Source organism: Erwinia sp. 2186 (assembly GCF_057812255.1).
Genome location: NZ_CM173824.1, coordinates 230687 through 688740, shown reverse-complemented (window position 1 = coordinate 688740; position 458054 = coordinate 230687). Strand labels below are relative to the sequence as shown.

423 protein-coding genes, 5 tRNA genes, 3 rRNA genes and 6 pseudogenes (2 of these 437 running past the window's edge) are annotated in these 458054 nt (G+C 55.4%); 174 read left to right on the top strand and 263 right to left on the bottom strand.

The window, feature by feature from the left end:
• The 5 genes from opgB to fucO all read left to right on the top strand — a co-directional run.
• Window positions 1–2210, top strand: partial view of a phosphatidylglycerol--membrane-oligosaccharide glycerophosphotransferase gene (gene opgB / locus ACXKZG_RS03220; RefSeq protein WP_488875685.1) — the 3' portion only. Its footprint begins 88 nt before the window's first position; 2210 of the gene's 2298 nt are visible here — the last part of the coding sequence; its start codon lies beyond the left edge, outside the window; it ends in the stop codon at window positions 2208–2210.
• A 106-nt stretch (window positions 2211–2316) separates the two neighbouring features.
• The gene (locus tag ACXKZG_RS03215) at window positions 2317–3897 is read left to right on the top strand and encodes a methyl-accepting chemotaxis protein (protein WP_488875684.1); all 1581 of its coding nucleotides are present in this window, start codon (window positions 2317–2319) and stop codon (window positions 3895–3897) included.
• A 130-nt stretch (window positions 3898–4027) separates the two neighbouring features.
• Entirely contained in the window at window positions 4028–5221 is a 1194-nt protein-coding gene (gene ampH, locus ACXKZG_RS03210; protein WP_134822788.1) for a D-alanyl-D-alanine-carboxypeptidase/endopeptidase AmpH, read from the top strand.
• A 338-nt stretch (window positions 5222–5559) separates the two neighbouring features.
• On the top strand, window positions 5560–7161 hold the full coding sequence (locus ACXKZG_RS03205; protein WP_488875683.1) for an APC family permease: 1602 nt from the start codon (window positions 5560–5562) through the stop codon (window positions 7159–7161).
• A gap of 137 nt (window positions 7162–7298) precedes the next feature.
• On the top strand, window positions 7299–8450 hold the full coding sequence (gene fucO / locus ACXKZG_RS03200; RefSeq protein WP_013203911.1) for a lactaldehyde reductase: 1152 nt from the start codon (window positions 7299–7301) through the stop codon (window positions 8448–8450).
• On the opposite strand, the gene ACXKZG_RS03195 is transcribed toward fucO, so the two are convergent.
• A complete protein-coding gene (locus ACXKZG_RS03195) occupies window positions 8422–9510 on the bottom strand; it encodes a LacI family DNA-binding transcriptional regulator (protein WP_488875682.1) in 1089 nt (362 codons plus the stop codon). The genes fucO and ACXKZG_RS03195 overlap by 29 nt on opposite strands.
• Before the next feature lie 201 nt (window positions 9511–9711).
• Here ACXKZG_RS03195 and ACXKZG_RS03190 point away from each other — a divergent pair, with 201 nt between their 5' ends.
• The 4 genes from ACXKZG_RS03190 (at window position 9712) to ACXKZG_RS03175 (ending at window position 13368) form a co-directional block, all read left to right on the top strand.
• Window positions 9712–10542 (top strand): ABC transporter substrate-binding protein, encoded by an 831-nt coding sequence (locus ACXKZG_RS03190; protein WP_488875681.1) that lies wholly within the window; start codon window positions 9712–9714, stop codon window positions 10540–10542.
• Window positions 10543–10604: 62 nt separating this feature from the next.
• Window positions 10605–11417: an amino acid ABC transporter permease gene (locus ACXKZG_RS03185; RefSeq protein WP_013203914.1), complete on the top strand. Its 813-nt coding sequence runs from the start codon at window positions 10605–10607 to the stop codon at window positions 11415–11417.
• 1 nt (window position 11418) lies between these two features.
• Window positions 11419–12192 (top strand): amino acid ABC transporter ATP-binding protein, encoded by a 774-nt coding sequence (locus tag ACXKZG_RS03180; protein WP_346567190.1) that lies wholly within the window; start codon window positions 11419–11421, stop codon window positions 12190–12192.
• A 57-nt stretch (window positions 12193–12249) separates the two neighbouring features.
• Window positions 12250–13368 (top strand): NAD(P)/FAD-dependent oxidoreductase, encoded by a 1119-nt coding sequence (locus ACXKZG_RS03175; RefSeq protein ID WP_488875680.1) that lies wholly within the window; start codon window positions 12250–12252, stop codon window positions 13366–13368.
• 109 nt (window positions 13369–13477) lie between these two features.
• Here ACXKZG_RS03175 and ACXKZG_RS03170 read toward each other — a convergent pair whose 3' ends face one another.
• From ACXKZG_RS03170 to ACXKZG_RS03160, 3 genes are read right to left on the bottom strand one after another with little or no spacing between them, the layout of a single operon-like run.
• Complete coding sequence (locus ACXKZG_RS03170) at window positions 13478–14686, bottom strand: aminotransferase class I/II-fold pyridoxal phosphate-dependent enzyme (RefSeq protein WP_488875679.1); 1209 nt, start codon at window positions 14684–14686, stop codon at window positions 13478–13480.
• Window positions 14687–14733: 47 nt separating this feature from the next.
• Window positions 14734–16041, bottom strand: coding sequence for an LLM class flavin-dependent oxidoreductase (locus ACXKZG_RS03165; protein WP_471720958.1), 1308 nt, complete (start codon window positions 16039–16041; stop codon window positions 14734–14736).
• Window positions 16042–16095: 54 nt separating this feature from the next.
• A complete protein-coding gene (locus tag ACXKZG_RS03160) occupies window positions 16096–17166 on the bottom strand; it encodes an iron-containing alcohol dehydrogenase family protein (RefSeq protein ID WP_134822797.1) in 1071 nt (356 codons plus the stop codon).
• Between the two features lie 335 nt (window positions 17167–17501).
• Here ACXKZG_RS03160 and ACXKZG_RS03155 point away from each other — a divergent pair, with 335 nt between their 5' ends.
• Genes ACXKZG_RS03155 through ACXKZG_RS03140 form a run of 4 tightly spaced genes read left to right on the top strand, consistent with a single transcriptional unit; the run spans window position 17502 to window position 21686 of the window.
• On the top strand, window positions 17502–18053 hold the full coding sequence (locus ACXKZG_RS03155; RefSeq protein ID WP_013203921.1) for a GNAT family N-acetyltransferase: 552 nt from the start codon (window positions 17502–17504) through the stop codon (window positions 18051–18053).
• Window positions 18050–19228 (top strand): amidohydrolase, encoded by a 1179-nt coding sequence (locus ACXKZG_RS03150; protein ID WP_488875678.1) that lies wholly within the window; start codon window positions 18050–18052, stop codon window positions 19226–19228. Before ACXKZG_RS03155 ends, ACXKZG_RS03150 begins: the two co-directional genes overlap by 4 nt.
• The gene (locus ACXKZG_RS03145) at window positions 19225–20331 is read left to right on the top strand and encodes an Ldh family oxidoreductase (protein WP_134822799.1); all 1107 of its coding nucleotides are present in this window, start codon (window positions 19225–19227) and stop codon (window positions 20329–20331) included. Before ACXKZG_RS03150 ends, ACXKZG_RS03145 begins: the two co-directional genes overlap by 4 nt.
• Window positions 20332–20345: 14 nt before the next feature.
• Window positions 20346–21686, top strand: coding sequence for an MmgE/PrpD family protein (locus tag ACXKZG_RS03140; RefSeq protein ID WP_488875677.1), 1341 nt, complete (start codon window positions 20346–20348; stop codon window positions 21684–21686).
• A gap of 866 nt (window positions 21687–22552) precedes the next feature.
• Here the strand turns inward: ACXKZG_RS03140 and ACXKZG_RS03135 are convergent.
• The 4 genes from ACXKZG_RS03135 to ACXKZG_RS03120 are packed head-to-tail and all read right to left on the bottom strand — an operon-like array spanning window position 22553 to window position 27495.
• Window positions 22553–24895: a molybdopterin-dependent oxidoreductase gene (locus ACXKZG_RS03135; protein ID WP_488875676.1), complete on the bottom strand. Its 2343-nt coding sequence runs from the start codon at window positions 24893–24895 to the stop codon at window positions 22553–22555.
• Window positions 24896–24921: 26 nt separating this feature from the next.
• The gene (locus tag ACXKZG_RS03130; RefSeq protein WP_013203926.1) at window positions 24922–25683 is read right to left on the bottom strand and encodes an amino acid ABC transporter ATP-binding protein; all 762 of its coding nucleotides are present in this window, start codon (window positions 25681–25683) and stop codon (window positions 24922–24924) included.
• The gene (locus ACXKZG_RS03125) at window positions 25676–26602 is read right to left on the bottom strand and encodes an amino acid ABC transporter permease (protein WP_013203927.1); all 927 of its coding nucleotides are present in this window, start codon (window positions 26600–26602) and stop codon (window positions 25676–25678) included. The genes ACXKZG_RS03130 and ACXKZG_RS03125 overlap by 8 nt, the downstream gene beginning before the upstream one ends.
• The gene (locus tag ACXKZG_RS03120) at window positions 26599–27495 is read right to left on the bottom strand and encodes an ABC transporter substrate-binding protein (RefSeq protein WP_488875675.1); all 897 of its coding nucleotides are present in this window, start codon (window positions 27493–27495) and stop codon (window positions 26599–26601) included. Before ACXKZG_RS03120 ends, ACXKZG_RS03125 begins: the two co-directional genes overlap by 4 nt.
• Window positions 27496–27907: 412 nt before the next feature.
• Here ACXKZG_RS03120 and ACXKZG_RS03115 point away from each other — a divergent pair, with 412 nt between their 5' ends.
• The 4 genes from ACXKZG_RS03115 to ACXKZG_RS03100 all read left to right on the top strand — a co-directional run bounded on the left by ACXKZG_RS03115 (window position 27908) and on the right by ACXKZG_RS03100 (window position 32419).
• Window positions 27908–28474 (top strand): sugar dehydrogenase complex small subunit, encoded by a 567-nt coding sequence (locus ACXKZG_RS03115; protein WP_488875674.1) that lies wholly within the window; start codon window positions 27908–27910, stop codon window positions 28472–28474.
• Window positions 28475–28501: 27 nt separating this feature from the next.
• A complete protein-coding gene (locus tag ACXKZG_RS03110; RefSeq protein ID WP_488875673.1) occupies window positions 28502–30160 on the top strand; it encodes a GMC family oxidoreductase in 1659 nt (552 codons plus the stop codon).
• Window positions 30157–31557 (top strand): c-type cytochrome, encoded by a 1401-nt coding sequence (locus ACXKZG_RS03105; RefSeq protein ID WP_488875672.1) that lies wholly within the window; start codon window positions 30157–30159, stop codon window positions 31555–31557. Before ACXKZG_RS03110 ends, ACXKZG_RS03105 begins: the two co-directional genes overlap by 4 nt.
• A gap of 316 nt (window positions 31558–31873) precedes the next feature.
• Window positions 31874–32419 (top strand): hypothetical protein, encoded by a 546-nt coding sequence (locus ACXKZG_RS03100; RefSeq protein WP_488875671.1) that lies wholly within the window; start codon window positions 31874–31876, stop codon window positions 32417–32419.
• A gap of 71 nt (window positions 32420–32490) precedes the next feature.
• Here the strand turns inward: ACXKZG_RS03100 and ACXKZG_RS03095 are convergent, their stop codons facing one another.
• From ACXKZG_RS03095 to idnO, 3 genes are read right to left on the bottom strand one after another with little or no spacing between them, the layout of a single operon-like run.
• Window positions 32491–32964 (bottom strand): NanQ anomerase/TabA/YiaL family protein, encoded by a 474-nt coding sequence (locus ACXKZG_RS03095; protein ID WP_346595889.1) that lies wholly within the window; start codon window positions 32962–32964, stop codon window positions 32491–32493.
• Complete coding sequence (locus ACXKZG_RS03090) at window positions 32954–33520, bottom strand: gluconokinase (RefSeq protein ID WP_346567201.1); 567 nt, start codon at window positions 33518–33520, stop codon at window positions 32954–32956. Before ACXKZG_RS03090 ends, ACXKZG_RS03095 begins: the two co-directional genes overlap by 11 nt.
• 15 nt (window positions 33521–33535) lie before the next feature.
• Window positions 33536–34297 (bottom strand): gluconate 5-dehydrogenase, encoded by a 762-nt coding sequence (gene idnO / locus ACXKZG_RS03085; protein ID WP_013203936.1) that lies wholly within the window; start codon window positions 34295–34297, stop codon window positions 33536–33538.
• A 270-nt stretch (window positions 34298–34567) separates the two neighbouring features.
• Between idnO and ACXKZG_RS03080 the strand changes: the two genes are divergently transcribed.
• From ACXKZG_RS03080 to ACXKZG_RS03055, 6 genes are all read left to right on the top strand, one after another.
• The gene (locus tag ACXKZG_RS03080; RefSeq protein ID WP_013203937.1) at window positions 34568–35560 is read left to right on the top strand and encodes a LacI family DNA-binding transcriptional regulator; all 993 of its coding nucleotides are present in this window, start codon (window positions 34568–34570) and stop codon (window positions 35558–35560) included.
• A gap of 150 nt (window positions 35561–35710) precedes the next feature.
• A complete protein-coding gene (locus ACXKZG_RS03075) occupies window positions 35711–36652 on the top strand; it encodes a 2-hydroxyacid dehydrogenase (RefSeq protein WP_488875670.1) in 942 nt (313 codons plus the stop codon).
• An 85-nt stretch (window positions 36653–36737) separates the two neighbouring features.
• Window positions 36738–38069: an MFS transporter gene (locus ACXKZG_RS03070; protein WP_206403438.1), complete on the top strand. Its 1332-nt coding sequence runs from the start codon at window positions 36738–36740 to the stop codon at window positions 38067–38069.
• A gap of 354 nt (window positions 38070–38423) precedes the next feature.
• Complete coding sequence (locus ACXKZG_RS03065; RefSeq protein ID WP_488875669.1) at window positions 38424–40496, top strand: FUSC family protein; 2073 nt, start codon at window positions 38424–38426, stop codon at window positions 40494–40496.
• A gap of 148 nt (window positions 40497–40644) precedes the next feature.
• On the top strand, window positions 40645–41658 hold the full coding sequence (locus tag ACXKZG_RS03060) for an HNH endonuclease family protein (protein ID WP_488875668.1): 1014 nt from the start codon (window positions 40645–40647) through the stop codon (window positions 41656–41658).
• Window positions 41658–42245 carry a class I SAM-dependent methyltransferase gene (locus ACXKZG_RS03055; protein ID WP_488875667.1) on the top strand — a complete coding sequence of 196 codons (588 nt, stop codon included), beginning with the start codon at window positions 41658–41660 and terminating at the stop codon, window positions 42243–42245. The genes ACXKZG_RS03060 and ACXKZG_RS03055 overlap by 1 nt, the downstream gene beginning before the upstream one ends.
• Window positions 42246–42283: 38 nt before the next feature.
• On the opposite strand, the gene ACXKZG_RS03050 is transcribed toward ACXKZG_RS03055, so the two are convergent.
• Together ACXKZG_RS03050 and ACXKZG_RS03045 are read right to left on the bottom strand one after the other, a co-directional pair.
• Window positions 42284–42676: a hypothetical protein gene (locus ACXKZG_RS03050; protein WP_488875666.1), complete on the bottom strand. Its 393-nt coding sequence runs from the start codon at window positions 42674–42676 to the stop codon at window positions 42284–42286.
• 30 nt (window positions 42677–42706) lie between these two features.
• Window positions 42707–42991, bottom strand: a complete 285-nt coding sequence (locus ACXKZG_RS03045) for a helix-turn-helix domain-containing protein (RefSeq protein WP_265909705.1) — start codon at window positions 42989–42991, stop codon at window positions 42707–42709.
• Window positions 42992–43088: 97 nt separating this feature from the next.
• Here ACXKZG_RS03045 and ACXKZG_RS03040 point away from each other — a divergent pair, with 97 nt between their 5' ends.
• Window positions 43089–43355, top strand: a complete 267-nt coding sequence (locus tag ACXKZG_RS03040; RefSeq protein WP_346595899.1) for a helix-turn-helix domain-containing protein — start codon at window positions 43089–43091, stop codon at window positions 43353–43355.
• Between the two features lie 147 nt (window positions 43356–43502).
• Here ACXKZG_RS03040 and ACXKZG_RS03035 read toward each other — a convergent pair whose 3' ends face one another.
• The 6 genes and pseudogenes from ACXKZG_RS03035 to ACXKZG_RS03010 form a co-directional block, all read right to left on the bottom strand.
• Complete coding sequence (locus ACXKZG_RS03035) at window positions 43503–44165, bottom strand: RES family NAD+ phosphorylase (protein WP_488875665.1); 663 nt, start codon at window positions 44163–44165, stop codon at window positions 43503–43505.
• Window positions 44158–44877, bottom strand: coding sequence for an integrase (locus ACXKZG_RS03030; protein ID WP_488875664.1), 720 nt, complete (start codon window positions 44875–44877; stop codon window positions 44158–44160). The genes ACXKZG_RS03035 and ACXKZG_RS03030 overlap by 8 nt, the downstream gene beginning before the upstream one ends.
• A gap of 152 nt (window positions 44878–45029) precedes the next feature.
• A pseudogene (locus tag ACXKZG_RS03025) lies at window positions 45030–45173 on the bottom strand (helix-turn-helix domain-containing protein); the annotation flags it as partial.
• A 761-nt stretch (window positions 45174–45934) separates the two neighbouring features.
• Window positions 45935–46750, bottom strand: a complete 816-nt coding sequence (locus ACXKZG_RS03020; protein ID WP_488875663.1) for a hypothetical protein — start codon at window positions 46748–46750, stop codon at window positions 45935–45937.
• Between the two features lie 204 nt (window positions 46751–46954).
• A complete protein-coding gene (locus ACXKZG_RS03015; RefSeq protein ID WP_488875662.1) occupies window positions 46955–48451 on the bottom strand; it encodes an SIR2 family protein in 1497 nt (498 codons plus the stop codon).
• A gap of 432 nt (window positions 48452–48883) precedes the next feature.
• Window positions 48884–50242, bottom strand: a pseudogene (locus tag ACXKZG_RS03010) (DNA primase family protein); the annotation flags it as partial.
• A 64-nt stretch (window positions 50243–50306) separates the two neighbouring features.
• On the opposite strand from ACXKZG_RS03010, the gene ACXKZG_RS03005 reads away from it, so the two are divergent.
• Window positions 50307–50849, top strand: coding sequence for a hypothetical protein (locus tag ACXKZG_RS03005; protein WP_488875661.1), 543 nt, complete (start codon window positions 50307–50309; stop codon window positions 50847–50849).
• A pseudogene (locus ACXKZG_RS03000) lies at window positions 50846–51073 on the top strand (ogr/Delta-like zinc finger family protein); the annotation flags it as partial. The gene ACXKZG_RS03005 and the pseudogene ACXKZG_RS03000, both read left to right, overlap by 4 nt.
• 749 nt (window positions 51074–51822) lie before the next feature.
• Here the strand turns inward: ACXKZG_RS03000 and ACXKZG_RS02995 are convergent.
• The 4 genes and pseudogenes from ACXKZG_RS02995 to ACXKZG_RS02980 all read right to left on the bottom strand — a co-directional run bounded on the left by ACXKZG_RS02995 (window position 51823) and on the right by ACXKZG_RS02980 (window position 54911).
• On the bottom strand, window positions 51823–52770 hold the full coding sequence (locus ACXKZG_RS02995; protein WP_488875660.1) for a sce7725 family protein: 948 nt from the start codon (window positions 52768–52770) through the stop codon (window positions 51823–51825).
• Between the two features lie 18 nt (window positions 52771–52788).
• Window positions 52789–53637 carry a sce7726 family protein gene (locus tag ACXKZG_RS02990; RefSeq protein ID WP_488875659.1) on the bottom strand — a complete coding sequence of 283 codons (849 nt, stop codon included), beginning with the start codon at window positions 53635–53637 and terminating at the stop codon, window positions 52789–52791.
• Window positions 53638–53838: 201 nt separating this feature from the next.
• Window positions 53839–54654, bottom strand: a pseudogene (locus ACXKZG_RS02985) (tyrosine-type recombinase/integrase); the annotation flags it as partial.
• 172 nt (window positions 54655–54826) lie between these two features.
• A tRNA-Leu gene (locus ACXKZG_RS02980) sits at window positions 54827–54911 on the bottom strand.
• Between the two features lie 380 nt (window positions 54912–55291).
• Between ACXKZG_RS02980 and ACXKZG_RS02975 the strand changes: the two genes are divergently transcribed.
• The 4 genes from ACXKZG_RS02975 (at window position 55292) to ACXKZG_RS02960 (ending at window position 63278) form a co-directional block, all read left to right on the top strand.
• Window positions 55292–55804: a YjjA family protein gene (locus tag ACXKZG_RS02975; RefSeq protein WP_013203975.1), complete on the top strand. Its 513-nt coding sequence runs from the start codon at window positions 55292–55294 to the stop codon at window positions 55802–55804.
• Window positions 55805–56006: 202 nt separating this feature from the next.
• Entirely contained in the window at window positions 56007–57509 is a 1503-nt protein-coding gene (locus ACXKZG_RS02970) for a helicase HerA-like C-terminal domain-containing protein (protein WP_488875658.1), read from the top strand.
• Between the two features lie 55 nt (window positions 57510–57564).
• Window positions 57565–58860, top strand: a complete 1296-nt coding sequence (locus ACXKZG_RS02965) for a DUF445 domain-containing protein (protein ID WP_013203977.1) — start codon at window positions 57565–57567, stop codon at window positions 58858–58860.
• A 404-nt stretch (window positions 58861–59264) separates the two neighbouring features.
• Window positions 59265–63278 (top strand): S6 family peptidase, encoded by a 4014-nt coding sequence (locus ACXKZG_RS02960; protein WP_488875657.1) that lies wholly within the window; start codon window positions 59265–59267, stop codon window positions 63276–63278.
• Between the two features lie 83 nt (window positions 63279–63361).
• On the opposite strand, the gene lptG is transcribed toward ACXKZG_RS02960, so the two are convergent.
• The gene (gene lptG, locus ACXKZG_RS02955) at window positions 63362–64438 is read right to left on the bottom strand and encodes an LPS export ABC transporter permease LptG (protein WP_013203979.1); all 1077 of its coding nucleotides are present in this window, start codon (window positions 64436–64438) and stop codon (window positions 63362–63364) included.
• Window positions 64438–65538 carry an LPS export ABC transporter permease LptF gene (lptF, locus tag ACXKZG_RS02950; protein WP_013203980.1) on the bottom strand — a complete coding sequence of 367 codons (1101 nt, stop codon included), beginning with the start codon at window positions 65536–65538 and terminating at the stop codon, window positions 64438–64440. The genes lptG and lptF overlap by 1 nt, the downstream gene beginning before the upstream one ends.
• Before the next feature lie 290 nt (window positions 65539–65828).
• On the opposite strand from lptF, the gene pepA reads away from it, so the two are divergent.
• From pepA to ACXKZG_RS02930, 4 genes are all read left to right on the top strand, one after another.
• Window positions 65829–67340 carry a leucyl aminopeptidase gene (gene pepA / locus ACXKZG_RS02945; RefSeq protein WP_013203981.1) on the top strand — a complete coding sequence of 504 codons (1512 nt, stop codon included), beginning with the start codon at window positions 65829–65831 and terminating at the stop codon, window positions 67338–67340.
• A 6-nt stretch (window positions 67341–67346) separates the two neighbouring features.
• Window positions 67347–67805: a DNA polymerase III subunit chi gene (locus ACXKZG_RS02940; protein WP_013203982.1), complete on the top strand. Its 459-nt coding sequence runs from the start codon at window positions 67347–67349 to the stop codon at window positions 67803–67805.
• Between the two features lie 5 nt (window positions 67806–67810).
• Entirely contained in the window at window positions 67811–70666 is a 2856-nt protein-coding gene (locus ACXKZG_RS02935; protein ID WP_013203983.1) for a valine--tRNA ligase, read from the top strand.
• An 84-nt stretch (window positions 70667–70750) separates the two neighbouring features.
• Window positions 70751–71254, top strand: a complete 504-nt coding sequence (locus ACXKZG_RS02930; RefSeq protein ID WP_013203984.1) for a GNAT family N-acetyltransferase — start codon at window positions 70751–70753, stop codon at window positions 71252–71254.
• Between the two features lie 61 nt (window positions 71255–71315).
• Here the strand turns inward: ACXKZG_RS02930 and miaE are convergent, their stop codons facing one another.
• Both miaE and rraB read right to left on the bottom strand, forming a co-directional pair.
• Complete coding sequence (miaE, locus tag ACXKZG_RS02925; RefSeq protein WP_488875656.1) at window positions 71316–72080, bottom strand: tRNA isopentenyl-2-thiomethyl-A-37 hydroxylase MiaE; 765 nt, start codon at window positions 72078–72080, stop codon at window positions 71316–71318.
• A gap of 127 nt (window positions 72081–72207) precedes the next feature.
• Entirely contained in the window at window positions 72208–72627 is a 420-nt protein-coding gene (rraB, locus tag ACXKZG_RS02920) for a ribonuclease E inhibitor RraB (RefSeq protein WP_013203986.1), read from the bottom strand.
• A gap of 159 nt (window positions 72628–72786) precedes the next feature.
• Between rraB and argF the strand changes: the two genes are divergently transcribed.
• The 5 genes from argF to ridA all read left to right on the top strand — a co-directional run bounded on the left by argF (window position 72787) and on the right by ridA (window position 75955).
• Complete coding sequence (gene argF, locus ACXKZG_RS02915; protein WP_488875655.1) at window positions 72787–73797, top strand: ornithine carbamoyltransferase; 1011 nt, start codon at window positions 72787–72789, stop codon at window positions 73795–73797.
• A gap of 91 nt (window positions 73798–73888) precedes the next feature.
• Window positions 73889–74041, top strand: coding sequence for a hypothetical protein (locus tag ACXKZG_RS02910; protein ID WP_167738382.1), 153 nt, complete (start codon window positions 73889–73891; stop codon window positions 74039–74041).
• A gap of 12 nt (window positions 74042–74053) precedes the next feature.
• Window positions 74054–74989 carry an aspartate carbamoyltransferase gene (gene pyrB, locus ACXKZG_RS02905; RefSeq protein ID WP_013203989.1) on the top strand — a complete coding sequence of 312 codons (936 nt, stop codon included), beginning with the start codon at window positions 74054–74056 and terminating at the stop codon, window positions 74987–74989.
• An 11-nt stretch (window positions 74990–75000) separates the two neighbouring features.
• Entirely contained in the window at window positions 75001–75465 is a 465-nt protein-coding gene (pyrI, locus tag ACXKZG_RS02900) for an aspartate carbamoyltransferase regulatory subunit (protein ID WP_013203990.1), read from the top strand.
• A gap of 103 nt (window positions 75466–75568) precedes the next feature.
• Window positions 75569–75955, top strand: a complete 387-nt coding sequence (gene ridA, locus ACXKZG_RS02895) for a 2-iminobutanoate/2-iminopropanoate deaminase (protein ID WP_013203991.1) — start codon at window positions 75569–75571, stop codon at window positions 75953–75955.
• A gap of 40 nt (window positions 75956–75995) precedes the next feature.
• Here ridA and ACXKZG_RS02890 read toward each other — a convergent pair whose 3' ends face one another.
• On the bottom strand, window positions 75996–78386 hold the full coding sequence (locus ACXKZG_RS02890; protein ID WP_488875654.1) for a beta-N-acetylhexosaminidase: 2391 nt from the start codon (window positions 78384–78386) through the stop codon (window positions 75996–75998).
• Window positions 78387–78596: 210 nt separating this feature from the next.
• On the opposite strand from ACXKZG_RS02890, the gene ACXKZG_RS02885 reads away from it, so the two are divergent.
• On the top strand, window positions 78597–80255 hold the full coding sequence (locus tag ACXKZG_RS02885; RefSeq protein WP_151036478.1) for an alpha,alpha-phosphotrehalase: 1659 nt from the start codon (window positions 78597–78599) through the stop codon (window positions 80253–80255).
• Window positions 80256–80291: 36 nt separating this feature from the next.
• On the opposite strand, the gene ACXKZG_RS02880 is transcribed toward ACXKZG_RS02885, so the two are convergent.
• From ACXKZG_RS02880 to ACXKZG_RS02860, 5 genes are all read right to left on the bottom strand, one after another.
• Entirely contained in the window at window positions 80292–82868 is a 2577-nt protein-coding gene (locus tag ACXKZG_RS02880; RefSeq protein ID WP_488875653.1) for a DEAD/DEAH box helicase, read from the bottom strand.
• Window positions 82869–83119: 251 nt separating this feature from the next.
• The gene (gene celB, locus ACXKZG_RS02875) at window positions 83120–84490 is read right to left on the bottom strand and encodes a PTS cellobiose transporter subunit IIC (RefSeq protein ID WP_041692435.1); all 1371 of its coding nucleotides are present in this window, start codon (window positions 84488–84490) and stop codon (window positions 83120–83122) included.
• A 28-nt stretch (window positions 84491–84518) separates the two neighbouring features.
• Window positions 84519–85820 carry a 6-phospho-beta-glucosidase gene (locus tag ACXKZG_RS02870; RefSeq protein ID WP_488875652.1) on the bottom strand — a complete coding sequence of 434 codons (1302 nt, stop codon included), beginning with the start codon at window positions 85818–85820 and terminating at the stop codon, window positions 84519–84521.
• On the bottom strand, window positions 85813–86136 hold the full coding sequence (locus tag ACXKZG_RS02865) for a PTS lactose/cellobiose transporter subunit IIA (protein WP_013203997.1): 324 nt from the start codon (window positions 86134–86136) through the stop codon (window positions 85813–85815). Before ACXKZG_RS02865 ends, ACXKZG_RS02870 begins: the two co-directional genes overlap by 8 nt.
• Window positions 86137–86227: 91 nt before the next feature.
• A complete protein-coding gene (locus ACXKZG_RS02860) occupies window positions 86228–86533 on the bottom strand; it encodes a PTS sugar transporter subunit IIB (RefSeq protein ID WP_371732162.1) in 306 nt (101 codons plus the stop codon).
• A gap of 308 nt (window positions 86534–86841) precedes the next feature.
• Here ACXKZG_RS02860 and ACXKZG_RS02855 point away from each other — a divergent pair, with 308 nt between their 5' ends.
• The 3 genes from ACXKZG_RS02855 (at window position 86842) to nrdG (ending at window position 90793) form a co-directional block, all read left to right on the top strand.
• Window positions 86842–87987 (top strand): MurR/RpiR family transcriptional regulator, encoded by a 1146-nt coding sequence (locus tag ACXKZG_RS02855; protein WP_488875651.1) that lies wholly within the window; start codon window positions 86842–86844, stop codon window positions 87985–87987.
• 233 nt (window positions 87988–88220) lie between these two features.
• The gene (nrdD, locus tag ACXKZG_RS02850; RefSeq protein ID WP_488875650.1) at window positions 88221–90320 is read left to right on the top strand and encodes an anaerobic ribonucleoside-triphosphate reductase; all 2100 of its coding nucleotides are present in this window, start codon (window positions 88221–88223) and stop codon (window positions 90318–90320) included.
• Window positions 90317–90793, top strand: coding sequence for an anaerobic ribonucleoside-triphosphate reductase-activating protein (gene nrdG, locus ACXKZG_RS02845; RefSeq protein ID WP_134822844.1), 477 nt, complete (start codon window positions 90317–90319; stop codon window positions 90791–90793). Before nrdD ends, nrdG begins: the two co-directional genes overlap by 4 nt.
• 42 nt (window positions 90794–90835) lie before the next feature.
• On the opposite strand, the gene ACXKZG_RS02840 is transcribed toward nrdG, so the two are convergent.
• On the bottom strand, window positions 90836–91879 hold the full coding sequence (locus ACXKZG_RS02840; protein ID WP_488875649.1) for a permease: 1044 nt from the start codon (window positions 91877–91879) through the stop codon (window positions 90836–90838).
• Window positions 91880–92121: 242 nt separating this feature from the next.
• Here ACXKZG_RS02840 and ACXKZG_RS02835 point away from each other — a divergent pair, with 242 nt between their 5' ends.
• Window positions 92122–92643, top strand: coding sequence for a type 1 glutamine amidotransferase domain-containing protein (locus ACXKZG_RS02835; protein WP_488875648.1), 522 nt, complete (start codon window positions 92122–92124; stop codon window positions 92641–92643).
• Window positions 92644–92673: 30 nt separating this feature from the next.
• Here ACXKZG_RS02835 and ACXKZG_RS02830 read toward each other — a convergent pair whose 3' ends face one another.
• Entirely contained in the window at window positions 92674–93102 is a 429-nt protein-coding gene (locus ACXKZG_RS02830) for a YhbP family protein (protein WP_013204004.1), read from the bottom strand.
• Window positions 93103–93175: 73 nt separating this feature from the next.
• Here ACXKZG_RS02830 and ACXKZG_RS02825 point away from each other — a divergent pair, with 73 nt between their 5' ends.
• Entirely contained in the window at window positions 93176–93493 is a 318-nt protein-coding gene (locus tag ACXKZG_RS02825) for a GIY-YIG nuclease family protein (protein WP_277425701.1), read from the top strand.
• Here the strand turns inward: ACXKZG_RS02825 and ACXKZG_RS02820 are convergent.
• Window positions 93480–93983 (bottom strand): GNAT family N-acetyltransferase, encoded by a 504-nt coding sequence (locus ACXKZG_RS02820; RefSeq protein ID WP_013204005.1) that lies wholly within the window; start codon window positions 93981–93983, stop codon window positions 93480–93482. The two genes, ACXKZG_RS02825 and ACXKZG_RS02820, sit on opposite strands and share 14 nt — an antisense overlap.
• The gene (ubiT, locus tag ACXKZG_RS02815; protein WP_013204006.1) at window positions 93977–94504 is read right to left on the bottom strand and encodes a ubiquinone anaerobic biosynthesis accessory factor UbiT; all 528 of its coding nucleotides are present in this window, start codon (window positions 94502–94504) and stop codon (window positions 93977–93979) included. Before ubiT ends, ACXKZG_RS02820 begins: the two co-directional genes overlap by 7 nt.
• Before the next feature lie 205 nt (window positions 94505–94709).
• Here ubiT and ubiU point away from each other — a divergent pair, with 205 nt between their 5' ends.
• The 3 genes from ubiU (at window position 94710) to ACXKZG_RS02800 (ending at window position 97835) form a co-directional block, all read left to right on the top strand.
• A complete protein-coding gene (gene ubiU, locus ACXKZG_RS02810; RefSeq protein WP_488876217.1) occupies window positions 94710–95705 on the top strand; it encodes a ubiquinone anaerobic biosynthesis protein UbiU in 996 nt (331 codons plus the stop codon).
• 8 nt (window positions 95706–95713) lie between these two features.
• The gene (locus ACXKZG_RS02805; protein ID WP_346567231.1) at window positions 95714–96592 is read left to right on the top strand and encodes a U32 family peptidase; all 879 of its coding nucleotides are present in this window, start codon (window positions 95714–95716) and stop codon (window positions 96590–96592) included.
• 235 nt (window positions 96593–96827) lie between these two features.
• The gene (locus ACXKZG_RS02800) at window positions 96828–97835 is read left to right on the top strand and encodes a luciferase-like monooxygenase (protein WP_013204009.1); all 1008 of its coding nucleotides are present in this window, start codon (window positions 96828–96830) and stop codon (window positions 97833–97835) included.
• A 113-nt stretch (window positions 97836–97948) separates the two neighbouring features.
• Here ACXKZG_RS02800 and ACXKZG_RS02795 read toward each other — a convergent pair whose 3' ends face one another.
• The 17 genes from ACXKZG_RS02795 to rlmE all read right to left on the bottom strand — a co-directional run bounded on the left by ACXKZG_RS02795 (window position 97949) and on the right by rlmE (window position 115968).
• Window positions 97949–99886, bottom strand: a complete 1938-nt coding sequence (locus tag ACXKZG_RS02795) for a DEAD/DEAH family ATP-dependent RNA helicase (protein WP_013204010.1) — start codon at window positions 99884–99886, stop codon at window positions 97949–97951.
• 16 nt (window positions 99887–99902) lie between these two features.
• Complete coding sequence (gene yrbN, locus ACXKZG_RS02790; RefSeq protein WP_482436870.1) at window positions 99903–99953, bottom strand: protein YrbN; 51 nt, start codon at window positions 99951–99953, stop codon at window positions 99903–99905.
• Window positions 99954–100062: 109 nt separating this feature from the next.
• Window positions 100063–100947, bottom strand: a complete 885-nt coding sequence (gene nlpI, locus ACXKZG_RS02785) for a lipoprotein NlpI (RefSeq protein ID WP_013204011.1) — start codon at window positions 100945–100947, stop codon at window positions 100063–100065.
• Window positions 100948–101073: 126 nt separating this feature from the next.
• A complete protein-coding gene (gene pnp, locus ACXKZG_RS02780; RefSeq protein ID WP_013204012.1) occupies window positions 101074–103218 on the bottom strand; it encodes a polyribonucleotide nucleotidyltransferase in 2145 nt (714 codons plus the stop codon).
• Window positions 103219–103518: 300 nt separating this feature from the next.
• Window positions 103519–103788 carry a 30S ribosomal protein S15 gene (rpsO, locus tag ACXKZG_RS02775; protein WP_013204013.1) on the bottom strand — a complete coding sequence of 90 codons (270 nt, stop codon included), beginning with the start codon at window positions 103786–103788 and terminating at the stop codon, window positions 103519–103521.
• 108 nt (window positions 103789–103896) lie between these two features.
• Complete coding sequence (truB, locus tag ACXKZG_RS02770) at window positions 103897–104841, bottom strand: tRNA pseudouridine(55) synthase TruB (RefSeq protein WP_488875647.1); 945 nt, start codon at window positions 104839–104841, stop codon at window positions 103897–103899.
• Complete coding sequence (gene rbfA / locus ACXKZG_RS02765; protein WP_151036470.1) at window positions 104841–105266, bottom strand: 30S ribosome-binding factor RbfA; 426 nt, start codon at window positions 105264–105266, stop codon at window positions 104841–104843. The genes truB and rbfA overlap by 1 nt, the downstream gene beginning before the upstream one ends.
• 69 nt (window positions 105267–105335) lie before the next feature.
• Window positions 105336–108023, bottom strand: a complete 2688-nt coding sequence (gene infB / locus ACXKZG_RS02760) for a translation initiation factor IF-2 (protein ID WP_013204016.1) — start codon at window positions 108021–108023, stop codon at window positions 105336–105338.
• Window positions 108024–108047: 24 nt separating this feature from the next.
• A complete protein-coding gene (gene nusA, locus ACXKZG_RS02755) occupies window positions 108048–109535 on the bottom strand; it encodes a transcription termination factor NusA (RefSeq protein ID WP_488875646.1) in 1488 nt (495 codons plus the stop codon).
• 24 nt (window positions 109536–109559) lie between these two features.
• Complete coding sequence (gene rimP / locus ACXKZG_RS02750; protein ID WP_041692438.1) at window positions 109560–110012, bottom strand: ribosome maturation factor RimP; 453 nt, start codon at window positions 110010–110012, stop codon at window positions 109560–109562.
• A gap of 212 nt (window positions 110013–110224) precedes the next feature.
• Window positions 110225–110301 (bottom strand) — tRNA-Met (locus tag ACXKZG_RS02745).
• Window positions 110302–110362: 61 nt separating this feature from the next.
• Window positions 110363–110449, bottom strand: a tRNA-Leu gene (locus ACXKZG_RS02740).
• Between the two features lie 54 nt (window positions 110450–110503).
• Entirely contained in the window at window positions 110504–110836 is a 333-nt protein-coding gene (secG, locus tag ACXKZG_RS02735) for a preprotein translocase subunit SecG (RefSeq protein ID WP_013204019.1), read from the bottom strand.
• A 220-nt stretch (window positions 110837–111056) separates the two neighbouring features.
• Window positions 111057–112391: a phosphoglucosamine mutase gene (gene glmM / locus ACXKZG_RS02730; protein WP_013204021.1), complete on the bottom strand. Its 1335-nt coding sequence runs from the start codon at window positions 112389–112391 to the stop codon at window positions 111057–111059.
• 4 nt (window positions 112392–112395) lie between these two features.
• Window positions 112396–113232, bottom strand: a complete 837-nt coding sequence (gene folP / locus ACXKZG_RS02725; protein WP_488875645.1) for a dihydropteroate synthase — start codon at window positions 113230–113232, stop codon at window positions 112396–112398.
• Between the two features lie 115 nt (window positions 113233–113347).
• On the bottom strand, window positions 113348–115282 hold the full coding sequence (ftsH, locus tag ACXKZG_RS02720; protein WP_013204023.1) for an ATP-dependent zinc metalloprotease FtsH: 1935 nt from the start codon (window positions 115280–115282) through the stop codon (window positions 113348–113350).
• A 56-nt stretch (window positions 115283–115338) separates the two neighbouring features.
• Complete coding sequence (gene rlmE, locus ACXKZG_RS02715) at window positions 115339–115968, bottom strand: 23S rRNA (uridine(2552)-2'-O)-methyltransferase RlmE (protein WP_053145041.1); 630 nt, start codon at window positions 115966–115968, stop codon at window positions 115339–115341.
• Window positions 115969–116096: 128 nt separating this feature from the next.
• Between rlmE and yhbY the strand changes: the two genes are divergently transcribed.
• Complete coding sequence (gene yhbY, locus ACXKZG_RS02710) at window positions 116097–116390, top strand: ribosome assembly RNA-binding protein YhbY (RefSeq protein ID WP_013204025.1); 294 nt, start codon at window positions 116097–116099, stop codon at window positions 116388–116390.
• Window positions 116391–116515: 125 nt separating this feature from the next.
• Here the strand turns inward: yhbY and greA are convergent, their stop codons facing one another.
• Entirely contained in the window at window positions 116516–116992 is a 477-nt protein-coding gene (gene greA / locus ACXKZG_RS02705; protein ID WP_013204026.1) for a transcription elongation factor GreA, read from the bottom strand.
• Between the two features lie 248 nt (window positions 116993–117240).
• Between greA and dacB the strand changes: the two genes are divergently transcribed.
• Genes dacB through pmrB form a run of 3 tightly spaced genes read left to right on the top strand, consistent with a single transcriptional unit; the run spans window position 117241 to window position 120394 of the window.
• Window positions 117241–118674: a serine-type D-Ala-D-Ala carboxypeptidase gene (gene dacB, locus ACXKZG_RS02700; protein WP_488876216.1), complete on the top strand. Its 1434-nt coding sequence runs from the start codon at window positions 117241–117243 to the stop codon at window positions 118672–118674.
• Window positions 118675–118679: 5 nt separating this feature from the next.
• Window positions 118680–119342: a two-component system response regulator PmrA gene (pmrA, locus tag ACXKZG_RS02695; RefSeq protein ID WP_013204028.1), complete on the top strand. Its 663-nt coding sequence runs from the start codon at window positions 118680–118682 to the stop codon at window positions 119340–119342.
• Window positions 119339–120394, top strand: coding sequence for a two-component system sensor histidine kinase PmrB (gene pmrB / locus ACXKZG_RS02690; protein ID WP_134822853.1), 1056 nt, complete (start codon window positions 119339–119341; stop codon window positions 120392–120394). The genes pmrA and pmrB overlap by 4 nt, the downstream gene beginning before the upstream one ends.
• Window positions 120395–120428: 34 nt before the next feature.
• Here pmrB and ACXKZG_RS02685 read toward each other — a convergent pair whose 3' ends face one another.
• The gene (locus ACXKZG_RS02685) at window positions 120429–122642 is read right to left on the bottom strand and encodes a TonB-dependent siderophore receptor (protein WP_488875644.1); all 2214 of its coding nucleotides are present in this window, start codon (window positions 122640–122642) and stop codon (window positions 120429–120431) included.
• A gap of 156 nt (window positions 122643–122798) precedes the next feature.
• Here ACXKZG_RS02685 and fes point away from each other — a divergent pair, with 156 nt between their 5' ends.
• Window positions 122799–124037 (top strand): enterochelin esterase, encoded by a 1239-nt coding sequence (gene fes / locus ACXKZG_RS02680; RefSeq protein WP_488875643.1) that lies wholly within the window; start codon window positions 122799–122801, stop codon window positions 124035–124037.
• Here fes and fepB read toward each other — a convergent pair.
• From fepB to rplU, 4 genes are all read right to left on the bottom strand, one after another.
• Window positions 124002–124970 carry a Fe2+-enterobactin ABC transporter substrate-binding protein gene (gene fepB / locus ACXKZG_RS02675; RefSeq protein WP_488875642.1) on the bottom strand — a complete coding sequence of 323 codons (969 nt, stop codon included), beginning with the start codon at window positions 124968–124970 and terminating at the stop codon, window positions 124002–124004. The two genes, fes and fepB, sit on opposite strands and share 36 nt — an antisense overlap.
• A 147-nt stretch (window positions 124971–125117) precedes the next feature.
• Complete coding sequence (cgtA, locus tag ACXKZG_RS02670) at window positions 125118–126305, bottom strand: Obg family GTPase CgtA (protein ID WP_488875641.1); 1188 nt, start codon at window positions 126303–126305, stop codon at window positions 125118–125120.
• Between the two features lie 329 nt (window positions 126306–126634).
• A complete protein-coding gene (gene rpmA / locus ACXKZG_RS02665) occupies window positions 126635–126892 on the bottom strand; it encodes a 50S ribosomal protein L27 (protein ID WP_013204035.1) in 258 nt (85 codons plus the stop codon).
• A gap of 15 nt (window positions 126893–126907) precedes the next feature.
• Window positions 126908–127219 carry a 50S ribosomal protein L21 gene (gene rplU / locus ACXKZG_RS02660; RefSeq protein WP_013204036.1) on the bottom strand — a complete coding sequence of 104 codons (312 nt, stop codon included), beginning with the start codon at window positions 127217–127219 and terminating at the stop codon, window positions 126908–126910.
• Between the two features lie 254 nt (window positions 127220–127473).
• On the opposite strand from rplU, the gene ispB reads away from it, so the two are divergent.
• Entirely contained in the window at window positions 127474–128445 is a 972-nt protein-coding gene (gene ispB, locus ACXKZG_RS02655; protein WP_106381970.1) for an octaprenyl diphosphate synthase, read from the top strand.
• Window positions 128446–128763: 318 nt separating this feature from the next.
• Complete coding sequence (locus ACXKZG_RS02650; protein ID WP_013204038.1) at window positions 128764–129021, top strand: helix-turn-helix domain-containing protein; 258 nt, start codon at window positions 128764–128766, stop codon at window positions 129019–129021.
• 51 nt (window positions 129022–129072) lie between these two features.
• On the opposite strand, the gene murA is transcribed toward ACXKZG_RS02650, so the two are convergent.
• The 7 genes from murA to mlaF form a co-directional block, all read right to left on the bottom strand.
• Window positions 129073–130335 carry a UDP-N-acetylglucosamine 1-carboxyvinyltransferase gene (gene murA / locus ACXKZG_RS02645; RefSeq protein WP_013204039.1) on the bottom strand — a complete coding sequence of 421 codons (1263 nt, stop codon included), beginning with the start codon at window positions 130333–130335 and terminating at the stop codon, window positions 129073–129075.
• Between the two features lie 77 nt (window positions 130336–130412).
• A complete protein-coding gene (gene ibaG, locus ACXKZG_RS02640; protein ID WP_013204040.1) occupies window positions 130413–130667 on the bottom strand; it encodes a BolA family iron metabolism protein IbaG in 255 nt (84 codons plus the stop codon).
• Window positions 130668–130791: 124 nt separating this feature from the next.
• Entirely contained in the window at window positions 130792–131088 is a 297-nt protein-coding gene (mlaB, locus tag ACXKZG_RS02635; protein ID WP_013204041.1) for a lipid asymmetry maintenance protein MlaB, read from the bottom strand.
• Window positions 131088–131723, bottom strand: a complete 636-nt coding sequence (gene mlaC / locus ACXKZG_RS02630) for a phospholipid-binding protein MlaC (RefSeq protein ID WP_013204042.1) — start codon at window positions 131721–131723, stop codon at window positions 131088–131090. The genes mlaB and mlaC overlap by 1 nt, the downstream gene beginning before the upstream one ends.
• An 11-nt stretch (window positions 131724–131734) precedes the next feature.
• Window positions 131735–132283: an outer membrane lipid asymmetry maintenance protein MlaD gene (mlaD, locus tag ACXKZG_RS02625; RefSeq protein ID WP_013204043.1), complete on the bottom strand. Its 549-nt coding sequence runs from the start codon at window positions 132281–132283 to the stop codon at window positions 131735–131737.
• 4 nt (window positions 132284–132287) lie between these two features.
• The gene (gene mlaE, locus ACXKZG_RS02620) at window positions 132288–133061 is read right to left on the bottom strand and encodes a lipid asymmetry maintenance ABC transporter permease subunit MlaE (RefSeq protein WP_013204044.1); all 774 of its coding nucleotides are present in this window, start codon (window positions 133059–133061) and stop codon (window positions 132288–132290) included.
• A 7-nt stretch (window positions 133062–133068) separates the two neighbouring features.
• On the bottom strand, window positions 133069–133881 hold the full coding sequence (gene mlaF / locus ACXKZG_RS02615) for a phospholipid ABC transporter ATP-binding protein MlaF (protein ID WP_013204045.1): 813 nt from the start codon (window positions 133879–133881) through the stop codon (window positions 133069–133071).
• Window positions 133882–134104: 223 nt separating this feature from the next.
• Here mlaF and ACXKZG_RS02610 point away from each other — a divergent pair, with 223 nt between their 5' ends.
• From ACXKZG_RS02610 to npr, 11 genes are all read left to right on the top strand, one after another.
• A complete protein-coding gene (locus ACXKZG_RS02610; protein ID WP_013204046.1) occupies window positions 134105–135085 on the top strand; it encodes a calcium/sodium antiporter in 981 nt (326 codons plus the stop codon).
• 15 nt (window positions 135086–135100) lie between these two features.
• Complete coding sequence (gene kdsD / locus ACXKZG_RS02605) at window positions 135101–136087, top strand: arabinose-5-phosphate isomerase KdsD (protein WP_013204047.1); 987 nt, start codon at window positions 135101–135103, stop codon at window positions 136085–136087.
• A 17-nt stretch (window positions 136088–136104) separates the two neighbouring features.
• Complete coding sequence (gene kdsC, locus ACXKZG_RS02600) at window positions 136105–136671, top strand: 3-deoxy-manno-octulosonate-8-phosphatase KdsC (protein ID WP_013204048.1); 567 nt, start codon at window positions 136105–136107, stop codon at window positions 136669–136671.
• Window positions 136668–137243: an LPS export ABC transporter periplasmic protein LptC gene (gene lptC / locus ACXKZG_RS02595; RefSeq protein WP_013204049.1), complete on the top strand. Its 576-nt coding sequence runs from the start codon at window positions 136668–136670 to the stop codon at window positions 137241–137243. The genes kdsC and lptC overlap by 4 nt, the downstream gene beginning before the upstream one ends.
• Window positions 137215–137763: a lipopolysaccharide ABC transporter substrate-binding protein LptA gene (gene lptA / locus ACXKZG_RS02590; RefSeq protein ID WP_013204050.1), complete on the top strand. Its 549-nt coding sequence runs from the start codon at window positions 137215–137217 to the stop codon at window positions 137761–137763. The genes lptC and lptA overlap by 29 nt, the downstream gene beginning before the upstream one ends.
• Before the next feature lie 6 nt (window positions 137764–137769).
• The gene (gene lptB / locus ACXKZG_RS02585) at window positions 137770–138495 is read left to right on the top strand and encodes an LPS export ABC transporter ATP-binding protein (RefSeq protein ID WP_013204051.1); all 726 of its coding nucleotides are present in this window, start codon (window positions 137770–137772) and stop codon (window positions 138493–138495) included.
• A gap of 48 nt (window positions 138496–138543) precedes the next feature.
• Window positions 138544–139977, top strand: coding sequence for an RNA polymerase factor sigma-54 (gene rpoN, locus ACXKZG_RS02580; protein ID WP_013204052.1), 1434 nt, complete (start codon window positions 138544–138546; stop codon window positions 139975–139977).
• Window positions 139978–139999: 22 nt separating this feature from the next.
• Complete coding sequence (gene hpf / locus ACXKZG_RS02575) at window positions 140000–140287, top strand: ribosome hibernation promoting factor (protein WP_013204053.1); 288 nt, start codon at window positions 140000–140002, stop codon at window positions 140285–140287.
• A gap of 213 nt (window positions 140288–140500) precedes the next feature.
• Window positions 140501–140983, top strand: coding sequence for a PTS IIA-like nitrogen regulatory protein PtsN (gene ptsN / locus ACXKZG_RS02570; RefSeq protein ID WP_173363019.1), 483 nt, complete (start codon window positions 140501–140503; stop codon window positions 140981–140983).
• 109 nt (window positions 140984–141092) lie between these two features.
• Window positions 141093–141947, top strand: coding sequence for an RNase adapter RapZ (rapZ, locus tag ACXKZG_RS02565; protein WP_013204055.1), 855 nt, complete (start codon window positions 141093–141095; stop codon window positions 141945–141947).
• A complete protein-coding gene (npr, locus tag ACXKZG_RS02560) occupies window positions 141944–142216 on the top strand; it encodes a PTS phosphocarrier protein NPr (RefSeq protein WP_013204056.1) in 273 nt (90 codons plus the stop codon). The genes rapZ and npr overlap by 4 nt, the downstream gene beginning before the upstream one ends.
• A gap of 47 nt (window positions 142217–142263) precedes the next feature.
• Here the strand turns inward: npr and mtgA are convergent, their stop codons facing one another.
• Both mtgA and arcB read right to left on the bottom strand, forming a co-directional pair.
• Window positions 142264–142986, bottom strand: coding sequence for a monofunctional biosynthetic peptidoglycan transglycosylase (mtgA, locus tag ACXKZG_RS02555; RefSeq protein WP_013204057.1), 723 nt, complete (start codon window positions 142984–142986; stop codon window positions 142264–142266).
• An 876-nt stretch (window positions 142987–143862) separates the two neighbouring features.
• Window positions 143863–146193, bottom strand: a complete 2331-nt coding sequence (gene arcB, locus ACXKZG_RS02550; RefSeq protein ID WP_013204059.1) for an aerobic respiration two-component sensor histidine kinase ArcB — start codon at window positions 146191–146193, stop codon at window positions 143863–143865.
• 1152 nt (window positions 146194–147345) lie between these two features.
• On the opposite strand from arcB, the gene ACXKZG_RS02545 reads away from it, so the two are divergent.
• A complete protein-coding gene (locus ACXKZG_RS02545) occupies window positions 147346–152877 on the top strand; it encodes a glutamate synthase-related protein (protein WP_488875640.1) in 5532 nt (1843 codons plus the stop codon).
• 66 nt (window positions 152878–152943) lie between these two features.
• Complete coding sequence (locus ACXKZG_RS02540; protein ID WP_013204062.1) at window positions 152944–154701, top strand: sulfite reductase subunit alpha; 1758 nt, start codon at window positions 152944–152946, stop codon at window positions 154699–154701.
• Window positions 154702–154738: 37 nt separating this feature from the next.
• On the opposite strand, the gene sspB is transcribed toward ACXKZG_RS02540, so the two are convergent.
• The 5 genes from sspB to zapE all read right to left on the bottom strand — a co-directional run bounded on the left by sspB (window position 154739) and on the right by zapE (window position 158415).
• Window positions 154739–155239, bottom strand: coding sequence for a ClpXP protease specificity-enhancing factor (sspB, locus tag ACXKZG_RS02535; protein WP_013204063.1), 501 nt, complete (start codon window positions 155237–155239; stop codon window positions 154739–154741).
• Window positions 155240–155244: 5 nt separating this feature from the next.
• Window positions 155245–155886: a stringent starvation protein SspA gene (sspA, locus tag ACXKZG_RS02530; protein ID WP_013204064.1), complete on the bottom strand. Its 642-nt coding sequence runs from the start codon at window positions 155884–155886 to the stop codon at window positions 155245–155247.
• Window positions 155887–156205: 319 nt separating this feature from the next.
• A complete protein-coding gene (gene rpsI, locus ACXKZG_RS02525; RefSeq protein ID WP_013204065.1) occupies window positions 156206–156598 on the bottom strand; it encodes a 30S ribosomal protein S9 in 393 nt (130 codons plus the stop codon).
• Window positions 156599–156613: 15 nt separating this feature from the next.
• Entirely contained in the window at window positions 156614–157042 is a 429-nt protein-coding gene (gene rplM, locus ACXKZG_RS02520) for a 50S ribosomal protein L13 (RefSeq protein ID WP_013204066.1), read from the bottom strand.
• Between the two features lie 245 nt (window positions 157043–157287).
• A complete protein-coding gene (gene zapE / locus ACXKZG_RS02515) occupies window positions 157288–158415 on the bottom strand; it encodes a cell division protein ZapE (protein ID WP_013204067.1) in 1128 nt (375 codons plus the stop codon).
• Between the two features lie 187 nt (window positions 158416–158602).
• On the opposite strand from zapE, the gene zapG reads away from it, so the two are divergent.
• From zapG to degS, 3 genes are all read left to right on the top strand, one after another.
• Window positions 158603–159004, top strand: a complete 402-nt coding sequence (gene zapG, locus ACXKZG_RS02510; RefSeq protein WP_013204068.1) for a Z-ring associated protein ZapG — start codon at window positions 158603–158605, stop codon at window positions 159002–159004.
• Between the two features lie 120 nt (window positions 159005–159124).
• The gene (gene degQ, locus ACXKZG_RS02505) at window positions 159125–160498 is read left to right on the top strand and encodes a serine endoprotease DegQ (RefSeq protein ID WP_013204069.1); all 1374 of its coding nucleotides are present in this window, start codon (window positions 159125–159127) and stop codon (window positions 160496–160498) included.
• 77 nt (window positions 160499–160575) lie between these two features.
• Window positions 160576–161634 carry an outer membrane-stress sensor serine endopeptidase DegS gene (degS, locus tag ACXKZG_RS02500; protein WP_488875639.1) on the top strand — a complete coding sequence of 353 codons (1059 nt, stop codon included), beginning with the start codon at window positions 160576–160578 and terminating at the stop codon, window positions 161632–161634.
• 50 nt (window positions 161635–161684) lie between these two features.
• On the opposite strand, the gene mdh is transcribed toward degS, so the two are convergent.
• The gene (gene mdh / locus ACXKZG_RS02495) at window positions 161685–162620 is read right to left on the bottom strand and encodes a malate dehydrogenase (protein WP_013204071.1); all 936 of its coding nucleotides are present in this window, start codon (window positions 162618–162620) and stop codon (window positions 161685–161687) included.
• Window positions 162621–163055: 435 nt separating this feature from the next.
• Here mdh and argR point away from each other — a divergent pair, with 435 nt between their 5' ends.
• From argR to yhcN (ACXKZG_RS02480), 3 genes are all read left to right on the top strand, one after another.
• Window positions 163056–163526, top strand: coding sequence for a transcriptional regulator ArgR (gene argR, locus ACXKZG_RS02490; RefSeq protein ID WP_013204072.1), 471 nt, complete (start codon window positions 163056–163058; stop codon window positions 163524–163526).
• 437 nt (window positions 163527–163963) lie between these two features.
• Complete coding sequence (yhcN, locus tag ACXKZG_RS02485) at window positions 163964–164227, top strand: peroxide/acid stress response protein YhcN (protein ID WP_013204073.1); 264 nt, start codon at window positions 163964–163966, stop codon at window positions 164225–164227.
• 114 nt (window positions 164228–164341) lie between these two features.
• On the top strand, window positions 164342–164611 hold the full coding sequence (yhcN, locus tag ACXKZG_RS02480) for a peroxide/acid stress response protein YhcN (RefSeq protein ID WP_013204074.1): 270 nt from the start codon (window positions 164342–164344) through the stop codon (window positions 164609–164611).
• Between the two features lie 158 nt (window positions 164612–164769).
• Here the strand turns inward: yhcN (ACXKZG_RS02480) and ACXKZG_RS02475 are convergent, their stop codons facing one another.
• From ACXKZG_RS02475 to aaeX, 5 genes are all read right to left on the bottom strand, one after another.
• On the bottom strand, window positions 164770–165033 hold the full coding sequence (locus ACXKZG_RS02475; RefSeq protein WP_013204075.1) for a barstar family protein: 264 nt from the start codon (window positions 165031–165033) through the stop codon (window positions 164770–164772).
• A gap of 52 nt (window positions 165034–165085) precedes the next feature.
• Window positions 165086–166540, bottom strand: coding sequence for an NAD-dependent succinate-semialdehyde dehydrogenase (locus tag ACXKZG_RS02470; protein WP_488875638.1), 1455 nt, complete (start codon window positions 166538–166540; stop codon window positions 165086–165088).
• Window positions 166541–166667: 127 nt separating this feature from the next.
• Window positions 166668–168626: a p-hydroxybenzoic acid efflux pump subunit AaeB gene (gene aaeB, locus ACXKZG_RS02465; RefSeq protein ID WP_013204077.1), complete on the bottom strand. Its 1959-nt coding sequence runs from the start codon at window positions 168624–168626 to the stop codon at window positions 166668–166670.
• A gap of 13 nt (window positions 168627–168639) precedes the next feature.
• Window positions 168640–169572, bottom strand: a complete 933-nt coding sequence (gene aaeA, locus ACXKZG_RS02460; RefSeq protein ID WP_013204078.1) for a p-hydroxybenzoic acid efflux pump subunit AaeA — start codon at window positions 169570–169572, stop codon at window positions 168640–168642.
• 7 nt (window positions 169573–169579) lie between these two features.
• Window positions 169580–169783: a p-hydroxybenzoic acid efflux pump operon protein AaeX gene (gene aaeX / locus ACXKZG_RS02455; RefSeq protein ID WP_013204079.1), complete on the bottom strand. Its 204-nt coding sequence runs from the start codon at window positions 169781–169783 to the stop codon at window positions 169580–169582.
• A 280-nt stretch (window positions 169784–170063) separates the two neighbouring features.
• Here aaeX and aaeR point away from each other — a divergent pair, with 280 nt between their 5' ends.
• Window positions 170064–170981, top strand: a complete 918-nt coding sequence (aaeR, locus tag ACXKZG_RS02450) for an HTH-type transcriptional activator AaeR (RefSeq protein ID WP_013204080.1) — start codon at window positions 170064–170066, stop codon at window positions 170979–170981.
• 70 nt (window positions 170982–171051) lie between these two features.
• On the opposite strand, the gene tldD is transcribed toward aaeR, so the two are convergent.
• The 8 genes from tldD to csrD form a co-directional block, all read right to left on the bottom strand.
• Window positions 171052–172497, bottom strand: a complete 1446-nt coding sequence (gene tldD, locus ACXKZG_RS02445) for a metalloprotease TldD (RefSeq protein ID WP_013204081.1) — start codon at window positions 172495–172497, stop codon at window positions 171052–171054.
• Between the two features lie 83 nt (window positions 172498–172580).
• Window positions 172581–176405, bottom strand: coding sequence for an AsmA2 domain-containing protein YhdP (gene yhdP / locus ACXKZG_RS02440; RefSeq protein ID WP_488875637.1), 3825 nt, complete (start codon window positions 176403–176405; stop codon window positions 172581–172583).
• 19 nt (window positions 176406–176424) lie between these two features.
• Entirely contained in the window at window positions 176425–177894 is a 1470-nt protein-coding gene (gene rng / locus ACXKZG_RS02435) for a ribonuclease G (RefSeq protein ID WP_053145081.1), read from the bottom strand.
• Window positions 177884–178477 (bottom strand): Maf family protein, encoded by a 594-nt coding sequence (locus ACXKZG_RS02430; protein WP_013204084.1) that lies wholly within the window; start codon window positions 178475–178477, stop codon window positions 177884–177886. The genes rng and ACXKZG_RS02430 overlap by 11 nt, the downstream gene beginning before the upstream one ends.
• Window positions 178478–178485: 8 nt before the next feature.
• On the bottom strand, window positions 178486–178974 hold the full coding sequence (gene mreD / locus ACXKZG_RS02425; RefSeq protein WP_013204085.1) for a rod shape-determining protein MreD: 489 nt from the start codon (window positions 178972–178974) through the stop codon (window positions 178486–178488).
• Window positions 178971–180020, bottom strand: coding sequence for a rod shape-determining protein MreC (gene mreC, locus ACXKZG_RS02420; protein WP_053145087.1), 1050 nt, complete (start codon window positions 180018–180020; stop codon window positions 178971–178973). The genes mreD and mreC overlap by 4 nt, the downstream gene beginning before the upstream one ends.
• Window positions 180021–180092: 72 nt before the next feature.
• Window positions 180093–181136, bottom strand: coding sequence for a rod shape-determining protein MreB (mreB, locus tag ACXKZG_RS02415; RefSeq protein WP_003855260.1), 1044 nt, complete (start codon window positions 181134–181136; stop codon window positions 180093–180095).
• Window positions 181137–181450: 314 nt separating this feature from the next.
• Window positions 181451–183400, bottom strand: a complete 1950-nt coding sequence (gene csrD / locus ACXKZG_RS02410; RefSeq protein WP_488875636.1) for an RNase E specificity factor CsrD — start codon at window positions 183398–183400, stop codon at window positions 181451–181453.
• A 317-nt stretch (window positions 183401–183717) separates the two neighbouring features.
• Here csrD and msrP point away from each other — a divergent pair, with 317 nt between their 5' ends.
• The 15 genes from msrP to ACXKZG_RS02335 all read left to right on the top strand — a co-directional run bounded on the left by msrP (window position 183718) and on the right by ACXKZG_RS02335 (window position 197743).
• A complete protein-coding gene (gene msrP, locus ACXKZG_RS02405; protein ID WP_346567250.1) occupies window positions 183718–184722 on the top strand; it encodes a protein-methionine-sulfoxide reductase catalytic subunit MsrP in 1005 nt (334 codons plus the stop codon).
• 2 nt (window positions 184723–184724) lie between these two features.
• A complete protein-coding gene (msrQ, locus tag ACXKZG_RS02400; RefSeq protein ID WP_053145092.1) occupies window positions 184725–185324 on the top strand; it encodes a protein-methionine-sulfoxide reductase heme-binding subunit MsrQ in 600 nt (199 codons plus the stop codon).
• 240 nt (window positions 185325–185564) lie between these two features.
• A complete protein-coding gene (gene aroQ, locus ACXKZG_RS02395) occupies window positions 185565–186017 on the top strand; it encodes a type II 3-dehydroquinate dehydratase (protein WP_013204090.1) in 453 nt (150 codons plus the stop codon).
• Window positions 186018–186038: 21 nt separating this feature from the next.
• Window positions 186039–186509: an acetyl-CoA carboxylase biotin carboxyl carrier protein gene (accB, locus tag ACXKZG_RS02390; protein ID WP_013204091.1), complete on the top strand. Its 471-nt coding sequence runs from the start codon at window positions 186039–186041 to the stop codon at window positions 186507–186509.
• 11 nt (window positions 186510–186520) lie between these two features.
• Window positions 186521–187870: an acetyl-CoA carboxylase biotin carboxylase subunit gene (gene accC / locus ACXKZG_RS02385; RefSeq protein ID WP_013204092.1), complete on the top strand. Its 1350-nt coding sequence runs from the start codon at window positions 186521–186523 to the stop codon at window positions 187868–187870.
• A gap of 72 nt (window positions 187871–187942) precedes the next feature.
• Complete coding sequence (locus ACXKZG_RS02380; protein ID WP_013204093.1) at window positions 187943–188179, top strand: YhdT family protein; 237 nt, start codon at window positions 187943–187945, stop codon at window positions 188177–188179.
• The gene (gene panF / locus ACXKZG_RS02375) at window positions 188176–189627 is read left to right on the top strand and encodes a sodium/pantothenate symporter (protein WP_488875635.1); all 1452 of its coding nucleotides are present in this window, start codon (window positions 188176–188178) and stop codon (window positions 189625–189627) included. The genes ACXKZG_RS02380 and panF overlap by 4 nt, the downstream gene beginning before the upstream one ends.
• Before the next feature lie 15 nt (window positions 189628–189642).
• Window positions 189643–190524: a 50S ribosomal protein L11 methyltransferase gene (gene prmA / locus ACXKZG_RS02370; RefSeq protein ID WP_013204095.1), complete on the top strand. Its 882-nt coding sequence runs from the start codon at window positions 189643–189645 to the stop codon at window positions 190522–190524.
• Between the two features lie 303 nt (window positions 190525–190827).
• Complete coding sequence (dusB, locus tag ACXKZG_RS02365; RefSeq protein WP_013204096.1) at window positions 190828–191793, top strand: tRNA dihydrouridine synthase DusB; 966 nt, start codon at window positions 190828–190830, stop codon at window positions 191791–191793.
• 24 nt (window positions 191794–191817) lie between these two features.
• Window positions 191818–192114: a DNA-binding transcriptional regulator Fis gene (gene fis, locus ACXKZG_RS02360; protein ID WP_000462905.1), complete on the top strand. Its 297-nt coding sequence runs from the start codon at window positions 191818–191820 to the stop codon at window positions 192112–192114.
• A 201-nt stretch (window positions 192115–192315) separates the two neighbouring features.
• On the top strand, window positions 192316–193236 hold the full coding sequence (gene lpxP, locus ACXKZG_RS02355; protein WP_134822876.1) for a kdo(2)-lipid IV(A) palmitoleoyltransferase: 921 nt from the start codon (window positions 192316–192318) through the stop codon (window positions 193234–193236).
• A 348-nt stretch (window positions 193237–193584) separates the two neighbouring features.
• Complete coding sequence (locus ACXKZG_RS02350) at window positions 193585–194610, top strand: amino acid ABC transporter substrate-binding protein (protein ID WP_013204099.1); 1026 nt, start codon at window positions 193585–193587, stop codon at window positions 194608–194610.
• A gap of 68 nt (window positions 194611–194678) precedes the next feature.
• On the top strand, window positions 194679–195857 hold the full coding sequence (locus tag ACXKZG_RS02345; RefSeq protein ID WP_013204100.1) for an amino acid ABC transporter permease: 1179 nt from the start codon (window positions 194679–194681) through the stop codon (window positions 195855–195857).
• A gap of 15 nt (window positions 195858–195872) precedes the next feature.
• Complete coding sequence (locus ACXKZG_RS02340) at window positions 195873–196973, top strand: amino acid ABC transporter permease (protein WP_134822877.1); 1101 nt, start codon at window positions 195873–195875, stop codon at window positions 196971–196973.
• Window positions 196974–196981: 8 nt separating this feature from the next.
• The gene (locus tag ACXKZG_RS02335) at window positions 196982–197743 is read left to right on the top strand and encodes an amino acid ABC transporter ATP-binding protein (protein WP_041692138.1); all 762 of its coding nucleotides are present in this window, start codon (window positions 196982–196984) and stop codon (window positions 197741–197743) included.
• A 338-nt stretch (window positions 197744–198081) separates the two neighbouring features.
• Here the strand turns inward: ACXKZG_RS02335 and rrf are convergent.
• The 5 genes from rrf to ACXKZG_RS02310 form a co-directional block, all read right to left on the bottom strand.
• Window positions 198082–198197 (bottom strand): 5S ribosomal RNA (gene rrf, locus ACXKZG_RS02330).
• Between the two features lie 107 nt (window positions 198198–198304).
• Window positions 198305–201212: ribosomal RNA gene (locus ACXKZG_RS02325) — 23S ribosomal RNA — on the bottom strand.
• Window positions 201213–201412: 200 nt separating this feature from the next.
• Window positions 201413–201488 (bottom strand) — tRNA-Ala (locus ACXKZG_RS02320).
• Window positions 201489–201643: 155 nt separating this feature from the next.
• Window positions 201644–201720: transfer RNA gene (locus ACXKZG_RS02315), tRNA-Ile, on the bottom strand.
• Window positions 201721–201795: 75 nt separating this feature from the next.
• Window positions 201796–203336, bottom strand: a 16S ribosomal RNA gene (locus ACXKZG_RS02310).
• The 16S, 23S and 5S rRNA genes sit together here with 2 tRNA genes alongside, the layout of an rRNA operon.
• Window positions 203337–203846: 510 nt before the next feature.
• Here ACXKZG_RS02310 and ACXKZG_RS02305 point away from each other — a divergent pair.
• Window positions 203847–204401, top strand: a complete 555-nt coding sequence (locus ACXKZG_RS02305) for a gamma carbonic anhydrase family protein (protein WP_013204103.1) — start codon at window positions 203847–203849, stop codon at window positions 204399–204401.
• Here the strand turns inward: ACXKZG_RS02305 and ACXKZG_RS02300 are convergent.
• Genes ACXKZG_RS02300 through dprA form a run of 6 tightly spaced genes read right to left on the bottom strand, consistent with a single transcriptional unit; the run spans window position 204377 to window position 208169 of the window.
• Window positions 204377–204628 carry a DUF1488 family protein gene (locus tag ACXKZG_RS02300; RefSeq protein WP_041692139.1) on the bottom strand — a complete coding sequence of 84 codons (252 nt, stop codon included), beginning with the start codon at window positions 204626–204628 and terminating at the stop codon, window positions 204377–204379. The two genes, ACXKZG_RS02305 and ACXKZG_RS02300, sit on opposite strands and share 25 nt — an antisense overlap.
• Window positions 204625–205443, bottom strand: coding sequence for a shikimate dehydrogenase (gene aroE, locus ACXKZG_RS02295; protein ID WP_134822880.1), 819 nt, complete (start codon window positions 205441–205443; stop codon window positions 204625–204627). Before aroE ends, ACXKZG_RS02300 begins: the two co-directional genes overlap by 4 nt.
• Before the next feature lie 11 nt (window positions 205444–205454).
• Window positions 205455–206027: an L-threonylcarbamoyladenylate synthase type 1 TsaC gene (tsaC, locus tag ACXKZG_RS02290; protein WP_041692140.1), complete on the bottom strand. Its 573-nt coding sequence runs from the start codon at window positions 206025–206027 to the stop codon at window positions 205455–205457.
• A complete protein-coding gene (locus tag ACXKZG_RS02285) occupies window positions 206017–206574 on the bottom strand; it encodes a DNA topoisomerase family protein (RefSeq protein WP_134822881.1) in 558 nt (185 codons plus the stop codon). Before ACXKZG_RS02285 ends, tsaC begins: the two co-directional genes overlap by 11 nt.
• 25 nt (window positions 206575–206599) lie before the next feature.
• Window positions 206600–207073 carry a DUF494 family protein Smg gene (smg, locus tag ACXKZG_RS02280; protein WP_041692141.1) on the bottom strand — a complete coding sequence of 158 codons (474 nt, stop codon included), beginning with the start codon at window positions 207071–207073 and terminating at the stop codon, window positions 206600–206602.
• Window positions 207045–208169: a DNA-protecting protein DprA gene (gene dprA / locus ACXKZG_RS02275; protein WP_013204108.1), complete on the bottom strand. Its 1125-nt coding sequence runs from the start codon at window positions 208167–208169 to the stop codon at window positions 207045–207047. The genes smg and dprA overlap by 29 nt, the downstream gene beginning before the upstream one ends.
• Before the next feature lie 127 nt (window positions 208170–208296).
• Between dprA and def the strand changes: the two genes are divergently transcribed.
• From def to mscL, 5 genes are all read left to right on the top strand, one after another.
• Window positions 208297–208821 carry a peptide deformylase gene (gene def / locus ACXKZG_RS02270; protein ID WP_013204109.1) on the top strand — a complete coding sequence of 175 codons (525 nt, stop codon included), beginning with the start codon at window positions 208297–208299 and terminating at the stop codon, window positions 208819–208821.
• A gap of 9 nt (window positions 208822–208830) precedes the next feature.
• Window positions 208831–209775: a methionyl-tRNA formyltransferase gene (fmt, locus tag ACXKZG_RS02265; RefSeq protein ID WP_134822883.1), complete on the top strand. Its 945-nt coding sequence runs from the start codon at window positions 208831–208833 to the stop codon at window positions 209773–209775.
• A 46-nt stretch (window positions 209776–209821) separates the two neighbouring features.
• Window positions 209822–211111 (top strand): 16S rRNA (cytosine(967)-C(5))-methyltransferase RsmB, encoded by a 1290-nt coding sequence (gene rsmB, locus ACXKZG_RS02260; RefSeq protein ID WP_471720898.1) that lies wholly within the window; start codon window positions 209822–209824, stop codon window positions 211109–211111.
• Between the two features lie 62 nt (window positions 211112–211173).
• Window positions 211174–212550, top strand: coding sequence for a Trk system potassium transporter TrkA (trkA, locus tag ACXKZG_RS02255; protein WP_105760321.1), 1377 nt, complete (start codon window positions 211174–211176; stop codon window positions 212548–212550).
• Window positions 212551–212676: 126 nt separating this feature from the next.
• Complete coding sequence (mscL, locus tag ACXKZG_RS02250; protein WP_013204113.1) at window positions 212677–213087, top strand: large-conductance mechanosensitive channel protein MscL; 411 nt, start codon at window positions 212677–212679, stop codon at window positions 213085–213087.
• Here the strand turns inward: mscL and ACXKZG_RS02245 are convergent.
• The 42 genes from ACXKZG_RS02245 to fkpA all read right to left on the bottom strand — a co-directional run bounded on the left by ACXKZG_RS02245 (window position 213062) and on the right by fkpA (window position 236518).
• Entirely contained in the window at window positions 213062–213334 is a 273-nt protein-coding gene (locus ACXKZG_RS02245) for an alternative ribosome-rescue factor A (protein WP_105760322.1), read from the bottom strand. The genes mscL and ACXKZG_RS02245 overlap by 26 nt on opposite strands.
• Before the next feature lie 54 nt (window positions 213335–213388).
• A complete protein-coding gene (zntR, locus tag ACXKZG_RS02240) occupies window positions 213389–213808 on the bottom strand; it encodes a Zn(2+)-responsive transcriptional regulator (protein WP_488875634.1) in 420 nt (139 codons plus the stop codon).
• Window positions 213808–214179, bottom strand: coding sequence for a DnaJ family domain-containing protein (locus ACXKZG_RS02235; RefSeq protein ID WP_488875633.1), 372 nt, complete (start codon window positions 214177–214179; stop codon window positions 213808–213810). The genes zntR and ACXKZG_RS02235 overlap by 1 nt, the downstream gene beginning before the upstream one ends.
• Before the next feature lie 112 nt (window positions 214180–214291).
• Window positions 214292–214678 (bottom strand): 50S ribosomal protein L17, encoded by a 387-nt coding sequence (gene rplQ, locus ACXKZG_RS02230; protein ID WP_004160560.1) that lies wholly within the window; start codon window positions 214676–214678, stop codon window positions 214292–214294.
• 40 nt (window positions 214679–214718) lie between these two features.
• On the bottom strand, window positions 214719–215708 hold the full coding sequence (locus ACXKZG_RS02225) for a DNA-directed RNA polymerase subunit alpha (protein ID WP_013204116.1): 990 nt from the start codon (window positions 215706–215708) through the stop codon (window positions 214719–214721).
• Window positions 215709–215733: 25 nt separating this feature from the next.
• The gene (rpsD, locus tag ACXKZG_RS02220) at window positions 215734–216354 is read right to left on the bottom strand and encodes a 30S ribosomal protein S4 (protein WP_012442832.1); all 621 of its coding nucleotides are present in this window, start codon (window positions 216352–216354) and stop codon (window positions 215734–215736) included.
• A gap of 32 nt (window positions 216355–216386) precedes the next feature.
• The gene (gene rpsK, locus ACXKZG_RS02215) at window positions 216387–216776 is read right to left on the bottom strand and encodes a 30S ribosomal protein S11 (RefSeq protein ID WP_004160563.1); all 390 of its coding nucleotides are present in this window, start codon (window positions 216774–216776) and stop codon (window positions 216387–216389) included.
• Between the two features lie 16 nt (window positions 216777–216792).
• On the bottom strand, window positions 216793–217149 hold the full coding sequence (gene rpsM, locus ACXKZG_RS02210) for a 30S ribosomal protein S13 (protein WP_013204117.1): 357 nt from the start codon (window positions 217147–217149) through the stop codon (window positions 216793–216795).
• A 136-nt stretch (window positions 217150–217285) separates the two neighbouring features.
• Window positions 217286–217402: a 50S ribosomal protein L36 gene (gene rpmJ, locus ACXKZG_RS02205; protein ID WP_013204118.1), complete on the bottom strand. Its 117-nt coding sequence runs from the start codon at window positions 217400–217402 to the stop codon at window positions 217286–217288.
• A gap of 32 nt (window positions 217403–217434) precedes the next feature.
• The gene (secY, locus tag ACXKZG_RS02200; RefSeq protein WP_013204119.1) at window positions 217435–218766 is read right to left on the bottom strand and encodes a preprotein translocase subunit SecY; all 1332 of its coding nucleotides are present in this window, start codon (window positions 218764–218766) and stop codon (window positions 217435–217437) included.
• Between the two features lie 7 nt (window positions 218767–218773).
• On the bottom strand, window positions 218774–219208 hold the full coding sequence (rplO, locus tag ACXKZG_RS02195; RefSeq protein WP_013204120.1) for a 50S ribosomal protein L15: 435 nt from the start codon (window positions 219206–219208) through the stop codon (window positions 218774–218776).
• Window positions 219209–219211: 3 nt separating this feature from the next.
• The gene (gene rpmD, locus ACXKZG_RS02190) at window positions 219212–219391 is read right to left on the bottom strand and encodes a 50S ribosomal protein L30 (RefSeq protein WP_004160569.1); all 180 of its coding nucleotides are present in this window, start codon (window positions 219389–219391) and stop codon (window positions 219212–219214) included.
• A 5-nt stretch (window positions 219392–219396) separates the two neighbouring features.
• Window positions 219397–219897: a 30S ribosomal protein S5 gene (gene rpsE, locus ACXKZG_RS02185; RefSeq protein WP_013204121.1), complete on the bottom strand. Its 501-nt coding sequence runs from the start codon at window positions 219895–219897 to the stop codon at window positions 219397–219399.
• Window positions 219898–219911: 14 nt separating this feature from the next.
• Window positions 219912–220265: a 50S ribosomal protein L18 gene (gene rplR / locus ACXKZG_RS02180; RefSeq protein WP_013204122.1), complete on the bottom strand. Its 354-nt coding sequence runs from the start codon at window positions 220263–220265 to the stop codon at window positions 219912–219914.
• 9 nt (window positions 220266–220274) lie between these two features.
• A complete protein-coding gene (gene rplF / locus ACXKZG_RS02175; protein WP_013204123.1) occupies window positions 220275–220808 on the bottom strand; it encodes a 50S ribosomal protein L6 in 534 nt (177 codons plus the stop codon).
• A gap of 10 nt (window positions 220809–220818) precedes the next feature.
• Complete coding sequence (gene rpsH / locus ACXKZG_RS02170) at window positions 220819–221211, bottom strand: 30S ribosomal protein S8 (RefSeq protein ID WP_013204124.1); 393 nt, start codon at window positions 221209–221211, stop codon at window positions 220819–220821.
• Between the two features lie 30 nt (window positions 221212–221241).
• Window positions 221242–221547 (bottom strand): 30S ribosomal protein S14, encoded by a 306-nt coding sequence (gene rpsN, locus ACXKZG_RS02165; RefSeq protein ID WP_013204125.1) that lies wholly within the window; start codon window positions 221545–221547, stop codon window positions 221242–221244.
• A gap of 13 nt (window positions 221548–221560) precedes the next feature.
• On the bottom strand, window positions 221561–222100 hold the full coding sequence (gene rplE / locus ACXKZG_RS02160) for a 50S ribosomal protein L5 (RefSeq protein WP_013204126.1): 540 nt from the start codon (window positions 222098–222100) through the stop codon (window positions 221561–221563).
• Window positions 222101–222114: 14 nt separating this feature from the next.
• Complete coding sequence (gene rplX, locus ACXKZG_RS02155) at window positions 222115–222429, bottom strand: 50S ribosomal protein L24 (RefSeq protein ID WP_013204127.1); 315 nt, start codon at window positions 222427–222429, stop codon at window positions 222115–222117.
• Between the two features lie 10 nt (window positions 222430–222439).
• Window positions 222440–222811, bottom strand: coding sequence for a 50S ribosomal protein L14 (gene rplN / locus ACXKZG_RS02150; protein ID WP_004160583.1), 372 nt, complete (start codon window positions 222809–222811; stop codon window positions 222440–222442).
• 166 nt (window positions 222812–222977) lie between these two features.
• On the bottom strand, window positions 222978–223232 hold the full coding sequence (gene rpsQ, locus ACXKZG_RS02145; protein ID WP_013204128.1) for a 30S ribosomal protein S17: 255 nt from the start codon (window positions 223230–223232) through the stop codon (window positions 222978–222980).
• The gene (gene rpmC, locus ACXKZG_RS02140; protein ID WP_013204129.1) at window positions 223232–223423 is read right to left on the bottom strand and encodes a 50S ribosomal protein L29; all 192 of its coding nucleotides are present in this window, start codon (window positions 223421–223423) and stop codon (window positions 223232–223234) included. The genes rpsQ and rpmC overlap by 1 nt, the downstream gene beginning before the upstream one ends.
• Window positions 223423–223833: a 50S ribosomal protein L16 gene (rplP, locus tag ACXKZG_RS02135; protein WP_002438716.1), complete on the bottom strand. Its 411-nt coding sequence runs from the start codon at window positions 223831–223833 to the stop codon at window positions 223423–223425. Before rplP ends, rpmC begins: the two co-directional genes overlap by 1 nt.
• Window positions 223834–223845: 12 nt before the next feature.
• On the bottom strand, window positions 223846–224544 hold the full coding sequence (gene rpsC, locus ACXKZG_RS02130; protein ID WP_013204130.1) for a 30S ribosomal protein S3: 699 nt from the start codon (window positions 224542–224544) through the stop codon (window positions 223846–223848).
• Window positions 224545–224561: 17 nt separating this feature from the next.
• On the bottom strand, window positions 224562–224894 hold the full coding sequence (rplV, locus tag ACXKZG_RS02125) for a 50S ribosomal protein L22 (RefSeq protein WP_013204131.1): 333 nt from the start codon (window positions 224892–224894) through the stop codon (window positions 224562–224564).
• 13 nt (window positions 224895–224907) lie between these two features.
• Window positions 224908–225186: a 30S ribosomal protein S19 gene (gene rpsS / locus ACXKZG_RS02120; RefSeq protein ID WP_013204132.1), complete on the bottom strand. Its 279-nt coding sequence runs from the start codon at window positions 225184–225186 to the stop codon at window positions 224908–224910.
• Between the two features lie 16 nt (window positions 225187–225202).
• Complete coding sequence (rplB, locus tag ACXKZG_RS02115; protein WP_013204133.1) at window positions 225203–226024, bottom strand: 50S ribosomal protein L2; 822 nt, start codon at window positions 226022–226024, stop codon at window positions 225203–225205.
• 17 nt (window positions 226025–226041) lie between these two features.
• The gene (gene rplW, locus ACXKZG_RS02110) at window positions 226042–226344 is read right to left on the bottom strand and encodes a 50S ribosomal protein L23 (RefSeq protein WP_013204134.1); all 303 of its coding nucleotides are present in this window, start codon (window positions 226342–226344) and stop codon (window positions 226042–226044) included.
• A complete protein-coding gene (rplD, locus tag ACXKZG_RS02105; protein ID WP_013204135.1) occupies window positions 226341–226946 on the bottom strand; it encodes a 50S ribosomal protein L4 in 606 nt (201 codons plus the stop codon). Before rplD ends, rplW begins: the two co-directional genes overlap by 4 nt.
• 10 nt (window positions 226947–226956) lie before the next feature.
• Window positions 226957–227586: a 50S ribosomal protein L3 gene (gene rplC, locus ACXKZG_RS02100; protein WP_013204136.1), complete on the bottom strand. Its 630-nt coding sequence runs from the start codon at window positions 227584–227586 to the stop codon at window positions 226957–226959.
• A gap of 33 nt (window positions 227587–227619) precedes the next feature.
• The gene (gene rpsJ, locus ACXKZG_RS02095; protein ID WP_001181005.1) at window positions 227620–227931 is read right to left on the bottom strand and encodes a 30S ribosomal protein S10; all 312 of its coding nucleotides are present in this window, start codon (window positions 227929–227931) and stop codon (window positions 227620–227622) included.
• 339 nt (window positions 227932–228270) lie between these two features.
• Window positions 228271–228744 carry a bacterioferritin gene (gene bfr / locus ACXKZG_RS02090; protein ID WP_013204137.1) on the bottom strand — a complete coding sequence of 158 codons (474 nt, stop codon included), beginning with the start codon at window positions 228742–228744 and terminating at the stop codon, window positions 228271–228273.
• A gap of 84 nt (window positions 228745–228828) precedes the next feature.
• Window positions 228829–229023, bottom strand: coding sequence for a bacterioferritin-associated ferredoxin (bfd, locus tag ACXKZG_RS02085; RefSeq protein WP_013204138.1), 195 nt, complete (start codon window positions 229021–229023; stop codon window positions 228829–228831).
• Between the two features lie 166 nt (window positions 229024–229189).
• The gene (gene tuf, locus ACXKZG_RS02080; protein ID WP_013204139.1) at window positions 229190–230374 is read right to left on the bottom strand and encodes an elongation factor Tu; all 1185 of its coding nucleotides are present in this window, start codon (window positions 230372–230374) and stop codon (window positions 229190–229192) included.
• 70 nt (window positions 230375–230444) lie between these two features.
• Window positions 230445–232559, bottom strand: coding sequence for an elongation factor G (gene fusA, locus ACXKZG_RS02075; RefSeq protein ID WP_013204140.1), 2115 nt, complete (start codon window positions 232557–232559; stop codon window positions 230445–230447).
• Window positions 232560–232652: 93 nt separating this feature from the next.
• Window positions 232653–233123 carry a 30S ribosomal protein S7 gene (rpsG, locus tag ACXKZG_RS02070; protein ID WP_008457106.1) on the bottom strand — a complete coding sequence of 157 codons (471 nt, stop codon included), beginning with the start codon at window positions 233121–233123 and terminating at the stop codon, window positions 232653–232655.
• 96 nt (window positions 233124–233219) lie between these two features.
• Window positions 233220–233594: a 30S ribosomal protein S12 gene (rpsL, locus tag ACXKZG_RS02065; RefSeq protein ID WP_013204141.1), complete on the bottom strand. Its 375-nt coding sequence runs from the start codon at window positions 233592–233594 to the stop codon at window positions 233220–233222.
• Window positions 233595–233719: 125 nt separating this feature from the next.
• Window positions 233720–234007 (bottom strand): sulfurtransferase complex subunit TusB, encoded by a 288-nt coding sequence (tusB, locus tag ACXKZG_RS02060; protein WP_134824814.1) that lies wholly within the window; start codon window positions 234005–234007, stop codon window positions 233720–233722.
• A gap of 7 nt (window positions 234008–234014) precedes the next feature.
• A complete protein-coding gene (gene tusC / locus ACXKZG_RS02055) occupies window positions 234015–234374 on the bottom strand; it encodes a sulfurtransferase complex subunit TusC (RefSeq protein WP_053141580.1) in 360 nt (119 codons plus the stop codon).
• Window positions 234374–234760 carry a sulfurtransferase complex subunit TusD gene (tusD, locus tag ACXKZG_RS02050; RefSeq protein WP_134822886.1) on the bottom strand — a complete coding sequence of 129 codons (387 nt, stop codon included), beginning with the start codon at window positions 234758–234760 and terminating at the stop codon, window positions 234374–234376. The genes tusC and tusD overlap by 1 nt, the downstream gene beginning before the upstream one ends.
• Entirely contained in the window at window positions 234760–235482 is a 723-nt protein-coding gene (locus ACXKZG_RS02045) for a helix-turn-helix transcriptional regulator (protein ID WP_013204145.1), read from the bottom strand. Before ACXKZG_RS02045 ends, tusD begins: the two co-directional genes overlap by 1 nt.
• A gap of 199 nt (window positions 235483–235681) precedes the next feature.
• Window positions 235682–236518 carry an FKBP-type peptidyl-prolyl cis-trans isomerase gene (fkpA, locus tag ACXKZG_RS02040; protein ID WP_013204146.1) on the bottom strand — a complete coding sequence of 279 codons (837 nt, stop codon included), beginning with the start codon at window positions 236516–236518 and terminating at the stop codon, window positions 235682–235684.
• Window positions 236519–236803: 285 nt separating this feature from the next.
• Between fkpA and ACXKZG_RS02035 the strand changes: the two genes are divergently transcribed.
• A complete protein-coding gene (locus tag ACXKZG_RS02035; protein WP_013204147.1) occupies window positions 236804–237022 on the top strand; it encodes a SlyX family protein in 219 nt (72 codons plus the stop codon).
• 58 nt (window positions 237023–237080) lie between these two features.
• On the opposite strand, the gene slyD is transcribed toward ACXKZG_RS02035, so the two are convergent.
• The 4 genes from slyD to kefG form a co-directional block, all read right to left on the bottom strand.
• On the bottom strand, window positions 237081–237632 hold the full coding sequence (gene slyD, locus ACXKZG_RS02030) for a peptidylprolyl isomerase (protein WP_013204148.1): 552 nt from the start codon (window positions 237630–237632) through the stop codon (window positions 237081–237083).
• A gap of 139 nt (window positions 237633–237771) precedes the next feature.
• On the bottom strand, window positions 237772–237966 hold the full coding sequence (locus ACXKZG_RS02025; protein ID WP_013204149.1) for a YheV family putative zinc ribbon protein: 195 nt from the start codon (window positions 237964–237966) through the stop codon (window positions 237772–237774).
• An 8-nt stretch (window positions 237967–237974) separates the two neighbouring features.
• Window positions 237975–239780, bottom strand: coding sequence for a glutathione-regulated potassium-efflux system protein KefB (kefB, locus tag ACXKZG_RS02020; protein ID WP_013204150.1), 1806 nt, complete (start codon window positions 239778–239780; stop codon window positions 237975–237977).
• Window positions 239781–240332 carry a glutathione-regulated potassium-efflux system ancillary protein KefG gene (gene kefG, locus ACXKZG_RS02015; RefSeq protein WP_013204151.1) on the bottom strand — a complete coding sequence of 184 codons (552 nt, stop codon included), beginning with the start codon at window positions 240330–240332 and terminating at the stop codon, window positions 239781–239783.
• A gap of 121 nt (window positions 240333–240453) precedes the next feature.
• Here kefG and ACXKZG_RS02010 point away from each other — a divergent pair, with 121 nt between their 5' ends.
• A complete protein-coding gene (locus tag ACXKZG_RS02010) occupies window positions 240454–242352 on the top strand; it encodes an ABC transporter ATP-binding protein (protein ID WP_013204152.1) in 1899 nt (632 codons plus the stop codon).
• 50 nt (window positions 242353–242402) lie between these two features.
• Here the strand turns inward: ACXKZG_RS02010 and ACXKZG_RS02005 are convergent, their stop codons facing one another.
• Together ACXKZG_RS02005 and prs are read right to left on the bottom strand one after the other, a co-directional pair.
• Window positions 242403–243890, bottom strand: coding sequence for a nicotinate phosphoribosyltransferase (locus tag ACXKZG_RS02005; RefSeq protein WP_471720896.1), 1488 nt, complete (start codon window positions 243888–243890; stop codon window positions 242403–242405).
• Window positions 243880–244755 carry a ribose-phosphate diphosphokinase gene (gene prs, locus ACXKZG_RS02000; RefSeq protein ID WP_488875632.1) on the bottom strand — a complete coding sequence of 292 codons (876 nt, stop codon included), beginning with the start codon at window positions 244753–244755 and terminating at the stop codon, window positions 243880–243882. Before prs ends, ACXKZG_RS02005 begins: the two co-directional genes overlap by 11 nt.
• 214 nt (window positions 244756–244969) lie before the next feature.
• Here prs and ACXKZG_RS01995 point away from each other — a divergent pair, with 214 nt between their 5' ends.
• Window positions 244970–245695: an NUDIX hydrolase gene (locus ACXKZG_RS01995; protein WP_488875631.1), complete on the top strand. Its 726-nt coding sequence runs from the start codon at window positions 244970–244972 to the stop codon at window positions 245693–245695.
• A 10-nt stretch (window positions 245696–245705) separates the two neighbouring features.
• Here ACXKZG_RS01995 and tauD read toward each other — a convergent pair whose 3' ends face one another.
• The 5 genes from tauD to ACXKZG_RS01970 all read right to left on the bottom strand — a co-directional run bounded on the left by tauD (window position 245706) and on the right by ACXKZG_RS01970 (window position 249964).
• Window positions 245706–246560 carry a taurine dioxygenase gene (gene tauD / locus ACXKZG_RS01990; protein WP_105760332.1) on the bottom strand — a complete coding sequence of 285 codons (855 nt, stop codon included), beginning with the start codon at window positions 246558–246560 and terminating at the stop codon, window positions 245706–245708.
• The gene (tauC, locus tag ACXKZG_RS01985) at window positions 246557–247384 is read right to left on the bottom strand and encodes a taurine ABC transporter permease TauC (protein ID WP_488875630.1); all 828 of its coding nucleotides are present in this window, start codon (window positions 247382–247384) and stop codon (window positions 246557–246559) included. Before tauC ends, tauD begins: the two co-directional genes overlap by 4 nt.
• Window positions 247381–248148 carry a taurine ABC transporter ATP-binding subunit gene (gene tauB, locus ACXKZG_RS01980; protein WP_013204159.1) on the bottom strand — a complete coding sequence of 256 codons (768 nt, stop codon included), beginning with the start codon at window positions 248146–248148 and terminating at the stop codon, window positions 247381–247383. Before tauB ends, tauC begins: the two co-directional genes overlap by 4 nt.
• A gap of 9 nt (window positions 248149–248157) precedes the next feature.
• A complete protein-coding gene (tauA, locus tag ACXKZG_RS01975) occupies window positions 248158–249138 on the bottom strand; it encodes a taurine ABC transporter substrate-binding protein (protein ID WP_013204160.1) in 981 nt (326 codons plus the stop codon).
• A gap of 223 nt (window positions 249139–249361) precedes the next feature.
• The gene (locus tag ACXKZG_RS01970; protein WP_013204161.1) at window positions 249362–249964 is read right to left on the bottom strand and encodes a LysE family translocator; all 603 of its coding nucleotides are present in this window, start codon (window positions 249962–249964) and stop codon (window positions 249362–249364) included.
• 85 nt (window positions 249965–250049) lie between these two features.
• Here ACXKZG_RS01970 and ACXKZG_RS01965 point away from each other — a divergent pair, with 85 nt between their 5' ends.
• Entirely contained in the window at window positions 250050–251042 is a 993-nt protein-coding gene (locus tag ACXKZG_RS01965; RefSeq protein ID WP_013204162.1) for a hydrolase, read from the top strand.
• 1 nt (window position 251043) lies between these two features.
• Window positions 251044–251262, top strand: coding sequence for a YheU family protein (locus ACXKZG_RS01960; RefSeq protein ID WP_151036428.1), 219 nt, complete (start codon window positions 251044–251046; stop codon window positions 251260–251262).
• Here ACXKZG_RS01960 and ACXKZG_RS01955 read toward each other — a convergent pair.
• From ACXKZG_RS01955 to ACXKZG_RS01925, 7 genes are read right to left on the bottom strand one after another with little or no spacing between them, the layout of a single operon-like run.
• Window positions 251259–252644, bottom strand: a complete 1386-nt coding sequence (locus tag ACXKZG_RS01955) for an amidohydrolase family protein (RefSeq protein WP_488875629.1) — start codon at window positions 252642–252644, stop codon at window positions 251259–251261. The genes ACXKZG_RS01960 and ACXKZG_RS01955 overlap by 4 nt on opposite strands.
• 9 nt (window positions 252645–252653) lie before the next feature.
• On the bottom strand, window positions 252654–253418 hold the full coding sequence (locus ACXKZG_RS01950) for a cysteine hydrolase family protein (protein ID WP_013204165.1): 765 nt from the start codon (window positions 253416–253418) through the stop codon (window positions 252654–252656).
• Between the two features lies 1 nt (window position 253419).
• Window positions 253420–253842 carry a cupin domain-containing protein gene (locus ACXKZG_RS01945; protein WP_053141563.1) on the bottom strand — a complete coding sequence of 141 codons (423 nt, stop codon included), beginning with the start codon at window positions 253840–253842 and terminating at the stop codon, window positions 253420–253422.
• Between the two features lie 3 nt (window positions 253843–253845).
• A complete protein-coding gene (locus ACXKZG_RS01940) occupies window positions 253846–254784 on the bottom strand; it encodes an ABC transporter permease (RefSeq protein ID WP_488875628.1) in 939 nt (312 codons plus the stop codon).
• A complete protein-coding gene (locus ACXKZG_RS01935) occupies window positions 254781–255893 on the bottom strand; it encodes an ABC transporter permease (RefSeq protein ID WP_041692143.1) in 1113 nt (370 codons plus the stop codon). The genes ACXKZG_RS01940 and ACXKZG_RS01935 overlap by 4 nt, the downstream gene beginning before the upstream one ends.
• Entirely contained in the window at window positions 255877–257427 is a 1551-nt protein-coding gene (locus ACXKZG_RS01930) for an ABC transporter ATP-binding protein (RefSeq protein ID WP_488875627.1), read from the bottom strand. The genes ACXKZG_RS01935 and ACXKZG_RS01930 overlap by 17 nt, the downstream gene beginning before the upstream one ends.
• A 16-nt stretch (window positions 257428–257443) precedes the next feature.
• Window positions 257444–258451, bottom strand: a complete 1008-nt coding sequence (locus tag ACXKZG_RS01925) for a BMP family protein (RefSeq protein ID WP_488875626.1) — start codon at window positions 258449–258451, stop codon at window positions 257444–257446.
• 110 nt (window positions 258452–258561) lie between these two features.
• Here ACXKZG_RS01925 and ACXKZG_RS01920 point away from each other — a divergent pair, with 110 nt between their 5' ends.
• Window positions 258562–259461 carry a LysR family transcriptional regulator gene (locus tag ACXKZG_RS01920; protein WP_013204171.1) on the top strand — a complete coding sequence of 300 codons (900 nt, stop codon included), beginning with the start codon at window positions 258562–258564 and terminating at the stop codon, window positions 259459–259461.
• A gap of 33 nt (window positions 259462–259494) precedes the next feature.
• Here the strand turns inward: ACXKZG_RS01920 and ACXKZG_RS01915 are convergent, their stop codons facing one another.
• Window positions 259495–260292, bottom strand: coding sequence for a creatininase family protein (locus tag ACXKZG_RS01915; protein ID WP_013204172.1), 798 nt, complete (start codon window positions 260290–260292; stop codon window positions 259495–259497).
• A 178-nt stretch (window positions 260293–260470) separates the two neighbouring features.
• On the opposite strand from ACXKZG_RS01915, the gene ACXKZG_RS01910 reads away from it, so the two are divergent.
• On the top strand, window positions 260471–261340 hold the full coding sequence (locus tag ACXKZG_RS01910) for a phosphoribulokinase (protein WP_013204173.1): 870 nt from the start codon (window positions 260471–260473) through the stop codon (window positions 261338–261340).
• 39 nt (window positions 261341–261379) lie between these two features.
• Here the strand turns inward: ACXKZG_RS01910 and ACXKZG_RS01905 are convergent, their stop codons facing one another.
• Complete coding sequence (locus ACXKZG_RS01905; protein ID WP_013204174.1) at window positions 261380–261790, bottom strand: OsmC family protein; 411 nt, start codon at window positions 261788–261790, stop codon at window positions 261380–261382.
• A gap of 307 nt (window positions 261791–262097) precedes the next feature.
• On the opposite strand from ACXKZG_RS01905, the gene crp reads away from it, so the two are divergent.
• Window positions 262098–262730 carry a cAMP-activated global transcriptional regulator CRP gene (gene crp, locus ACXKZG_RS01900; RefSeq protein ID WP_005969523.1) on the top strand — a complete coding sequence of 211 codons (633 nt, stop codon included), beginning with the start codon at window positions 262098–262100 and terminating at the stop codon, window positions 262728–262730.
• 58 nt (window positions 262731–262788) lie between these two features.
• Complete coding sequence (locus ACXKZG_RS01895) at window positions 262789–264867, top strand: YccS/YhfK family putative transporter (protein WP_134822900.1); 2079 nt, start codon at window positions 262789–262791, stop codon at window positions 264865–264867.
• A 67-nt stretch (window positions 264868–264934) separates the two neighbouring features.
• Here ACXKZG_RS01895 and argD read toward each other — a convergent pair whose 3' ends face one another.
• The 4 genes from argD to ppiA form a co-directional block, all read right to left on the bottom strand.
• Window positions 264935–266152, bottom strand: a complete 1218-nt coding sequence (argD, locus tag ACXKZG_RS01890) for a bifunctional acetylornithine/succinyldiaminopimelate transaminase (RefSeq protein WP_013204176.1) — start codon at window positions 266150–266152, stop codon at window positions 264935–264937.
• A gap of 81 nt (window positions 266153–266233) precedes the next feature.
• Window positions 266234–266812 carry an aminodeoxychorismate synthase component II gene (locus ACXKZG_RS01885; protein WP_013204177.1) on the bottom strand — a complete coding sequence of 193 codons (579 nt, stop codon included), beginning with the start codon at window positions 266810–266812 and terminating at the stop codon, window positions 266234–266236.
• A 33-nt stretch (window positions 266813–266845) separates the two neighbouring features.
• Complete coding sequence (locus ACXKZG_RS01880) at window positions 266846–267406, bottom strand: putative adenosine monophosphate-protein transferase Fic (protein ID WP_488875625.1); 561 nt, start codon at window positions 267404–267406, stop codon at window positions 266846–266848.
• Between the two features lie 97 nt (window positions 267407–267503).
• Window positions 267504–268076: a peptidylprolyl isomerase A gene (gene ppiA, locus ACXKZG_RS01875; RefSeq protein ID WP_013204179.1), complete on the bottom strand. Its 573-nt coding sequence runs from the start codon at window positions 268074–268076 to the stop codon at window positions 267504–267506.
• Between the two features lie 269 nt (window positions 268077–268345).
• On the opposite strand from ppiA, the gene tsgA reads away from it, so the two are divergent.
• The gene (tsgA, locus tag ACXKZG_RS01870; RefSeq protein WP_134822903.1) at window positions 268346–269530 is read left to right on the top strand and encodes an MFS transporter TsgA; all 1185 of its coding nucleotides are present in this window, start codon (window positions 268346–268348) and stop codon (window positions 269528–269530) included.
• A 61-nt stretch (window positions 269531–269591) separates the two neighbouring features.
• Here the strand turns inward: tsgA and ACXKZG_RS01865 are convergent, their stop codons facing one another.
• On the bottom strand, window positions 269592–270872 hold the full coding sequence (locus ACXKZG_RS01865) for a cytosine deaminase (protein ID WP_488875624.1): 1281 nt from the start codon (window positions 270870–270872) through the stop codon (window positions 269592–269594).
• Between the two features lie 248 nt (window positions 270873–271120).
• Between ACXKZG_RS01865 and nirB the strand changes: the two genes are divergently transcribed.
• The 3 genes from nirB (at window position 271121) to cysG (ending at window position 275418) form a co-directional block, all read left to right on the top strand.
• On the top strand, window positions 271121–273655 hold the full coding sequence (gene nirB, locus ACXKZG_RS01860; protein ID WP_488875623.1) for a nitrite reductase large subunit NirB: 2535 nt from the start codon (window positions 271121–271123) through the stop codon (window positions 273653–273655).
• Window positions 273652–273978, top strand: a complete 327-nt coding sequence (gene nirD / locus ACXKZG_RS01855; RefSeq protein WP_346568060.1) for a nitrite reductase small subunit NirD — start codon at window positions 273652–273654, stop codon at window positions 273976–273978. Before nirB ends, nirD begins: the two co-directional genes overlap by 4 nt.
• A 75-nt stretch (window positions 273979–274053) precedes the next feature.
• On the top strand, window positions 274054–275418 hold the full coding sequence (gene cysG / locus ACXKZG_RS01850) for a siroheme synthase CysG (RefSeq protein WP_488875622.1): 1365 nt from the start codon (window positions 274054–274056) through the stop codon (window positions 275416–275418).
• A gap of 57 nt (window positions 275419–275475) precedes the next feature.
• Here the strand turns inward: cysG and trpS are convergent, their stop codons facing one another.
• From trpS to pilM, 12 genes are all read right to left on the bottom strand, one after another.
• Window positions 275476–276480, bottom strand: a complete 1005-nt coding sequence (gene trpS / locus ACXKZG_RS01845; protein ID WP_013204187.1) for a tryptophan--tRNA ligase — start codon at window positions 276478–276480, stop codon at window positions 275476–275478.
• Between the two features lie 17 nt (window positions 276481–276497).
• On the bottom strand, window positions 276498–277175 hold the full coding sequence (locus ACXKZG_RS01840) for a phosphoglycolate phosphatase (RefSeq protein WP_105760344.1): 678 nt from the start codon (window positions 277173–277175) through the stop codon (window positions 276498–276500).
• Entirely contained in the window at window positions 277159–277845 is a 687-nt protein-coding gene (rpe, locus tag ACXKZG_RS01835; RefSeq protein WP_013204189.1) for a ribulose-phosphate 3-epimerase, read from the bottom strand. Before rpe ends, ACXKZG_RS01840 begins: the two co-directional genes overlap by 17 nt.
• A 52-nt stretch (window positions 277846–277897) precedes the next feature.
• A complete protein-coding gene (gene dam, locus ACXKZG_RS01830) occupies window positions 277898–278716 on the bottom strand; it encodes an adenine-specific DNA-methyltransferase (protein WP_013204190.1) in 819 nt (272 codons plus the stop codon).
• 124 nt (window positions 278717–278840) lie between these two features.
• The gene (locus tag ACXKZG_RS01825; protein ID WP_134822908.1) at window positions 278841–279869 is read right to left on the bottom strand and encodes an SPOR domain-containing protein; all 1029 of its coding nucleotides are present in this window, start codon (window positions 279867–279869) and stop codon (window positions 278841–278843) included.
• Window positions 279870–279959: 90 nt separating this feature from the next.
• A complete protein-coding gene (aroB, locus tag ACXKZG_RS01820) occupies window positions 279960–281048 on the bottom strand; it encodes a 3-dehydroquinate synthase (protein WP_488875621.1) in 1089 nt (362 codons plus the stop codon).
• A 52-nt stretch (window positions 281049–281100) separates the two neighbouring features.
• Window positions 281101–281622: a shikimate kinase AroK gene (gene aroK, locus ACXKZG_RS01815; protein ID WP_041692146.1), complete on the bottom strand. Its 522-nt coding sequence runs from the start codon at window positions 281620–281622 to the stop codon at window positions 281101–281103.
• A gap of 386 nt (window positions 281623–282008) precedes the next feature.
• A complete protein-coding gene (gene hofQ, locus ACXKZG_RS01810; RefSeq protein ID WP_488875620.1) occupies window positions 282009–283271 on the bottom strand; it encodes a DNA uptake porin HofQ in 1263 nt (420 codons plus the stop codon).
• The gene (locus ACXKZG_RS01805; RefSeq protein ID WP_071822131.1) at window positions 283210–283608 is read right to left on the bottom strand and encodes a HofP DNA utilization family protein; all 399 of its coding nucleotides are present in this window, start codon (window positions 283606–283608) and stop codon (window positions 283210–283212) included. Before ACXKZG_RS01805 ends, hofQ begins: the two co-directional genes overlap by 62 nt.
• Window positions 283598–284098, bottom strand: a complete 501-nt coding sequence (locus tag ACXKZG_RS01800; protein ID WP_053141528.1) for a HofO family protein — start codon at window positions 284096–284098, stop codon at window positions 283598–283600. The genes ACXKZG_RS01805 and ACXKZG_RS01800 overlap by 11 nt, the downstream gene beginning before the upstream one ends.
• Window positions 284091–284630, bottom strand: a complete 540-nt coding sequence (locus tag ACXKZG_RS01795) for a PilN domain-containing protein (RefSeq protein ID WP_013204197.1) — start codon at window positions 284628–284630, stop codon at window positions 284091–284093. The genes ACXKZG_RS01800 and ACXKZG_RS01795 overlap by 8 nt, the downstream gene beginning before the upstream one ends.
• Window positions 284630–285457 (bottom strand): type IV pilus biogenesis protein PilM, encoded by an 828-nt coding sequence (gene pilM, locus ACXKZG_RS01790; RefSeq protein ID WP_488875619.1) that lies wholly within the window; start codon window positions 285455–285457, stop codon window positions 284630–284632. Before pilM ends, ACXKZG_RS01795 begins: the two co-directional genes overlap by 1 nt.
• Window positions 285458–285575: 118 nt before the next feature.
• Between pilM and mrcA the strand changes: the two genes are divergently transcribed.
• Window positions 285576–288131 (top strand): peptidoglycan glycosyltransferase/peptidoglycan DD-transpeptidase MrcA, encoded by a 2556-nt coding sequence (gene mrcA / locus ACXKZG_RS01785; protein WP_013204199.1) that lies wholly within the window; start codon window positions 285576–285578, stop codon window positions 288129–288131.
• A gap of 81 nt (window positions 288132–288212) precedes the next feature.
• Here the strand turns inward: mrcA and nudE are convergent, their stop codons facing one another.
• Entirely contained in the window at window positions 288213–288779 is a 567-nt protein-coding gene (gene nudE / locus ACXKZG_RS01780) for an ADP compounds hydrolase NudE (protein WP_013204200.1), read from the bottom strand.
• A gap of 409 nt (window positions 288780–289188) precedes the next feature.
• Between nudE and ACXKZG_RS01775 the strand changes: the two genes are divergently transcribed.
• From ACXKZG_RS01775 to pckA, 4 genes are all read left to right on the top strand, one after another.
• Entirely contained in the window at window positions 289189–291327 is a 2139-nt protein-coding gene (locus tag ACXKZG_RS01775; RefSeq protein WP_346600140.1) for an intracellular growth attenuator family protein, read from the top strand.
• 139 nt (window positions 291328–291466) lie between these two features.
• Window positions 291467–291868 carry a ribosome-associated heat shock protein Hsp15 gene (gene hslR, locus ACXKZG_RS01770; RefSeq protein WP_013204202.1) on the top strand — a complete coding sequence of 134 codons (402 nt, stop codon included), beginning with the start codon at window positions 291467–291469 and terminating at the stop codon, window positions 291866–291868.
• Between the two features lie 22 nt (window positions 291869–291890).
• A complete protein-coding gene (gene hslO, locus ACXKZG_RS01765) occupies window positions 291891–292769 on the top strand; it encodes an Hsp33 family molecular chaperone HslO (protein ID WP_013204203.1) in 879 nt (292 codons plus the stop codon).
• 254 nt (window positions 292770–293023) lie between these two features.
• The gene (gene pckA / locus ACXKZG_RS01760; RefSeq protein ID WP_488875618.1) at window positions 293024–294637 is read left to right on the top strand and encodes a phosphoenolpyruvate carboxykinase (ATP); all 1614 of its coding nucleotides are present in this window, start codon (window positions 293024–293026) and stop codon (window positions 294635–294637) included.
• Between the two features lie 55 nt (window positions 294638–294692).
• Here pckA and envZ read toward each other — a convergent pair whose 3' ends face one another.
• Together envZ and ompR are read right to left on the bottom strand one after the other, a co-directional pair.
• A complete protein-coding gene (envZ, locus tag ACXKZG_RS01755; RefSeq protein ID WP_013204205.1) occupies window positions 294693–296045 on the bottom strand; it encodes a two-component system sensor histidine kinase EnvZ in 1353 nt (450 codons plus the stop codon).
• The gene (ompR, locus tag ACXKZG_RS01750) at window positions 296042–296761 is read right to left on the bottom strand and encodes an osmolarity response regulator transcription factor OmpR (protein ID WP_001157751.1); all 720 of its coding nucleotides are present in this window, start codon (window positions 296759–296761) and stop codon (window positions 296042–296044) included. The genes envZ and ompR overlap by 4 nt, the downstream gene beginning before the upstream one ends.
• Before the next feature lie 290 nt (window positions 296762–297051).
• Between ompR and greB the strand changes: the two genes are divergently transcribed.
• The 5 genes from greB (at window position 297052) to ACXKZG_RS01725 (ending at window position 304456) form a co-directional block, all read left to right on the top strand.
• The gene (greB, locus tag ACXKZG_RS01745) at window positions 297052–297531 is read left to right on the top strand and encodes a transcription elongation factor GreB (protein WP_013204206.1); all 480 of its coding nucleotides are present in this window, start codon (window positions 297052–297054) and stop codon (window positions 297529–297531) included.
• A gap of 96 nt (window positions 297532–297627) precedes the next feature.
• Window positions 297628–299961 (top strand): Tex family protein, encoded by a 2334-nt coding sequence (locus ACXKZG_RS01740; RefSeq protein ID WP_488875617.1) that lies wholly within the window; start codon window positions 297628–297630, stop codon window positions 299959–299961.
• Between the two features lie 153 nt (window positions 299962–300114).
• Window positions 300115–300339 carry a ferrous iron transporter A gene (gene feoA / locus ACXKZG_RS01735; RefSeq protein WP_013204208.1) on the top strand — a complete coding sequence of 75 codons (225 nt, stop codon included), beginning with the start codon at window positions 300115–300117 and terminating at the stop codon, window positions 300337–300339.
• 13 nt (window positions 300340–300352) lie between these two features.
• Entirely contained in the window at window positions 300353–302656 is a 2304-nt protein-coding gene (feoB, locus tag ACXKZG_RS01730) for a Fe(2+) transporter permease subunit FeoB (protein ID WP_488875616.1), read from the top strand.
• 111 nt (window positions 302657–302767) lie between these two features.
• The gene (locus ACXKZG_RS01725) at window positions 302768–304456 is read left to right on the top strand and encodes a sugar phosphorylase (protein WP_013204210.1); all 1689 of its coding nucleotides are present in this window, start codon (window positions 302768–302770) and stop codon (window positions 304454–304456) included.
• A 98-nt stretch (window positions 304457–304554) separates the two neighbouring features.
• On the opposite strand, the gene ACXKZG_RS01720 is transcribed toward ACXKZG_RS01725, so the two are convergent.
• Together ACXKZG_RS01720 and bioH are read right to left on the bottom strand one after the other, a co-directional pair.
• Entirely contained in the window at window positions 304555–304824 is a 270-nt protein-coding gene (locus ACXKZG_RS01720) for a YdgH/BhsA/McbA family protein (protein ID WP_013204211.1), read from the bottom strand.
• A gap of 167 nt (window positions 304825–304991) precedes the next feature.
• On the bottom strand, window positions 304992–305768 hold the full coding sequence (gene bioH, locus ACXKZG_RS01715; protein ID WP_013204212.1) for a pimeloyl-ACP methyl ester esterase BioH: 777 nt from the start codon (window positions 305766–305768) through the stop codon (window positions 304992–304994).
• A gap of 34 nt (window positions 305769–305802) precedes the next feature.
• On the opposite strand from bioH, the gene gntX reads away from it, so the two are divergent.
• Together gntX and nfuA are read left to right on the top strand one after the other, a co-directional pair.
• Window positions 305803–306486: a DNA utilization protein GntX gene (gntX, locus tag ACXKZG_RS01710; protein WP_041692147.1), complete on the top strand. Its 684-nt coding sequence runs from the start codon at window positions 305803–305805 to the stop codon at window positions 306484–306486.
• A 58-nt stretch (window positions 306487–306544) separates the two neighbouring features.
• On the top strand, window positions 306545–307120 hold the full coding sequence (nfuA, locus tag ACXKZG_RS01705; protein WP_013204214.1) for a Fe-S biogenesis protein NfuA: 576 nt from the start codon (window positions 306545–306547) through the stop codon (window positions 307118–307120).
• A gap of 45 nt (window positions 307121–307165) precedes the next feature.
• Here the strand turns inward: nfuA and malQ are convergent, their stop codons facing one another.
• The 5 genes from malQ to glpE all read right to left on the bottom strand — a co-directional run bounded on the left by malQ (window position 307166) and on the right by glpE (window position 313871).
• On the bottom strand, window positions 307166–309274 hold the full coding sequence (gene malQ / locus ACXKZG_RS01700) for a 4-alpha-glucanotransferase (protein ID WP_488875615.1): 2109 nt from the start codon (window positions 309272–309274) through the stop codon (window positions 307166–307168).
• A gap of 9 nt (window positions 309275–309283) precedes the next feature.
• On the bottom strand, window positions 309284–311683 hold the full coding sequence (malP, locus tag ACXKZG_RS01695; RefSeq protein WP_013204216.1) for a maltodextrin phosphorylase: 2400 nt from the start codon (window positions 311681–311683) through the stop codon (window positions 309284–309286).
• Between the two features lie 170 nt (window positions 311684–311853).
• Window positions 311854–312612, bottom strand: coding sequence for a DeoR/GlpR family transcriptional regulator (locus tag ACXKZG_RS01690; protein WP_013204217.1), 759 nt, complete (start codon window positions 312610–312612; stop codon window positions 311854–311856).
• 38 nt (window positions 312613–312650) lie between these two features.
• A complete protein-coding gene (gene glpG, locus ACXKZG_RS01685) occupies window positions 312651–313472 on the bottom strand; it encodes a rhomboid family intramembrane serine protease GlpG (protein ID WP_041692446.1) in 822 nt (273 codons plus the stop codon).
• A 69-nt stretch (window positions 313473–313541) separates the two neighbouring features.
• Window positions 313542–313871 carry a thiosulfate sulfurtransferase GlpE gene (gene glpE, locus ACXKZG_RS01680; protein ID WP_013204219.1) on the bottom strand — a complete coding sequence of 110 codons (330 nt, stop codon included), beginning with the start codon at window positions 313869–313871 and terminating at the stop codon, window positions 313542–313544.
• Window positions 313872–314101: 230 nt separating this feature from the next.
• Between glpE and glpD the strand changes: the two genes are divergently transcribed.
• The gene (gene glpD, locus ACXKZG_RS01675; protein WP_013204220.1) at window positions 314102–315610 is read left to right on the top strand and encodes a glycerol-3-phosphate dehydrogenase; all 1509 of its coding nucleotides are present in this window, start codon (window positions 314102–314104) and stop codon (window positions 315608–315610) included.
• Between the two features lie 77 nt (window positions 315611–315687).
• On the opposite strand, the gene glgP is transcribed toward glpD, so the two are convergent.
• The 6 genes from glgP to asd all read right to left on the bottom strand — a co-directional run bounded on the left by glgP (window position 315688) and on the right by asd (window position 326647).
• Window positions 315688–318135, bottom strand: a complete 2448-nt coding sequence (gene glgP / locus ACXKZG_RS01670; RefSeq protein ID WP_013204221.1) for a glycogen phosphorylase — start codon at window positions 318133–318135, stop codon at window positions 315688–315690.
• A gap of 19 nt (window positions 318136–318154) precedes the next feature.
• Window positions 318155–319588, bottom strand: a complete 1434-nt coding sequence (glgA, locus tag ACXKZG_RS01665; RefSeq protein WP_013204222.1) for a glycogen synthase GlgA — start codon at window positions 319586–319588, stop codon at window positions 318155–318157.
• Window positions 319589–319661: 73 nt separating this feature from the next.
• Window positions 319662–320951 (bottom strand): glucose-1-phosphate adenylyltransferase, encoded by a 1290-nt coding sequence (gene glgC, locus ACXKZG_RS01660; protein WP_013204223.1) that lies wholly within the window; start codon window positions 320949–320951, stop codon window positions 319662–319664.
• Window positions 320952–320963: 12 nt separating this feature from the next.
• The gene (gene glgX / locus ACXKZG_RS01655; RefSeq protein ID WP_488875614.1) at window positions 320964–322949 is read right to left on the bottom strand and encodes a glycogen debranching protein GlgX; all 1986 of its coding nucleotides are present in this window, start codon (window positions 322947–322949) and stop codon (window positions 320964–320966) included.
• Entirely contained in the window at window positions 322949–325132 is a 2184-nt protein-coding gene (gene glgB / locus ACXKZG_RS01650; RefSeq protein WP_013204225.1) for a 1,4-alpha-glucan branching enzyme, read from the bottom strand. Before glgB ends, glgX begins: the two co-directional genes overlap by 1 nt.
• A gap of 405 nt (window positions 325133–325537) precedes the next feature.
• Complete coding sequence (asd, locus tag ACXKZG_RS01645; RefSeq protein ID WP_488875613.1) at window positions 325538–326647, bottom strand: aspartate-semialdehyde dehydrogenase; 1110 nt, start codon at window positions 326645–326647, stop codon at window positions 325538–325540.
• A gap of 275 nt (window positions 326648–326922) precedes the next feature.
• Between asd and ACXKZG_RS01640 the strand changes: the two genes are divergently transcribed.
• A complete protein-coding gene (locus tag ACXKZG_RS01640) occupies window positions 326923–327516 on the top strand; it encodes a YhgN family NAAT transporter (protein WP_013204227.1) in 594 nt (197 codons plus the stop codon).
• A gap of 46 nt (window positions 327517–327562) precedes the next feature.
• On the opposite strand, the gene gntU is transcribed toward ACXKZG_RS01640, so the two are convergent.
• The 4 genes from gntU to ACXKZG_RS01620 all read right to left on the bottom strand — a co-directional run bounded on the left by gntU (window position 327563) and on the right by ACXKZG_RS01620 (window position 331482).
• Entirely contained in the window at window positions 327563–328903 is a 1341-nt protein-coding gene (gene gntU, locus ACXKZG_RS01635; protein ID WP_488875612.1) for a gluconate transporter, read from the bottom strand.
• A gap of 10 nt (window positions 328904–328913) precedes the next feature.
• Window positions 328914–329447 carry a gluconokinase gene (gene gntK / locus ACXKZG_RS01630; RefSeq protein ID WP_053141497.1) on the bottom strand — a complete coding sequence of 178 codons (534 nt, stop codon included), beginning with the start codon at window positions 329445–329447 and terminating at the stop codon, window positions 328914–328916.
• A 247-nt stretch (window positions 329448–329694) separates the two neighbouring features.
• Window positions 329695–330690, bottom strand: coding sequence for a gluconate operon transcriptional repressor GntR (gene gntR / locus ACXKZG_RS01625; protein ID WP_013204230.1), 996 nt, complete (start codon window positions 330688–330690; stop codon window positions 329695–329697).
• 96 nt (window positions 330691–330786) lie between these two features.
• Window positions 330787–331482: a pirin family protein gene (locus ACXKZG_RS01620; protein WP_013204231.1), complete on the bottom strand. Its 696-nt coding sequence runs from the start codon at window positions 331480–331482 to the stop codon at window positions 330787–330789.
• Between the two features lie 365 nt (window positions 331483–331847).
• On the opposite strand from ACXKZG_RS01620, the gene ACXKZG_RS01615 reads away from it, so the two are divergent.
• On the top strand, window positions 331848–332357 hold the full coding sequence (locus tag ACXKZG_RS01615) for a GNAT family N-acetyltransferase (RefSeq protein ID WP_206404344.1): 510 nt from the start codon (window positions 331848–331850) through the stop codon (window positions 332355–332357).
• On the opposite strand, the gene ACXKZG_RS01610 is transcribed toward ACXKZG_RS01615, so the two are convergent.
• The gene (locus ACXKZG_RS01610; RefSeq protein ID WP_488875611.1) at window positions 332354–333370 is read right to left on the bottom strand and encodes a LacI family DNA-binding transcriptional regulator; all 1017 of its coding nucleotides are present in this window, start codon (window positions 333368–333370) and stop codon (window positions 332354–332356) included. The two genes, ACXKZG_RS01615 and ACXKZG_RS01610, sit on opposite strands and share 4 nt — an antisense overlap.
• Window positions 333371–333485: 115 nt before the next feature.
• On the opposite strand from ACXKZG_RS01610, the gene ACXKZG_RS01605 reads away from it, so the two are divergent.
• Window positions 333486–334316 carry an SDR family oxidoreductase gene (locus ACXKZG_RS01605; RefSeq protein ID WP_488875610.1) on the top strand — a complete coding sequence of 277 codons (831 nt, stop codon included), beginning with the start codon at window positions 333486–333488 and terminating at the stop codon, window positions 334314–334316.
• A gap of 8 nt (window positions 334317–334324) precedes the next feature.
• Window positions 334325–335467, top strand: coding sequence for a phytanoyl-CoA dioxygenase family protein (locus ACXKZG_RS01600; protein ID WP_488875609.1), 1143 nt, complete (start codon window positions 334325–334327; stop codon window positions 335465–335467).
• A 55-nt stretch (window positions 335468–335522) separates the two neighbouring features.
• Here ACXKZG_RS01600 and ggt read toward each other — a convergent pair whose 3' ends face one another.
• On the bottom strand, window positions 335523–337271 hold the full coding sequence (ggt, locus tag ACXKZG_RS01595; protein ID WP_488875608.1) for a gamma-glutamyltransferase: 1749 nt from the start codon (window positions 337269–337271) through the stop codon (window positions 335523–335525).
• Window positions 337272–337426: 155 nt separating this feature from the next.
• Here ggt and ACXKZG_RS01590 point away from each other — a divergent pair, with 155 nt between their 5' ends.
• Entirely contained in the window at window positions 337427–337720 is a 294-nt protein-coding gene (locus ACXKZG_RS01590; RefSeq protein ID WP_488875607.1) for a DUF2756 domain-containing protein, read from the top strand.
• Window positions 337721–337834: 114 nt separating this feature from the next.
• On the opposite strand, the gene ugpQ is transcribed toward ACXKZG_RS01590, so the two are convergent.
• The 10 genes from ugpQ to ACXKZG_RS01540 form a co-directional block, all read right to left on the bottom strand.
• Entirely contained in the window at window positions 337835–338593 is a 759-nt protein-coding gene (ugpQ, locus tag ACXKZG_RS01585; RefSeq protein ID WP_488876304.1) for a glycerophosphodiester phosphodiesterase, read from the bottom strand.
• The gene (locus tag ACXKZG_RS01580; RefSeq protein ID WP_488875606.1) at window positions 338593–339663 is read right to left on the bottom strand and encodes a sn-glycerol-3-phosphate import ATP-binding protein UgpC; all 1071 of its coding nucleotides are present in this window, start codon (window positions 339661–339663) and stop codon (window positions 338593–338595) included. Before ACXKZG_RS01580 ends, ugpQ begins: the two co-directional genes overlap by 1 nt.
• Before the next feature lie 3 nt (window positions 339664–339666).
• Window positions 339667–340512, bottom strand: a complete 846-nt coding sequence (ugpE, locus tag ACXKZG_RS01575) for a sn-glycerol-3-phosphate ABC transporter permease UgpE (protein ID WP_013204240.1) — start codon at window positions 340510–340512, stop codon at window positions 339667–339669.
• Entirely contained in the window at window positions 340509–341396 is an 888-nt protein-coding gene (gene ugpA, locus ACXKZG_RS01570) for a sn-glycerol-3-phosphate ABC transporter permease UgpA (protein WP_013204241.1), read from the bottom strand. The genes ugpE and ugpA overlap by 4 nt, the downstream gene beginning before the upstream one ends.
• A gap of 121 nt (window positions 341397–341517) precedes the next feature.
• Window positions 341518–342837, bottom strand: coding sequence for a sn-glycerol-3-phosphate ABC transporter substrate-binding protein UgpB (ugpB, locus tag ACXKZG_RS01565; RefSeq protein WP_488875605.1), 1320 nt, complete (start codon window positions 342835–342837; stop codon window positions 341518–341520).
• A 262-nt stretch (window positions 342838–343099) separates the two neighbouring features.
• Window positions 343100–343810, bottom strand: a complete 711-nt coding sequence (gene livF, locus ACXKZG_RS01560; RefSeq protein WP_013204243.1) for a high-affinity branched-chain amino acid ABC transporter ATP-binding protein LivF — start codon at window positions 343808–343810, stop codon at window positions 343100–343102.
• 1 nt (window position 343811) lies between these two features.
• On the bottom strand, window positions 343812–344579 hold the full coding sequence (livG, locus tag ACXKZG_RS01555) for a high-affinity branched-chain amino acid ABC transporter ATP-binding protein LivG (protein ID WP_013204244.1): 768 nt from the start codon (window positions 344577–344579) through the stop codon (window positions 343812–343814).
• Window positions 344576–345850, bottom strand: a complete 1275-nt coding sequence (locus ACXKZG_RS01550) for a high-affinity branched-chain amino acid ABC transporter permease LivM (RefSeq protein WP_013204245.1) — start codon at window positions 345848–345850, stop codon at window positions 344576–344578. Before ACXKZG_RS01550 ends, livG begins: the two co-directional genes overlap by 4 nt.
• Window positions 345847–346773: a high-affinity branched-chain amino acid ABC transporter permease LivH gene (gene livH / locus ACXKZG_RS01545; RefSeq protein WP_013204246.1), complete on the bottom strand. Its 927-nt coding sequence runs from the start codon at window positions 346771–346773 to the stop codon at window positions 345847–345849. Before livH ends, ACXKZG_RS01550 begins: the two co-directional genes overlap by 4 nt.
• A gap of 159 nt (window positions 346774–346932) precedes the next feature.
• Complete coding sequence (locus ACXKZG_RS01540; RefSeq protein ID WP_105760373.1) at window positions 346933–348048, bottom strand: branched-chain amino acid ABC transporter substrate-binding protein; 1116 nt, start codon at window positions 348046–348048, stop codon at window positions 346933–346935.
• A 387-nt stretch (window positions 348049–348435) separates the two neighbouring features.
• Here ACXKZG_RS01540 and panM point away from each other — a divergent pair, with 387 nt between their 5' ends.
• Window positions 348436–348831, top strand: coding sequence for an aspartate 1-decarboxylase autocleavage activator PanM (gene panM / locus ACXKZG_RS01535; RefSeq protein ID WP_105760374.1), 396 nt, complete (start codon window positions 348436–348438; stop codon window positions 348829–348831).
• A 62-nt stretch (window positions 348832–348893) separates the two neighbouring features.
• Here panM and rpoH read toward each other — a convergent pair whose 3' ends face one another.
• The 4 genes from rpoH to ftsY all read right to left on the bottom strand — a co-directional run bounded on the left by rpoH (window position 348894) and on the right by ftsY (window position 353280).
• Entirely contained in the window at window positions 348894–349748 is an 855-nt protein-coding gene (gene rpoH, locus ACXKZG_RS01530; protein ID WP_013204251.1) for an RNA polymerase sigma factor RpoH, read from the bottom strand.
• A gap of 262 nt (window positions 349749–350010) precedes the next feature.
• Complete coding sequence (gene ftsX / locus ACXKZG_RS01525) at window positions 350011–351003, bottom strand: permease-like cell division protein FtsX (protein WP_013204252.1); 993 nt, start codon at window positions 351001–351003, stop codon at window positions 350011–350013.
• A complete protein-coding gene (gene ftsE / locus ACXKZG_RS01520) occupies window positions 350996–351661 on the bottom strand; it encodes a cell division ATP-binding protein FtsE (protein ID WP_013204253.1) in 666 nt (221 codons plus the stop codon). The genes ftsX and ftsE overlap by 8 nt, the downstream gene beginning before the upstream one ends.
• 5 nt (window positions 351662–351666) lie before the next feature.
• On the bottom strand, window positions 351667–353280 hold the full coding sequence (gene ftsY / locus ACXKZG_RS01515; RefSeq protein WP_488875604.1) for a signal recognition particle-docking protein FtsY: 1614 nt from the start codon (window positions 353278–353280) through the stop codon (window positions 351667–351669).
• Window positions 353281–353445: 165 nt separating this feature from the next.
• Between ftsY and rsmD the strand changes: the two genes are divergently transcribed.
• Entirely contained in the window at window positions 353446–354051 is a 606-nt protein-coding gene (gene rsmD, locus ACXKZG_RS01510; protein WP_134822931.1) for a 16S rRNA (guanine(966)-N(2))-methyltransferase, read from the top strand.
• A complete protein-coding gene (locus tag ACXKZG_RS01505; protein ID WP_134822932.1) occupies window positions 354041–354310 on the top strand; it encodes a DUF1145 family protein in 270 nt (89 codons plus the stop codon). Before rsmD ends, ACXKZG_RS01505 begins: the two co-directional genes overlap by 11 nt.
• 57 nt (window positions 354311–354367) lie before the next feature.
• Here ACXKZG_RS01505 and ACXKZG_RS01500 read toward each other — a convergent pair whose 3' ends face one another.
• Window positions 354368–354712 carry a DUF2500 domain-containing protein gene (locus ACXKZG_RS01500; protein ID WP_134822933.1) on the bottom strand — a complete coding sequence of 115 codons (345 nt, stop codon included), beginning with the start codon at window positions 354710–354712 and terminating at the stop codon, window positions 354368–354370.
• Between the two features lie 152 nt (window positions 354713–354864).
• Here ACXKZG_RS01500 and ACXKZG_RS01495 point away from each other — a divergent pair, with 152 nt between their 5' ends.
• Window positions 354865–355491: a lysoplasmalogenase gene (locus tag ACXKZG_RS01495; protein WP_488875603.1), complete on the top strand. Its 627-nt coding sequence runs from the start codon at window positions 354865–354867 to the stop codon at window positions 355489–355491.
• A 93-nt stretch (window positions 355492–355584) separates the two neighbouring features.
• The gene (locus ACXKZG_RS01490) at window positions 355585–357858 is read left to right on the top strand and encodes a zinc/cadmium/mercury/lead-transporting ATPase (RefSeq protein WP_488875602.1); all 2274 of its coding nucleotides are present in this window, start codon (window positions 355585–355587) and stop codon (window positions 357856–357858) included.
• A 35-nt stretch (window positions 357859–357893) separates the two neighbouring features.
• On the opposite strand, the gene tusA is transcribed toward ACXKZG_RS01490, so the two are convergent.
• Complete coding sequence (gene tusA, locus ACXKZG_RS01485) at window positions 357894–358139, bottom strand: sulfurtransferase TusA (protein ID WP_013204261.1); 246 nt, start codon at window positions 358137–358139, stop codon at window positions 357894–357896.
• A 203-nt stretch (window positions 358140–358342) separates the two neighbouring features.
• Here tusA and ACXKZG_RS01480 point away from each other — a divergent pair, with 203 nt between their 5' ends.
• Together ACXKZG_RS01480 and ACXKZG_RS01475 are read left to right on the top strand one after the other, a co-directional pair.
• A complete protein-coding gene (locus tag ACXKZG_RS01480) occupies window positions 358343–359008 on the top strand; it encodes a 7-cyano-7-deazaguanine/7-aminomethyl-7-deazaguanine transporter (RefSeq protein WP_488876303.1) in 666 nt (221 codons plus the stop codon).
• A gap of 98 nt (window positions 359009–359106) precedes the next feature.
• Window positions 359107–359664, top strand: a complete 558-nt coding sequence (locus ACXKZG_RS01475) for a DcrB family lipoprotein (RefSeq protein ID WP_013204263.1) — start codon at window positions 359107–359109, stop codon at window positions 359662–359664.
• Between the two features lie 75 nt (window positions 359665–359739).
• On the opposite strand, the gene iolE is transcribed toward ACXKZG_RS01475, so the two are convergent.
• The 4 genes from iolE to iolD all read right to left on the bottom strand — a co-directional run bounded on the left by iolE (window position 359740) and on the right by iolD (window position 364635).
• Window positions 359740–360636: a myo-inosose-2 dehydratase gene (gene iolE, locus ACXKZG_RS01470; RefSeq protein ID WP_053141464.1), complete on the bottom strand. Its 897-nt coding sequence runs from the start codon at window positions 360634–360636 to the stop codon at window positions 359740–359742.
• Window positions 360637–360679: 43 nt separating this feature from the next.
• Window positions 360680–361564 (bottom strand): sugar phosphate isomerase/epimerase family protein, encoded by an 885-nt coding sequence (locus ACXKZG_RS01465; RefSeq protein ID WP_013204265.1) that lies wholly within the window; start codon window positions 361562–361564, stop codon window positions 360680–360682.
• Window positions 361565–361580: 16 nt separating this feature from the next.
• Window positions 361581–362594, bottom strand: a complete 1014-nt coding sequence (iolG, locus tag ACXKZG_RS01460; RefSeq protein ID WP_013204266.1) for a bifunctional inositol 2-dehydrogenase/D-chiro-inositol 1-dehydrogenase — start codon at window positions 362592–362594, stop codon at window positions 361581–361583.
• 100 nt (window positions 362595–362694) lie between these two features.
• Window positions 362695–364635 (bottom strand): 3D-(3,5/4)-trihydroxycyclohexane-1,2-dione acylhydrolase (decyclizing), encoded by a 1941-nt coding sequence (gene iolD / locus ACXKZG_RS01455; RefSeq protein ID WP_488875601.1) that lies wholly within the window; start codon window positions 364633–364635, stop codon window positions 362695–362697.
• A gap of 489 nt (window positions 364636–365124) precedes the next feature.
• Between iolD and ACXKZG_RS01450 the strand changes: the two genes are divergently transcribed.
• Both ACXKZG_RS01450 and ACXKZG_RS01445 read left to right on the top strand, forming a co-directional pair.
• Complete coding sequence (locus ACXKZG_RS01450; protein ID WP_488875600.1) at window positions 365125–367044, top strand: bifunctional 5-dehydro-2-deoxygluconokinase/5-dehydro-2-deoxyphosphogluconate aldolase; 1920 nt, start codon at window positions 365125–365127, stop codon at window positions 367042–367044.
• A gap of 316 nt (window positions 367045–367360) precedes the next feature.
• A complete protein-coding gene (locus tag ACXKZG_RS01445; protein WP_013204269.1) occupies window positions 367361–368203 on the top strand; it encodes a MurR/RpiR family transcriptional regulator in 843 nt (280 codons plus the stop codon).
• A 45-nt stretch (window positions 368204–368248) separates the two neighbouring features.
• On the opposite strand, the gene iolB is transcribed toward ACXKZG_RS01445, so the two are convergent.
• Both iolB and ACXKZG_RS01435 read right to left on the bottom strand, forming a co-directional pair.
• On the bottom strand, window positions 368249–369067 hold the full coding sequence (gene iolB / locus ACXKZG_RS01440) for a 5-deoxy-glucuronate isomerase (protein WP_013204270.1): 819 nt from the start codon (window positions 369065–369067) through the stop codon (window positions 368249–368251).
• Between the two features lie 63 nt (window positions 369068–369130).
• The gene (locus ACXKZG_RS01435) at window positions 369131–370636 is read right to left on the bottom strand and encodes a CoA-acylating methylmalonate-semialdehyde dehydrogenase (protein ID WP_151036374.1); all 1506 of its coding nucleotides are present in this window, start codon (window positions 370634–370636) and stop codon (window positions 369131–369133) included.
• A 78-nt stretch (window positions 370637–370714) separates the two neighbouring features.
• On the opposite strand from ACXKZG_RS01435, the gene ACXKZG_RS01430 reads away from it, so the two are divergent.
• Window positions 370715–370849 (top strand): hypothetical protein, encoded by a 135-nt coding sequence (locus tag ACXKZG_RS01430; protein ID WP_488875599.1) that lies wholly within the window; start codon window positions 370715–370717, stop codon window positions 370847–370849.
• Window positions 370850–371130: 281 nt separating this feature from the next.
• Entirely contained in the window at window positions 371131–371946 is an 816-nt protein-coding gene (locus ACXKZG_RS01425; RefSeq protein ID WP_346600166.1) for a TIM barrel protein, read from the top strand.
• A 108-nt stretch (window positions 371947–372054) separates the two neighbouring features.
• Here ACXKZG_RS01425 and ACXKZG_RS01420 read toward each other — a convergent pair whose 3' ends face one another.
• Window positions 372055–373275, bottom strand: a complete 1221-nt coding sequence (locus ACXKZG_RS01420) for an MFS transporter (protein ID WP_013204274.1) — start codon at window positions 373273–373275, stop codon at window positions 372055–372057.
• A 259-nt stretch (window positions 373276–373534) separates the two neighbouring features.
• Here ACXKZG_RS01420 and ACXKZG_RS01415 point away from each other — a divergent pair, with 259 nt between their 5' ends.
• From ACXKZG_RS01415 to ACXKZG_RS01400, 4 genes are all read left to right on the top strand, one after another.
• The gene (locus tag ACXKZG_RS01415; protein ID WP_346568111.1) at window positions 373535–374239 is read left to right on the top strand and encodes an ABC transporter ATP-binding protein; all 705 of its coding nucleotides are present in this window, start codon (window positions 373535–373537) and stop codon (window positions 374237–374239) included.
• Window positions 374236–375210 carry an ABC transporter substrate-binding protein gene (locus ACXKZG_RS01410; protein ID WP_488875598.1) on the top strand — a complete coding sequence of 325 codons (975 nt, stop codon included), beginning with the start codon at window positions 374236–374238 and terminating at the stop codon, window positions 375208–375210. Before ACXKZG_RS01415 ends, ACXKZG_RS01410 begins: the two co-directional genes overlap by 4 nt.
• Window positions 375211–375253: 43 nt before the next feature.
• Entirely contained in the window at window positions 375254–376906 is a 1653-nt protein-coding gene (locus ACXKZG_RS01405; protein WP_488876302.1) for an ABC transporter permease, read from the top strand.
• Window positions 376907–376968: 62 nt separating this feature from the next.
• On the top strand, window positions 376969–378042 hold the full coding sequence (locus ACXKZG_RS01400) for an AI-2E family transporter (protein ID WP_013204278.1): 1074 nt from the start codon (window positions 376969–376971) through the stop codon (window positions 378040–378042).
• A 48-nt stretch (window positions 378043–378090) separates the two neighbouring features.
• Here the strand turns inward: ACXKZG_RS01400 and ACXKZG_RS01395 are convergent, their stop codons facing one another.
• On the bottom strand, window positions 378091–378780 hold the full coding sequence (locus tag ACXKZG_RS01395) for a FadR/GntR family transcriptional regulator (protein WP_134822941.1): 690 nt from the start codon (window positions 378778–378780) through the stop codon (window positions 378091–378093).
• Between the two features lie 188 nt (window positions 378781–378968).
• Between ACXKZG_RS01395 and uxuA the strand changes: the two genes are divergently transcribed.
• Window positions 378969–380153 (top strand): mannonate dehydratase, encoded by a 1185-nt coding sequence (gene uxuA, locus ACXKZG_RS01390; RefSeq protein WP_346596150.1) that lies wholly within the window; start codon window positions 378969–378971, stop codon window positions 380151–380153.
• A gap of 41 nt (window positions 380154–380194) precedes the next feature.
• On the opposite strand, the gene ACXKZG_RS01385 is transcribed toward uxuA, so the two are convergent.
• Complete coding sequence (locus ACXKZG_RS01385; RefSeq protein WP_134822943.1) at window positions 380195–380524, bottom strand: DHCW motif cupin fold protein; 330 nt, start codon at window positions 380522–380524, stop codon at window positions 380195–380197.
• A gap of 87 nt (window positions 380525–380611) precedes the next feature.
• Window positions 380612–381634: a LacI family DNA-binding transcriptional regulator gene (locus tag ACXKZG_RS01380; RefSeq protein ID WP_134822944.1), complete on the bottom strand. Its 1023-nt coding sequence runs from the start codon at window positions 381632–381634 to the stop codon at window positions 380612–380614.
• Between the two features lie 244 nt (window positions 381635–381878).
• Between ACXKZG_RS01380 and iolG (ACXKZG_RS01375) the strand changes: the two genes are divergently transcribed.
• Window positions 381879–382865, top strand: a complete 987-nt coding sequence (gene iolG, locus ACXKZG_RS01375; protein ID WP_488875597.1) for an inositol 2-dehydrogenase — start codon at window positions 381879–381881, stop codon at window positions 382863–382865.
• Between the two features lie 6 nt (window positions 382866–382871).
• Here the strand turns inward: iolG (ACXKZG_RS01375) and ACXKZG_RS01370 are convergent, their stop codons facing one another.
• The 5 genes from ACXKZG_RS01370 to ACXKZG_RS01350 form a co-directional block, all read right to left on the bottom strand.
• Window positions 382872–384446 carry a DHA2 family efflux MFS transporter permease subunit gene (locus ACXKZG_RS01370; RefSeq protein ID WP_488875596.1) on the bottom strand — a complete coding sequence of 525 codons (1575 nt, stop codon included), beginning with the start codon at window positions 384444–384446 and terminating at the stop codon, window positions 382872–382874.
• Window positions 384446–385525 carry an HlyD family secretion protein gene (locus ACXKZG_RS01365; protein WP_346568118.1) on the bottom strand — a complete coding sequence of 360 codons (1080 nt, stop codon included), beginning with the start codon at window positions 385523–385525 and terminating at the stop codon, window positions 384446–384448. Before ACXKZG_RS01365 ends, ACXKZG_RS01370 begins: the two co-directional genes overlap by 1 nt.
• On the bottom strand, window positions 385522–386064 hold the full coding sequence (locus ACXKZG_RS01360) for a winged helix-turn-helix transcriptional regulator (RefSeq protein WP_471720871.1): 543 nt from the start codon (window positions 386062–386064) through the stop codon (window positions 385522–385524). Before ACXKZG_RS01360 ends, ACXKZG_RS01365 begins: the two co-directional genes overlap by 4 nt.
• A 128-nt stretch (window positions 386065–386192) precedes the next feature.
• Window positions 386193–387134: an ABC transporter substrate-binding protein gene (locus tag ACXKZG_RS01355; protein ID WP_488875595.1), complete on the bottom strand. Its 942-nt coding sequence runs from the start codon at window positions 387132–387134 to the stop codon at window positions 386193–386195.
• Between the two features lie 12 nt (window positions 387135–387146).
• On the bottom strand, window positions 387147–387917 hold the full coding sequence (locus tag ACXKZG_RS01350; protein WP_013204288.1) for a class II aldolase/adducin family protein: 771 nt from the start codon (window positions 387915–387917) through the stop codon (window positions 387147–387149).
• A 233-nt stretch (window positions 387918–388150) separates the two neighbouring features.
• Between ACXKZG_RS01350 and ACXKZG_RS01345 the strand changes: the two genes are divergently transcribed.
• On the top strand, window positions 388151–389749 hold the full coding sequence (locus ACXKZG_RS01345) for an EAL domain-containing protein (RefSeq protein WP_488875594.1): 1599 nt from the start codon (window positions 388151–388153) through the stop codon (window positions 389747–389749).
• Window positions 389750–389759: 10 nt separating this feature from the next.
• On the opposite strand, the gene ACXKZG_RS01340 is transcribed toward ACXKZG_RS01345, so the two are convergent.
• Window positions 389760–390269: a hypothetical protein gene (locus ACXKZG_RS01340; protein ID WP_013204290.1), complete on the bottom strand. Its 510-nt coding sequence runs from the start codon at window positions 390267–390269 to the stop codon at window positions 389760–389762.
• A gap of 484 nt (window positions 390270–390753) precedes the next feature.
• On the opposite strand from ACXKZG_RS01340, the gene proP reads away from it, so the two are divergent.
• Entirely contained in the window at window positions 390754–392259 is a 1506-nt protein-coding gene (proP, locus tag ACXKZG_RS01335; RefSeq protein ID WP_053141435.1) for a glycine betaine/L-proline transporter ProP, read from the top strand.
• Between the two features lie 70 nt (window positions 392260–392329).
• On the opposite strand, the gene ACXKZG_RS01330 is transcribed toward proP, so the two are convergent.
• The 3 genes from ACXKZG_RS01330 to ygbI form a co-directional block, all read right to left on the bottom strand.
• Complete coding sequence (locus ACXKZG_RS01330) at window positions 392330–393445, bottom strand: ABC transporter substrate-binding protein (RefSeq protein ID WP_488875593.1); 1116 nt, start codon at window positions 393443–393445, stop codon at window positions 392330–392332.
• Window positions 393446–393468: 23 nt separating this feature from the next.
• Entirely contained in the window at window positions 393469–395592 is a 2124-nt protein-coding gene (locus ACXKZG_RS01325; RefSeq protein ID WP_209215483.1) for a TonB-dependent siderophore receptor, read from the bottom strand.
• A 141-nt stretch (window positions 395593–395733) separates the two neighbouring features.
• Entirely contained in the window at window positions 395734–396495 is a 762-nt protein-coding gene (gene ygbI / locus ACXKZG_RS01320) for a DNA-binding transcriptional repressor YgbI (RefSeq protein ID WP_105760395.1), read from the bottom strand.
• A gap of 312 nt (window positions 396496–396807) precedes the next feature.
• Here ygbI and ltnD point away from each other — a divergent pair, with 312 nt between their 5' ends.
• From ltnD to ACXKZG_RS01290, 6 genes are all read left to right on the top strand, one after another.
• Complete coding sequence (gene ltnD, locus ACXKZG_RS01315) at window positions 396808–397722, top strand: L-threonate dehydrogenase (RefSeq protein WP_346568129.1); 915 nt, start codon at window positions 396808–396810, stop codon at window positions 397720–397722.
• Complete coding sequence (gene otnK / locus ACXKZG_RS01310; protein WP_471720865.1) at window positions 397722–398984, top strand: 3-oxo-tetronate kinase; 1263 nt, start codon at window positions 397722–397724, stop codon at window positions 398982–398984. The genes ltnD and otnK overlap by 1 nt, the downstream gene beginning before the upstream one ends.
• Window positions 398981–399604 carry a 3-oxo-tetronate 4-phosphate decarboxylase gene (gene otnC, locus ACXKZG_RS01305; RefSeq protein WP_013204298.1) on the top strand — a complete coding sequence of 208 codons (624 nt, stop codon included), beginning with the start codon at window positions 398981–398983 and terminating at the stop codon, window positions 399602–399604. The genes otnK and otnC overlap by 4 nt, the downstream gene beginning before the upstream one ends.
• Window positions 399605–399606: 2 nt before the next feature.
• Entirely contained in the window at window positions 399607–400383 is a 777-nt protein-coding gene (locus ACXKZG_RS01300; protein ID WP_134822955.1) for an HPr family phosphocarrier protein, read from the top strand.
• A gap of 143 nt (window positions 400384–400526) precedes the next feature.
• On the top strand, window positions 400527–401882 hold the full coding sequence (locus tag ACXKZG_RS01295) for a GntP family transporter (protein ID WP_013204300.1): 1356 nt from the start codon (window positions 400527–400529) through the stop codon (window positions 401880–401882).
• 169 nt (window positions 401883–402051) lie between these two features.
• The gene (locus tag ACXKZG_RS01290; RefSeq protein ID WP_488875592.1) at window positions 402052–403548 is read left to right on the top strand and encodes a glucosyltransferase domain-containing protein; all 1497 of its coding nucleotides are present in this window, start codon (window positions 402052–402054) and stop codon (window positions 403546–403548) included.
• Between the two features lie 204 nt (window positions 403549–403752).
• Here ACXKZG_RS01290 and cspE read toward each other — a convergent pair whose 3' ends face one another.
• The 4 genes from cspE to ACXKZG_RS01270 form a co-directional block, all read right to left on the bottom strand.
• Complete coding sequence (gene cspE, locus ACXKZG_RS01285; protein WP_013204302.1) at window positions 403753–403965, bottom strand: transcription antiterminator/RNA stability regulator CspE; 213 nt, start codon at window positions 403963–403965, stop codon at window positions 403753–403755.
• A 340-nt stretch (window positions 403966–404305) separates the two neighbouring features.
• Window positions 404306–405679, bottom strand: a complete 1374-nt coding sequence (ulaA, locus tag ACXKZG_RS01280; protein WP_013204303.1) for a PTS ascorbate transporter subunit IIC — start codon at window positions 405677–405679, stop codon at window positions 404306–404308.
• 42 nt (window positions 405680–405721) lie between these two features.
• A complete protein-coding gene (locus ACXKZG_RS01275) occupies window positions 405722–405991 on the bottom strand; it encodes a PTS sugar transporter subunit IIB (RefSeq protein ID WP_013204304.1) in 270 nt (89 codons plus the stop codon).
• Between the two features lie 36 nt (window positions 405992–406027).
• Window positions 406028–406489 (bottom strand): PTS sugar transporter subunit IIA, encoded by a 462-nt coding sequence (locus tag ACXKZG_RS01270; RefSeq protein ID WP_488875591.1) that lies wholly within the window; start codon window positions 406487–406489, stop codon window positions 406028–406030.
• Window positions 406490–406946: 457 nt separating this feature from the next.
• On the opposite strand from ACXKZG_RS01270, the gene ACXKZG_RS01265 reads away from it, so the two are divergent.
• Window positions 406947–407681, top strand: a complete 735-nt coding sequence (locus tag ACXKZG_RS01265) for a GntR family transcriptional regulator (protein WP_013204307.1) — start codon at window positions 406947–406949, stop codon at window positions 407679–407681.
• A 54-nt stretch (window positions 407682–407735) separates the two neighbouring features.
• Here ACXKZG_RS01265 and ACXKZG_RS01260 read toward each other — a convergent pair whose 3' ends face one another.
• Window positions 407736–408917 (bottom strand): BaiN/RdsA family NAD(P)/FAD-dependent oxidoreductase, encoded by a 1182-nt coding sequence (locus tag ACXKZG_RS01260; RefSeq protein WP_013204308.1) that lies wholly within the window; start codon window positions 408915–408917, stop codon window positions 407736–407738.
• 241 nt (window positions 408918–409158) lie between these two features.
• Between ACXKZG_RS01260 and pitA the strand changes: the two genes are divergently transcribed.
• Complete coding sequence (gene pitA / locus ACXKZG_RS01255; protein ID WP_488875590.1) at window positions 409159–410661, top strand: inorganic phosphate transporter PitA; 1503 nt, start codon at window positions 409159–409161, stop codon at window positions 410659–410661.
• A gap of 69 nt (window positions 410662–410730) precedes the next feature.
• Here the strand turns inward: pitA and uspB are convergent, their stop codons facing one another.
• Window positions 410731–411066 (bottom strand): universal stress protein UspB, encoded by a 336-nt coding sequence (uspB, locus tag ACXKZG_RS01250; protein WP_013204310.1) that lies wholly within the window; start codon window positions 411064–411066, stop codon window positions 410731–410733.
• A 446-nt stretch (window positions 411067–411512) separates the two neighbouring features.
• Here uspB and uspA point away from each other — a divergent pair, with 446 nt between their 5' ends.
• Window positions 411513–411950, top strand: coding sequence for a universal stress protein UspA (gene uspA / locus ACXKZG_RS01245; protein WP_013204311.1), 438 nt, complete (start codon window positions 411513–411515; stop codon window positions 411948–411950).
• Window positions 411951–412016: 66 nt separating this feature from the next.
• On the opposite strand, the gene rsmJ is transcribed toward uspA, so the two are convergent.
• Both rsmJ and prlC read right to left on the bottom strand, forming a co-directional pair.
• Window positions 412017–412772, bottom strand: a complete 756-nt coding sequence (rsmJ, locus tag ACXKZG_RS01240; RefSeq protein ID WP_013204312.1) for a 16S rRNA (guanine(1516)-N(2))-methyltransferase RsmJ — start codon at window positions 412770–412772, stop codon at window positions 412017–412019.
• A gap of 7 nt (window positions 412773–412779) precedes the next feature.
• A complete protein-coding gene (prlC, locus tag ACXKZG_RS01235) occupies window positions 412780–414819 on the bottom strand; it encodes an oligopeptidase A (protein WP_471720861.1) in 2040 nt (679 codons plus the stop codon).
• A 236-nt stretch (window positions 414820–415055) separates the two neighbouring features.
• Between prlC and ACXKZG_RS01230 the strand changes: the two genes are divergently transcribed.
• Together ACXKZG_RS01230 and ACXKZG_RS01225 are read left to right on the top strand one after the other, a co-directional pair.
• On the top strand, window positions 415056–415880 hold the full coding sequence (locus ACXKZG_RS01230; RefSeq protein WP_488875589.1) for a CPBP family intramembrane glutamic endopeptidase: 825 nt from the start codon (window positions 415056–415058) through the stop codon (window positions 415878–415880).
• A 95-nt stretch (window positions 415881–415975) separates the two neighbouring features.
• Window positions 415976–416818 carry a 23S rRNA (adenine(2030)-N(6))-methyltransferase RlmJ gene (locus ACXKZG_RS01225; RefSeq protein WP_013204315.1) on the top strand — a complete coding sequence of 281 codons (843 nt, stop codon included), beginning with the start codon at window positions 415976–415978 and terminating at the stop codon, window positions 416816–416818.
• A 63-nt stretch (window positions 416819–416881) separates the two neighbouring features.
• On the opposite strand, the gene rnz is transcribed toward ACXKZG_RS01225, so the two are convergent.
• On the bottom strand, window positions 416882–417796 hold the full coding sequence (gene rnz, locus ACXKZG_RS01220) for a ribonuclease Z (protein ID WP_471720859.1): 915 nt from the start codon (window positions 417794–417796) through the stop codon (window positions 416882–416884).
• A gap of 176 nt (window positions 417797–417972) precedes the next feature.
• Between rnz and gorA the strand changes: the two genes are divergently transcribed.
• A complete protein-coding gene (gorA, locus tag ACXKZG_RS01215; RefSeq protein ID WP_013204317.1) occupies window positions 417973–419325 on the top strand; it encodes a glutathione-disulfide reductase in 1353 nt (450 codons plus the stop codon).
• A 66-nt stretch (window positions 419326–419391) separates the two neighbouring features.
• Here gorA and ACXKZG_RS01210 read toward each other — a convergent pair whose 3' ends face one another.
• The 5 genes from ACXKZG_RS01210 to ACXKZG_RS01190 all read right to left on the bottom strand — a co-directional run bounded on the left by ACXKZG_RS01210 (window position 419392) and on the right by ACXKZG_RS01190 (window position 424079).
• Window positions 419392–421353, bottom strand: a complete 1962-nt coding sequence (locus ACXKZG_RS01210; protein WP_488875588.1) for a methyl-accepting chemotaxis protein — start codon at window positions 421351–421353, stop codon at window positions 419392–419394.
• Between the two features lie 294 nt (window positions 421354–421647).
• Window positions 421648–422544 (bottom strand): alpha/beta hydrolase, encoded by an 897-nt coding sequence (locus ACXKZG_RS01205; RefSeq protein WP_013204320.1) that lies wholly within the window; start codon window positions 422542–422544, stop codon window positions 421648–421650.
• Between the two features lie 270 nt (window positions 422545–422814).
• Window positions 422815–423321, bottom strand: a complete 507-nt coding sequence (locus tag ACXKZG_RS01200) for a TIGR00645 family protein (RefSeq protein ID WP_041692152.1) — start codon at window positions 423319–423321, stop codon at window positions 422815–422817.
• A gap of 116 nt (window positions 423322–423437) precedes the next feature.
• Window positions 423438–423692 (bottom strand): hypothetical protein, encoded by a 255-nt coding sequence (locus ACXKZG_RS01195; RefSeq protein ID WP_053141398.1) that lies wholly within the window; start codon window positions 423690–423692, stop codon window positions 423438–423440.
• A gap of 54 nt (window positions 423693–423746) precedes the next feature.
• Window positions 423747–424079 (bottom strand): helix-turn-helix domain-containing protein, encoded by a 333-nt coding sequence (locus ACXKZG_RS01190; RefSeq protein WP_013204324.1) that lies wholly within the window; start codon window positions 424077–424079, stop codon window positions 423747–423749.
• Between the two features lie 215 nt (window positions 424080–424294).
• On the opposite strand from ACXKZG_RS01190, the gene ACXKZG_RS01185 reads away from it, so the two are divergent.
• The 4 genes and pseudogenes from ACXKZG_RS01185 (at window position 424295) to ACXKZG_RS01170 (ending at window position 430330) form a co-directional block, all read left to right on the top strand.
• Complete coding sequence (locus ACXKZG_RS01185; protein ID WP_013204325.1) at window positions 424295–425194, top strand: LysR family transcriptional regulator; 900 nt, start codon at window positions 424295–424297, stop codon at window positions 425192–425194.
• A 228-nt stretch (window positions 425195–425422) separates the two neighbouring features.
• Window positions 425423–426787 (top strand): annotated as a pseudogene (locus ACXKZG_RS01180) (MFS transporter).
• Between the two features lie 148 nt (window positions 426788–426935).
• Window positions 426936–428069 (top strand): GNAT family N-acetyltransferase, encoded by a 1134-nt coding sequence (locus ACXKZG_RS01175; RefSeq protein WP_346568150.1) that lies wholly within the window; start codon window positions 426936–426938, stop codon window positions 428067–428069.
• 353 nt (window positions 428070–428422) lie between these two features.
• Window positions 428423–430330, top strand: coding sequence for a hypothetical protein (locus ACXKZG_RS01170; protein ID WP_346600202.1), 1908 nt, complete (start codon window positions 428423–428425; stop codon window positions 430328–430330).
• Window positions 430331–430371: 41 nt separating this feature from the next.
• On the opposite strand, the gene ACXKZG_RS01165 is transcribed toward ACXKZG_RS01170, so the two are convergent.
• Together ACXKZG_RS01165 and ACXKZG_RS01160 are read right to left on the bottom strand one after the other, a co-directional pair.
• Window positions 430372–432204: an ABC transporter ATP-binding protein gene (locus ACXKZG_RS01165; RefSeq protein ID WP_151036340.1), complete on the bottom strand. Its 1833-nt coding sequence runs from the start codon at window positions 432202–432204 to the stop codon at window positions 430372–430374.
• A gap of 75 nt (window positions 432205–432279) precedes the next feature.
• Window positions 432280–433047: a DeoR/GlpR family DNA-binding transcription regulator gene (locus ACXKZG_RS01160; RefSeq protein ID WP_013204330.1), complete on the bottom strand. Its 768-nt coding sequence runs from the start codon at window positions 433045–433047 to the stop codon at window positions 432280–432282.
• Between the two features lie 192 nt (window positions 433048–433239).
• Between ACXKZG_RS01160 and ACXKZG_RS01155 the strand changes: the two genes are divergently transcribed.
• The 8 genes from ACXKZG_RS01155 to ACXKZG_RS01120 all read left to right on the top strand — a co-directional run bounded on the left by ACXKZG_RS01155 (window position 433240) and on the right by ACXKZG_RS01120 (window position 440757).
• Entirely contained in the window at window positions 433240–434265 is a 1026-nt protein-coding gene (locus ACXKZG_RS01155) for an SIS domain-containing protein (RefSeq protein ID WP_041692153.1), read from the top strand.
• Window positions 434262–435191, top strand: a complete 930-nt coding sequence (locus ACXKZG_RS01150) for an ROK family protein (RefSeq protein WP_488875587.1) — start codon at window positions 434262–434264, stop codon at window positions 435189–435191. The genes ACXKZG_RS01155 and ACXKZG_RS01150 overlap by 4 nt, the downstream gene beginning before the upstream one ends.
• Before the next feature lie 225 nt (window positions 435192–435416).
• On the top strand, window positions 435417–436667 hold the full coding sequence (locus ACXKZG_RS01145; RefSeq protein WP_053141386.1) for an extracellular solute-binding protein: 1251 nt from the start codon (window positions 435417–435419) through the stop codon (window positions 436665–436667).
• A 9-nt stretch (window positions 436668–436676) separates the two neighbouring features.
• A complete protein-coding gene (locus tag ACXKZG_RS01140; RefSeq protein ID WP_488875586.1) occupies window positions 436677–437585 on the top strand; it encodes a carbohydrate ABC transporter permease in 909 nt (302 codons plus the stop codon).
• Window positions 437575–438414 (top strand): carbohydrate ABC transporter permease, encoded by an 840-nt coding sequence (locus ACXKZG_RS01135; protein WP_013204335.1) that lies wholly within the window; start codon window positions 437575–437577, stop codon window positions 438412–438414. Before ACXKZG_RS01140 ends, ACXKZG_RS01135 begins: the two co-directional genes overlap by 11 nt.
• Before the next feature lie 32 nt (window positions 438415–438446).
• Window positions 438447–439529, top strand: a complete 1083-nt coding sequence (locus tag ACXKZG_RS01130; RefSeq protein ID WP_488875585.1) for an ABC transporter ATP-binding protein — start codon at window positions 438447–438449, stop codon at window positions 439527–439529.
• A 145-nt stretch (window positions 439530–439674) separates the two neighbouring features.
• The gene (locus ACXKZG_RS01125; RefSeq protein WP_488875584.1) at window positions 439675–440277 is read left to right on the top strand and encodes an alpha/beta hydrolase; all 603 of its coding nucleotides are present in this window, start codon (window positions 439675–439677) and stop codon (window positions 440275–440277) included.
• Window positions 440278–440535: 258 nt separating this feature from the next.
• Entirely contained in the window at window positions 440536–440757 is a 222-nt protein-coding gene (locus tag ACXKZG_RS01120; RefSeq protein WP_013204338.1) for a YdgH/BhsA/McbA-like domain containing protein, read from the top strand.
• 61 nt (window positions 440758–440818) lie between these two features.
• Here the strand turns inward: ACXKZG_RS01120 and kdpD are convergent, their stop codons facing one another.
• The 9 genes and pseudogenes from kdpD to ACXKZG_RS01075 all read right to left on the bottom strand — a co-directional run bounded on the left by kdpD (window position 440819) and on the right by ACXKZG_RS01075 (window position 451243).
• Entirely contained in the window at window positions 440819–443488 is a 2670-nt protein-coding gene (kdpD, locus tag ACXKZG_RS01115; protein ID WP_346600209.1) for a two-component system sensor histidine kinase KdpD, read from the bottom strand.
• Window positions 443489–443517: 29 nt separating this feature from the next.
• Window positions 443518–444087, bottom strand: coding sequence for a potassium-transporting ATPase subunit KdpC (gene kdpC / locus ACXKZG_RS01110; protein ID WP_488875583.1), 570 nt, complete (start codon window positions 444085–444087; stop codon window positions 443518–443520).
• 12 nt (window positions 444088–444099) lie between these two features.
• Complete coding sequence (gene kdpB, locus ACXKZG_RS01105; RefSeq protein WP_013204341.1) at window positions 444100–446148, bottom strand: potassium-transporting ATPase subunit KdpB; 2049 nt, start codon at window positions 446146–446148, stop codon at window positions 444100–444102.
• Window positions 446149–446166: 18 nt separating this feature from the next.
• Window positions 446167–447852 carry a potassium-transporting ATPase subunit KdpA gene (gene kdpA, locus ACXKZG_RS01100; protein ID WP_488875582.1) on the bottom strand — a complete coding sequence of 562 codons (1686 nt, stop codon included), beginning with the start codon at window positions 447850–447852 and terminating at the stop codon, window positions 446167–446169.
• Window positions 447852–447941, bottom strand: a complete 90-nt coding sequence (gene kdpF, locus ACXKZG_RS01095; RefSeq protein WP_082267203.1) for a K(+)-transporting ATPase subunit F — start codon at window positions 447939–447941, stop codon at window positions 447852–447854. The genes kdpA and kdpF overlap by 1 nt, the downstream gene beginning before the upstream one ends.
• Before the next feature lie 122 nt (window positions 447942–448063).
• Window positions 448064–448348: a NadS family protein gene (nadS, locus tag ACXKZG_RS01090; RefSeq protein WP_013204343.1), complete on the bottom strand. Its 285-nt coding sequence runs from the start codon at window positions 448346–448348 to the stop codon at window positions 448064–448066.
• A gap of 1 nt (window position 448349) precedes the next feature.
• Window positions 448350–448463, bottom strand: a pseudogene (locus ACXKZG_RS01085) (type II toxin-antitoxin system RelE/ParE family toxin); the annotation flags it as partial.
• Between the two features lie 269 nt (window positions 448464–448732).
• A complete protein-coding gene (locus ACXKZG_RS01080; RefSeq protein WP_225309871.1) occupies window positions 448733–449962 on the bottom strand; it encodes an MFS transporter in 1230 nt (409 codons plus the stop codon).
• Between the two features lie 375 nt (window positions 449963–450337).
• The gene (locus ACXKZG_RS01075) at window positions 450338–451243 is read right to left on the bottom strand and encodes a GntR family transcriptional regulator (RefSeq protein WP_013204345.1); all 906 of its coding nucleotides are present in this window, start codon (window positions 451241–451243) and stop codon (window positions 450338–450340) included.
• Between the two features lie 136 nt (window positions 451244–451379).
• Here ACXKZG_RS01075 and ACXKZG_RS01070 point away from each other — a divergent pair, with 136 nt between their 5' ends.
• Complete coding sequence (locus tag ACXKZG_RS01070) at window positions 451380–452402, top strand: zinc-binding alcohol dehydrogenase family protein (protein ID WP_151036330.1); 1023 nt, start codon at window positions 451380–451382, stop codon at window positions 452400–452402.
• 49 nt (window positions 452403–452451) lie between these two features.
• On the opposite strand, the gene ACXKZG_RS01065 is transcribed toward ACXKZG_RS01070, so the two are convergent.
• The 3 genes from ACXKZG_RS01065 to ACXKZG_RS01055 all read right to left on the bottom strand — a co-directional run bounded on the left by ACXKZG_RS01065 (window position 452452) and on the right by ACXKZG_RS01055 (window position 455018).
• Entirely contained in the window at window positions 452452–452847 is a 396-nt protein-coding gene (locus ACXKZG_RS01065; RefSeq protein ID WP_105760420.1) for a polyketide cyclase, read from the bottom strand.
• Between the two features lie 165 nt (window positions 452848–453012).
• Window positions 453013–453924: a LysR family transcriptional regulator gene (locus tag ACXKZG_RS01060; protein WP_151036329.1), complete on the bottom strand. Its 912-nt coding sequence runs from the start codon at window positions 453922–453924 to the stop codon at window positions 453013–453015.
• 2 nt (window positions 453925–453926) lie between these two features.
• A complete protein-coding gene (locus ACXKZG_RS01055; protein ID WP_488875581.1) occupies window positions 453927–455018 on the bottom strand; it encodes a dipeptidase in 1092 nt (363 codons plus the stop codon).
• Between the two features lie 197 nt (window positions 455019–455215).
• On the opposite strand from ACXKZG_RS01055, the gene ACXKZG_RS01050 reads away from it, so the two are divergent.
• The 3 genes in view from ACXKZG_RS01050 to ACXKZG_RS01040 are tightly spaced (each overlapping or abutting the next) and all read left to right on the top strand, a layout consistent with a single transcriptional unit that may run on beyond the window.
• The gene (locus ACXKZG_RS01050) at window positions 455216–456811 is read left to right on the top strand and encodes an ABC transporter substrate-binding protein (RefSeq protein ID WP_134822984.1); all 1596 of its coding nucleotides are present in this window, start codon (window positions 455216–455218) and stop codon (window positions 456809–456811) included.
• Complete coding sequence (locus ACXKZG_RS01045; protein ID WP_013204351.1) at window positions 456811–457821, top strand: ABC transporter permease; 1011 nt, start codon at window positions 456811–456813, stop codon at window positions 457819–457821. The genes ACXKZG_RS01050 and ACXKZG_RS01045 overlap by 1 nt, the downstream gene beginning before the upstream one ends.
• A protein-coding gene (locus ACXKZG_RS01040; protein ID WP_013204352.1) for an ABC transporter permease crosses the window boundary here: on the top strand, window positions 457818–458054 show its beginning. 663 nt of this gene lie beyond the right edge of the window; only the first 237 of its 900 coding nucleotides appear in the window; its start codon is at window positions 457818–457820; its stop codon lies beyond the right edge, outside the window. The genes ACXKZG_RS01045 and ACXKZG_RS01040 overlap by 4 nt, the downstream gene beginning before the upstream one ends.

Sequence of the window (458054 nt, the reverse complement as noted above, 5' to 3'; positions counted from 1 at the left end):
GCGCTATTCTGCTGTTTCTTGGCATCTATATCATTCTGAACGCCTCAATGCTCGCGAGTAATTATTTTACCGGCGAAGGCATTAATGACGCGGTTATTTACACCATTACCAGCAGCTTAAGCGGCGCGGGGATCAGCAAATATATTCTTCCGGCGGTGGGATTGATTGTCGCGCTGGTTGTGCTGTTTGGCGTTTTGTCCTGGCTGTTACGCCTGCGCAAAGGCCATCGCGCCAGTCCGCTCTACAGCCTGCTGGCGGTGATTCTGGCCGTTGCCTCGATCAATACCACGCCGGCCTATCAGCAGGTGGCCAGCCTGATTAAATCCCAGGTCGGAAAAGGTAACTCCGATTTTTATACCCATTACAAAGTGCCGGGAAAACAGCTTCGCGGGGATAAGCCCAATCTGGTTTATATCTATGCCGAAAGCCTGGAACGCACCTACTTCGATGAAAAAGCCTTTCCCGGTCTGGCGCCGGAACTGAGCAAGATTAAAGATAACGCCTACGACTTCAGCAATACCGAACAGCTGCCGGGAACCGAATATACCATTGCCGGGATGGTGGCCTCGCAGTGTGGCATCCCGCTGTTTGCACCGTTTGACGGCAATGCCTCCAGCTCGCTCTCCACCTTCTACCCGCAGAACGTCTGCCTGGGTGACATCCTGAAGTCTTCCGGCTACCAGAACTACTTTTACCAGGGCGCGAGCCTGAGCTTCGCCGGCAAAGACCTGTTCCTCTCCTCGCACGGCTTCGACCATCTGTATGGCTATAACGAGCTGAAATCGGTGGTCAAAGACCCCAACTACCGCAACGACTGGGGCTGGTATGACGACACGCTGCTGGACGTGGTGTTCGATAAATACTTTGAGCTGGCAAAGCAGAACCGCCCTTTCTCGCTGTTTGCGTTGACCGTCGATACCCATCATCCGGACGGATTTATCTCGCGCAGCTGCCAGCGCAAAGACTATCCGTATGAGGGCAAACCGAACAAATCCTTTGCCGCAGTGGCCTGTAGCCAGGAACATATTGCCCGGCTGATCCAGCGCATTCAGGCTACGCCGTACTTTAAAAACACCATTATCGTGGTCAGTTCCGATCACCTGGCGATGAACAACACCGCCTACAAATACCTGAATCAGCATGACCGCAGCGATCTGTTCTTTATGGTGCGCGGCAACGACGTCACCAGCAAAGTGCTGCCGGTGAAACGCAGCACGCTGGATAACGGCGCGACGGTGCTGGATGCGATGGGTGGCGATAACTTTATCGGCCTTGGCCGCAGCAGCCTGTCGTCGACCTCGATGGTAGCCACCTATCTTAATATCAAAGACAAAATCAACGAGTGGAAGCCCGACGTCATCAAGCTGTGGAACTTCCCGAAATCGATTTCCGATTACAAAATTGATACGGTCAGCAACACCTTCAGCTTCTCCGGCATGCACTTCAAGCTGCCGCTGCTGCTGTCGGTGAAGCCGAACAGGATTGAGCCAAAGTTTGACGTCTACCTCGCAACCCCGCTAAAGCAACAGCTGGCGAACTTTGCGCCCGACGAGAAGTTTGTCTGGATTGATCGCTGCTTCAAAATGGGCGATGTCTGGGACGAGAAGCTGGAGCTGAACCCTGGCCTGTGCGTCGCTGACGGCACGCTGAACTCTGCGCCACAAATTGAGCAGATTGAACCGGGCAACACGCTGGGCAAGGTGTCCTTCAAAAAGACCGGCGATAACAGCGACGCGCGTTATCAGCAGGCGGTAACGCGCCTGAGAGTCACCGATGACGATCTGCGTTATACCGCCGACCACATCATGTTCGGCCTGCCGGGCCTGCCGAAGCAGGTGCAAAAGGTCACCGGCCTCTCCTTTATCGAACCCTGGGGTGGACGCTGGTCTGACGCCAATCTGCTGCCGACCGTCACCGTGCAGTATCTGGAACCGCTGCCGGCAGCCTTTGACCTGACGCTGACCGCGCGGGCCTTTGGCAAAAACAGCCAGAAGCCGTTCACCGTTAAGGTGGGTGACCGCACGCAACAGATTACGCTGACCAATGCCGACAGCACGCTTAAGATTCATTTCACTAATCCAGCGCAGTCGCGCACCATTGAAATCCTGCCGCCAGCGCCGGAAGAGACCGCCGAAGGCGCTATCGACGGATTTGCAGCGCGTAAGCTGGGCATCGGACTGGTCAGCCTGCAGGTGACCGCCACCGAATAAACTGAGAGCTGCCTCACAAATATTCATCAAGTTTTCGCCCCTGTTGCCGATTTAACCTGCTTCAGGGGCGCAAACGAAAGCCCTGTCTTTCAGAGGGAAACATGTGATGGCATCAGTGAAAAATATGAAGGTCGGGGTTCGCCTCGGCGCTGCGTTCAGTTTGGTGATCCTGTTGTTGATCATCGTGAGCGTAACCGCAGTAGTCAAAATCAGCACCATTAACGACGCGGTCAGCAGCATCGTCAGCGATCGTTATATCAAAGTCCGCCTGGCATTTGACGTGCGCGATGGCGTCAACGATCAGATTAAATTCCTGCGCGGCATGGTTATCGACACCACCCGCCCACAATACAACGTTAAGCGCTTCGGTCAGCTCACTGACGCCACCGACAAAACCAATCTGGCGGTGGGCAAAATTGCCCAGCTGCAAACCACGCCCGTGGGTATCAAAAAAATTCAGGCGGTTAAAGACGCGGCTCAGACATTTGAAACGGCTAAATCCACGCTGCTGGAGATGATCCGCGCCGGTAAACAAGATGAAGCGGCCGAATTCGCCCTGCAAAAAATGACCCCGGCACAGAATACCTATCTGAATCTGGCCTCCGCCTTTGCCGACTCGCAGTCGCAACAGCTGGTTGCTGAAGGCGCGCTGGCCGGCACGGAAGGGAACAGTGCGATTCAAATCACCCTGATCTTCTCTGCCCTGGCGATCCTGGCCGCAGTCCTGCTGGGCTATTTCCTCGCCCGCTCTATCGTGCGTCCGTTGCGTGAAGCGGTGACCATTGCCGAGAACGTGGCGGCAGGCGATCTGCGCACGGTGATCCGCGTCAACTCTACCGATGAAACCGGTCAGCTGATGCAGGCCCTGAAGCACATGAACGAAAACCTGCTGCGCATCGTCACCGAAGTGCGCTCCGGCACCGATTTGATCCATAACGCCTCCAGCGAAATTTCAGCGGGCAATATGGACCTGTCATCACGCACCGAGCAGCAGGCCAGCTCGCTGGAAGAGACCGCCTCGGCAATGGAGCAGATGACCTCAACCGTCAAGCAGAACGCCGACAACGCCCGCCAGGCCAATGAACTGGCCGCGCTGGCGTCGAAAGTCGCCAGCCAGAGCGGTGATGCGGTGAAGCAGGTGGTCAGCACCATGGAGATGATCAACGGCTCCTCACGCAAAATTGTCGACATCATCAGCGTGATCGACGGCATTGCCTTCCAGACCAACATCCTGGCGCTGAACGCGGCGGTAGAAGCGGCGCGTGCCGGTGAACAGGGTCGCGGCTTTGCGGTGGTGGCCTCGGAAGTGCGCAGCCTGGCGCAGCGTTCTGCTTCAGCGGCGAAAGAGATTGCCCAGCTGATTGAAGACTCGGTCAGCAAAGTGGACGAAGGCGGCAAGCAGGTGGCAAAAGCCGGTACCACCATGGAAGAAGTGCTGAGCAGCGTGAAAAGCGTGACCGCCATCATGGGCGAAATCTCAATTGCCAGCTCAGAGCAAAGCACCGGCATCAACGAGATCAGCATGGCGATCACCCAGATGGACCAGGTGACGCAGCAGAACGCCGCGTTGGTAAACCAGTCGGCGTCGGCGGCGCAATCGCTGCAAGAGCAGGCAGAACAGCTGTCGCGGGCGATCAGCGTGTTCAAGGTTAACGACGCGCAGTACCACGGTCAGGCGCTGGCCTGATTGTTGAGAGGGCACGCCTGTGCCCTCTTGATACAAATTTGTGGCGAAAGTCGCTGATAAAAGCACGCTGACGGCTTTTTAAGCCGGGTTAAAACAGATTACTATAAGGTTTCTCTTAAGCCTGACTCAGATGGATGACCGCACGTTGAAACCCCTTCTTCACCGTTTGCTGGCACTAATGCTTGTTGCCCTTCCGCTTAGCGGCATGGCAGCGAGAACCAGCCCCGACCCGCTTCTTGCGTCCCAGATTGTTGACCGCTACGCGCAGAACATCTTCTACAACACCAAGGCAACCGGCATGGCGATGGTGGCAATTGATGCCAACCAGCGCGTTTTTGCCAGCCAGGGTTATGTCCGTCCAGGCAGCAACGTGCGCCCGCAGAAAGACTCGGTGATCCGCATTGCCTCGCTGACCAAACTGCTGACCAGCGAACTGCTGGTGAAGCTCTCTGAACAGGGCGTGGTTCGCCTTGACGATCCGTTAAGCAAATATGCCCCTGCCGGCAGCAGCGTGCCGGGTTACGCCGGGCAAACCATTCGCCTGATCAACCTGGCGACGCACACCAGCGGCCTGCCTCGCGAACAGCCTGGCGGCAAGGCGCAGCGTCCGGTGTTTGTCTGGCCGACGCATGCTCAGCGCTGGAACTGGCTGGACAATGCCCAGCTGAAAGCCGCGCCGGGCAGTCAGGCGGCCTACTCGAACCTTGCCTTCGATCTGCTGGGTGATGCGCTGTCTAAAGCCTCCGGCGTGCCCTATCCGGCGCTGCTTCAGCGTGAAATTACCCGTCCGCTGGGCATGAAGGACACCACCTTTACGCCGTCACCGGACCAGTGTCGTCGCCTGATGGTGGCCGCGAAAGGCGCCAGCCCGTGCATGAATACGCTGGCGGCGATTGGCAGCGGCGGCATTTACTCGACGCCGGATGATATGGGCCGCTGGATGCAGCAGTTCCTTTCCTCCGACGTGCATCCGCGCACGCCGCAGGCCGACCGCATTCAGACCATGATTTATCAGCGCGACCAGTTAAGCAGAGTCATCGGCATGGATGTGCCGGGCAAAGCCACGGCGCTGGGCATGGGTTGGGTATATATGGCCCCTCAGGGCGGCCGTCCTGGCATCATCCAGAAAACCGGCGGTGGCGGTGGCTTTATTACCTATATGGCAATGGTGCCGCAGTACAGCGTTGGCGTGTTTATTGTGGTCACCCGCTCGGCGCAAACCCACTTCACGCCGATGAGCGATGGGGTGAATAATCTGCTGACCGAATTAATCGGCAATACGCCTGACAGTGCGCAATTAGCGGCCAGCATTATGTCCAACTAATATGCGATTCACCCGGCGGACGCCTTAAATCCGCCGGGAATAAGCCACGAATATATCTGGATGTAAATATCCATTATAAAGTTTAAATAATGGATCATCCGGGTGCGCAGCGCACTACTGGCGCTCACCGCCTTTTTTCTCCGCGAATGTATTAAACCCCCTCCGCAATTATTCCGCCCGTATTACGCCCTTATTTCATCAGAAACTCACCGGTAAATTAATACCGTCACGCGCCGTTATTTTTACTGGCACGTAATATGCTACATCCCCCTTTTACCGTATTACCCAAAATAGAAAGCGGTAAGCAATAACCCGCGACATCACATCATGAGGTTCCTATGGCGAAGGCGGCATTTAAACAAAAGTTAGGGTTGGTTGATCTCAGCCTGTTGGGGATCGGCTCGATGATCGGCTCCGGCTGGCTGTATGCGGCGCTGACCAGCTCCGGTTATGCCGGGGCACAGACCGGATGGGCATGGATTTTAGGGGCAATTATCGTGCTGATGATTGGCCTGGCGTTTGCCGAGCTTTCTGCCGCCATTCCGCGCGCCGGCGGCTTTGTGCGTTACCCCAACTTCTCACACGGCAACGTGGTCGGCTTTGTGATCGGCGTCAGTTCGTTGCTGGCCTACACCAGCACCGCCGGGGTGGAAGTGGAAGCGGTGCGTCAGTATGCCCAGTACTGGTGGCCGGCGGTCAGTAACAGCGCGGGCGGCCCGACGGCGTTGGGCTTCGCGGTGCAGATCCTGCTGCTGGTCGGCTTCTTCCTGCTGAACTACTGGAGCGTCAGCTTCTTTGGCCGGGTGAACACCATCGTCACCACCTTCAAATTCATCGTGCCGCTGCTGACCATCGGCACGCTGTTTATGTATTACCACGGCGCAAACCTTGATGTGCCACCACCGCCACCGGGCGGCGCGCATGGCATCTTCACCTCGCTGACCGGTGCCGGCATCGTGTTTGCCTATCTCGGCTTCCGTCAGGCGGTGGACTTCGCCAGTGAGGCCAAAAATCCGCAGCGCAACGTGCCGCTGTCGATCATCATCGCCATCGCGGTGAGCTTCGTGATCTATATCGCCCTGCAATATGCGTTTATGGGTGCGGTTCCGTCCGAAGCGCTGTCGGCGCACGGCTGGGATGGTCTGAAGCAGGTATTCCAGTCGCCGTATGCCGATCTGGCGCGCAGCCTGGGGATCACCTGGCTGATTAACCTGATCCTCGTCGATGCGGTGATCTCTCCGGCCGGTACCGGCAATATTTACCTCGCCGGGGCCAGCCGCGTGCTGTTTGCCTGGGCGCGTAACGGCCACCTGTTTAAAATCTTTGGTGAAGTGGATGCCAAATCCGGCGTGCCGCGCGGCGCGCTATGGCTGTCACTGATCCTGTCGATTGCCTGGACGCTGCCGTCGGAGTTCCAGGTGTGGGGCGGATTGATTGGTGCCGTTACCTCGGCCACCGTGTTCACCTATATGCCAGGCCCGATCACCCTGGGCGCCTTCCGTCGTCATCTGCCGGATATGCCCCGTCCGTTCCGCCTGCCGGTTGCCGCCATCCTCAGCCCGCTGGCGTTTGTCGCCAGTACGCTGCTAATTTACTGGAGCGGCTGGTCGGTTAACGAAATCCTGATCCCGATTCTGGTGCTGGCGTGGGTGGGCTATGCGCTATTCGGTAAGAAGTCGGACACCTCAGGCCGCGATCTGAAATGCGCCTGGTGGTTGCTGGTCTACTATCTGCTGGTGCTGATCCTGTCGTATCTCGGCACCTTTGGCGGCATCAATGCGATCGCGTCGCCGACCGATATGATCCTGGTGACTATCGCCTCTCTGGTTTGTTACTACTGGGGCGTGGCGGCCAGCCTGTCGGTGCCCGAAATCACCGATGATGAAGAAATTTCCACCGACGCTGACGAAAAACCGTCCGGCAAATATGCCCACAATTAATCCATCGCGTTAACCTCACCAGGGCGAGAAAAACTCGCCCTGGACTGATCTCCATCAATACCCCACCGGCTATTTCCTGCGCATATTTCCCCCCGACCTCTCGAGTAATAATAAAAACCTTCAAGGCAGGAGCCGATATGCAACACAGAATGGTATTGAATGAAACAGCCTGGTTTGGTGCGGGATCGATCGCGCAAATCGTCAGTGAAGTGAACAAACGCCACTTTACCAAAGCGTTGCTGGTGACCGACAAAGCGCTGATGAAAGCTGGCGTGGTGGAGAAAGTCACCGCGCTGCTCGACCGTCACCATCTGCCCTATATGATTTATGACGAGGTGGTGCCGAACCCGACCATCAGCGTGGTGCAGCAGGGCGTGGAGCTGTTTAAAACCGCCGGCGCTGACTACCTGATCGCCATCGGCGGCGGCTCTCCACAGGACACGGCAAAAGCCATCGGCATCATTATCAATAACCCGGAATTTGCCGACGTGCGCAGCCTTGAAGGCTTCGCCGACACCCGCAACCCGTCAGTACCAATCATTGCTGTTCCCACCACCGCCGGCACCGCTGCCGAAGTCACCATCAACTACGTGATCACCGATGAAGAGAACCGCCGCAAATTCGTCTGCATCGATCCGCACGATATTCCGGTGGTGGCGATCGTCGATGCCGAAATGATGGCCAGTATGCCACCCTCGCTGAAAGCGGCCACCGGCATTGATGCCCTGACCCATGCGATTGAAGGCTTTACCACCAAAGGCGCGTGGGAGTTAACCGATGCGCTGCACCTGAAGGCGATGCAGATTATCAGCCGCTCGCTGCGGGCGTCGGTCGCAGGCGAAGCCAAGGGTGTGGAAGATATGGCGCTGGGACAGTATATCGCCGGCATGGGCTTTTCTAACGTCGGGCTGGGGCTGGTTCACGGCATGGCGCATCCGCTGGGGGCGTTTTACAACGTGCCGCACGGCGTGGCCAACGCCATTATCCTGCCGCACGTAATGGCATGGAATGCCGAATACACCGGCGAAAAATACCGTGATATTGCCCGGGCGATGAACGTCCCAAGAGTTTGCGGCTTGAGCCTGAGCGAAGTGCGGGTGGCGGCGGTCGACGCGGTGAAACAGCTGTCCGCCGACGTCGGCATCCCCGCCAGGCTGCGTGATGTCGGCATGAAAGAAGAAGACATTGCCGCGCTGGCGCAGGCGGCACTGGACGATGTTTGCACCGGCGGCAACCCGCGCGACGCCACGCTGGCCGATATTACCGAGCTGTATCGCCAGCTGTACTGACCGGACCAACCGACCCCCGGCGGATAAAACGGGGAGTGAAAGTGGGCTGGGAGCCGGCATCATCGCCACGGATTTGTGAAATCACGCGGCGGGCGGCTTCCCGGCCCATCTCATACACCGGCTGCTCAATCACCGACAGCGGCGGCGACACGATTTCCGTCCACGGGAAATTGTCATACATCACAAACGACAAATCCTGCGGGATCCGCAGCCCGCGCAGCGCGAATTCACGCATCAGCGACTGGGCGATCAGGCTGTCTGAGGCGACAATCGCCGACGGCGGCGGGCCATTCTCAAACAGTTCCGCGACAATCTTGCCGATTGCCGCATCATCAATCGCATCGGTTTTAATCATCTCCGGCAGGAAGGTCACGCCCGCCTGCAGAAACGCCCGTTCCATGCCCGCCACACGCTGCGCCACCGGGGTCAGCCCCAAATCCTCCGGCTGCTGATAGCCGCCCTCGCACTGCATGCTGGTGACATAGGCAATCCGCCGGTGTCCCAGTTCCAGCAGCTGCTGCGTGGCTTCCTGTGCCGCAGGCGTAAAGTCCACGCCGATCACCTCCACATCCAGATCGTAAACGCCCCGATCGAACAGCGTCAGCGCACAGCCATCCGCCAGAATCTGCGCCAGATGCGGATTGTCTCCGGCCGCCGAGCTGCAGGGCGCGACGATAATGCCGTCCACGCGCTTATCCAGCATCACCCGCACCGCTTCCTGTTCGATGTCCACCTGCTCATCGCTGTTGCTGAGGATCACATGGTAACCCGCCTGGCGCGCCACGTCGGAGATGCCGCGCAGCGCGAGGCCAAAGTGCGGATTTTCGATATCGCCGACAATCACCCCCAGCGTGTTCGAGCGTCCGGTGTTCATGCTGCGCGCCAGCTCGTTGGGGCGATAGCCTAAGCGGCTGGCGGCATCGGTCACGCGGGTGGCCACCTCGTCACTCACTGCGCCATAGCCGCCCAACGCGCGGGCGGCCTGCGCTTTCGACACGTTCGCTTCGCGGGCCACATCGGCGACGGTCGGGGCTTTGGCCCGTGCTGCTGCTCTGGTCATAATAATTTCGAATCACATGTTGAGTGGATGAAGATTGACGGCTTTTACCGGCTGTGTCTACTATCACTATAGCTGACTTGAGACCGGTCTCACAACCACCCTGTCGCCCTTCAGCCACCTGCATTGAGACCGGTCTCATACTAATAAACCGATCCGCTCTCAATAGTCGTTGATGTTATCCACAACAAAAACGGACTGACTATGAAATCGCATAAGCCCCTGATCGCTCTGGCCGCTTCCCTTCTCGCGGCGGTCTCTTTATTCACCAACGCTGCTTCGGCGGCCAGTAATGACAATCCCTATGGTTTGATTGAGCCCGGCCACCTGCGCGTCGCCAGCCTTGGCGATGCCAAACCCTATACCTTCACCGATGCCAACGGCCAGTTCACCGGCTTCGACGTCGAGTTCTTTACCGACGTGGCGCACCGCATCGGCATCAACAACGTGGACTTTATCGGCCAGGACTTTGCCGGGATTTTGCCGGCGGTGGCGAACGGTCAGTACGACGCGGGCGTGGCGGCGATTGGCATCACCAAAGCGCGCGAGCAGACGGTGGACTTTTCCTCCGGCTATCTGGCGGGTTACCTGACGGTGCTGACCAGCAAAACCTCCGGGGTGAAGAACGTCGATACGCTGGCCAAACACCGGCTGGCGGTGATCCAGGGCACCCTGCAGGAGTCTTATGCGGTCGATCACTTTAAACAGACCGACCTGGTGCGCTTCCCGGATAACAACGCGGCGATCTCGGCGATGAACAACGGCACGGTGGATGCGGTGTTCCTCGATTATGAGTCGGCCAAAACCTACGCCGACCGTTATGACCTGATCCATGCCGCAGACATTCCGTCGTTTGACGCGCCGGCCGGTTTTGCCATCGCCAAAAACAAGCTGGCGTTCAAAACCGCGCTGGATAAAGCGATTAAGTCGGCGATGGAAGATGGCACCTGGAAACGCCTGTATGAGAAATGGTTCCCGGGCTCGCCGATGCCGAAACAGTATCTCCCTGCCGCTGACCAGACCAGCCAGTCCTGAAAACGCGCCCCTTTACCCGGCGGCGTGACCTTCGCGCCGCCTAAAGAAAGTGAGTCCTTGCTATGGATATTTTCGAGATCCTGAGGAAAACGTTTTTCGACTTTCCGTCGATGTTACAGGTTCTGCCGCAGCTGCTCGGCACCGGGCTGATCAACACGCTGATCATCTCCCTCTGCGCCACCGTGCTGGGCACCTCAATCGGCCTGCTGCTGGCGCTGATGGGCATTTCGCCGTCCCGCTGGCTGCGCATTCCTGCCCGCCTCTATACCGACCTGTTTCGCGGTTTGCCGTCGATCCTCACCATCCTGCTGATCGGCCAGGGCTTGGCCCGCTTCAGCTATCAGATTTTTGGCCCCAGCCCCTATCCGCTGGGGATTTTCGCCCTGAGCCTGATTGCCAGCGCCTATATGGGCGAGATTTTCCGCGCGGGGATCCAAAGCGTGGAACGCGGGCAGCTGGAGGCCTGCCGCGCGCTGGGCATGAGCTACGCCCGCGCCATGAGCCTGATCATCATTCCGCAGGGCATCCGTCGCGTGTTACCGGCGGTGGTGAATCAGTTTATTGCCATCATCAAAGACTCCTCGCTGGTGTATCTGCTTGGGCTGATGGTCAACGAACGCGAGCTGTTCCGCGTCGGCCAGGATGCGGCAGTGCTGACCGGCAACCTGTCACCGCTGATGCTGGCCGGGCTGTTCTACCTGATGATCACCGTGCCGATGACCCATCTGGTGAACTATGTCGATGCCCGTTACCGCACCGGACGCCGCAAAGCGACCGCGCCACAAAGCGGGCTGAAAGAAGTGGACGAAGTGCAGCAACGCAACGCGCTTGCCACCCATCCTGCGTCGCAGCTGACGCCCGACAGAGGACAATAAGATGCTGAAGCAGACTTCCCCGGCAGCGCCGGTCGAGGAGCGCGCGTTTCACGGCGCCAGCCTTGAGCTGCGCGACCTGACGCTGGCCTACGGCGAGATTGAGGTGCTGCGCAAGGTGTCGATCAGCGTCGCACCGGGCACCACCACCTGCATTATTGGCCCGTCCGGCTCGGGAAAATCGACCCTGCTGCGCGGCATCAACCGGCTACACGAGCCGAAATCCGGCGATGTGTTGCTGGCTGGCCGTTCAGTGTTGAAAGAGAACCCCGACGCGCTGCGGCTGCGCATTGGCATGGTGTTCCAGCACTTCAATCTGTTCCCGGACCACAGCGCCTTGCAGAACGTCGCGCTGGCCCCGTGGAAAATCAAAGGATTGCCGAAAAAGCAGGCCTTTAAGCTGGCGGCAGACCGGCTGAATGAAGTGGGCCTGACCACCCGCGCCGACCACCGCCCGCGCGATCTGTCCGGCGGCCAGCAGCAGCGCGTGGCGATTGCCCGGGCGCTGGCGATGGATCCGCAGGTGATGCTGTTTGATGAGGCGACCTCTGCCCTCGATCCCGAGCTGGTGAAAGGGGTGCTGACGCTGATGGCCGACCTGTGCACGCGCGGCATGACCATGGTGGTGGTGACCCATGAAATGGGCTTTGCCCGCAAGGTTGCCGACCAGGTGGTGTTTATGGATGAAGGTGAAATTGTCGAAAGCGGCACGCCGGAGCAGATCTTCGACCGACCGCAATCGGCCCGTTTGCGCCAGTTTCTTTCGGAAGTGCTGTAACGCCCTGTTGGCCGTTGACCGCCTCTTACTCTGTCTGACTGATAAGGAATTTGTTCTATGGCTGTAACCGCTTCAAGCAAAACCGTTGCCGTGATCGGCGGCGGCATTATCGGCGTTTCCATCGCCACCCATTTGCAGCGCTTTGGCGCACAGGTCACGCTGATTACCGAGGCTGAGCCTGCCTCCGGCGCGTCCGGCCGCTCGCTGGCCTGGCTGAATTCTGCGGGTGAGCGCTCACTTGCCTACCATAATCTGCGCATGGCCGGGATCGACCGCTATCGCACGCTGTTTTCTCAGCAGCCCGACGTCGACTGGCTGCGTTTTGACGGCGGCCTGTGCTGGAGCAAAAACGACGAGGCCGGCAGCCTGGCGCGTCATGCTTATGAAGCGGCCCACGGCTATGCCTCGGTGCTGGTTGGGCCCGACACCGTCGACCGCTTTACGCCGAATATCGCCACCGGGGCGATGGCCGCCACCGCCATCTTCAATCCCGGCGAGGGCTGGGTCAGCCTGCCGCCGCTGATTAGCCAGCTGCTGGCCGAGTTCAAGGCCGCAGGCGGCAAGCTGGTTGAGCAGGCCGGGAAAGCCACGGTGCAAACCGACAGCGCAGGACGTGCCACCGGCGTGTCCACCCATGCGGCCGGTGCGTTTTCCGCCGGGGTGGTGGTGGTGGCCTGTGGACCTAATACCCCTGAGGTAGTGAAGCCGCTGGGCGTGACCATCCCCAACGGTTCGCCCGTCTCAATGCTGGTGACCAGCGAACCGGTCGATCACGGGCTGAAAGCGGTGCTGAATACGCCAAGATCGGCGGTGCGACCCAATCCGGGCAGTACGTTAGTGATGGATCATGACTGGTATGAAGCGCAGTTTACCCAGGATGCCGCAGGCAACTATCAGATCCCGCAGGCGGTGGTCACTGAGCTGATGGCGGAGACGACAAAGCTGCTGGCCGGGCATCCGCCGTTGCAAGCCGCTGGCTGGAAGGCCGGTCTGAAGCCGATCCCGGGCGATGGCGATCCGGTGCTGGGTGAACTGGAAAAAGTGCCGGGCTGCTATGTCGCCTTCACCCATTCAGGCGCCACGCTGGGGCTGATTGTTGGCGAGCTGCTGGCCGGGGAAATTGTCAGTGGGGAGAAACATCCGATGCTGGCGGCGTTCCGCGCAGAGCGGTTTTAAGGGGTCAGGCGTAACCGGATACGAGGTTACGCCCGACTTTATCGTGAAGTTAACCTCACCATTATCCTGAGGTTACACCGACCGTTATCGCAAGGTTACGCCCCGTCGATCACGCCTTGCGCAGCTGCCCGAACGCGGTCTGGATGCGGCGACCGGCTTCGCGTACCGACGCCAGGTCCGTCGCAATCGACAGGCGGAAATACGGCGACAGGCCATAGGCGCTGCCTGCCACCCCGGACACGCCGCTCTCCAGTAAATAGCTCAGCACATCCTCTTCACTTGCCAGCGTGCGGCCATCGGGCCGGATGCGACCCAGCACGTCCGCGCAGCGGCACAACACAAAGAAGGCCCCGGCCGGCGAGCTGACGCTGAGGCCATCCACCGTGCTCAGTGCGTCCACCAGGCTGTCGCGACGTTGCTGATAAGCCGCAAGCTGAGGCACCAGAAAATCCAGCCCGCCGTTAAAGGCCGCCACCGCCGCAGCCTGGCTGACCGATCCGGCCCCCGAGCTGTTTTGCGACTGAACCACCGCCATCGCGTCGGTCAGGACCTTCGGGCCCGCGCCGAAGCCAATGCGCCAGCCGGTCATGGCGTAGGTTTTCGACACCCCGCCCACCAGCAAAATACGATCCTTCAGGTCCGGCGCAACGTTCAGCAGGCTTTGATGCTGGCGGCCATCGAACAGCACGTGCTCATACAACTCATCCAGCAATACCAGCACCTGCGGATGCTGGCGCAGCACCGCCGCTAGCGCCGACAGTTCGGCGGCGTCATACACCGCGCCGCTGGGATTACCCGGCGAGTTCAGCACCAGCCAGCGGGTTTTCGGCCCAATCGCTGCCGCTAACTGCTGCGGTTGCAGCTTAAAGCCCTGCTCCAGCGGGCAATCCAGCAGCACCGGCTCACCGCCGTTAAACTTCACGCTGTCCGGAAAAGTCGGCCAGTAAGGCACCGGCACCAGCACTTCATCGCCGTCATTCAGCGTGGCGGCGAAGGCGTTAAAGATGATCTGCTTGGCGCCGTTGGCGATCACAATCTGGTTGATGTCATACGCCAGCTGATTTTCGCGCAACAGTTTACGCTGCACCGCCTGACGCAGCGCCGGCGTGCCGGGCGTCGGCGTGTAGTTGGTCTCGCCGCGCGCAATCGCCTGACATGCCGCCTGCTTGATATGTTCAGGCGTATCGAAATCGGGCTCACCCACCGTAAGATCGAGAATATCCACCCCTTCCGCCTGCAGGCGCTGGGTGAGCTGACGGGCGGCAGCATTCGCCGACAGGGAAACGCGCTGAACACGGCGGGACAGGGTAATGGTCATGAAGAGATCTCGCGGTTAAGCCGGAGCGCATCCGGCTGAGAAAAGGATCAGTTGTAGTCGGGCAGCCCGAGGTTTTCGCGCAGGGTGTTGAACTGATACTGCTCGCGGAACAGGCCACGGCGCTGCAACTCCGGCACCACCCGCTCGATAAACAGATCCAGCTGCTCCGGCACGGTGGCAGGCATGATGTTAAAGCCGTCCGCCGCCGACTGCTCGAGCCACTGCTGGAAGTCATCGGCGATATCTTCGGCCGTGCCCACTACCACGCGATGCCCACGGGATCCGGCGGCTACCGCTGCCAGCTCGCGCAGGGTCAGGTTGTCGCGTTTCGCCATCTCGGTAAACAGCCGCACCCGGCTCTGGTTACCCTCGCCTTCCGGCGCATCCGGCACCGGGCCGTCCAGCGGATACTGGCTGAGATCGAGGCCAAAGCGTGCCGACAGCTGGCGCAGGCCATTCTCAATATCCACCAGCGAATTCAGCGCTTTCCAGGTCGCCTGCGCCTCTTCGCGGGTTCTGCCAACAATCGGCATCACGCCCGGCAAAATCAGCAGATGATCCGGATTGCGTCCGGCGTCTTTCACCCGCTGCTTCTGGGAGCGGTAAAACGCCTGACCTTCTTCCAGGCTGGCGGACGCGGTAAACACCACTTCGGCGGTTTCCGCCGCCAGCGCCTGACCATCCTCCGAAGAACCGGCTTCAATGATCACCGGCCGTCCCTGCGGCGAACGGGAGATATTCAGCGGGCCCTGCACCTGATAATGCTCGCCCTGATGGTTAATGGCCTTGATCTTGTCATCAACAAAATAGCTGCCGCTGGCGGCATCCGGTTGCACCGCGCCCTCTTCCCAGGCTTCCCACAGCTTGAAGGAGACCTCGAGGAATTCGCGCGCTTTGGCATAGCGTTCCGCATGGCCCGGCATATCGTCGCGGCTGAAGTTGCGCGCCACGTCGGTGGAGAACGAGGTCACCACATTCCAGGCCGCACGGCCACGGCTGATATGGTCAATCGACGAGAAGCTGCGCGCGAGGGTAAAGGGATCGCTGAAGGTGGTGGAAGCGGTGGCCGCCAGGCCGATATGTTTGGTTGATACCGCCAGCGCCGACAGTAAGGTCAGCGGCTCAAGGCGCGCCATGGTGGATGGCAGGCGGTGCACGCTGGTAGCCAGCGCATCACCGACGAAAAACATATCAAACAGGCCGGCTTCGGCCTTCTGCGCAATCTGGATCAGCCAGTCGATATCGGTCGGCGAACCCAGCTGGCGGGTCAGACGCCAGCCGCTGACGTGCTGCCCCAACGGCTGAACAAACAAACCCAGGCGAAGCTGGCGGGGTGAAGACGGAGTCGGTTGCATAATCAGTCCTGGAATAATAAAGCGCACGCCAACACGGCCTGCGTCTGAAAAGGGTTAGCCAATTTCGGTCGCCAGCAAGGCTTTTTCCAGCGTGGCCGGGGAAATCTCGAACGGCAGACGCGCGGCGCTGGCGGGCGAAAATTTCACTTCGCGGGCGATGCGTTGGATCGCCTCTGTGCGGTTGCCGATCAGCGGTGCCAGGGTTAACGGCGCATCGTACTGTCGCAGTAGCGCCAGCAAACCGGCGTCGGGCTGGCCATCCGGCTGCTGCATTCGCGACTGCACCAGCAGGCTGAAGCCGACTTTCTCACCGTGCAGCCAGTCGTGCAGCTCGGGCTGATGCGTCAGACGGTTGTGAATGGCGTGGGCAAAACCCGGCGTCGGATCGGCATCGCGAATGCTGTTGGCCATACCGGCTAACACAATGCAGCCTTCAATGACTTTCTCCAGCGCGGGCGTAACCTGGCCCTGCTGATTATCCCGCACCGCCTGCTCGCCCCATTGTGCGAACACTTCCACCGCCTGACGGGCCATCAGCGCCTTCAAATTCAGCGCCAGGTTGTCCGGGTTATGCCGCTGATAGGGCTGAAATTCATACCACTTGGCCAGCGCATCGACGATGCCCGCTTTCAGGAAACGGACGTCGCTGCGGGCAATGATTTCGCTGTCCACCAGCACCAGCTCGGGCATCTGGCTTAACGGCTGGCTGCGCTGATGGGCACCGCTGGCGGTATAGAGAATGCTGATCGGTGACCAGGCGGCGCAGGTGGCGGCCAGCGTTGGCAGGGTGACAATCTTCACCTCGTCCAGCGCGTTACCGACGGCTTTCGCCGTATCCAGCACGCGCCCGCCGCCGATGCCCAGCACCAGCGTGCTGCCATGCGCCTGCATCTCCGCCGTCAAATCCGCGATTGCCACCTCCGTACATTCAGTGGTGAGCATCGCCAGCTGATAGCGGATGCCGGCGGCGGCCAGGCTGTTTTCCAGTTCCGGGTTAACGGCCTGCCAGGCCGCCGGGCTGGAAATAATGAAAATCCTGTTCGCCAGCGGGGAAATTAATTCACCCACCCGCGCGCGAATACCGGGAAGTTGCGAATACTGTTTAGGGGATTTTATTGAAAACACGCTGTGACCTTTTAATTTATTCTGCGTGGAACCGGGCGAACTTTTTCCCTGAAACGTTTTACCTGAAACGGGCTGACTGCTGAGAAAGTGGTTGTCTGCCTTGCTACCAGCGGCGCTTCATTCATCATGCTACAAAGAAAAGTGCAGAAGCAATCAGGCATTCCCGATCCTTTACGACAAATTCGCAAGAGCTTATGCAAATAAAAGCTATAGGGATAAATAGCTTGCTGTGCGAAATTTAAAGACGGCATGATTATTCTCAACGCTTGCGAAACAGCATGACGAATAATAAAAAACGGCACTGAATCTTTTTATTTCCAGTCAGGGAGCACCGCATGAATCTGCATTTCCGCCAGCTGACGCTGGACGATCGTCACGCCTATCTGACCCTGATGCTGGCCGCGTATGCCCCCATCCGCGCGCTGGGGATCCACTTTGATGCCGCCACCGCCGACCTGGATCGGGTCACCCGCCACCTGCAACAGCATGCGGTGTATGGCCTGTTTGCCGACGACCGGCTGGCCAGTTCGCTGACCCTGCGTTTTCCCTGGGGACCGCTGCCCGGCCCGTTCGGCCTGCCGCATATCGGCTGGTTCGGCACCGACCCGGCGTATAAGGGTCAGCAGCTGGGCCGCGCTATGCTGGACTGGGTGGAGACGCATATTCTGCGGGCGCAGCTAAAAGCCCCGGCCGTTTCGCTCGGCACCGCCGTCAGCCATCCCTGGCTGAAAGAGATGTACCTGAACCGCGGTTTTGTCGCCATGCACCAGACCGATTTGGGCAAAGGACATATCACGCTGTATATGAAGAAAATTCTCGATGAGGCCGCCCATCAGCAGTGGCTGGAGAAATCCGCCTCATCGACGACCCGTCAGGATAAACCATGAATATCAGTGAAAAGCACCAGCCTCTGGCCGCGCAGCTGCAGGCCTTTCGTCACGAATTGCATCGCCATCCTGAGCTGTCCAACCAGGAGTTTGAGACCACCGCCCGCCTGAGAGCGGCGCTGGAAGAACATCAGATCCGCATTCTGGATCTGCCGCTGCCGACCGGTCTGGTGGCCGAAGTGGGCCATGGTGACGGCCCGCTGATCGTGCTGCGTTCCGATATTGATGCCCTGCCGATTGAGGAAAAATCGGGGGTGGAATACCTCTCGCAAAATCCTGGGGTGATGCATGCCTGCGGTCATGATTTCCATGCCTCGGCCGCCCTGGGTGCCGCCATTTTGCTGAAAAAAATTGAGGCCAGCCTGCCGGGACGGGTCCGCATCCTGTTCCAGGCCGCAGAAGAGACCGGCATGGGCGCGCCGGCGCTGCTGGCAACCGGCGCACTGGATCAGGCAAAAGCGATCTTCGGTATTCATAACGATCCGTCGCTGCCGGTTGGGGTGATCGGCAGCAAAGGCGGCGCGCTCACCGCAGGCGTCGATCGTTTCACCCTGACCATTACCGGCACCGGCAGCCACGCGGCTAAGCCGCACGAAGGCAACGATCCGATCGTCATCGCCGGACAGCTGATCGGCACGCTCCAGACGGTGATCAGCCGTAATTTGTCGTCGGCGGAGAATGCGGTGGTATCGATCACCCAGATCCACAGCGGCACCACCTGGAATGTTATCCCGGACAGCGCCTGGCTGGAGGGCACCGTGCGCACCTTTAGCGCCGGGGCACGCGAGAAGATTGAGCAGCGTTTTCGTCAGGTGGCGCAGGGGCTGAGCGAGACCTATGCTGCGCGCATTGAGCTGGACTGGCAGGCCGGTCCGCCGTCGGTGGTGAACGATCCGGCCTGGGCTGAATTTGCGCTGGCGCAGGCGCCGCTGGCCGGTTTTGCCGCCAGAGTGGTCGAGGCCAGCCCGATCGGCGAGGACTTCGCCTTCTATCAGCAGCAGATCCCCGGTGCCTTTGTGATGGTGGGATCCGGCGGGCCGTTCGCCCTCCATCATCCCGAATTCCGCGTTGACGATCGCGCGCTGTTCCCCACCGCCGATTATCTGGCGACGCTTGCGGTCAACGCGCTGGAAAAACTCAGTCAGGAAACGCACGCATCAGGACCCTCGCAATGAATCAGGCGGTGACCCTGCCCGCTGCGCTGCTGATGCGCCAGGCGGAAACCATCCTGACCGGCTGGGGAATGCCGGAGGATATCGCGGTGCAAACCGCCGAACTGATGGTGGAAACCGATCTGTTTGGCGTCGATTCCCACGGCATTTCGATGCTGCCGCATTACGATAAATTATTGCAGGCCGGACTGTGGAACCCGGCCGGACGGGCGAAAATCATCAGGGAAACCCCGGCGACGGCGGTGATCGACGGTTGCCACTCGCTGGGGCACGCCACGGCGTTACTGGCGATCCAGACCGCCGTGGCGAAAAGCGAGCTGTCCGGCATGGGCAGCGTGGTGGTGCGTCACTCCAATCATTTTGGCGCCGCCGGGCTGTATGCCCGTTACGCGGCGGCCAGAGGCAAGATTGCGCTGATCACCAGCACCACCCGCAGCAGAATGCTGGTGCCCAGCCGCGCACAGGTGCCGGTGCTGGGCACCAATCCCCTCGCCTTTGCCGCACCCGCTGAGCGAAACGCCGATTTCGTGCTGGATATGGCCACCACTACCGTGGCGGCCAACAAGGTCAAGGTATATGACTTTACCGGTCAGGCGTTGCCGCCGGGCTGGGTCAGCGATGAACACGGCGAGGCCGTCACCGACAGCGCGCTGGGCATGGAGTACGTTTTCCAGCGCCCGCCTGGCGGCCTGACGCCGTTGGGCGGTCTGGAAGAGACCGGCGGCCACAAGGGTTATGGCCTGGCGATGCTGGCGCAAATTCTGGCGGGCCCGCTGGCCGGTGCCTCCTTTGCCGCCACGCGTCCGGCAGGCGGCATGCCGGATATCGGCCACTTTTTCCTGGTCATCGATCCTGCGGCGTTTGGCGATCCGTCCGACTTCCGTCAGGGCCTCGACCACATTATTGATACGCTGCATGACACGCCGCCCGCCGATGCCAGTAAGCCGGTGCTGGTCGCCGGTGACATTGAAAACCAGACGCATCAGCAGCGCAGCCTGAGCGGCATCCCGCTGCCCGCCGCGCTGATCGCCCAACTTCAGGCACTTTGTCAGCGCAGCGGCTTTACCGATTTACTCGCTGCGCATCTGCCGCCGTCATCGTCATGAATCCCGGAGAGCCAATGGCCATTACCCCACCGCTAGCCAGAATGATTGTCCGCAGTCAGCCGGACAGCGCCGCGCGTGAGCGGGCCAGAGCGGGCCTGCTGGATTATGTGGCGGTAACGCTCCCAATACTGCGTGGCGACATCAGCGACAGTGGCCTGAGTGCGCTGCGCAGCGTCAGTCAGGCGCAGGATGCGCAGACGCGTGCTCTGCTGCTTGGTTATGCCGGCCACGCGCTCGATTACGATGATTTTCACCCTGATTTTCGCGGCCATCCCAGCACGGTGATCCTGCCGGCGCTGCTGGCGCTGGCGGCAGACGTTCAGCCCGACGCCGACGCGCTGCTGGATGCCTATGTGATTGGCGTCGAGGTGGCGGGAAGGCTGGGGCTGGCGGCGACGCAGCGTCACTACCAGTCCGGTTTCCACAGTACCGCCACGCTGGGCACGCTGGCGGCCGCCGCGGCGGTTGCACGCCTGTTGAAGGCCGATGAACATCAGGCGGCGGTGATCCTCGGCATCGCCACCACCCAGGCCAGCGGGCTGCGTGCCCAGTTTGGCTCCGCCACCAAGCCGCTGCATGCCGGGCTGGCGGCGCAGAGTGCGGTGCTTGCCGGACGGTTGACGCTGGCTGGCTTTGGCGGGCAGCCGCAGGGCGTGATCGAGGCGTTCTTACTCGCCTGCTGCGGCGAGCAGAGCGATGCGACAAAGCTGGTTGAGCACTGGGGAATGCCATGGCGCATCCAGTCGCCAGGTCTGGAGTTTAAGCCCTATGCCACCTGCGGAGGCACCCATACCGCCGCAGACGTGGCACGCCGCCTACGTCAGCAGGTGCTGCCACGGTTTCAGGGCAATGTGGAGGCGATGGACGCCGCCATCAGCCGCATTGAGGTGGCTTTCCCACCGGGCGGTGACATTGCCGCGTCGGTCACGCAGCCGAAAAATGGCATCGAGGCGCGCTTCAGCCTGGAATACGTGATTGCTTCCAGCCTGTTATTTGACGGCGTGGCGCTGGAGGATGTGGCGGAAGGACCGGTGAATCCGGTGATCGCCAGTCTGGCAGATCGCGTGCAGCGCTGTCCCGATTTCTCCGCTCCGCCGGATGAACTGGATCCGGCCGCGCGATTCCATAAGGTGACGATCTGGTTTACTGACGCCGAGCCGTTAAGCTGCCGCATGACGCGCAGCGAAAGCCTGGCAACGCCGGTCGATTTGCAGGCGAAATTACGCAGTTGCCTGGGCGCAGGTTCAGAGGACGAGGCCGAGGAGATTGCCTCGCTGTGCCAACTGGCCACGCCAGATTCCCTCCCCAGGTTAACGGTGATGCTGACCGCGGCGCTGTATTCCGCCACCCTGTAAAGTTGGCGTCGTTGATAGGTTTGGCGGATGCACAGGTCAAAAGCGGCTTCGGTGGTACGGCGTCAGCATAGTGCGCATTTTCCGGGACGCCGTAAATCCATCCCTGGAGGACTTCAGGTCAAAACCCGCTTCGGTGGTTTGGCGTCAGCATAGAGCGCATTATCCGGGACGCCGTAAATCCATCCCTGGAGGCTTGGCTGCGGCATCCCTGCCGCAGACACCCGGCTAATGCGCACCATGCCGCCACCCAATAGCATTAGCGTCTTGGGTGGTACGGTGGTCACACAGGTCAAAATCAAATCAAGTTTGGTCAATGCATAGAATGAACTCAGCGGGTTTTGACCTGTGCGTCCACAATCGACCATTCATTATTGAAGCATGAGGGGAAGGGAGAGAGGGGGGAAAAGCAAAGCATCGGCGACAGGGATGTCGCCGCTGAGCCCCCAGGGATGGGTTTACGGCGTCTTTGTGTTCCCCCCTCTCTCCCTGAGCAATACACCGAAACATCCAGACGACGTCCCTAACACACAGGTCAAAACCCGCTTCGGTGGTACGGTGATCACACAGGGCAAAATCAAATCAAGTTTGGTCAACGCATAGAGTGAACTCAGCGGGTTTTGACCTGTGCGTCCACAATTGACCATTCAACAGTGAAGCTTGAGGGGAAGGGAGATAGGGGGGAAAAGCAAAGCATCGGCGACAGGGATGTCGCCGCTGAGCCCCCAGGGATGGGTTTACGGCGTCTTTGTGTTCCCCCCTCTCTCCCTGAGCAAAACACCGAAACATCCAGACGACTTACCTAACATCCCTAAAATCCCCGACATCCCTGACATCCCTGATAATAGCGAAAACGTTCCTCGCAGGCTTTACGCTCCAGGCGCCACATCGCCAGCCGCTGCCGACGCTTGAGGCGGATTGCGGCTAATCACCGGCGGTTCGAACGCCCTTACGGCCGGCGGCTCACCCGTAAACCTGCGGATCTGCACCACGGTTATTTGCCCGGTGCAGCCCTGGCTCAGGCCTGAGGTGCCGATATCCAGCGTCAGCACGTTGGGATTGCCGTGACGACAGGTCGGCTGCTCCGCTAACGGATCGACCGGATCGTACCAGGCGCCGGTCGGCAACTGCACCACGCCGGTTCTGACCTTCTCGCTCAGCGTTACGCTGGCCAGCACCGTGCCACGCGGGTTGGTGATTTCCACCACGTCACCCTCGGCAATGCCCTGCTGCTGCGCATCCCGCGGATGCATGCTGCACACCTCACGCCCACCGCGCTTCTGGCTGACGCTGAAGCGGCCAAAATCCAGCTGGCTGTGCAGACGGGAGGCGGGCTGATTGGCAATCAGATAAAAGGGGTACTGCTCGTCTGGCTGCTGCAGCGGCGTCAGCCACACCGGATGCCCCGGACAGTCCGCATTGCCAAAACTGGCCAGCGTGGCGGAATAAATTTCGATTTTTCCGCTCGGCGTCGGCAGCGGATGCTGCTGCGGATCCCGGCGGAAATGACGCAGCAGCCTGCCCGCGTCATCACTCTGCGGCAGCTCGAGGATCCCCTGCTGCCAGAAGGTGGCGAAATCCGGCACGCTGACACCCTGCTGCTGCAGTTTTTCCTGCATTTGCTGATAAAGATGCGCCTGCCATTCGCGCGCGCTGCGCCCTTCGGTAAAGGCCTGCTCGCTGCCCAGCCGCCGCGACAGCTCGCTGAAAATACTGTAATCATCTTTCGCTTCGCCATAGGGCGCGGCCACCTGCTGCATGGCGATCAAATGCCGGTCGGTCGGCGCGCCGCCAACGTCTTCACGCTCAAGGGTCATGGTCGCGGGTAGCACCAGATCGGCATGACGGGCGGTCGACGTCCAGGCCACCTCATGCACAATCAGCGTGTCCAGCGTCGCGAACGCCTTGCGCAATCGGGCGAGATCCTGATGGTGATGAAACGGATTTCCGCCCGCCCACCAGGCAAGTTTGATGGTGGGATAGGTCAGCGTGCGCCCGTTGTAGCGAAACTTTTCGCCCGGATGCAGCAGCATGTCGGAGATGCGCGCCACCGGGATCAGCCGGTCGATACCGTTTTTGCCCTGCGGCAGCGCGGGAAAGGCCACCCGGTTATGCTGCTTGCCATAATGCCCCAACGCGCCAAGCGCATAGGAATAGCCGCCGCCCGGCAACCCCGGCTGGCCCAATGCGGCCGCCAGCACCAGCCCTAACCACACCGGCTGTTCGCCATGCTGCGCGCGCTGCAACGCATGCGCCACGCTGACAATCACCCGCTTACCGTGCAGCTGTTCTGCCAGCGCCTCGATGCGCGCCGCCGGAATACCACAAATCTCTGCGGCCCAGGCGGCATCACGAAGCTGACCGTCCTGCTCGCCGTTCAGGTAGGCCACCAGCTGCGGCCAGCCGACGCAGTAGTCCGCCAGAAAGGCTTCATCACTCCACTGCCGCTGCTTAAGGATCTGCAACAGCGCAAGGATCAGTGCCGAGTCGGTGCCGGGATGAATGGCAAGCCACTCGCCCTGGGCTTCGTCAGGCAGATCGCTGGCCAGCGGACTGACCGAGATAAAGCGCGCGCCGCGACGGGCCGCCTGCTGAATAAAGCCGCGTTCGGTATGTTCGCTAAGGCCGCCGCTGGCCACCTGCGAGTTTTTCAGCGCCAGGCCGCCAAACGACAACACCACTTCACTGTGTTCAGCAATTTCCTGCCAGCTGACGCCACGGCGTGCAATCTCGTTCATGTCGCCCACGATATGCGGCAGGATCACCGACGCCGCGCCCGAACTGTAGCTGTTAACCGAACGGACGTAGCCGCCAATGCTGGTATTAAGAAAGCGATGCACCTGACTTTGCGCATGATGGAAACGCCCGGCACTCGACCAGCCGTAGGAGCCGCCAAACACCGCTTCCGGGCCTGCCAGCCCGGCTACCCGCTTCAGTTCAGCGGCGGCCAGGCTGTAGGCCTGCTCCCAGCTGATGGCGATGTAGTCATCCGCCCCACGCCGGTCGTCAGGGCCTGGCCCATCCTCCAGCCAGCCGCGACGCACCATCGGCGTGGCCAGCCGCACCGGATGACGCAGGACATTCTCAAAATTCTGGAGCAGCGGGCTGGGATCGGGATCGCCGCTGAACGGGGTGATGTGCAAGGTGCCGTTGTCGTTGAGGGCGCTGAACGCCCCCCAGTGCGAGCTATGCATAGCGCGGGTAGCGGTCATGGTGTTTCCCGGTTAAAACGCGACGGTTAAAGTACCGTGGCTAAAAAATGACGGACGCGCGGGTTTTGCGCTTCGTCGAGTACGGTTGAAGTCGGTCCGGAGGCAACAATTTTCCCTTCTTCCATAAAGACGATGTTATCCGCCACTTCACGGGCAAAGCCGATTTCATGGGTGACGATCACCATGGTGATGCCGGAATGCGCCAGCTGTTTGATCACCTGCAATACTTCGCCGACCAGCTCCGGATCCAGCGCCGAGGTGGGCTCATCAAACAGCATCACCTCGGGATCCATCGCCAGCGCCCGGGCAATCGCCACGCGCTGCTGCTGACCGCCGGAGAGCTGCTGCGGCCAGTCGTGTTCACGTCCCGCCAGCCCGACCTGCTTCAGCAGCGCCAGACCTTTGCTTTCCGCCTGCTGACGGCTGAGCTTTTTCACCCGCATTGGCGCATCAATCACGTTTTGCAGCACCGTGCGGTGCGGAAACAGATTGAACTGCTGGAAAACCATGCCGATCTGGCTGCGTTGTGCGGCGATCTGCTTGCTGCTCAGCTCGTGCAGCAGCTGGCCCTTTTGTTGATAGCCCACCAACGCGCCGCCAATACGGATGGTGCCGCCATCGAGCTTTTCCAGATGGTTGATGCAGCGCAGCAGCGTCGATTTACCCGAGCCCGACGGGCCGAGAATGGTGGTCACCGAACCGGCGGCAATATCCAGATCGATGCCGTCCAGAATGGTGACGCCGGAAAAACGTTTGGTGATTTTACGTAACGAGATAGCTTCAGCCATTGCTCACTCTCCCCTGCTCTGCGGTAAAGGTTGCCGGCTTGCGTTTGAACCATTCGCGCTTCTCTTTACGGGTGACGCCGCGCGCAAAGTAGCGCTCAACGTAGAATTGTCCCACTGACAGCACCGAAGTCATCAGCAGATACCACAGCGTCGCCACCAGCAGCAGCGGGATCACCTGATAGGTGCGCTGGTAAATAATCTGCGCCGAAAACAGCACGTCCTGCAGGGCGATCACCGACACCACCGCGGTGGTCTTCAGCTGGCCGATAATTTCATTGCCCGCCGGTGGCAGGATGGCGCGCATCGCCTGCGGCAGCACGGTATAGCGGAAAATTTCGGAGGGACGGTAGCCCAACGCTTTGGCCGCTTCCAGCTGGCCGTTGCCGACGCTCTGGATGCCGGCGCGCACAATTTCTGCCGCATAGGCCGCCTGGTGCATCACCAGGGCGATCACCGCCGCGCTGAACGGGCTGATCAGCGAGTTCGACGACGCGCTCCACAGCTCGCCGACCCAGGGCAGCGAAACAGAGACCTTTGGATAGAGCGCGGCAATGTTGTACCAAAGAAACAGCTGCACCAGCATCGGCACGCCACGGAAGAACCAGGTATAGGCCCAGCTGACGCTGACCAGCACCGGATTGGAAGAGAGCCGCATTAACGCCAGCACCGTGCCGCCGGTGAAGCCCAGCACCACCGAAATCGCCGTCAGCTGCAGCGTCATCAGCACCCCTTGCAGGATCGACTGCTGAGTAAAGCTGTCGGCAATTACCTGCCACTCAAAACGCGGGTTCTGTACCATCGAACTGACCGCCGCGGCCAGCATCAGCAGCACCACTAAGGCGCTGATCCAGCGGCCATAATAGCGTTTGCCGACAATGCGCAGCGTGTCGGGATCCTGATGGCTGTCGTCTTTACTCATTTAAAGATATCCAGATTGCGTTTAGCTTCTTTCACCGCGCCGAAGCCGATGTTCCACTTATCGAGAATTTTCTGGTACGAACCGTCTTCGATCAGCGAATTCAGTGCGGCCTGCACCGCAGGCTCCAGCGGAGAATCTTTGGCGAAGGCCACGGACACCGGCGCATCGTCGACGTGGATCTGGCCCGGTAATGCCAGCACGGGAACCTGGCTGACCTGATAGGTCAGGCCTTCATACGGGCCGAAGAACATCGGTACACGGCCGCTCACCACCGCCTGAACACCGGCCGGACGATCCGGGAATACCGCCGTTTTAATCGGCTGCTTGCCGGCGGCCTCACACTCTTTGCTGGCCTGGTCCAGACGCGTCAGCTGCGTGGTGCCGGCACCGGCGCCCACCGTTTTACCGCAGACGTCCAGCAGCGAGGTAAACGGCTTCACGTTGGCCTCTTTCTGGGCAATGATCCCCAGACGCGAGGCGTTGTAATAGCCAACGAAATCGACCTGCGCCAGGCGAGCTTTGGTGGCGTTGATATTCGACAGCGCCACATCGTAACGGCCGGATTTCAGCCCCGGAATGATGTTGTCGAAGCCGCCGGTATCCTGCCAGTGCACCGGAATGCCCAGGCGTTCGCCGACCGCATTCATAATGTCGATCTCGCGACCGGCCAGCGTGCGGTTATCTTCTTTATAAAAGGTGGTTGGCGGCGTATTTGGGTTGGTTCCGGCAACGATATAACCGCGCTTCAGGATCTCAGCGGGCAGCTGGCTTTTCAGCTTGCTGTCGGCCGACACGTGCAAAGAGCTCTCAGTCGGGACATTTTGTTCCGCAGCCCAGGCCATTGGCAGGCTGGCGACCATCAATGCTGAAAATACCCATTTAGATAATGTCATTTGCACTCTTTCTCCTGAATAAAGATAACAATCCGCTCGCCAGGGAGACGGAAAAGAATAACGCCACCGGATCTTATTTAATGGAACGCTTGATTCATTCTCACTGAAGCCGCGGAACCAGGGCAAATGTGAAAATACGCTAAGCTTTGCCGGTTTTTGTTTAAGGCCCGTGGGGCACGGGTTCGCCTGCGGTTTCCGGCATCACAACCAGGATTTCGGCGGGATCTGCTGAAGAAGGGTTTTAGGGAGGCATGAAATCGGCTGCTAATTTTTAAACAAAATTATCATTTAGAGCTGAAATCGTCACATTTCGATAAATTCCTGCAATATCCCATTAACAAAACAGGGGCATCCCAGTAAGATTTGTGACTTCAGTCTCATTTCTCGCTCACTTTCGTTTTCCAGGGATACCATGCACCAGCCAAAAACCGATCGTTCTCTGGTTCCGCCCAAAAATGGAACCGGTTCCAATCGTCGTGAGTTCCTGCGCGCCGCCGTCAATCTGACCGTCTCGGCGGCGCTGTTCGTCGGGCCTGGCCGGGCGTTTGCGGCAAGCCTGGTCAGCGCCAGCGATCCGGTTAAAAACTTTATTAGCGTCTCGCAGGCCATCACCGAGCATAAGCAGATCGACAGTCGCCTCGCCGCGCGTTTCTACGAAGCCTTCGCCCGCAGTGACAGGCAGTTTACCGCCAGGGTCACCCGCCTGGCGCAGTTGCTGACCACCGGCGACAGCGCGCAACAGCTGATGGACAAAGCGACTCAGGCAGGACTGAAAGACTTCCTCTATCAGATCGTTACCGCCTGGTATACCGGCACCGTCGGCAGCGACTATCACGGCACGCTGGTCGCCTATAAGCAGGCGCTGATGTATGCCCCGGTGAGCGATGGCCTGGTGGTGCCAACCTACTGCGGCAATGGCCCGATCTGGTGGACCGCGCCCGTCCCGGATGAAAACGACGGTTTGATCGCCAGTCTCTAATTCAACACATTAAAAAATAAGATAAAAATGAACAAAAAACCCGTTTTTACTGCGCAAGGCGATGCCAGCGCGGATATTGTGATCGTGGGCTCAGGTGTTGTCGGTGGCATGATTGCCAATGAATTGGTCAGCCAGGGCTATTCCGTGCTGGTGCTGGAAGCCGGGCTGCGCATTGAGCGTTCCCAGGCCGTCGAGAACTGGCGCAATATGCCTTTTGCTAACCGTGCAGGGTCGGATTTTCAGGGGCTGTACCCGCAGTCGAAATTCGCGCCCGCCCCGCTCTACTTCCCGCCGAATAACTACGTTAACGTGACCGGCCCGAACGCCTCCAGTTTCCAGCAGGGCTATCTGCGTACCGTCGGCGGCACCACCTGGCACTGGGCGGCGTCCTGCTGGCGTCACGATCCCAGCGACTTTGTCATGCAGTCGAAATATGGCGTCGGTCGCGACTGGCCAATCTCCTATGACGAACTGGAGCCGTGGTACTGCAAAGCCGAAAACGAAATTGGCGTGGCGGGCCCGCACGATCCCGCCAGGCAGTCCCCTTCCCAGCGCAGCCAGCCCTATCCGATGGATATGGTGCCGTTTGCCCACGGCGACAGCTATTTCGCCAGCGTGGTCAATCCGCACGGCTACAACCTGGTGCCGATCCCGCAGGGCCGCAGTACCCGTCCGTGGGAAGGTCGCCCGACCTGCTGTGGCAACAATAACTGCCAGCCGATCTGTCCGATTGGCGCGATGTATAACGGCATTCACCATATCGAACGTGCCGAGCGCGCGGGTGCGGTGGTGCTGGCCGAAGCGGTGGTCTACAAGATGGATACCGACAGCAACAACCGCATCACCGCCGTGCACTGGAAAGACAGCGCGGGCGCGTCGCATAAAGCCAGCGGTAAAGCCTTTGCGCTGGCCTGTAACGGCATCGAAACGCCGCGCCTGCTGCTGATGGCGGCCAACGAAGCCAACCCGTCCGGTATCGCCAACAGCTCCGATATGGTCGGCCGCAATATGATGGACCACTCCGGTTTCCACTGCTCCTTCCTGACCAAAGAACCGGTCTGGCTGGGTCGTGGTCCGGCGCAGAGTAGCTGTATGGTTGGCTATCGCGATGGCGAGTTCCGCCGCGACTACTCCGCTAACAAAGTGATCCTCAACAACATCTCGCGCGTTGTCGCTGCCACCACTCAGGCGCTGGCAAAAGGCCTGGTCGGCAAGGCGCTGGACGAAGAGATCCGCTATCGCGCCGTGCACAGCGTCGATCTGTCGATCAGCCTTGAGCCGCTGCCGGATCCGGAAAACCGCCTGACGCTGAGCAAAACCCGTCTGGATCCGCACGGTCTGCCCTGCCCGGATATTTACTACGACGTCGGTGATTACGTGCGTAAAGGCGCGGAAGCGTCCCACGCGCAGCTGGAGCATATCGGCCAGCTGTTTGATGCCAAAGAGTTCAACATCAGCAAAGGGCTGAACGCCAACAACCATATTATGGGCGGCGTGATCATGGGCAAAGACGCCAAAGACGCGGTGGTGGATGGCAACTGTCGCGCCTTCGATCATGAGAATCTGTGGCTGCCGGGCGGCGGGGCGATTCCGTCTGCCAGCGTGGTTAATAGTACGCTGACCATGGCCGCGCTGGCGTTGAAAGCGGCACATGATATGGCGATGCGCATGAAGGGGCGGGAATGAAAAAACTGACATTGCTTTCCCTGCTGCTGGCCAGCATGACCGCTGCAAGCCTTACCGCTTCTGCTGAGGACCTGGATGTTAACCTGCTGCATAAAGGTCAGCAGGTTGCCTCCGCGTCCGACTGCCAGGCGTGCCACACCGCGCCGGGCAGCAAAACCGCCTTCTCTGGCGGCTACGCCATCGCCTCGCCGATGGGGGTGATCTACTCCACCAACATCACGCCAGCCGAAAACGGCATCGGGCACTATACCGAAGCGCAATTCTCTGCGGCGGTGCGCGATGGCGTGCGGGCTGACGGCGCGCAACTCTATCCGGCGATGCCGTACACGTCCTACAGCCAGATGACCGATGAGGATCTGCACGCGCTCTATTACTACTTTGAGCACGGCGTGAAGCCGGTCGATCGGGCCAATCAGCAGACCAGCCTGCCGTTCCCATTCAGCCTGCGGTTCAGCATGAAGTTCTGGAACCTGATGTTTGCTAACACCAAACGCTTCGAGCCGGACAGCAGCAAAAGCGCCGAATGGAACCGCGGCAACTATCTGGTCAACAGCCTGGCGCACTGTAATACCTGCCATACGCCGCGCGGCGTGCTGATGCAGGAAGAGAGCGCGAAGCCGCTGGCTGGCGGCCCGCTGGGCAGCTGGTATGCGCCGAATATCACCTCCGACAAGGTCAGCGGCATTGGTGGCTGGAGCGACCAGGAACTGATGCAGTACCTGAAAACCGGTCGCGCTGAAGGGAAAAACCAGGCGGCTGGCGGCATGGCGGAAGCGGTTGAAAACAGCCTGCAGTATCTGCCGGACAGCGATCTGAAGGCGATTGCGGTTTACCTGAAAAGCACCCCGGCGATCCGTGACGACGGCGACACCCAGGCCGCCTTCTCTTACGGCAAGCCGATGGATGTGGAAAACAGCATTCGTGGTCGCAACCCGAATAATGCCAACCACTCGCTCACCACCGGTGCCGCATTGTTTAGCGGAAACTGCGCCAGCTGCCACCAGCCGGATGGCGCAGGCAGCAAGAATCAGGCTTATCCGTCGCTGTTCCACAACACCGCAACCGGGCTGCGCGATCCGAATAACCTGATCTCGGCGATCCTGTTTGGTGTGCAGCGTAAAACCGCCGATGGTGACGTGCTGATGCCGGGCTTCAGCTCGCCGTCTTATGTCGACAAGCTGAACGATCAGCAGGTGGCGGATATCACCAACTTTGTCCGTCAGAACTACGGCAATCCAGAAGGTACGGTTACCGCAGGCGATGTTGCCTGGGTGCGCAAAGGCGGCCATCCACCGCTGCTGGCCGAAGTGCAGCCGTGGATCGTCCCTGGCAGCATTGCGGTAATCGTGATTGTGCTGATTATTGTTCTGCTGTGGCGTCGGGCACGACGTAAATAATAATCGCTGGGGTTAATTCAATTAACCCCAGCTATTTTACTGTTGGCAATGAGTTAACAATTCAGAATTAATTCGAACACCATCTTATTTATTTCGCTGACGCTAATTAACCTCTCCGTGTTTGTTAATTCTATTTCCGTTACCGCGCGCAAAGTTTGCCACTTCCCGGTTGGATGTCAAAACACAAAGCTTTAGCATCATCCTTGCCCGTATACGGAATAAACAAGGAGATGTTTATGGCAATACCCGTCTATTTGCGTTTAAAGGATGATGGCGGTTCGGCTATCAGAGGTGGTGTTGTTCTGGAGGGGCAGCCATGAAAAGACTGAGCATATTACTTCTTTTTTGTGCCCTGCCAGCATTTGCGGAAGATGCTCAGCATAAACCTGCTGGTCCCTGTGATATTCGCAATGTGACTTGCACTGCAGATCGTATCGACTTCAGAACCTGGTACACCGTGGTCATTAAAAATGTGGCAGCAGGCAAGACGGAGTGGATCAATCGAATTCCTGATTTTGAGAAGCATGCCAGTCGCAAAAATAACCTCGAACTTCTTACCGCAGCGAAATTAGGATTGGTTAAAAATCCCCGCGTCATGCTGAAGATGCTCAAACCGCTGGATGCAAAGGATCTGCATGGTTTTGCCGTTTTCAGCACAGATATGGTGTGTAGCAGCGACTTTGATTGGGTCACTGAAGATTCATACCTGCGATATTATCGCGCGGTGCACCGCTCAGTGCAGAAACTGGGCAAGGAGGGGGCGTATTGCCTGCAAATGCTGGAAGACACTCATGATGAAATCATGGCTGATGCCGCAAGAAACCCTGACAGCTGGGGGATAAATTCCGTTCCAGGCTACTGACCCACTAAAAAGCGCCTGAGATCTTCCGATTTCAGGCGCTTTCTAAACAAGATCCTTAACCGGGATCGGGATTAATCCACCAGCAATGCGCTGTCGATTTTCACCACGATCTTACGCAGCGGAGAGGGAACGCCGAAGGTGCACATTGGGCGATGCAGCTCCAGCGGGAAGATCACCGCCAGCGCGCCGGGTTGCAGGTGGATCAGCGTTTCGCTGTCGATCCGATGGCAGAAGCCCAGATCCTTCTGCTCTTCAAAAGGAGCAACCAGATCCAACTCCAGCCCGATCGGGCCTGCGCCAATGATCTCTTCCCCGGCCAGCACCAGATGGATATCAATATACTGGCGGTGGAACTCGGGCTGCTGCGCGTTAAAATCGCGCGTTTCGCTTTCCATCACCGAGTAGAAAATCGCCTCGCCCTGAATGGCGTATTTCCCCACCGCCTGGGTCTGCGGATTGTTCGCCTGGATGGCCTGCAGAGTCTTACGGATCACCGCTGGATAAAGCGGATTTTTTGCTGCCTGTTCGAGGGTATCAATGATCATAACGTTGTTCGGTCTCCGGTTGTAAGGATGCCACGGCGGGTGCCGCAAAAGTGGGCCGCAACAGGCTGACGCAGCGGGTCACAATAGTGCTCAGCGCAGGCGAGATATCCACGGGGATAACATCGCGCTCCTCTGCACCGGGTGCTTCCAGCGCGGCAAACTGACTTTTGAGCAGCGCCTCCGGCATAAAGTGCCCTTTGCGCCGCTTCATGCGGTCCAGCACGCAGTCGTAGTCGCCGTTCAGCCAGATAAAATGCACGTTCTGATTGCCTTCACGCAGCCGGTCGCGGTAGCTTTTTTTCAGCGCTGAACAGACCAGCACACCCGACTCATTCTTCTGCTCAAGGCTGAAAATCACGTCTGAAAGCCGGCCTAACCACGGCAAACGATCGTCGTCGTTCAGCGCCTGGCCGGACGCCATCTTGGTGATGTTCTGGCGGGGATGCAGATCGTCCCCATCGATAAATTTCGCCTGTAAGGCATTTGCCAGCGCGGTCCCGACCGAGGATTTCCCGGTGCCGGATACGCCCATCACAATAATGCATTGACCTGCCATTTCGGTTCCTCCGGGTTAGACCGCCGCCAGCATGCCGCCATCAACAAACAGCAGATGCCCGTTCACAAAGTCAGACGCCTTTGAAGACAGGAATACCGCCGCGCCGACCAACTCTTCGGGATTGCCCCAACGGGCAGCCGGGGTGCGCTTGCACAGCCAGTCGGTAAACTCCTGATTGTCCACCAGCGCTTTGGTCATCGGCGTCTCGAAATAGCCCGGCGCAATGCCGTTGACCTGGATGTTGTAGCGGGCCAGCTCTACGCACATGCCGCGCGTCAGCATTTTCACCGCGCCTTTCGCTGCGGCATAGGGAGTGATGGTGTCGCGGCCCAGTTCGCTCTGCATCGAACAGATGTTGACGATTTTGCCCGCGTTGCGGGTAATCATGCGCTTCGCCACGGTCTGGGACACCAGGAACACCCCGGTCTGGTTGGTGGCAATAATGTCATTCCACTCATCCAGCGGGAACTCGGTGAACGGGTGGCGGCGCTGGATGCCGGCATTATTAAACAGCACGTCGATTGGCCCGATGGTGGACTCAATCTTTTCAATCCCGGCTTCAACCCCTTGCGGGTCCGCGACGTTGAAGACCGCGGTGTGCGCGGTAAAGCCTTCGTCGCGCAGCTTCATCGCCGCATTCTCTGCGCGCTCTTCTGAGGTGCCGTTAATGATGATTTCCGCACCGTGCTGCGCCAGGCCGCGCGCCATAATAAAACCGATGCCCTGCGCTGCGCCGGTCACTAAAATTCGTTTGTTCTCTAAGCTGAATAGATTCATCTGTTCCTGCTCCATTGCATCAGGCAGTGAGTGGCTCGCGCGAGGTGAGTCTGTATGGGCCTTATCACACGGCTTTTAGCCCTTTTAAACTGTGATGCAGATCACCTATAGCGCTGTTACGAAACCAGGATACCGTTGCTGTGATCGCGACGGGCTTTTCACCGTAACGCGTGCCGCAAGACCAGGATTAACCGCACTTTAATCCAATTTCCTTTAAGGGTCGCAGCAGGCATAATGCAGGCATTCAAGGGCTGTCGGCTGATAACAACGATGAAAATGCAACGGATCACGTTACATGATATTGCCACTCTGGCGGGTGTAACAAAAATGACGGTCAGCCGCTATCTCCGCACGCCGGAAAAAGTTAAACCGGACACCGCCGAGCGGATTGCCAGCGTGATTGCCGAGGTGGGCTACCAGCCGGACCCGGATAATCACGCCATCGCCAGCAATGCCCTTCCCCGCATCGGCGTGCTGATCCCCTCTTTTAATAACCAGATTTTCTCCGACCTGCTGGCCGGCGTGGAGTCGGTCACCACCGCCCAGGGCTATCAGACGCTGGTGGTGAATTACGATTACGACAGCCAGCGTGAGGAAGAGCAGATCGCCACCGTGTTGGCCTTCAATGTTAAGGCAATCTTACTGACCGAATCGGTCCACACCGTGCGCGCCGAGAAGTATCTGAAAGCGGCGGGCATTCCGGTGGCGGAAGTGATGGGACTGACTACCACCGAAGGCCGCGTCAACGTCGGATTCAATAACTTCCAGGCCGGGTTTGATATGGCCAGCATGCTGATTGGCAGCGGCAAAAAGCGCATCATCTATTTCGGCTCAATGTCCGATATTCGCGATGAGCAGCGCTACGCCGGCTACTGCAAAGCGGTGGAAGACGCAGGCCTGCCCACCGGACGCATCGCGCCGAAGAAAGTCTCGTCGGTGTCGACCGGGGCCGGAATGATGACCATGGCGCGTCAGATGTATCCTGATATGGACGGCATTCTTTGCACCAACGATGACCTCGCGGTAGGCGTGTTGCAGGAGTGCCTGGCGGCCGGGATTGCCGTGCCTCAGGAGATGGCGATTGCCGGTTTCCACGGGCTGGAGATCGGTCAGGTAACAACCCCGAAACTGGCCAGCGTCATCACCCCGCGTTTCGAGATGGGTAAAACCGCCACTGAGATTTTGATTAAGAAGATCAACAACCTTCCGACCATCGAGCGGGTAGATTTGCACTATCGCCTGTCGATGGGATCGACCATCTGACGGCGGAAACCCGCCGATAAGCACCTTCGCGATCACGTAGTCGGTAACACAGATTTCTAACACGATTCAGTGTGATCCAGCTCGCAATTAAATACTCAGAAACCCCTTTAATAGTACGTATCCGACGTACTGCCTTTGAAGGGGAACCCCATGACAACTCAAGCCATCCTGCTAATCGCTCCCGTACCTGATGCCCTGATGGACCGACTGGCTTCTGGCTGGACGGTTCACCGCCTGTACGAGCAGCAGGATCCGCAGGCCTTTCTGGCCCAGTCTGGCGACAGCATTCAGGCGGTGGTGACGCGCGGCGACATCGGCGTTCGCAACGAGGTTCTGCAGCAGTTACCGCAGGTAAAGCTGATTGCCGTGTTCGGCGTCGGCACCGATGCTATCGACCTCAACACCACCCGCGCCCGCAAGATTGCCGTGACCATCACCTCCGGCGTGTTAACCAATGACGTTGCCGATATGGCGATGGGCCTGCTGCTGGCGGCCTCCCGCCGACTGTGCCAGGGCGACCGCTTTGTCCGCGAGGGTCAGTGGCTGAATAACGCGCCAACGCTTGGCACCCAGGTCAGCGGCAAACGCATCGGCATTGTCGGCATGGGCAACATCGGCCAGGCCATTGCCCGCCGCGCCAGCGGATTCGATATGCCGGTCAGCTACACCAGCCGCAGCCGCCGTGAGTCGCTGCCGTACAGCTGGTGCGACGATGTGCAGAGCCTGGCGAAATCCTGCGACTTCCTGGTGATTGCGGCCTCTGGCGGCGAATCCACCAAAGGGCTGGTTGACAGCGCCGTCCTGCAGGCGATGCCGAAACACGCCTGGCTGATCAACATCGCGCGCGGCTCGTTAGTCGATCAGCCCGCATTAATTCAGGCCTTACGCAAAGGCGAGATTGCCGGTGCCGCGCTGGACGTCTTCGAGCAGGAGCCGCAGGTTCCAGAAGAGCTGATTGCGCTGAACAACGTGCTGTTACAGCCCCATGTGGGTAGCGCCACTCACGAAACCCGTCAGCAGATGGCGGATGTGGTGTTCGCCAACGTTGAGGCGTTCTTCAACCAGAAGCCGCTGCCGACCGCCATCGATTAACGCGTTCATACCACCTGCCCAGGCCGGCTTTGTCGGCCTGCATCACCGGGATGGTCCGCCATCCACTTTTTCCAGAGGGCCTGAGATGAATAATAAAATACCCGGCACGCGTTGGCTGCGTGTGATAGCCCCGATTCTGATCACCTGCATTGTGTCGTTTATGGACCGGGTGAACATCAGCTTTGCCCTGCCTGGCGGCATGGAGCAGGATTTAGCCATCACCAGCCAGATGGCCGGTATCGCCAGCGGCATTTTCTTTATCGGTTATTTATTCCTGCAGGTGCCGGGCGGCCGCGTGGCGGTGAACGGCAGCGGCAAGAAGTTTATCGCCTGGTCTCTGGCGGCGTGGATGGTGGTGTCGATCGCCACCGGCTTTGTCACCAATCACTGGCAGTTGCTGGGTCTGCGCTTCGTGCTGGGCATCTCGGAAGGCGGGATGTTGCCGGTGGTGCTGACCATGGTCAGCAACTGGTTCCCGGAAAAAGAGCTGGGACGTGCGAACGCCTTTGTGATGATGTTTGCGCCGCTGGGCGGCATGTTTACCGCGCCGATTTCCGGTTGGATCATCAACGCCTTCGACTGGCGCTGGTTATTTATCATCGAAGGCCTGCTGTCTGCCGCCGTGCTGCTGGTGTGGTGGCTGGTGATCAGCGACCGTCCGGAAGAAGCCCGCTGGCTACCCGCGCGTGAACGTGAATACCTGATTACCGAACTGACCCGTGAGCGCGAAGAGCGCAGCAAGAAAGCGCCGGTTGGCAAAGCGCGGCTGAAAGACGTGTTCCGCAACAAAGGGTTGATGAAGCTGGTGCTGCTGAATTTCTTCTACCAAACCGGCGATTATGGCTACACGCTGTGGCTGCCAAGCATTCTGAAAAACCTGACCGGTGCCAATATGGCCAACGTGGGGTTGCTGGCGATACTGCCGTTTGTTGCGACCATTGTCGGTATCTACCTGATCTCGATGATCAGCGACAAAACCGGTAAACGCCGTCTGTGGGTGATGATTTCGCTGTTCTGCTTTGCCGCGTCGCTGCTGGCATCCGTGGTGCTGCATCAGCATATCGTCGCGGCCTATATCGCCCTGGTGTTCTGCGGTTTCTTCCTCAAAGCCGCCACCAGCCCGTTCTGGTCAATGCCTGGCCGTATCGCCTCGGCCGAACTGGCCGGTAGCGCACGCGGTGTGATCAACGGTTTGGGTAATTTGGGCGGCTTCTGCGGTCCTTACCTGGTCGGCATTATGATCTACTTCTACGGTCAGGGAACGGCCATCTGCGCGCTGGCAGGCTCGCTGATTATTGCCGGTCTGATTGCCACCACGCTGCCGAAACAGTGTGACCTGGTGGAGGATGCCGACGACGGGAAAGTCGGTGCCGGCCATGGCAAGATGGGACACGGTGTTTCGCATCAGGGACGGTAAGAATGTGTTGAGCGATCGCCCCGTCTTTTACGAATCTTTTTTATGGTAACGGGGCGGTTTCTGAGCGTTAACTGACATCGGCTTGATCGCTATCATTGACAGGATTTATTGATTGGCTGTTACGGGTAACGTGCAGCACCTTGTAATGACTCGAAAAGCCCCTGCTTTTACTGGCAGGGGCTTTTGTCGGTAAGGTTGCCGCTGAAGTTTATTTATATAGTTTCACCTGAAGATAATTTCATGATGGGAATATCTTTTTTGATTCAGTAACAATTTGACGTAGTTAACCCCATGAATTAGGCGCGTATTCTGGCAGGATGCTGCGCACTTAGTGTGCATTTGGTAGTCCCTGTCATGCAGTGGTTTTCGAAAAACGCCGTTTTGTTTTCAGTAAAGACCTGTCTTGCGGCCTTTCTGGCTGTCTATATCTCGCTTGAACTGAATCTGGATAAACCGGCCTGGGCACTGACTACCGTTTACGTCTCTTCCCAGCTTTACTCCGCATCGACCATCTCGAAATCGATCTTCCGTCTGATGGGCACGCTGCTGGGTGGGCTGTTTGTATTCCTGATTTATCCTGAAACCGTGCAGTCTCCGATGCTTTTCAGCCTGTGCGTGTCTTTGTGGGTCAGCTTCTGCCTCTATCTGTCGCTGCATGACCGCACGCCGAAAAGCTATGTGTTTATGCTGGCGGGCTACAGCGCTGCCATTATGGGTTTCCCGGCGGTGACTATGCCGCTGAGCATTACCGGCACGGTGATTTCACGTATTGAAGAGATCGCGCTGGGCGTCACCTGCAGCAGCTTTATTCATGGATTACTGCTGCCGGTTTCGATGCGCAACCTGCTCGAGCAAAGCGTCACCGTCTGGTATCAGAACGGGCGTAAGATGTGCAGCGATCTGCTAACCGGCATTCCGAAACATAACTCGCCGGAGCGGGAAGATATCCTGATCCGCATGGCGCAATATCCGCAGCAGGTTGAAGCGCTGATCACCCACTGCGTGTATGAAGGTGACGCGGCGCGCAGGCTGATCCGCCTGGTGAGCGTGCAGTATCAGCATCTCTCTTATTTGATTCCGACGCTGGCCGCGATTGAGATCCGTCTGCATCAGATGGCGCAACTGGATATTCGCTTTCCGGAAACGGTTTCCCTCGCCTTTCAGCAATTTCTGCTGTGGCTGAACGCCGGGGACGATCTCAGGGATAACGACGGGATTCAGGCCACGCTTACCGCCACGCAGGCCGATCTCAAACGTGCCTGGCAGAAAGGCGAGTTGCCGATTGACGAGTGCCTGGTGCTGACCGGGTTGCTTGAGCGCCTGGCCGACTTTGTGCGCATCGCCGGGGCATATCACAGCGTCAGCAACCTGGTCAGCGATCTGTCGGGCGATACCAGCCTCGCGCGTAAAGAACGCTCGCGCCCGCATACCGACACCGGGCTGCTGCTGCTCTCCGCGACCACCTCATTCCTCGCAACCTTTGGCGCCTGCCTGTTCTGGATGGGTACCGCCTGGCGTGATGGCGCCTCCGCGCCGATGATGGCCGCGATCCTCAGCTCATTCTTTGCCAGCGCAGACACGCCGGGCAACTCCATGAAGCTGTTTATTAAAGGCACGGTCATATCGATCATTATCAGCGTGCTCTACGTCGCGCTGCTGATCCCGCAGGCCGTGACCTTTGAGAGCCTGATTATCTGCCTGTCGCCGGGGCTTTTCGTGCTGGGGTTAGTGATTGCCAATCCATCGACCAATATGATCGGCCTGAGCGCCGCGATCCAGCTTCCCGGTTTAATCGGCCTGAGCCACCACCTGAAGCCCGACCTGACGCTGGCGATCAACACGGCGATCTCGTCGATGACCGGGATTCTGTTTGCGGTGGTGATCACCGCGATTATCCGTAACAAACGCCCGTCATGGATTGCCCGCCGCGCGGTGCGTTCGGGGCTGGGCGAACTGCTGCGATTTGTGAAAGAGATGGAGCGCAACGGCTCATCGCTGCTATCACGTCAGCACTTTATTACCCGCATGCTGGAGCGCGTGAACGTGATCCTGCCGCGTATGCGCCTCGATCCGCATCCCGACCTGCTGACCGCAGGCAACCTGGTGACCGAGGTGTGGCTGGGCGCGAACTGCTATGACTATTACGCCCGCAATCGCGAGATGTTGGGGCAGCATCAGCTGGACAGCGGACAGATGTTCCACGAGCTGGCGCTGTTTCTGAAGCGGCGAATGAAGTCCCTGAAAGTGGCTCCGCATCCTGCCCTGCTGGATGAGCTGGATTTGCTGCTGCTGGAGCTGGAAGGCCTCGCCACCCGCGATGAGCAGCTGTTCACGCCGCTGTTCCATCTGTACAGCATTCGCCTGTGGCTCTTCCCGGACCGGGCGTGGCCGGAGAAGCCATTAGCATATTTGAGGATGCGGCGGTGAGGGTTGGGGTGGTGATGTTAAAAACATCCGCGCAGCTATAAGCGAACATTGTTAAAGATTGGTTGTTTTTGGATTTACAATTACTGCGTTTTGTTATGTGATCGCGTAACTCTCATTATTACGAGCCGCCTCACAAAACAGGACATTTATGCGTTTCTATCAGGCCGATCCTAAGCTGGAGCATTACTGGCGTGGTGTGATCCTTTTTGGCAAGAATGTCGCGTCCTACAAATTTGCGCTAGCCCATGCGCTGTATGACCTGAAGCAGCCTGGCAACGACCTGATTACCCTGGAAATGCTGGCCGCACCATTTGCCCGCCATCTCTGTGCTCATCTGGAGCAGGCACCCAAACAGATCACCAGCAAGCAAAGCCAGTTTCTCGATGCCTGTTTGCAGTTCAATAAGGGTGAAATTACTGAAGAGCAGTTGATTGGCATTACCGTTAAGCGGGGATTTGCCAACGTGATTGATGCCTTTCATAACGTCAATCAGGCTGAAATCGACAAGCGTTTTTTCCTTGATGAACGTAAAACGGAGAAAGGCATTCGTCTGACCGACAATTACTACCATCTGACCGAAAACGATCAGTTTCCTAATCTGATTCGGGAAACCGAGGCGCGCTGGCGACTGGTTGAGGAAGCCTGGGCAATGGGCGTTTCACGTAACCTGATTGCCGTGGAATATGACGAAGACAGTAAGATGTTATTCAGCCGCAGAAATAACAAGCGCATTAACATTACCAGCTGTCGCGACAGCCTGAATGGCTATCAAAAAGGCTACTGTTTCTATTGCTACCGCCCTATCAGCATCGCGATGGGTGAAACCGAGCTTGCCGACGTCGACCACTTCCTTCCCTTTATGCTCAACCATTCACTCAATAATCTGGACGGCGTCTGGAACCTGGTACTGGCCTGCCAGACCTGCAATCGTGGGCATCAGGGGAAGTTTGCCCGGATACCTTCCACCAAATTGCTTCAACGTCTGCATGACCGTAATGAATACTTTATCAACAGCCATCTTCCGCTGCGCGAAACCTTGATCCGCCAGACGGGCAATACGCCGGCTTTGAGGCATAATTTCCTGCAGCAACACTGGCAAACGGCGAAAGAAACGCTGTTTCATATATGGGAACCTGTCGCACAGGGAGACGGTATTTTCTGATGAATGACGATTATTACCAGCAAAACGCACAGCGCTTTTTTGACGAGACGGTGGATGTCGATATGTCTGCCGTCTATCAACCGTTTCTGGCTCTTCTGAAGCCAGGCGCCCGTATTTTGGACGCGGGTTGTGGCTCGGGCCGTGATGCTAAAGCGTTTAGCGAGCGGGGTTATGCGGTTGATGCTTTTGATGCGTCTGCGGAATTGGCCGAACGAGCGGAACGACTTATTGGCAGACCCGTTGAGGTGATGCGCTTTCAAGAGCTGACTGCGGTTGAGCAGTACGACGGCATCTGGTGCTGTGCATCGCTGTTGCATGTGCCTGAGAAGGAATTGCCGGAGGTGATGGCGCGGCTGGCAAAAGCTCTAAAACCTGGCGGCGTTTGGTACGTATCCTTTAAGTATGGAAGCGGCGAACGGATGAAGGATGGCAGGCGATTTACGGATATGAATGAGGATTCGATAAAAAGATTAATTATGAGCGTTAAGTTCATAAATATAGAGAAAGAATGGTGCTCAAAGAGTTATAAAAAAAACACCGCAGAACTATGGATGAATATGATCATAAAAAAATCACAACCTCTTTGAAGAGGTTGGTTTTCATATAAAAAAAAATTTTATGTTAATTATCTCACACCACGATCGCGTAAAATGAGATTTATTTCTTCCAGTGCAGAAATCTGACGATGTTCGAAAGGAGTTCGTTTGTCTGATTGAGATAGAGCCGCTAAGGCCAGTACCCCTCCAGCTCCGCCAGTCAAGCAATTAACTAAATCAAATTTTCCTTGAATGAAATACCAACCTGCAGCAAACAACATAAGTATCGCAGCGAAGCCAAGGACCTTAAATAATATGTTATTTTTCCTGGCTCGTTCTCTTTTTAAGTTACTTATTCGATGCTTTTCCTCATGAATTAATTCTTGATTGCTACAATGAATAAGAAGCTTGTACTCAACGTTATTGGAGTGGTCGTTTATAGTAACATCGCCGTGAATATCGCCAGAGCCAAAATCCCTCATTCTATTTCCTCATAAAAAATTTTATGTTTATTATCCTTTAATATCGCCTGGCGGCAATATCTTCAAAAAAATGGATGCGACATCATCCTCAGCAAACAGATAAGCTGCAGGTACTTCTAAAGCCTCAGCCAGACGCTGAATGGTGTTGAAATCAGCCTCGTGAATCCCCTTTTCATATCGGTTTATACGGGTGCTGGCGACGAACTCGTCGATGCCCGCAGCAATGCCTAAGCTTTTCTGGGAAAAGCCCTTCGCCAGGCGTGCCTGCTTTAAGCGTTTGCAGAACGTTTCATGGATACTTGATCTCGGTTTCATAACTACGAGATTCGTAGATTTTATCTTTCACAGATACTACGAATATCGTAGCATTGCGTTGCTGGTTAACTTAACAAGAGTAACTTAGGAGATTGAAATGAGAAGGAATTGGCACCCAGCTGACATCATTGCCGCAATTCGCAAACAAGGGACTTCACTCGCTGCGCTCTCTCGTGACGTGGGTTTAAGCTCATCTACGTTGGCAAACACACTTTACCGACCATGGCCTAAAGGCGAAGCTCTGATAGCAGACAGGATCGGGGTTCATCCCGCTGAGATCTGGCCCGAACGTTATTATAATAGTGAGGGAAAGTTGATCGACCGCAAATCTCTGGTTAGAGTTCGAGCCGTTAGAAGAGTCTGAACTTTAATAGTCGAGCTGGCGTTTGATGCTCAGCCAAGTAAAGACTTAGATAGCTTAATGAATGTTGAGGGATTCAAGCCAGTACATAGTCTGCTGGCTTTCAAACTACTTAACTGCCTTTACTTACGCAGCGTAAAAAGGCAGATTTTAGGCACCTCCCGCCGGCAAAAGCACTACACCCAGCTGATCGGCTTCTTCCTCGATGGCATCCAACACGTTCTCTGACTCGGTTATCACCTCAGACTCAATCTCAACCTTCAGTTGGGAGTCTTCGATACGGTCGCCAAATAGCATCAACGCCGCATCACCATGCTGTTTAGAAGACCACTGAAGCCCTTGAACGTCAGGGAAAGCCTGATGTATTGCCAGCGCGTATTCCCGGGTGAAAACATACTGTTCGGCAGACGAGTCTAAAAGCTGGGCTCGCGTGACGCCCATTTTGCGCAGTGTTTTAGGGTTGAGGTCGGCAAGCTGAAGGTCAATAAGCGGCGTGATAATCGAATGCGCCATTCCGACCAGCTTTCCCAAATCGTAAGATGCGCCAGCGGAGTCTGCCGGCAGATCGTGGAACAGTGTTTCCATCACCGCCACGCCGGTATTTTCACCGCCGTACAACGTCGCAACCCCGTTACTCATTGGGCTGAAGCGAGAATTCCCCTTGCCTGGATTGAACTGCACTGCACTGTAATCCGCTGAATGCACCCGATGGAGCCGTTTGCAAGCAGGCCAGGTGACAAAGTTCACCTGCAAATTAGCTTTGGGCTGACGTATTTTGCGGGCAACGACCTCCTTGTCATCAGCATCAGCCATGAATGGCGCCCTCTCTCTCTGCCTGTGCCGCTAACAGAACTTGTTTTGGCTGGGATGCCAGCACATCTTTCGGTTTTTTGCCGCCAAGCCAGCTGTTCTCCGACCCAAACCAGATGGCGAGTCCCCACGGCGTTTTTTTCTCGCCAAACAGCGAGATCACCTGCTTCACTACCGGGATTGGCCTAAAACCCTCATCCAGCGCGTATTCCGGGTAGTTGTCCTTGCCTTGCAGCTGCAGGGCAAAAATACTGCCTGCCGATTTCCAGCGATTGGGTCCCGCGCTTGGATTACTGCTCTGGAAGTTAGCTTTTTCGGAGAGTTCACGCGCCGTCAGCCAGACAGAGTCTGCCAGAATACGGTCGTTCAGCTGTTCACGCCGTTGAGCATTCCGTTCGGCCCGGGCCTGTTTGCTGGTTTGTTCCAGAGGTTCAGTGACGACCGCCAGCGTTTTTCGTCTACTGGAAGCCGTGCTCTTGTTCACCGCAGGCTCTTTCTGGCTAAACGAAGCCAGCACGGCATTCAGGGCAGCCTGCATCGCCACCTTCATGGTTTCATTGAACGCCGGGTTACGTGCTTTCGTGCTGCCCAAATCAATCACCAGGTATTCCGCATCAGCATGGGTTTCCAGGCTGTGAAGCTGGTCGCCACTCAGGCTCCTCACATCGAAGGAGTGATCTTCACGCCGTGCAGAGTTGTTTTTCGCTGCCATCATTCACCTCGATTGACAGATGGATATATCGGTTATATTCATTATATCTTCGATGTGAGGTTTGTCGAATATTTGAGCTGAATGAATTGGGGCAAGCTGTAAGGATTGGGCTGTTCCTGTATCAGGATTAGCCCAAAACTTAGGATAGGGTGGGTTTAAAGCAGAACTGCTAGCCCATGCTTTCGCACAATGGAAAGGAGTTTTAGCGACATCCCACCAGGGCGTTTTGCCCCTGTTTCCCACTTTTGTACGGTGGAAACACTCGTATTCAGATAACGCGCAAAAACAGGCTGACTGATGCGGAAAGCGGTTCACAGGAAATTATGCTGGGTCATACTGCTTACACAACAAATACGACTCATCTCTCTGAATCCAAACAAAAAAAAAGCCACCTAAACGGTGACTTAATTTTTTATACACTATGGTGCGAAGGCCGGACTCAAATCTTCATACAAGCTCATGTTTTTATTGATTTTTTAATTGTAACAACATGAAAGTGCCCCATTTGTGCCCCCACAATAATTTTTGGCTATCATTTTAAAAACAGAGAGTTATGAAATCGCGCAAAAATCATTCATCAATTTTTGATGAAATTTTTCTCTCGGTTTGGTTCCGTGCTGTAGACCCTTACCGGTGCTGCTGACCCTAAAATTTTAGCATTAACCCAGAAAAAAAAGATTTTAAGTAAAAGTGTTCACCCTGTTCACCTTTCATTTTTATTGCTTATTATCATATGGTTAAGTGGTGATCACTTAAATTTTTACTATTCATCACTGTTCACCCGAGGGTGAACAGTGTTTGCTTGCAGACATAAAACTTCGGATTGGAAATTTTGGCTTTTCCAGATATTTATCCATACCACTAAAGCCTTTAGTTAGCTTAATGGCTTGGCAAATAGTAGTCAGGCTGAAGCTTATGGCGGAAGGTTACTACTTAGCACATAGTCCATCGATCATCATCTAAGATTAAAGGCTGCTATGAACGAAAAGCGAAAGAATAAAAACCTCTTAAATATTTATGCCTCATGTCAACTTATATCTAAGAAAGACTGTTGATAATGCTAAATGTAAATTATTTTCGCATATTTTTCCATGCTTCCTATTTCTATTAATAAAGGCTCCAAGTGTTGCATTGGAGATGGCGGCACCCAAATAGTCCTTACTTCATTCTGATATGAGTATCTAAAATGTTTAGAAAATAATATTTCAACATCCATTGCATTACATGACAGCGGATCTAAATATTTTACAGGAGATGCAAACCCATGAAAGTCCGGTTTTTTTCTTGAAACCGCTTTGATCATCTTTTGAAATAAAAGCCTTGGCTTAGAAATAATAATACAAGCATTGGCCTCAAAATCATCATATTCTCTGAGCGTATATTTGCTAGCGAAGCAATGAACATAATAGTTAGTCTTAGATTTAAGATGAAAATTTACATTTCCATATGTGGGTATAACCTCACTATCGTCATTTCTAATGATAAAATCATCTGACCTACTACTAATGAAAAATGAAAGCTCATCATCCTGTATAGCTTTATTCAACGACGGATCATTATATAATGATGCAGGAGAAATCCTTATCTTCCCCTCCTTAAACATAGGTTCTAAATATTTTCTCACTCCAAACTTATATATACACCCTTCCTTCAAACCATCAACTTTATCTATTGCTAACTTAGAAGGTGGTATATTAGGATAAGTCGCATTAACTATTGAAGCATCCTTTAGAAATCCGTCAGAAAAACCGTTGGGATAATCCCCATATCTTAGCACAAACTCTTCTAATATATGAGTCCATTTAATCATCCAGAATATACCATTATCATCTGAACTATGCAGCCCAATTTGCCCTTTTGAAGTAAGGGTAGTCATATTCTGAATGATATCCTTGGTTCTTACTCGTAACTCCAACTCAGATAGGTATTCCATATACCGATGTGACCGATATTCATTCCTCCAAAATTCATGACGTCTCAAAACTTGACCTCCACATTAAAATTTTATTCAGTTGGATATTATATTATACATCTCTTTATAAATACTCATTAAAATAAAATCGCAGTATATTATAAGTCGCTATCTTTTATTGATAATAAGATCATAGAGAGCAAGCAATCTTCTGTAATTACTACTTTTTTTGTCCGAAAATTCCATTAAGTAATCTTTAAGACTGGTTAATTCAATATTCCTTTCATACGCATTAAAGAATATCACATTATTTATCTTACTTTGACTTTTACCATAGTTTTGATAAATCTCCTCTATAGAATGAGCCTCTACCTTATGGGATTGAGGTAATCGTCTGTAAGCTGAAAAAAGGTTACTTACCTGATTTACTTTATACTTATCCATACTCACCATACCTGGGCATATGTTATCAAATCCATAAGCAGGTATGTGTGTGCGTGACGATATAACTTGTTTGGCTAAAAGTTCCACAAGCTCTTTATTACTTGTATCTATAATGTCAAAATAATTCTCCATCATTTCACTTAAGGTTTGGAAATGATATTTTATTATTTTAACTGAACCGACCGCTAACACCAGTTCATCGTTAGATAAACTATCTAAATCACCGACTAACTTCACTTTAATATCTCCGCCCTCCTTGATTTTTCGGAACACATCCTCCACCCTACGAATATCCATCACGGAAACTGGTAGCTTCAGTTCAGAAATAGATCTATAAATCGAAGAAAAATCATCGGTAATCACTTTATTTATTTTTATTATTCCCACCCCCTCAATATCTATGTCATGAGTAATAACATCAAGGGTGTTAATATTTTCAACACGTTCTATAAGCAGAAAATTTTTACGAATCTCATCCGCAATTTGAGTGTCTTTTGGAATATATGAGAATATTGTTTTTAAAACATTCTTTATATTTAAGTCGCTAATACTGTAACCTACGAAAATTATCGGATTGTGTATAAAGAGTGATAGGAGTTGGGCGCGAATTAGTTCATTTTTCGTATTGAAGTTATCATAATCACTTTTCGTTATTATAATACTTGACGGTTTAGATATGCATCCATGTATTTTGTATACAGAACCGTAAGGATTACTTAATAGAAGTTCATTACCTATAACAGTTCTAAATCCAAGAGTACCTTCAATAAAGTGGTCATAATTAGTAGTTATTACAGACGCAATATTTTTACTTGCGTTACTTAAAAGGGGGATTTCATCATTAACAAATTTTGTATTCTTTATATTTACTAATTTAGAAATAAATAATTTAAACCGACTAATTCCATAATCTTTGCTAGCCATTTCAAAATATTCGTCATTTAATTCTTTAAATTTTCCATTTCTATCTCTTTTTAGGGATTCTTCAAAAACCACCTCAAGATCCTCTGCAACTGCAGAATAGTCAACCCCATAATCATGGTGATTATGTTTTCTACGTAAATCTATAAATATTTCATTATTCCCTGTTAACTCTATGTTGATTTTCTCAAGTAACGCTGGCCAGCTATATGCCCCCTCCAGATACCTCATACTAAATCCAGCACCTACGAAAAGAATGGGATGATTTTTGTAGTTTGAAAAGAACTTGATAATATCCAATTTTGCCACCTACAATAGAATTTTTAAAACAACAGGAAACAACAGGAAATACTACAACCTTTAGAAGATACTATTTTTATCAAAAATCGACAGCTAATATAAGTCCTATATCAACCTTTTATAAAATCCTTCCTTGATTAGTGAGCTTACCCTCCATGATGTTTAGACTATGTCCATTTACTTAAGCTAAGGCCTATTCATTGTAACTTTAAGATCAACCACTTCTATTAGGGATTTAACAAAGAGCATTGGGCTAGATCAAGGTCAGTTAGTCATAGAGATATCATACTTTTAGGCAACGTGCTATTTGAAATAAAGGCAGTAGATCTGAAGAAGGAACCTATTATATGGCAGGCGGATTGCTATCGTTATGGTAGCAATAACCGCTGTTGGCACAAACCGGCCGGAGCCGGTTTGATGTTTTCGTATGATTTATGCATCGCAGCGCGGCAGCCAGTCGGCCTCGCAGTCTTCGCTCAGTTCAAGACTGGTCTGGATGCCGTTCTTAGTATTGCGCTTCAGCAATTCAATTTCGTACTCCTTCAGCGTCTGCGGCACCGCCTGGCCGAAGGCGGTCAGGCTCATGGGGTGCTGATGGCCTCTGGCCTCCATAAACGACAGGTAGGCGTGATAAAGGTAGCGGCGTGGATTCATCGGCCTGATATTGGCGTTGCCGATAAACAGCCCGGTTGGCGTGCTCAGCGGCGTCAGGTAGCCGCAGAAGTCAACCAGTGGGTCGGCGCTGCGCTTGATTTCCAGCGCCTCCTCTGATAACTGCTGCGCCTGGAGCAGCTCGCGGGCGTCATCAGGGTGGGTGAAGCGCTGCATCTGGTGGCGCACGATAACGGCCAGCTCACCGGCAATCTTCTCCAGCAGCTGCGGGTCGCGCTCGCTTGCCGGTATCACGTCCGGGAACGGCAGGATTACCCGCCGACGTGACACGCCGCCGCTGCGGTCGCTGAAGCGCATCGGGTTGTTGTTCACCGCCAGTATCACCGCCGGGATATGGGTTGAGTAGGCGTCCCGGTATTTCGGATCAATCGCCACGGCGTCGCCGCCGGTAATCACCTTGATGCCCGCGCCGTCTCCGCTCCATTTTTCCTGGTCGGGCAGAATAATCAGCGAGTAGCCCACAACCCCAGCACGTTCGCGCGACGACTCCAGCGTGTCGATGGTCGCCGCCGTGGTGTTGTCCTCTCCGGCCAGCAGGCGGGCAATCGAGGCCATCACGCTTTTACCGCTGCCGCCGGGGCCGGTCACCTCAAGGAACAGCTGCCAGTCGTAGCGGTTTGCCAGCACCATAAATAAGGCCGCGAGGATACGCTCCTGCTTCGCCTCATTGCGTCCGGCCGCCCGCGTCAGCCACTGCCAGAAGTTCGGTGCGTCGTCCGCCAGATTCTCACCCGCCTTCGGCGTGGTGTAGTCGACGCTGTTTATGGTTCTGAGCCAGTTCTCTTTTTTATGCGGCCCAAAGGTGCCGGTCGCGGTATCAAACACGCCGTTACGAAAGCCAATCAGCCGGCGGGCCGGTGCGCCCATCTGCGGCACCATCAGCTTGAGCGTGTCCACAATGCCGCCGATACCGGTTGCCGAGAACGGCGCGCGCACCTTCTGAAACAGCCCGGCGATTTCCCGGCTGAGCACGCGGTAAGGCAGCACCTGCCATGCGCCACCCTCATACCGGCACAGGTCTTCCCCCACGACCGGCACGGCCAGCGTGTTGAGGTAGTGCGCGGCCAGCAGCTCGGCCTTCTGGCTGGCGCTCATGGCCTTCAGGTCGGCCTCGCTTACCCGCTGCACCTAAGAGCGTGAAGCGGCCATTGAGGCAGGAAAGGAAGCCGAAACGAACTGGCGCATGCGTTTTCGCACCCTGCGCGGCAACCTGACCGACGAGCTGAAGGCGGAACACAGCCAGCGCATTGCCAGCCGTGAACTGGCCGACGAGTTTACCGGGCTGATTGAAGAGTTGGAGATTGATAAGCAGTTTGCGATGATTGGCGGCTGCAATACCGGCCTTTCGTACATCAACTCCCACCGGGCAGCATTTAATGCGTTTGCCGATGCGGCCTGGCAGTCGGCGCTGCGCAACGTCAGCCCGTCGCTGCTGTGGGCCATGCGCCTGCGCCTTCAGCGTGAGAAGGTCAATCCCCGTAACGACGACACGCGCAGCGATATGCAGGTCGTGGCGGAGCTGATTGGTAATGCGCTGACCCGTGCGGCCGCAGCGCTGCCAGAGAAGCCGCTGACGGAAGCGCCGGTGCTGGAAAATATCGGCCAGTGGCGTCCGGCCCTGACCGGCGTCGATATGAAGCTGTATCAGAGTCCGCTGGGCAGGCAAAAGCTGGCGGAAACGCTGAAGGAAAAACGCGAACGCCTGAAAGAGGGCAATGCCAAATGATGCACTGTCCGTACTGCAAAAGCCCGGTGCATTCCAAATCAAGCCGCTATATGTCCGAACAGGTTAAGGAGCGCTATCACCAGTGCACTAATCTCGACTGCTCCTGCTCGTTCAAGACCAGCGAGAGCATCACGAAGGCTATCACCTCGCCGCCGCAGCCCGAACCAGTCCCCGCTGTTACCCCGGAGCCGGTTAAAGAACGCCAGACTATCGGGCGCTACGGGTTCATCCTTCCGCACCCTGCATTAACCACAACGGCCGCTGAAACCAGCGGTCTTTTTGTTTCTGCATTTAGCCCTTTCAAAGCCCTTTTTATGGCCAGCCCGGTTTGTAAACAGCGATGCATGCATAAGGTGCATGGATTTGCATGCAGAATGCGGAACTAAAGATACCACTTCAGCCTACACCCGGCGCGGCTTTGCCCGGTTCATGCAAATGCATAAAAAACGATGTACAAAGCGGGCAGGGGAGGCGGGGGTAGCATTGCGCGCGGGCACATTTACAGGTGTATCGCAGGCGAAGCAGGACGAACGCAGGCGGGCGCATTGCGCTAGTTTGATTGTGGGTGCGTCAGGCTACAGAACGAGGCGGCGTGGCTTAGATAGTGCCATATTGTGGACTGTGGTGGATTCTGAGGGAGAGCGTGCAGCTGTTCCAAGCCGGGCCAGTCTCTTTAATTAGCCCTGAATGCAGAGGATGTGATGTCTTAATGAGCACTCAACCAGTTGTTGAGCTCTTTCGTCGGTTAATCCAGTGGTGTTAGTTCATTGCGAACAAACACCTTATATGATACAGAGGCTTTCTACTCATTTATTAAGCACCCATTCACCCCAGACTAAATCGTTCATGGTGTATAAAATGAAATAGCAATCATTATTAACCTATTAACAACGCTTTAAAAAAACCAATTAGATTATTTCAAAAAATATTTCGCACAATATAAAAGAGGTGCGAAATGCACCTCTTAATATCATCATAAAATATCATTAATTAATTCAAAATGATTTTTAATTGCCATTTTTTTAATATAAGCCAGATTGGTTCGCTCTCCAGGCGTATTATAAATATTAACTAACTCTTGACAGGCAGTAGACCAAGTTAAAATATCAGGCCTTTGACTAGTGACAAATGCTTCTAATTTCTCAAGCGCCTCATCAATCAAGATAGCAACGTCTTCAGCCGCCACTCGTGGATCTGACAAGAAATGATGAACTAGAATTTCAGTATTATCTACATTTTCATAAGTAAGATGTATCACTGCTGTGATGGCTTGACCCCCTCCCTCAACAAAATGATCACCAACTATTGAAAAATCACCAAACCCTTGAAATCCCAACTGCCGATAGTTGAGGTATAAATCTGAAAAAAACTCAATAATATTATTAGCATACCCAGCATTTGTCTGTGTGCGATTTAGTCCATCATGTATTAAAACTTTAAAGGTTTGATTAAAGTTAGACACATAACTCGCACTACATTTACCGTCAATGAATATATTACTTTTGAATAAGTTATCTGAGAGTTCAAGATTGAGAAGTTGCTGAGAGTTGGCATAACTCCCCTTATGAACAATAGACTTTGCTTGCTGAGGATATGTATTGAAAAAAGAAGTTACCTGTGTAGAACTAGTAGTATCATCGACAATAAAACCAAGTTCGACCTGTGGGTATAATTCGATAGCACCTTTAATTAAAGCTTCCGCAAGCCTTTCATTTCCCTCTAGCTCGCCACACTTAGGATTAACTATCAATATTAATCTTGCATTTACATTACTTGCATCCCTCAAGCAACTATATAAGTCTCTGTTACTCTCTCTAACAGGCTCAATCACAATAGCCATTTTTTTCTGAACTATTTTTGTCAAACATGACCTAACAGCTAATAGCTCATATTGTTTTGCTCTTAAATAACAATAATACATCCTGTAATCCCTTATTAGTTAACATATAGTTTCTACCATGTTTTCCCTAAGTGTCATTAAGTTCTTTCGATTCAATCGCAAATTTAACAATGTGGCTAACAACGACTGAGGAAGAAAAAGGAAAGAATCTTTTTCAAAGCGCTCAAGCCCCCTTGCTGTTAATATTTTTAGCATTTCCATATGCGCATTTTCTATGTCCAGATTTACAAAAGCATTTCTGCACATCTCTTTAATATCGGCAGCTCTTCCAAAAGCTTTAGTGCCCATCACTTCCTCATATAGATAAACATACTCTGAGGGCTTCAAACAATTAAACATTTTACCTTTAGATAACAAGGGAATGTTCGAAATAGCCATCCGTTCATAATTCAAAACATTCCTTTCATTTAAGGTCATTATTCCTGTGTTATCAGGAACAATTTTTAGCGCTTGATTAATTTTGGTTTCAGGTATAACAATATAAACATACTCAAAAACATCTTTATATACAGAGAGTTGCTCATCAAGCCTCTCAAATGAATCGAGTTCTGTTTTAATCTCGTAAGCAGTAGAAGTATCATTAAAAATAGCCACATCTGCGATGCAACCATTTACCTTAAATTCATTAACATAACTTACATTACTAAACCTGTGCGTTTTCCTGATTATAGACTTTGCTATTTCGTTCTTATAAATATATTCATTTCTGTATTTTTTCTTCAGCAATGTATAAATTTCATCGTAAATTTTATGTATAGGTTTCCCTTTTGAATTATAAGAAGGATAGTTATCCATAAGAATCCCTCTAAACAATTCACACCTATTCTTTTTTGCTATTTCCAATACTACATTACGACTAAATATTTTACTTATCGCTTGATAATTCATTCTATTTCATACCAAAAATTGTCGTTCTTAAAAAAATTAGTTAAAGAATAATTCTATCGAGAAACTCCATAGCAATATGATCAAAAAACCTTTTCTTGTCAAACTATTGTCAATATAAATAAAAAAGCTTAGCACAACAAATAACATTTTATATCAACTAGTTATCTCTATGTACATATGTGATTATGAATATTGAATTTATTATTGCTTTGCGAAATCGTAGGGAGTGACATATCGTACCTTGTAAGCAAATAGATCATCAGCCCACCATTGCACCATCAACCTACGTTCATCTAAATGTTCCGAAGTATGAATATATGCGGCCCTGACATTATTCCTTTCCGTGTGGCTCAATTGCCGCTCTATGGCATCATCACTCCATAGACCAGACTCACCCAGCGCGCCTCGTGCCATTGTCCTGAAGCCATGCCCGCAAACCTCGGTCTTCGTGTCATGCCTCATAGCACGCAGGGCATTGTTAACTGTGTTTTCGCTCATGACTTTTTTAGGATCGTGATCGCCGGGGAAAAGTCTCTCGTTGTCACAGCTTAATTGCTTCAACTTTTCCAAAAGGGCTAAAACCTGACGGCTTAGCGGTATAAGATGCTCTTCTTTTATCTTCAAACCACGGTGGGAGCAGCGAACTCCTTCAATCTCTTTGCGTTGTGCAGGAACACGCCACAAGTCCCTTTCAAAATCGAACTCATCCCACCGGGCAAAGCGCAGCTCACTGGAGCGGACAAAAGTCAGTAATGAACGCTCGACGGCTATACGCGTCATGATAGGCCCACGGTATGCGGCAAGGCGCTCAAGAAATTCAGGAAAACGGCTGAAGGGTAATGCGGGGTAAGGACGAGCCTTGACAGTCGAAAGTGCCCCGGCCATATCAACAGCGGGATAAGATTCAATGTAATCGTTCTGCACGGGATAGCGCATTATCGCAGTAACACGCTGCTGAAGACGCTGAGCGACATCGTGCTTGCCACTGGCAGCAACGGCTTTGCTTGGCGGTTTCAATCTGACGGGCATTGAGCTTCATTTGGGGGCACATTTCTATCGAAGTGACGATGCCCCCAGCAATGTCCGGATTGCAACGGATATGCCCGGACGAATTTGGAGCAAAAAAAAAGCCTTTCGGCTTTTTTTCTAGTAACTTACGGACTGTTACGGACGTTCTCACACATACTTATGGTGCCGAAGGCCGGAATCGAACCGGCACGCCTCGCGGCGGTTGATTTTGAATCAACTGCGTCTACCGATTTCGCCACTTCGGCACTGAAGGGTATGCGGAAAACGTTGGGGATTATACCGTTACCGACTCTGCGCGCAACTACTATCCGCCCTGTTGTGATGCAAGTGCTGAAAAAATCGGCGGTCGTGCGGAAAAACCTGACCCAACCTCTCCCCAAACGATCCTCCACATCAATAGCCTCAAATCAACGTTCCCCTTCTCCACCCCGTAAACTCACCGCGCAGCCAACCCACCAGCACCGCCATCCGCCCTCCCTTCCCTTAGGACTAATCTCAAAGGCCAGCACCAAATGCTTTCCACATTCACAATGCGGAACTCCCCCGCAATCCGGCAGTCCCAAAGGGGAGATACGGTGTGACGCCCGAAGGGCGTCGCGCTGGAAAACATACTAAAAGGTCTATTATGAAATTTTCTAAGATGGTTTTGGCAGTAACGGTTTCGACTTCCTTGTTCGCAGGCGTGGCTTCTGCAGCCAGCTGGCAGGATCAGCTGAGCAGCGCGGCGTCTACGCTCAGCCAGAACTCAAATTCTTCCACTGCGGCGTCCGGCACCACGCCTCAGCCTGCGGGAACGTCGCTTAGCTCGCTGACCAGCCTGTTAGGCGGCGGCAATCAGGCGCTCAGCTCCAGCACCATGACCAATGCCACTGGCGTGCTGCAATACTGCGTGAAGAACAATCTGGTGGATAACAACGTCAGCTCGGTGAAAGACCAGCTGATGGGCAAACTGGGTCTGACCGACACGGCCAAGCAGCAGGAAACCACCGATTACAAACAGGGCCTGATGGGTCTGCTGAACACCGGTAATAATCAGCAGGTGAACCTCAGCAGCCTGGGCGATACCGCGATGGGCAAGAAGGTGAAAACCAAAGCTTGTGACCTGGTCCTGAAGCAAGGCAAACAGTTTATCTCTTAAAACGGCGAGGCTGTCCCCTCACCGTCCTTCCCGGAGCCGCCATTGCGCGGCTCTTTTTTTATTTATCCGCCAGCTGAAACCGTTACAGTCATCATTGCGCGCTGAAAAAGGACAGTGCCCTTCTCGCTTCGCTGCGTGTCGGCCTGCTACGCTTAGTGTATGACTTCACCCACTTCTTTCGCTTACTTCAGGAACCATACCGATGACTGAACCGTTGCTGATTGCTAAAACCACCGACCTGTCGCTAAGCCTGTTGCCTGGCATGGCCAACCGCCACGGGCTGATTACCGGCGCAACCGGCACCGGGAAAACCGTCACGCTGCAAAAGCTGGCGGAAAGCTTCTCGGCTATTGGCGTGCCGGTGTTTATGGCCGATGTGAAAGGCGATCTGACCGGCATAGCGAAAGAAGGCGCGGAATCCGAGAAGCTGCTAGCCCGCCTGGCGAAGATTGGCGTCACGGACTGGTCGCCGCAGGGCAATCCGGTGGTGCTGTGGGATATCTTCGGCGAGAAAGGCCATCCGATACGCGCCACGGTCTCCGATCTCGGCCCGTTGCTGTTGGCGCGTCTGCTGGATCTGAATGAAGTCCAGAGTGGCGTGTTGCAGATTATCTTCCGCGTGGCGGACGATCAGGGCCTGCTGCTGCTCGACTTTAAAGACCTGCGGGCGAGGACCCAGTACATCGGCGATAATGCCAAAGCATTCCAGACGCAGTACGGCAATATCAACAGCGCGTCGGTGGGGGCAATTCAGCGCGGGCTGCTGTCGCTGGAGCAACAGGGTGCCGAGTACTTTTTCGGGGAGCCGATGCTCGACATCAAAGACTGGATGCGCACCGACAGCAGCGGCAAAGGGGTGATCAATATCCTCTCGGCAGAGAAGCTCTATCAGATGCCGAAACTCTACGCCACCAGCCTGCTGTGGATGCTTTCAGAGCTTTACGAGCAACTGCCGGAAGCGGGCGATCAAGAGAAGCCGAAACTGGTGTTCTTCTTCGATGAAGCCCATCTGCTGTTCAGCGATGCGCCGCAGGTGCTGCTGGATAAGATTGAGCAGGTAATACGCTTAATCCGTTCGAAAGCCGTGGGCGTCTATTTTGTCTCGCAGAATCCGGCGGATATCCCGGACACGGTGCTCGGCCAGCTCGGCAACCGTGTTCAGCACGCACTCAGGGCGTTTACGCCGAAGGATCAGAAGGCGGTTAAAGTGGCCGCGCAGACCATGCGTGCCAACCCGGCGTTCGATACCGTCGCCGCCATTCAGGAACTCGGCACCGGCGAGGCGTTAATCTCGTTCCTGGATGAGAAAGGCAGCCCGTCGATGGTTCAGCGCGCGTCAGTGATCGCGCCATTTTCCCGGATGGGGCCGGTCACCGACGATGAGCGCAACGGCCTGATCAATCACTCTCCGCTCTCTGGCAAATACGAAGAAGCGGTCGATCGCGAATCGGCCTACGAGATGCTCAGCAAAGGCGTGCAGGCCGCCAGCGACAAAGCCAATGCGCCGCCGGCCAAAGGGCAAAAAGTCGAGGTCGATGACGGCATCCTCGGCGGCTTGAAGGATATCCTGTTCGGCAGCACCGGCCCGCGCGGCGGCAAGCGAGATGGCGTGGTGCAAAGCGTCACCAAAAGCGCCGCGCGTCAGATTACCAATCAGATTATCCGTGGCGTGCTCGGCAGCATTATGGGCGGCCGTAAACGCTAAGCGACTGGAGTGAGGCCAGGCCGTCAACACACCATAAATTGTAAGATAAGGGTCAATGGACAAAGAACTCGAACTCACCAGAGCGAAACGTACGCCGTTGCTGCTGTTATGCGGCGCGGCAGGGGTCTTCATCGGCACCGTGCTTTACCCGCTATGGTTTCCGAATAATCATTGGGTCGGTGCGCTGAAGGCCATTTCCGAAGCGTCGATGGTCGGTGGACTGGCCGACTGGTTTGCGGTTAGCGCGCTGTTCAGCCGCGTGCCGATCCCGCTGGTTGGGCGTCATACCGCCATCATCCCGCGCAATAAAGATCGCATCGCCGATAACCTCGCGCTGTTTGTACAGGACAAATTCCTTAACACTACCTCGCTGCTGACGCTGATCCGTCGTCACGATCCGGCGCAGATGATTGCCAACTGGCTGAGCAGCCCGGAGAACGCGGCACGGCTGGGCGGCTATCTGCTGAAGATCGTACGCGGTTTCCTCGATCTGGCCGATGACCAGCGCATTCAGGCGTTTATGCGTCGGGCGATTCATAAAGCGATCGATAAGGTCGATTTGTCGCAGTCGGCGGCGATGGTGCTGGAAAGTCTGACCAAGAATAACCGTCACCAGACGCTGCTGGACGATGCCATCGCGCAGCTGCTGCATCTGGTGAACAAGCCGGGCACCCACGAGTTTATCGCCCAGCAGGTGATGCGTTATCTCAAGCGCGAGCATCCGCTGAAAGAGAAGATGCTGCCGACCGAATGGGTTGGCGATAAAAGTGCCGAGATGGCCGCCAATGCGGTGCGATCGATCCTTAACGATATCGAGCAGGATGGCGCGCATGAGATCCGTCAGGGCTTTAACCGCGCGGTGCAACGGCTGATCGAGCGGCTGCGCAACGATCCGGAAATGCAGCTGAAGGCCGAAGAGATTAAAGAATACCTGAAGCAGGATGACGCGCTGAATACCTATATCAGCCAGCTGTGGGGCGACCTGCGGAACTGGCTGAAAGCGGATCTGGATAAGGAAGATTCTGTGCTGCACAGCAAAGTCAGCGCCGCCGGTCAGTGGCTGGGGGAAACCCTGATGCAGGATGCCAACTTACGCGCCTCGCTCAACCAGCATATGGAAGAGGCCGCGACCAGCGCCGCACCGGAATTCTCGGCGTTCTTAAGCCGCCATATCAGCGACACCGTGAAGAGCTGGGATGCGAAGGATATGTCGCATCAGGTTGAGCTGAATATCGGCAAGGATTTACAGCGCATTCGCATTAACGGCACGGTGGTCGGTGGCGTGATTGGGCTGATCCTGTGGGGACTCTCGCAGGTTCCCGCCCTGCTCGCCTGGGCACAACTCACATAGCCGTCGAATAATAAGATTATTCCTGTCAGCATCCCCGATAATAATATTCCCTTCCCACAAGGGAATATTATTATTTTTAAGCGTATTTTAATAAAATCCTCATACTTTTCTGATCGAAAATTTAACATCCTCCTAATAAGATATCTCATCATTACTGCGGGTATTCAGACGGTTGAATACTATCGCAGATCAATCATTATTCATTAGTGCGTTTACAATCCAATTATTATCATTTTTAATACCCGATTAATGTGTTCGTAAATTGTTTAAAAAATAAGGCGAGATAACTCATTGCTAATGCGCAATGCAAAATAAAATAAATGCGAAGGAATATTATCGTGAGAAAAAGGACCGCTGCGTGTTACTGCACACTGTTCGCGTGCGTAACGTCTTATGCAGGCATCATGAGACAGGATGTTGATCTCCAAGACTATCGTGATTTTGGCGAAAACCTCGGCAAGTATGCTGTGGGCAATACCGACGTTAATGTCTACACCACCGATGGCCTGCTTGCGGGGACGTTGAATTTCCCTATGCCAGATTTTGGGGTCTCCGCTTCCCAGGGTTACGCGACATTAATTTCCCCTTCCTATGTGGCCGGCGTACAACATAACGGTGGCTATAAAACGGTAAGTTTTGGTAATGGTGCCAAATACGGCGCCAGCTATAAATTAATTAACCGTAATGAAATGAGCTCGCTGGATTTTCATGTCCCACGCTTAAACAAAGTGGTGACGGATACCGCGACAATTCCCTATGTCACCGGCACAGAATTAACAGATACCAGCCGCTACACCTGGTACGTCCGTGTCGGTACCGGCGTCCAGAAACAGGTCGATGCCGACACTCAAACCGTCGTTAAGTTGGCCGATGCGTACACTTACCGCACCGGCGGCACGATTCTTAATCCCAGCTTCTCCAGCGATTCTCTCTCCTGGACCACCTATGCGCCGACGGATGCCCGCGTCACGCCGCTGGATATTGGTGCGCAGACTGGCGACAGCGGCAGTCCGGTGCTGGTTTATGACAACGTTGAGAAAATCTGGAAACTCGCCGCCGTCACCGCAACGATATCAGGCCGCTATCCCTACGGCCTGAACACCAATTCAATCTATATCCAGGATGCGTTTGTTCAACAAATCATCGCCAACAATACCGATGCGGATGTTACCGACAGCAGTGCAGATGGCACGCTGCACTGGGGCTCAGACAGCATCACCCAGGGAAGCAACAGCTGGTCATGGCATGGTGTCGACGCCGCGTTACCCGCCAACGCCACAAACGAGGAGCTGGATGCGTCCAAAGATCTGCGCTTTAACGGTGACGGCGGCACGCTGGTGCTGGATCAGGCGGTCAACCTCGGCGCCGGAAAGCTGCAATTTTCCAGTGACTACTTCGTTAAATCGGCCGATGGCGCAAACAGCAGTTGGGTTGGCGGCGGTGTTGAGGTTGATACCGGTAAAACCGTGCGCTGGCAGGTTAACGGGCTGGCCGGTGATGCCCTGCATAAAATTGGTGCAGGTACGCTGTACGTCAATGCCAGCGGGAGCAATGGCGGCAGCCTGAATACCGGCGACGGTAAGGTGGTGCTCGATCAACAGGCGGACGCAGAGGGCAACAAGCAGGCGTTCTCCTCGGTGACCCTCGTCAGCGGACGCCCGACGGTGATTCTGAAGGATGCCGATCAGGTGGCGGCAGATAATATCTTCTTCGGTTATCGCGGCGGCACGCTCGACCTTAACGGCAACAGCCTGACGTTCAAAAACATCAATCATACCGACAGCGGTGCCACGGTGGTGAACCATCATTCCGCCAGCCCGGCCTCGATCACTCTGACCGGTTACAGCCGTGATGACGTGCCTTTTTACCGGTTCAACGGAAGCAATCACACCGGAACCATCGGGTCGCTCTATGTTTACAACAACCCTTACACCAAAGACACCGAATATTTCCAGCTTAACAAGACGTCCTACTGGTATTTCCCGACCGATAAAACCAGCACCGATACCTGGATCTATTTAGGTACCGATGGCGACGCCCTGATCGAAAGCCGGCTGTTACAGATGAACCAGATGGTTTTTCGCGGCTTTCTGGGTGGCGGTGGCGACCAGCAAGGCGAGTTGAACGTCAATGTCAGTGTGCCCGGCTCCTCTGCCGTAACCGCGTTCACTGGCGGCATGGATCTGAAGGGAAATCTGAACGTCTCGCAGGGTACCGTCCTGCTCTCGGGCCAGCCGGTTCCTCATGCGGCCGGCCTGGTGGTTAATGACGACTGGACAACCTCCCGCTTCAGCGCCGACCTTATTTCCGTTAGCAAAGACAGCACGTTGCAGGTCGGCGAGTATGCCCAGGTTGAGGCGAATATCGCTGTGGACGACTCATCTAAAGTAATGCTGGGCTATAACGCCAGCTCATCTGAGGCGGACCGTGTCTGGCGCTGTTATGCGGTGATCAATGCCGACATCTCCACCTGCAGCCAGCCACTGCGCAGCGCGACTGAACTGGCTGCGCTGGCTGCCAGCACCGTCACTGGCGATATCACGCTGGGCGAAAACAGCCTGCTGACGCTCGGTAAAGTGAACTATCAGGGAACGATTGCGGCGGCCACCAGCAGCAATATGACCATGGACAGCGGCGCTTTCTGGCAGTTGAGCGGCAACAGCCGCATTGGGTCTTTGAAAGCCGCCTCCGGTTCAACTATTTCGCTGCTGGCTGCGGATGGCGTGGCCTGGTCGCCAACCCTCTTTAATCTGGCATCGCTGGATGCCAACGGGCTGACGATTAGCCTCGCGGCTTCGCCTGCCACCGAGCAGGGCGACAAAGTGACCATTGAGGATGCCGCAACGGGCAGTAATAACATTCTGGATATCAGCGTGCTGGCCGATTCGGCAGAACCGGTGAGGTTGTTGAATGACATTGTGTTGCTGGATGCCCCAGCCGGCACGGCGCATGATTACTTTACCGTTCCCTCAGTTGCCCGCGGCTTCAGCCTGTATACACCGGACTATCAGGTGGTCGACAAAGATAACCGCGTGCAATGGATGCTGGCGCATAACGCCGTGGCAGAGCCGGAAGTGGTTGATGAGGTTGAAACACCGGTTGAACCTGAAGTGCCTGTGGTTCCGGTAGCTCCGGTTGAACCTGACGCATCAGCAGAAGCCGAAACACCGGCAGAATCTGAAGCGCCAGTGGTTCCGGTAACTCCGGTTGAACCTGAAACACCAGTGGTTCCGGTAACACCTGCTGAACCTGAAACGCCGGTTGAACCTGAAACGCCAGTCAATCCCGCAACACCTTCAGAACCTGAAACCTCGGTTGAACCTGACGCACCAGCAGAAGCCGAAACACCGGCAGAATCTGAAGCGCCAGTGGTTCCTGAAACCCCAGCCGAAACTGAAGCATCTGCTGATGCAGAAACCCCTGCCGAACCTGAAGCGGCGAAGTCCTCATCGCCAGAAGAAGCGGCTGAACCCGAAGCACCGGTCGACCCGACTCCCGACAAGCCTGCGAGCTGGTTTACCGTCGAGGATAACAAGCCGTTGATCCGCGATACCCGTGCGTTGCTGGCTTCCCGCCAGTATGTGTTCAGCGAAGCAATAAGCCAGCTGCATGGACGCGCCTCGCTGCTGCGCAATGCGCCGCAAAAAAGCGGTGAATGGGTGTCGATTGAGCAGAACAAGGGCAGCTTCGAAGGATTCACGGTGAATCAGCAGTCTCTGAACCTCGGCTGGGACAGCGTGCTGGGGCAGACGATGTTCGGCTTTAATGCCGGCTACACCCAGGGCACCACCAAGGGTAACGGGCAGGAAACTCACCGTATGGCGAGCGTGGGCGCTGACTACTCCTGGTCGTCTCCGGCTGGCTGGTTTGTTGATGCCGCGGTGCGCTATATGCACCTCAGCCAGGATCTGACCTTCGATCCGGTGCTGGATATTCACCACGGTAAGGCGAGAAGCCATATCCTGGCCGGCAGCGTTAAAAGCGGCTATCAGTTCACTGCCGATCGCGGCTCGCTGTTTATCTCGCCGTACGTAGGTTTGAGTGGCGGCAGCCTGTCTGGCTTCAGCCTGAAGAGCGACAGCGCGCAGGTTGGCCTCAGCGCCAGCACGCCTTATATCGCTACCGCCGGGCTGGAGGTGAAGAAGCGTGGCCTGTGGAAGACGAATCCGGATGTGATGTTAACGGCGGGGGTTGAATATCAGTATTCGCCGGGCAAAGCCGGTTCCAGCCTGACGCTGTCAGACAGCCAGCAGCAACGCAAATTCGGCGCGTTATCGGATAACCGCTACCGTGTGCATATGGGTGCCGAAGGCAAGATTGCCGATAACTGGTCGCTGGAAGGGAAAGCCAGAAGCAGCACGGGTGGCACCTTCCGCACCGACTACAGCGGCATCGCCGGTATAACCTACCACTTCTGATTGCTACCCTGTAAAAGAAAGACCCCGCCAGCTGGCGGGGTCTTTTTACTTTCAGGTCGGCGTTGAGAGCAACCGGGCTGCGTTTATCGCCGCTTCAGCAACATATAGACGCTGATCGCGAAGAACGCACCGCTTGGCAACAGGGCGCCCATAATCGGCGGAATGTTGTAAACCAGGCTTAGCGGACCGAAAATCTGGTCAAGCACGTAAAAGATAAAGCCAAAGCTGATCCCGGTGACCACGCGCATCCCCATCGATACGCTGCGCAGCGGACCAAAGATAAACGACAGCGCCATCAGCATCATCACCGCCACCGACAACGGCTGGAAGATTTTACTCCACATATTCAGCTGATAACGGCTGGACACCTGGCCACTCTGCTTCAGGTACTTCACGTAGTTGTAGAGGCCGCTGATCGACAGCGCATCCGGATCCAGCGCCACCACGCCCAGCTTGTCAGGGGTTAAGGTGGTTTTCCATTCGCCGCTCAGCGTCTGGCTACCGGTCACCTGTTTTGGATCGGTCAGATTCGACTGATCCACTTCCGCCAGGTCCCAACGTTTTTTATCCACGTTGTACTTGGCCGACGCCGCATAACGCACGGTCTCCAGACGACGCTCTTTGTTGAAGCTGTAGATGCTGATGCCGCTGAGTTCGCTGTTATCTTTGATCTGTTCGATAAAGATAAAGTTATCGCCATCTTTCGCCCACAGACCATTTTGCGTCGACAGCAGCGAGCCGCCCACCAGCTGTTGAGCACGGTAGTTACGCGCCATCTGCTCGCCCTGCGGCGCAACAAATTCGCCGATGGCCATGGTCAACAGCACCAGCGGAATGGCGGTTTTCATTACCGAGGCGGCAATCTGCATACGGGTGAAGCCCGACGCCTGCATCACCACCAGCTCACTGCGCTGCGCCAGCGTGCCCAGTCCCAACAACGCGCCTAACAGCGCCGCCATCGGGAAGAAGATTTCGATATCTTTCGGCACGCTCAGCACGGTGTACAAACCGGCACCCAGCGCGGTGTATTCGCCCTGGCCCGTTTTGCGAAGCTGGTCGACAAACTTGATGATGCCGGACAGCGACACCAGCATAAACAGCGTTGCCATGATGGTGTTGAAGATGGTTTTACCGATATATCTGTCGAGTACGCCAAACATCAGTAGGCTCCTCCCTTGCTAAAGCGAGCACGGAAACGCCGCATCGGCACCGTATCCCACACGTTAAGCAACACGGCCAGCCCCAGATAAGACAGGTTCACCACCCACATCCACAAGGCCGGATCGAGGCGAGCCTTTTGTCCGCTGGAGCGCAGGGAGCTCTGCAGCAGGAAGAAGATCAGGTACAGCAGCATGGCAGGCAGCATCGACAGCACGCGGCCCTGACGTGGGTTGACCACGCTGAGCGGCACCACCATCAACGCCATCACCAGCACCGAGAACACCAGCGTCAGGCGCCAGTGGAACTCGCTTCTGAACTCCGGCTTGTCGGACTGTGCAAGGGTTTTGAAATCCATCTGCTCGGCATCGTTCGGATCCAGCACCACGTCCTGGTGACCCACGATCGCCTGATAGTTCTCGAAATCCGTAATGCGGAAGTCGCGCAGCATCGCCGTGCCCTCAAAGCGCGTGCCCTTATCAAGGGTCACAATCTGAGAACCGTCCGGCCCCTGGGTCATATGGCCTTTATCCGCCAGCACCACCGACGGACGCGCGTTGCCTTTCGGCCGCAACTGCGCCAGGAACACGTTGCCAAAGTTGTTGCCCTTGACGTTCTCAATGAACATCACCGACTGACCATCTCCGGACTGCTGGAACTGGCCCGCCGCCAGCGCAGCAGCGCCAGGGTTAGCTTTAGCATTTTGTGTCACTTCGCTTTGATAGCGCGAAGACCAGGGCCCGAGCCAGGCAACGTTGACCGCCGCAACAATGGCGGTGAACAGCATTAGCACCATCGCTGCCTTCACCAGTACGGCTTTACTCAAGCCGCAGGCGTGCATCACCGTGATTTCGCTTTCGGTGTATAACCGGCCAAGCGTCATCAAAATGGCTAAAAACAGGCTCAGTGGCAGGATAAGCTGCGCCATTTCGGGCACGCCAAGGCCTAATAATGTCAGGACTAAATTTGTTGGGATCTCACCGTCCACCGCCGCGCCTAAAATCCTGACTAACTTCTGACAAAAGAAGATCAGTAGCAGGATGAAGAGGATAGCCAGCTGGCTTTTGAGTGTTTCCCTTACCAGATATCTAATGATGATCACGCTGAGTACGCCTGTGAAAACTTGTCTTTTTGCAGGAAAATCGCTAGTTTCATCGCTTATACGCCATTTTTTCTCATCAATGGCCTCCGTCATAGCTAAACTAGTATGACAACAATCGCGTTCTGGTGATGCAAAAAAATGATGTAACCCAAAATAATTGGGACTAATCATCACCAAAACTAAATCTGACGCCCGTTACTTTAACGGCGTAATGCCTGGCACCGAGCTTGACGAAAGCGCTACATTCTAGCCGCAGCAAGCGCCGTTGTCTTTAAGATTCAGGAGAGTGCATGGAGTTCAGTGTAAAAAGCGGTAGCCCGGAAAAACAACGCAGTGCCTGTATCGTGGTTGGCGTGTTTGAACCGCGCAGGTTGTCACCGATTGCTGAACAGCTGGATAAAATCAGTGATGGCTACATCAGTGCTCTGCTCCGCCGTGGCGAACTGGAAGGCAAAGTCGGTCAGACTTTGTTGCTGCATCATGTGCCGAATATTCTCTCTGAGCGCATTTTACTGATTGGCTGCGGCAAAGAGCGCGAGCTCGATGAACGTCAGTACAAGCAGGTTATTCAGAAAACAATCAACACCCTGAACGATACCGGCTCAATGGAAGCGGTGTGCTTCCTGACCGAGCTGCACGTTAAGGGCCGCAATACCTACTGGAAAGTGCGTCAGGCGATTGAAACCTCGAAAGAGACGCTTTACAGCTTCGATCAGCTGAAAAGCAATAAAACCGAACCGCGTCGTCCGCTGCGTAAAATGGTGTTCAACGTGCCAACGCGCCGTGAACTGACCAGCGGCGAACGCGCCATTCAGCACGGTCTGGCCGTCGCGGCTGGCGTGAAAGCGGCAAAAGACCTCGGCAATATGCCACCAAACATCTGTAATGCGGCTTACCTGGCGTCCCAGGCGCGTCAGCTCGCGGATGCCTACAGCAAAAACATCACTACGCGCGTTATTGGCGAGCAGCAGATGAAAGAGCTGGGCATGAACGCCTATCTGGCCGTGGGCCAGGGCTCGCAGAATGAATCGCTGATGTCGGTCATTGAGTACAAAGGCAACCCGGATCCGGACAGCAAGCCTATCGTGCTGGTCGGTAAAGGCGTGACCTTTGACTCCGGCGGTATCTCGCTCAAACCTGGCGAAGCCATGGATGAGATGAAGTACGACATGTGCGGCGCGGCGTCGGTGTACGGCGTGATGCGGATGGTGGCTGAGCTGAACCTGCCGCTGAACGTGGTCGGCGTGCTGGCCGGCTGTGAGAACATGCCGGGTGGCCGGGCTTACCGTCCTGGCGACGTGCTGACCACCATGTCCGGTCAAACCGTTGAAGTGCTTAACACCGATGCCGAAGGCCGCCTGGTGCTGTGCGATGCGCTGACCTACGTCGAACGTTTCGATCCGGACGTGGTGATTGATATCGCCACCCTGACCGGTGCCTGCGTGATTGCGCTGGGCCACCACGTCAGCGGTCTGCTGTCGAACCACAATCCGCTGGCGCACGAGCTGATCGGCGCGTCCGAACAGGCGGGTGACCGCGCGTGGCGTCTGCCGATGGCCGATGAATATCAGGAGCAGCTGGACTCCAACTTTGCCGATATGGCAAACATTGGTGGCCGTCCTGGCGGCGCGATTACCGCAGCCTGCTTCCTGGCGCGCTTTGCCCGTAAATACAACTGGGCGCACCTCGACATCGCCGGGACCGCATGGCGCTCCGGTAAAGCCAAAGGCGCGACCGGACGTCCGGTTGCCCTGCTCTCTCAGTTCCTGCTTAACCGCGCAGGCCTGAACGGCGACGATTAAAATCTGATGAAAAACGCAACCTTCTATCTGCTGGAAACCGACACCCCGGTTGACGGGATTAGCGCCCTTGAGGCGCTGGTCTGCGATATAGCAGAAGCGCGCTGGCGCGAGGGAAAACGCGTGTTGGTTGCCTGCGAGGATGAAGCGCAGGCCATCCGGCTGGACGAAGCTTTATGGCAACGTCCGGCCAGCGCCTTTGTGCCGCACAATCTGGCGGGCGAAGGGCCAAAATACGGTGCACCGGTTGAACTCGCCTGGCCGCAACGTCGGGGAAATTCTCCGCGCGACCTGCTGATCAGCCTGCTGCCGCACTTTGCAGATTTTGCCACCGCTTTCCATGAAGTGGTAGACTTCGTCCCTTATGAAGAATCTTTGAAACAGCTGGCGCGCGACCGCTACAAAGCGTATCGCAGCGTTGGATTCCACTTGAATACGGCAACGCCGCCCGTGCCGCCAACGACATAGTAGAAATGGAAAAGACATATAACCCGCAAGATATCGAACAGCCGCTTTACGAGCACTGGGAACAGCAGGGCTACTTTAAACCTCATGGCGATACCCGCCAGGAGAGCTTCTGCATCATGATCCCGCCGCCGAACGTCACCGGTAGCTTGCATATGGGTCACGCGTTCCAGCAAACCATCATGGATACCATGATCCGCTACCAGCGCATGCAGGGTAAAAATACCCTGTGGCAGGCAGGTACGGACCATGCCGGTATCGCCACGCAGATGGTTGTCGAGCGCAAAATCGCCGCTGAAGAAGGCAAAACGCGCAAAGACTACGGTCGCGATGCGTTCATCGAAAAAATCTGGGAATGGAAAGCAGAATCAGGCGGCACCATCACCCGCCAGATGCGCCGCCTGGGTAACTCTGTGGACTGGGAGCGTGAGCGCTTCACCATGGACGATGGCCTGTCTGACGCGGTAAAAGAAGTGTTCGTGCGCCTGTACAAAGAGAACCTGATTTACCGTGGCAAGCGCCTGGTCAACTGGGATCCAAAACTGCGCACCGCAATTTCTGACCTGGAAGTGGAAAACCGCGAGTCGAAAGGCTCGATGTGGCATATCCGCTATCCGCTGGCCGACGGCGCGAAAACCGCCGATGGCAAAGATTACCTGGTGGTCGCCACCACCCGTCCTGAGACGGTACTGGGCGACACCGGCGTTGCCGTTAACCCGGAAGATCCGCGCTACAAAGATCTGATCGGCAAATTTATCGTGCTGCCGTTTGTTAATCGTCGCATCCCAATCGTTGGCGATGAGCACGCGGACATGGAAAAAGGCACCGGCTGCGTGAAAATCACCCCGGCGCACGACTTCAATGACTATGAAGTTGGCCGTCGTCACCAGTTACCGATGATCAACATCCTGACCTTTGATGGTGATATCCGTGAGCTGGCGCAGGTGTATGACTGCAACGGCGAAGAATCTGACGTTTACAGCGCGGCTATCCCGGCAGAATTCCAGAACCTGGAACGTTTCGCGGCGCGTAAAGCGATCGTTGCTGCGGTCGACGCGCTGGGCCTGCTGGAAGAGGTGAAGCCTCACGATCTGACCGTGCCTTACGGCGACCGTGGCGGCGTGGTTATCGAACCGATGCTGACCGATCAGTGGTACGTGCGTACTGCACCGCTGGCGAAAGTCGCGGTTGAAGCGGTTGAGCAAGGCGATATCCAGTTCGTGCCTAAGCAGTACGAAAACATGTACTTCTCGTGGATGCGCGATATTCAGGACTGGTGTATTTCCCGTCAGCTGTGGTGGGGTCACCGTATCCCGGCCTGGTATGATGCGGAAGGCAACGTCTACGTCGGTCGCACCGAAGAAGAAGTGCGCAGCGAAAACAGCCTGGGTGCCGAAGTGGCGCTGAACCAGGATGAAGACGTGCTGGACACCTGGTTCTCTTCCGGCCTGTGGACCTTCTCCACCCTTGGCTGGCCTGAGAACACCGAAGCGCTGCGCACCTTCCACCCGACCAGCGTGCTGGTCAGCGGCTTCGACATCATCTTCTTCTGGATCGCCCGCATGATCATGCTGACTATGCACTTCATCAAAGATGAAGACGGCAAGCCGCAGGTTCCGTTTAAGACGGTCTATATGACCGGCCTGATCCGTGACGACGAAGGCCAGAAGATGTCCAAGTCGAAAGGCAACGTCATCGATCCGCTGGATATGGTTGACGGCATTTCGCTGGAAGACCTGCTGGAGAAGCGTACCGGCAACATGATGCAGCCGCAGCTGGCCGAGAAAATCCGCAAGCGTACAGAGAAGCAGTTCCCGAACGGCATTGAGCCACACGGGACCGATGCCCTGCGTTTCACCCTGGCGGCGCTGGCCTCAACCGGCCGTGACATCAACTGGGATATGAAGCGCCTGGAAGGCTACCGCAACTTCTGTAACAAGCTGTGGAACGCCAGCCGCTTTGTGCTGATGAACACCGAAGATCAGGATTGTGGCTTCAACGGCGGCGAAATGGAGCTGTCTCTGGCCGATCGCTGGATCATCGCTGAATTCAACCAGACGGTGAAAGCTTACCGCGACGCGCTGGATAACTATCGCTTCGATATCGCCGCCAACATTCTGTATGAATTCACCTGGAACCAGTTCTGTGACTGGTACCTGGAGCTGGCGAAACCGGTAATGACCGGCGGAACGGAAGTCCAGTTGCGCGGTACGCGTAATACGCTGGTGAACGTGCTGGAAGCCTTGCTGCGCCTGGCGCACCCAATCATTCCGTTTATCACTGAAACCATCTGGCAGCGCGTGAAAGTGCTGAAAAACATCAGCGACGACACCATCATGTTGCAGCCGATGCCCGCTTTCGATACCGCGAAGGTTGATGAAGCCGCACTGAACGATACCGAGTGGCTGAAACAGGCTATCGTTGCCATCCGTAATATTCGGGCGGAAATGAACCTGTCTCCTTCTAAAAAGCTCGATGTACTGCTGCGTGGCGCAAGCCCGGCTGTGGTGCAGCGCGTTACCGACAACCACAGCTTCCTGAAAACGCTGGCACGTCTGGACAGCATCACCTGTCTGGCCGCCGATGACAAAGGGCCGGTGTCGGTTACCAAGATCATCGACGGTGCCGAGCTGCTGATCCCAATGGCTGACCTGGTCGACAAGACCGCTGAGCTGGAGCGTCTGGCGAAGGAAGTCACCAAGCTGGACGTTGAAATCGGTAAGATTGAGAGCAAACTGTCGAACGAAGGTTTTGTGTCCCGCGCCCCTGAAGCCGTTGTGGCGAAAGAGCGTGAGCGCATTGCCGACTTTGAACAGGCTAAAGCGAAACTGATTGAACAGCAGGCGGTAATTGCCGCACTGTAAAGTGCAACGGGCGTCCAGCCAGTTGCCCACCGATCAGAGCCGGGCTTGCCCGGCTTTTTTGGCATGGTTAAACGAGTGAGTCTTATGACAACTGCAACGCAGCTCAATTTACACGTGCGTCCCATCACGCTGGACGATAACCCGCAGATTGCGCAGGTCATCCGCGATGTCTCCGCCGAATTTGGCCTGACGGCCGATAAAGGCTTCACCGTGGCGGACCCGAACCTCGACCATCTATTTGAGCTCTACAGCGAGCCTGACAGCGCCTACTGGGTAATTGAGCTGGAAGGTAAGATTGTTGGCGGCGGTGGCGTAGCGCCGCTGCAGTGCAGCGAGGAAGGGGTTTGCGAACTGCAGAAGATGTACTTTATGCCTGCGGTGCGCGGTTTGGGGCTGGCACGCGAGCTGGCGATGCAGGCGATGGACTTTGCGCGCGAGCGCGGCTTCAAACGTTGCTACCTTGAAACCACGGCTTCACTGACGCGTGCCGTGCGTCTGTATGAGCATCTGGGCTTTGAACATATCCCAGGCCCGATGGGCTGCACCGGCCACGTTGACTGCGAAGTCACCATGCTAAAAACGCTGTGATTTGAACCGGACGGAACTCCCCTTCCGTCCCGATCCCTTCCTGGCTCAACCTTCTTTTCGGCTAGCCGAAATCCGGCAATCCACTGTGGAATCGCAGCTGGCTGTCCAGTTCCTGGATCAACTTCGCTTCCGTCTCGCCAATGATCTGCACGCGCGCACTGATATCGGTTTTCGATATCTCGGCTGCCAGCGCCAGGTAATCCTGATAGTGTCGGGCTTCTGAGCGCAATAACGATACGTAAAACGACGCCAGCTCGTCATCCAGATGCGGCGCCAGGCTGGCGAACCGTTCGCAGGAACGCGCTTCGATGTAGGCGCCACAAATCAGCTTATCCACCAGCGTCTGCGGTTCATGATTGGTGATTTCCCGCAGCAGGCCTTTGGCATAGCGGCTGGCGGTGATTTTTACATAGGGAATATTGCGCGCCTGCATAATCTCCAGCACCTGATAAAAGTGGTGCAGCTCCTCTTTGATCAGTAGCACCATCTTATCCACCAGCACATCGCCATATTTCGCGTCGACGCGGCTGATCACCGTCTTCGATAAGGTTTTATGCTGCTCGAGAAACGCCAGGTCAGCGTTCTCACAATGCACAAACTGTTCCCACGGCTTCAGCCAGGCCAGCAGCGCATCGCCGCTCTCTTTGTCCGCGACATATCTGCGGATCAGCCACATGGCGGTCTGCGCCGCTTTCAGTTCGCACACCAGATGGTCGGTGAGCAGCAGCGGCAGGTTCTCCGGCTTACGGGCCTGCTCAATCCATGCCTGCGGCGTGCGGCAATGCAAAAAAGCGTGAATGGGAGCAAGGAGGTGTTCAGTGTTCATGCGGGTCCGAAAAGTGGTGAAGGTGAACCGGCGTTCCCTTCATAAAAGTCGATGGCAGCGCAATTCTGCCCGGTCAGAAATAAACAGGCCCGGAGCAATGTCCGGGCCTGATAACGCTTAAGCTGAATCAGTGACGGATGCCGTCATCTTCTTCATCGGCTTCGTCGCCTTCTTCATCTTCGTCCTGCGCATCAGGATCTTCGAAGTAGGTGCCCCAGCCATCGTAATCAACGTTGAACTTCGCCGCCAGATCGACCAGCTGTTCAACCTGCGTATCAATCAGTTCGGCATTCAGCGCGCCTTCGCTCAGAATATCGCAGCACATTACTTTGCTGCCATCTTCCAGTTCCAGCTCTTCTGGCTCGGTCACTTCGTAACCCAGCTTAAAGGCTTCAACCGCCGCTTTTTCCAGCGCGTCAAAACTGTCGCAAGAGAGGTGGTGTTCGATGGTGTAAAGCGCGTCCGGGTCGCTGCCATCGTCTAACAGCTCTTCAATAATCAGCCGCGTTTCTTCACGCTGCTCTTCCAGCAAGGCTTCATTTGCCATGATCCGTTCCTCTGTGTGTGGCATCTATAATGAGTATTTTCCCACAGTGCCGTTCCCGCCACTACCTTTAAACAAAAGTTTCTGCACGCCGGGGTTGAAAATGCATATTCATACGGTTAAATTGAATTTTAATTCAATAATTGTCACCTGGAGTGCTTTATGAGTCATTTATATAAACGCCATTTTCTCAGGCTGCTGGATTTTACCCCCGCTGAACTGACCGGATTACTGGCGCTGGCGTCCACGCTGAAAACCGATAAGAAAAATGGCGAGGAAATTCAGCACCTGAAAGGCAAAAATATTGCGCTCATCTTCGAAAAAGACTCGACCCGTACACGATGCTCTTTCGAAGTTGCCGCTTACGATCAGGGCGCAAACGTCACCTATCTCGGCCCGAGTGGCAGCCAGATCGGCCATAAAGAATCGATGAAAGACACGGCGCGCGTGCTGGGCCGGATGTATGACGGTATTCAGTATCGCGGTCACGGCCAGGCGCTGGTCGAGTCGCTGGCGGAACATGCCGGCGTCCCGGTATGGAACGGCCTGACCAACGAGTTCCACCCGACCCAGCTGCTGGCAGACCTGCTGACCATGGAAGAGCACCTGCCGGAGAAAGCCTTCAGCCAGATGGCCCTCGCCTATGTCGGCGACGCGCATAACAATATGGGCAATACCCTGCTGGAAGCCGCCGCGCTGGTCGGGTTGGATTTGCGTCTGGTGGCACCAAAAGGCTGCTGGCCGGATGAGGCGCTGGTCGCCGAGTGCCGTAAGGCGGCAGAGAAAACCGGCGGCAAAATCACCCTGACCGAAGATATTGCGGAAGGCGTGAACGGCGCAGATTTCATCTACACTGATGTCTGGGTGTCGATGGGCGAACCGAAAGAAGTGTGGCAGGAACGTATCGCGCTGCTGCGCAAATACCAGGTCAACAATGAGATGCTGGCGCTGACCGGCAACCCAAAAGTGAAGTTCCTGCACTGCCTGCCAGCTTTCCACGACGACCAGACCACGCTGGGCCAGCAGATGGCCGAGCAATACAATCTGCAGGGCGGCATGGAAGTGACCAACGACGTGTTTGAATCCGCGCACAGCGTGGTGTTTGATCAGGCGGAAAACCGTCTGCACACCATTAAGGCGGTGATGGTCGCGACGCTGGCAAAACTGCATTAAGTTGCCAGGGGCAAACGGTTTCGGCGCTGCGGTTTTTGCTTGCCGCAGCGAGCCGATTGCGTATAATGCCCCCCGTTTGCCGGGAGGAAGCATGAAACTGAGTCGCGTTAACATTGCTGGACTGACAAGCCTGAACCCAGGCTGGCAGCGCCGTTTTTCCTTCCATGGCACCACCGATCATAAAAAGAAGCCCCTCATTGAGGGGCTTTTTTTTGCCCGTTTTTCAGCTAACCGGCACGCGTAAAGGAGAGAGATAATGGCAAACCCGTTGTTTCACAAGCATATCATTTCAATTAACGACCTCAACCGTGAAGAGCTGGAGCTGGTGCTGCACACCGCCGCCAGCCTGAAGGCCACGCCGCAGCCGGAACTGCTGAAGCATATCGTGGTGGCGAGCTGCTTCTTTGAAGCCTCCACCCGCACGCGCCTCTCCTTCGAGACCGCCATGCACCGCCTGGGCGCGTCGGTGGTCGGCTTCGCCGATGGCAGCAACACCTCACTGGGCAAGAAAGGCGAAACCCTCGCCGACACCATCTCGGTGATTGGCACTTACGTCGATGCGATTGTGATGCGCCATCCGCAGGAAGGTGCCGCGCGCCTGGCAACGGAATTCTCCAACGGGGTGCCGATCCTGAATGCCGGTGACGGCGCGAATCAGCACCCGACGCAGACCCTGCTGGATCTGTTCACCATTCAGGAAACCCAGGGCCGTCTGAACAACCTGAAGGTGGCAATGGTCGGCGACCTGAAATATGGCCGTACCGTGCACTCGCTGGCACAGGCGCTGGCGAAGTTCGACGGCAACCGTTTCTACTTTATCGCCCCGGATGCGCTGGCGATGCCGGCTTACATCACCGATGTGCTGGACGAAAAAGGCATTGTCTGGAGCCGCCACGACAGCATTGAAGAAGTAGTGCCGCAGGTCGACATTCTGTATATGACCCGCGTGCAGAAAGAGCGTCTGGACCCGTCTGAGTACGCCAACGTCAAAGCGCAGTTTGTGCTGCGTGCGGCTGACCTCGCCGGTGCCCGCGACAATATGAAAGTGCTGCACCCGCTGCCGCGCATCGACGAGATCACCACCGATGTCGACAAAACGCCGTATGCCTGGTACTTCCAGCAGGCGGGAAATGGCATCTATGCACGCCAGGCGCTTCTGGCGCTGGTGCTGAGTAGCGAACTGGCTCTGTAAGGGGAATTGAGATGACGCACGATAATAAACTGCAGGTCGAAGCGATAAAACGCGGCACGGTAATCGACCACATTCCGGCACAGATTGGCTTTAAGCTGCTGTCGCTGTTCCGCCTGACCGAAACCGATCAGCGCATCACCATCGGTCTGAACCTGCCGTCTGGCGAGATGGGCCGCAAAGATTTGATCAAGATTGAGAACACCTTCCTGACCGACGATCAGATCAACCAGCTGGCGGTCTATGCCCCGCACGCTACGGTTAACCGCATCGATAATTATGAAGTGGTCGGCAAAATTGCGCCGGCGCTGCCGGATCGTATCGAGCACGTGCTGACCTGCCCGAATAGCAACTGTATCAGCCGCAGCGAGCCGGTCACCTCCAGCTTCGCGGTGAAAAAACGTCAGGATGACGTGCGCTTAACCTGCAAATATTGCGAGAAGTCGTTCGCCCACCACGTGGTGCTGGCAAACTGGTAATCAGCATCCAGCGGCCTATAATGGGCCGCGGGTGAACGCCAAACCCGGCCGGAGCGACCGCCGTTGCTCCGCTAACGCAGCATCTCATTATCAGGGAGAAAGTATGTCTCGCGAAATCAGCACTGAAAACGCACCCGCCGCTATCGGTCCTTACGTGCAGGGCGTCGATCTGGGTAGCATGATCATCACTTCTGGCCAGATCCCGGTCGATCCTAAAACCGGCACCGTGGCCGACGACGTGACCGCTCAGGCACGCCAGTCGCTGGAAAACGTGAAGGCGATCGTCGAAGCCGCCGGTCTGAAAGTCGGTGACATCGTTAAAACCACGGTGTTCGTCAAGGATCTGAATGACTTCGCGACGGTGAATGCCGCGTATGAAGCGTTTTTCACCGAGCATCAGGCCAGCTTCCCGGCGCGTTCTTGCGTGGAAGTGGCCCGTCTGCCAAAAGATGTGAAAATCGAAATCGAAGCGATCGCCGTTCGTCGCTAACCGGTTCACCCTCTCCCCGCCGCGGGAGAGGGTTTTCGTCCTACCGTTCCGCCCGCAATAACTGCTCAATCGGATAGACCAGCGCCAGCACCACTTCATCCTGGGTGGCCGCCGCTTTATCCAGCGTCGCCTGCATTTTCGCCACTTCATCCGACCCAAACGCCCGGTTATCCTCAATGGCATCCAGCAATGACAGGCCGATGCGGCTTATCGCTTCAAGCTGCTGCGCCACCGGCTGAAGCGGCTGTAGCGCATAATTTTGCGCCAGCAGCGGCATTACCTCCGGCACGTTTTGCTGCCACAGGCGCAGCTGATGACGTATAGCCTGCAGTGCCTGGCGGTCGCTCCGGTTGGCAATCAATGCCCCGACCTGCTGGTTAAGCTCGCGCACCTTATCGCTCTCAGCGGGTAACACATCGGCAAGCCGGTTTAGCGGTTCGTTCAGGTCATAATGTCCGGCCTGGAATTTCAGGTGCTGACGGGTGTAATACTGGGCCGGCTCCAGCGCTTGCGCGAAGATTTGCAGCGGCACGGTATTGCTGCTGTTCGCCAGCCGGATCATCTGGGTCTGCGTCTGTGCATGCTGTTGCAAACCCACCGAGATGGCTGACCAGCTGTCCACCGCCGCCAGCCGCCGGTACATGTTCTGCTCATTGGTCACATCCTTCGCCGACCACAGGCGCTCCGCGACGACATAGGCGCGCGGCCACAGGCGCACATCAATCACCTGCGGATTGACGATTTCTGCCCACAGCGCCGCTTCGCCGCCCAGCAGGTTATCTTTCATCTGCTGCTCACTGGGTACCGCAGGCTGGATGCCGGTCGGCACCGCATTCAGCTTAGTGCCCTGAGCAGGATAGCGGGCGTTGCCCACCCGCATATAGCCGCTGAGCCTGTCGCCATCCAGTGAGACCACCGGCCGGAAGTCCCCCATCCAGGTATCCACGCTGAAAGTCACCTGATGCGGTGACAGCCACTCGACGTCGCGCACCATCCGCCGCGATTTCCCGGCAAAATCGATAAAGCCGCGCCATTCGCCGCCATGCTCGATAAGCGTAAAGCTGCCCTTCACCGCGCTGCCTTTCAGCCTTGGCATGCTGAACTGCCAGCTCTGAGCGGTATCGCCCTGCTGCAGCCGATCGTGCCCGTCCAGGCCCACGGGATAGACTTCGTTGCGGTAGTGATAAGAGGCCGGCTGCGCCTGATCCAGATAGAAACCGGCGGAGAGAATGCCGTGATAATCCTGCTTGCTGACCTCGCCCAACGCATCCTGCCCCTGCCAGGATTGGATCAGAATGCTTTTCGGCAGATCCGGATGGGCGATCTCATCCCAGCCCATCATCTGGCGATGATGCTGCTCAAGGATCTTCTCCACCCGCTGGTTGAAATACGCCTGCAGCGCATGCTCATCCTTCAGCCCTTTTTCCCGCATGAAGTCCTGAACAGGTTTGGATTCCTTCCACTGCGTGGCATCGACTTCGTCGCCACCGATATGCAGCCACGGATCCGGGAACACCGCCGCCACTTCGCCGACCAGGGTGTCGATGAACTGATAAACCTGCTCGTTGCTGGGATCGAGCAGCGGTTTGAACACGCCCCAGCCACGTTCGATCTGATACGGCCCCGGCGCGCTGATCAATTCGGGCATCGCCACCGCCAGCGCCGTCGCATGACCCGGAAGATCGATCTCCGGCACCACACGCACGCCACGATCCGCTGCGTACTGCACGATCGATCTCATCTGATCCTGAGTGTAGAACAGGCCGTCACTGCCCTTTTCCTGCAGCTTTGGATAATGACTGGAGGCGAATCGCCAACCCTGATCGTCGGTCAGGTGCCAGTGGAAGACGTTCATTCTGGCCGAGGCAATGCCATCAATCTGGCGGCGAAGTGTGTCGAGCGGCATAAAATGACGGGCGGAATCGATCAGGATGCCACGCCAGGGAAAGCGCGGGCTGTCGTGGATAGTGACATAAGGGATCTCGCTAGCCTGCCGGGTGTTCTGCACCAGTTGCAGCACGGTTTCCATGCCACGCATCGCACCAAAACGCGTGGCGGCATTCAGCACCACGCCGTCACCGCTGACATGCAGGCTGTAGCTTTCATCGCTGTCCGGCTGCGGGATCGGATCGACGCGTTTGGCGATGATAATGCGGATGGTCGGCTGCGCCACCTCGCCGATTTGCGGCATCATCTGCCAGCCGGTTTGCAGGCCAATACGCTGACGCCAGCGATCTACCGATCCCGGCAGATCGTCGCCCTCAATGCGGATCGAAAGCCGGTTATCCAGCCGCAAACTGCCGCCGCTGGCGGGCTGCTCAACCTGTTGTGGCCAGGGCATCAACGGCAGGTTGCCAGCGGGGGTTGCCTGAGCATAGAGTGAGACAAACAGGGCGCTGGCAAGTAACGACAAACGCAAAAACTGAGGCATCAAAAGGTCTCCATAAGTATGACGGGCCAAAAAAGGCAAAAAACCCATAAAACATATTTCGCAATGCGCAGCAAGTGAGTTGTGACTAATCCCCCAGGCACTGTCTTGTTTTGTGACGCCTTGCCAGATAATGGCTAATCTTAGGGAATAAGAACGGATTACAGCAATCAACACAGCCAGACCCTTTCACCTGAGAATCAGGATTGAGCGATGACCAAAATTCCCCCGTGGTGGCAAAACGGCGTTATTTATCAAATTTATCCCAAGAGTTTTCAGGACACGACCGGCAGCGGAACGGGCGATCTGGCAGGCGTGATCCTGCGGCTCGACTATTTAAAACAGCTCGGCGTGGATGCAATCTGGCTGACGCCGTTCTATATCTCCCCGCAGGTCGACAACGGCTATGACGTGGCGAACTATATCGCCATCGATCCGATCTTTGGCACCCTGAACGACTTCGACAGGCTGGTCGAAGAGACGCATCGGCGCGGCATGCGCATTATTCTGGATATGGTGTTTAACCACAGTTCGACCCAGCATCACTGGTTCCATGAGGCGCTGGATCGCGAGAGTCCCTATCGTTCCTATTATATCTGGCGTGACGGCACGCCAACTCAGCCGCCGAACAACTGGCTGTCGAAGTTTGGTGGCAACGCCTGGCGCTGGCACCCGGAAAGCGCCCAGTACTATATGCACCTGTGGGCACCGGAGCAGGCCGAGCTTAACTGGGAGAATGACAATCTGCGCGCCGAGCTAAAGCAGATCGTCAACTTCTGGGCCGATCGCGGTATCGACGGGCTGCGGCTGGATGTGGTGAACCTGGTGTCCAAGCATCAGGATTTCCCGGACGATCCCGGTGGCGACGGGCTGCGGCTGTATACCGATGGTCCGCGCATCCATGAGTTTATGCAGGAAATGAGCCGCGACGTGTTCCGCCCGCGTGAGCTGATGACCGTGGGCGAGATGTCTTCCGCCACCCTTGAGCACTGCCAGCGCTATGGCGCACTGGATGGCGAAGAGCTGTCGATGGTATTCAGCTTCGATCACGTTGAGGTGGATTTTTACAACGGCCAGAAATGGACGCTGACGCCGCTGGATCTGGTGGCGCAAAAGGCGATCTTCAGCCACTGGCAGCATGGCATGCACAATCAGGCGTGGAACGCGCTGTTCTGGTGTAACCACGATCAGCCACGGGTGGTGTCGCGCTGGGGAGACGAAGATCGCTACCGCGTGCAGTCGGCCAAAATGCTGGCGCTGGTGCTGCACGGGATGCAGGGCACGCCCTATATCTTCCAGGGTGAAGAGCTGGGGATGACCAATCCGCACTTCACCCGCATCATCGATTACCGCGATATCGAAAGCCACAATATGTACGCCGAGCTGCGCTCTCAGGGTCGTGACAGCGATAACCTGCTGGCGATTCTGGCCAGTAAATCCCGCGATAACGGCCGCACGCCAATCCCCTGGAACGCGGGCGAGAATGGCGGCTTCACCAGCGGCACGCCGTGGATCGGTATGTGCGACAACCTGGAAACGATCAACGCCGAGGCGGCACTGGCCGACAAGGGATCGGTGTTTTACACCTATCAGCGGTTGATCCAGCTGCGCAAAGAGTTCGCGATCCTCACCTGGGGCGATTATCTCGATCTGCTGCCGGATCATCCTTATCTGTGGTGTTACTGCCGACGTATGGACAACGAGACGCTGGTGGTGGCAACCAACTTCAGTGCCGAAACCCAGGTCTGGCACCCACCGGCCTACAGCGGTCAGTGGGACGTGCTGATCAGCAACTATCCCGATACCCACGTCACGCCCGGTGAAGTGATGCTGCGCCCGTGGGAAGCGGTCTGGTGGTATCAGAAGCGCTGATTGCGCCTGCCGGCAATCGACCGCAGAGACGAAACGTCAGAGCGGCGCAAACAGCGTCGCCAGATCGTCACTGGTGAAGCTGGCGGGTTCGCTCAGTTCATCCTCAAGGATGCTGTCGGCCAGTTCGGCTTTCTGCCCCTGCAGCGCGACGATCTTCTCTTCAATGCTGCCCGCGGCAATCAGTTTATAGACGAACACCGGCTTGTCCTGACCGAGGCGATACGCGCGGTCGGTGGCCTGATTCTCTGCCGCCGGATTCCACCAGGGATCGTAATGGATCACCGTGTCCGCCGCGGTGAGATTGAGCCCCACACCACCGGCCTTCAGGCTGATCAAAAATACCGGGACCTCACCTTCCTGGAAACGCCTCACCGGCTCAATACGATCCCGCGTGCTGCCGGTCAGCGTCACAAACGGAATGCGGGCTTTTTGCAGCTCTTCCGCGATCAATGACAGCATGGTGGTGAACTGCGAGAAGATCAGGATCCGGCGATCCTCCGCCAGCAGATCGTCCAGCATCTCCCGCAGCAGCGCCAGCTTGGCGGAATGCTTCACCTTCGCGGCCTTATCGGTTTTGACCAGCCGCGGATCGCAGCATATCTGTCGCAGCTTGAGTAACGCATCCAGCACCAGCAGATGGCTGCGCCCGGCGCCTTGCTGCTCGACCGCCAGCCGCACACGATCCTGCATCGCACTGCGCACGGATTCGTACAGCTCGCGCTGGCTGCCTTCCATCTCGACCGAACGCACGATGGTGTTCTTCGGCGGCAGCTCTTTTGCCACTTCCTGCTTGCGTCGGCGCAGCATAAACGGCCTGACGCGTCGCGCTAACAGCTCTCTGCGCACCCGGTCACCGTTGCGCTCAATCGGCACGCGCCAGTCCTGCGTAAACTGCTTTTCGCTGCCGAGGAAGCCCGGCAGCAGGAAATCGAACTGTGACCACAGCTCGCCGAGGTGGTTTTCCAGCGGCGTACCGGTCAGGCACAAGCGGTGGCGGGATTTCAGCGAGCGGATCACCGACGCCGCGCGTGAGGCGCTGTTCTTGACGTACTGCGCTTCATCGAGGATCAGCAGATGATAGCTGTGGCCAATCAGCTGCGGCTGGTCACGCCATAACAGGGAATAGGTGGTCAGCACCACATCGTACTTTTCGATGTCATCATAAAAGGCTTTGCGATCCGGCCCGGTCAGCGCCAGCACCTTCAGCTCTGGCGTAAAGCGGCTGGCTTCCTGCGTCCAGTTATAGACCAGCGTGGTCGGCACCACGATCAGCGCCGGACGGTCCAGCCTGCCTGCCTCTTTTTCCAGCTGAAGATGTGCCAGCGTCTGCACGGTCTTGCCCAGTCCCATATCATCCGCCAGCACGCCGGAGAGGTCATGGGCGCGCAGGAACTGCATCCAGTTCAGCCCTTGCTGCTGATAATCACGCAGCTGGGCATGCAGCCCTTTTGGTGGCTCAACCGGCAGGATGCCTTCGCTGGACCTCAGGCGTTCCGCCAGCTGACAGACACCGCTGTCGCCGTGAAACTGCCAGCGACCGGTGTCATTCAGCGCGGTTAAGCGCCCTGCCTCGTAAGGCGCAATCCGCAGCGGCGTATGGGCCCCTAACGCAAACAGATCGATAAGATTGCCGACCAGCGGCTTCATGATGCTGGCGCTGATATGCAGACGTTCGTTGCGATCGCTTCGGAGTTCGATCACTTCCTCGTCGGGGATTTGATTGAGGTTGCCGGAGAACCAGCGGCGATCTTTCTGGAACAGCGCCGACAGTAACGGCTGCATCCGCACCTGGCGTTTGCCGACGTTGACTTCCAGCTCAAGGTTGAACCAGCCGTCCTGTCCCTGCACCGCTTTACCTTCGATGCCGGCAATGTCGGTGACGTTCCAGGTGAAGTCATCGTCCATGCTGACCTTCCAGCCGCGCTTGCGCAGTTTCGGCAGCTGTTTGCGGATAAACGTCCGCCACGCAGCCGGGGTTTCCGGGGCAAAGATCACCGGTGGCAATGGCGTGGATTCAGGCGTGTAGATGTGCCCGGCCGGGATGGTTTCCAGCCCGGCGGCATTCAGCTCCTGCAACCAGCTCTCCTCCAGCGCCGGCTGACGCTGAATCAAAAAAGGCGCGCCCTGACGGTCTTCAAAGCGTTCACCGCTGCTGCCCGCCGGGACGGCGATGCCCGAGTAGTCAAAATGCACCGCAGCGAAGTCCAGCTTCTTCTGCCGGTGGCCATAGCGACCAAAGCCACTGACAAATTTTGCGCGTGATTCAAGCCGCAGCGTTGGCACTGGCGTGGTGGAGATTCGGTGTAATGTGGGTTCTTCTGGCGCTTTCTCAGGCTGCTGTTGCAGATAAGCCAGCATCACCGCCGCAACATGGCGGCAGTTGTTTTTTACCGGACAGGTGCATTCGCCATTGGCCAGCAGCTTGCCCTGCGGCGTGCTGAAATGCACCATCACCTGGAAGGGTTCGATTTTTCTGCCCGGCACTTCGCCGGTCAGCAGGTTGTTTTGCCACTGAATATTCTGCGCTTTTTCCACCAGGCTTCTTCCCCTGGCAACGGTGCGCGCACCGATCCATCGGCTAACCTGTTTTTCATTGTACGTCACAGAAGGCATCAGACAGTATCCCGGGATGACCTGAGCAAAGACATGTTTGCTCCGCATAACAGGCAATAATATGAATTCCTCTGCTATGAATGCAACTGAAGCGCGTCATTCAGGCGCCAAAAAATACTTTCAGCTGCGATGTTGCCCGTTCTCCGGCCAAAGTTTCAGCGCCGTGGGCGCTGACAACCCGCACGCCACCACCCAGGCACAATGCGGGTGGTAGCGTGCTGAGGTAAAAAGACTGAAGTCGATTAACGCACTTACACGGCGGGCTGTGAAGCGGCGGCGGCTTCCACACTTTGCTGCCTGGCCTGTAGCTCCTCACGGGCTTTCAGGTTGTCCCACGCGCGGAAGAACGGGTAATAGACCACCAGCGAGATCCCAAGATTCACCACCTGTAGAATGGTTCCGGAAATGTGCCCACCGGTTGCCAGATAGCCGCTAACGAAGATCGGCGTGGTGAACGGCAGCGCAATCCCGGCGGGCGGTGCCACCAGCCCGGTAGACATTGAGAAATAGGAAACCAGCACCAGCAGCACCGGCGTCAGGATGAACGGCAGGAAGAAGTACGGGTTCATCACCAGCGGAATGCCAAACACCATCGGTTCGCTGATATTAAACAGCGCGCCCGGTGCGGCGATTTTACCCAGCTGGCGCATCTGTGCGCTGCGGCTGCTGACAACCATAAAGATCACCAGTCCCAGCAACGCCCCGGTCCCGCCCGGCGCGATCCACAGGTCGTAAAACTGCTGGGTAATAATGTGCGGGATCGGCAGGTTATGCTGAAACGCGTTCAGGTTTTCGGTCATATTAGACAGCCACACCGGCTGAATAAACACCAGCACGATGGCATCGCCATGCAGCCCCAACGTCCACAACACGCCAATCAGGATCACCGAGAAAATCATCCCCGGCAGCGTGCCGCCGACATGATGCATCGGAATGCCGATGATGGTGGCGATCATGTTATTTACGTCACCAAAGGAGGAGGCTTCCACCGCCAGCCTGATCGCCAGCACCACCGCCAGTACGCAGAAGCCGGGAACCAGCGCCAGGAACGATTTGGCCACCGCTGGCGGCACCCCTTCCGGCATGCGGATCACCAGATTTCGCCCGCTGACAAAGCGGTAAATTTCGGTGGAGAGTAACGAGATAATGATCGCCACAAACAGCCCCTGACTGCCCACCAGGTTAACCGGGATCACGCCATCAATCACTTTCTGCGCCGCGCCTTCTACTGGCGCAAACAAAGTGTGCTGCGGGATGGTCATCATAAAGGCCACCAGCGACATCGCACCGCTGGTGAGGGGATCGATGGTGCGGTATTTTTCCGCCAGCCGGTAAGCGATGCCGAAGCTGGAGAGGATCGCCATGATGTCGTAAGTGGCTTTCACCGGATACAACAGCTTGTCCCGCCAGCTATCGCCAAACAGGTCAGCCATCAGATGCCCCCAGGCGGGGATCGGTAGATAGGCAAATATCAGGAAGAAAGAGCCTATCAGCATAAACGGCATATTCAAAATGATGCCGTCACGCACCGACAGCACATGCTTTTGCCCGGCGACTTTCAGCGCTACGGGCAGGACATAACGCTCAATGAATGTTTTTTTCACGGTCACAGACACCCCCATCACCGGTTCGTCGCCGGTGTTTTTCACATCAGTTAAATTGCGGCAGATACGGTTTGTTTAGCGTCAGCACATCTTCCAGCAACGCTTCAGCACTGGCGAGATTTCCAATCAGTGGATTGGTTACCAGCGCCAGCAGCGCGCTCTGACGATCGCCTTTGACCGCGGCTTCGATGGTCAGCCTTTCAAAGTCTTTGACCTGTTGCGTCAGGCCATTCATGGCCGGCGGCAGGCGGCCAAACGCCAGCGGATGCGCGCCCTGGGCGTCAATCAGGCAGTTGGTTTCAACCACCGCATCATCCGCCAGTCCCTGAATCGCCCCGTTATTGCGGCAGTTCACCACCAGCTCTTTGCCGGCGTTGGTATAGATTGCGCTGATAAGTTCCACGGCCACTTCCGAATAGTGCGCGCCGCCACGGAAGCTAAGCTGCTCGGGCTTGGTGTCCAGCTGCGGATCGGCATACAGCGCAAAGAGCTCGGCTTCGACTTTCATCACCTGTTCGGCTCGGGTACCGCGAGATTTTGCTGCCTCAACTTCTTCTTCGATCATCGCGGCGGTTTGATAAAAGTAGCGATGGTAAGGACAGGGAATTGCGCCCAGCGCTTTCAGGAACGCCGGCGGCCACGGTAAATCCTTGATGTTGTTCATCGACAGGGCGTTGCCATCACACAGCAGGTCGATCGCCTTCGCCGTCAGGTCTTCACCCAACCGGCTGACCTTGTGCACCCAGACCATATGATTCAGCCCGGCAAAGCGCAGCGACAGCTCCTGATAAGGCACGGCAAGCATATCGGCAATCATGTGGTGCATGGTGATAGGCACGTTGCACAGGCCGATGATTTTTGCCCGGCTGTAGCGAGACACGGCTTCGGTAACAATCCCCGCCGGGTTGGTGAAGTTGATGATAAAGGCGTCCGGCGCCAGCTCTTCCACCTTGCGCGCCACGTTCAGCATGACCGGAATGGTCCGCAGCGCTTTGGCAAAGCCGCCAACGCCGGTGGTTTCCTGTCCCAGCAAACCATATTTCAGCCCCAACCGTTCGTCGGCCGCGCGGGCGGCTAACTGCCCAACCCGCAGCTGCGTCAGCACAAAGCTGGCACCCCGGATGGCGTCATCCAGCTCGAAGTGAACGCTGACGTTGACCTGCTCCAGCCCTTTGTGCCTGAGCATCCGGCGGGCGAGTGCGGCGATCGCTTCCACCTTCTCGCGCCCGGCTTCCACATCCACCAGCGCCAGTTCGGTGATTGGCAGCTGTTGATAGCGCTGGATCAGACCTTCCATCAATTCGGGCGTATAGCTGCTGCCACCGCCAACGACTGCGATCTTAAGCATGACTGACCTCCTGCGGTAAACGGCGATAGAGGGTGATGAAATCCGTCGCCAGATCCTGGATCAGCATCGCATTCATCAGGTGATCCTGAGCGTGGACGGTGATTAAGGTCACCGGCACTTTGCCGCAGCCTTCATCCATGCCGATCAGTTCGGTCTGGATGTGGTGGGCTTCGTTGACCGACTCTTTGGCGGCCGCCATCGCGAGATCGGCGGCGATAAAATCCCCGCTTCGGGCATTTTGCAGAGCGCAAAGCGCATGGCTTCGGGCGCTTCCAGCCCTGACCAGCAACTCCATGATCAGATTTTCCAGTGACATAAAAATTCCTCTTTGACGAAAAAAAAGTGCAGTAAGCCGCACGCTGCAAAGGCAGCGCGTAACAGCGATAAATAAAAAGGGAAGTGAGGGATTAGGCTCCCATCAGCGCCAGAGCTTTATCCAGTACGTTGTCACCGCGCATCATGCCGTAATCCAGCATATCGATAACGGCGACCTGCTTGCCCTGTGGAGCAGCCAGCGCCTGAAGTCGTGCGGCTTCATACTGAACCTGCGGGCCGAGCAGAACGATATCCGCGCCAGCCAGTTCCTGTTCGAAACTGGCCACCGGGACGGCTTCGATATCAATCTGCAGCGCGCGCTTTTGCGCTTCGGCTTTCATCTTAGTGACCAGCATGCTGGTGGACATTCCAGCGGCACAACACAATACGATTCGCATCAGCTTTCCTCCTGTGATGGCGTGGAAGAATATAAGCCTGAAGCCGATCGTTCTGTAAATACCCCCGGGACATAGGATTTGCTGATGTTTTTTGAAAGCCGTTAATAATCATCAGGATAGAATAAATGCTTTATGAAAATAATTTTCATGAATGTGATCTGGATAGATTTTCACAGATCGCGATCGGAGTGGGTATATTTAATAATCGATAAAAATCATTACCTTAATTGAAAAACCCTCCCTTTCACGCTAAAAACCCCCTTGTGAAAAAGTTTTTCATTAGCATATGATGGTAAAACAGTTCTCTGGTGATAAACGTCAAAGGCATAACGGTTCTGGATATTCTCTGGCAGTTGCAAACAGCACAGGCTCGCTTTCCCGCCCCACAGTCGCGGGTCGCGCGCTTTGTGCTGGATAACTTAACGTTTACTTCTCAGGCCAGTATTGAACAGCTGGCCACGAAGGCAGGGGTCAGTGCTGAGACGCTGACGGCTTTCGCACGCTCGGTAGGATGCAAAGATTTGAATGATTTTATGGCGCAGTTGCGGGCCCTGAACAGCAAACAGGTCGACGAGAATAGCGTTGCGCCTGCCGTCACCGGGGATATCGATTTTTCGACCACCACCGCGCTGGAGAAGCTCGCCGCTAAGGCCGGCATCGGCCCGGATATGCTCAAGCGGTTTGCGCGCTCGATTGGCCGGGAAGACTTCAGCGATATTCTGTTCCAGATCCGCCGCCGCCTGAACGAGCTGAGCCAGCAGGAAGCGAAGGTTGCCCGTGCGGTGCTGGAAGATGTCGACTTCGCCTCGTCCGCCTCGATTGAACAGCTTGCGACCCGCTCCGGCGTCAGCCCGGCGACGATCACGCGCTTTGCCAAATCGGTGGGCTGTGAAGATATCCGTGAGCTGAGGATGAAGCTGGCTCAGGCCAGCACCAGCCATTCACGCTATCTGCCGGCCAGAGAGGCCACTAATCTGCCTGCCGCATGGCAGCAGACGCTTGCAGGCGTTGAGCAGGCGCTGCAAACGCAGCTGCAAACCAGCGATACCCACGCCTTCAGCCTGGCCGCTGCCTGTCTTAAAAAAGCCCGCAGCGTGACGCTATTTGCGATGGGCAATCAGGATGCGCCGTTTGCCAGTGAGCTGCAGCATCGTCTGCTGGAAGCGGGCATCATGACCACCCTTTGCCAGGAAAGTAATCTGATGCGGATGACGGCCGCCACGCTAAGCGACGATCACGCGCTGCTGGTGCTGACCACCGATGAAGCCGATATCATGCTGCAAGCGGCGGTGTTACAGGCGCGCGAGCACGGTTTGCCGATCGTCACCCTTGCTCCAGCCTCCAGCCCGCTGGCGGCAATGTCACAGCATCTGATTGCCCTGCCTGCCGGGCAAAAACTGGCGCGTTATGGTGTGTTAATGGCGATTGATTTACTGCTGGCGGAGTGGCAATAAACCGGCTGACATCCCGCTAACGTCTCCCTGCATCAGGCATGGTCCGCGCCCCTTTCCGGGACGCTAACCGTGCGTTCTTAAGACTTTGCTGAACACTTGCGCCAGGTCAACAAACTGGCAGTTAAACTCCAAAAATCACTACATATAGCGTTTATCATGCCTGCTTAAATCCATATATAGATTTTTGCGAGGGATGATACGTGGTGAGGGTGATTAAACGTGATGGCTGCAGTATGCCGTTTGATGCAACGCGCATCGGCGATGCAATCAAAGGCGCGGCGCACGCGGCAGGGATTGAGGATCAGGAATATTGCGCTGAGGTAACGGTGCAGATTTGCCAGCAGCTTCAGCAACAGGACTGTCTGGATATTCATGATATCCAGCGCGCGGTTGAAAACCAGCTGATGGCCGGGCGCTATCCCGAACTGGCCCGGACCTACATCGAATATCGCCACGATCGCGACATCGCCCGCGAACTGCGGGGCAAACTGAATACCGCCATTCGCGGCCTGGTTGAGCAAAGTAACCCCGCCCTGTTGAACGAAAACGCCAACAAAGACAGCAAGGTGATCCCAACGCAGCGCGATCTGCTGGCGGGGATCGTGGCTAAGCATTATGCCTCACAGCATATTTTGCCGCGAGATGTGGTGATGGCGCATGAACGTGGCGAACTCCATTACCATGACCTGGATTACTCGCCGTTCTTTCCGATGTTCAACTGTATGCTGATCGACCTGAAAGGGATGCTGACGCACGGCTTTAAGATGGGCAATGCCGAGATTGAACCCCCAAAATCCATTTCCACCGCGACAGCCGTTACGGCGCAAATCATCGCGCAGGTTGCCAGCCATATTTACGGCGGCACCACCATCAACCGCATTGATGAAGTGCTGGCGCCGTTTGTCGAGGCCAGCCAGGCTAAGCACCTGAAAACCGCACAACAGTGGCAGATCGCCGATGCCGAAGCCTATGCCCGCGACCGTACCGAAAAAGAGTGTTATGACGCTTTTCAGTCGCTTGAGTACGAAGTGAATACCCTGCATACCGCTAACGGTCAGACGCCTTTTGTCACCTTTGGTTTTGGCCTTGGTACCTGTTGGTCGGCGCGATTGGTGCAGCAATCCATTTTGCGCAATCGCATCGCCGGTTTAGGTAAAAACCGTAAAACCGCGGTGTTCCCAAAACTGGTGTTCGCCATCAAAGAAGGCCTTAACCGCCGCGCCGGTGACGTCAATTACGATATCAAACAGCTGGCCCTTGAGTGCGCCAGTAAGCGCATGTACCCGGATATTCTCAACTATGAGCAGGTGGTCAGCGTCACCGGTTCCTTCAAGACCCCCATGGGCTGCCGCAGCTTCCTCGGAACCTGGGAAGAGAACGGTGAACTGGTGCATGAAGGCCGCAATAATATCGGCGTCATCAGCCTGAATCTGCCGCGCATCGCGCTTGAAGCCAAAGGCAACGAACAGCACTTCTGGACGCTGCTCGACCAGCGTCTGGCGCTGGCGAAAAAAGCGCTGATGACCCGCATCGCCAGGCTGGCGAACGTCAAAGCCCGCGTCGCACCCATTCTGTATATGGAAGGCGCCTGTGGCGTCCGGTTGAATGCCGACGATGACGTGGCGGAGATCTTCAAACATGGCCGCGCCTCCATTTCGCTGGGTTATATCGGGCTGCACGAAACCATTAACGCATTGAGCGGCGGCGAAACGCATCTCTACGACGATCAACAGCTGCGGGACAAAGCGGTGGCGATTGTCAGCCATTTGCGTCAGGCCACCGATCGCTGGAAAGCCGAAACCGGTTACGGCTTCAGTCTGTACAGCACGCCGAGTGAGAACCTGTGCGATCGCTTCTGCCGTCTGGATGCTGCAGAGTTTGGCGTGGTGCCTGGCGTCACCGACAAAGGCTATTACACCAACAGCTTCCACCTCGACGTGGAGAAAAAGGTGAACCCCTACGACAAGATTGACTTCGAAGCGGCCTACCCGCCGGTCGCCAATGGCGGCTTCATCTGTTACGGCGAATATCCCAATATTCAGCACAACCTGAAAGCGCTGGAAGACGTCTGGGATTACAGCTACAGCCGCGTGCCCTATTACGGTACCAACACGCCAATTGATGAATGCTATGCGTGCGGCTTTACCGGCGAATTCTCCTGTACCAGCAAGGGGTTTACCTGCCCGAAATGCGGCAATCACGATGCGGCCAGAGTGTCGGTTACCCGTCGCGTTTGCGGTTATCTTGGCAGCCCGGACGCCCGTCCGTTTAATGCCGGAAAACAGGAAGAGGTGAAGCGACGCGTTAAGCACTTGAATGGCCCGTTGGGGTGAATATCCATCAGTATTACCCGGTCGACATCATTAACGGGCCGGGCACGCGTTGCACGCTGTTTGTTGCCGGGTGCGAGCATCAGTGCAAGGGTTGCTATAACAAAAGTACCTGGCGGCTCACTTCCGGCCATCCTTTCACCGTGCAGCAGGAAGAGCAGCTGATTGCTGACCTGAACGATACGCGCATTCCCCGCCAGGGGTTATCCCTGTCGGGAGGCGATCCCTTGCATCCGGCTAACGTCGCGGATGTGCTGAGGCTGGTGAAGCGCGTGCGTCGTGATTGCCCGGGCAAGGATATCTGGCTGTGGACCGGTTACCTGCTGGCTGAGCTGACCGCCAGGCAAAAGCAGGTCGTTGAGCAGATTGATGTGTTAATCGATGGGAAGTTTATCGCGGCTTTAAAAGACCCGGCACTGCTGTGGCGTGGCAGCAATAATCAGGTCATTCACTACCTGCGGAAAGCCGATGGCTAAGCCCGTTATTCTGGCGGGCTGACATCGAACGCTCGTATCGTGCTAAAGCAGTAACAGACTCAGCCCGCCAACCAGCATTCCGCTTAATGCCACCAGCGCGCCGGTAAGCCACAACGAACGGGCCGGCAGCGCGCCATGCAGCATCAGCAGCGACGGCACGCTCACCGCAGGCAAGGTCATCAACAGCGCCAGCGCCGGTGCCATCCCCATGCCAGCCAGCATCATGGTCTGAACAATCGGGATTTCTGCCGCCGTTGGGATCACAAACAGGCAACCGGCAATCGCCATCGCCACCACCCAGAACAGCGTATTGCTGACCAGGCCATCCGCATGAGGGAACAGCCAGACTCGCGCCGCGCCGAGCAGGAGCACCGCGAGGATATACAGCGGGATGGTATTCCAGAACAGCGTCCACAGCGCGCGAAACCAGCGTCGCAAAAACGGCGTGTTATCGGTTTTAGGCCTCAGCGGAACCACGTTAGACACCTGCGCGTCTGGCGTCATTTTTTGTACCAGCCGCGCAATGCCCAACACCATCAGCAGCCCGGCCACCAGCCGGATTGCCGCAAACTGCCAGCCCAGCACAAATCCCATAAATACCAGCGTGGCCGGGTTCAGGATCGGATTACCCAACCAGAACGCCAGCGTTCCCCCTACCGAGGCTGAAGATTTCCGCAGCCCTGCGGCAACCGGCGCGGCACAGCAGGTACACATCATGCCTGGCAGGGAAAGCAGTGTGCCAAACAGCGTGCCGGAAAAACGGGGCTGCCCTAACGTGCGTAATAACCAGTTTCTCGGGATCAGTACCTGTACCAGAGAACCGAGGATCACGCCCAGCACGGCGGCTTTCCATACCGCAAGAAAATAGAGCTGCGCGTAGTCCCAGGCGGCCTGTAAAGGATGCTCGCTGGGGTTGGCCAACAGGGATTTACCGATGCTGTGCGTATCCGCCGCGAGGAAGGCTTTCAGGTAATAAGGCTGCCACTTGACGACCCACAGCCCGATGACCACCACAGCCAAAAACAGCAGCGGTTTCCACCTGGCAAACACAGGAAGAGCAAGGCGTGACGAGGTTATATGGGACATGGCGAAGGCTCCGGATCACTGCGGGCTACGCCCGACAGCGCATAGTACTCAGAATTCAATATCCACAATTTGATCGGGGTTCCGTTTTGAATTTTCGTCTGCACGGGCAGAATGACCGCTTCACAGGCATTACCCTCTACCTTAACCGTGGTCAATTAGCGCATTCACCCTTACCGGCTTGATTTATCAGCATGATGAACCACACTTAAGGGTGTTAATGATTTTAATCACCGGAGGAAAACATGAGCAAGAAGATTGCGGTACTGATCACCGATGAATTTGAAGACTCAGAATTTACTTCTCCTGCCGACGCTTTCATCAAGGCTGGCCATCAGGTTATCACCATTGAGAAAAAAGCCGGCGTGACCGTTAAGGGCAAGCAAGGCAAAGCTGAAGTGAAGATCGATAAATCTATCGACGACGTGAAGCCAGGCGACTTCGATGCGCTGCTGTTACCGGGCGGCCATTCGCCGGACAGCCTGAGAGGCGATGACCGTTTCGTTGACTTCACCAAGCAGTTTGTGGCGCTGGGCAAACCGATATTTGCCATCTGCCATGGCCCACAGCTGCTTATCAGCGCCGATGCGGTCCGCGGCCGTAAAATCACCTCCGTGAAGGCCATTGCGATTGATTTGAAAAATGCCGGTGCCGATTTCTACGATAAAGAAGTAGTCGTCGATAACGACACGCTGGTCAGTAGCCGCACCCCTGAGGATTTACCCGCGTTTAACCGTGAATCCCTGCGTCTGCTCGAAACGGCCTGACAGGTCTAAGGCCGGGTATTACCCGGCCTGTTATCCTCTGATCCAACTCAGCTTTTTGCCAAATCCCAACGCATTGTCGGTCATCTTCAATTCATCCAGCGTTATCTGCCATAACGGTGCGGAGACTTTTGCCGCGACCGGGAAACGCTTGATGTAGGCTTTGCGGGCATGAAGCTCTTCTTCGCCTTGCAGCAAGGCGATCTTGCCAGAATATTGCACCCCTTTTATCAGCAACACTGACCTGGGCTGTCCATTGATGGTGCCGGCCACCAATGGATCCTGGGCGATTTGCGCACCGTGACGGGTTTCGGTTTCCGTCATCAACCAGAACGCCACCTTTTCGGCGTCATAGACGTAAAAGCAGTTGGCACACCACACGGGATTGCCGCTGCAAAGAGACAGCACATGTTGTTTTTTAAGATAGCGGCTAATCGCGCTAAGGTTTTCGCTTGCTGACATGAGGCCTCCCTGAAAAACGCTACTTTGCCACATTCGTCGTGGGTTTTGCTATGCTGCGGGCAGAGGAATCGTGATGACTGAAAGAATGAGCGAATGTGAGCGTGCGCCCTGGCGCCTGTATATCCTGCGCACCGCCAGCGGCATGCTGTATACCGGGATCACTAACGATGTGGCCAGACGCTTCTTACAGCATCAGGCGGGGAAAGGGGCGAAAGCATTACGCGGGAAAGGTCCGCTGGAGCTGCTGTTTCACTGTGAGGCCGGGGATCGTTCTTCTGCCTCTAGGCTGGAATATCAGGTGAAACAGTTGAAGCGGCTGGAGAAGATCAGGCTGGTAGAGCACCAGCCTGTCTCATTAAGCGCCTGGCTGGAGGGGCTTAAAAACGGTTAAAGGGCGCCGAATAGTCAATATGCCCTTCTGCACCGGTAAACGCATTATCAGCCAGCTTGTAGACCTGAAAAGCGGCCTCCGCGCCCAGCGTGCGGCAACGAAGCTGATGCCTGGCCGCCGGTTCAAAACCGTATCGTTCGTAGTAGGCCGGATCGCCGAGCACGACTACCGCGGCATAGCCAAACTCGTTCAGCGTATCCAGCCCTTCGTAAATCAGCTTTTTGCCCAGTTCCTGCCCGCGAAAATCGGCATCTACGGCCAGCGGCGCAAGGCCGACCCACTGATTATCTTCGCCATTCAAGGTTACCGGACTGAATGCCGCGTAGCCCAGTACCTGGCCTTCCTCATCTGTGGCGACCACGCCCAGGGTGAGTAAACCATCTTCACGCAGTTGCTGAACCAGTTCGGCTTCCGCGGAGGTTTCAAAGCAACGGCGCAACAAACTGTCTATGCTGGCCGCATCCATTCCTATTTCACTACGAATCAACATGGTGCACCCGCGCGATCCGCTGGGGAATTCGCGTCCTCAGTCAGTCCAGCCTCAACCAGATCAGCCAGTTGCATAAGACCAAAGCGCAACGGCGCCGGCATGAATTCAAGCTCAATCGCATCCATCAGATTTTTCACTTCAAGCCCCAGTTCTGTATCCCCTTCAATCACCAAACGGCGCTGGAAAAACAGCGTATCGGGATCCAACCTGCGAGCGGCTACCAGTAGCAAATCGTTGGCGTCGCCGCGAAACCAGACGTCCGCTTCAACCCGATCGGCTACCCGTAATTTTCCCTGTTCAACAGTCGTTGCCCAGCTCAGCCCGAGGTCACGGATCTCAATCCCTAACCAACGCCCCTGCAGAAAGTTTAACTCACCTTCAGCCAAAGCATGGTGAAATTGCCAGTTCAGGATCTGCTGCAGCATCTGCTTCTTGATCATGAACGGTGCAAACTGTAGCGGGATCCGCAACATTTGCGGGCCTTTTCGAACCAATTGAGCGCGAAATGGGTTCAACACCATCGTGACTCCTTTTGAGTAAATTTCGACTATTTTGCCATATCGACAAAACGCATCAGGCAGTTGGATCAACAAAGTGAGCGAACTTTGAGGAATTTGCCGGCAAATCTCTTCCCATCAATACGCCATTAGCTGCCTTAAATCAAAAATTGTCCGCTTCATGCTGACTAAACTCAACGCCTCTTCTGTTTATCCGGAATGTTTTGATATGGAATTGCTATGTCCTGCAGGTAACTTACCTGCCTTGAAGGCAGCGATAGAGAATGGTGCTGATGCCGTATATATCGGCTTGAAAGATGACACCAATGCGCGCCATTTTGCCGGGCTCAATTTTACCGATAAGCGTCTGCAGGAAGCGTCCCGCTACGTTCATCAGCATAGACGTAAACTGCATGTGGCGATCAATACTTTTGCCCATCCTGACGGCTACCAGCGCTGGGAACGGGCGGTGGATATGGCTGCAGAAGCCGGCGTCGATGCGCTGATCCTCGCTGATATCGCCATGCTGGAATACGCCGCCGAGCGCTATCCGCAGATTGAGCGCCACGTTTCGGTGCAGGCATCTGCCACTAACGCTGAGGCGATTAGGTTCTATCAACGCAACTTTGCGGTTTCACGGGTGGTTCTTCCGCGCGTGCTGTCCATTCATCAGGTTCGCCAGCTGGCGCGCGCGACAACCGTTCCGCTTGAAGTCTTTGCCTTTGGCAGCCTGTGCATCATGGCTGAAGGTCGCTGTTACCTTTCCTCCTATCTGACGGGCGAATCGCCAAATACCGTGGGTGCCTGCTCACCGGCGAAATATGTCCGTTGGCAGCAAACCTCCGCCGGGCTTGAGTCACGCTTAAATGAAGTGCTGATCGACCGTTACGACGCCGGTCAAAATGCCGGTTATCCGACGCTGTGTAAGGGCCGTTATAAGGTGGGCGATGTGCCGTATCACGCCATGGAGGAACCGACCAGCCTGAATACTCTCGAGCTGCTTCCCACCCTTTTGTCGGCAAATATCGCCTCAGTGAAAATTGAGGGACGCCAGAGAAGTCCGGCCTATGTGGCGCAAATCGCGCGTATCTGGCGACAAGCTATCGATCGCTGCAAGGCTGATCCGGAGAATTTCAGCGCACAACAAAGTTGGATGACCGCATTAAGTTCGCTTAGCGAAGGCACTCAAACCACACTCGGTGCCTATCACCGTGAATGGCAGTAAGGATCAGCATGAAATACGCACTAGGCCCGGTTCTCTGGTACTGGCCAACAGAGACGTTACAGGCTTTTTATCAGGCAGCCGCTGCCAGCTCGGCTGACATTATTTATCTGGGCGAAGCCGTTTGCAGCAAGCGTCGGGCAACCAGGCACGCCGACTGGCTGGGGATGGCCAAAGACCTGGCGGGCAGCGGAAAACAGGTGGTGCTCACTACGCTGGCATTGCTGCAATCACCCTCTGAACTGACCGAGCTGAAAAGGTACGTTGATAACGGCGAGTTCCTGATCGAAGCTAACGATATGGGCACGGTGAATATGGCCTCAGAGGCCGGTTTGCCTTTCGTCGCCGGACATGCGCTCAATTGTTATAACGCCGTGACCCTGCGACTGCTGCATAAAATGGGCATGATGCGCTGGTGCATGCCGGTTGAGCTTTCCCGTGAATGGCTGGTCAATTTACTCACCCAGTGTGAGGCGCTGGGGATCAGAAATCAGTTTGAGGTTGAGGTGCTGAGCTACGGCCATTTGCCGCTGGCTTATTCCGCCCGCTGCTTTACGGCCAGAGCGGAAAACCGCGGGAAAGATGATTGTCAGACCTGCTGTATTGACTATCCCCAGGGCAGAGCCTTGCGCTCGCAGGAAGATCAGCAGGTGTTTGTGCTTAACGGCATCCAGACCATGAGCGGCTACTGCTATAACCTCGGCAATGAACTGATTTCGATGCAGGGCCTGGTCGACATTGTGCGGCTGTCACCGGAAGGCAGCGATACCCTGCCGATGCTTGAAGCGTTCCGCAATAATGAAACCGGAAAACAGCCTCTGACCTTGATATCCCGCCAGCAGTGCAATGGCTACTGGTGGAAAGTGGCCGGGCTGGAATTGGTCAACTAACGCGGCGGGCGTAAAGCCCGCATCATCGTACTACCAATAAAGGCTGTTCAATATGGGTAACGATGGAGGATACTGGTCAGACTAGCCTGTCCTGAGCGCGAGCCATTGGGTTGGCGTTTTTTTAATCGCGGCTTTGCACTGCTGAAAAGTGCTGCAAACTGCCAATCCTTTTAAGAAGAAATCGTCCAGGATAGATATTTGTATTGGCTTACGCCCTTCGAATAAGTGAGCACCTATGTCTGATAAAAAAAATGTCCCACTTTCGGTTCTCGATCTGGCGCCGATCCCGCAAGGCGCCACCGCGCGCGATGCGTTTCATTCTTCACTGGCTCTCGCACAGCAAGCGGAAAAGTCAGGTTATAACCGTTACTGGCTGGCTGAACACCACAACATGACCGGCATTGCCAGTGCGGCGACGTCGGTGTTGATTGGCTATCTGGCCGCCAATACCACCACGCTGCGTCTGGGCTCTGGCGGCGTCATGTTGCCAAACCATTCACCGCTGGTGATTGCCGAACAGTTCGGAACCCTCGAATCGCTTTACCCTGGCCGTATCGATTTGGGACTGGGCCGCGCGCCGGGTTCGGATCAGCGCACAATGATGGCACTTCGCCGACATATGGGCGGCCATGTTGATAACTTCCCGTCTGATGTCGCCGAGATGATTGCCTGGTTTGATGCGGAGCCAGACGCGCAACCCGCCGTCCAGCCGGTGCCAGGGCTGGGGCTGAAAATTCCGGTCTGGCTGCTCGGTTCCAGCTTATACAGCGCGCAACTTTCCGCCCAGCTAGGCATCCCATTTGCCTTTGCGTCGCATTTTGCGCCGGACATGTTGTTCCAGGCCCTGCATATTTATCGTGAAAACTTTAAGCCGTCCGCGCGTCTTGAGAAGCCGCATGCGATGGTGTGCGTGAATGTGGTTGCTGCGGATAGCGAACGGGATGCCCGCTATATGTTCACCTCGATGCAGCAGCAGTTCATCAATCTCCGCCGGGGTAAGCCAGGCCCACTGCCTGCTCCGGTTGAGAATATGGATAACCTGTGGTCACCTTCAGAGCAGTACGGTGTGCAACAGGCGCTGAGTATGTCGATTGTCGGCGATCTGGATAAAGTCCGTCAGGGACTGGCTTCACTGATCCGTGAAACGCAGGCTGACGAAATCATGGTGAATGGTCAGATACACAATCAGCAGGCGCGTTTGCGCTCGTTTGAACTGGCTATGGAAGCGCATAACACGCTGTAATCCGCACGCTGCAGGGCAGGATTTCGCTGCCCTTATCGCTGATGCAGCGTCCGCGAATTGCAGGCAAAAAAAAACCAGCCCGAAGGCTGGTTTTTTTATTGGTCAGTCAGTGATTATGCATCACGACGACGAGTAGGTGCGTTGCCACCTTCGGTACGAGGACCGCGGTTGCCACCGTCACGGCTGAAACCGCCGCCACGACGCTCTCCACCAGCAGCTGGACCGTTACGGTCATTGCTGAAGCGACGACCACCTTCAGGACGATCGCTACGACCGCCTTCACGGTTGCCAGCGCCGAAGCCGCCACGGGCTGGAGCTGGACCACGACGCTCACCGCCACCAGTACGCTCTTTGCTGTGTGGCACTGCATCGCCAATCAGCTGCATATTCATTGGTTTGTTCAGAATACGCGTACGAGTGAAGTGCTGCAGGATGTCACCCGGCATGCCTTTCGGCAGCTCGATAGTTGAGTGAGTACCAAACAGTTTGATGTTACCGATGTAACGGCTGCTGATGTCGCCTTCGTTAGCGATAGCACCAACGATGTGACGAACTTCAACGCCGTCATCGCGGCCAACTTCAATGCGGTAAACTTCCATATCGCCAACGTCACGACGTTCGCGACGGGCTGGACGCTCGCCACCTTCACTTTTTTCACGAGGACCACGCTCTGGACGGTCACCACGACGATCGTCACGCTCTTTGAACTCACGACGAGGACGCTGAGGTGCATCGGCAGGAACGATCAGAGGACGTTCACCCTGAGCCATTTTCAGCAGAGCAGCAGCCAGCGTTTCGATATCCAGCTCATCTTCTGCAGGCTGCATTTTGCTCAGCAGTGCGCGGTACTGTTCCAGATCGCTGCTTTCCAGCTGCTGCTGAACTTTAGCGGCGAACTTAGCCAGACGACGCTCACCCAGCAGTTCTGCGTTAGGCAGTTCAACTTCTGGAATGGTCAGCTTCATGGTGCGTTCAATGTTACGCAGCAGACGACGCTCACGGTTCTCAACGAACAGCAGCGCACGGCCAGCACGACCCGCACGACCGGTACGGCCGATACGGTGAACGTAAGATTCTGCATCCATAGGGATGTCGAAGTTTACCACCAGGCTGATACGCTCAACGTCCAGGCCACGGGCCGCAACGTCGGTCGCAATCAGGATGTCCAGACGACCATCTTTCAGGCGTTCCAGAGTCTGCTCACGCAGGGCCTGGTTCATGTCACCGTTCAGGGCAGCACTGTTGTAACCGCTACGCTCCAGCGCTTCAGCAACTTCCAGCGTCGCGTTTTTAGTACGCACGAAGATGATAGCAGCATCAAAATCTTCAGCTTCCAGGAAGCGAGTCAGTGCATCAGTCTTACGACCGAAAGCCGTCCAGTAGCTCTGAGAAATATCAGGGCGAGTGGTCATGCTTGACTGGATGCGCACTTCCTGCGGATCTTTCATAAAGCGTTTAGTAATACGACGAATCGCTTCTGGCATGGTTGCAGAGAACAGAGCAGTCTGATGATTGTCTGGGATCTGAGCCATGATAGTTTCAACGTCTTCGATGAAGCCCATACGCAGCATTTCATCGGCTTCGTCCAGCACCAGGCCGCGCAGGTTAGACAGATCTAACGTGCCCCGCTTCAGGTGATCCAGCAGGCGACCAGGCGTACCCACAACAACTTGTGGACCCTGGCGCAAAGCGCGCAGCTGAACGTCATAACGCTGGCCGCCGTAAAGGGCAACCACGTTCAGACCTTTCATGTGTTTGGAGAAGTCGGTAATCGCTTCACCCACCTGAACCGCCAACTCACGCGTTGGTGCCAGCACCAGGATCTGAGGTGCTTTCAGGGAGCTATCAATGTTGTTTAGCAGTGGCAGCGAGAACGCTGCAGTTTTTCCGCTACCGGTCTGTGCCATACCCAGAACATCACGGCCTGCCAACAGGTGAGGAATACACTCAGCCTGGATTGGAGAAGGCTTCACGTAGCCCATACCGTTCAGAGATTCAAGGAGTTCGGCGTTCAGGCCAAGGTCAGCAAAAGTGGTTTCAATATCAGTCATGTAGTACACGTGCCTCTTAGATTGCGGCGGCCAGTCTACATAACTCGTCGTGAAAACATTCAGTCATTTTCATCAAAAAGTGTGAACCGGCTCAAATTAGTGGTTTCGACGAACAAGAAAGCCCTCATCCGCTAAGATGATGACATTTCGAAAAAAGGGCGATAGTAGTTCGTCAGCTATTGCTGGTCAGATTCTGATAAATCGTCTTGTGTCTGGCCGAGTAGGGCCAGCTCCAACAATGCATATCGGTGCTCAACGAAGTTGTGAACGTTGTTTGCGACCGTCAGCTTGAACAACGCTTCTGCGTCGTCCTTCTCCCCCAGACTTAGGTAATGTTTACCTAAATAGAAGTTGGTTTCACTGAGATGTTCAGCGAGCGAGGTGTTATCCGTTGCGTCTGCCTTGAGACTGTCCATCAGTGTACTTTCACTGATATTTCCCAGGTAGAACTCGACAATTTTCCATCCCCATTGGTCTCTGACCGCTTTGTCGTAACGCTGTTGAAGCGCTACTTTAGCCTTGTCTGCGTCCATCTCTCTTTCATCGAGATAGAGCCACAAGCTGCGGAAAGGATCGTTAGGATCGTCTTGATAAAACGCCAGCAGATCATCTTGCGCTAATTTATACCTTCCGCCGTAGTATAAGGCGATACCGCGGTTTAAATGCGCATAATTGTAAGTTGGATCAAGCTCAAGTACAGAATCGAACGCTTCATAGGCAGCATCAAAATTTCCTGCCTGCGTTAAGTATATGCCTAAGTAATTGAATACTTCAGGCATATCAGGTCTGACAGATAACGCTAATGAAAAATCATTTCGCGCCAGTGCTCTCAAACCTAAACTATCATACAACACTCCGCGCTCATATAACAGCTGTGCGCGTTCATCATCGCTAAGGGATCGACTGGCAAGAATTTGTTCCATACGTGCCAGAATCACTTCCTGTTGCAGCGTAGGCTGCAGCGGAACAGCCAGAACCTCGTTCTTACGCCAATCCGAGTTGCTGCATCCTGCCAGCGTTAAAGCTGTCGCAACGAAACACCAGCGTAAAAAAGGCTTCATTTCCCACTCCCAAAGACAAACAATGGGATGAATATCCTTTCATCCGCCTGCCGTGCACAAGGTGTCGTCCTGTCCTCGCGATGATACCGCTCTCCCTGTTCGCAGGGAGAGCTTAAGGGTCTGACTTTATTCTGCTTCAGGAGCTTCAGGAGCTGCTGGAGTCACGGCTGCTTCAGGCTCTGCAGCCTGCTCAGTCGCTTCTTTGATGCTCAGACGTACGCGGCCCTGGCGATCAACTTCCAGAACTTTCACCGGCACTTCCTGGCCCATCTGCAGATAGTCGGTCACTTTCTCTACACGCTTATCAGCGATCTGAGAGATGTGAACCAGACCTTCTTTGCCACCACCGATAGCAACGAAGGCACCGAAGTCAACGATGCGGGTAACCTTACCGTTGTAGATACGGCCCACTTCGATTTCTGCAGTGATCTCTTCGATACGACGGATAGCATATTTCGCTTTCTCACCGTCGGTCGCTGCGATTTTCACCGTGCCATCATCTTCGATTTCGATGGTGGTGCCGGTTTCTTCGGTCAGCGCACGAATCACAGAACCGCCTTTACCGATCACGTCTTTGATCTTGTCCGGGCTGATTTTAATCGTGTGAATACGTGGTGCGAACTGAGAGATGTCGCCACGCGGCGTGCTGATAGCCTGTTCCATCACGCCCAGAATGTGCAGACGCGCACCCTTAGCCTGGTTCAGAGCCACCTGCATGATTTCGCGGGTGATACCTTCAATTTTGATGTCCATCTGCAGCGCGGTGATACCTTCACGGCTACCGGCTACTTTGAAGTCCATGTCGCCCAGATGATCTTCGTCACCCAGGATGTCAGACAGAACCACAAAGTTCTCGCCTTCTTTTACCAGACCCATCGCAATACCGGCTACGGCTGCTTTGATTGGTACGCCTGCGTCCATCAGTGCCAGTGAAGCACCACAGACGGAAGCCATTGAAGAAGAGCCGTTTGATTCAGTGATTTCTGACACCACACGCACGGTGTATGGGAACGCGTCAGCTTTAGGCATTACTGCCAGTACGCCACGCTTAGCCAGACGACCGTGACCAATCTCACGACGCTTAGGCGACCCAACCATGCCAGTTTCACCTACGCAGTACGGAGGGAAGTTGTAGTGGAACAGGAAGCTGTCGGTCTTCTCACCCATCAGCTCATCCAGGTTCTGCGCATCACGGGCGGTGCCCAGCGTTGCGGTAACCAGTGCCTGAGTTTCACCACGGGTGAACAGCGCGGAACCGTGAGTACGTGGCAGAACGCCAGTGCGCACATCCAGACCACGGATCATGTCTTTTTCGCGACCATCGATACGCGGAGCGCCGCTCAGGATACGACTACGAACCACGTTTTTCTCAAGCGCATGCAGGAGATCGCCGATTTCGTTGTCATCAAGGCTAGCGTCTTCCGCCAGCAGTGCTGCGGTAGTTTCAGACTTGATCACGCCAACCTGAGCATAACGCTCTTGTTTTTCAGTGATCTGGTAAGCTTCGCTCAGGCGAGATTCAGCCAGCGCAGCAATACGGGTCTGTAATGATTCGTTGACAGCTTCTGGCTTCCAGTCCCAACGCGGTTTACCTGCTTCGGCAACCAGCGCGTTGATTTGGTCGATCACAACCTGCTGCTGCTCGTGGCCGAACACCACTGCGCCCAGCATCTGATCTTCGCTCAGCAGTTCAGCTTCAGACTCAACCATCAGAACCGCGCCCTGAGTACCCGCTACAACCAGATCCAGCTTACTTTCTTTCAGCTCATCGGTCGTTGGGTTCAGCACGTACTGATCGTTAAGGTAGCCCACGCGAGCGGCACCAATTGGACCATTGAAAGGCAGACCTGACAGGCTCAGTGCGGCAGAGGCACCGATTAATGCCACGATATCCGGGTGAACCTGTGGGTTTACGGAGACCACGGTGGCAATAATCTGGACTTCGTTGATGAACCCTTCCGGGAACAGCGGACGAACCGGACGGTCAATCAGACGAGAGATGAGGGTTTCACCTTCGCTTGGACGGCCTTCGCGACGGAAGAAGCTACCCGGAATACGACCAGCAGCGTAAGTACGCTCCTGATAGTTAACGGTCAGCGGGAAGAAGTCCTGGCCTGGCTTAGTGGTCTTTTTGCCTACAACGGTAACGAACACAGCGGTGTCGTCCATGCTTACCATTACGGCTGCCGTTGCCTGGCGAGCCATCATACCGGTCTCAATGGTGACGGTATGCTGACCATACTGGAATTTTTTTACGATCGGGTTCAGCAAAATTATGTCCTTAACGTACTGGCAAGGCACTGACCCTGCCGTTAATTTTAAATCCTCATCTGCATCCTCGCGACTAATGACAACCCTAATCCCTTATGGGACAAAGCCTCTCATTAGCCGCGCGAACCTCTGCAACTGAAGATCACACCCAGCAACAATACAATAGTTTGGCTTGAAATGCTGCCGCTCGCCTAAAAAAAGGGGCCATAAAGGCCCCTTTTTAGCGAAACTCGCACGAATCTGCCAACCCATCATTTCGGTACATCAGAATGCACCGAAACGACCTGGCAAACTCTAAGACTAGCGACGCAGACCCAGACGCTCGATCAGGCTGGTGTAACGTGCAACGTCTTTACGCTTCAGGTAATCCAGCAGCTTACGACGCTGAGAAACCATACGCAGCAGACCGCGACGGCTGTGGTGGTCTTTTTTGTGCTCAGAGAAGTGACCCTGCAGATGGTTAATCTGTGCAGTCAACAAAGCAACCTGAACTTCGGTAGAACCACTGTCATTCGCATCACGACCGTAATCAGCTACGATCTGCGCTTTAGATTCAACACTTAGAGACATGATACAACTCCAAATTATAAGATAAATGTACAGGCGCCGATCTCTAATTCAGCAACCCAATGGTAAAGCCGCGCCATTCTACTCTTAGCCAGAAGCTTACGCAAATGACTAGTCGGAATATTCTACAACCAGACGGCGTGGCGCCACGCGACCGTCATCGGCAATTTCTGCCATGCCAATAAACTTCTGCTCTTCACCTTCCGTCACGCGAACCAGGCCGGAAGAAGGCGCATTAACCGCCTGCACCGGCATGCCCTGGCGGAAGTAAGCTGACACGGCCAGCGGCAGATTAACCGCCGGATACGCGGCTGCCGGGCTGTCCATCGGCATCAGCAACGCATCAAGCAATTCTGCCGGCGTGCGTTCCGTACGGTAAGCTTCTTCACTCAGTTCAGCCAACTGTTCCAGCGTCACCATACTGGCGATCGGATAGGTCGCAACCTGCAAACGACGCAAATAGATAACGTGCGCGCCGCAACCCAGCATCTCACCGAGATCGTCGGTAATGGTGCGGATATAGGTGCCTTTGGAACAGTGGATTTCCAGCTCCAGCTCATCGCCTTCCCAGCGAATAAACTGTAACTCGTAAACCGTAATGCTGCGGGCTTCACGCGGGACTTCAATGCCTTCGCGGGCATATTCGTACAGCTTACGCCCCTGGTACTTCAGCGCGGAATACATCGACGGCACCTGCTGGGTTTCCCCACGGAATCTGTCCAATGCCTGCGCCAGTTGTTCTTCAGTAACGGTCACCGGACGCTCGCTGATAATCGCGCCATCAGCATCAGACGTATCCGTGCGCTGACCCAGACGGGCAATCACGCGGTAACGTTTATCTGAGTCCAGTAGATACTGAGAAAATTTGGTGGCTTCGCCAAGGCAGATCGGCAGCATGCCGGTCGCCAGAGGATCTAACGCGCCGGTGTGGCCAGCACGGTTTGCTGTGAACAACCGCTTCACTTTCTGCAGGGCATCATTACTCGACAGCCCCTGCGGTTTGTCCAGCAGCAGAACACCGTGGACGTCACGTCCGCGACGACGAGGACGGCTCATCAGTCTTCCTTCTTGTCTTCTTCTTCCTGTTCTTCCTGTTCTTCCTGCGGTCCACGACGTTCAACATCGTTTCTGACCACATTGGTCACCAGGTTAGACATGCGCATCCCTTCGACCAACGAGTTGTCGTAGAAGAAGGTCAGTTCAGGGACGATGCGCAGACGCATCGCTTTGCCCAGTAGTGAACGGATGTAGCCAGAAGCATCACCCAGTGCACGCAGACCGCCTTTGATAGCGTCTTCGTCTTTGTCGTTCAGGAAGGTCACAAATACTTTGGCATAGGCCAGATCGCGAGACAAATCGACGCCTGATACGGTAACCATCATGCCCAGACGGGGATCTTTAATCTCACGCTGCAGAATAACAGCAATCTCTTTCTGCAATTCCTGAGAGACACGCTGTGGGCGACCAAATTCTTTCGCCATAATAATACTCTCCAAATAATTCGGGAGGCACAACGGCCTCCCAAATAAGTCACTGTTTTCAGGCGACCATTAATCGATAGTACGTTGGATCTCGATAATCTCGAAGACTTCGATCATATCGCCAACACGCACATCGTTGTAGTTCTTCACGCCGATACCACATTCCATGCCGTTACGGACTTCGTTGACGTCATCTTTGAAGCGGCGCAGGGATTCCAGCTCGCCTTCGTAGATAACCACGTTGTCACGCAGTACGCGGATTGGGTTGTGACGTTTGATGTTACCTTCAGTCACCATACAGCCAGCAACAGCGCCGAACTTAGGTGATTTGAACACGTCACGCACTTCAGCCAGACCGGTAATCTGATGCTTGTACTCAGGCGCCAGCATACCGCTCATCGCCTGCTTAACTTCGTCGATCAGATTATAGATCACGGAGTAGTAACGCAGATCCAGACTTTCGGTATCCACTACGCGGCGAGCAGAAGCATCGGCACGCACGTTGAAGCCCAGCAGGATAGCGTTAGAAGCCGCGGCCAGCGTGGCGTCAGTTTCGGTGATACCACCTACGCCTGAACCCACGATTTTCACTTTCACTTCATCAGTGGACAGCTTCAGCAGCGAGTCGGAGATAGCTTCGACAGAACCCTGAACGTCAGCTTTCAGCACGATGTTCAGTTCGGAAACTTCACCTTCGGTCATGTTCGCAAACATGTTCTCCAGTTTAGATTTCTGCTGACGAGCCAGCTTAACTTCACGGAATTTGCCCTGACGATACAGTGCAACTTCACGGGCTTTCTTCTCGTCACGAACAACCGTTGCTTCATCACCGGCGGCAGGAACACCTGACAGGCCCAGGATCTCAACAGGAATCGAAGGACCTGCTTCAGTCACTTCGCGACCTAATTCGTCACGCATCGCACGCACACGGCCATACTCGAAGCCGCACAGAACGATATCGCCTTTGTTCAGCGTACCTTCACGTACCAGCACGGTAGCAACCGGACCACGACCTTTATCCAGGAAGGATTCGATAACCACACCGCTTGCCATACCCTGACGAACCGCGCTCAGTTCCAGCACTTCTGCTTGCAGAAGAATGGCGTTGAGCAAGTCATCAATACCGGTACCGGCTTTCGCAGACACGTTCACGAACATGTTCTCGCCGCCCCACTCTTCCGGAATAATTCCGTACTGGGTCAGTTCGTTTTTAACACGATCCGGATCGGCATCTGGCTTATCAACTTTGTTCACCGCAACAACAACCGGCACTTTCGCCGCTTTTGCGTGTTGGATAGCTTCGATAGTCTGTGGCATCACGCCATCATCTGCCGCAACGACCAGGATAACGATGTCAGTTGCCTGAGCACCACGAGCACGCATTGCGGTAAACGCGGCGTGTCCCGGGGTATCCAGGAAGGTGATCATACCGGTGTCAGTTTCAACGTGGTATGCACCGATGTGCTGAGTAATGCCGCCCGCTTCGCCAGAGGCGATTTTAGTGGAGCGAATATAATCCAGCAGAGAGGTTTTACCGTGGTCAACGTGGCCCATGATGGTCACGACCGGTGCACGGGATTCCTGCAGCGCATGAGTATCACGATCGCTCATTACCGCTTCTTCCAGCTCATTCTCACGGCGCAGCGTCACTTTGTGACCCATTTCTTCCGCTACCAGCTGGGCAGTTTCCTGATCGATAACCTGGTTAATGGTGGCCATGGCGCCCATTTTCATCATCGCTTTGATGACCTGGGAACCTTTCACCGCCATCTTGTTAGCCAGTTCGGCTACGCTGATGGTTTCGCCGATGATCACGTCACGGTTAACAGCCTGCACTGGCTTGTTGAAGCCCTGTTGCAGGGTGCTTGGCTTGCGCTTGCCGCCTTTACCGCCGCGAACCTGCGCACGCGCTTCTTCACGGTCAGTTTTCGCTTCAGAATGCTTGTTGCCTTTCTTGGAGCGTGGCGCTTTAGCCGGGCGGACTGCACGGGTACGACGGTCGCCTTCAACCTTCGCATCGTTTTCGTCTTCAGCCGCACGGGCGTGGGTAGAAGTGGTTACGTGGTAATCAGAAGTATCTTCAACTTCTTTAACCTCAGTCCACTCGGTGCCTTTCTCTTCTGCCATTTTACGAGCCTCTTCCGCTACGCGCTTCGCTTCTTCTTCAATCTTGCGATGCGCTTCTTCTTCGGCTTTACGCTTCAGTTCTGCAGCTTCTGCTTCGCGACGGGCTTTGTCAGACTGCGTTGCCCGGATTACTTCATCAGTAGGTTGATTGCTCACTTTATCTTTTTCCGCTGCTTCACGTTTGGCTTTATCAGCTGCCTCACGTTTAGCCTGCTCCTCGGCTTCACGCTTCGCTTTGTCTTGGGCTTCACGCTTGGCTTTTTCTTCAGCCTCACGACGAGCCAGTTCTTCCGCTTCACGCTGTGCCTGCTCTTCTGCTTCAGCCTGTTCAGCTTCTGCAGGATCGCCTTTTACATAGGTGCGCTTTTTGCGGACTTCAATTTGTACTGACTTGCTTTTGCCCCCGGTAACGGGAACATTCAAGGTGCTGCGCGTCTTGCGCTGCAGAGTCAGTTTACCTGAACCGCCGTTATGATCGCGATTCAAATGGGTCAGGAGCGTTTCTTTTTCCTGCTGCGTCACAGAATCAGTTTCAGACTTGCGGATCCCTGCATCAGCAAACTGCTGTACCAGGCGTTCTACCGGTGTCTGAATCTCTGCGGCCAGCGATTTTACAGTTACATCTGTCATGCTGTTCCTTCCTGCTACAGTTTATTACGCGTCGTCGCCGAACCAGCAGATATTGCGTGCAGCCATAATCAGCTCACCAGCCTGTTCATCGTTCAGGCCTTCAATATCTGTCAGGTCGTCAACACCCTGTTCGGCAAGATCTTCCAGCGTACAGACGCCAATCGCTGCCAGCTTGAATGCCAGCTCACGATCAAGACCTTCCAGATTCAGCAAATCTTCTGCCGGCTGGTTGTCGCCCAGGCTCTCTTCTTTCGCCAGCGCCAGGGTTGTTAACGCATTTTTCGCACGATCGCGCAGCGCTTCTACTGTCTCTTCATCCAGACCGTCAATTTCCAACAGCTCGTTGATCGGAACATATGCCAGTTCTTCAAGAGAAGAGAAACCTTCTTCAACCAGAACGGTAGCAAAGTCTTCATCAATATCGAGATGCCTGGTAAAGACGTCGATGGCAGCATGGGCTTCAGCCTGGTGCTTCGCCTGCAGATCGTCGACCGTCATTACGTTTAGCTCCCAGCCACTCAGCTGTGCGGCTAAACGTACGTTTTGACCATTACGGCCAATCGCCTGAGCCAGGTTACCGGCTTCAACAGCGATATCCATGGTGTGATTATCTTCATCTACCACGATAGAGGCAACATCCGCAGGGGCCATGGCATTGATCACGAACTGCGCAGGATTGTCATCCCACAGTACGATATCAATACGCTCGCCACCCAGCTCACTGGATACTGCCTGAACTCGCGCACCACGCATACCGACGCATGCACCAACTGGGTCGATACGTTTGTCGTTGGTTTTCACCGCAATCTTGGCACGTGAGCCCGGATCGCGCGCGGCGGCTTTAATCTCAATCACTTCTTCGCCAATTTCTGGCACTTCAATGCGGAACAGTTCGATCAGCATTTCCGGCTTGGAACGGCTGACAAACAGCTGAGCACCGCGCGCTTCTGGACGCACTGCGTACAGAACACCACGAATACGGTCGCCCGGACGGAAGTTTTCACGTGGCAGCATGTCTTCACGAATGATGACGGCTTCTGCGTTGCTGCCCAGATCCAGAGAGATGTTGTCGCGGTTAACTTTCTTAACCACGCCGGTGATGATCTCACCTTCCTGCTGACGGAACTGATCGACAACCATCGCACGTTCAGCTTCGCGCACTTTCTGCACGATAACCTGTTTCGCGGTTTGGGTGGTGATACGGTCGAAGGTCACAGATTCGATCTGGTCTTCTACGTATTCGCCCAGATTAAGCGCTTCGTCTTCGTAGCGAGCTGCATCCAGCGTGATTTCACGCGTTGGCATAGTCACTTCGTCAACGATAACCCAACGGCGGAAGGTGTCGAAATCGCCGCTTTTGCGGTCAATGCTGACACGGACTTCAATTTCCTGCTCGTATTTTTTCTTGGTCGCCGTGGCCAGTGCGCTCTCCAGCGCTTCGAAAATCTTTTCGCGCGGGAGTGATTTCTCGTTCGACACAGCCTCAACTACAGCTAAGATTTCTTTGTTCATCCTGGTATGCCTCAATCCGGACTTTTAAAAGTGGGGAACCAGGTTCGCTTTCTGAATGTTGCTCAGCGCGAACACTTCGTCGTTACCCTCAACAGCAACAGTGATCATTTCACCTTCTACAGATTTAATGATTCCCTGCCATTTGCGGCGGTTTTGAACGGCCATACGCAGCACCAGGCTCACTTCTTCGCCAATAAATTGTGCGTAATGCGCAGCGGTAAAGAGTGGGCGCTCAAGGCCTGGTGAGGAGACTTCAAGGTTATAAGCGACAGTAATCGGGTCTTCGACATCGAATACGGCACTTACCTGGTGGCTAACATCAGCACAATCGTCAACATTGATGCCATTTTCACTATCAATATAGATGCGCAACGTCGATGTACGACCGCGTACAAACTCGATACCGACCAGTTCGTAGCCCAGCGCCTCTACAGGTGCTGTGATCAGCTCAGTTAATTTTTGCTCTAATGTGGACAAGGCCACCCCCAAGACATAAAAAAAGGGCTTAATAGCCCAGTATGCTGTTTCCTGATAACAAAAAACCCCGATAAATCGGGGCTTTATGCGACTGGACCCTGTACGCCAAAAATCTGGCGGTTCGGCACAATCCAAAAGAATTTTTTTCAAAATCTGCTGAGATGCGCCGTTCGATGCATACAGTATATTTGAAAAAGAACTCTAAGGGAAAGTGGTTGCGGGGGCCGGATTTGAACCGACGACCTTCGGGTTATGAGCCCGACGAGCTACCAGGCTGCTCCACCCCGCGTCCGAAATAACGTGGCAAATACTACGCCGATCTTGCGTAAAACGCAAGCAATACTGAAGTTTGGTACCGAGGACGGGACTTGAACCCGTAAGCCCATGCGGGCACTACCACCTCAAGGTAGCGTGTCTACCAATTCCACCACCACGGCACTAAAGTGACGACTTTTTTATTTCTGTCGTGTCGAAATCACTGCATTTACTGCTTACTGTGGAATATCGCTACCCGGGGTTGCCGGTTTAGCTGGCTGGCTCTGCTGCGACTGTGCAGGCTGAGTCAGATTTTCCCACTCGCTTCCTTTCTGAGTCTTATTGGAGTTGAGGTTACCCAGAATCAAGCTAATGATGAAGAACAGTGTTGCCAATACCGCGGTCATACGGGTCATAAAGTTACCTGAACCGTTAGAACCAAACAGCGTTGCCGAACCGCCTGCACCAAATGACGCGCCCATATCAGCGCCTTTACCTTGCTGAAGCATGATCAAACCTACAAGGCCGATTGCAACAATAAGGAAAACAACTAAGAGAGCTTCGTACATAATTAACCTGTTTCCTTGCGCGGTAGCCGCACATCAAAAAGCTTCAAACCAGTTAGAGAGATAGCGTTGTCACTACCCATCAGAAGCGGGTGTGAATACTAACCAAAGCCGCCTGACTGCGCAAGGGCAATTTAGCACCAGGCATCTGATTGCGGAAAAAAACGGCAAATGAGCAATGAGTTGCTGGTAAATCACTCATCTACCGTCCTTTTCTGGCTTATCAGACCGCCTTCACCGCATCGGCAATCCGGTGTGCCAGCGCCGTCACTTGCGCTTCATCTTCGCCTTCAACCATCACGCGGATTAGCGGTTCAGTCCCTGATTTACGCAACAACACCCGTCCACGACCCTGCAGCTCTTTTTCGACTTCTGCAGTGACCGTTTTGACCGTTGCATCTTCCAGCGGATCGGTTGTTCCACTGAAGCGCACGTTAACGAGGATCTGTGGCAGCAACTTCATGCCGCTGCACAGATCGTGCAGAGTCATGTGGTTACGCACCATCGCAGTGAGTACCTGCAAACCTGCCACGATACCGTCACCGGTAGTTGTCTTGTCCAACAGGATCACGTGGCCGGAGTTTTCAGCGCCCAGACGCCAGCCTTTTTCCTGCAGTTTTTCCAGCACGTAGCGGTCGCCCACTTTTGCACGCGCAAACGGAATACCCAGTTGCTTAAGCGCCAGTTCAAGCCCCATGTTGCTCATCAGCGTACCGACGACACCACCGCGCAGTTGTCCCTGACGTAAGCCTTCACGGGCAATGATATACAGGATCTGATCGCCATCCACTTTATGGCCCAGATGGTCCACCATCATGATGCGATCGCCATCGCCATCATAGGCCAGCCCCACGTCCGCTTTCTCCGACAACACGCGTTCTTGCAGCTTGCGGACATCGGTGGCGCCACACTCTTTGTTGATGTTCATGCCATCAGGATTAACACCAATTGTGATCACCGTCGCGCCGAGTTCACGCAGGACGTTTGGCGCGATGTGGTAGGTGGCACCGTTGGCGCAGTCCACCACAATCTTCATGCCATTCAGGCTCAGTTCACTTGGGAAGGTACCTTTGCAAAACTCGATGTAGCGGCCGGCTGCATCAACAATGCGGCTGGCACGTCCCAGCTCTGCAGATTCTACGCAGGTGATAGGTTTCTCCATCTCCGCTTCGATCGCCTCTTCCACGTCATCTGGCAGCTTGGTGCCTTCGATGGAAAAGAACTTGATACCGTTATCATCAAACGGATTGTGCGAAGCCGAAATCACAATCCCCGCTTCGGCACGGAAGGTTCTGGTCAGATAGGCAATGGCTGGGGTTGGCATTGGTCCGGTAAAGGCTGCCGATAATCCTGCCGCCGCCAGGCCTGCCTCAAGGGCCGACTCCAGCATGTAGCCAGAAATGCGCGTATCTTTACCGATGATAATTTTCTTTGAGCCATTGCGTGCCAGCACCTTACCCGCTGCCCAGCCAAGCTTCAGCACGAAGTCAGGTGTAATAGGAGACTCACCCACTTTGCCGCGGATGCCATCGGTACCAAAATACTTACGGTTGCTCATAGCGTTACTCTTCCTTCGCTGACAGTGTTGCTTCGACGACGCGCATCGCTTCGACGGTTTCTTTAACATCATGAACGCGCAGGATGTGCGCGCCTTGCATCGCGGCGATTACCGCGCAGGCCAGACTGCCTGTCAGCCGCTGCGACGGGCCAACATTCAGCAGTTGCCCAATCATACTTTTACGGGACATGCCGACCAGCAGTGGCAGGCCGAACCGGTGAAAATCAGCCAGATGGGCCAGCAACTGATAATTGTGGGACAGATTCTTACCGAAACCGAATCCCGGGTCGAGGATCAACTGCTCTTTTTTGATCCCGGCGGCTTCGCATCTGGCGATGTGCTGCACAAAAAAGGCGTCCACATCCTGCAGCAGCTGTTTGTACTTCGGCGATTGTTGCATGGTGCCCGGATCGCCCTGCATATGCATCAGACAAATCGGCAGGCCCGTTGCCGCCGCCGCTTCCAAAGCACCCGGCTCCTGCAGTGAACGGATATCATTGATGATGTGCGCACCGGCATTTGCGGATTCCCGGATCACCTCTGGTTTTGATGTATCGACCGAAATCCACACTTCAAAACGTTGAGAAATAGCCTCAACCACCGGAATAACCCGTTCCAGCTCCTGCTCAACACTGACTTCCGATGCGCCAGGACGCGTGGATTCGCCGCCGATATCAATAATGGTGGCACCGGCATTGATCATTTCGTTGGCATGGGTCAGCGCCTGAACCAAATCGTTATACTTGCCGCCATCAGAGAAAGAATCCGGGGTCACATTCAGGATCCCCATCACATGAGGATGGGAAAGATCGAGGATGGTGTCTCTGGCGTAAAGCTTCATAACGGTAAGTCTCCAAACGGGTTCAGCAGGTCAGTTGGACCGGGTAATGAAATTGTAGATATAAAAAACCCCGGACAGCGCCGGGGTTTGGAGTGAGCTTAAACGAACAAGTAAATTACTTGTCGCCCAGCTGCTCTGACATGGTGTTACCAGGATTAGGCGTGCGCGGTTCATCAACCGGGCGCGGCGCCTTAGGCGTACCGTTGCTGTCAGAATTATTGGTGCTGCCCGGATCTTCCCAACCCTGTGGTGGACGCACTTCACGGCGTGCCATCAGGTCATCGATCTGTGGAGCATCAATGGTTTCATACTTCATCAGCGCATCTTTCATCGCGTGAAGAATGTCCATGTTTTCGTTCAGAATACGACGTGCACGTTGGTAGTTACCTTCAACCAGTGATTTCACTTCCTGGTCAATGATACGCGCGGTCTCATCAGACATGTGCTTCGCTTTAGCCACTGAACGACCGAGGAATACTTCACCCTCTTCTTCAGCATACAGCAGCGGGCCCAGTTTCTCTGAGAAGCCCCATTGCGTTACCATGTTACGCGCTATTGAGGTGGCTACCTTGATGTCGTTAGAAGCACCGGTAGAAACACGCTCAACACCGTAGATGATCTCTTCTGCCAGACGGCCACCGTAAAGGGTAGAAATCTGACTTTCCAGTTTCTGACGGCTGGCGCTGATCGCGTCGCCTTCAGGCAGGAAGAAGGTCACACCTAATGCACGGCCACGAGGAATGATGGTCACTTTGTGCACCGGATCATGCTCCGGCACCAGGCGACCAATGATCGCGTGACCGGCTTCGTGGTAGGCCGTCGACTCTTTCTGCGATTCTGTCATCACCATGGAGCGACGTTCCGCACCCATCATGATCTTGTCTTTCGCTTTTTCGAACTCAACCATCGACACAACGCGTTTGTTACCACGGGCTGCAAACAGCGCAGCTTCGTTGACCAGGTTAGCCAAATCGGCACCTGAGAAGCCTGGCGTACCACGGGCAATAACGGATGCTTCAATGTCGGTCGCTAATGGAACGCGACGCATATGCACTTTCAGGATCTGCTCACGGCCTCGAACGTCTGGCAAGCCTACAACAACCTGACGGTCAAAGCGGCCTGGACGCAACAGCGCCGGGTCAAGTACGTCTGGACGGTTAGTCGCGGCGATGACGATGATGCCTTCATTACCTTCAAAACCATCCATCTCAACCAGCATCTGGTTCAGCGTCTGCTCACGTTCATCGTGACCACCGCCTAAACCAGCGCCACGCTGACGACCGACTGCATCGATCTCATCGATAAAGATGATGCAAGGCGCGGCTTTCTTGGCTTGTTCAAACATGTCGCGAACACGGGATGCACCCACACCAACGAACATTTCAACGAAGTCAGAACCGGAGATAGTGAAGAAAGGCACTTTAGCTTCACCGGCGATGGCTTTCGCCAGCAGCGTTTTACCGGTACCCGGAGGCCCGACCATCAGAACGCCTTTCGGAATTTTACCGCCCAGTTTCTGGAAACGGCTTGGCTCACGCAGGTATTCAACCAACTCAGCCACTTCGTCTTTCGCTTCGTCGCAACCGGCAACATCAGCGAAGGTAGTCTTGATCTGATCTTCCGTCAGCATGCGGGCTTTGCTTTTACCAAAGGACATTGCCCCTTTGCCGCCCCCGCCCTGCATCTGGCGCATGAAGAAGATCCAGACACCAATAAGCAATAGCATTGGGAACCATGAGATGAAGATCGACGCCAACAGGCTCGGTTCTTCAGGCGGTTCGCCAACCACTTTCACATTTTTAGTCAACAGGTTATCAAGCAACTTGGGATCGTTGACAGGAATGTAAGTCGTGTATTTGTTGCTGTCTTTTTTGACAACGTTGATTTCACGCCCGTTAATACGTGCCTCGCGGACCTGATCCTGGTTCACTTCTGACAGGAAGGTTGAATAGTCAACCCTACGGCCATTCGACTCGCTGGGCCCAAAGCTTTGGAATACAGACATCAGCACGACCGCGATGACTAACCAAAGAATTAGGTTTTTCGCCATGTCACTCAAGGGGATTAACCTCTTATTACAACTGTGTTAACAGACAGCGTAGGGTACTATAGTTTGCGCCCTGTCGCTACAATGTACACTTCACGCGAACGAGAGCGCGAAGCGTCCGGCTTACGAATTTTTACTTTCGTAAACAGGGAGCGAATTTCCCGGAGGTAATCTTCAAAGCCATCTCCCTGAAACACTTTTACTAAAAAACTGCCGCCAGGTGCCAATACATCACGACACATTTCCAGTGCAAGCTCAACTAAATACATTGCACGTGGAATATCAACTGCTGGCGTTCCTGTCATGTTGGGAGCCATATCGGACATCACAACCTGTACTTTGTTGTCACCTACTCGTTCCAGCAACGCTTTCATGACCAGTTCATCACGAAAATCGCCCTGGAGGAAATCGACACCGGCGATAGGATCCATCGGCAGGATATCACAACCAATAACACGGCCTTTTGACCCAATCTGCGTTACCACATATTGAGACCAACCTCCGGGTGCAGCACCCAGATCGACGACGGTCATGCCAGGTTTGAACAGCTTGTCACCTTGCTGTATTTCATCGAGTTTAAACCAGGCGCGAGAACGCAGCCCTTTTTTCTGTGCCTGAAGCACATATTTATCGCTAAAGTGTTCCTGCAGCCAGCGGCTGGAACTGGCCGAACGCTTTTTACCAGTCATACAATTTCCAACTATGATTCAACGCATGCGATAAATAAACCGCGCAAATCAGCAAAGCCGATTTGGTGATACACCAGAGATGGCGGTAGAATGACCCGTTTTCAATCCCAATGTAAGTAAAAAATACGATGAATCTGAGTACCAAACAAAAACAGCACCTGAAAGGACTGGCCCATCCGCTGAAGCCCGTTGTCATGCTGGGCAACAATGGTTTGACCGAAGGGGTGCTAGCCGAGATCGAACAAGCACTGGAGCACCACGAGCTCATCAAAGTGAAAATCGCCACGGAAGACCGTGAAACGAAAGCACTGGTTGTTGAGGCTATCGTGCGCGAAACCAAAGCAGCAAACGTGCAGGTTATCGGCAAGATGCTGGTACTGTACCGTCCAACGAAGGAACGCAAGATCTCCCTTCCGCGCTGAGGATCAGGTAACAATTCTGAAACTTAGACCGGAGAAGGTGACACGCTCCTGATGTTGATAAAAGGCCGCATAGCGGCCTTTTTCCTTTCTTTACAATACGCGTGATAGTTTCAGCGTAGCAGAAATCAGAGATATTCTATCTTCAAAATCTCATACTCGACATCGCCGCCGGGTGTTTTCACGATCGTCACATCATCAACTTCTTTGCCAATCAGGCCGCGCGCCATTGGCGAGTTCACAGAAATCAGATTTTGCTTAAAATCAGCCTCATCATCGCCCACGATGCGATAAGTCGACTCTTCGTCAGTATCCAGGTTCAATACCTTGACGGTTGAACCGAAGATCACCCGACCGTTCGCGTTCATTTTGGTGACGTCGATTACCTGAGCATTAGACAGTTTTGCCTCGATCTCCTGGATACGACCTTCACAGAAGCCCTGCTCTTCGCGCGCTGCGTGATACTCAGCGTTTTCTTTTAAGTCGCCGTGCTCACGTGCGTCTGCAATTGAGGCAATAATTCGGGGGCGTTTAATGGTTTTCAGCTCTTCCAGCTCTTCGCGCAGTTTGTCCGCGCCCCTTAACGTCATCGGAATCTGATTCATCTCAATACCTCGTAAACTCTGTCCTGTGCAAAATTTCGTCATCCTGACAGGTTCATGCAGAAAAAGCGTTCTGCGGCGCTTGCCACTGAATTTCAAACGAAATAAACCAGACCCAAAGGGAAGCTCAGGGCCTGGAGGTTTTGCATTTTGATACGTATTTTAACCCAGAGTTCCTTATGGGTCATCGTTTACTTTCCACAACGATGCACCGTAGTATGTCAGCATCACCTGTCAGTAAACGCGAGATTATGCGATTTTCACGAATTGTTACCGGTTTAGCCTGCGCATTTATGCTGAATGCCCACGCTGCTTCGGTTGAAGACTACACCCAATATTTACCTGATGGCGCAAACCTGGCGCTGATTGTGCAGAAAATAGGCGCAACCACGCCTTCAATTGACTACCACAGTAAACAGATGGCGCTGCCGGCCAGTACGATGAAAGTCTTGACCGCCCTGGCGGCGCTGCTTCAGCTTGGGCCGGACTACCATTTTCATACGCAACTGGAAAGCAAAGGCACCATTAATGATGGCACGCTGCAAGGCGATCTGGTGGCCCGTTTTGGTGGCGATCCGACGCTGACGCGTCAGGACTTGCGCAATATGGTCACCACGCTGAAAAAGCAGGGTGTGAAGCATATTCAGGGCAATTTGGTGATTGATACGTCGGTATTTGCCAGCCACGACGAAGCCCCAGGCTGGCCGTGGAATGACCTGACGCAGTGCTTTAGTGCGCCGCCAGCCGCTGCCATTGTTGACCGTAACTGCTTCTCGGTATCGCTTTACAGCGCACCGAATCCAGGGGACAAGGCGTTTATCCGCGTGGCCTCCTATTATCCGGTCAGTATGTTTAGCCAGGTGCGAACGCTGGCGAAAGGCTCGCCGGATGCACAGTATTGTGAGCTGGATGTGGTGCCAGGCGAATTAAACCGCTTCACCCTGACCGGATGTATGACCCAGCGTACCGAACCCTTGCCGCTGGCCTTTGCTATTCAGGATGGCGCTAGCTATGCCGGTGCCCTGTTAAAAGCGGAGTTGCAGGCAGCCGATATCGATTATTCCGGCCATTTACTGCGTCAGACTCAGGTCACGCAGCCAGCTAACGTGCTGGCAGAAACGCAGTCTGCACCCTTACACGATCTGCTGAAGATCATGCTGAAGAAGTCGGACAATATGATTGCCGATACCGTGTTCCGCACCATTGGACATGAGCGATTTGGCGTCCCTGGCACCTGGCGCGCCGGCTCTGATGCCGTGCGTCAGATACTGAGGCAAAAGGCGAATGTCGATCTGGGCAACAGCATTCAGGTAGACGGTTCGGGGCTTTCACGGCACGATTTGATTTCCCCGGCGACCATGATGCAAGCGTTACAATACATTGCACAAAATGATCAACAGCTGAATTTCATTTCCATGTTGCCTCTCGCAGGCTACGACGGAACGTTACGCTATCGTGGTGGTCTTCATGAAGCAGGCGTCGACGGAAAGGTATCAGCCAAGACCGGTTCATTGCAGGGTGTGTATAACCTTGCTGGCTTTATGACGACAGCCAGCGGGCAGCGCGTGGCATTCGTCCAGTATCTTTCTGGCTATGCCGTTCCGCCGGAAGATCAGCGCCAGCGACGTATTCCGCTGGTCCGCTTTGAGAGCCGGCTTTATAAGGATGTTTACCAAAATAACTGACAATTATGAAACTACTGGTTGTTGAAGATGATGCTTTGCTGTTGGGCGGACTGGTTCAGGCGCTGACGACTGAAGGGTATGCGGTGGATGCGGCTAAGAATGGCGCTGAAGCCTGTGCTCTGCTGCAAAGCGGCCAGTACAGCCTGATTGTTCTCGATCTTGGGTTGCCGGATCGGGACGGCAGGCAGCTGCTGCGGCAGTGGCGTAAAGAGACTATCGATCTGCCGGTGCTAATCCTCACTGCCCGTGATGCCTTAGAGGATCGGGTTGATGGACTGGATGCCGGTGCCGATGATTATCTGGTTAAACCCTTCGCGCTGGCCGAATTGAAGGCCAGAGTCCGGGCTTTGATTCGCCGCTATCAGGGTCGCAGCGATAACCTGCTGCAACAGGGCGATCTCTCCCTTAACCTGTCTTCTCAGCAAGTTTATATAGACAATCAGCCTGTTGAGCTGACGCCGAAAGAGTTTGCACTGCTGACGCGTCTATTGATGCGCATCAGTCAGACGGTGCATCGTGAAACGCTGCAACAAGACCTTTATAGCTGGCAGGATGATACCGGCTCTAACACGCTTGAGGTGCATATCCACAACTTGCGCCGCAAGCTGGGCAAAGACCGCATCAAGACGGTGCGTGGCGTGGGATATCGTCTGGAAGAACGCACTTGAACAGTATGCGTCGGCGTTTGCTGATTATGCTGGCATTGATCCTGCTGTCCTGTCAGATGATGAGCGCGGCCTGGCTGTGGCATGAAAGTCGCGAACAGATCAGTTTCCTGGTTAACGAAACGCTCTCTGCTCACGCCCGCAATGAGCGAGTCGAAAATGAAATCCGCGAAGCGATAGCCTCACTGTTGCTGCCTTCCGTGGTGATGGTCTGCTTCACGCTGCTACTCTCTTTCTGGGCGATCAGCTGGATCATTCGCCCGTTGAAGTCATTGCAGAACAGCTTGTCTGAACGTTCTGCCGATAATCTCACGCCGCTGCCTAATTTCTCTGACATGGATGAAATTGCTGCAGTGACGCGCGCCCTGAATCAGTTACTGGGCAGGCTCGATCATACCTTGCAGCAAGAGCGGCTTTTCACCGCTGATGCCGCACATGAGCTGCGTACACCGCTTGCCGGATTACGGCTTCACCTTGAACTGCTGGAGCAACAGGGTGTTACCCAGGGTCCGATGCTAGTGAAACGCATCGACCAGCTCATGCATGTCATTGAGCAACTGCTGATGCTGTCCCGTGCAGGTCAGGCTCTGGCCGGTGGCCATTATCAGGTGGTCAGCTGGGAAAGTGTCTTCCAGCCATTGCAGCAGGAAATGGTTGAGATGCTATTGCTGCGCCAGCAGACGCTGGAGGTCTCAGGTGACCTGTCGCTTGAAGCTGAAGGCGATGCCGTTCTGTTGCGATTGATGGTGCGTAATTTGCTGGAGAATGCCTCGAGATACAGCCCGGAAGGCAGCCATATCAGCCTGTTGGCAGAAAGTGAAAACGGCGGCAGCCGTTTCACTGTCAGAGATGAAGGGCCAGGTATTGATCCTGAAGCGGCAGCCGACCTGACAAAAGCGTTTCGCAGGATGGATCAACGTTATGGCGGCAGTGGGTTGGGACTGAATATTGTGCTGCGCATCGCGCAGATCCATCACGGTGAGTTGCGATTAACCAACCGAGAGGATCGAAGTGGGCTCAATGCCACCTGCTGGTTGCCGCAAAATCTGAACTAGACGTGGTGGGGGTCCGTCCCCACCGCCACCATCCTCAGAAATGCGTGTTCAGGCCCATATACCAGGTCCGGCCCGATTCGTTATAGGTGTTCGCCCCTGCGCCATACATATACGCATTGGTCGTGGCATTACCGGTTGTTTGTGCATTCCCTTCCCTGAAATGACGTTTATCCAGCACGTTATCCACGCCAAGAGTGACGCTCACGTATTTGTTCACATCGTAGGTGCCGCTCAAGCCAACGATGGAGTAGGGACTGACCGTCGATTGCTCCGTCCCGCTGACTGACTCTCCCTTGTAGTTATATTTTTTCGGCGTCTGTCGACCGTACCAGGTCAGGGTGCTTTGCAGGGAAAGCGCGTCTGAGGCCTGCCAGGCCAGCGTCGAGTTAAGGGTATATTCCGGGATGATTGATAAGCGGTCGCCTGTCGTTTTGTTTTTGCTTTGCAGCATATACGTCAGATTGTTGTTCCAGCTTACTGATTCAGTCAGCGGCAGGTTAACCGTTCCCTCCAGCCCTTCTACTACCGCTTTTGGCACATTTTCCCACTGGTAGATATCAGCACCGCCCGAAGTGGACGTACCACTCGGTTGATAGCCCGCTTCAATTTTATTGCGATAATCATTGCGGAACCAGGTGATCCCGGCCTGATAGCCCTCATGCTTATACTCAATCCCCACTTCCTTGTTAATGCTGGTTTCTGCTTTGAGGTCGTCATTCCCCATCAGATAGCAGGCGCCGGCACTGTCTGCACAGCCTTGCCCACGACTGTACAGGACGTAATTTGGATTGGTCTGGTAAAGGCTCGGTGCTTTGTAGGCGCGGGCAATGCCCAGCTTCAGGGTGAAGTCATCGTCCAGCGCCTGTGAAAGGTTCAACGAAGGACTCCAGTTATCACCGACAATACTGTGGTGATCAAATCTCAAACCGGGCACCAGCGTGGTACTGTCAGTGAGCTCGATATTGTCTTCAGCAAACAACGAGAATATTTCTGCAGAGGAGTAAGGGCTGCGGTTGCTGCTTCCGATCCCTTCAATGTTACCGCCGGACAGCGCCTGAGTATTGGAAGCCCCGTCTTTCATGCGTTGCTGATTCCATTCGACGCCAAACGTTGCGGTCTGATTGACCAACAGCTCAAAAGGAACGCTGATTTCACTGTGCAACAATACGTCATCCAGCTGGATGGTGGAGAAGCCGCTGTCGGAGAAAATCCCTTCCGTACCGCCTGCCAGCCCTTCGTTCATCCGGCTGTTACGCGTGTTTTCATACTGCGCATAACTGCGGGTGCTGATGCCGTTATCCCACACGCCTGTCCACGTGGTGGCGAAGTCCTGACGGTAGAGACGGTTAGTCTCATTGCCATAGTTGTCCTGCACCAGTGCGCTGGTATTGGTATTTTGCGTGTCTCCGGCGTACAGATTTCCTTGCCGACTGTAGCCTGCACTGAATTCCAGTACCTGGCGTGGCGCAAACTCCCAACGCAATTTGCCGTGGATATCTTTATTTTCCACCCCTTCCCGCCCTGCCGGCACCGTATCAGCATACGTGCCGGTTCTCAGTGACTGATGCCCTTCATTGATAAACTGCGCATCAGCCTGCGTTTTACTGAGGTTGCCATACAGCATAAAGCTGACGGCATCAGAGAGCGGCCCACTGAGTGAGAAGTTGGTGCGTTTGGTCGATCCTTCAGAGCGATGCTCCGGCATATTCAGATAGCTATTCCAGGCACCATGCCACTCATTACTGGCCTGCTTAGTGATAATATTCACCACGCCACCTGCGGCGCCGTTACCATAGCGCGCTGCGGCAGGCCCGCGAATCACCTCAATATGGTCGACCATTTCAGGTGGAACCCAGTTGGTGTCTCCACGCGTATCACGCTCGCCACGCCAGCCTAACCGTACCGAGTTGCGGCTGGAAACGGGCAGACCGTCAATCAGGATAAGCGTGTTTTCTGGACCCATGCCACGAATATCAATCTGACGGTTGTTACCGCGCTGTCCGCTGGTTGAGTTGCCGGTCAGGTTGACGCCTGGCATGGTCCGAATGATTTCAGAGAGATCTCTGGCGGGAGGACGTTTTTTGATTTCGTCGGCCGTAATGGTCGAAACGCCTGGCGCCTGAAGCGTCTGCTGCGCGGCCGTCACCATCAGCGTGCCACCATTGGCATCAACGGTGTCTGCCTGAGCCAGCGCGACGCCTCCCAGTCCTGCGAGAATCGTCAGTGATAAGCGTGAAAATCTGGTCATGAAGCCTGTTTCCCTACAAATATGCCCTTCAAAATTACCCGGGCCAAATTGGCAAAAGTGCGGCAACACACTATTGCAAATGCAAATAATTATCAATACGATTATTACAATCATTTCTATTTTTGTCAGAAAGTTCACTCAGTGGTTTGATAATCTATGACGGCTTTAACATCTGTAATCGGAACAGAGGCCTGGTGGCAATCTGTCGCTCAACAAGGCACCCCATTTATCGCCAGGGAAAAGGGAAAAAACGCCTTAGTGACTTTCCTCTGGCGCGATCCTGACGGGGATGAGTTCCACTCGGCGATCCGCAACGTCTGGCTGAACATTATCGGCATAACCGACCATCATCGTGGTGGGCTTCCCCACTCTCTTAAGCGCATTGCTGGAACCGACGTCTGGCAGACCACTCTGTCCCTGAGCCAGGGCTGGCGTGGCAGTTACTCTTTGATGCCTGACACCGCAGATGAGTTGCCCGCCGAACCGCTTTCGATGCTTTCCCTGAGACAGTGGTGGCAGCAGAAATTCCCACTGGCACAACCCGATCGTTACAATCCGCTGGCGGGCTGGCAAAACGGACGTGGTCACTGGGTGTCTCCGCTGCATATGCCTGCAGCACCAGCGCAACCCGAGTGGCAGACTGAGGATAATCGGCTTGAAACCCTGAACTTGAGCTGGGAGAGCGTGTTACTGGGTAATACCCGAGACGTGGCGATACTGGCCACCGGCGAAGAAAATCCCCTTCATCGTCCACTGGTGATCCTGCTTGACGGGAAATTTTGGCTAAAGAGTCAACCTGTTGCAGCGCCATTGGCAACGCTGACACGCAGCGGAGACCTGCCTGAAGCGGTATACATATTTATCGATTCGGTGGATAACTCGCTGAGAGCCGCAGAGCTCCCCTGTAATCCGCTCTTCTGGCAGGCCATTCAACAGGAATTGTTACCCGAACTGCGGCGGAAAATCGCGTTTTCCGGGCAAGCAAAAAATACCGTTGTTGTTGGACAGAGTTTTGGTGGCCTCGCGGCGGTGTATGCGGTGCTGAACTGGCCTGAACGCTTTGGCTGTGCGCTTAGTCAGTCAGGATCTTTTTGGTGGCCACGCCGGGATCACCAACCTGAGCAAGCGACAGGGTTGTTGATACAACAGGTTGTAAAGGGAATTGCCGGAATGCCCGGGCAACGCATTGCACTGGATGCAGGCTGGCATGAGAAAATCATTCTTGATTCGAACCGGCAGTTATATCCCCTGCTGGTCGATGCTGGCCTTGATGTCCGCTTTCGGGAGATTGACGGCGGTCATGATGCCCTCTGCTGGCGCGGAGGGATCACGGACGGACTTAAGTGGTTATGGTCCGACTCAGTGAGCAGCGAAGAGATCCCTAAGTCGCGTTAAAAGATGGTTTGCACTGTAGTAGTCAAGGCGGAAGCTGTCATTCCCCAGCGTATAGACCTTCTGATGCTGAACGGCAGGCGACGCCGCCAGTAAAGGCGCAGACAGCAGTGCCACTTTGCCAGATTGATCGGCGGCGAACATCAATACAGATTGCCCATTGATCCCCGTCACCAGGCTCTCGCCACTGAGTGGGATAATGTCTTTGCGTTGCAACCTCCGTTGCGCCTGAGCCAGTTCAGCGGGCACCGTGGCCAGGGTAAACCCCAATGATTCCAGCAATTGCCCCTGCGCAGAGTCGCGGGTCCAGAGATTAGCGGCCTGACTTTGTGGATTGAACACCAGTGCAGAGACGGGCTGCGGTGGCAATACTATTGCCGCTTTGACGGCAGCGACTCGTCTGGCAAATGACTGAATAGAAGCCTCCGCTTCGCTCTCCTTTCCGGTGGCTTTTGCAAGTTGTCGCTCTGTTTGCTGCCAGCTCTGCTGGTCGTAATTAATCACCAGCGTGGGTGCAATCAGCGAAAGGCGGTCATACAGCGTGACAGCTGAGTCTTTTCCCGTTGCGCTGACCACGATCAAATCTGGATCCTGCGCGGCGATGGCTTCCAGACTGGCTTCCCCTGTGGGTAACGGTTTTACCCCGCGGGCGCTGGCAATATCGCCCCATTGACGAAAGAACCCCCGATCATCGGCAAGCCGTTTTCCAGGCTGAGTTACCCCGCTGGCAATAACCGGGGCTTCAATCGCCAGTAATGAACCAGTAAGCGTCACGCTGGTTGAAACAATACGTCGCGGCGGCTGCTTAAGCACAACTTCCCCCTTTGAGGTTGAAAGATGGCGCGGCCAGTCAGGACGGGCATCAGCCTGGGCGAGAAAGGGGATCAAAAGCAGGCTGAACAGTAGCGGGTAACGCGTGAGGAAGGCAGAGGTCATTATCAGGCTCGTTGGCAAAGCGCCGATGTCAAAACATGGCAAATCGAAGGATGGCAAAGATGATAATAATTATCTTTACCATTTAAAAGACTTAATTGCCCGAGCTGCAGACATAAAAAAAGGACACCGGGGTGTCCTTTTGTTGGATTAACGCTTGTAGATGATTTCGACGCCTTCGTCGTCCTCTTCATCCCAGTCGTCATCCCAGTCGTCGTCTTCCACTTCAACAGCAGATTCTGCTTCAGCTTCTTCGAGTTGCTGGCGATGATAGTCATCCCACATGAACTCGACTTTCTCAGGCTGCTTCTGTGCTTCTTCCACTTCTTTTGGATTGGCGTTGATAAAGGACATCACATCCCAGCACAATGGCGTTACGCCAGTACGGTTGGCAGCAGAGATCAGATAGTATTTATCTGTCCAGCCCAGCGCATCAGCAATCGCTTTAGCACGAGATTCCGCTTCTTCTTCGTCCAGCAGGTCAACTTTGTTGAACACTAACCAGCGCGGTTTGTTGAAGAGCTTCTCGCTGTATTTTTCCAACTCACCGAGGATGATGCGGGCATTCTCAATCGGATCGGATTCATCAATTGGCGCCAGATCGATGGTGTGTAACAGCACACGGCAGCGCTCAAGGTGCTTAAGGAAGCGAATACCCAGACCCGCGCCATCAGATGCCCCTTCGATCAGACCCGGGATATCGGCGATCACAAAGCTCTGTTCAGTGTCCATACGAACCACGCCGAGGCTTGGTACCAGCGTGGTAAACGGATAGTCAGCCACTTTTGGTTTCGCGGCGGACACCGCACGGATAAAGGTTGATTTACCGGCATTCGGCAAGCCAAGCATACCCACGTCAGCCAGCAGCATCAGTTCCAGCTGAATATCACGCACTTCACCCTTGGTCCCCATCGTTTTCTGACGAGGAGAACGGTTTACGGAGGATTTGAAGCGGGAGTTGCCCAGACCATGCCAGCCGCCTTTCGCGACCATCTGGATCTGACCATGCGTCATCATGTCGCCCAGCGTCTCGCCAGTGCCCTGATCGATGATACGGGTGCCGACCGGCACTTTAATAATAATGTCCTGACCACGTTTGCCGGTACAATCACGGCTCTGACCATTCTGGCCACGCTCTGAACGGAAAGATTTTTCGAAACGGTAGTCAATCAGGGTATTGAGGTTTTCATCGGCCTGCATGTAGACATCGCCGCCGTCACCACCGTCGCCGCCGTCCGGACCGCCTCTTGGGATATATTTCTCACGACGGAAGCTGACGCAGCCATTGCCGCCATCGCCCGCAGCGACGAGTATCGTCGCTTCATCAACAAACTTCATGTTACTTCTCCGTAAATCATTCGCCCGACGCTGGCAAGGTGACGCGTGTCCGGGAGTGATCCGCCGTAGCAAGCTGGTGTGCCTGGTGACGGAAACTGGGTTTCTGGCGCCGCAAAAGCTGTCTTCACGTCGATTCCAGAAAGGGGATCCGCCTCAAGACATCGTGCAGCTGAATATAAAGTGTACAGCAAAAGTGACCTTTGCTGTGAACCCTCAGACGTAATTACGCCGGGGCAGAACGCAGAATGTAAAAAGCCCCGCAATCATAGCGGGGCTTTTAGATTCGCTGCTGAAAGCGGTATCAGGTACCGCTTTCAGGCACGAAAACCTTACTCAGCAACGATGCTGATGTATTTACGGTTGTTCGGGCCTTTCACTTCGAACTGGACCTTGCCGTTTGCAGTTGCAAACAGAGTGTGGTCACGGCCGCAGCCTACGTTGGTGCCCGCATGGAATTTGGTTCCACGCTGACGAACGATGATGCTACCTGCCAGAACAGATTCGCCGCCGAAACGCTTAACGCCGAGGCGTTTTGCATTGGAATCGCGACCATTTCGAGTGGAGCCGCCAGCTTTCTTGTGTGCCATTTGTCAGATCTCCTCTTACGCGCTGATGCCAGTGATCTTCACGTCAGTAAACCACTGACGGTGACCCTGCTGCTTACGGTAATGCTTACGACGACGGAACTTAACAATCTTGATCTTGTCGCCGCGACCATGAGCAATAATTTCTGCCTTGATCAAGCCACCTGAAACTAAAGGCGCGCCAATTGACACATCTTCACCGTTGGCAATCATCAGAACCTGGTCGAATTCAATCGTTTCGCCGGTTGCGATGTCCAGCTTTTCCAGGCGAACGGTCTGACCTTCGCTTACTCGGTGTTGTTTACCACCACTTTGGAAAACCGCGTACATATAAACTCCGCTTTCGCGCTTGCCGTCTTAGTTTCAGGCTGCGCTATAAATATTCACAATAGGGCGCGAATTCTACGCAACTTCCAGGATAATGACAAGTGCCTGATGCGGGGTATTGCAGAAAAAAAACGCTAAGCGAATGCAATTGTTTCGTTGCGCTGATTTTCCAGTACAATCTGTAATACATAACCTGCCGCAGGCACGGGTAAAGACGCTTATCATAGCAGCATACTGAGCAATAGCTGAACAGACTGATGAACTTAGAACAGATAAACGAACTCACCGCGCAAGATATGGCGGACGTCAACGCAACTATCCTCGAACAGCTGAACTCTGAGGTCTCCCTCATTAATCAGTTGGGTTACTACATCATCAGTGGTGGAGGCAAACGCATCCGTCCGATGATCGCTGTTTTAGCGGCTCGCGCCGTTAATTACACCGGGAAACAGCATGTTACCGTAGCAGCCCTGATCGAATTTATTCACACGGCCACGCTGCTGCATGACGATGTGGTGGATGAATCCGACATGCGTCGCGGCAAAGCCACGGCCAATGCTGCTTTTGGTAACGCGGCCAGCGTGCTGGTTGGCGACTTCATTTACACGCGTGCTTTCCAGATGATGACCAGCCTCGGATCGCTCCGGGTACTGGCGCTAATGTCTGAAGCAGTGAACGTTATCGCTGAAGGCGAAGTCCTGCAGCTCATGAACTGCAACGACCCGGATATCACCGAAGAAAGCTACATGCGGGTGATTTACAGCAAAACCGCCCGTCTGTTTGAAGCGGCAGCCCAATCTTCAGCCATCCTTGCTGAGGCTGTGCCAGAGCAGGAAAAAGCGCTGCAGGACTACGGCCGCTTCATTGGCACCGCTTTCCAGTTAATCGACGATCTGCTGGATTACAGCGCCGATGGTAAAACGCTCGGTAAAAATGTCGGTGATGACCTGAGTGAAGGCAAGCCTACCCTGCCGCTGCTGCATGCGATGCGCAATGGTACCCCTGAACAATCCCAGATGATCCGCGAAGCGATTGAACAGGGCAACGGACGCCATTTATTGGAACCCGTTCTGGAAACCATGCGCCAATGTGGCTCTCTGGAATGGACGCGTCAAGCCGCGGAGCATGAAGCGGATAAAGCCATTTCGGCGCTTAAAGCACTGCCTGAATCACCCTGGCGCAGTGCGCTTGAAGCGCTTGCTCACATGTCAGTACAGCGCGAATACTAGTCTTTTAAGCGCGGGAAACCGCGCTCTGCCCCCCTTTTTCCAGCCCTTTTCGTCGTGAACTCATCCTCCATCCCTCTTTGCCTGATACCTTGCGCAGTTAACCGGCCAAAACTTCTGCAACTTATGCGTTTCCTCGCAAAAAGTTACCTCAACATTTAGAAAATACTGGAAACAAAGTTCCTGAAGTTGCTATAAATGCCTCGCGGTGTATTACGACTATGAGCAGTAAAGCAGGCACTGTTTCCAAACATAGTCATGCTGCTCAGCCGTTAATAAAGGAATGTCCTGAGAAGTCAGGTGTACAAGGAGGAGACACAAATGGTCAAATTTAAAGATGACTGGCACAACGCAGACATTATTGCGAGCCTGCGCAAAAAGGGAACCAGTCTGGCAGGGGTTTCACGCGATGCTGGACTCTGCTCATCGACACTCGCCAATGCGCTATTTCGCCCCTGGCCAAAAGGTGAGTGGCTGATTGCGGATGCGCTGCAAATTCATCCCGCCGAGATCTGGCCAAGCCGCTATTACCATCCCATCACGAAAAAGCTTATCGACCGCAAGGGGCTGATGAGGTAATAAATAAAGGCGGTAGTTTCCTACCGCCTTTCATTGCTGAGGACGAAAAAATTACTCTTCGCCGCTCACGCGCTCAATGTTCGCGCCCAGCGCCTTCAGTTTATCTTCGATGTGCTCATAGCCACGGTCGATATGATAAATACGGTCAACAATTGTGGTGCCTTCTGCGATACAACCTGCCAGAACCAGGCTGGCTGACGCACGCAGATCGGTCGCCATTACCTGAGCACCGGAGAGCTTCTCAACACCATGACAAATCGCGGTGTTGCTCTCTATCTCAGCATGCGCACCCATACGGATCAGCTCCGGGATGTGCATAAAGCGGTTTTCGAAGATGGTCTCGGTGATCACACCGGTGCCTTCTGCCACCAGATTCAGCAAGCTGAACTGAGCCTGCATATCCGTTGGGAAGCCCGGATGCGGCGCAGTGCGGAAGTTGACCGCTTTAGGCCGCTTGCCATGCATATCCAGACTGATCCAGTCCGGACCGGTTTGAATTTCTGCACCGGCTTCACGCAGCTTAGCCAGTACGGCATCCAGCGTGTCCGGCTGAGTCGCGTGACAAAGGACTTTTCCGCCAGAAATCGCCGCAGCAATCAGGAAGGTTCCCGTTTCAATACGGTCGGGCAGAACGCGGTAAACTCCGCCGCCCAGACGCTCAACGCCTTCAATGGTAATACGGTCGCTGCCGGCACCGGTGATTTTCGCACCTAAGGTGTTCAGGAAGTTCGCGGTGTCCACAATTTCTGGCTCGCGCGCAGCATTCTCGATAACCGTCGTACCGGTAGCCAGTGTGGCTGCGCTCATGATGGTAACGGTCGCGCCAACGCTAACCTTGTCCATCACGATATGTGCGCCTTTCAGACGGCCATCGACGGACGCTTTCACATAGCCTTCTTCAAGCTTGATCTCAGCACCCAGCTGTTCCAGACCGGTAATGTGCAGGTCAACAGGGCGGGCACCGATGGCGCAACCGCCAGGCAGAGAAACCTGCCCCTGACCAAAACGGGCCACCAGCGGGCCAAGCGCCCAGATGGAAGCGCGCATGGTTTTCACCAGATCATAAGGTGCGCAGTAGATATTGACGTCACTGGCATCCAGATGCACAGAACCGTTACGCTCAGCCTTAACACCCAGCTGGCTTAACAGCTTCATGGTGGTATCGATGTCCTTCAGTTTCGGGACATTCTGAATCTCTACAGGCTCTTCCGCCAGCAGAGCGGCGAACAGGATCGGCAGCGCAGCGTTTTTTGCGCCGGAAATAGTGACTTCCCCGCTTAAACGGGTCGGACCCTGCACACGAAATTTATCCATTGCACCAGCTCTCTTTTAAAAAAATAAAGGTCTGTTCGCCTCACCACGATCTTGCGCGGTGACCACAGCGAAACAGCTTAAAAACCGTTTAACTTACGGTCGCGCGCCCACTCTTCAGGGGTAAATGTTTTGATTGAGACTGCGTGCATGCGGTTGTCAGCGATATACGCCATCAGCGGTGCATAGACAGTCTGCTGTTTTTTGACCCGGCTGAGATCGGCAAACAGTTCGCCTACCGCGATAACCTGAAAATGGCTGCCATCGCCAGTAACGTGGACTTCCTGCAACGGTAACGCGCCCATCAGCACGGATTGAATTTCACTAGTTTCCATGAGGCTTCTAAATTTAATAGATGATAAACAGGCACACATATTAGTGGAAAGTGCCGCTATCTTAAACAAGCAAAAAGCCCCTGACGGTGCAGGGGCTCTTTCTGTTCAGTTTCCGCCAGGCATTTTATCCGCGGGAAACAATGATCTGCTGCAAGTTATACAGGGTAATCAACGAATGAAGTTTATCGTTGATGCCCGTAAATTGGGGCGCTTTGCCCTGTTGTAATGCTATCTGCCGCAGATGGACCAGCAGCGCCAGCCCAGCCGAATCAACCCGATCCAGTTCAGAAACGTCGATTGTATCGATCTGTTTCATTACCGTCTCGCGCTGCTTCCACAGCGCTAACAGGGTTTCGCGCTGCAGTTCGCCGGACAAATGTAACTGGTTTGCCTCAAGACGCCAGCTCAGTTGATCGCTCATTACTGCTGTTTATCCAACGTGATAGGCTGTTTAGCATAAGACTTCAGCTGCTCGGTCAGGCCATCGATGCCCTTCTGACGCAGCGTGTCGCTCCACTCATTTTGCTTAGTGGTAATCATGCTTACCCCTTCAGCAATCATGTCATACGCCTGCCAGTCGCCGCTGCGGCTGTTTTTGCGCCACTGGAAATCCAGACGCACAGGTGGACGACCGTTCGGATCAACAATGGTGACGCGGATCGCGATAATGGTTTTGTCTGCATAGGATTGCTCAGGAGCAATCTGGTAAGTCTGCCCGTTATACAGCGCCAGCGCCTGACCATAGGCCTGTGCCAGATAATCACCAAAGGCTTTGAAGTACGCATCGCGCTGCGCAGGCGTCGCATCTTTGTAATAGCGACCTAACACCAACGCGCCGGCGTATTTGATTTGCACATACGGCAACAGCTCTTCACGCACGATCTGACGCAGATAGTCAGGATCCTGTTTGATTTTAGGCTGCTCGGTCTTCAGCCGGGTGAAGGTTTTCCCTGCCGCTTCGTTCATCAGCTGATAAGGATTGGTTTGATCTGCTGCCGCATTGGCTGCAACCGGGGCAATAACCAGCATTGCCATCATCAGGAAACGTTTAAACATGACTTGTCCTCTTATGGTGTAGTCGTAGCCGCCGGCGCGGGTTGCCCGTTAGCTTCCGGTGCCGCCGACGAATCATCTTTCTTCTCATTACCATTGCCGCTCTTATACAAGAACTGGCCAATCAGGTCTTCAAGCACCATCGCCGATTTGGTATCCTGAATGGTGCTGCCATCTTTAAGCATAGCGGTTCCCATATCGGGATCGTCAAAACCGACATTCAGCGCCAGGAATTGCTCCCCCAACAGACCGGAGGTTCTGATCGCCAGCGAGCTGGTGTCAGGCAGTTGATTATATTGGTCTTCGATATCCATCGTAACGCGCGGCGAGTAAGTTTTTGGATCAAGTTCAATGTCGGATACCCGACCAATCACCACACCGCCCACTTTGACCGGTGACCCGCTTTTCAGGCCGCCAATATTGTCGAAAGTCGCATAGAGTTTCCAGGTTGGCGTGCTGCCCAGCGATTGCAAATCCGCCACGCGCAGGCAAAGAAACAGTGCCGCAAACAGCGCCAGTAATAAAAACACACCTACCCAAATTTCGCTTTTTTTCGTTTGCATTGAATCAGTTCCCAAACATCAGTGCAGTCAGCACAAAATCTAAACCGAGTACCGCCAGAGAAGCATGTACCACAGTGCGAGTGGTTGCCCGGCTAATCCCTTCCGAAGTTGGGATAGCATCATAGCCATTGAACAGAGCAATCCAGGTCACCGTGAAGGCGAAGACCGCACTTTTGATTACGCAGTTAAGAATGTCCGTGCGCACATCAACAGCATTTTGCATCGCCGACCAGAAGAACCCGCTGTCGATGCCTTTCCAGCTGACGCCAACAATGGCGCCGCCCATGATACCAACCGCCACAAAAATCAGCGTCAGCAATGGCATGCTGATAAAGCCCGCCCAAAACCGGGGTGAAATAATCCGACGCAGCGGATCGACCGCCATCATCTCCATACTGGAGAGCTGTTCAGTGGCTTTCATCAGGCCAATTTCCGCCGTTAAGGCAGAGCCTGCCCGGCCCGCAAACAGCAGCGCGGTCACAACCGGCCCCAGCTCGCGCAGCAGCGAAAGCGCCACTAACATGCCAAGGCTGCTGTCGGCACCGTAGGTGTTTAATACCAGATAGCCCTGCAATCCCAGTACCATGCCAATAAATAAGCCCGATACCACAACGATCAGCAGTGACAGTACACCAATACTGTAAAGCTGTTTTATCAGCAGTGGCGCGTGCTTGCGAAAGCGGGGAATACCCACCAGCGCGTGAAAGAGCATTAATCCGGCACGACCAAAGGAAGCACAGGTATTGATCCCCTGTCGTCCAAGCGCACGTAAAAACATCAGTTAGTTAACTCCCTGAACCGGTTAAGTCTTGCAGATAATCGCCTGCAGGAAAACGAAACGGTACCGGACCATCGGCGATACCATCAATAAACTGGCGGACACGCGCATCTTCATTTTCATGCAGGGATTTAGCCGTTCCCTGAGCAATCACCTTCTGCCCGGCAATAATATAAGCGTAGTCAGCGATACTGAGCACTTCCGGAACATCGTGAGAAACCACAATGCAGGTCATCCCCAGCGAATGGTTGAGTTCATCAATCAGTTTAACCAGCACGCCCATGGTAATGGGATCCTGGCCGACGAAAGGCTCATCGAACATGATCAGGTCAGGCTCTAAGGCAATCGCACGGGCCAGCGCCGCACGGCGTGCCATGCCGCCTGAAAGTTCGGAAGGTTTCAGCTGTGCCGCTCCGCGTAATCCTACCGCTTCCAGTTTCATCATCACCGTGCTGTGCAGCAACTGCGGGGGAAGCTGAGTGTGTTCACGCAGCGGCCAGGCAACATTATCAAAGACGGTAAGATCAGTGAACAGTGCACCGGACTGGAACAGCATGCTCATTTTTTTTCTGGCTTCATATAAGCGAGAGCGAGTCAGGCTGGGAATATTTTCGCCGTTAAACCAGATTTCTCCGCTGTCAGGGCGTAACTGGCCACCAATCAGACGTAATAAGGTGGTTTTACCAATGCCTGATGGCCCCATAATAGCGGTCACTTTCCCTTTTGGCACAGTCAGCGAGATGTTATCGAATACTGGGCGATCTCCACGGGCAAAGCTCACGCCCCGGACATCCACCAAATTCGTCTCCGTCTGGCTCATAGTTACCTCTCCACATTTCAGGCATTAAATTTATCTCCGATGGTAGCGTATAACCCATCGGACAGGACACTTTTACAGAAACTTACCTCGAAGACGTGGCTAAAGTTGGCATAAGTTTTACTTTTCGCTCCCAGACCGTCAAAATCAGCACAATAACTTAACACCCTTGCTTTACTCGTCGCGCAAGGCCAGCCGACGATTATACCCGATCAAAGGACATTTCATGCTCGTAGCTATAGCACTGTTGGTTATCGGTTTAGTTCTGCTGGTATATGGTGCCGATCGTCTGGTCTTCAGTGCCGCTATTCTGAGCCGCGCGCTGGGCATTCCTCCGCTGATTATTGGTATGACGGTGGTCGGAATAGGCACCTCGCTACCTGAGCTGATTGTCTCTTTCTCCGCAGCAACCCATGGACAGATGGATATCGCCGTGGGCACGGCCATGGGATCGAACATTACCAACATTTTGCTGATCCTCGGTGGTGCGGCCCTGCTTCATCCCCTTACGGTGCATTCAAATCTGGTTCGTCGTGAACTGCCACTGATGCTGCTGGTCACATTATTATGCGGCGTAATGCTGTTTGATAATAACCTCAGCCGCAATGATGGCGTGGCCTTGATCGCCATTGCGGCGGCTTATTTACTCTTTATTATCAAAATTGCCCGTAAAGCCGAACGCGAAAACAACGACTCGCTGACACGAGAGCAGCTGGCTGAGCTGCCGCGCGACGATACCGGTAATACCGTCGCCTTTTTATGGCTGGCGGTGGCGTTGATTATTCTGCCGATGTCTACGCGGATGGTCATCGATAACGCCACGGTGATTGCGGACTTCTTCGGCATCAGCGAACTGATTATTGGCCTGACGGTGATTTCCGTTGGCACCAGCCTGCCTGAACTGGCGACGGTGATCGCGGGCGCACTCAAAGGCGAAGATGATATCGCTATTGGCAACCTTATTGGTTCCAACATCTACAATATTGCGATTGTCCTGGGCGTTCCGGCACTGATTCACCCAGGGGATATTGATATGCACGCGTTCGCTCGTGACTATTGGGTCATGCTGGGCGTCAGCGCGCTATTTACCTTAATCTGTTTACAGCGCAGCCGCTGTATCGGCCGCGTGGCCGGTGCGCTACTGCTCTCTGGCTTTGTTGCCTGGGTTGCACTGCTCTACTGGCTGCCTTCGGCTACCCTCTGGTAAAAAGGAATGGAAATTATGGCACCTGGCAACCTCGAACCCGGCTTTGACTTTCAGCAAGCCGGGAAAGATGTCCTGAATATCGAACGTCAGGGCCTGGAGCAGCTTGATCAATACATCAACGACGATTTCACCCAGGCATGTCAGCGCATCTTCAGCTGCTCAGGGAAAGTCGTGGTAATGGGCATGGGCAAGTCGGGTCACATCGGCAAAAAGATGGCCGCGACCTTTGCCAGCACCGGTACACCCGCTTTCTTTGTTCATCCTGCTGAAGCCAGCCACGGCGATTTAGGCATGGTAAGCGCGGGTGATATTGTCATCGCCATCTCCAATTCCGGCGAATCCTCTGAAATTCTGGCCCTTATCCCGGTGTTAAAGCGGCTCCACGTCTCACTGATTTGCATGACCAGCAAACCCGAGAGCGCGATGGGTCGTGCCGCTGATATTCATCTGTGTGTTAAAGTACCGCAGGAAGCCTGCCCTCTGGGCCTGGCGCCGACCACCAGCACCACGGCGACACTGGTGATGGGAGATGCGTTGGCGGTTGCGCTGTTAAAAGCGCGTGGTTTCACTGCCGAAGACTTTGCCCTGTCCCATCCGGGCGGCGCACTTGGCCGTAAGCTGCTGTTAACCGTCAATGATATTATGCACACCGGTGATGAGATCCCGCATGTCAGCCGCGAGGCTTCTTTGCGGGATGCGCTGCTTGAAATTACCCGCAAAAACATGGGCATGACGGTGATTTGCAACGATCTGATGAAGATTGAAGGCATCTTTACCGATGGTGACCTGCGCAGGGTGTTTGATATGGGCATTGATTTCCAGACGGCCGACATTGCCAGCGTAATGACCTCAGGCGGCATTCGGGTCCGCCCAAATCTGCTGGCGGTGGATGCGCTCAACCTGATGCAAAGCAGGAATATTACCGTCGTGATGGTGGCTGACGGTGACACGCTGCTGGGCGTGGTGCATATGCATGACATGCTGCGCGCTGGCGTGGTTTAACAAGGAACAGAAGACAAATGAGTACTGCTGCAGAGTGGGTTGAAACTTGCTATGGCGAGGTGAGCCTTGATGTCATGACCCGCGCGCGCGAGGTCAGACTGTTGATTTGTGATGTTGATGGCGTCATGTCCGATGGCGTGATCTATCAGGGCAACAGCGGAGAAGAGCTGAAAGCTTTCAACGTCCGCGACGGCTATGGTATTCGTTGCCTGCTGACATCCGACGTGGAAGTGGCCATTATTACCGGCCGGAAGGCAAAATTGCTGGAAGATCGCTGTGCCACTCTCGGGATTACGCATCTTTACCAGGGACAATCTGATAAGCTTTTGGCCTTCCGTGAACTTCTGGATACACTAGCACTTCGCCCCGAGCAGGTGGCTTACATCGGTGACGACCTGATTGACTGGCCGGTGATGGCCGAAGTCGGTCTCAGCGTTACCGTAGCTGATGCCCACCCGGTCCTGCTTCCTCGCGCAAACTACGTAACCCGTATTGCCGGTGGTCGGGGAGCGGTGCGTGAAATTTGCGATCTGATTTTGATAGCACAGGATAAGTTTGATGAGGCCAAAGGGCAGTCTGTATGAGTAAAACCAGACGTTGGATCACGCTGTTACTGGCTTTGGTGGCCATTGTGCTGATTGGCTGGAATCTGGCCGGTCCGGATGACAGCGCACAACCTGTTGCCAACAGCGACCAGAATCCCACCTACACCAGCCAGAGCTCAAATACTGTGGTTTACAACCCTCAGGGTGGTCTGAACTACAAGCTGGTGTCGGATAAAGTGACCTATTTTTCCACTGAGGCGGTCAGCTGGTTCGAAAACCCGGTGATGACCACGTACGACGAAAACAAAATTCCGACCTGGTCTATCCGGGCAGACAAAGCCAAGCTGACCAATGACCGTATGCTGTATCTTTACGGCCACGTAGAGGTTAACAGCCTGACTCAGGATGCTCAACTTGAGCGGATTAAGACCGATAATGCCATAGTGAACCTCGTCACCCAGGATGTAACGTCGGATGATCAGGTCACACTTTATGGCAGTAGCTTCAACTCTACCGGGATGAAGATGCGTGGAAATTTACGGAAGAAAACAGCCGAGCTGATTGAAAAGGTCAAAACCTCTTATGAAATCCAAAATGCAAAACAACCTTAAGTTCCTGGCGCTCAGCTTGCTGCTGGCTACCAGCCTGCCCGCTCTGGCGCTGACCGGCGACTCCGATAAACCGGTGAATGTCGATTCCGAAAATCAGGCCCTTGATATGCAGGGTAACGTTGCCACCTTTACTGGCAACGTCATCGTGACTCAGGGCTCGATCAAAATCACCGCGGATAAAGTCGTGGTCACTCGCCCGGATGGCGACAGCAAGAAAACCATCGTCGATGCCTATGGTAATCCTGCCACCTTCTACCAGATGCAGGACAACGGCAAGCCGGTGAAAGGCCATGCGCAGAAAATGCATTATGAGCTGGCGAAAGATTTTGTCGAGCTGACCGGTAATGCTTATCTGGAGCAGCTCGACAGCAACGTGAAGGGTGATCGGATAACCTATCTGGTGAAAGATCAGAAAATGCAGGCTTATGGCAGCAGCGGTAAACGCGTGACTACCATCCTGGTTCCTTCCCAGTTGCAGGACAAAGGCACCCAGTCTACCGGCCCAAAAAAGAGTAACTAATCAGCTATGGCTACGTTAATTGCGGAAAACCTGGCGAAGGCTTACAAAGGCCGTCGCGTGGTCGAAGATGTCAGTTTGCAGGTCAAATCCGGTGAGATTGTTGGCCTGTTAGGTCCAAATGGCGCCGGCAAAACCACCACCTTTTATATGGTAGTTGGCATTGTGCCGCGTGATGCGGGTCGTATCATCATTGATGATGAAGACATCAGTATCTTACCGTTGCACGCCCGCGCTCGCCGTGGGATTGGCTACCTGCCGCAGGAAGCGTCGATCTTCCGCCGCCTGAGCGTCTATGACAACCTGATGGCCGTGCTGCAGATCCGCGACGATCTGACCACAGAACAACGCGAAGACCGCGCCAATGAGCTGATGAACGAATTCCACATCGAGCATCTGCGCAACAGCATGGGTCAGGCATTATCCGGTGGCGAACGCCGTCGTGTTGAGATTGCCCGCGCGCTGGCCGCCAATCCAAAGTTCATCCTGCTTGATGAGCCCTTTGCCGGTGTTGACCCGATTTCAGTTATTGATATCAAAAAGATTATCGAACACCTGCGTGACAGCGGCCTTGGCGTGCTGATCACCGACCATAACGTGCGTGAAACGCTGGCGGTATGTGAGCGCGCTTACATCGTCAGCCAGGGGCACTTAATTGCTCATGGAACTCCGGCAGAAATTCTGGAGGATGAACAAGTTAAAAGAGTCTATTTGGGCGAAGAGTTCAGACTCTGATAAGGTGTTAAAACCAGGTAAGATTTTCGAGGAATTAGTATCCTGAATATGAAGCAAGGTTTGCAACTCAGGCTTAGCCAACAGCTTGCCATGACGCCACAACTGCAACAGGCGATCCGTTTGCTGCAGCTCTCTACGCTTGAACTACAGCAGGAAATTCAGCTGGCGCTGGAAAGTAATCCGTTGCTTGAACAAACCGACATTCATGAGGAAGTGGACGTACGCGAATATCAGGAGAAAGAGGCTCTGGATACCAGGGAAGCGCTGGAACAGAAAGACATGCCCGAAGAACTGCCTCTGGATGCGACCTGGGACGAAATTTATACCGCCGGAACGCCGTCAGGCACCGGAACCGATTATCACGACGACGAGCTGCCGGTCTATCAGGGTGAAACCACGCAGACCCTTCAGGATTACCTGATGTGGCAGGTGGAGCTAACCCCGTTTACCGAAACTGACCGGGCGATCGCGACCTCGATCGTCGATGCCGTGGACGACACCGGTTATCTGACCGCCTCGCTGGATGAGATCCTCGACAGCATTGGCAACGATGAATTGACCATGGATGAAGTGGAAGCGGTATTGAAACGCGTCCAGCGCTTCGATCCCGTTGGCGTCTGTGCCCGCGATCTGCGGGATTGCCTGCTGGTCCAGCTTTCCCAGTTCCCGCCTGAGGCCTTGTGCCTGAAAGAGGCAAGGCTGATTGTCAGCGAACATCTGGACTTACTGGCTAATCATGACTTTCGTAGCCTGATGCGCGTGACGCGGCTGAAGGAAGACGTGCTTAAAAACGCCATGCAGGTGATTCAGTCGCTCGATCCGCGTCCGGGTCAGTCGATTAATACTACCGAGCCGGAATATGTCATCCCGGATGTGCTGGTGCGCAAAGCCAGCAATCGCTGGACGGTGGAACTGAACTCAGACAGCGTACCCAGGCTGAAGATTAATCAGCATTACGCTTCACTCGGCGGTTCGACGCGTAACGACAGTGACAGCCAGTTTATCCGCAGCAATTTGCAGGAAGCGAAGTGGCTGATAAAAAGTCTGGAAAGCCGTAACGATACGCTGCTGAAAGTGACGCGCTGCATCGTCGATCAGCAACAGGCGTTTTTTGAACAGGGCGAGGAATTTATGCGCCCCATGGTGTTGGCGGATATCGCCAGTGCCGTGGATATGCATGAATCCACCATTTCGCGCGTGACCACGCAGAAGTATCTGCACAGTCCGCGCGGAATTTTTGAATTGAAGTATTTTTTCTCCAGTCACGTCAACACCGACAGTGGTGGCGAAGCGTCCTCCACGGCGATACGTGCACTGGTGAAAAAATTAATCTCGGCGGAGAATCCCGCCAAACCACTGAGCGACAGCAAGCTCACGACCTTGCTCTCTAATCAAGGGATCATGGTAGCGCGCCGCACTGTCGCAAAGTACCGAGAGTCTTTATCCATCCCGCCCTCAAACCAGCGCAAACAGCTGGTCTGATCGAACAGATAAGGAAGAACGTATGCAACTCAACATTACCGGGCAGAACGTGGAAATCACTGAACCATTGCGTGATTTCGTGACGACCAAATTTGCCAAACTGGAACAGTACTTTGATCGAATTAATCAGGTCTATATTGTACTGAAGGTCGAAAAGGTCACTCAGGTAGCGGATGCGACTTTGCATGTGAATGGCGGTGAGTTGCATGCCACCTCGGAAGGGAAAGATATGTACGCGGCGGTTGACGGCTTGATAGACAAGCTGACGCGCCAGCTCAATAAACATAAAGACAAGCTGAAGCAGCACTAAATTTCACTCAAGCATTGATTATTTCTTCGCCACCCTAATCTTAGGATCAGGCATGACGTAAGATAACCGGCTCGGCTCCCTTTAACCGGGGAGCCGGGCCGTTAATCAATCAGGCAGGCTGAGCAGTCGACCGATGACCCTCTCCCCTCTTCTCAGGTGAAGATGTGTCCCGTAATTTTGCCAGGCAGAAGTGAACACGTAAGTGAAACTATGATGAACAATGAATTAACACTGGAACTGAGCTCGGTACTGAATGTGTCCTGCACCCGCAGCGGCGTCCATTGCCAGAGTAAGAAGCGGGCGCTGGAAATCATCAGCGAGCTGGCGGCTAAACAGCTTAACCTTCCGCACCAGACCATCTTCGAAGCGATTCTGACCCGTGAACGTATGGGCAGTACCGGAATTGGTAATGGTATCGCGATCCCGCATGGCAAGCTGGTAGAAGACACCCTGCGTGCGGTGGGCGTTTTTATCCGCCTCGATCAGCCGATCGCTTTTGATGCCATTGATAATCAACCGGTAGATCTGCTTTTCGCCTTACTGGTACCTGCCGATCAGTGCAAAACGCATTTGCATACGCTGTCGCTGGTTGCCAAACGTCTGGCGGATAAAACCGTATGTCGCCGCCTGCGTGCTGCGCAGACCGATGAAGAGCTTTACGAGATCATGGCTGAGACTCCTGAGGAGAGCCACTGATCATACCGGGCGTGGAAGCCCCGGCTCATTTTAAGCATGTGGGTTATTCTGGCGGCCTTAGCAGCCAGGGCTGAATACCCTCAAACAGGCAAATTCAGGAGAACAAGTCATGGTGCTGATGATTGTCAGCGGTCGATCGGGATCGGGTAAGTCTGTCGCCTTGAGAGCACTGGAAGATATGGGCTTTTACTGCGTGGATAACTTACCCGTGGTTTTACTGCCTGAACTGGCCAATTCTCTGGCCGACCGCAACATGTCTGCTGCGGTCAGCATCGACGTGCGCAATATGCCTGAGTCACCAGAAGTGTTCGAAAAAGCCCTGACCAGCCTGCCAGACAGCTTTTCTCCTCAACTGCTGTTTCTCGATGCCGACCGCAACACGCTGATCCGTCGCTATAGCGATACTCGCCGCCTGCACCCTCTTTCCAGCAAGAATTTATCGCTGGAGAGCGCCATTGACGAAGAGAATGAGCTGCTGGAACCGCTGCGCTCTCGCGCTGACCTGATTGTTGATACCTCCGAGATGTCGGTGCACGAGTTGGCCGAGATGCTGCGGACGCGCTTATTGGGTAAACGCGAGCGTGAGCTGACGATGGTTTTCGAATCCTTCGGCTACAAGCACGGTATTCCTATCGATGCTGACTACGTCTTCGATGTGCGCTTTTTGCCGAATCCCCATTGGGATCCAAAACTGCGTCCGATGACCGGCCTGGATCGCCCGGTAGCGGCGTTTCTCGACCGCCATACGGAAGTACATAACTTCATTTATCAGACCCGAAGCTATCTGGAATTGTGGTTGCCGATGCTGGAAACCAACAACCGCAGCTATCTTACCGTTGCCATCGGTTGTACCGGGGGTAAACACCGTTCCGTCTATATCGCTGAACAGCTGGCTGACTATTTCCGCTCTCGCGGTAAAAATGTCCAGTCCCGTCATCGCACGCTGGAAAAACGTAAATCATGACTGTCAGGCAAACCGTTGAGATCAAAAATAAGCTGGGAATGCACGCGCGCCCGGCCATGAAGCTTTTCGAACTGGTGCAGAGTTTTGATGCGGAAGTGTTACTGCGTAATGAGAGTGGCACTGAAGCGGAGGCCAGCAGCGTGATAGCGCTGCTGATGCTGGATTCAGCCAAGGGCGGCCATATTGAAATTGAAGCCTCTGGCCCTGAAGAAGAGAAGGCGCTGAGTGCGGTAATTGAGCTTTTTAACGCCGGTTTCGACGAAGATTAACCGTTTTATACCAGGCATAATCACCGATTATGCCTGGGAAAACGTTCTCACATCAGCTTATGTTCGCGTAAAAATCCCTCTCCCCCAAGCTGCCTCATCTGGCGCAAAATCCACTGCTGGCGCTGACGGATATAGCCTGACGGTGCATCGGCTTTAAAACGAATTGGATTCGGTAATACGGCCGCTAACAGCGCGGCTTCAGACATCGTCAGACGACTCGCCGGCTTATGGAAGTAGCGCTGAGAGGCTTCCTCAACGCCGAAAACGCCGTCACCAAACTCGGCCACATTCAGGTAAACGGTCAGAATACGTCTTTTGGTCCACACGGTTTCAATTCCCACCGTCAGGCCCGCCTCTAAGCCTTTGCGTACCCAGCTTCTGCCATCCCATAAAAAGACGTTCTTGGCGGTCTGCTGAGACAGGGTCGACGCGCCGCGGATCCGCCCACCCTCTTCGTTATCCAGCACTGATTGAATGGCCTGCACATCAAAACCCCAGTGCGTTGGGAATTTCTGATCTTCAGAGGCCATTACCGCCAGGGGCATCCAGGGTGAAATGTCATCCATGCTGGTCCAGTCAGAGTGCGCGACATAACTAAAATTGCCGCTAAACCAGGCACCTAGCTGTCGTTCTACCATAACAGCGGAGAACGGTACCGGCAGAAATGAAAACAGTAAAATACCCGCAACCCACACGCCAATCACGGTCAAAAACGCGCGTAAAACCCACGTTTTGAGCAGTTGAAAACCCTTTTTGTTTCGTTTTTTCATACCATAATATCCATGACTATCTTATCAATTCCTGTAAGAGGATAGCTGTATGACACTTTTCTTCTTAAACAAGAACCTGACGCTAACATTGCCAACAAAAGGCGCTTTTAAGGGATAAAGCCCGGCCAGAATTAAAATGTCCTAGCCGCTTCAACCACTTCCGCACTTCAGGAATCGGTTCCATAGAACAAACGAACGTAAAACATCCTCAGGAACATCAGTTAAGCGGTCCGAATCAGTTGATAAAAAAAGATTCGCATAGCTTATAAATTTCTTACCTAAGCATTTGCAAAACAGGTCGGAAGCAGCCCAAAACCCTGAGAAGATTCTGAATAGGGGCTTTTACTGGGCTAACAAGATAAGCGCTTCATCCAGATCGCAAAAGTTATTAAATACGCCTTCATTAATCGGTAAAAACTTCCAATTGCGCTTTTATCATTCGCCCTGTAAACGGTTTCATTCCCGAGACCGTAATCTCACAAAAAGAATATGTTATACAGAGAGTTAAACTTTTCAGCAGTCTGACCATTTTTGATTAGCAGCGTTGCTAGCGCGCCGACGTGCTGGCTACACCACCACGTCAATCGGATTCCCGAAAAAATCGCCACATTCGTTTAAAAAACCACCAATTCAAAGCAAAAAATCATTTCCAGCTTGACTGTGTTATCAAATTAATGTTTTCTGTCTTAAATCGCTGCTCAACATCACACATTTTAATGAATCTGGTAACATGTGATGTAAGATTTGCTAAGGTAGTTCCTGAGCGTTTTACCCAATACCGCGCCTGTGCTTTTAAACTCTTCTTCTAAGAATAGCGCAGGTTACCCATTTCCCTGGTGTTGGCGCAGTATTCGCGCACCCCGGCCTCGGTCGGGGTCATTTTTTTCCAGCGTCCGAAACCCATTCCCGTAACACGTCCACGTCGTTCCGCCACTCTTGCTTCAGCTCGTCAATCCATTCCTGAACGTTGTCCCACCAGGCTGGCAGCTCCGGACTTTGAATCTGTTTCGCCAACTGTTGTAAATGCACCAACCCCACAGAACCTGCCGCGCCTTTAATCTTGTGCCCCTCTTCCGCTATCCCTTTCTGATCGCGCGCCATCATGTTGGAGTCCAGCACGTCCAGATAGCCCGGCATCATCTGCTCGAACATCTCCATGCTCTGGTAAATCAACTGCGGGCCCACCAGCTCGATATATTGCTCAAGCATGGTGACGTCCAGTAATCCCAGTTTCTTCTCGTCCACTTTGCGTTCCTCGGCTTCGTCTTGCTGAAAGTCCCAGTATTTTTTGATGATGGCGGTCAGCGCCGGCACGGCCAGCGGTTTGCTCAGCACGTCATCCATCCCGGCATCCAGATACTCTTTTTTGTCCTTGAGCACGTTGGCGGTCAACGCGACCAGCGGCGGCAAATGTTGCTTGCCATGACGCTGATGGATCTCACGGGCGACATCCAGGCCCGTCATATCCGGCAGCTGAATATCGAGCAACACTAAATCAAACTCTTCAGGGTCGAACATGGCGAGTGCTTCTTCACCCGTCATCGCCACCTCAACGCTGTTACCGAGCTTTTCCAGCACCGAGCGGGCAACCACCACGTTAAGCTCGATGTCTTCAACCAGCAGCACGTGAAGCGCAGGAAGCGGCATATCATCCGCTGGCTGCTGATCTTCCGGCTGCTCAGCGATACGTGGGGCATTCACCGTCAGGGTAAAGCAGGAACCTGTGCCAGGCGCGCTGTGAACCGTAATATCACCGCCCATGCTCTGTGCCAGCCGGCGTGAAACGGCCAGGCCAATCCCGGTCCCGGTGGCAGGCTTGCCGCCATGCTGGTCTTTCACCTGGTAATACATGGCAAAAATCTTGTCCTGCTCGTCCTGCGGGATCCCCATACCGGAGTCTTCCACTTCGAAGCGCAGGCAGTCTTCGCCCAGATACGCCACGCGAACAATAATGCTGCCCTTCTGGGTGAACTTCACCGCATTGCCGATCAGGTTCCACAGGATTTGCCGCAGGCGCGTGCCATCGGTCATGATTTTGTGAGGCAGCGGCAGTTGCGGGTCGAGCACAAACTTCAGTTCTTTCGGCTGGGCCAGCAGCCCGGAGAGGTTTTCCAGATCGGCAAGGAAGCCGGTAAAATCCACCGGCTGAATATCCAGCTGGACCTTACGCCGCTCGATTTTGTCCATCTCGATCACATCGTTAAAGATATTGCCGAGGGTGATTGCCGACACGTGGATGGTTTTCAGGTATTTGAGCTGCTCCTGATTTAAATCGGTATCCAGCAAAATACGGCTCAGGCCGACGATGCCATTAAGCGGCGTACGAAGCTCGTGGCTGATTGTGGAGATAAATGTGGTCTTTTCCCTGCTGGCATTCTCTAAAGCGTCCTGGTAGCGCTTACGTTCCGTTATATCGCGTCCGAAGCCCATCAGCCCACTGCGTTTACCAATGCGGTCGTAATAAGGCACCTTACGAATTTCGAAGCAGGCTTTGCGCCCATCCGGATACTGCAACCACTGCTCGTAAGTTAACGACACGTTGTGACGGAAGACTTTATCGTCAGTCTCCAATACCTTAGTGGCGGCATCTTCGTCATACACATCGCGCGGCGTCAGCCCAATCAGTTGCTTTTCGCTTTTTCCCGTCAGCAATTCCATCGCGCGGTTACAGCCCGAGAACTGTTGATCAATGTTGCGATAGAAGACCAGGTCGGGTGATGCATCCAGGAATGAGCGCAGGAAGGAGGATTGTTGCTCAAGTTCGATCTGCGCTTCCTCGCGCCGGGCCATCTCTTCCTTCAGCTTGGCCATCACCTGCAAACGCGCCTCTTCAGCTTTGATACGGTCAGCAATTTCGTGATTCAGCTGGGTGATGTTTTCTTTCATCTGCTGATTCAGCTCAAGATCGCGGTGACGCATCTCTTCCAGCTTATCGACCAGCCGCGACAGGCGCTGCCTCGACTCCTCAAGCTGCTCAACGACGACTGAGAGAAAATAGACCGCCCACGGCGTAATCAACAGGCCAAAAAACACCGATCGAACCATATCGATACTTTCGACATGACCGCGCAATACCATGGTGACCGCCATCTGGACGATCATCGCCAGGACCACCAGCGCTGAAGCCAGCAACAATGAGAAGCGGACCAGTCCCAGCTTGACCATCAGGTCGACATAATATTGTGCTAAGAGACGAATTTGTTTCATAAAAGATTCCTTCCGGGCCAATAGCCCCAATCATACCGTAAAAGCTTAAAAGACCCACGTAACCTGTACAAAGCATCAGCGCACCAGCCTGGTGCAGCACCCGCGCTGAATGACTGCTTACGCACTCACTTATTCAAAGAAATAAACGGCCCTTAACGGATTTCTGCTACGGCACGCGGTTAAACAAGCCCGGCACGATCGCCTTACTTCGCCCTGGTTGAGAGCGGTTGTGGCGAATTGTTAAGGAGGACTTTCACCGTCACGTTTGGCATAAAATAGCGATCGCTGATCTGCCTGCAAGCTGCGTCTTTGCTGGATCCACAGCATAAAAACCACCTGCCTTAAAATGAACCTGTCGTCGCCCGAATCTTTTGTCATCTTTCTGTCGCCATGATGATGGACGCTTTATTGAACTGCATAATCCGCTGGTCGGTTCTTCTACTGGTTTTCCTCACTGAACTGGCTAATTCATAGTGATAGGGCGATCTTTGCGCTCTTAACCCTTTACCCTATCGAATAACAATTCACATTAAGTGAGAACTTACTCATTGCGGTGATGATTAATTTTACTAATGATGGGTGGCTGTTTAATTCAAATAAGCGTACGGGATAAAAACAGTATTTTTCAGTAAATAGCGTATAATTGTCAGAACATTCTCCTACCAATAACCCCAGCACCAGCATGGTGCAGAGATATGGCGCCTGCACTACAGTGAGACAGCTCACACTTATTGCGGTCTTTGCCTTGCAGGGTTTAGTAGAAAAAACGCCGACAAATCCTTACACATCAAGAGCCTGAGCTGTCATAAGGTCGTAAAAGCCTCAGTAAGAACGCTATTTGACCTGAGTACGCTTTCCCGATAAGTTGGAAATCCGCTGGAAGCTTTCCCGACGGGCCAGTGTCTCGGCATATCTATGCAGCAAGAAGACTCCCTCGTGATGCAAGTTATCTCCCTTTAAGAGATTCGGAAATTTGAGAGCAGCCCCCTTCAAGGACGTCAGGAAAAAAGTCTGGAGAGGTAACGCTCGGGGTAACGGCGTCCGCATTAAGCGGTCAGGAAAAATGAGACAGAGCCTGAGAGAGACTCCTCAGATGCACTCTGTGCTTGAAACACTATAGGTAATGTCACAAAGAAGTTGAGGAGGCCTCCGATGTCCAACACAAAACCTTTTCCCTATGGCTTGTACGATCCTTCAAGAGACAGCGATAGCTGTGGCGTAGGTTTTCTGACGCGTAAGGACGGCGAGCAAACTCATGAGATCCTGCAGATGGCCCATAGCGCCTTGTGCACGGTACCTCATCGCGGGGGTATGTCGGCGGAAGGCGTCGGTGACGGTGCTGGCGTCAACGTGGACATCTCTTTGCACTTCTTCCGCAAAATTACCGGCCAACAGCTTGAAGCGGGTCGCTTTGGCGTCGGCAACTTCTTCGTGCCTAAAGACGTTGAACTGCGTGCCAATGCGGAACGTCTGGTTGAAGATACGCTTGCAGCCTATGGCCTGCCTGTTCTGCTGAAGCGCGACCTGCCACTCGATGGTAGCGTGCTGCGTCCTGCTGCGCTCTCTTTCCAGTTGCCGATCGTCCAGTGGGTGTTTACTGCCCCGCAGGATGTCGACACGCAAAACGAATTCGAAAAACGTATCTACCGTGCCTTGCTGGACATCGAAGCGCGCGCCTTTACCGAAAGCCAGTTTGGCGGGCTCTATCCGCTGTCGCTTTCTTCGCGCACGCAGGTTCTGAAGGCCCGTCTGAATTCCAATGAAGTGATCCCTTACTTCAAGGATCTGACCGATCCGGATCATCAGGTGCGTGGGTTGTTCTTCCATACCCGCTTCTCAACCAACACCGATCCGCACACCACCATGGCGCAGCCTTTCCGGCTGATGGCCCACAACGGCGAGCTGAACACCGACCGTAAAAACCGTATTGCTGAGTCTGCGCTGGCGCTGGCTCGCGGCAAAAAAATTGTTCGCCCGAAAGGACAGTCCGACAGCTCGCGTCTGGATCAGAGTATCCAGAGCCGCCTGATGGAAGATAACCTCGACCTGATCAATGCCGTGGTGTCGATGATGCCGCCGGCGTGGGAAAACGATCTCACCCTGTCGACCGAAGTCCGTGCGATGCTGGAGTACTTCTCTTTATATGAAGAGAAAAACGATGGCCCGGCCGCGCTGATCTTCGGTAACGGTGAAGTGATTGGCGCGCGTCTGGACCGTCTGGGCCTGCGCCCACTGCGCTCTGTGGAAACCGCCGAGTATATCGGTGCGATGTCAGAAGCCGGTCAGATCGCCTTCCCACCGGAAAGCGTATTACGCCGTGGCCGTATCGAAGCGGGCGGCATGCTGTATTACGATCACAGCGAAAAGCGCAGCTACACCACGCTGGAAGCGCTGGAAAAACTGGCGGCTGAAAAAGATTACCCGGCACTGGTTGAACAGGCCCGTGTCATGCTGGAAGAATTGCCTGTGGTTCCTGCTGAAGAACAAGGTTCACCGCTGCGCTACAGTGGTGACCTGAAAACTTATCAACGGTTTGTGGCTTACTATTACAACCAGGAAAGCTTCAAATTCATGATGGACCCGATGCTGAACACCGGCGCAGAGAAAATTTCTGCCATGGGTTACGGCAACGCGATCAACGGTCTGTCCGATCATGAAGGCGGGATGGCGCACTACTTCTCTCAGCGCTTTGCTCAGGTAACTAACCCACCGTTAGACTCGATCCGTGAAGTTGACGGCATGACCTTGCGCGTTGCGCTGGGTGCTAAGCCGCATCTGGGCCGCAGCAAAGGCCGTCAGATTATCGTGCCGACCCCGATCCTGACGCATCTGGATATGCTGCAGCTGCGTGAACAGAATGTCGCCCCTTATGCGCGTTTCGATATGCTTTACATCCCGGTGGTGGGCACCGAGCCACAGAACCGTATCGACAATGCCAATGCCCTGGAAAAAGCCATTGATGACCTTGCTCAGCAGGTTGTCGACTTTGCCCGTGAGCAAGGCGGTATCGCGGTTCTGACTGACCGTCATATCTCTTCTACCCGTGCCGGTATCCCGATGCTGTTGATGGTGTCTGCCATTAACCAGCGCCTGGTTCAGGAAGGGTTGCGTCTGGACGTTTCTCTGGTGGTTGAAAGCGGCCAGAGCATCTCCTCGCACCATATCGCGGCAACCCTCGGTTTCGGCGCGTCGGCCGTTTACCCTCTCGGCGTGCAAATGCGCGCAGAAGAGAAGTACGGCGAAGGCGAAGAAGGCAATAAAGCATTCAAACGCTATGCCAAAGCTGCTGAAAAAGCCCTGATGAAAACCATGGGTAAAGTCGGCCTTTGTACCGTTGAAAGCTACAGCTGCGGTGAGTTCTTCGAACCGAACTTCCTTAATACCGACGATCCGGTACTGAGAAAGTACTTCCCGAACATTAAAACCCCGGTTGGCGGCGCTGGCTTTGCCACAATCGCGCAGATGGCCGTAGACTGGCACCAGAGCGCCCTGAAAATTCAGGGTGAGTCAGAAGTGCCGCTGTTGGGTCTGTTTAAAGAGCGTGCGGAAGGTGCCGGTCACTCCTACGGTACCATTGCTGTGCGTACCTTTATTGATATGACAGAGCAGCCGATCCGTTTTGCTGACAAGCCACGCGATGAAGATCAGTTCATCCGTTTGCTGACGCTGGCGAAACTGGATAATGCCTTCAATATCAAACCCAGCGCTTTTGCGGACACCAGCTTTGAACGTATCCCAAATGACGTGATTGATAACTTCACCATCACGCCGGACTATCGCGAATTCTCCAGCCTGATGCTGCAGGAACGTAAACGTCGCCCGGCGGCGCTGCGTGACATTCTGACCTTCCCGGCCGATCTGACCCACGTCGACAGCCAGGCAGAGTTTGCCCGAAAACTGGGTCGCTACTCGTTAACTAACAATGGTTTTGCGACCCGTGGTCTGGTATGTGAAGCCACCGAAGGCCGTGAAGGTCACTTCACGCTGCGCCTGACCGACAGCATCGTTGGTCTGAAGCCAGAGAACGAGCGCCTTGCGGCACTATTCAGCGCACTGAAAACCCGTTTCACCGATGAGATCGGCGAAAGTGAGATTGTGGCCGGTGGCCTGCAGCTTGCCGCAACCGGCAAAGCGGCTGAGTACCTGTCACGCATCTTCACCTCGGCCCCTTCTCTGCCGCTGAACGAAATTCAGCCTGCCAGCGAAATCACCCGCACCTTTGCTTCCGGTGCGATGAGCCACGGTGCGCTGGTTGCGCCGGCTCACGAAGCGGTGGCACACGGCACCAACATGGTTGGTGGCATGAGCAACTGTGGTGAGGGTGGCGAGCACTATTCCCGTCACGGCACTATCCGTGCATCACGCATTAAGCAGCTGGCTTCCGGTCGCTTTGGCGTGTGGGCTGCGTACCTTGCGGACCCGATGCTGGAAGAGCTGGAGATTAAAATCGGTCAGGGCGCGAAACCTGGCGAGGGCGGTCAGCTGCCTGCGGCGAAAGTCACGGTTGAAATTGCTGCGGCCCGTGGCGGTACGCCTGGCGTGGAGCTGGTTTCCCCTCCTCCGCACCACGACACCTACTCGATTGAGGATTTGGCGCAGTTGATCCACGACTGCAAGGCAGCTCGCGTGCGCGTCATCGTTAAACTGGTTTCCTCTGAAGGCATTGGCACCATCGCCGTCGGCGTGGCAAAAGCCGGTGCGGACGTTATCAACGTCGCGGGCAACACCGGTGGTACCGGTGCGGCTTCGGTTACCAGCCTGAAATACACCGGACGCGTGGCGGAAATCGGCATTGCCGAAGTGCATCAGGCGCTGTGCGCTAACGGCCTGCGTGAAAAAGTTCTGCTTCGCTGCTCCGGCGCGCAGCAAACGGGCAGCGACGTCGTGAAATCTGCCCTGTTGGGTGGCGACAGCTTCGAATTCGGCACCACCGCGCTGATGATGCTGAAATGCGTGATGGCGAAAAACTGTAACGTGAAATGCCCGGCCGGCCTGACCACCAATGCCGAAGCCTTTGATGGCGATCCCCGTCAGCTGGCGCAGTACTTTATGAACGTCGCGCATGAAGTGCGTGAGATTCTGGCCCGCCTTGGCCTGCGTTCACTGCGTGAAGCGCGCGGTCGCTCTGACCTGCTGCACCTGATGGATCACCCACTGGAAGTCGGCAAGCTGGACTTCCGTGCGATGCTGACCGTGGTACCCGAACTGAAAATCGCCCGTCCGGTCTATCTGGAAAAAGATTTCGAGCTGGACAACGGCTGGGTCGAACAGCTGAAACTGGAGCTGGTCGACCAGGGCCAAACCGATATTCAGTTCGGCAATGGTATCACCCTGAACAACCGCAACAAGAGCGTTGGCGGACAGCTGGCCATCGATATCGAGCGCCTGTTGAACCACACGCTGGATGCTGCTCAGCTGAGCAAAATCCCTGCAGCATTGCTGGACGATCGCGGACGCCGTTATCTGGCACCCAATACCGTCAATATCTCTACCTCAGGATCGGCCGGTCAGTCCTTCGGCGTATTCTGCAACGACGGTATGCAGCTGAAGCATTACGGCACCTGTAACGATGGCGTGGGTAAAGGCCAGTGCGGTGGTGAAATTGTGGTGATGTCGCCTGGCGGCGGCTCGCAGGATGCTGAAGGCAACGTGTTGATCGGTAACTTCGCGCTGTTTGGTGCTACCGGTGGACGCCTGTTTGTCCAGGGCCAGGCGGGTGACCGCTTCGCAGTCCGTAACTCCGGCGCAACGGCCGTGGTTGAAGGCGTTGGCGATTTCTGCTGTGAATATATGACCAATGGCGCGATCCTGAACCTGGGCACTTACGGCACCGGTTTCGGTAACGGCATGAGCGGTGGCTTTGCTTACCAGTACGACCCGTACGGCACGCTGGCAGGTTCAGCAGCCGGAGACTCCGTGCTGTTTGGCTGCATCGCTGACGACAATGAAATGGCGCGCGTGCACAAGGACGCGGTGCTGACAATGCTGAACTGGCATCTGGAAGCGACCCATTCACCTCGTGCGGCCTGGCTGCTTGAGCACTGGGAAACCGAGTGCCAGCACTTTGTCTTTGTGATGCCGCGCTCCCTGCTGTTGTACCAGGAAAGCACCGAGATCCTGAAGGCCAAGACCCGTAAGGATCTGCTGGAAGAGCTTTCAACCGCGCTGGCAAGCCATCAGGTTGCCAAGTTCAAAGCGGCCTGGCGCAGCAAGAAAACGATTGCCAATGGAGTGGTACCTGAATACGGTGCAACTGACACGCAAGATATGTTTGTGCTGCTGAACAACTATACCGTGCTCAGCTTTGCACAGCAGCTGGCGCTCTCCCGCCTGCCGAAAGGTACGCCGGTAGAAGATGCCGCGGTAGAAAAAGCCGTACGTAACCTGTTGATGACAGAGGACTTCGCACTGATCAGTAAGCTGCAGCGTCACGCACGTTCAGCGATTGAAAATTACAGTGATGATGAACTGGCCTGCCTGATTGCAGCCAAACGTATGGCGGACTACAAGGCTGCCCTGACGCAACGTAACATCCGCTCGATGGACAGCCTGGCGACTTATGGTTGGATCATTTATCAGGATGCGCGTAACAGAGAAGTGCTGGGCGGACTGCCTGACTTCGAAGAGCTGTTTGCTCGCGCCGCACTGCCTGAAATCGCTGCAGCCGTCGGGAAATTATCCTGACGGTTTACCGGACTGAATGTGACTATCTACTGAACACGACGAAACGGGATTGAGTACAGATAACCCATGAAAATTCCTTACATTCCTGAAGACGCGCCATTCAATGGCGACCAGAAATACTGGCTGGCGGGGTTTCTCGCCGGGCTACACTCACGCCTGCTGGTACTGGAAGACAGCAAGCAGGTTGCCAGCGGTACCAGTTCTGCGGCAACCACGCAGTTGCATATCCTGTTTGGCTCGCAGACCGGTAATGCCGAAGCGCTGGCACAGAGCGCAGCGAAAGCTGCCCGTGCTCAGGGTCTGGTGCCTGTGGTGCAGGGCCTGGGTGAAGTGGATATCGACGTGTTCGCGACCATGCGTCACGTGCTGGTGATCACCTCAACCTACGGCGAAGGCGAAATGCCTGACAACGCCCAGCTGTTCTGGCAGGCCATTTCTGCCAGCACCGCCCCGCGTCTGGAGCAGATGCACTTTGCCGTACTGGCTATCGGTGATACCGGCTATGATGGCTTCTGCCAGGCCGGTAAATTCATCGATATGCGCCTTGAGCAGCTCGGCGCGAAACGCGTCAGCGACCGTATTGATTGCGACATTGATTACGAAGAGCCTTCTAATCAGTGGATCTCTACCTCTATGCCACAGTTTGCCGCCAGTGCCGGCAGTAGCGGTACCGCGCTGGAGAATTTACCGGAAGCCCCGGTGATCCCTGGCAGCAACAAGCAGAATCCTTATGCCGCAGCACTGATCACCAATAAGCGTCTTTCTGGTGATGAATCAGGCAAAGATATCCGTCACTTCGAATTCGATTTGACCGACAGCGGGCTGAAGTACGAAGCCGGCGATGCGCTGGGCGTGATCCCGGTCAATGACCCTTCGCTGGTAAAACTGCTGCTGACTCAGCTGAACTCGGATTACGATACGCCGGTTTCAGGCTTCGACAGAACGCTGGGCGACCTGCTGACCTATCAGTTTGAGATCTCTGAGCCTTCGCGTAAGCTGATTGAATGGGTTGGCCAGAACACCACTAACCAGGAACTGCGCCACGTTCTGCAGCATGACGACAAGGACGCGCTTGGCGTCTGGTTGTGGGGCAAAGACACGCTGGACCTGCTGCAACTTGAGCTGACCCGCTCGCTGAGCATTCCAGAGTTCGTTGCGCTGCTGCGCCCATTACAGCACCGTGCTTACTCCATCTCTTCAAGTTCGAAGGCGTACCCAAATCAGGTTCACCTGACTATCGCCACGCTGCGTTACCACAGCACTGGCCGCCCACGTAGCGGCGTATGCTCTGCTTACCTGGCGGAGCGTGTCGGTCGCGGTGAAAAACCGGCTATCTTTATTTCGCCGAACAAAGCGTTCCGCGTGCCGGCGAACAACGATGCGCCATTGATTATGATTGGTCCGGGGACCGGTATCGCGCCATTCCGCGCCTTCCTGCAGGAACGTCAGGCTGCCAGCGCGAAAGGCAAAAACTGGCTGTTCTTTGGTGACCAGCATCAGGAACACGACTTTATCTATAAAGACGAATTGCTGGGCTGGCAGGAAAGCGGCTTACTGACGCGTCTGGATTTGGCCTTCTCCCGCGACCAGTCGAAGAAAATCTACGTACAGAGTCGCATGCTTGAGCAAGGTGCAGAGCTGTTTGCCTGGCTGGAACAAGGCGCCTACTTCTACGTCTGTGGTGATGCATCACGCATGGCGAAGGACGTGGATAAAGCCTTGTATGAGGTGATTACTCAGTTCGGTGGGATGTCTGTAGAGCGCGCGGCCGACTATGTTGACCAGCTCAAAAAAGAAAAACGTTACCTGCGAGATGTTTACTAATCTCAGCGATAAAAAAACGGGCCGAAAGGCCCGTTTTTTATTTCACGACGCGTAACGCCGGTCGACCACCGCGCGGTGGCGGGTCGTTGTCCGGATTGTCATCATCGTTCTGCACGCTGTCATCCGGGCGATCGCCGTCGATAACAGACATCACCGTTTCTGGCGTGTCGTTCTGCTCTGAATCCGGGTTATATTCCCCGGCTTCTTCGTAAACCGGCTCAGGCTCAAACATCGTACCTGCACCGTTTTCACGTGCATAAATAGCCATCACTGCCGCCAGAGGAACCGTAACCTGACGAGGCACGCCGCCAAAGCGGGCGTTGAAAGTCACCTCATCATTACCCAGTTCCAGGTTGCCGACCGCACGCGGAGCGATGTTCAGAACGATCTGACCATCACGCGCATACTCAAGAGGCACCATCACACCTGGCAGATTGATATCCACGACCAGGTGCGGGGTTAGCTGGTTGTCCAGCAGCCAGTCATAGAACGCCCGCAGAAGGTACGGGCGACGAGCGGTAAGTTGCGACATTTCCATCGTAATCAGCCCCGTGTTTGCAGGCGCATTTCACGTTCCGCTTCCGTCAGGGAAGCCAGGAAGGAATCACGCTCGAAGACACGCGTCATATAGCCTTTCAGCTCTTTAGAACCTGCGCCGACCAGCTCAATGCCCATCTGCGGCAAACGCCACAGCAGCGGTGCCAGGTAGCAATCAACCAGGCTGAACTCTTCGCTCATAAAGAACGGGGTACGGGCAAACAGAGGGGCGATAGCCAGCAGCTCTTCACGCAGCTGCTTGCGCGCGGCTTCTGCTTCCTGCGCCGTGCCGCTCTCGACCTTACGCATCAGGCTGTACCAGTCTTGCTCCACGCGGTGCATCATCAGACGGCTTTCACCACGGGCGACCGGGTAAACCGGCATCAATGGTGGATGCGGGAAGCGCTCATCAAGGTATTCCATGATGATACGGGATTCGTACAACGTCAGTTCACGATCAACCAGCGTTGGAACGGTACGGTACGGATTGAGGTCAATCAGATCCTGGGGCAGGCTATCCATTTCTACCTGCTCGATCTCTACGCTAACACCCTTCTCCGCCAGCACGATACGAACCTGGTGGCTAAAAATGTCAGTAGGACCAGAAAACAGCGTCATTACCGAACGTTTGTTGGCAGCGACAGCCATGTAAACCTCCAAGTTTATCCAGAAAATTACTGCGCAAGCCCGCCAGGTGGCGACTAACCTGCTTAATAGAGTGCCATTAGCATGATGTGAAGCCGAACCAGCATCCACTGAGGATTTCATGCATCAATGCTCTGCTAATGCGCGCAAAGTGACACACAGTTTACCAGATTTTAGACAGCTTGTGGGGGCGGGAACGCGGATTTGACGGGAAAAGGGTAAACCCCGTCGCGATTTCCATCATTATGCCGATGGCGGAAAAGAAAAAACCCGGTGCAAGCACCGGGTTTTTCGATAATCGACTCTGCCGAGGCAGAATAAATTAACGCTTGGAGAACTGAGGACGACGACGTGCTTTACGCAGGCCGACTTTCTTACGTTCTACCTGACGAGCATCACGAGTCACGAAGCCTGCTTTACGCAGTTCGCCACGCAGTGATTCGTCAAACTCCATCAGAGCGCGTGTGATACCGTGACGGATCGCACCAGCCTGACCAGAGATACCACCACCTTTAACAGTGATGTACAAATCGAATTTACCAACCATGTCCAACAGTTCCAGCGGCTGACGAACTACCATGCGGGCAGTTTCGCGACCGAAGTACTGTTCTAAAGAACGCTGGTTAATAACGATGTTACCGCTACCCGGCTTGATAAAGACGCGTGCGGAAGAGCTTTTGCGGCGACCAGTGCCGTAGTTTTGATTCTCAGCCATTGCCTGTAATCCCGATTAAATGTCAAGAACTTGCGGTTGCTGTGCCGCATGGTTGTGCTCGTTGCCCGCGTAAACTTTCAGTTTACGGTACATAGCACGACCCAGCGGGCCCTTTGGCAGCATGCCCTTAACCGCGATTTCAATCACACGCTCAGGACGGCGAGCAATCATCTCTTCGAAGGTCGCTTGCTTGATACCACCGACAAAGCCGGTGTGATGGTAATAAATCTTATCGGTACGCTTGTTACCGGTTACGGCAACTTTCTCAGCGTTAAGAACGATAATATAATCACCGGTATCAACGTGCGGAGTATATTCCGCTTTATGCTTACCGCGCAGGCGACGAGCCAGTTCGGTCGCTAAACGACCTAAAGTTTTGCCAGTTGCGTCAACAACAAACCAGTCACGTTGGACCGATTCTGGCTTAGCTGTAAAAGTTTTCATTTAAAAGCTTACCCAAATTAAGTTACACGTTGGTGAAATCCCAAACGCTTGAATAAACGGTTGAGGCTCACACGACCATCTTGACCAGCAAGCCCACCCCTTCGGATAGAGTTACTGGAACACAAAGAGTTTTGGGAAAAAAACCTTTGTTGTAACGTGGGGTCGCAAGATTATAGAGAAGTCGACCACAAAGCGCGACCCTTTTCTTACAATAATTGCACCCCGGTGCCCCGCCCTGGCTTGCTTCAGGGCAAATGCGCCAGCCGGAGGTACTCTTCGCTTTGCATCTCCTGCAAGCGGGAGACGCAGCGTTGGTATTCGAACTTCAGCCGCGCGCCTTGGTATATCTCAAACAGCGAGGCTTCGGCGGAGACCACTAGCTTAACATGCCGCTCGTAGAACTCATCCACCAATGCCAGAAAACGTCGCGCCTGGTCCTCCGTTTTGTAGATCATCACCGGCACGTTATACAGCAATACGCTATGAAAACGGCGCGACAGCTCGATGTAGTCATGTTGACTGCGCCCTTCACCGCACAGCGTTTTGAAGTCCATCGCCACCACGCCTTCCGCCATGCCCTGGGTCGGCAAAGAACGGTGATTAATCTCCAGCACCGGTTTGTCGCTGCGCGCGACACCAGCCAGCGCCACGAACATCCGCTCCATCTCTTTGCTGGTGTCGTCATTTAAGGGCGTCATCCACAGATGGGCTGAGGTCAGCGTGCGCAAGCGGTAATCAATGCCGGCATCCACGTTCATGATTTCGCAATGCTGCTTAATCATTTCAATGGCAGGCAGAAAACGCGCGCGCTGCAGGCCATTGCGATAGAGATCGTCAGGCGGAATGTTTGAGGTCGCAACCAGCGTAATCCCTCTGGCGAACAGCGCTTCCATCAGCGTGCCCAACAGCATCGCGTCGGTAATGTCTGACACAAAGAATTCGTCGAAGCACAGCAGGTCGGTTTCGCTTTTGAAACGATCGGCGACAATTTGCAGCGGATCGCTTTGTCCCTGAAGCTCAGTCAGCTCCTGATGGACGCGTAACATAAAGCGGTGAAAGTGCAGACGCTGCTTACGCTCTCCAGGAATTGCCTGAAAAAACATATCCATCAGCCAGGTTTTCCCACGGCCGACACCGCCCCACATATATAAGCCCCGGGCCGCCGCCGGCGCCTCGGTTTTTCCTTTGCCCATCAGCTTGTTCAACTTGCCAAAAAGTCCTTTCGCAGGCTGGGCAGAAACCGGCTGAACGCGAGTCAGCGCCTGATAAATTCCGTCAAGGCGCGTCATGGCGTCGAGTTGTACTGCATCAGGCTGGAATTCGCCTTTTTCCAGCGCCTGCTGGTATCGCGCCAGAGGAGACATCGTTTGCATAATTTATTCACATTCCCTGAAAAATTCGGTGCGTCAGGTGGTTGATTGTCGAAAAAAAGGCCGCTATACACTAAGCGATGCAGCCTCAGGATTCCACTTCCATCAGATTAGCGGTTATAGTGGCAGGTAGTGAACTGGCGTTGGCCAGTAGCCCTTACGGAACAACGAAGACAACACGGGAGTTATTATGACCTGGGAATACGCGCTTATTGGCTTGGTAGTTGGATTAATCATCGGCGCGGCGGCCATGCGTTTTGGCAACAAAAAGCTTCGCGAACAGCGGAGCCAGCAGTACGAACTGGAAAAAACGAAAGCAGAGCTGGCCGACTATCGTGAAGAGCTGACCAGCCACTTTGCACAGAGTGCTGAATTGCTGGACAACATGGCGCGCGATTACCGCCAGCTGTATCAGCATATGGCGAAAGGGTCTAATGACCTGCTGCCAAACCTGCCGGGTGAGAAAAACCCGTTTGCTTATCAGCTGACTGAATCAGAAGCGGATAACGATCAGGTCCCGGTTCAGATGCCACGTGACTACCCGGACAGCGCTTCAGGCCTGCTTCGCGGTGACCGTGCAGCACAGAAATAAGCAGAATGATTGAAGGGCGCTCAGCGCCCTTTTTTTCTTTTGCCATAGCAACATCTGCACTCTGAGTTTTAGGTTAATACCTGAGTTCCCCCCACCTTTTGTAGCGAGAGCGTCTTAGCGATGAAGAACAAATCCTTACTGTTAAGTGCATTGGCATTGAGTATTGGCATGAATCTGACCATTACTCCCCAGGCGATGGCTACGCTCCCCGCGCAAATTGAGGGGCAACCGCTGCCAAGCCTGGCGCCAATGCTGGAAAAAGTGCTTCCTGCGGTCGTTAGCGTCCATGTGGAAGGCACCCAGACGGCTGCGCAGTCTCAGGAGATCCCTGAGCCGCTGAAAAAATTCTTTGGTCAGGGCCAGGACGGTGATTCCCAGCCGCAGCCATTCGAAGGTCTGGCTTCAGGCGTGGTGATCAACGCCGATAAGGGCTATGTGCTCACCAACAATCATGTGGTCAATGGCGCCAGTAAAATCAGTGTCCAGCTGAGTGATGGCCGTGAATTTGATGCCAAACTGATTGGTCACGATGAACAAACCGACATCGCGCTGATCCAGATCAGCGGCGCAAAAGGCCTGACGCAGATTAAAGTGGCGGATTCCGATCAGCTTAAAGTCGGTGATTTTGCCGTCGCCATTGGCAATCCATTTGGCCTTGGCCAGACCGCCACTTCAGGGATTGTCTCTGCGCTGGGGCGCAGCGGCTTGAATCTTGAAGGTCTGGAAAACTTTATTCAGACGGATGCCGCCATCAACCGCGGTAACTCCGGTGGCGCGCTAGTGAACCTGAATGGCGAACTGATTGGCCTGAATACCGCCATTCTCTCCTCCGCCGGGGGCAATATCGGCATTGGCTTTGCCATCCCAAGCAATATGGCGATGAACCTGGCTCAGCAGCTGATTGATTTCGGCAAAGTGAACCGCGGTCAGTTGGGTATTAAAGGCACTGAGATGACGGCGGATATGGCCAAAGCCTTCAATGTGGATGCCCAGCGCGGCGCGTTCGTCAATGAAGTGCTGCCAGGCTCTGCGGCGGCGAAAGCGGGCATCAAGGCCGGGGATATCATCACCAGTCTGGATGACAAGCCGATCGACAGTTTCGCTGCCCTGCGGGTGAAAATTGGTACTACCGCACCGGGTAAAGACGTCAAGGTCGGCCTGATCCGTGAAGGTAAGCCGGTTAACGTTACCGTTAAACTGGATGCCAGTACGCAAACCTCGACCACGGCCGATCAGACCACTCCGGCTCTGCAAGGTGCTACCTTCATCGATGGCGCCGCGAAAGACGGAACCAAAGGCGTGGTAGTGGATGACGTGACTAAAGCCTCACCCGCTGAGCAATATGGCCTGAAAAAAGGCGATGTAATTATTGGCCTCAACCGCACCAAGGTGGCTAATCTGGCCGAGCTGCGCAAGCTGCTGGAAGCCAAGCCACCGCTGCTGGCGTTGAACGTGATCCGTGGTGATGCGAGTATCTATCTGCTTTTACGTTAAATCATGAAGCGGACACCTGCGTGTCCGCTTAACTCATGCTATCCTGCCAAACGTTCATTCACTCACCATTTAAAGCCATGTTTCCTAAACTATTGCGTTCAGTGCTTCTTGGCCTTGTAGTTGCGGGTTTGCTGCTGGCCGGCATGCCAGCATTGCGGATCGGCAGTGACTTTTTCTCGCACAAAGATGACAGCGCTAATGAAACGCCTGTCAGCTACAACTCTGCCGTGCGTCGGGCTGCCCCGGCGGTAGTGAATGTCTACAATCGCAGTGCCAATGCCTCTGCTGACAACCTCGAAATCCGCACGCTGGGATCTGGCGTGATCATGGATGGGCGTGGCTATATCCTCACCAATAAACACGTGATCAACGATGCCGAGCAGATTATCGTTGCGCTGCAAGATGGCCGCATCTTTGAGGCAATGTTAGTAGGTTCGGACAGCCTGACCGACCTAGCGGTGTTGAAGATCACCGCGTCCAGCCTGCCCGTTATCCCAATCAATCCCACGCGCATTGCCCATATCGGCGATTTAGTGATGGCTATCGGCAACCCGTACAATATTGGGCAGACGGTGACCCAGGGGATTATCAGCGCCACTGGCCGCGTTGGTCTGAGCCCTTCCCGCTACCAGAACTTCTTACAGACAGATGCTTCCATCAACAAAGGGAACTCGGGCGGCGCCTTGATTAACTCTCTCGGTGAACTGATGGGAATCAATACGCTGTCGTTTGATAAGAGTAACGACGGTGAAACGCCGGAAGGCATTGGCTTTGCCATCCCTACGGCACTGGCTGCGAAAATCATGGATAAGCTTATCCGCGATGGTCGCGTAATCCGTGGGTTCATCGGCATCAGTGGCCGTGAAGTGCCGCAAATGCACGGACAAAACAGCAGCCTGGATCATATTCAGGGCATTGTGGTGACCAATGTTTCTCAGGGAGGCCCGGCAGCCAAAGCGGGTCTGCAAATCAATGATGTGATCACCAACGTGAACCATAAACCGGCTATTTCGGCGGTGGAAACAATGGATCAGGTTGCGGAGATTCGACCGGGAACCGTCATTGACGTGGATATCATTCGCAACGATCAAAAAATGACGCTGCCGATTACCGTGCTGGAATATCCGGGGAATTAAGCGGGAAGTGATGGAATGCAGGGCCAGACAGCGCTGGCCCTGTAGCAGGCTTATTTAACGAATTCTTCGCCCAACGTAATGTCTTTCTTCAGCGTATCCAACATGCCGTCCAACGACTTCTGCTCAAAAGCGCTCAGCGTGCCGATTGGCTTGCGCTCAACGATGCCGTTTTTACCCAGCAGCAGCGGTTGTGAGAAGAAGCGAGCATGCGCGCCATCTCCCTCAACGTAAGCACATTCCACAACGTTGCTTTCACCGTTCAGAGCGCGTACCAGCGACAGACCGAATTTGGCCGCAGCCTGGCCCATCGACAGCGTCGCGGATCCGCCACCTGCTTTCGCCTCAACCACTTCGGTACCCGCGTTCTGGATACGTTTCGTCAGATCGGCCACTTCCTGTTCAGAGAAGCTGACGCCTGGGATCTGGGAGAGCAGAGGCAAGATAGTCACGCCTGAGTGTCCACCCACTACCGGGATGTTCAGCTCGGCAGGATTTTTGCCTTTCAGCTCAGCGACGAAGGTGTTGGAACGGATGATATCCAGCGTGGTAACGCCAAACAGTTTGTTTTTATCGTAAACGCCGGCTTTTTTCAGCACTTCCGCAGCAATCGCGACCGTGGTGTTAACCGGGTTAGTGATGATACCTATCAACGCCTTAGGGCAGGTGCTGGCAACCTGTTCAATCAGATTACGAACAATACCGGCGTTAACATTGAACAGATCGGAGCGATCCATGCCTGGCTTACGCGCCACGCCAGCGGAGATCAGGACCACGTCAGCGCCTTTCAGCGCCGGCGTTGCGTCTTCGCCACAGAAACCTTTGATATTGACTGCGGTAGGGATATGGCTCAAATCAACAGCTACGCCAGGCGTAACGGGAGCGATGTCGTACAGAGAGAGGTCGGAACCCGCCGGAAGCTGGGTTTTTAGCAGAAGTGCGAGAGCCTGGCCAATACCGCCAGCTGCGCCGAGAACTGCAACTTTCATCCTGAACTCCTTATTATAGTGAGCGTAAAGTGCTGTGAGTCCATCTGGTTATGAACATAGTCCAGCCTTTAGCGCTTTGCGATTGCTTTCATGTCGATCTGAGCACTCACGCCCAAAACCGCTGAAGCAAATGATTAACCGCATAGGGTGCAAGGCCGCTCGTAGCCAGCGACAAACAGCACGATTCGGCCTTACATTACACCCTTAGCGCTAAGCAGAACAACATCAATTTAATAACAAATCGTTTACTTTTTGCGCTACATCCTTGTCTGAGCGGGCATTTTTTTTCCATCAAAAGTTTGGCATACTGTCACCCCTTCACCGCTCCCCCGCATAAAACACCCTGCCTTATTGCATAACCATTCATTTAATTGCATAATCACCGCCAGTCCCATCAGGGAATCCCCTTTATTTCTGACTCTTAAGCGGAAGCCTATGCGTAACCCATCAAAACAGGAAGACCTGATTAAAGCCTTTAAGGCTTTATTGAAGGAAGAGAAGTTCAGCTCGCAGGGCGAGATCGTCGCCGCTTTACAGGAAGATGGCTTCGACAATATCAATCAGTCTAAAGTCTCCCGCATGTTGACCAAGTTTGGTGCCGTGCGCACACGCAACGCCAAGATGGAAATGGTCTATTGCCTGCCTGCGGAACTGGGCGTGCCGACCACCACCAGCCCGCTTAAAAACCTCGTGCTGGATATCGACTACAACGATGCGTTGGTGGTAATCCATACCAGTCCAGGTGCCGCGCAGCTTATCGCTCGCCTGCTGGATTCCCTCGGCAAAGCTGAAGGGATCCTTGGCACCATTGCTGGCGATGACACCATCTTTATTACCCCTGCCCGCGCCTTTACGGTAAAGCAGCTGTTCGAAGCGATCCTGATCCTCTTCGAGCAAGAGTTATAAGCAGCAGCAATTAACGCCTGATTTTTAACCTAAGGCTAACCACCCCGTATCATCATCTTTTCTTAGAGCCGGCGCCTGCCGGCTTTTGCTTTTCTGACCTTCCACGCCTCACTATTCAGCATGATGCACTGCCTCGCGGGCGACATGTCAGGCAGAAAAACCAGATACTCTCGTCTCATGGTGTGATCCACCACAAATAAGCGCACGAATGGCTAAAGTCACATATCCCTGTGTTTTTACATGTATTTAACATGGATAGGGCAACTTATAAGCGTTTTTTATAACGTCTGGTTATTAAAATGCAGTTTTCGGTTAAAGTATCCCAACAAAACATTATTAGCACGCTATTAATTTTTTACGTTATTAGATCTATACTTGTTTTCGTGATGACAATCACACTAAACAAAAAGATAAAAACATACTACGAGGAAATAATCATGAACATTAAAACTACTGTTGCGGCTGTAACCGTTCTTTCTGCTCTCTCTTTTGGTGCTTTTGCAGCTGAATCTGTTAACGCGGATCAGGCGCAAAATCTGCAATCAGTTGGCACCATCTCCGTAAGCGGCGTTGCCGGTTCACCGATGGACATCCGCCAGCAGCTGAATGCGAAAGCTGACGCTCAGGGCGCAAGTGCTTACCGTGTTATCGAGGCGTACAACAACGGTAACTACCACGCGACTGCAGAGCTGTACAAATAAGCAAAGATTACCCGGCAATACGGTATTAACGACTAAAAAAAACGGTATCCCCAAGAATAATAAACGCTTTTTAGCCCTTTCGGTTACCGCTCAACCCTATCTGGAGCATCTAACATGAAAACCAAATTAGCAATCGCAGTACTCGGCCTGGCCTCAGTTCTTTCTTTCGGCGCCAGCGCCGCTCACCTGATAACTGACCAGCAGGCAAGCGAGCAGAACCTGCAGTCAATGGGCACCATTAGTGTCAGTGGTGTTGATGGCGCGCCAACCGATATCCGTCATGAGCTTTCTCAGAAAGCGGATCAGCAAGGTGCCAGCTCTTATCGTGTGATCGAAGCGCGTAACGATGGCAACTACCACGCCACCGCAGAGCTGTATAAATAAATTCTGATAAGTACAAAAAATTAGAAGGTGCCAGCACCTGCGTGTTGTCGAACGCGCGAATCCCTCTCGCTGGCTTGTCACTGCTACTGTAAGACATTCCTCGTCAGTATGACGAACCCTTTGGCCCCGCTTGTCGGGGCCCTTTTTGTTTCTGCTGACTAGCGAACGTTAAATCGGAGCTGCCCTTCTAGCTCCTCTTCTGCTTCATCAAACAGCAGGATTAACGCGCCATAACGCCGCTTCTGTCCGCTCCCCAAATGTACAAATTCAATTTCCAGGGGTAATGGCAACAGCGTCACCGCGTCCCATAAGCTGTCCAAATCCTTCACATTCAGATCGGCCAGCGCAAACCGTTCGCTGAACTGGCGGTAGAAGTGTGCCTGATCGACAATTTCATCAAAATCAAAAATCTCTGTTCTCATGCTAGCCGCTCCACGAGGCCCACGGTTGGGCGGCATACTGCCGCCCGGTGAGTTACAGTCCCCCAATATGCAGGGCTTTCACTTCTAAAAACTCTTCCAGTCCCAGCACCGAACCTTCACGTCCAAGGCCTGATTCTTTTACGCCGCCGAAAGGTGCCAGTTCCGTCGAGACAGCACACTCGTTTATGCCGACCATGCCACTCTCCAGTGCCGCCGACACGCGGAACACACGCTGAAGGTTTTGCGTATAGAAATACGCAGCCAGCCCGAACTCGGTATCATTTGCCCGACGAATAACCTCGTCTTCCTCATCAAAGCGGAAGCAGGCTGCGACGGGGCCGAAGGTCTCTTCTTTTGCCAGCTTCATCTTCTCATTGGCTTCGGCTATCACCGTGGGCTGCCAGAAATTGCCACCCAGAACATGGCGGGCACCGCCAGTAACAATCTTGCCTCCGTGGGCGACCGCATCCTTGACGTGTTCTTCCACTTTCTCCAGCGCAGAAGCCTCTATTAGCGGCCCGACGATCACCCCTTCTTCCATGCCATTACCGACCTTCAGTTTTTTCACCTCATCAGCCAGCTGGCTGACGAAGCGGTCATAAACGCGGTTGTGGATATAGAAGCGGTTCACGCTGACGCAAACCTGGCCAGCGTTACGGAATTTATTGACGATGGCGCCTTTCACCGCGGCATCAATATCGGCATCGTCAAACACGATATAGGGTGCGTTACCGCCCAGTTCCATCGAGACCTTTTTCATCGTCTCTGCGGCATTCCGCATCAACAGCTTGCCGACGGCGGTCGAGCCGGTAAACGAGATCTTCCGAACCGCCTTGCTGGCCATAATGGCATCGCTGATTGCATGGGTGTCGCCCGCGACAGCATTGAGAACTCCATCGGGTACACCGGCTTTCTTCGCCAGTGCCAGCAGCGCAAAGGCTGAAAGTGGGGTGTTGTTGGCGGGTTTGATAATGCCGGTACAGCCTGCGGCCAGTGCAGGACCAAGTTTGCGGGTCAACATTGCCATGGGGAAATTCCACGGCGTGATCGCGGCCACCACACCAATCGGTTCCCGCGTGGCCAGGATCCGCGAGCCGGCTTTGGCAGGAGGAATGATCTCGCCATTAGCGCGCTTGGCCTGTTCAGCAAACCATTGAATGAAGCTGGCGGCATACTCCACTTCGCCTTCAGCTTCCTTCAGCGGTTTGCCCTGTTCGGCGGTCATTAACTTCCCGAGCCAGGCTTTGTTGTCGATCATCAGCTGATACCAGCGGTTGAGGATTTCGCTGCGCTCTTTGGCCGTTTTAGCACGCCAGGCGGGGAAAGCCTTCTCTGCAGCCGCGATCGCCTGCTCTGTTTCGCTTTTACCGGCTTTGGCGACCTGGGCTACCACTTCACCCGTTGCCGGATTCAGTACATCGAAGGTGGCAGCGGTACGCAGCCATTTGCCATCACAAAAATAGCCGGTCTGGAACAGTTCGTGATCCTGAAGTAATGAGGTGCTCATCGTGTTCTCCTGAGGGGTTTGCCATCCTGATGGAATAAGTATAGATGGCACACTTTATCCCTGTATGAACCCGTCGGAGAGAAACGTGAATGGGAAAGCGCTGATACCGAACGGTATCAGCGTAAAGTCAGATTTGGATGAGGGTGTTCTGGTACTTTTTCAGCGTATTCGCCAGCCTTTTGACCGGCTCGGTTACGTTCAGCGGCGCGTCATAATGCACCAGCTTGCCCTGATAAGTGTCCAGCTCGGCCAGCAGCTGCTCGAAATAACGATGACGTTTTGCATCGGTTCTTGCGGCAATGACCTGATCGGCGGTATGCCGCAGCTGTTTATGGTAAGCCGATAAATCCTCATTAACCGGGATATCTGCATCCCGCAAACGCTGGTGCCCGATGATCAACGTCAGGGCAATGCGGAATTTATCGATATCACCAGGGAAAATGTTCAGCAACATAAAGAGCTGGTGATACAGCGCCGGAAGATGATTCTCACGACGGCGAGCCTGATTGGTACTCATGGCGGCCACCGCGGCATACATAAAGCGATTCAGCAAAATGCGGCCGGTGCGGGCTTTCGACGTGTCCCGGATCAACAGGATCACCAGCAGCGCAAGGAAGCAGCCGATAGCCTGCCCCAACGCGTTATCCAGAAACGCGGTGACGTTAAAGGTCATCGGGTTATCCAGGGTAATAATGTTGATGGTGCCGACCAGGCCACCCAAAGTACCAATCTGCCGCCGCTGGATCAGTATTCCACCGATAAATGCCATCACACCCAGCGAGATGCACAACAGCAGCATACTTTGCTGGGTTGACGGCATGATCACCATGTAATAGAGCGATCCGAGTGGGATCGCCACGATCATGCCGTAGAGGAAATCCTTCGCCATCATCAGGGGATTCGGCATACGCATCGCCAGCGCGGTGATCACCGCCAGCATGACCATCGCGCCGCTTCCGGAAGCCCAGCCGGTCCACAGCCAGAAAAGAGAGCCTACTGCGGTGGCCACAAACGTCCTGATACCGTTGATCATCGCATGGCGGGATTCGGCCGAACGCATCTTCACCACCGGCTCATCCTTCAGCACTTCCCGCTCGATACGGCTGATGCTGCTATTGGTATGGATGCCTTTTAACAACAACAGGTAGCGCGTGGCGGCGACCACCCAGTTCTGCAACGTAACCGGCGTGTTTTTGCTGCCACTGGTGGTGATAACCCGTCGCATGATCTTCATCCGCTTGTGGATGTCACCGATGTTTTCTACTGATTTATCAAAAAAGATATGGAACTGCGGCGGGACATACTCTTTTCGGCTGTCCTGGATCAGATAGGTTTCGGCGGCCTGGGTAATCAGCGCCAGCGAAAGGGTATTCAGCGCACGCATGCGCTCATCGATTTTCTGCCAGCGGCTGGACTCCATCATCAGGTTGCCCCGCATGCCGTTCAGCGCCGTGGTGCGGCGAACCAGGTTGGTCCACAGTCTGTCGACTTCTTCCTTGTCGCCGTGCGCGACACAAAGCTGCATCAGCTTGTACTGATCCACCAGCAGGGCATCAATTTCCCGGTCAATGTCCTGCTTCACCGAGCGCGGCGAAAACAGCATATCGGCGAGGATGGCGCAGACAATCCCGATGATGATTTCGCTACAGCGTTCCACCGCAAACTGCGGAGCCAGCAGCACTGAACCGTTCGCATCCACACTGACCACAATGATGAGCGCGGTGTAACCCGCCAGGCCCAGCGCATAGGAGTTTTCAATTTTGATCAGGGAAGAGAGCCAGACGCAGAGTCCGGCCCACATGCAGCAAAGCAGCATCATTAACGCCGGTGCCCTGATGGTGGCGATCATGATGGTCAGTGCCGCAATACACCCCAGGAAGGTGCCGATGATACGCAACATGCCGCGGTGGCGAAGCGCGCCGGAGAACGGATCGCCACCGGCAGCAAACGCCGTTCCGCCTGCCACGATGCAGGCGGTCATTACCGCCCAGCGAGGCGTCTCAAGATTGAAGTGAAAACCGATTAGCAAAGACAGCACAATGGCAAAAGTCAGCTTGATCGGGAACCGCAAACGGTGCCACTGCATAATGCTCTCCTGCTTAGCCGAACTCACGCAGGCGATGCATCAACTTCGACATCGGTGACATCTGTTCCGGCTTGCGATCGGCTGCGCCGGTTACCACTACCGTCGCCGTGGTGCCGGATGGATAAAGATTGCCCTGCTGCTCGTCCAGGTGAATACGCACCGGCACACGCTGCGCCAGACGCACCCACTCCAGGTTGGAGTCAATGGTCGCCATCCCTTTGCTGTCGATGGTGCTGCTGCTGTTAGTCACACCCGCCGCAACGCTGTCCACCGTACCATGCAATACGCGGTTGCTGCCCAGCGGCGTAATCTCGACACGGTAACCCGGACGGACGCCTTCCAGCTTGGTTTCTTCCATATAGGCCAGCACATAGAAAGTATGCTGCTGCACCAACGCCACGGCGGTTGAGCCACGGGTAATGAATTCACCGCGGTAAACGTTCAGGTTAGTCACCCAACCATCGGCCGGCGCTTTCACCACGGTACGCGTCAGATCCAGTTTTGCGGTATCGCGCGTCGCGATGGATTTCGCCAGCTGGTGCTCGGAGGTCTGGTAATCGTTATTGGATTGCTCGATGGCCTCACGGGACATGGCAGAAACACCTAACTGATTGCGGCGGGCCGCTTCACGACGTTTCTCGTTCACCAGCGCCTGGTAGTAAGCCACATCGGCTTCAGCTTCATCCAGTGCCTGTTGATAGCGCGGCTGATCGACCACGAACAGCACCTGGTCTTTCTTCACCAGCTGGTTATCGCGTACCTTAACATCCGTTATCAGGCCGCTCACGTCCGGGGCAATCGCCACGACATCCGCAGTAAATTTAGCATCACGTGTCCACGGGGATTCTGTGTAGAACACCCATGCGCGGAAAATCAGGATAACGGCGATGACGACCAGAATCAGGGTTATGGCGTATCGGGCAATTTTTGTAGTTAGCGCTTTCACTATGACCTCAGACAAACAATCGGGAAACCAGGTAGAACAGGCAGCAGTAGAGTGCTGTATTAAACAGTGCAGGATGCCAGACCAGGTCATAGATCCCGGTGGGTGTCAGCAAACGACGCACCAGCCAGAACAGCATCAATGACACAATAATTTCGAAGAAAATGGGCGGAAAAGAGAGCCCAAATATCACAATAACCGGAAGCATACTCATCTTTTATCCTTGTCAGTACCTTACCGGGCACACGCCTTCTGGCAGACTCAAGCCACCTCCCGGTTCAGGGGGGCTGCTGCTTTACAGGTTGATGATGATAGAGTAACAGACAAGCTGTCAGATAATCATAACCGGCGCTCAATGAATAATAGCGTATTCAGGAGCCAGCATTGTGGTGAGTAGAGTTACGGAAAGGTAACCCGGCGCCGCTATAATAACGCGCCTGACTATGTGTTTTCTACCTAATGTGATCTAAATCACTTTTAAGCCAGGGTTAACAATGGAAAGACTTAAGGGCATGTCCGTTTTTGCACGGGTGGTAGAACTGGGATCCTTTACCGCGGCGGCTAACCGGATGCAAATGAGCGTCTCGGCCGTCAGCCAGACTGTAGCCAAACTGGAAGATGAACTCCAGGTCAAATTGTTGAATCGCAGTACCCGCAGCCTGGGACTGACCGAAGCCGGGAAGATTTACTTTCAGGGCTGTCGCCGAATGATGTCTGAAGCGCAGCAGGTTCATGAACAGCTGTACGCGTTTAACAATACCCCAGTGGGAACCTTGCGCATTGGCAGTTCTTCCACCATGGCGCAAAACGTGCTGGCCAACATGACGGCAGAGATGCTGCGGGAATATCCCGGCCTGACCGTAAATCTGGTCACCGGCAGCCCGGCTCCCGATCTTATCGCTGACGGGCTGGATTTAGTGATCCGCGTCGGCGCGCTGCAGGACTCGAGTCTGTTTTCACGGCGGTTGGGGTCAATGCCGATGGTGGTTTGCGCCGCAAAAAGCTATCTGACCCAACATGGCACACCGGAGAAACCGTCAGATTTAGGTAACTTTTCTTGGCTGGAGTACAGCGTCCGCCCGGATAACGATTTCGAGCTGACCTCGCCTGAAGGCGTCTCTATCCGCCTTTCTCTTCAGGGGCGTTTTGCCACCAATGACTCACAAACCCTGATCCGCTGGTTGGTTTCAGGAACCGGCATCGCCCATGTGCCGTTAATGTGGGTGATCGATGAGATTAACGCCGGACAGGTGGAGATCCTGTTTGCCCATTATCAATCCGCACCACGGCCGGTTTATGCGGTTTATACGCAGAAGGACAAGCTGCCGTTGAAGGTGCAGGTGTGTATTAACTATCTCACCGAGTATTTCGATAAGGTGGCGGACGTTTATCAGGAATCGCGACAGGAGTAGAGGCCAGAAAAGCAAAAGGGACGATTTCTCGTCCCTTGGGTGTCGCTTTTCAGCCAGGTGGCTAAACGGATTACGCGGTGCCCCCAACCGTCAGCTTATCAAGCTTCAGCGTGGGCTGACCCACACCGACCGGCAGACTCTGGCCTTCTTTACCGCAAACGCCCACGCCTTTATCCAGCGCCAGGTCGTTTCCGACCATCGAGATTTGCTGCATCGCTTCGATGCCCGAGCCAATCAAGGTCGCGCCTTTTACCGGTTTGGTGACCTTGCCGTTCTCAATCAGATACGCTTCTGAGGTAGAGAACACAAACTTACCTGAGGTGATATCAACCTGACCGCCGCCGAAGTTCGGCGCATACAGGCCGTACTCCACGCTTTCGATGATGTCCTGCGGCGTGGATTTACCGGCCAGCATATAGGTATTGGTCATACGCGGCATTGGCAGATGAGCATAGGACTCACGGCGGCCGTTGCCCGTTGGGTTAACCCCCATCAGGCGCGCATTGAGCTTATCCTGCATGTAACCTTTCAGAATGCCGTTTTCAATCAGCACGTTGTACTGACCCGGTACGCCTTCATCATCGACAGCCAGCGATCCACGCAGACCTTCGATGGTGCCATCGTCGACCACGGTACAGAGCTCAGAAGCCACCAACTGGCCCATCTGGCCACTAAAGACCGAGGTTCCACGGCGGTTAAAGTCGCCTTCCAGACCATGACCGACCGCTTCATGCAACAGCACGCCCGGCCAGCCGGCACCCAGTACCACCGGAATGGTGCCTGCCGGGGCAGCAACCGCATTCAGATTAACCAGCGCCATTCGCACCGCTTCACGCGCCCAGGCTTCAGCACGCATTTCGCCAGACTCATCAGCCAGGAAGAATTCATAGCCGAAGCGCCCGCCGCCGCCGCTTGAACCACGCTCACGCTTGCCGTTCTCCTCTACCTGCACGCTGACAGAAAGGCGAACCAGCGGGCGAATATCGGTGGCCAGCGTGCCGTCAGTGGCGGCCACCAGAATCATTTCATACACGCCGCTCAGACTGGCGCTGACTTCCTGAACACGTTTGTCCGCAGCACGGGCGGCGCTATCGACGCGGTGCAATAACGCAATTTTTTCTTCACGGGTCAGGCTCTGCAGCGGATCCACCGTTGGGTACAACGAACGATGCATCACCGCGCCAAGCGTATGGGATTTTCCGTTCCCCTGCTCACGGACAATGCTGCGCGCAGCGGTAGCGCTCTGCGTCAGGGCATTCAGCGTAATCTGGTCTGCATAGGCAAAACCGGTCTTTTCGCCGCTGACGGCACGGACGCCGACACCCTGATCGATATTCCATGAACCGTCTTTAATGATGCGGTCTTCCAGCACCCAGGACTCGTGAAAGCTGGACTGGAAATAGAGGTCGGCATAATCCAGTTTACGTTCAGACAGCTGACCGAGAAGGGAAAAGAGATCCTGTTGATTAATGTTGTTAGCAGTTAGTAACTGCTCACTTACCAGATTCAGACTCATGAATTCTCGCTCTGTTTGGATGAGCCAGTAACCGCTGGCATCGCATATCTATAGCCTGAGGCAATTCGCAGGTCACGTCAAATTCACTTCGCGCTCTTTTCAACGGGCTTACGCAGCACTTCGTCAATCTGCGGCTTATCTATCGAGCCGGAAATATGGTAGCGAAGCACCGAAATTTTGTTCCACAGCGGACCGAGCACTTTGCTGGCGGCAAACACCGCCGCACCGACAATCGGATTGACCGCAAACGCTGCAGCCACACCGACGGTCGCGGAGATCTCCGGTGCCACCACCGCTTCCATATCGATCTGGCGTTTCACCAGGTCCATTTTGCCCTTCATCGCAATGTCAGCTTCCAACCCGTCCACCAGCAAATTGTCGGTGTGCATCACGCCCTTTTCAATCCAGGCCGTTCCGCTGATCGAGTCGTAATAGAAGCCCTGACTGAAGGTATCGCTGAAATCCAGCCGCATTTTACGCAGCAGCGCGTCGAAGCTGACCAGCCGCAGTAGCTGTCCGGCTCTGCCGGTATTCACATCGGCAATTTCACCGGCACCGAAATGCGACTTCAGCACGCCACTTAAGGTCGCTTCTGACGGCTGCCACGGAGCGGACTGCCAGTGAAGATCGTAATCGATACTGAACGGCGAATTCCGCAATGGCGTATTCACCCCAAACCAGTTGGTGGCATCATTGATTTTCTTGCCACTCAGCACGCCTTTTAAAGCCGTACGCTGGGCGCCAGGACGATTAACCCACTCGCCCTCGACTTTCAGCCGCGAGCTTCCGGTATCAATCAGGCCATTTTTCAGGGTCAGCGTGTCGCTGGAGTGGCTGACATCTGCCGCCATCCGGCCAAATTTCTGCCCGCGGAGCCAGCATTCATCGCAGGTCAGTGCCAGCGCTGGCCAGCTGCTGAAATCAATCTTGCTGCTGTCGCCCGGCAGAGGAGAACTGCCTTCGGCGGAGGCCCATTCCGGATTGTAATAAAGGTAGTTGAGATGAGCAGCCCAGGGTGAGCGTTGGTTCATCTTCAACGTGCCGTTAATCTCTTTACCCTTAGCCTGAATCTGCGTGTCTCCCGATACGGTCTCACTCAGCGTGGCTTCAAGATCGTGCCACAGCTGGCCACCCAGCGTCAGCGCTGGCGTGCGTAGGGTGATATTCCCCGGGATAAACGCCCGGCTTTTAGTGGCCTGCTGCGAAGACGATCCACCTGCCGTTTTGCCCGTGCTTTGGCTGTTGAACAGCGCCAGCCAGGCTTCGCCATCCAGCGGAGGCAGATTCAGGACCATCCCGTCCGCCTCCGGAAGGGCTGGCAGACCTTTGCTGTCGTTCTCCCAGATTCCACGATCGATCTTCAGCTGCTTGCCCAATAGCCACTGACTGTTGAAGTGGCGGTCACTGCCGACTGAACCGCTGAGGTTGAAACTTTTGAGGTCACCCTTGGCGCTGACTTTAACCGGCATCGCCACATTCCGCTCTTTATCCAGCGGTGGAGGTAAGTGACTACTCACATTTTTCAGGTCACCGTCCAGCACAACCTGATAATTTGCGCTGCCAGCGTGCGGCAGATTGATCAGCACGTTGCTCTTCCAGCTGGCATCGCCGGTGAGCTTGTCACGGATCTGCGCAGGAACCACATCCATCTTGCCTGGCTGCCAATCCCCTTTAAGATCAACACCAATCTGGTAGTTCTTGTCGCCCTCAAGGGTGTTGAAGCTGACGTCCATCGGCTGCCCGAACCAGTTGGCCGTCATCGGGTCACTCTTCAGATCGCCATTATCGTAGGTAAAGTGGCCAGTCAGCTGCTTGATGGTGCTATCAAGCGGCTTGATGTACAGCGTGTTGTCCTTCAGATTCACATCGCCGGTGGCCCGGACCAGCTCGCCATCGAGCGGAATATCCAAATGTAAGCGACCACTCACATCGCCGCCAATCTGCAGCTCATCAAGCGCGGCACCCAGTGACGGTTTCAATGGCGTCTGATTAAAGTAATCGCCAATCGCTTTGCCGGCACCGTTGATGTCAGCATCAATGATCAGCTTCTCTTTCAGATAATCCGGGATTACCGCCGAGATATTTCTGCCATCAACCTGCCCCAGTTTGGTGTGTTCGGCTTTCATAAACAGGCCGTCATTCACGAAGTCGAGGTTGATATCCAGATTTTGCAGATCCGGCCAGCCTGGCTGGAACTGGAAGGTTGATTGTTTCAGCGGCACCCAGACTTCAAACTGCCCGTCATTATGCTTGAACGGGAACAGTTGGGGGTTGCCGGCGAAAATCAGTGAGGCATTCTGCACCTGCCCGCCCTTAATGGCGCCGCTGAGGTAGTCCACCAGCGATTTGCCCATCAGCGGTTCAGGGAAGTAACGCCAGGCATCGCCGGCATCGGTCACATTGATGCCGGCCAGAATATCCAGTCGGGGCGCTTTGTCCTTCGGCTGGGCGTAGGTGAAGTCGCCTTTCGCCCACAGGGAACGCGCCTTCACATCTAACTGATGGCCTGCAAGGGTGAAGTGGTCGTTGGCGTACTGCCAGCTCAACGCCCCTGTGGCATGTTCTATTTCAAGCGGTGCCCGGAACATCGAACCGTAAGGTAAGGTGGCGTTGTTGACGTTGAAATCGACCTGCCCGTTCGCCACCGCACCGCTCACCGATCCACTGAAATGCGCCATACCGGGCAGCAGTTCCCAGTGTTGCCAGCTGAGATCCCGCCATTTGGCCTGGAAACGGCTCTGTTCAGGTTGTTGGACAGGAATATCCACCGCCAGCGCTTCAATGCGGCCTTTAGGTTGCAACGCACGCCAGTTTTGCAGCAGTGTTGGGGTCAGTTTGGCAAACAGAGGGATCAGCGGATCCAGCCGTTCCAGATCCAGCTGCGTGGCGCGCACGCGTACTTCTTCATTGTGATCCGGGCCTGGCAATACGCCATTCTCAGGCTGCCACATTCCCGACAGCTGGCCTTTGGGCCACGGGTGGCCGTCGGTCACCAGATTGGTCTGAGGAACCTCAATGCTCCAGCCGCTGTTGAAGCGGGCAATGTGCGCGGTAACGTTATCGACGGTCAGATGATGCTGCTGTTGGTCGCCCTTCCAGCTCGCGCCGCCTTTTTTCAGCTGAATATCGCCATCATAGATTTCACCCTCTTTCAGGCTCATCCACGCCGCCAGACTGAATCGTGCACTGTCCAGGCTGGTATTATCGCGCATCCACTGGCCTAGCCAGGGTTTCACGTCGACATCATCCGCCTGCATCCACACCCGGCCGGTATCCAGATAGCCGTTACTGTCGCTCAGATCCAGCCGCACCTGAATTTCACCATGCTGACCGTTAAAACTGGACAGGCTGACCACGCCTTCCGCACGGTGACGGTTTTTTTCGTTTAGCCAGGTGAGCTGAGGAACATCCAGTCGCGCACGCTGACCGGAAAGGGTGACAAAGCTGATGTGACTGTCGCGAAGATCGAAGTGATCGAACTGACGAAGGAACAGATCGCTGAACTTACCCGGCTCCAGCTGCAGTTTCTCACCGTTGCCTGAGGTTAACGGCTGACTGGTGGCCAGATTTAGTTGGTAGAAGGTCAGATTACGGAACTGCCAGCGCAGGTGCAGCATTGACTGCCAGATATCCAGCGCCAGCGTGATGCGTTGGGCTTTTAAGTCATCACCTTCTTTCAGGCTGACGTGCAGATCGCGGATTTCCAGCACCGGGCCGAAGTTTTCCCAGGTGCCGTTCAGCGCACTGGCTTCCACCGGCATGCCGGCCACAGACGAAATTTTTTCCAGCAGCGGTTCGCGCCAGCTGTTCAGATGCGGCATCACCAGACGCAGCCCACTGACCATCAGCGCAACAATCACCACGATGGTTGCGCCAGTCAGTAGCAGGATCCCTGGTAATCGCCTCACACACTTCTCCTTGTGCTGGTCACATCATGATCACGTCAAACTGCTCCTGGGTATAGAGCGGTTCAACCTGGACTTTGACCTGCTTGCCAACGAAGATTTCTACTTCGGCCAGCGCGTGTGATTCTTCGGATTTCAGCGCTTCACCCACCGCAGGTGAAACGTATACCAGGAAGCGGTCCGAGTCATAAGCATGATGTACGCGAACAATTTCACGCATGATCTCATAACAGACCGTCTCAACCGTTTTCAGCGTGCCGCGTCCCTTACAGACCGGGCAATCCTGGCAAAGCACATGTTCAATACTTTCCCGGGTGCGCTTACGCGTCATCTCCACCAGCCCAAGCTGGGAGAAGCCATGGATACCGCTTTTTACCCGGTCTTTACTCAGACCCTGCTCAAGGGAATGCAGCACGCGGCGTCGGTGATCTTCATTGGTCATATCGATAAAGTCGATGATGATAATGCCGCCGAGATTACGCAGACGTAACTGCCGGGCAATGGCATGCGTCGCTTCAATGTTGGTATTGAAGATGGTCTCATCAAGATTGCGATGGCCGACGAACGCGCCGGTATTGATGTCAATGGTGGTCATCGCTTCGGTTTGATCGATGATCAGATAGCCACCGGACTTCAGCTCCACTTTGCGATCCAGCGAACGTTGGATCTCATTCTCAACGTCAAACAGATCGAAGATCGGTTGCTTGCCGGTATACAGTTCCAGTTTGGCGGTCATCTCCGGGATATATTCGCCGGTAAACTCCACCAGGTGCTCGTAGGTCAGACGTGAGTCAATGCGGATCCGGTCGAGCGCTGCACCGGCAAAATCACGCAGGATGCGCTGGGATAAGGCCACTTCGCCATACAGGCGGCAGCGCGTCTGGTTGCGTTTTCTGCGCTCAATCACCTTGGTCCACAGGCGTTTCAGAAATGCCGCGTCAGACGCCAGCTCAACCTCACCCACACCTTCAGCCGCCGTACGGATGATGTAACCGCCCAGTTCGTCACAGTAAGCAGACACCACCTTTTTAAGACGGTCGCGCTCGGCTTCACTTTCAATACGCTGAGACACTCCCACGTGTGAGGCGCCAGGCATAAACACCAGATAGCGTGATGGCAGAGTGATGTCTGTGGTCAGGCGTGCGCCCTTGGTGCCCAGGGGATCTTTCACCACCTGAACCACCAGGTCCTGCCCCTGTCGGACCAGCTCGGAGATATCGCGCACTGAGAAGTTTTTCTGTTCATCTCCGGCGACGCATTCCGTATGCGGCATGATATCCGAGGCGTGCAGGAAGGCGGCCTTTTCCAGACCGATATCGACAAAAGCGGCCTGCATGCCGGGCAAAACACGGCTGACGCGCCCTTTATAAATATTGCCCACAATCCCACGGCGCGCTTCGCGCTCGATATGGATTTCCTGCAGGATGCCGCCATCAATATAGGCTACACGCGTTTCCGAAGGGGTGATATTTACCAGCAGTTCAGCGGTCATGTTGTTCCCTTACCTCACGCAGTGACTGAAAATGGCTGAGTAACTCAGCGGTTTCAACCAACGGCAACCCGACCACTGCGTGATAGCTTCCATTAATTTTGCGAACAAAATTGCCTCCCAACCCCTGAATGCCATAGGCTCCGGCTTTATCCATCGGTTCACCGCTGGCAATGTAGGCGGCAATATCCTCAGCGGTTAAGGTACGAAAAGTGACGTCGGTGACCACCAGACAGTCCAGGATGCTCGCGTTATCTGCCAGCGCAACGGCGGTCAGTACCTGATGCGTCTGACCAGACAGTTTAGTCAGTATTTTGGCGGCGTCAGCCTGATCTTCAGGTTTTTCCAGCACCTCACCGTTCAGCACCACAATGGTGTCTGCGCCAAGCACCGGCAGATCCCGTTCTGCCACGGCAACACCGGCCTGAGCTTTTTCACAGGCGAGACGGCGAACGTAGGCTTCAGCCTGCTCGTCCGGGCGTTTCAGTTCTTCAACTTGAGTAGAAAGGCGTTCAAAGCGCAGGCCAAGCTGCGTGAGCAGCTCGCGACGACGGGGAGAACCAGAGGCCAGATAAAGGGATACCATAATCGTCCTTATTGTACGGCAAACTGGCGGCGTATTTTTCTCATCAACAAGAACAGCCAGGGCCAGAGGATACCGTCTACTACGCTACTCCAGAAAATTTCCGGTCGGAATGAGACGTTTATCACTAAAAATTCAGCCCAAAATACAATGACATCCATTGCCAGCGACAGCACCATGACCATCAGCGCCTGCTGCCAGAGCGCGAGGTTACGGAACAGTTGGAATTTGAACGCCACCAAATAAGCCACGATGCTGAAAGCCAGAGCACGAACGCCTAGCGTCGAGCCAGAGATAAGATCCATTATAGAACCCATCACAAAGCCCGTGCCGACATTCACACGATGAGGCAGAGCCAACACCCAGTAAATCAGGATCAGAAGAAGCCATGACGGCCTGAACATAAAGAACTGTTCAGGCCACGGCATAATTTGTAATACCAGTGCGACCAGGAACGACAGCCAGATAACCCAACGCCCATGGCTGCGATAACTGCTCAAGGCTGGCCTCCGCGGGCAGCAGGCGCGGCCTGACGACCCGCAGAAGAAGGCGCGGCAGGAACAGCGGTTTGACCGGAAGCAGCGGGAACGGACCCCGCAGGTTGCCCCGGTGCGGGCGGTCCCATCAGTTCATTCGCGGCAGGCAGAACCTGCGGCATCATCTGCATCAGTCGCTCATTGGCCACCCGGTGCACTTCATTCGGTGCCATTGGCATCGTGCCATTACGATCGGCGCCCCAAAGCAGCAACAGATAGCGCAGACGCTGTAAACCTGCGGTAGGTCGGGCCTGGATCACGGTGTAAGCGCGCTGGGTATCAAGCTTGACGGAAGAGACCACACCAACAGGATAGCCCTCAGGGAAACGGCCGCCCAGTCCGGAGGTCACCAACACATCGCCAACGCGAATGTCGGTGTTACCTGGCAGGTGTTCCAGCTGCAAGTCTTCAGTACAGCCGTTGCCCGCCGCGATCACCCGTATATCGTTACGCAGTACCTGAATAGGCAAGGCATGGGACGAGTCACAGATCAGCATCACCCGGCTGGTGATTTTGCCCACGGCAACCACCTGCCCGACCACACCTTTATCACTGATCACCGGCTGGCCTTCGTAAACGCCGTTCACGCTGCCTTTATCAATCACCACCTGGTCGGTGTAGGGATCGGTACCGGTGGAGATCACCTGGGTGACCATCTTGTGCTCGTCCTGACGCAGAGGGGAACCCAACAGTTCGCGGAGACGGGCATTTTCCTGCTTAAACTGACCCAGCATCAGCAATTCGCTGTTCTTGAGCATCAGTTCGCGCTGTAAGCCTTTGTTTTCCAGTTCGAGCTGCTGGCGAGAGGCCAGTGTTTCAGAAACACTGTCCAGAATTTGACGTGGCCCGTTGGCCAGAAAATAGAATGGGCTGACCGCCGTATCCATATAGGTGCGTATCTGGCTGAAAGCGCCCATACGACTGTCGGCGACAATCACGCCTATAGCCACAATAACCGCTAAAAATAAGCGTAACTGCAGGGAAGGTCCCCTGCTGAAGATCGGCTTCATAAACTCGGCGTATTCCTCGACATCTTAAAAAAGGAGTGCAGGACAGAGCGTACCTACACTCCTTAAAGCAAATTATTCTTCGCTGAACAAATCGCCGCCGTGCATGTCGATCATTTCCAACGCTTTACCGCCACCGCGAGCAACGCAGGTCAGCGGATCTTCTGCCACCACGACCGGAATACCGGTTTCTTCCATCAGCAGACGATCGAGGTTACGCAGCAATGCGCCACCACCGGTCAGAACCATACCGCGTTCAGAGATGTCGGATGCCAGTTCAGGCGGACACTGTTCCAGTGCAACCATCACCGCGCTAACGATACCGGTCAGCGGCTCCTGAAGCGCTTCCAGGATTTCGTTGGAGTTCAGCGTGAAGCCACGCGGCACACCTTCTGCCAGGTTACGACCACGGACTTCAATTTCACGCACTTCATCGCCCGGATAAGCAGAGCCGATTTCATGCTTGATACGTTCAGCGGTCGCTTCACCAATCAGTGAACCGTAGTTACGGCGCACATAATTAATGATCGCTTCATCAAAGCGATCGCCACCGATACGGACGGAAGAAGAGTACACCACGCCGTTCAGCGAGATAACCGCCACTTCTGTTGTACCGCCACCGATATCCACAACCATTGAACCGGTTGCTTCAGACACCGGCAGGCCGGCACCGATTGCCGCAGCCATAGGCTCTTCAATCAGGAACACTTCACGTGCTCCTGCGCCCTGCGCGGATTCACGGATTGCGCGACGCTCAACCTGCGTCGCGCCGACAGGCACACACACCAGCACGCGCGGACTTGGGCGCATGAAGCTGTTGCTGTGAACCTGTTTGATAAAGTGTTGCAGCATTTTTTCGGTAACAAAGAAATCGGCGATGACGCCGTCTTTCATTGGCCGAATAGCAGCGATATTGCCGGGGGTACGACCCAGCATCTGTTTTGCATCATGACCGACTGCCGCAACGCTTTTAGGGGAACCGGCACGATCCTGACGGATGGCAACGACGGAGGGTTCGTTCAGAACGATACCCTGCCCTTTCACGTAGATCAGGGTATTGGCTGTACCCAAGTCGATGGACAAGTCGTTGGAAAACATGCCACGGAATTTTTTAAACATACTAAAGGATAATCCTGCAAGCTGGGGGCGGAAAATAAAATCCGCTTACTTTACCAACCACACGAAGCAGCGACAAGGCGCAAAAATAGTCTACTTCGGTGAAAAATCACGCTATCTCACGCAAGGGCCACACCCTGAAGTCGCGTTGCGAACCACAAGCCTGATGTCAGGCTAATGCGCTCAGAATTCAGGGCTGACAGACGGACATAACGTACATAAAATTTAACATTCTTTGGGTCACTGGCTGACCAGATCCCCCATGCCGGCACCACAGCCGCGCGGGTATTCTACGTGAAATCCAGCACAACGGCAGATTAAACTTGATATCTTTGCGAATATTTTTTTACGCCGGTGTTTAGCGGCTGCGACGGCGCGATGAAATCGCCCTGACCACCCGCCACACCTAGCTCCGCAAGGATTTGCCACTCGCCTCTGGTGCGGACACCCGCCGCGAAAACCTGGGTAGAAGTCCTGGTACAGCTCTCCAGAAGACTCCTGACAAACAGCTGATTCTCTGTACGACGCTCGATGTTTCTTACCAGGGCAGGATGCAGCTTAATCAGCTCCACCTCAAACTGCCTGATATAAGCCGTACTGACCACCGTCAGGCCCGCCTGATTAATCGCAATTCGACAGCCAAAACCCTTTAACAATCGAAACGCGGAACCCAAACGGCTGATGTGTTGACACACATCTGCTTCTGCAAGTTCAAATAAAATGTGGTTTCTTTGCAATTTAGTGCATTGCAGCAGCATATCCCTGAGCCAAATCTGAAAAGGACGCTGCATAAGGGCATCAACCGTCAGCGGAATGGCGAAGGTTTCCTCTGGCCAAATCGGCAACAGCGACAGGATGCGGGTGACTAACTGACGGTCGTATCCTTCGGCCATGCCTAACTGCTGAACGAAAGGCAGATACTCGGCTGAGAGCAGCTCCTTCTCTCCATCATAGATACGCGGCATCATTTCCCGATGATGAACGGTCCCATCAAGGGTCACTGCGGGTTTCAGATACAGTCTTGGGCCGCCACGGTGCAGGGTATTTTCCAGCAGCGTGCGCCATTTAACGCTGCCGCGGGTGAACTCTTGCTGCGGCGCTTCACCCACCGACCAGTTGTTTCCACCCAGTAAAGCGGCATGTCGGGTAGCCAGTTCAACGTTTTCCATTACCTGCTGCGTTTCCTGCCCGCTGTGCCAGGCGCTGATACCGATGTGGATTATATCCTCGCGATCCAACATTCGCGTCGGCGGCAGCGCATCCACGGCATGGATGAGCTGGGAAGCAATGCTGTCGGCATCTTTCAGGCTGCGGTGAGGAAGGAGAACGGCAAAATCACTGCGGAAATAGCGCGCCAGCAAGGCGCCGGGATAACGCATCACAAAGGTCGATAACAGGTTAACCAGCGCAAACAGATAGTCTTTGGTCTGGTTATGTCCCCAGTTATCCCGCAGCGTGTCAAAGTCCGGCAGGCGGATCATCATTACCATGCCGTGCGTGCCACCGGTTTCGGTGTCCTCCAGCATGGTCGCCAGTTGGTTATCAAAGAACAGGCGATTGTTCAGCCCGGTGGTCGCGTCCTGCGCGGCAAACGCCCGGATTAAGGTATCAATGCGCGTGCGCTGCTCGCCCGCTTCCTGCAGGTCTGCCAGCAGTAAATCGATGGCGCTGCTGGCCTTGGGTGGCCACTCATTTACCGTCCCCGCCCTTACCGTGCCTCTCTCTCCTTTAATCACCTTGCCGGCTCTGACCTCAAGCCGCTCCATGCCCTGAAGCTGCCGGTTAAGCCAGCGATGCGTCACGATCAGCAGCGTGGTCATGATCGCCACTATCGCAATGACCACGCTAAGAATGAAGGCGCCGATAAACGATTTCAGCCAGGTTTCGGTTGAATCGACCCACTGAACATGGAGGCGGTAACCGGGATGTTTTGGCAGCGGAAGGATTGTGTCGCGATACTGGTTTTGTTCATCATCCAGTACCGGATCCTGATGATGCACGAGGGTTAACCGGGTTTGATCACCTTGCATCAGCTCGGTGCGAACAATTTGCAGTGGCCCCATCACTTTGCTTAGCCACTGAGCAACCTGTTCGGGTGACTCACTTTGCAGCGCGGTATCCACATCGCCAGCCATCAGTTCAAGCCGGTGTTCACTTCTCTGCGTGCTGAGGTAAAAAAAACTCATAATGCAGCCCACCAGCATCAGTAACATCGCCAGTGCGCTCAGTAAGGTGATCATCGTCGAAAGTTTGGTGGTTAATCGCATCCCTGTGCCCATCACTGCGGATAAAGTAACGCGTTTCGCGCCCTGAACCCGTGCCGAATAAATGTATGACTCTCCGCTGCCCAAAATCAGACCGCCACTGAAAGTACCATATCCTGGCGGGCGTTGACCTGGCGGATGTCAGATTAATGACCCGCCCTGCGAGTATACGTGTCTCCGCGTTTGCCTGACGTTTCACCGTTCATTTTCGGGTGATTCTCATTCCAGGAAATTTCACATTTTTCGTCCTTTATTCGCGCAAAGCCGACTCTTTGGTCATGCTAACAGGAAGAGAAGAACGAGCCTGTGGAGGCCGCCTGATGAAGCCCTTTGATAAACTTACCGAACGCGATGTTACCCCCGAGAGCATTTTTAACGCCCGTCGCCGCGAGTTGCTGAAAACGCTGGGTATTAGCGCGGCGGCGTTATCGCTGCCCTCTGCGGCTCACGCCGACGTCTTATCCTGGTTTAAAGGTAACGACCGCCCTAAAGCGCCTTCTGGAAAACCCCTGGACTTCAGCAAACCCGCTCAGTATCAGGCCAATTTAGCCCTGACGCCGGAAGATAAAGTCACCGGCTACAACAACTATTACGAGTTTGGCCTCGATAAGGCCGATCCTGCGGCTAACGCCGGAACGCTGAAAACCGACGACTGGAAAATTGAAATCGGCGGTGAAGTCGCGAAACCACTGACGCTATCCATGGACGATATTTTCAAACGCTTCCCGCTTGAACAGCGTATTTACCGGATGCGTTGTGTTGAAGCCTGGTCGATGGTCGTGCCCTGGATCGGTTTTGAATTGGGCAAACTGCTGAAAGCAGCCGAACCCACCAGCAACGCGCGTTATGTGGCGTTCCAGACCATCTATGCACCGGATGAGATGCCGGGCCAGAAGGATCGTTTTATTGGCGGCGGTATCGACTATCCCTATGTTGAAGGATTGCGCCTTGATGAGGCGATGCATCCTCTGACGATGCTGACCACCGGCGTATACGGTAAAGCGCTGCCCCCGCAAAATGGTGCACCTGTTCGGCTGACCGTGCCGTGGAAATACGGTTTTAAAGGCATCAAATCGATTGTCAAAATCACCCTGGTCAAAGATATGCCGCCAACCACCTGGAATCAGCTCGCCTCTAACGAGTATGGTTTTTACGGCAATGTGAACCCGCATGTGGATCACCCTCGCTGGTCGCAGGCGACAGAGCGTTTTATCGGTTCAGGTGGCATTCTCGATGTCAAACGCCAGCCTACTTTGCTGTTTAACGGCTATGCGGATCAGGTTGCTTCTTTATACCGTGGGTTGGATCTGCGGGAGAATTTCTAGTGATGCGTATTACCGCCAGGCAAATTACCGGCTTAAAAGTGATCCTGCACCTTGCGGGTTTTCTTCCTTTACTCTGGTTGCTTCTCTCCATCGACCAGGGCTGGTTCAGCGCCGATCCGGCGAAAGACATACAACATTTTACCGGCAGAATGGCGTTAAAGTTCCTGCTGGGCTCGCTGCTCATTACTCCACTGGCACGCTACGGTAAGCAACCGCTGTTGATCCGTGTGCGCCGCCTGCTGGGCCTGTGGTGTTTTGCCTGGGCGACGCTACACCTGGTAAGCTATTCGGTACTGGAGCTGGGCATCAGCAATCTCGGCCTGCTGGGCTCCGAACTGATCTCCCGACCTTACCTGACGCTGGGCATTATCAGCTGGTTAATCCTCTTATCTCTGGCCCTGACGTCGTTTCAGAAAGCGCAGCGCAAGCTGGGCAGACGCTGGCAAACCCTGCATAACGGTGTTTATCTGGTGCTGATCCTCGCACCCATCCATTACTTATGGTCGGTGAAGACTTTCAGTCCACAACCGTGGATTTATGCGCTAATTGCAGCGATCTTGCTGGCATGGCGCTACAAAAAATTCCGCCAGTGGTTTCGTTAAAAACCCGCTCAAGACTGTGTGCCACTCCGCATATCTGGCATTAAACCACCTGCCGTTTTTGCCAGGTGGTTGATAATCTTCGCTGATACGACCAGTATTTAGCTGCGAATTGCCACGAAATCGTTATAATGCCCGACTTCAAACTTGCGAACCGACCTAATTTCATCTGGAATGGTGACAAATGGCGTTTCGCGTTGTATTTTGTGCGATGCCTCAATTATCGCAGGAGATAGCAGCAAGATGACGGATAAGTTTCACATACTGCTTTTAAACGGTCCCAATCTTAACCTTCTCGGCACACGTGAGCCTGAGAAGTACGGTAAAACGACCCTGGCAGAGATTGTAAGTGACCTTACCACGCAAGCTGATGCGCTCAACGTGAAGATGAGCCATCTCCAGTCCAATGCGGAACACGCGTTAATTGACCGCATTCATGAGGCGAAAGGCAATGTCGATTATATCGTCATTAACCCGGCGGCATTCACCCATACCAGCGTAGCGCTTCGGGATGCCCTGCTGGCAGTCAGCATCCCATTCATTGAAGTGCACCTGTCGAATGTGCATGCTCGCGAGCCTTTCCGTCATCATTCATATCTTTCTGATATTGCTGCCGGCGTAATCTGTGGACTTGGTGTCGACGGTTATTCCTGGGCTTTGCAGACGGCGGTTAAACGCCTGTCACAATCTAATTAAACAGAGTACGGAACCACACTCATGGATATTCGTAAGATTAAAAAACTGATCGAACTGGTTGAAGAATCAGGCATTTCTGAACTCGAAATTTCTGAAGGTGAAGAGTCTGTTCGCATCAGTCGCGCACCGGCCAATACGGGCTACCCAATGATGCAGCACTATGCTGCACCGATGATGCAGCAGCAGCCTGCGCTGGCTAACGCCGTCGCACCTGCAACTGCACCAGCGATGGAAGCCCCGGCTGCAGCCGAGATCAGTGGCCACATCGTACGTTCACCAATGGTGGGCACTTTCTACCGTACCCCAAGCCCGGACGCTAAAGCGTTTGTGGAAGTGGGTCAGAAAGTTAACGCTGGCGACACTCTGTGCATCGTTGAAGCGATGAAAATGATGAACCAGATCGAAGCCGATAAATCCGGCGTAGTAAAAGCGATCCTGGTTGAAAGCGGCCAACCCGTTGAATTTGACGAGCCGCTGGTAGTCATCGAATAACGAGGCGAACCATGCTGGATAAAATTGTAATAGCTAACCGTGGTGAAATCGCGCTGCGCATTCTGCGTGCCTGTAAAGAGCTGGGCATTAAGACTGTTGCCGTGCATTCAACCGCGGACCGCGATTTGAAACACGTACTGCTGGCAGATGAGACCGTCTGTATTGGTCCTGCACAGTCCGTAAAAAGCTACCTGAACATCCCTGCCCTGATCTCTGCTGCAGAGATCACCGGTGCGGTGGCAATCCATCCCGGCTACGGCTTCCTGTCCGAGAATGCGGACTTTGCTGAGCAGGTTGAGCGTTCAGGCTTCATCTTTATCGGCCCGAAAGCTGAAACCATTCGCCTGATGGGTGACAAAGTTTCTGCAATCAATGCGATGAAGAAAGCTGGCGTACCTTGCGTACCTGGCTCTGACGGCCCGCTGACTGAAGACATGGATAAGAACCGTGCCTTCGGTAAGCAAATCGGCTACCCGGTAATCATCAAAGCTTCTGGCGGCGGTGGTGGTCGTGGTATGCGCGTTGTGCGTCATGAAAAAGATCTGGAACAGTCCATTAATATGACCCGTGCTGAAGCCAAAGCGGCTTTCAACAACGATATGGTCTATATGGAAAAATACCTGGAAAACCCACGCCACATCGAAATTCAGGTGTTGGCGGACGGTCAGGGCCACGCCGTTTATCTGGCTGAACGTGACTGCTCCATGCAGCGCCGCCACCAGAAAGTGGTGGAAGAGGCTCCAGCACCCGGTATCACTGAAGAGATGCGTCGCTTTATCGGCGATCGTTGCTCTAAAGCCTGTATCGAAATCGGTTACCGTGGCGCAGGGACTTTCGAGTTCCTGTACGAAAACGGCGAGTTCTACTTCATCGAGATGAACACCCGTATCCAGGTAGAACACCCGGTTACCGAGATGATCACCGGTGTTGACCTGATCAAAGAGCAGCTGCGTATTGCTGCCGGTCAGCCTTTGTCGATCAAACAGGAAGACGTGGTGATCCGTGGCCATGCGGTAGAATGCCGTATCAACGCCGAAGATCCGAACACCTTCCTGCCAAGCCCAGGCAAGATCACCCGCTTCCATGCACCAGGTGGTTTTGGCGTGCGTTGGGAATCGCATATCTACGCTGGCTACACTGTGCCACCGTACTATGACTCCATGATCGGTAAACTGATCACTTACGGTGAAACCCGTGATGTGGCAATCGCCCGCATGAAAAACGCGTTGGCTGAGCTGATCATCGACGGCATCAAAGTGAACGTTGAGCTGCAGATGAAGATCATGTCTGACGAAAACTTCCAGCACGGTGGAACCAATATCCACTATCTGGAGAAAAAACTCGGCCTTCAGGAAACCTGATTAGCCTGATGTTTTGAAAAAAAGGCCGGTCTGACCGGCCTTTTTCTTTGCATTTTTAAGGTGAGGAGAGAGATGGACAAGCGCTTCGTTCAGGCTCATCGCGAGGCTCGCTGGTCATTCTGGCTGGCTGTCGCCTATCTTATTGCCTGGTCGCTGATGGCCTGGCTACCGGATGATAAACAAGGCATTACCGGGCTACCACACTGGTTTGAAATGGCCTGTCTGCTGGTTCCTGCGCTATTTATCCTGCTGTGCTGGCTGATGGTCAGGCTGGTATTTCGTGACATTCCTCTGGAAGATGAAAAGTGAAACTTCAAATCATCCTGCCGCTTATTGCCTATCTGCTGCTGGTCGCCGGCCTCTCTGTGTATGCCATGCGTAAGCGCCGTGAAGGCAGCTTTCTGACTGAATATTTCCTCGGTAGCCGATCGATGGGCGGCTTTGTGCTGGCCATGACCATGGCGACGACATACATCAGTGCCAGTTCGTTTATTGGCGGACCCGGTGCGGCCTATAAATATGGGCTGGGTTGGGTACTGCTGTCGATGGTACAGGTCCCCGCCGTCTGGCTTTCGCTGGGCGTATTGGGGAAAAAATTCGCTATCCTCGCCCGACGTTACAACGCGGTTACCCTCAACGATATGCTTTATGCCCGTTATTGCAGTCCGTTACTGGTGTGGTTCGCCAGCCTCAGCCTGCTGATCGCCTTTATTGGTGCCATGACCGTGCAATTTGTCGGTGGTGCGCGGCTATTGGAAACCGCCGCAGGCATTCCCTACGATAGCGGATTGCTGATTTTTGGTGGCACCATCGCGCTGTACACCGCTTTTGGCGGCTTCAGGGCCAGCGTGCTGAATGATGCCATGCAAGGTGTGGTGATGCTGGCAGGCACCTTCCTGCTGCTGTTTGCGGTGATCCATGCCGCTGGCGGGATGCACAGTGCCGTCGATAAGCTTCAGCATATTGATCCCCAGCTGGTGTCCGCCAGTGGCGTTGACCATATTCTCAGCCCGACCTTCCTGGCGTCGTTTTCGGTGCTGGTCTGTTTCGGCGTGATCGGCCTGCCGCATACCGCGGTGCGCTGCATCTCCTATAAAGACAGCAAGGCGGTCCACCGCGGGATCATTATTGGCACCATCGTGGTCACGATTCTGATGTTTGGCATGCATCTGGCGGGCGCGCTTGGACGGGCGGTGATGCCTGACCTGGCAATCCCGGACCAGGTGATCCCAACGCTGATGATCCACGTTCTGCCGCCCGTCGCTGCCGGGATCTTCCTGGCGGCACCGATGGCGGCGATCATGTCGACCATCAACGCGCAACTGCTGCAATCATCGGCGACGATCGTCAAAGATCTCTATTTGCGCCTCTATCCACAGCAGATGGACAATGAGCCGCTGCTGAAGAAGATGTCAGGCGTGATCACGCTGTTGCTTGGCCTGCTGCTGCTGCTGGCCGCGTGGAATCCACCTGAAATGATCATCTGGCTCAATCTGCTGGCCTTTGGTGGGCTTGAAGCGGTCTTCCTCTGGCCGCTGGTACTCGGGTTATACTGGGAAAAAGCCAATGCCACTGGCGCGCTCAGTAGCATGATTATGGGTGCGGGTTGCTATACGCTGCTGGCCAGTTTTTCGCTGCAGCCATGGGGATTCCACCCGATCGTGCCCTCACTGATCCTGAGTCTGATTGCCTTCGTCGTTGGAAACCGTTTTGGCCATGCCGCTGCCCCGTCAGCGCAGGCTTCCACCCCTGTTTGAATAAAGAGAATTGCCATGCCCTGGATACAGATGAAAATTAATACCACCGGCGCTCAGGCTGAAGAGCTGGGCGATGCGCTGATCGAGAACGGGGCTGTCTCGGTCACGTTTCAGGACACGCATGACAACCCGGTGTTCGAGCCCTTACCCGGCGAAACGCTGCTGTGGGGCGATACCGATGCGATCGGCTTATTTGATGCTGAAACCGATATGGATCTGGTAGTGATTGGCTTAGAAGCCTGTCCTCTGCTGGGCAGCGGCTTCGCCCACAAAATTGAACAGATCGAAGATAAAGACTGGGAACGTGAGTGGATGGTCAACTTCCATCCGATGCGTTTTGGTCAGCGTCTGTGGATCTGCCCAAGCTGGCGCGACGTGCCGGACCCGGAGGCGGTAAACGTGATGCTCGATCCTGGCCTGGCTTTTGGTACGGGTACGCATCCTACCACTTCAATGTGCCTGACCTGGCTTGATGGTCTGGATCTGCAAGGCAAAACGGTGATCGACTTTGGCTGCGGTTCCGGCATTCTGGCGATCGCCGCACTGAAGCTGGGTGCCGCCAGCGCGATAGGGATCGATATCGATCCTCAGGCGATCCAGGCTAGCCGTGACAACGCTGAACGTAATGGCGTCTCTGATCGCCTCTCGCTGTATCTGCCGCATGAGCAGCCAGATAATCTGAGTGCCGATGTGGTGGTGGCTAACATCCTTGCAGGCCCCTTACGCGAGCTGGCACCGCTGATTAGCGTCCTGCCGGTGAAGGGCGGCTCTCTGGGTCTGTCAGGCGTACTGGCAAGCCAGGCTGAAAGTGTTTGTGAAGCCTATCAGGAGCTGTTCATCCTTGATCCGGTAGCAGAAAAAGAAGAGTGGTGTCGGATTACGGGCATCAAAGCCTGAGATGTTAACAAAAGGTGAGATCGTCTGGTTTTGATGATTTCATCCGTCACATGTCTCGTTATCCGGGGCATGTGATGCCTTTTATCTGGCTGTTTAGCCTATAAAAAAAGAAAAATATTTGTTCGTAATTTAATCGCTTTTTATTAAGCTATTGAATTTAATCACTAAAATAATTTACCCCTAACGGATATCTCTACCAGCACCCCGTAAGCCGGTGGATTGTTCAAAGTTTGGCCTTTCATCTTCGACAGAAAATGCGTAATATACGCCGCCTTGCGGACACACTATGGTCACTTTTATTTCATGCGCATTGGAAACCACCAGCTTCGTAATCGTCTGATTGCCGCGCCAATGGCCGGGATAACCGACAGACCGTTCCGGACCCTTTGTTATGCAATGGGCGCTGGTATGACCGTTTCCGAGATGATGTCGTCTAACCCTGAAGTCTGGGCGACGGACAAATCCCGGTTGCGCATGGTTCACAGTGATGAGCCCGGTATTCGTACCGTGCAAATTGCAGGTTGTGACCCTCATGAGATGGCTGAAGCAGCGCGTATCAACGCTTTATCTGGCGCGCAGGTGATTGACATCAACATGGGATGTCCAGCCAAAAAAGTGAATCGCAAACTGGCGGGCTCTGCCCTGCTGCAACACCCTGAGCTGGTGAAGTCTATCCTGCTGGCGGTGGTTGATGCAGTGGACGTTCCCGTTACGCTGAAGATTCGCACTGGCTGGGATCCAGACAACCGTAATTGTGTTGAAATTGCCCAATTGGCTGAACGCTGCGGTATTCAGGCCCTGACCATCCACGGACGCACTCGCGCGTGTTTGTTCAACGGCGAAGCTGAATATGACAGCATTCGGACAGTTAAGCAGAATGTCTCCATTCCCGTTATCGCGAATGGCGACATCACTGACCCGCATAAAGCCAGAGCCGTGCTCGACTATACGGGGGCTGATGCCCTGATGATAGGACGTGCGGCTCAGGGAAGACCTTGGATCTTCCGGGAAATCCAGCATTATCTGGACACTGGGGAGCTGCTGGCACCGATGCCCTTAGCTGAAGTAAAGCGCTTGCTCATCGGGCACCTACGGGAACTGCACGACTTTTATGGTCACCGCAAAGGATACCGTATTGCCCGGAAGCACGTCTCCTGGTATCTCCAGGAGCATGCCCCAAACGACCAGTTTCGGCGCACATTCAACGCCATAGAGGATGCCAGCGAACAGCTGGAGGCGTTGGAAGCATACTTCGAAAATCTTGCCTAATAGAAATAAAGAGCTGACAGAACTATGTTCGAACAACGCGTAAATTCTGACGTACTGACCGTATCTACCGTAAACTCACAGGATCAGGTGACTCAAAAGCCACTGCGTGATTCGGTCAAACAGGCACTGAAGAACTATTTTGCTCAACTGAATGGTCAGGATGTGAATGACCTGTATGAGCTGGTTTTGGCTGAAGTAGAACAGCCATTGTTGGACATGGTGATGCAATACACCCGTGGCAACCAGACCCGTGCGGCCCTGATGATGGGCATCAACCGTGGTACGCTGCGTAAGAAACTGAAAAAATACGGCATGAACTAAGTTTCGGTTCATTGTGTTGGAGGCGCTACCATTCGTTAGCGCCTTTTTTATTGCCTTTTTTCAGGCCCAGAATTATCCGGATCGTGTAAAGTACACCTTTCTGGCTCAACTTCCTGTCCGTGATGTTGTCGAAGTTTTTGTATCGCTGATGATTTGCGTCTCTATGCGCTACATACCCTATGCACGCTTAAAGAGAGAATTATGAAGTCTTCCCCCCGTTTCACCCGCCGCTTACTGCACCCACGTTACTGGATAACCTGGATCGGACTGGGAATTCTGTTTTTGCTGGTTCAGCTCCCTTTTCCTCTGCTGGAAAAACTGGGCACCTGGATGGGCCGGACCTCGATGCGGTTCCTCAAGCGCCGGATTCGCATTACCCGCCGCAATCTGGAGCTGTGTTTCCCTGAGATGCCTGCCGATCAGCTTGAACAGCACATCGTAAAGAATTTTGAATCACTGGGTATGGGATTACTGGAAACCGGCATGGCCTGGTTCTGGTCGGATCGCCGGGTGAAGCGCTGGTTTACCGTTGAGGGCCTGGATAACCTGAAGGCCGCGCAGGTAGGTGGACGAGGTGCGCTGATCATTGGCGTTCACTTTATGTCTCTTGAGCTGGGAGGCCGTACGATGGGCCTGTGTCAGCCAATGATGGCCATGTACCGCCCGCACAACAATAAACTGATGGAATGGGTTCAGACTAAAGGTCGTATGCGCTCTAACAAAGCGATGATCAACCGTCGCGACCTGCGTGGCATGGTGAATGCCTTGAAACAAGGCGAAGCCGTATGGTTTGCTCCCGATCAGGATTATGGTCCTAAAGGCAGCGTATTCGCGCCGCTGTTCGCCGTTCCTCAGGCCGCGACGACCAGCGGTACCTGGATGATTGCCCGCATGGCTAAACCAGCCCTGCTCACCGTTGTCCTGATCCGCAATGATGATGGCAGCGGCTATAAGCTGGTGATCCAGCCTGAGCTGAAAGATTACCCTGTCGCGGATGAGCAGCAGGCTGCGGCGTATATGAATCAGGTGATTGAACACGAAATCATGCGTGCGCCCTATCAGTATCTGTGGCTCCATCGCCGCTTCAAAACCCGTCCTGAGGGTGCCAGCTCCCTTTATTAAATCTCTTTCTCCCTTCTTTTCAGAACCAGCTCACATTCTGTGAGCTGGCTTCGCCGAATTCATTACAATCTCGTAACATAAAGTACGCTTTTGCTCACATTGCTTCCATATAGTGAAACGCGATGCACCATTTGTGACCAATCCACCTGTTTTTGCCCACCCGTAGTGCGCGATATTAAGCAAACTTTCTGGATGCTTCTAATTATTAGCAAACCTTTCCAACAAATTCAGGGCTCTGCAATTTTGGCATTACCTTTGCAGTGTCGTGGATGGCTTCGGCCACAGACAGGAAAAGTGCACCACAGCGTGCGTTAAACATAATAATGATTTCGCCACACAGGATGCTTTATGAAAAAAATGATGCTCTCCACTTTGGTTGCCGCTGCAGCGCTGTTTGCAGTTGCGAATCAGGCTCACGCCGGCACCACCCTGGATGCCATTAAGAAGAAAGGTTTCATTCAATGCGGTATCAGTGATGGTCTGCCTGGCTTCTCGTTTGCAGACGCCAGTGGCAAATTTAGCGGTATCGATGTGGACGTATGCCGTGCAGCAGCTGCCGCCGTGTTTGGCGATGCAACCAAAGTGAAATACACCCCACTGACCGCAAAAGAACGTTTCACTGCTCTGCAGTCTGGTGAAGTAGACATCCTGTCTCGTAACACAACCTGGACCTCTGCGCGCGATGGCGGCATGGGCTTCATTTTCGCTGGCGTAAACTATTATGACGGCATCGGCTTCCTGACCCACCAGAAAGCAGGGCTGAAGAGCGCGAAAGAGCTTGATGGCGCAACCGTTTGCATTCAGGCCGGTACAGATACCGAACTGAACGTGGCTGACTACTTCAAAGCCAACAACATGCAGTACACCCCGGTAACCTTCGACCGTTCTGACGAATCAGCGAAAGCGCTGGATACCGGTCGTTGCGATACGCTGGCATCCGACCAGTCTCAGCTGTATGCACTGCGTATCAAGCTGGGCAAACCAAACGAATTTATCGTGCTGCCAGAAGTGATCTCTAAAGAACCGCTGGGACCGGTTGTCCGTCGTGGCGATGATGACTGGTTCACCATCGTGAAATGGTCTCTGTACGCCATGCTGAATGCCGAAGAGATGGGCATCACCTCTGCAAACGTTGATCAGTTGGCCGCTAAACCTACCAACCCAGATATGGCTCACCTGCTGGGCTCAGAAGGTGATTTCGGTAAAGACCTGAAGCTTGATAACAAATGGGCTTACAACATCGTTAAGCAGGTTGGTAACTATCAGGAAGTCTTTGACCGTAACGTCGGTAAAGACAGCCAGTTGAAAATTGCCCGTGGCCAGAACGCCCTCTGGAACAAAGGCGGCATCCAGTACGCACCACCAGTACGTTAATTCCCACCGTTTACAGGGCACCGGCTTGCCGGTGCCTTAGTCAGAATTTTCGTCACTGAGGTTTCAACATGTCTCAACGCCCAACCGTAAAAAGGGATTTTTCATTCAGTAATCCTGCGGTGCGCGCCTGGCTGTACCAGATCATTGCGATTGTCGTTGTTCTGGGTGTGGCGGGGTATCTGGTTCACAATACCGTCATTAACCTCGCAAGCCGCGGCATTACCTCCGGTTTTGGTTTCCTGGAACGTAGCGCTGGCTTTGGTATCGTTCAACATCTGATCGATTACAGCGAAGGTGATACCTATGCCCGGGTGTTTCTCGTTGGCTTAACCAACACTTTGCTGGTCTCTGCTCTTTGTATTGTCTTTGCCTCGCTCCTCGGCTTCTTTATTGGCCTTTCACGCTTATCCGACAACTGGCTGCTGCGGAAAATCTCGACGATCTATATCGAGACCTTCCGTAATATCCCGCCATTGTTGCAGATCTTCTTTTGGTACTTTGCCGTCTTACGCAACCTTCCGGGACCGCGTCAGGCAGCCAGTGCGTTTGATTTAGCCTTTGTCAGTAATCGGGGTCTCTATATTCCATGGCCACAGTACGCAGTGGGTACCTGGCCGTTTGTCATTGCGCTGTTGGTGGCGGTAGCAGGCACTGTTGCTCTGTTCCGCTACAACCGCACCTATCAGTTGAAAACCGGGCAGCTTCGCCGTACCTGGCCTGCCAGCGTGGCGATGGTGATTATCTTCCCGGTTATTGCGCATCTGACGTTTGGTGCCGCTATGCACTGGGACATTCCTCAACTTCGCGGCTTTAACTTCCGTGGCGGGTTTGCCCTGATCCCTGAGCTGGCAGCCTTAACGCTGGCCCTGTCGATCTATACCTCAACCTTTATCGCTGAAGTTATCCGCTCCGGCATCCAGTCCGTACCGTATGGTCAGCACGAAGCGGCACGTTCGCTGGGGATACCGAATCCGGTTACGCTGCGCCAGGTCATCATTCCTCAGGCCATGCGCGTGATAATCCCGCCATTGACCAGCCAGTATCTGAATATCGTGAAAAACTCCTCGCTCGCCGCAGCGATTGGCTATCCCGATATGGTTTCGCTGTTTGCAGGAACGGTGTTGAATCAGACTGGCCAGGCTATCGAGACTATCGCCATCACCATGGGTGTCTACCTGGTCATCAGCCTGCTGATTTCGCTGTTAATGAACATCTATAACCGCAAAATCCGCCTGATTGAGCGTTAAGATAACGGGATCAATATGACTTTAGCTACTCACGAAACCCCGCCCGTCCCGACGAATGCTTTTTCCCGCACCGTTAGTTGGGCAAGAAAAAATCTGTTCTCCAACTGGGGAAACTCTCTGCTGACCCTGTTTTGCATTTGGGTTATCTGGACGGTGATCCCGCCGGCGCTTAACTGGCTGGTCTTCCAGGCTAACTGGATTGGTACCACCCGCGCAGACTGTACTAAGGATGGCGCTTGCTGGGTGTTTATCCATGCCCGCTTTGGCCAGTTTATGTATGGGTTATATCCGCATGAACTGCGCTGGCGTATCAACCTGGCTCTGGTGATTGGCCTGCTTTCAATTCTGCCGATGTTCCTCAAAAGCATGCCGCGCCGTGGCCTGTACATCGCCGTTTGGGCGGTGGTTTATCCGATTGCTGTCTGGGTACTGCTATATGGCGGTTTCTTTGGGCTTGAGCGGGTAGAGACGCGTCAGTGGGGCGGATTAACGCTGACGCTGATTATTGCCTCCATCGGCATCGCCGGTGCCCTGCCGTTGGGGATTTTACTGGCTCTGGCAAGACGTTCCTCGATGCCGGTAGTGCGTGCCCTTTCAGTCATTTTTATCGAATTTTGGCGCGGCGTACCGCTGATCACCGTGTTGTTTATGTCTTCGGTGATGCTGCCGCTGTTTATGTCAGAGGGCAACAGCATTGATAAGCTGATCCGTGCGCTGGTTGGCGTGATCCTGTTCCAGTCAGCGTATGTTGCAGAAGTGGTTCGTGGTGGATTACAGGCGCTACCAAAAGGCCAGACTGAAGCCGCAGAGTCACTGGCGCTGGGCTACTGGAAGACACAGGGTCTGGTGATCCTGCCGCAGGCGTTAAAACTGGTGATCCCGGGTCTGGTGAACACCATCATTGCCCTGTTCAAAGATACCAGCCTGGTGATTATCATCGGTCTGTTTGACCTGTTCAGTAGCGTACAGCAAGCGACCGTCGACCCCGCGTGGTTGGGGATGTCGACTGAGGGCTATGTCTTTGCTGCACTGGTCTACTGGATTTTCTGTTTTAGCATGTCGCGCTATAGCCAGTATCTGGAGAAGCGTTTTCACACCGGGCGTACACCGCACTGAGGCTTAAAATGACCCAACCTATGAAACAATCCGACGACGCGATGATGATTACGCTCGAAAACGTGAACAAATGGTACGGCCAGTTCCACGTACTGAAAGATATCAACCTGCACGTTAAGCCGCGCGAGCGCATCGTGCTTTGCGGCCCTTCGGGTTCCGGTAAATCAACGACCATTCGTTGTATTAACCATCTCGAAGAGCATCAGCAGGGCCGTATTGTGGTTGATGGTATTCATCTCAATGACGATCTCCGCAATATTGAACGTGTGCGGACAGAAGTGGGGATGGTATTCCAACACTTTAATCTGTTCCCGCATCTGACTGTTTTGCAGAACTGCACGCTGGCGCCGATTTGGGTGCGTAAAACGCCGAAGAAAGAAGCTGAGGCACTGGCCATGCACTATCTGGAACGTGTTCGCATTTCAGAGCACGCCCATAAGTTTCCTGGACAGCTTTCCGGTGGACAGCAGCAGCGCGTGGCGATCGCACGATCGCTGTGTATGAAACCGAAAATCATGCTGTTTGATGAACCGACATCGGCACTGGATCCAGAGATGGTGAAAGAGGTGCTGGATACCATGATTGGTCTGGCTGAAGATGGTATGACAATGTTGTGTGTCACGCACGAGATGGGCTTTGCCCGTACCGTGGCTGACAGGGTGATCTTTATGGATCGTGGTGAGATCGTTGAGCAAGCGCCACCGCAAGAGTTCTTCTCCAATCCGAAGTCAGAACGTACCCGCGCGTTTCTTTCTCAGGTTATTCATTGAGTTAAGCACTGTTAAGTAGCCAACTGTATTAAACGCCCTGCCGACAGGCAGGGCTTTTTTATGCCCGCAGTGAGGGTATGGCCTATCAGGTAGGTGATTAGCATTGAGGGCGTGAGACGATTCTGGGTCCAGTGATAACTGGATTAAATATGGCGTCGTGCGGCAGCACGGCGTCTTTTTTTGTCTGGTTTTTGGGGTGGTTTGGAATTTTAGTGGCGGGTTTCGGCCGTTATCAGGCGGGCCTGGGGAATCCGGGAGCCGTTTTGAGGCGGGTTTTGCCTTTTTACGCACACAAAAAAGCCCCATGCTTTCGCATGAGGCTTGTCTGCTTAATTGATGCCTGGCAGTTCCCTACTCTCGCATGGGGAGACCCCACACTACCATCGGCGCTACGGCGTTTCACTTCTGAGTTCGGCATGGGGTCAGGTGGGACCACCGCGCTAAAGCCGCCAGGCAAATTCTGTTATTCACGCCGCCATAAGGCCGCGCAAATTTATCCGGTTCAAGCTGAAAATATCGTTCGTGTCTCTCAGACACCCACCAGAACGCTTCTGGTGTTGTAAGGTTAAGCCTCACGGGTCATTAGTACCGGTTAGCTCAACGCATCGCTGCGCTTACACACCCGGCCTATCAACGTCGTAGTCTTCAACGTCCCTTCAGGGGCCTTAAAGGCCCAGGGAAGATTCATCTCGAGGCAAGTTTCGCGCTTAGATGCTTTCAGCGCTTATCTTTTCCGCACTTAGCTACCGGGCAATGCCATTGGCATGACAACCCGAACACCAGTGGTGCGTTCACTCCGGTCCTCTCGTACTAGGAGCAACCCCTCTCAATCTTCCAGCGCCCACGGCAGATAGGGACCGAACTGTCTCACGACGTTCTAAACCCAGCTCGCGTACCACTTTAAACGGCGAACAGCCGTACCCTTGGGACCTACTTCAGCCCCAGGATGTGATGAGCCGACATCGAGGTGCCAAACACCGCCGTCGATATGAACTCTTGGGCGGTATCAGCCTGTTATCCCCGGAGTACCTTTTATCCGTTGAGCGATGGCCCTTCCATTCAGAACCACCGGATCACTATGACCTGCTTTCGCACCTGCTCGAGCCGTCACTCTCGCAGTCAAGCTAGCTTATGCCATTGCACTAACCTCACGATGTCCGACCGTGATTAGCTAACCTTCGTGCTCCTCCGTTACTCTTTAGGAGGAGACCGCCCCAGTCAAACTACCCACCAGACACTGTCCCCACGCCGGATCACGGCGCCAGGTTAGAACATCAAACGTTAAAGGGTGGTATTTCAAGGTTGGCTCCACGCAGACTGGCGTCCACGCTTCAAAGCCTCCCACCTATCCTACACATCAAGGTTCAATATTCAGTGTCAAGCTATAGTAAAGGTTCACGGGGTCTTTCCGTCTTGCCGCGGGTACACTGCATCTTCACAGCGAGTTCAATTTCACTGAGTCTCGGGTGGAGACAGCCTGGCCATCATTACGCCATTCGTGCAGGTCGGAACTTACCCGACAAGGAATTTCGCTACCTTAGGACCGTTATAGTTACGGCCGCCGTTTACCGGGGCTTCGATCAAGAGCTTCTCCTTGCGGATAACCCCATCAATTAACCTTCCGGCACCGGGCAGGCGTCACACCGTATACGTCCACTTTCGTGTTTGCACAGTGCTGTGTTTTTAATAAACAGTTGCAGCCAGCTGGTATCTTCGACTGGCTTCAGCTCCGGGAGCAAGTCCCTTCACCTACGCGCCAGCGTGCCTTCTCCCGAAGTTACGGCACCATTTTGCCTAGTTCCTTCACCCGAGTTCTCTCAAGCGCCTTGGTATTCTCTACCTGACCACCTGTGTCGGTTTGGGGTACGATTCCGTGTTACCTGATGCTTAGAGGCTTTTCCTGGAAGCAGGGCATTTGTTACTTCAGCACCGTAGTGCCTCGTCATCACACCTCAGCGTTAAAAGAGTTCCGGATTTACCTAAAACTCCCGCCTACATGCTTAAACCGGGACAACCGTCGCCCGGCTAACATAGCCTTCTCCGTCCCCCCTTCGCAGTAACACCGAGTACAGGAATATTAACCTGTTTCCCATCGACTACGCCTTTCGGCCTCGCCTTAGGGGTCGACTCACCCTGCCCCGATTAACGTTGGACAGGAACCCTTGGTCTTCCGGCGAGCGGGCTTTTCACCCGCTTTATCGTTACTTATGTCAGCATTCGCACTTCTGATACCTCCAGCAGACCTCACAGTCCACCTTCGACGGCTTACAGAACGCTCCCCTACCCAACAACGCATAAGCGTTGCTGCCGCAGCTTCGGTGCATGGTTTAGCCCCGTTACATCTTCCGCGCAGGCCGACTCGACCAGTGAGCTATTACGCTTTCTTTAAATGATGGCTGCTTCTAAGCCAACATCCTGGCTGTCTGTGCCTTCCCACATCGTTTCCCACTTAACCATGACTTTGGGACCTTAGCTGGCGGTCTGGGTTGTTTCCCTCTTCACGACGGACGTTAGCACCCGCCGTGTGTCTCCCGTGATAACATTCTTCGGTATTCGCAGTTTGCATCGGGTTGGTAAGCCGGGATGGCCCCCTAGCCGAAACAGTGCTCTACCCCCGAAGATGAGTTCACGAGGCGCTACCTAAATAGCTTTCGGGGAGAACCAGCTATCTCCCGGTTTGATTGGCCTTTCACCCCCAGCCACAAGTCATCCGCTAATTTTTCAACATTAGTCGGTTCGGTCCTCCAGTTAGTGTTACCCAACCTTCAACCTGCCCATGGCTAGATCACCGGGTTTCGGGTCTATACCCTGCAACTTAACGCCCAGTTAAGACTCGGTTTCCCTTCGGCTCCCCTATACGGTTAACCTTGCTACAGAATATAAGTCGCTGACCCATTATACAAAAGGTACGCAGTCACACCACGAAGGTGCTCCCACTGCTTGTACGTACACGGTTTCAGGTTCTGTTTCACTCCCCTCGCCGGGGTTCTTTTCGCCTTTCCCTCACGGTACTGGTTCACTATCGGTCAGTCAGGAGTATTTAGCCTTGGAGGATGGTCCCCCCATATTCAGACAGGATGTCACGTGTCCCGCCCTACTCATCGAACTCACAATAAGTGCATTTTTGTGTACGGGAGTATCACCCTGTACCCTGCGACTTTCCAGACGCTTCCACTAATGCACAAACTGATTCAGGTTCTGGGCTGTTCCCCGTTCGCTCGCCGCTACTGGGGGAATCTCGGTTGATTTCTTTTCCTCTGGGTACTTAGATGTTTCAGTTCCCCAGGTTCGCCTTGCAACACTATGTATTCATGTTGCAATGATGCACCAAAGTGCACCGGGTTTCCCCATTCGGGTATCGTCGGTTATTGCGGTTCATATCACCTTACCGACGCTTATCGCAGATTAGCACGCCCTTCATCGCCTCTGACTGCCTAGGCATCCACCGTGTACGCTTAGTCACTTAACCTCACAACCCACAAGCGTCCCGAAAGACACTGCTGTTGTAAGCATTTGAGAGACTCGAACATATCGTTGATTTCATTCTTATTACGGAGAATGAAAACGACATGTCGTTTCAATTTTCAGCTTGTTCCGGATTATTAAAGAGCATAATACTTCGCAGCACACCGTTGCCGGTACGCTCTGAAGTATTGTCAGAAAACTGCATGGTGGAGCTAAGCGGGATCGAACCGCTGACCTCCTGCGTGCAAGGCAGGCGCTCTCCCAGCTGAGCTATAGCCCCATACAGTTACTGCAGAGACCATCTACTACCACTCAACGTGAGTTCATCAGCCACCGTCAGGCGACAAATGTTAATTTTTGCTCAGGCAAGGCATGTTTTCGCGCCGCATAGTTCACTATGCAAGCCGGAAACATAACGCAGCATGAGTGAAAATTTGGTAGGCCTGAGTGGACTTGAACCACCGACCTCACCCTTATCAGGGGTGCGCTCTAACCACCTGAGCTACAAGCCTGTAGAGGTTTTTTCTGCTCGTTACTTTTCTATCAGACAATCTGTTGTGGACACTACGCGGGAAAGTATCTTCAGGTAAGGAGGTGATCCAACCGCAGGTTCCCCTACGGTTACCTTGTTACGACTTCACCCCAGTCATGAATCACAAAGTGGTAAGCGCCCTCCCGAAGGTTAAGCTACCTACTTCTTTTGCAACCCACTCCCATGGTGTGACGGGCGGTGTGTACAAGGCCCGGGAACGTATTCACCGTAGCATTCTGATCTACGATTACTAGCGATTCCGACTTCACGGAGTCGAGTTGCAGACTCCGATCCGGACTACGACGCACTTTGTGAGGTCCGCTTGCTCTCGCGAGTTCGCTTCTCTTTGTATGCGCCATTGTAGCACGTGTGTAGCCCTGGCCGTAAGGGCCATGATGACTTGACGTCATCCCCACCTTCCTCCGGTTTGTCACCGGCAGTCTCCTTTGAGTTCCCGACATTACTCGCTGGCAACAAAGGATAAGGGTTGCGCTCGTTGCGGGACTTAACCCAACATTTCACAACACGAGCTGACGACAGCCATGCAGCACCTGTCTCACGGTTCCCGAAGGCACTAAGGCATCTCTGCCGAATTCCGTGGATGTCAAGGCCAGGTAAGGTTCTTCGCGTTGCATCGAATTAAACCACATGCTCCACCGCTTGTGCGGGCCCCCGTCAATTCATTTGAGTTTTAACCTTGCGGCCGTACTCCCCAGGCGGTCGACTTAACGCGTTAGCTCCGGAAGCCACGCCTCAAGGGCACAACCTCCAAGTCGACATCGTTTACGGCGTGGACTACCAGGGTATCTAATCCTGTTTGCTCCCCACGCTTTCGCACCTGAGCGTCAGTCTTTGTCCAGGGGGCCGCCTTCGCCACCGGTATTCCTCCAGATCTCTACGCATTTCACCGCTACACCTGGAATTCTACCCCCCTCTACAAGACTCTAGCCTGCCAGTTTCAAATGCAGTTCCCAGGTTAAGCCCGGGGATTTCACATCTGACTTGACAGACCGCCTGCGTGCGCTTTACGCCCAGTAATTCCGATTAACGCTTGCACCCTCCGTATTACCGCGGCTGCTGGCACGGAGTTAGCCGGTGCTTCTTCTGCGGGTAACGTCAATCGATAAGGTTATTAACCTTATCGCCTTCCTCCCCGCTGAAAGTACTTTACAACCCGAAGGCCTTCTTCATACACGCGGCATGGCTGCATCAGGCTTGCGCCCATTGTGCAATATTCCCCACTGCTGCCTCCCGTAGGAGTCTGGACCGTGTCTCAGTTCCAGTGTGGCTGGTCATCCTCTCAGACCAGCTAGGGATCGTCGCCTAGGTGAGCCATTACCCCACCTACTAGCTAATCCCATCTGGGCACATCCGATGGTGTGAGGCCCGAAGGTCCCCCACTTTGGTCCGAAGACGTTATGCGGTATTAGCTACCGTTTCCAGTAGTTATCCCCCTCCATCAGGCAGTTTCCCAGACATTACTCACCCGTCCGCCACTCGTCACCCGAGAGCAAGCTCTCTGTGCTACCGTTCGACTTGCATGTGTTAGGCCTGCCGCCAGCGTTCAATCTGAGCCATGATCAAACTCTTCAATTAAAAGTTCGATTTGCTGAAACAAGTTCAGCGGTGCTCAAGTGTAAAACGTCATAATGAATTTCATTATGTGTTCACTCTTAAGGCTTGATATTTTTTTGCGCCTTGCGGCGCTGATATCAATCCTGCGAGTGCCCACACAGATTGTCTGATAAATTGTTAAAGAGCGTTGCGGTAAGTGCCTTGGCGCCTTACTGCGAGGTGGCGTATATTACGCTTTCCTCCTTCAGAGTCAACTTCTTTTTGGGAAGTTTTTCTCTGGCGATTCAGCTTCCTGAACCTCTGACCCGGTGACTCGTAAGCCGTTGTTCCGTGTCAGTGGATGCGCATTATAGGGATCCCATTTCAGAGCACAAGGCTTTTTTCGATCTTTCTATTTGGTTGCTGGATTTTCACGCTTTCCGCCGAGATCTCAGACGATCCGCACAAAATTACCGCAAAATCATCGACAGTTATTGATTGGTAAACCCCTGCAGCACTACCCTTCAGGGATCCTATTGCAGAGAGGTAGTTATGTCAGGGAACCTAAGATCGTTTAAAAACACCCGCCCGCAGCTCGGCCAGCGCGTAATGGTCGATGCTTCAAGCGTGGTGGTAGGCGAAGTGGACTTGCAGGACGATGTCAGTATCTGGCCACTGGTTGCCATCCGCGGGGATGTGAACCGTGTCGTGATCGGCAAACGCAGCAATATTCAGGACGGCAGTGTTTTGCACGTTACCCATAAGTCTTCTTATAACCCTGAAGGCAATCCGCTGATCGTCGGGGAAGATGTCACCGTTGGCCATAAAGCCATGTTGCATGGCTGCACCATTGGCAATCGGGTATTGGTAGGAATGGGATCTATTCTGCTGGATGGGGTAATAGTAGAAGACGATGTGATGATTGGGGCCGGAAGCCTGGTCCCTCCGGGTAAACGTCTGGTGAGTGGCTACCTTTATTTAGGAAGTCCGGTAAGGCAAGCTCGCAAACTGACAGAAGCTGAGGTGGCGGGTCTTCTCTACTCATCGAATAATTATGTCGGCTGGAAAGATGACTACCTTGCTCAGGAAAGCCAGACCCAACCCTGATCGTTTTCTTGCGCGTCTTTAATAGAGGCTTCCGCTTCATCTTCCAGATCCCAACGATGGGCAAGGAAACACGGCACTATTGCCAGCTCATTACCGTAGCGGCGAACCATCGTTTCGCCGCTGATCGCACAGGTAAGCAGGAAGCCATTCACCAGGGCTGGAAAACAAACCGCCTTTTCTGTCTCGTCCCACCATTCCCTGTCGGGAAACTGGATAGCCTGATTCACGCGCTGAGTTCTGACTTTAATACCGCAATGACCGGAGTAATATCGGGTAGCTTGCCGTGCCATAAAAAGAATGAGTGAGCCGCTTGCCCCACCAGCATTCCCAGACCATCTGCCATAGCCACAGCTCCATGCTGCTGGCACCAGTTCAGAAAAGGTGTCGTCGTAGCCAGGTAGAACATATCGTAACAACGGGTTTTTTCAGTGATCAGTGATGATGGCAATGCCGGAATATCCCCACCAATCCCGCTGGATGTGGCATTGATGATCAAATCAAAGTGTTCACCATCAAGTTGATCCATCGCTTTCGCCTGAATACCACCAGCGTGTTGGAATACTTCGGCGAGGATCTGCGCTTTAGATACCGTGCGGTTGGTAATGGTCAGTGAACAGCCAAACGACAATAAAGGAAGGATCACGCCACGAGCGGCACCTCCAGCCCCCACTAACAGAATACGATCGCCCGGTTTGATCAGATTCAGTCGTTCCAGATCCGTCAGCAAACCAATGCCGTCGGTGTTGTCACCTAACAGACGGCCATCCTCCAGTTTTTTCACCGTGTTGACGGCACCGGCCAGAGAAGCACGTTCAGTCAACTCATCGGCTCTCTCGTAAGCCTGCTCCTTGAATGGCAAGGTAACGTTGGCTCCTTTGCCACCCTGCGCCATAAACTCTGATAAGGAAGCAATGAACTCATCAACAGGCGCACAGATGCGACCATAAACATGAGAGATGCCGGTCTGCTCAGCAAAAAGCTGGTGAATACGCGGTGATTTGCTGTGATTGATCGGATTTCCGAAAACGGCAAAGGTGTGCATCTTATTTCCTGTTATCCCTGACGAATGAGTTCGCCGGTTAAAACATCACGAATCTCTGACGGATTCAGCCGACCGCCGGTATTTCCCAGAAAGACCGGGAAGTCAGACCCAAACTGCTGATGAACTTCAGCAGCAGTACGGCAGGGTTCAAGCCCGGTTAAATTCGCGCTGGTAGACACCAGCGGTTTACCAAAGCCCAAACAGAGACGCTGCACATCAGGATGGTCAGTGACTCTGACTGCCAGAGAATCAAAACGGCCAGTCAGCCAGCGAGGAGTTGAGGTGCGCGAAGGCATCACCCAGGTAACCGGGCCCGGCCACGAGGCGAACATCTTCTCTTTCTGCGCATCAGTAAGGCCGAGATCGTCGATGTAGGGCTGAAGCTGAGCATAATTTGCAGCGATAAGGATCAGCCCTTTCTCCACAGGCCGCTGCTTTAATGCCAACAAAGCCATTACCGCTGACTCACTGTCGGGATTGCACCCCAGGCCAAAAACAGCCTCGGTAGGATAGGCAATGACGGCATTTTGCCGAAGTTGGTGAATACAGGCTTCTACAGAACCTGGGACGGACTCATTCTTCACTGCTGGTTCCTGATGTTGCCGGCTTACCACAGGCTTTGCTGGCGCAATAACGCCGAAGACCGCGAGCCGTTTTTTTCTCTATTAAAAGCGGGAAATGACAAAACTCACATTCACCCTCGACTGGCGTGAAGTTCACCGCAAACTGGCAATCTGGATAGCGTTCGCATGCGTGGAAGGTTTTGCCATAGCGTGACCGCCGCTGAACCAGCTTTCCTTGATTGCACTGAGGGCAGGCAAGCGTCGTGGTATCGGGCTTATCGATAACTTCAGTATGTTCACATTCCGGGTAGCGGCTACAACCGACAAACATGCCGAATCGTCCCTGGCGTAAAACCAGTTCCGACTGACATTCAGGACAAAACTGTCCTTCCAGAACTTTGACTATGTTGCTATCTGCCTGACTTTTCAGGGGGCGAATGTAATCACACTCGGGATACTGCGAACAGCCGAGAAAAGCGCCGTGTTTGCCGGAGCGAATAACCAGTTCTGCCCCACATTGGGGGCAGGGTTCATTTTTTCGCACAGCGAAAAGCGCTGTTTTATTCATAACATTTCTTACACGAAGACGATCTTCAGTGCACTATTCCTTCGTTGACGTCGAAAAGAAGTTCTTCCATCTGTTGATAAGCGTTTTCACATCCTGGGATATTAAACAGCACCATCAGCACCACCCATTTGAGATCTTCAAGATCAAACTCGATAGTATCGAGGGCCATAATACGTTCGATGACCATTTCCCGGGTTTCAAGATTCAGCACCTGAATTTGCTCCAGGAACAAAATAAAGCCCCGACAGTTAGCATCTAAACGCTGACTCTCTTCCTCGGTGTAGATACGCATAGACAGCGGATCGGTAGCCAGCAGGATCGGAGCGACAAGTCCCTCCTGATAATCTGCGAGCTTTTCCAACCAGTTCAACGCATTATAAATATCTTCACGATGAAAACCGGCATCGGTTAAATCATCAGTCAATTTATCCTGATCAACGCGCATTTCTGCCTCGCTGTGGATATACGTTTCAAATAAGTACATTAGTACGTCGAACATGGCTTGCCCTCCTCAATCGGACATAGCCGCCGGGTACAGCTGCGATCCATCCTGCTAACTCCAACTCAAGCAGCTTAGCTACGATGGTTGGCACAGGTTGGCCGGCACGTTCAGCGACGACGTCAACAGGTGTAACCTCATCTCCTACGTTAGCCAACACATCAGCAAATGGCAATGGAGTATTGCCCTGCTGATGTGAATATATTGTTGAATTTGACGTATTGGACAACCATTTGAGGTCACTTTGCAGCTGTTCAAGGATGGAATGGGGATGTGCCGTTAATAACGCGCCCTGCTGAATCAACCAGTGAGTGCCTTCACTACCCGGATTGCCAATGGCGCCAGGCAAAGCATACACATCGCGATTTTGCTCTAAAGCCAGCTTCGCGGTCACCAACGAGCCGCTTTTTAATGTCGCCTCCACCACTAATACGCCCAGGCTCAAACCGCTGATGATACGATTACGCCGGGGAAAATTGTGCGCAACCGGCGAAGTGGATAATGGGAATTCAGAGATCACCGCACCACCACTTGCGATAATCTCCTTTGCCAGAGAGATATGCTGTCGGGGATAAAGGTGGTTCAGGCCGCTGCCCAATACCGCGAGGGTTTTCCCTCCAACCTCCAGTGCCGCACGATGAGCAATCCCATCTATTCCCAATGCCAGCCCAGAGGAGATAGTGATACCACTCAACGCCAATGTCTGAGCGAAATAGCTACCCCAATTTCTGCCATAAGGTGAACATCTACGGCTCCCCACGATAGCAATTTGCGGCGTGAGTAAAATGTCAGGGTCACCCGCAATGAAAAGCAGCGGCGGATAACTGGCAATATTTTTCAAACGTTCAGGATAGTTAGAATTGTCGCATGTCAGAAGATGGTGCTGAGGTTGCTCCAGCCAAAGAAGGGTTTCCTCCACAATCGTTGGATCATAGTTGAGAAAAGCCTGCCGTTGTTCGTCATTTAAGCCGGCGCGGATGAGATCTTTCTCTGCCACACTGGCCGTTTGCCGCAAGCAATCCACAACCCTTAATCGTTGCTGGTTGCGTATACCTATAACGCCGGAAAGACGTAACCAAATCTCCGTTGGTGTCATGATGCATCCCTGTAAATACTGAAAAGTCCCTAAGGCTAACGTAGCGGGAATGCTGTCAATCACCGACCGAAATGTCTACAATAAGAAAGATAAATATCTAATCCCTTGAACACAGATCTGGAAAGTTATGTCAGTTTTGCAGGTATTACATTTTCCTGACGAGCGCCTGCGCATCGTTGCGAAACCCGTTAAAGAAGTGAATGCCGATATTCAGCGCATCGTCGATGATATGTTTGAAACGATGTATGCCGAAGAAGGTATCGGGTTGGCGGCCACTCAGGTCGATATCCATCAGCGCATTATCGTGATTGACGTTTCTGAAAATCGCGAAGAACGTCTTGTGCTTATTAACCCGGAAATGCTGGAAAAAAGCGGCGAAACGGGAATTGAAGAGGGTTGCCTCTCCATTCCTGAACAGCGTGCACTGGTTCCCCGCGCTGAAAAAGTCAAAATCCGCGCGCTGGATCGTGAAGGAAACAGCTATGAGCTGGAAGCAGATGGTTTACTGGCTATCTGTATTCAACACGAAATGGATCATCTGGTCGGTAAACTGTTTATTGACTACCTGTCGCCGATGAAGCGCCAGCGTATCCGCCAGAAGCTGGAAAAACTTTATCGCCAGACTGCTCGCGATCAAAACGAGCCTGAATAAGGGAAAAGCGTGTCTGAAGCCCTGAATATTATCTTTGCCGGCACTCCAGACTTTGCAGCGCGTCATTTAGACGCGCTGTTGTCTTCTGGGCATAACGTTGTTGGCGTTTTTACGCAGCCAGACCGTCCGGCAGGCCGTGGAAATAAACTCACCGCCAGCCCGGTTAAGCAGCTGGCCGAGCAACACAATCTCCCGGTGTTCCAACCAAAATCCCTCCGACCGGAGGAAAACCAGCAGCTGGTTGCCGATTTACGCGCTGATGTGATGGTGGTCGTCGCCTATGGCTTGATCCTGCCAGCGCCGGTGTTGGCGATGCCACGTCTGGGTTGTATCAACGTGCACGGGTCGCTGCTGCCGAAATGGCGTGGCGCTGCGCCAATCCAACGCTCACTGTGGGCGGGAGATAGCGAAACCGGCGTGACGATTATGCAAATGGACGTCGGGCTGGATACGGGCGATATGTTGTATAAGCTTGCTTGCCCAATCGGGCCTGAAGATACCAGCGCCACGCTTTACAGCAAGCTGGCTGAACTGGGCCCTGAAGGTATGTTGGTCACCTTATCGCAACTGGCTGACGGCACTGCGAAGCCTGAAGTACAGGATGAAGCGCAGGTCAGCTATGCTGAGAAGCTAAGCAAGGAAGAAGCTAAGCTGGACTGGAGCCTTTCGGCTACCCAGCTGGAACGCTGCATCCGTGCCTTCAACCCGTGGCCTGTTAGCTATTTCACTGTCGATGACCAGCCAGTAAAAGTCTGGAAAGCGACCGTATTGCCTCACTCAGATCAACACCCCGGCAAGATCGTTCAGGCCGATAAAAACGGCATTCAGGTTGCTACCGCTGACGGTGTCCTGAACATTGAAGAACTGCAACCTGCCGGCAAAAAGCCGATGAAAGCGCAGGATCTGCTGAACTCCCGCCGAGAGTGGTTCACGCCGGGCAACATTCTTGCCTGATGCCTCGCCCGGTTTACAGCCGGGCTGATTTTGACTTGCGATCCCTATGAAAAAAAATACCAATTTGCGCAGCATTGCTGCCCAGACTATCGAAAAAGTGGTCGAGCAAGGCCAGTCGCTCAGTAACGTGCTGCCTGCTGCGCAGAAATCCGTGGCTGAGAAAGACGCGGCGCTGCTGCAAGAGCTTTGCTATGGCGTGTTGCGTACCCTTCCTCAACTGGAATGGATTATTGGCCAGCTGATGGAACGCCCGATGACGGGCAAACAACGTACTATTCACTTCCTGGTGATGGTTGGCCTTTATCAGCTGATCTTCACCCGTATTCCCGCTCATGCCGCGTTGGCAGAAACGGTTGAAGGTGCAATCTCCCTGAAACGACAGCAGTTTAAGGGATTGATTAACGGTGTATTGCGTCAATTCCAGCGTAAGCAGGACGAGTTGGTGCAGCAGATGAATGTAGGTGACCAGAAATACCTGCATCCGAAATGGCTGCTGGAAAGACTGAAGCGTGCGTGGCCGAATAACTGGGAAGCCATTGTTGAGGCCAATAATCAGCGGCCGCCAATGTGGCTGCGTGTTAATCGCCAACACCATAGCCGGGATGCCTGGCTGAAGCTGTTACAGGAAGCAGGCAAAGAAGCCGAGCCGCACCCACTGCATGCAGATGCTTTACGACTGGAGACGCCTTGCCCGGTGTCACAGCTGCCGGGATTTGATCAGGGCTGGGTGACGGTTCAGGATGCTTCTGCACAAGGATGCGTGGCGCTGTTGGATCCGCAAAATGGCGAATCTATTCTCGACCTTTGCGCCGCTCCGGGCGGCAAAACAACTCATATTCTTGAAGCAGCGCCACAGGCAACTGTGCTGGCGGTTGATATTGATGAGCAACGTCTGGCCAGGATTAACGAAAATCTGCTGCGTCTCAATATGACGGCAGAGGTAAAGGTCGGCGACGGTTGCCTTCCAGAAACATGGTGTGGCGACAAACAGTTTGACCGAATTCTGTTAGATGCCCCTTGCTCGGCAACCGGTGTTATCCGCCGTCATCCTGATATTAAATGGCTACGCCGCGATCGTGACATCCCTGAGCTTGCTGCTTTGCAGCAGCAGATCCTGGATGCTATCTGGCCGCATCTGAAGCCTGGCGGTACATTGCTGTATGCAACCTGCTCCATCCTGCCGGAAGAGAATCATCTGCAGGTTGCCGCTTTCCTTGAACGCCATGAAGATGCCATGCTGTCTGATACAGGCGATGCCAACCATCCGGGTCTGCAGGTCTTCCCTGCTCCACAGGATGGCGACGGCTTCTTCTATGCAAAATTACTAAAACGATAACTGCGCCGGCCGGGGACAAATTCCCGGCCAGGTTGACTCCCAACGAATCAGACTAAAGCAAAATGAAAATAATCATTCTTGGCGCCGGTCAGGTCGGTGGCACACTCGCCGAAAACCTGGTTGGTGAAAACAACGACATTACCGTCGTAGATACTGATTCGAATCGTCTGCGTCAGTTGCAGGACAAATTCGACCTGCGTGTCGTACAGGGGCACGGTTCACATCCTCGCGTATTACGTGAAGCGGGCGCCGAAGATGCCGATATGCTGGTTGCGGTGACCAATTCGGATGAAACGAATATGATCGCCTGTCAGATCGCCTACTCGCTGTTTAACACCCCCAACCGTATTGCCCGTATTCGTGCTCCGGACTACATCAGGGATGCGGAAAAACTGTTTGTCCCGGAAGCGATCCCAATCGATCATTTGATTTCGCCAGAGCAGTTAGTGATCGATAACATCTACCGGTTGATCGAGTACCCTGGGGCATTGCAGGTAGTGAATTTTGCAGAAGGCAAAGTGAGTCTCGCGGTTGTGAAGGCGTATTATGGCGGCCCGTTGGTCGGCAATGCGCTTGCCGTCATGCGCGAACATATGCCGCATATTGATACACGCGTAGCGGCTATCTTCCGTCAAGATCGTCCCATCCGTCCGCAAGGATCGACGATTGTAGAAGCCGGTGATGAAGTCTTCTTTATTGCTGCCAGCCAAAATATCCGGGCGGTGATGAGCGAATACCAGCGTCTGGAAAAACCGTACAAGCGCATTATGATCGTCGGCGGCGGTAATATTGGCTTTGGACTCGCCCAGCGGCTGGAAAAAGATTACAGCGTTAAACTGATCGAACGCGATCAGCAACGTGCAGCAGAGTTGGCAGAGCAGCTGCAAAACACCATCGTGTTTTATGGTGATGCTTCCGATCAAGAACTGCTTGAAGAAGAACACATCGATCAAATAGATCTGTTCATTGCCATCACCAATGACGACGAAGCCAACATTATGTCGGCTATGCTCGCCAAACGGATGGGCGCGAAAAAAGTAATGGTGCTCATCCAGCGTAAAGCCTATGTCGATCTGGTGCAGGGCAGCGTGATAGATATTGCCATCTCACCACAGCAGGCAACTATTTCCGCATTGCTGGGGCATGTCCGTAAGGCTGATATTGTCGGGGTTTCGTCATTACGCCGCGGTGTTGCAGAAGCCATTGAAGCCATCGCTCATGGTGATGAAACCACGTCGCGCGTCGTGGGCAGACTGATTAATGATATCAAACTGCCTCCAGGCACCATCATCGGCGCCGTTGTGCGGGGTAATGATGTCATGATCGCCAATGATAATTTGCGTATTGAGCAAGGCGATCACGTCATCATGTTCCTTACTGACAAGAAGTTTGTGCCCGATGTTGAACGCCTCTTCCAGCCGAGTCCGTTCTTCCTGTAGTTTCGCGCCGGCGGACTTTACTGCCGGCTGCTTTATTCCGGTGATAATTCATTTATTCACTCATCACCATGGAAAAAAACCAATCGTTTGTTAGACTTAACAATTGGCACAGGAAAGGAGATAACAATGAGTTTATTCAAAGAGTTTCGCGATTTTGCTATGCGCGGCAATGTTGTCGACCTGGCGGTCGGTGTCATTATCGGTGCAGCATTTGGTAAGATCGTTTCTTCTCTGGTGGCGAATATCATTATGCCACCGCTAGGGTTACTGATTGGTGGTGTTGATTTCAAATCGTTCAGCTGGATATTGAAGCCTGCAGAAGGCGAAACCCCAGCGGTTGTGATGCAATACGGTATTTTCCTTCAGACGGTATTTGATTTTGTGATCGTTGCCTTCGCAATCTTTATGGCGATCAAGGTAATGAACAAGTTGTATCAGAAAAAAGAAGTGGAAAAACCAGCGGCGAAACCAAGTGCAGAAGAGACGCTGTTAACGGAAATTCGCGATCTGCTCAAGCAGCAGAATGGCCAGCCATAATTCTGGCGTTGGCTGTAAAAAAACCGCTCCTGGCGGTTTTTTTTTGCCCTGAAAGCAGAAGGCCAGTCGTAAAGCTGTCTTTACCACTGGCCTCCCAGTTACCCTTCTTCGCGTGTTTGTCTTTACGCCGGAAGCTTCCTTTGCCTTTTTGATTCACTTCTATCCGAACTTTGAATAATGGATCGTGCAGTAACGCTTCAATCGCATTGTCGCGAATGACACCTTTCTTATGTTGATAACCTGACATGTGATTTTCCTTTAATGAATGACGGCATGAATATAGAACCCGTTGAATAAAAAATCAATCTGCTGCTGCAATTTCCCCCTTCTCCAGTGCCTCGAGGATTGAACAGTAAACGCTGCTGTGTGAAGTCCCGCAGCAGGCATCATTTAATCGCCGTAGTGAACGCTGCATATTCTCCAATTCGGCAATCATTCCTTCGACTTCCTGCAAGCGTGACTGGACGATGGTTTTAGATTCCTGGCAGGTATGATGCTCCGGATCAACGCGGATCGACAGTAGTTCCCGAATTGCTTCAAGACTAAAACCCAACTGTCTGCCATAACGAATAAACTTCAAACGCTGCAGATCCTTATCGCTATAAAGACGAAATCCGCCTTCAGTTCGAATTTCATGATCCATCATCTGCTGCTTTTCGTAGTAGCGGATGGTATCTGGCGTGACATCGGCCAGCTTCGCCAGTTGCCCAATTTTAAACATCACTCTTCTCCTTTGAACCGCTTATGAACGTGATTACGGTAGTCACCGCGCAGGAACGTAGTGCTCATACCCGCTTGTCTGAGTTTTAGTTCAAGTAAGACCAGACGCTTCGCATGCTGATTATAGCGATGGTCATCGGGCTCGAGCCCTGCAAGGAGTTGGTCAAGTTCGACCGCTTCACGACGCATTTCCAGCTCAGGTGGCAGATAGCCAGAATTTTTCATCAGACGATAGGCCGCGCGTAATTCAACTGGAACATGACTGTCATCATCCAGCTCAAGCTTTTTACCGCTGCCAGGCAGATCGTCCAGCTCACCGTTCTTTTGTGCTTCAGAGATATGTTGCTCTACCAGTCGATCAATAAGCCACATATTGGACTCGCTGAATGGAGAAGGAAGGGATAAGGATAACGCTTGAAAGGGCTGAGGGGAATTTTAGACATAAAAAAACCGGGCAAGCCCGGTTTTTCCGTAGTGCAACAGATTACTCTGCTACAGCTTCTGCTTGAGCTTCTGGACGATCAACGAGCTCGATGTAAGCCATCGGAGCGTTGTCACCAGCGCGGAAGCCACACTTCAGAATGCGAGTGTAACCACCTGCACGACTCGCAAAACGCGGGCCGAGCTCATTAAACAGTTTTGCCACGATCTCGTTATCACGAGTACGGGCGAATGCCAGACGACGATTAGCTACGCTATCGGTCTTGGCAAGAGTAATCAGCGGCTCAACTACGCGACGCAGCTCTTTCGCTTTTGGCAGGGTCGTCTTGATAATCTCGTGACGAACCAAAGAGCCAGCCATGTTGCGGAACATAGCCTGACGATGGCTGCTGTTGCGGTTCAGTTGACGACCACTCTTACGATGGCGCATGACCTTATCCTTCTCAGTGAAACCTTAACCTGTGATCGGTTTATTCATCAGCAATGCTAGCGGGTGGCCAGTTTTCCAGGCGCATGCCCAGAGACAGTCCACGCGAAGCCAGCACATCTTTAATCTCGGTAAGAGATTTTTTACCAAGGTTAGGCGTTTTAAGCAGCTCAACCTCAGTACGCTGTACCAGATCACCGATGTAGTGGATAGCTTCTGCCTTAAGGCAGTTAGCAGAGCGGACAGTCAATTCCAGATCGTCAACAGGGCGCAGCAAGATTGGATCGAATTCTGGCTTCTCTTCTTTAACTTCCGGCTGACGTACATCACGTAAGTCAACGAATGCTTCAAGTTGTTCTGCCAGGATGGTTGCCGCACGGCGGATCGCTTCTTCAGGATCTATAGTGCCGTTGGTTTCCATTTCGATGACCAGCTTGTCCAGGTCAGTACGCTGTTCAACACGCGCTGCTTCAACATTGTAGGCTATACGCTCTACAGGGCTGTAACAGGCGTCTACCAACAGACGACCGATCGGGCGCTCATCTTCTTCCGAATGAATTCGGGCAGAAGCCGGCACATAACCACGACCACGCTGAATTTTGATACGCATGCTAATCGCAGCATTCTCATCGGTCAGGTGGCAAATCACGTGCTGCGGCTTGACGACTTCGACATCACCATCATGGGTGATATCGGCTGCAGTTACAGGGCCAATGCCAGATTTATTCAAGGTGAGAATAACTTCATCTTTCCCCTGAACTCTTACCGCCAGCCCTTTCAGGTTGAGCAGGATTTCCAGGATATCTTCCTGTACGCCCTCTTTGGTGCTGTACTCATGTAGTACACCATCAATTTCAACCTCGGTCACCGCGCAACCCGGCATGGATGAAAGCAGAATACGGCGCAGTGCGTTACCAAGAGTATGGCCAAAGCCACGCTCTAAAGGCTCAAGGGTCACCTTGGCGTGCGTCGAACTCACTTGCTCGATATCTACCAGGCGCGGTTTTAGAAACTCTGTCACAGAACCCTGCATTGTGTCCTCTCTTTGGTACTAAGCTTTACTTGGAGTAAAGCTCGACGATCAGGTGTTCGTTAATGTCCGCAGACAGATCGGTACGTTCAGGAATACGTTTGAACACACCTTCCATCTTAGTCGCATCAACTTCCAGCCAGGTTGGCTTTTCACGCTGTTCAGCCAGCTCCAGAGCGGCTTTCACGCGAGACTGCTTTTTGGCTTTCTCACGGATGCTAACAACGTCATTCGGAGTTACCTGATAAGAAGCGATGCTGACAACGCGACCGTTTACCATGATAGATTTGTGGCTAACTAACTGACGTGATTCTGCACGAGTAGCGCCAAAGCCCATACGGTAAACAACGTTATCCAGACGACCTTCAAGCAGTGCTAACAGGTTTTCACCTGTGTTGCCTTTCAGACGAGCTGCTTCTTTATAATAGTTACGGAACTGACGCTCCAGCACGCCGTAGGTACGACGAACTTTCTGCTTTTCACGTAACTGCACACCATAATCAGACAGACGCGGTTTACGCGCACCGTGCTGACCAGGAGCTTGTTCAATCTTACACTTGGTATCAATCGCGCGAACGCCTGACTTCAAAAAGAGGTCGGTACCTTCGCGACGGCTCAGCTTGAGCTTAGGACCCAAATATCTTGCCATTTTCTTTCTCCAACATTCCTAAAAAACGGGCGTTATACGCGACGTTTTTTCGGCGGACGACAACCGTTGTGAGGGATCGGAGTCACATCAGTAATATTCGTGATGCGGAAACCAGCAGCGTTCAGAGCACGAATCGTTGATTCGCGGCCTGGACCTGGACCCTTAACCATAACTTCCAAGTTCTTAATACCGTAATCTTTCACGGCCTCTGCGCAACGCTCTGCAGCAACCTGCGCAGCGAATGGCGTAGACTTACGAGAACCACGGAAACCGGAACCACCGGCTGTTGCCCAACCCAGCGCATTACCCTGACGATCGGTAATAGTTACGATGGTGTTGTTAAAAGACGCATGGACATGAGCCACGCCATCAGAGACTTGCTTTCTTACACGCTTGCGTGCACGAACTGGTGCCTTTGCCATTATTCAATCACCCCGATTATTTCTTGATCGGTTTACGCGGACCCTTGCGGGTACGTGCGTTGGTCTTAGTACGCTGACCGCGAACTGGAAGACCACGACGATGACGTAAACCACGATAGCAGCCAAGGTCCATAAGACGCTTGATGCTCAGGGTGACTTCACGACGCAGATCGCCTTCAACAACAAACTTAGCTACTGCATCACGCAGAATATCGATTTGTTCTTCAGACAGCTCACTGATCTTAACATTTTCAGCGATTCCCGTAGTTGCACAGATAGACTGTGAACGGGTCTTACCGATGCCGAAGATTGCAGTTAATGCAATCACGGTATGTTTATGATCAGGAATGTTAATGCCTGCTATACGGGCCACTATGCACTCCTATTTAATTACTTATGCGTCCCATGCCGAAAAGCCCGTTTTCAGGATACTCAAATGGAAACGCATAGACATACAAAAGATTGGCTGGCTAATCTAGCCAGCTCAACCCGACTTTGCAAGAAAAATATTAGCCTTGACGCTGTTTATGCTTAGGCTCGGCGCTGCAAATAACACGAACGACACCTTCGCGGCGAACGATTTTGCAGTTACGACATAATTTCTTGACGGAAGCACGAACTTTCATTTTTACTCTCCGTAACTTCAGTAAGCGCCTGATTAACGGCCGTAGCCTTTCAGGTTTGCTTTCTTCAATGCAGACTCATACTGACTGGACATCATCAGAGTTTGCACTTGAGCCATAAAGTCCATGATGACAACCACTACGATCAGCAGTGATGTACCGCCGAAGTAGAATGGGACTTTCATCGCATCACGCATGAACTCCGGGATCAGGCAGATGAAAGTAATGTAGAGCGCGCCGACCAAAGTCAGGCGAGTCATTACTTTATCGATGTACTTCGCCGTCTGTTCTCCCGGACGAATTCCTGGTACAAATGCACCGGACTTCTTCAGGTTATCTGCTGTTTCACGCGGGTTGAACACCAGCGCTGTGTAGAAGAAACAGAAGAAGATGATTGCAGTCGCATAGAGTAGCACATAAAGCGGTTGTCCGGGCTGCAAATTCATCGAAATAGTCGTCAGCCAGTTCCAACCGGTACCGCCCCCGAACCAAGAAGCGATGGTCGCTGGGAACAGAATAATGCTGGAAGCAAAGATTGCTGGGATAACCCCGGCCATATTCACTTTCAACGGTAAATGTGTGCTCTGTGCAGCATAGACACGACGGCCTTGCTGACGTTTCGCATAGTTCACCACAATGCGGCGTTGACCACGCTCAACGTAAACAACGAAGAAGGTCACTGCAAATACGAGAACTGCAACCAACAGCAACAGGAGGAAGTGCAGGTCGCCTTGCCTTGCTTGCTCGATAGTATGGCCAACGGCCGGCGGCAATCCCGCAACAATACCAGCGAAGATTATGATTGAGATACCGTTGCCGATACCTCGCTCAGTAATCTGTTCACCCAGCCACATCAGGAACATTGTTCCGGTAACCAGGCTAACAACAGCGGTAAAGTAGAAAGCAAAGCCTGGGTTTAACACCAGGCCCTGCATTCCAGGCATATTCGGTAAACCGGTAGCAATACCGACAGACTGAAATATCCCTAATACCAACGTACCGTAACGGGTGTACTGGCTAATCTTACGACGGCCAGCCTCCCCTTCTTTCTTTATTTCAGCTAACGCTGGATGAACCACCGTCAGCAGCTGGATAATAATAGAGGCCGAAATGTACGGCATAATACCCAGGGCAAAGATAGAAGCACGGCTGAGGGCACCACCAGAGAACATGTTAAACATTTCAATGATGGTGCCACGCTGTTGCTCAAGCAGTTTGGCAAGTACAGTGGCATCGATACCAGGGATCGGAATAAAAGAACCAATTCGGAAAACAATCAGCGCACCAATAACAAACAGAAGTCTGCGTTTTAGTTCGCCAAAACCACCCTTGGCACTTTGAAAATCTAATCCTGGTTGCTTAGCCATCTGCTACTTATTCCTCAATTTTACCGCCAGCAGCTTCGATTGCAGCACGAGCGCCTTTAGTGACACGCAGACCGCGAACCGTTACCGGTGCAGAGACTTCGCCAGACAGAATAACTTTAGCGAATTCAATCTGAATTCCGATAATGTTGGCTGCTTTCAGCGTGTTCAGGTCGACGATTCCGCCTTCCACTTTCAGCAGGTCAGACAGACGAACTTCTGCCGTAACCATTGCTTTACGTGAGGTGAAACCGAATTTCGGCAGACGACGGTACAGAGGCATCTGGCCGCCTTCGAAACCGCGACGTACGCCACCGCCAGAACGTGAGTTCTGACCTTTGTGACCACGACCAGCGGTCTTGCCGAGGCCAGAACCAATACCACGACCAACACGCTTCGCAGCGTGTTTAGACCCTTCGGCCGGAGACAGAGTATTTAAACGCATCTGTTACTCCTCCACTTTAACCATGTACGAAATCGCGTTGACCATACCGCGTACAGCTGGCGTGTCTTCACGCTCTACGGTGTGGTTAATACGACGCAGACCCAGGCCAAGCAGCGTTGCCTTGTGTTTTGGCAAACGACCGATCGAACTGCGGGTTTGAGTAATCTTAATAGTCTTAGCCATGGTCATTACCCCAGAATGTCTTCAACGGATTTGCCACGCTTAGCAGCGACCATTTCTGGGGAATTCATGTTGCCCAGGCCATCCAGCGTTGCACGAACCACGTTAATCGGGTTAGTGGAACCGTAGGCTTTAGCCAAAACGTTATGAACCCCAGCGACTTCCAGGACGGCGCGCATTGCACCACCGGCAATAATACCGGTACCTTCAGAAGCCGGCATCATGAACACACGAGAACCTGTGTGCACACCTTTAACTGGGTGCTGCAGAGTACCGTTGTTCAACGCAACATTGATCATGTTGCGACGAGCTTTTTCCATAGCTTTCTGGATCGCTGCTGGAACTTCACGCGCTTTTCCGTAACCAAAACCGATACGACCGTTACCGTCGCCAACCACTGTCAATGCAGTGAAGGAGAAGATACGACCGCCTTTAACGGTTTTAGATACGCGATTTACCGCGATCAGCTTTTCCTGCAGTTCGCCAGCTTGTTTTTCGATGTGTGCCATCTTACACCTCTACCTTAGAACTGTAGGCCAGCTTCACGGGCAGCATCTGCCAGTGCCTGGACACGACCATGATATTGGAAACCAGAGCGGTCGAAAGAAACATTTTTGATGCCTTTTTCGATTGCGCGCTCAGCTACTGCTTTACCAACAGCTGCTGCGGCGTCTTTGTTTCCTGTGTACTTCAATTGCTCACCGATTGCTTTTTCTACAGTAGAAGCAGCAACCAGGATTTCAGAGCCGTTTGGAGCAATTACCTGTGCGTAAATATGACGCGGGGTACGATGTACCACCAGGCGAGTTGCACCAAGCTCTTTGAGCTTACGGCGTGCGCGGGTCGCACGACGGATACGAGCAGATTTCTTATCCATAGTGTTACCTTACTTCTTCTTAGCCTCTTTGGTACGCACGACTTCGTCGGCGTAACGAACACCCTTGCCTTTATAAGGCTCAGGACGACGGTAGGCGCGGAGATCTGCTGCTACCTGGCCAATCAGCTGTTTATCAGCGCCTTTCAGCACGATCTCAGTCTGAGTTGGACATTCAGCAGTAATTCCGGCTGGCAGCGCGTGGTCAACAGGGTGAGAGAAGCCCAGGGCCAAGCTCACAGAGTTGCCTTTAACGGCTGCACGATAACCTACACCAACCAGCTGTAACTTCTTAGAGAAGCCTTCGGTAACACCGATAACCATACCGTTCAACAATGCACGAGAAGTACCAGCCTGTGCCCAACCATCCGTGAAGCCTTCGCGCGGGGCGAAAGTCAGGGTGTTGTCAACATGCTTAACTTCTACAGCAGAGTTCAAAGTACGAGTCAGCTCGCCGTTTTTACCTTTAATCGAAATTACCTGACCGTCGAGTTTTACCTCTACGCCTGCAGGAATCACGACAGGTGCTTTAGCAACACGAGACATAAATTCCTCCTTAAGCTACGTAGCAGATAATTTCGCCACCAAGACCAGCCTGGCGCGCTGCACGATCGGTCATAACACCTTTAGAGGTAGAAATAACAGCGATACCCAGTCCTGCCATAACTTTTGGCAGCTCGTCTTTGCGTTTGTAGATGCGCAGACCTGGACGACTAACACGCTGAATGCTCTCTACCACTGCCTTGCCCTGGAAATACTTAAGAGTAAGTTCCAGTTCTGGCTTGGTGTCGCCTTCGATTTTAAATTCTTCAATATATCCTTCTTCCTTCAGCAGCTTGGCAATAGCCAATTTCAGCTTGGAGGAAGGCATGGTAACCGCTACTTTATTCGCAGATTGACCGTTACGGATACGGGTCAGCATATCCGCGATCGGATCTTGCATGCTCATCTGTCTTTACTCCCGTGATTCAATTGGTAATTACCAGCTAGCCTTTTTCAAGCCAGGTACTTCACCGCGCATAGCGGCTTCACGAAGCTTGATACGGCTCAACCCGAACTTGCCCACATAACCATGTGGACGGCCAGTTTGGCGGCAGCGTTTACGCTGACGAGACGGGCTGGAATCACGCGGCAGAGTTTGCAGCTTGAGAACAGCATTCCAACGATCTTCGTCGGATGAGTTCACACCTGAAATGATAGCTTTCAGTTCCTCGCGTTTAGCGCGGTACTTGTCAGCCAGTTTCACGCGAACGACTTCGCGTGCTTTCATCGATTGCTTAGCCATCAGTAACCCTGCCTTACTTGCGGAATGGGAAGTTAAAAGCAGCCAAAAGTGCGCGGCCTTCATCATCAGATTTCGCAGTAGTGGTAATGGTGATATCCAAACCACGAACGCGGTCGACTTTGTCATAGTCGATCTCTGGGAAGATGATCTGCTCACGAACGCCCATGCTGTAGTTTCCACGGCCATCGAATGACTTAGCGGACAAGCCACGGAAGTCACGGATACGTGGAACAGCAATAGAAATCAGACGCTCAAAGAACTCCCACATGCGTTCGCCACGCAGAGTTACTTTACAGCCGATCGGATAGCCCTGACGGATTTTGAAGCCTGCAACTGATTTGCGTGCTTTGGTGATAAACGGCTTTTGACCGGAGATTGCTGCCAAGTCAGCTGCTGCGTTATCCAGCAGTTTCTTGTCAGCGATCGCTTCACCCACACCCATATTCAGGGTGATCTTCTCGACCCGAGGGACTTGCATGACAGAATTGTAGCTAAACTCAGTCATGAGTTGTTTAACTACTTCGTCTTTGTAGTAATCATGCAGTTTCGCCATCGTACTACTCCAAATTACTTGATAGTTACGCTGTTAGACTTGAAGAAACGGACTTTTTTGCCGTCTTCGAATCTAAAGCCTACACGGTCCGCCTTGCCGGTGGCAGTGTTGTAAAGTGCAACGTTAGAAACCTGCAGAGCAGCTTCCTTTTCAACGATGCCACCTGGTTGGTTCAGGGCCGGAACCGGCTTCTGATGTTTCTTAACCAGGTTGATACCTTCAACAATTACCTTGCCAGAAGACAGGACATTCTTAACTTTACCGCGCTTACCTTTATCTTTGCCGGTCAGCACGACAACTTCGTCATCGCGACGGATTTTAGCTGCCATTTTTCGCTCCTTAGAGTACTTCTGGTGCCAGAGAGATAATTTTCATGAACTTTTCAGTACGAAGTTCACGAGTTACCGGCCCAAAAATACGCGTTCCGATAGGCTGCTCGCTGTTATTATTTAAAATAACGCATGCATTACCATCGAAGCGAATGACAGAACCGTCCGGGCGACGAACACCCTTCCTGGTGCGCACCACTACCGCTTTCAGCACATCACCTTTCTTAACCTTACCGCGAGGAATTGCTTCCTTGATGGTAATTTTGATGATATCGCCTACGCCTGCGTAGCGACGGTGCGAGCCACCCAGAACCTTGATACACATTACGCGACGTGCACCGGAGTTGTCGGCGACGTTCAGCATAGTCTGTTCTTGGATCATTTTAGTGCTCCGCTAATGTCAACTACTACTTCGGGACCTGATTCAGGTCGATTGATAGCCCATAATTGAGGGCGCAGCATTATAACACTGCTTTTCGCATATGGGTAGAAAAAATAAACGGCTCAAAACGAGCCGTTTATCTTATTTTTAACGAGGGCACATTCTATTACAGAATCGCTTTCTCTACAACGCGAACCAGCGTCCAGGACTTAGTCTTGGACAGCGGGCGGCATTCGCGGATGATAACCACGTCGCCGATACCGCATTCATTGTTCTCGTCATGTACGTGCAGTTTAGTCGTACGCTTGATGAATTTACCGTAGATAGGGTGTTTCACAAAACGTTCGATAGCAACGGTCATGGATTTCTCCATTTTGTCACTAGTCACACGACCTTGCAGAGTACGGATTTTATCGGTCATTACGCACCCGCCTTCTCAGTCAGTAAAGTCTTTACGCGTGCAACATCACGACGCACTTGCTTCAACAGATGAGACTGTTGCAGCTGGCCGGATGCTGCCTGCATGCGCAGGTTAAACTGCTCACGCAGTAGGTTAAGAAGCTCAGTGTTCAGCTCTTCAACGCTTTTTTCACGCAGCTCTGTTGCTTTCATTACATCACCGTCTTAGTTACAAAGGTGGTTTTGATAGGCAGTTTTGCTGCTGCCAGCTTGAATGCTTCACGGGCAAGCTCTTCCGGAACGCCGTCCATTTCATACAGGACTTTGCCCGGTTGGATCAAGGCAACCCAATATTCCACGTTACCTTTACCTTTACCCATACGCACTTCCAGCGGCTTCTCGGTAATTGGTTTGTCCGGGAATACACGGATCCAAATTTTACCTTGACGCTTAACTGCACGTGTCATTGCACGACGTGCGGCTTCGATCTGACGGGCGGTCAGACGACCACGGCCAACAGCTTTCAAACCGAAAGTACCGAAGCTAACATCCGTGCCCTGCGCCAGACCACGGTTGCGGCCTTTATGCACTTTACGGAATTTTGTACGCTTTGGTTGTAACATCAGCGACTCTCCTTACTTACGGCTTTTACGCTGCTGCTTTTTAGGTTGAGCAGCCGGTTCCGGTTGTTCAACAGCAGCCATACCACCCAGGATCTCACCTTTGAAGATCCATACCTTAACGCCGATTACACCATAAGTGGTGTGCGCTTCAGAGGTGTTGTAGTCAATGTCAGCACGCAGGGTGTGCAACGGCACGCGGCCTTCACGGTACCATTCGGTACGCGCGATTTCAGCACCGCCCAGACGGCCACTAACTTCAACTTTGATCCCTTTAGCGCCCAGACGCATTGCGTTCTGTACAGCACGCTTCATAGCACGACGGAACATCACACGACGCTCCAGCTGTGAAGTGATGCTGTCAGCAACCAATTTAGCGTCCAGTTCCGGCTTACGGACTTCAGCGATATTGATCTGTGCAGGAACGCCAGCGATATCCGCTACGACCTTGCGCAGTTTTTCTACGTCTTCGCCTTTCTTACCGATCACGATGCCAGGGCGAGCAGTGTGAATAGTCACACGGATGCTCTTAGCTGGACGCTCGATAACGATACGAGATACAGACGCTTTGGCCAGTTCTTTAGTCAAGAACTGACGCACTTTAAAGTCGCTGTCCAGGTTGTCAGCGAATTCTTTGGTATTGGCGAACCAGGTAGAGTTCCAAGCTTTAACTATACCCAGGCGAATACCATTAGGATGTACTTTCTGACCCATTGCTAGTCTCCAGAGTCTCAGCGATCGGACACAACCACAGTAATGTGGCTGGTGCGCTTCAGGATGCGATCTGCACGACCTTTTGCACGAGGCATAATGCGCTTCATGCTAGGGCCTTCGTCTACGAAGATCTTCGTGACTTTCAGATCATCAATGTCAGCGCCATCGTTGTGTTCGGCGTTAGCAATGGCAGATTCTAAGACCTTCTTAACCAGTACAGCCGCTTTCTTGTTGGTGTAGGTCAAAATGTCCAGAGCCTGCGACACATTCTTACCGCGTACAAGATCCGCAACAAGGCGAACCTTCTGTGCAGAAGAACGAGCGTGGCGATGTTTAGCGATAGTTTCCATCTCTTCCTCCTGCTTAGCGTTTCTTGGCTTTCTTATCAGCCGTGTGGCCGCGATAAGTACGGGTCGGTGCAAATTCACCCAGTTTGTGACCGACCATTTCGTCGGAAACAAAGACAGGAACGTGCTGACGACCATTATGGACAGCGATGGTCAAACCGATCATGTTAGGGAAGATCGTTGAACGACGGGACCAGGTGCGCAAAGGCTTCTTGTCTCCGCTTTCCACCGCTTTCTCTACCTTCTTCAGCAAGTGCAGGTCAATAAAAGGACCTTTCTTGAGAGAACGTGGCATGGCTTATCCTCTAAAATTATTTGCTACGGCGACGTACGATAAATTTATCAGTACGCTTGTTGCTGCGGGTCTTCTTACCTTTGGTCTGAACGCCCCACGGAGTTACCGGGTGCTTACCAAAGTTACGACCTTCACCACCACCGTGTGGGTGGTCGACTGGGTTCATCGCAGTACCGCGAACGGTAGGACGAACACCACGCCAACGAGCAGCACCGGCTTTACCCAGAACGCGAAGCATATGCTCAGCATTACCGACTTCACCCAGGGTAGCGCGGCAGTCGATTTCGACTTTACGCATTTCACCTGAACGCAGACGCAGGGTTACGTAGGAACCTTCACGCGCAACGATCTGCACGTAAGTACCAGCTGAGCGAGCAATCTGTCCGCCTTTGCCTGGTTTCATTTCTACGTTATGCACGGTAGAACCCACTGGGATGTTACGCATCGGCAGGGTGTTACCTGCTTTAATCGCAGCATCAACGCCAGACTGAATCTGGTCGCCAGCTTTCAGGCCTTTAGGGGCCAGGATGTAACGGCGCTCGCCGTCTTTGTACAGAACCAGTGCGATGTTCGCAGAGCGGTTCGGATCGTACTCAAGACGTTCAACGGTTGCTGGGATACCATCTTTGTTGCGTTTGAAGTCAACAATACGGTAAGCCTGCTTGTGACCACCACCGATATGACGGGTAGTGATGCGACCATTGTTGTTACGGCCGCCGGATTTGCTGTTTTTCTCTACCAGCGGGGCGAATGGTTTGCCCTTGTGCAGCTCCGTGTTTACCACTTTAACTACATGGCGACGACCCGGAGATGTCGGTTTACATTTAACAACTGCCATTGTTCTTCTCCTCCGACTTACTCAGCGCCGCCGACGAAGTCCAGATTCTGGCCTTCTTTCAGGGTGACGTAAGCTTTTTTCCAGTCGTTACGACGACCAATACGCTGACCAGAACGTTTAACTTTCCCTTTAACTACCAGGGTGTTAACGTCTTTTACTTCCACTTCGAAAAGCTTCTGTACAGCGGCTTTGATTTCTGCCTTGGTCGCGTCTTTAGCAACTTTGAGAACGATGGTGTTTGTTTTTTCCATCGCGGCAGATGCTTTTTCAGATACGTGCGGCGCGCGCACGACTTTCAGCAGACGTTCTTCACGGATCATGCCAGCATCTCCTCAACTTGCTTAACTGCGTCAGCAGTCATAACGACTTTGTCGAAGGCGATCAGGCTAACTGGGTCGATACCAGCTGCATCACGTACGTCAACCTTGTACAGGTTGCGCGCGGCCAGGAACAGGTTCTCTTCCAGTTCGCCAGTGATGATCAGCACGTCTTCCAGAGCCATGTCTTTCAGTTTCTCAACAAGCAGCTTAGTTTTAGGCGCTTCCAGAGAGAACTGCTCGACAACGATCAGACGATCTTGACGTACCAGTTCGGACAAAATGCTTTTCAGCGCGCCGCGGTACATCTTTTTGTTAACTTTTTGACTGTGATCCTGTGGCTTCGCTGCGAAAGTTACACCACCTGAACGCCAGATCGGGCTCTTCACAGTACCAGCACGAGCACGGCCGGTACCTTTCTGACGCCACGGTTTCTTACCGGAACCAGTTACTTCAGCGCGGGTCTTCTGAGCACGAGTACCTTGACGGGCACCTGCTGCATAAGCAACAACAACCTGGTGTACTAGCGCTTCGTTGAAATCACGACCGAAGGTAGTTTCGGAAACAGTCAGCGCGCTTTGCGCGTCTTTCAATACTAATTCCATTGCTATCCCCTTACGCCTTAACAGCTGGTTTAACGATCAGGTCGCAACCGGTAGCACCGGGTACTGCACCTTTAACCAGCAGCAGGTTGCGCTCAGCGTCAACGCGTACCACGTCCAGGCTCTGAACAGTGACACGTTCGTTACCCATCTGGCCTGCCATTTTCTTGCCTTTAAACACTTTGCCCGGAGTCTGGTTCTGACCGATAGAACCCGGTACGCGGTGGGACAAGGAGTTACCGTGAGTAGCATCCTGAGTACGGAAGTTCCAGCGCTTTACAGTACCGGCAAAACCTTTACCTTTAGATGTTCCAGTCACGTCAACTTTTTTAACGTCGCTGAAGATATCAACGTTAATGCTCTGACCAACAGCGAACTCATCACCTTCAACGGTGCGGAATTCCCAGAGGCCACGGCCAGCTTCAACGCCAGCTTTAGCAAAATGACCTGCTTCAGGCTTAGTAACACGGTTTGCTTTTTTAGCGCCCGCAGTTACCTGGATAGCAGTGTAGCCGTCGTTTTCCAGGCTCTTAACCTGAGTCACGCGGTTTGCTTCAATTTCAATCACGGTTACTGGGATAGAAACGCCATCTTCAGTGAAGATACGAGTCATGCCCACTTTCTTACCGACTAAACCAATCATTGTGTTCAACCTCTCAATCGCTCAATGACCTGATTAACCCAGGCTGATCTGCACGTCTACACCTGCAGCCAGATCCAGACGCATCAGAGCATCAACCGTTTTTTCAGTTGGCTCAACGATGTCAACCAGACGCTTGTGAGTGCGAATTTCATACTGATCGCGCGCGTCTTTGTTGACGTGCGGGGAGATCAGAACAGTAAAACGCTCTTTGCGGGTCGGCAGCGGAATAGGACCACGAACCTGCGCACCAGTGCGCTTGGCAGTCTCTACGATTTCCGCAGTTGATTGATCGATCAAACGATGATCAAACGCTTTAAGACGGATACGGATTCTTTGGTTCTGCATGAGACCAGAGCTCCAATTATTTATAAACGAAAAGATTACTACTCAAACCCATTACGATTGATGGGAGAGTGTAATCGTCTGCACATAACTCCCCTATTGGGAGTATTGTCAGGTGAGCTAATTGCTAACCTGCGGTTCAGATTGAACCGGGCCGTCATTTCTGACGAGCCCGCGCATTATACGTGTCTGAGCACACAAAGCAAACTGTTTGTCGCAAAGGACTGTAGTGGGAAGCTGGAAGGGGAAAGCGCTTGATGGAACTCAGAAATGACAACGCCGCTGAAGTGACTGTTTCAGCGGCGAAAATATGTACACCGACATTGCAACTGCCCTACCCTGCTATTCGACTTTTATTTGTGTCTGTAGATAATTTTGAACCCCAACCTTGCCCATCAGCTCGAGTTCGGTTTCCAGGAAATCGATGTGATGCTCTTCATCCTCCAGGATCACAATCATCATGTCCCGACTGACATAGTCATGCACCTTGTCGGCGTAGGCTATCGCTTCCCGCAAGTCTCTCGCCCCTTCAAGTTCCAACGCTAAATCTGACTTCAGCATCTCTTCAACATCCTCTCCGATGCGAAGTCTGCCCAGATCCTGCAGGTTGGGTAATCCTTCAAGAAACAGAATGCGTTCAATGTACTTGTCGGCATGCTTCATTTCATCGATGGATTCGTGGTACTCAATATCGTTAAGCCGCATCAGTCCCCAATTCTTGAACATCCGCGCATGCAGGAAATACTGATTAATAGCAACCAGCTCATTTCCAAGCAATTTGTTTAAATGACTTATAATTTTGGCATCGCCCTTCATTTTGCTTCCTCCGCTTCCAGTTAATCAAATCGTAGACGCGGATTGGGGGAAGTCAAAAAACCATGACAAATTATAGGGAGATTATCAGGCGATCTCTTTGTACTGCGGAACGTGCTGCATTTCTTCATCCATGATTTCGCGCGCGGCACGGATACATTTGCCACATTGTTTGCCAACCGGGACCAGTTGACGAAGGTGCTGTAACGATTTCGGTTGATAACGACGGACAACTTCGCGGATGGTTTTATCACTAACGGCATTACACAAGCAGACGTACATTTTGCGACTCCAGTACAGTTTCTGATCATAGTGTAAATGCGAATCGTTTTTATTTCAATCGCTACCCGCCTGCCGGCGTCGAATTACAGGCATAAAAAAAGAGCACCGAAGTGCTCTTTTTATTTGCACCGGCAGAGCGAACCCTGCCGTTTCAAATCATCGACAATTAAGCGATAACTTTAGCAACAACGCCCGCACCAACAGTACGGCCGCCTTCACGGATTGCGAAACGCAGACCGTCATCCATCGCGATTGGGTGGATCAGGGTAACAACCATCTGGATGTTGTCACCAGGCATTACCATCTCAACGCCTTCTGGCAGTTCGATGGTACCAGTCACGTCAGTTGTACGGAAGTAGAACTGTGGACGGTAGCCTTTGAAGAACGGAGTATGACGGCCGCCTTCATCTTTGGACAGAATGTAAACTTCTGACTCAAATTTGGTGTGTGGCTTGATTGAACCTGGCTTAGCCAGAACCTGGCCACGCTGGATTTCTTCACGCTTGATACCACGCAGAAGAACACCACAGTTCTCGCCTGCACGACCTTCGTCAAGCAGCTTACGGAACATCTCAACACCAGTACAAGTAGATTTAACGGTGTCTTTGATGCCGACGATTTCAACTTCTTCGCCAACTTTAACGATACCGCGCTCTACACGACCGGTAACAACAGTACCACGGCCGGAGATAGAGAAAACGTCTTCAATTGGCAGCAGGAATGGCTTGTCAATTGCGCGCTCTGGTTCTGGGATGTAGCTATCCAGGTAACCAGCCAGCTCGATGATTTTCTCTTCCCACTCAGCTTCGCCCTGCAGTGCTTTCAGTGCAGAACCGCGAACGATTGGCAGGTCATCACCAGGGAAGTCGTAGGCAGAAAGAAGTTCACGAACTTCCATCTCAACCAGTTCCAGCAGCTCTTCATCATCAACCATGTCACATTTGTTCATGAATACGATGATGAAAGGAACGCCAACCTGGCGACCCAGCAGGATGTGCTCACGGGTCTGAGGCATAGGGCCGTCAGTTGCAGCAACAACCAGAATTGCACCGTCCATCTGCGCAGCACCGGTGATCATGTTTTTCACATAGTCGGCGTGGCCTGGGCAGTCAACGTGCGCATAGTGGCGAGTCGGGGTGTCATATTCAACGTGAGAAGTGTTGATGGTGATACCACGCGCTTTTTCTTCTGGTGCGTTATCGATCTGGTCGAATGCACGAGCAGAACCGCCGTAGGTTTTAGCCAGAACGGTGGTGATAGCTGCTGTCAGGGTAGTTTTACCGTGGTCAACGTGGCCGATAGTACCAACGTTGACGTGCGGTTTGTTACGTTCAAATTTCTCTTTAGCCACGACGATATTCCTTACTTTAATGCTCTCACTCCATGGTGAGAGCATATGATCAATATTTTAAAACTGTAGCTTATTTGCTACGAGCTTCAATAACGGCCTGAGCGACATTGTTCGGCGCATCATCATACTTCAGGAACTCCATAGAGTATGAAGCACGGCCTTTAGTCAGAGAACGCAGCTGAGTTGCATATCCGAACATTTCAGACAGCGGAACTTCAGCGTGAATCTGAACGCCAGTAGCGTTAGATTCTTGTCCCTTCAGCATACCACGACGACGGCTAAGGTCACCGATAACGTCACCGGTGTTCTCTTCCGGAGTCTCTACTTCAACCTTCATGATCGGCTCAAGCAGAACTGGAGTTGCTTTCCTAAAGCCGTCTTTGAACGCGATAGAAGCAGCCAGTTTAAACGCCAGCTCAGAGGAGTCAACGTCATGGTAAGAACCAAAGTGCAGACGAACACCCAGATCAACTACTGGATAACCAGCCAGAGGACCTGATTTCAGCTGCTCCTGGATACCTTTGTCAACCGCAGGGATATATTCCGTTGGAATAGTACCGCCTTTGATGTCGTTGACGAACTCGTAACCTTTAGGGTTCGAGCCTGGCTCCAGTGGGTACATGTCGATAACAACATGACCGTACTGACCACGACCACCAGACTGCTTGGCGTGTTTGCCTTCGATATCGGTAACTTTGGCGCGAATCGCTTCACGATAAGCAACCTGAGGTTTACCGACGTTCGCTTCAACGTTGAATTCACGCTTCATACGGTCAACGATGATGTCGAGGTGCAACTCACCCATACCGGCGATGATGGTCTGGTTAGTTTCTTCATCAGTCCATACGCGGAATGATGGATCTTCTTTAGCCAGACGACCCAGAGCCAGACCCATTTTTTCCTGGTCAGCTTTGGTTTTTGGTTCAACAGCGATCGAGATTACTGGCTCTGGGAATTCCATGCGCTCCAGAATGATCACGTTGTTCGGATCACACAGAGTGTCACCGGTAGTCACGTCTTTCAGACCGATAGCCGCGGCGATGTCGCCTGCACGAACTTCTTTGATCTCTTCACGCTTGTTGGCGTGCATCTGTACGATACGGCCCAGACGCTCACGAGCAGACTTCACCGGGTTATAAACTGTGTCACCGGAGTTAACGATGCCAGAGTAAACGCGGAAGAAGGTCAGGTTACCAACAAACGGGTCGGTAGCGATTTTGAACGCCAGCGCAGCAAACGGTTCTTCATCATCAGAGTGACGAACAGCTGGGGTATCTTTACCATCGTCCAGCATACCGTTGATTGCAGTAACGTCAGTTGGAGCCGGCAGATATTCAACAACCGCATCCAGCATCGCCTGAACACCTTTGTTCTTAAATGCAGAACCACAGGTAACCAGGATGATTTCGCTGTTCAGAACGCGCTTACGCAGAGATGTTTTGATCTCTTCTTCAGTCAGCTCTTCGCCGCCAAAGAATTTCTCCATCAGCTCGTCAGAACCTTCAGCAGCGGCTTCAACCAGCTTGGCGCGCCATTCATCAGCCAGTTCCTGCATATCAGCTGGGATCTCTTCGTAAACGAAGGTCACGCCCTGATCGGCATCGTTCCAGTTGATGGCTTTCATTTTCACCAGGTCAACAACACCGGTGAATTTCTCTTCTGCGCCGATTGCCAGCTGCAATGGAACTGGGTTTGCACCCAGGCGCACTTGCATCTGATCAACAACTTTCAGGAAGTTAGCACCCATGCGGTCCATTTTGTTAACGAACGCGATGCGTGGAACTTTATATTTGTTAGCCTGGCGCCATACGGTCTCAGACTGTGGCTGAACACCACCAACTGCACAGTAAACCATTACTGCGCCGTCAAGCACACGCATGGAACGTTCTACTTCGATGGTGAAGTCAACGTGTCCCGGGGTGTCGATGATGTTTACATGGTGTGGCTCAAACTGCTTAGCCATACCAGACCAGAAACAGGTGGTCGCAGCGGAAGTGATGGTAATACCACGTTCCTGTTCCTGCTCCATCCAGTCCATGGTGGCCGCGCCGTCATGTACTTCACCGATTTTGTGGTTTACACCGGTGTAGAACAGAACACGTTCGGTCGTCGTCGTTTTACCGGCGTCGATGTGTGCGCTGATTCCGATGTTACGGTAGCGCTCAATGGGTGTTTTACGAGCCATTTGATTCCTCTGATTCTCGGACGTTCTAAGTTAGTAAACCCCAGCGGGTGAGTCACTGGGACGCCCGCTGGGTTAATAACAACTACGAAGCTGTTACCAGCGGTAGTGAGCGAACGCCTTGTTGGCTTCGGCCATACGGTGAACGTCTTCACGTTTCTTAACTGCAGTACCTTTGTTCTCTGCAGCATCAGAAAGTTCGTTCGCCAGGCGCAGAGCCATCGATTTATCACCGCGTTTACGAGCAGCTTCAACGATCCAACGCATTGCCAGAGCATTACGACGAACCGGACGGACTTCAACTGGTACCTGATAAGTAGAACCACCAACGCGACGGGATTTAACTTCCACGGTTGGGCGGACGTTGTCCAAGGCTACTTCAAATGCTTCCAGTTCGTTTTTACCTGAACGCTGAGCCAGGGTCTCAAGCGCGGTATAGACGATTGATTCAGCTGTAGATTTTTTACCGTCTACCATCAGGATGTTTACAAATTTAGCCAGCAGCTCTGATCCGAACTTAGGATCTGGCAGGATTTTACGCTGGCCAATTACGCGACGACGTGGCATGGAAATACTCCGTTGTTAATTCAGGATTGTCCAAAACTCTACGAGTTTATTATGACATTTAATATAAAACGTTTGGCCTTACTTAACGGAGAACCATTAAGCCTTTGGCTTCTTCACGCCGTACTTGGAGCGTGACTGCTTACGGTCTTTAACACCTGAGCAGTCCAGCGCGCCACGGACGGTGTGGTAACGCACACCTGGCAAGTCTTTTACACGACCGCCACGGATCAGGATCACGGAGTGTTCCTGCAGGTTATGACCTTCACCGCCGATGTAGGAGGTAACTTCAAAACCGTTGGTCAAGCGAACACGACATACTTTACGCAGTGCGGAGTTCGGTTTTTTAGGGGTAGTAGTATATACGCGAGTACATACACCACGTTTCTGCGGGCAGGCTTCCAGCGCAGGTACGTTGCTCTTTGCAACTTTACGTGCGCGTGGTTTGCGAACCAGCTGATTAACTGTTGCCATTAAATAGCTCCTGGGATTTGCTTTTGCTTCGTAAACACGTGATAAATCGCCTCGTGGTATAACGAGGACGCAGAATTTTAGGGCTGAGCTCAAAAGGTGTCAAGAAATAACCAGGATATCTTCAGTTACCAGGTCATTTGTTGTGGGTTTTTTACCGTCAGCGCGACGAAATCAGTATAGCTTACTGTCGCCACACTGGTTGAAATTTGAGCAGAAAGCCCACGCGCGACAATGTCTTCTTCCAGCACATACAGGGATATAGGGGCATTCTGCAGGATTTCAAGGCTACGCGTCCCTTCAATTGCGGCCAGCACGCCATCCTGAATGAGCAGAACATCGTCGCCTGCCGCAAATAAACGCACGATCGCGGCTAAATCGGTCTTAAAGGGGGACGCGGTCAGAGTGTGAAGCATAAAATCCTCAAAACGTGATGATCCGATCGTACTTTCCAAGCGCTTCTCGCAATGCAGCAGGCGTCATCACTTCGACCGGCAGCACGTCGGTCATTTCGGCACGCAGACCACGTTCAGCCAACGATTCCGCACAGACATAGAAATGCTCGATGTCATACAGCGGCAGCACGCCAAAGGTCGCAATGTAATTGCGCGAAAGTATCTGTTCGGGATGCTGGCCTGAGATTAGCTGGAACACACCATCGCTGACAAAAAACAGCGCCAGCTCTTCACTCAATGCAGACATCGCCATCACCGCATCAAGCCCTTCGCGGCCGGCACTGTTGCCATGAGGAGCCTGGCTGAACACGAACGCCACACGGTTCATCAGAACTGCACCAGACGGTCACAGGTCAGCGCCGCTTCCGCCAGCGCACCCAATCCCGACAGTTGGAAGCCTTCCGCCAGATTGGCCGCAGGCAGCCCCAGATTGGTCGCTTCCTGCCGATCGGTAATGCCCCGACGTAACGCCGCGGCCACGCAGATATTCAACGTCACGCCCTGCTCCTGATGCAGGCGTTGCCAGGCCTGACTGAGGTGAAATTCGTCGCTGGCCGGTGAGGTTAACTGGCTGGCATTCAGCACGCCTTCACGATAGAAGAACACGCTCTCCAGCTGATGACCGGCGGCCATTAAAGCCTGGGCGAAAAGATAGGCGCTGCTGGATTGCTGCGTGCCGTAAGCCGGTCCGGTGACCAGCAGGGAATAACGCATCAGCGATCGTGCCCCTGCAAATCACCGTTCTTGAACTGGCGGATGTAGAGATAAACCGTGTGCTTGGAAATATTCAGCCGGTCGGCGACCTGGTTAATGGCATCCTTGATATCAAAGATCCCCTTCTCATACAGGTTCAGCACGATCTGACGGTTTTTGGCGTTGTTGGACACATTGCGGTCGCCGCTCACCTCTTCGATGGTGAACTCCAGCGTTTGCATCACCAAATCGTCAACCGACGACGCGAAGTTCACGGAAGATGCCGCGTCCTGTGTCTCCGGTGGCATAAACGTCGCCATAATCTGAGAGAAAGGCACATCCAGGTTCATGTTGATGCACAGCAGGCCAATGACACGTTGATCGCCGTTGCGGATGGCAATGGTCACCGATTTCATCAGTACGCCGCTTTTTGCCCGCGTGAAGTAGGCTTTGGAGACATTGCTGTCTGCGCCATTCATGTCATGCAGCATACGCAGCGCCAGGTCGGTAATAGGCGACCCAATTTTACGCCCCGTGTGCTCGCCATTGGCGATTCTGACCGCTGAGCACTTCAAATCTTCCAGTGAATGCAGCACGATTTCGCAGTGGGAGCCGATAAGCATTGCCAATCCATCCACCACCGCTTCATAGGATTTGAGGATATCAAAGTCAGTTTGCACGAAGGGATGCTGTTCCAGTAATTCCAGATCGGCCACATCACCGGTAAAAATTGAACCAGACATTTAGACACCACCCTTTAAGAGAGCCTGTCGCACGGCGCAAGGGCAGACTCATTCTGAAGAAAATGCGTGAGGCACAGTCTATCAAATATCAGAAACGCCTGTCCTGACCTTTGTCATGAAATGCCGGGGAACGCAACAACAAGAGGGATTTTACAGCGGGGAAAGCACACCGCCACACAATGTGTGGCGGTGAGAGGTGTTACTTCGCCTGCGTGGCGGCTGGGGCTTCTGCTGGGCTCGGAGCATTAGCATCCGCTTTGGCAGCAGGTTTGATGTCAAGCAGCTCAACATCGAACACCAGCGTGGAGTTAGCCGGGATACCCGGAACGCCGTTTTTGCCGTAAGCCAGCTGTGGTGGGATCACCAGCTTAATCTTACCGCCTTTCTTCACGTGCTTCAGACCTTCAGTCCAGCCTGGGATAACGCCATCCAGACGGAATGACAGTGGCTCACCGCGGGTGTAGGAGTTATCGAATTCAGTACCGTCAATCAGCGTACCTTTGTAGTTCACTACCACCGTGTCGCTGTCTTTCGGTGCGTCGCCGGTACCTTCTTTCTCAACCTGGTAAAGCAGGCCAGACTCGGTTTTCTTCACGCCTTTTTCTTTCGCGAACTTGGTGGCATAAGCCTCACCTTTCGCGGTGTTCTCTTTTGCGTCTTTTTCCATCTTGGCCTGAGCGGCGCCTTTCACGCGGCCTTCAAATGACTGCAGCGTCTGCTCGATTTCCTGGTCTGAGAGTTTGCTCTTACCCGCAAAAGCGTCCTGAACACCGGAGATCAGCTGATCTTTATCCAGTTTGATGCCCAGTTTCTCTTGCTCTTTCAGTGAGTTCTCCATGTAGCGACCCAGTGACGCACCCAGCGCATAAGCGGACTGCTGGTCGTCATTTTTGAAGGCTGCATTCTTCGGTGCCTGCTGTGGTGCCTGTTCAGCCGGTGCTGCTGCCGGAGTAGTTTCGGCAGCCATTGCCAGTGGCGCATTCAGCGCAACGGCCATGGTGGTGGCTAACAGTGTGACTTTAAACAGTGATTTCATCCATTTCTCCAAAACCGAAGGCTCTCACCTCGGAAATCGTTTACAGGCCAGGGCCTGCACTATAACTGTCTGCGAGGAAGCTACACAATCTCGCAATGAAAACTAAGTTAACTTCCGACCGCAGTCCCCTGCGAAAGTTTCACCACAGAGATGCAGACGCGAAAGAACTTTTTCAACCGCTGGAGCGAAATTAACCGCAAAATCCCTATTTCAAGCCAGGCTTTGCCGTTAGAATCACGCCATTCGGCCAGTATACCGGCCAGTGCAGCAACAAGAGGAAAACGTATGCAACAATCATTGTTTGAAGAGCGGATGGAGATGCTGGAGAGCCGACTGGCCTTTCAGGAACATACCCTGGAAGAGCTTAACCAAACGGTGATTCATCATGAACTGGAGATGGCCCGTTTGCGTGAGCAAATGCGCCTGCTGACCGATAAGCTAAAATCAGCGGCTCCTTCGATGATCGCGTCACAGTCTGAAGAAGCCCCGCCGCCGCACTACTAACGGCCGGTTCAGCGCATAAAAAAAGGAGCCCGTGGGCTCCTTTTTTCGTGTCGGGCACTTAGTGGCAGCCACAGCCGCCAGTACCACAACCGCCTTTACCATGGTCGTGATCATGGTCATGGTCGTGATCGTGGTCATGACCGTGCTCACCGTGAACGTGGCCATGGGCCAGTTCTTCCGGCGTCGCTTCACGAACCGCAACCACTTCAACGTTGAAGTTCAGGTTCTGACCGGCCAGCATATGGTTACCGTCAACCACAACGTGCTCGTCTTCAACTTCGGTGATTTCTACCGGAACAGGACCCTGATCGGTTTCTGCCAGGAAGCGCATGCCAACCTGCAGTTCATCAACGCCCATAAACACGTCTTTCGGTACGCGCTGTACCAGGTTGTCGTCATACTGACCGTAAGCGTCGTCGGCAGCGATGTTCACTTCGAACTTATCACCCGCCTGATGCTCTTCCAGGGCTTTTTCCAGACCTGAGATCAGGGAACCATGACCGTGCAGGTAATCCAGCGGTGCGCTCACCGGGGACTCATCGACCAACACGCCGTCTTCTGTACGTACCTGGTATGCCAGGCTGACCACCAGGTCTTTAGCTACTTTCATGATTACTCCTAACCGTTGAGAACGTTGAGTCCTTAGTTTGTTGACCTGTTTGCCAACGCGAAAGACTCTAAATTGCGCCGATTGTAACGAATTTCAATGCCGCTGTGTGTTACAGCTTAAAAAAAGCTGAGGCATAACGCTACTCAGGATGGAAAATTCCAATCACTTGCTCATTGGTTCTGACCTGTTCCTGCGCCTGTTTGTCGGCTTCACGCATCTGGTGGCCGCACTTAACACACTCAACCACATCGATATTATTCTCCTGCCACAGCGCAAGCGTGTCCTGAGCCTTGCATTTTGGGCAGGTGGCACCTGCAATAAATCTTTTACGCATAATCGATCCTATTCAAATTCGTCCCAGCCATCAAACTGGCGTTTTTCATGCTGCATCTCAGCCTGAAAAATATCTTCCAGCTCACGACGCGCCTCTTTTACCCGGGAAATTTGCTGGCTGTCAGCATGATTTGGCATCAGTTCACGCAGCATCCGCATATCTAACCGGCGAAAATGTTGCTGGGCGCGAAACGCCTGATGAGGATGCATGCCCAGCGTCATCAGCGCCTTGCGTCCTAACTCCAGCGCACTGGAGAAGGTCTCACGCGAGAATTGCGTCACGCCAGCCTGAATCAGCTCGTGCGCCTCCACACGTCCCCTCGCCCTTGCGAGGATCTGCAGGTGCGGGAAGTGATGCTGGCAGAGATGCACAATCTCCATAGCATCTTCCGGGCCGTTACAGGTAATCACGATAGACTGGGCGGTTTCCGCGCCAGCGGCACGCAGCAGCTCCAGCTCGGTCGCATCCCCATAGTATACTTTGTAACCGTATTTTCGCATCAGGCTAACCGCACTGATATCGCGCTCCAGCACGGTAATGCGTTTCTCGTTGGCCATCAGCAGGCGGGCGACAACCTGACCAAAACGCCCGAAGCCCACCACTATCACCTGCGGCTTATCATCCTCAACGAACGGTTTTTCGGCGGTCTCATCCACTTCGTTAAAGCGTCTCTCCAGAATCTTATCCACGCCCTGCATCAGCAACGGCGTGGTCATCATCGACAGAGTGACGGTAACCAGCAGCAGCGGCATCTGATCGCCGGTGAAAAGCTTAGCTGAGGAGGCAGCGGAGAACAGCACGAAGGCAAACTCACCGCCCTGGCTCAGCACGCCGGAAAATTGCAGGCGTTCTGAACTGCGCAGGCCAAAGATGCGGGAAAGCAGATAGAGCACGCCGGCTTTGATGGAAACCAGTGCCACCACGCCAATCAGGATTTCGGTGATATGGGTATAAAGCACGCCCAGATTCAGCGCCATGCCGACCGAGATAAAGAACAGGCCCAGCAGCAACCCTTTGAAGGGATCGATGGCGATTTCAAGCTCATGGCGGTATTCACTTTCCGCCAGCAGGATCCCGGCGATGAAGGTTCCGAGCGCCATCGAAAGCCCCAGCGCATCCATAAACAGCGCCGAACCCAGCACCAGCAGCAACGCCGCTGCGGTAAAGACTTCACGCACGCCGGAAGCGGCGATAAAGCGGAAGATCGGCTTCAACAGATAGCGACCCCCAATCAACATGCCGGCAAAGGCCAGCACCTTCATGCCAACCTTCATCCAGTCGGTGTGGCCGCTGTCACCGCCGGCCAGTAACGGCACCAGCGCCAGCGCCGGGATCACCGCCAAATCCTGGAACAGCAGCACCGAAAAGCCCAGCTGACCGGACTCGTTACGGTTCATGCCCTTATCGCGCATTAACTGCAGCGCCATCGCCGTCGAGGACATCGCCAGGCCAATGCCGCCAATGGTCGCGGCCTGCCAGGAGAAGTCCGTCAGCAGCAGCAGCCCGCCCAAAATGGCCGCACTGAAGATAACCTGCGCCGCACCGACGCCGAAGATAGACCGACGCAGCTCCCACAGCTTTGAGGGCTTCAGTTCCAGGCCGATGATAAACATCAGGAACACCACGCCCAGCTCGGAGAAGTGAAGGATCTCGTCCACATCGCTGATAAAACCAAGTCCCCACGGGCCGATGGCAATACCCGCCAGCAGATAGCCCAGAACCGCGCCAATGCCTAAACGGGCCGCAATCGGTACAGCGATAACCGCAGCAAATAAATAGACCACGCCTGCCGTCAGGAGAGTTTGTCCTTCCATTCAAATACCTCCATAAGGCAAAGGGGAAGCGAGCCAGTCACTGTACGCTCGCGAAAAATTCTTCATCACGTCCGGGGTCTGGCGACGGGCCCAGTAGATGATCATCGGCGTTAGCCAGTGCATCCGGCACATCTGCGCCGTCAGCTCGAACGGACGCATAATGTCTGACATCGGATAGCGGTTCAGCCCTTCCTGATGGTAAGCCGCTTCAGGCTCACCGGTGGTGATCACACTGCGCCAGTATTTGCCTTCCAACACGTTGCCGCCGGGACCGCTGGCAAACCCGCGTGACAGCACACGATCGAGCCACTCTTTCAGCAGCGCCGGGCAGCTGTAAGTATAAAGAGGATGCTGGAAAACTATGATGTCGTGCTCGCGCAACAACTGCTGTTCGTAGTGAATATCGATAAAGAAATCAGGATAGTGCGCGTAGAGATCGTGAACGGTCACGTGCGGCAAATCATAGGCCGGTTGCAGCAAAACCCGATTGGCTATCGAGTCTTGTGATTCCGGGTGTGCATAAAGCAGCAAAACTTTAGGTGGCTGCGACATCATTCCCCTCCAAATCATCGTCACGGCGGGGAAATTCCGCTACCATGCTCGACGCAACGGAATGCAAGATTCCGAAAAAATTGATGGTTTAATTTAACATATCCTGACTATTACGGCGCTTATGATTGTCTTCTCATCGTTACAAATTCGACGCGGTGTCCGCGTACTGCTGGACAATGCCACAGCCACGATTAACCCCGGGCAGAAAGTGGGCCTGGTGGGAAAAAACGGCTGCGGTAAATCCACGCTGCTGTCGCTGCTCAAAAACGAGATAAGCGCCGATGCAGGGAGCTTTAGCTTTCCCGGCACCTGGTCGCTGGCCTGGGTCAATCAGGAAACCCCGGCCCTTTCCGTTCCGGCGATTGAATACGTGATCGATGGCGATCGCGAATTCCGTCAGCTGGAAGCTGAACTGGCACATGCCAATGAGATCAACGACGGCCACGCCATCGCCACGCTGCACGGTAAGCTGGATGCGATTCAGGCCTGGACAATACAGCCTCGCGCCGCCAGCCTGCTTAACGGTTTGGGCTTTTCTCAGGAACAGCTGCAACGCCCGGTAAGCGATTTCTCCGGCGGCTGGCGCATGCGTCTTAACCTGGCGCAGGCGCTGATTTGTCGCTCTGACCTGCTGTTACTCGATGAACCGACAAACCACCTCGATCTTGATGCAGTGATCTGGCTGGAGCGCTGGCTGAACAGCTATCAGGGCACGCTGGTATTGATTTCGCATGACCGCGACTTCCTCGATCCGGTGGTCGACAAAATTCTGCATATCGAAAACCAGTCGATGAACGAATACACCGGCAACTACAGCTCGTTCGAAATTCAGCGCGCCACCAAGCTGTCGCAGCAGCAGTCGATGTTTGAAAATCAGCAGCAAAAAGTGGCGCATCTGCAAAGCTTTATCGACCGCTTTAAGGCCAAAGCCAGCAAAGCCAAGCAGGCACAAAGCCGCATCAAAATGCTCGAGCGCATGGAGATGATCGCGCCTGCTCACGTTGATAACCCGTTCACCTTCAGCTTCCGCGAGCCGGAAAGCCTGCCTAACCCGTTGCTGAAGATGGAAAAAGTCACCGCCGGTTACGGTGATAAAATCATCCTGAATTCCATCAAGCTGAACCTGGTTCCCGGCTCCCGCATTGGGCTGCTCGGCCGCAACGGTGCCGGTAAATCCACGTTGATTAAGATGCTGGCCGGCGATCTGGCGCCGTTAAAGGGCGATATCGGCCTGGCAAAAGGCATCAAGCTTGGTTACTTCGCCCAGCATCAACTGGAATTCTTACGGGCAGATGAATCTCCGCTGCAGCATATGGTGCGTCTGGCGCCAAAAGTGTTGGAACAGCAGCTGCGGGATTATCTGGGCAGCTTTGGTTTCCAGGGCGATAAAGTCACTGAAAACACCGAACGCTTCTCCGGCGGTGAAAAAGCGCGGCTGGTGCTGGCACTGATTGTCTGGCAGCGCCCTAACCTGCTGCTGCTTGATGAACCGACCAACCACCTGGATCTGGATATGCGTCAGGCCCTGACCGAAGCGCTGATTGATTTCGAAGGCGCACTGGTCGTCGTTTCGCACGATCGTCACCTGCTGCGCTCCACCACCGACGATCTCTACCTGGTTCACGATGGTCAGGTCGAGCCGTTTGATGGCGATCTGGAAGATTACCAGCAGTGGCTGAGCGATCTGCAAAAGCAGACCTCGGCGTCAGAGCCGAAGCAGGACAGCGCCAACAGCGCGCAAAACCGTAAAGACCAGAAACGGCGTGAAGCGGAACTGCGCACCCAGACTCAGCCGCTGCGTAAGCAGATCGAGAAGCTGGAAAAGCAGATGGAAAAGCTGAACACGCAACTGTCAGAGGCGGAAGCCAAACTGGCCGATGGCGACATCTACGATCAGAGCCGCAAAGCCGATCTCACGTTAGCGCTACAACAGCAGGCTACGGCAAAATCGGCGCTGGAAGAGTGTGAGATGGAATGGCTGGATGCGCAGGAGCAGTTGGAAACCCTGATGGCCTCCTGATGCCACACGTCAGAGGCGCGTGAAATGCGCACCTCTGACGCTTTCCTGATTTACTGTGCGGCCAGACGCTGACGCAGCGTCGCAAGATCCTCAGTATTCAATAGCTTGCCATTGAGAAAACGCGTTTTCAGTTCCCCGCCGCGCTCCTGCGCCCAGTTTTGCCCATCTTTAAGCGTTAATTCCCCGGCGGCATTCCGATCGACCCGCAACAAGCCACGCGCTGAATTCTTCATGCCGCTGTCGGTTTTAGGCTGCTTAAAGATTTCACGCCCAACGCCATTCACTTCGCCGTAAGTCGCTTTCATCGCAAAGCCGAAGGTGTCCCGGGTGTTGTACTGGTAGGTGTAAGAGCCGACCCCAAACACCACGTTACTGCTGGCAAAGCCTTTGGCTTCCAGACGGCTGAGGATCTCATTCGCGCGTTCCAGCGTAATCGAGTCGCCATAAATCAGCCCCACATGCGGATCCAGCACTTTGTAGCCCTTGCTGTTCACCGTACCGCCAAAGATTTCCCATAACACTTCAACAGAGCCTTTTTGCTGGGCGGTTCGCGCGGGATCCGTCGCCTGATCATCACCCGTTCCACATAAGATTTCCACCGGGTTACCGCTGTCCGGGCGAAACACCAGACGCCCCTCACGCGCCATAATCTCCGGCCGCAGCTCGCGGCTGTATTCGGTCAGCACTTTCCAGTAATCCCAGGTATCCGACACCACAGAGACAAATCCCTGCGGGTAAAGCTCGGTAATCAGTCGGCGGAAGGTGGCGATTTCGCCCTGCTCTTCTCCCATGCACATCACGCTGTGCTCGGTGGCCGGAATGCTGCCGGCGATAAAGTAATCTTTGGCCGGCGTGTAGTAACGGCGGGCATACAGAATGGAAGGCAAACTGTCGGTGCCGGTAAAGCTCAGCAGATGCCCGACACCCGCCTGTGCGGCATCATGCAAGCCTGACATTCCCCGGAAGGAGAAGTCGTGGCACTGAAAATCGATATGGCTGTTATCGTCACAGGTCCGGTCCGCCCACAGTTGGCAAATCTGTCGGTAATGGCTGGCGACGGTGGCATTGGTGGACGATTTCCATAACTCCGCCGACATCACGCTTTCCAGGTAATTGACCAGCCAGAAAAATTCATCAACCGTGTTGGTGATGGTCAGCACCGGAATTTTCATCGGCACTTTGCTGCCTTCATCCAGACTTTTGATCTCCAGCGGCAGATAGCCTAAGCGGTGCAACGCACGAATATGATCAACGCTGACGCTGCCTTTTCCAAGGTAGCTGTCCATCAGCTGTTGATACTCATCCACCACCACCTCTTCTGGCTGGGCGAAAAACTTGTCGTTGAACAGATCGACCATGAACCACTGCAGAAAACCCTGCAGGCCAAAGAACACCAGACGGTCGTCGGCCAGCGGCGAATGGAAGAAGCGGTTTCCGCGCGGCGTGAAGTTGGAATAGACCTTGTTGGTGCCCAGCGGGTATTGCTCACGGTGCGAGGTCTTGTAACCATCAATGGCCAGAATCGGATTAGTTTGCATGGTTATCTCCTTCGCGGTGGAAAATGGCATCGCTGTTAATCAGCTCGACATGCGGCTGCGCAATGGCCGGATCGGCAATGGAAGTGGTAGTCCAGATATGGTCAATGCCCTGACTCAGCAGATGATCAACCCCTTTAGTAAACAGGCCATGAGTGACATACAGGCTGACCGAGCGGGCTCCCGCCCCGCGCAGAACGGCGGCCGAACCGATAAAGGTGCCGCCAGCATCACACAGGTCATCGGCGATCAGCACATCGCGTCCCGCAACCTCGCCTTTCAGCAGTTCAAATCCACTTAACCTGCCGCTGGTGATATCTCTGTGCTTGGCCAGGATGCCAAAGTCGCTGGCCCCGACGTGCTGAGCCAGCGCATGAATTTTTTTCAGCGCGCCAGCGTCCGGCGCTATCAGCATCATTCCCTGTTCCAGTTTGCTCATCAGACTGCGGCTATGTTGCAGGCAACGATGTTGTGGAATAGCCATCATGCGATCGAGGACACCTGCAGCCACATCACTGTGCGGGTCCAGCACTTTCACCCGGTCAAAGCCCAACTGATTGATGAAACCAGCAAAGACCTTCAACGCGAAACTGTCGCCATCACGCATGTTGCGATCCTGACGGGCATAAGGCAGCCAGGGCAGTTCGAGGGTCGTTAACGTCAGGGTGTAGCGTTGGCGAGCAGCATCCAGTAACTGCGCCACAAGCATCAGATCGTCCATGCTCTGCATTGCTGTCGCCCGCAGCGTCAGCACGTTTGCCCGTGGGCGCAGTGGCGGAAGCAGGTGAGCCCAGACCGCACCATCAGGAAAGCGGCCGGTATCGAATGCCGTTTCCTGTCCATCGAGGGTTAATGAGAGTTTCATCATTGTCAGACTCCTTTCAGTTATGATTAATGTCCGAGAGACATTTATATAATTGTCCATGAGACACTATTAAGCAAGCGTTTGATTTCCATTTCGGGTGATAAACACATAACCATCTGATTTAATGCAGATTAAAACATCATTCACCCAGCGGTATTTGAATGACGCGCAGCAGACTGATAATGTGTCTTTGTGACACTTCTTCGCAGGCAATCCCATGACAGCAGAACAGCAGTATCTGGCCGGCTATGATCCCAGCCGCTATCCCACGCCCATTGTCACCGTCGACAGCGTCTTGTTTACTCTCTTTGACCAACGACTCTGTGTGTTGCTGGTGCAGCGTGCCAACCATCCGCAGCAAGGTTTTTGGGGGTTACCGGGTGGGTTTATAGATTTAACGCGTGATGACTCAACCAGAGCCACAGCAATGAGGAAGTTGCAGGAGAAAACGGGCGTGATTCCGCCCTGGCTGGAGCAATTAGAAACGTTTTCCGGCCCCGACAGGGATCCGCGCGGCTGGAGCCTGACATCGGCCTGGTATGCGTTGATCGCGGCAGAGAATTGCCAGTCGGAAAGTGATGCCATCAGTGATGTGCAGTGGCAGCCAGTGGCAGAGCTGGCGTCGAGGTCAGATATTGCCTTTGACCATCAGCAGATTATTGCCGCCGCTTTGCAGCGATTACGGCAGAAGACGCTCTATTCCTTGCTGCCGGTGTACTGCCTGCCCGCAGCATTTACGTTGACTCAGCTTCAGGATGTCACCGAAACGATCCTTGGCCAAACGGTGCAGCGCAAAAGCCTGATCCGCCGGTTTGACGCTTCTGAGATGTTCGAAGAAACCGGCGAAAGCGTGGCCACCGGTGCGCGAAAAGCGAAGCTCTATCGCCTGAAAGCGGGCGCCGATGTCCGCAACTTCTCGCGCAACCTGATGGCCGCTGACTAATTCACAGCCCTCAGCGTTCAGCGCGGTAAAAAGGCTTGTCACCCAGGATGGTGGCCCGATGCATGATCCTGCGCTGCGGCAGATAGTCGGCGTTAGCATAATGCTGCGTGACCCGGTTATCCCAGATAGCAATATCGTTCTCCTGCCAGCGCCAGCGGACCTGAAACTCCGGTTTGGTGACATGGGCAAACAGGAAGTTCAGCAGCGCATCGCTCTCCTTCTGGCTGACATCCACAATGCGCGTGGTAAAGCCTTCGTTGACGAATAACGCCGGCTTGCCGCTGACCGGATGGGTGCGGATCACCGGATGCAGCAACGGCGGGTTCTTCTCGACCGCCAGCTTCCAGCGCGCATGCTCCTCTTCACTGCCACGATGCTTAAACTCCTGAAATGACTTGGTAAAGTCATGCTCGGCCTGTAATCCGCTCAGCAGCACCTTAAAGGGTTCAGACAGCGCCTCATACGCGGCAATGCCGCTGGTCCACAGCGTATCGCCACCCGTTTCCGGCAGCTGTTTGGCCGCAAGGATCGCGCCAGCCGGCGGCGTGGCAATAAAGGTCACATCGGTGTGCCAGTTATCGTTGTCCGGCGGATTATTGTCATGGGTATCCAGCACGATAATCTCTTCCACACCCGGCGCGTGAGGATAAACCGGGTGGATATGCAGGTCGCCAAAGCGGGTGGCCAGCGCACGCTGCTGCTGAGGCGTGACCGGCTGATCGCGGAAGAATAAGACCTGATGGCGGATCAGCGCATGATAAAGCTGTTCGAATTGCGCATCGCTCAGCGGACGGCTGAGGTTGATGTCGGAAACCTGAGCGCCGATATTCGGGCCCAGCGCGGTAATCGTCAGACGTTCGTTCATGAGTGTACTCCGTGCCACGGGGTTAAGCGGCGCTGAAGCGCGCGCAGCCCCAGCTCAAGGGTGAAAGCGATCAGGGCGATGACGGCAATGCCGGCCAGCACCACATCGGTCGCTAAAAATTCTCCGGCGGACTGCACCATAAAGCCCAGTCCACGCGTGGCGGCGATCAGCTCAGCGGCCACCAGCGTCGACCAGCCCACGCCCAAACCAATGCGCAGACCGGTGAGGATTTCAGGCAGTGCGCCAGGCAAAATCACAAACCACAGCACCTGCCAGCGGCTGCCGCCCAGCGACTGGGCCGCGCGGATGCGTACCTGCTGGGCGCTTTTCACCCCAGCCAGGGCTGACATCGCCACCGGGGCAAAAATGGCCAGGTAGATCAGCAGGATTTTGGAGGTCTCGCCAATGCCAAACCAGATCACCATCAGCGGCAGATAGGCCAGAGGCGGAACCGGACGATAAAGTTCGATCAGCGGATCGAGAATGCCGCGAGCGGTTGCACTCAATCCCATCAGAATGCCTACCGGCACGCCGATAATCACCGCGGCAAACAGCGCGATCAGGATGCGGGTCAGACTGGCGGCCAGATGCTGCCAGAGCGTGGCGTCCATAAACCCCTGTGAACTGGCAATGGTCAGCAGCTGATGGAACACCTGCTGCGGCGCAGGCAGAAACAGCGGCGCAATCAGTTTCAGCGCCGTGACGCCCCACCAAATCGCGAGGATCACCAGCAAGGTCGCCGCACTCAGCGTGATCTGGCGGCCAAAGGGCCAACGCAGACGCACGCGGCGTGGCACGGTTTTTTCGGTGGATAACAGGCTCATGAAAACACCTCGCGTTGCTGGAAGACCTGGCCTAAAACGTATTCTCTGCGCTCAATAAACGCCGGATCGGACTTGATGGATCGGCAGGACTCGCCAGCGATATAACGACGGCCAAAGTCGAGAGGCAGTCGTTCAATCACCCTTCCCGGTCCGGGCGATAGCAGGATCAGCTCACTGGCAAGAAACACCGCTTCTTCGATATCGTGAGTGATCAGCAGGATCTTCTTGCCGCTCTCCTTCCACAAGGTCAGCAGCAGTTCCTGCATCTGCTCGCGGGTGAAGGCGTCAAGCGCGCCGAAAGGTTCATCCAGCAGCAACAGCTGCGGGTCGGCGGTCAGCGCCCGGGCAATGCCCACCCGCTGGCGCATGCCGCCGGACAGCTGCCAGATAAAGCGTTTTTCAGCGCCTTCCAGCCCAACCTTCTTCAGCATCTGGCGAGCCACCTCGCGGCGAGCGTTTTTCTCGACGCCGGCCAGCTGCAGGCCAAAAGCGACGTTATCCAGCACGTTGCGCCACGGAAGCAGCCCTTCATGTTGAAACACCACGCCGCGTTCAGCGCCCGGCCCGGTGACCGCCTTGCCATCCAGCATAATGCTGCCGGATTCGGCAGGCAGAAAACCGGCAATCAGATTCAGCAACGTGGTTTTGCCACAGCCTGAAGGTCCCAGCACCACCAGCAGCTCACCAGAATCAATCGACAGGTTGATATCCTGCAGTGCGAGATGCCCTTCATAGCGAGCCGTAAGATGCGAGACCGTCAGCATGGGAACTCCTTATTGCGTCGCGAGAGGTTTAACGAAGCGATCGGTAACGTAATCGCTGTAATCGGTGGCCGCCTGCGGCACCTTACCCTGCTCTTTCAGGAATTTAGCGGTATCGACAATCGCCTTATCGACCGGCTTCCCGAGTTGTTCAACCTGCTGCTGGGCGGTGAGATAGGTATTGCCTTTCACCAGACCGGGAACCTGTTGTTCCGGCACGCCGCTCAGACGGGACAGTTTGCTCAGGTTGTCGCCTTCTTTCAGCCACTGCTCGGGATTATCGAGATAGCCTTTCTGTGCCGCGAGCGCGCTGCGGGCAAAGGCGGTGACCACTTCCGGGTGTTTCTGCGCAAAATCTTTACGTACCACCCAGACATCCAGCGTTGGCGATCCCCATTTCCCGACCTGATCGGAATCGGTCAGCACCTTGCCGGTTTTTTCCAGTTCGTTAACCGCAGGTGCCCAGACGTAGGCGCCATCGATGTCGCCACGCTGCCAGGCAGCAATAATGGCGGGAGGTTGCAGGTTGATAATTTGCAGCTGATCGGGACGGATGCCCCAATGCTTCAGCGCGGACAGCAGGCTGTAATGGGTGGTGGAGATAAACGGCACGGCGATGCGTTTGCCGATCAAATCTTTCGGGGTTTTGATGGTGTTTTTCACCACCATCGCTTCAGAGTTACCCAGCTGAGAGGCCAGCAGAAAAACTTCGATCGGTACCTGCTGGCTGGCGGCTACGGCCAGAGGGCTTGAGCCGATGTTACCAATCTGCACATCGCCGGAAGCCAGCGCACGCACCACGCTCGCGCCGCTGTCGAATTTACGCCAGTCGACTTTCGCCCCGCTCTCTTTGGCAAAGGTGTTGTCAGCCTGAGCGACTTTCGCCGGTTCGGCAGACGTTTGATAGGCTACAGTGACGTCCACCGCCTGAGCGCTAAGCGCCGACAATCCGAGTGATGCTGCAATAAGAGTAAGAGTGAATTTTCCTGCCATGATGTCTTCCGCCGCACGTTATTGTTTGAATAACGCCTTTGTAACCGACAGTGACCATTGCAAGAAAGTAATTAGAAATTATCTGTTATAACCTTTTGTCCTTAGATCAAATGCGGGGTTTCTTAGTCAGAATCCGGGTATAGCCCATAAAAAAACCACCGGCAGAGAAAGTGCCCCTTGAGAGCACCATTCCTGCCGGTGGTTCATATTGCCGGGCGGGGAATTAATGCCAGATCAGCAGCACGCAGGCCGCGGTCAGGATCCCCATAAAGACATTGAATATCGTCCACGCGCGGCGGCTGCGCAGAATACGGCCAATCAGCGAGCCGAAGCCCAGCCAGATCACGCCGGAAACCACATTCACTAACGCCATCCCGGCGCTGATGGCGAGCACCGAACCGCGGTAGGCCTCACCGGCGAGGCTAAAGCTGGCAACTGCGCCCAGCGCCATCAGCCAGGCTTTCGGGTTAATCAGCTGCAGCAGGCCGCCTTGCCAGAACGGCATCGGCGCGGCGGGTGCCGTTTCGGTGTCCAGTTTCTCGTACTTCGCGCTGGCGATTTTCCATGCCAGCCACAGCAGATAGGCACTGCCGCCAATTTTCAGCACCAGATGCAGCGAAGGATAGAGCAGGATCAGTCCACCAATGCCAAAGGCCACCATCAGCAGCATCACCTGCATGCCGATCATGATGCCAATCAGCAACCACAGCGAGCGCAGAAAACCAAAGTTGGCGCCGGAGGCGGTGAGTAACATATTATTAGGGCCTGGCGTGATGGCAGCGACCCATAAAAAGCCTAACATCGATAAAAACAAACTCAGTTCCATATGAAACGGGTGCTCCTCACCCCCTGACCAGAAACGAACTTGTCGAAGCTAGCAATGTGACAGAGATCCTACAAGCATTTTGAACATGAATTTTAATCACTCAGCAGCCGCCTCTTTTCAGCCCTTAACCGGCATGAGCAATGCGCACCTGCAAACGCTTCTGCCGCGCCTGGTTCGCCGTCGGATTACCTTAAAACCTCACTGGCAGCGCCTGACGTTGCCGGACACGGATTTTGTCGATCTGGCGTGGAGTGAAGACCCTGCGGGTGCCAGACACAAACCGCGGATGGTGCTGTTTCACGGTCTGGAAGGCAGCTTTCACAGCCCCTATGCCCACGGGCTGCTGGAAAGCTGTAAAGCGCGAGGCTGGTTGGGTGTGGTGATGCATTTTCGTGGCTGCAGCGGCGAGCCAAATCGCCTTAACCGGATTTATCACTCTGGCGAAACCAGCGATGCCACCTTCTTCCTTAACTGGCTGCGTGAAGAGTGGGGTCAGGTTCCCACCGCGGCGGTTGGGTTTTCGCTGGGCGGGAATATGCTGGCCTGCCTGATGGGCGAGCAGGGCAAAAACTGCCTGCTGGATGCGGCGGTGGTGGTATCGGCCCCGCTGATGCTGGAACCCTGCAGCCAGAAACTGGAGCAGGGATTTTCCCGCGTTTATCAGCGCTACCTGCTCAATCTGCTGAAGCAAAACGCTGAACGCAAACTGCTTGCCTGGCCCGGCACCTTGCCCATCGATCTGACTGAACTCCGGGCGCTGAAAAAACTGCGGGATTTTGATGATGCCATTACTGCCCGGGCGCACGGTTTTCAGGATGCGACCGATTATTATCGCCGCTGCAGCGCGATGCCACGATTGCCTGGCGTGGCGAAACCGCTGCTGATCATTCACGCCAAAGACGATCCCTTTATGACCCGCGAGGTGATCCCCGCGGCCGATCTGCTCCCTGCTTCAGTGACCTACCAACTGACCGAACATGGCGGCCATGTAGGATTTGTCTGCGGCACCTTACGTAACCCGCAAATGTGGCTTGAGCAACGCATTCCTCAATGGCTTTCAACCTGGCTGGACAACTAACGTGATTATTCCCTGGAAAGAGCTCGACGCTGAAACCCTCGATAACCTGATTGAATCATTTGTCCTGCGTGAAGGCACCGACTACGGTGAGCAGGAACGCTCGCTGGAACAAAAAGTGAAGGATGTTCGCCGCCAGTTAAGCAGCGGCGAAGCGGTGCTGGTGTGGTCTGAACTGCACGAGACGATCAATATTATGCCGCGAGGTTCCGTGACCGGTTAGAACGCGGCAGACCGCCATGGCCGGGGTCGATCGATGCCGGTTCTGGCAGCCAGTGACGCGGCGGCCAGGCGGGAACGAAGCAGAACGTCACGCTGATTGACCCGCGTCAGGTTTCCGGCTCGCATCACCGCTTCACCCTCGATAAACACATCGGTGACTTCGTGTCCGAGCGCGGAGTACACCAGCGCGGAAACCGGATGATGGATCGGCGTCATCGCCGGATGATCGGTTCCGATAACAATCACATCGGCTTTTTTCCCCACTTCAAGCGATCCCACCAGATGGTCCAGCCCGATGGCGCGCGCGCCGTCAATGGTCGCCATCTCCAGCACTTTTTCAGCGGTGATAATGGTCGGATCGCGATGGACGCCCTTCTGCATCAGCGCGGCGGTTTTCATTGCCTGGAACAAACTGTGGTTGTTACTGCTGGCCGGGCCATCGGAACCCAGCCCGACGGTCAGACCGGCGGCCAGCATCTCCGGGATTGGCGGAATGCCGGACGCCAGATAGAGATTGCTGCACGGGTTATGCGAAATCCGCACATCGTGATGTTTCAGCGCGCGAATATCCCGCGAACTGCACTGCACGCAATGAACGGCCAGCACATCCGGCCCGAGAAAGCCAATGTCGCTGAGGAATTCCGTATCGCTGCTCTGAAAACGCAGCTGCGCCTGGGCAATCTCAAAGTCGGTTTCCGCCACATGGGTGGTGATCAGCACGCCGGTTTCATTGGCCAGCGCCCGCGTGCCGCGCAGGACTTTCTCATCCAGCGCCCAAATCATACTCGGTGCCAACCCGACTTTGACCCGCCCATCCGCACGGTGATAGCGGTGGATCACCTGGCGGGCATCGGCCAGCGCCGCTTCGGGGGTTTCAATCAATTCGGCAGGAATGCCGTGCTCTTCACCGGTGGTGAGGAATCCCCGACAGACGTGGCCACGAATGCCGCTGAGCTCAAAGGCTTCAATCACTTTGGCGGTCAGGCCTGGCCGTGGATGCGCATACATAAAATCCACCAGCGAGGTCACGCCCGAGCGGATGGACTCCACGCAGCCATGCAGCGCGGCGGCGAAAACATCCTCTTCGGTCAGCGCCACGGCGCTCGGCCCGGTCATGCAGGTGAACCACTTTTTCAGCACCATATCATCGCCCAGCCCCTTCAGCAGCGTCTGGAACAGATGCGTATGGGTGTTCACCATGCCGGGCATAATGATGCTGTCACGGCAATCAATGATCTCGGCTTCCGGGTTCGCCGCCTGCAGCGTTTCCCGCGAGCCGATGGCGGCAATGCGATCGCCGCTGATTAACAGGCTGGCCTGCTGGTAGATATCCCGGTCGGGATTCATCGTGATGATCCAGCCATCAGCAAGAATATAAGACAAGAGGCCCCCTTAAAGCTGCGGCAGCAGTTCGGCTGAACTGACGACGAAACCGAAACATTGCTGCACGTTGTACAGCGTGGCATCCAGGCAATACGCCGGGGACGTGGTCGCGCTGCAGTCTTCCAACAGCAGGCAGTCGTAGCCGTGAAAATTGGCGTCCTGCAGCGTACAGAGCACGCACTGATCGGCATTCACGCCGGCAAACAGCAGCGTGGTGATGCCCATATTGCGCAGCACGCTGTCCAACACGGTGTCCTTAAAGCCGGACATGCGATATTTACTGATGCGGATGTCATCCACTGCCGGCGTTAACTCATCGATGACCTCGGCGGCCCAGCTTCCTTCCTGCAATACCGGTTCACCCGATACCGGCAGCGGATCGCCCAGCCCCACGCTTGCGCCGTCGCCGTTATAGACGTGCAGTAACGCCGGGCTGAGATTGAGCTTGTCGGGCCGGTTTCCCCAGTTAAGCCAGACCACCGGCACACCCGCTTCACGCAGCGATGGCAACAGGGATTGCAGCGGTGCAATCGGCGCACGCGCCGGCGTCACATCGACGCCAATGTGCCCCAGCCAACCCTCGGGATGACAAAAGTCATTCTGCATATCAATCACCAGCAGCGCGGTGCGCTGCAAATCGAAGGTGATTTCTCTGCCACGGCTGAGCAGGCTAACCGGATGGCAGGAAACCGGTGGCCGCACCATGTTGACCTCGCTGGCCGACACGCGCCATTGGTTGTGCGCCGCACTTCCCAGGGGATTCAGTCCTGACATATTAACTCCCGCTTAATACACGCAAATCTTCTTCATCCAGCGCCATCGGCTGGCCGCTGCGGATCAGTTCCGCAAACCCTTCGTTCGGTGTCATCACGGTCAGGGTGTACAGCTTGCCGCTGCCGGTATTGCGGATCAGATGTTCATTACCCGGATGCAGCAGCAGCGCATCGCCCTTGCCGATGGTCACCTCATCGCCATTGCAGCTCGCCACGCCCTCACCTTCCAGCACGTAGAAGAACTCGTGAGCATGGGCATGTTCATTGGGTGGCGTTGCGCCGCCGACGGTAAAAATCTCCACCACGAAGATGTTTTCAATACCGTCCTGCTGCTGGTCGAACAGCACCGCAAAGTAGTTGGTGTCTTTCGGGCTGATGCGGAAGACCTGAGCCTCCGCGGGGTTAGTCAGGCGGAAATTTTTCATCCATTACTCCTTGCGATAGGGTTGAGTTAACGCCGCAGGCTGCACCGTGCGTCCAACGACGCCCGACATGGCGAGGATCGTCAACAGATAAGGCAGCGCCAGCAGCACCTGCGGCGGCAGGCTGCTTTCAAACAGCTGAAGCGACAGTTGCAGCGCATCCGCCGCACCAAAAATACAGGCGGCAATCAGCGCTTTAACCGGGCTCCAGCGGCCAAATATGACGATGGCCAACGCGATAAATCCCTGGCCGCTGACAATATTGTCGCGGAACAGACCAATCTGCGCGGTGACCAGATAGCTTCCCGCCAGGCCCGCGCCCAGACACGAGAGCAGTACGCCCCAGGTGCGAATGCGCAGCACGTTGAGGCCCGCGGCATGCGCCGCCCGAGGGTTTTCCCCGACGGCACGCAGCGAAAGGCCGAACCGGGTATGGAACAGGCCATAGTGCGCAATGCCGACTAACAATAAGGTGAGATACAGCGGCAGAGGCTGGGAGAACAGCACCGGCCCGATGCCCGGCAGCGTGGAAAGACCGGGAATATGGATGGCGTTAAGCATGGCGATGGTTGGCGAAGAGCTGTCGCCCATCACCAGCGAGTAGGTCCAGGTTGCCACGCCGCCGGCGAGGATGTTAAAGACGATGCCAATGACGATCTGGCTGGCATGCGCCCGTAAATAGAGCGCGGCCAGCAACATCCCCACCACCAATCCGGCCACGCCGCCGGCGAGAAAGCCCAGCGCGGTAGAACCGCTGTAGACGGCGGTCATATAGCTGGCCAGCGCACCCATCAAAATGGTGCCTTCAAGGCCAATATTCAGCACGCCCGAGCGTTCAGCATAGATTTCGCCGAGGGCTGCCAGCAATACCGGGCCGGCCAGGCGCACCGCTGCCGCCAGCCAGGTGACAATAAACGCCGTATCGATATGCATCAGTGCAGTCATGACTTCTCCTCCATCAGAGAAGAGTGCGGCGAACGAGCAGGCCAGCGCAGACGGTAATAGCGCAGGATATCGCCCGCGAGGATCAGGATAACCACCAGGCTTTGCAGGATAAGCACCACCGAGGTGGGCAAGCCCGTCTGGCGTTGCATCGCGCTGCCGCCAACCTCAAGCCCGCCATACAAAATGGCGGTTGGGATCACCAGCAACGGATTGAGTCTGGCAAGCAACGCCACCACCACGCCGATAAATCCCACGCCGCCCGATAAGCCTTCCATCAGACGATGCTGCACACCCAACACCGCACACAGTCCCGCCAGTGCGGCCAGTCCACCGCCCAACAGCACCGCCTTCATTTGACGGCTGGCAACATCAATGCCGCTGTAGCGCGCGGCTTTGGGATTGAGTCCGCTGACAATGATTTCAAAGCCCGCCGGCGTCGCCCGGATCAGCCACCAGACGTACAGCGTGGCGATAAGCGCGATGCCTAATCCCCAGTGCGCCCGCATACCGTCCATAATAAACGGCAACCAGCTCTCTTTCGGCAGACGCGGCGTTTGCGGCAGATCGCCCATCGCCCGCATCGGTCCGGAGACCAGATACTGGATCAGGAAAATGGCGACATAGTTCGCCATCAGCGAGATCAGCACATCGTTGCCGCCAAACCGTACCCGCAGATATCCCACCCAGCCGGCCCACAGCGAACCGGCGACAAAAGCCGCCACGATAACGGCGGGCCAGTAAGCCCAGTCCGGCAAACTCCACGGCAAGCCCTGCGGCGTGCCGGCTAACGCCACCCAACTCGCCGCCGCGGCGCCCACTAAAAAGCAGCCTTCAAAGCCGATGTAGCCGAGCCCCGCGCGCCAGATCACAATCGTCCCGAGCGCAATCAGGATCAACGGTGTGGCCTGCACCAGCGTCTGCCCGATGCCACGCACCGAGCCGAACGCTTCGCTGAATAAAAAGCCATAGGCGCTGAGTGGATTGCCGCCGAAAGGGATAAACAGCAGTCCGGCGAGGAAAAAGGCCACCAGCATGGCGCCGGAGGTGGTGATGGCAATGGCGGTTGAGGAGTCGGCGGGTGCCAGTCGTTTTTCAAGCAGCCTGGTCATTGTCGGCTCCTGAAACAAGTTTGCCACCGGCCATCAGTTCGCCGAGCTTTTCGGCCGTGGCGTCTGAGGCATCGAGGATCCCGGCGATTTGCCCGCTGTACATCACCGCCACCCGGTCAGACAGGTTGAGGATCTCTTCCAGCTCGGCCGAAATCATCACGATAGCGCAGCCGCTGTCGCGTGCGGCCAGCAGCGCCTGCCAGACCGCTTCCACCGCGCCGACGTCCAGTCCTCGCGTCGGCTGTTCCACCACCAGTAACTGCGGTTTACGGGCCACTTCGCGACCGAGGATCAGTTTTTGCAGATTGCCGCCGGACAGTTTTCCGGCTTCGAAGTCGGTATCCGGGGTGCGGACCTTGAAATGATTGACGATCGCCCGTGCGTGCCGCGCAATTTTCTTGCGGTCGAGCAGCCAGCCGCGAGCATGGGTAAAGGTTTGCTGCGCGCCTAACATGGCGTTATCCGCAATCGACAGCGAGGTCACCGATCCGACGCCCCGACGATCGGCGGGGATAAAACCCATGCCCTTCGCGCGTCGCCCGGCAGGAGACAGCCCGGTGATATCTTCGCCTCCCAGCCAGATGCGCCCGGCTTCCACTTCGCGCAGATTCAGTAACGCTTCAGCCAGTTCGGACTGCCCATTACCGTCGACACCGGCAATGCCTAAAATTTCACCGGCGGCCACCTTCAGCGAGGCTCGCCAGATTTTTTGCTGACCGGATTCGTCCCGCACCGCGATATTGTCGACGTGCAGCACCTCTTTTCCCGGCCGACAGGGCGATTTATTCACCCTCAGCACCACATCTCGTCCCACCATGCGCCGGGCAAGATCGGTTTCCGACGTCTCGCTGACCGCCACGGTATCGATCATCTTGCCGCCGCGCATCACCGAGACGCGATCGGCTATCGCCATAATTTCATACAGTTTGTGCGTCACAATGATTACCGAGCGCCCTTCGGCACGCAGTGATTTCAGCGTGGCAAACAGCCCTTCTTTTTCCTGCGGTGTCAGCACCGCGGTGGGTTCATCGAGGATCAACACCTGGGCATCGCGATACAGCAGCTTGAGGATTTCAACCCGCTGCTGCACGCCAATCGGCAGATGCTGCACCTTCGCCCAGGGATCGACCGCCAGACCATGACGATCCGACAAGGTCTGCAAACGCGCCGCCGCCGTGCGTAAATCCAGCCGACCGCTGCGGGTCTCTTTCAGTCCGAGGATCACGTTTTCCACCACGGTCATCGGCTGCACCAGCATAAATTCCTGATGGACCATGCCGATGCCACAGGCAATGGCATCACCCGGATCGCGCAACGTCACCGGCTTACCTTCGATAACGATCTCGCCTTCATCGGGCTGATACAGGCCATAGAGGATCTGCATCAGGGTACTTTTCCCGGCGCCGTTCTCACCGAGCAGCGCATGAATTTCCCCGGAAGCCACCTGCATCGTCACACAATCATTGGCCGTGACGCGCGCAAAACGCTTGGTGACCTTATTGAGCGCGACACGGACTGACGGAGTTGATGCCATATCAAAAATCCTTTGCTCACACGTTAGGAACGATGCTGCCGTTATCCAGCTGCTGCCAGATGGCGGTAAACGTCTGCCAGGCCTCGGCGCTGACCAGCTTGCTGTTGTATGGCTCGCTGCCGTAAACCACCGACCAGGCTTTGGCGACCGTTGGCGACCACTCTTTGCCGCCCATAAAGCGTTTACTGGCGACCGAGTGGCCGACTTCTTCTACCATCCAGTCAAGGTTCTGCTTCAGGCTGCAGGCGATATACGCCGGCGCCACGTCCTTCTGATCGGCATAACAGCCGATGGCCTTGACCTTCGCCGCCGCCGCGCCTTGCAGCGCCCCTAAGCCGGTCACATCGGCGGTATGCCAAATCACATCCGCACCGTTGCCGATCAGGGTGGTGGCCGCTTCCCGACCTTTGGCCGCATTGTCATAATCGCCGGTTACCACGCCCAGGCCTTTTACTCCCGGACGCGTTTTCTCCGCGCCGGCAATAAACGCCCGCATCATCGCCTGCTGCGTCGGGTTATCCCCGCCGCCGACAAAGCCCACCGCCTTGCCCTTATCGGAAATCAGCGCCGCCAGCGCGCCGGCAGCATAAGCCGACTGCAGGTAGGCCAGATTGACGTACTCAACGTTGGCAGGTGCTTTGCTGTCTGGCTTGAAGGTCGACGCAAAGAAATAGGTGTCCGGATAATCAGGGCCGACTTCAGCAAAGGCCGAGCCGTATTCGAAGCTGTGTCCGATAATCAGCGAATAGCCGTCGTCGGCATAACCGCGGATAGTCTGTTCCATCTGCGCCTGCGGCACGCTTTCGCTCCAGGCAACGGTGAAGCCCTCTTTTTTCAGGGCCTGTAATCCCTGATAAGCGAGCATGCTCCAGCCGCCATCGGCGACGGAGCCGGGTAATAACAACGCGATCTTAATGCTTTTATCGGCCGCCATTGCACGCTTCGAAAGTAACGGCGCCAGAGCCGGTAACATCACCGCACCCGCCAGCATTTTTGCAAATCCCCTGCGACTTACACCTGCCATTTTTTTGCCCCCTCAACTGAAGATTGTTCAGTTATGCCGCGATTTTCGTTACCTTAAAAGCACATATTTTCGTACTCATTGATGCCTTAAAGGCAACGCAGGAGTTTTGCATGTTGCAACACCGGCTCTGGACCTACCTGGATGAAGTGGCGCGCTGCGGATCGATCCGCAAAGCCGCAGGTCGGCTGCATATCTCAGCGTCGGCAATCAACCGCCAGATCCTCGCGCTGGAGGAAGAACTGGGCACGCCGCTGTTTCAGCGCTTGCCGCGTAAAATGGTGTTAACCGCGGCGGGGGAAGTGTTGATCCACCATGTGCGGCAGACCTTTAAAGAGCTGGAATGGGCGCAGATTAAGATTGAAGAGCTGAAGGGATTACGGCGAGGCGAAGTGACGGTGGCGATGATGAGCGGGCTGGCCGCCAATTTGATCCCGCGAATGGCCGCTGAATTTCGCCGGGCAAATCCGCGGGTGAAACTGATCCTCCGGCAGATGACCACCGGCGACGACATTACCGCCGCGGTGGGATCCGGTGAGGCCGACCTCGGGCTGGGGTTCGATTTTGACCTGCCGCCCTCGTTGCGCATGCTGGGCAGCGCCGTCGGCAGACTGGGTGCGGTGGTTGCTCCCGGCCATCCGCTGGCCGATAAAACCAGCCTGAGGCTCAGCGACTGCGTGCCTCATCCGCTGGTGATTGCCGATAAGTCGATGGTGATCCGCCCGTATCTGAATGAGCTTTTTGCCCGGGCGATGGTCACCGTGCATCCGGTGATTGAAACCAACTCAATCGAAGTGATGCGCCAGGCGGCGATGTTCGATCAGGCGCTGACCTTTTTAACGCCGTTTGATATCGAATTCGATCTGCGCAGCGGGCGTTTGATGTATATCCCGGTACGTGAACTGTCACAGCAGGCACAAACGCTGATGCTGATTGGTCACGACCGGGGCACCAGCGCGATCGGCAGCGTGCTGGCAGAAACCATCAAAGTGATGATGGGACAGATGGCGTAACGGCGTTGCCGCGAAGACAACGCCCGTGGATCTTTAGCGCTGGAAAGGAGGTTGATAAGCCTGCACTTCCTCAATCAGCCGGATCAGGGCCTCAGCCGCCCGATCGGTTTCAATCTTACCGCGTTCAGCATCTGCCGCCGCCGCATTGCCGGTGGTGCCGGACGGATGCAGATCTTCCGCCATCCAGCCAAAGCCGACGCCGCCTTCCGGGGTCAGAATACCGCCCGTTTCCGCCAGCGCCACCGAGGCGGAAACAAAGTTCTGCGCATAGTCCATCTGCACCAAATCCGGGTGCAGATGCAGCATCACGCTGGTTTCGGATTCCCCGCCGTGAATGCCGTGCTGTAACTCCTCCGCGCTAAACAGGTCGGAAGAATCAATGGTGCGGAACCAGCTGGCGCCGACCGCAAACAGGTCGAGTTCGATGCGCAGCTGGCGACAGACGATTTCCATCAGCTGCGGTTGCCCACCATGGGAATTCCAGAAAATCAGTTTACGGATCCCGGCACGCCAGGCGCTTTTCGCCACCTCAAACCAGACTTTACCCAACACCTCATAAGGAAGGGTTAAGGTGCCGGGAAAATTGAGGTGCTCATCGGATTTCCCCACCGGCAGCGCCGGGAGGATCAGTACCGGCAAATCCGCCGGCATTAACTCGACCGCGCGCGCAATAATGCCCGCGTTGATGGCGGCATCCACCCGGACCGGCAGGTGCGGACCATGCTGCTCGACGGCGCCAATCGGCAGCACCGCGATCACTTTATCCATGTCCAGCTCACTGAATTCTCGGGTGGAAAGATCCCACCACCAGCGTGACGACGGCATATTCATCTGGCACCTTCTCCTGCATCATTTTTGTCAGTCTGCGGATATTCGTGGCCGAATTGAAGCAGCAAAAATGCGGCGCAGCGTTGCTTTTTTGGCATCAGAGAGTGGCAAAGATGACACCCGTGCGCGAAACATGGTACCAATGCGTGATCGATGTGACTTTACTCAGGGAGGTATGCGCATGTCAGCCAAACATCCGGTTATTGCCGTCACCGGCTCCAGCGGGGCGGGAACCACCACCACCAGCCTGGCCTTCAGAAAAATTTTCCAGCAGCTGAATCTGCATGCCGCCGAAGTCGAAGGCGACAGCTTTCACCGTTATACCCGTCCTGAAATGGATATGGCGATCCGTAAAGCGCGCGATATGGGCCGCCATATCAGCTATTTCGGCCCGGAAGCCAATGACTTCGCCCTGCTCGAACAGACCTTCGCGGAATATGGCCGGTCAGGCAGCGGCAAATCCCGCAAATATCTGCACACCTATGATGAAGCGGTCCCCTGGAATCAGGTTCCGGGAACCTTTACGCCGTGGCAACCCCTGCCGGAACCGACCGACGTGCTGTTTTATGAAGGGCTGCATGGCGGCGTGGTGACGCCGCAGAACAATGTCTCGCAGCAGGTTGATTTGCTGGTTGGCGTGGTACCGATCGTGAACCTGGAGTGGATCCAGAAACTGGTGCGCGATACCAGCGAACGCGGCCACTCACGCGAAGCGGTGATGGATTCGGTGGTGCGATCCATGGAGGATTACATCAACTTTATTACGCCGCAGTTCTCCCGCACGCACATTAACTTCCAGCGTGTGCCGACGGTGGATACCTCTAACCCGTTCGCGGCGCGCGGTATCCCGTCGCTGGATGAAAGCTTTGTGGTGATCCATTTCCAGGCGCTGGAAGATATCGACTTCCCGTATTTGCTGTCGATGCTGCAGGGATCCTTTATCTCGCACATTAATACGCTGGTGGTGCCGGGCGGCAAGATGGGGCTGGCGATGGAGCTGATTATGGGGCCGCTGGTGAAGCGTCTGATCCAGGGTAAGAAAATAGAGTAAGCCCCGCGGGCACGGGGCTTAGGGCTTTGATGGGATGACTTACGCCGGTAACTCAATCACTTCATAGCTGTGGGTGATTTCCACGCCCTTGCCCAGCATCAGTGCCACCGAGCAATATTTCTCCGCGGAGAGATCGACGGCACGCGACACCGCTTTATCGCCTAAGGCCACGCCGGTGACGATAAAGTGCAGATTGATGTGGGTGAACAGGCGCGGGGCCTCTTCACGGCGTTCGGAGCTGAGCTTCACTTCGCAATCCTTTACGTCGTGGCGGCCCTTCTGCAGAATGGAAACCACGTCGATTGCGCTGCATCCGCCCGCGGCCATCAACACCATCTCCATCGGGCTCGGGGCTTTATCGCCCGCATTTCCGTCCATCAGAACCTGATGCCCGGATGAGGATTCTCCCAAAAACGTTAACCCTTCAACCCACTTGACTCGAGCCTGCATAACAATTTCCTCTAATTCATTCAGTTATCGCCAGATTACGCTTTAGGCAGAAAAACGGCAATGCGGCAATTTTCGCACTATGCTGAAGCGAGACAACACAAGACACTCGTTGAAAGCTGTGCTACAAACAAAGCTGTAATATTTTCGTCAGTACTCTACAGGCACGACGAAACGAATCGCATAACGAGCCAGGCTTTTAACAGAGGCCCGAATAAATTTCCTGATGGGAAACGCTTGACTATTTCAACGCCTGGCAGGGAACTCTGCCCCTGTATTTAGGCACGATTACAACAGAGGATAACAGCGAATGGTTCTCGGCAAACCGCAAACAGACCCGACACTTGAATGGTTCCTGTCTCATTGCCATATTCATAAGTATCCATCCAAGAGCACGCTGATTCATCAGGGTGAAAAGGCAGAAACCCTCTACTATATCGTCAAAGGTTCAGTAGCGGTGCTTATCAAGGATGAAGAAGGCAAAGAGATGATCCTGTCTTACCTCAATCAGGGCGACTTTATTGGCGAGCTTGGCCTGTTTGAAGAAGGTCAGGAGCGTAGCGCGTGGGTACGCGCGAAGACAGCCTGTGAAGTGGCTGAAATCTCTTACAAAAAATTCCGTCAGCTGATCCAGGTTAACCCTGACATTCTGATGCGCCTGTCTGCACAGATGGCGAATCGCTTGCAGGTCACTTCTGAGAAAGTGGGCAATTTAGCTTTCCTCGATGTGACGGGTCGCATCGCGCAGACCTTGCTGAACCTGGCAAAACAACCGGACGCCATGACGCACCCGGATGGGATGCAGATCAAGATCACCCGCCAGGAAATTGGGCAAATCGTTGGCTGTTCTCGTGAAACAGTGGGACGCATTTTGAAGATGCTGGAAGATCAGAACCTGATCTCGGCACACGGTAAAACTATCGTTGTCTACGGCACTCGCTAATCGGCTCTGATCCACGGCGCAACACCTGGTGTTGCGCCTTTTTATTTGGTGTGGAGTGATGTGGCGTCGACTGATTTATCACCCGGAGATCAACTACGCATTGCGCCAGACGCTGGTGCTCTGTTTACCGGTAGCGATGGGATGGCTACTGGGCGACTTGCAAAAAGGGTTGCTGTTTTCCTTAGTCCCTGCCTGTTGCAACCTCGCTGGCCTTGATACTCCTCATAAGCGCTTTTTCAAACGCCTGATCGTTGGCGGAAGCCTGTTCGCCTTCAGCAGTTTCCTGATCCAGTATCTTGCCGGTCACCACGTTCCCCTGCCCGTGATCCTGTTTTCGATGGCGATGCTGCTGGGCGTCACCGGTGAAATCAGCCCGCTGCATGGCCGCCTGCTGCCCGGCTCGCTGATAGCCGCAATCTTCACCCTTAGCCTGGCAGGACGCATGCCGGTGTGGGAACCGCCGATGCTCTACGTGCTCGGCACCATCTGGTACGGCGTGTTCAACTGGGTCTGGTTCTGGCTGTGGAAAGAGCAGCCGCTGCGGGAAACCTTAAGCCTGCTCTATCGCGAGCTGGCGGGTTACTGCGAAGCGAAATACACCCTGCTGACCAAACTCACCGATCCGGAGAAAGCCCTGCCTCCGCTGCTGGCGCGCCAGCAAAAAGCGGTCGACCTGATCACCACCTGCTATCAGCAGATGCATATGCTGTCAGCCACCAACAACAATCACCACAAGCGGCTGACCCGCGCGTTTCAAATCGCGCTGGATTTGCAGGAGCACATCTCCGTCAGCCTGCATCAGCCGGAAGAAGTACAAAAGCTGGTGGAGCAAAGCCATGCCGAAGCGGTGATCCGCTGGAACGCGCAGACCATCGCTGCCAGGCTGCGTGAACTGGCCGACGATATCCTCTACCACAAGCTGCCCGAGCGCTTCACCATGGATAAGCAGCTTCAGGCGCTGGAGAAGATCTCACGGCAGAATCCGGATAACCCGGTGGGCACCTTCTGCTATTACCACTTCAGCCGCATTGGTCGGGTGCTGCGTACCCAGCGTCCCCTTTATCAGCGCGATTTGATGGCTGACCGGCAGCGCCGACTGCCGCTGCTGCCGGCCATCAGAAGCTATTTGTCGCTGAAATCGGCCGCCTTGCGCACCGCCGCCCGCTTCGCGGTGATGCTCACCTTTGCCAGTTCGCTGGCGCTGTTCTTTAATCTGCCCAAACCCTACTGGATCCTGATGACGGTCATGTTTGTCAGCCAGAACGGTTACAGCGCAACCCGCGTCCGCATCCAGCACCGTGCGCTGGGCACGCTGGCCGGGCTGGTGATTGCCGCGGTGACCTTGCGCCTGCAGGCACCCGAATCCATCGTGCTGCTGGTGATGTTAGCCATCACCCTTATCAGCTACCTGTTTATCCGTAAATTCTACGGCTTTGCGATGATTGGCTTTACGGTCACCGCCGTGTATTCGTTGCAGCTGCTCTCGCTTAACGGCGCAGACTTCCTGCTGCCGCGTTTACTGGATACGCTGATGGGTTGCCTGATTGCCTTCGGCGGTACCATCTGGTTGTGGCCGCAATGGCAAAGCGGGTTGCTGCGGCAGAATGCGCATGACGCGCTGGAAACCTATCAGGATGCGCTGCGGTTATTGCTGGGGAATGAACAGGACCCGGTAAAGCTGGCCTATCAGCGTATCCGCGTTAATCAGGCGCACAACGCCCTGTTCAACTCGCTCAATCAGTCGATGCAGGAGCCAGGCTTTGATCCCAGCTATCTGGCGGATATGAAACTGTGGGTGACGCACAGCCAGTTTATCGTCGAGCATATCAATGCCATGACCACGCTGGCGCGGGAACACACCATGCTGACCTCGTCGCTGGCGGAGCGTTATCTGCAGGCCTGTGAGGTTGCGTTGCAGCGTTGCCAACAGCGGCTGGAGTATGACGGGCCGAGCTCAGAAGCGAACGTGCTGGATACGCAGATGGAGTTGAATCAGGGGCCGGTGACCATCCTGGAAAGGCATGTGAAGCGGATCCTGGGGCACCTCAGCGTGATGCACACCATCTCGTCACTGGCGTGGAGCGCGCGGCCGCATCATGGGCGCTGGTTGTCCCGACGGTTAAGGAAGTCGACGTAAGCAGAATGGTGCGGAGAACGGCAGGCGCGGATCGGGAGCTGAGCCACTCAGCTCCCGTTTTTGTCGGTTAAGACAGGACTTTTTCGACGGCTTTGGCGAAGCGCGCCATGCCTTCTTCAATGTCGGTCGGCTCAATCACCAGCGAGGGCGCAAAGCGGATCACATCGGTACCGGCATTCAGGATCATCACCCCTTCAGCGGCGGCGGCATTCAGAATATCGCGCGCTTTGCCCGCATGTTGTGGCTTCAGCGCCGCACCAATCAGCAACCCTTTACCGCGAATGTCGCTGAAGAGATCCAGCTTCGCGTCCAGCGCTTTCAGCGCGGTGACAAACTGCTCACGACGCGTTTCCACCCCGCTCAACACCGCTTCGGTATTGATGATATCCAGCGCGGCTTCGGCAATGGCACAGGCCAGCGGATTTCCGCCGTAGGTGGTGCCGTGCACGCCTGGCGACATGGTGGAGGCAATTTCGTTGGTGGTCAGCATCGCACTGACCGGGAAACCGCCGCCCAGCGCTTTCGCGGTGCTGAGGATATCGGGCGTCACGCCGTAATGCTCATAGGCGAACAGCTTGCCGCTGCGACCCATACCGCTCTGCACCTCATCCAGTACCAGCAACGCCTGATGTTCGTCACAGAGTTTGCGCAGCCCCTGCATAAATTCAACGGTCGCGGGCATCACGCCGCCTTCACCCTGAATCGGCTCAACCACGATGGCGCAGGTGTGATCGTCAATGACCGCTTTGACCGCATCCAGGTCATTGAACGGCACATGCACGATATCGGCAGGTTTCGGGCCAAAGCCGTCAGAATATTTCGGCTGGCCACCGACAGAAACGGTAAACAGCGTGCGGCCATGGAAGCCGTTGTGGAAAGCGATGATTTTGCTTTTGTACGGCGAATGGCGTTTAGAGGCGTAATAGCGGGCCAGCTTGAAGGCGGCTTCATTGGCTTCAGCACCGGAGTTTGCGAAGAACACGCGCTCGGCGAAGGTGGCGGCGATCAGCTTGCTGGCAAGGCGCAGTGCGGGTTCGTTAGTGAACACATTGCTGGTGTGCCAGAGGGTTTCACCCTGCGTTTTTAACGCTTCCACCAGCACCGGATGGCAATGTCCCAGCGCGGTGACCGCAATCCCACCGGAAAAATCGATGTACTCTTTGCCCTGCTGATCCCAGACACGGCTCCCTTTGCCTTTCACTGGCACAAACTGCGCTGGTGCATAAACAGGCAATATCACTTCATCAAATGTCGCCCGCGTTACCGCTAATTTATCCGCTGCCATTGACTACCTCATCATTTGTAACGTTGCAGGAAAGTGAAATTATAATCATAAAATATGCATAATAAATCACTCAAAGGCAATTTATTTACGCGCGAGAAAATTCGCCAGCAGCTGATGCCCTTGCTCGCTAAGGATACTTTCCGGATGGAACTGCACGCCCTGCAGCGGCAAATGGCGATGGCGGAAGCCCATAATCTCGTCCGGTTGCCCGTCTGCGAGGGTCCAGGCGGTGATTTCAAAATCATCGGGCAGCGAGCCGTTTTCCACAATCAACGAATGGTAGCGGGTGACGGTGAGCGGATGATTCAGCCCGGCAAACACGCCGCCATCGTTGTGTTCAATGGCGGAGACTTTCCCGTGCATCACTTCGCGCGCCCGCACCACGCGCGCGCCAAACGCCTGGGCAATCGCCTGATGCCCCAGGCAGACGCCCAGAATCGGCAGCTTTCCGGCGAAGGCGCGGATAGCCGACAGAGAAATCCCCGCGTCGTCAGGCGTGCAGGGCCCCGGAGAAATCACCAAATGTTCGGGCTGTAGCGCCGCGATCTGCTCAAGGGTGATCCGATCATTCCTGTGGACTTCAACCTCGGCGCCCAGCTCGCAAAAGTACTGGTAAAGGTTCCAGGTAAATGAGTCGTAGTTGTCGATAAGCAGTAGCATGGTGGCTCCGGGCGGGATCAGGACGGCGCTATTCTACGCACTTTCCGGCCGTTCGCTTACCACTTTGCCAAACGCGGCGGTCAGGAAGCTGAGATCCCCGTCCAGACTCGCCTGGTTCGCGGCCTGCCAGCTTTCCGCATCCATATTCTTCCACTGAATATCAAACCCGGCCTGAATGATCACCTGCTCAAACAGCAGTCGCTGAGCGCGCCCATTGCCGTGCAGGAACGGATGCAGCACCGTGAGTTCGCAGTAATACCACGCCAGACGTTCGGTCAGCGTTTCCAGCGGCAAATCGGCCAGGCCATTCTCATCTTCAAGCGACTGCATCAGCGCATTGCCTTCTTTCTCGATATATTCGAAATGGCAGCACGGCGTATCGCCCAACTGGATATCAACGCGGCGCAGTTCGCCCGCATCCTCAAGGACATCCTGAAATAACGCATGGTGAAGCGCCCGCAAATGGGGAAGTCCGGGATGAGCAGGGCCGGGATCGAAGGCGGTGCCGTCTAACTGAAAACTGGCGAGGAAATTGGCCTCCAGTCGTTGCTGCCAAAGGCTGTGTTTTTGTTTCTCGGTGACTTTTTTGGACATGCTGCCTCCATGACGAAGTGATTGCTGCTTAATGCGGCCGGGCGGCCGCGTGCAAGATGCCTGCACTCAGTATAAGCAGCAATCACCCATCGGGAGATTAAGGCAGTACTTTTGCGGAGAGGATCACCACCGGTTTCACCGGAACATTCTGGTAAGGACCGACGTTCTGCGACTGAACCTGGGAGATTTTATCCGCCACGTCCTGGCCTTTCACAATCTTACCGAACACCGCATAGCCAAAATCACGCTGGCCATGGTCGAGGAAAGCGTTGTCCGCGACGTTGAGGAAGAACTGGCTGGTGGCACTGTCCTTGTCCGCGGTACGGGCCATTGAAATGGTGCCGCGCTTGTTCAGCAGGCCATTGTCGGCTTCGTTTTTAATCGGCGCGTTGGTCGGCTTCTGCTGCATATCCGCAGTAAAGCCGCCGCCCTGCACCATAAAGCCGGGGATCACGCGGTGGAAAGTGGTGTTGTTATAAAAACCACTGTTGACGTAATCAACGAAGTTCTTGGTGGAGATCGGTGCTTTCTGATTGTTGAGTTCCAGCTCAATGTTGCCAGCGGAGGTGGTCAACATCACATGCGTGTCTCCCTTGGCTGCCAGAGCAGATACGGAGATCGAGGACAGCGCGAGAACGGTCGCAACCGCTGTCAAAGTACGTTTTAACATGAAAGATTCCTTACAAAGGGCTACAGGCAAGAAAACTGATTGTAAAGAGGCGCTTACCCGTGCGCCAGCGTTTTACCTATATTTACGTCGAAACCTGTCCGGGCAATCGCTTGCGAGAGCCGACAAAGCGTGAGCTTGCTCACGTTATTCATGAATATGAAAACAAATGTTTCATTAATTATTTAAGCTGATCACGATTATCGTTACACTTCCGACGCTTACCGTGGGCGTCCTGCTCCACACTCCCTTTGACTCACAGGTTTCCAATTATGACTAATCGCGATCGCATCGGGCTTACCTGGATCAGCTTCTTCTCTTATGCGCTTACCGGCGCAGTGGTTATTGTGACCGGGATGGTGCTGGAAAATATTGCTGACTATTTCCAGTTACCTGTTGCCCAGATGAGTAATACCTTTACCTTCCTGAACGCCGGTATCCTCGCTGCGGTGTTTCTGAATGCCTGGCTGATGGAAATTATTCCGCTGAAGCGCCAGCTGATCTTTGGTTTTGTGCTGATGGTGTTGGCGGTGCTGGGGCTGATGAACAGCCACAGTCTGAGCGTCTTCTCTCTGTGCATGTTTGTGTTGGGTGTGGTCAGCGGCATTACCATGTCGATCGGCACCTTCCTGATCACCCATCTGTACGAAGGCCGTCAGCGCGGTTCGCGCCTGCTTTTTACCGACTCCTTCTTCAGCATGGCCGGAACGATTTTCCCGATTATTGCCGCCGCCATCCTCGCACGATCGCTGCCGTGGTACTGGGTGTATGCCTGTATCGGCGTGATCTACGTAGCGATCTTTGTGCTGGCGCTGTGCTTTGAGTTCCCGGTGCTCGGCAAGAAAGCCCCAAACCAGCCGCAGGGTGAGAAAGAGAAATGGGGTGTTGGCGTGCTGCTGCTCGCCGTTGCTGCCCTCTGTTATATCCTGGGCCAGCTTGGCTTTATTGGCTGGGTACCGCTGTACGCCACCAAAACCATGGGCATGGATATCAGTCAGGCTGGCGGTCTGGTCGGTAACTTCTGGACCTCGTACATGATCGGCATGTGGGCATTCAGCGCCATCCTGCGTTTCTTCGATCCGCAGCGCATTGTCACCGTGCTGGCCCTGCTGGCGACCGCACTGATGTACTGGTTTGTCACCTCGACCGACGCGTCGATGCTGAAGTGGATCATGATCAGCCTGGGCTTCTGCTCCAGCGCGATTTACACCACCATCATCACCCTCGGCTCGCTGCAGACCAAAGTCTCCTCGCCGAAGCTGGTCAACTTTATCCTGACCTGCGGCACCGTCGGCACCATGCTGACCTTCGTGGTGACCGGGCCGATTGTTGAGAAAGGCGGCGCACATGCGGCGCTGTTAACAGCAAACGGTCTGTATGCCGTGGTGTTCGTGATGTGTCTGCTGCTGGGCTTCGTCAGCAAGCATAAGCTGCCTGGCCATATGTCCGCGCACTAAGCACCACACAGATCAACGAAAGGCCGGGAAACCGGCCTTTTTTATTGCCTGCGGGAAAGGCTCAGCGCCTGAAATCCACCGGCTCGCTTTCCTGCAGATGAATGGTGGTTTCGGCAGGCCGGGTCTCTGCAATCACCCTTCCCTGACGAATCGAGTAGCGCACCGGCACCTGACGACGCACGGCATCAAAACCATTCTCCGCCGGCAAAATAATCAGGTTGGCGCTGTTACCTGCCTCGAGTCCGTAATCCGTCAGGTTCATGGTTTTGGCGCTGTGATGGGTGATCAGATTAATGCCGGCATCAATCTGGCCGTAACCCATCAGCTGGCAGACGTGCAGCCCCATATGCAGCACCTGCAGCATATTTGCCGTGCCTAACGGATACCAGGGATCGAACACATCATCGTGGCCAAAGCAGACGTTGATCTCCGCGTCGAGCATCTCTTTCACCCGCGTAATGCCCCGGCGTTTAGGGTAAGTATCAAACCGCCCCTGCAGGTGAATATTGACCAGCGGATTGGCGACAAAGTTGATGCCGGAGAGCTTCAGCAGGCGGAACAGCCGCGAGGTATAGGCGCCGTTATAGGAGTGCATTGCCGTGGTGTGGCTGGCGGTGACGCGTTCGCCCATTTTCTCGCACAGCGCCAGCGCGGCGACCGTCTCGACGAAACGGGATTGCTCATCATCGATTTCATCGCAATGCACATCGATCATCCGCTGGTACTTCTGCGCCAGCGCGAAGGTTTTATGCAGCGACTCCACGCCATATTCACGGGTGAATTCGAAATGCGGGATCGCGCCAACCACATCCGCTCCGAGCTTCAGCGCCTCTTCCAATAACGCTTCGCCATTTGGATAAGAGAGAATGCCTTCCTGGGGGAACGCCACCAGCTGAATATCGACCCACGGCGCCATCTCGGCCTTCACTTCCAGCATCGCCTTCAGCGCGGTCAGCGTGGGGTCGGACACATCAACATGGGTGCGTACGTGCTGAATGCCGTTGGCAATTTGCCATTTCAGCGTCTGTTTTGCCCGCTGCTTAACATCGTCGTGGCTCAGCAGCGCCTTGCGTTCCGCCCAGCGCTCAATGCCCTCGAACAGCGTTCCCGACGCATTCCAGGCCGGTTCGCCCGCGGTCTGCGTGGTATCCAGGTGAATATGCGGCTCGATAAATGGCGGAAAGGCTAATCCTCCTTCCGCATCCAGCGCATCCACCGTGGGAGGATTCTGCGTCTGCGGGGAAATCTGCACGATCCTGCCGGCGTCGATCTCAATTTGCCAAAGGCCTTCCCGCGCCGGCAAACGAACATGCGTAATCCATTTCAAATTAACAGCCTGCATACACGCTCCTGAGGGTCAGTGATCTCTTCTTTAACCATAACATTGTTTACGCGGGCTGCACGGCAGATTGTCAGTCACCGGCTGATGCGTTTCAGCTGAAGTTCTGCAAATTCCAATACTTACAATAAAAGCCAGAAAATCAGCAGCATACCCATAAAGGAGTATTTAAAAAGCGCTTTGATGTACATCAATAAGTCGGAGGTCGGGCGCGCTATTGTAGCGGCATTACATTGCATTGTGAGGCAAATATGAGCACCCGACTCGTCATCATTGGCAACGGCATGGTAGGCCACCGGCTGATTGAAGAACTGCTGGAAAAGGCGACGCCCGGCCAGTTTGCCATCACCGTTTTTTGCGAAGAGCCTCGCGTGGCCTACGACCGCGTACACCTTTCCGCCTATTTTTCCCATCATACCGCGGAAGAATTATCGCTGGTCCGCAACGACCTCTACCTGAAAAATAACGTGGAGGTGCTGATTGGCGAACGGGCCATCACCCTGAACCGGCAGGAGAAGGTAATCATTTCCAGCAGCGGTCGCGCCGTACACTATGACAAGCTGGTGATCGCCACCGGCTCCTATCCGTGGGTGCCGCCGATCAACGGCGCGGACGGTCAGGACTGCTTTGTTTACCGCACCATTGAAGACCTCAACGCGATTGAAGCCTGCGCACGCCGCAGCACGCGCGGTGCGGTGGTGGGCGGCGGATTGCTGGGGCTGGAAGCGGCTGGCGCGCTGAAAAATCTCGGCATCGAAACCCATGTCGTGGAGTTTGCTCCGGTGCTGATGGCGGAACAGCTGGATCCCCTTGGTGGCGCGCAGCTGCAGCAGAAAATCGAACGGATGGGGGTGAAGGTTCACACCGGTAAAAACACCCAACGCATCACCGACCGCCCGGAAGGCGGCAAACGCATGCAGTTTGCCGACGACAGCGCGCTGGACATCGACTTTATCGTCTTCTCTACCGGTATTCGCCCGCAGGATACCCTCGCCAGACAGAGCGAGCTTGCCCTCGGCCCGCGTGGCGGCGTGCTGATTGATGACCACTGCCTCAGCTCTGATGGCGATATCTATGCCATCGGCGAATGTGCCGCCTGGCAGGGCCGCATCTATGGGCTGGTTGCGCCGGGCTACAAAATGGCGCAGGTCACCTGCGATCATCTGTTGGGCAACGACAACCTGTTCGCTGGCGCAGATATGAGTGCCAAGCTCAAACTGCTGGGTGTGGATGTGGGCGGCATTGGCGATGCGCATGGCCGCACGCCGGGTTCACGGAGCTATGTTTATCTGGATGAGAGCAAGGAAATCTATAAGCGGCTGGTGGTCAGCGAGGATAACAGGCGGCTGCTCGGTGCGGTGCTGGTGGGCGACACCAGCGATTACGGCAACCTGCTGCAGCTGATGCTCAATGCCATCGAACTGCCTGAGAATCCGGATGCCCTGATCCTGCCGGCCCATGCCGGGAGCAAACCCTCAATCGGCGTCGACTCGCTGCCGGACAGCGCGCAGATTTGCTCCTGTTTCGATGTCACCAAAGGCGATCTGGTCAGCGCCATTCAGGGCGGGTGCCATACCGTGGCTGCCCTGAAAGCAGAAACCAAAGCCGGAACGGGCTGCGGCGGCTGCGTGCCGTTAATGACCCAGGTGCTGAATGCCGAACTCAGCCGTCAGGGCATCGAGGTGAATCATCACCTTTGCGAGCATTTCAGCTATTCGCGCCAGGAGCTGTATCACCTGATCCGTATTGAAGAGATCAAAACCTTTGATGCGCTGCTGGCGAAATACGGTAAAGGCTACGGCTGCGAGGTCTGTAAACCGACCGTCGGCTCGCTGCTGGCTTCCTGCTGGAATGAATACGTATTAAAGCCTGAGCACACCTCACTGCAGGACAGTAACGATATCTTCCTCGGCAATATTCAGAAAGATGGCACCTACTCGGTGATCCCACGATCCGCCGGCGGAGAGATCACCCCGGAAGGGCTGATGGCCATTGGCGACATTGGCCGCCGCTACAACCTCTACACCAAAATCACCGGCTCCCAGCGCATTGGCCTGTTTGGCGCGCAGAAGGATGACCTGCCGGCGATCTGGTCACAGCTGATTGCCGCCGGCTTCGAAACCGGTCACGCCTATGCCAAAGCGCTGCGCATGGCCAAAACCTGCGTGGGCAGCAGCTGGTGCCGCTTTGGCGTCGGCGACAGCGTCAGCCTGGGCGTCGAGCTGGAAAACCGCTACAAGGGCATCCGCACGCCACACAAGATGAAGTTCGGTGTCTCAGGCTGCACACGCGAATGTGCCGAAGCCCAGGGCAAAGACGTCGGGATTATCGCCACCGAGAAAGGCTGGAATCTGTATGTCGCCGGGAACGGCGGCATGAAGCCGCGCCATGCGGATTTGCTGGCAGCCGACCTGGATAAGGAAACGCTAATCCGTTATCTCGACCGCCTGATGATATTTTACATCCGCACGGCCGATAAGTTGCAGCGCACCTCGCTGTGGCTGGAGAGTCTGGAAGGCGGCATCGACTACCTGAAACGGGTGATCATTGACGACTCGCTGGCGCTCAATGCGCAGCTGGAAGCCGAACTCGCCAGACTGCGCGCGCGATTTGTCTGCGAGTGGAAAGAGACCGTGGACGATCCGCGTCAGCACGCGCGCTTCGCCCACTTTATTAACGATTCACGGCGCGACCCGCTGGTACAGGTCATCGGCGAACGCGAGCAGCATCGCCCGGCACGGCCGGAGGAGCGCATCCCTGTTGTTCTGATGGAGGAGCAATCATGAGTCACTGGCATCCGGTCTGTTCTCTGGACAGCATCCTGCCCGCCACCGGCGTGTGTGCGTGGGTGAACAATCAACAGCTGGCGATTTTCCGCCCCCGCGCCGATGAAACGGTGTATGCGCTGAGCAATATCGATCCCTTTGCCGGGGCCAGCGTTCTGTCGCGCGGATTAATCGGCGAGCATCAGCAGGCGCTTTGGGTCGCCAGCCCGTTGAAAAAGCAGCGTTTCCGTCTGCATGATGGCCTCTGTATGGAAGACGAAAGCCGTTCCATCGCCAGCTACCCTGCCCGCGTCCGTGACGGTCAGGTAGAGATTGCTGTTTGATCCCCGACTGATATGTAAAAATCCCGCACCGGCCGCGTTCTGGCGGCCCTTTTCTTTCTGACTGGTGAGCGTTGTATGGACTATCTTCCCCTGTTTTGTCAGCTGCGTAACAGAGCCTGTCTGTTAGTCGGCGGCGGTGACATTGCCGAACGTAAAGCGCGAATGCTGCTGAAAACCGGAGCCGACCTGACAGTCTGTGCAACCCATTTCTCCCCGCAGTTCCGGCTCTGGCAGCAGGAAGGCAAGGTCACCTTGATTGAGGGCACCTTCCGCGCGGAGATGCTCGACGGTTGCTGGCTGGCGATCGCCGCCACCGACGACGATGCGGCGAATCAGCAGGTGGGCGACTGCGCCGAGGCACGACAGGTGTTCTGTAACCTCGTCGATGCCCCGCAACAGGCCAGCGTCATTATGCCGTCCATCGTTGACCGCTCGCCGTTGATTGTTGCCATCTCCAGCGGCGGCCGTGCGCCGGTGATGGCCCGACTGCTGCGGGAAAAAATAGAGGCGCTGTTGCCTCAGCATCTGGGGAAAATCGCCGCCTATGCCGGTTCTCTACGCCAGCGGGTTAAAAATCAGTTCGTCGAGATGGGTCAACGCAGACGGTTTTGGGAAAAAGTGTTTCATCACGATCGGCTGGCACAGTCGCTGGCCAATCAACAAACCGACCAGGTTGCGCAGCTGACCGAAGCGCTGTTTGCGGAACCGCTGGAGAGCCGCGGTGAAGTGGTGCTGGTTGGCGCAGGACCTGGCGATGCCGGGCTGCTGACGCTGAAAGGCCTGCAGCAGATCCAGCAGGCTGATGTGGTGGTGTACGATCGCCTGGTGTCCGACGCGATCCTCGAGCTGGTGCGCCGCGATGCGGAGCGCATCTTTGTTGGCAAGCGGGCCGGTTTCCACTGCGTGTCGCAGGAAAGCATTAATCAGCTTCTGCTGGAACAGGCGCAACAGGGCAAACGGGTGGTGCGCCTGAAAGGCGGCGATCCCTTCATCTTTGGCCGCGGCGCGGAAGAACTGGAGGCGCTGCTGGATGCAAAGATCCCCTTCTCCGTGGTGCCTGGCATCACCGCCGCATCGGGTTGTTCAGCGTACAGCGGCATTCCGCTGACGCACCGCGATCATGCGCAAAGCGTCAGACTGGTCACCGGCCATCTGCAGGCGAATGGCACGCTCGACTGGCAAAACCTGGCGGCGGAGCAGCAAACGCTGGTGTTCTATATGGGACTGTCACAGGCGGGAGAGATCCAGACGCAGCTGCTGGCTCACGGCATGGCGGCCGATATGCCGGTGGCGCTGGTAGAAAGAGGTACGTCGCCCCAGCAACGGGTGGTCAGCGGCACGTTACAGCAGCTGGCAAGTTTGGCAGCAGAAGTCAGCAGCCCGTCATTGATTATTGTTGGCCGGGTGGTGGCCTTGCGGGAAAAATTGCGTTGGTTCTGAGGAATGGAAAGATAAACCAGAAGCGAAAACGTCCGCTTCTGGTTTATTCAACGGCCGTTACGGCTGCGCAACAAAGCCGATGGCTTCGTAGACTTTTTTCAGCGTCACCTGCGCCTGCGAACGGGCTTTCGCCGCGCCATCACGCATAATCTGATCCAGCAGCGCTTCATCATTACGGAAGCGGTAATAACGCTCTTGCAGATCGGTCAGCATGCCGGAAACGGCTTCGGCAACCGCGCCTTTCAAATGACCATACATCTGGCCTTCAAACTGCTGCTCCAGCTCAGGAATACTGGTGCCGGTCACGCCAGACAGGATATCCAGCAGGTTAGACACGCCCGCCTTATTCTTCACGTCATAACGTACCACCGGCGGCTCATCGCCATCGGTCATCGCGCGCTTGATCTTCTTCACTACCGCTTTTGGATCTTCCAGCAGGCCGATGACGTTATTACGGTTATCGTCAGATTTGGACATCTTCTTAGTCGGCTCAAGCAGCGACATCACGCGCGCGCCTGATTTCGGGATAAACGGCTCTGGCACCTTAAAGATATCGCCATACAGCGCGTTAAAGCGTGACGCCACGTCACGGCTCAGTTCCAGATGCTGCTTCTGGTCTTCGCCTACCGGCACCTGCGTGGTCTGGTACAGCAGGATATCGGCCGCCATCAGCACCGGATAGTCAAACAGACCGGCGTTGATGTTCTCTTCGTAGCGCGTCGATTTGTCCTTGAACTGCGTCATGCGGCTCAGTTCGCCGAAATAGGTGTAGCAGTTAAGGATCCAGCTCAGCTGAGTATGTTCAGGCACATGCGACTGAACAAAGATGGTGCTTTTTTCAGGGTCGATGCCGCACGCCAGGTAAAGGGCCAGCGTATCCAGCGTCGCTTTACGCAGTGCGGTCGGATCCTGGCGCACGGTGATCGCATGTAAGTCGACAATACAGTAGATGCAGTCATGGCTATCCTGCATGCTGACCCACTGACGCAGCGCACCCATATAGTTACCGATGGTCAGTTCGCCGGAAGGCTGTGCGCCGCTAAATACGATGGGTTTGCTCATGTTTTTCGTCCTGATAATTACAGCCCGAGTGCGGGCAACAAATCGTTAAAATGGTCCAGTACAACGGTAGGCTGGCTGGTGGCAATCGGCTCACCGTAGTTATAGCCAAACGTCATCCCGATTGAGGGACAACCGGCAGCCTGAGCCGCCAGAATATCATTGCGGGAATCACCGACAAACACCAGCTCCTCCTGCAACAGGCCGAACGTGCCTAACACCAGAAACAGCGGTGCCGGATGCGGTTTTTTCGCCACCACATCATCACCGCCGATAATCAGCGAGAAGTAGTCTGCAATGCCCAGTGAAGATAACAACGGCGCGACGAAAGGCGTCGGTTTGTTGGTCACCACTGCCATTGGCAGGCCTTTCGCTGCCAGTGCCGCCAGCCCTTCCTTCACGCCCGGAAACAGCTTGCTGCCGCTTTCGATGGTGGTGGCGTAATGGGTATCCAGCAGCACGCGCGCATCGCGGATCAGATCGTCTTCCGGCTGATGGCCTAACGCCCAGGTCAGCGCGCGTTCAATCAGGATATCCGCACCGTTACCGATCCAGGTGGAGACGCGTTCAACGCCTGCGGCCGGTAAGCTGAGTGCCGTTAATGCCGCATCGACCGCGCTGGCCAGACCTGGCGCACTGTCAATCAGCGTACCGTCCAGGTCGAAAGCCAATGCGCGAACCTTAGTGAAATGAGCCATGGCGTGATTTCTCCAGTTCGGTGCGCATATCGTCGATCACTTTTTTGTAATCCGCTTTGCCAAAGATCGCTGAACCGGCAACAAACATATCTGCGCCCGCATCGGCAATCTCAGCGATGTTTTCAACCTTCACGCCGCCATCCACTTCCAGGCGAATGTCATAACCGCTCTGGTCGATCAGCTTGCGAACCTGGCGCAGCTTATCGAGGGTGCCGGGAATAAAGGATTGACCGCCGAAGCCCGGATTGACTGACATCAGCAGAATGACATCCACCTTGTCCATCACGTAATCCAGGTAGCTGAGCGAGGTGGCCGGATTGAACACCAGACCGGCTTTACAGCCGTGCTCTTTAATCAGCTGCAGCGAGCGGTCGACATGCTCGGAGGCTTCCGGGTGGAAAGTGATGTAGCTGGCACCGGCTTTAGCAAAGTCCGGGATCAGACGATCGACCGGCTTCACCATCAGGTGCACATCAATCGGCGCGGTAATACCGTAGTCGCGCAGCGCTTTCAGTACCATTGGCCCCATGGTCAGATTGGGAACGTAGTGATTGTCCATCACATCGAAATGCACGACATCGCCACCGGCGGCCAGCGCTTTTGCTGTGTCTTCACCCAGACGGGCAAAATCCGCAGACAGAATTGATGGGGCAAGTAAAAACTGTTTCATCCATTTCTCCCAATTAGCGCGCCTGACAACAGGCACGTACCGCAGTTGAGGGCTAACTCCCGGCGAACAACGCCAGCAGTTCATCCACCTGATTACGTCCGTTACTGTTGCGACTGATCGAACGCCGCGCTTTAATTTGATGCAGCTTTGCCGCCTGATACCATTCGCGGGTCAGCGGGGTATCGTGATTGGAGATCAGCACCGGAATGTGGCTCTCCATCGACAGCTTCTCCGCAAGTTGCGCCAGATGCTGTTGTTGCAGCAGGCTGAAACTGTTGGTGTGGTAAGCGGTAAAGTTCGCCGTCGCTGACAGCGGTGCATACGGGGGATCGCAATAGACCACCGCCCCTTTATGTGCACGGCTCAGGGTAACATCGTACGATTCACAGACAAAGGTGGCGTTTTGTGAACGTTCAGAGAACCAGTACAGCTCGTCCTCCGGGAAATAGGGTTTGCGGTAACGGCCAAAAGGCACGTTGAACTCACCGCTCAGGTTGTAGCGACACAACCCATTGTAGCAATGGCGGTTGAGATACAAAAACAGCAGGCCACGGCGGTAAGGATCCTCACAGCGATTAAACTCAGCACGACGAGCGTAGTAGAACTCGGCGTCGTTGGTTTCACTGGTAAACAGCTCGCGGGCATCGGTGGTGAACTCGCTGACGCGGGTTTTAACGATGTTGTAGAGGTTAATCAGGTCGCTGTTGATATCCGCCAGCAGGTAACTTGGAAATTCAGTGTTAAGAAACACCGATCCGGCCCCGACAAAAGGCTCTATCAGACAGTCGCCTTCCGGCAGATGACGATGGATATCTTCAAGCAGCGGGTATTTGCCACCCGCCCATTTTAAAAAAGCGCGATTTTTTTTCATGCCGTCGTTTTTATTACACTTATTTTTCTGGCTGCGATGACAACAACAACCTATCTGCGCTTTGAATAGTTAGCCCTCCGAAGAGGGCTAACAGTTTCATCAGTAAATCAGGCTCGCCTGACCTCTATTCAGTGGACTCTTTCTTCACCTGGCTGACTGGCTTCACCCATGGGTTTTGTGCACGAACCTCAGCAGGCAGCGAGGCTACGGCGCGCTTCGCATCTGCTGGCGTGGCATACGAGCCGCTGACCAGCACATACCATGGCTGACCGTTACGTGCGGTTTTATACACGTGGTAGCTGCTCAGGTTTTGTTTCTTCGCCCAGGCATTCAGGGTATCTGAACGCGAGGCGCTGCTCAGCTGCAGCGTATAGCTGCCACCCGGCGTTGAGCTAGAGGCTTTTGACGGCTCAGAGGCGCTACGCGCGGCTGGCGTGGTGGCAGCGTGCTTAGTCTCTTTTGCAGCAGGTTTAGCCGTGGCTGGCTTGTGGGCAGTTGCCGGAGCCTGATGCTGAGTCGGATGACGTGGCTGGCTGGCGGCGGGCTTAGCTGCGGTTGCAGGCGGCGTATTGCCACCCGGCGCAACGGTTGCCGGTGCGGTAGGCAATGAGCTGCCGGAATCCTGCGCACCCTGTGCGGCGGCATCGACCTGACCTTGCTGATTGCTCAGGGCATTATTCAGATCGCCCGGCAGCTCAACGCGCTGCTGATTAGCCGGGGTTTGAACCGGTGCAGCCTGAGTTGGCGTGGAAGAGATTGGCGGTGCGCTGAGTTCCTGCGGGCCATTGCTGGTCGCCGGCGGGTTTGCCGCGGTGGTATCAGGCGCAGGCTGGGATCCAGACTGGCCGCTCATTGATGAGGAACCAGAAAGATCGATATTTTTATCGCTGCCGGACTGTGCAGGTGTTGTAGCCGCAGTACCGGTTGGCGCAGCTGGCTTCTCAGCCGTCTGGCTTCCGTTGCTGTCACCCGGCGAGTTCAGCGCGGAGCCGATACCAATCACCAAAAGCAGCAGCACCAGAATACCGACGCCCATCATCATATGCTGGCGGGATACCGGGACTTTAGGGGCAGAAGACGTCTTGCGGGATCGCTGCGGGCGGCGATCACTGGTGTCAGGTTTTAACTCGTCTTCCGGTTTAAACTCGTCCATTCAACCTCCTACAGTAGAGCAGCGACGCCACTCAACATCCTCTGAGCGGCGGATAACTTGATCGTTGGGCACAAGCCCGATGTAACAGCTTCAGACTGGCAGGCAGTCGTTGATCGCAGCCAGCACCGTATCATGGGCCACGCCGCTGCGCACTTCGGACTGGCCGATAGCGAGAGGTAACACCAGACGAAGTTTTCCAGCCAGTACTTTCTTGTCACGCATCATATGCGGCAAATACGCTTCAGCCGCCATCGATTCCGGGCCGGTGACCGGCAGACCTGCACGTTTGAGCAACCGGATGATCCGGTCGGTATCGTCAGCAGAGAATTGCCCCAGACGCTCGGCCGTGCGGGCAGCCATGACCATGCCGGCAGCGACGGCTTCACCGTGCAGCCAGTTACCGTAGCCCATATGGGCTTCGATCGCGTGGCCGTAGGTATGGCCGAGATTCAACAGCGCGCGTTGCCCTAATTCATGTTCATCTGCGGCCACCACGTCGGCTTTCAGCTCGCAACAGCGGCGGATACAGTACGCCAGCGCGTTGCCATCAAGGGCCAGCAGGGCATCGATATTCGCTTCCAGCCAGTCGAAAAACTCAGCGTCGAGAATAATGCCGTATTTGATCACTTCAGCCAGGCCAGACGCTAACTCGCGTGGCGGCAGGCTTTTCAGGCAGTCAATATCAATCACCACCGAAGCGGGCTGATAGAACGCGCCGATCATGTTCTTGCCCAGCGGATGGTTAACCGCCGTTTTGCCTCCCACAGAGGAGTCAACCTGCGACAGCAATGTGGTAGGAACCTGAATAAAGCGCACGCCACGTTGATAGCTGGCGGCGGCAAACCCGGTCAGATCGCCAATAACCCCACCGCCTAACGCGATAAGGGTAGTGTCACGACCGTGAGGTTTTTCGAGAAGAGCGGTAAAGACCTGATCCATGACCGCCAGCGTTTTATACTGCTCGCCGTCGGGAAGGATCACCTGGTCAACCTCCACACCAGCGCCTTCCAGCAGCTGGCGCACAGGCGTGAGATAGAGAGGGGCCAGCGTCTGGTTTGTCACCAGCATGGCCCGATCGCCCGCCTTAAGCGGCCAAAAAGAAGCCGGATCGGTAAACAGTCCGGCAGCGATGGTAATGGGGTAACTTCTCTCCCCCAAAGTGACGGTAATCTTCTCCATGAAGCGTTATCACCTTTTTATTACTTTGGCCCGCAGGCGGTCAGAGCTGGACTCAGCTCTTTTCCAACATGTTGATGATCTGATTCGCGACCACTTTCGCACTCTGGTCGTCGGTACGGATCGTCACGTCAGCGATCTCTTCGTAGAGCGGATTGCGTTCTGCGGCCAGCGCTTCCAGCACCTCGCGCGGTGGAGATTCCACCTGCAGCAGAGGACGCTTTTTATCGCGCTGAGTGCGGGCAAGCTGCTTCTCAATGGTGGTTTCCAGATACACCACTACGCCGCGAGCCGAAAGACGGTTACGGGTTTCACGTGATTTAACGGAACCGCCACCGGTCGCCAGCACAATGCCTTGCTTCTCAGTGAGTTCGTTGATGATTTTTTCTTCGCGATCGCGGAAGCCTTCTTCGCCTTCGACGTCGAACACCCAACCCACATCCGCTCCGGTACGTCGCTCAATTTCTTGATCGGAATCGAAAAATTCCATATTGAGTTGCTGAGCTAACTGACGCCCAATAGTGCTTTTGCCGGCACCCATAGGCCCAACCAGAAAGATATTGCGTTTCTCTGCCATTTTTTCGGTATTACTACGACAATTCGTTAATGATACCCCGTCCAACCGGACAGGACATGAACTGAAACCTCATGAGCGTTGTGCGAGAGTCAGAACAAAATTATCTCAACACTGAAGGTGTTTTGGCAACCGTTTAAATTGACCTTGCCCATTGCGCGCTATCTGGCGCGTTTCAGTCCGCTTCATTTATCACCCCGATGTCATTGCATCGGCTACGCCGGTTGCGCACGATAAAAAACGGGTTCTGTGTATTCTTCGGAGCCAAACTGTGGCCCATAAATCAAAATCGCTAAACCTTGTAAGCTAATTCCGCCCTTGCGTCAAACCCATATGCCTTCAAGGCCGGAAAAAAGCACCCGGTTACTCAGTTTGGACTAAAAAAAGCATTACTCATCACGAATCAGTCGTGGCGTGATGAAGATCACCAATTCTCGCCTTTTTTGTTCATTAATATCATAGCGAAACAGCGACCCCAGTATCGGAATATCGCCAATCAGCGGAACTTTGCGTTGGCCGCTGGCGGTGGAACGCTGAAAGATGCCGCCCAGGGCCAGCGTCTGGCCGTCTTTCAACGTCACCTGCGTCTGGATTTCCTGTTTGTCGATGGCCAGATATTCGCCCTCGCCGCTGCGCATGGTTCGGCCAGGCACGTTTTGCGTTAGCTGTAACTTCAATAAAATCCGGCCGTTAGCCTGAACCACTGGCGTCACCTCCATGCCCAGCACCGCCTCCTTAAACTCCACCGTGGTGGTGCCGCTGGTGCCGCTGGATACTTCATAAGGGATTTCGGTGCCCTGTTTGATGCTGGCGGGTTGCTGATGGGAAGTAAACAGACGCGGGCTGGCGATAATTTCCAGCTTATTTTCCTGTTCCAGCGCGCTAAGCTCCAGATCGAGCAATTTTCCGTCCAGTCGGGCCAGCGTAAAGCCCGCCGTCAGGGCGGCATCCGCAACAGGCAGAGAGACGGTAAACTGACTGGTGCGCAACGCCTGTGTGATTTGCTCATCGCTGGTGGTGCCCCAACGAACGCCCAACTCTCTCAGGCTCTCCTCGTTGATGGTGACGATATGGGCCGCCAGCTCGATTTGTTCCAACGGCACATCCAGCGCCTGTACCCAACGTCGGGTGGCATCCAACGCTGGGCGCGTGTCACGCAGCAGTAAACTGTTGGTTCGGGCATCGACGGTAACACTGCCGCGCTCACTCATCAGTCGTGCACGCTCCAACTGCAAACTGCTGTTAACGATGCTGGCATCCGCGTGGGCCAACGTCAGCACTTCGGTTATCAGCAGCTGTTCTTTCTCGGCCTTCTCACGCTGATGCTCCTGTTCCAGCGCTTCCTTGCGTTGCTGTTCCAGCGCCCGGCTTTCCGGCCACACCAGTAAAATACTGTCTTCGGTTTCGACACTGAGTTGAGCCATGCGGGCCACCAGCTGAAGCGCCTGTTGCCAGGGAACGTTCGTCAGCCTGAGAGAAAGCGTACCCTGCACTTCTGGCGCCACCATCAAATTCAGGTTCTGCCAGTCTGCCAGCGCCTGCAGTACCTGCCCCACCGGCGCATCGTCAAAGGCCAGCGAGACCGGTCGTTCATTGGCCTTTAACGGCGTCAGTACGCCCATCAGCATCAGCAGACAAACTATCCTTTTCATAAATGCTCCCTTTTAGGTTCCTTTTAAACGCTGGCTCACACCCGTTCAGATCCGCCACGGTAATGCTCAACGCGGTGATCTCCTGCAACTGCCAGCGCTGGTTAAGCTGTTGGCCCTGAGTAAGCTGGATCCACTTGCCTTTTTTCGCCATCAGCCAGGCATGGAAATCGTCAGCCTGGCCAATGATGCCTTTCAGCTGCCAGTGAAAAGGCATCGGATGTTGCTCGCATTCACTCACCAACGGCTGAAAGGGATCGCGACCGGCCTGACTGTCCGCAGCCACCAGCAACAACAGGCTAACGATGGCCCTACAGAGGTTTCCGCGTTCAGTCTTCATGATTCAGGGCCAGCGTCAGATGGAAACGCAGCTGCGCGTGTTCAGGCTTGAGGGTGAAGCTTGATAGCGTCACGCCGGCGGGCAGCGTGCTCAGATAGCCGAACAGGCTTTCCACCTGCGGCCAGCTAACATCCAACGTCAGGCTTCCTCCCTGGCGGCTGGGTTGCCAGTCTGCCAACTCGCCACCAGAAATCTGGGTCAACGTCAGTAAAGAGAAGGCTGTTTTCTGCTCAGGCTGCAGCGCCTGCTGAAGTTGCGCGATTTCCTCCCTGGCACTGACAAAGGATCCCGACGCCATCAGACGTTGCACAAGAAGCTGATACCGACTGCTTTGCAGCCGATGCTGAGCCAGCAGCTTTATCGCCTGCTGGTCGGCCGGTGCGGCCCAAAGATGCCAAACGCACAGTGCAGAAGCACAGACGGCCATGCACAGCAGCGAGCCCTGCACCCAGACCGGTAAACTCAGCCAGCGAGACCAGGCGCTATTCATCTTCTTCTCCTGCAAGCGTCACCAACAGGTTAAAGGCCAGCCTGCCTTGTGGGCCTCGACTCAGCTGCCCGGTTTTTACCTGCGCGGCCAATGCCAGCGTTTGCAGCTGCAGGCGAAACGTCTCCAGATCGCTTATTCCCTGGCAGACTCCTGAGAGCGTCAGGCTGGTGGCGTTTTTAGCCATGGCGCTCAGCCACAGCGTGTCTGGCATCACCTCGGGCAGACTCAGGGCAAAGCTTCGCCAGCGATCAAGGCGATGTTGACGCTGCTGGCGCGCCGCAAGCTGGCGTTGCAGGCCCTCTTTTTCCAGCGTGAGTGCCGACATCTGCCGGGTCTGCTCTTCCAGCCGCTGGCTGGCACCCTGAATAAAGCTGTCCAGACGTTGGTATTGCTGGTTAAGCGCCCGCGTCCCGACCGTTGGCATTCCGGCGGCGATCAGTGTCAGCACCAGCACACCCAGCACCCATGCCCAACGCTGACGCGCCCTTTTCAGTTTGAGTGCCCGCCAGGGCAACAGATTGACCCAAACCATCAGGCATCTCCTGGACGAAGCGCCAGTCCGGCAGCCAGCGAAAAAGCGCCACTGAGCGTGGGTAACGGCGGCTGCTTCAGGGCAAATGCGGCAAAAGGATCCAACCCCTGCGCGCGCTCCGGCAGCGGTTCCTTTTGGTACGAGCTGTAATAAAATGCGTCAACGTCCGCTAACTGCCTCTGCTGTAACGCGGCAAAATCTGGCGCATCCTGCACTGAACTCCAGCCCCAGCGAGGCCTGCCCGCAAATGGGCAATACCACAGCCAGTGATCCTGCAAACGGTGAACCAGCGCGGCCGACGGGTTAAGCGGTAACGTGGTTGAAAGGGCGTGCAGTGCCGCGGGCGACAGCTCCAGAACTTGGGGGTTGAGTCTGGCCTGATGAAGGCAGTGCAGCCAGCTCTGCAGCGCATCCTGACGGGCTGCGGTCAGATAGAGCGCTTTGCCGGCGTCGGCCTCCACACGGTAATCCAGCGCCAGCGTCTCCGGTTCAATTGGGAAAAATCGCCTCGCCGCTGCGGTGATGTACCTGCTACGCTCTGGTTCACGCAATTGGCTGCCCGGCAGCTCGATCTGCCGCTGCAGCACCAGTTGCGGAGGAAAACCCACCCGTAGCGAGATGCGGTAAGGGAGCCGCCTGCGCCAGTTTTGCAGCACGGCGATCACCGGCTCAGGACGTTGCAGCAGCCCGTTAACTAACGTATCTTGCGGCAACGCATGTTGCCACCAGTGGCGAAGTTGCCAGCCGTTCCGACGGCGCTGGATGCCGAGGGCACAGAGTTGCCCGTTTTGAATATCCAGGCCGACTTGCCATGTCTGAAATGCCATTCGCGCGATCTCCATATCGTCAGTATCTAAAAGGACGTATCCAAGCTTCTGGCTTGCCTTTATACTACCGCGCGATTGTTTATAAACTGCCCAATCGACTCAGAATGGAAAATATCAGGTGAAGTTCGTAAAGTATTTATTGATCCTTGCAGTGTGTTGCATTTTGCTTGGAGCAGGCTCGGTCTATGGTTTGTACAAATACATAGAGCCCCAGCTGCCCGACGTTGCCACACTGAAAGATGTGCGTTTGCAGACGCCTATGCAGGTTTACAGCGCCGACAATGAGCTGATTGCTCAGTATGGCGAGAAGCGCCGTATTCCGCTGAAACTGCAGCAAATCCCGCCGGTGATGGTGAAAGCCTTTATCGCTACCGAAGACAGCCGCTTCTACGAGCACCACGGAGTCGATCCTATCGGCATCTTCCGTGCGGCGAGCGTGGCGCTGGTGTCCGGGCATGCGTCACAAGGGGCGAGTACCATCACCCAGCAGCTGGCGCGTAACTTCTTCCTCAGCCCTGAGCGTACGCTGATGCGTAAAATTAAGGAGGCTTTCCTCGCCATCCGCATTGAGCAGATGATGAATAAAGACGAAATCCTTGAGCTCTATCTGAACAAGATCTACCTCGGCTACCGTGCGTATGGCGTGGGCGCCGCCGCGCAGGTTTACTTCGGCAAAACCGTTGATCAGCTGTCGCTGAGCGAAATGGCGATGATTGCCGGCTTGCCTAAAGCCCCTTCAACGTTCAACCCACTGTATTCACACGAGCGCGCGTTACAGCGCCGCAATGTAGTGCTGGGTCGCATGCTGGACCAGAATTACATCACTCAGGCGCAGTATGACGAAGCGCGCAACACCCCGCTGGAAGCCAACTACCACGCGCCGGAAATTGCGTTCTCTGCCCCTTACCTGACCGAGATGGTTCGTCAGGAGATGGTTAAGCGTTATGGCGACAACGCCTATAACGACGGCTTCAAAGTCACCACCACCATCACCCGTAAATTACAGTTGGCTGCCCAGAAGTCGGTGCAAGACAACGTGATGAACTACGATATGCGTCACGGCTACCGTGGCCCGTCGAATGTGTTGTGGAAAGTGGGCCAGAACCCATGGGACCACACGGCAATCGTCAAGTCCCTCAAGGCATTGCCGGTATATGGTCCGCTGTTCCCGGCAGTGGTTACCGAGGCGAACAGTGATGAAGCCACGGTCACCATGCGTGACGGCAGCAGCATCGCGCTGAATCTGGCGGGTATGCGCTGGGCACGTCCATACAAATCCGACACGGCACAAGGCCGCACGCCAAAATCGGTGACGGAAGTGGTTCAGGCCGGTCAGCAAATTTGGGTCTACAAAGTGGATTCCGGCTGGGCGCTGGGTCAGGTGCCGGATGTGAACTCCTCACTGGTTTCGCTGGATCCCCATAACGGTGCGGTTCGTGCGCTGGTGGGTGGCTTCGACTTTAATCAGAGCAAATTCAACCGTGCCACTCAGGCACTGCGCCAGGTGGGCTCGAACATCAAGCCGTTCCTGTACACCGCCGCGATGGACCGTGGGCTGACGCTGGCCTCTATCCTTAACGACGTGCCGATTTCACGTTGGGATGCGGGTGCCGGCTCTGACTGGCGTCCGAAGAACTCACCGCCAACCTACGATGGTCCAATCCGCTTGCGTCAGGGTCTGGGACAGTCGAAAAACGTGGTGATGGTGCGGGCTATGCGCGCAATGGGCGTCGATTACGCGGCACAATATCTGCAGCGTTTTGGCTTCCCGGCACAAAACATCGTTCACACCGAATCGTTAGCGCTGGGTTCCGCGTCCTTTACCCCGCTGCAGATGGTGCGCGGTTACTCCGTTATGGCTAACGGCGGTTTCCTGGTTGACCCTTACTTCATCAGCAAGATCGAAGATGAGCAAGGCAACACCCTGTTTGAAGAGAAACCGAAGGTCGCCTGCCCGGAGTGCAATCTTCCGGTCATTTACGGCGAAACCAAGAAAGCGGTCGCTCTGAGTGAAGACAGCGTGGAAAACGTTGCCGTCTCGAAAGAAGGTGAAAAGACCGCCGTTCCTCAGCCACAGCTTGAGCAGGTTTCGCAGAAGCAGGCCGAGCAGGATGGCGAGCAGCAATACGCGCCTCACGTGATCAACACGCCGCTGTCGTTCCTGATTAAGAGTGCAATGAACTCGAACATCTTCGGCGAGCCAGGCTGGATGGGAACCGGCTGGCGCGCAGGTCGTGATTTAGGTCGCAACGATATCGGCGGCAAAACCGGGACAACCAACAGCTCGAAAGATGCCTGGTTCTCTGGTTATGGCCCTGGCGTGGTGACCTCGGTGTGGATTGGCTTTGATGACCACCGTCGCGATCTGGGTCGCACCACGGCGTCGGGTGCGATCAAGGATCAGATTTCAGGGTATGAAGGCGGCGCGAAAAGCGCTCAGCCTGCCTGGGATCAGTATATGAAAGCTGCGCTGGATGGCGTGCCGGTTCAGCCCCTGACTCCGCCGGAAGGCGTGGTGACGGTGACCATTGACCGTGGCACCGGCAAGCTGGCGAATGGCGGTGGCAACACCCGTCAGGAATACTTCATCGATGGCACCCAGCCTACCGAGTACTCCGTGCATGATGTCGGCACCACGCTGATGGATAACGGCCAGAGTCATGAACTGTTCTGATCGTTAAGCCAACAAAAAGGGACGCGCCGTTATCCGGCGCGTCCCTCTGAATCAACGAAAGCGGGCCTGGTGCCCGCTTTTTTAATAGCGAATGCGGCCCTGCTTCACCAGCCATTCACGGACCAGGAACAGCGCACTGACGTTACGCGCCTCGCAGAAGTCCGGTTCTTGTAACAATCCCAGCAGGTTATCCAGCGGCCAGCGCAGCTGCGGAAGGGGTTCAGGTTCATCTCCCTCCAGCTTCTCTTCATAGAGCTTTTCCGCCACCACGATGTTCATTTTGCTGGAGAAATAGGACGGTGCCAGCGTCAGTTTACCCAGCGTTTCCAGCGTTTCCGCGCCGAAACCCGCTTCCTCTTTCAGCTCACGGTTTGCCGCTTCAAACGGGGTTTCGCCTGGGTCAATCAACCCTTTTGGAAAGCCGAGTTCATAGCATTCCAGCCCCACCGCATACTCCTGGATCAGGATAATGTGGTCGTCGATAATCGGCACGATCATTACCGCTTCGCGGTCAGTGGGTTTCATCCGCTCATAGACTCTACGGGCACCGTTACTGAATGCCAGGTCTACGGCCTCAACGGTGAACAGGCGCGAGCGTGCCACGGCTTCCACATTAAGGATTTTGGGTTTCTGCAGTTGTCTGGTCATAGTGGCCCCAGGAAAAAAGCCAAAAAATGAGCGTCATAGCCCGTAAGTCACGGCATATTGACCGTCGTACCCCCATTGTGCGGCACCGGAGTGGGGATGCCAATCATCGCATGGATTATTTTACGTAGTTATAACAAATGCGCGTCGGCTAGCATGAAAAGTTTTAAAAAAAGTCAATCAGGACCAGTAAAAATAGGATTATGCCGATACTGATGCGGCAAATGAGTTGATACCATCTCAACAGGGAATCTTATACTAATAATCTAATTTTATGATTTTGCGCGCTATTTTTGTATACACAGCGGATTGCCAGAGCCGTCTAAACCCGCCACAATGTCGGTAACGATATGATCAAAGCCGGGTATCATCATAATGACGACGGGAGCATCGTGGCAGGAATGAGGGAAGCATGAGCACAATAGTCATTATATTGGCTGTAATGCTGGCCTGCTCGATGGGAGCGGGATGTTTCTTTTGGTACGCTATGCGGCATCGCCCGCCGTTGGCGAAACCACTGCCATTCATCAGTCCTCCATTTCGTAAACTGAGCGACGACGAGCGCAAAGCCGTTGAGCGCTATATCAGCCTGCTTGAAAAACATCGTGATAACACCTTACCCGGTGGTACCAGCAGGACGGCCGAACCGCTGGTCCTCACCTCGCAAAGCAGCAACGTCTACCCTGTCACCCGCTCGATTACCCGCTACGGCCTCTCCACTGATGATCCCAACAAATGGCGTTACTACCTGGATGCGGTAGAAGTCCATTTGCCGCCGTTGTGGGAACAGTATATTGCTGAAGAGAACTACGTTGAGCTGATCAAAACGCAATCCATTCCGCTGGTCATTTCGTTAAATGGCCATTCGCTGGTGAATTACGTTTATGAGCAGCCCGCGCTGGCCCCGGCTATTCGCCCGGTGTCGCAAAACGCCTCGATCAGGAAAGAAGAGAGCGAAAACATTGAGCTGGTCAGCGTGCGCAAGGAAACCGCCGAAGAGTACGCCCTCAGCCGCCCGGACGGCACGCGTGAAGCGTCCGCAATCTGCATCGCCTTCCTGCTGTTCTTTGTCAGTCTGGTCGGCCCTGAACTGTTGATGCCGTGGCTGGTGCTGGCTGGCGCCGCGATGATTGCGGTCAGCTGCTGGTTCCTCTACCGTCGTCCTGGCGAAAAAGATCTCCGCGAAATTCACTGCCTGCGCGGCGCGCCTAAGCGCTGGGGATTGTTCGGCGAATCGAACCAGGGACAGGTCAGCAATATTTCACTGGGCATCATTGACCTGATTTACCCGCCACACTGGCAGCCCTACGTCTCTACTGATTTGGGCCAGTCGACTGAAATAGATATTTACCTGAACCGCCAGGTTGTCCGCCAGGGGCGTTTCCTCTCGCTGCAGGATGAGGTGCGCAACTTCCCGATTCAGCGCTGGAAAAAGAATCTGGTGCTGGCGGCAGGATCGTTACTGGTAATGGTGCTGCTGGTTGCGTGGATCCCGCTCAGTATGCCGCTCAAGCTGAGCCTGGCGTGGTTAAAGGGCACCGAAAGCGTTCAGGTTCAGACGGTCAACGATCTGGAAAAAATGCCGCTGCATATCGGTGACAGCCTGAAGGTCAACGGTGAAGGCATGTGTTCCATCCCGGCAACCTATCAGGGCAACCGCACTTACGCCTTTATGCCGTTCGACTGCTCGGCGGTTTACTGGAATAACGCCGCTCCCCTGCCCCAGCCGCAGTCCGACATTATTGATAAAGCCACCGCGCTGCTCAGCACCACCAGCATGCAGCTCCACCCGCAAAGCAATACCGATCCGAAGCTCAACCCCCAGCTGGCAACGGCTATTCAGAAATCCGGCATGATCCTGCTGGATGATTTCTCAGACATCGTGCTAAGAACCCAGGAGTTATGCAGTCAGGATCAGGATTGCGTGCGGCTGAAGAATGCGCTGGTTAACCTTGGTAATGCCAAAGACTGGGATACGCTGGTGCGCCGGGCGGATTCCGGCTCGCTGAACGGCATGAATGTGCTGCTGCGCCCGGTCAGTGCTGAAGCGCTGGAAAATCTGGTGAATACCGCCACCTCTTCGTTCTTCTACCGCGAGACGCGCCGTGCGGCGGAAGCGCTGAACAGCCCACCGCCAGGCGGCTTCCTGATCCTCAGCGATGAAGGCCGGCAGCTAGTAAACCAGCCGGCACCGAGCGTTTCACTGTTTGATTTCAATGCACCCGACCAGTGGCCCGAGCTGCAACGTCTGGCCGGCATGCTGCTGCACACCCAGTTTTACGCCAGCGGCATCGTCACCAATATCACCACCGATGCTAACGGCACGCGTCATATCGCGCTGCACAGCGCGCCGGACAAACTGACGCTCTGGCGTTATCTGGGCACCAGCCTGCTGCTGCTGGTGGTTACGCTCAGTTTTGTGATCAACGGCCTGTTGGCGTTGAAGCGCATCCACGGTAATCGCCAGCGCCTGATTGCCATCCAAACCTATTACGACAAGTGCTTCAGCCCCTCGCTGAGCACCAGCCAGAGCATTCGCCCGTTATTCTGAGCCGGTCAGTTTTATGCTATTTTTAAGGCTGACAAGGCGAATGGCCTCCCCTTCTGACTCCCCTGATTATCCTGCGATGAAGCGCCTTGAATTCCAGCGATTCACCCATACATAGGGGTATTCCCATCAAGGAGCAGCGATGAAAGAGAAATCCGCAGAGGCGATTCGGCTGGATAAGTGGCTGTGGGCCGCTCGCTTCTACAAAACCCGTTCTGCGGCGCGCCAGATGATTGAGGGTGGCAAAGTCCACTACAACGGTCAGCGCAGCAAGCCGAGTAAAATCGTTGAGCTGAATGCTGAACTGACGCTCCGGCAGGGAAATGATGAACGCACCGTGATCGTGCTGGCCATCAGCGAACAGCGCCGCCCGGCGGTGGAAGCTCAGCTGATGTACGAAGAGACGGCTCAAAGTATTGAGAAACGGGAAAAGATAGCGCTGGCGCGAAAAATGAACGCGCTGACCATGCCGCATCCCGACCGCCGCCCGGATAAAAAAGAGCGACGGGACTTAATGAAATTTAAAAATTCTGGCGACGAGTAATCCGCCCAAACGAGAGAGAATCATGGCTCATCAAGATCAAATGCACCGTTACCTGTTCGAAAACCATGCCGTGCGTGGCGAACTGGTTACCGTTTCCGACACCTGGCGTGAAATCATCAAAGGCCACGACTATCCGTTACCGGTGCAGAAAGTACTGGGCGAACTGCTTGTTGCCACCAGCCTGCTGACCGCTACGCTGAAGTTTGACGGCGATATCACCGTCCAGCTGCAGGGCGATGGCCCGCTGAATCTGGCGGTCATCAACGGCAATAACCGCCAGGAAATGCGCGGTGTTGCCCGTATGCAGGGTGAGATTGCGGCAGAAAGCACGCTGAAAGAGATGGTCGGCAACGGCTACCTGGTGATCACCATTTCCCCGGCGGAAGGTGAGCGTTATCAGGGCGTGGTAGGGCTGGAAGGCGAGACGCTGGCGGAGTGCCTGGAAGATTACTTTATGCGCTCTGAACAGCTGCCAACGCGCCTGTTTATCCGTACCGGCGAAATCGAAGGCCAGCAGGGCGCGGGCGGGATCCTGTTGCAGGTGCTGCCGGCGCAGGATGCTAACCCGGATGACTTCACCCATCTGGCCACGCTGACCGAAACCATCAAAACCGACGAGCTGCTCGGCCTGCCGGCGAATGATGTGTTGTGGCGCCTGTATCACCAGGAAGAAGTGACGATTTTCGATCCGCAAGACGTTTGCTTCCGCTGCACCTGCTCGCACGAGCGCTGTGGCGAAGTGCTGGCGACGCTGCCAGAAGCCGAAGTGGACGAAATCCTTGCCGAAGATGGCAAAATCGACATGCACTGTGACTACTGCGGCAGCCACTATACCTACGACGCGGTGGATATTGCGGCGATTCGTAACGGTTCTTCCGCGAGTAACGATCAGCTTCATTGATGCGACTCGCGTCGCAAACTGATGCGTTAATATGCACGAAATGGTCAGGCCTTAACCGGCCTGGCCCTGCCCCTTCCTCTCTTCACGCGCTGCTTCTCATTTCTGCTGCTTTTGCCTTTCACTGCATCTTCACACGTGTAGACTGCGCGCGATCGTGTTTTCCGCATGAGGATGGATATGCGGAACATCACGGTTAATGGTCTTCCATTACCCTACACTACGTTGCAGCACAGAGCCGATAAAGGAGCAGTAACATGCGTGATCTGACCCCGCAGGACCTCGTCGCTTATGGCATCACGGACACGGTTGAAATCGTCCATAACCCCGATTATGAAACGCTTTTTCATGAAGAAACCCGTCCAGGACTGTCCGGTTGTGAACGAGGCATTCAGACACAATCTGGCGCCATTGCCGTCGATACCGGCATTTTTACCGGCCGCTCACCCAAAGATAAATATATCGTCCGCGATGACACCACCCGCGACACGCTGTGGTGGAACGATCGGGGCGAAGGTAAGAACGACAACCAGCCGCTCTCTGAGGAAAACTGGCAGGCCCTGAAATCCCTCGTCATTAAGCAACTGTCACACAAACGCCTGTTTGTGGTGGATGCCTGGTGCGGCGCCAATCCCGATAGCCGACTTTGCGTGCGCTTTATCACTGAAGTCGCCTGGCAGGCGCACTTTGTGAAAAACATGTTTATCCGCCCGGATGACGCCGCGCTGGCCACCTTTGAGCCGGACTTCGTGGTGATGAACGGCGCTAAATGCACCAATCCACACTGGCAAAAACAGGGGCTGCACTCCGAGAATTTTGTTGCCTTCAACCTGACGGAACGTATTCAGCTGATTGGCGGCACCTGGTACGGCGGCGAAATGAAGAAAGGCCTGTTCGCCATCATGAACTATCTGCTGCCGTTAAAGGGCATTGCTTCGATGCACTGCTCGGCGAACGTCGGCGAAAAAGGCGATGTGGCGGTGTTCTTTGGCCTCTCCGGCACCGGTAAAACCACGCTTTCTACCGATCCGCTGCGCCAGCTGATCGGCGATGATGAACATGGCTGGGACGATGACGGCGTGTTTAACTTTGAAGGCGGCTGTTATGCCAAGACCATCAAGCTGTCTGAACAGGCTGAACCGGAAATTTATCAGGCGATTCGACGCGACGCCCTGCTGGAAAATGTGGTGATCCGTGCCGATGGCACCGTGGATTACGATGATGGCAGCAAGACCGAAAACACCCGCGTCTCCTACCCGATTGAGCACATCGATAACATCGTGAAGCCGGTCTCTAAGGCGGGCCACGCCAGTAAAGTGATCTTCCTGACTGCCGATGCGTTTGGCGTGCTGCCGCCGGTTTCACGGCTCAGCCCCGATCAGACCCAGTATCACTTCCTGTCGGGTTTTACCGCCAAACTGGCGGGCACCGAACGCGGCGTGACCGAACCTACGCCGACCTTCTCCGCCTGCTTCGGTGCGGCTTTCCTGACGCTGCATCCAACGCAGTATGCCGAAGTGCTGGTGAAGCGGATGGAAGCTGCCGGTGCGGAAGCCTATCTGGTCAATACCGGCTGGAACGGCAGCGGCAAGCGCATCTCCATTAAGGATACGCGGGCGATTATCAACGCCATTCTGGGCGGTGAGCTGTCGACAGCCGAAACCGTGACGCTGCCGGTGTTTAATCTGCAGATGCCTGTCGCGCTGCCGGGTGTGGATAGCCATATTCTCGATCCGCGAAACACCTGGAGTGATGAAGCCGAGTGGCAAGGGAAAGCCAACGATCTGGCCCAGCGGTTTATTGATAACTTCGATAAATACACTGATACGCCGGCCGGTGAGGCGTTAATCAAAGCCGGTCCGCAGCTGTAATGCAAAAAGGGCTTAGTCATCGACTAAGCCCTTTTTTTACAGACAGATTTAACCGTTACGCGACGGGCGGTGCCGGCAGGCTGTTGGCCGGTGGCAAAGGCAGATAGGCACGAATGCGTAACCCACCGCGATCGCTGTCACCAATCTCCAGCGATCCCTGATGCGCGTCGATAATACGCTGCACAATCGCCAGGCCTAATCCCGTTCCGCTGGTGCTGCGGGCGCTGTCTCCGCGCACAAACGGCTGGAACAGGTGCTTCAGCTGATCGGGCCGGATGCCCGGACCATCATCTTCAACCTGGAACCAGGCGCGCTGCAACTCGCTGCCGCTGCTGACCTTTATCCAACCGTTACCATAGCGGGCGGCGTTCACCACCATATTGGCCACCGCACGTTTAATGGATAGCGGGTTGATATCGACCATCAGTTCGCTGGTCATCACCTCGTTCTCAATCTCACGCTCATAGCCGCTTTCCGCCGCGACCACTTCGCCGAGTACGCCATTCAGGTCCGCACGCTCAAACTGCATCTCCTGGCCGGTACGCAGATAATCAATAAACTGCTCGATGATGGCGTTGCACTCTTCGATGTCTTTATTGATCGACTCAGCAAGATAGCCATCTTCCTGAGACATCATCTCGGTTGCCAGACGGATACGCGTCAGCGGCGTTCGCAGGTCATGACTGACACCCGCCATTAACAGCGTGCGGTCATCGGCCAGCTGTTTAACGCCAGACGCCATCTGATTAAACGCCCGGGTAACCGAGCGCACTTCTGACGCTCCGTACTCTCTCAGCGGCGGCGGAATAATGCCTTTACCCACCTGGATTGCGGCGTGCTCCAGCTCCACAAGGGGTCGATTCTGGATGCGGATAAACAGCCAGGCACCGCCAATCGCTAACAGCATGATCGCCAGCGTGTAGCGGAACAGCGGCGAGAAGTCCCCCTGATGAATTTCCGTCAGCGGCACCCTGACCCAGATATCCGGCGACAGCCAGGTTTTCAGCCACACCACCGGGGAGTTTTTATTCACCTCGACGCGAACGTCGGTCGGCCCACCCAGTTGCTGCGCCATCTGTTGGCTGAGGAATTCGTAATGCTGCGCCCAGCGCAATCCGCTCTCTTCCGCCGCCGCATTGGTATACAGCGAAATGCCTAACTCGCGGTATATCTCACGGCGGAATGCAGGTGGCACCTCAAGCTGCGTGCCATCCTCCAGCTGTAACCGATCGGTCATCAGCATTCGCACTTCATACGCCAGCACTTTGTTGAACTGCTGCAGGCTTGGCAGGATGGCAAAGTTCAGCACCACCAGATAGGTCGTGACCAGACTGACAAACAGCAGGGTCACGATCAACAGCAGCGTACGGGCAAAGGAACTGCGGGGAGAGAAGCGGATCCGCCTCATGCCTTACTGCCGTCCGGCACGAAGACGTAGCCCAGGCCCCAAACGGTCTGGATATAGCGTGGGTGCGCCGGATCTTCTTCCACCATGCGACGCAGGCGGGAAATCTGCACGTCAATCGAACGTTCCATCGCACTGTATTCACGGCCACGCGCCAGGTTCATCAGCTTATCGCGGGACAGCGGTTCACGCGGGTGGCTGACCAGCGCCTTCAGCACGGCGAACTCGCCGCTGGTGAGTGGCATAGGCTCGTCTTCACGGAACATTTCACGCGTGCCGAGGTTCAGTTTGAACTTACCGAAAGCGATCACCGCTTCTTCCTGCGACGGCGCGCCCGGCAGTTCATTCGCCTGACGACGCAGAACGGCACGGATACGGGCCAACAGCTCACGCGGGTTAAACGGTTTTGGAATGTAGTCATCAGCGCCGATTTCCAGGCCAACGATACGATCCACTTCTTCGCCTTTCGCCGTCACCATAATGATCGGCATTGGGTTGCTCTGGCTGCGCAGACGGCGGCAGATAGACAGGCCATCTTCGCCAGGCAGCATCAGGTCCAGCACCATCAGGTGGAAGGATTCACGCGTCAGCAGACGATCCATCTGCTCAGCGTTCGCCACGCTACGCACCTGGAAACCCTGTTCGGTCAGATAGCGTTCCAGCAACGCACGTAAACGCATGTCGTCATCCACGACCAGAATTTTGTAGTTCTCTTGCATGTCGATACTCCCAAAGGCGCAATTGCCCGAGCTATTATTTTCAAAAAAGATGCCTGAATGTAACAGTCAATAATGGTTTATATTCTAGCCGAAATTGTTACAAAGCATATTAAACAGCAGCTTATCTTTAATTTTGGCGGAAAAACCTGCGCTAATGCACAGCTTTTCAATGCCGAATAGTCAGAACAAACAAACAGTAAGCGCGGGCAGAAAAATGCAGAAGGGATTTGCATCAGTGCGCGCCGCACAACAAAATAGTCGCAGCATTCCCGTGAAAGAAATGGATTACGATGAAAACCCAACTGATTACCCGCGAAGGTTACGACAAGCTGAAGCAGGAACTCGACTTTCTCTGGCGGGAAGATCGGCCTGAAGTGACCAAAAAGGTGACCTGGGCGGCCAGCCTCGGTGACCGCAGTGAAAATGCCGATTACCAGTACAACAAGAAACGGCTGCGCGAGATTGACCGCCGCGTGCGCTATCTCACCAAATGCCTCGAGCAGCTGCGCATCGTGGAATACTCGCCGCAGCAGGATGGCAAAGTTTTCTTTGGTGCCTGGGTCGAGATTGAAAACGACGCGGGCGACGTGAAGCGTTTTCGCATCGCCGGCTACGACGAGATTTTTGGCCGCAATGACTACATCTCAATCGATTCACCGATGGCCCGCGCGCTGCTGAAGAAAGAGGTCGGCGATTTGGCGGTGGTGCCTACGCCGGTTGGCGATGCGCACTGGTATGTGGTGGCGATCGACTACGTTAAACAATCCTAATCACGCGGATGTGGGCGCTGAGTGTCGCCCGGCGACTGGCAATTTCCGCCTGCAATCCGTATAACTGTCCGCTGTCTATAAGCCATAAAGTAACCGATGATGAAAGATTCGCTGAGCCGCATTATTGCAAGTGAGCTGCAGGCGCGAGCAGAACAGGTTGATGCCGCTGTCCGTCTGTTGGATGAAGGGAATACCGTGCCGTTTATCGCACGTTATCGTAAGGAAGTGACCGGCGGGCTGGATGATACCCAGCTGCGTATGCTGGAAACCCGCCTGAGCTACCTCAGGGAGCTGGAAGAGCGACGCCAGTCGATTCTGAAATCCATCGGCGACCAGGGCAAGTTAACCGATGAGCTGAGCACCGCCATCAGCAACACCCTGAGCAAAACCGAACTCGAAGACCTTTACCTGCCTTATAAGCAAAAGCGCCGCACGCGCGGAATGATTGCGCTTGAAGCCGGTCTGGAACCGCTGGCCGACACGCTGTGGCAGGATCCTTCACATGACCCTGAGCAGCTGGCCGCGACCTTTGTCGATGCCGATAAAGGCGTTGCGGACACCAAAGCCGCCCTTGATGGCGCGCGCTATATCCTGATGGAACGCTTCGCTGAGGACGCCTCGTTGCTGGCCAAAGTGCGTGACTACCTGTGGAAACATGCCCACCTGGTGTCGCGCGTCGTCGACGGCAAACAGGAGGAAGGCGCGAAGTTCCGCGACTACTTCGATCACCACGAAGCGCTGGCCACCGCGCCATCCCACCGTGCGCTGGCGATGTTCCGCGGCCGCAATGAAGGCATCCTGCAGCTGTCACTGAATCCCGATCCGCAGTTCGATGAGCCGCCACGTGAAAGCCACGGCGAGCAGATCATTATCGATCACCTGCAGCTGCGCCTGAACAACGCACCGGCTGATGGCTGGCGTAAAGCGGTGGTCAGCTGGACCTGGCGCATCAAGGTGCTGCTGCACCTCGAAACCGAGCTGATGGGCACCGTGCGCGAACGCGCCGAAGATGAAGCGATCAACGTCTTTGCCCGTAACCTGCACGATCTGCTGATGGCGGCGCCGGCAGGCATGCGCGCCACCATGGGCCTCGATCCGGGTCTGCGTACCGGCGTGAAGGTGGCGATCGTTGATGCCACCGGCAAGCTGGTCGCGACCGATACCATTTATCCGCATACCGGCCAGACGGCAAAAGCCGCGGCGGCCGTGGCGGCGCTGTGCACAAAACACAACGTTGAGCTGGTTGCCATCGGCAACGGTACCGCGTCCCGTGAAACCGAGCGCTTCTACCTGGATATTCAACAGCAGTATCCGCAGGTCAAGGCGCAGAAAGTGATCGTCAGTGAAGCCGGCGCATCGGTCTATTCCGCCTCGGAACTGGCCGCGCTGGAATTCCCTGACCTCGACGTGTCCATCCGTGGTGCGGTGTCGATTGCCCGCCGCTTGCAGGATCCGCTGTCTGAGCTGGTGAAAATCGACCCGAAATCCATCGGGGTTGGCCAGTATCAGCACGACGTCAGCCAGAGCCAGTTGGCGAAGAAGCTGGATGCGGTGGTCGAAGACTGCGTGAACGGCGTTGGCGTTGATTTGAACACCGCTTCCGTGCCGCTGCTGACCCGCGTGGCGGGCCTGAGCAAGATGATGGCGCAGAACATTGTCAGCTGGCGCGACGAGAACGGCCGTTTCCAGGATCGTCAGCAATTGCTGAAAGTCAGCCGTCTGGGACCGAAAGCCTTTGAGCAGTGCGCGGGCTTCCTGCGCATTAACCAGGGCGATAACCCGCTGGATGCCTCAACGGTTCACCCGGAAGCCTACCCGGTGGTGCAGCGCATTCTGGCCGCCACTCAGCAGGCGTTGAATGACGTGATGGGCAACCCTACCGAGCTGCGCAACCTGCGTGCCGTCGACTTTACCGATGAGAAGTTCGGTGTCCCGACCGTCACCGATATCATCAAAGAACTGGAAAAACCGGGCCGCGATCCGCGTCCTGAGTTTAAAACGGCCCAGTTCGCAGAAGGTATCGAGACCATGAACGATCTGCTGCCCGGCATGGTGCTGGAAGGCGCGGTCACGAACGTCACCGGCTTTGGCGCCTTCGTCGATATCGGCGTGCATCAGGATGGTCTGGTGCATATCTCTTCGCTGTCAGATAAGTTCATCGATGACCCACACAAGGTGGTCAAGGCGGGCGATATCGTTAAGGTGAAGGTGATGGAAGTCGATTTGCAGCGTAAGCGCGTTGCGCTGACTATGCGTCTTGATGAGCAGCCAGGCGAAGGCAACGCTCGCCGTGGCGGCGGCAATGCCGGCCGTGACAACGCGAAACCCGCTCAGGGCAAACCGCGTCCACGGCCGGCGGCTCCGCCCGCTGTCAGCAACAACAGCGCGATGGGTGATGCGCTGGCCGCGGCGTTCGGCAAGAAACGCTAAGCAACACGCGCGGATCTGCCGGTCCGCGCGTCATTTCACCTGTGTTTAGTTTCGCTCCCCTCAAGCTTGTTCTGCATCAATAAGAGCGTGAATCGTTCTCATTATAATTGCCACCGTTGAATATCACGGCGCCTCCCGCCGCCAGGTGGAACTATGCAGATCGTCCCGCAGCAGTACTATAAAATCGTCAGCTTCTCTCCCTCCGTCAGCGCCGCGTTCCGACAGAAACTGCTGGCGCTTGGGCTGTTGCCCGGCGCCCATTTTCAGGTCAAACGCATTGCCCCGCTGGGCGATCCGGTGCAGATCGAAGTTCGCCGCGTCAGCCTGATGCTGCGGAAAAAAGACCTGGCTTTCCTGCAACTGGAGCCTCAGCGCTGAGGGGACGATGAAGATGAAAACCTGCACCATTGGCCTGATTGGCAACCCGAACTCGGGTAAAACCACCCTGTTTAATCAGTTAACCGGCGCGCGGCAGCGAGTAGGCAACTGGGCTGGGGTGACGGTCGAGCGCAAACAGGGGCAGTTCGCGACGCAACGCTATGCTGTGCAACTGGTCGATCTGCCCGGTACCTATTCCCTCACCACCCTTTCTGCCGACAGCTCACTTGACGAGCAGATTGCCTGTCACTACATGTTAAGCGGCGAAGCCGATCTGGTGATCAACGTGGTCGACGCCAGCAATCTGGCCCGTAACCTATGGCTGACTCAGCAGCTGCAGGCATTGGGCGTGCCCTGCATCATCGCTCTGAATATGCTGGATATCGCCGCCAGCCAGCAGATTGATATTGATATTCCTTCCCTTGAAAAGCAGCTCGGCTGCCCGGTTATTCCGCTTGTTTCCACTCGCGCGCAGGGCATTGAACAGCTTAAGCAGGCAATTGATGACCATTCACGGCGTGCCGGGCAGTTTGCGGTCAGCTATCCCGCCGGGATCCTCGCGCAGGTGGCCACGCTGAGTGACGCGATGCTCGGCGAGCGATCGCCGGTACAACGCCGATGGCTGGCGTTACAGCTGCTTGAAGGCGATATCTACAGCCGCTCCCAGGCCAGCGACGCCGCAGCCTTGCTGCAAACGTTCCCTGACCTGGCGGAAGCGCCGCTGAAAATTGCGGCAGCCCGCTATCAGGCCATTGATGCGGTGTGTGACGCGGTGACCGTGCCGCATCGGGCAACCGCGCACCGGCTTTCAACCCGGCTCGACAGCCTGGTTCTCAACCGCTGGCTCGGCCTGCCGATTTTCTTTGGCGTGATGTACCTGATGTTCTTCTTTGCCATCAACCTTGGCGGCGCGCTGCAACCGCTGTTTGAGATCGGATCGGCGGCGATATTTATTCACGGCACGCAGTGGCTTGGGGCCATGGCGCACTTCCCGCTGCCGCTCACGTTGTTCCTGGCACAGGGCATTGGCGGCGGTATCAATACCGTGATGCCGCTGGTGCCGCAAATCGGCCTGATGTATCTGTTCCTCTCGCTGATGGAAGACTCCGGCTATATGGCGCGCGCGGCGTTTGTGATGGATCGTCTGATGCAGGCGCTGGGTCTGCCCGGCAAATCCTTCGTGCCATTGATTGTCGGTTTTGGCTGCAATGTGCCGTCGGTGATGGGCGCCCGCACGCTGGATGCGCCGCGCGAGCGCCTGATGACCGTGTTGATGGCACCGTTTATGTCCTGCGGTGCCAGGCTGGCGATCTTCGCCGTATTTGCTGCCGCCTTCTTCGGCAAAAGCGGCTCGCTGGTGGTGTTCAGTCTTTATCTGTTGGGCATTGTCGCTGCCATTGTGACCGGGCTGCTGTTGAAAAAAACCTTACTGCGTGGGGAAGCGTCGCCGTTTGTGATGGAGCTGCCGACCTGGCACGTGCCCCATCTGAAAAGTCTGCTGCTGCAAACCTGGCAGCGGCTGCAAAGTTTTGTGCTGCGGGCCGGCAAAGTCATCGTGGTGGTTAGCGTGCTGATTGGTGCGCTGAACAGTTTCTCGTTCAGTGGTCAGCCGGTGGACAGCATCAACGATTCGGCGCTGGCTACCGTCAGCCGCACCCTGACGCCACTGCTGTCGCCGATGGGTGTGCAGCCGGATAACTGGCAGGCCACGGTCGGCCTGGTAACCGGCGCGATGGCGAAAGAAGTGGTGGTCGGGACGCTGAACACGCTGTACACCGCTGAAGCCCTGCACGAGCAGCCGTTTGACGCTGCCAGCTTCAGCCTGACCAGTGAGCTGAAAGACGCGCTGACAGAAACCTGGGACGGGGTTAAAGAGACCTTCAGCCTGAGCGTGCTGCTGAATCCGGTTGAAGCCAGTAAGGGCGACGGCGAAATGGCGACCGGCGCGATGGGGGTGATGCACAGCAAATTCGGCAGTGCCGCCGCCGCTTACAGCTATCTGATCTTCGTGCTGCTTTACGTGCCCTGTGTGTCCGTGATGGGTGCCATTGCGCGGGAAAGCAGTCGCCGCTGGATGTTTTTCTCGATTGGCTGGGGGCTGAATCTGGCTTACTCGCTGGCAACCGCGTTTTATCAGTTGGCCACCTTTAGCGATCATCCTCAATCCAGCAGCCTGATTTTACTGGCCGTTGCCGCTTTCAATCTGCTGCTGTGGCTGCGGCTGAAAACCCTGACCTTACCGCCGGAACGTCTGTCATTGAGCGTCGTCAGCCACTCACCGTGTGCGGGCTGTACCAAAAGTGGGCGCTGCCACTGATTTCCCTGACGAGACGCTGAGCGTCTGGCCGTTGAAGTTGCGATTCTGCTTCAACGGTCTACAGTGAAAACTATCGTGCTGTGGATAAATGCGGCGGCTCACTGCATCTCAATGGATAACATTACTCCCTTACTCGACAAAATTTACGACGGCACCTTTCCCCTCGTCTGCAGGGAAAAGCTGGCGGATGCTATTCTGCGCACCCGCAACGAACTGAATCATCAGCGTAAAGCGCATTGGGATGAAAAAGACGTGGTGCTGATCACCTACGCCGATCAGTTCCGCGAGGCCGATACGCCCACGTTGCGTACCCTCTCACGCTTCTATCAGCAACATTTGCAGTCCAGCTTTACGTTGGTTCACCTGCTGCCCTTTTTCCCTTATTCATCGGATGATGGCTTTTCGGTGATTGATTACCATCAGGTCAACGGGATTTGCGGGGACTGGTCAGATATCGCCGAACTGCACGGACAGACGCGGTTGATGTTTGATTTTGTCTGCAACCATATGTCCGCCCACAGCGGATGGTTCAGGCATTTTCTGGCGCAGGATCCGGGCTGGGATGATTTCTTTATCAGCATGCCACCGTCCACCGATTTGAGTGCGGTCACGCGTCCAAGAACCTCGCCCTTACTGACGCCGTTTCAGATGGCGGACGGTCAAACCCGCTTTATCTGGACCACCTTCAGCGCCGACCAGATCGATCTCAATTTTGCCAATCCTGAAGTGCTGCTGAGCATGGTCAACGTGCTGTTGGATTATCTGGCAAAAGGGGCCGATTATGTCCGGCTGGATGCCGTTGGCTATATGTGGAAAACGCCCGGAACCTCCTGCATCCATCTGGAAAAGACCCACCTGCTGGTCAAACTGTTTCGCGCCATCGCCAATGCCGTGGCGCCAGGCACGGTGATCATCACCGAAACCAACGTGCCGCACAAAGACAACATCAGCTATTTGGGCAACGGCCAGGATGAAGCGCAGATGGTGTATCAGTTTTCACTGCCGCCGCTGGTGCTACACGCCATTCACAACGGATCGGCACGCGCACTGAAACAGTGGGCAGCCTCACTTGATGGCTCTGGCGGCACGACGACCTGGTTTAATTTCCTCGCGTCCCACGATGGCATCGGCCTGAATCCGCTCCGGGGCATTTTGCCGGAAACCGAAATCGTCTCGCTGGTCAGGGATTTGGCGATGGAAGGGGCGTTGGTTTCGTATAAAAACAATCCGGATGGCAGCACCAGCCCTTACGAAATCAACGTCACGTATATGGATGCCCTGAACAAAAAAGACGATGACGACAGCACCCGGCTGCAACGATTTATGTTGGCCCACGCCCTGTTGCTGGCGTTTCCTGGCGTGCCTGCGCTCTATATCCAGAGCATACTGGGCTCGCGCAACGATATGGATGGGGTGAAAGCCGCCGGACATAACCGGGCGATTAACCGGCAGAAGTACAGCCTCAGCCAGATTGAAGCGGAATTAAGCGATACCCATTCGCTGCGATATCGGGTTTATCACGCACTCGCCAGCCTGGTGCAACTCAGAACCCGGCAAACCGCCTTTCATCCGGATAATCCCATGCAGGTACTGGAAGGTGATAACGCGCTGTTTGTTATGTATCGCTGGTCCGAGAAAGATCATCAGACGTTGCTGTGCATATATAACCTCAGCAACCGGGAGATCGCATATACGCTGCCGGACGCCCGACGCTATCGCGATATTATTACCGACAGGATTTTCGACGGTGAGAAACCACTGACGTTAACGCCGCTCTCTTATATGTGGCTGAAGAGCTGATGGGAATGCGGAAATAACAACAGGCAGGGAAACCCTGCCTGTTGAGAGAAATTCAGACCCCTGTTAAACCGTGCTACAGCGGCCTTTAACACCTGAAATTACTTATACACGTCGGCAGCAGCACTGAATTTACCGTGCTCACGTCCGGCGATCACCAGATAGTATTTCCCACCTTTTTCATCCGCTTTTTGAGACAGATCTTTTTTAGCATCCATCGGAGAAGTCGCTTCCGCGGTAGTGGTCACAGTACCAATTTTTTCGAGATTCATTGTTTTAACTTCTTCTTTGGTCACTTCTTTAGCCGCCATGGCCGTAAAAGAAACCGAGCCTACCAGCAGGCTAATCGCAACAGTTTTAAAGATTTTCATCAAAGACACTCCTGTATAGTTGTTAGGAATAAGCAATCGCTTGATGAGAATTCAGGGAGGGAAAAATGAGCCAACTCCCTGACAGCTCAGAGGTAATCAGTAAGCGATCCTGCTTACAGAGGTAATTATTACCCGTAATAAATAATTCGCCAGTTTTTGGCCAAAGTTTATGCGCTATTTTTCGAGCCGAAATCAATCAGTTGCTGGCAGAAAACCTCAGGATGGGAAATAAACGGCGCGTGCGCGGCTTTTTCCACAATCGTGGACTGGCTGGCAGGCCACGCGGCATCGAGCAACGGCACAATTTTACGCGGCACCAATCCATCCAGCGCGCCATAGATACGTAACAGCGGTACCGTCAGCGCTTTCATCTCTTCACGCAGGTCGACCGTGCGTAATATCTCCAGTCCGGCATCCAGCACGGCACTGTCGGGAGCCGGCAGGTCCAGCACCACGCTTTTCAGCAAGCGGGCATCCTGCCTGGCGCTTTCGGTGCCCAGCGTTTGCAAGGCAAGGAAACGCTCGACGGTGCGCTGAAAGTTTTCACTGAGCTGCTGCTGGAAACCCGCCAGCGTCTCAGGTTTGATGCCCGGCCAGCCATCTGCGGCAGAAAACGCCGGCGAGGAGGCGACGGTGATCAATCCGCTGACGCGTTCAGGATGCAATAAGGCCAGCTTGCTGGCGACCAGCCCGCCTAAAGACCAGCCCAGCCACAGCGCTTTTTCCGGCGCCTGCGGCAACAGGGTGGCGACCATCTGCTCAACGCTCATTGGCGAAAAATCCCGGCTGCGACCGTAGCCTGGCAGGTCGACCAGGTGCAGACAAAAATGCGGACTCAGTCGCTCAACCACGTTTTGCCAGACATCGGCATTCAGCCCCCATCCGTGCAGCATCACAAGATTGCGATCGCCGGTGCCGATTGTCTGCCAGTAAAGCTGTGTCATCCGTTATTGTCCTGTTTTTGCCATGGAGGCCGCTATGCTACCAATGCCCACCACATGTTGGCTATGCCAGATGCCGCTGACGTTTGCCCATCACGGCATTTGCAGCGTTTGTCTGCGCCACCTTCCGCCGTTGCCCACCTGCTGTCCGCGCTGTGGCCTGCCGTCTGCCAGCGCCAGAAAGGAATGCGGCGCCTGCCTGCTGAAACCCCCTTACTGGCACCAGATGATTATGGTCAGCGACTGGCGACCACCGCTCAGTGACTGGGTGAAGCGGTTAAAATTTTACCAGGCCACCGCACTCTCAGCCATGCTGGCGAGGCTGCTTTTGCTAAGCTGGTTAGATGCGCGCCGGAAGCACAAGCTGCGCAGACCTGACCTACTGCTCTGTGTACCCTTACACCCATCACGCGCCTGGCGACGGGGCTATAATCAGATGGATGACGTGACTCGCCATCTCGCCCGTTGGCTGAAATGCCGTTATGCCCTGGCGGGAATTTCCCGGCACAGGAAAACGCGGATCCAGCACCAGCTGCTGGCCACCGCCCGAAGACGAAATCTGCGTGGGGCGTTCAGGGTTGAAATTGCGGTGAAAGGCCTGCATATCGCATTAACAGATGATGTGGTCACCACCGGCAGCACCGTGGGAGAGATTAGCCGCATTTTGTTGGCCGCAGGCGCGGCCAGCGTGCAGGTATGGAGCCTGTGCCGAACCTTGTAGAGCGTCGGCGATGGGCGTAATATCGTTAATTAATTGTATAAACTATTGAGCAATCGCCATGATCCTAATTACTGATTCTGCGCAAGAGCACTTCGCAAAACTGCTGTCGAAACAGGAAGATGGCACACAAATCCGCGTATTCGTAATCAATCCAGGTACGCCAACAGCCGAATGCGGCGTCTCTTACTGCCCACCCGATGCAGTAGAAGCCACCGACACCGAACTGAAGTTTGAAAAGCTGTCGGCCTATATTGATGAACTCAGCGCCCCTTATCTGGAAGAGGCGGAAATCGATTTCGTTACCGATAACCTCGGCTCTCAGCTGACGCTGAAAGCGCCTAACGCCAAAATGCGTAAGGTGGACGATAATGCCCCGCTGATTGAACGCGTTGAGTACCAGCTCCAGGCGACCATCAACCCACAGCTGGCCAGCCACGGCGGTAAAGTTTCGCTGATGGAAATCACCGATGACGGTTACGCTATCCTGCAATTTGGTGGCGGCTGTAACGGTTGTTCTATGGTCGATGTGACCCTGAAGGAAGGCATCGAAAAAGAACTGCTGGTGGCTTTCCCTGAGCTGAAAGGCGTACGCGATCTGACTGAACACCAGCGCGGCGAGCACTCTTTCTACTGAGTGGCATTAACGGGCGGATCCTTCCGCCCGTTTTCATTTCCGGTTTTACTCCCCCGCTTTCTTAACGGATTTCCCGCTTAGCTCACCCGCCTTGCGCCTGCGATTAATATCCTTAATCAGCCGGTTAACCCGCACATCGGCAAACATCTCTTCCAGCGTCATGCTGAGCTTTCTGCGCCAGTTCGGGTATTGATCGGTGGTTCCGGGCACGTTGACCGGCTTATCCATATCCAGCCAGTCCTCCGGTTGCAGTCCCAGCAGCGCACTGTTGCTGTCGGCAATAAATCGCTGCATCCCGCGATTCAACTCCGGGGTCATTTTCATCACGCTGGCTTTCTTGCCGTTGCTTTTAGACAGGCAGCCATATTGATGCAAGGCCGTCAGCAGAGCCTGCTTCTGTCTGGCGCGATCCTGATACAGCCGGTGCAGCACCACTTTGTCCGGGTAGAGCCCAAGCCGTTCCCCTAATACCAGATCGCCGGCATTCCAGAAGCCGCGCAGCGTTGGCAAATCGTGGGTGGTGGCACTCGCCATCGACTGACGGGGCCAGGCGGCGGGTGAACGGTACTGGTCCATATTCTGCTGCTCGAAGTACAGCACCTTCCAGGAGTAGATACCGCCATCTCGCAGCAGTGAGACGATCTCCTTCGGCACCGTGCCCAAATCTTCGCCAATCACCATGCACTGATTGCGCTGGCTCTCCAGTGCGAGGATTGCCAGTAAGTCTTCCACCGGATAGTAAACATAGGCACCGAAGTTGGCGGTTTCACCGTAGGGGATCCACCATAGCCGCAGCATCGACATCACATGATCGATGCGCAGCGCACCGCAGCTGGCCATATTCGCCCGAACCAGGTCGATAAATGGCTGATAGCCTCTGGCTGCCATAACGTGTGGATCCATCGGTGGCAGACCCCAGTTTTGCCCCAGCGGCCCCAGAATATCCGGCGGCGCCCCGACGGAAGCGCCGAGGCAATACAGCTCCGGATCGCACCAGGTTTCCGAACCGCCCTCGGCCACGCCAACCGCCAGGTCACGGTATAAGCCGATCGGCATCTTGCGCTGCTGGCTCAGCTGCCAGCAGGCATCAAACTGCCGGTTTGCCAGCCACTGTAACCACAGCCAGAAGCGGATTTCACTCTCCTGCTGCTGGCAAAACTGCTGCACTTCTTTCGAGTGGGCCTGCTGCAAGGTCTTCGGCCACACGGGCCAGCCCCAACGATCGGGGTTGTCCGCCAGCATAATGCCGTGCAGCGCATCATAGGCCGCCTGCCAGTAGAGGCTGCTACCGCCTTCGGCGATAAAATCCTCAAATTGCACCACGTCGGGATCGCTATTTTTGCGCTGGGTAAAATGCTGCCACGCATGACGCAGCCCGCTGATTTTCAGCTCGCCAACCCGTGCATAATCCACCCAGTCACTTTCACGGGCTTTGGCCAGCTGCTTTTGCGTGCCTTTTTGTTGCCACCAGCGTTGCGCCGCTTTGCCCTGCTGGAAATCCGGCACCTCAGCCACAGCGATATACAGCACGTTCAGCCAGCGCCGGGACGAGGGACTGTACGGGCTGGCGCTTTCCGGGTTCGCGGGATACAGCGAATGGATCGGATTCAGGCCGATAAACGCGCCACCCCGATCGGCCACTTCCGCCAGCAAGCGTTTTAAATCGCCGAAATCCCCCATTCCCCAGTTCTGTTCAGAACGCACGGTATACAGCTGAACGCAGGATCCCCACAGTTTTTTGCCCTGCAGCAACGGCTCAGGTTCATAGCAGCGCTTAGGGGCCACAATGATCCGGCACTGCCACTGCTTTCCAGCCTGCTGAAGATGCAGCTGATGGTAGCCGAAGGCCAGATTGGCCGGCAGCCGGATCGCTTCCCCACCGTTCACCGTTCCGCTGTGTTCCCGCCCGTTCTCCATCATCAGCTGCCACTGATATTCGCCCTTTCCACCGACCGGCAGTTGCAGCAAACGCTTACGAATAAACACTTTGCAGGCCGGTACCGGCCCGGGTTTTTCTTTGTGCTTCCCCGACATCGCCGCCAGCAGACGCTGACGGATGGCCACGCTGACCTCTTCCGCCTCACCACGGGCGTTGATGTATTTTGTGGCGATCCCGGCGGCGGCGGCTTCCTGTTCAAATTTCTTTTTGTCCATTGCGGCTCCTTAGCGCTTCGCCTGCCAGATACGCTGCTGATAATCGCGGATTGAGCGATCGGAACTGAACATCCCGGTACGGGCAGTGTTCAGGATGGTGGCGCGGGTCCAGGCTTCCCGATCGCGCCACAGGGTTTCCACCCGCTTTTGCGCCTCGATATAGCTGTTGAAATCCGCCAGCACCAGCCAGGGATCGCCGCCCTTATCCAGGCTGTGCAGCATCAGGTCGAAGGCATGTTTATCACCATCGCTGAAGAAGCCTTTTTCCAGCTCCTTCAGCAGGCCATCAAGATGCTTATCCTTCTTACGCAGCTTTTTCGGTGAATAGCCGCCCGCTTTCAGCGCCTTCACTTCATACACCGAGTTACCGAAGATAAAGATATTCTCTTCACCGACCTGTTCGGCAATCTCAACGTTTGCCCCATCCAGCGTGCCGATAGTTAACGCGCCGTTCAGCGCCAGTTTCATATTGCCGGTACCGGACGCTTCATAACCGGCAGTGGAGATCTGTTCGGAAAGGTCCGCCGCCGGGATCATCAATTCCGCCGCCGTAATCCGGTAGTCAGGGATAAACACCACTTTCAGCTTGTCGCCTACCAGCGGATCGTTGTTGATTTTCTCCGCCACTTTATTGATGGCGTAGATAATATTTTTGGCGAGGTAGTAACCCGGTGCCGCTTTGGCACCAAACAGGAATACGCGCGGAACAACGTCTTTCTCAGGGTTTTCGCGCAGCGCTTTGTAGCAATGCAGGATGTGCAACAGACCCAGATGCTGGCGTTTGTACTCGTGCAGGCGTTTGATTTGCACATCGAACAGCGCATCCGGGCTGACCACAATGCCGGTCACCCGCTTGATATAGTCGGCCAGCCGCACCTTGTTATCGTGTTTGATCTGGCGATAACGCTTACGGAAGGCTTTATTATCGGCAAAGGGTTCTAGCCCTTTCAGCACATCCAGCTGATTGGCCCATTCGACCTTCAACGTCTCGTCGATCAGCCCGGCCAGCGCCGGGTTACACTGTTTTAGCCAGCGGCGCGGGGTGATGCCGTTGGTGACATTGTGGAATTTGTTCGGCCACAGCTGGTGATACTCGGGGAACAGATCTTTCACCACCAGCTCAGAATGCAGTGCCGCCACGCCGTTAACCGCAAAGCCACCGACCACGCAGAGGTTCGCCATCCGCAGCTGATGGTCGTAGAGCACCGCCAGCTTCTCCCACACCGCCTCTTCGCCAGGCCAGTGCTGCTCCACGACCTTTTTGAAGCGTTTGTTGATCTCGTTGACGATCATAAAATGGCGTGGCAACAGCGTGCGGAACAGTCGTTGATCCCAGCGCTCCAGCGCCTCCGGCATCAAGGTATGGTTGGTGTAAGCGAAGGTTCTGCTGGTGATGGCCCAGGCGTCGTCCCAGCTCATCTGATGATCATCGAGCAAGACGCGCAGCATTTCAGGAATGGCGATGGTGGGATGGGTATCGTTTAGCTGGATCACTTCATAATCCGGCAGCTCGGCGATATGGCGCCCGGCCAGATGATGGCGGCGCAGAATGTCGGCCACCGAGCAGGCACACTGGAAATACTGCTGCATCAGGCGCAGCTGCTTGCCTTCCTGATGGTTATCATTCGGATACAGCACTTTGGTCAGCTTAGCTGCGTCAATCCCCTGCTGTTCAGCCTTGAGGAACTTGCCGTCATTAAATAACGTCAGATCAAAGGGATGCGCATGCGTGGCCTGCCACAGTCGCAGTGGCTGAGTGATGCCGTTGCGATAGCCGGTGACGGGCAGATCCCAGGCCTCACCCCGCAGCGTAAACGCCGGTTCCCAGCGGGAGATACCGCCCTGTTTAACCACTTTACCGCCCAGTCCAACGTTCACATCCAGCGCCGCGTTATGGCGGAACCACGGATAGCTGTTGCGCTGCCAGTCGTCCGGCGCTTCAAACTGCTGGCCGTCAACAAAGGACTGGCGGAACAAGCCGTACTGATAGTTCAGCCCGTAGCCGATTGCCGGTTGTCCCACCGTCGCCATCGAATCGAGATAGCAGGCCGCCAGTCGCCCCAGCCCCCCGTTGCCTAATGCCGGATCGACCTCTTCTTCCAGCAGCTCGCTCAAATCGCACTGGTGCTTAGCCAGGCTGGCTTTGACCTCATCATACCAACCGAGATTCAGCAGGTTATTGCCGGTCAGCCTGCCGATTAAGAATTCCATTGAAATGTAGTTAACGTGGCGCTGTTTCCTGGTCGGTCTGGCCACCGGCAAGGCCGCCAGCATCTCGGCCAGTGCGCCGCTAAGGGCCTGCCACCATTGATGCTGCGTCATTTCACTGGCTGAAGCTAAACCAAGATGTTGCCACTGACGGGTAAGGGCCGCGTCAAAACGCGCCTGATTGAATTTCTGCTGCGACATACCGCTTCCTTATTAAAAGGGAAAAATGGCAAAGTGCAAACCGGCTTACGACTCTTACAGTTAAGACCGGAACAGAATAAATTGCTCGTTGAGGGAAAGATAAACTTGATACAAAAGAAGAAAGGAGAAAAGCGCGCGGCATCCTTGCCACAGTGTGCAGAGCCCGGGCGTTAGCACAGCTCCAGATGCACTTCGTGCTGCTCGATGGTCTGCATCACGCTCGGTGGCGGCGTCTCATCGGTAAACAGGTAGTCGATCAGGCTCATATTTCCCAGATTGACCATCGCGTTGCGGCCAAACTTGGAGTGGTCAGCGACCAGCATGACGCAGCGAGAATTTTCAATAATCGCCCGCTTGGTACGCACTTCGTGATAGTCGAAGTCCAGCAGAGAACCGTCCATATCGATGCCGCTGATCCCCAGAATGCCGAAGTCCAGGCGGAACTGAGAGATATAGTCGAGCGTCGCCTCACCCATAATGCCGCCATCACGGGTACGCACTTCGCCACCGGCAACGATCAGACTGAAATCGGGTTTCGACATCAGCAGCATCGCGACATTCAGGTTGTTGGTTACCACCCGCAGATTGCTGTGATTCAGCAACGCGTGCGCCACCGCTTCCGGCGTGGTGCCGATATCAATGAACAGCGACGCGCCGTCAGGGATCTGGCTGGCAACGCGCTGAGCAATACGCGCTTTTTCGGCCGACCACATCATCTTACGATCCTGCCAGGCGGTATTTTCCGAACTGGATGGCAGGGCAGCCCCGCCGTGATGACGTTGAATTTTATTCTGTTCTGCCAGGTCGTTCAGGTCGCGACGGATGGTTTGTGGGCTGACGGCAAAATGATCCACCAGCTCTTCCGTACTGACATATCCCTGACGACGCACTAATTCGATAATGGCGTCATGACGTTGCGTTTGCTTCACAAAACTCTCCTGTCCAGGCGTCCCTGCTGATGAATGCTTTAGGATCTTTTAACGTGTCGGGTATCAACAAATGCCATGGCCAGACCGACCAACAGGCCGGTAACGTGCGCGGCGTTGGCAATAGACAAGCCAAACCAGCCCATGTAGCCCACCACCAGCCAGACGACCGCGAAGGCCATCAGCCCACGTTCAAGGTAGATGCCACTTTGCGGGTCGCGCTCGCCTCTCAGCCACGCGTAGCCCATCAGGGCATAGACGGCGCCAGACAGGCCACCAAACATCACCCCACTGTATTTGGACTGCATCCAGCCACTGAGCAGCGCCGAGATCAGCAGGATGACAAACAGCTTGCCGCTGCCCAGCCTTTTTTCCACCGCGCCGCCCAGATACCACCACCACATCAGGTTAAAGGTGATGTGCAGGATCGAGAAGTGCAGCAGCGCATGGGTGAACCAGCGCCACAACTCAAAGTGCTGGTCCGCATCAGGCCAGGCCAGCAGGCTCATGACCGTCTGGTCGCCAAAAATCTGCATCAGCACAAAGACCACGATGCACATCACCATCACGGACAGCGTGAGCGGTCCGGCGCGCTCACGGATATTGGCCAACAGTGAGGAGCCCTGATAATGAATGCCGGACGAGGTGCTGCCTGAATGCCAGCTCGCCGCCTGATAGCGCGGGTGGTTCGGGTCGCGAATAAACTGGCTAAGTTCGTTTTCGACCAGATTGACTTTCGAATCATCATCCAGCCAAACCGTATAATGGTTATCGTGCTCCACCCGCAACTGGATGCCACGGGTTGCCATATAGTCCACAAAGGCTTGCGCCATGCGGGGGTTGGAGAATTCAGTGATGCGCATCATCGCCGTCGAAAGTCCCTGTTAATTAAAACGAAAGAACAGTATACCGCACTGTTTGAAGAGGGTCAGTTAAAGCGCAACGGCTTCCACCTGCTGCGGGAACACCACACGCCAGGCTTCAAAACCCCCATCAACGCTGAACACCTGATTAAATCCCTGGTTCAACAGATACTGCGCGGCACTTTTACTGCTGATGCCGTGATAGCACATCACCAGCACCGGCGTGTCGACATCCGACTGCGCGATAAAACCGGGCAGCGACTCATTGGTCAGATGAAAGGCCCCGCTGGCATGCGCGGCGGCATAACTCTGCGGATCGCGGATATCAACCAGCAGCGCGTTGTTGTCGGTCATCTGTGCCTGTGCCTGCTGCACGCTGATGCACTCAAATTGTTCCATGGTGGGTTCTCGTCAAAGTCAGACAAATCAGCCTTATTGTAACGCGAAGGTTGCCTGGAATAACCCGATATGTTGCAGGGTTAAGCGGCTTTTCCTTGCTCAATTATGTTACCTGCATCACGCATAAATGTTTTTATTCGGTTAACGCTGGCATCAATGTGCGAATACGATTATTATAATGCTCGAAAACGAACATTTAAGAACTATTCCGAACATCGGGGGAAGATGACGTGGAAACCAAAGATTTGATCGTAATCGGCGGCGGCATCAACGGCGCTGGCATTGCGGCTGATGCTGCAGGACGCGGCCTGTCTGTGCTGATGCTGGAAGCGCAAGATTTGGCCTGCGCGACCTCTTCCGCCAGCTCCAAACTTATCCACGGTGGCCTGCGCTACCTGGAGCATTACGAATTCCGTCTGGTCAGCGAAGCGCTGGCAGAACGTGAAGTGCTGTTGAAGATGGCACCGCACATCGCTTTCCCAATGCGTTTCCGTCTGCCGCACCGTCCGCATCTGCGTCCGGCGTGGATGATCCGCATCGGTCTGTTTATGTATGACCATCTGGGCAAACGCACCAGCCTGCCGGGCAGCAAAAGCTTGCGTTTTGGCTCAGATTCGGTACTGAAGCCTGAAATCGTGCGCGGTTTCGAATATTCCGACTGCTGGGTGGACGATGCGCGCCTGGTTGTGCTGAATGCGCAGGAAGTTGAGAAGCGCGGTGGCGAAGTCCGCACCCGCACCAAAGTGACCCGCGCATGGCGTGAAAATGGCCTGTGGATGGTTGAAGCCGAAGATATCGACAGCGGCAAAACCTTCACCTGGCGTGCCAAAGGTCTGGTCAATGCCGCTGGCCCATGGGTTAAGCAGCTGTTTGATGATGGCCTGAAGCTGAAATCGCCATACGGTATTCGCCTGATCAAGGGCAGCCACATCGTGGTGCCACGCGTGCATACGCAGAAACAGGCTTACATTCTGCAGAACGAAGATAACCGTATCGTGTTTGTGATCCCGTGGATGGACGAATTCTCGATCATCGGCACCACCGACGTGGAATACAAAGGCGATCCGAAAAACGTCCATATCGACGACAACGAGACCGAATACCTGCTGAAAGTGTTCAACGGCCACTTTAAGAAGTCGCTGAGCAAAGAGGATATCGTCTGGTCTTACTCCGGCGTGCGTCCACTGTGCGATGACGAATCTGATTCACCGCAGGCGATCACCCGCGATTACACGCTCGACGTGCGCGATGATAACGGCCAGGCACCGTTGCTCTCTGTCTTTGGCGGCAAGCTCACCACTTACCGTAAGCTGGCTGAGCACGCGATGGAGAAATTGTCGAAGTACTATCCGAAAGCGGGTCCGGCCTGGACCAAAACCTGCGTGCTGCCAGGCGGAGATATTGCCGGTACGCGTGAAGATTACGCCGCCAGTCTGCGTCGCCGTTATCCGTTTATTACTGAAGGGATGGCCCGTCACTACGCCCGGACTTACGGTAGCAATACCGAGAAGCTGTTAAGCGGCGCGACCAGCCTGGAAGAGTTGGGCGAGCTGTTTGGTCACCACTTCTATGAAGCCGAACTGCGTTATCTGGTGGAAAACGAGTGGGTGCGTGAGCAGGATGATGCCCTGTGGCGCAGGACCAAAATCGGTATGTGGCTGAACGATGAGCAACGCGCCCGCGTTGGCGAATGGCTGGCTCAGCACGCGAAGAAACCGGCGCTGTCACTGGCTTCCTGATTCATCCCGTCGACGTAAAGAAAAGGGGCAGAATGATTATTCTGCCCCTTTTACATTTCAGCTTTTAACGCGCGGGATTACAACCGTACCGGTTTGATCCCCCAAATCTCGTCAGCGTATTCCTGAATCGTCCGGTCCGAGGAGAAGTAGCCCATATTGGCGATGTTCAGCAGCGCCTTGCGGGTCCACTCATCCGGGTGACGATAAAGCGCATCCACCTTATCCTGGGTATCAACATAGCTGCGATAGTCGGCCAGCAGCTGGTAATGGTCGCCCAGATTGACCAGCGAATCGAACAGATTACGGTAGCGGCCCGGTTCCTGAGGACTGAAGGTGCCGGTGGCGATTTGCGTCAGCGCCTGATGCAGTTCCGCATCCTGCTCGTAAATCTTGTGCGCGCTATAGCCATTCTTGCGCAGCGCTTCGACCTGCGGCGTAGTGTTACCGAAGATAAACATATTCTCCTCGCCCACGTGCTCCAGCATCTCGACATTGGCACCATCCAGCGTGCCGATGGTCAGCGCGCCGTTCAGCGCAAATTTCATATTACTGGTGCCGGACGCTTCGGTCCCCGCCAGTGAAATCTGTTCCGAGAGATCTGCCGCCGGAATGATGATCTGCGCCAGACTGACGCTGTAGTTAGGCACAAAAACCACCTTCAGCCGGTTTCTCACCAGCGGATCGTTGTTAATGACCTTCGCCACATCGTTGATCAGGTGGATGATATGCTTCGCGGTGTAGTAAGCCGAGGCAGCCTTACCGGCAAAGATATTAACGCGCGGCACCCAGTCAGCATCAGGATCCTCTTTGATGCGGTTATAGCGGGTGATCACATGCAGTACGTTCAGCAGCTGACGCTTATATTCGTGGATGCGCTTGATCTGCACGTCAAACAGCGCGTGCGGATCGATAACCACCCCCATTTTCTGCGCAATATAGTCGGCCAGCCGCTTTTTGTTGTGCAGCTTGGCATCGCTGATCTGCGCCAGGAAGCTGGGGTAATCGATATGCTGCTTCAGCTCATCCAGCTGGCTCAGCTCGGTACGCCAGGTGCGGCCAATCGCCTCATCCAGTACGCCGGAGAGTTCAGGATTCGCCAGCGCCAGCCAGCGACGCGGGGTCACGCCGTTGGTTTTATTGCAGAAACGGCCAGGGAACAGCGCGGCAAAATCCGCAAACAGCGACTGCACCATCAGATTGGAGTGCAGCTCAGAAACGCCGTTCACCTTGTGGCTGACCACCACCGCCAGCCACGCCATACGAATTTTTCGGCCGTTGTTCTCATCAATGATCGAAATGCGTGACTGCAGATCCCAGTCGTCCGGGTAGTAATCCTGAATGGTTTTCAGGAAGTAATCGTTAATATCAAAGATGATTTGCAGATGGCGCGGCAGGATCTTGCCGATCATATCGACCGGCCAGGTCTCCAGCGCTTCGGTCATCAGCGTGTGGTTGGTATAGGAGAACACCTGACAGGTGACTTCAAACGCATCATCCCAGCTGAACTTATGCTCATCGATCAGCAGGCGCATCAGTTCCGGGATCGCCAGCACCGGGTGAGTGTCATTCAGGTGAATGGCAATCTTGTCGGCGAGGTTATCGAAGGTTTGATGCATCCGCCAGTGGCGGCTGAGGATATCCTGCACCGTGGCCGAGACAAGGAAATACTCCTGACGCAGCCGCAGTTCCCGGCCAGAATAGGTCGAGTCATCGGGATAGAGCACGCGGGACACGTTTTCCGAATGGTTCTTATCTTCCACTGCCGCAAAGTAATCGCCCTGGTTGAATTTCCCCAGATTGATTTCATTACTGGCCTGCGCTGACCACAGGCGCAGGGTGTTAGTGGCATCGGTGTCATAGCCCGGGATAATCTGGTCGTAGGCCATCGCCTGCACTTCTTCGGTTTCCAGCCAGCGCGATCGGCTGCCTTCCAGCTGGATACGTCCGCCGAAGCGCACTTTGTAGCGGGTGTTAAAGCGCTGGAACTCCCAGGGATTACCGTATTCCAGCCAGTAGTCCGGGGACTCGGCCTGGCGACCATCAATGATATTTTGCTTGAACATGCCGTAGTCGTAGCGAATGCCATAGCCGCGGCCAGGCAATCCTAACGTGGCAAGGGAATCCAGGAAGCACGCAGCCAGTCGGCCTAAACCACCGTTCCCCAAACCCGGATCGCTCTCTTCTTCAATCAGGTCTTCCAGATTGAAGCCCATCTCCTCCAGCGCGGCCTGAGCATCATCGTACATGCCCATCGCCAGCAGCGCGTTGGAAAGGGTTCTGCCTACCAGAAACTCCATCGACAGGTAATACACCTGCCGCACATCCTGGGAAAGCTGCGCGCGGTTGGAACGCAGCCAACGCTCAACCATCCGATCCCTGACCGCCAGCAGCGTGGCATTCAGCCATTCATGCTTGTTGGCAATCGAGGGATCTTTACCGATGGTAAACATCAATTTATAGGCAATCGAGTGCTTCAGCGCATCGACGCTGAGCGTGGGAGCGGTATAGGTGAAAGGTGCGTTCATATCAAAATTCCCATAGCCATTACAACAGTCGTTGATAGAGATCGCGGTAGGCCACAGCGGCCACCTGCCAGCTAAAATCCATCCCCATCGCCTGACGCTGCACGTAGCGCCAAAGTGAAGGACGGGACCACAGTACAAAAGCACGGCGGATAGCCCTCAGTAAAGACCAGGCATTGCTGTCCTCAAAAACAAATCCGCTGGCCATGCCATCGGCGAGGTTTTCCAGCGAACTGTCATTGACCGTATCCGCCAGTCCACCGGTGCGCCGGACCAGCGGTAAGGTGCCGTATTTCAGGCCGTACAGCTGGGTCAGTCCACAGGGTTCAAAACGGCTCGGGACCATAATCACGTCGGCACCGCCCATAATGCGGTGGGAGAATGCTTCATGATAGCCAATCTGTACACCCACCTGGCCCGGATATTCGGCCGCCGCCGCAAGAAATCCTTGTTGCAGTACGGCATCTCCGGCGCCCAGTAATACCAGCTGTCCGCCCTGCTCCAGCAGGCCAGGCAAGGCTTCCAGCACCAGATCCAATCCTTTCTGTTTGGTCAGCCGGCTGACCACCGCAAAGACCGGGACCTTGTCATCAATCTTCAGGCCCATGGTGATCTGCAGCTGGCGTTTGTTCTCGACCTTGGCATCCAGCACATCGCGGTTATAGCGCGCGTTAAGCAGCAGGTCTTGCGCCGGGTCCCAGATGGCCGGATCGACCCCGTTGAGGATCCCGGTCAGCCGGCCCTCAAGCTGTCGCTGCTTCAGCAGATCTTCCATGCCGTAACCATACTCCGGCAGGGTGATCTCCCGGGCGTAAGTAGGACTGACGGCGGTAATATGGTCAGCATAAAACAGGCCGGCCTTCAGGTAAGAAATCTGCCCGAAGAACTCCAGCCCGAACATGTTGAAGAATGACCAGGGTAACTGGATGTCATCCATATGCTTGGCGGCAAACAATCCCTGATATGCCAGATTATGGACAGTAAATACCGATTTTGCTGGACGGCCACGAGCCGCCAGATAGGCGCAGGTTAGCCCGGCATGCCAGTCATGCGCATGGACCACCTCAGGTCGCCAGTAAGGATCCAGCCCACAGGCCAGTTCACAGCCAATCCAGCCCAGCAGCGCAAAGCGGAGATAGTTATCCGTATACGCGAACTGTGACTCGTCGTGATAAGGGCTGCCGGGTCTGTCATACAAACCCGGCGCATCTATCAGGTAAATCCCTACGCCATCAAACTGCCCATAGAGCAGCTCCACGTAGCCCGCGAACGTTTGCAGCCTTGCCACGACCTCTGTGTCCGGGATCCCTTTCTTTAAATCAGGGAAGCCTGGAAGCAGGACTCTGGTATCAATGCCTTCTGCAATTTGCGCCGCCGGTAATGCCCCAACAACATCAGCAAGCCCGCCGGTTTTAAGCAGCGGGAAAATTTCTGAACAGACATGTAAAACCTGCATTATCGGCTCCTTTACGGTGTGCTGACGCGGTCCTCCGCATCAAAAACCTTGCCCAGACTGAACTGCTTCTTAGTTAACTGCGCCAGCCCAATTTGGCCAGCATGGATCGCGTCACCAGTACGATCCCCTCTTCGGAACGGTAAAAACGCCGCGCATCGTCATCGGGATTTTCACCGATTACCGTACCCTCCGGCAGCTCGCAGGCTCGGTCAATCACACAGCGGCGCAGGCGACAGGATCGCCCCACGACCACATCCGGCGAGAGAACTGAGGATTCGATATTGCAGAAAGAGTTGATTCGAACGCGGGAGAACAGCACCGAATTCACCACCACCGAGCCGGAAATAATGCACCCGCCCGACACCAGCGAATTCATGGTCATACCGTGACTGCCTGAGCGATCCTGCACAAATTTCGCCGGGGGAAGCGGCTCCATATGGGTGCGGATCGGCCAGTCGCGGTCATACATATCTAACTCTGGCGTCACCGAGGCCAGATCGAGGTTGGCTTTCCAGTAAGCTTCCAGAGTTCCCACATCGCGCCAGTAAGGCGGCGCGGTCTCATCACTTTGCACGCAGGAGATGCTGAAGGAGTGCGCCAGCGCCTCACCGGTGGAGACAATCTGCGGCAGAATGTCTTTACCAAAGTCATGATTGGATTCGGGATTTTTAAGGTCTTCTTCCAGCAACTCATAGAGATAGTCTGCGGTAAACGCATAGATCCCCATGCTGGCCAGCGCCTGCGTTTTATCGCCCGGCATATGCGGCGGATCGGCCGGTTTTTCGAGGAATTCCACTACCCGGCTTTCATCGTTAACCGCCATGACGCCGAACGCGCTGGCTTCTTCGATCGGCACAGGCAGACAGGCGATGGTGCATTTGGCGTCATTTTCCACATGGTCCAGCAACATCCGCGAGTAATCCATTTTGTAGATATGGTCACCCGCGAGGATCACGATGTACTTCGCCTGATAACGACGAATAATATCGAGATTCTGCGTGACCGCATCCGCCGTCCCGCGATACCAGTGTTCCGTTGCCTGACGTTGCTGCGCAGGCAGCAGGTCGACAAACTCGTTCATCTCCTCGTTGAGGAAAGACCAGCCACGCTGGATATGCTGCACCAGCGTGTGGGATTGATACTGGGTGATCACCGCGATCCGCCGGATCCCGGAGTTCAGGCAGTTCGACAGCGCAAAGTCGATAATGCGAAATTTGCCGCCGAAGTGGACAGCAGGTTTTGCACGTTTCGCGGTGAGATCTTTCAACCGGGTACCGCGTCCACCGGCAAGGATGAGGGCTACAGTTTGTGTCGGCAATTGTCTTGCCAGCATCAGGGGATCGTTCTTCTCTAATTTGATCATGTCTGACTCCTGTTATGATTGCTTTTGGAACACGCACACACCGTGGGCTGGTCCATGCCAGACAGTTATAAGGATCGGGTTATCATCCCCGGCGAAGGGTGGAATGGCATGCCATTCCCCTTGAGGCAGTTGTAAATCGCACACTTCTTCGGTGGCGTTAAACGTAATTAACCAGTTCTGAGACAGGCGAATTTGCAGACGATGCGCCCCGTTTCGCCACTCCTCAACGCTCAACGGCTGACCCGTGGGCCCCAGCCACTCAACGTTTCCATCCCCTTCCTGCCACCAGCTATCGCTCTGCAGCGCAGGGATCTTGCTGCGCAGATGGATTAAGGCGGCAGTGAAGTTAAACAGCCCACTGTCATTGTTTTCCCAGTTAAGCCAGGTCAACTCGTTATCCTGACAGTAGGCGTTATTGTTGCCGTGCTGGCTGTGGCTGTGCTCGTCACCCGCTAACAGCATCGGTGTGCCTTGCGCCAGTAACAGCGTGGTCAGCATGGCGTGCACGCTGCGGCGGCGATGTTCAGCCACCAGCAACGGCGCGTTCAGCCCTTCCACACCGTGGTTGTGGCTGAAATTGCTGTTGTTGCCATCGCGGTTATCTTCACCGTTGGCTTCGTTATGTTTGTCGTTGTAGCAAACCACATCGCACAGGGTGAAACCGTCATGGGCGGTGATCAGATTGATGCTGGCCGACGGCAATCGCCCAGGCTGTTGGAACACGTCGCTGGACGCAGCAAAACGCTTCACCAACTCGCCATTGGAGATGTCGCCATACAGCCAGTAACGGCGCACAACGTCGCGGAAATGGTCATTCCATTCGGCAAACGGCGGCGGGAAGTTTCCCACCTGGTAACCGCCTGGCCCGATATCCCAGGGCTCAGCAATCAGCTTGCAGGCCGATAACAGGGGGTCGGCCTGGATTGCCTGGAACATCTCCGCATCGCGCTGGTATTCCGGCGTACGGCCTAAGATGGTGGCGAGATCGAAGCGGAAGCCATCGACGTGGCACTCCTCCACCCAGTAACGCAGGCAGTCCAGCGTCCAGGTCATCACTTTCGGATGGCTGATGTTCAGCGTGTTGCCACAGCCGGTCCAGTTCTGGTAGCCACCCTGATCGTCGAGCCAGTAATAGCTTTTATTATCGACACCGCGTTTGGACAGCGTCGGGCCGGTCTCTTCCAGCTCGGCGGTGTGGTTAAACACCACGTCGAGGATCACTTCGATGCCCGCCGCATGCAGCGCCTTCACCGCCTGCTGGAACTCATCGCGCGGATGCACCCCGTTAACGCCGGAGGCATAACGCGCATCCAGTGCATAAGGCGCCAGCGGGTTGTAGCCCCAATAATTGGTCAGCCCAAGGCGCAGCAAACGCGGCTCGTGAGCAAAATACGCCACCGGTAACAGCTCCAGGCTGGTGATGCCGAGGCGCTTGAAATAGCTGATCATCACCGGATGGCCCAGCGCCGCATAGGTACCCTGGATCTCCGCAGGAATATCCGGATGGCACTTGGTCAGCCCACGAACGTGTGCTTCATAAATGACGGTCGAGCCCCAGGGCACGCGCGGTGGCTGGTCATCTTCCCAGTCAAAATCATTGGCCAACACCACGCTTTTTGGCGCCACTGCCGCGCTGTCTTCGCAATTCATCTCCGTTTCACCGCACTGGAAACGCGGGTCGTCGGTGACTTCGCCTTCCACTTCGCGGGCACAGGGATCGACCAGTAATTTGTTGGGATTGAAGCGGTGTCCGGCGTCGGGCTGCCAGGGGCCATACACCCGGTAGCCATAGCGCTGGCCGGGTTTTATCGCCGGCAGATAGCCATGCCAGATATCGCCGGTATGTCCCGGTAAATCCACGCGTGTTTCCTGGCCCTGCTCGTCAAACAGACAGAGCACCACGCGCTCTGCATGCTGTGAGAACAGCGTAAAGTTCACGCCTTTGCCGTCGTAATCAGCGCCGGAAGGCGTGGCTTTGCCAGGAAGCACGGGGCTCATCACGCCTCCCTCGCCAGCCAGACGGTGGACAGCGGCGGCAAGGTCATGCTCACCGAGTGTTCACGATTGTGGCTGGGCTGCGGATCGCTGTGGATTGCGCCCTGATTACCGGCATTGCTGCCGTGATAATGGCTGGAGTCGGTGTTGAGCACTTCCCGCCAGCTGCCCGCGCCGGTGACGCCAAAGCGGTAGTTCTCACGGGTGACCGGCGTAAAGTTGCTGACAACCATCAGCTCGTTGCCCTCGCGATCGCGGCGCACAAAGACAAACACCGAATTTTCGAAATCGTCCACCACCAGCCATTCGAAGCCCATCGGGTCGAAGTCGAGCTGATAGAGCGCGGGATGGGCACGGTAGGTGTGGTTTAAATCGCGTACCAGCCGCTGCACGCCGTTATGCCAGTTGTCGTGCCCTTCCAGCAGATGCCAGTCGAGGCTGACGTCATGGTTCCACTCTTTGCCCTGCGCAAACTCGTTGCCCATAAACAGCAGCTTTTTGCCGGGGAAGCCGAACATCCAGCCGTAGTAAGCACGCAGGTTGGCGAATTTTTGCCAGGCATCGCCCGGCATGCGGTCCAGAATCGATTTCTTGCCGTGAACCACCTCATCGTGCGACAGCGGCAGCACAAAGTTTTCGGTGGAGTTATAGAGCATGCCAAAGGTCAGGTTGTTGTGGTGATGCTTGCGATGCACCGGATCCAGCTTCATATAATCCAGCGTGTCGTGCATCCAGCCCAGATTCCACTTGTACCAGAAGCCCAGACCGCCCATTTCCGGCGGACGTGAGACGCCAGGGAAATCGGTCGACTCTTCGGCCACCGTCACCGAACCCGGTGCGGCGGAGCCCAGCGTGCGGTTGGTGTAGCGCAGGAAGGCGATAGCTTCCAGATTCTCTCTGCCGCCCAGGTGGTTAGGCACCCATTCCCCTTCGGCACGGCTGTAATCGCGGTAGATCATTGACGCCACCGCATCGACGCGCAGCCCGTCAATGCCGAAGCGCTCAATCCAGTACAGGGCGTTGCCCGCCAGATAATTGCTGACCTCGCGGCGGCCGAAGTTGTAAATCAGCGTGTTCCAGTCCTGATGGTAGCCTTCGCGCGGATCGCCGTGCTCGTACAGCTCGGTGCCATCAAATTTGGCCAGGGCAAAGTCATCGGAAGGGAAATGGCCGGGCACCCAGTCGAGCAGCACGTTCAGCCCGGCTTCATGCGCCGCGGCAACGAAGTTGCGAAAGTCATCACGGGTACCAAAACGCCGGGTTGGCGCGTACATGCCGGTCGGCTGATAGCCCCAACTGCCATCGAACGGATGTTCGTTAATCGGCATCAGCTCAAGGTGGGTGAAGCCCATCTCTTTGGCATAGGGCACCAGCTGTTCGGCCAGCTCTTTGTAGCTCAGCCAGAAATTGTTATCGGTGTGCCGACGCCATGACCCCAGATGCACCTCATAAATCGAGATCGGTTGGTCAAAATCATTGGCGCGACGACGGGCCTCCGGCATCTCGGTTTTCGGGGGTATCCCACAAATCATCGAGGCACTGTCCGGCCGCATCTGCGCTTCAAATGCATAGGGATCGGCCTTCAGCCGCAGCTGACCGTGCAGATCGATAATTTCGAATTTATACAGCTGCCCGTGGATCGCGCCGGGAACAAACAGCTCCCAGACGCCAATCTCCTGGCGAAAACGCATCGGATGGCGACGGCCATCCCAGAAGTTGAAATCACCCACAACCGAGACGCGCTGGGCATTCGGCGCCCAGACGGAGAAGCGCGTGCCGATAACGCCATCAATCACGTCCGCATGGGCACCCATAGTTTCGTACGGGCGAAGGTGCGTGCCTTCAGCCAACAGCCAGCTGTCCATTTCCGCCAGCAGTGGACCAAAGCGGTAGGCATCATCAATCAGGTTTTGCTGACCATGCCAGGTGACGGCCAGCTGGTAGCGGAAGGGGTTTTTACGTCGTGGAACCACGCCGTGGAAAAAACCACGAGAGTCCAGACATTCAAGCTGAGCGCATTTGCGCCCGGTATTGGTTTCAATCACCCAGACTTCGGTTGCATCAGGTAGCATTGCCCGTACTTCGAGGCCGCTCTCGGTCTGATGCATACCAAGAAACGAAAATGGGTCTGCATAGTGGCCGGAAATTAATTCATTAATAAGCCGACGATCCGTAAGCTCGGACATGACTTTCTTCCCTTGATGGTTGGCAGGCAATCTCTTGTTACCCCGAAAAGGCAACGAATGCTCTGCTCTTTATTGAACCAAAAGCACGCTGACCGGAAAGGTAGCCATCCAGTGCGAAAACCGCCGCAGCGTGCGACAACTTCATCAGATAAGGTAAAGCGTTTCGGGCCGTGTCCCGCAAGCAGTCCCGGCCCGTTATGTTTCAATGATATTTTTAAGCATAGCCAGGGCGCGGCTAAAGCCAGCACCGAAAACATAAAAATATGCCTTTCAGATCAAACTTTCGGAGATTGGTGACGGACAAGTCGGAAAACGCGGGAGGGAAAGCGCAGCAGGAGGCGGATTGCAAATAAAACACCCCGCTGCCAGAGGCGAACGGGGTGTGGGTAACGCGGCGTTTAAGGCTTAACCAACCAGCAGACGCAGCATGCGACGCAGAGGCTCAGCGGCACCCCACAGCAGCTGATCGCCGACGGTGAAGGCAGACAGATATTCCGGCCCCATATTCAGCTTACGCAGACGTCCTACCGGCGTTTTCAGCGTGCCGGTCACCGCAGCAGGCGTCAGCTCACGCATGGTCAGCTCGCGATCGTTTGGCACCACGTGGACCCAGTCGTTATGGGAAGCCAACAGCTGCTCCACTTCTTGCAGCGGCACGTCTTTTTTCAGTTTCAGCGTGAAGGCCTGGCTGTGACAGCGCAGCGCACCAACGCGAACGCACAGTCCGTCGACCGGGATCACGCTGGCTGGCTGCAGAATTTTGTTGGTTTCGGCCTGGCCCTTCCACTCTTCCCGGCTCTGACCATTTTCCAGCTGCTTGTCGATCCACGGGATCAGGCTGCCAGCCAGGGGGACGCCAAAGTTATCGGTCGGCAGCACGCCGCTGCGGCCCATCTCGGTCACTTTACGCTCGATGTCGAGGATCGCAGAGGCCGGGTTCTGCAGCTCTTTCGCCACGTGGTCATGCAGCATGCCCATCTGCGTCAGCAGTTCACGCATATGGCGTGCGCCGCCGCCGGAGGCCGCCTGATAGGTGGCCACTGAAGCCCACTCCACCAGGTTGTTAGCAAACAGGCCACCCAGCGACATCAGCATCAGGCTGACGGTACAGTTACCGCCGGCGAAGGTTTTGATGCCTTTCTCCAGGCCCTGATGGATAACGTTATGGTTGACCGGATCAAGGATAATCAGCGCATCGTCGTTCATACGCAGGGTGGAAGCGGCATCAATCCAGTAACCCTGCCAGCCGGCAGCACGCAGTTTTGGATAGATTTCAGTGGTATAGTCGCCACCCTGACAGGTAATAATAATATCCAGGGCTTTCAGCGCCTCGATATTGAAGGCATCCTGCAAGGTTCCGGCAGACTGCCCGCCAAACTCAGGGGCCGGCTGGCCGTGCTGAGAAGTCGAGAAAAAGACCGGGCGGATCACGTCGAAGTCACGTTCTTCTACCATGCGCTGCATAAGAACGGATCCAACCATGCCACGCCAACCGATAAGTCCTACTGATTTCATGATGCACCTGCTGCAGACCACTGGCTTGCCCGGCCAGTCAATGGCGGGGGGAGAGTAGACCTGACCTGTTAAAGTTATAAGAAAGAAGTATGGTTAACACCTTACAAAATGCTGCAAAAGTGGCAAGTGAATTAAATCGATTATCGGCAAATTTTTAGCAATATCGCTAATATACCCGTAATAATTCAGCAAACGGGCAGGCGGATAGCGCCAGACCTGTCGGCTGGAAAATGCAGGGTATTGGCCGCTAACGGCGCTTAACAGAGATGGATACGATGACTGAAATGATCTCAGCAACGATATTATTGTTGCTTATTATGGATCCGCTGGGCAATTTGCCGATTTTTATGTCGGTTTTGAAGCATCTGGAGCCTAAACGTCGACGGGTGGTGTTGATTCGCGAAATGCTGATCGCGCTGGTGATCATGCTGCTGTTTCTGTTTGCCGGCGAGAAAATACTCGCCTTCCTGAATCTGCGCACGGAAACGGTGTCGATTTCCGGCGGCATCATTCTTTTTCTGATCGCCATTAAAATGATCTTCCCTTCCCATGAAAGTAGCAGCAGCGGATTGCCTGCCGGCGAAGAACCCTTCCTGGTGCCGCTGGCCATTCCGCTGGTGGCAGGCCCGTCGCTGCTGGCCACCCTGATGCTGCTGTCGCATCAGTATCCCGATCAGATGACGCATTTGGTCGGGGCACTAATGATTGCCTGGGGCGCAACGGTATTTATCCTGCTGATGTCCGGCGTATTTTTACGGCTGCTGGGGGAGAAAGGCGTTAACGCGCTGGAAAGGCTGATGGGCTTGATTCTGATTATGCTGGCGACCCAGATGTTCCTCGATGGTATCCGGGCCTATCTGAAGATTTAAACAAAAAGGGCGCTCACTGAGCGCCCTTCTGCTATTCAGCTGCCCATCAGGACAGCAGCTCGAAGGCAATCATGCCGACGATAGCGCCGACGGTCCCCAGAATGGTTTCCATCATCGTCCAGGTTTTCAGCGTCTGGGCTTCCGTTGCGCCGGTAAAGCGGCCGAACAACCAGAAACCGGCGTCGTTGACGTGGCTGAAGATAATCGAACCCCCGGCGATACAGATCGACAGCGCTGCCATCTGCGCGCCTGAATAATGCAGCGGCTCAATCACCGGCATAATCAGGCCAACCGTGGTCAGGCAGGCAACCGTTGCTGAACCCTGAATGATGCGCACCGCACCGGCCAGAATAAAGCACGCCAGCGCCACCGGCAGACCCGCGCCGGTCAGCGTGTTACCCAGTGCCGGGCCGACGCCCGAATCCACCAGCACCTGCTTGAACACGCCACCGGCACCAATCACAAGCAGGATAATCCCGGCAGGTTGCAGCGCGCTGCCGCAAATCTGCATCACCCGCTCTTTATCCATCCCCTGACGGTACGCCAGGCCATAAATCGCCACCAGGCACGCCAGCAGAATGGCGATAAACGGATGGCCAATAAACTCCAGCCACTCGTACAGACGCGTGCCGGGATCGGTAAAGCGGGCACCAATGGTTTTCAGTCCCACCAGCACCAGCGGGAACAGGATCAGCGACAGGCTGAAGCCAAACGAGGGTAGCTTGCTCTCATCAAAGTCCGGATGGGTGGTTTCGGTGGGCAGCGTGAAGGTCACGTGACGGCTGATAAAGTTACCGAACAGCGGACCGGCAATCAGCATGCTTGGGATCGCCGCGCACACGCCCAGCAGGATCATCCAGCCAAAGTCGACGTGCATTTGCGAGGCCAGCAGCATCGGCGCAGGGCCGGGGATCAGAAAGGCCGCGGACGCCGCCACGCCGGCAAACAGCGGAATAACCAGCTTCACCAGGTTGTCGTTGGTCCGACGCGCCACGGCAAAGGCAATACTTATCAGCAGTACGATCGCCACTTCAAAGAACAGCGGCAGCGCGCAGATTAAACCGGCCACGCCCATCGCATAATGCGCGCGGCTCTGGCCAAAGGTCTTCAGCATCTTGATGGCGATCTGATCGACCGCGCCCGTTTCATGCAGAATTTTGCCGAACATTGCCCCCAGCGCAACCACAATCGCGAGGAAGCCCAGCGTACCGCCCATGCCTTTCTGCATGGTGTCCGCAATTTTATCGAGCGGCATACCGGAGAAGATCCCGGCCCCGACAGAAACTAACATCAGAGCGACAAAGGCGTGCATACGCGCTTTCATCACCAGGAACAGCAGCAGTAAAACAGAACCCGCTGCGGTCAAAACCAGTGTTGCAGTAGCCATTACATCCAACTTATTTTTTTATCGCGCCTTCGATAGTGGTAATGGTCGCAGCCACAACCTCATCCAGCGTCTGATTAATGTCCACGACCAGCACATCGCGCTCATCAGTGCCCGGCTCTTCCAGCGTGGAAAACTGGGTGACCAGCATTTGCGGCTTGAAGAAGTGCCCTTTGCGCGCGCGCAGACGGGATTCAATGGTGTCGAAATCGCCCTGCAGATAGACGAAGGACAGGTTGTCGTTGCCTTTGCGCAGGATGTCGCGGTAACTCTTTTTCAGCGCCGAGCAGACAATCAGCGAGATGTCGTTGGTGCGCTGCATGGCGAACGCCGCATCGTTGATCGCTTCCAGCCAGGGTTTACGGTCATCATCATTGAGCGGATGGCCTTCAGACATTTTCTCGATGTTGGCGCGAGGATGAAGAAAATCCCCATCAAGGAACGCCGCCTTCAACTGGTGTGCAACGGCGTTGGCAACAGCTGATTTGCCGCTTCCGGATACGCCCATCAACACGAACACGTGATTGGACGAAGGGGATGTTTTCATTATTTATGCTCCGGCAGAGAAGTCTATGGAGATGGCCGTTCTGGGTCAGCCCAACTTGTTATCGGTAACATTGTCTGGACGGCCGTCCGCTATGGCAACAGCTGGGGAGGAAAAAGCTGGTAAATGTGAAGTAGCTCAAAAAAATGACAGTTTCAGAGTGATGGCGGCACAAAGGGACAACTTTCATCCACAGCGTGCGGGCAGCAAACCCTCTTGCCCACGCGCAGTGGATAAATTCGCCCTGCCGTCAGATACTGCCACCTTCCGAAATGGTAAAGCCGACATTCACCTGTTTGGCATCGCGCAACTCACCGCGGATGCTGGACAGCAGCAGTGCGGCAGATTCACGACCCATTTTTTCACGCGGTGTCACCACCGTTGCCAGTTCAGGTGTTACCACCTGAGTAATATCATGGCCGTGAAAACCGGCAATCGCCATTTCCTGGGGCACCCGCAATCCCTGACGCTGGCATTCAAACATCGCACCGACCGCCAGGTCATCGTTGGTACAAAACAGGCTGTCGGTATCGGGATAGCGGCGCTGGGCTTCCTTCAGCAGGGTTGCGCCCATCGAGAAAGAGGACGCCTCTTCCATCATGATGCTGCGCGGCTCCAGGCCGGCTTCCCGCATCGCCTTCTCGTAGCCCTGCTGCTTAAGCAAGGTACGCTCATCCAGGCGGGCGCCAAGGTACACCGTACGGCGATGGCCTTTCTGCAGAATGGCATGGGTCATTTGCCGCGCGGCTTCGACGTTATCGAAGCCGACCGCCATATCCAGGCAAGGCGAAACCGAATCCATCATTTCCAGCACCGGGATACCGGCGGTTTCCAGCATGCGCAGGCTGGCGGCGGTGTGGGTGCGTTCGGTGAGGATCAGGCCATCAATGTTCCAGGCCAGCAACGAGCGGATTTGCAGCTCTTCTTTTTCCGCACTGTAGCCGAAGTGGCCCAGCATGGTCTGGTAGCCCGCGGCATCGGTTACCGCTTCAATGCCGCGCAGCACATCGGCGAACACCTGGTTGGTCAGCGAGGGAAGCAGCACGCCAATGGCGCGACTGGTGGAATTAGACAAAATATCGGGGGCTTTATTGGGGATGTAACCCAGCTCATCCAGCGCCTCGGCAATCCGGCTCTGTAAGGCAACAGAAACCTGATCGGGATTACGCAGATAGCGGCTGACGGTCATTTTGGTGATGCCCACACGATCGGCAACATCCTGTAATACCGGTCTTTTCTTCTTCATTATTGTAAAGGGTCAGGGGAGAGATGAAGAGAGTGTAACAAAATTGAAAGGGAAACGGTGAAGGGTGCGGTAAACCGCACCCAAAGTGTGACGGACTTAAACAGCAGGCAGATCGAACAGCAGGATTTCGGCATCGCTACCGGCTTCAATCGCCAGAGCCGCTTCGTCCCAGACCGCAAACGCATCGCTGGTGGAGGCTTTTTCACCGTTGACGGTGACATCCCCTTTCACCACCTGGATCCAGATACGGCGTCCGGCTTCAATTTCCACAGCGCCCTGTTCGCCCTGCTTCAACGCCCAACGCGAGAGCGTCATATCCTGGAACACTTTCAGCGAACCGTCACGAGCATCGGGAGACAGCACCAGCTGGCGGCCCTGCACGTCATCGAAGCGGCGCTGAGCATAGCGCGGCTCGATGCCGGTTTTTTCCGGGATAATCCAGATCTGATACAGGTGCAGCGGCACCTCTTTGCTGGCGTTGTACTCAGAGTGACGCACACCGGTACCGGCGCTCATAATCTGGAACTCACCCGCCGGGATCTGCTCTTTGTTGCCCATGCTGTCTTCGTGCTCAACCGTACCGGACAGCACGTAAGTCAGGATTTCCATGTCTTTATGCGGATGGGTACCAAAACCCTGTCCACCGTCGATCACATCTTCGTTAATCACCCGCAGCGCCGAGAAGCCCATAAAGTTGGCGTCATGATAGCTGGCGAAAGAAAATGTGTGGTAGCTGTCCAGCCAACCGTGGTTAGCGTGACCGCGATCTTGTGCTTTGCGTAGATAAATCATGTTCAATCCTCCTCAACGTTTTCACATAGTCTGGACCTGTTCTGGAGGGGATGATAGCGGATAAAATTGTCTCCTCTGTTCAAATTATTCGATGGAATCGAGAGCAGTTAAACAGACAATTTGTCGCTGGATTGCGGCGGAGGTAAACGGCAGGCAAAAAAAAAGCCAGCACCCGAGCTGGCTAAATAATACTTGGAAGCAATGTGAGCAATGTCGTGCTTTCCCGATGGTCCGTGAAGCCCATGCCGGGAACGCATGACAATAATAATCATTATCATTCGCACTTGTAAAGCATTTTTTTGCTTGATTTATCGGCTAAAGGCCATGATCTTAAAGAGGATTAGCGGAAAACAAGGAGCAGGGATATGAGTGAGATCGTTATACGTCATGCCGAACCGACTGATGCTGAGGCGCTTTTTCGCATCCTCAGTCAGCCCGAAACCTATCGCGATACGCTCCAGCTTCCGCATCCCTCGCAGCAAATGTGGCAGCAGCGGCTGGACTCGCCGAAAGAGGGTCAGCAGCGGTTTGTCGCCTGCATTGATGGCCAGGTGGTGGGCGATCTGACGCTGGAAGTGAACACCCGGTTACGTCGTCGTCACACCGCATCGTTTGGCATCTGCGTCGATGTTCATCATCGCGGCAAAGGCGTGGCTTCAGCGCTGATGAAAGAGATGATCGTCCTTTGCGATAACTGGCTGAGCATCGAACGCATTGAGCTGACGGTGTTCGCTGATAATGCCACGGCGATTGCCCTCTATCAGCGCTTCGGCTTTGTTACCGAAGGCGTTGCCCGCCGTTTTGCGGTCCGCGAGGGTCAGCAGGTGGATGCGCTGTTTATGGCGCGTCTTAAAAATGCGCCATCGCCGGTCTAAACATTGAACGGCGTGGCCACGATCACCCGTGAAAACGCCGTTTGCTGCGCTTCTTCCGCCGGCAGGAAACCATGAAAACGCAGGATGGCACTGAACGCCGTGCGCGCATCCTCCCGCAGATCGTGGTCAATTACCGCGTCCAGCTTCCCGGCCGTCAGTAACTGGCGGTTCTCCTCATCCAGATCGTGGCCAATAAAGACTTTCACCTCACGATCCATCGCCGCAAAGGCCCGCAGGATGGCGCTGTTGCCGCCGCCGACGCTGTAAACGGACTGGATGGTGCTGTCCTGTTCCAGCGCTGCGCACATCTGGGTAAAGGTCAGCTGATCGATGCCATAGCCTTCGCTGACCGCGACGGTATTCAGCCAGGGCGCGCGTTGTTGTAGCGTCGCCATAAACCCTTCCATACGCTGCTCTTCGCCGCGAAATCCCGCGCTGCTTAGCGCCACAGCCACCGTTTGTGCCTCAGTCGGCAGCCAGCGCGACATCAGCCAGGCCGCCGTTCGCCCTGCCCCTTCATTGTCCATGCCGACATAACGAATGCGCTCGCTGTACGGTAGGTCGGTGACCAGGGTCACCACCGGAACGCGCAGCGCGGCCAGTTCGGCCACCGCGCTTTCCAGCAACGGATGGTCGCTGGCCTTTAGCAGCACGCCGTAGCTGTCATTGCCACAGCGGCGCAGTTCACGCACCAGCTCTTCTGGCGTGGTCTCCTCAACAATATGGCAGCGCAGAGTCAGCCGGAACGGCGCAAAGCTTTTTATCTGGCTGAGCAGCGCCGCCAGCGTCAGCGAGCTGAAGCGCTCAGGCGCATGCATCACTAAATCGATCGGCAAGGTACGGCCGCTGGCCAGGCTGGCGCGCTGCTGCAACTCCAGATCGCGGATGGCCTGCGCAATCCGCCGTGCGGTTCGCGGATGCACGCTGCCCCGCTGGTGCAGCGCCCGATCGACCGTGGCTTTACTGACGCCCGACTGGGCCGCGATTTGCTTAAGTGAAAACGGGTTAGCCATAAATTGAGGTCTTTTTGAGGTCATGCCGACGTATTGTTAATCAAATGTAATTGCTAAGGTCAGGGTCAGCAAGTGAACAGACCTTACCTTCCCCGACAAAAAGAAAGGACAAATAATGAGCCTGACTGAAAGCACTATCTTCAACAATAAGGTGTTCGTGGTCACCGGTGGCACCCAGGGACTGGGCGCGGCGGTGGCCCAGCTGCTGGCGAAGCGTGGCGCGCGCGGCATCGTGATCTGCGGGCGTAATACCGACGCCGGACGCCAGCAGGTCGAAACCCTGAGCCACTCCGGCTGTAAAGCGATCTTCGTCGAAGCCGACATCAGCTCACCGGCAGCCTGCGAAAAGGTCGTCGCCGCGGCTGAGTCCTTTTTTGGCACGCTGCACGGGTTGGTTAACTGCGCGGGCATGTCCGATCGCGGCACCATCCTCGACACCTCGCCGCAACTGTTCGACGCCATTATGGCGGTCAACGTGCGGGCGCCCTTCTTCCTGATGCAGGCGGCGATCAAGCTGATGATCGCCAACGGCGTTGAGGGCAGCATCGTCAATATCATCACCATGACTTCACACGGCGGCCAGAGCTTTCTTAGCGCCTATGCCGCGTCAAAGGGCGCGCTGGTGACGCTGACCAAAAACGTTGCCTTCAGCGCCATGCGTAACCGCATCCGGGTCAATGGCCTCAACATCGGCTGGATGGATACGCCACATGAGGACGATATCCAGCGGCAATACCATCAGGCAGAAGACGGCTGGCTGGAAAAAGCGGAGCAGCAGCAGCCCTTTGGCCGCCTGCTGAAACCGACTGAAGTTGCCCGTGGCGTGGCTTTCCTGCTCTCCGAAGAGTCAGGAATGATGACCGGCGCGGTGATCGACTTCGATCAGTCGGTGGTTGGCTGTGGTGATAACGGTGGCTTCCAGCCATCCCATACGTTGACGCTGTGAGGTGCCCAATGACTCAGATTTACATTAATGACAGCCAGATTTCGCTGGATGATTTCGCTACCCTCTGTGCGCAGACCTTGCCGACGGCCGACTTCCCGCTGGCCCGCTCCGCCGAAAAAAACGTGCTGATTTACCACCGTGACGATCTGCTGAAAGCCGCAGAAACCGACCGTCAGAAGCTGCTGGCCGAGCTGCATCGCGCATTATCCAGTGGGCCCGGCGTGTTTGTGGTGCAGGGTTTGTATGAAGACCTTTCCGCCGTGGATCGCAGCAGCATGCTGTTTGAGGAAATTCTCGCCAGTGAAGCCGCCAGCGGCGGCGGTGGCGATCACTTTGCCAAAGCCGGCAGCAATGGCCGTATCTGGAACGCCCTGCAAAAGGTGGCAGAGCGCGATGCCGATGCGTTTATCGATTACTACAGCAACCCCTTACTGGCGCTGATTTGCGAAGCCTGGGTGGGGCCTGGCTATGAAATGACGGCGCAGGTGAATCAGGTGCGTCCGGGCGGCAAAGCGCAGCAGCCGCACCGCGATTACCATCTGGGTTTTCAGGTTAATGAGGTTGTCGCCCGCTTCCCGCTGCCGTTGCAGATCCTGTCACAATATCTGACGCTGCAGGGTGCGGTCGCCCACAGCGACATGCCGTTGGAATCTGGCCCCACGCAGCTTCTGCCGTGGTCACAACAGTATGCCGAAGGCTATCTGGCCTGGCGCGATCCGCGCTTTATCGCCTTCTTCCAACAGCACGCCATTCAGCTGCCGCTGAAAAAAGGCGATGGGCTGTTCTTCAATCCGGCGCTGTTCCATGCCGCCGGCAACAACGTCACTGCGGATCATATTCGCACCGCCAATTTGCTGCAGGTCTCGTCGGCCTTTGGCAAAACGATGGAAAAAGTGAATCACGTCAAGGTGCTGGAGGCGATCTATCCGGCCTTGCTGAGCAAAACCCTGAGCGACGCACAGCTGCACGCGGTGGTGGCCGCGAGTGGTGAAGGCTATTCCTTCCCCACCAATCTGGATACCGATCCGCCATTGGGTGGGCTGGTGCCGAAGACTCAGCAGCAGTTGATTCTGGAGGCGTTGCAACAGGGCTGTTCAGGCGGGGCGTTTAATCAGCAGCTCGCCGCACATGAACGAAAAAGAGAGGCGTAAGCGCCTCTCAGGAAGGAACGTGCAGAACCCCCGACCGCCGGGGGTTCTCAGCCGGTTAGTAACCCGCCGTTAAATCATCAATGGTGCGTGGATCGGATGCGCCATACAGCATGCCGTCCGGCCCAATCATAATGCTCTGCGTGCTGCCCATCGCCGGCATCACCTTCACATGCTGACCTTTGGCTTCCAGCAGTTTCAGGCTGTCCGGGCTGAAGCCCTTTTCAACCCGCAGCTGATCCGGCAACCACTGGTGATGGAAGCGTGGTGCGTTGGTCGCTTCAGCGATATTCATCCCGTAATCGATGCTGTTGACCACCATTTGCAGCACGGTGGTGATTATGCGGCTGCCGCCAGGGCTGCCGGTCACCAGCCAGGTTTTGCCATCTTTCGCCACGATAGTCGGCGACATTGATGACAACGGTCGCTTATACGGCCCCACCGCATTGGCTTCGCCGCCCACCAGGCCATAGACGTTCGGCGTGCCCGGCTTGGCAGAGAAGTCATCCATTTCATTGTTCATCAGGATGCCGCTGTTACCCGCCACGATACCGCTGCCAAAATAGGTGTTGAGCGTGTAGGTCACCGCCACCGCATTGCCCTGCTTATCCACCACCGAGAAATGGGTGGTCTGGTTACTTTCATACGGTGCCAGCTTGCCCGGTTTGATCTCCGAAGACGGCCGCGCCTTATTCACATCAATCTGCTGCGCCAGCGATTTCGCATAGGCTTTGCTGGTCAGCGCCTGCCACGGCACCTTCACAAAGTCCGGATCGCCGAGATATTCCGAGCGGTCGGCATAGGCATATTTTTCCGCTTCCGCCATCACCTGCATCGCATCGGCGCTGCCAAAGCCCATTTTCGCCAGATCGAAGTTTTCCAGGATATTCAGGATCTGCACGATATGGATCCCGCCGGAAGAGGGCGGTGGCATCGAGAAGACTTCATAGCCGCGATAGGTGCCGCTGATCGGCTTACGCTCAATCGCCTGGTATTTCGCCAGGTCCACTTTGCTGATTAAGCCGCCGTGCGCCGCCATTTCCTCGTCAATCTGCGTGGCGATAGCGCCCTTGTAGAAGGCGTCCGGTCCCTGGCTGGCAATCAGCGTCAGGCTGTGAGCCAGATTGCGCTGCACCAGCGTCTCGCCGCGGGCATAAGGCTGACCATCGGCCTTGTAGAAAATCGCTTTGCTGTTGGGATGGTTAATCAGCACTTCTTTGCCATAGACCTTCAGATCGTCAGCCAGCGCCTGATTGACCACGATGCCTTTGCTGGCCAGTTTGATCGCCGGCTGGATCAGACGGCTGAGCGGCATAGTGCCGTACTCTTTATTCGCCAGCGCAAAGCCCGCTACCGTGCCAGGCACGCCGGACGCCAGGTGAGAGGTGAGGGATTTTTTGCTGTCGGCATTGCCCTGCGCATCGAGGAACATATCGCGACTGGCGCGGGTTGGGGCCATTTCGCGGAAGTCGATGGCGGTGGTACGGCCTGAGGCGGTGCGCAGCATCATAAAGCCGCCGCCGCCGAGGTTGCCGGCCTGCGGATGGGTGACCGCCAGCGCAAAACCGACGGCAATCGCCGCATCCACCGCGTTGCCACCCTGCTTAAGGATATCCACGCCAACCTGAGTTGCTGTCGCATCCACTGACGACACCATCCCATGTTGCTCTTTCACCGGATGGAAGGTATCCGCATCCACCCCGTAAGAAACTGCCGGTGCGGTGGGCGCAGCACTGGCACCCTGCCACAGTAACAGCCCGATCATTAGCGGTCCCGCAAGCCGCGTTAACTTACCCTGTCCTGTCATCTTCACCTCTTGTTAGTCTTATTTACGTTTGTTTACTGCTGATAAGTGTGTACGAAATAAGAGAAAAGGCGAGGCGGGACTGAAATTCAGTTGACTCCTGGAGGCAGTTTGGTGGCCCTGACATACACTTGAGTAATCTAACACGGAGGCAGTTTATGAAATGGTTAGTTATTTTTATTGCCGCACTGGCACCGTTGAGCGGCATGGCCAACATGTTGAACAACAATCAGCCAAACCAGCCGGGCTATAATCCCAGCACTCAACGGATGCAGAGCCAGATGCAGACGCAACAGTCCCAGCAGAAACTGAAGTTGCAGCAGGATCAGCAGCGTCAAAGCCAGGACACACAGCGGAAAGTTCAGGAGCAGCGGAACAGTGCTTCCCAGCGCGTGATCCAGTCACAGCCGGGAACCAACACCCTGCCGCCGGTGCAGCAAAACAACAATTAATCCCCACCTTACCCACAGTGCTGGCGCGACAATAAAGCGGCAAGCACTGAGAACCCCGACGCTGTCGCAAGTCAGTGGCCGGGGTTCATCTATTCAGCTCATGCGGTTGCCGCCTCAGCGATGCAGTTGAGAGGCAAAGTCGGGGCCAAGGGTGTCGATGGCATCAGTACAGATCGCATCGACACCCCACTTCAACAACTGTGCAGCCCTGTCGGCATCGTTCACCGTGTACACCAGAATACGTAAGCCGGATTTTTTCAGCTCAGCCACGCGCTTCTCACTCAAGACCTTGTGATTGAAGTGAATCGACACGCACTCCAGCGCATCGGTCATTTCCTGCCAGTTATCGTGCCATTCATGCAGCAGCAAACCCCGTGGCAGCTCCGGTGCCGCCTCTTTCGCCGCGGCCAGCGCCACCGTTGAAAACGACGAGAGCAGCGGTGCTGCGGGCTGCATATGCCAGAGATCCCGCGCGGCCAGCGCCACCACCCGTCCGGTTTCGGCTTCCAGCCCGGTGGTGGGTTTGATCTCGATATTGGCCATCATCTGGTGCTCGGCACAGCGCTTCGCCACCTGCGACAGCAACGGCAGGCGCTGATCGGCGAAATCCTTGCCGTACCAACCGCCGACATCCAGCTGCACCAGCTTTTCCCAGGGAAGCTGCCCGGCAATTCCCCAGCCATTGCTGGTCCTGTCCAGCGTGTCGTCGTGCAGCAGGAAGATCTCGCCATCCTGCGACAGCTTCACGTCAAATTCGATCATCTTGTGGCCCAGTTTCGCGCCCACATCAATGCCGGCGAGGGTGTTTTCCGGGGCGAGTTTACCGCCGCCGCGATGGGCCACAATCGGGGGGTAAGGCCAGGCTTTGTTCATCATTCGAGCCGTTGTCCAGTAGAGGGTTCAAAGAAGTGTAGCGAGTCTGTCGGCAGATGCAGCCACAATGTGCTGCCAATCGCCGGACGCTCGATATGCGGCAGGCGTACCACCAGCGACTGCCCGCCCCACTTGCCGTGCGCCAGATTATCCGCGCCCAGCATTTCCAGCGTTTCCACCACCAGCGGTAAGCCGTCCTGCGGTGACGCGAGTTTAATATGCTCCGGGCGAATACCCAGCGTCAACGGACGGCCCGCCCAACGCGCTTTCGCTTGCGACAACGGGATCGTAAAGCGATCGGACAACGTCAGCCGGCTGCCATCATCATTTAGCTGGCCATCCATCAGGTTCATCGACGGCGCGCCAATAAAGCTGGCGACAAAGCGCGTCGCCGGACGCTCATACACCTCCACCGGCGTACCCAACTGCTCCAGCACCCCTTTGTTCATCACCATCACCCGCTGCGCCAGCGTCATCGCTTCCACCTGATCGTGGGTAACATACAAGCTGGTGGTGTTCAGGCGGCGGTGCAGCAGCTGCAGCTCAAGGCGCATCTGCACGCGCAGGCGGGCATCGAGGTTGGATAAGGGTTCATCGAACAGGAATACCGCCGGTTCACGCACAATCGCTCTGCCCATCGCCACGCGCTGCCGCTGGCCGCCAGAAAGCTCACGCGGGCGGCGATGCAGCAAGGCTTCCAGCTCCAGGCTTTTGGCGGCTTCCAGCACTTTCTGCCGCACATGCTCTTTGCCCATGCCGCGAATCTTCAGGCCATACGCCATGTTCTGCTCAACGCTCATATGCGGATAGAGCGCGTAGTTCTGGAACACCATGGCGATGCCCCGATCTTTCGGTTCAAGATCGGTGACGCGCTGGGTATCGATATAGATATCGCCGCTGGTGACCTCTTCCAGCCCGGCGACCATGCGCAGCAGCGTGGATTTTCCGCAGCCGGAGGGACCCACCATCACCATAAATTCACCGTCGCGGATTTCCACGTCGAGCGGCTGAATGATCTGATTTTTGCCGTCATAGGATTTGGTAACAGCCTGAAGTTTTACGCCTGCCATAACTTATTTCTCGCTCTCAACCAGCCCGCGAACAAAGGCGCGCTGCATCACTAAAACAATCACAATCGGCGGCACCATGGTCAGCAGCATGGCGGTCATCACCAGATTCCATTGGGTCGAGCCGTCACCGTTGCCAATCATGCTGCGGATACCGGCGACGGCGGTGCCAAGGTCCGCTTCGCTGATGATCAGCAGCGGCCACATATACTGGTTCCAGCCGTAGATAAAGGTGATCACAAACAGCGCCGCGAGGTTAGTTTTCGACAGCGGCAGCACGATGTCCCAGAAGAAGCGCATCGGGCTGGCACCATCAATCCGCGCCGCTTCAATCAGCTCGTCCGGCAGGGTCATAAAGAACTGGCGGAACAGGAAGGTGGCGGTGGCGGAAGCCATCAGCGGCAGCGTCAGCCCGCTGTAGCTGTCGAGCATATTCAGGTTGGAAATCACCTCGACGGTCGGGAAGATCCTCACCTCAACCGGCAGCATCAGGGTGATAAAAATCATCCAGAAGAACAGCCCGCGCAGCGGGAAGCGGAACCACACCAGCGCGAAGGCGGAGAGGATCGACACGGTGATTTTCCCCAGCGTAATGCTCAGCGCCATGATCGCGCTGTTCATCAGCATCACGCCAAAGGGCGCGCTGTTCTGCGCCACGCCGTGCTGCCAGATGTTGGCAATGTTATCCAGCAAATGGCGGCCGGGGATCAGCGTCATCGGCACCTGGAACACTTCGCTGTTGCTCAGGGTGGCGGCAACAAAGGCCACGTACAGCGGGAACAGCACGGTGAGGATCCCCAGTCCCAACATGATATGGCTGAACATCGTCAGCCCTGGTCGGTTCTCTATCATTGGTAGCGCACCCTTTTCTCGACGTAGCGGAACTGGATCACCGTCAGAATAATCACCAGCACCATCAGCACCACCGACTGGGCGGAAGAGGAAGAGAGGTCGAGTCCGGCAAAACCTTCGCGGTAAATTTTATAAATCAGCGTGGTGGTCGACTGCACCGGGCCACCGCCGGTGGCGGCGTCAATCACCGGGAAGGTGTCGAAGAAGGCATACACCACATTCACCACCACTAAAAAGAAGCCGACCGGGGTGATCAGCGGCAGAGATAACTGGAAAAAGCGCCGGACCGGACCCGCGCCATCAATGGCGGCGGCTTCCGTCAGCGATTTTGGAATGGACTGCAGCGCGGCAAAGAAGAACAGGAAGTTGTAACTCATCTGCTGCCAGATCGAGGCCAGCACCACCAGAAACATCGCCTGACCGCTGTTTTGCGCATGGTTCCAGTCATAGCCGAGGTAACGCAGGAAATGGGTAATCAGCCCCAGACCCGGACTGAACAGGAACATCCACAACACTGCGGCGACGGCGGGCGCCACGGCGTAAGGCAGTAAAAACAGCGTCTGATAGAAGCGCTTCAGGCGCAGGACATGGTCGACCAGCGCGGCAAAAAACAGCGAGACCACCAGCCCGATGACCGTGACCAGCCCGCTGAAAATCAGCGTGGTCAGAAAAGAGTCGAGGTAATACTCGTCGCCGATCAGGCGCCTGAAGTTTTCCATGCCGACAAAGGTGCTGGAAAGGCCGAACGGATCGACGCTTTGCACCGAATACCACAGGGCTTCACCGGCGGGCCAGAGGAAGAAGATCACGGTGATCAGCAGCTGAGGCAGCACCAGTAGATAGGGCAGCCAGCGCGAGCGAAAAACGGGACGGGAAGAAGACATAGCGTCGTCCAATATGAGGAGTAAGGGGCCGCGTTCACTACCCTCAACGCGGCCCTGAAAACGGGTTCAGGGGCGCATCCAGCCGGGAATTGGACTGAATGCCGCCCCTGTGGGCGAAGCGTTATTGCTTAGCCGTCTGCTCAAAGCGGCGCAGCAGCAGATTGCCACGGGTCACCGCGTTATCCAGCGCCGCCTGCGGCGTTTTCTTACCGGTCCAGACGCCTTCCAGCTCTTCGTCGACAACGGTACGGATCTGCGGCATGTTGCCCAGACGCATCCCTTTGGTGAACGCTAACGGTGGCTTGTTCAGCATCTGACGCGTGGCGATGTCCGCGCCGGGATTTTTATCGTAAAACCCTTGTTTGCGGGTCAGCTCATAGGCAGCGGTGGTGATCGGCAGGTAGCCGGTTTTCTGGTGCCATTCAGCGGCGATATCCGGCTGTGCCAGGAAGGCCATAAACTCGGCCACGCCTTTGTAGGTGCTGGCGTCTTTGCCTTTCATCACCCACAGGCTCGCGCCGCCGATGATGGCGTTCTGCGGGGCGTCAGAGACGGTGGCGTCGTACGGCATCATGCCGACGCCGTAGTTAAATTTGGCGTAATGACGGATATCCGCCAGCGAGCCTGAAGACGCGGTGGTGATGCCACAATCGCCGTTGTAGAACTTGGCGGTGGATTCATCTTTACGGCCGAAGTAGGTAAAATCGCCCTTCTTGTTCATATCTTCCAGCATCTGGATATGACGAACCTGCGTCGGCTTGTTGAATTCCAGCACGGTATCGGTGCCGTCAAAACCGTTGTTTTGGGTGGCGACCGGCAGTGCATGCCAGGCGCTGAAGTTCTCAATCTGGATCCATCCCTGCCAGCCACTGGCGTAGCCACAGGTCATGCCCGCTTTACGCAGCGCAGCGGCGTCCTTTTCCAGATCCTGCCAGGTTTTCGGCGGCTGATCCGGGTTCAGACCGGCTTTTTTGAAGGCGTCTTTGTTGTAATACAGCACCGGCGTCGAGCTGTTAAACGGCTGAGAAATCAGGTGGCCGCTGGCGTCGCTGTAGTAGCCCGCCACGGTCGGCACGAACTGCTTCTCATCGAAGGCCACGCCGGCGTTTTTGAACACATCGTAGACCGGTACGATCGCTTTAGAGGCCATCATGGTGGCGGTACCCACTTCGTAAACCTGCAAAATAGCCGGCGCTTTGCCTGAACGCACGGCGGCAATCCCGGCCGCCAGGCTCTGTTCGTAGTTGCCTTTGTAGGTCGGCACGATTTTGTAATCTGGGTGAGATTCATTAAAGCGTTGTGCCAGAGAATTTACTTCCACACCCAGTTCGCCTTCCATCGAGTGCCAGAAAGGGATCTCGGTGGCAGCCAGTGCGTGACCGCTGAAGGTCAGTCCCAGTACCATGCAAAGTGCGGTTTTACGAAATGAGAACGATGTCATATCGGTATCCTGTGCCCGGAGTCAATCGCGCGATATCGCGCATTCTTATTGTTCGGGAAGTAACATGACACGGGAAAATGACGGAAAGATAACGGGTTTATGACGGAAAGGTGACAGGCAGGTGACGCACGAGGCGAGTGAATTACCGCCTTTTTTGCGCTGACGGGCACAAAAAAGGGCGGGGAAAATCCCGCCCTGTCACCCCGACTTCGCCCGCAGGCGGCGGGCCTGGCGGCCTTGAAACCGCCGGGTTTACAACACATTAGCCGCCGAGATAGGCACTGCGCACCGCTTCGTTCGCCAGCAAGGCGTCGCCGGTATCCTCCAGCACCACATGGCCGTTTTCTAACACATAACCGCGATCGGCCAGCTTCAGCGCCTGGTTAGCGTTCTGCTCCACCAGGAAGATGGTCATCCCTTCCTGACGCAGCTGCTCGATGGTGTCGAATATCTGCTGGATAATGATCGGCGCCAGGCCTAACGAGGGCTCATCCAGCAGCAGCAGGCGCGGCTGGCTCATCAACGCCCGGCCAATCGCCAGCATCTGTTGCTCACCGCCGGACATGGTGCCGGCACGCTGAACGCGGCGCTCGTACAGGCGTGGGAACAGCTCATATACGCGCTTGATGCGGGTCTGATACTGCTGACGCTCGGCGAAAAAGCCGCCCATCGCCAGGTTCTCTTCCACCGTCATCCGTGAAAACACGCGGCGCCCTTCCGGCACAATGGCAATGGCTTCACGCATGATGCGCGCGGTTTGCCATTCGGTGATCGCTTTACCGTCGAAGGTAATCGATCCCTGCGTCGCGCGCGGCTCACCACACAAGGTGCCGAGGATGGTGGTTTTGCCCGCGCCGTTGGCCCCAATCAGGGTAACAATCTCGCCCTGATTGATATGCAGACTGACGTTATGCAACGCCTGAATTTTGCCATAATGGGCGCTGACGTTCTCGAGAGAGAGCATTGGATTCATATCAGGCTTCTCCCAGATAGGCACGGATCACGTCCGGATTGTTGCGGATCTGTTCCGGCGTGCCGTTTGCCAGCGGCGTGCCCTGGTTCACTACATAAATGCGGTCAGAAATGCCCATAACCAGTTTCATATCATGTTCAATCAACAGTACCGAGACGTTGTGCTGACTGCGCAGTTCGGCAATCAGCTCATCAAGCTCGTGGGTTTCTTTCGGGTTCAGGCCGGCGGCTGGCTCATCCAGCATCAGGATTTCCGGCCGGGTGACCATACAACGGGCGATTTCCAGACGACGCTGCTGACCGTAGGCCAGGTTGCCCGCCTGACGGTTGGCCATTTCCAGCAGCCCCACGCGATCCAGCCAGGTGGCGGCACGATCCAGCGCGTCGCTTTCGGCTTTACGGAAGGCCGGCGTTTTCAGCAAACCGGCAAACACGCCGCTTTTCAGATGCTGATGCTGCGCCACCAACAGGTTCTCAATCACCGTCATTTCGCGGAACAAACGCACGTGCTGGAAAGTACGGACAATGCCCATCCGGGCAATTTTTTGCCCCGGCTGGCCCGCGATATCCTTGTCGCGCAGCATGATGCTGCCGCCCGTCGGCCGGTAGAAACCGGTCAGACAGTTAAAGACGGTGGTTTTCCCGGCGCCGTTCGGGCCGATTAATGACACGATCTCCTGCGGGCGCAGCTCCAGCTCAACGTTATTTACGGCGAGCAGGCCGCCAAAGCGCATCATCAGGCCTTTTACGGCCAACAAAGGCTGTGTCATGGCTGCTCTCCTTTTTCTACCGTCTTCAACTTCAGATGCGGACGCTTCATCGGCAGCAGACCCTGTGGCCGCCAGATCATCATCAGCACCATCAGACCGCCGAGCACCAGCATGCTGTACTCATTCAAATCACGCATCAGCTCGCGGGAAACCACCAGCAGCACCGCGGCGAGGATCACCGCAAACTGCGATCCCATGCCGCCCAGTACCACAATCGCCAGCACGAACGCCGACTCGGCAAAGGTGAACGATTCCGGGCTGACAAAGCCCTGGCGTGCGGCAAACAGGCTACCGGCAAAGCCGGCAAAGGCCGCACTGATGGTGAAGGCGGTCAGCTTGATGCGCGTTGGGCTCAGGCCCAGCGAGCGGCAGGCAATTTCGTCTTCACGCAGCGCTTCCCAGGCCCGTCCCAGCGGCATCCGCAGCAGGCGGTTAATCACAAACAGCGTGATGATCACCAGCAGCAACGCCACCATATACAGGAAGATAATGCGGTCGCTGGGATCGTACTTCAGGCCAAAGAAGTTATGGAAGGTGTCCCACCCGCCGTCGCGCACGCTGCGGTTAAACTCCAGACCAAACAGCGACGGTTTTGGGATCTGGCTGATGCCGTTCGGGCCACCGGTAATTTCGGTGTTGTTGAGCAGCAGAATACGCACGATTTCGCCGAAGCCGAGCGTCACAATCGCCAGATAGTCACCGCGCAGGCGCAATACCGGGAAGCCGAGCAGCAGGCCAAACATCGCCGCCACCAGACCGGCCAGCGGCAGACACTCCCAGAAGCTCAGGCCGTAGTAGTGATTCAGCAAGGCAAAGGTATAGGCGCCAACGGCATAGAATCCGCCGTAGCCCAGCACCAGCAGACCGGAAAGGCCGACCACCACGTTCAGGCCAAGCCCGAGCATCACGTAGATCAGCGTCAGCGTGGCGATATCCACCGTGCCGCGTGAGACGATAAATGGCCAGGCCACGGCGGCAATGATCATTACCAGCAGCACCAGCTTTTGCTTCGGCGTGGAGCCGTCAATTCCCGGCAAAACCATCGCCGGGCCGGAGATTTTTTTCAGGCTTTTTTGCAGCAAAGGACGCAGCAGCTGGAACAGGAACACCACCGCCGCGCCCAGTGCAATCCAGTTCCAGCGGACGCGACCGGCGTTATTCACCACCAGATGCGTGCCGTCGAGGTCGAGGCGCATGCCCATAAAGAAGGCCGCCAGCAGCACCAGCATCAGCGCGGAGGCAACGGCGTTAACCAGGTTGAGATGTTTCATACTTTCTCAACCTCCGGACGACCGAGAATACCGGTAGGCATTACCAGCAGCACCACAATCAGCAGCGCAAAAGAGACCACGTCTTTGTATTCGGTACTGAGATAAGCAGAGGTCAGCGCTTCGGCGATGCCGAGGATCAGCCCGCCTAACATCGCGCCAGGAATACTGCCGATACCGCCCAATACCGCCGCGGTAAACGCCTTCATGCCCGCCATAAAGCCAATGTACGGATTAATCACGCCGTAGAACTGGCCGAGCAACACGCCGGCAACCGCCGCCATGGCCGCGCCGATAACAAAGGTCAGCGAGATAACACGGTCGGTGTTAATGCCCAGCAGGCTGGCCATTTTCAGGTCTTCAGCACAGGCGCGACAGGCGCGTCCCATGCGGGAATAGCGGATAAACAGCGTCAGCGCCAGCATCGACAGGAAGGTCACCACCCAGATCACCACCTGCATGGTGGAGATAGTGGCGGAGAAGCCGTTGCTCTCGCCCAGCGTCCACTGCCCGGTGATCAGGCTTGGCAACGCAAGATCGCGGGAGCCTTGCGTCAGGCTGACGTAGTTTTGTAAGAAGATCGACATCCCGATGGCCGAGATCAGCGCGATCAGACGCTTGGAGGATCGCACCGGCTTATAGGCCACACGCTCAATGCTCCAGCCGTAGGCGCTGGCAATCACAATCGCGACGATAAAGCCGGCACCGATCAGCATCCAGCTGACATCGATGCCCATCATCATCAGGGCCGCAATCACAATAAAGGAGACGTAGCTGCCGATCATATAGACCTCGCCATGGGCGAAGTTGATCATGCCGATAATGCCGTAGACCATGGTGTAACCAATGGCTATCAGCGCGTAGGTGCTGCCCAACGTTACGCCGTTGAACATTTGCTGCAGGAAATAGAGAAACTGCTCGGACATACCTTGCTACCTTACTTCTTTCCGCACGGGCGGAGAGAATGGAAAAAAACGCCCGGGAACCCTCACCAGACGTTTACTGTTACCGACGACCTGTTCGGTCGTCTTCACCGCTGTCAGCCTTCCCCGGACAGCCCCTGCCGCCGGGAAAGTATGGCTGATTTATTTCACTGCGGTCGAAGAACCGTCCGCGTGCCATTTGAAGATGCCGAACTCAAAGCCTTTCAGATCGCCCTTCTCATCCCAGTTCAGGTCGCCCATCACCGTTGGCACCGCTGCGCCTTCCTTCAGATTTTTAGCGATATCGGCTGGCTCAGCACTTTTGCTGCGCTCCATCCCGGTGGTCAGCGCCTGCAGTGCGGCGTAGGTGGTCCAGACGAATGGGCCGGTTGAATCCAGCTTCTTCGCTTTCAGCGCATCAACAATCGGTTTGTTAGCCGGCACCTGGTCGTAACGCTTCGGCAAGGTCACCAGCATGCCTTCAGACGCAGCACCTGCGATGTTAGACAGCGAGGAGTTGCCCACGCCTTCTGGTCCCATAAACTGGGTCTTCAGGCCGGCAGCACGTGCCTGACGCAGCATCTGGCCCATCTCCGGGTAGTAACCGCCAAAGTAGACGAAGTCGACGTTCTCTTTCTTCAGGCGTGCCACCAGCGTGGAGAAATCTTTGTCGCCCGCGGTGATACCTTCAAACATCACCACGTTGCCGCCTGATTTTTTCAGGCTGGCCTGCACGGAACGCGCCAGGCCTTCACCGTACTGCTGCTTGTCATGGATGACCGCGATGCGCTGAGGCTTGATCTCTTTCAGGATATAGGTCGCGGCAGTTGGGCCCTGGTCGGAATCCAGACCGGTGGTACGCATGATCATCTTGTAACCACGGGTGGTCAGATCGGCGTTGGTTGCCGCCGGGGTGATCATCAGCACGCCTTCATCTTCATATATGTCGGAAGCAGGCTGAGTAGAAGACGAGCAGAGGTGGCCAATAACATAACGGATACCGTCATTGATCACTTTGTTGGCAACGGCCACCGCCTGTTTTGGATCGCAGGCATCGTCATATTCCACGCCAACCAGTTTGTCACCGTTCACGCCGCCTTTGGCATTGATGTCAGCGATCGCCTGCTTGGCACCGGTGAACTCCATATCACCATACTGCGCTACCGGGCCGGACATCGCGCCAACAATGGCCACTTTAATGTCTTTTGCCATGGCCGCGTGGCTCATCGCCAGTGCCACACAACCTGCCAGAAACGCGCTACCTTTACTGATTTTCATCCGTACTACCCCATCTGTTGTGATTGCTGTTTTATTGCCGCTGGATCCCAGATAAAACGCTGAAGAAAGAGAGAGTTATCGAAATACGCGGCGATTTTTATAAATAAGGCTTTAATTTTCAGGTTATTAAACAGGAATATTCTGCTGTAAATCAACTGACACATTCAGAAATACCCAGGTCCCGCAGGATAAAACACTGGTGGCAACGGTGGCTTTTTCAGCAAAATGGCAGTCTTTTATGCTGATTAATAGTTCAGCGATAAGCTTTCACGCTGGGTTAACGCGCCGCACCAAACAGAATACTCCGTTTTCGCCGGGGAAAAGTTAAGCGCCCTTCTTTGGCTAAATTCGCTACAATATGCCTTTCATACTCGTTCGGTATTCGTCATGAAACTGACCATCATCAGATTGCAAAATTTCACCGATCAGGACCGCCTCGATCTGGCGAAAATCTGGCCAGAGGCTGACCTCGTTGCCCTTGAAGCGTCGCTGAATGAACATCAGCAGGTTTGGGCCGCCAAATTCAATGACCGCCTGCTGGCGGCAGTCAACGCGTCAATCGCCGGCACGCAGGGCGAGCTAAAGGATTTCATGGTGCGTGAGGTGACGCGCCGACGCGGCGTGGGCAGTTACTTACTGAATGATTTGCTGGCGCAGAATCCGGGGATCGTGCAGTGGTGGATTGCGGACCGTCAGGTTGAGGATCGTGAGGTGATGGCTGCGTTTATGCGCCAGGCCGGCTTTATTGCTCAGGTCGGCGGCTGGGGCTTTCTGGCGCAATAACGGGCGGACTGACAAAAACAAAAAGGGCGACCGAAGTCGCCCTTTTTTTGTTACCGCATGGATTACGCTTCGATAGCGACACGCAGTTTTTTCATCGCGTTCTTTTCCAGCTGACGCACACGCTCTGCTGAAACGCCGTATTGATCGGCGAGCTCCTGCAGCGTGGTTTTGTTGTCATCGTCCAGCCAGCGGGCACGGATGATATTCTGGCTACGCTCATCAAGACCCTGCATCGCATCGCTGAGTTTATCAGCCGCATGGGATTCCCAGTTGTCTTCCTCAATGCCATCGGCAAAGTCAGACGACTTATCCTGCAGGTAGAGCATAGGCGCCATCGAGCGGCCTTCACCTTCATCATCCGGTGTCGGATCGAAGGTCATGTCCTGGGCCGCCATACGCGACTCCATCTCCAGCACGTCTTTGCTGGTGACGCCCAGTTCACGGGCAACCATTTCCACTTCTTCCTGGTTGAACCAGCCTAAACGCTGCTTGGCTTTACGCAGGTTAAAAAACAGCTTGCGCTGTGCTTTAGTGGTGGCGACCTTCACGATACGCCAGTTACGCAGGACGTATTCGTGGATCTCAGCTTTAATCCAGTGCACCGCAAAGGAGACCAGACGCACGCCGACTTCCGGGTTAAAGCGGCGAACCGCTTTCATCAGGCCGATGTTACCTTCCTGAATCAGGTCAGCCTGCGGCAGACCGTAGCCCGAATAGTTACGAGCGACATGAACAACAAAGCGCAGGTGAGACAGGATCAGCGTTTTAGCTGCTTCCAGATCGCCCTGGTAATGCAGCCGTTCAGCCAACGCTTTTTCCTCTTCTGCCGTCAGCATAGGCCAGACATTGGCGGCCCGGATGTAAGAATCCAGGTTGCCTAAAGGAGCAATAGCTAAAGTTTGCATTTCTTTGGTCATTCAAACCCTCTCTGTATTTAACAATAATGCCGCGCAATTCCCTGCACAGTCCACAAGAGTACGTGAACGGCAGCCAGAATTAAAAGCAATCTGTGCTACTTCGACGTCAAAGTTATCCACAAGTTCACAATCGTCGGTGAATAAATTACACACCGTCTGGGCAGGAAGAGTATAGCAGGAGGAAGTGACAAACTGATGACTTCCTCTGAAGCACATTACTCATGCAACAGAGGAAGATTATAACAAAAAACGTGTAAAGGGGTTACTGCGGCGTAAAACGACGTAAATGTTGTACGGTCGCCAGCCAGGCGGCTATCCAGCCAATCATCGCCGACACCAGCAGCAACAGCAGGCTCTCATCCCATGCCAGTCCGGTCAGGTTGAAGGTGGTGCCAAACACCGCCGCCACCTGTGTCACAACGGACTCCAGACGGAACACCAGCACTTCCGACAGGATCAGCGACAGCAGCGCACCGGCGAATCCTAACAGCGCGCCGCCGTAGAGGAACGGACGCAGGATAAAGCCATCCGTTGCACCGATCAGCTTCTGCACGTTGATGGTATCGCGCCGGGCAAAGATGCTCAGCCGCACGCTGTTGCCGATCACCAGGAACACCGCCACAATCATCAGCACGCCGATCATCGCCGCCACCTGCCCCACCAGACCGGTCAGCGCCGCCAGACGGGCAAACCAACTGTCGTCCATCTTCACTTCATCCACGCCCTGCACTTTCGACACGCGGTCGCGCAGGTTGGTCATGGTGTTGTCATTCTGGAAGTTGAGCTTCGGGGTGATAATTGCCACCGCAGGCAGCGGATTCTGCTCAAGCATATCCATTGCCCCGCCAAAGCCAGACCAGTTACGGAACTCGCCCATCGCTTCTTCGCGCGACAGGTAGTTCACCTTGTCGACGCCATCTTCTTTCTTCAGCTGGCTGACAACACCTTCAGCGGCATCGTCATCCAGCGTTTTGCTGAGATAGACCGTTAGCTGCGGTGCCGGATACCACTGTGCCGCCGCCTGGTTGACGTTTTTCCACACCATATAGCAGACGCTTGGCAGAGTCAGGGAGATGGCGATAACCATCACCGTCAGTAACGTCGCCAGCGGCTGACGCCACATATCAGATAAGGTGCCGCGCAGCGCATAACGCCACTGCTCCTGCCAGCCGCCCTTCAGCGCTTTGCTTTTGGAAGGCTGCTTCTGCTTCGCGGCTTTGGGCGCAGGCGCCCGGGAATTGCGTTTATTAACCACCCTGGCCTCCGTGCAAACGTCCCTGATTCAGGCTCATCAGGCGGTAGTTGCGGCGGGCGATCAAGGCCCGGTCGTGGGTTGCCATCAGAACGGTGACGCCAACCCGGTTAAATTCTTCAAACAGACGCAGGATGTCTTCCGACAGCGCATCGTCGAGGTTACCGGTCGGTTCATCGGCCAGCAGCACCGCAGGTTTATTCACCACCGCACGGGCAATGCCCACACGCTGCTGCTCACCGCCCGACAGCTGAATCGGATAGCTTTTGGCTTTATCCAGCAGGCCGACTTTATCCAGCGCGGCCGACACGCGGCGGCGAATATCTTCGCCGCTGGCACCGGCAATGATCAACGGGATTGCCACGTTGTCATACACAGATCGATCCATCAGCAGATGGTGATCCTGGAAAATCATGCCAATCTGGCGGCGTAAAAACGGCACTTCGCTGCTTTTCAGGCGGCTGATATCGTGGCCGCCAAACCAGATCTGACCGGCGCTTGGCCGCTCGATGCCACAAATAAGCTTCAGCAAGGTACTTTTCCCTGCCCCGGAATGTCCGGTCAGAAACGCCATTTCTCCCGGACGCAGATGGAAATCTACCCCCTGAAGCGCTTGCCGACCGCCGAGATAAGCCTTACTGACTTCTTCAAAGCGAATCATCCTAATTAGTCCTCTCGGGCAAAAAGTGCCTCTATAAAATCGTCAGCTTTAAACGCGCGTAAATCTTCAATGCCTTCACCCACGCCGATATAGCGGATCGGGATGGAGAACTGATCGGCTACGGAGAAGATCACGCCGCCTTTTGCGGTGCCATCCAGCTTGGTCAGGGTAATCCCGGTCAGACCCACCGCTTCGTGGAACAGCTTAGTCTGACTGATGGCATTCTGACCGGTGCTGGCATCGATGGTCAGCATCACTTCGTGCGGCGCTTGATCGTCGAGCTTTTTCATCACGCGGGTGATTTTCTTCAGCTCTTCCATCAGGTGCGATTTGTTCTGCAGGCGACCGGCAGTATCGGCAATCAGCACGTCAACGTTACGCGCCTTAGCGGCCTGAATCGCATCGAAAATCACCGAGGCTGAATCCGACCCGGTCTGCTGGGCGATCACCGGAATATTGTTACGCTGGCCCCACACCTGCAGCTGCTCAACCGCCGCGGCACGGAAGGTATCGCCCGCCGCCAGCATCACAGATTTGCCTTCGGCCTGATACTGGCGCGCCAGTTTACCGATGGTGGTGGTTTTGCCGACGCCATTGACGCCCACCATCAGGATCACAAACGGCGTTTTGCCGGTGACGTCCAGTGGCTCTTCCACTTTAGCCAGGATCTCTGACATTTCCTGCTTCAACAGGCCATAAAGCGCTTCGGCATCACGCAGCTGTTTACGGCTCGCCTGCTGCGTCAGGTTTTTGATAATGCGGCGGGTGGTTTCCACGCCAACGTCGGCAATCAGCAGCTGTTCTTCCAGCTCTTCAAACAGATCGTCATCAATCTTTTTGCCGCGGAACAGGCCGATAAAGCCGGAGCCCAGATTCTGACGGGTTTTCACCAGGCTGCGCTTCAGGCGGGCGAAGAAACCTTCTTTAGTCGGACGCTGCTGCTCGGCCTGCTCTGACTGCTCCACTTTCGCTAACGCGGCGGCGATGGACTCTTCTTCCTCAATCACCTCCGGCTCTGCGTCAGTCGCTAACGCCAGCGCTTCCAGCTCTTCAGGCAAGATCTCATCGTCCGGTGCGATTTCAGCAATCTCTTCCGGAACGGGCGCGATGATAGCCACTTCTTCGGGCTCAGGCTGAACAACGGCTACCTCTTCCAGCAGGCGCTCTTCTTCCCGCTCAGGATGAACAATCGCTATCTCTTCCGGCAGAAGTTCTTCTTCCGGCTCTGGCTGAACCACCGCCAGCTGCTCCGGTAAAACCTCTTCTTCCGGCTCGGGCTGAACGCGCGCGTCGTCTTCCGGCAAAAACGCTTCCAGCGGCGCGGGCGTAATTACCGCCTGCTCTTCCGTCTGAGGTTTCGCTTCAGGCTGCGGCTCAGCGGCAGGTTCACGGTAAGCTTCCGGGTGCGCGGCCTGATCGTGGGCCACATTTTCAGTGACGTTGACCGCCGCTTCGGCGCGCTGCTCTGCCTCGGTTTTTGCGGGCGTGGCGGCATCCGTTGACGTCTCGTCAGCGGGCTGCTGTTCCTCTAACGTCTCTTTTGTCTCTTCCTGCGGCGCCTGCTCTTCACGCCCTAATCCCAGCCAGGAAAAAAAGCCACGTTTTTTATTTTTTGCCATGGTGCAACCACACTCCTCGCGGGGAAAAATCTGTCAGGTCGTTGAAAATTGACTTAATCCCCTAGTCTAACACTTTCCTGCTAACGCAACACAGCACCCTTTTTACGTTTCCTCAGCCCGGTAAGCCCGTTAAACTGTGCAACAAATTATGAAGAGTTCAGCAGCATGAATAAAAAACCCCGCAGCGGCGGCGCCGGACAAATCCGCATTATTGGCGGTCTGTGGCGCGGCAGAAAATTACCGGTCCCGGACAGCGCCGGGCTTCGACCGACCACCGATCGCGTCCGCGAAACGTTATTTAACTGGCTGGCACCCGATATTCAGGGCGCACGTTGCCTGGATTGCTTCGCGGGTAGCGGTGCATTAGGGCTGGAAGCGCTGTCGCGTCACGCCGCTTCTGCCACACTGTTAGAGCTGGAGCGCCCGGTTGCGCAGCAGTTAGAAAAGAACCTGACCACGCTCGGCTGTAAAACCGGCCGGGTGATCAACACCAACACGCTGCAATTTCTGGCGCAAAACGGTGAGCCTCACGATTTGGTGTTTATCGATCCGCCGTTCCGTAAGGGATTGCTGGAACAGACCCTTGGACAGCTGGAAAGTAACGGCTGGCTGGCGGATAACGCGTTGATTTATGTTGAAAGCGAAGTGGAACATGGCCTGCCGCCGGTGCCGGTAAGCTGGCAGCTGCATCGGGAAAAGATCGCCGGACAGGTGGCCTATCGCCTGTACCACCGCCAGATCGCGAAGAAGGAAGCGAACCATGATGATTAATATTGGCAGGCTGCTGATGGTCTGTGTCTGGGCATTTTTACTGCTTAACCTGGTGCATCCGTTCCCCAAGCCGCTGAAGTATTTTATTGATGTGGCGCTGTTCTTTATGGTGGTGATGCACGGACTGCAGCTGGTGCTGATGCGCGCTACGCAGCCGAAAGATGCCCCGAAGCTCAGCTTCATGATGCAAACCAAGATTTTCTTTTTTGGCGTGTTTGAGCTGCTGGCCTGGCAGAAGAAATACCTGCCGAAGAAGTAACGCAGTGGCAAAACCAGCCGAAAAAGCGCGGAACCCCATGCTTTTTCGGCAAGCCCACTAATTCGCGCTAAACGAGATAAACCGCGTCCCCTGCACCTTCAGCTGTCCCTTTTCCCCCGGATCAATCTGCCGGTAATCCTGCTCTTTCAGCACCAGTTTGAAATCCCCGGCCCCGTTGAGCGGATGAAACCAGGCTTCATAACGCTTATCCTCAACCGGGATCACTTCACGCTGACGCGAACGGCGGTTCGGCATCGGAACCTCGCGCTTGGCTTTTACCTCGGCGGGAAGTGAACGCACCGGGGAAGCGTCATTGACCGCCACTTCTCTCCGCTGCTTGATAAACTGACGCGTCGCCAGCACGGCGATGATAGCCAGTACGATGAAAAAAATGACCTTCATATTTTTCTTCTTCCTCCTTATCAGGCAATGCCAATCATTCCCACGGCCAGAAAGGATACAACCAGACGCCTCCCATTGTCACATCGTCGGGCTCTGTCCTAGACTAGATTCAGAATTGTGGAGTTTTGCTTCTGAATACAAAGGGACACATTATGATTTGGTCGTTTCTGGCAGTTTTCTTTTCCGGTTGGCTCTACGTGGATGCGTCATACCGTGGGCCTCAATGGCAACGCTGGGTATTTAAGCCCGTCACCTTGCTGTTTCTGCTGGCGCTGGCCTGGCAGGCACCGATCCTCAATACCACCGACTATCTGATCCTGTTTGGCCTGCTGGCCACGCTGATTGGCGATGCGCTGACGCTGCTACCTAACCGGCGCATGCTGTACGCGATTGGCGCATTTTTCCTTTCGCATCTGCTGTATACCCTGTGCTTCGCCAGCCATATGACGCTGACCTTCTTCTGGCCGATCCCGCTGACGGTACTGGTGATAGGCGCGCTGTTGATTGCCACCATCTGGTCCAGACTGGAAGATCTGCGCTGGCCGATCTGCACCTTTATCGGCATGACCCTGTTGATGGTCTGGCTGACCACCGAGCAGTATTTCTTCCGCCCAACCGATTACAGCTTCTCGCTGATGGTGGGGACTTCGCTGCTGCTGCTGGCCAATATCGTCTGGCTTGTCAGCCACTATCGTCGCCGGTTCACCTCTGACCGGGCGATTGTCGCCGCCTGCTACTTTGCCGGTCACTTTATGATCGTGCGTTCGCTGTATCTGTAATCGCCGTAAAAGCCTTGACTCTGGAGTCCACTCCAGAGTGTAAGATGCGTCATCGGCGGGAGCGTTTCCCGCCGTTGCCCATCAGGAGGCGCCATGCATCAGCACTCATCTTCTTGCCCTTGTGGCCAACGCCATGCTCACAGCCAGCAGGGTTGCAGCAGTAAACCTCGCCCAACCATCAAAAAAATCTCGATGATGACCTCAGTCACCGCTGAAACCAGCTGTTGCAGTGAAGCCGGCTGCGGTTCAGGCAGCGATGCCGATGAGGAAAGCGACAGGAGAGGTTCCGCAGAACGTTTCAGCTGGATAATCAGCGGAATGGATTGCCCCAGCTGCGCACGAAAAATTGAAACCGCCGTTAGCAAGCTGAGCGAAGTCGATACGGCTCGCGTGCTGTATGCCACCGAAAAACTGGTCGTGAAGGCCGATCGCGACGTCCGCCAGCAGGTTGAAGCGGCGGTGAAGCAGGCCGGTTTCACCCTGCAACGTAGCGATGCCGTCAAAACCGACGCCGCCACGCCGGGCTTCTGGCCGGAAAATCGCGCCATTATTCTGCTAGCCGTGATGATGCTGGCCAGTTGGCTGATCGACCTTGTCAGCCCTGAAGCCGGACAGATCGCTTTCACCCTGACCACCCTCGCCGGTGCCTGGCCCATTGCCCGCAGCGCGCTGCGTTTGATCCGCAGCGGCACCCCGTTTGCCATTGAAACCCTGATGACCGTCGCGGCCATCGGCGCATTATTTATTGGCGCCACCGCAGAAGCCGCGATGGTGCTGCTGCTGTTCCTGCTGGGTGAACGGCTGGAATCCTTTGCCGCCAGCCGCGCCCGCCGTGGCGTGACCGCCTTAATGGCCCTGAAACCGGAAGAAGCTGTCCGGGTGAGCGGCGAGAAGCGTGAAACGGTTGCCCTCAGTGAACTGCGCCCCGGCGACAGAATTGAAGTGGCCGCCGGCGCGAGATTGCCCGCCGATGCGCGTTTACTCTCGCCGTTTGCCAGCTTTGATGAAAGCGCATTAACCGGCGAATCGGTGCCGGTCGAGCGTCAGCAAGGCGAAGCGGTTGCCGCAGGCTGCCTGAGCGTGGACCGCCAGGTGCTGTTAGAAGTGGTATCCAAACCGGGTGAAAGTGCCATCGACCGCATTCTGCATCTGATTGAAGAAGCCGAATCCAACCGGGCACCGATTGAGCGCTTCCTTGACCGCTTCAGCCGCATCTACACGCCGGTGATTATGGCGATGGCGCTGCTGGTCGCGGTGATCCCGCCGCTGCTGTTCGCCGCCGACTGGCAGCCGTGGATCTACAAAGGCCTGACGCTGCTGCTGATTGGTTGCCCATGCGCATTAGTGATTTCAACGCCTGCCGCCATCACCTCCGGGCTGGCCGCGGCCTCCCGCCGGGGTGTGTTAATTAAAGGCGGTGCCGCGCTGGAGAGCCTGAACGCTATCCGCACCTTTGCCTTCGATAAAACCGGCACGCTGACCGAAGGAAAACCGCAGGTCACCGCGCTGATCCCACTGGCAGAGGAGAGTGAAGATTCCCTGCTGGCCAAAGCGGCAGCGGTGGAAGCCGGTTCGTCGCATCCCTTAGCCAAAGCCATCGTGGCGCTGGCTGGCCAGCGTGGCTTAACGCTGGCAGCGGCAACCTCGCAACGCGCGCTGGCCGGCAGCGGCGTTGAGGCTATCGTCAGTGGTCACTCACTGTTAATCAGCGCGCCCGCCAGGCTGGATCAAGGCACGCTCAGCCCTGAACAGCAGGAACGGGTGACCGCGCTGGAAGCCGAAGGAAACACCGTGGTGGTGCTGTTGCAGGAGCATCAGCCAACGGCGCTGATCGCCTTGCGTGACACGCTGCGTGCCGATGCCGCCGCCGCGTTGGCGGAGTTAAAAGCGCTGGATATTCAGGCGGTGATGCTGACCGGAGACAATCCGCGCGCCGCTGCGGCGATCGCCGGTGAGCTGGGCATTGACTACCGCGCAGGCTTGTTGCCTGCCGATAAGGTCACCGCGATTGGCGAACTGAATCAGCAGCAGCCGGTGGCGATGGTCGGTGATGGTATTAACGATGCGCCGGCAATGAAAGCCGCGACGACCGGGATTGCGATGGGCAGCGGCAGCGATGTCGCGCTGGAAACGGCGGATGCCGCACTGACGCACAACCGGCTTGGCGGACTGGCGACGATGATCCGTATCTCCAGGGCCACGCACGCCAATATCCGGCAAAACATCACCATTGCGTTGGGGCTAAAAGGGGTGTTTCTGGTGACCACGCTGCTGGGGATTACCGGTCTGTGGCTGGCGGTACTGGCAGACTCCGGCGCGACCGCGCTGGTCACCGCGAATGCGTTAAGGCTGCTGCGCAAACGCTGAGTGGCTCCGCGTAAAGCCGGGCCCGAGGCCGATGCTTAGAGCCCTTTCTTCAGCAGATACTTATAGGGTGTCTGCTCGGTCATCTGCGCCACCAGCTGGTGTTCCATAAAACGGCAGAAGCCGGGGATATCACGCGTGGTGGCCGGATCGTCGGCAATAATCAGCAGGGTTTCGCCCTCCTGCATATGACGCACGGTTTTACGCACCATCATCACAGGTTCCGGGCAGCGCAGGCCCATCGCATCAAGGGTTTGATCGGGATTGGCGAACAGATCGCTCATAGCAGTCTCATTAAAACGGAAGAAATACCTGCGCTCATTTTACCCTCACCTTTTGCATGTGCAAGTGGGTACCGCGACGATAACGTTTGCGCTAAAATTAACCGTTGCAATAGCACTCTGTTTCGGTAAGATGCCGCGCAATCGCTATTGCGACACAATTTTTCATTGGGTTCCCTCACCCCAATCTTCAAAAAGGTCATATGATGATTTCGTTCTCGAATAGTCAGCGCACGCATGCGTTGATTTGGCTGTCCCTTTTCCACGTGCTGGTGATCACCTCCAGTAACTATCTGGTGCAATTGCCGATCTCCATTTTCGGTTTTCACACCACCTGGGGCGCGTTCAGCTTCCCGTTTATCTTCCTGGCAACCGATCTCACCGTGCGCATTTTTGGCGCGCCGCTGGCTCGTCGCATCATCCTTGCGGTGATGGTCCCGGCACTGTTTATCTCCTACGCCGTCTCCGCGCTGTTCTATCAGGGTGAGTGGCAGGGCTTTGCCGCATTAGAAAACGTCAACCTGTTCGTTGCCCGCATCGCCTGCGCCAGCTTTATGGCCTACGCGTTGGGCCAGGTGCTGGATGTGCACGTCTTCAACCGCCTGCGCCAGCTGCAGCAGTGGTGGATTGCCCCGGCCTCCGCGATGTTCCTCGGCAATATCAGCGATACGCTGGCGTTCTTCTTTATCGCCTTCTACAAAAGTCCCGATCCGTTTATGGCGCAGAACTGGGTGGAGATCGCCCTGGTGGATTACAGCTTCAAGGTGCTTATCTGCATGATTTTCTTCCTGCCGGCTTACGGCCTGTTGCTGAATGCCATGCTGAAGCGTCTGGCGGAAAAATCGAACCGCGCTCAGGTTAACTTCGGCTAAGCTGCATTCTGTGACAGAGCGACAGTTGCTTTTGCCCGCTGATTACTATTTTATGAGGGGCTGTAAAGCAGCACACGACTAACGTAAAAGGGATCATGATGCGTAACTTACTGAAATATGCCGGTATCGGCTTACTGGTGGTTGGACTGACCGCCTGCGACGGCAAAGATGACAAAGCCTCTGCGGATGATAACGGCGTCAGCAGCAGCCAGAGCAGCCAGGCCGTCACCCTGATGGACGGCAAGCTGGGCTTCACCCTGCCAGCCGGGATGTCCGATCAGAGCGGCAAGCTCGGCACCCAGGCCAATAATATGCACGTCTATGCTGATGCGACCGGCCAGAAAGCGATTATCGTGATTGAAGGCGACGCGACTACCGATGGACTGGACGTGCTGGCTGGCCGCCTTGAGCAGCAGCAGCGCAACCGCGATCCTCAGCTGCAGGTCGTGACCAATAAAGCGATTGAAATCAGCGGTCAGCCTGCTCAGCAGCTGGATACGGTGATCTCCGCCAAGAACCAGTCTTCCTGGTCTTCCGTGGTGCTGGCGAAGGTGGATGGCAAACTGCTGACCATGCAGATTACGCTGCCAGCAGAAAACCAGCAGCAGTCTCAGACCGACTCTGAGAACATCATCAAAACGATTGCGCTGAAATAATCGCCGTTGTTTGAATGACAAAAAGCCCCTGCCAGCTTGCTGGTCAGGGGCTTTCTTATTTCACTGCCGCCTCCGTTACAGGCCGGCGGTCTCGCGGATATATTTTCTGGCTTTCACCGCATACTCAAACGGATTGGCTAACGCCGGATCCTGCTCGGCTTCCACCACCATCCAGCCTTTATAGCCCGACTCGTCCAGAATTTTAAACACCGGCGTAAAGTCGATCACGCCATCGCCAGGCACGGTAAAGGTGCCTTTCTTGACGCCATCAAGGAAGGAGAGCTTCTGGCTTCTCACCTCGGCGACTACCTCATCACGCACATCTTTCAGATGCACATGGTTGATGCGCGGCAGATACTTTTCGAGGATCGCCAGCATCTTCGCCTGACTGCCTTCCGAATAGTAGGCATGGCCAGTATCAAACAACAGGAACACGTCGTCATTGGTGATCGCCATAAAGCGGTCAATCTCTTCCGTGGTCTGGATAGCGGTGCCCATATGGTGATGCAGACAAACCTGCATGCCTTTCTCCGCCGCCAGTTTCGCCAGCTCGTTATAGCCGTCGGCGGTCAGCTGCCACTCTTCATCAGTGAAGTAAGGCTTCTCATCCAGCACCGACAGCGAGGTGCCCTGAATGCTCTTACTCTGCTCGGAACAGCCGATCACCTTCGCGCCCATCGCGTGCAGGAAATCGCGGTGGTTGATAAATTCGTCGATGGTTTTCGCTTTATCGCCGTTGGCAAAAAAGGTGCTGAACCAGGCGTTGCAGATCTGCACGCCGCGAATATCCAGCATTGGCTTCAATACCGCCGGATCGCGCGGGTATTTGCTGCCCACTTCACTGCCGGTAAATCCCGCCAGCGCCATTTCGCTGACGATTTGCTGGAAGGTATTTTCCGCACCCAGCTCCGGCATATCATCGTTGGTCCAGCCAATCGGGGCTATTGCCAGCTTAACGTTATCTTTGTTCATCGCACTCTCTCGCAAGGGGTACGGCAGCGCAGGCTGCCAGAAGTTATCTGCTCAGCAGCTCACGCTCGATCAGTTCGCGGGTTTCCACGGCCTGACGGTTCATTTTTTCCGGATAACCGAACAGCGAAGAGGCAATAATCGACTCACCGCCCACTTTGTAGGTTCGGTTGGCAAAATCCATTTCGCGCAGCGTCTGGAACAGGGTGTCGAAATCGACCTCCCCTTCACCGACACCCACATGCTGGTGAATGGTGGCATCCACGCCTGGCGGGTTAACGATGTAGCGACAATGCTTGGTGTGGTTCATGGTATCGGCAATCAGCACGTGGGACAGATCGCCACCGGCGTACTCCAGCATGCTCTTCACATCGCCCTTTCCTTTGTCATAGAAGAAGGTGTGCGGCACGCTGTACAGGTACTTCACGTTCTCACTGCGGAATGACTTCACCAGATCGGCGGTTTCGTTATTCTCTTCGCAGAAATCCCACGGATGTGACTGGATTTCGATGCGGATACCTTCACGTTCGACGATAGGCAAGATTTCTTCCATCGAGCGATAGAACATCTCTTCGCAGATTTCCGGCTCGTTCGGCGTCCCGGAAAGCTCGGTATTGATCACCTGCACGCCGGTTTCCACCGCGATCTCAATCATGCGCTTCCAGTTACGGACAGCCGCCTGACGGCGCGCTTCGTCCGGGCCGGACCAGCGGTAAACCACGATGTACGACGAAATCTCCAGCCCGGTTTCACGCAGCGCGTTTTTATACTCGGTGATGATCTCCCGGCTGGCCTTCGGATGCTTATAGAACGGGTTAATCTGAGGGTGCGGAGACTGCTCAATGTACTTGTAGCCCCAGTCCGCCACCTGATGAACCATTTTGGTAATGCCCATGTCTCTGATGACGTCTACGTCAAAGGCGATTTTCATTGCGATCTCCCTGAAGCTACTTGTTGTAGAAGGCTGGACGTGCTGGCAGCTCAACCGGCTCAATAGCGCCGCTTTCCTGCGCTTTCAAACAGGCATCGGCGGCAACGGAAGCGGCATAGCCGTCCCATGCTGACGGGCCCTGCAAGGTTCCGGCGGTGGCATCGTTGATAAAGGCCTGCAGCTCAACGTCGTAGGCATCAATAAAGCGGTCTTTCCAGTCGGTCAGAATGGTGTTCGACAGCTTGGCGTCTTTGCGCAGCTGAACAGAAGACGGCTCTGGCAATTTGGCAATGCCGGTTTCACCGACCACTTCACACTGGATGTCGTAGCCGTAAGCGCAGTTGACGTAAATCTCCACGTCAATGCGGGTGCCCTTATGGGTTTCAAACAGCACAATCTGCGGATCGCGCAGTTTTGCGTGGGTGTTTTTGGTCGAGCGCGGGAAGACCACCTGCACAGATTTGTAGTCGTCTTCGGTCAGCCAGCGCAGCACGTCCAGCTCGTGGATCAGCGTGTTGGTGATCGCCATATCGGTGGTGTAGCTTTCCGGTACGGTCGGGTTACGGTGCGCACAGTGCAGCATCAGCGGCTCGCCAATATCACCGTCGGTGATCACTTTCTTCAACGCGCGGTAGCCGGCATCGTAAGGACGCATAAAGCCAACCTGCACCAGACGTTTGCCGTGGGCGATTTCCGCATCCACGATACGGCGGCAACCTTCAGCACTCAGCGCCAGCGGCTTTTCGCAGAACACCGGTTTACCCGCAGCAACTGCCGCCAGGGTGAACTCTTCATGCGTTGGGTCCCAGGACGTCACAATGATCGCATCCACTTCCGAAGAGGCGATCACATCGTGGCCGTTGGCATACACTTCCGCGTCCAGACCTAAACGGCTGACAATGCCTTTCGCGCCGTCGATGTTGATATCCGAGACGGCAACCACTTTGGCGCCCTGCAGCACTTTGCTACAGCGACGAATATGTTCCTGACCAATAGCACCGGTGCCGATTACGCCAAGTTTCAGAGTCATAAAATATCCTTTATATGTAGGGGAGAGCGCGGGCATCAACCTGACCGTTATTTGCAGCCAGTGAAGATGTCCGCACTGAATTCAGAGTAAGCAAAATGAATCAGTATTCGCGTGCCTGGTCGATATGTTCGTTGAGCATTTTGGCGACCGCATCGACCCGTTCAGATTCGGAAACCTGCGCCCCGCCAACGCGCCACCAGCTGAAGTATTTGTGCACCATGGTTTTCGGCAGCACTTTGATATCAATCAGCGTGGAAACGGTCTGCTTGCGGGCGTCTTCCAGCGCGTGCTTCAGCTGGTCGAGGGTGGTGACGCGATAGGTTTTGCAGCCGTAGCCGCCGGCAATCGCCGCGAAGTCTACCGGCACAAAGCCGCCATTCAGCTTGCCGCCTTCCGCATTACGGAAGCGGAACTCGGTGGTGAAGCTGTCCATCCCGTGTTCCATCTGCAGGTTGTTGATGCAGCCGTTGGTCATGTTGTCGAACAGCAGGACGTTGATTTTGGCCCCTTCCTGAATGGAGGTCACCAGCTCGGAGTGCAGCATCATAAAGGAGCCATCACCGACCATGGTGTAGACCTCACGGTGCGGCTCGGCCAGCTTGACGCCCAGCGAGGCACTGACTTCATACCCCATGCACGAGTAGCCGTACTCCACGTGGTAGCTGTTGTAATCTTTGGTGCGCCAGACGCGCTGGAGATCGCCCGGCAGGCTACCCGCAGCGGCGACGATCACCGAATCCTTTGGGAGATGCTCATTCAGTGTCCCCAGCACGCTGCTTTGGGTGAGGAAGGAATCGGTCAGACGGTTGAACTCGGCATAGACCGCTTCACGATCCATATGGTCATCAATTTCCGGCACAAAGCCGTCGTTGCTGTAAACCGACTGATAAACACGCTGCGTTTCTTTCAGCAATTTGCTCTGCGCCTGGCCGATTTTCTCGCCCCAGCAGCTGGTGAAGCCCTGTGCAGCCAGACGCTCATCCAGTGCGGTCAGCGCTTCACGCGCATCGGCCACTACCTGCACGGCATCGAGCTTGTAGGCGTCAAAATTGCTGACGTTAATGTTGATGTAGCTGACGTCCGGATTGTGGAAAATCCATTTCGAGGCGGTAGTAAAGTCGGTGTAACGGGTACCGACGCCGATCACCAGATCCGCCTCTTTCGCCAGCAGGTTAGCCGCCAGACAGCCGGTTTCGCCCACGCCGCCGACGTTCAGCGGATGGTCAGAAACAATGGTGCCTTTACCGGCCTGGGTTTCCGCGAAGGGGATCTGATGGCGCTCGGCGAACTGGCGCAGCGCCTCACCGGCTTCGGAGTATTTCACCCCGCCACCGCAGACGATAATTGGCTTACGCTTACCGGCGATCATCTTCAGTGCGGCTGCCAGCTGGGCTTCGGTTGGCAGGCGGCGATCCAGCAGATGTACGCGCTTCTGGAAGAAATAATCCGGGTAGTCATAGGCTTCGCCCTGCACGTCCTGCGGCAGAGAAATCGTTACCGCGCCGGTTTCAGCCGGGTCGGTCAGCACGCGCATGGCATTGATACAGGCGGTCATCAGCTGCTCCGGGCGGCTGACGCGGTCCCAGTATTTGCTGACCGCGCGGAAGGCATCATTGGTGCTGATGCTGAGGTCATGACTCTGTTCAATCTGCTGCAGAACCGGGTCCGGCTGGCGGGTAGCAAACACATCGCCGGGCAACAGTAAGAGAGGAATTCGGTTAGCCGATGCGGTGCCCGCAGCGGTGATCATATTGGCCGCACCCGGTCCAACAGAAGAGGTACAGGCGATGATTTCACGGCGCAGTTTCTGTTTGGCGAAGCCGATGGCCGCGTGCGCCATACCCTGTTCGTTACGACCCTGCATAACCACCAGGTCGCCGCTGTCCTGCTCCAGTGCCTGACCGAGGCCCAGCACGTTGCCGTGACCGAAGATGGCAAAAATCCCTTTAACGAACTTGGTTTCAACGCCATCTACCGACAGATACTGGTTGTCCAGGAATCTGACCAGAGCCTGTGCTGTGGTTAATCTACTCTTACCCATGTGCTCTTCCTTAACGGTGAGGCTGAAAAAGTGAAACGTGAGGCGATTATAAACAAATATTTTTTTCACTAAACAGAATTACAGAAGAAACATTTCATTTTGCGAGAGAGATCAAATTATGCGATGAAACGACTCTGCGCGGGGTGATCGCGCGGTCAGATTTGGAACAATAAAGAGGATATCTGAGCAGTAAAGAAAATTTCGTTTCACTTCAAGGGCTTTGCCCGAACGGCTTTTGCAGTTTGCGAGCAGGCTCACACCGCCTGGATCGCCACCACCCGCCGCCGCTTTTGCCCCCCCGCAACGACGATCCCCAGAGTTTTATCCACCTCACACTTTTGGGGTATTAATTTCATTTTGTGTTGAAGTTGAAATTTTTATTCTCCATACTCATTTCCATATTGAATCCGGGCGTCCGGACGTTACGTTCAGGCGAGTCCGCTGGAAAAGCGCAGCTGAGTCGGCTTATCAGAGAAGGAAACAACAGGTATGAGTACACAACAGAAACGGCTTGATGTGATTTGTATCGGGCGCATTGCCGTTGACCTCTATGGCCAGCAAATTGGCGCCCGCCTTGAAGATATGAGTACGTTTTCGAAATATCTCGGCGGTTCGTCGGGTAACGTGGCGTACGGCACGGCGATCCAGGGGCTGAAGTCCGGCATGCTGGCCCGCGTGGGCGATGAACATATGGGCCGTTTTCTGCGCGAAGAGCTGCAGCGCGTGGGTGCCGATACCGAATGCCTGATCACCGACAAAACCCGGCTGACTGGCCTGGTGATCCTCGGCATTAAGGATCAGGACACCTTCCCGCTGGTGTTCTACCGCGATAACTGCGCCGATATGGGGCTGATCCCGGAAGATATCAGTGAAGAGTACATCACCTCTTCCCGTGCGGTGGCGGTCACCGGCACGCACCTTTCGCATCCTCAAACCCGTGCGGCGGTATTAAAGGCGCTGGAAATTGCCCGTCAGAACGGCTTACGCACCGCGCTGGATATTGATTACCGTCCGGTGCTGTGGGGACTGACCTCGCTCGGCGACGGTGAAACGCGCTTTGTGGAATCTGAGCACGTCACGCAACAGCTGCAGGAAGTGCTGCACTATTTCGATCTGGTGGTCGGAACGGAAGAAGAGTTTCATATTGCCGGCGGCAGCACCGATACCCTGACCGCGCTGAAAAACGTTCGTCAGGCGACGAAAGCCACGCTGGTCTGCAAACGTGGTCCGATGGGCTGCGTGGTGCTGGAAGGCGAGATCCCGGACAGCTGGGAACAAACCAAATTACAAAGCGGCGTGCGCGTGGAAGTATTGAACGTGCTGGGCGCAGGCGATGCCTTTATGTCTGGCCTGCTGCGCGGCTGGTTGAATGATGAAAGCTGGGAGCAGGCCTGTCGCTATGCCAATGCCTGCGGCGCCCTGGTGGTGTCACGCCATGGCTGCGCGCCAGCGATGCCAACCAAAGCTGAACTGGATGATTTCCTCAGCCGCGATAAGGACGTCAAGCGTCCTGACCTCGACAGCCGCCTGAATCACCTGCACCGCGTCACCACCCGCAAGCAACAGTGGCCAGAGCTGTGTGTCTTTGCCTTCGACCACCGTAAACAGCTGGTGGATATGGCTGATGAAGCGGGCGTCGACACGTCACGCCTGCCTGAACTGAAGCTGTTGCTGCTGCGTGCGGCAGAAGAAGCCGCCGGTGAAGCCGGGCTGGATGGCCGCAGCGGCATCCTCGCTGACACCACCTTCGGACAGCCGGCGCTGAACGCCATCACCGGTAAAGGCTGGTGGATTGGTCGCCCGATTGAGTTACCCAGCTCCCGTCCGCTGCGCCTTGAGCACGGCAACATCGGTTCCCAGCTGGTCGACTGGCCGCAGGAACACGTGGTGAAATGCCTGGTGTTCTACCATCCGCATGACAGCGCCGAACTGCGTAAAGAGCAGGATGAGCTGGTGATGGACGTGTGGAACGGCTGTAACAAAACCGGCCACGAACTGCTGCTGGAAGTGATCCTGCCGGAGGGCAATCCGGACAAGAAAGAGTCTTACTACCTCGATATCCTGACCCACTTCTACTCGATGGGGATTCAGCCGGACTGGTGGAAACTGCCGCCGCTGAAACTGGAAAGCTGGCAGGCAATCAGTGGCCTGATTGAGCGGGAAGACCCGAACTGTCGCGGCATTCTGATCCTCGGCCTCGATGCGCCGGAAGAGAAGCTGAAAGCCGGTTTCGCTGACGCCGCAAAAGCCCCGTGGGTGAAAGGGTTTGCCGTCGGCCGCACCATATTCGGCCAGCCTTCACGCCAGTGGCTGCAAGGCGAGCTGGATGATGAGGCGCTGATCGCACAGGTGAAAAGCAACTACCATCAGTTGATCAATTACTGGCGCGAAGTGCGGCCAGCGAAGTAATCCGTTAACCTGGGCAGGAACGCGACAGGATCGGCGGTTGGCTATGCCAGCGGCCGCTGAACAGTCACCGGTTCCTGCCCTTTTACCTTCCTGTTCTGCCCTTTCAACCTTCACATCCCGCCCTTTTCACTCCGCTTATTTCTCTTCGCGAACGAATTCCCCCTTCCTTCTGCTCTCTTTTCAGCCAGAATCTGTGATTCCATTCATATCCCGATGAAATAGATCCCCTGAAATCCGTTAGAAAGTGAAATTTTTTGTTCATCTGGTAGAATATCGGACAGAACAAACGACTTATTTTATTTAGCGAGCCGAAGTAATGACCAACAACCCAACGCAGCTTTCCCTGTTGCAGGACGACATCCGCCGTCGCTACGACACCCTGAGTAAGCGCCTGAAACAGGTGGCTCGTTATATTCTGGACAACAGCAACAGCATTGCCTTTGACACCGTGGCCTCGATTGCCCAACAGGCCGACGTACCGCCTTCTACCCTGATCCGCTTCTCGAATGCCTTTGGCTTTAGCGGCTTCAATGAAATGAAACAGGTTTTCCGTCAGCACCTGATGGAAGAGACGGTGAACTACACCGAGCGCGCGCGGCTGTTCCGCCAGACCTCGACCGATGAAACGGCTGCTCCACCCGAGAACCCGGCTGAAATCCTTAATGTGTTCACCATGGTGAATTCACAGGCGCTGCAACAGCTGGCGATGCAGACCAATCCCGAGCAGTTGGATAAAGCAGTTGAGATGCTGCATCAGGCAGAGAACATCTACGTGATTGGCCTGCGCCGTTCGTTCAGCGTGGCGTCCTATCTGACCTATGCGCTGCGCCATCTGGAACGCCGTGCCTTCCTGATTGACGGCCTGGGCGGGATGTTTACCGAGCAGCTCAGCATGGTGAATCCGAAGGATGTGGTGATTGCCATCAGCTATTCGCCGTATGCGCGTGAAGCGGTGGAACTGGTTGAGTTAGGGGCCAAACGTGGGGCGCATCTGATTGCGATCACCGACAGCCAGGTCAGCCCGCTGGCCGCCTTCAGCGACGTCTGTTTTGTGGTGCGTGAAGCGCAGGTTGATGGCTTCCGTTCGCAGGTGGCATCGCTATGCCTGGCCCAGACGCTGGCCGTTTCGCTGGCGCTGAACAACGCCGATAAGGCATAAAAAAACGGGTGGAAAATTCCACCCGTTTTTTTGTCGCATCCCGTTCTACTTTTCGACCGGATACGCATCGCTGTTCACCCAGGCGTGATCCTTCTCCCAGGTAAATTTCCACAGTCGAACCGGCCCGGCCATCACGTTCAGATAGTAATTGTCGTAACCGGCAATGGTGGCGACCGGGTGATACCCGCGCGGCACCGTGACCACATCGCGGTTATAGGCCGCCATGCACTCATCCAGCGAGCGATCGTCGGTATAGACGCGCTGCATAGCAAAGCCCTGCTCCGGGTTAAACCGATGGTAATAGGTCTCTTCCAGATAGGTTTCGTTTTCTGAGTTTTCCTGATCGTGCTTGTGGCTCGGATAGGAGCTGGTGTCACCTTCGTTGGTATACACTTCCACCACCAGCAGGCTGTCCGCAGGCTTATCATCAGGCAGAATATTGTGAACCAGACGCTTGTTACGCCCCTTGCCACGCTGCTCCACGCCGACATCCGCCGGCGAAATCAGTCTGGCCGGTAGTGCGCCCTTGCCCGGCGCATTACAGACCGCCAGCTCAAGGTCGGAATCCGCATAGACTTCCACTTTGTCGTTGTTCGGCACATACACCGAGTAAGGCGGCGTGCGTTCAAACGGCGACATCCGCTTACCGATGCCGGGGAATTCAGCGTGCAGCGTCTTCACCGACGCCAGTCCGGCAACCAGCACCAGGCACAGCTCTTTATCGCCACTCTCCAGCTGCAGGGTCTGCCCCTTTTTCAGCTGATAAGCATCAAAGCCAACGTAACGCCAGCCCACGCTCTCCGGCGTCACGTGCTGAATGCGCCCTTGCGCATCCGGTTTTTGTACTTTGGACAACAATGACATTCAGTTCTCCTTCACTCTCCTCTGGCGCCTTGCAGCCGCGCCAGAGGTTTTGGAATGTATGAATTATCCCAGCGTTGGCATGCTGAACTCTGAAACGGTTTTCTGACCGCTCGGCCAACGCACGGTCGCCGTTTTCATTCGGGTGTAGAAGCGCACGCCGTCTGGCCCATGCACGTTCAGCGCGCCAAACACCGAACGCTTCCAGCCACCAAAGCTGTGGAAGGCCATCGGTACCGGCACCGGCACGTTCACGCCGACCATACCGGCCTGCACTTCACGCACAAAGTCACGGCCGGTGTGGCCATTGCTGGTGAAGATGGCGCTACCGTTACCAAACTCGTGGCTGTTAACCAGCTTCAACGCGCTGGCGTAATCCGGCGCACGCATGATGCTCAGCACCGGTCCGAAGATCTCTTCACGCCAGATCACCATATCGGAAGTCACGTTGTCGAACAGCGTACCGCCCACGTAGTAACCTTCGTTGTAGCCTTCCACCTGGAAGTTGCGGCCGTCGACCACCAGCTTCGCGCCTTCCTGCTCACCTTTATCGATGTAGCCCAGCACTTTCTTCTGGTGCGCAGCGGAAACCACCGGCCCCATCTCATTCTCTTCACTGCCTTTGTGAATGCCCGGGCCCACGCGCAGGGCTTTCACCAGCGGCGTCAGCGCAGCAATCAGTTTGTCTGCGGTGTCATCACCTACCGCCACCACAACCGGCAGCGCCATGCAGCGTTCGCCCGCTGAACCAAAAGCACCGCCCATGATGGCATTTACGGTTGCTTCCAGGTCGGCATCCGGCATCACGATGGCGTGGTTTTTAGCCGCACCAAACGCCTGCACACGCTTGCCATGGGCACTGGCGGTTTTATAGATATGTTCTGCCACGCCGGAAGAACCGACGAAGCTCACCGCCTGCACGCGCGGATCTTTATACAGCTGCTCAGCATCTTCATTCGAGCAGTGGACCACGTTAAAGACGCCATCCGGCAGGCCGGCTTCGGTCAGCAGTTCTGCCATACGCACCGATGCAGAAGGATCCAGCGCCGGTGGCTTGAGGACGAAGGTATTGCCGCAGGCCAGCGCGATGGGGAACATCCACAGTGGCACCATCGCCGGGAAGTTGAACGGGGTAATCCCGGCCACCACGCCCAGCGGCTGCATCAGCGAGTAGCTGTCCACGCCGGTTGCCACGTCGGCAGAGTTCTCGCCCTTAATCAGATGCGGGATACCGCAGGCAAATTCGACCACTTCCAGACCGCGCGTCAGTTCACCCAGCGCATCTGACCAGACTTTACCGTGTTCGCTGACGATCAGCTCAGCCAGCTCTTCGCGGTGTTGTTCCATCAGGGCTTTAAAGTTAAACATCACGCGCGCACGGCGCAGAGGCGAGGTGCGTGACCAGTCTTCAAAGGCGTTATGCGCCACTTCAATGGCGTGAGTCACCTCATCGGCGGTGCTTTGCGTCAGTTCGCGCACCGGTTTGCCGGTAGCCGGATCGTAAATTGGGATGGTTTCATTGCTGGCGCTCTGAGACGTTTTTCCGCCAATAAAATTGCCTACGATAGTCATGTTCTGGCCTCTTTGATGTGAGTATTCCCTGCGGGCTGCCGCGTTTAGCCGCTGGCAACCTGACCGGACAAATCCCGAATGCGTGCATGGACAGTATTATATTGGAATAAATTTTTCAAATATTTCACTTTAGAAAATTCATTTTTAGCGGCCTGGATCGCATTTTTACCCGCTGAGCGGTTGCCAGAGCCGATTGCTACCGCCCGTCAGTGAAATCCAGCGGAAACTTAACAATGGCGCGGCTCATGGGCATGTCAGCGTCAGACAATTAATTGCTATTTACGCCTGCGACAGGGCTCACATTTCCTCCCTTTCGTTGCGGCTTTACGTCGAAAAAAACGAAATTTTGCGAGAGCGATCCAAAAATTTAAATTTCATAATTCACCAAACATGAAATAAATGTTCTTTTATAGGCCATAACCTGAGGCCATCCTCCTTCTGCACAAAAAAGGGCCTCTTCTGATCCTCTCTACCTTGCTTGCAGGAGCAGTACCATGGCGATTGACCCTACCCGTTTCTGTATTAACCGTAAGATTGCCCCCGGCCTCAGCATCGAACAGTTTTTCCAACTGGTGAATAAGCTTGGGCTGCATAAAGTCGAACTGCGTAACGATATGCGTGGCGGGAGCGTCACCGACAATCTGAGCCATGCCGAAGTGAAAGCGCTGGCGCAGCGTTACGATCTGGAAATTGTCACCATCAATGCGGTCTACCCGTTCAACCAGGCTGACGATGCGTTGATGGCGAAAGCGGAAGGCTTACTGAAAGATGCTCAGGGCGTTGGCGCAAAAGCGCTGGTGCTGTGCCCGCTGAACGACGGTACGCCGGTTTCCGAGCAGCAGACGCTTGAGGCGCTGCAAAAACTCGGTCCGCTGTTTGCTCAGTATGGCATTGAAGGGCTGGTTGAGCCGCTGGGCTTCCCGGTGAGTTCGCTGCGCTCGGCGCAAAAGGCGCAGGCGTTGATCCGGGATGCCAACGTGCCGTTCCGCTTGGTGCTGGATACCTTCCACCATTTCCTTTATGAGAAGGCAGAAGAAGAGTTTGCCAGCGGGGTGGATATCAACGCGATTGGCCTGGTGCATCTGTCTGGGGTGGAAGATGGCCGCCCGACCAGCGAACTGACCGATGAAGAGCGCATTATGCTGACCGAAGGGGATGTGCTGAAAACTGCCGCTCAGGTGCAGCGTCTTGAGCAGTTGGGCTACCGGGGAATTTATGCTTTCGAGCCGTTCTCCTCGGTGATGGACAGCTGGAAAGCGGCGGATATTGAGCGTGAAATCCGTCGTAGTATCGCAATCTTGCAGGATTAATTCCGGGGGTAAACGCCCCCACCCTTATCTGTGTCACTTTGGCGGCAGCTGTCGAACTGCCGCTATTTTTTTGCTGTTACCCGCGTGCCCGCTGGCGTCCAGCCGGGCTCAGGACATCTCGACCAGCGCCTCTTTTTGCCCCTTCAGCATCCGCTTCAGTCTGACCGTCAGCAGCATGGCCACGCAAACCAGCAACGCGCTGATCAGGTAGATCACCGGCACGCCGAGATAGCTCATGGCAAACCCGGCCAGCGGCCCGGTAATGCCCAACGACAGATCCATAAAGGTGGTATAGGCGGCCAGCGCGCTGCCCTGATTTTGGGGCGGAACGGCTTTCACCGCCACCACGCCAACGGCCGGGAACACCAGCGAGAAACCGGCACCGGTGAAGAATGCGCCCAGCTTTGCCATCCACGGGTCGACCGATCCCCACACCAGAAACAGCCCCACGGCTTCCACCGCAAAGCAAACCAGCGCGACGGCCAGCCCGCCATGGCGGTTAATGGCATTAGGAAACAGCAGACGCGTACCGACAAATGCCCCGCTGAACAGGGTCAGCGCCCAGGCAGCGCCATCCCATCCCTTATCCTGATAAAACAGGGTGATAAAGGTGGCGATGACCCCAAACCCGGCGGAGCCCATCGCCAGGATCACGCCATATCCCCAGATTTTGCCCAGCACGGCGCGGAACGGCAGCGGCTTGCCTTTGCTGCTGGTGACGTTCGGTCTGGGAAGCGCAAACAGAATGGCGATCAGTGCGATTGCGATAATGATCCCCGCCAGCAGCAGCAGGCCGCCCCACTGATAAATGCCCACGCCGAGCGGTGCGCCAATCGCCATGGCACCGTAGGTGAAAATCCCGTTCCACGAAATAACCCGACCAATATGCAACGAACCCACCACGCCCACGCCCCACAGCGTGGAGCCGGTGCCGGCGAAGCTTTGCCCGACGCCTAAGATCACCCGCCCCAGGCAGAGCATCACCAGGCTTAACACCGGCAGCGCGCTTTCCACCGCCGCCAGCGCATAGCAGATGCCACTCAGCAGCGCGCCGCACAGGCCAAACACCACCACCTTTTTTGGCCCCCACAGATCGGCATAGCGGCCGGCATGGGGACGACTGAGCAGGGTGGCGAAGTATTGCAGGCTGACCACCAGGCCCGCCCAGAAAGCGCTGTAGCCCATCACGTCATGGACGTAGCCCGGCAGGACCGCCAGCGGCAAGCCAATGGTCAGGTAGCTGGCAAAATTGAAAATCACCACGGAAATGATGCGCAGATTCAAGCGTAAACCGCTTTGAGCAGGCTCCAGCGCGGGTTGATCAGGCATGGGGATCGGGACTCTGTTAACAACAACACGAGGGTTCACTATACCTTGATTTCCCCCCTGCCTGTCATCCCCCGTTTACATGATGGTCACAATTGCCGCCATAAATCCGTCACATAGCGCTCCTATACTGCCGCCTTAATGAAGTCCCAAAGAGGATAAAAAATATGTCAGCTCCCCTGATTTTCCCCCAGGAGAGCGCGAACCGTCGGTCACCGCTGACGGTCTGTGGGCTATGCCTGTTCATTACCGAGGCCGCCTTATGACGCGCACTCCGATCCGCATTGCGCTAAAGGGCATTCAATATGCCTTTGGCGATCAGCGCGTCCTGCAACAGCTCGACCTGACGGTTGAAGCCGGCACCACCGTGGCGCTGCTGGGCCCGTCCGGCTGTGGCAAAAGCACGCTGCTGAAACTGCTGGCCGGTCTCTTGCAACCGCAGCAGGGCGAAATCCACTTTGGTGACCGGCTGATTGCCAGCCCGCGAAGTGCGCTTCCCCCGGAACAGCGTGATATCGGCATGGTGTTTCAGGACTACGCGCTGTGGCCGCATATGACGGTGGCGCAGAACGTCGGCTTCCCGTTGTTGATGCGCAAGGTAGCGACCGCCGAACGGCTGAAGAAAACCATGATTGCCCTTGAGCGCGTTGGCCTGGCCAACTTCGCCCTGCGCCGGCCTGCCGATCTGTCAGGCGGCCAGCAACAACGCGTGGCGCTGGCGCGCGCCATCATTGCCGAGCCCGGCATCCTGTTGTTTGATGAGCCGCTGTCTAACCTCGACCGCGATCTGCGTGAATCCTTATGCCGTGAAATGAGCAGCCTGCTAAGCCAGCTCGGCACCACCGCAGTGTATGTCACCCACGATCGTAACGAGGCCGAACTGCTCGCCAGCCGCATTGTTCACCTGTCACACGGTTCGGTGACGTCCATCCAGGCCGTCACGCCATTCTCTGGGGAATTAGCATGAAATCCATTTTGACTAAAAAAACAGGAGCCATCGTCGCGATGATCTTCACCTCCGCCATGATGATAAATGACGCCAGTGCGCTGACGGTGTATACCGCCGGACCGGGTTCGCTGGCCAAAAAACTGGCCGCCGGTTACGAGAAGCAAACCGGCGTGAAAGTGAATATTTTCCAGGCCACCACCGGCAAGGTGATGGCCCGTCTGGAAGCCGAACAGGCCAATCCGCTGGCCGACGTGCTGATTTCCGCCTCCTGGGATACGGCAGAAGATTTGCAGCATCGCGGCTGGCTGCTGCCGTATCAGAGCGCCAACGCGGCTAAGGTGCCGGATGCGCTGAAGAGCGATGCCTATGTGGCACAGGGTATTTCCGCACTGGGCATCGTCTGGAACACCAAAAGCGGCACCCCGGAGCCGAAAGAGTGGGCCGACCTCACCACGCCTGCGTTTAAGGACAAGGTGACCACCCCCGATCCGTCGATGTCTGGCGCCTCGCTGGACCTGTTAATCGGCCTGCAAAACGGCATGGGTGACGGTGCCTGGCAGCTGTTCGATAAGCTGAAAGCCAACGGCATGGTGATCAGCGGCCCGAATGCGCAGGCGCTGACGCCGGTGTTACAGGGTGCGAAAGCCGCCGTCTTCGGCGCGGTGGATTATGTCTCGTACGGCAGCATTCAGGATGGCGAAGCGATCAAAGTGATCTTCCCGGAAAGCGGCACCGTGGTGGCCCCGCGCCCGATGATGATCCTTAAGTCGACGCAGCACGCCGCCGACGCCAAAGCCTTTATCGATTATGTGCTGTCACCGGAAGGCCAGGGGTTAGTGGCTGCAGCATGGTTGATGCCGGCGCGATCGGATATTGGCGCGAAACGCCCGCTGCTCAGCGATCTGAAAATCCTGCCTGCGCAGAGCGAGGTAAAGAGTGACCGCGCGGCGGTTCTTCAGCGCTTTGGTAAATTATTTGCAGCACCATAACGCGACGCGACGCCCTGGAATTCTGCCTGTGAAACTGCGCCTGATGCCCCTGCTGACCGTGGCACTTTTGATGGTATTGGTGGCGCTGCCGCTGCTGTTTATTCTGCTGCAGGCGCTGTTCCCGGCGCTAAGCGAAGGATCGCTGGCCGGGGCGTTTTCGACTATCCCGGCGCTGCTAAGGGATCCAGAACTGCCGACGCTGCTGGTGGGCACGCTGAAAACCGGCGTTGGCGTGGCGCTGTTCAGCGCGCTGCTGGGGATCCCGTTGGGCACCCTGCGCGGCCTGTTTCATCTGCCGCTGGCCCGCGTTTGGGATGTGCTGATGCTGATCCCGTTCCTGACCCCGCCCTATATCGCCGCGCTCAGCTGGATGCTGGCGCTGCAACAAAATGGCTACCTGATGCAGCTGGGCGGGCCGAACCTCAACACTCTGCTGTTCAGCCAGACCGGCATCATGCTGATCATGACGCTGAACATTTTCCCGGTGGTGTACTTTGCCGTGTCGCGCAGCATGCTGGCGAGCGGTCAGCGGCTGGCCACGGTGGCCCGGGTGCATGGCGCTTCCGCCTGGCGGGCGTTCTGGCACGTTTCACTGCCAATGGCGCTGCCCGCGCTGGCGGCGGGTGTGCTGCTGGCCTTCACCCTGGCGATTGAGGAGTTCGGCGTACCGGCGGCACTTGGCCCGCGTGCGGGTGTGGTGATGCTGACCGTCGGCATTGAACAGCGGCTGGCGGACTGGCCGATCGACCTGCCCGGTGCCTCGTTGCTTTCCGTGATGCTGGTGCTGATTGCCCTTGCGGCCTTTGCGCTGCAAAAGCAGCTGACCGGCAATAAAGAAGTGACCAGCATTACCGGCAAACCGGCGCAGAGCAGCCCGGTTCTGCTGGGTGTGTGGAAAATCCCGGTGATGGCGCTGTTTACCCTGGTTTCAGTGGTGGTGGTGGCGATGCCGCTCTGCTCGCTTTACCTCACCGCGCTGATGTCGACGCTGTCCGGCGGGCTGCACCTGGCTAACCTCACCGATCGCCATTTTGTCGCGCTGTTCGCGCAGCAAAGCGAAGCGTTATCGGCCCTTTCCACCAGCGTGGCCCTGGCGCTGGGTGCCGCTGCCATTACCGGCGTGCTGGGTTTTCTGGCGGCCTGGCTGGTGGTGGAAGGCAAAATGCGTGGCGCGAAAATAATCGATGCCCTGTCGTTGCTGCCTGCCGCCATCCCAGGCGTGGTGGTCGGCGTGGGGTTAATCCTGCTGTGGAACCGATCGTTCTGGCCGGTTTCGCCTTACAACAGCTGGACGATCTTACTGCTGTCGTACTGCTGCATTCTGCTGCCGTGGCCGGTGCGCTATGTCGGCAGCGCGCTGAAACAGATTGGCGGCAATCTGGAACCCGCCGCCCGCGTGCACGGGGCCAGCTCGCTGCAGGCGCTACGCCATATTATTCTGCCGCTGGTGTTTCCCAGCCTGCTGGCGGCGATGCTGATGGTATTTGCTATCGCCTCCCGCGAGCTGGTGACCTCGCTGCTGCTGGCACCCGCCGGTACGCAAACGGTGGCGGTGTTTATCTGGCGGCAGTTTGAACAGGGCTCGGTCGGTCAGGGAATGGCGATGGCCAGTATTGCGATGACGGTGAGTTTGCTGCTGATGCTGGCGGCGCTGGCGCTGCTGCAAAAACAGGGAAAAGCCTCCGATCTTTCCTAAAAGCATCCTGGCACTGTTCAGAGGCGTTAAACTTACGCATCTGAGGTTGAACTGGAGAGGGAATGAGCGAACTGCAGCAGGAAAAGATCGGGCAGAATATGCTGTTGAAAATGGCCACGCTGATTGTGATTTTGGCGGGTATCAAAGCGGCATCAGAGATTCTGGTGCCGTTTTTAATGGCGCTGTTTCTGGCCATTGTGTTGAACCCGCTGGTCACCTATTTGATGCGCAAAGGCGTCAGGCGGGGCCTGGCCATCAGCCTGGTGATGCTGGGCGTGCTGATTGTTATTGGCCTGCTGGTGGCGATGGTGGCCGGATCGGTCAATGAATTCAGCGACATCTACCCGCAAATCCGCGCGCAGATGGAGCATAAGCTGGGGATCGTGCAGCACTTTGCCGCCACCTTCCATATCAACCTCTCCACCGAACGTATGGCCGAGCGGCTGGATCCGAATTCGTTGATGAACGTCGCCACCACGGTACTGAGCCAGTTCTCTGGGGCGATGACCAATGTGGTGCTGCTGCTGATGACCGTGGTGTTTATGCTGTTTGAGGTGCATCACCTGCCCTACAAGCTTCGTTTCGCGCTGGTGAACCCGAAAATCCGCATTGCCGGTTTGCATAAGGCGCTGAAAGGCGTCACCCATTATCTGGCGCTGAAAACGCTGATCAGTCTGATTACCGGGGCCGCCGTCTGGCTGTCGCTGTTTCTGCTGGGGGTGAAGTTTTCACTGCTGTGGGGCGTCGTCGCCTTTGTGCTGAACTTTATTCCCAATATCGGCCCAATCATTGCCGGCATTCCGCCGCTAATCCAGGCACTGCTGCTGAATACGGTGTTTGATGCCGCGATGGTCGCGGTGCTGTTCACCGTGATTCATATGGTATTTGGCAATATGCTGGAGCCGCGCGTGATGGGCAAAGGGCTGGGACTCTCCAGCCTGGTGGTGTTTCTGTCGTTGATTTTCTGGGGCTGGCTGCTGGGGCCGGTGGGTATGCTGCTTTCCGTGCCGCTGACCAGCGTGTGTAAAATCCTGATGGAAACCACGCCGGGCGGCAACAAGCTGGCGATCCTGCTGGGGAATGGCAGACCGAAAGAGAAAAAGGCGCTGACCCGAAGAAAGTCGGCGAGCGAATAAGCGGCGTTCCGGCCTCAACGGTGGCGGCTGAACCCGCCACCCACCTGATTACTGTCCGCTAAAAAGCCGATCGTAGACGTGCTGGATATGCCGCTCCATGCACGCTCTGGCTCGCTCAGGATCGCGTTCAACGATCGCCTGGCTGATATTGGCGTGATCCTGATTCATCTCGCGCGGGAAGTCGCTTTCAGCGTAGTGACTCTCCAGCCGCAGAAAACGGCTGCTTTTGCGCTTATTCCACAGGTATTCCATCATCTCGGCCAACACTTCGTTGCCGGTCATCGCGGCGATCAGCAGATGAAAGCGCTTGTCTTCATGCAGGAACTTCTCGTCATTGACGTGCAGCTGGATCAGGTCCTGAGTCACTTCCTTCAGCTCGGCGCGCTGGTCATCCGTGCCATTGCGCGCCGCCAGCTCGGCGGTCATGCCTTCGTACAGCAACCGGGCGTTAATCAGCGCTTTCAGGCTGAATTCATCCTCCACCAGCGGCGCATCGGTTTTTGGCAGCAGGCTGCTGACAAATACGCCATTGCCGGTCCGGATTTCCACCCAGCCGGTAATTTCCAGCGCAATTAACGCTTCGCGGATCGATGAGCGGCTGACGCCCAGCTGCTTTGCCAGCTCACGCTCTGGCGGCAGCATCGCACCCGGCGCAAATTGCCCTTTGCGGATGCAGCCAATCAGCAGCGAGGAAATCTGCCGGTAAAGTCGTTCAGGTTTTAAGGTAGGTAATTCCATTATCCGCGCTCCTGCCGGGCCATCTGGCAGGCAGCTTAGCATAAGCCATCGGGCTTTTTGACCGTGGCCGACGGCCAAACCTGCGATCCGGATCACGGCACTCCACCGCCGTTGCGTTTTATCCTTGGTCCAGCGGCCTGACCACTGGGCCGGAACCGGTTTTTTCCTGCGTATTTAAGGAGCTCTGCATGGAACACACATGGCGCTGGTATGGCCCAAACGATCCCGTTTCGCTGGACGATGCCCGCCAGGCGGGAGCAACCGGCATCGTCACCGCCCTGCATCACATTCCGAATGGCGAGGTCTGGCCGGTAGAAGAGATTCAGGCTCGCCAGGCACTGCTGGCTGAAAAAGGGCTGGTGTGGTCGGTGGTGGAAAGCATACCCATCCATGAGTCGATCAAAACCCAGCGTGGTGATTATCAGCATTACATCGCCAACTATCAGCAGTCGATCCGCAATCTTGGTCGCTGCGGCATTGATACCGTCTGCTACAACTTTATGCCGGTCCTCGACTGGACGCGTACCGATCTGGCCTGGACCCTGCCGGATGGCGCCAAAGCGCTGCGCTTCGACCATATCGCCTTTGCCGCCTTCGAACTGCATATTTTACAGCGGCCGAACGCCAGCCAGGATTACGACGCGCAGGAGCAAAAAGCCGCCGCTGACTACTTCAATGCCATGACGCCGGACGCCATCGAGACCCTGACCCGCAACATTATTGCCGGGCTGCCCGGCGCGGAAGAAGGCTACACGCTGGAGCAGTTCCAGGCGCAGCTTTCGCAGTACGACGGCATTGATAAAGCCGGTCTGCGTAGACATATGGCGGCGTTTCTGCAGGCCATCGTGCCGGTGGCGGAAGCGTCCGGCATCGTGCTGGCGGTGCATCCGGACGATCCTCCGCGCCCAATCCTCGGCCTGCCGCGCATTGTCTCCACGCTGGAAGATATGCAGTGGCTGAAAGAGACTGTGGACAGCGTGCATAACGGGTTCACCTTCTGCACCGGCTCCTACGGCGTGCGGGAAGATAACGATTTAGTGAAGATGGCGGAAACCTTCTCCGACCGCATTCACTTCGCCCATTTACGTTCGACGTTGCGCGAAGACAACCCGAAAAGCTTCCACGAGGCGGCTCATCTTGGCGGTGATGTGGATATGGTTGGCGTGGTGAAGGTGATTCTGGCGGAAGAGCAGCGTCGCCGTCAGCAGGGCAACACGCGCGGGATCCCGATGCGTCCCGACCACGGTCACCAGATGCTGGATGACCTGCACAAGAAGACCAATCCGGGCTATTCGGCCATCGGTCGTCTGAAGGGGTTAGCGGAAGTGCGCGGTGTGGAAGTGGCACTGAAGCAGATCTATTTTAACGACTGAGGTTGCGGGGCCAGACGCGGGTCTGGCCCGTTATTTAGCGTCTAGTCGACAATAAACAGCTGCGCGCCGGTGTGGGTCCAGGAGCGATGCGCTTCGGCATCATCGGCGACCTGATAACTCATCCCCGCCGTCAGGGTGAAGACCCGACCATCGTCGAGTTCGGTATGCAGCTCGCCGGAAAGACACAGCAGAATATGCCCTTTGGAGCACCAGTGATCCGCCAGGTATCCGGCGGTATATTCGACCATTCTGACGCGAACGTCGCCGAAATGCTGGGTGCGCCACAGCGCTTTGCCGGTTTCGCCAGGGTGTTCAGTGGTGGCCAGTGCAGACCAGGCCGTGGTGCCAAACGGAATATCACTCATCTTCATGGTGCGGATGTCCTGGATTTTGGAGGCTGGTCGCAGCATAGCAACGGCGCAACGCGTATGTCCTGCTGTATTTAACGCCGCAACGGCTTAAAAATGCGCGTACTTGGTATAAATCAGCAAAGGGGTGTTTATGCTGTGAATACTCTCCCCGGTGCGCAAACGGTCGATAACCTCGATACCCAGCTCAATTTCCCGTTGAATATCATGGCCCAGCACAATGTCCATTTCCCCGGTTTCCAGCAGGCTGCGGGTATAGTCACTCAGCTCATGGCCGATAAACACCACCTCGTTAGCCAGCCCCTTTTCCGTCAGGGCACGAGCGACGCCGCGATTACCGCCGGCCATATTATAAATGCCGGCCATCGGCGGGTTGTCTGCGAGAAACTTTTTCACGCTTTGATACGAGCTTTCCGATTCATCGTTGGTATTCACCCTTTCCACGACCGTCAGATGCGGAAACTCCATCCGCAGCGCCCGGCGAAACCCCACTTCCCGCTCTTCCTGGGTGCGGTAGGTCGAGCTGAAAATCAGCAAAATATTGCCGGGCTGTTTCGGCAGCATCCGGCCCATCAGCCAGCCCGCGGTGGAGCCGGTGCTGATCTGATCCAGGCCGACATAGGCGGTGCGCCGCGAATTGGGCAGATCGCTGGTCAGGCAGATCACATGCACGCCGTTATCAATCGCCTCGCGCACCGCGCGGTTGATTTTAACGTCGTCGCGGCAGACCAGTAACACCGCTTCCGATTCTGCGGCACGGCGGGCGATCAGCTGGCTGAAGCGCTCGGTGTTCACCTGCACATTCGCCACGCTGTCAAAACTGAAGGCGATTTCCGGATGAGCCGCGATATAGCGCCGGGCTTCCTGCTCCACCAGGCTGATAAAACTGGTGCCGGACTCGCAGATAAAGGCGATGCGCCGCTGCTGCCCGGCAACGCCGCTCTCATCCCAGTTGCCGCCCAGTCGCTGTATCGCCAGTTTGACCTTTTTTCGCGTGACGTCACGCACGCCCGCGCGCCCGTTCAGCACCCGATCGACGGTGGCCATACTGATCCCGGCCTCTTTAGCGATTTCGGCGATGGTCGGTCCTTTCCAGCTGTTTTTGTCAGGCATGCCTGCATCCCTTTCCTTGCGCATGAGGTGTTTTTCATCATAGTGCAAAGCCCGCATTCAGCCAGTGAGGCTAAGCCAATGATTCCAGTCTGTTTGCTGAAAAATGATGGACTTCACCTCATTTAAATATGTGATTTAACGCATTTTTTGATGATGCCGTTTGGCCTTTGCGTTGACTTTATTTCGGCCAAAAACGATCACTCATGCACCAACCCTTTCTCTCCCTCAGCTAAGGAATCACTGTATGTATAACGTTGCCCTGTTCGGTGCCGGTCGTATCGGTCAAATCCACGCGGCCAATATCGCGGCACACCCAGATTGTCGCTTACAGTATGTGATCGACGTGTATCCTCCTGCCGCACAGGCGCTGGCAGATAAATACGGGGCGACGGTGGTGAGCGCCGGGCAGGCGCTGGATGACAGCAGCATCAACCTGGTCACCATCTGCAGCGCCACCATCACCCATGCCGACCTGATTGAAGCCTCGGCCAAAGCGGGCAAAGCCATCTTCTGTGAAAAGCCGGTGGATCTGAGTTTAGAGCGCGTCGAGCGCTGCCTGGCCACGGTCAAAGAGTGTGGCGTGACCCTGATGGTCGGCTTTAACCGCCGCTTCGACCCGAGCATGGCGCAGCTTCAGCAAAGCCTGGCCGCAGGCGAGATTGGCAATACCGAAATCGTCACCATTATCTCGCGCGACCCCGGTGCGCCACCGGCGGAATACCTGAAAACCTCTGGCGGCCTGTTCCGCGACATGACCATCCACGATTTTGATATGGCGCGCTGGCTGCTGCAGGAAGAGCCGGTGAGCGTCTATGCCAGCGCCTGTTCGCTGGTCGATCCCGCCATTAAGGCGCTGGGCGATATTGATACTGCCGTCGTCACGCTGACCTGTGCCAGCGGCAAAATGGCGGTGATCACCAACAGCCGCCGCGCCACCTACGGTTACGATCAGCGCATTGAAGTGCACGGCAGCGAGGGGATGCTGGCAGTGAATAACCTGCCGGAAAGCAGCCTGGTAAAATCCGACATTGGCGGCGTGGTGGCGCAGAAACCGATGTATTTCTTCCTGCAACGCTATGCCGATGCCTATCGTCTGGAGTTCGCCAGCCTGATTGAGCACCTGAAGAGTGGCAAAGCCATCTCCCCTGGCGGCGAAGACGGTTTGCAGGCGCTGCGGCTGGCTGACGCCGCGCTGGCGTCGATGAACAGTGGGCAGGTGGTGCGGCTGTAACCCGGCCTAATGCGCCTCAGCGGTCACCGGCGGTGCACTGGCGGCGGGTTTGCGCATCAGCAGCACCATCAGCGTGGTGATGATGAATCCGACCATAATCAGCACAAACGCATCGGCAAAAGCCTGCGTTTGCGCTTCACGGAAGGTGAGTGCAGCCAGCTGCTTTAACGCGGCGGTATGGGCGGTAGCGACGTCCATACCGCTCTGCTGCCAGATCTGCGTCAGCGTATCCAGCTGGCTGTCCATCGCCTGATTGGTCATATTCAGATGGTCACCCAGCCGGCTGAAATGCAGGTTTGTCCGGTCATTCAATACCGTCCCACACATCGCAATCCCGATGGCGCCGCCCAGGTTGCGCATCAGATTAAACAGTCCCGACGCCAGCTTCAGCCGCTCGGGCGGCAGCCCGCCCAGCGTCAGGGTTACCGCCGGGGCGACGGCGAACTGTTGCGCCGCGCCGCGAAAAGCCTGCGGAAGCAGCAGCTGTTCCGCTCCCCAGTCATGGGTTATCGGGGTGAAAAAGAACATCGACAGGGCAAACGCCGCCAGACCGATCATCATCAGCCAGCGCAGATCCACCCGGTTAGCAAACCACGAGTAGATCGGGATCGACAGGATCTGGAAGATCCCGGTGGAGAAGATCGCCAGGCCAATATCCAGCGCGCTAAAGCCGCGTAAATTCCCCAAAAAAAGCGGCGTAAGGTAGATGGTCGAAAAGATACCGACGCCGGCCATAAACGAGAAAAAACAGCCCAACGCAAAATTACGATCCTTCAGGGCCAGCAAATCGACCACCGGACGCGGATGCCGCAAGGTGCGCCAGATAAACCCTAAGCCCGCCAGGCCAGAAATCCACGCGGTGATAAGGATAGTGCTGTCATCCATCCAGCCCCAGCGCGGCCCTTCTTCCAGCGTGTATTCCAGACAGCCCAGTGACAACGCCATCATCAGCATGCCGGGATAATCCGCGCCTTTCAGCAATGACCAGTCCGGCTCATCGACGTTGACCAATATGGGCACCGCAATGGTGATAAACATCCCCGGCACCAGGTTAATAAAGAACAGCCAGTGCCACGAGTAATTGTCGGTGATCCAGCCGCCGACGGTCGGGCCAAGCGTCGGTGCCAGCGAAGCCAGCCCGCCCACGGTCGCGGCGGCAATCACCCGCTGCGGCCCACTGAAGAAGGCAAAAGCGGTGGTGAACACCATGGGGATCATCGAGCCGCCCAGGAAGCCCTGCAATGCCCGGAAGGCGATCATACTTTGAATGTTCCACGCCCAGCCGCACAGCAGGCTCATCACCGTAAATCCGGCGGCGGAAGCAGCAAACAGCCAGCGGGTAGACATCACGCGGGCCAGCCAGCCGGAAAGCGGGATAACAATAATTTCGGCAATCAGATAACTGGTCTGCACCCACACCGTTTCATCGGTGCCTGCGGACAGCCCACCGCCGATATCCCGCAAAGAGGCCGAGACAATCTGGATATCCAGTAGCGCGATAAACATCCCCACGCACATGGTGGCAAAGGCAAAAACCTTGCTCGCCATGCTCATGCCCGCAATACCCGCCTGGCCGTTCATTAGCGGTCCTGCTGATTAACGTTGACGGTCACCGACAGGCCCGGACGCAACGCGCCAAGCCGGCTGTCGTTACTGTCTAACAGAATACGCACCGGCACCCGCTGCACGATTTTGGTGAAGTTGCCGGTGGCGTTTTCGGCGGGCAATACGCTGAACTGCGCGCCCGTTGCCGGAGAAAGGCTGCTGACATGGCCGTGAAACACCCGGTCGGGCATGACATCAGCACGGATTTCGGCTTTCTGGCCGGGTTTCATCTCCGCCAGCTGGCTCTCTTTAAAATTGGCATCGATCCATAATCCCTGGCTGGGCACCAGTGACAGCAGTTGCGTGCCGGCGGCAGCAAAGGCGCCGGGCCGCGCGCGGCGGTTACCGACCGTGCCGGCAAACGGCGCGCGAATGTCGGTATAGCCGACGTTTAGCTTCGCCATATCCAGCTGGGCCAGCGCCTGTTCAAGGGCGGCCTGCGCCTGCTGGCTGCGGGCATCCAGTACCGCCAGCTGACGCTGCGATGCGGTGGTTTCGGCCTGGGCTTTCTGTTCAGCGGCAACCGCCTGTTGCCAGGCGGCGGCGGCCTGCTCGCGGCTCTGTCGGGAGACGGCGGCGCTGCTCACCAGCGCGGAATAACGCTGATTATCATCCCGCGTGCGGCGGGACTCTGCCTGCGCCGAACGTACGCTGGCCTGCGCGCTGGCAATTGTCGCCTGTTGCAGCTGACGCGTGGCGGCAATGTCCACCAGCTGCGCACGCTGCGCGCTGACGTTGGCCTGCGCCTGCGCCAGTGCCGCCTGATAATCCGCACTCTCGAGGGTAATCAGCCGATCGCCTTGCTGCACCTGCTGATTGTCCAGCACCCAAACCCGCGCAATGTATCCCGGCACTTTGGCTGACAGCACGCTGATATCGCCGCCGACATAGGCATCATCGGTTTGCTGCAGGTATCGCCCGGTGTGATACCAGTGCCAGCCATAGCCCGCCAGCGCGCAAAGCAGCACCACCAGCAGCAGAAATGTTAGTGAGCGCTTACGGGGTAGCGTGAACCGGCGCGGTGCCGTGGCACCGTCATTCAGGGTCAGGCTCATGATGGGTCACGATAAATGCTGGGTGGGACAAATTTACCGGCAACCCCTGCCCGCTTTTGCTGCACGTACTCATGGCGATAGCGCACCGCCTCGTCGGCCGCCGGGCCGGGCACAGAGGCATATTCCGTGGCGGTGATCGCCCGGCCGGTCTGTTTATCGGTCAACTCCAGCTCGACCACGCGGCCTGAGCTGCGCTCGACCAGCTGCATCGAGCGGCCTTCCGGTGCAAGCCAGCTGTTGCCCCATTGCAACAGCGACAGGATCACCGGCCGGAAATCACGTCCCATTTGCGTGAGGTGATATTCATAGCGCAGCGGCTTTTCGCAATAGGCGACCCGTTCAAGCAGACCGTCTTCTACCAGGTCTTTCAGCCGTCGGGTGAGGATATTTGGCGCAATATTGCTGCTTTTTTGCAGTTCATCAAACCGCGTCAGGCCGGCAAACATATCGCGCAGGATCAGCATGCTCCAGCTGTCGCCAATTCGGCCCAGGCTGCGGGCAATCGGACAGGACATCTGATAAAGGGGATCGGATTTCATGGCGGGCTTCCACTCGTGACTTGCATTATGCAAGTAACAGTAGCCAGGTCACTTGCATTATGCAAGTGACTTTATTTCGCCTGCCATCGGTCGCGCTGAATTCCTCATGTTCCAGCAAGAAGTTAACGCTACTGCGCCGCGAACACGCTGGTGTCGGTGATCGACTGGACGTCCACTTTCGCCGGCAGGATCGCCAGCGAGGAGAACAGATCGGAGACCTTCTGCACTTTCGCAATATCCTCCGCCGAGACCGGGCGAATGCCGTGAGAAATCCTGACGGTAATCGCCCTGGCGTCTTCCGGTGACAGTCGGGTCAGTGAAGAGTAAACCTGATTATATTCATCAGGATGCTGCAGCGCCCATTCCCGCGCTTTCGCCAGACGGCGGGCAAAGTCGGCTATCGCCAGCCTTTTTTGCGGATCCTTTAACGAACTCCCGGTGGCGGTAACAAATGACAGCGCGGTAGTCAGTCCTTTGCCGTCGCGCAGCAGGCGCGCGCCGTGCTGTTCGGCGATGCCGAGATAGGGATCGAAGGTCGCCCAGGCGGCAATCTGCCCGGAGTTAAACGCGGCGCTGGCATCGGTTGGCAGCACAAAACGGACCGGCACCGCATCACGCTTTACCCCCGCCTCTTCCAGCGCCTGATACAGCAAGTGCTGGGAAATGCTGCCCCGGGCGGAGGAGACCACCACCGGTTTGCCCGCCAGATCCTTGACGCTGTGGATCGGTGAATCGGCCGGAACAACCAGCCCATTCGAACCGGGATCGCCGACGTTAGTCGCAATAATCTTTAATTCCACCCCGCCCGAAGCCGCCATCAGTACCGGCAAATCCCCGGCATAGGACGTATCCACCGCGCCGGCGCGTTGCGCTTCGAACAACGGCGCCGCGCCCTGGAAATTGGCCCAGCGATACTGATAAGGCGCGTCTTTCATCACGCCCGAGGCGTCCACCAGCGAACGCAGATTACGCGCCTGATCGCCCAGCACCAGCGTCACGCCTGAAAGGTCACTGGCCGCGCTGGCGGCATAAGTGGTGCAAAGCAGCAGCACAGCCGCTAAATATTTCATGGCGATCCCTTATTAAAGTGCGTTGCGTTGCAGCTGGCGGATATAGGCATCCCAGTGCAGGAGATATTTTTTGTTTTTAATGCCGTTATCAAACACCTGCGCGGCTTTCTCCGCCACGTCGTCCGGCACGATGGTCAGCTCGCTGCCGCCGGTCTGGGCAGCCAGCTGAGCCACGCAGGCGCGCTCCAGGTAATAGAGGTTATAGAAGGCTTCTTCAAGGTTGTTGCCGCAGGTCAGCAGGCCATGATTGCGCAGGATCAGCGCGTTGAGATCGCCCAGATCGGCGACGATGCGCTGCTGCTCGTCCAGATCCAGCGCTATCCCTTCGTAGTCGTGATACGCCAGACGTTGGAAGAAACGCATGCTGTGTTGGGAAATCATCAGCAGACCCTTTTTCTGCGCCGCCACGCCAATCCCGGCGGCGGTATGGGTATGCAACACGGCATGGGTTTCCGGGCGCGCGCGGTGGATGGCGCTGTGGATCACGTAGCCCGCCGGATTAATGCCCAGACCGGTGGGATCGTCGATGATCTCACCATCCAGATCGATCTTAACCAGCGTTTCCGGGGTGATCTCATCGAAGGTTTGTCCGTAGGCGTTGATCAGGAAGTGAGGCTTTTCCCCCGGCACGCGCAGCGAAAAATGGGTATAGATATGGTCGGTCCAGCGGAGCTTCGCCGCCAGCTGATAACAGTGCGCCAGTTTGACCCTTGCCTGCCACTCCTCGTCCGTGATCCTGCTCCGTAAAGGCGCTGCACTTTTTAGTACCACCGCATCAGTCATTTTCGCTCCTGTTGTTGTCCGGGTTACGCGGCCAGACCGCGAAGGCATCCTGACACAGGAGAAAAACGGCGGGGAAACGATCAATCCGGCAATAATTTGCAGAATATTGACTAAAGCCCGGTCTCTGCGCTTATGATGCTGGCAGACTGTCTGGCTTTTCGTCAGCTATACCGTCATTTGCGGCTGGCCGGCACTTTTTTACGCAACGTTTTGTTGGGTTACAGAGGTACGACGTGGACTCTATTTTTAAGACCAGCCCGCAAAAGAAGGGCCTTTTTCTGACCATTGCCGGTCTGGCACCGCTGCTCCTCTGCCTGCTGTTTACCTTTATCGACGCCCGACAAATTGTACAACGTCAGCAATCCGTAACGGCCTCAATGCTGCTCACGCAGGCCGAGTCGATTAGCGATCAGGCGTGGAATATGGTCGGCTATCTGCGCAAGTTCTCCGATAAATCCTGCACGGACATTAATGAGCAGCTGCAGGAATACGCCTCGCAGTACCCCTATTTCCGCTCAATCGGCGTGATGCAGGATGACGAAGTCACCTGTTCGTCAATGTATGCCGGTTTACGCGGCGACCTGAAGACCATGCTGCAAGGCCCACCACCAGAAACGCGCAAAGCCTGGTGGATGACCTCGCTGGCCGGCACGTTTTCGGTAAAGGATCGCCCGGCCGTAATCTATGTGCGCGACACCCCGAGCATGTTTAGCAGCTATGCGATAGTGGATGGCCAGTATCTGCTCGACTTTATGGATGCGGTGGGCAAAAGCCACGATTACGCCATCGTGTTGCAGTTTGGCGGCGGTTACCGCATCGCCAGCGGCACGCTCCCGGATGAGCGCGCTTCCCTGCTCAGGGCGCATACGCTGGTTGAAACCTCGCAACGCTATCCGATTGTCGCCACCGTCACCTCGCCTGCGCGTGACCTGGCGTTAACCTGGCGCCACGGCATGGTGACCTTTATCCCGATGGCGGCCATTTTCTCGCTGCTGTTGATGATGGTGACCAACAACTGGCTGAAGCGAAAGGTGTCGATCCGCGACCAGCTAAAGCGGGCGATTCAGCGCCGGGAATTCTCGGTAAATTATCAGCCGGTGTATAACGTGGAGACCGGCAAAGCCTCCGGTGCGGAAGCGCTAATGCGCTGGAAATTACCCAATGGCCGCTGGGCCAGGCCGGACCTGTTTATTCAGGCTGCCGAAGAAGAAGGGATGATTGTCCCGCTGACCCAGTCTTTATTGCAGAATATCGCCGAGGATATGCGCGACTGGCAGATCCCGCCGAACTTCCATATTGGATTGAATATCGCCGGTGAGCATATTCAGCATGCGGATTTTATGGCGGACATCCGTGAATTTGCCGCCAAAATAGCCCACCACCAGCCGAATATTACCCTTGAGCTGACCGAGCGCAGTCTGATTTCCGACGGCGACGATGTGATCAGCAAACTGCAGCAGCTTCGCCGCGAAGGGATTAAAATCGCCATCGATGACTTCGGCACCGGCCACTGCTCGCTCTCTTACCTGCAAACCTTCCCGCTGGACTACCTGAAAATTGACCGTGGCTTCGTGAACGCCATTGAATCGGTTGACGGCGAAGCGCCGGTGCTGGATGCGATTATCATGCTGAGCCATAAGCTGAAGCTGAGCATCGTGGCGGAAGGGGTGGAAACGCCGCTGCAGCTGGAGTATCTGAAAAAGCGTGGGGTGATCTTTATCCAGGGCTATCTGTATGCCCGGCCGATGAACGGCAGTGCGTTAATGGCGTGGATGGAAGAACAAAATCAGCAACCCTGGACGTCAGTGCCAATTCCGGTGAGAGAAGAATAAAGGCGAAGAGTTAGCTGCGACGTTTAAGCGCGGCGCGTAATGCCACGTTGACCGTTTCGTCAGCCACCGGCGGGGTTATTTTTGTTTCGGCTTTAATCCCTACCGCTTCACGGCGTGCTTCTACCCGCTGATTAATGCGTTCCAGCGTCGGCATAATATGATCGGCCAGCTGCTGATACTCCTGATAAATTTCCTCGCGGCGGGAATTGACACTTTGTTCGGCCAGTTTTACACCCAATGCCTGAAAGCGTTCCACCATGCCCTGCATCTGCTTTGACAACAGTCCGTAACGGTTCAGCACCCCGGCCTGTTGCGCCACACTTTTGCTCTGTAAATGCACCTGCTGCACTATTTTATCGACACTTTCACCACAGTTCAGCCACGCATTTTGCGGCGAAATAACCTGATTATCAATAATGTTAACGGCGTGATAATGACGCCAGAGACGTAAATTATTATCAATGCTTTCTTGCATATTAAGATAATAATTTTCAAAGGTGTTGCTATTTTTATTATACATTGCTGACTCCGCAAAAATGCGGCAGGAAGTATTACCCATAGTCTGTTCACACGCAACAAATAACTTTTTTGAATGCTATTAACTAATTTCACTTAATTCAGTCAATGAATTATCAGCAATTAACGGTTCTGTTCTCTTCTATTATTCTGCTCATCAGAATGAATACCTGCCAATGGCCGTTTTGCCGTGAAGCAGCCCCGTCGGCGGCTGGCCCTGGCTTTGTTAAATTCCTTGTCTGAATCAGATTCGGTCTGTTGCATCGCTGTAGCTAATTTCAGACAGAAATTATGTTAGCCGCGTAAGAAACGATATACTGAATGCAGACAGTTATCTGTTGATGGGCGCCATTACCCACCACAAATCGCTGTCAGTGGGGCTTCTGGCCCTGCACTATTTGACCCGTTTCGCCCGGTGCCAGGTCTTGCGCACGAGCAGAAAGGGGCAAGAATCTAATTGGGAAACAGACAATTACAGGGTGTTTTATATGAAGCTACGTAGGAAGCGTGTTAAGCCGATTGGCTTAAAAGACGTAACGATCATTGATGATGCCAGGTTACGCAAAGCCATTACCGCAGCGTCGCTGGGTAACGCTATGGAGTGGTTTGACTTTGGGGTTTACGGCTTTGTGGCCTTCGCCTTAGGCCAGGTGTTTTTCCCGGGTGCCGATCCGGGCTTGCAGATGATTGCCGCTCTGGCAACCTTCTCCGTTCCTTTCCTTATTCGTCCTTTAGGTGGTCTTTTCTTCGGCAGACTCGGTGACAAATACGGTCGCCAGAAAATCCTCTCTATCACCATTGTTATCATGTCGGTCAGTACTTTCTGTATCGGTCTGATACCGTCTTACGCCACCATTGGCATCTGGGCACCGATCCTGCTGCTGCTGTGTAAAATGGCGCAAGGCTTCTCGGTCGGCGGTGAATATACCGGTGCGTCGATCTTCGTGGCGGAATACTCCCCGGACCGTAAACGCGGCTTTATGGGCAGCTGGCTGGACTTCGGCTCCATTGTCGGCTTCGTCACCGGTGCGGGCCTGGTCGTGCTGATCTCCACCGTGGTCGGTGATGCCAAGTTCCTTGAGTGGGGCTGGCGTATTCCATTCTTCGTGGCGCTGCCGTTAGGACTGATCGGCATCTACCTGCGTAACGCGCTGGAAGAAACGCCTGCGTTCCAGCAGCACGTGGACAAGCTGGAAAAAGGTGACCGTGAAGGTCTGGCCGAAGGGCCAAAAGTGTCGTTTAAAGAGATTGCCACCAAGCACTGGAAAAGCCTGCTGGCCTGTATCGGTCTGGTGCTCTCGACTAACGTCACCTACTACATGCTGTTGACGTATATGCCGAGCTACCTGTCGCACAATCTTCACTATTCTGAAGATCACGGCGTGTTAATCATCATCGCCATCATGATTGGTATGCTGTTTATTCAGCCGATTATGGGCCTGATGAGCGATAAGTTTGGTCGTCGTCCGTTTGTGATTATCGGCAGTATCGCGCTGATGATTATGGCCATTCCTTGCTTCATGCTGATCAACAGTAACGTCACCGGGCTGATCTTTGCCGGTCTGCTGATCCTGGCGGTGATACTGAACTGCTTCACCGGCGTGATGGCCTCGTCGCTGCCAGCGATGTTCCCGACACACATTCGTTACAGCGCCTTAGCCAGTGCCTTTAATATCTCGATTCTGGTGGCGGGTCTGACGCCAACGCTGGCCGCCTGGCTGGTTGAATATACCGCGAACCTCTACATGCCGGCTTACTACCTGATGGTGGTGGCGGTGGTGGGCCTGGTCACCGGTATCATGATGAAAGAAACCGCCAATATGCCACTGCGTGGCGCGACTCCGGCGGCTTCCGATATTCATGAAGCGAAAGAGCTGTTGCAGGAGCATCACGATAATATCGAAACCAAAATCGACGATATCAGTGAGCAGATTGCCGAGCTGGAAGAGAAACGTAAACATCTGATTAATCAGCATCCTAATATCAACGAATAATGTTGGTCTGGACTGATAGCAGCAAAAGGCCCGCGAAATTCGCGGGCCTTTTTTTTATGGCTTAACGTTTTTAGTGCCCGTTTGCGGTGCTGTCTGGCGTGGTCCAGTAGGTGCCCTTTTCGGCTAACGGCAGGAACTGCTGATTCATCTCATCCAGCGTTTTACGCGGGTCGAGATCGGCAAACAGCCGGGGATGCAGCGCCTTAGCGAAGATCTCCACATCCAGCAGATGCCACGGACTCATATAGAAGTTATGCCACACCGCCAGCGCCCGACCATTGCGGATGGCCGGCAGCTGGGAGATGACCGACTCATTCGCCAGCGCCTTGCTGAAGCTGTGCTGAGCCGCCGCCGCATTGACCTGCGGGCCAAGCTGAAGCTGCTCCGTTTGCTGCGGGCCGCCCGAGCCGGTGGCCAGGTAAACCTCCGGGTTGGCGGCAATAATCGCTTCCGGGCTGAGCTGGCCAAACACGCCGCCAAACCGACCCGCCGCAATATTATTGCCCCCGGCAAACGCCAGTAAATCGGCCAGATTGCCGTGGCTTACCGTGGTGCAACATTCCTCTCTGCGGCCAATATGCAGCTGCAACAGCACGCTCGGTTTCGCCGGATTGGCGGTGGCCAGCCGATCGCGGATCAGATTCATATGCTGCTGATAGAAATCAATAAAGCGCTGCGCTTTCGCCTGGTCATTCAGCGCTTCGCCCAGAATTTTCAGGCTCGGCACGGTGTTTTTCAGCAGCTCGACGCGGGTATCGATATAGATTACCGGAATGCCTGCCGCAGTAAGCTGCATCTGGAAGCTGTCATGATTGCTTTCCTGTTTGGCATACACCGGCAGGATCACCAGATCGGGCTGCAGGGCGATCACCTTCTCCACGCTGATCTGGGTATAATTCGACTTGCCGACCAGCGGGATGGTTTTGATCTGCGGAAATGCGTCAACGTAACGATCCCAGGTTTGACGATCCAGCTTTTGCAGATCGCCTGGCCAGCCCACCACCCGTTTCGCCGGATTGCCTTCTTCCACCAGCGCCAGGGTGTAAATCATCCGGCTTTCCCCCACCACAATCCGCTGCGGGTTATCCGGCACCTCTACCTTGCGTTGCAGAATGTCGGTGATGGTTTTCGCCGGTGCCACGCTGCTGACCAGCATCAGCAGCAGGCTGATCAATGCCCTGTTCATCGCTTTTCCTTCTCCGTTGGCTATCAGAAATCGACAGACGCTTGCAGATACATTACGCGCGGCTCGCCTTCACTCACCCGCAGATTACCGCCACTGGACTGGTAATATTCCTTATCAAACAGGTTGTTCATATTCAGCTTCAGCTGCGTATGTTTCCCCACCAGCTGGCTGTCCCAGGCGATAAAGGCATCCGCCACGGTGTAGTCCGGCATGGTGAAGCTGTTTTCAGGATCGCCGGCACGGCTGCCGACGTAGCGTCCGCCGCCGCCAATACGCAGTTCGCCCGGCAGCCAGGAGAAGCGCAGGGTGTGGCTCAGATACAGGCTGCCCATATTGGTTGGCGCGTTGACCAGGCGGTTGCCGACGTTATCCGGGTTGAGGTTGTCCTCAACGATCTCGGTTTTGTCATAGCTGTAGGTCGCCGTCAGGTTCCAGTCTTTCGCCACTTCGCCGTTGATTTCAACTTCAGCCCCGGTTGAACGGGCTTTCGGAATGTTACGGGTCACGCCGTTGATAAATACCGACATGTCTTTTTCATCAATGCGGTACAGCGCCAGCGTGGCAGAAACCGCCGGCACCACCTGCCATTTGGCACCGACTTCATAGGTAGTGCCTTTTTCGGTCGAGGCGACGTTGCCGTCGTCATCGGTTTGCGTCGATGGGGTAAATGACTGGCTGTAGCTGCCGTAAAGCGACAGATCCGGCAGGATTTTATACACCAGCCCCGCCTGTGGCAGGAAGCTGTCACCCCGATCGTTCAGCGTGGTAGCGGGATTGGTCCAGCCGCTGCTGGCGGTCTGGGTGTAACGCTGGAAACGGCCGCCCAGCACCGCAATCCACTTGTCGGTCAGGTGAATGCTGTCTTTGGCAAACACCGACCGGCTGTAGAGGTTGGTTCGCAGGTTGCTGATTGTGTCGCTGACGGTGCTGCTGCTGACCACCGGCTCTTCACCATATACCGGGTCGTACATATTGAAGGTTTTAGAAACTTTGCCGCGATAGGAATACGCCTTATAGGTTTCGTCCTGCTCGTAGTCCACACCCAGCATCAGATCGTGCTGCATCCCCCAGATCTCCGGGCTGCCGCCGATATCCCATGACAGATAGGTGGTCTGATGGTTAAAGCCCCGGTTGGCGTCCGCCCGGCGCGAGACAATCCCGGTGGTGGTGTCGATAGCGGTGGCCCTGACTTCGTTGCTGTCATAGCGGCGCTGCATCCAGCCATAGTTAACGTGGGTCGCCCAGGTGTCATCCAGGTTATAGCCGTAAGTGACGTTCAGCCGCTTGTTTTTGCCGTAAGCATGGTTGGCGCTGTCGTCCAGCCGTTCATTATAGGGAATATCGACCGGTTTTTTGTTGATAAAGGCGGTGCCACGGTCATACGGGATATCGTATTTATTTTCCATGTAGCTGATATTGAACGAGGCTTTCTCGCCAAACCAGCTCAGGGAAGGTGCAATCAGCGTATGCTGATTCACGCCGAAGTTGCGCCAGTAATCTTCGCGCTGGCGTTCGGCAATCAACCGGAAGGCAAAACCATTGCCGAGCGGACCGGTGATATCCACCGTACCGGCACCGCCGCCGAAGCTGCTGGATTCGCCACTGATATGGGTATTCCACTCATACTGCGGCTTTTTGCTGACCAGATTGATCACGCCGCCAGGATTAAGGATGCCGTACATCAGGGAAGCCGAGCCTTTCAGCACTTCCACACGATCGATGGTCGAATCCATCGACAGGCCCTGATTGCTGCGGATGCCATCGAGGAAAATCGATCCGTCCGAGTTGGCGCCAAAGCCACGCTTAACGAAGCCATCTTCAATTCCCCCGAGCGTATTGCCCTGGGTGACGCCGCTGACAAACTTCATCGCGTCATTAACGGTTTTGACCTGGTAATCTTTGATCACCTGCGACGTCACCACGCTGACCGACTGCGGGGTTTCGTTACGCGGTGTGGCGGTTGTGCCGCCAATGGTCGCGGTATCCTGGCTGTAGCTGCCCACCGCTGTCGCCGGATCGGCATTGACGGTCAGGGTGCTCTCTGCCGCCAGCGCGGAGCCGCTGCCCAGCAGGCTGACAAACAGAACGAAATGCGGTTTTCCATGGAGGCGCGTAAAGGTGGAAACGGAGAAACGTGGCGTTTTCATAAAGTGATTGCGATGTTGTTAGTGTTTTTGTGCGCGAATGATAATAACTTTCATTGTCATTATCAATCTCACTGATAGCCTGCGCCTTTTAGTAAATAAAAAAAGGGCCCGAAGGTCCTTTCTACGTCGTGCGACACGCCGTTAGCTGGCCAGCGTGATCTCGATTTCCAGCGCCGCCATTTCCTGGCGGGCGGAGTCCGGCAGATAGGGATCGGTAATAATCGCGTCAAAGCGGGCCAGCGGCAGCGCGAGGAAGGTGGCGATCTTGTTGTATTTTGAGCTGTCAGCCAGCAGCACCCGTTTGCGGCTCACTTCACTTACCGCCCGCTTTACGGTGATCTTCTCCGCATCGGGGGTGAAGATCCCACGCATTCCCCAGCAGGACGCGGAGATAAAGGCGATATCAATCGACAGTCCCTGCAACGCCAGCGCCGCCGCATCGCCGACGCAGGAACGGTTATCGCGACAGAGCGTGCCGCCGGTGTGGATCATCCGGCACTGGCTGTTGTCGATAAAGAAGTTGGCAATCACAAAGTCATTGGTGACGATGGTTAAATCGTCCCGCATACCCAGCTCGCGGGCCAGCGCCAGCGTGGTGGTGCCGGCGTCCAGGTAGATGCAGCTGTTGCGGGGAATATGCCGGGCCGCCGCTTCGCCAATCGCCTGCTTCTCCTGGCTGAACATGCTGGTTTTATCCAGATGTGACGGCTCGCTGGCCAGTCGCTCGGTAGAGCGTACGCCGCCTGACACCAGCATGACCGCGCCCTGCTCTTCCAGCTTCTGCAGATCCCGCCGGATGGTCATATGTGACACCGCCAGCCGATCGGTCAGTTCAGCAATGCTCACCACGCCCTTTTCCTGCACCAGCGCTAAAATTTGTTGATGTCTTTCGACCGGGATCATGGTCTCTCCTTGTGAGCGGGTTATCTGCGGGACAAGTGTAATGGAGCAGAGGCGCGGTCTGCACCCCAATTTTTATCATTTTATCACGCATCAAGGGAACGGCTCAGGTTTTGATCGACCAGCGTAAAAGCACATAGCACTGATAATAAAGGGTTTAATGCTTTGTAGCGCGATTCACACGCATGTTAAACCTTGTGAAATGCAGGTTAATTACTGTTAATTAATGTGATGCGCATCACCAATTCTGGTGATAAAAGCGCCTATACTTCACACAACAAAACAAATTATCACCTAAATTAACACGGAGAGCGTATGCCTAACGCATCATCAATGTCGGTCTGTGTCGTTGGCCTCGGGTCTATGGGCATGGGTGCGGCGCAATCCTGTATCAAAGCCGGCCTGAACACCTACGGTGTTGACCTGAATCCTGCCGCGCTGCACACGCTACTGAGCAGCGGAGCCAAAGCGGCCGAAACCCGTGCGGATGGCTTTGCCGAACAGTTAGATGCGGTGCTGTTATTAGTGGTCAACGCGCAGCAGGTGAACCAGATCCTGTTTGGTGACAACGGCCTGGCGGCCCATCTGAAGCCCGGTACCGCGGTGATGGTGTCCTCCACCATCTCTTCTCAGGATGCGCTGCTGATTGAACAGCGTCTGGCGGAGCATCAGCTGATCATGCTGGATGCGCCGGTCTCTGGCGGTGCGGCGAAAGCGGCGCTGGGCGAGATGACGGTGATGGCCTCCGGCAGCGACAAGGCCTTTGCGCTGCTGCAACCGGTGCTGGATGCCGTGGCAGGCAAGGTCTACCGCATTGGTAGCGAAATCGGTCTCGGCTCGACGGTGAAAATCATCCACCAACTGCTGGCAGGCGTACATATTGCGGCCGGTGCCGAAGCGATGGCGCTGGCGGCGCGCGCCGGTATTCCGCTGGATACCATGTATGACGTGGTCACCAACGCGGCGGGTAACTCGTGGATGTTTGAGAACCGTATGCGTCACGTGGTGGACGGTGATTACTCGCCAAAATCGGCGGTGGATATCTTCGTCAAAGATTTGGGTCTGGTGGCCGACACCGCCAAAGCGCTGCACTTCCCGCTGCCGCTGGCCTCCACCGCCTTTAATATGTTCACCTCCGCCAGCAACGCCGGCTATGGCCGTGAAGACGACAGCGCGGTGATCAAAATCTTCAGTGGCATTACCCTGCCAGCGAAAAAGGAGCCGCAATAATGCGCCTGGGCGTGATAGCAGATGACTTCACCGGTGCCACCGATATCGCCAGCTTCCTGGTGCAGAACGGTATGGCGACGGTACAGGTAAATGGCGTGCCGGCCGAGCCGCTGGCATTGGAGGCTGAGGCGATTGTTGTCAGCCTGAAATCCCGCTCCTGCGCTCCTGAGAAGGCGGTTGCCGACTCGTTGCAGGCGCTGGCATGGCTACAGCAACAGGGCTGCGAGCGCTTCTACTTTAAATACTGCTCGACCTTCGACAGCACCGCCAAAGGCAACATCGGTCCGGTTACCGACGCGCTGCTGGCCGCGCTGGGCGAAACCCAGACCATCATCTCCCCGTCACTGCCGGTCAATGGCCGCACGGTGTATCAGGGACATCTGTTTGTGATGGATCAGCTGCTGTCCGATTCCGGTATGCGCCACCATCCGGTGACGCCGATGACCGACAGCAACCTGCTGCGTCTGATGGAAGCCCAGAGTGAAGGCAAAGCCGGACTGATTAACAGCCAGACGCTGGATCGGGGTGCCGACGCCGTGCGTCATGCGCTGGCTGAACTGAAACAACAGGGCGTGCGTTATGTGGTGCTGGATGCGCTGAACGAACAGCATCTGCTGACCCAGGGCGAAGCGCTGCGGGAAATGACGCTGGTGACCGGCGGCTCCGGCCTGGCGATCGGCCTGGCCCGTCAGTGGGCAAGCAGCGCCCATAACAGCGCGCAGGCGCAGGCCGCCGGCACGCCGCAGGGCGAACGCGCGGTGGTGCTCTCCGGATCCTGTTCAACCATGACCAATCGTCAGGTGGCGCGTTACCGCGATCAGGCGGCGTCTCTGGCGGTTGACGTTGAACGGGCGCTGGCACAGCGTGACGCCTATGCGATCGAACTCTGTGACTGGGTCGCTGAGCACAGCGGCGAAAGCCTGGCACCGCTGCTGTTCGCCACCTCTGAACCGGACACCCTGAAGCGTATTCAGCAACAGTATGGTGCCGAGAAAAGCAGTGAAGCGGTCGAGCAGCTGTTTGCCGCAGTGGTGCGTGAACTGCAACAGCGTGGCTGGCAGCGCTTTATCGTCGCCGGCGGTGAAACCTCCGGCGTGGTCGCGCAGACGCTGAATATCGATGCGTTCCATATCGGCCCGGTGATCTCGCCCGGCGTGCCGTGGGTCAAAGCCGTTTCCCAGCCGATCTCGCTGGCATTGAAATCCGGCAACTTTGGCGATGAAAACTTCTTCGCACGCGCTCAACAGGAGTTCTCGCTATGACTGAACAACAAGCACGGGAAGAGATGGTCCGGCTGGGCGCGTCCTTCTTCCAGCGCGGTTATGCCACCGGTTCGGCGGGCAACCTCTCGATGCTGCTCGAAGACGGTACGCTGCTGGCCACACCCACCGGCTCCTGCCTCGGTGAGCTGGTCGCCGACCGGCTGTCGAAAGTGACGCTGGAAGGGGAATGGATTGGCGGGGATAAGCCCTCGAAAGAGGTCAGCTTCCACCGCGCCATCTATCTGAACAACCCGGCCTGCGGGGCAATCGTCCATCTGCACTGCCTGTATCTGACCGCCCTTTCCTGCCTGGAAGGCCTGGATCCGCAGAACTGCATCCGCCCGTTTACTCCGTATGTGGTGATGCGCGTCGGCGATGTGCCGGTAGTGCCCTATTACCGTCCGGGCGATGCGCGGCTGGGTGAAGACCTGGCGAAGCTGGCGCCGCATTACAAAGCCTTCCTGCTGGCCAATCATGGCCCGGTGGTGGTAGGCAAAACCCTGCGTGAAGCGGCGGACAACACCGAAGAGCTGGAAGAGACCGCCCGCCTGATCTTCACCCTGGGCGACCGCCCGATTCGTTATCTGAACGATGACGAAGTGGCTGAATTACGGAGCTAAACATGCCTAAGTTTGCTGCCAACCTCTCGACCATGTTTACCGAGCTGCCGTTTATGGCGCGCTTTGACGCGGCAGCGGCAGCGGGATTCCGTGGCGTGGAGTTTCTGTTCCCTTACGACTATGCCGCCAGCGAGTTAAAGCAGGCGTTGGAACGTAACGATCTGGCGCTGGTGTTGTTTAACACCGGGCCTGGCGATGTGGCCGCCGGCGAATGGGGCGTCTGTGCCATTCCCGGCCGTGAAGAAGCCGCCCGTCGCGATATCGATATGGCGCTGGAATACGCGCTGGCACTCGGTTGCCCGCAGGTGCATATCATGGCCTCCACCGTGCCGGAAGGCGCGGATCGTGACGCTTACTGCCAGACTTTTATCAGCAACCTGCGTTACGCCGCCGACCGTTTCGCGCCGCACGGCATCCGCATTTTGCTGGAAGCGTTAAACCCGAAAACCAAGCCGGGCTATCTCTATTCCAGCCAGTACCAGACGCTGGAGATGGTTAAACGCATTGATCGGCCGGGCGTGTTTACCCAGCTCGATCTGTTCCATGCCCAGCTGGTCGACGGCAACCTGAGCCATCTGATCACTGCCTTCAGCGGCCAGTATCAACATATCCAGATTGCTTCCGCACCGGATCGCCATGAACCGGACGCAGGCGAAATCAACTACCCGTGGATCTTCGATTTAATCGATCGCAGCGGCTATCAGGGCTGGATCGGTTGCGAGTACTTCCCGCGCGGCGTCACCACCGACGGGTTGGGCTGGTTCGACGCCTATAAATAGTTAACGACGTACCGAGTAAACGCTGCGCGCCCTTAGCGCAGCGTTGGCTTTCTGTTGCCTGAATCAGGCCAGAGCCAGGGATGACCTACCCATACCATGTTGAAAAACATGATAAAATTATAAAATCCTACGAGGCTGAAATCATGTCCACCGCCCTGTTATTGACTATCGCCGTCGCCAGCGTGCTGATTTTGCTGCTGATGGTGATCAAACTAAAAATCCATCCGTTCGTCGCCCTGTTAGTGGTCAGCCTGTTAGTGGCGATCGCCACCGGCATCCCGGCGGACAACATTATGAAGGTGATCGTTGCCGGGATGGGCGGCCTGCTGGGGTCGATTACCATCATCATCGTGCTGGGCGCGATGCTCGGGGCGATTATTGAATCCTCCGGCGGCGCGGAGTCGCTGGCGCAGCGCTTCACCCATGCGCTGGGCATTAAACGCACCGTCGCCGCGCTGACCATGGCCGCCTTTATTCTCGGCATCCCGGTGTTCTTTGAAGTCGGCTTTATTATTGTTATCCCGCTGATTTACGGCTTCACCAAGGTCGCGAAGGTCTCGCCAATCAAATATGGCCTGCCGATGGCGGGCGTGATGCTGACCGTACACGTGGCGTTACCGACGCACCCCGGTGCGGCAGCGGCGGCGGGCCTGTTGGGCACCGACGTGGGCTGGCTGATGCTGCTGGGCATCGCGGTGTCGATCCCGGTTGGCGTGGTGGGTTACTTTGTGGCGAAAGCGATGAACCGCCGTCAGTATCATCTGTCGCTGGCGGTGCTGGAGCAGCTGCAGCTGGCTAAACCTGAAAGCGCGCCGGGAAAAACCGGGACGCAACCACCGGGCGCAACGCTGATTGCTTCATTGATCGTGGTGCCTATCGTGCTGATTGTGGTGGGCACGCTGGCGCATACGGCGCTGCCAGAAGGCAACGTTATCCGCCAGCTGCTGACGTTAATCGGTACGCCGGCGATTGCGCTGCTGATTGCGCTGGCGCTGTCGGCCTGGCTGCTGGCGCTGCGTCGTGGCATCAGCAAAGAGAAGCTGGGTGAACTGCTGGATCGCGCTATCCCAAGCTCGGCGGGAGTGATCCTCGTCGCCGGTGCGGGCGGTGCTTTTGGTAAAGTGCTGGTCGAGTCCGGCGTGGGTAAAGCGCTGGCGCTGTCGCTGGAAACCATCCATCTGCCGCTGATCCCCGCCGCCTTTATTCTGTCGCTGGCGCTGCGGGCATCGCAGGGGTCGGCAACCGTGGCGATCCTCACCACCAGCGGACTGCTGACCCAGGCCGTCACCGGCCTGAGCGATATGCAGCTGGTGCTGGTTACGCTGTCAGCCTGCTTTGGCGGACTGGGCCTGTCCCACGTAAACGACGCCGGTTTCTGGGTGGTCACCCGTTACCTCGGCCTGTCAGTGGCGGACGGGTTGAAAACCTGGACCGTGCTGACCACCGCGATGGGCGTCACCGGCTTTGTGCTGGTCTGGCTGCTCTCTGCGGTGATTTAAAGGCTTTATGCGGCAGAGCCCGACTCTGCCGCACGCTGTTAATCAAAATTGCGAACGCCCTCTCATATCCCTCGTTAATACGGACTTCCGCCGCCGACATTCCCGGGTAAACTGAAGCACTCCACGGCTTTTTAGTGGCTCTTCAACGCACGCCTTCATCTGGAATAACATGCGCAATGGTGAGTCTGCCACCTCAGTCATCAGCCGTCACCGGCAGATCCTCTACACCTTCCTGACTGGCCTGCTGATGACGCTGCCGCTGTGGAGCGAAAAGGTTTATTACCGGGATGACTTCTTCCGCATTGTTAATGGCCAGGCCAATCTGTGGATCTCCAACGGCCGCCCGTTAACCTGGCTGATCAACGTTGCGCTGCGCTTTAATACCAGCGTCAACGATATCTCGCCGCTGCCGCTGCTGATGGGCCTGGCGATCCTCGCCGCCGCCAGCGTGATATACGCAGAAAAACTGGCGCTACCGCTGCGCGGTTACTGGCAGCTGTTGCCCGCCCAGTTTATGATCCTCAACCCTTTTCTCGCGCAGTCACTGCTCTATAGCTATGACTCGCTGACCATGATGCTGTCGCTGGCCATGGCGATGATAGCCAGTCTGCCGCTCAGATTCAGTCGCGCTATTCATATCCTGCTGACGGCGGGGCTGATGCTGTTGGTACTGACCACCTACCAGACCGGATTGAATGTCTATCTCGGCTGTTGCGCCATTATCACCTTCAGGCTGTGGGTTAACCGTGAGGCGATCTGGCCGTATATCGGCGAAAAAATGGCGGCCGGTCTGATCGCCGCCGTGCTGTATAAGGTGATTATCGTCGCCTGGCTGGTGACCGACCCTTACAGCCTGGCGCACAGCAAAATGATTCCGCCCGGACCCGCTGCCTTTGCCACCTTGTTGCAGAACGTCGACAGCTTCACCGCGATGGTGCTGAGCGCGTTTCCGGGGTATAAGGTGCTGCTGATTGCGATTCCGCTGCTGTTAGCCGCTTTGGGGTTGCTGATATTACTGGTCAGGACGGCAAGAGAGGCGGGCTCCGCCAGGCGGAAAATGTTCAACGGTCTGGCGATCGTTCTGATGCCGTTTCTGGCGATCGCCGCCATTCCGGGGCTTTCATTGCTGCTGAGCGATCCGGTAATCAGTCCTCGCGTGCTGATTGCCTGGAGTTGCTTCAGCCTGTTTTGCTTCTGCGTCAATATTCTGGCCTTTCCAGCGATACGACGCTGGGTACAGGCTTTAACGCTGCTGCCGCTGCTTTACTGCCTGGTGTTGATGGTCTCGGCCTTTAACACCGTCGCCAACGATCAGCGCTACACCGCAAATCTGCTGCAGCGAATGAAGATCGACCTGTCGCATATCCCACCCCAGGACGTGAAGAATATTGCGTTTATCGGCCGGCCGGCCGATTCACCCGATATCATCATCAGCCTGCGTAACTTTCCGCTGATCAAGGCTATTCGCCTGCCGATGCTGATGGAGTCAGCGCCCTGGGAATATCAGGTGCTGGCCCTGCGGGAAAATATCGCCCAGCGGATAACGCCAACCCTGCCGGAGATGAAAACCGCGACGCCCGCCTATCTGTCACAGGACTGCGTCTACAAGCTGTTCCTGTACCAGCAAATCGCGGTGTTTGATTTCAGGGCCGGGCCCTGCCGCTGAGCGCCTGACACCTAGACGACGGCCAACAAAAAAGCCACTCCGCCGGATAACCGCGCGCCTTGATGGCGGCCGTACACCGGGAGTGGCTTTTACTGAACGCTGAAAACAAAAAACCCGCACAAGGCGGGTTTTTTTATCGCTGGTACCTGGCTGCTCGGGCTAATGCCGTCATCGCTGTCGCAAGTGTTAGCGAAGTATCAGCAATTACAGAGCAACTACGTTGCCAGCTGATGGACCTTTAGCACCGTTCTCGATAGTGAACTCTACTTTCTGGCCTTCATCTAAAGTTTTGAAATCGTTGCTCTGGATTGCAGAGAAATGTACGAATACATCTTTGCTGCCGTCTTCTGGAGAAATGAAGCCGAAGCCTTTGTCAGAGTTGAACCATTTTACTAAACCAGTCATTTTGTTAGACATAGATATTTCCTTTAATTTTTTGAGCCACTCAACGCGGCGAACTTGGCCTGAGTTTCAGATAATTACTTATGGGCGCACTTAGGAGGAGGCTCATGAGGAAGGGTATCTAGGGATAACACTTAAACTGAGGACTGCTTTACTAAAACTGCTTACATAAGGTCTGTGTTCCAAACCGATGACGCATACTACGCGCAGCACGACGCATTAAGCAAGCGTTAATTTTTTTGATGACTTTTTAACAAGTTGAGATCGTCCCCTTCTGCCGTTCCCCAACCGCGATAAGGAGACAGCAACCGGAGGCACCTTCACCTGCCTGACCGGTTGCTGTGAGCCGCTGGGCTTAGCCTGCGTTCTCTTCCACCACGACTTTTTTCGGCGCGGCGAAGTTATAAATCACTAACAGTCCGAAAATGCCGGTGATGATCATGGTGATGGTCCCTTTATCCATAAAGTGAGCCATGTTGCCCAGCAGGATCCCCACCACGCCGAAATCGGTGTCCGAGAAGGTGGTGTTGGTCAGGCCAATCTGTCCCAGTACCGGCAGCAACGCCACGGGCAGGAAGGTGATCAATATGCCGTGTGCAAACGCACCGCAGATCGCCCCACGCTTGCCGCCGGTCGCATTACCGAACACGCCCGCCGTTGCGCCACAGAAGAAGTGAGGCACAACACCCGGCAGAATCAATACCCAGTGCAGCTGACCGAGGATAAACAACCCCACCAGGCCACCGATGAAGCTGGAAATAAAGCCGACCAGCACCGCGTTAGGCGCATACGGGAAGACAATCGGGCAATCCAGCGCAGGACGGGCATTCGGCACCAGCTTTTCGGAGAAACCGGTAAAGGCAGGAACGATTTCGGCCAGGATCAGGCGCACGCCCTGCAGGATGATGAAGACCCCGGCTGCAAAGGTAATCGCCTGAATAAAGGAGTAAACCAGGTAGTTCTGACCGTTACTGAAGTTCGTTTCCACATACGCTTTACCGGCGGAAACCGACAGGATTAAGTAAATGATCATCATCGTCAGCGAGATAGAAATGGTGCTGTCACGCAAAAAACTGAGGTTTTTTGGCATGTTCATTTCTTCGGTAGATTTGGAACCTTTACCGACCAGCGAGCCAATCCAACCCGATAACACGTAGCCAATGGTGCCGGTATGCGCCAGCGCGACGTGGTCACCGCCGATGATCTTACGCATATAAGGCTGAGCAATGGCCGGGAAGGTCGCCATCAGAATACCCAACGCCAGCGAACCGGTATAAATAAGCTGGATGCCTTCAAAACCCGCCACCGATAAAATAATCGCGATCATACAGGCCATATAGAAGGTGACATGGCCGGACAGATAGATGTATTTCAGACGGGTGAACCGGGCGACCACGATATTCGCCACCATGCCGAAGGCCATAATCATGGTGGTAGGGGCACCATATTTCGCCAGCGCAATGGAGACCATCGCTTCGTTATTGGGAATGATGCCCTGTACATCAAACGCCTGTTTGAAAATGTCGCCCAGTGGCGTCAGCGAGCCGACCAATACCGTCGCCCCGCCCGCCAGCACCAGGAAGCCCAGAATGGTTTTTACCGTGCCCTTAATCACATCAGGCAGCGGCTTCTTCTGCGCAACAAGGCCGAATAATGCCACCAGTCCAACCAGGATGGAGGGCACTTTCAGCACGTCGACGACGAACTGCAAAAGGTTTTGAGTAAACATTTTAACCTCGAGGGTAAGGTGTTTATCTGGTTATGAGCGTTATTATTTGCCGAAATACTCGCGTACTTTTTGCTCAATTTCCTTCAGGTCAATAATGTTATTAATGATAATGACCTTTTGTTCCGGAAGATTGGCGCTGTAGGCAATGTCTTTTGCCATAACAAACACATCCGCCACATCAGGTGTCACCGAGCCGAGATCGGAGTGTTCCACTTCCGCTTCAATTCCGAGGGTTTTAAGCACTTTCTTGATGTTCATTTCCATCATGAAGCTACTGCCCAAACCTGAACCACACACCGCCATAATTTTCATATCAAACCTCAATATCTGTTGGTCAAAAGGAGAGTGTTAACGGGCAGATGCATCGCCCAGTAAAATCGTCATCATCTGTTCCTGGCTTGAGGCAGCAAACAGCCGATCCATAATCTCTTCATCGGACAGGACTTCCGCCAGCTGGGAAATCATCTCGATATGGCTGTTGCTGTCCGGCGCGGCAAACATGAAAAGCGCGCTGACCGGATCGTTCTCTTCAGAATCAAAGTTCACCGCATTGCCCAGCAGTACAATCGACAACCCCAGTTTTAAGGCGCCCTGCTCAGGACGCGCATGGGGCATGGCAATCCGCGGCGCGATAACGAAATACGGGCCGATCTGCTCTTTTTGTTGAATGATGGCATCAATGTAGTCTTGCGAAATGCTCCCTTCACTGAGCAGCGGACGTCCGGCGATCAGCAGCGCGTCCTTCCAGTCAGCAACGCTTTCAACGTATTGAATTTTATTATTATCTAACCAATTTCCCAGGTGTGGCATAGTCTTCATCCTGCTGTTTACATGAGCGATCTGATTGACGTGTACAGTCAGATAATGTTTAGCCTCATTTTCCCTGCCCGTTTCCCACCCACAAATCTCACTTAAAAACGGGAAAACCAGCGGGAAAAATGATTTCAAAATAAATCAATAAAATTGATTTATTACAGACAGTTAAAATCATGAGCACGGCAGATAGTGCATTAACCCAAAAGCCATGACCTCTGTAAGGCGATCCCGTCTAGACATGTTTCAGGTGTCTAGTCATCTCAATAATGTACGTGGACGTGTACAGATACAACATGTAAAGTTTAAAACCAGCTGGACAGGCTGACCCTCAGTGTAAATTCGTTAAGTTGATCACATATCCATGTAACCAAAGTGATATTCAGCACGGAAAGTCAGGCAAATCGCGGCCGGACTGGGGAAATCTGTCTTTCACTCTCACGGGAAAAAATCGATGGTTGATGGCATTACAGAAAAACAGCGAGAGGTTGTTGATTACATCCTCAAAAAAATTAAGGACGATGGCCTTCTACCCGGAGAGAAGCTGGATACCGAAATTTCCATTGCCAAAAACATTGGCATTACCCGCGCGACGGTGCGCGAAGCAACGCGCATTCTGATTGAGCAACAGCGGATTTACCGGGTGAAAGGATCCGGGCTTTTTGTTGGATCTATCGGGATAAGTAACCAGTCGGGGCGATTTCACGCGCTGTCGCCGTTTGATTATCAGGCGCAAAAGCATGGTCACAAAGGCGTCAGAAAAATCATTTCGGTCAGCATCATGAAGGTGCCGTCGGCGGATATGGCGCAGGCGCTGCGCATCAAGAACAGCGATCAGGTGTATAAGATTTTACGTTTGATGTGCTTCGATGATATTCCGGTGGCGCTGGAACATATTCACCTGCCGGTGAACCTGTTTAGCAGCATGGAATTTAGCAAGCTGGAAATCTCGAAATATTCGTATATCGAGGAGCTTACCGGGAAGAAAGTCCAGCTCAGGGATCAAAACCTGACGGCGTTAAATTTAACCGATCCGGACATCATCGCGTTATTAAAGCTGACGGAAAACGATGCGGTTATTCAGATCAATGAAACCGTGTTTCTCGACGACGGCGTGCCCTGTGAAGTGAACATTGCCATCATCAACACCCGACTGTTCCCGCTGAAGCAGAATTCCCAACGGCCTTAACGGCCGTTATCGTCGCCTTGTTGCCAGCGCTTTCAAAGCGCGGCTGAGTGACGATCACAGCGCCTGCGCACACGCCCAGGCCGATGCCCACGCCCACTGGAAGTTATAGCCGCCCAGCCAGCCCGACACATCCACCACCTCACCGATAAAGTACAGGCCAGGCACATCCCGCGCTTCCATGGTTTTCGACGACAGCACGCTGGTATCGACGCCGCCAAGGGTCACTTCGGCGGTGCGGTAACCTTCAGTGCCGTTAGGCTGAATGCGCCAGTTGTGCAGCAGCGCGACCAGCTCAGCCTGCTGGCGGCTGTTAAGCTGCTTTAAGGTGCATTCCGGCACGTGGCCGAGCAGCTGCAGGCTGTCGACCAGCCGGCGCGGCAGTACTTTTGCCAGGGTGTTTTTCAGGCTTTGATTCGCATGGCCCTCGCGCTCTTCATTAATAAAGGTGCCGAGCTCGCGTTCCGGTGACAGGTTGATGGTGACAAACTCACCCGGCAACCAGTAGCTGGAGAGCTGTAACACTGCCGGTCCTGATAATCCCCGGTGGGTAAACAGCAACGCCTCTTTAAACACCGTGCCGTCTTCGGCAGTGACGGTCGCAGGAACCGCCACGCCGGACAGCGTCTGCAGCTGTTCCAGCAGCGGCTTATGCAAGGTGAACGGCACCAGCCCGGCGCGGGTCGGAAACACTTTCAGGCCGAACTGCTCGGCAATCTTGTAGCCAAACGGCGACGCACCCAATCCCGGCATCGACAGCCCGCCGGTGGCGATCACCAGCTTATCTGCCTGCACCGTATCGCCATTCAGCTCCAACGTGTACGTCTCGTCGCGGGAAACGCTCAACACTTCGCTTCTTAGCCGCACCGTGACCTTCCCCGCTTCGCACTCTTTCAGCAGCAGGTCGACAACCTGTTGCGCTGACTCATCACAAAACAGCTGACCCAGCGTCTTCTCATGCCAGGCAATGCCGTGGCGGTTGATCAGATCGATAAAATCCCACTGGGTATACCGCGCCAGCGCCGATTTGCAGAAATGGGGGTTTTGCGACAGGTAGGCCGCCGGTTCGATAAACAGGTTGGTGAAGTTGCAGCGACCGCCGCCGGACATCAGGATCTTACGGCCGGCCTTTTTGCCGTTATCCAGCAGCAGCACCCGCTTGCCGCGTTGTCCCGCCTGTGCGGCACAAAACAAGCCAGCCGCACCGGCGCCAATAATGATAACGTCAAACTTTTCCACGACTCGCTCCGGGGCTGCTGAAAAAACGCTGATTGTAGTGATAAGGGGCCGCTGATACCAGAGTCACAAAACGCGCGTCCGGCAAAGATCGCAAAACAGGTTATTTTTTGCGCAGAGCAATGTTCTGAATTCATCTAATCGCCACATTAATGTCAAAAAAAGTCTATATTTCGCTTTCCCCGGCCGCGCTTTCTCGCTGATAATGCGCCGCGTTCATGTCCTCCAAAATGGCTTAACGCTTATGTTACATCTGTTTGCTGGTCTCGATTATCACACCGGTATCTTACTGGTGCTTGCGCTGCTTTTTGTGTTGTTCTACGAAGCGATCAATGGCTTCCACGATACGGCCAATGCAGTGGCTACCGTTATTTATACCCGCGCAATGCGATCGCAACTTGCGGTGGTGATGGCCGGGGTATTCAACTTCTTTGGCGTCATGCTGGGCGGACTGAGTGTGGCTTACGCCATCGTTCATTTGCTTCCCACTGACCTGTTGCTTAACGTTGGATCGGCGCATGGCCTTGCCATGGTCTTCTCCATGTTGCTGGCGGCAATTATCTGGAACCTCGGCACCTGGTACTTTGGTCTGCCGGCCTCCAGCTCCCATACCCTCATCGGGGCCATTATCGGCATTGGCCTGACCAACGCTCTGATTACCGGCACCTCAGTAGTGGACGCGCTGAACATCCCGAAAATGATCGGCATTTTTGCCTCACTGGTGATCTCACCGATTGTCGGCCTGGTGCTGGCCGGCGGCCTGGTTTTCCTGCTGCGTCGTTACTGGAGCGGGAACAAAAAACGTCTGCGCATTCATATGACCCCAGCCGATCGTGAAAAGATTGACGGTAAAAAGAAACCGCCATTCTGGACCCGGATTGCCCTGATTGTTTCCGCTATCGGCGTGAGCTACTCACACGGTGCGAACGATGGTCAGAAAGGCATTGGTCTGATTATGCTGGTGTTGATTGGCGTCGCCCCGGCCGGGTTCGTGGTCAATATGAACTCCTCTGGCTATGACATCACCCGTACCCGCGATGCGGTGAACCATCTGGAGCAGTACTATCAGCAGCATGCTGATTCGCTGACCCATATTATTCAGATGGCGCCACCGGCCGTTCCTACGCCGGAAGAAGTGCCAAGCGGCCCGCATGAGTTCCACTGTGATGCGGCCCGTGCGCTGCCGGCTATTGACCATGCCCAGAGCCTGTTGAATAACCTGCAGAGCTACGACAACCTCACCGTCGACCAGCGCGCGCAGCTTCGCCGTCTGCTGATGTGTATCTCCGATACCGCAGAGAAAGCCGCCAAGCTGCCTGGCGTCAGCAATGACGATCAGCGCTTCCTCGGCAAGCTGAAAAGCGACCTGTTGAGCACCGTTGAGTACGCACCGATCTGGATTATCGTGGCGGTCGCGCTGGCGCTGTCGCTGGGTACCATGGTTGGCTGGCGCCGTGTGGCGACCACTATCGGTGAGAAGATCGGTAAAAAAGGCATGACCTATGCGCAGGGTATGTCCGCGCAGATGACTGCCGCGGTCTCCATCGGCGTGGCGAGCTACACCGGGATGCCGGTGTCGACCACCCATGTGCTCTCTTCTTCCGTCGCCGGCACCATGCTGGTTGATGGCGGAGGCGTACAGAGCCGCACCATCAAAAATATCCTGTTGGCATGGGTGTTGACCCTGCCAGTGTCGATAGTGTTGTCCGGTGGACTGTACTGGATTGCGTTGAGGTTCGTGGCGTAATCAGCAGCAGAAAAAACAAAAGGGCGGAGATTATCTCCGCCCTTTTTCGTTTCTGATGTCGGCGCGGCGTTAGTGCCAAATCGCCAGCCCGACCAGACTAATTACAATCAATCCGCATAAGGCGCTGGTCAGGATAAACTGGCCTCGAACCCGCTCGCAGCGGCGAATAAACTCATCATCATGATGGTCGCGATAACGCTGTGACCAGATATAACGCACCAGTCGAACCTGCTTGCTCGGCTGCCCGTGTGAGGTAAAAAATCCCGCGCCATCCACATATTGATACAGTAAAGGGTCACACCCACGTAGCACCACTAAAAGCGCGCGCAAAGAGGAAAAGTAGCGCGCCATATTCACCACACAAACCACACAAAGAGCCCAGAAAAGCGCGATGGTGCTGATCATGATCCCCTCCCGGCAAGGCATCTAAAGGACGTTATCCGCGGGGAATGCCGGACAAGCCCCACAATGATTCGCCAATCACCTCATTGAACCAGACAGAATTGAAGTTGTAACCGCTGAGCGACCGTCATTAGCGCATAACGGGTCGTTAATATCAGTGTAGGAGATTTGATTAAAATAATTCCAGCGATGTTTTGCCTGAGCAGCAGAAAGAGAGAAAAATTCATTTTGATCCCGCTCGCAAAGGGCGCGGCCTGCACGCCCGTCTGTTAACAATTCGGGCTATAATAAATGCGAAAACTATAAAGGTGCCGGGATGTTTGCTCATCTCAGGCGCGGTACTAAACCATCATGCATTAAACATTAGCAACGGATTTCAATGTGTTATGATGCAAAAAGACAACTTTGTCGGCGGATAACTCTCCGCAACGAATGAAAGGAGTATCGTTATGTCTTACAAACACATTCTGATTGCAGTCGACCTTTCCCCTGAAAGTAAGCTGCTGGTCGCCAAAGCGGTGTCCATGGCGCGTCCTTACGATGCCAAAGTGTCACTGATCCACGTCGATGTTAACTATTCCGACCTGTACACCGGGTTGATCGATGTGAACCTTGGCGATATGCAAAAACGTATCTCTGAAGAGACCCATACCGCCCTGACTGACCTCTCTAACAGCGCAGGCTACCCGATTTCCGAAACCCTGAGCGGCAGCGGCGATCTGGGCCAGGTATTGGTTGATGCCATCAAAAAATACGATGTGGATTTGGTGGTCTGTGGTCACCATCAGGACTTCTGGAGCAAGCTGATGTCCTCGGCGCGCCAGCTGATCAACACCGTCCATATCGATATGCTGATCGTGCCGCTGCGCGACGAAGAAGACGAATAGTCTGAGGCATAAGACAAAAGAAAGGGCGGAAGATATTCCGCCCTTTTTGTTTTCGCCAACCGGCGTTTATTCGCTGATTAGCGGCGGATAGATATCAAACCGGTGGCTTTTGGTCACCACCGCTGCCTGCGTTACCACGCCCGCCAGGGGCGGTGCGTAGTCAGGCCGCTTCACCACCACGCGCTTCTTCGCCAGACGCCGGGCCGGTTCCAGCAGGCCATCGGCATCGTCATCGGCACCCACCAGCGTTTGAAAAACCCGCATCTCTTTTTTGACCAGCGCGCTTTTCTGCTTGTGGGGGAACATCGGATCGAGATAAACCACATCCGGCTGTTCAACGATCTCAGCGAGTGCTTGCAGGCTCGACGCGTGGATCAAGGTCAGCCGTTCGCGCAGCCAGCCGCCGATTTCGGCACTTTCATAGCCACGCCGTAAACCGTCATCTAACAGCGCGGCCACCACCGGATGGCGCTCCAGCATCTGCACACGGCAGCCAATCGAAGCCAGCACAAAGGCATCGCGTCCTAGGCCGGCAGTGGCATCGACCACCGCAGGCAGATACCCGCTTTTGATGCCGACCGCTCTGGCCACCGCTTCGCCGCGACCACCGCCAAAACGCCGACGGTGCGCCATCGCGCCTTCAACGAAGTCGACAAAAATCCCGCCAAGCTTAGGCTCATCGAGCTTGCGCAGTTCGAGGTGGGTGGCGGTCATCACTAACGCCATCGGCGCTGACGCATCGTGCTCCAGCTGCCAGCGATCGGCTAAAACAGATAAGGCGCCGTCTCCGGCGCCCGATTCATCCACTAAACAAATCTTCACGTTAACGCTATTCCTGAATACCGTAATGAGCCAGCATCGCATCCAGCTGCGGCTCACGCCCACGGAAGCGTTTGAACAGCTCCATTGGCTCTTCAGACCCGCCACGGGTCAGAATGTTATCGAGGAATGACTGGCCGGTTTCACGATTGAAAATACCTTCTTCTTCAAAGCGCGAGTAGGCATCGGCTGCCAGCACGTCGGCCCACAGATAGCTGTAGTAACCCGCCGCATAGCCACCGGCAAAGATATGGCTGAAGGCATGCGGGAAGCGGCCCCAGGCTGGGCTTGGGATCACCGCCACCAGCTGTTTAATCTCTTTCAGCATCTCCAGGATCTGCGCGCCTTTGGCCGGGTCGAACTCGGCATGCAGGCGGAAGTCGAACAGGCCGAACTCCAGCTGACGCAGGATAAACAGCGCCGCCTGGTAGTTTTTCGCCGCCAGCATTTTCTCCAGCAGCGCCTGCGGCAGTGGCTCGCCGGTTTCATAATGACCGGAGATAAAGGCCAGCGCTTCCGGCTCCCAGCACCAGTTTTCCATAAACTGGCTTGGCAGCTCGACGGCATCCCATGGCACACCGCTGATGCCAGACACGCCCGGCGTTTCGATGCGGGTCAGCATATGGTGCAGGCCATGACCAAACTCATGGAACAGCGTGGTCACCTCATCATGGGTAAACAGGGCAGGCTTACCCTTCAGCGGACGGTTGAAGTTACAGGTCAGGTAGGCGACCGGTTTTTGCAGCGAACCATCGGCAAGGCGCATCTGGCCGACGCAGTCATCCATCCACGCCCCGCCGCGTTTATGTTCACGCGCATAGAGATCGAGATAGAAGCTGCCGCGCAGCTCGCCGGTTTCGTCGAACAGGTCGAAGAAGCGCACGTCAGGATGATAAACATCGACGTCTTTGCGCTCTTTGGCAGTGATGCCGTAAATGCGTTTCACCACTTCGAACAGGCCGTTAACCGCACGCTCTTCCGGGAAGTAAGGACGCAGCTGTTCGTCGCTGATAGAAAACAGGTGTTGCTTCTGCTTCTCACCGAAGTAGGTCAGATCCCACGGGTTCAGGTCAGAAACGCCGTGCTCTTTCAGCGCGAAGGCGCGCAGCTGTTCGATTTCACGCTCGGCCTGCGGACGGGCACGTTTTGCCAGACCGGTCAGGAAGTCGGTCACCTGCGCCGGGTTTTCGGCCATTTTGGTGGCCAGCGATTTGTCGGCGTAGGAGTCAAAGCCCAGCAGCTGAGCCAGCTCGTGACGCAGCGCCAGCTCTTCAGCCATCACCTCGCTGTTGTCCCACTTGCCGGCATTCGGGCCCTGATCGGAGGCACGGGTAGAGAAGGCGCGGTACATCTCCTCGCGCAGTGCCTGATTGTCGCAGTAGGTCATCACCGGCAGATAGCTCGGGATATCCAGCGTTAACAGCCAGCCTTCCTGCTCTTTGGCTTCAGCCTGCGCTTTGGCCGCGCCCAGTGCGCTTTCCGGCAGACCGGCAAGCTCGCTTTCATCGGTGACAAGCTTGCTCCAGCCCATGGTGGCATCAAGCACGTTGTTGCTGTATTTCGAGCCCAGCTCGGACAGGCGCGCGGCGATTTCGCCATAACGCTTCTGCTTCTCTTTCGACAGGCCAATACCGGACAGCTCAAAATCACGCAGCGCGTTATCCACGGCTTTTTTCTGCGGGGCGGTTAATCCGGCGTAACTGGTCTCTTTCAGATTGCGGTAAGCCTGATACAGGCCTTCGTGCTGGCCCACCCAGGTGCTGTATTCGGACAGCAGCGGCAGCGTTTGCTCATAGGCTTCGCGCAGTTCCGGGCTGTTTTTCACCGAATTCAGGTGGCTGACCGGCGAAAACAGACGGCTTAAATGGTCATCAACTTCAGCCAGTGGCTGAACCAGGTTATCCCAGGTGTAAGGCGCGCCCTGGGCAACCGCTTTCTCCACCGCCGCACGGCTCTCGGCCAGTGCCTGAGTAACAGCAGGGACCACGTGTTCGGGTTTGATGGCGGAGAAAGGAGGAAGCGTAAAAGAGGAGAGTAACGGATTGGTCATTGCGCAGTCCTTATAGTCAAACATGTTTGAGGCGCGTTTAAGCGCGCGATTAGGTTAACATGAGGCTAAGTGTAGCGAAATTCAATGGCCTGATTGAGAAAACCCGGCTGTTGATCCTGGTCATTTTCACCCGTAAATCCTGACCTTTTCACCACGATTCCAGTTGCCTGCCCCGACGGCCAGCCGCATACTTTCGCCGTTTTCCGGTTAACACGATTTCTACACGGAGTGTTGTTATGTGGTACGTCTTTGCGGCCTCGTTACTTTTTCTGCCTTTTTACCGCCGCGCCTCGTACGGGCTGCTGGCGCTCGCGCTGATAATGGCGGCCGTGGATGGCACGCTTCACTGGCCGGCGATCGCCACCTTAGTGGTGCTCGGCGCCGTGGCGATCGGCCATCGGCAAATCAAAAAACCTGCCGCCGTTACGGTGGTGACTGAAGCGGTACTGGTGCTGGGCGCGGTGGCGCTGATGCTGCATCTGATCCCCGGATTCTCTAACCCGCAGATTGTCAGCGAGGTGAAAGCCGGACCAGAAAGCGCGCCTTTCAGCTTCTATTACAACCTCGATAAGGCGTTGATCCCCTTCCTGCTGCTCGCCTGTCTGCCCACGCTGCTTAAGCGTCCGGCGGCAGGACCGAAGAACACGCTGTGGTGGCTGGTGCTGATGCTGTCATTGCCGCTGCTGCTGCTGATTGCCACTCTGGCCGGCGGCCTGCGCGTCGAGCGGCACCTGCCCGAGTGGCTGGGTGCCTTTATGCTGGCGAACCTGTTCTTTGTCTCGTTTGCGGAGGAAGCGCTGTTTCGTGGTTACCTGCAACAACGGCTGAGCGAGAAGCTGGGCAACGTCTGGGGATTACTGATTGCCGCCGCGGTGTTTGGCCTGGCGCATATCGCCGGCGGCCCGCTGCTGGTAATTTTCGCCAGCCTGGCGGGGATAGTCTACGGCCTGGCGTGGCTGTGGAGCGGCAGAGTGTGGGTCGCCACGCTGGTGCACTTCAGCTTTAATCTGCTGCATCTGCTGTTCTTTACCTATCCGCTGTGGCAACGCCTGCCAGGATAACAGAGCATTTTAAGCGCAGGACAGTTATACTGACGCCAATATGTGCCGCCCAGCGGCGGCACGCTCTTCATACCCCACCGGACAGATCCCACGACATGCTGAGTTATCGCCACAGTTTTCATGCCGGCAATCACGCCGACGTTCTCAAACACACCGTTCAGAGCCTGATTATCACTGCGCTTAATGAGAAGGATAAACCCTACCTCTATCTGGACACCCACGCCGGTGCCGGGCGCTATCAGCTGAGCGGCGAGCACGCCGAGCGCACGGGTGAATATCTGGAAGGCATCGCCCGCATCTGGCAACAGGACGATCTGCCGGAAGAGCTGGAGAGCTATATTTCCTGCGTGCAGGCACTGAACAAGAACGGCAAGCTGCGCTTTTATCCGGGTTCCCCGCTGATCGCCCGTCATCTGCTGCGTCCTTTCGACAAGCTGAACATGACCGAGCTGCACCCAAGCGATTACCCGATGCTGCGCAACGAATTCCAGAAAGATGACCGTGCCCGCACCGAACGTGCAGACGGTTTCCAGCAGCTGAAATCCAAGCTTCCGCCTCTGTCACGCCGTGGCCTGGTGCTGATCGATCCGCCTTACGAAATGAAAACCGATTATCAGGCGGTGGTTCAGGGTCTGGTGGAAGGGTATAAGCGTTTTGGTACCGGCGTGTTCGCGCTGTGGTATCCGGTGGTGCTGCGTCAACAGATCAAACGTATCACCAAAGAGCTGGAAGCGTCCGGCATTCGCCGCATTCTGCAGATCGAGCTGGGCGTGCGCCCGGACAGCGACCGCTTTGGCATGACCGCGTCCGGGATGATTGTGATCAACCCACCGTGGAAGCTGGAGCAGCAGATGAACAACGTGCTGCCGTGGCTGCTGAAGCACCTGGTGCCATCAGGCACCGGCCACACCAAAGTCAGCTGGATCGTACCGGAATAAGTGACCACCCGTGGGACGCCGCCGCGCGTCCCACCGCATCAGCCCTGCCTTTCGAACGGCAAATCAGAGCCGGAATAGCGAGAAATCATGCGCCATCTCGGTATTTGGAAATATCGCCCGACACTCCGCCAGTAACCTTTCCGCATCCTCTCGCAGATAACGCGAACTAAGGTGGGTGACGATCAGCTTTTTCGCGCCCGCGTTTTTTGCCGCCGTGGCCGCCTGCACCGTTGAAGAGTGTCCCCGACTGTTGGCTTTTTCTTCCAGCGCCACTTCCAGCGTGGCTTCATGCACCATCACATCGGCATTCGCCGCCAGTTCGGCGGCTGCGGGCGTCGGGCTGGTATCGCCGAAAATCGCCAGCGTCAGGCCTTTGTTTGCCGGACCAAGATAGTCTTTGCCCCTGACCACCCGACCGTCGTCCATGGTCACGGTTTTGCCCAATTTGAGCTGCTGGAACAGCACGCCGGGCTTGATGCCGTCTGCCAGCAGCCGTTGCGCATCCAGCGCGCCCGGCTTGTCATGCTCTTCAATACGGAAGCCGTAACACTCAACCGGATGGGTCAGCGGCCAGGCGGTGACGCGGAAATGCTCGTCGCTAAACAGCTCGCCGGCGGCGATCTCGACAATCTCCAGCGGGAAGGTCAGCCAGGAGCCACTCAGGCTGAGGGTGGTGTCGATAAAGGCCTTGATGCCTTTTGGGCCGTAAAGGGTCAGGGTGTCGCTGATGCCATTCATCGAGCGGCTGGTCAGCAACCCCGGCAGACCAAAAATATGGTCGCCGTGCAGATGGGTGATAAAAATTTTCTCGATTTTCCCGGTCTTCACCTGGGAGCGCATCATCTGATGCTGGGTGCCTTCGCCGCAGTCAAACAGCCAGCAACCGCTGCGCGTCCCCTGCAAATTCAAGGCGATGCTGGTGACATTCCGCTGGCGGCTGGGCGTGCCCGCGCCGGTCCCTAAAAATAGCAGTTCCATCCGGCCTCTCTCTGCCTGTTAGTATGCGAAAACAGTGAGCCATCTCGCAGTAATTGTCGATTATCGCTGATTTCAGCCCCGCTGCCCTATCACAATCATAGACGCAAACTTTGCGGCATTTAACCGAGTGGCGTTACACTACTGCCAATTCATTTCACTGACTTATGGAATCACCGATGACCAGACATTATGACTACCTTGCTATTGGCGGCGGCAGCGGCGGTATCGCCTCTATTAACCGTGCCGCGATGTACGGACAGAAATGCGCGCTGATCGAAGCGAAAGAACTCGGCGGTACCTGCGTAAACGTCGGGTGTGTCCCGAAGAAAGTGATGTGGCACGCGGCGCAGATTGCCGAAGCGATCCATTTGTATGGCCCGGATTACGGCTTCGATACCACCGTTAACAGCTTTAACTGGGCGACGCTGGTCAAAAACCGCAGCGCCTATATCGACCGTATTCACACCTCGTACGACAACGTGCTGGGTAAAAACAACGTCGACGTGATCAAAGGCTACGCGCGCTTTATCGATGCGCACACCGTGGAAGTGAACGGCGAAAAAATTACTGCCGACAACATCCTGATCGCCACCGGCGGCCGTCCAACCCATCCGTCGATTCCGGGTGCGGAATACGGTATCGACTCTGACGGCTTCTTCGAGCTGGATGCCCTGCCAAAACGCACTGCCGTGGTCGGTGCCGGCTACATCGCGGTCGAAATCGCCGGAGTGGTGAACGCGCTGGGTTCCGAAACCCACCTGTTTGTGCGTAAACACGCGCCGCTGCGCAGCTTCGATCCGTTGATCGTCGACACGCTGGTTGAAGTGATGAATGCTGAAGGCCCGGCGCTGCACACCGAATCCGTGCCGAAAGCGGTGATCAAAAATGCCGACGGCAGCCTGACGCTGCAGTTGGAAAATGGTCAGGAGCAGACCGTTGATTGTCTGGTATGGGCCATCGGTCGTGAGCCAATGACCGACAACCTGAACCTGGACGTCACCGGCGTGAAGCTGAACGAAAAAGGGTACATCAGCGTCGATAAGTACCAGAACACCAGCGTCTCTGGCATTTATGCGGTCGGTGATAACACCGGTGCGGTTGAACTGACGCCGGTGGCGGTTGCCGCCGGTCGTCGTCTGTCCGAACGCCTGTTTAACAACAAGCCTGAAGAGCACCTGGATTACAGCAACGTACCAACCGTGGTATTCAGCCACCCGCCAATCGGCACCGTGGGCCTGAGCGAGCCGGAAGCGCGTGAGAAGTACGGCGACGATGAAGTGAAAGTGTATAAGTCGGCGTTCACCGCCATGTACACCGCCGTGACGCAGCACCGCCAGCCGTGCCGCATGAAGCTGGTTTGCGTGGGTAAAGACGAGAAGATCGTCGGCATCCACGGTATCGGCTACGGTATGGATGAGATGCTGCAAGGCTTCGCGGTCGCGCTGAAAATGGGCGCCACCAAGAAAGACTTCGACAACACCGTGGCAATCCACCCGACCGGTTCGGAAGAGTTTGTCACCATGCGTTAAGTCCTGCTTCAGGATCAAAAAAGCCAGCATATGCTGGCTTTTTTTATGAGCGGAGGGTCGGCGGAGTTACCCTTTCTCATTCGCCCCGGAGAGGCTCTGCAATACGGACAGCTGCGCGACAGCGTCCTGCATCGCATCCATACCGGCGGTCAGGCTGCGCAGGCTACCGAGGTGCTGGGCGATGCTTTCACGCTGGTGCGCGGTTTGATGGCTCATGGCGGCAATCGAATCCGCCGCGGCGATGCTGCGGGCCGCCATCTCGCTGGAGGTTTCCACCGTTTCGCTGGCAACGGTACGGATGCGGAAGATGGTATCCACCGCCTGACCAATATTGCCGGCCGTCGAATCGGCCTGCTCTTTCGACGAGTGTGCCAGCCGACGGACTTCTCCGGCCACCACCGCAAATCCCCGTCCGGCTTCCCCGGCGCGCGCCGCTTCAACCGCCGCATTCAGCGACAGCAAATTGGTCTGGAAGGCGATATTGCTGATGCCGCTGGTGATCTCATTGATGCCGTTAGAGATTTTCTCCAGGTCATCCAGCCCCTGGCCCAAACGCAGCTGAGCCTGCTGGCTTTTCTGCGCGATATCGCCAATCGAGCGGATACTGTTTTCCGCCATCCCCAGCGTCTCATTCTGCGTTTGCGTGGCGGCTTCCAGCATCGGCAAGGCTTCCATCAGCGGTGCCAGCTCCTGCTGATAGGCAATCACCCGCTTCAGCACCCGCGACTGAATGCTGTTCAACGCCTCCCAACGACGCAGCGCGCGTTGTGCATAGTGCCCGGCATAACCGGCGTACTGCACCGGGAACTGGCTCATCGCCTTCACGTCCTTGTTGAAAAACACCAGCGCAGAGAGCGTCTGGTTAATCGGCACGCCGAGGATTTCGCCAAAGCTGGAGAAGCCGGCGGCCGGCAGCCCCTTAAAGAAATGCGCGTTATGCAGCTGCCCTTCATTGCCGACCCGGCGCAGGATGCAGTCATTCATCAGAATGGCCGCCGGCCTGCCGCGGTTGGCGATAAAGGTTTGCCAGTCCTGACGCGTGGTCTGTTTAAAATCTTTCTCTTCCAGAAGATACAGGCGATCGCCAAATTCCAGGTCGCAGAAAAACTGAATGCTGTCGGCCTCAATTTTGGCGATGGAGCGAATGAAATACTCCTCGCCGACCTTCACGCCAAAGGTCAGCCCTTTCAGCTTTTCGGTCAGCTGCGGCACGTTGCAGCCCAGCCAGCTGGCCAGCGCGTCAGTAAACCTCACCTGCTGGCCCTGCTGATCGAATACCGAACTGACCGTGCGGGCAATCGGATCGGCCTCGGCGATCAGCCAGCTTTTGTCTTTTGGGACAAAGTTCTGACTTTTGAACGGCGCAAAGGATTTGCCGGCGGCCATCTGGCAGAAAATGATGACCGCTTTGCCCTGCAGAATTTTGCCACCAACGCCGATCCAGGTGCCATCAAACTCAATCTTACCGCCAGCCGAGCCGCCGATCGCCAGGCACGGGAAGCGTCCGCAGTTGTACCAGGCCTGCATCAGGAAGCCTTCCGAGGCGGACAGGCCATCGCAGTAAATCATCGCGAAGGTGCGGTCGGATGAGAGTGGCATCCGCACCACCAGCCTGCTGAGCTCCTGCTGGATGGCGTTGATACGGTCGGCGGCGGTATGGGTGTCATTGACATGTAAATCAACGATATGGGTTTCATGACGCGCAATCAGGCTCTCCGGCAGCAACAGCCAGCTTCCCTGCTGACCGGCGCCTTCGCAATAGGTGGTCTCTTTGCCGCTGCTGCTCAGTGCGCCATTGGACGAGAGGGTAATCACCGTCAAATCGGCGGAGCTAAAGCGCTGCCAGCTCTGGCTCACCGGCTGAAAGTCGGCATACGGCGGCACAAAGGTCATGAGAATGCCGGCACTTTTTTCACTGAGTCCGGCCTGCGAAAGCGAAGAAGGCAGGCTGCGGCAGTCAAAGGTCCCGTTTGCGGGCTGGTGTTTATCACGAAACAGCAAAGACGACAGGCGCTGTTTAATCGCCATTAATGGAAACATGGTTTTACCTATACTTTTCAAAAGCTTGATTAATTATGGGTGGTGAAGCAGAAAGTCTGACGACCAAAGGAGGGCTAAAGGCATGTTCCATACGCGAGAAGAACTCAGAAGTGAGAGAAAACGCGGCTTGTGTTTACTGCCTCTCACGTCATAAACGTTATCGCCCGATTGCGGGAAAACTTTAGCGGTGGCGGGTTACGACGGGGTTTTTTACCGGCAGATGACGCGGCGTGGGGTGATTAAGCGTGGGTGCGGCAGAACATTGCACCGTCACGGTGCAGTTTACTTACGGGCGTCCAGCCAGATGGCGTAGGCTTCATCCCAAATCGCCGCCGGGGAACCGGCTTTACCGAGGCCAAAACCGTGTCCGCCACGGGTGATATTAATCTGCTCAACCGGCACGCCCATGCGGCGGCAGACGTTGTGCATGATCACCGTGTTGTGCGGATTAGAGATCGGATCGTCTTCCGCCTGCGCCAGGAAGGTCGGCGGGTAGTTGCGGGTGACGTAATTTTCCACCGACCAGTTCGCCTCTTCATTCGCGGAGGCATTGTTACCGACCAGCTGCTTGTGCGTGGTGGTGTGGGTATACGGCGGCTCCAGAGTGATCACCGGATAAATCAGCCCGACGCTGTCCACTACCGGGACCACATTATCCAGCGCATCCTGCGGCTCGTAGGTGACGAAATCAGGACGGGCGGCCGCCATACCAAACAGATGACCACCGGCCGAGAAACCGAGCAGATGCACCTTACGTTCCATTGAGCGCACCAGACGAATGGCGCGCTGGGCGTCCTGCAACGGGGCGAGGCTGCCTGCGTGCCACTTCTCACGCGGCAGGCGATAGCTGAGGACATAGGCGGTATAGCCACGCGCATTCAGCCAGCGCGCCACGGGCCAGGCTTCGCCACCCATGCCGATCCAGCGATAGCCGCCACCCGCGGCAATCAATACGGCCGATCCGTTCGGGTTTTCTGGCTGGAAGCGTTGGATCGCCGGGCTGACGATATTCGACCACGAGCCGTTGGCAGAAACATGCAGGTTTCCGCTGGGTCCGCCGCCGCCGGGCGGTTCGTCCTGCCACAGAGGGATAATATCTTCTCTGGCAAACAGTTTTCCGGTGGTCATCGCAAGCAACGTGGCGCCGGTTCCTAATATCAACCGACGACGACTAATCATCTGGCATTTCCGTCCTCAGTTATTAACAGGCGATCCCAGGCCATGGGAAGATACCTGATATCATGCAATGCAAATGCCAGAAGTTATTCGCAGAATAACCGCATTTCAGTGCGATATCAGGGAATGTCGGCGACCGTGATGTTTTTATATCGGCAGGGTATCCGGGCTCTTCACCGCTTTTTATGCGATTTGCCCCTGTGGATGCAAGCAAAACAGCGCGATAAGGTGAAAAAAGCGGGAAAACTGCCCGGAACGCCGGGCAGATGAGGCTTAGTGGCTACTGAGCTTCTCTTTCCGCGAAAGGCTGTCCAGATAGCCCATCACAAACGCCGAGAGGACGAAGGTCAGGTGGATCACCACATACCACAGCAGTTTATTGTCCGGAATATTTTTGGCATCCATAAACACCCGCAGCAGGTGAATGGAAGAGATGGCGACAATCGACGCGGCCACTTTGTTTTTCAGCGAGCCGGAATCCATTTTACCCAACCAGCTGAGCTTCTCTTTGTGGTCGGCGATATCCAGTTTTGAGACGAAGTTTTCGTAACCGGAGAGCATCACCATCACCAGCAGACCGCCGACCAGCGTCAGGTCGATCATCGACAGCAGCACTAACACCAGGTCGTTTTCTGCCATCGCCAATACATTCGGCAACAGGTGAAAAACCTCCTGGAAAAATTTTATCGCAAGTGCCAGCAGACCCAGCGACAGCCCGATATAAATCGGCGCCAGCAGCCAGCGTGAGGCATAAATGAGGTTTTCAGCGAAACGTTCCATAGCATCCCGTAAGCAAATTAACACGGGGGTCAGTATACCCGAGGAAATGTTAAATTTTGCATAGCGCCGGCTTATCGCAGCGATATTTAACGGATTTTACGCGAACAGAGGGCGTTTTACTTTGGCTGGCTGGAAAAGCTGATGTCGCCCACCGCGCCCACGGTCTCAACCGGCCGCAGCACCCGTTGCACCTGACGGGCATAGCCCACCAGTCCCTGAGTGAGGTCCTGGGTAGCAGCACTTCCGCTAAAGCAGCTGCCCGGATCGCAGTGAACAGTGATAACACTGACCGGCGCTTGCGGGCCCAGGGTCAGGGCAAAAGCAGGACCACTCATCGCCAGGGCGATAAGCAACAACAGGGTCTTTTTCATCTTGTTTAGCTTACAGGAGGTGTAGGGTTAAAGGTGTTGCCTGGCTACGCTGACTCAGTGCATTTCACGGTGCTGGTTGCGATAGTCTCTTGGCGTGATATTAAAATGCTTTTTGAACACCCGCTGGAAACACTGCTGGGAAGAAAATCCCAGATCCATCGAGATGGTCATAATGGTCTTGTGGGAACTGATCAGGCTTTTGGCCGCTTCGTCCAGTCGACGGCAGCGGATAAAGGTGCCTAAGGTCATGCCCTGTTGCTCTTTAAATGCACGTTGCAGGTGCCATTTTGAATAGCCCGAACGGGCGGCTACGGCTTCAATATTCAGACCATCATCCAGATGCTCTTCAATCCAGTCGATGATAATTTCTACGATTTCGCCTTTCACTTGCTCTCTCCCGGGACGCACAGCCTGCACAAGGCCGCCGCCATTTGCGCGATGGAATTATTATATGTTTATGTTTTTGTTATACTTTGAGGCGATATGCAAAAAATAATGCAACATATCAAATATTGATGGTGTGGATGTTATAAAGAAGTTTAAAATAGTTCAAATAGATAATTTGAATCTTCGTTTATAGATAGTATCTATAAGGCCGCATTATGATGGATCTCAATCTTGTCCGTGTGTTTATCGCCATTTACGAAACACGCAGCGTCAGCGGTGCGGCAGACCGGCTGTTCATTACCCAACCCTCTGCCAGTTATGCGTTATCGCGTCTGAGAAATGAAACCAACGACGAGCTGTTTAAACGCAGCCGGGCCGGCATGGAGCCCACCCCGATCGCTTTGCAGCTGTATAAGGTGTTCAAAAAGTCCCTGACCGGCATTGAAAAGGCGGTCGCGGATACGCGAAACTTTGTGCCCGCCACCTCGCGACAAAAATTCCGCCTCGCCCTGTCTGACCTCGGCGAACTGTTGCTGCTTCCCGGACTGGTGGCCTCATTGCGGGTGGAGGCGCCGCACATTCAGCTGGAAGTGGTGGCGATAGAATCCCTCAGGCTGAATGACTGGCTGTTGACCGGCAAGGTGGATGCCGCCATCTGCAACCGCAATGAAACCATCTCTTCCGCACAGCGCGAACTGCTGCTGTATGAACGCTATGTTTGCCTGCTGAACGAACAGCATCCCCGCATTGGCAGCACGCTGTCGTTTGATGAATATATGCGGGAACAGCATGTGATTGTGGCCGCCAGCAGCGGGCACCATATCGTGGAAGACCGGCTCAAAGAGTTTGGGCTGGAGCGCGACATTGCGCTGGAAGTGCCGCGCTTCTCCGCGCTGGGCGAACTGATTTCCTCCAGCGAACTGCTGGTCACCCTGCCGTCCGCTGCCGCCAAAATTTATCAGCGCAGGGGCAATGGCCGCCTGCTGGAGCTACCGTTCCAGGTGGCGGATCAGGAAGTCTTTGTCTATGCCCATACCGAAATCGGCGATATCTCCGCCAAGACCTGGTTCTATAATTTCCTGAAAGATATCGCGCCCGGCTTAATGGATCACTGACGCGGCCGTAGAAGCTTCTGCCGCTCAATTCCTCGACAGAGAGCACATTCCTGCAAAGCCTTTTTGGCCGAGCGGCATTCAGTGGCGGGAATGTGAAGCGCTTCAAGCGCCCTTGTGACTCTTGCTGAATTTCCCCGTTTTATTCCCGCGTTATTGCAACAAAAGCCCAATGACCGTTACCTGACGGCGCTCCTATATTTGAAAGAAAGGCCCACAAGGTAATCTGTTATGACCGCAAAAAACGGCTCGCATGTCCGCATCTGGATATTAATGTTGATCTTATTTCTGTCGGTAATTGCCTACGCTGACCGATCTATTCTGTCGATCGCCGGCGGCGCAATTAAGGATGAATTTGGCCTGTCGCCGATTCAGCTGGGATTTGTGCTGTCCGCGTTCAGTTGGGCCTATGTGATTGGGCAAATTCCCGGCGGTTTATTTCTCGACCGCTTTGGCACCAAAAAAGTCTATGGCATTACCCTGGTGCTGTGGTCAATATCGACGCTGGCGATGGGCTTTATTGGCGAGTTTTCTCAGGGCGTTACCAGCGCGCTCATTATTATGTTCAGCCTGCGTTTTGCGCTGGGATTAATTTAAGCCCCCAGCTTTCCCGCCAACGCCCGCGTGGCCATTATGTGGTTTCCAAAATCGGAACGCGGCCGGGCCTCTTCGCTGTTTGCCTCATCACAGTATTTCGCGGTGGCGATCTTCTCCCCGTTGTCCGGCTGGCTGGTGTCTGAATTTGGCTGGCCGTGGCCGTTCTTTGTGCTGGGCTTGATTGGCATTTGCGCCTTCTTTGCCTGGCTGTGGTATATGAAGGAACCGCGTCAGCATCCGCACGTTTCCCGCCAGGAGTTGGACTATATTATCGACGGCGGCGGGCTGATCGATATTGACTCCACTGCCGTCAGGAAAGATAAAAATCGCCTGTCGCGTGCCACCTTCCGCAAACTGCTGACCAACCGCATGCTGTGGTGCGCCTACATCGGCCAGTACTGCACCATTGCCCTCAGCTATTTCTTTATCACCTGGTTCCCCATTTATCTGGTGCAGGCACGCGGAATGGATATTCTGCACGCCGGGTTTGCCACCATCGCACCGGCGCTGTTCGGCTTTGCCGGCGGTATTTCTGGCGGCATCATTTCCGATTACCTGATCCGCACCGGCTGGTCAGTCTCCTGGGCGCGCAAGACGCCGTATATTGTCGGCATGCTGATGGCCGCCACGCTGATTGCGGCGGCGGTTGCCAACAGTAACTTCTGGGTTATCGCTATTATGTCCTTCGCCTTCTATGGCAAAGGGGTGGCGGCCGGGGCCGGCACCTGGGCGATTATCAGCGATACCGCGCCAAAAGAAGCGGTGGGTCTGGCTGGGGCGATCTTTAACTGCGTGGGCAATATTGCCGGTATCGTCACCCCGATTATTTTTGGCTACCTGGTGGCCATCACCGGCAGTTACAGCCTGGGACTGGTGTTTGTTGGCGCACATTGCCTGGTGGCGGCGTTCTGCTTCCTGTTTATCATGGGGCCAGTGGTGCGCGTCGGCGGCGAAGAGCCTGAGGATGTCGATTACACGCTGACCCACGGCGTTCGCTAACCTGCCCGCTTCCGTCACCGCCCCGGCTTTAGCGGCCCGTGCGGTGACGGTATCAGTCGTTGATCTTCGCGGTAAAAACCTTCACCTTAGCCTTTCACGATCTATCCGGTACGGGTTCCCGTACTCGCCGCAATGACGGAGTACCGCTATGTCTCTTACCCTTCTGACGCAGTTGGCCGACCTTCCCGCCAGTCAGTGGGATGCGTTAACGCCCGACGACCAGCCTTTTATCAGCCATGCCTTTCTGAGCACGCTGGAAGAGAGCGGCTGTCTGGGCAAAGGCAGCGGCTGGCAGCCGGAGCATCTGCTGTGGGTTGAAAATGGCGAGGTGCAGGCGGCGCTGCCGGGCTACCGTAAAACCCATTCCCGGGGTGAGTACGTGTTTGACCATGCCTGGGCCGATGCCTGCCAGCGGGCGGGCCTGCCCTACTATCCCAAGTGGCTGGCCGCCGTGCCGTTCAGTCCGGTCACCGGCGCACGCCTGCTGGGCGAGGCCGACGCGGCCAGCAAACTGCTGCAGGGCATTCCGGATTTCCTGCAACAGCGGCAGATGCATAGCGCCCACATCAATTTCGGCAATGCCTTTACCCACGATCGGCTGGCGGAGGAACCCAACTGGCTGCCACGCCTCGGCCTGCAGTATCACTGGCATAATCCGGGCTACCGCGATTTCCAGGACTTCCTCGATACGCTGATGTCGCGCAAGCGTAAGCAAATCCGTAAAGAGCGGCAGCTGGTTGCCAGCCAGGGATTCGAATTTGAGTGGCTGAGCGGTAACCAGCTGAGCGAATCGCACTGGGACTTTGTTTACGCCTGCTATGCCAATACCTATGCGGTGCGCGGCCAGCGTCCCTACCTCACCCGCGCCTTTTTCAGCCTGCTGGCGGAAAAAATGCCGCAGGCGATCCGCGTGGTGCTGGCGACGCAAAACGGCCTTGCCGCCGCCATGGCCTTCAGCCTGATGGATGGCAATACGCTGTACGGCCGTTACTGGGGCTGCCTGGAAGAGTTTAATCGCCTGCATTTCGAAACCTGCTTCTATCAGGGAATGGATTATGCCATTGCCCACGGCTTGCAGCGCTTTGATGCCGGCGCTCAGGGTGAACACAAGCTGATCCGGGGATTTGAACCGGTTATCACCGAATCCTGGCACTATCTGCGGCATGAAGGTCTGCGCGACGCCGTGGCCGATTTCCTGCAACAGGAGCGCGCTGGCGTGGCGCAGTGGGCAGAAGAAGCGCGGGAAGCATTACCTTACCGACGCCAGGGTGATGAGGCGTAACGCATAAATTAAATTAATATCATTAATAAAATAACTGCCAGCAATGGCGGCTATTTTCCATAAATAGCGATTTATAATTTAGCCAAACTTATGGGTCGCAATGTTACTCTGGTTACATGTTGTAGAGCCTGAAGGAAATAAAATAACGCTAAGGAAAGTCTGCAAATTCACTTAACTCAAATAAATAAATAGTCAATTCAAACAAACTCCATTACTTAATTGCCCGCAAAAATCCGCAGTACGCCACGTCAATAAAATCATTTATTACTGGCCCTGATAATCTCTTTCTTCCTGCCTCAGATATAATTCTTAGCGAATCCCGTCATTAACGTTAATTACAAGAGGTTCATCATATGCCGTCTAACAGCTCCACTAACACCTCTTCAGAGAATGGAATTTACGACCAGGCGAATGGCAATACATTAACGGTACTGGGTAAAGACGGAAAAGCCATTGAGTTTGGCAAAATAGTGATGGAGCTCGCCACCGTCAGCGGAGGAAACACATCGGTTACCACGGTCGGCACAATCGACGCGCTACGTGCGCTTGAACCCACCACCGCCGGGCAAATAGCGGTAATGATGGAATATACCGCCGGCACCAAAACCGGTGGCGGCGTATTCATTTATGATATTTCCGACAAATCCACGCCAGAAGATTACGGCATCAATGTTGTTACCCCCAAAGGCGCACGTTGGAAGCGTAATCTGGCCAACTATCGTGACGTCAACGTGGTATTTTTTGGTGCGGTCCCCGGTGGAACCCTTGACAGTGCCGAAGCAGTCACGCGGATGTGGAACTGGTCACAGAAGCACAGTCCCAGCATTGGTATTCAGTTCCCGGCCGGGCGTTATTTGATCTCAAAGTTTGATATCGCCAGCAAGGAAGTGAACCGATTTCGTCTGGCCGGCGACCTGGTCACCTTTGGATATTCACCCGCCACCACCCTGATTTCTGATAAAAAGAACGGCGAGGTGATGTTTAACGTTAATGCCCGCTACACGGAAATCACCAGCATCATCGTTGATGGTGAAAGTAAGGCCGCCACACCCAATACCAAAGGCTTTTATAAAAACATTATTCAGGCTGGTCAGTTTATTCGCGTCAGCAATATGATGTTTTATAATCTGGGCGGTAAAGGGTTAAGTATGCTCGATACCCTCGATTGTAAAATTGACCAGTGGTACGCCCGTGACTGTTCCGACACGGTGATTTATGCCACCTGGTCAAATAATCCGAGTGGTAAATGGGACCATATTACCGCCATCGAACTCTCCAACTTTAATATTCAACGCAGTACGCTAAAACCGGCCATCGATCTGCAACGTGCCACGCAATCCTTTATCTGGAATGGCTGGATTGAACATAGCGAATATCCCGGCAACCTTTCTAACGGTGACTGGTCTTTCATCGGGTTCAACCTTGAAACCTGCACCCATCCTTTTGAATGTCATTACACCCGCTTTATTAATACCCAATTCAATCTGCAGGCCGGTTCCAGCATGGATACCTCGGAAACCGGCGATACCTGGTCGTCTATTTCAGCGTATGAAAAAGGCAACGTGCATACCGAAAGTCACGGTATTGAGATCAACGGTTCGCTCAGCTACGACTATCTCTCCTCGCCCAATAAGATGGATAACCGCAAGGATGCCGAAACCTGGTTTTACCTGGGTGAACTGGCCCCGTCGCAGAACACCGTGCAAACCCGAATTCGCCTGTTAGCCAGCTGCGGTTACAGCAGCCAGGGCGAAACGCAAACCGGCTATTCTGAACGCTCGCCGGAAGGCAGTGCGGATATCTTTATTCTGAAAACCGGCGACAACTCTTTTACCAGCAGCTGGGTCGGTCAGGGTTCCTCTCCGGCTACCCGCGTGTTGACCCAGCCCGGTTCCTCGAACGGTAAGATTAAAATTTACGTCAAGCTCGGCAAATATACCGGCTATACCACCGCCATCATTGAAACCAATGATTTTAGCCGGTTCAGTAAGGGCATCCGTTTTATGTTCGAAAAGTCCTACACCGCGGTGACCGATGCCACGATGCTGGCCACCTTAAACGGGGCGACCGACAACTGCTTCCATCAGCACTGGCACGGCAAAGCCGCCGTGGGGATTGGCTTTAATAATGACAATGCCTTGCTGCTGAAAAGTGCCAATGTAGCGACGGCAGACGTGGGGACCGATGTGAAGTATCTGAAGGTGATGGTGGATGGCACAGCCTATGCGCTGGAGCTGAAAAAACTGAAGCCCGCCAGCTAGGCCGGAGGTGTGCGGCCCTGTGAAAACAGGGCCGTTTACGCTTAATCCTCGCCGACAAAGCCGCCGGTTTGATGGGCCCAGAGTCGCGCATACAGTCCGCCGTGCGCCAGTAGTTCCTGATGCGTACCCATTTCGGCAATTCGCCCTTTCTCCAGCACCACCAGCCGGTCCATTTTGGCAATGGTCGACAGGCGGTGCGCGATGGCAATCACCGTTTTTCCGCCCATCAACGTTTCCAGGCTCTCCTGAATCGCCGCTTCCACTTCCGAATCCAGCGCGGAGGTGGCCTCATCCATGATCAGAATCGGCGCGTCTTTCAGCAACACGCGGGCGATGGCAATACGCTGTCGCTGGCCGCCAGAGAGCTTCACGCCGCGTTCACCGACGTGCGCATCCAGCCCGTAACGGCCCTGCGGATCGGACAGCATTGGGATAAATTCATCCGCTTTCGCCTGGTGAATGGCCTTTTCCAGCTCGGCTTCGGTGGCATTCGGGCGACCGTACAGCAGGTTGTCGCGGATGGATCGGTGCAGCAGCGAGGTATCCTGAGTGATCATGCCGATTTGCGCCCGCAGACTTTCCTGGCTGACCTGGGCGATATCCTGACCATCAATCACAATGCGGCCACCGTCCAGATCGTACAGGCGCAGCAGCAGGTTCACCAGCGTCGATTTACCGGCGCCGGAAGGCCCAATCAGCCCGATTTTTTCGCCCGGACGAATGGTCAGCTGCAGGTTATCGATCACCCGACGACTCCCGCCGTAATTGAAGTTCACCTCGTCATAGCGAATTTCGCCGCGATGGACCTTCAGCGTCGGGGCTTTCGGTTTATCCATCACGCTGAGCGGCTGGGCGATGGTTTGCAGGCCGTCCTGCACCATGCCGATATTCTCGAAAATGCCGTTGACCACCCACATGATCCAGCCGGACATATTCACAATGCGGATCACCAGACCGGTGGCCAGCGCAATCGCCCCGACGCTAATCAACGACTGGGTCCACAGCCACAGCGCCAGACCGGTGGTGCCGACGATCAACAGGCCGTTCAGCGTGGTGACCACCACATCCATATTGGTCACCATCCGGCCCTGTTCGCGGGTTTTAGCGGTCTGATCGCCGATCGCCTCGCGGGCATACTGCCGTTCAAGGTCGCTGTGGGCGAACAGTTTTAGCGTGGTGATATTGGTATAACCATCCACGATGGTGCCCATTAATTTGGAACGCGCGTCGGAAGAGGCCACCGAACGGGATTTCACCCGCGGCACAAAGTAGGCAAGGCAGACAACATAGCCGACAATCCACAGCAGCAACGGCACCATCAGTCGCCAGTCGGCTTCGGCAAACAGCACCAGTGCGGTGATGGCGTAAATCAGCACGTGCCACAAGGCATCAACCGCCTGCACCGCGGAGTCCCGCAGCGCGTTGCCGGTCTGCATAATGCGCTGCGCGATACGTCCGGCGAAGTCATTCTGGAAGAAATTCAGGCTCTGGCGCAGCACGTAGTTATGATTCTGCCAGCGGATCATACTGGTCATGCCGGGGTTGATGGTCTGGTGCACCAGCAGGTCGTGCAGGCCAATAAAGATCGGCCTCAGCACCAGCGCCACCACCAGCATCCAGATCAGTGCCGACGCGTGATCGCTGAAGAAGGTGGCCGGCGGCGTGCTGTTGACCATATCGATAATGGTGCTGAGATAGCGGAACAGCGCCACCTCAATCAGCGAGCCAATCAGGCCGACCACCAGCAGCATTGCGAAGCTTTGCCAGACCTGGCGAAGGTAGTAAACGTAGAAGGCCCAGACGCTGTTGGGTGGCGTTGCGCCGGGGGCATCCTGGAAGATGTCGATCAGTTTCTCAAAGCGGCGATACAACATTAAAGGCTCACTTTTACGGCTAAAAGAACTGATTTTAGTGCAATTTCATCCCCTTCTGCGTCACTACGTGCGTTTTTATGCCTGCGGCTCGACCACAACCAACCGCGAACCGTACTTCGCGCGCTGTTTCAGCGTTGGGGAATTTTCGGTGACTATCTGGCTGATATCGCTCAACGGACAGACGTGTGCCAGCGCGCGATAGCCGATTTTGGAGCTGTCGACCAGTACCACCGTTTGCTCGGCAGACTTGATCATCGCCTGCTTGACCGGGATTTCGACGGTGTTGATATTGGTGATGCCGCTGTCGAAATGCACCCCTTCCGATCCCAGAAACGCCCAGTCAACGTGGATGCTGTTGATCTTGTCGACGGTCTCCTGCCCGACCAGGGTATAAACCTGATCCAGCATCAGCCCGCCGGCCACGTGCACGGTGATGCCCGGAAAATTGCCCAGCGCCATCGCGGTAAAAATGTCGTTGGTGACCACCGTCAGATTCTTTTTATCCTTCAATGCCAGCGCCAGCGCATACACCGTTGAACCGTTATCCAGAATCAACGACTGGCCATCTTTCACCAGGCTGGCGGCGTACTGCGCAATCGCGGTTTTGGCCGCGGCGTTCATCGTCAGTCGCTCAGTAAACGGCGTATCATTATTGCTTTCGGCTTCAACCGGCAACAGGCCGCCGTGGGTGCGCATCACCTTGCCGGTTTTCGCCAGCAAGGAGAGATCGCGGCGGATCGTTGAACTGTCCACGCCGAAGATCTCCGAAAGCTCTGCGGCATTCAGATAGCCCCGTTCAGCAATCATTTCTACTATTTGCGCTCTGCGCTGTGCCGCTGTCATCCCTCACTCCCTTGGTGTGTAATTGCACGTTATCATGCATATACTGACTCACAACGTGCAATTTGTCACCTTGAGAGGGCTTTATTCGCGGTAAAAACAATCATACTGCACGAATTTTCGCCTTGACTGCACGAATTCGTGCATATATGTTTAAACACATCAGGAATGTTTACCTTTAAGAGAATAAGACCCATGACGGCATTGTGCTTCAGTGACTACGAAAAAGAGTTAGCGCAGCAGGTCAGCGCCCTTGGCGACCAGCTCGACTATGCCCTGCCGGGCACACTGAATTCACTGGATCTCAACCAGTACGATCGCATTGTGCTGGCCGGAATGGGATCGTCTGATTATGCGTTGATCCCGATCGAACGGGCGCTGATCGCCCAGGGCTTACCGGTGTGGCGGATTGATGCAGGTCGCTTACTTGATATGCCAAAAATGGTCACACCAGGGACCTTATTATGGATAACGTCACAATCCGGGATGAGTGGCGAAGTGGTGGCGGTGCTGGATGCCGTCGCCACGCCGAAAACGCTGATTGGCGTCACCAACGATATCACCAGCCTGCTGGCAAAAAAGGCGGATATCCTGGTTGAACTGAAAAGTGGTGATGAAGCCACCGTCAGTGCCAAAAGCTATCTGAACACCTTAGTCGCCAGCTACCGGACGCTGTACGCCCTGACCGGTCAGGACGAGAAGCCGCTGCTGGCAGAGGTCCGCGCCGTGCTGCCGCAGGTGGCGGGGATCATCGAACAACGCGATCCGGTACAGCAGCTGACCGACCGTTTATTCCGCCATGCTAAACCGCGCGTGGCGCTGGTGGGTATGGGAGCCGATGCTGCCACCGCCTTAACCGGGGCATTGATTATCAAAGAAGCATCAAAAGTGAGTGCAGAAGGCTTTATCGGCGGCGAGTTCCGACATGGCCCGATGGAAACCTCGGGTGAAGGCATGCTGGCCGTGCTGTTTGGCGATGGCAGCGATGTCACGCTGCAAACGCTGGCCACGGATTTGCTGAGCAACGGCACCGAAGTGGTCACCGTTGGGCCGGTGGCCTACGCCCGCAGTCCGCGCTGGGACACGCCAGGAAACTCGCCGTTAACCCGTTTACTCTGCGCTATGCTCTGGGTTCAGCATCTTACCGTTACGCTTGCCCGCGGCAATGGTATGGTGCCAGGTGAATTCCTCTACGGCAAAAAAATAACGGACAAAATATGACAACTTACACACTTCCTCTCCGCGCAGGTATCGATATGGGTGGCACCGGGACACGCATTGTGTTGCTGGACGGTGAACGGGAAGTGGTGTCAGAAACGGTGGCGACGGCCTGGTTTACCACCCTGCCGCAAACGCTGCGGGCCAAGGCGCTGGTCGACAAGATTTGCCGCCTGTTGCCGAACGGCTCTTCGCTGGCAAGTTTAGGCATCGGCGCCAGTGGCCCGGTCAATAACGCCACTGAAATTATTGAGAATAACGACACGCTGGCCTGCTTTTCCTATTACCCGCTGGTGGCGCAATTACGCGAAATGCTGGCGATACCGGTGGCCATTGATAACGATGCGGTGGTGGCCGCGCTGGGCGAATACCATTTAGGCGCAGGCCGCGGCAGCCAGCGCATGATGATGGTGACATTAGGCACCGGCATTGGCGTCGCGCTGCTGGATAACGGCGAACCGTTGCGCAGTTTTGACGGCAAGCATCCGGAAGCCGGGCATATTCCGGTCTCTTCCGAACCGGTGATGTGTTATTGCGGTTTGCAGGGCTGTTGGGAGATGCTCGCTTCGCGCGGTGCCTTGCAGCAGGCGCTGGAAAACGAGCTGCCGGATTTGGTCTGGAATGGCAGCACCCCAGCGGTATTAACCGAAATGAAAGCCGCCAGGCCGAAAGTCGCCGACATTCTGTATAAATATGGTCATACCGTTGGGCGCGGATTAAATACGCTGCTGACGCTGTATGGCCCGGATATTACCGTATTAAGCGGTAGCGCGGCGGCCCTGCTTCCGCTTTATCAATCAGGTCTCGACTCTGCATTGGTCCGCGCAGACGGATATGCGGTAAATAACCATATTACGCATTCTGCCCTTGGCGATGCGGCCGGGGCGTTGGGCGCAGCAATATTGCCGACGCTCAGGGCCACTCGTTAACAGTCCTTAAATTAAATCACCTATTCATCTCTCGATGCGCGGCGGGCGCGTCAGGAACGGCGAGTCAGCCAGCACCATGGGAATCCCGCCAACTGTAAGAAATAAAATAAGAAAGTGCTCGTAATTATCGCCTGGCCCCTTTAGTTTACAAGGGCGCCAGGCGTTTTACCGTTGTTAAAAAAGATTGACCAATCGCTTTTCATTTACTGTAACTGGAGAGTTTGTATGACGCGTCGATTCACCCCCCGTTTGACCGGTTATGTCCTCACCCTGCTGGCACTCAGCGCCTCCGGGATGGCCTCTGCAAAAACCCAAATTAATGCCTTATTTATGTCTCAGGCCGCCTACAGCGAAAGCGATGTGCGTGCCATGACCACTGATTTTGAAAAAGCCCATCCCGACGTCAGCGTTAATCTTGAATTTGTCCCTTATGAAGCGCTGCACGATAAAATCGTCGCCGCACGCGGTGCGGGCAGCAATGGTTATGACGTGGTGTTATTTGACGATATGTGGCCCGCTGAATTCAGCAAATTCAATATGCTGAAAGATATCACCAGTAAAATTACCCCGGATGAAAAGGCGAAAGTCTTTGATGGCGCCTGGAGTACCGTCAGTTGGAATAACAAACAGTGGGGAATGCCGTGGATCCTCGATACCAAATACCTTTATTACAATAAAGCGATGCTGGCGAAAGCCGGAATTAAAGAGCCGCCAAAAACCTGGGCACAGGTGATGGAGCAGTCGCAGATCCTGAAAGAGAAAGGCATCGTGAAATATCCGCTGGTGTGGAGCTGGTCGCAGGCCGAAGCGCTGGTCTGTGATTACACCACGCTGGTTTCCGCTTTCGGTGGTCAATTCTATAAAGATGGCAAGCTGACCTTCAGCGATGCCGGATCGGTTAAAGCCGTCGATTATATGAAAACCTCGCTGGATAAAGGAGTCACTAACCCGAACTCCCGCGAATATCTGGAAGAGGATGTGCGTAAGGTGTTCTCTAACGGCGATGCGGCGTTTGCCCTGAACTGGACCTATATGTACAACATGGCCAACGATCCGAAGCAGAGCAAAGTGGCCGGTGACGTTGGGATTGTGCCCGCACCTTCCGAAAAACCGGGTGCGGTGGCGGCGATGAATGGCTCGATGGGCCTGGGCGTGACCCAGACCAGCAGCCACCCGGATCAGTCCTGGGATTACATTCGCTACCTGACGTCTCAGCCGGTGCAGGATAAATATGCCCGTCTGAGCCTGCCAATCTGGAAATCCTCTTATGACGATCCGGCGGTGCAGAAAGGCCAGGAGCCGTTAATTGCTGCCGCCAAACCGGCGCTGGACGTGATGCTGATGCGCCCAATTACCGCCGATTATTCCCGTCTCTCCAACACCCTGCAGCAACAGCTGCAGCAGGTATTGCAGGGACAGGTCACGCCGGAAGCGGGTATGGCAGCCGTGACGAAAAGCGCTCAGCGTCTGCATTAAGGAGTCGCGATGCTCAGTTTGTCACAACGTGAGCAGCGTCAGGCATGGGTGCTTCTGGCACCCATGCTGATCGTTATGGGGCTGTTGACCGCCTGGCCCCTGCTGCGAACCATCTGGCTCAGCTTTACCGACGCCGCGCTGATCGGCACCGGTGGCGAAATCAATTACGTGGGTATCGAGAACTATCTCTATGCCCTCACCGATCCCGACTTCCTTGCCTCTATCCTGCGTACGCTCTATTTCACCGTGGTGTCGGTGGCGCTGGAAGGCATTATTGGCGTGCTGGTCGCCTTGCTGCTCAATCAAAAGTTTTATGGCCGAAGCGTGCTGCGCGTGCTGGTGATTTTGCCGTGGGCGCTGCCGACCATCGTTAACGCCATGATGTGGCGACTGAATTTCAATCCTGACTACGGCAGCATTAACGCCCTGCTGACCCAGCTGGGCATTATTGACGGCTACCGCAGCTGGCTGGGTTCACCGGATTCCGCACTGAATGCGGTGATGCTGGCGGACGTCTGGAAAAACTACCCGTTGGTCACCCTGATGACGCTGGCCGCAATGCAGTCGATTCCGGAGGATCTGTTTGAAGCCGCCCGGCTGGATGGCGCGTCCGCCTTTCGCCGCTTCCGCGCCATTACCTTCCCGGCCATTGTCGGGCCGCTCAGCGTGGCGCTGATCCTGCGCACCATCGATGCCTTTAAAATCTTCGACATCATCTATGTGATGACGCGCGGTGGGCCAGTCGACACCACCAAAACCCTCAGCTTCTTCGTCTATCAGGAGTCGTTCAGCTATCTCCGTGCCGGCAGCGGTGCGGCCTACGCCATTCTGATGACGCTGATGTGCAGCATCCTGATTGCCCTTTATATGGCGATGCTCTATCGCCAACGCCGCAGGAGCGTAGTCAATGAAGCGTAAACTCCGGCTGGTTCTGCGTTATCTGGCCGCGCTGCTGGTTGCGGTCAGCATCCTTGGCCCGATGCTGTGGCTGTTCCTGATGAGCGTCAGCTCGAATAACGATCTGGCGCGCATTCCACTGGAGTGGTTACCGCGCAAATGGGATTTCAGTCGCTACGCGGCGTTGGTGTCACTTGAGCCCGGTCAGCCGGGGGCGTTATTCCTGCACGCGCTGGGCAACAGTATTCTGGTGGCCACCAGCGCCACGCTGATTTCGCTGCTGTTGGCGATCCCGGCGGCATTCAGCTTTTCCCGCTATCCGGGCCGTGACGGCTGGTTGTTTGGCAGCCTGGCGATTTATATGGTGCCGCCGGTGGCCTTCGTACTGCCGCTCTATTTCGTGCTGCAACAGCTCAATCTGCTGAACACCCACCTTGGCCTGGTGCTGGTTTACTGCTCGCTGATCCTGCCGTTTCTCACCTGGATGCTGAAAAACCAGTTTGATGCCCTGCCAAGGGACATCGAACAGGCGGCCCGTCTGGATGGGCTGCGCTTCTGGCAGGTACTGCTGCGTATCACGCTGCCGCTGGCGAAACCGGTGCTGGGCGCCTCGGCGCTGTTTGGCTGGCTGCTGGCCTGGGATGAATTCTTTTACGCCTTGCTGTTTACCAGCAATATCAGTGCCCAGACGCTGCCCGTGACCATTGCGGGCTTTACCGCAGGCCGCGCCACCGATGACGGGCTGATTGCCGCCGTCGGCATTCTGGCCTCAGTTCCGCCGTTGTTTATTGCTATCTGGCTGCAAAAAAGCCTGGTTAACGGGTTGGCCAGTGGCGGCAGTAAAGGCTAGCCGTCGCCCTTTTATGGAGAGAACGCTGAATTATGGCTCGTGTTGAACTGGTGAAAGTGGCCAAGCGCTACGGTAAACAAACGGTGCTCAGCCCGCTGGATTTAACCATTCCGGACGGCAGCTTTACCGTGCTGGTCGGCCCGTCAGGCTGTGGCAAATCCACGTTGCTCAGGCTGCTGGCCGGACTGGATACGCTGTCAGAAGGGGCAATCCTGCTGGATGCCAAACAGATCAACGATCTGGATCCGGCGGATCGCGATATTGCGATGGTTTTTCAAAGCTACGCGCTCTATCCCCACCTGACGGTGGCGGAAAACCTCGGCTTCCATATGAAGGTCAAGCGGGTCAAACGCGAAGAGCAGGAGAGCAAAATCGCCCGCGTGGCGGAGATCCTCGGCATCAGCAAACTGTTAAACCGCTTTCCCCGTGCGCTGTCTGGCGGCCAGCGCCAGCGCGTGGCAATGGGTCGGGCGATGGTGCGCAACCCGCAGGTTTTCCTGTTTGATGAGCCGCTGTCCAACCTCGATGCCCAGCTGCGCATGGAGCTGCGGGCGGAAATCAAAGCGCTGCATCAGCGATTCAAAACCACCATGGTGTATGTCACGCACGATCAGGTTGAGGCGATGACGCTGGCAGACCAGATAGTGGTGATGCGGGATGGCGTTATCGTCCAGCAGGGCAAACCGCTGGAGATATATGACTTTCCGGTGAACACCTTTGTGGCCCGCTTTATCGGCTCGCCGCCGATGAACCTGCTTGAGGGCCAGCTGGACATCAAGCAAGGTCAACCGGGCGTGCTGTGCAATGGCTTGAGGTTTACCCTGCCTGCGCGCTGGCATGACGCCGCCAGCCGTCAGGGAAACAAACCGGTGCTGGTGGGTGTGCGCGCGCAGGATTTCATCCCCGATCCCGCGTCGGCACAGCCAACCGCCACCGTCAAACTGATCGAAGTGACCGGCGAATCAAGCCTGCTGCACATTGACTGGCAGGGCTTTTCCTTACATGTGCAGTTCGCGGGTCGGGTGGATGCCCAGCCAGAACAGGCCATTGCGCTGGCCATCAACAGTGAAAAAATGCACCTGTTCGATGCGGAGAGCGGCAACCGCCTCAGTTAAACCGATAATGAGCGTTCACTGGATTGTTTCCAAACTGGAAAGAGTTTTTACGATTTTTCCGGGATAATAATCCCGCTAAAACCGGTGTAGCCTTGTGGTCAAAGCAACATCAACATCCGACGACAACAGAAATAACGAGGCTAAGATGGCAACAGGACTGGTAATTTTACTGCACGGCGTTGGCAGCAACGGAGAGGATTTGGCCGGTCTTGGCGCACACTGGTCTGGCGATCTGCCGGGCGTGAGCTTTGCCAGCCCCAATGCCCCTTTCCGTTTTGACCATGGGCCTGGCTATCAGTGGTTCAGCCTGAACGGCATCACGCCGGATAATCGTCCGGCGCGCGTGGAAGCCGCGCGCGACGCCTTCGACCGGCAGCTCAGCGCAATCCTGGCCGAACATCAGATGGAAAATCAGCTGGATAAAGTGGTGCTGGTGGGCTTTTCGCAGGGCTCGATTATGGAGCTGGACGCGATTGTTTCTGGCCGCTGGCCCGTCGCCGGACTGGTCTCTTTCTCCGGTCGCCTCGCCTCACCAACGCCGTATCATCCGGCGGTGAATACGCCGGTGCTGATGATCCATGGTATGGCAGACAGCGTGATCCCTTATGGCGAAACGGAAACCGCCGCCGCCGCACTGCGCGAAGCCGGCGTTACCGTCAGCACCCAATTTGATGCTTCCATTGGCCACACCATTTCCGCCCAGGGCGCACGTTCAGCGGCCGAATTTATCGCCCGCTGCCTGGCTTAAGCCTGCAAAACGGTGTGAATGTGCGCTGGCACAGCGCAGTCTCAACAGCAAAGCTCCTGCGGGAGCTTTTTTATTTCCTTTATATTCATATAGTTAATACATCCCTTCCGCCCGCGCCACCTAATCCCGCATAGAAAGTGTGATTAAGATCGCACTTATTGTTAATCGACTAATAATTACCAGGGTTATTATTACACCCATCGAAGGCACACAGTCTTCACCTGCAAAACATGCAAACCATAAAGAAGGATTTTAACCATGAAAACCATCAAAACACTGTCTGTCGCCGCTATTGCCGCCCTGTCACTGGTTTCTTTCGGTAGCTTCGCTGCCCAGAGCATCTCTGCACACGGTGCAACCCTTGACGGCGCACAGGCCAAAATCGAAGCTCAGGCGAAAGCATCCGGCGCTGATTCTTATAAAATCACCAGTGCCCGTGCAGATAACGGCGTGTATATGACCGCTGAACTGTACAAATAAGGAATGGTGCATAAGGACGTGCCAGAAGAAGCTGCCTCCGGGCGGCTTTTTTTGTGCCTGCTCACTGGTACTCTTCAATCACCGGCGGCTCTTTGACCGGCAGGGTGATAATAAAGCGCGCACCGCCTTCCGCCCGGTTCTCGGCGCGAATTTTGCCCTCGTGAATGCTGACGATGGCCTGACAGATGGCCAGGCCCAGCCCGACGCCCGGCACCGCCGACTCTTTGTTGCCACGCGAAAACTTCTCAAAAATCTGCGTTTCCTGGCCGCCAGGAATCCCCGGCCCGCTGTCCCATACTTCAATTTCCAGTCGCTGCGCCTGCACACCGGCGCGAATGCCTATCTGCGCATCGTCACCGGCATATTTCAGCGCGTTCTCCAGCAGGTTAGTCAGCACCCGCTCCATTAGCGGCCCGTCAACGTGGATCAACAGCATCTCTTGCGGTAACGCCAGCGCCACTTTTCTGTTGCCCAGCGACGGTGCCATCATCTTCAGCGTGCTGCCGATCAACTCTTCCAGCGCCATCCACTCGGCACGCAGGCTAAATCCGCCGGACTGCAGGCGAGCCATATCCAGCAGATTATTGACCAGCCGGATGGTATTCAGCGTTTGCTCGCGCATCTCGCTGGCCTGAATGGCGTGTTTTGAGCCTTCCGTCGCCAGATCCAGCGTCAGGATCTCCGCCTGGCCAAACAGCACCGTCAGCGGCGTGCGCAAATCGTGCGACAACGCCGACAGCAGCGCATTGCGTAGCTGCTCGCGTTCCGCAGCCAGACGGGAAACCGCTTCGCGCTGGCTCAGGGCAATACGCTCCAGCGCGTTGGCAATCAGCACCGTAAAGGTTTCCACCAGCCGCTGCTGTTCCGGGATCATCAGCTGACGCAGATTTAGCGGCTCCAGCACCAGCAGGCCCAGGGTCTCATTACCGCTTTTCAGCGGCAGGATCTGCCAGGGCACACCCGGCAAGGTGTCGGTGCCGGCACCGGCGGGCTGGCCTTTATCGAAGCTCCAGCGCGCGATGGCGTTATCCGGCACGTTGTTCAGCCGCGACTCGCCAACCGCCACCAGTTCGCCCTGCTCGTCCGGCAACAGCAGTTCGCTGCGGGCCTGCAACGTGGTGTCCAGACTTCGCGGTAACGCCTGCGCAATGTCCTGTTGGCTGAGCGCGCGGCTCAGGGTCTTCGCCATCTCATAAAGATGCCGCGCGCGCTGTTCACGGTAACGGGCAACGCGGGCCTGATAGCGCACGCCCGCCGTCAGGTTGCCGACAATCACCCCCACCGCCAGCATCACGCCGAAGGTGACCAGATACTGCACATCCGACACCGCGATGGTGCCGGTCGGCATCACAAACACCAGGTCAAAGGCGACAATATTCAGCACGGTAGCAACGACAGACGGCCAGCGACCATAGCGCAGCGCCACCACCACCACCGCCAGCAGATAGACCATCACCAGGTTCACGGAGTCGACGCCCGGCAGCAGCCAGCGTCCGGCCAGCGTTACCAGCGAACATAAAATCAGGCTGGCCAGGCAACCGCGCAACGGATTTCGCCATTTGTCGCCGCCCGGACGGTTATCGGCCAGCGCGCTGGCCGGTGCCGAAACCGGCTCATCCAGCGCGACAATCACCATATCCAGATCCGGGCCGAGTTTGCCCAGCCGTTCAGCAAAGCTATCGCGCCGCCAGCGGCGGGCAGGCCGGCGACCGAGGATAATTTTGCCGAGGTTATGTTCACGTGCGTAACGCAGCACCGCGTTGGCATCGTCAGGATCGGAGAGCGTGGCGGTTTCCGCCCCCAAATCCTGCGCCAGCTGTAAGGTGCGCAGAATGCCACGGCGTCGGGCTTCAGAAAGCCGGTGCAGCCGGGGCGTTTCAACGTAGACCGCGTGCCAGACGCTATCCAGCCGCGCCGCCAGCCGGGCTGCGGTACGCACCAGTTTTTCGCTGCCGGTGTTATCGCCAATGCACAGCAGGATTGCATCGCGCGTATGCCAGACTTTCTCCCGACCCTGGCTGTCCCGCCAGGCCCGCATCTGATCGTCAACCCGATCGGCGGTGCGGCGCAGCGCCAGTTCACGCAGGGCAAACAGGTTGCCCTTACGAAAGAAGTTTTCAATGGCGCGTTCGGCCCGGTCGCCAATATAGACCTTGCCCTCTTTCAGCCGCTGACGTAAATCGTCGGCTGGCAAATCCACCAGCACCACTTCGTCGGCCGCATCGAAAAAGGGATCCGGCACGGTTTCCCGCACGCGGATCCCGGTCACGCCGCCGACCACATCATTCAGGCTTTCCAGATGCTGAACGTTGACGGTGGTCATCACGTCCATCCCGGCGTCCAGCAGCTCTTCAATATCCTGCCAGCGTTTAGGATGCCGGGAGCCTGGCGCATTGGTGTGCGCCAGTTCGTCCATCAGGATCACCGCCGGATGACGGGCCAGTGCCGCATCCAGATCGAATTCCGGATGGCGGTTTTGTCCGGTCGCCTTGCGCGGCAGAACCGTCAGGCCATCCAGCAGCGCCGCCGTTTCCTCACGCCCATGGGTTTCCACCACGCCGACCAGCACCTCCAGCCCCTGCGCACGCAGGCGACGCGCTTCCTGCAGCATCGCCCAGGTTTTCCCCACCCCGGCACAGGCACCGAAGTAGATTTTCAGCTTGCCGCGCCCGCTTTCCGTCGCCTGCAGCAGCAGGGAATCCGGGTCCGGTCGGTGCAGTTCATCGTTCATGGACGCTCCCTGTTAAAATCAAAAGTCAGTTATTGCAGTGCATCCAGCGCCAGGTTCAGCGTCACCACGTTGACGCCAGGTTCGCCAATAAAGCCGGGGAATGGCGTATGGGTATTATCATCAATCAGCCTTTTCACCTCTTCCAGCGGCAGCTGACGCGCCGCCGCCACGCGCGGTGCCTGCCAGAAGGCCGCTTCCGGTGAAATCTGCGGATCCAGGCCACTGCCCGATGCGGTCACCAAATCGACCGGTACCGCCGCGCTGACCTGCGGATTGGCTTTACGCAATGCCGCCACCCGCTGTTTTACCGCGTCATCGAGCGCCGGGTTGCTGCCCGCCAGGTTGCTGCCCGACGACGCCAGCGGATTATAAGGTGAATCGCCGGTGGCGGAAGGACGGCCCCAAAAATAGTCTGGCTGCGTGAAGTTCTGCCCAATCAACGCCGATCCCTGCGTTTTCCCGTCATTTATCAACAGTGAACCGTTGGCCTGCGACGGGAACCACCACTGGGCCAGCGTGGTGGTGAGTAAAGGATAAATCAGCCCGGTGATTAACGTTAGTAACAGCAGCAAAATCACCGCAGGACGTAATTGACTCATGATGTTCACTCCTTACAACCAACCGGTCAGGGTCAGTAACATATCGATCAGCTTGATGCCGGCAAACGGCACCAGCAGGCCACCAAAACCATAAATCCACAGATTACGACGCAGCAGCGCGGCGGCACTCAGCGGACGGTAACTGACCCCGCGCAACGCCAGCGGGATCAGGAACACAATCACCAGCGCGTTAAAGATTACCGCCGACAAAATGGCGGAGTCCGGCGAGTGCAGGCGCATCACGTTCAGCGCATTCAGCTGCGGGTAGGTCACCGCAAACGCGGCCGGAATGATGGCGAAATACTTGGCCACGTCATTGGCGATACTGAAGGTGGTGAGCGATCCCCGCGTCATCAGCATCTGCTTACCGATATGCACCACTTCCAGCAATTTGGTCGGGTTGGAATCCAGATCCACCATATTGCCCGCTTCTTTCGCCGCCTGGGTGCCCGAGTTCATCGCCACCGCCACGTCCGCCTGCGCCAGCGCCGGGGCATCGTTGGTGCCATCGCCGGTCATCGCCACCAGTCGTCCTTCCGCCTGATACTGACGGATCAGCGCCAGCTTGGCTTCCGGGGTCGCTTCTGACAGAAAATCGTCCACGCCTGCTTCAGCGGCAATCGCCGCCGCCGTCAGCGGGTTATCGCCGGTGATCATGATGGTTTTGATGCCCATTTTGCGCAGCTCGGCAAAACGCTCTTTGATGCCGCCTTTCACAATGTCTTTCAGCGCCACCACGCCCATTACTTTGGCGCCATCGCAGACCACTAACGGCGTGCCGCCGCTGCGAGCCACGTCCTCCACCAGCTTGTTCACTTCTGCCGGGAAGGTGCCGCCATTGCTGTCGATATGGCGGCGAACGGCGTCGACTGCCCCTTTCCGCACCATGCGATCCTGCACGTTAACGCCGCTCATTCGCGTCTGGGCCGAGAACGGAATAAAGGTCGCGCCCATGCTGTTAAGATCGCGCTCGCGCAGGTTAAATTTCTGCTTGGCCAGCACCACAATGCTGCGCCCTTCCGGCGTCTCATCGGCCAGCGACGCCAGCTGTGCTGCGTCGGCCAACTGCTCTTCGCTGACGCCCGGCGCAGGCATAAACTGGGTGGCCTGGCGGTTGCCGAGGGTGATGGTGCCAGTTTTATCCAGCATCAGCACATCGACATCGCCCGCGGCTTCCACCGCACGCCCGCTGGTGGCGATGACGTTAGCGGCCAGCATCCGGCTCATCCCCGCCACGCCAATCGCGGACAGCAGGCCGCCAATGGTGGTCGGTATCAGGCAGACCAGTAGCGCCACCAGCACGGTGATACTGACCGGATTCCCGCCCCAGACCGTGAACGGATAGAGCGTGGCCGTCGCCAGCAGAAAGACGATGGTCAGCGCCACCAGCAGGATGGTCAGCGCAATTTCGTTCGGCGTTTTGCGCCTTGTTGCACCTTCCACCATGGCGATCATCCGGTCGAGGAAGGTTTCGCCAGGGTTAACGCTGCACTGGATCACCAGCCAGTCCGAGAGGATGCGCGTCCCGCCGGTGACCGACGCAAAGTCGCCGCCCGATTCGCGGATCACCGGTGCAGATTCGCCGGTGATCGCGCTCTCATCGACGGATGCGCCGCCTTCCAGCACTTCGCCATCGCAGGGAATGATGTCACCGGCTTCCACCAGCACCACATCGCCTTTGCGCAGCGAATCTGCCGCGACCTGCTGATGTGCCGACCCGTATTTTGCCGCCGCCATTTTTTTGGCATAGCTGGTTTTCTGGATGCCTTTCAGGCTGTTGGCCTGCGCTTTACTGCGCCCTTCGGCCAGCGCTTCGGCAAAGTTTGCGAACAGCACGGTGAACCACAGCCACAGCGAAATCGCCCCGGTAAAGCCGGCGCTGCCCGGCGTTTTGCCTGCCAGCATGGCCAGCGCCAGCAGCGTGGTGAGCACGCTGCCCAGCCAGACAACAAACATCACCGGGTTGCGGAACTGCACGCGCGGGCTCATTTTTTTCAGGGCATCGCCCAGGGCAACCCTTATCAGCGCACCGTCAAACAGCGCCTGTTGATTACGACTCATGATCCTTCTCTCCGGCGATTAATGTGCAAACATGATCAGGTGTTCCGCCACTGGCCCCAGAGCCAGAGCAGGGATAAACGTCAGTGCGCCTACCAGCAGCACCGTGCCAATCAGCAGAGCGATAAACATCACCCCGTGGGTCGGCAGCGTGCCGTTGCCCACCGGCTGCACTTTTTTCATCGCCAGCGATCCGGCAATCGCCATCACCGGAATGATGATGCCAAAGCGGCCAACCAGCATGCAGAACGCCAGCAACAGGTTCCAGAACGGGGTATTGGCGCTCAGGCCGGCAAAGGCACTGCCGTTGTTGTTCGCGGCCGACGACACCGCATACAGCACTTCGCTGAAGCCGTGGATGCCGGGGTTGGCCATGCCGCTGCGTCCGGCGTCGGTCATCATCGCCAGCGCGGTGCCGAGCAGAACCAGCGTCGGCGTGATCAGGATCGCCAGCGCGGTCATTTTCATTTCCCAGACGTCGATTTTTTTGCCGAGGTACTCCGGGGTGCGACCGATCATCAGGCCGGCGATAAACACCGCCAGCAGGACAAACAGCAGCATGCCGTACAGCCCGGCACCGACGCCGCCAAACACCACTTCGCCAATCTGCATCAGCCACATCGGCACCATGCCGCCGAGCGCGGTAAAGGAGTCATGCATCGCGTTGACCGCGCCGCACGAGGCGGCGGTAGTGATCACCGCGAACAGGCTGGAGTTGAGAATGCCAAAGCGGGTTTCTTTGCCTTCCATATTGATGGCGCTGTCGGCACCCAGGCTGAGGAAGTGCGGATTGCCTTTCAGTTCGGCCCACATCACCACCACCACCGCGCCGATAAACATCAGCGACATCGCCCACAGCAGCGCATGGCCCTGACGGCGGTCTTTCACCACATCGCCAAAGGCAAAGCATAAAGCGGCCGGGATCAGGAATATCGCCAGCATCTGCACGACGTTGCTTAACGCGGTCGGGTTTTCAAACGGATGCGCCGAGTTAGCGTTAAAGAAACCGCCGCCGTTGGTGCCAAGCATTTTGATCGCTTCCTGCGAGGCGACCGGACCCATCGGCAGCGTCTGTTTCACCCCTTCCAGCGTGGTGAGATCCAGATAGCCGTTAACGTTTTGCAGCGTGCCCTGGCTGACAAAGAACAGCGCAATCAGCAGGGAAAGCGGCAGCAACACATACAGCGTGATGCGGGTCATATCCCGCCAGGCGTTGCCCAGCGTGCCCAGTGAGCGGTTAGCAAAGCCGCGGATCAGCGCGAAGGCCACCGCAATCCCGGTCGCTGCCGAGAGGAAGTTCTGCACGGTCAGGCCCACCATCTGGCTAAAGTAGCTGAGCGTGCTTTCGCCGGCATAAGCCTGCCAGTTGGTGTTGGTGACAAAGCTGACGGCGGTATTCAGCGCCAGATGCCAACTCAGATTCGGCAGGTGCTGCGGGTTAAGCGGCAGGCTGGCCTGGGTCATCAGCATCACTGTCAGCAGGATCAGGCCGCCGAGGTTAAACAGCAGAATAGCGAGCAAGTAGCTGCGCCAGCTCATGGATTCAGACGCTACGCCGCTGGCACGCCAGAGCAGGCGTTCGAAGCCGGCAACGCCGGCCAGCGGACGATCGTCAATCAGGCGAGCAAGACCGCTACCCAGCGGACGGGCGAGGATCATCAACAGCAGCAGATAGCTGGCGATCAGTAAAAATGCGCTGGCGGCCATCAGAACGCCTCCGCATTAATCAGGGCATATACCAGATAGCCCAACAACAGGAACACCAGCACAATGCCGGTAATTAAGGCCATGCTCACAACACACCTCCAGAGGCGCTTTCGAAGGCCTCTATTGTTGCGAGCGGGGTGCAAAGTTGATGTAAAAATGCAGGGGCGGGGTGTAAAAAAAGTATAAAAAAAGGCTGGGGTGCCTATATTAATTACTGCGAGGCCAGTTCCCGAAAAAATGCGGGATTGGCATGAATAGCGGCCAACACTTTAGCCGCCAGACCGGTGGGATTACGCCTTTTACTTTCCCAGCTTTTAATTGTATCAACGCTGGTACCCAGAGCCCTGGCCATTTCACTTTGCGAAACGTTAAGCTGCTCCCGGATCGCCCTGACATCGGCAATCTCAAAGCGGGTAACATTGCCAGGCGCTTTATCGCCATTCCTGATATCCACAGCCTCTTCTAAAGACGCTTTAAGATCATCAAAAATGTTCATATCACACCTCACTTTTCAATAATTTAGTTAACTTTTTCAGCTGGACTTTTTCCGCATCAGTCAGGCTAACCTTAACGTTTTTCGGATAGGCCATGACAAGATAAATAACCCTTTTTTTGGTTGACTATGTACACCTTTATACCACCAAAGCCGCAGGTAAAAAGCGGCTTTTACCCTGTCAGGATATACGCCCGCGCGCAGTGTAGCGCACAATATCACCTTCCTTGCGTAGCACTTATTTAAACTTAAAACTGGATCTAAATTTTGTGCAAGCGGCTTGAAATCAGGTAGCAACTATCTGCATTTCCCCACAAATAATCATCCTGCCTGGAAATAAAAAAGGCAGCGCCTTTAAAGCGCTGCCTTTATTTACTGACTCAGTCGTTAGTCAACGGCATCGACAATCGGGTCACGGACGATAAACAGGTAAGAGAGCGCGCCGAGTACGGTGACGCAGGCACAGACCATTAACGCCATATTAAACGAGCCGGTTTTATCGAGGATAAAGCCGGTTAAGACCGGGGCGAACGAGGCGAAGATAAAGCTCGCGAAGTTCTGGATGCTGCCGACTGACGCCGTCATACGCGAGGTGACGTTCACGTGGATCAGGCCCCAGCAAGAGGTGCCGGCAAAGTGGATGCAGAACAGCGCCATACCGATCAGCACCACCGCCGCGTAAGTGGTGGTTGCCTGCACCACCACGGCAGTAAAGGCCGCGGAGAACAGCATACCGGCAACGATACAGATTTTACGGGTTTTGACCGGCTGCATGCCGCGGCGCACCAGCGCATCAACCACATAGCCATTCAGTAACATCCCCGCCGCACCGAACAGGAACGGGATCGCCGTCAGCCAGCCGGTCGCTTTCAAATCCAGATGATAGGTGGTTTGCAGGTAGCCTGGCAGCCAGGCCAGATACAGCCACGCGGTGTAGTTGATGCCGCTGAAGCCAATCATCATGCCCCACATGGTGCGGTTCTTGAACAGGCCGCGCCACTCTTTCATGCTCATCGGCTCTTTGCGTGCGACGACGCTGCCGGCTTCCAGATAGTTCACTTCTTCTTTGGTCAGCGTTTTGTTATCGCGGTTGCGGTACAGCATGTACCAGCCGGCAGAGAGGAAGATGCCCAGCAGTCCGATCGTAACGAACATGCCGCGCCAGCCCATGGTCAGCATCATCGCCGCCAGAATCGGTGGACTGATCGCCAGGCCAATCATCGAGGCGGCGTTAAAGAAGCCCATCGGCATCCCGCGCTCTTTGATATTGAACCAGTCGTTGATCACCTTGACGCCGCACGGGTTCATCGGCGCTTCGCCAATCCCCAGGCCAATACGCACCAGAATAAACTGGGTGAAGCTCTGCACCAGCCCGGACAGGGCCTGGAAGCAGGACCAGACGAACATGCCGATCCCCAGCATAATGCGCGGGCCTTTACGGTCCAGCAGCGTGCCGCAAGGCAGCTGAGCGATACCATACGCCAGTGAGAAGGCCGACAACAGCATGCCGATTTCGGTGGCGCTCAGCCCCATATCGCCGCGGATGGTCATGTTAGCCACCGAAAGCGAACTGCGGTCGAGGTAGTTGATCACGGCGGCGAGGAACAGCAGGATCATCGCGGTGGTTTGCACGCGTTTGATGCGCGCTGAACGTACCAGTTTGCCGTGCGCCGGGACGATTTCTACCGTCTCTTTGTCAGAGCCAAGTTGATGGCCGCTGCCAGTCACAATCGGGCTGTTTTCCATAAAGCATTCCCCAGTGTCAGGTGTTCTTGTAATCCGCGCTCGGCGGTGAAGATGTCCTGCTCAGAGTAAATGCCCTGTTAATTACTTGGGGTAATCATGTTGCGGTTCCGTGCTACAGATTGGGCTTTGCCGTTTTTTATTGGTTTTTTATACCTAAGCCCCGGCGCAAAGCGAGATCCCAGTCACTTTATCCGCCCGCACGGAGGTGTGCATAACGCCGTACAGGCATCAACACACCCGGCTTCGTCAGTCGCTGTACTGCTTGATCGAGCGGATCATCGACTGTTTCGCGGTGGTCAGATGGCGGTGTAATTCACAGCTGGCCTCAACGTCATTGCGGCTGATTATCGCGGTGAGGATCGCCATATGCTCCTCCAGCGCGACGATATTGCGCTGCTTTAAATCGCTTTCATCCCACTGATAATGCGAATGGAAAATCACCGAAATGATCTCCAGCGACTGATCAATAAACGGGTTATCCGCCGCGGAGAGGATCAGCTGATGCATTTCGCGATCCAGCTGGGCAAACATCCGGTAACTGCTGGCGATGGTGTCGCGCATCTCCCGGTGGCGGCTGAGCAGGTCACGCGCTTTTATCCAGCGCTCATCATCGGCAGGAAGATTGAGAAAACGGTTCAGGGCGTGCGTCTCCAGCATTTCCCGCAGCTCAAACAGTTTTTCCGCATAACGCCGGTCGAACTTCTTCATCAGCCAGTGGCCGCGACGGGTGCTTTCAATCAGGTTATAGCGGCTGAAGCGCAGCAAAAACTCCCTCACCACCACCGGACTGACCCCCACCTGCTGCGCCAGCTGCAGTTCGGTAAAGCTTTCGCCGGCTGACAAGGTCTTCTGGTTGATCATCTGGAAAAACGCCTGCTCGAACTGGCGGGCCTGTTCATCCAGCGAGGTGCTGACCGCATCAAAGCCGTCGTCCTGGCTGGGCTGACGCACGATCAGATACTGGTCTTCCACCTTATCCAGCACGCCACGTTCATGCAGATGCGCCAGCGTATGGCGAACCGTGGTGCGGCTGACGTTAAACATCTCCGCCAATGCTGCCTGCGGTGGCAACGGCGAGCGGATATGCTGGCTGGCGATGCCTTCCAGCATCTGATTGACCACGTTGTGGCGAAGGTTTTGCGTGCGGCTCATGGCTTCTCCTGATTTTTATCCATTAAAAACCAATTCAGGCCCGATAAAGGCGCGTTCAGTCACAAATCCGGTTGTGCACCCTGCGCGGCGGCCCGGTTTTATTCCATAACTCAGGCCAGACAACGGAGAAAAACCCATGACCATGATGACCACGCTGGTGATCCAGCAGCCGAAAGAGATGTCCTACCAGCAGCGCGCGAAACCCCATGCCGCGCCGGGTGAAGCCCTGCTGAAGATTGTGACTGCCGGCATCTGCGGCACCGATATCCATGCCTGGGCAGGTAATCAGCCCTTCTTCAGTTATCCCCGCGTACTCGGCCACGAGCTGTGCGGTGAGGTTGTGGCGCTGGGTGCCGGCGCACACCGCTTCCGCGTCGGTCAGAAAGTCTCGGTGATCCCTTACCTCTCCTGCGGCAGCTGTGGCGCCTGCGAAAGCGGCAAAACCAACTGCTGCGAGAAAATTTCGGTGATTGGTGTCCATCAGGACGGCGGTTTTTGTGACTACCTCAGCGTGCCGGAAAGTAATCTGCTGGATGTCACCGGCGTCGATGCGGAAGCTGCGGCATTAATCGAACCCTTTGCCATCAGTGCTCATGCCGTTCGCCGTGCGGCGATTCAGCCCGACGAAAGCGTGCTGGTGGTCGGTGCCGGTCCGATCGGGCTGGGCGTGGCCGCCATCGCCAATGCCGCCGGCGCGCGGGTGGTGGTGGCCGATACCAGCCCGTTCCGCCGCTCCCATGTCGAAAAAAATCTGGCGCTGCCGGCGCTGGATGCCGCCGCAGGCGATTTCGAACAGCAGCTGCGGGCACAGTTCTCCGGCCGCCTGCCGGGCAAGGTGATTGATGCCACCGGCAACCCGCACGCCATGAACAACTGCGTCTCGCTGATTGCCCACGGCGGCAGCATCGTGTTTGTCGGTCTGCACAAAGGCGACATCCAGATCCCGGATACCGATTTCCATAAGAAAGAGACCACGCTGATGGGCAGCCGCAATGCCACTCAGGAAGATTTTGAGAAGGTCGCGCAGTTAATGGCCGCAGGCAAAATCAGTGCAGAGATGATGTTGAATAAACGCTTTGCGTTTGCCGATCTGGCGGAGGTGTTTGAAGCGGACGTGATTAACAATCGGGAATTAATCAAAGGTGTGATTCATTTCTGAGAGCATTGCTGACAGCGCGGGGAGAACGGCGGTTCCCCCGCGTTGCCGGTCAGGTGGTTAACAGCGTATGCAGCGCCTGCAAATCCCGCTTTACCCACTCAATATCCTGCGCAAACTTCTCTTCAGACATCAGTGACTGTCGGAACACGGTGATAAACACCGTTGCCCCGGCTTCATTCCCCACCACGCGCATCGGCACATACACTTCCTTGCCAAAACCGCTATCGACGTAATGATCCATCACGCCCCAGGGGTTGTGCTCGGTAAAACGCAGTTTCACCACGCCGTTCGGGCCGTTGGCTTTCCAGTGCGTGCTTTCCCTGACCAGCGATGACTGGCTAAGGCCGGAGGCCCACTTCGGGAAGAATTCGGGTTTCCAGATGGTTTCGTACAGGTCTACCCAGTTACGGGGGATGGTCACATTGACGGTTTGCGATGGCAGCACAGCTCCTCCTGCATCTTTTTAAGCGACAGCAGATTTAAGCACCCGCAGCGGGAGAGAGAAAGCGGCAGAGCGCCGATCTGTTAACTCCATCGGACATTCGTTGACGGCTGCGGCAAAAACCGCCAATCGTTTGCGCAGCGCGGCGCAGTTCGGTCAGATGCCGGCTCAGTGTTCGGCGTGAATTTGCGCCTCACACTGGCGCGCCAGCTCCCACAGCCTGGTGCGGATCACCTGCTTGAGTTGCAGCGTCGACTGCGATTGTGGCCGGTCGCGGCGGCTGATCAGCATCACCTCAAACGGTAACGGCTGGGCGATCGGCAACACCCGCAGCTGGTCGGCATAGCGGCGGCCGGTAAACAGGTCGACAATCCCCACGCCACCGCCGGCCAGCACCATATCGGCGATCACCGAATAGGTCTTGATATACAGCGAATTGGCCGGTTGCAGCGCCTTATCCCGCAGCGCGCGGTGCAGCACATGACCCAGCGGATCTTCCTGCTGCATCATCAGCAAATTGTTCTGGCATAGCCACTCGAGCGTGACCGCCGAGGTCTGCTCTGAATCCGCCGGCAACAGGGCCACCATTGACGAGTGAAACAGCGGCTCTGATACCAGTTCTCCCGGCACCTGCTGACCAAACACCAGCGCAAAATCAAGCCGATCCTCCAGCAAATTCTGGCACAGTGTACTGAAATGCTCGGTCACCAGGTCGACGTTGACGAAGCCGTTTTGTCGACGATATTCCACCATCGCCGGGGCGAGGATCATCTGGCCAAAAGCATGGGCCGCGCCCACCCGCACCGTCTGGCCTTCGCCGCGTCGCAGCTGCTCCGTTAACACGCCGATCGCCTGCAGGCGGCCATACAGCTCGCGGATCTCCGGGATCAACCGTTGCGCCTCCAGCGTCGGGATCATTCCCTGGCTGTGCCGTTCAAACAGGGTAAAGCCGAGCTGTTGCTCGGCATGGTTCAGCACCCGACTGACGTTCGGCTGTGAGACGTTAAGCTGCCGCGCCGCCGCACTGATGCTGCCGGCCTCAACAATCGCCTGGAAGACCTCAATATGGCGCAGGCGCATGGTTATTCACCCCAGGTGGCTTCCAGCACGCGGATCCAGTTGCCGTAGCAAATTTTTTCCAGCAATGGCCGGTCGTAGCCGTGCTCGCTTAACGCCCTGACCAGCAACGGCAATCCCGCCACGTCTTTCATGTCCGGCGGCAACGTGGTGCCGTCAAAATCCGACCCAAAGCCGACGTTATCTTCACCTACCTTTTCAACCAGATAATCCACGTGGCGGACGATTTCCAGCACCGTGGCATCGTCGGCTTTTTTACCGTCGCCACGCAGAAAGCTGGTGCCAAAATTCACCCCGACAAAGCCGTGGGTTTCGCGGATGGCCGCCAGCTGGCGATCGGTCAGATTACGCGACTGTGGGCACAACGCATGGGCGTTGGAATGGCTGGCCACCAGCGGCGCGTTGCTGATTTTCGCCGTTTGCCAGAAGCCCTTCTCATCCATGTGCGACAAATCCACCATGATGCGCTTCTGATTACAAGCGCGAACCAGCCTTAATCCCGCGTCCGTCAGGCCGTTGCCGATATCCGGCGATGAAGGGAAACGGAACGGCACGCCGTCACCAAAAATATTTGGCCGGCTCCACAGCGGGCCCAGCGTGCGCAAACCGGCGGCATACAGCACCTCCAGTAACGCCAGATCTTCATCCAGCGCTTCTGCTCCCTCGATGTGCATCACCATGGCGATTGCACTGTCCTGCATGCATTGACGAATGTCTTTCGCCGTGCGGCAGATGCGTGCCGCGCCGCCCGACTGCTGCTCAATGCGCAATAAGGTGGCAATCATCGACAGGGTGATTTCCAGCGCCTCTTCCCGCGATGGCGTCGGTTCTATCTCATTGTATTCCGGCACCGATCGGTTTTTTCTGACTGCTGGCGCGCTTCTTGCACTGGATCCAGCCGAAGGCACATACGCCGCGAATAAACCGCCTGCAAAACCGCCCTGCTTCATTCGTGGCAGGTCCATCTGGCCCGCAGCCGGACCGTTGAGAAAAGCGGAAGCGGGATCGTCCTGATGGGACAGCCACAGGCGCATCAGGAGATCGTTATGGCCGTCAAAGACGGGCACGGTCACGGCATCAGAACGCAGTTGTTGCATGGGGGAATTCCGCTCTCAGGTTAGGGGATTAACGGTGCGCCATGCTGAGGCAGGTTGCACCAGCAAAGCGCAGGCTGCTTCGCGCAGCAAAAAAAGGCTTCTCCTTTCAGTACTACCCGAGATCGTCGGTAGCTGTCAAGACAGAAAGCACAATAAAATTCATTATTTTTCTTAAATTTCAATATGTTGGAGATACCATGGTTACCAGAAGACGTTTTCTTGCAGGATGCAGTGCGGTTCCTTTTCTCTCATACCTCTCTCTGAACAGCGCCTTTGCCGCCACCCCGCCTTCGATGCTGGTAATGGCGATGCAGCTCGACAACATGACCAGCCTGGATCCGGCCGAAAGCTTTGAAGCCATCGGCTCTGAAGTCTGCGGTAACCTCTATCAACGCCTGGTGATGCCAAATCCGGCTAAGCCGAATGAAGTAATGGGCGAACTGGCGAAAAGCTGGGACGTTAGCAGCGACAGCAAGACCTTCACCTTCCATCTCGACCCGGCGGTTAAATTCGCCGACGGCAGCCCGATGACCGCCGATGATGCCGCCTTCTCGCTGCAACGCGTGGTGAAGCTGGATAAGAGCCCGGCCTTTATCATCAACCAGTTCGGCTTTACCAAAGACAACGTTGACCAGATGATTGTGGCGAAAGATCCCCACACGCTGGTGCTGAACCTGGCGGAACCCGCCGCCGAAACCTTCCTGCTGTACTGCCTGTCCGCGCCAGTGGGCAGCATCGTGCAGAAGAAAACCGCGCTGGCAAATCAGGCCGGCGACGATCAGGGCAATGCCTGGATCAAGCAGCACAGCGCCGGCAGCGGCCCGTTCACCCTGCGCGCGTGGAAAGCCAGCGAGAGCATTATTCTGGAGAAAAACGACAACCATCCGTCAACAAGCACCATTAAACGGGTGATCGCCAAACATATTATCGACCCGTCCGCCCAGCTGCTGATGCTGCAAAAAGGCGATGTGGATATCGCCCGCGACCTGACCACCGAGCAGCTTAAGCCGCTGATGGGCGACACGAATTTCCACGTGGTGCAGCAGATGGTCGGCACCCTGATGCTGATGTCCTGCAACACCAAAAACGAACATTTGCAGAAGCCGCAGGTCTGGCAGGCGCTGAAGTGGGCGATTGATTACGACAGCATCCAGAAAAATATCATTCCGCTGACCTACAAAGTCCATCAGAGCCTGCTGCCAGCCGGTTTCCCGGCGGCGTTAAACGACCAGCCGTTTAAGGTGGATGTGGCAAAAGCGAAAGCGTTGCTGGCCGAAGCGGGTTACCCGGACGGGTTTGAGCTGACGCTGGATCACTACTCCGCCCAGCCTTTCCCGGACATTGCCCAGGCTATCCAGACGCAGCTGGGCGCTATCGGTATCAAAGTTCAGCTGATTTCCGCCGAAAACCGCCAGGTCCTGACCAAGATGCGCGCCCGTCAGCATCAGCTGGCCATCACCGCCTGGGGCGCCGACTATTTTGATCCGAACTCCAACACCGAGGCGTTCAGCGTCAATACCGATAACAGCGACACCGCCCGCGTGCGTTCACTGGCCTGGCGTTGCAGCTGGTCCGACGAAGACTTCAACAAAATGACCGCAGCGGCCCTGCACGAAAAAGACCCGGCGAAACGTATCGCCCTCTATGAGCAGATCCAGACCATGCACCGCGAGAAGAGCCCGTTCATTTTCATGTTCCAGAAACTGAACACCTACGCCAGCACCAAAGGCGTCACCGGCATGCACATCACCGTGCTGAATGACAACCCTTACGAGTTGGTGAAAAAAGCCTGATGTCGTGGTTAACCCGTATTGCCAGCACGCTGGGAAGCCTGCTGCTGACGCTGTTTGGTCTGTCGGTTTTAACGTTCTTTATCGGTCGGGTCATGCCGACCGATCCGGTGCTGGCCGCGGTAGGCGATAACGCTCCGCAGGCCGTCATTGAGCGCGTTCGACAGGAAATGGGGCTGGATCAGCCCCTGTACATTCAGTTCTGGCACTATCTGACCCAAATCCTTCATGGCGACTTTGGTCGCTCCATTCTGACCTCTAACCCGGTCAGCCAGGACATCGCCCGCTTTTTCCCGGCCACGCTGGAACTGGCAACGGCGGCGATTATTGTCGCGGCGATTATCGGCATCCCGTTGGGCGTCTGGGCCGCCGTGCGTCAGGGGAAATGGATCGATCAGGTGATCCGCGTGGTGTGCCTGGCCGGTCACTCCCTGCCGGTATTTGTCCTCGCGCTCCTCAGCCTGCTGGTGTTCTACGCGGTGTTGGGCATTGCGCCTGGCCCTGGCCGTCAGGACATCATTTATCAGGATATGGTGCCGCAGGTTACCGGCCTGCTGACGGTGGATTCCCTGCTGGCGAAAGATTATGACGCCTTCTGGGATGCGCTGGCGCATATGGCCCAGCCGGTGCTGATCCTCGCCTATTTCAGCATGGCGTACATCACCCGTATGACCCGCACCTTTATGCTGAACGCGCTGAGCGGCGAGTTTGTTATCACCGCCCGCGCCAAAGGGCTCTCTTCACGTCGGGTCATCTGGCGTCACGCCTTTCCGACCGTGGCGGTTCAGCTGGTGACCGTGCTGGCATTGACCTATGCCGGGCTGCTGGAAGGCGCGGTAGTCACCGAAAACGTCTTCTCCTGGCCGGGGCTGGGGCAATACCTCACCACCTCGCTGATGAATGCCGATATGAACCCGGTCGTCGGCGCGACGCTGCTGGTGGGCACTGCCTATGTGCTGCTGAATCTGTGCGCTGATATTCTCTACCGACTTATGGACCCACGCGTAAAATGACAAACTTATCAAGAGCCTGGCTGCTTAACGAGACGCCAACCACCCGCAGTCAGGCGGTGTGGGGCAGACGTTATCGCCTGTGGCTGGGACTAAAGCGCCATCCGCTGGCGATGAGCGGCCTGCTGGTGGTGCTGCTGATGCTGCTGCTGTCACTCGCCGCACCGCTGCTGACGCCGTACGATCCCGGTTTTCAGGATCTGGCCAACCGTCTGGCCCGCCCTTCCACGCTGCAC

Bases quoted from the DNA above. Each gene is read 5' to 3' on its own strand.
- ACXKZG_RS03215 (WP_488875684.1), top strand. From the start codon at position 2,317: ATGGCATCAGTGAAAAATATGAAGGTCGGGGTTCGCCTCGGCGCTGCG.
- ampH (WP_134822788.1), top strand. From the start codon at position 4,028: ATGGATGACCGCACGTTGAAACCCCTTCTTCACCGTTTGCTGGCACTA.
- ACXKZG_RS03205 (WP_488875683.1), top strand. From the start codon at position 5,560: ATGGCGAAGGCGGCATTTAAACAAAAGTTAGGGTTGGTTGATCTCAGC.
- fucO (WP_013203911.1), top strand. From the start codon at position 7,299: ATGCAACACAGAATGGTATTGAATGAAACAGCCTGGTTTGGTGCGGGA.
- ACXKZG_RS03195 (WP_488875682.1), bottom strand. From the start codon at position 9,510: ATGACCAGAGCAGCAGCACGGGCCAAAGCCCCGACCGTCGCCGATGTG.
- ACXKZG_RS03190 (WP_488875681.1), top strand. From the start codon at position 9,712: ATGAAATCGCATAAGCCCCTGATCGCTCTGGCCGCTTCCCTTCTCGCG.
- ACXKZG_RS03185 (WP_013203914.1), top strand. From the start codon at position 10,605: ATGGATATTTTCGAGATCCTGAGGAAAACGTTTTTCGACTTTCCGTCG.
- ACXKZG_RS03180 (WP_346567190.1), top strand. From the start codon at position 11,419: ATGCTGAAGCAGACTTCCCCGGCAGCGCCGGTCGAGGAGCGCGCGTTT.
- ACXKZG_RS03175 (WP_488875680.1), top strand. From the start codon at position 12,250: ATGGCTGTAACCGCTTCAAGCAAAACCGTTGCCGTGATCGGCGGCGGC.
- ACXKZG_RS03170 (WP_488875679.1), bottom strand. From the start codon at position 14,686: ATGACCATTACCCTGTCCCGCCGTGTTCAGCGCGTTTCCCTGTCGGCG.
- ACXKZG_RS03165 (WP_471720958.1), bottom strand. From the start codon at position 16,041: ATGCAACCGACTCCGTCTTCACCCCGCCAGCTTCGCCTGGGTTTGTTT.
- ACXKZG_RS03155 (WP_013203921.1), top strand. From the start codon at position 17,502: ATGAATCTGCATTTCCGCCAGCTGACGCTGGACGATCGTCACGCCTAT.
- ACXKZG_RS03150 (WP_488875678.1), top strand. From the start codon at position 18,050: ATGAATATCAGTGAAAAGCACCAGCCTCTGGCCGCGCAGCTGCAGGCC.
- ACXKZG_RS03145 (WP_134822799.1), top strand. From the start codon at position 19,225: ATGAATCAGGCGGTGACCCTGCCCGCTGCGCTGCTGATGCGCCAGGCG.
- ACXKZG_RS03140 (WP_488875677.1), top strand. From the start codon at position 20,346: ATGGCCATTACCCCACCGCTAGCCAGAATGATTGTCCGCAGTCAGCCG.
- ACXKZG_RS03135 (WP_488875676.1), bottom strand. From the start codon at position 24,895: ATGACCGCTACCCGCGCTATGCATAGCTCGCACTGGGGGGCGTTCAGC.
- ACXKZG_RS03130 (WP_013203926.1), bottom strand. From the start codon at position 25,683: ATGGCTGAAGCTATCTCGTTACGTAAAATCACCAAACGTTTTTCCGGC.
- ACXKZG_RS03125 (WP_013203927.1), bottom strand. From the start codon at position 26,602: ATGAGTAAAGACGACAGCCATCAGGATCCCGACACGCTGCGCATTGTC.
- ACXKZG_RS03120 (WP_488875675.1), bottom strand. From the start codon at position 27,495: ATGACATTATCTAAATGGGTATTTTCAGCATTGATGGTCGCCAGCCTG.
- ACXKZG_RS03115 (WP_488875674.1), top strand. From the start codon at position 27,908: ATGCACCAGCCAAAAACCGATCGTTCTCTGGTTCCGCCCAAAAATGGA.
- ACXKZG_RS03110 (WP_488875673.1), top strand. From the start codon at position 28,502: ATGAACAAAAAACCCGTTTTTACTGCGCAAGGCGATGCCAGCGCGGAT.
- ACXKZG_RS03105 (WP_488875672.1), top strand. From the start codon at position 30,157: ATGAAAAAACTGACATTGCTTTCCCTGCTGCTGGCCAGCATGACCGCT.
- ACXKZG_RS03100 (WP_488875671.1), top strand. From the start codon at position 31,874: ATGAAAAGACTGAGCATATTACTTCTTTTTTGTGCCCTGCCAGCATTT.
- ACXKZG_RS03095 (WP_346595889.1), bottom strand. From the start codon at position 32,964: ATGATCATTGATACCCTCGAACAGGCAGCAAAAAATCCGCTTTATCCA.
- ACXKZG_RS03090 (WP_346567201.1), bottom strand. From the start codon at position 33,520: ATGGCAGGTCAATGCATTATTGTGATGGGCGTATCCGGCACCGGGAAA.
- idnO (WP_013203936.1), bottom strand. From the start codon at position 34,297: ATGAATCTATTCAGCTTAGAGAACAAACGAATTTTAGTGACCGGCGCA.
- ACXKZG_RS03080 (WP_013203937.1), top strand. From the start codon at position 34,568: ATGAAAATGCAACGGATCACGTTACATGATATTGCCACTCTGGCGGGT.
- ACXKZG_RS03075 (WP_488875670.1), top strand. From the start codon at position 35,711: ATGACAACTCAAGCCATCCTGCTAATCGCTCCCGTACCTGATGCCCTG.
- ACXKZG_RS03070 (WP_206403438.1), top strand. From the start codon at position 36,738: ATGAATAATAAAATACCCGGCACGCGTTGGCTGCGTGTGATAGCCCCG.
- ACXKZG_RS03065 (WP_488875669.1), top strand. From the start codon at position 38,424: ATGCAGTGGTTTTCGAAAAACGCCGTTTTGTTTTCAGTAAAGACCTGT.
- ACXKZG_RS03060 (WP_488875668.1), top strand. From the start codon at position 40,645: ATGCGTTTCTATCAGGCCGATCCTAAGCTGGAGCATTACTGGCGTGGT.
- ACXKZG_RS03055 (WP_488875667.1), top strand. From the start codon at position 41,658: ATGAATGACGATTATTACCAGCAAAACGCACAGCGCTTTTTTGACGAG.
- ACXKZG_RS03050 (WP_488875666.1), bottom strand. From the start codon at position 42,676: ATGAGGGATTTTGGCTCTGGCGATATTCACGGCGATGTTACTATAAAC.
- ACXKZG_RS03045 (WP_265909705.1), bottom strand. From the start codon at position 42,991: ATGAAACCGAGATCAAGTATCCATGAAACGTTCTGCAAACGCTTAAAG.
- ACXKZG_RS03040 (WP_346595899.1), top strand. From the start codon at position 43,089: ATGAGAAGGAATTGGCACCCAGCTGACATCATTGCCGCAATTCGCAAA.
- ACXKZG_RS03035 (WP_488875665.1), bottom strand. From the start codon at position 44,165: ATGGCTGATGCTGATGACAAGGAGGTCGTTGCCCGCAAAATACGTCAG.
- ACXKZG_RS03030 (WP_488875664.1), bottom strand. From the start codon at position 44,877: ATGATGGCAGCGAAAAACAACTCTGCACGGCGTGAAGATCACTCCTTC.
- ACXKZG_RS03020 (WP_488875663.1), bottom strand. From the start codon at position 46,750: ATGACTACCCTTACTTCAAAAGGGCAAATTGGGCTGCATAGTTCAGAT.
- ACXKZG_RS03005 (WP_488875661.1), top strand. From the start codon at position 50,307: ATGCGTTTTCGCACCCTGCGCGGCAACCTGACCGACGAGCTGAAGGCG.
- ACXKZG_RS02995 (WP_488875660.1), bottom strand. From the start codon at position 52,770: ATGTATTATTGTTATTTAAGAGCAAAACAATATGAGCTATTAGCTGTT.
- ACXKZG_RS02990 (WP_488875659.1), bottom strand. From the start codon at position 53,637: ATGAATTATCAAGCGATAAGTAAAATATTTAGTCGTAATGTAGTATTG.
- ACXKZG_RS02975 (WP_013203975.1), top strand. From the start codon at position 55,292: ATGAAATTTTCTAAGATGGTTTTGGCAGTAACGGTTTCGACTTCCTTG.
- ACXKZG_RS02970 (WP_488875658.1), top strand. From the start codon at position 56,007: ATGACTGAACCGTTGCTGATTGCTAAAACCACCGACCTGTCGCTAAGC.
- ACXKZG_RS02965 (WP_013203977.1), top strand. From the start codon at position 57,565: ATGGACAAAGAACTCGAACTCACCAGAGCGAAACGTACGCCGTTGCTG.
- ACXKZG_RS02960 (WP_488875657.1), top strand. From the start codon at position 59,265: ATGAGACAGGATGTTGATCTCCAAGACTATCGTGATTTTGGCGAAAAC.
- lptG (WP_013203979.1), bottom strand. From the start codon at position 64,438: ATGTTTGGCGTACTCGACAGATATATCGGTAAAACCATCTTCAACACC.
- pepA (WP_013203981.1), top strand. From the start codon at position 65,829: ATGGAGTTCAGTGTAAAAAGCGGTAGCCCGGAAAAACAACGCAGTGCC.
- ACXKZG_RS02940 (WP_013203982.1), top strand. From the start codon at position 67,347: ATGAAAAACGCAACCTTCTATCTGCTGGAAACCGACACCCCGGTTGAC.
- ACXKZG_RS02935 (WP_013203983.1), top strand. From the start codon at position 67,811: ATGGAAAAGACATATAACCCGCAAGATATCGAACAGCCGCTTTACGAG.
- ACXKZG_RS02930 (WP_013203984.1), top strand. From the start codon at position 70,751: ATGACAACTGCAACGCAGCTCAATTTACACGTGCGTCCCATCACGCTG.
- miaE (WP_488875656.1), bottom strand. From the start codon at position 72,080: ATGAACACTGAACACCTCCTTGCTCCCATTCACGCTTTTTTGCATTGC.
- rraB (WP_013203986.1), bottom strand. From the start codon at position 72,627: ATGGCAAATGAAGCCTTGCTGGAAGAGCAGCGTGAAGAAACGCGGCTG.
- argF (WP_488875655.1), top strand. From the start codon at position 72,787: ATGAGTCATTTATATAAACGCCATTTTCTCAGGCTGCTGGATTTTACC.
- ACXKZG_RS02910 (WP_167738382.1), top strand. From the start codon at position 73,889: ATGAAACTGAGTCGCGTTAACATTGCTGGACTGACAAGCCTGAACCCA.
- pyrB (WP_013203989.1), top strand. From the start codon at position 74,054: ATGGCAAACCCGTTGTTTCACAAGCATATCATTTCAATTAACGACCTC.
- pyrI (WP_013203990.1), top strand. From the start codon at position 75,001: ATGACGCACGATAATAAACTGCAGGTCGAAGCGATAAAACGCGGCACG.
- ridA (WP_013203991.1), top strand. From the start codon at position 75,569: ATGTCTCGCGAAATCAGCACTGAAAACGCACCCGCCGCTATCGGTCCT.
- ACXKZG_RS02890 (WP_488875654.1), bottom strand. From the start codon at position 78,386: ATGCCTCAGTTTTTGCGTTTGTCGTTACTTGCCAGCGCCCTGTTTGTC.
- ACXKZG_RS02885 (WP_151036478.1), top strand. From the start codon at position 78,597: ATGACCAAAATTCCCCCGTGGTGGCAAAACGGCGTTATTTATCAAATT.
- ACXKZG_RS02880 (WP_488875653.1), bottom strand. From the start codon at position 82,868: ATGCCTTCTGTGACGTACAATGAAAAACAGGTTAGCCGATGGATCGGT.
- celB (WP_041692435.1), bottom strand. From the start codon at position 84,490: ATGGGGGTGTCTGTGACCGTGAAAAAAACATTCATTGAGCGTTATGTC.
- ACXKZG_RS02870 (WP_488875652.1), bottom strand. From the start codon at position 85,820: ATGCTTAAGATCGCAGTCGTTGGCGGTGGCAGCAGCTATACGCCCGAA.
- ACXKZG_RS02865 (WP_013203997.1), bottom strand. From the start codon at position 86,136: ATGTCACTGGAAAATCTGATCATGGAGTTGCTGGTCAGGGCTGGAAGC.
- ACXKZG_RS02860 (WP_371732162.1), bottom strand. From the start codon at position 86,533: ATGCGAATCGTATTGTGTTGTGCCGCTGGAATGTCCACCAGCATGCTG.
- nrdD (WP_488875650.1), top strand. From the start codon at position 88,221: ATGCCGTTTGATGCAACGCGCATCGGCGATGCAATCAAAGGCGCGGCG.
- ACXKZG_RS02840 (WP_488875649.1), bottom strand. From the start codon at position 91,879: ATGTCCCATATAACCTCGTCACGCCTTGCTCTTCCTGTGTTTGCCAGG.
- ACXKZG_RS02835 (WP_488875648.1), top strand. From the start codon at position 92,122: ATGAGCAAGAAGATTGCGGTACTGATCACCGATGAATTTGAAGACTCA.
- ACXKZG_RS02830 (WP_013204004.1), bottom strand. From the start codon at position 93,102: ATGTCAGCAAGCGAAAACCTTAGCGCGATTAGCCGCTATCTTAAAAAA.
- ACXKZG_RS02825 (WP_277425701.1), top strand. From the start codon at position 93,176: ATGACTGAAAGAATGAGCGAATGTGAGCGTGCGCCCTGGCGCCTGTAT.
- ACXKZG_RS02820 (WP_013204005.1), bottom strand. From the start codon at position 93,983: ATGTTGATTCGTAGTGAAATAGGAATGGATGCGGCCAGCATAGACAGT.
- ubiT (WP_013204006.1), bottom strand. From the start codon at position 94,504: ATGGTGTTGAACCCATTTCGCGCTCAATTGGTTCGAAAAGGCCCGCAA.
- ubiU (WP_488876217.1), top strand. From the start codon at position 94,710: ATGGAATTGCTATGTCCTGCAGGTAACTTACCTGCCTTGAAGGCAGCG.
- ACXKZG_RS02805 (WP_346567231.1), top strand. From the start codon at position 95,714: ATGAAATACGCACTAGGCCCGGTTCTCTGGTACTGGCCAACAGAGACG.
- ACXKZG_RS02800 (WP_013204009.1), top strand. From the start codon at position 96,828: ATGTCTGATAAAAAAAATGTCCCACTTTCGGTTCTCGATCTGGCGCCG.
- ACXKZG_RS02795 (WP_013204010.1), bottom strand. From the start codon at position 99,886: ATGACTGATATTGAAACCACTTTTGCTGACCTTGGCCTGAACGCCGAA.
- nlpI (WP_013204011.1), bottom strand. From the start codon at position 100,947: ATGAAGCCTTTTTTACGCTGGTGTTTCGTTGCGACAGCTTTAACGCTG.
- rpsO (WP_013204013.1), bottom strand. From the start codon at position 103,788: ATGTCTCTAAGTGTTGAATCTAAAGCGCAGATCGTAGCTGATTACGGT.
- truB (WP_488875647.1), bottom strand. From the start codon at position 104,841: ATGAGCCGTCCTCGTCGTCGCGGACGTGACGTCCACGGTGTTCTGCTG.
- rbfA (WP_151036470.1), bottom strand. From the start codon at position 105,266: ATGGCGAAAGAATTTGGTCGCCCACAGCGTGTCTCTCAGGAATTGCAG.
- infB (WP_013204016.1), bottom strand. From the start codon at position 108,023: ATGACAGATGTAACTGTAAAATCGCTGGCCGCAGAGATTCAGACACCG.
- nusA (WP_488875646.1), bottom strand. From the start codon at position 109,535: ATGAACAAAGAAATCTTAGCTGTAGTTGAGGCTGTGTCGAACGAGAAA.
- secG (WP_013204019.1), bottom strand. From the start codon at position 110,836: ATGTACGAAGCTCTCTTAGTTGTTTTCCTTATTGTTGCAATCGGCCTT.
- glmM (WP_013204021.1), bottom strand. From the start codon at position 112,391: ATGAGCAACCGTAAGTATTTTGGTACCGATGGCATCCGCGGCAAAGTG.
- folP (WP_488875645.1), bottom strand. From the start codon at position 113,232: ATGAAGCTTTACGCCAGAGACACCATCCTCGATCTTTCCCATCCTCAT.
- ftsH (WP_013204023.1), bottom strand. From the start codon at position 115,282: ATGGCGAAAAACCTAATTCTTTGGTTAGTCATCGCGGTCGTGCTGATG.
- rlmE (WP_053145041.1), bottom strand. From the start codon at position 115,968: ATGACTGGTAAAAAGCGTTCGGCCAGTTCCAGCCGCTGGCTGCAGGAA.
- yhbY (WP_013204025.1), top strand. From the start codon at position 116,097: ATGAATCTGAGTACCAAACAAAAACAGCACCTGAAAGGACTGGCCCAT.
- greA (WP_013204026.1), bottom strand. From the start codon at position 116,992: ATGAATCAGATTCCGATGACGTTAAGGGGCGCGGACAAACTGCGCGAA.
- dacB (WP_488876216.1), top strand. From the start codon at position 117,241: ATGCGATTTTCACGAATTGTTACCGGTTTAGCCTGCGCATTTATGCTG.
- pmrA (WP_013204028.1), top strand. From the start codon at position 118,680: ATGAAACTACTGGTTGTTGAAGATGATGCTTTGCTGTTGGGCGGACTG.
- ACXKZG_RS02685 (WP_488875644.1), bottom strand. From the start codon at position 122,642: ATGACCAGATTTTCACGCTTATCACTGACGATTCTCGCAGGACTGGGA.
- fes (WP_488875643.1), top strand. From the start codon at position 122,799: ATGACGGCTTTAACATCTGTAATCGGAACAGAGGCCTGGTGGCAATCT.
- fepB (WP_488875642.1), bottom strand. From the start codon at position 124,970: ATGACCTCTGCCTTCCTCACGCGTTACCCGCTACTGTTCAGCCTGCTT.
- cgtA (WP_488875641.1), bottom strand. From the start codon at position 126,305: ATGAAGTTTGTTGATGAAGCGACGATACTCGTCGCTGCGGGCGATGGC.
- rpmA (WP_013204035.1), bottom strand. From the start codon at position 126,892: ATGGCACACAAGAAAGCTGGCGGCTCCACTCGAAATGGTCGCGATTCC.
- rplU (WP_013204036.1), bottom strand. From the start codon at position 127,219: ATGTACGCGGTTTTCCAAAGTGGTGGTAAACAACACCGAGTAAGCGAA.
- ispB (WP_106381970.1), top strand. From the start codon at position 127,474: ATGAACTTAGAACAGATAAACGAACTCACCGCGCAAGATATGGCGGAC.
- ACXKZG_RS02650 (WP_013204038.1), top strand. From the start codon at position 128,764: ATGGTCAAATTTAAAGATGACTGGCACAACGCAGACATTATTGCGAGC.
- murA (WP_013204039.1), bottom strand. From the start codon at position 130,335: ATGGATAAATTTCGTGTGCAGGGTCCGACCCGTTTAAGCGGGGAAGTC.
- ibaG (WP_013204040.1), bottom strand. From the start codon at position 130,667: ATGGAAACTAGTGAAATTCAATCCGTGCTGATGGGCGCGTTACCGTTG.
- mlaB (WP_013204041.1), bottom strand. From the start codon at position 131,088: ATGAGCGATCAACTGAGCTGGCGTCTTGAGGCAAACCAGTTACATTTG.
- mlaC (WP_013204042.1), bottom strand. From the start codon at position 131,723: ATGTTTAAACGTTTCCTGATGATGGCAATGCTGGTTATTGCCCCGGTT.
- mlaD (WP_013204043.1), bottom strand. From the start codon at position 132,283: ATGCAAACGAAAAAAAGCGAAATTTGGGTAGGTGTGTTTTTATTACTG.
- mlaE (WP_013204044.1), bottom strand. From the start codon at position 133,061: ATGTTTTTACGTGCGCTTGGACGACAGGGGATCAATACCTGTGCTTCC.
- mlaF (WP_013204045.1), bottom strand. From the start codon at position 133,881: ATGAGCCAGACGGAGACGAATTTGGTGGATGTCCGGGGCGTGAGCTTT.
- ACXKZG_RS02610 (WP_013204046.1), top strand. From the start codon at position 134,105: ATGCTCGTAGCTATAGCACTGTTGGTTATCGGTTTAGTTCTGCTGGTA.
- kdsD (WP_013204047.1), top strand. From the start codon at position 135,101: ATGGCACCTGGCAACCTCGAACCCGGCTTTGACTTTCAGCAAGCCGGG.
- kdsC (WP_013204048.1), top strand. From the start codon at position 136,105: ATGAGTACTGCTGCAGAGTGGGTTGAAACTTGCTATGGCGAGGTGAGC.
- lptC (WP_013204049.1), top strand. From the start codon at position 136,668: ATGAGTAAAACCAGACGTTGGATCACGCTGTTACTGGCTTTGGTGGCC.
- lptA (WP_013204050.1), top strand. From the start codon at position 137,215: ATGAAATCCAAAATGCAAAACAACCTTAAGTTCCTGGCGCTCAGCTTG.
- lptB (WP_013204051.1), top strand. From the start codon at position 137,770: ATGGCTACGTTAATTGCGGAAAACCTGGCGAAGGCTTACAAAGGCCGT.
- rpoN (WP_013204052.1), top strand. From the start codon at position 138,544: ATGAAGCAAGGTTTGCAACTCAGGCTTAGCCAACAGCTTGCCATGACG.
- hpf (WP_013204053.1), top strand. From the start codon at position 140,000: ATGCAACTCAACATTACCGGGCAGAACGTGGAAATCACTGAACCATTG.
- ptsN (WP_173363019.1), top strand. From the start codon at position 140,501: ATGAACAATGAATTAACACTGGAACTGAGCTCGGTACTGAATGTGTCC.
- rapZ (WP_013204055.1), top strand. From the start codon at position 141,093: ATGGTGCTGATGATTGTCAGCGGTCGATCGGGATCGGGTAAGTCTGTC.
- npr (WP_013204056.1), top strand. From the start codon at position 141,944: ATGACTGTCAGGCAAACCGTTGAGATCAAAAATAAGCTGGGAATGCAC.
- mtgA (WP_013204057.1), bottom strand. From the start codon at position 142,986: ATGAAAAAACGAAACAAAAAGGGTTTTCAACTGCTCAAAACGTGGGTT.
- arcB (WP_013204059.1), bottom strand. From the start codon at position 146,193: ATGAAACAAATTCGTCTCTTAGCACAATATTATGTCGACCTGATGGTC.
- ACXKZG_RS02545 (WP_488875640.1), top strand. From the start codon at position 147,346: ATGTCCAACACAAAACCTTTTCCCTATGGCTTGTACGATCCTTCAAGA.
- ACXKZG_RS02540 (WP_013204062.1), top strand. From the start codon at position 152,944: ATGAAAATTCCTTACATTCCTGAAGACGCGCCATTCAATGGCGACCAG.
- sspB (WP_013204063.1), bottom strand. From the start codon at position 155,239: ATGGAAATGTCGCAACTTACCGCTCGTCGCCCGTACCTTCTGCGGGCG.
- sspA (WP_013204064.1), bottom strand. From the start codon at position 155,886: ATGGCTGTCGCTGCCAACAAACGTTCGGTAATGACGCTGTTTTCTGGT.
- rpsI (WP_013204065.1), bottom strand. From the start codon at position 156,598: ATGGCTGAGAATCAAAACTACGGCACTGGTCGCCGCAAAAGCTCTTCC.
- rplM (WP_013204066.1), bottom strand. From the start codon at position 157,042: ATGAAAACTTTTACAGCTAAGCCAGAATCGGTCCAACGTGACTGGTTT.
- zapE (WP_013204067.1), bottom strand. From the start codon at position 158,415: ATGCAAACGATGTCTCCTCTGGCGCGATACCAGCAGGCGCTGGAAAAA.
- zapG (WP_013204068.1), top strand. From the start codon at position 158,603: ATGACCTGGGAATACGCGCTTATTGGCTTGGTAGTTGGATTAATCATC.
- degQ (WP_013204069.1), top strand. From the start codon at position 159,125: ATGAAGAACAAATCCTTACTGTTAAGTGCATTGGCATTGAGTATTGGC.
- degS (WP_488875639.1), top strand. From the start codon at position 160,576: ATGTTTCCTAAACTATTGCGTTCAGTGCTTCTTGGCCTTGTAGTTGCG.
- mdh (WP_013204071.1), bottom strand. From the start codon at position 162,620: ATGAAAGTTGCAGTTCTCGGCGCAGCTGGCGGTATTGGCCAGGCTCTC.
- argR (WP_013204072.1), top strand. From the start codon at position 163,056: ATGCGTAACCCATCAAAACAGGAAGACCTGATTAAAGCCTTTAAGGCT.
- yhcN (WP_013204073.1), top strand. From the start codon at position 163,964: ATGAACATTAAAACTACTGTTGCGGCTGTAACCGTTCTTTCTGCTCTC.
- yhcN (WP_013204074.1), top strand. From the start codon at position 164,342: ATGAAAACCAAATTAGCAATCGCAGTACTCGGCCTGGCCTCAGTTCTT.
- ACXKZG_RS02475 (WP_013204075.1), bottom strand. From the start codon at position 165,033: ATGAGAACAGAGATTTTTGATTTTGATGAAATTGTCGATCAGGCACAC.
- ACXKZG_RS02470 (WP_488875638.1), bottom strand. From the start codon at position 166,540: ATGAGCACCTCATTACTTCAGGATCACGAACTGTTCCAGACCGGCTAT.
- aaeB (WP_013204077.1), bottom strand. From the start codon at position 168,626: ATGCAGTGGCACCGTTTGCGGTTCCCGATCAAGCTGACTTTTGCCATT.
- aaeX (WP_013204079.1), bottom strand. From the start codon at position 169,783: ATGAGTATGCTTCCGGTTATTGTGATATTTGGGCTCTCTTTTCCGCCC.
- aaeR (WP_013204080.1), top strand. From the start codon at position 170,064: ATGGAAAGACTTAAGGGCATGTCCGTTTTTGCACGGGTGGTAGAACTG.
- tldD (WP_013204081.1), bottom strand. From the start codon at position 172,497: ATGAGTCTGAATCTGGTAAGTGAGCAGTTACTAACTGCTAACAACATT.
- rng (WP_053145081.1), bottom strand. From the start codon at position 177,894: ATGACCGCTGAACTGCTGGTAAATATCACCCCTTCGGAAACGCGTGTA.
- ACXKZG_RS02430 (WP_013204084.1), bottom strand. From the start codon at position 178,477: ATGGTATCCCTTTATCTGGCCTCTGGTTCTCCCCGTCGTCGCGAGCTG.
- mreC (WP_053145087.1), bottom strand. From the start codon at position 180,020: ATGAAGCCGATCTTCAGCAGGGGACCTTCCCTGCAGTTACGCTTATTT.
- mreB (WP_003855260.1), bottom strand. From the start codon at position 181,136: ATGTTTAAAAAATTCCGTGGCATGTTTTCCAACGACTTGTCCATCGAC.
- csrD (WP_488875636.1), bottom strand. From the start codon at position 183,400: ATGCGATTAACCACCAAACTTTCGACGATGATCACCTTACTGAGCGCA.
- msrP (WP_346567250.1), top strand. From the start codon at position 183,718: ATGAAGCCCTTTGATAAACTTACCGAACGCGATGTTACCCCCGAGAGC.
- msrQ (WP_053145092.1), top strand. From the start codon at position 184,725: ATGCGTATTACCGCCAGGCAAATTACCGGCTTAAAAGTGATCCTGCAC.
- aroQ (WP_013204090.1), top strand. From the start codon at position 185,565: ATGACGGATAAGTTTCACATACTGCTTTTAAACGGTCCCAATCTTAAC.
- accB (WP_013204091.1), top strand. From the start codon at position 186,039: ATGGATATTCGTAAGATTAAAAAACTGATCGAACTGGTTGAAGAATCA.
- accC (WP_013204092.1), top strand. From the start codon at position 186,521: ATGCTGGATAAAATTGTAATAGCTAACCGTGGTGAAATCGCGCTGCGC.
- ACXKZG_RS02380 (WP_013204093.1), top strand. From the start codon at position 187,943: ATGGACAAGCGCTTCGTTCAGGCTCATCGCGAGGCTCGCTGGTCATTC.
- prmA (WP_013204095.1), top strand. From the start codon at position 189,643: ATGCCCTGGATACAGATGAAAATTAATACCACCGGCGCTCAGGCTGAA.
- dusB (WP_013204096.1), top strand. From the start codon at position 190,828: ATGCGCATTGGAAACCACCAGCTTCGTAATCGTCTGATTGCCGCGCCA.
- fis (WP_000462905.1), top strand. From the start codon at position 191,818: ATGTTCGAACAACGCGTAAATTCTGACGTACTGACCGTATCTACCGTA.
- lpxP (WP_134822876.1), top strand. From the start codon at position 192,316: ATGAAGTCTTCCCCCCGTTTCACCCGCCGCTTACTGCACCCACGTTAC.
- ACXKZG_RS02350 (WP_013204099.1), top strand. From the start codon at position 193,585: ATGAAAAAAATGATGCTCTCCACTTTGGTTGCCGCTGCAGCGCTGTTT.
- ACXKZG_RS02345 (WP_013204100.1), top strand. From the start codon at position 194,679: ATGTCTCAACGCCCAACCGTAAAAAGGGATTTTTCATTCAGTAATCCT.
- ACXKZG_RS02340 (WP_134822877.1), top strand. From the start codon at position 195,873: ATGACTTTAGCTACTCACGAAACCCCGCCCGTCCCGACGAATGCTTTT.
- ACXKZG_RS02335 (WP_041692138.1), top strand. From the start codon at position 196,982: ATGACCCAACCTATGAAACAATCCGACGACGCGATGATGATTACGCTC.
- ACXKZG_RS02305 (WP_013204103.1), top strand. From the start codon at position 203,847: ATGTCAGGGAACCTAAGATCGTTTAAAAACACCCGCCCGCAGCTCGGC.
- aroE (WP_134822880.1), bottom strand. From the start codon at position 205,443: ATGCACACCTTTGCCGTTTTCGGAAATCCGATCAATCACAGCAAATCA.
- ACXKZG_RS02285 (WP_134822881.1), bottom strand. From the start codon at position 206,574: ATGAATAAAACAGCGCTTTTCGCTGTGCGAAAAAATGAACCCTGCCCC.
- smg (WP_041692141.1), bottom strand. From the start codon at position 207,073: ATGTTCGACGTACTAATGTACTTATTTGAAACGTATATCCACAGCGAG.
- dprA (WP_013204108.1), bottom strand. From the start codon at position 208,169: ATGACACCAACGGAGATTTGGTTACGTCTTTCCGGCGTTATAGGTATA.
- def (WP_013204109.1), top strand. From the start codon at position 208,297: ATGTCAGTTTTGCAGGTATTACATTTTCCTGACGAGCGCCTGCGCATC.
- rsmB (WP_471720898.1), top strand. From the start codon at position 209,822: ATGAAAAAAAATACCAATTTGCGCAGCATTGCTGCCCAGACTATCGAA.
- trkA (WP_105760321.1), top strand. From the start codon at position 211,174: ATGAAAATAATCATTCTTGGCGCCGGTCAGGTCGGTGGCACACTCGCC.
- mscL (WP_013204113.1), top strand. From the start codon at position 212,677: ATGAGTTTATTCAAAGAGTTTCGCGATTTTGCTATGCGCGGCAATGTT.
- ACXKZG_RS02245 (WP_105760322.1), bottom strand. From the start codon at position 213,334: ATGTCAGGTTATCAACATAAGAAAGGTGTCATTCGCGACAATGCGATT.
- zntR (WP_488875634.1), bottom strand. From the start codon at position 213,808: ATGTTTAAAATTGGGCAACTGGCGAAGCTGGCCGATGTCACGCCAGAT.
- ACXKZG_RS02235 (WP_488875633.1), bottom strand. From the start codon at position 214,179: ATGTGGCTTATTGATCGACTGGTAGAGCAACATATCTCTGAAGCACAA.
- rplQ (WP_004160560.1), bottom strand. From the start codon at position 214,678: ATGCGCCATCGTAAGAGTGGTCGTCAACTGAACCGCAACAGCAGCCAT.
- ACXKZG_RS02225 (WP_013204116.1), bottom strand. From the start codon at position 215,708: ATGCAGGGTTCTGTGACAGAGTTTCTAAAACCGCGCCTGGTAGATATC.
- rpsD (WP_012442832.1), bottom strand. From the start codon at position 216,354: ATGGCAAGATATTTGGGTCCTAAGCTCAAGCTGAGCCGTCGCGAAGGT.
- rpsK (WP_004160563.1), bottom strand. From the start codon at position 216,776: ATGGCAAAGGCACCAGTTCGTGCACGCAAGCGTGTAAGAAAGCAAGTC.
- rpmJ (WP_013204118.1), bottom strand. From the start codon at position 217,402: ATGAAAGTTCGTGCTTCCGTCAAGAAATTATGTCGTAACTGCAAAATC.
- secY (WP_013204119.1), bottom strand. From the start codon at position 218,766: ATGGCTAAGCAACCAGGATTAGATTTTCAAAGTGCCAAGGGTGGTTTT.
- rplO (WP_013204120.1), bottom strand. From the start codon at position 219,208: ATGCGTTTAAATACTCTGTCTCCGGCCGAAGGGTCTAAACACGCTGCG.
- rpmD (WP_004160569.1), bottom strand. From the start codon at position 219,391: ATGGCTAAGACTATTAAGATTACTCAAACCCGCAGTTCGATCGGTCGT.
- rpsE (WP_013204121.1), bottom strand. From the start codon at position 219,897: ATGGCACACATCGAAAAACAAGCTGGCGAACTGCAGGAAAAGCTGATC.
- rplR (WP_013204122.1), bottom strand. From the start codon at position 220,265: ATGGATAAGAAATCTGCTCGTATCCGTCGTGCGACCCGCGCACGCCGT.
- rplF (WP_013204123.1), bottom strand. From the start codon at position 220,808: ATGTCTCGTGTTGCTAAAGCACCTGTCGTGATTCCTGCAGGCGTAGAG.
- rpsH (WP_013204124.1), bottom strand. From the start codon at position 221,211: ATGAGCATGCAAGATCCGATCGCGGATATGCTGACCCGTATCCGTAAC.
- rpsN (WP_013204125.1), bottom strand. From the start codon at position 221,547: ATGGCTAAGCAATCGATGAAAGCACGCGAAGTCGTTCGCGTGAAACTG.
- rplE (WP_013204126.1), bottom strand. From the start codon at position 222,100: ATGGCGAAACTGCATGATTACTACAAAGACGAAGTAGTTAAACAACTC.
- rplX (WP_013204127.1), bottom strand. From the start codon at position 222,429: ATGGCAGCTAAAATCCGTCGCGATGACGAAGTTGTCGTGCTGACCGGC.
- rplN (WP_004160583.1), bottom strand. From the start codon at position 222,811: ATGATCCAAGAACAGACTATGCTGAACGTCGCCGACAACTCCGGTGCA.
- rpsQ (WP_013204128.1), bottom strand. From the start codon at position 223,232: ATGACCGATAAAATCCGTACTCTGCAAGGTCGTGTGACTAGTGACAAA.
- rpmC (WP_013204129.1), bottom strand. From the start codon at position 223,423: ATGAAAGCAACAGAGCTGCGTGAAAAAAGCGTTGAAGAGCTGAACACT.
- rplP (WP_002438716.1), bottom strand. From the start codon at position 223,833: ATGTTACAACCAAAGCGTACAAAATTCCGTAAAGTGCATAAAGGCCGC.
- rpsC (WP_013204130.1), bottom strand. From the start codon at position 224,544: ATGGGTCAGAAAGTACATCCTAATGGTATTCGCCTGGGTATAGTTAAA.
- rplV (WP_013204131.1), bottom strand. From the start codon at position 224,894: ATGGAAACTATCGCTAAACATCGCCACGCTCGTTCTTCTGCACAGAAG.
- rpsS (WP_013204132.1), bottom strand. From the start codon at position 225,186: ATGCCACGTTCTCTCAAGAAAGGTCCTTTTATTGACCTGCACTTGCTG.
- rplB (WP_013204133.1), bottom strand. From the start codon at position 226,024: ATGGCAGTTGTTAAATGTAAACCGACATCTCCGGGTCGTCGCCATGTA.
- rplW (WP_013204134.1), bottom strand. From the start codon at position 226,344: ATGATCCGTGAAGAACGTCTGCTGAAAGTCGTGCGCGCGCCGCACGTA.
- rplD (WP_013204135.1), bottom strand. From the start codon at position 226,946: ATGGAATTAGTATTGAAAGACGCGCAAAGCGCGCTGACTGTTTCCGAA.
- rplC (WP_013204136.1), bottom strand. From the start codon at position 227,586: ATGATTGGTTTAGTCGGTAAGAAAGTGGGCATGACTCGTATCTTCACT.
- rpsJ (WP_001181005.1), bottom strand. From the start codon at position 227,931: ATGCAGAACCAAAGAATCCGTATCCGTCTTAAAGCGTTTGATCATCGT.
- bfr (WP_013204137.1), bottom strand. From the start codon at position 228,744: ATGAAGGGCGATGCCAAAATTATAAGTCATTTAAACAAATTGCTTGGA.
- bfd (WP_013204138.1), bottom strand. From the start codon at position 229,023: ATGTACGTCTGCTTGTGTAATGCCGTTAGTGATAAAACCATCCGCGAA.
- fusA (WP_013204140.1), bottom strand. From the start codon at position 232,559: ATGGCTCGTAAAACACCCATTGAGCGCTACCGTAACATCGGAATCAGC.
- rpsG (WP_008457106.1), bottom strand. From the start codon at position 233,123: ATGCCACGTCGTCGCGTAATTGGCCAGCGTAAAATCCTGCCAGATCCT.
- rpsL (WP_013204141.1), bottom strand. From the start codon at position 233,594: ATGGCAACAGTTAATCAGCTGGTTCGCAAACCACGCGCACGTAAAGTT.
- tusB (WP_134824814.1), bottom strand. From the start codon at position 234,007: ATGCTTCACACTCTGACCGCGTCCCCCTTTAAGACCGATTTAGCCGCG.
- tusC (WP_053141580.1), bottom strand. From the start codon at position 234,374: ATGAACCGTGTGGCGTTCGTGTTCAGCCAGGCTCCTCATGGCAACAGT.
- tusD (WP_134822886.1), bottom strand. From the start codon at position 234,760: ATGCGTTATTCCCTGCTGGTCACCGGACCGGCTTACGGCACGCAGCAA.
- ACXKZG_RS02045 (WP_013204145.1), bottom strand. From the start codon at position 235,482: ATGTCTGGTTCAATTTTTACCGGTGATGTGGCCGATCTGGAATTACTG.
- fkpA (WP_013204146.1), bottom strand. From the start codon at position 236,518: ATGAAATCACTGTTTAAAGTCACACTGTTAGCCACCACCATGGCCGTT.
- ACXKZG_RS02035 (WP_013204147.1), top strand. From the start codon at position 236,804: ATGCAACAATCATTGTTTGAAGAGCGGATGGAGATGCTGGAGAGCCGA.
- slyD (WP_013204148.1), bottom strand. From the start codon at position 237,632: ATGAAAGTAGCTAAAGACCTGGTGGTCAGCCTGGCATACCAGGTACGT.
- ACXKZG_RS02025 (WP_013204149.1), bottom strand. From the start codon at position 237,966: ATGCGTAAAAGATTTATTGCAGGTGCCACCTGCCCAAAATGCAAGGCT.
- kefB (WP_013204150.1), bottom strand. From the start codon at position 239,780: ATGGAAGGACAAACTCTCCTGACGGCAGGCGTGGTCTATTTATTTGCT.
- kefG (WP_013204151.1), bottom strand. From the start codon at position 240,332: ATGTCGCAGCCACCTAAAGTTTTGCTGCTTTATGCACACCCGGAATCA.
- ACXKZG_RS02010 (WP_013204152.1), top strand. From the start codon at position 240,454: ATGATTGTCTTCTCATCGTTACAAATTCGACGCGGTGTCCGCGTACTG.
- ACXKZG_RS02005 (WP_471720896.1), bottom strand. From the start codon at position 243,890: ATGCAAACTAATCCGATTCTGGCCATTGATGGTTACAAGACCTCGCAC.
- prs (WP_488875632.1), bottom strand. From the start codon at position 244,755: ATGATGAAACTCTCATTAACCCTCGATGGACAGGAAACGGCATTCGAT.
- ACXKZG_RS01995 (WP_488875631.1), top strand. From the start codon at position 244,970: ATGACAGCAGAACAGCAGTATCTGGCCGGCTATGATCCCAGCCGCTAT.
- tauD (WP_105760332.1), bottom strand. From the start codon at position 246,560: ATGAACGAACGTCTGACGATTACCGCGCTGGGCCCGAATATCGGCGCT.
- tauC (WP_488875630.1), bottom strand. From the start codon at position 247,384: ATGAGCCTGTTATCCACCGAAAAAACCGTGCCACGCCGCGTGCGTCTG.
- tauB (WP_013204159.1), bottom strand. From the start codon at position 248,148: ATGCTGACGGTCTCGCATCTTACGGCTCGCTATGAAGGGCATCTCGCA.
- tauA (WP_013204160.1), bottom strand. From the start codon at position 249,138: ATGGCAGGAAAATTCACTCTTACTCTTATTGCAGCATCACTCGGATTG.
- ACXKZG_RS01970 (WP_013204161.1), bottom strand. From the start codon at position 249,964: ATGGAACTGAGTTTGTTTTTATCGATGTTAGGCTTTTTATGGGTCGCT.
- ACXKZG_RS01965 (WP_013204162.1), top strand. From the start codon at position 250,050: ATGAATTTTAATCACTCAGCAGCCGCCTCTTTTCAGCCCTTAACCGGC.
- ACXKZG_RS01950 (WP_013204165.1), bottom strand. From the start codon at position 253,418: ATGTCAGGACTGAATCCCCTGGGAAGTGCGGCGCACAACCAATGGCGC.
- ACXKZG_RS01945 (WP_053141563.1), bottom strand. From the start codon at position 253,842: ATGAAAAATTTCCGCCTGACTAACCCCGCGGAGGCTCAGGTCTTCCGC.
- ACXKZG_RS01940 (WP_488875628.1), bottom strand. From the start codon at position 254,784: ATGACTGCACTGATGCATATCGATACGGCGTTTATTGTCACCTGGCTG.
- ACXKZG_RS01935 (WP_041692143.1), bottom strand. From the start codon at position 255,893: ATGACCAGGCTGCTTGAAAAACGACTGGCACCCGCCGACTCCTCAACC.
- ACXKZG_RS01930 (WP_488875627.1), bottom strand. From the start codon at position 257,427: ATGGCATCAACTCCGTCAGTCCGTGTCGCGCTCAATAAGGTCACCAAG.
- ACXKZG_RS01925 (WP_488875626.1), bottom strand. From the start codon at position 258,451: ATGGCAGGTGTAAGTCGCAGGGGATTTGCAAAAATGCTGGCGGGTGCG.
- ACXKZG_RS01920 (WP_013204171.1), top strand. From the start codon at position 258,562: ATGTTGCAACACCGGCTCTGGACCTACCTGGATGAAGTGGCGCGCTGC.
- ACXKZG_RS01915 (WP_013204172.1), bottom strand. From the start codon at position 260,292: ATGAATATGCCGTCGTCACGCTGGTGGTGGGATCTTTCCACCCGAGAA.
- ACXKZG_RS01910 (WP_013204173.1), top strand. From the start codon at position 260,471: ATGTCAGCCAAACATCCGGTTATTGCCGTCACCGGCTCCAGCGGGGCG.
- ACXKZG_RS01905 (WP_013204174.1), bottom strand. From the start codon at position 261,790: ATGCAGGCTCGAGTCAAGTGGGTTGAAGGGTTAACGTTTTTGGGAGAA.
- crp (WP_005969523.1), top strand. From the start codon at position 262,098: ATGGTTCTCGGCAAACCGCAAACAGACCCGACACTTGAATGGTTCCTG.
- ACXKZG_RS01895 (WP_134822900.1), top strand. From the start codon at position 262,789: ATGTGGCGTCGACTGATTTATCACCCGGAGATCAACTACGCATTGCGC.
- argD (WP_013204176.1), bottom strand. From the start codon at position 266,152: ATGGCAGCGGATAAATTAGCGGTAACGCGGGCGACATTTGATGAAGTG.
- ACXKZG_RS01885 (WP_013204177.1), bottom strand. From the start codon at position 266,812: ATGCTACTGCTTATCGACAACTACGACTCATTTACCTGGAACCTTTAC.
- ACXKZG_RS01880 (WP_488875625.1), bottom strand. From the start codon at position 267,406: ATGTCCAAAAAAGTCACCGAGAAACAAAAACACAGCCTTTGGCAGCAA.
- ppiA (WP_013204179.1), bottom strand. From the start codon at position 268,076: ATGTTAAAACGTACTTTGACAGCGGTTGCGACCGTTCTCGCGCTGTCC.
- tsgA (WP_134822903.1), top strand. From the start codon at position 268,346: ATGACTAATCGCGATCGCATCGGGCTTACCTGGATCAGCTTCTTCTCT.
- ACXKZG_RS01865 (WP_488875624.1), bottom strand. From the start codon at position 270,872: ATGCAGGCTGTTAATTTGAAATGGATTACGCATGTTCGTTTGCCGGCG.
- nirB (WP_488875623.1), top strand. From the start codon at position 271,121: ATGAGCACCCGACTCGTCATCATTGGCAACGGCATGGTAGGCCACCGG.
- nirD (WP_346568060.1), top strand. From the start codon at position 273,652: ATGAGTCACTGGCATCCGGTCTGTTCTCTGGACAGCATCCTGCCCGCC.
- cysG (WP_488875622.1), top strand. From the start codon at position 274,054: ATGGACTATCTTCCCCTGTTTTGTCAGCTGCGTAACAGAGCCTGTCTG.
- trpS (WP_013204187.1), bottom strand. From the start codon at position 276,480: ATGAGCAAACCCATCGTATTTAGCGGCGCACAGCCTTCCGGCGAACTG.
- ACXKZG_RS01840 (WP_105760344.1), bottom strand. From the start codon at position 277,175: ATGGCTCATTTCACTAAGGTTCGCGCATTGGCTTTCGACCTGGACGGT.
- rpe (WP_013204189.1), bottom strand. From the start codon at position 277,845: ATGAAACAGTTTTTACTTGCCCCATCAATTCTGTCTGCGGATTTTGCC.
- dam (WP_013204190.1), bottom strand. From the start codon at position 278,716: ATGAAAAAAAATCGCGCTTTTTTAAAATGGGCGGGTGGCAAATACCCG.
- ACXKZG_RS01825 (WP_134822908.1), bottom strand. From the start codon at position 279,869: ATGGACGAGTTTAAACCGGAAGACGAGTTAAAACCTGACACCAGTGAT.
- aroB (WP_488875621.1), bottom strand. From the start codon at position 281,048: ATGGAGAAGATTACCGTCACTTTGGGGGAGAGAAGTTACCCCATTACC.
- aroK (WP_041692146.1), bottom strand. From the start codon at position 281,622: ATGGCAGAGAAACGCAATATCTTTCTGGTTGGGCCTATGGGTGCCGGC.
- hofQ (WP_488875620.1), bottom strand. From the start codon at position 283,271: ATGAAAAGGATAGTTTGTCTGCTGATGCTGATGGGCGTACTGACGCCG.
- ACXKZG_RS01805 (WP_071822131.1), bottom strand. From the start codon at position 283,608: ATGAAGACTGAACGCGGAAACCTCTGTAGGGCCATCGTTAGCCTGTTG.
- ACXKZG_RS01800 (WP_053141528.1), bottom strand. From the start codon at position 284,098: ATGAATAGCGCCTGGTCTCGCTGGCTGAGTTTACCGGTCTGGGTGCAG.
- ACXKZG_RS01795 (WP_013204197.1), bottom strand. From the start codon at position 284,630: ATGGTTTGGGTCAATCTGTTGCCCTGGCGGGCACTCAAACTGAAAAGG.
- pilM (WP_488875619.1), bottom strand. From the start codon at position 285,457: ATGGCATTTCAGACATGGCAAGTCGGCCTGGATATTCAAAACGGGCAA.
- nudE (WP_013204200.1), bottom strand. From the start codon at position 288,779: ATGACCAGACAACTGCAGAAACCCAAAATCCTTAATGTGGAAGCCGTG.
- ACXKZG_RS01775 (WP_346600140.1), top strand. From the start codon at position 289,189: ATGAGCACAATAGTCATTATATTGGCTGTAATGCTGGCCTGCTCGATG.
- hslR (WP_013204202.1), top strand. From the start codon at position 291,467: ATGAAAGAGAAATCCGCAGAGGCGATTCGGCTGGATAAGTGGCTGTGG.
- hslO (WP_013204203.1), top strand. From the start codon at position 291,891: ATGGCTCATCAAGATCAAATGCACCGTTACCTGTTCGAAAACCATGCC.
- pckA (WP_488875618.1), top strand. From the start codon at position 293,024: ATGCGTGATCTGACCCCGCAGGACCTCGTCGCTTATGGCATCACGGAC.
- envZ (WP_013204205.1), bottom strand. From the start codon at position 296,045: ATGAGGCGGATCCGCTTCTCTCCCCGCAGTTCCTTTGCCCGTACGCTG.
- ompR (WP_001157751.1), bottom strand. From the start codon at position 296,761: ATGCAAGAGAACTACAAAATTCTGGTCGTGGATGACGACATGCGTTTA.
- greB (WP_013204206.1), top strand. From the start codon at position 297,052: ATGAAAACCCAACTGATTACCCGCGAAGGTTACGACAAGCTGAAGCAG.
- ACXKZG_RS01740 (WP_488875617.1), top strand. From the start codon at position 297,628: ATGATGAAAGATTCGCTGAGCCGCATTATTGCAAGTGAGCTGCAGGCG.
- feoA (WP_013204208.1), top strand. From the start codon at position 300,115: ATGCAGATCGTCCCGCAGCAGTACTATAAAATCGTCAGCTTCTCTCCC.
- feoB (WP_488875616.1), top strand. From the start codon at position 300,353: ATGAAAACCTGCACCATTGGCCTGATTGGCAACCCGAACTCGGGTAAA.
- ACXKZG_RS01725 (WP_013204210.1), top strand. From the start codon at position 302,768: ATGGATAACATTACTCCCTTACTCGACAAAATTTACGACGGCACCTTT.
- ACXKZG_RS01720 (WP_013204211.1), bottom strand. From the start codon at position 304,824: ATGAAAATCTTTAAAACTGTTGCGATTAGCCTGCTGGTAGGCTCGGTT.
- bioH (WP_013204212.1), bottom strand. From the start codon at position 305,768: ATGACACAGCTTTACTGGCAGACAATCGGCACCGGCGATCGCAATCTT.
- gntX (WP_041692147.1), top strand. From the start codon at position 305,803: ATGCTACCAATGCCCACCACATGTTGGCTATGCCAGATGCCGCTGACG.
- nfuA (WP_013204214.1), top strand. From the start codon at position 306,545: ATGATCCTAATTACTGATTCTGCGCAAGAGCACTTCGCAAAACTGCTG.
- malQ (WP_488875615.1), bottom strand. From the start codon at position 309,274: ATGGACAAAAAGAAATTTGAACAGGAAGCCGCCGCCGCCGGGATCGCC.
- malP (WP_013204216.1), bottom strand. From the start codon at position 311,683: ATGTCGCAGCAGAAATTCAATCAGGCGCGTTTTGACGCGGCCCTTACC.
- glpG (WP_041692446.1), bottom strand. From the start codon at position 313,472: ATGCGCATCACTGAATTCTCCAACCCCCGCATGGCGCAAGCCTTTGTG.
- glpE (WP_013204219.1), bottom strand. From the start codon at position 313,871: ATGGAACAATTTGAGTGCATCAGCGTGCAGCAGGCACAGGCACAGATG.
- glgP (WP_013204221.1), bottom strand. From the start codon at position 318,135: ATGAACGCACCTTTCACCTATACCGCTCCCACGCTCAGCGTCGATGCG.
- glgA (WP_013204222.1), bottom strand. From the start codon at position 319,588: ATGCAGGTTTTACATGTCTGTTCAGAAATTTTCCCGCTGCTTAAAACC.
- glgC (WP_013204223.1), bottom strand. From the start codon at position 320,951: ATGATCAAATTAGAGAAGAACGATCCCCTGATGCTGGCAAGACAATTG.
- glgX (WP_488875614.1), bottom strand. From the start codon at position 322,949: ATGAGCCCCGTGCTTCCTGGCAAAGCCACGCCTTCCGGCGCTGATTAC.
- glgB (WP_013204225.1), bottom strand. From the start codon at position 325,132: ATGTCCGAGCTTACGGATCGTCGGCTTATTAATGAATTAATTTCCGGC.
- asd (WP_488875613.1), bottom strand. From the start codon at position 326,647: ATGAAATCAGTAGGACTTATCGGTTGGCGTGGCATGGTTGGATCCGTT.
- ACXKZG_RS01640 (WP_013204227.1), top strand. From the start codon at position 326,923: ATGACTGAAATGATCTCAGCAACGATATTATTGTTGCTTATTATGGAT.
- gntU (WP_488875612.1), bottom strand. From the start codon at position 328,903: ATGGCTACTGCAACACTGGTTTTGACCGCAGCGGGTTCTGTTTTACTG.
- gntK (WP_053141497.1), bottom strand. From the start codon at position 329,447: ATGAAAACATCCCCTTCGTCCAATCACGTGTTCGTGTTGATGGGCGTA.
- gntR (WP_013204230.1), bottom strand. From the start codon at position 330,690: ATGAAGAAGAAAAGACCGGTATTACAGGATGTTGCCGATCGTGTGGGC.
- ACXKZG_RS01620 (WP_013204231.1), bottom strand. From the start codon at position 331,482: ATGATTTATCTACGCAAAGCACAAGATCGCGGTCACGCTAACCACGGT.
- ACXKZG_RS01615 (WP_206404344.1), top strand. From the start codon at position 331,848: ATGAGTGAGATCGTTATACGTCATGCCGAACCGACTGATGCTGAGGCG.
- ACXKZG_RS01610 (WP_488875611.1), bottom strand. From the start codon at position 333,370: ATGGCTAACCCGTTTTCACTTAAGCAAATCGCGGCCCAGTCGGGCGTC.
- ACXKZG_RS01605 (WP_488875610.1), top strand. From the start codon at position 333,486: ATGAGCCTGACTGAAAGCACTATCTTCAACAATAAGGTGTTCGTGGTC.
- ACXKZG_RS01600 (WP_488875609.1), top strand. From the start codon at position 334,325: ATGACTCAGATTTACATTAATGACAGCCAGATTTCGCTGGATGATTTC.
- ggt (WP_488875608.1), bottom strand. From the start codon at position 337,271: ATGACAGGACAGGGTAAGTTAACGCGGCTTGCGGGACCGCTAATGATC.
- ACXKZG_RS01590 (WP_488875607.1), top strand. From the start codon at position 337,427: ATGAAATGGTTAGTTATTTTTATTGCCGCACTGGCACCGTTGAGCGGC.
- ugpQ (WP_488876304.1), bottom strand. From the start codon at position 338,593: ATGAACAAAGCCTGGCCTTACCCCCCGATTGTGGCCCATCGCGGCGGC.
- ACXKZG_RS01580 (WP_488875606.1), bottom strand. From the start codon at position 339,663: ATGGCAGGCGTAAAACTTCAGGCTGTTACCAAATCCTATGACGGCAAA.
- ugpE (WP_013204240.1), bottom strand. From the start codon at position 340,512: ATGATAGAGAACCGACCAGGGCTGACGATGTTCAGCCATATCATGTTG.
- ugpA (WP_013204241.1), bottom strand. From the start codon at position 341,396: ATGTCTTCTTCCCGTCCCGTTTTTCGCTCGCGCTGGCTGCCCTATCTA.
- ugpB (WP_488875605.1), bottom strand. From the start codon at position 342,837: ATGACATCGTTCTCATTTCGTAAAACCGCACTTTGCATGGTACTGGGA.
- livF (WP_013204243.1), bottom strand. From the start codon at position 343,810: ATGAATCCAATGCTCTCTCTCGAGAACGTCAGCGCCCATTATGGCAAA.
- livG (WP_013204244.1), bottom strand. From the start codon at position 344,579: ATGACACAGCCTTTGTTGGCCGTAAAAGGCCTGATGATGCGCTTTGGC.
- ACXKZG_RS01550 (WP_013204245.1), bottom strand. From the start codon at position 345,850: ATGAAACATCTCAACCTGGTTAACGCCGTTGCCTCCGCGCTGATGCTG.
- livH (WP_013204246.1), bottom strand. From the start codon at position 346,773: ATGTCCGAGCAGTTTCTCTATTTCCTGCAGCAAATGTTCAACGGCGTA.
- ACXKZG_RS01540 (WP_105760373.1), bottom strand. From the start codon at position 348,048: ATGAAAATCAGTAAAGGTAGCGCGTTTCTGGCAGGTTGTGTGGCACTG.
- panM (WP_105760374.1), top strand. From the start codon at position 348,436: ATGAAACTGACCATCATCAGATTGCAAAATTTCACCGATCAGGACCGC.
- rpoH (WP_013204251.1), bottom strand. From the start codon at position 349,748: ATGACCAAAGAAATGCAAACTTTAGCTATTGCTCCTTTAGGCAACCTG.
- ftsE (WP_013204253.1), bottom strand. From the start codon at position 351,661: ATGATTCGCTTTGAAGAAGTCAGTAAGGCTTATCTCGGCGGTCGGCAA.
- ftsY (WP_488875604.1), bottom strand. From the start codon at position 353,280: ATGGCAAAAAATAAAAAACGTGGCTTTTTTTCCTGGCTGGGATTAGGG.
- rsmD (WP_134822931.1), top strand. From the start codon at position 353,446: ATGAATAAAAAACCCCGCAGCGGCGGCGCCGGACAAATCCGCATTATT.
- ACXKZG_RS01505 (WP_134822932.1), top strand. From the start codon at position 354,041: ATGATGATTAATATTGGCAGGCTGCTGATGGTCTGTGTCTGGGCATTT.
- ACXKZG_RS01500 (WP_134822933.1), bottom strand. From the start codon at position 354,712: ATGAAGGTCATTTTTTTCATCGTACTGGCTATCATCGCCGTGCTGGCG.
- ACXKZG_RS01495 (WP_488875603.1), top strand. From the start codon at position 354,865: ATGATTTGGTCGTTTCTGGCAGTTTTCTTTTCCGGTTGGCTCTACGTG.
- ACXKZG_RS01490 (WP_488875602.1), top strand. From the start codon at position 355,585: ATGCATCAGCACTCATCTTCTTGCCCTTGTGGCCAACGCCATGCTCAC.
- tusA (WP_013204261.1), bottom strand. From the start codon at position 358,139: ATGAGCGATCTGTTCGCCAATCCCGATCAAACCCTTGATGCGATGGGC.
- ACXKZG_RS01480 (WP_488876303.1), top strand. From the start codon at position 358,343: ATGATTTCGTTCTCGAATAGTCAGCGCACGCATGCGTTGATTTGGCTG.
- ACXKZG_RS01475 (WP_013204263.1), top strand. From the start codon at position 359,107: ATGCGTAACTTACTGAAATATGCCGGTATCGGCTTACTGGTGGTTGGA.
- iolE (WP_053141464.1), bottom strand. From the start codon at position 360,636: ATGAACAAAGATAACGTTAAGCTGGCAATAGCCCCGATTGGCTGGACC.
- ACXKZG_RS01465 (WP_013204265.1), bottom strand. From the start codon at position 361,564: ATGAAAATCGCCTTTGACGTAGACGTCATCAGAGACATGGGCATTACC.
- iolG (WP_013204266.1), bottom strand. From the start codon at position 362,594: ATGACTCTGAAACTTGGCGTAATCGGCACCGGTGCTATTGGTCAGGAA.
- iolD (WP_488875601.1), bottom strand. From the start codon at position 364,635: ATGGGTAAGAGTAGATTAACCACAGCACAGGCTCTGGTCAGATTCCTG.
- ACXKZG_RS01450 (WP_488875600.1), top strand. From the start codon at position 365,125: ATGAGTACACAACAGAAACGGCTTGATGTGATTTGTATCGGGCGCATT.
- ACXKZG_RS01445 (WP_013204269.1), top strand. From the start codon at position 367,361: ATGACCAACAACCCAACGCAGCTTTCCCTGTTGCAGGACGACATCCGC.
- iolB (WP_013204270.1), bottom strand. From the start codon at position 369,067: ATGTCATTGTTGTCCAAAGTACAAAAACCGGATGCGCAAGGGCGCATT.
- ACXKZG_RS01435 (WP_151036374.1), bottom strand. From the start codon at position 370,636: ATGACTATCGTAGGCAATTTTATTGGCGGAAAAACGTCTCAGAGCGCC.
- ACXKZG_RS01430 (WP_488875599.1), top strand. From the start codon at position 370,715: ATGCGTGCATGGACAGTATTATATTGGAATAAATTTTTCAAATATTTC.
- ACXKZG_RS01425 (WP_346600166.1), top strand. From the start codon at position 371,131: ATGGCGATTGACCCTACCCGTTTCTGTATTAACCGTAAGATTGCCCCC.
- ACXKZG_RS01420 (WP_013204274.1), bottom strand. From the start codon at position 373,275: ATGCCTGATCAACCCGCGCTGGAGCCTGCTCAAAGCGGTTTACGCTTG.
- ACXKZG_RS01415 (WP_346568111.1), top strand. From the start codon at position 373,535: ATGACGCGCACTCCGATCCGCATTGCGCTAAAGGGCATTCAATATGCC.
- ACXKZG_RS01410 (WP_488875598.1), top strand. From the start codon at position 374,236: ATGAAATCCATTTTGACTAAAAAAACAGGAGCCATCGTCGCGATGATC.
- ACXKZG_RS01405 (WP_488876302.1), top strand. From the start codon at position 375,254: ATGCCCCTGCTGACCGTGGCACTTTTGATGGTATTGGTGGCGCTGCCG.
- ACXKZG_RS01400 (WP_013204278.1), top strand. From the start codon at position 376,969: ATGAGCGAACTGCAGCAGGAAAAGATCGGGCAGAATATGCTGTTGAAA.
- ACXKZG_RS01395 (WP_134822941.1), bottom strand. From the start codon at position 378,780: ATGGAATTACCTACCTTAAAACCTGAACGACTTTACCGGCAGATTTCC.
- uxuA (WP_346596150.1), top strand. From the start codon at position 378,969: ATGGAACACACATGGCGCTGGTATGGCCCAAACGATCCCGTTTCGCTG.
- ACXKZG_RS01385 (WP_134822943.1), bottom strand. From the start codon at position 380,524: ATGAAGATGAGTGATATTCCGTTTGGCACCACGGCCTGGTCTGCACTG.
- ACXKZG_RS01380 (WP_134822944.1), bottom strand. From the start codon at position 381,634: ATGCCTGACAAAAACAGCTGGAAAGGACCGACCATCGCCGAAATCGCT.
- iolG (WP_488875597.1), top strand. From the start codon at position 381,879: ATGTATAACGTTGCCCTGTTCGGTGCCGGTCGTATCGGTCAAATCCAC.
- ACXKZG_RS01370 (WP_488875596.1), bottom strand. From the start codon at position 384,446: ATGAACGGCCAGGCGGGTATTGCGGGCATGAGCATGGCGAGCAAGGTT.
- ACXKZG_RS01365 (WP_346568118.1), bottom strand. From the start codon at position 385,525: ATGAGCCTGACCCTGAATGACGGTGCCACGGCACCGCGCCGGTTCACG.
- ACXKZG_RS01360 (WP_471720871.1), bottom strand. From the start codon at position 386,064: ATGAAATCCGATCCCCTTTATCAGATGTCCTGTCCGATTGCCCGCAGC.
- ACXKZG_RS01355 (WP_488875595.1), bottom strand. From the start codon at position 387,134: ATGAAATATTTAGCGGCTGTGCTGCTGCTTTGCACCACTTATGCCGCC.
- ACXKZG_RS01350 (WP_013204288.1), bottom strand. From the start codon at position 387,917: ATGACTGATGCGGTGGTACTAAAAAGTGCAGCGCCTTTACGGAGCAGG.
- ACXKZG_RS01340 (WP_013204290.1), bottom strand. From the start codon at position 390,269: ATGTATAATAAAAATAGCAACACCTTTGAAAATTATTATCTTAATATG.
- proP (WP_053141435.1), top strand. From the start codon at position 390,754: ATGAAGCTACGTAGGAAGCGTGTTAAGCCGATTGGCTTAAAAGACGTA.
- ACXKZG_RS01330 (WP_488875593.1), bottom strand. From the start codon at position 393,445: ATGAACAGGGCATTGATCAGCCTGCTGCTGATGCTGGTCAGCAGCGTG.
- ACXKZG_RS01325 (WP_209215483.1), bottom strand. From the start codon at position 395,592: ATGAAAACGCCACGTTTCTCCGTTTCCACCTTTACGCGCCTCCATGGA.
- ygbI (WP_105760395.1), bottom strand. From the start codon at position 396,495: ATGATCCCGGTCGAAAGACATCAACAAATTTTAGCGCTGGTGCAGGAA.
- ltnD (WP_346568129.1), top strand. From the start codon at position 396,808: ATGCCTAACGCATCATCAATGTCGGTCTGTGTCGTTGGCCTCGGGTCT.
- otnK (WP_471720865.1), top strand. From the start codon at position 397,722: ATGCGCCTGGGCGTGATAGCAGATGACTTCACCGGTGCCACCGATATC.
- otnC (WP_013204298.1), top strand. From the start codon at position 398,981: ATGACTGAACAACAAGCACGGGAAGAGATGGTCCGGCTGGGCGCGTCC.
- ACXKZG_RS01300 (WP_134822955.1), top strand. From the start codon at position 399,607: ATGCCTAAGTTTGCTGCCAACCTCTCGACCATGTTTACCGAGCTGCCG.
- ACXKZG_RS01295 (WP_013204300.1), top strand. From the start codon at position 400,527: ATGTCCACCGCCCTGTTATTGACTATCGCCGTCGCCAGCGTGCTGATT.
- ACXKZG_RS01290 (WP_488875592.1), top strand. From the start codon at position 402,052: ATGCGCAATGGTGAGTCTGCCACCTCAGTCATCAGCCGTCACCGGCAG.
- cspE (WP_013204302.1), bottom strand. From the start codon at position 403,965: ATGTCTAACAAAATGACTGGTTTAGTAAAATGGTTCAACTCTGACAAA.
- ulaA (WP_013204303.1), bottom strand. From the start codon at position 405,679: ATGTTTACTCAAAACCTTTTGCAGTTCGTCGTCGACGTGCTGAAAGTG.
- ACXKZG_RS01275 (WP_013204304.1), bottom strand. From the start codon at position 405,991: ATGAAAATTATGGCGGTGTGTGGTTCAGGTTTGGGCAGTAGCTTCATG.
- ACXKZG_RS01270 (WP_488875591.1), bottom strand. From the start codon at position 406,489: ATGCCACACCTGGGAAATTGGTTAGATAATAATAAAATTCAATACGTT.
- ACXKZG_RS01265 (WP_013204307.1), top strand. From the start codon at position 406,947: ATGGTTGATGGCATTACAGAAAAACAGCGAGAGGTTGTTGATTACATC.
- pitA (WP_488875590.1), top strand. From the start codon at position 409,159: ATGTTACATCTGTTTGCTGGTCTCGATTATCACACCGGTATCTTACTG.
- uspB (WP_013204310.1), bottom strand. From the start codon at position 411,066: ATGATCAGCACCATCGCGCTTTTCTGGGCTCTTTGTGTGGTTTGTGTG.
- uspA (WP_013204311.1), top strand. From the start codon at position 411,513: ATGTCTTACAAACACATTCTGATTGCAGTCGACCTTTCCCCTGAAAGT.
- prlC (WP_471720861.1), bottom strand. From the start codon at position 414,819: ATGACCAATCCGTTACTCTCCTCTTTTACGCTTCCTCCTTTCTCCGCC.
- ACXKZG_RS01230 (WP_488875589.1), top strand. From the start codon at position 415,056: ATGTGGTACGTCTTTGCGGCCTCGTTACTTTTTCTGCCTTTTTACCGC.
- ACXKZG_RS01225 (WP_013204315.1), top strand. From the start codon at position 415,976: ATGCTGAGTTATCGCCACAGTTTTCATGCCGGCAATCACGCCGACGTT.
- rnz (WP_471720859.1), bottom strand. From the start codon at position 417,796: ATGGAACTGCTATTTTTAGGGACCGGCGCGGGCACGCCCAGCCGCCAG.
- gorA (WP_013204317.1), top strand. From the start codon at position 417,973: ATGACCAGACATTATGACTACCTTGCTATTGGCGGCGGCAGCGGCGGT.
- ACXKZG_RS01210 (WP_488875588.1), bottom strand. From the start codon at position 421,353: ATGGCGATTAAACAGCGCCTGTCGTCTTTGCTGTTTCGTGATAAACAC.
- ACXKZG_RS01205 (WP_013204320.1), bottom strand. From the start codon at position 422,544: ATGATTAGTCGTCGTCGGTTGATATTAGGAACCGGCGCCACGTTGCTT.
- ACXKZG_RS01200 (WP_041692152.1), bottom strand. From the start codon at position 423,321: ATGGAACGTTTCGCTGAAAACCTCATTTATGCCTCACGCTGGCTGCTG.
- ACXKZG_RS01195 (WP_053141398.1), bottom strand. From the start codon at position 423,692: ATGAAAAAGACCCTGTTGTTGCTTATCGCCCTGGCGATGAGTGGTCCT.
- ACXKZG_RS01185 (WP_013204325.1), top strand. From the start codon at position 424,295: ATGATGGATCTCAATCTTGTCCGTGTGTTTATCGCCATTTACGAAACA.
- ACXKZG_RS01175 (WP_346568150.1), top strand. From the start codon at position 426,936: ATGTCTCTTACCCTTCTGACGCAGTTGGCCGACCTTCCCGCCAGTCAG.
- ACXKZG_RS01170 (WP_346600202.1), top strand. From the start codon at position 428,423: ATGCCGTCTAACAGCTCCACTAACACCTCTTCAGAGAATGGAATTTAC.
- ACXKZG_RS01165 (WP_151036340.1), bottom strand. From the start codon at position 432,204: ATGTTGTATCGCCGCTTTGAGAAACTGATCGACATCTTCCAGGATGCC.
- ACXKZG_RS01160 (WP_013204330.1), bottom strand. From the start codon at position 433,047: ATGACAGCGGCACAGCGCAGAGCGCAAATAGTAGAAATGATTGCTGAA.
- ACXKZG_RS01155 (WP_041692153.1), top strand. From the start codon at position 433,240: ATGACGGCATTGTGCTTCAGTGACTACGAAAAAGAGTTAGCGCAGCAG.
- ACXKZG_RS01150 (WP_488875587.1), top strand. From the start codon at position 434,262: ATGACAACTTACACACTTCCTCTCCGCGCAGGTATCGATATGGGTGGC.
- ACXKZG_RS01145 (WP_053141386.1), top strand. From the start codon at position 435,417: ATGACGCGTCGATTCACCCCCCGTTTGACCGGTTATGTCCTCACCCTG.
- ACXKZG_RS01140 (WP_488875586.1), top strand. From the start codon at position 436,677: ATGCTCAGTTTGTCACAACGTGAGCAGCGTCAGGCATGGGTGCTTCTG.
- ACXKZG_RS01135 (WP_013204335.1), top strand. From the start codon at position 437,575: ATGAAGCGTAAACTCCGGCTGGTTCTGCGTTATCTGGCCGCGCTGCTG.
- ACXKZG_RS01130 (WP_488875585.1), top strand. From the start codon at position 438,447: ATGGCTCGTGTTGAACTGGTGAAAGTGGCCAAGCGCTACGGTAAACAA.
- ACXKZG_RS01125 (WP_488875584.1), top strand. From the start codon at position 439,675: ATGGCAACAGGACTGGTAATTTTACTGCACGGCGTTGGCAGCAACGGA.
- ACXKZG_RS01120 (WP_013204338.1), top strand. From the start codon at position 440,536: ATGAAAACCATCAAAACACTGTCTGTCGCCGCTATTGCCGCCCTGTCA.
- kdpD (WP_346600209.1), bottom strand. From the start codon at position 443,488: ATGAACGATGAACTGCACCGACCGGACCCGGATTCCCTGCTGCTGCAG.
- kdpC (WP_488875583.1), bottom strand. From the start codon at position 444,087: ATGAGTCAATTACGTCCTGCGGTGATTTTGCTGCTGTTACTAACGTTA.
- kdpB (WP_013204341.1), bottom strand. From the start codon at position 446,148: ATGAGTCGTAATCAACAGGCGCTGTTTGACGGTGCGCTGATAAGGGTT.
- kdpA (WP_488875582.1), bottom strand. From the start codon at position 447,852: ATGGCCGCCAGCGCATTTTTACTGATCGCCAGCTATCTGCTGCTGTTG.
- nadS (WP_013204343.1), bottom strand. From the start codon at position 448,348: ATGAACATTTTTGATGATCTTAAAGCGTCTTTAGAAGAGGCTGTGGAT.
- ACXKZG_RS01080 (WP_225309871.1), bottom strand. From the start codon at position 449,962: ATGATCCTGCTGTTCCTCGCCGCCGTGATCAACTACCTCGACCGCAGT.
- ACXKZG_RS01075 (WP_013204345.1), bottom strand. From the start codon at position 451,243: ATGAGCCGCACGCAAAACCTTCGCCACAACGTGGTCAATCAGATGCTG.
- ACXKZG_RS01070 (WP_151036330.1), top strand. From the start codon at position 451,380: ATGACCATGATGACCACGCTGGTGATCCAGCAGCCGAAAGAGATGTCC.
- ACXKZG_RS01060 (WP_151036329.1), bottom strand. From the start codon at position 453,924: ATGCGCCTGCGCCATATTGAGGTCTTCCAGGCGATTGTTGAGGCCGGC.
- ACXKZG_RS01055 (WP_488875581.1), bottom strand. From the start codon at position 455,018: ATGCAACAACTGCGTTCTGATGCCGTGACCGTGCCCGTCTTTGACGGC.
- ACXKZG_RS01050 (WP_134822984.1), top strand. From the start codon at position 455,216: ATGGTTACCAGAAGACGTTTTCTTGCAGGATGCAGTGCGGTTCCTTTT.
- ACXKZG_RS01045 (WP_013204351.1), top strand. From the start codon at position 456,811: ATGTCGTGGTTAACCCGTATTGCCAGCACGCTGGGAAGCCTGCTGCTG.